General features: G+C 62.8%; 405 protein-coding genes, 1 tRNA gene and 10 pseudogenes (2 of these 416 cut by a window edge). 188 read left to right on the forward strand and 228 right to left on the reverse strand.

What is annotated here, in order from left to right; genetic code table 11:
- The 7 genes from V1290_RS08005 to V1290_RS08035 all read left to right on the forward strand — a co-directional run.
- Nucleotides 1-1,495, forward strand: the 3' portion of a protein-coding gene (locus tag V1290_RS08005; protein WP_334363898.1) for a xanthine dehydrogenase family protein molybdopterin-binding subunit. It extends 647 nt beyond the left edge of the window; the window shows 1,495 of its 2,142 coding nt (coding positions 648-2,142); its start codon lies off the left edge, out of view; its stop codon occupies nucleotides 1,493-1,495.
- On the forward strand, nucleotides 1,492-2,226 hold the full coding sequence (locus V1290_RS08010) for a molybdate ABC transporter substrate-binding protein (RefSeq protein WP_334363899.1): 735 nt from the start codon (nucleotides 1,492-1,494) through the stop codon (nucleotides 2,224-2,226). The genes V1290_RS08005 and V1290_RS08010 overlap by 4 nt, the downstream gene beginning before the upstream one ends.
- 102 nt (nucleotides 2,227-2,328) lie before the next feature.
- Nucleotides 2,329-3,072 carry a GntR family transcriptional regulator gene (locus V1290_RS08015; RefSeq protein ID WP_334363900.1) on the forward strand — a complete coding sequence of 248 codons (744 nt, stop codon included), beginning with the start codon at nucleotides 2,329-2,331 and terminating at the stop codon, nucleotides 3,070-3,072.
- A 47-nt stretch (nucleotides 3,073-3,119) separates the two neighbouring features.
- On the forward strand, nucleotides 3,120-4,121 hold the full coding sequence (gene dctP / locus V1290_RS08020) for a TRAP transporter substrate-binding protein DctP (RefSeq protein WP_334363901.1): 1,002 nt from the start codon (nucleotides 3,120-3,122) through the stop codon (nucleotides 4,119-4,121).
- Nucleotides 4,122-4,220: 99 nt separating this feature from the next.
- Nucleotides 4,221-4,742, forward strand: a complete 522-nt coding sequence (locus tag V1290_RS08025) for a TRAP transporter small permease (protein WP_334363902.1) — start codon at nucleotides 4,221-4,223, stop codon at nucleotides 4,740-4,742.
- A gap of 5 nt (nucleotides 4,743-4,747) precedes the next feature.
- Nucleotides 4,748-6,037, forward strand: a complete 1,290-nt coding sequence (locus V1290_RS08030; protein WP_334363903.1) for a TRAP transporter large permease — start codon at nucleotides 4,748-4,750, stop codon at nucleotides 6,035-6,037.
- A gap of 32 nt (nucleotides 6,038-6,069) precedes the next feature.
- Nucleotides 6,070-6,756 carry a cyclase family protein gene (locus tag V1290_RS08035; RefSeq protein WP_334363904.1) on the forward strand — a complete coding sequence of 229 codons (687 nt, stop codon included), beginning with the start codon at nucleotides 6,070-6,072 and terminating at the stop codon, nucleotides 6,754-6,756.
- A gap of 15 nt (nucleotides 6,757-6,771) precedes the next feature.
- Here V1290_RS08035 and V1290_RS08040 read toward each other — a convergent pair whose 3' ends face one another.
- From V1290_RS08040 to V1290_RS08095, 13 genes and pseudogenes are all read right to left on the reverse strand, one after another.
- Nucleotides 6,772-7,506: a Crp/Fnr family transcriptional regulator gene (locus V1290_RS08040; protein ID WP_334368964.1), complete on the reverse strand. Its 735-nt coding sequence runs from the start codon at nucleotides 7,504-7,506 to the stop codon at nucleotides 6,772-6,774.
- A 239-nt stretch (nucleotides 7,507-7,745) separates the two neighbouring features.
- Complete coding sequence (locus V1290_RS08045; protein WP_334363905.1) at nucleotides 7,746-8,165, reverse strand: hypothetical protein; 420 nt, start codon at nucleotides 8,163-8,165, stop codon at nucleotides 7,746-7,748.
- Nucleotides 8,166-8,223: 58 nt separating this feature from the next.
- A complete protein-coding gene (locus V1290_RS08050) occupies nucleotides 8,224-11,418 on the reverse strand; it encodes an ATP-binding protein (protein WP_334363906.1) in 3,195 nt (1,064 codons plus the stop codon).
- 664 nt (nucleotides 11,419-12,082) lie between these two features.
- A complete protein-coding gene (locus V1290_RS08055; protein WP_334363907.1) occupies nucleotides 12,083-13,051 on the reverse strand; it encodes a Bug family tripartite tricarboxylate transporter substrate binding protein in 969 nt (322 codons plus the stop codon).
- A 112-nt stretch (nucleotides 13,052-13,163) separates the two neighbouring features.
- Complete coding sequence (locus V1290_RS08060; protein WP_334363908.1) at nucleotides 13,164-14,003, reverse strand: phosphodiesterase; 840 nt, start codon at nucleotides 14,001-14,003, stop codon at nucleotides 13,164-13,166.
- Between the two features lie 8 nt (nucleotides 14,004-14,011).
- A complete protein-coding gene (locus V1290_RS36450) occupies nucleotides 14,012-14,455 on the reverse strand; it encodes a TOBE domain-containing protein (RefSeq protein ID WP_442895051.1) in 444 nt (147 codons plus the stop codon).
- Nucleotides 14,456-14,623: 168 nt separating this feature from the next.
- A pseudogene (locus tag V1290_RS36455) lies at nucleotides 14,624-15,074 on the reverse strand (ABC transporter ATP-binding protein); the annotation flags it as partial.
- Nucleotides 15,071-15,856, reverse strand: a complete 786-nt coding sequence (locus V1290_RS08070) for an ABC transporter permease (protein ID WP_334363909.1) — start codon at nucleotides 15,854-15,856, stop codon at nucleotides 15,071-15,073. The pseudogene V1290_RS36455 and the gene V1290_RS08070, both read right to left, overlap by 4 nt.
- Before the next feature lie 4 nt (nucleotides 15,857-15,860).
- Nucleotides 15,861-16,676: an ABC transporter permease gene (locus tag V1290_RS08075; RefSeq protein ID WP_334363910.1), complete on the reverse strand. Its 816-nt coding sequence runs from the start codon at nucleotides 16,674-16,676 to the stop codon at nucleotides 15,861-15,863.
- Between the two features lie 37 nt (nucleotides 16,677-16,713).
- Nucleotides 16,714-17,721, reverse strand: coding sequence for an ABC transporter substrate-binding protein (locus V1290_RS08080; RefSeq protein WP_334363911.1), 1,008 nt, complete (start codon nucleotides 17,719-17,721; stop codon nucleotides 16,714-16,716).
- A gap of 169 nt (nucleotides 17,722-17,890) precedes the next feature.
- Nucleotides 17,891-20,285, reverse strand: a pseudogene (locus V1290_RS08085) (xanthine dehydrogenase family protein molybdopterin-binding subunit).
- Nucleotides 20,282-20,767, reverse strand: a complete 486-nt coding sequence (locus tag V1290_RS08090; protein WP_334363912.1) for a (2Fe-2S)-binding protein — start codon at nucleotides 20,765-20,767, stop codon at nucleotides 20,282-20,284. The pseudogene V1290_RS08085 and the gene V1290_RS08090 overlap by 4 nt, the downstream one beginning before the upstream one ends.
- A complete protein-coding gene (locus V1290_RS08095; RefSeq protein WP_334363914.1) occupies nucleotides 20,764-21,645 on the reverse strand; it encodes an FAD binding domain-containing protein in 882 nt (293 codons plus the stop codon). Before V1290_RS08095 ends, V1290_RS08090 begins: the two co-directional genes overlap by 4 nt.
- Nucleotides 21,646-21,816: 171 nt before the next feature.
- Here V1290_RS08095 and V1290_RS08100 point away from each other — a divergent pair, with 171 nt between their 5' ends.
- Both V1290_RS08100 and V1290_RS08105 read left to right on the forward strand, forming a co-directional pair.
- Nucleotides 21,817-22,923 (forward strand): LLM class flavin-dependent oxidoreductase, encoded by a 1,107-nt coding sequence (locus V1290_RS08100; RefSeq protein ID WP_334363915.1) that lies wholly within the window; start codon nucleotides 21,817-21,819, stop codon nucleotides 22,921-22,923.
- A gap of 17 nt (nucleotides 22,924-22,940) precedes the next feature.
- Nucleotides 22,941-23,816 carry a polysaccharide deacetylase family protein gene (locus V1290_RS08105; RefSeq protein WP_334363916.1) on the forward strand — a complete coding sequence of 292 codons (876 nt, stop codon included), beginning with the start codon at nucleotides 22,941-22,943 and terminating at the stop codon, nucleotides 23,814-23,816.
- A 52-nt stretch (nucleotides 23,817-23,868) separates the two neighbouring features.
- Here V1290_RS08105 and V1290_RS08110 read toward each other — a convergent pair whose 3' ends face one another.
- The 6 genes from V1290_RS08110 to V1290_RS08135 form a co-directional block, all read right to left on the reverse strand.
- Nucleotides 23,869-24,423, reverse strand: coding sequence for a flavin reductase family protein (locus tag V1290_RS08110; RefSeq protein ID WP_334363917.1), 555 nt, complete (start codon nucleotides 24,421-24,423; stop codon nucleotides 23,869-23,871).
- Between the two features lie 10 nt (nucleotides 24,424-24,433).
- Nucleotides 24,434-25,660 (reverse strand): acyl-CoA dehydrogenase family protein, encoded by a 1,227-nt coding sequence (locus V1290_RS08115; RefSeq protein ID WP_334363918.1) that lies wholly within the window; start codon nucleotides 25,658-25,660, stop codon nucleotides 24,434-24,436.
- 190 nt (nucleotides 25,661-25,850) lie between these two features.
- A complete protein-coding gene (locus tag V1290_RS08120) occupies nucleotides 25,851-26,279 on the reverse strand; it encodes a GNAT family N-acetyltransferase (protein ID WP_334363919.1) in 429 nt (142 codons plus the stop codon).
- Nucleotides 26,280-26,326: 47 nt separating this feature from the next.
- Nucleotides 26,327-26,629 carry a hypothetical protein gene (locus V1290_RS08125; RefSeq protein ID WP_442894973.1) on the reverse strand — a complete coding sequence of 101 codons (303 nt, stop codon included), beginning with the start codon at nucleotides 26,627-26,629 and terminating at the stop codon, nucleotides 26,327-26,329.
- The gene (locus V1290_RS08130) at nucleotides 26,626-26,907 is read right to left on the reverse strand and encodes a hypothetical protein (RefSeq protein ID WP_334363920.1); all 282 of its coding nucleotides are present in this window, start codon (nucleotides 26,905-26,907) and stop codon (nucleotides 26,626-26,628) included. Before V1290_RS08130 ends, V1290_RS08125 begins: the two co-directional genes overlap by 4 nt.
- On the reverse strand, nucleotides 26,908-27,069 hold the full coding sequence (locus V1290_RS08135; RefSeq protein ID WP_334363921.1) for a hypothetical protein: 162 nt from the start codon (nucleotides 27,067-27,069) through the stop codon (nucleotides 26,908-26,910).
- 394 nt (nucleotides 27,070-27,463) lie between these two features.
- On the opposite strand from V1290_RS08135, the gene V1290_RS08140 reads away from it, so the two are divergent.
- On the forward strand, nucleotides 27,464-28,177 hold the full coding sequence (locus V1290_RS08140) for a hypothetical protein (RefSeq protein ID WP_334363922.1): 714 nt from the start codon (nucleotides 27,464-27,466) through the stop codon (nucleotides 28,175-28,177).
- 29 nt (nucleotides 28,178-28,206) lie between these two features.
- Complete coding sequence (locus V1290_RS08145) at nucleotides 28,207-28,428, forward strand: hypothetical protein (protein WP_334368965.1); 222 nt, start codon at nucleotides 28,207-28,209, stop codon at nucleotides 28,426-28,428.
- 8 nt (nucleotides 28,429-28,436) lie between these two features.
- Here the strand turns inward: V1290_RS08145 and V1290_RS08150 are convergent, their stop codons facing one another.
- The gene (locus tag V1290_RS08150) at nucleotides 28,437-28,790 is read right to left on the reverse strand and encodes a phasin (RefSeq protein WP_057844519.1); all 354 of its coding nucleotides are present in this window, start codon (nucleotides 28,788-28,790) and stop codon (nucleotides 28,437-28,439) included.
- Between the two features lie 285 nt (nucleotides 28,791-29,075).
- Here V1290_RS08150 and V1290_RS08155 point away from each other — a divergent pair, with 285 nt between their 5' ends.
- The gene (locus V1290_RS08155) at nucleotides 29,076-29,261 is read left to right on the forward strand and encodes a hypothetical protein (RefSeq protein ID WP_334363923.1); all 186 of its coding nucleotides are present in this window, start codon (nucleotides 29,076-29,078) and stop codon (nucleotides 29,259-29,261) included.
- Here the strand turns inward: V1290_RS08155 and V1290_RS08160 are convergent, their stop codons facing one another.
- The 5 genes from V1290_RS08160 to mddA form a co-directional block, all read right to left on the reverse strand.
- On the reverse strand, nucleotides 29,262-29,468 hold the full coding sequence (locus tag V1290_RS08160; protein ID WP_334363924.1) for a hypothetical protein: 207 nt from the start codon (nucleotides 29,466-29,468) through the stop codon (nucleotides 29,262-29,264).
- 164 nt (nucleotides 29,469-29,632) lie between these two features.
- Complete coding sequence (locus tag V1290_RS08165; RefSeq protein WP_334363925.1) at nucleotides 29,633-30,766, reverse strand: alpha-hydroxy acid oxidase; 1,134 nt, start codon at nucleotides 30,764-30,766, stop codon at nucleotides 29,633-29,635.
- Nucleotides 30,767-30,908: 142 nt separating this feature from the next.
- Nucleotides 30,909-32,171: a CaiB/BaiF CoA transferase family protein gene (locus V1290_RS08170; RefSeq protein WP_334363926.1), complete on the reverse strand. Its 1,263-nt coding sequence runs from the start codon at nucleotides 32,169-32,171 to the stop codon at nucleotides 30,909-30,911.
- Between the two features lie 293 nt (nucleotides 32,172-32,464).
- Nucleotides 32,465-32,887, reverse strand: coding sequence for a GFA family protein (locus tag V1290_RS08175; protein ID WP_334368966.1), 423 nt, complete (start codon nucleotides 32,885-32,887; stop codon nucleotides 32,465-32,467).
- A gap of 36 nt (nucleotides 32,888-32,923) precedes the next feature.
- The gene (gene mddA / locus V1290_RS08180; protein ID WP_334363927.1) at nucleotides 32,924-33,703 is read right to left on the reverse strand and encodes a methanethiol S-methyltransferase; all 780 of its coding nucleotides are present in this window, start codon (nucleotides 33,701-33,703) and stop codon (nucleotides 32,924-32,926) included.
- Between the two features lie 143 nt (nucleotides 33,704-33,846).
- Between mddA and V1290_RS08185 the strand changes: the two genes are divergently transcribed.
- Complete coding sequence (locus V1290_RS08185) at nucleotides 33,847-35,403, forward strand: winged helix-turn-helix domain-containing tetratricopeptide repeat protein (protein WP_334363928.1); 1,557 nt, start codon at nucleotides 33,847-33,849, stop codon at nucleotides 35,401-35,403.
- A gap of 20 nt (nucleotides 35,404-35,423) precedes the next feature.
- On the opposite strand, the gene V1290_RS08190 is transcribed toward V1290_RS08185, so the two are convergent.
- Entirely contained in the window at nucleotides 35,424-36,476 is a 1,053-nt protein-coding gene (locus V1290_RS08190; protein WP_442894974.1) for a hypothetical protein, read from the reverse strand.
- A gap of 237 nt (nucleotides 36,477-36,713) precedes the next feature.
- Here V1290_RS08190 and bamA point away from each other — a divergent pair, with 237 nt between their 5' ends.
- Nucleotides 36,714-39,059, forward strand: coding sequence for an outer membrane protein assembly factor BamA (gene bamA / locus V1290_RS08195; RefSeq protein ID WP_334363929.1), 2,346 nt, complete (start codon nucleotides 36,714-36,716; stop codon nucleotides 39,057-39,059).
- On the opposite strand, the pseudogene V1290_RS08200 reads toward bamA, so the two are convergent.
- The 3 genes and pseudogenes from V1290_RS08200 to V1290_RS08210 all read right to left on the reverse strand — a co-directional run bounded on the left by V1290_RS08200 (nucleotide 39,040) and on the right by V1290_RS08210 (nucleotide 40,352).
- Nucleotides 39,040-39,607, reverse strand: a pseudogene (locus V1290_RS08200) (hypothetical protein). The gene bamA and the pseudogene V1290_RS08200 sit on opposite strands and share 20 nt — an antisense overlap.
- A gap of 47 nt (nucleotides 39,608-39,654) precedes the next feature.
- Nucleotides 39,655-39,825, reverse strand: a complete 171-nt coding sequence (locus V1290_RS08205; protein ID WP_334363930.1) for a hypothetical protein — start codon at nucleotides 39,823-39,825, stop codon at nucleotides 39,655-39,657.
- Nucleotides 39,822-40,352: a GcrA family cell cycle regulator gene (locus V1290_RS08210; RefSeq protein WP_334363931.1), complete on the reverse strand. Its 531-nt coding sequence runs from the start codon at nucleotides 40,350-40,352 to the stop codon at nucleotides 39,822-39,824. Before V1290_RS08210 ends, V1290_RS08205 begins: the two co-directional genes overlap by 4 nt.
- A 131-nt stretch (nucleotides 40,353-40,483) precedes the next feature.
- Between V1290_RS08210 and V1290_RS08215 the strand changes: the two genes are divergently transcribed.
- The 3 genes from V1290_RS08215 to V1290_RS08225 all read left to right on the forward strand — a co-directional run bounded on the left by V1290_RS08215 (nucleotide 40,484) and on the right by V1290_RS08225 (nucleotide 42,917).
- Nucleotides 40,484-41,122 (forward strand): S24 family peptidase, encoded by a 639-nt coding sequence (locus V1290_RS08215; protein ID WP_334363932.1) that lies wholly within the window; start codon nucleotides 40,484-40,486, stop codon nucleotides 41,120-41,122.
- 166 nt (nucleotides 41,123-41,288) lie between these two features.
- Nucleotides 41,289-41,564: a hypothetical protein gene (locus V1290_RS08220; RefSeq protein ID WP_057844512.1), complete on the forward strand. Its 276-nt coding sequence runs from the start codon at nucleotides 41,289-41,291 to the stop codon at nucleotides 41,562-41,564.
- A gap of 177 nt (nucleotides 41,565-41,741) precedes the next feature.
- Entirely contained in the window at nucleotides 41,742-42,917 is a 1,176-nt protein-coding gene (locus tag V1290_RS08225) for an OpgC domain-containing protein (RefSeq protein WP_442894975.1), read from the forward strand.
- Nucleotides 42,918-42,959: 42 nt separating this feature from the next.
- Here the strand turns inward: V1290_RS08225 and V1290_RS08230 are convergent, their stop codons facing one another.
- Nucleotides 42,960-44,261, reverse strand: coding sequence for a glycoside hydrolase family 3 N-terminal domain-containing protein (locus tag V1290_RS08230; RefSeq protein WP_334363935.1), 1,302 nt, complete (start codon nucleotides 44,259-44,261; stop codon nucleotides 42,960-42,962).
- A gap of 373 nt (nucleotides 44,262-44,634) precedes the next feature.
- Here V1290_RS08230 and V1290_RS08235 point away from each other — a divergent pair, with 373 nt between their 5' ends.
- Genes V1290_RS08235 through V1290_RS08245 form a run of 3 tightly spaced genes read left to right on the forward strand, consistent with a single transcriptional unit; the run spans nucleotide 44,635 to nucleotide 48,375 of the window.
- Entirely contained in the window at nucleotides 44,635-46,047 is a 1,413-nt protein-coding gene (locus V1290_RS08235) for a DUF4153 domain-containing protein (protein WP_334363936.1), read from the forward strand.
- A 34-nt stretch (nucleotides 46,048-46,081) separates the two neighbouring features.
- Nucleotides 46,082-46,786 carry a response regulator transcription factor gene (locus V1290_RS08240; protein WP_334363937.1) on the forward strand — a complete coding sequence of 235 codons (705 nt, stop codon included), beginning with the start codon at nucleotides 46,082-46,084 and terminating at the stop codon, nucleotides 46,784-46,786.
- Nucleotides 46,786-48,375, forward strand: a complete 1,590-nt coding sequence (locus V1290_RS08245) for an ATP-binding protein (protein ID WP_334368968.1) — start codon at nucleotides 46,786-46,788, stop codon at nucleotides 48,373-48,375. The genes V1290_RS08240 and V1290_RS08245 overlap by 1 nt, the downstream gene beginning before the upstream one ends.
- 36 nt (nucleotides 48,376-48,411) lie before the next feature.
- On the opposite strand, the gene V1290_RS08250 is transcribed toward V1290_RS08245, so the two are convergent.
- The 9 genes from V1290_RS08250 to urtA form a co-directional block, all read right to left on the reverse strand.
- Nucleotides 48,412-49,254: an aldo/keto reductase gene (locus V1290_RS08250; RefSeq protein WP_334363938.1), complete on the reverse strand. Its 843-nt coding sequence runs from the start codon at nucleotides 49,252-49,254 to the stop codon at nucleotides 48,412-48,414.
- 236 nt (nucleotides 49,255-49,490) lie between these two features.
- Nucleotides 49,491-50,531 carry an aliphatic amidase gene (locus V1290_RS08255; protein WP_334363939.1) on the reverse strand — a complete coding sequence of 347 codons (1,041 nt, stop codon included), beginning with the start codon at nucleotides 50,529-50,531 and terminating at the stop codon, nucleotides 49,491-49,493.
- Between the two features lie 43 nt (nucleotides 50,532-50,574).
- Nucleotides 50,575-50,922 (reverse strand): FmdB family zinc ribbon protein, encoded by a 348-nt coding sequence (locus tag V1290_RS08260; protein ID WP_334363940.1) that lies wholly within the window; start codon nucleotides 50,920-50,922, stop codon nucleotides 50,575-50,577.
- Between the two features lie 91 nt (nucleotides 50,923-51,013).
- The gene (fmdA, locus tag V1290_RS08265) at nucleotides 51,014-52,243 is read right to left on the reverse strand and encodes a formamidase (RefSeq protein ID WP_028347324.1); all 1,230 of its coding nucleotides are present in this window, start codon (nucleotides 52,241-52,243) and stop codon (nucleotides 51,014-51,016) included.
- A gap of 38 nt (nucleotides 52,244-52,281) precedes the next feature.
- Nucleotides 52,282-52,971 (reverse strand): urea ABC transporter ATP-binding subunit UrtE, encoded by a 690-nt coding sequence (gene urtE, locus V1290_RS08270; protein WP_334363941.1) that lies wholly within the window; start codon nucleotides 52,969-52,971, stop codon nucleotides 52,282-52,284.
- A gap of 66 nt (nucleotides 52,972-53,037) precedes the next feature.
- Complete coding sequence (urtD, locus tag V1290_RS08275) at nucleotides 53,038-53,793, reverse strand: urea ABC transporter ATP-binding protein UrtD (RefSeq protein WP_334363942.1); 756 nt, start codon at nucleotides 53,791-53,793, stop codon at nucleotides 53,038-53,040.
- A gap of 68 nt (nucleotides 53,794-53,861) precedes the next feature.
- Entirely contained in the window at nucleotides 53,862-55,007 is a 1,146-nt protein-coding gene (gene urtC / locus V1290_RS08280; protein WP_334363943.1) for an urea ABC transporter permease subunit UrtC, read from the reverse strand.
- 18 nt (nucleotides 55,008-55,025) lie between these two features.
- Nucleotides 55,026-55,952: an urea ABC transporter permease subunit UrtB gene (urtB, locus tag V1290_RS08285; RefSeq protein ID WP_334363944.1), complete on the reverse strand. Its 927-nt coding sequence runs from the start codon at nucleotides 55,950-55,952 to the stop codon at nucleotides 55,026-55,028.
- Between the two features lie 120 nt (nucleotides 55,953-56,072).
- On the reverse strand, nucleotides 56,073-57,332 hold the full coding sequence (urtA, locus tag V1290_RS08290) for an urea ABC transporter substrate-binding protein (RefSeq protein WP_334363945.1): 1,260 nt from the start codon (nucleotides 57,330-57,332) through the stop codon (nucleotides 56,073-56,075).
- A gap of 171 nt (nucleotides 57,333-57,503) precedes the next feature.
- On the opposite strand from urtA, the gene V1290_RS08295 reads away from it, so the two are divergent.
- Complete coding sequence (locus V1290_RS08295) at nucleotides 57,504-60,875, forward strand: hybrid sensor histidine kinase/response regulator (RefSeq protein WP_334363946.1); 3,372 nt, start codon at nucleotides 57,504-57,506, stop codon at nucleotides 60,873-60,875.
- Nucleotides 60,865-61,794, forward strand: coding sequence for a response regulator transcription factor (locus V1290_RS08300; RefSeq protein WP_334363947.1), 930 nt, complete (start codon nucleotides 60,865-60,867; stop codon nucleotides 61,792-61,794). The genes V1290_RS08295 and V1290_RS08300 overlap by 11 nt, the downstream gene beginning before the upstream one ends.
- A gap of 161 nt (nucleotides 61,795-61,955) precedes the next feature.
- On the opposite strand, the gene V1290_RS08305 is transcribed toward V1290_RS08300, so the two are convergent.
- The 6 genes from V1290_RS08305 to V1290_RS08330 form a co-directional block, all read right to left on the reverse strand.
- Complete coding sequence (locus tag V1290_RS08305) at nucleotides 61,956-64,661, reverse strand: molybdopterin-dependent oxidoreductase (protein ID WP_334363948.1); 2,706 nt, start codon at nucleotides 64,659-64,661, stop codon at nucleotides 61,956-61,958.
- A 13-nt stretch (nucleotides 64,662-64,674) separates the two neighbouring features.
- Nucleotides 64,675-65,892, reverse strand: a complete 1,218-nt coding sequence (locus tag V1290_RS08310) for an NAD(P)/FAD-dependent oxidoreductase (RefSeq protein WP_334363949.1) — start codon at nucleotides 65,890-65,892, stop codon at nucleotides 64,675-64,677.
- Between the two features lie 33 nt (nucleotides 65,893-65,925).
- Nucleotides 65,926-66,720 (reverse strand): ABC transporter ATP-binding protein, encoded by a 795-nt coding sequence (locus tag V1290_RS08315; RefSeq protein WP_334363950.1) that lies wholly within the window; start codon nucleotides 66,718-66,720, stop codon nucleotides 65,926-65,928.
- A gap of 13 nt (nucleotides 66,721-66,733) precedes the next feature.
- The gene (gene ntrB, locus V1290_RS08320; RefSeq protein ID WP_334363951.1) at nucleotides 66,734-67,642 is read right to left on the reverse strand and encodes a nitrate ABC transporter permease; all 909 of its coding nucleotides are present in this window, start codon (nucleotides 67,640-67,642) and stop codon (nucleotides 66,734-66,736) included.
- 62 nt (nucleotides 67,643-67,704) lie between these two features.
- Nucleotides 67,705-69,024 (reverse strand): CmpA/NrtA family ABC transporter substrate-binding protein, encoded by a 1,320-nt coding sequence (locus tag V1290_RS08325; RefSeq protein ID WP_057843169.1) that lies wholly within the window; start codon nucleotides 69,022-69,024, stop codon nucleotides 67,705-67,707.
- 338 nt (nucleotides 69,025-69,362) lie between these two features.
- On the reverse strand, nucleotides 69,363-70,277 hold the full coding sequence (locus V1290_RS08330; protein ID WP_334363952.1) for an intradiol ring-cleavage dioxygenase: 915 nt from the start codon (nucleotides 70,275-70,277) through the stop codon (nucleotides 69,363-69,365).
- A 127-nt stretch (nucleotides 70,278-70,404) separates the two neighbouring features.
- Here V1290_RS08330 and V1290_RS08335 point away from each other — a divergent pair, with 127 nt between their 5' ends.
- Nucleotides 70,405-71,679 (forward strand): serine hydrolase domain-containing protein, encoded by a 1,275-nt coding sequence (locus tag V1290_RS08335; protein WP_442894976.1) that lies wholly within the window; start codon nucleotides 70,405-70,407, stop codon nucleotides 71,677-71,679.
- A 156-nt stretch (nucleotides 71,680-71,835) separates the two neighbouring features.
- Nucleotides 71,836-73,344, forward strand: a complete 1,509-nt coding sequence (locus tag V1290_RS08340) for a sensor histidine kinase (protein WP_334368969.1) — start codon at nucleotides 71,836-71,838, stop codon at nucleotides 73,342-73,344.
- Here the strand turns inward: V1290_RS08340 and V1290_RS08345 are convergent, their stop codons facing one another.
- From V1290_RS08345 to V1290_RS08355, 3 genes are all read right to left on the reverse strand, one after another.
- A complete protein-coding gene (locus V1290_RS08345; protein ID WP_334363954.1) occupies nucleotides 73,345-74,667 on the reverse strand; it encodes a TRAP transporter large permease in 1,323 nt (440 codons plus the stop codon).
- Nucleotides 74,664-75,179 carry a TRAP transporter small permease gene (locus V1290_RS08350; protein WP_334363955.1) on the reverse strand — a complete coding sequence of 172 codons (516 nt, stop codon included), beginning with the start codon at nucleotides 75,177-75,179 and terminating at the stop codon, nucleotides 74,664-74,666. Before V1290_RS08350 ends, V1290_RS08345 begins: the two co-directional genes overlap by 4 nt.
- Before the next feature lie 81 nt (nucleotides 75,180-75,260).
- Nucleotides 75,261-76,259, reverse strand: a complete 999-nt coding sequence (locus tag V1290_RS08355) for a TRAP transporter substrate-binding protein (protein WP_334363956.1) — start codon at nucleotides 76,257-76,259, stop codon at nucleotides 75,261-75,263.
- Nucleotides 76,260-77,161: 902 nt separating this feature from the next.
- On the opposite strand from V1290_RS08355, the gene V1290_RS08360 reads away from it, so the two are divergent.
- Entirely contained in the window at nucleotides 77,162-77,557 is a 396-nt protein-coding gene (locus tag V1290_RS08360) for a helix-turn-helix domain-containing protein (protein WP_028347342.1), read from the forward strand.
- 408 nt (nucleotides 77,558-77,965) lie between these two features.
- Nucleotides 77,966-78,787, forward strand: coding sequence for an enoyl-CoA hydratase (locus tag V1290_RS08365; RefSeq protein ID WP_334363957.1), 822 nt, complete (start codon nucleotides 77,966-77,968; stop codon nucleotides 78,785-78,787).
- Nucleotides 78,788-78,883: 96 nt separating this feature from the next.
- On the opposite strand, the gene V1290_RS08370 is transcribed toward V1290_RS08365, so the two are convergent.
- The 9 genes and pseudogenes from V1290_RS08370 to V1290_RS08410 form a co-directional block, all read right to left on the reverse strand.
- Nucleotides 78,884-79,966, reverse strand: a complete 1,083-nt coding sequence (locus V1290_RS08370) for an isocitrate/isopropylmalate dehydrogenase family protein (RefSeq protein WP_334363958.1) — start codon at nucleotides 79,964-79,966, stop codon at nucleotides 78,884-78,886.
- Between the two features lie 129 nt (nucleotides 79,967-80,095).
- On the reverse strand, nucleotides 80,096-81,166 hold the full coding sequence (locus V1290_RS08375; RefSeq protein ID WP_334363959.1) for an alcohol dehydrogenase: 1,071 nt from the start codon (nucleotides 81,164-81,166) through the stop codon (nucleotides 80,096-80,098).
- Nucleotides 81,167-81,284: 118 nt separating this feature from the next.
- A complete protein-coding gene (locus V1290_RS08380) occupies nucleotides 81,285-82,265 on the reverse strand; it encodes an ABC transporter ATP-binding protein (protein WP_334368970.1) in 981 nt (326 codons plus the stop codon).
- On the reverse strand, nucleotides 82,262-82,780 hold the full coding sequence (locus V1290_RS08385; RefSeq protein WP_334363960.1) for an oligopeptide/dipeptide ABC transporter ATP-binding protein: 519 nt from the start codon (nucleotides 82,778-82,780) through the stop codon (nucleotides 82,262-82,264). The genes V1290_RS08380 and V1290_RS08385 overlap by 4 nt, the downstream gene beginning before the upstream one ends.
- Before the next feature lie 106 nt (nucleotides 82,781-82,886).
- Nucleotides 82,887-83,258 (reverse strand): annotated as a pseudogene (locus V1290_RS08390) (ATP-binding cassette domain-containing protein); the annotation flags it as partial.
- Complete coding sequence (locus V1290_RS08395; protein ID WP_334363961.1) at nucleotides 83,255-84,127, reverse strand: ABC transporter permease; 873 nt, start codon at nucleotides 84,125-84,127, stop codon at nucleotides 83,255-83,257. The gene V1290_RS08395 and the pseudogene V1290_RS08390, both read right to left, overlap by 4 nt.
- Nucleotides 84,114-85,064 (reverse strand): ABC transporter permease, encoded by a 951-nt coding sequence (locus V1290_RS08400; protein WP_334363962.1) that lies wholly within the window; start codon nucleotides 85,062-85,064, stop codon nucleotides 84,114-84,116. Before V1290_RS08400 ends, V1290_RS08395 begins: the two co-directional genes overlap by 14 nt.
- A 7-nt stretch (nucleotides 85,065-85,071) precedes the next feature.
- Nucleotides 85,072-86,613: an ABC transporter substrate-binding protein gene (locus V1290_RS08405; RefSeq protein WP_334363963.1), complete on the reverse strand. Its 1,542-nt coding sequence runs from the start codon at nucleotides 86,611-86,613 to the stop codon at nucleotides 85,072-85,074.
- A 150-nt stretch (nucleotides 86,614-86,763) separates the two neighbouring features.
- On the reverse strand, nucleotides 86,764-87,969 hold the full coding sequence (locus V1290_RS08410) for a CaiB/BaiF CoA transferase family protein (RefSeq protein ID WP_334363964.1): 1,206 nt from the start codon (nucleotides 87,967-87,969) through the stop codon (nucleotides 86,764-86,766).
- A 199-nt stretch (nucleotides 87,970-88,168) separates the two neighbouring features.
- Between V1290_RS08410 and glgA the strand changes: the two genes are divergently transcribed.
- Complete coding sequence (gene glgA / locus V1290_RS08415; RefSeq protein ID WP_334363965.1) at nucleotides 88,169-89,596, forward strand: glycogen synthase GlgA; 1,428 nt, start codon at nucleotides 88,169-88,171, stop codon at nucleotides 89,594-89,596.
- Between the two features lie 6 nt (nucleotides 89,597-89,602).
- Here the strand turns inward: glgA and V1290_RS08420 are convergent, their stop codons facing one another.
- Complete coding sequence (locus V1290_RS08420; RefSeq protein WP_334363966.1) at nucleotides 89,603-90,766, reverse strand: patatin-like phospholipase family protein; 1,164 nt, start codon at nucleotides 90,764-90,766, stop codon at nucleotides 89,603-89,605.
- Nucleotides 90,767-90,794: 28 nt separating this feature from the next.
- The gene (locus V1290_RS08425; protein WP_334363967.1) at nucleotides 90,795-91,619 is read right to left on the reverse strand and encodes a 3-hydroxybutyrate dehydrogenase; all 825 of its coding nucleotides are present in this window, start codon (nucleotides 91,617-91,619) and stop codon (nucleotides 90,795-90,797) included.
- 188 nt (nucleotides 91,620-91,807) lie between these two features.
- On the opposite strand from V1290_RS08425, the gene V1290_RS08430 reads away from it, so the two are divergent.
- From V1290_RS08430 to V1290_RS08450, 5 genes are all read left to right on the forward strand, one after another.
- Nucleotides 91,808-92,710 carry a LysR family transcriptional regulator gene (locus V1290_RS08430; RefSeq protein WP_334363968.1) on the forward strand — a complete coding sequence of 301 codons (903 nt, stop codon included), beginning with the start codon at nucleotides 91,808-91,810 and terminating at the stop codon, nucleotides 92,708-92,710.
- Nucleotides 92,711-92,828: 118 nt separating this feature from the next.
- Complete coding sequence (locus V1290_RS08435; RefSeq protein ID WP_028347356.1) at nucleotides 92,829-93,014, forward strand: hypothetical protein; 186 nt, start codon at nucleotides 92,829-92,831, stop codon at nucleotides 93,012-93,014.
- Nucleotides 93,015-93,528: 514 nt separating this feature from the next.
- On the forward strand, nucleotides 93,529-93,855 hold the full coding sequence (locus tag V1290_RS08440; protein WP_334363969.1) for an antibiotic biosynthesis monooxygenase family protein: 327 nt from the start codon (nucleotides 93,529-93,531) through the stop codon (nucleotides 93,853-93,855).
- Nucleotides 93,856-93,885: 30 nt separating this feature from the next.
- A complete protein-coding gene (locus V1290_RS08445; protein WP_334363970.1) occupies nucleotides 93,886-94,455 on the forward strand; it encodes a NuoB/complex I 20 kDa subunit family protein in 570 nt (189 codons plus the stop codon).
- An 80-nt stretch (nucleotides 94,456-94,535) separates the two neighbouring features.
- On the forward strand, nucleotides 94,536-95,054 hold the full coding sequence (locus V1290_RS08450; RefSeq protein ID WP_334363971.1) for a hypothetical protein: 519 nt from the start codon (nucleotides 94,536-94,538) through the stop codon (nucleotides 95,052-95,054).
- A 33-nt stretch (nucleotides 95,055-95,087) separates the two neighbouring features.
- Here V1290_RS08450 and V1290_RS08455 read toward each other — a convergent pair whose 3' ends face one another.
- A complete protein-coding gene (locus V1290_RS08455; protein ID WP_334363972.1) occupies nucleotides 95,088-95,804 on the reverse strand; it encodes a peroxiredoxin-like family protein in 717 nt (238 codons plus the stop codon).
- An 80-nt stretch (nucleotides 95,805-95,884) separates the two neighbouring features.
- Nucleotides 95,885-96,169, reverse strand: coding sequence for a hypothetical protein (locus tag V1290_RS08460; protein WP_028347361.1), 285 nt, complete (start codon nucleotides 96,167-96,169; stop codon nucleotides 95,885-95,887).
- 241 nt (nucleotides 96,170-96,410) lie between these two features.
- Between V1290_RS08460 and V1290_RS08465 the strand changes: the two genes are divergently transcribed.
- From V1290_RS08465 to V1290_RS08480, 4 genes are all read left to right on the forward strand, one after another.
- Entirely contained in the window at nucleotides 96,411-96,902 is a 492-nt protein-coding gene (locus V1290_RS08465; protein ID WP_334363973.1) for a DUF302 domain-containing protein, read from the forward strand.
- Nucleotides 96,903-96,992: 90 nt separating this feature from the next.
- Complete coding sequence (locus V1290_RS08470; protein ID WP_334363974.1) at nucleotides 96,993-98,354, forward strand: dihydrolipoyl dehydrogenase family protein; 1,362 nt, start codon at nucleotides 96,993-96,995, stop codon at nucleotides 98,352-98,354.
- A gap of 242 nt (nucleotides 98,355-98,596) precedes the next feature.
- Nucleotides 98,597-99,088: a cupin domain-containing protein gene (locus V1290_RS08475; protein ID WP_334363975.1), complete on the forward strand. Its 492-nt coding sequence runs from the start codon at nucleotides 98,597-98,599 to the stop codon at nucleotides 99,086-99,088.
- A 120-nt stretch (nucleotides 99,089-99,208) separates the two neighbouring features.
- Nucleotides 99,209-100,438, forward strand: a complete 1,230-nt coding sequence (locus tag V1290_RS08480; protein ID WP_334363976.1) for an MFS transporter — start codon at nucleotides 99,209-99,211, stop codon at nucleotides 100,436-100,438.
- Here the strand turns inward: V1290_RS08480 and V1290_RS08485 are convergent.
- From V1290_RS08485 to V1290_RS08500, 4 genes are all read right to left on the reverse strand, one after another.
- Nucleotides 100,407-101,699: an MFS transporter gene (locus tag V1290_RS08485; RefSeq protein WP_334368971.1), complete on the reverse strand. Its 1,293-nt coding sequence runs from the start codon at nucleotides 101,697-101,699 to the stop codon at nucleotides 100,407-100,409. The genes V1290_RS08480 and V1290_RS08485 overlap by 32 nt on opposite strands.
- Before the next feature lie 45 nt (nucleotides 101,700-101,744).
- Nucleotides 101,745-102,242: a PRC-barrel domain-containing protein gene (locus V1290_RS08490; protein ID WP_334363977.1), complete on the reverse strand. Its 498-nt coding sequence runs from the start codon at nucleotides 102,240-102,242 to the stop codon at nucleotides 101,745-101,747.
- 47 nt (nucleotides 102,243-102,289) lie between these two features.
- Nucleotides 102,290-104,488: an amylo-alpha-1,6-glucosidase gene (locus tag V1290_RS08495; RefSeq protein WP_334363978.1), complete on the reverse strand. Its 2,199-nt coding sequence runs from the start codon at nucleotides 104,486-104,488 to the stop codon at nucleotides 102,290-102,292.
- Nucleotides 104,489-104,556: 68 nt separating this feature from the next.
- Nucleotides 104,557-106,320: an ABC transporter ATP-binding protein gene (locus V1290_RS08500; RefSeq protein ID WP_334363979.1), complete on the reverse strand. Its 1,764-nt coding sequence runs from the start codon at nucleotides 106,318-106,320 to the stop codon at nucleotides 104,557-104,559.
- Nucleotides 106,321-106,623: 303 nt separating this feature from the next.
- On the opposite strand from V1290_RS08500, the gene V1290_RS08505 reads away from it, so the two are divergent.
- Entirely contained in the window at nucleotides 106,624-107,691 is a 1,068-nt protein-coding gene (locus V1290_RS08505; RefSeq protein ID WP_334363980.1) for a glycosyltransferase family 4 protein, read from the forward strand.
- A gap of 101 nt (nucleotides 107,692-107,792) precedes the next feature.
- Here V1290_RS08505 and V1290_RS08510 read toward each other — a convergent pair whose 3' ends face one another.
- A complete protein-coding gene (locus V1290_RS08510; protein WP_334363981.1) occupies nucleotides 107,793-109,739 on the reverse strand; it encodes an alkyl/aryl-sulfatase in 1,947 nt (648 codons plus the stop codon).
- 51 nt (nucleotides 109,740-109,790) lie between these two features.
- Nucleotides 109,791-111,080 carry an acyl-CoA dehydrogenase family protein gene (locus V1290_RS08515; protein ID WP_334363982.1) on the reverse strand — a complete coding sequence of 430 codons (1,290 nt, stop codon included), beginning with the start codon at nucleotides 111,078-111,080 and terminating at the stop codon, nucleotides 109,791-109,793.
- A gap of 101 nt (nucleotides 111,081-111,181) precedes the next feature.
- Here V1290_RS08515 and V1290_RS08520 point away from each other — a divergent pair, with 101 nt between their 5' ends.
- Complete coding sequence (locus V1290_RS08520; protein ID WP_334363983.1) at nucleotides 111,182-111,994, forward strand: IclR family transcriptional regulator; 813 nt, start codon at nucleotides 111,182-111,184, stop codon at nucleotides 111,992-111,994.
- 63 nt (nucleotides 111,995-112,057) lie between these two features.
- A complete protein-coding gene (locus tag V1290_RS08525) occupies nucleotides 112,058-113,056 on the forward strand; it encodes a Bug family tripartite tricarboxylate transporter substrate binding protein (RefSeq protein ID WP_334363984.1) in 999 nt (332 codons plus the stop codon).
- 54 nt (nucleotides 113,057-113,110) lie between these two features.
- On the opposite strand, the gene V1290_RS08530 is transcribed toward V1290_RS08525, so the two are convergent.
- A complete protein-coding gene (locus V1290_RS08530) occupies nucleotides 113,111-114,115 on the reverse strand; it encodes an ABC transporter substrate-binding protein (RefSeq protein ID WP_334363985.1) in 1,005 nt (334 codons plus the stop codon).
- A 98-nt stretch (nucleotides 114,116-114,213) separates the two neighbouring features.
- Between V1290_RS08530 and V1290_RS08535 the strand changes: the two genes are divergently transcribed.
- From V1290_RS08535 to V1290_RS08565, 7 genes are all read left to right on the forward strand, one after another.
- On the forward strand, nucleotides 114,214-114,861 hold the full coding sequence (locus V1290_RS08535; protein WP_028347374.1) for a TetR/AcrR family transcriptional regulator: 648 nt from the start codon (nucleotides 114,214-114,216) through the stop codon (nucleotides 114,859-114,861).
- 89 nt (nucleotides 114,862-114,950) lie between these two features.
- The gene (locus V1290_RS08540; RefSeq protein ID WP_334363986.1) at nucleotides 114,951-115,721 is read left to right on the forward strand and encodes an ABC transporter permease; all 771 of its coding nucleotides are present in this window, start codon (nucleotides 114,951-114,953) and stop codon (nucleotides 115,719-115,721) included.
- 14 nt (nucleotides 115,722-115,735) lie between these two features.
- Nucleotides 115,736-116,773 carry an NAD-dependent epimerase/dehydratase family protein gene (locus V1290_RS08545; protein ID WP_334368972.1) on the forward strand — a complete coding sequence of 346 codons (1,038 nt, stop codon included), beginning with the start codon at nucleotides 115,736-115,738 and terminating at the stop codon, nucleotides 116,771-116,773.
- Between the two features lie 50 nt (nucleotides 116,774-116,823).
- The gene (locus V1290_RS08550; RefSeq protein WP_334363987.1) at nucleotides 116,824-117,585 is read left to right on the forward strand and encodes a GNAT family N-acetyltransferase; all 762 of its coding nucleotides are present in this window, start codon (nucleotides 116,824-116,826) and stop codon (nucleotides 117,583-117,585) included.
- A gap of 11 nt (nucleotides 117,586-117,596) precedes the next feature.
- Entirely contained in the window at nucleotides 117,597-118,652 is a 1,056-nt protein-coding gene (locus V1290_RS08555; RefSeq protein ID WP_334363988.1) for a dihydrodipicolinate synthase family protein, read from the forward strand.
- A complete protein-coding gene (locus tag V1290_RS08560; RefSeq protein ID WP_334363989.1) occupies nucleotides 118,640-119,428 on the forward strand; it encodes an ABC transporter ATP-binding protein in 789 nt (262 codons plus the stop codon). The genes V1290_RS08555 and V1290_RS08560 overlap by 13 nt, the downstream gene beginning before the upstream one ends.
- Nucleotides 119,429-119,560: 132 nt before the next feature.
- Nucleotides 119,561-120,952 (forward strand): MFS transporter, encoded by a 1,392-nt coding sequence (locus V1290_RS08565; protein WP_334363990.1) that lies wholly within the window; start codon nucleotides 119,561-119,563, stop codon nucleotides 120,950-120,952.
- A gap of 114 nt (nucleotides 120,953-121,066) precedes the next feature.
- Here V1290_RS08565 and V1290_RS08570 read toward each other — a convergent pair whose 3' ends face one another.
- Nucleotides 121,067-121,495, reverse strand: a complete 429-nt coding sequence (locus V1290_RS08570; RefSeq protein WP_057843208.1) for a DUF1772 domain-containing protein — start codon at nucleotides 121,493-121,495, stop codon at nucleotides 121,067-121,069.
- Between the two features lie 63 nt (nucleotides 121,496-121,558).
- On the opposite strand from V1290_RS08570, the gene V1290_RS08575 reads away from it, so the two are divergent.
- The 9 genes from V1290_RS08575 (at nucleotide 121,559) to soxA (ending at nucleotide 128,516) form a co-directional block, all read left to right on the forward strand.
- Nucleotides 121,559-122,017 carry a MarR family winged helix-turn-helix transcriptional regulator gene (locus tag V1290_RS08575; RefSeq protein WP_334363991.1) on the forward strand — a complete coding sequence of 153 codons (459 nt, stop codon included), beginning with the start codon at nucleotides 121,559-121,561 and terminating at the stop codon, nucleotides 122,015-122,017.
- 181 nt (nucleotides 122,018-122,198) lie between these two features.
- A complete protein-coding gene (locus V1290_RS08580; RefSeq protein WP_334363992.1) occupies nucleotides 122,199-122,648 on the forward strand; it encodes a (2Fe-2S)-binding protein in 450 nt (149 codons plus the stop codon).
- A gap of 9 nt (nucleotides 122,649-122,657) precedes the next feature.
- Complete coding sequence (locus V1290_RS08585) at nucleotides 122,658-124,844, forward strand: xanthine dehydrogenase family protein molybdopterin-binding subunit (RefSeq protein WP_334363993.1); 2,187 nt, start codon at nucleotides 122,658-122,660, stop codon at nucleotides 124,842-124,844.
- A 52-nt stretch (nucleotides 124,845-124,896) separates the two neighbouring features.
- Nucleotides 124,897-125,190, forward strand: a complete 294-nt coding sequence (locus tag V1290_RS08590; RefSeq protein ID WP_334363994.1) for a c-type cytochrome — start codon at nucleotides 124,897-124,899, stop codon at nucleotides 125,188-125,190.
- A 12-nt stretch (nucleotides 125,191-125,202) separates the two neighbouring features.
- Entirely contained in the window at nucleotides 125,203-126,486 is a 1,284-nt protein-coding gene (locus tag V1290_RS08595) for an FCSD flavin-binding domain-containing protein (RefSeq protein ID WP_334363995.1), read from the forward strand.
- A gap of 13 nt (nucleotides 126,487-126,499) precedes the next feature.
- Complete coding sequence (gene soxX / locus V1290_RS08600; RefSeq protein WP_334363996.1) at nucleotides 126,500-126,937, forward strand: sulfur oxidation c-type cytochrome SoxX; 438 nt, start codon at nucleotides 126,500-126,502, stop codon at nucleotides 126,935-126,937.
- 9 nt (nucleotides 126,938-126,946) lie between these two features.
- Entirely contained in the window at nucleotides 126,947-127,426 is a 480-nt protein-coding gene (locus V1290_RS08605) for a SoxY-related AACIE arm protein (RefSeq protein WP_334363997.1), read from the forward strand.
- Nucleotides 127,426-127,746 carry a thiosulfate oxidation carrier complex protein SoxZ gene (gene soxZ / locus V1290_RS08610; RefSeq protein WP_334363998.1) on the forward strand — a complete coding sequence of 107 codons (321 nt, stop codon included), beginning with the start codon at nucleotides 127,426-127,428 and terminating at the stop codon, nucleotides 127,744-127,746. Before V1290_RS08605 ends, soxZ begins: the two co-directional genes overlap by 1 nt.
- Nucleotides 127,743-128,516, forward strand: coding sequence for a sulfur oxidation c-type cytochrome SoxA (soxA, locus tag V1290_RS08615; RefSeq protein ID WP_334363999.1), 774 nt, complete (start codon nucleotides 127,743-127,745; stop codon nucleotides 128,514-128,516). The genes soxZ and soxA overlap by 4 nt, the downstream gene beginning before the upstream one ends.
- A 37-nt stretch (nucleotides 128,517-128,553) precedes the next feature.
- Here the strand turns inward: soxA and V1290_RS08620 are convergent, their stop codons facing one another.
- Nucleotides 128,554-129,327: a ferredoxin--NADP reductase gene (locus V1290_RS08620; RefSeq protein WP_334364000.1), complete on the reverse strand. Its 774-nt coding sequence runs from the start codon at nucleotides 129,325-129,327 to the stop codon at nucleotides 128,554-128,556.
- Between the two features lie 145 nt (nucleotides 129,328-129,472).
- On the opposite strand from V1290_RS08620, the gene V1290_RS08625 reads away from it, so the two are divergent.
- The 5 genes from V1290_RS08625 (at nucleotide 129,473) to V1290_RS08645 (ending at nucleotide 135,043) form a co-directional block, all read left to right on the forward strand.
- Complete coding sequence (locus V1290_RS08625) at nucleotides 129,473-130,672, forward strand: amidohydrolase family protein (protein WP_334364001.1); 1,200 nt, start codon at nucleotides 129,473-129,475, stop codon at nucleotides 130,670-130,672.
- Nucleotides 130,673-130,902: 230 nt separating this feature from the next.
- The gene (locus V1290_RS08630; protein ID WP_334364002.1) at nucleotides 130,903-132,465 is read left to right on the forward strand and encodes an SUMF1/EgtB/PvdO family nonheme iron enzyme; all 1,563 of its coding nucleotides are present in this window, start codon (nucleotides 130,903-130,905) and stop codon (nucleotides 132,463-132,465) included.
- Nucleotides 132,466-132,481: 16 nt separating this feature from the next.
- Nucleotides 132,482-132,907: a DUF4399 domain-containing protein gene (locus V1290_RS08635; protein WP_334364003.1), complete on the forward strand. Its 426-nt coding sequence runs from the start codon at nucleotides 132,482-132,484 to the stop codon at nucleotides 132,905-132,907.
- Nucleotides 132,908-132,973: 66 nt separating this feature from the next.
- Nucleotides 132,974-134,374 carry a selenium-binding protein SBP56-related protein gene (locus tag V1290_RS08640; protein ID WP_334364004.1) on the forward strand — a complete coding sequence of 467 codons (1,401 nt, stop codon included), beginning with the start codon at nucleotides 132,974-132,976 and terminating at the stop codon, nucleotides 134,372-134,374.
- A 3-nt stretch (nucleotides 134,375-134,377) separates the two neighbouring features.
- Nucleotides 134,378-135,043, forward strand: a complete 666-nt coding sequence (locus V1290_RS08645; RefSeq protein ID WP_334364005.1) for a hypothetical protein — start codon at nucleotides 134,378-134,380, stop codon at nucleotides 135,041-135,043.
- Nucleotides 135,044-135,056: 13 nt separating this feature from the next.
- On the opposite strand, the gene V1290_RS08650 is transcribed toward V1290_RS08645, so the two are convergent.
- From V1290_RS08650 to V1290_RS08685, 8 genes are all read right to left on the reverse strand, one after another.
- Nucleotides 135,057-135,512, reverse strand: coding sequence for a MarR family winged helix-turn-helix transcriptional regulator (locus V1290_RS08650; RefSeq protein WP_334364006.1), 456 nt, complete (start codon nucleotides 135,510-135,512; stop codon nucleotides 135,057-135,059).
- A 28-nt stretch (nucleotides 135,513-135,540) separates the two neighbouring features.
- Nucleotides 135,541-136,245 (reverse strand): ABC transporter ATP-binding protein, encoded by a 705-nt coding sequence (locus tag V1290_RS08655; RefSeq protein ID WP_334364007.1) that lies wholly within the window; start codon nucleotides 136,243-136,245, stop codon nucleotides 135,541-135,543.
- Nucleotides 136,242-137,033, reverse strand: a complete 792-nt coding sequence (locus V1290_RS08660; RefSeq protein ID WP_334364008.1) for an ABC transporter ATP-binding protein — start codon at nucleotides 137,031-137,033, stop codon at nucleotides 136,242-136,244. Before V1290_RS08660 ends, V1290_RS08655 begins: the two co-directional genes overlap by 4 nt.
- Nucleotides 137,030-138,919: an ABC transporter permease gene (locus V1290_RS08665; protein ID WP_334364009.1), complete on the reverse strand. Its 1,890-nt coding sequence runs from the start codon at nucleotides 138,917-138,919 to the stop codon at nucleotides 137,030-137,032. Before V1290_RS08665 ends, V1290_RS08660 begins: the two co-directional genes overlap by 4 nt.
- A gap of 205 nt (nucleotides 138,920-139,124) precedes the next feature.
- Entirely contained in the window at nucleotides 139,125-140,336 is a 1,212-nt protein-coding gene (locus V1290_RS08670) for an ABC transporter substrate-binding protein (protein ID WP_334364010.1), read from the reverse strand.
- A gap of 23 nt (nucleotides 140,337-140,359) precedes the next feature.
- A complete protein-coding gene (locus tag V1290_RS08675) occupies nucleotides 140,360-140,944 on the reverse strand; it encodes an amino acid synthesis family protein (protein WP_334364011.1) in 585 nt (194 codons plus the stop codon).
- Nucleotides 140,945-140,964: 20 nt separating this feature from the next.
- Nucleotides 140,965-141,873 (reverse strand): UPF0280 family protein, encoded by a 909-nt coding sequence (locus V1290_RS08680; protein WP_334364012.1) that lies wholly within the window; start codon nucleotides 141,871-141,873, stop codon nucleotides 140,965-140,967.
- Nucleotides 141,870-143,315, reverse strand: coding sequence for a 6-hydroxynicotinate reductase (locus tag V1290_RS08685; RefSeq protein WP_334364013.1), 1,446 nt, complete (start codon nucleotides 143,313-143,315; stop codon nucleotides 141,870-141,872). The genes V1290_RS08680 and V1290_RS08685 overlap by 4 nt, the downstream gene beginning before the upstream one ends.
- A gap of 291 nt (nucleotides 143,316-143,606) precedes the next feature.
- On the opposite strand from V1290_RS08685, the gene V1290_RS08690 reads away from it, so the two are divergent.
- From V1290_RS08690 to V1290_RS08710, 5 genes and pseudogenes are all read left to right on the forward strand, one after another.
- Nucleotides 143,607-144,077, forward strand: a complete 471-nt coding sequence (locus tag V1290_RS08690; protein WP_334364014.1) for a (2Fe-2S)-binding protein — start codon at nucleotides 143,607-143,609, stop codon at nucleotides 144,075-144,077.
- Nucleotides 144,074-147,628, forward strand: a complete 3,555-nt coding sequence (locus V1290_RS08695) for a molybdopterin cofactor-binding domain-containing protein (protein ID WP_334364015.1) — start codon at nucleotides 144,074-144,076, stop codon at nucleotides 147,626-147,628. The genes V1290_RS08690 and V1290_RS08695 overlap by 4 nt, the downstream gene beginning before the upstream one ends.
- Nucleotides 147,629-147,697: 69 nt before the next feature.
- Nucleotides 147,698-149,003 (forward strand): annotated as a pseudogene (gene pncB, locus V1290_RS08700) (nicotinate phosphoribosyltransferase).
- Nucleotides 149,004-149,048: 45 nt separating this feature from the next.
- On the forward strand, nucleotides 149,049-150,344 hold the full coding sequence (locus V1290_RS08705) for an O-acetylhomoserine aminocarboxypropyltransferase (protein WP_334364016.1): 1,296 nt from the start codon (nucleotides 149,049-149,051) through the stop codon (nucleotides 150,342-150,344).
- A 3-nt stretch (nucleotides 150,345-150,347) separates the two neighbouring features.
- A complete protein-coding gene (locus V1290_RS08710; protein WP_334364017.1) occupies nucleotides 150,348-151,130 on the forward strand; it encodes an alpha/beta fold hydrolase in 783 nt (260 codons plus the stop codon).
- Nucleotides 151,131-151,178: 48 nt separating this feature from the next.
- Here V1290_RS08710 and V1290_RS08715 read toward each other — a convergent pair whose 3' ends face one another.
- The 3 genes from V1290_RS08715 to V1290_RS08725 form a co-directional block, all read right to left on the reverse strand.
- Complete coding sequence (locus V1290_RS08715; protein WP_334364018.1) at nucleotides 151,179-152,204, reverse strand: S1C family serine protease; 1,026 nt, start codon at nucleotides 152,202-152,204, stop codon at nucleotides 151,179-151,181.
- An 83-nt stretch (nucleotides 152,205-152,287) separates the two neighbouring features.
- A complete protein-coding gene (locus V1290_RS08720) occupies nucleotides 152,288-152,737 on the reverse strand; it encodes a hypothetical protein (RefSeq protein WP_334364019.1) in 450 nt (149 codons plus the stop codon).
- Between the two features lie 7 nt (nucleotides 152,738-152,744).
- Nucleotides 152,745-154,343: a GMC family oxidoreductase gene (locus V1290_RS08725; protein WP_334364020.1), complete on the reverse strand. Its 1,599-nt coding sequence runs from the start codon at nucleotides 154,341-154,343 to the stop codon at nucleotides 152,745-152,747.
- 188 nt (nucleotides 154,344-154,531) lie between these two features.
- Between V1290_RS08725 and V1290_RS08730 the strand changes: the two genes are divergently transcribed.
- Nucleotides 154,532-156,142 (forward strand): flavin-containing monooxygenase, encoded by a 1,611-nt coding sequence (locus V1290_RS08730; RefSeq protein WP_334364021.1) that lies wholly within the window; start codon nucleotides 154,532-154,534, stop codon nucleotides 156,140-156,142.
- 777 nt (nucleotides 156,143-156,919) lie between these two features.
- Here V1290_RS08730 and V1290_RS08735 read toward each other — a convergent pair.
- The 6 genes from V1290_RS08735 to V1290_RS08760 form a co-directional block, all read right to left on the reverse strand.
- Entirely contained in the window at nucleotides 156,920-157,165 is a 246-nt protein-coding gene (locus tag V1290_RS08735) for a hypothetical protein (protein WP_334364022.1), read from the reverse strand.
- Nucleotides 157,166-157,170: 5 nt separating this feature from the next.
- The gene (locus V1290_RS08740) at nucleotides 157,171-160,491 is read right to left on the reverse strand and encodes a carboxyl transferase domain-containing protein (protein ID WP_334364023.1); all 3,321 of its coding nucleotides are present in this window, start codon (nucleotides 160,489-160,491) and stop codon (nucleotides 157,171-157,173) included.
- 204 nt (nucleotides 160,492-160,695) lie between these two features.
- Nucleotides 160,696-162,138: an amidohydrolase family protein gene (locus V1290_RS08745; RefSeq protein WP_334364024.1), complete on the reverse strand. Its 1,443-nt coding sequence runs from the start codon at nucleotides 162,136-162,138 to the stop codon at nucleotides 160,696-160,698.
- A 114-nt stretch (nucleotides 162,139-162,252) separates the two neighbouring features.
- Nucleotides 162,253-163,278 carry an ABC transporter substrate-binding protein gene (locus tag V1290_RS08750; protein ID WP_334364025.1) on the reverse strand — a complete coding sequence of 342 codons (1,026 nt, stop codon included), beginning with the start codon at nucleotides 163,276-163,278 and terminating at the stop codon, nucleotides 162,253-162,255.
- Nucleotides 163,279-163,322: 44 nt separating this feature from the next.
- Nucleotides 163,323-164,099, reverse strand: coding sequence for an ABC transporter permease (locus V1290_RS08755; RefSeq protein ID WP_334364026.1), 777 nt, complete (start codon nucleotides 164,097-164,099; stop codon nucleotides 163,323-163,325).
- Nucleotide 164,100: 1 nt separating this feature from the next.
- Nucleotides 164,101-164,964: an ABC transporter ATP-binding protein gene (locus tag V1290_RS08760; protein ID WP_442893765.1), complete on the reverse strand. Its 864-nt coding sequence runs from the start codon at nucleotides 164,962-164,964 to the stop codon at nucleotides 164,101-164,103.
- Between the two features lie 193 nt (nucleotides 164,965-165,157).
- Between V1290_RS08760 and V1290_RS08765 the strand changes: the two genes are divergently transcribed.
- Entirely contained in the window at nucleotides 165,158-165,916 is a 759-nt protein-coding gene (locus tag V1290_RS08765) for a GntR family transcriptional regulator (protein ID WP_334364028.1), read from the forward strand.
- A 137-nt stretch (nucleotides 165,917-166,053) separates the two neighbouring features.
- Here V1290_RS08765 and V1290_RS08770 read toward each other — a convergent pair whose 3' ends face one another.
- Nucleotides 166,054-166,473 (reverse strand): nuclear transport factor 2 family protein, encoded by a 420-nt coding sequence (locus tag V1290_RS08770; protein ID WP_334364029.1) that lies wholly within the window; start codon nucleotides 166,471-166,473, stop codon nucleotides 166,054-166,056.
- A gap of 152 nt (nucleotides 166,474-166,625) precedes the next feature.
- Between V1290_RS08770 and V1290_RS08775 the strand changes: the two genes are divergently transcribed.
- On the forward strand, nucleotides 166,626-167,861 hold the full coding sequence (locus V1290_RS08775; protein WP_334364030.1) for an amidohydrolase family protein: 1,236 nt from the start codon (nucleotides 166,626-166,628) through the stop codon (nucleotides 167,859-167,861).
- A 163-nt stretch (nucleotides 167,862-168,024) separates the two neighbouring features.
- Nucleotides 168,025-169,239, forward strand: coding sequence for a mandelate racemase/muconate lactonizing enzyme family protein (locus tag V1290_RS08780; RefSeq protein WP_334364031.1), 1,215 nt, complete (start codon nucleotides 168,025-168,027; stop codon nucleotides 169,237-169,239).
- Nucleotides 169,240-170,094: 855 nt separating this feature from the next.
- Here V1290_RS08780 and V1290_RS08785 read toward each other — a convergent pair.
- The 5 genes from V1290_RS08785 to V1290_RS08805 all read right to left on the reverse strand — a co-directional run bounded on the left by V1290_RS08785 (nucleotide 170,095) and on the right by V1290_RS08805 (nucleotide 177,472).
- Nucleotides 170,095-171,312: an ABC transporter substrate-binding protein gene (locus V1290_RS08785; RefSeq protein ID WP_334364032.1), complete on the reverse strand. Its 1,218-nt coding sequence runs from the start codon at nucleotides 171,310-171,312 to the stop codon at nucleotides 170,095-170,097.
- 239 nt (nucleotides 171,313-171,551) lie between these two features.
- Complete coding sequence (locus V1290_RS08790; RefSeq protein ID WP_334364033.1) at nucleotides 171,552-173,597, reverse strand: hydantoinase/oxoprolinase family protein; 2,046 nt, start codon at nucleotides 173,595-173,597, stop codon at nucleotides 171,552-171,554.
- On the reverse strand, nucleotides 173,594-175,261 hold the full coding sequence (locus tag V1290_RS08795; protein ID WP_334364034.1) for a hydantoinase B/oxoprolinase family protein: 1,668 nt from the start codon (nucleotides 175,259-175,261) through the stop codon (nucleotides 173,594-173,596). Before V1290_RS08795 ends, V1290_RS08790 begins: the two co-directional genes overlap by 4 nt.
- Before the next feature lie 51 nt (nucleotides 175,262-175,312).
- On the reverse strand, nucleotides 175,313-176,548 hold the full coding sequence (locus V1290_RS08800) for an MFS transporter (RefSeq protein ID WP_334364035.1): 1,236 nt from the start codon (nucleotides 176,546-176,548) through the stop codon (nucleotides 175,313-175,315).
- 78 nt (nucleotides 176,549-176,626) lie between these two features.
- Nucleotides 176,627-177,472, reverse strand: coding sequence for a CmcJ/NvfI family oxidoreductase (locus tag V1290_RS08805; protein ID WP_334364036.1), 846 nt, complete (start codon nucleotides 177,470-177,472; stop codon nucleotides 176,627-176,629).
- Between the two features lie 320 nt (nucleotides 177,473-177,792).
- Between V1290_RS08805 and V1290_RS08810 the strand changes: the two genes are divergently transcribed.
- On the forward strand, nucleotides 177,793-178,518 hold the full coding sequence (locus V1290_RS08810) for an SDR family oxidoreductase (RefSeq protein WP_334364037.1): 726 nt from the start codon (nucleotides 177,793-177,795) through the stop codon (nucleotides 178,516-178,518).
- Nucleotides 178,519-178,730: 212 nt separating this feature from the next.
- Here the strand turns inward: V1290_RS08810 and V1290_RS08815 are convergent, their stop codons facing one another.
- Nucleotides 178,731-179,030 (reverse strand): HU family DNA-binding protein, encoded by a 300-nt coding sequence (locus tag V1290_RS08815; RefSeq protein ID WP_057851696.1) that lies wholly within the window; start codon nucleotides 179,028-179,030, stop codon nucleotides 178,731-178,733.
- A gap of 300 nt (nucleotides 179,031-179,330) precedes the next feature.
- Here V1290_RS08815 and V1290_RS08820 point away from each other — a divergent pair.
- Nucleotides 179,331-179,732: pseudogene (locus tag V1290_RS08820) on the forward strand (ATP-binding cassette domain-containing protein); the annotation flags it as partial.
- Nucleotides 179,733-179,771: 39 nt separating this feature from the next.
- Here the strand turns inward: V1290_RS08820 and V1290_RS08825 are convergent.
- Complete coding sequence (locus V1290_RS08825; protein ID WP_334368973.1) at nucleotides 179,772-181,076, reverse strand: NAD(P)/FAD-dependent oxidoreductase; 1,305 nt, start codon at nucleotides 181,074-181,076, stop codon at nucleotides 179,772-179,774.
- Between the two features lie 73 nt (nucleotides 181,077-181,149).
- Between V1290_RS08825 and V1290_RS08830 the strand changes: the two genes are divergently transcribed.
- Nucleotides 181,150-182,004, forward strand: a complete 855-nt coding sequence (locus tag V1290_RS08830; RefSeq protein ID WP_334364038.1) for a VOC family protein — start codon at nucleotides 181,150-181,152, stop codon at nucleotides 182,002-182,004.
- 34 nt (nucleotides 182,005-182,038) lie between these two features.
- On the opposite strand, the gene V1290_RS08835 is transcribed toward V1290_RS08830, so the two are convergent.
- The 5 genes from V1290_RS08835 to pucL all read right to left on the reverse strand — a co-directional run bounded on the left by V1290_RS08835 (nucleotide 182,039) and on the right by pucL (nucleotide 188,399).
- The gene (locus V1290_RS08835; protein WP_334364039.1) at nucleotides 182,039-183,697 is read right to left on the reverse strand and encodes a regulator; all 1,659 of its coding nucleotides are present in this window, start codon (nucleotides 183,695-183,697) and stop codon (nucleotides 182,039-182,041) included.
- Entirely contained in the window at nucleotides 183,694-184,404 is a 711-nt protein-coding gene (locus V1290_RS08840; protein ID WP_334364040.1) for a cysteine hydrolase family protein, read from the reverse strand. The genes V1290_RS08835 and V1290_RS08840 overlap by 4 nt, the downstream gene beginning before the upstream one ends.
- Nucleotides 184,405-184,653: 249 nt before the next feature.
- Nucleotides 184,654-186,048, reverse strand: coding sequence for a hypothetical protein (locus tag V1290_RS08845; RefSeq protein ID WP_334364041.1), 1,395 nt, complete (start codon nucleotides 186,046-186,048; stop codon nucleotides 184,654-184,656).
- A gap of 172 nt (nucleotides 186,049-186,220) precedes the next feature.
- Entirely contained in the window at nucleotides 186,221-187,501 is a 1,281-nt protein-coding gene (locus V1290_RS08850; RefSeq protein ID WP_334364042.1) for an allantoate amidohydrolase, read from the reverse strand.
- 55 nt (nucleotides 187,502-187,556) lie between these two features.
- The gene (gene pucL / locus V1290_RS08855; RefSeq protein WP_334364043.1) at nucleotides 187,557-188,399 is read right to left on the reverse strand and encodes a factor-independent urate hydroxylase; all 843 of its coding nucleotides are present in this window, start codon (nucleotides 188,397-188,399) and stop codon (nucleotides 187,557-187,559) included.
- 185 nt (nucleotides 188,400-188,584) lie between these two features.
- On the opposite strand from pucL, the gene V1290_RS08860 reads away from it, so the two are divergent.
- A complete protein-coding gene (locus V1290_RS08860) occupies nucleotides 188,585-189,979 on the forward strand; it encodes a nucleobase:cation symporter-2 family protein (protein WP_334364044.1) in 1,395 nt (464 codons plus the stop codon).
- Nucleotides 189,980-190,002: 23 nt separating this feature from the next.
- On the opposite strand, the gene uraD is transcribed toward V1290_RS08860, so the two are convergent.
- The 7 genes from uraD to V1290_RS08895 all read right to left on the reverse strand — a co-directional run bounded on the left by uraD (nucleotide 190,003) and on the right by V1290_RS08895 (nucleotide 196,361).
- Complete coding sequence (uraD, locus tag V1290_RS08865) at nucleotides 190,003-190,887, reverse strand: 2-oxo-4-hydroxy-4-carboxy-5-ureidoimidazoline decarboxylase (RefSeq protein ID WP_334364045.1); 885 nt, start codon at nucleotides 190,885-190,887, stop codon at nucleotides 190,003-190,005.
- 10 nt (nucleotides 190,888-190,897) lie between these two features.
- Complete coding sequence (puuE, locus tag V1290_RS08870) at nucleotides 190,898-191,836, reverse strand: allantoinase PuuE (protein ID WP_334364046.1); 939 nt, start codon at nucleotides 191,834-191,836, stop codon at nucleotides 190,898-190,900.
- 2 nt (nucleotides 191,837-191,838) lie between these two features.
- Nucleotides 191,839-192,252 carry a DUF3830 family protein gene (locus V1290_RS08875; RefSeq protein WP_334364047.1) on the reverse strand — a complete coding sequence of 138 codons (414 nt, stop codon included), beginning with the start codon at nucleotides 192,250-192,252 and terminating at the stop codon, nucleotides 191,839-191,841.
- Nucleotides 192,253-192,467: 215 nt separating this feature from the next.
- Nucleotides 192,468-193,259, reverse strand: coding sequence for a shikimate dehydrogenase family protein (locus V1290_RS08880; protein ID WP_334364048.1), 792 nt, complete (start codon nucleotides 193,257-193,259; stop codon nucleotides 192,468-192,470).
- Nucleotides 193,260-193,264: 5 nt separating this feature from the next.
- On the reverse strand, nucleotides 193,265-194,104 hold the full coding sequence (locus V1290_RS08885) for a carbohydrate ABC transporter permease (RefSeq protein ID WP_334364049.1): 840 nt from the start codon (nucleotides 194,102-194,104) through the stop codon (nucleotides 193,265-193,267).
- On the reverse strand, nucleotides 194,101-195,000 hold the full coding sequence (locus V1290_RS08890; protein ID WP_334364050.1) for a carbohydrate ABC transporter permease: 900 nt from the start codon (nucleotides 194,998-195,000) through the stop codon (nucleotides 194,101-194,103). Before V1290_RS08890 ends, V1290_RS08885 begins: the two co-directional genes overlap by 4 nt.
- On the reverse strand, nucleotides 194,997-196,361 hold the full coding sequence (locus V1290_RS08895; RefSeq protein ID WP_334364051.1) for an ABC transporter substrate-binding protein: 1,365 nt from the start codon (nucleotides 196,359-196,361) through the stop codon (nucleotides 194,997-194,999). Before V1290_RS08895 ends, V1290_RS08890 begins: the two co-directional genes overlap by 4 nt.
- A 154-nt stretch (nucleotides 196,362-196,515) precedes the next feature.
- Here V1290_RS08895 and V1290_RS08900 point away from each other — a divergent pair, with 154 nt between their 5' ends.
- The 11 genes from V1290_RS08900 to V1290_RS08950 all read left to right on the forward strand — a co-directional run bounded on the left by V1290_RS08900 (nucleotide 196,516) and on the right by V1290_RS08950 (nucleotide 207,954).
- Nucleotides 196,516-197,274, forward strand: a complete 759-nt coding sequence (locus V1290_RS08900; RefSeq protein ID WP_334364052.1) for a FadR/GntR family transcriptional regulator — start codon at nucleotides 196,516-196,518, stop codon at nucleotides 197,272-197,274.
- Nucleotides 197,275-197,354: 80 nt separating this feature from the next.
- Nucleotides 197,355-198,428, forward strand: a complete 1,074-nt coding sequence (locus V1290_RS08905) for an LLM class flavin-dependent oxidoreductase (protein WP_334364053.1) — start codon at nucleotides 197,355-197,357, stop codon at nucleotides 198,426-198,428.
- Nucleotides 198,429-198,511: 83 nt separating this feature from the next.
- Nucleotides 198,512-199,489: an NADPH:quinone oxidoreductase family protein gene (locus V1290_RS08910; RefSeq protein WP_334364054.1), complete on the forward strand. Its 978-nt coding sequence runs from the start codon at nucleotides 198,512-198,514 to the stop codon at nucleotides 199,487-199,489.
- Nucleotides 199,490-199,515: 26 nt separating this feature from the next.
- The gene (locus V1290_RS08915) at nucleotides 199,516-200,100 is read left to right on the forward strand and encodes a DUF2889 domain-containing protein (protein WP_334364055.1); all 585 of its coding nucleotides are present in this window, start codon (nucleotides 199,516-199,518) and stop codon (nucleotides 200,098-200,100) included.
- A gap of 291 nt (nucleotides 200,101-200,391) precedes the next feature.
- Nucleotides 200,392-200,700 (forward strand): helix-turn-helix domain-containing protein, encoded by a 309-nt coding sequence (locus tag V1290_RS08920; RefSeq protein WP_334364056.1) that lies wholly within the window; start codon nucleotides 200,392-200,394, stop codon nucleotides 200,698-200,700.
- Entirely contained in the window at nucleotides 200,700-202,715 is a 2,016-nt protein-coding gene (gene hyfB / locus V1290_RS08925; RefSeq protein WP_334364057.1) for a hydrogenase 4 subunit B, read from the forward strand. Before V1290_RS08920 ends, hyfB begins: the two co-directional genes overlap by 1 nt.
- Nucleotides 202,706-203,662, forward strand: a complete 957-nt coding sequence (locus tag V1290_RS08930; protein WP_334364058.1) for a respiratory chain complex I subunit 1 family protein — start codon at nucleotides 202,706-202,708, stop codon at nucleotides 203,660-203,662. Before hyfB ends, V1290_RS08930 begins: the two co-directional genes overlap by 10 nt.
- A 5-nt stretch (nucleotides 203,663-203,667) precedes the next feature.
- Nucleotides 203,668-204,330 (forward strand): hydrogenase-4 component E, encoded by a 663-nt coding sequence (locus V1290_RS08935; RefSeq protein ID WP_334368975.1) that lies wholly within the window; start codon nucleotides 203,668-203,670, stop codon nucleotides 204,328-204,330.
- Complete coding sequence (locus V1290_RS08940; protein WP_334364059.1) at nucleotides 204,327-205,778, forward strand: hydrogenase 4 subunit F; 1,452 nt, start codon at nucleotides 204,327-204,329, stop codon at nucleotides 205,776-205,778. Before V1290_RS08935 ends, V1290_RS08940 begins: the two co-directional genes overlap by 4 nt.
- 14 nt (nucleotides 205,779-205,792) lie before the next feature.
- On the forward strand, nucleotides 205,793-207,304 hold the full coding sequence (locus V1290_RS08945; protein WP_334364060.1) for a hydrogenase large subunit: 1,512 nt from the start codon (nucleotides 205,793-205,795) through the stop codon (nucleotides 207,302-207,304).
- A 116-nt stretch (nucleotides 207,305-207,420) separates the two neighbouring features.
- A complete protein-coding gene (locus V1290_RS08950; RefSeq protein ID WP_334364061.1) occupies nucleotides 207,421-207,954 on the forward strand; it encodes an NADH-quinone oxidoreductase subunit B family protein in 534 nt (177 codons plus the stop codon).
- A gap of 6 nt (nucleotides 207,955-207,960) precedes the next feature.
- Here V1290_RS08950 and V1290_RS08955 read toward each other — a convergent pair whose 3' ends face one another.
- Nucleotides 207,961-208,275, reverse strand: a complete 315-nt coding sequence (locus V1290_RS08955; RefSeq protein ID WP_334364062.1) for a helix-turn-helix domain-containing protein — start codon at nucleotides 208,273-208,275, stop codon at nucleotides 207,961-207,963.
- 182 nt (nucleotides 208,276-208,457) lie between these two features.
- Here V1290_RS08955 and V1290_RS08960 point away from each other — a divergent pair, with 182 nt between their 5' ends.
- The 8 genes from V1290_RS08960 (at nucleotide 208,458) to V1290_RS08995 (ending at nucleotide 217,095) form a co-directional block, all read left to right on the forward strand.
- Complete coding sequence (locus V1290_RS08960) at nucleotides 208,458-209,204, forward strand: class I SAM-dependent methyltransferase (RefSeq protein WP_334364063.1); 747 nt, start codon at nucleotides 208,458-208,460, stop codon at nucleotides 209,202-209,204.
- A gap of 256 nt (nucleotides 209,205-209,460) precedes the next feature.
- The gene (locus tag V1290_RS08965) at nucleotides 209,461-209,715 is read left to right on the forward strand and encodes a hypothetical protein (RefSeq protein ID WP_334364064.1); all 255 of its coding nucleotides are present in this window, start codon (nucleotides 209,461-209,463) and stop codon (nucleotides 209,713-209,715) included.
- 349 nt (nucleotides 209,716-210,064) lie between these two features.
- The gene (locus V1290_RS08970; protein WP_334364065.1) at nucleotides 210,065-211,003 is read left to right on the forward strand and encodes an ABC transporter permease; all 939 of its coding nucleotides are present in this window, start codon (nucleotides 210,065-210,067) and stop codon (nucleotides 211,001-211,003) included.
- Nucleotides 211,000-211,887: an ABC transporter permease gene (locus tag V1290_RS08975; RefSeq protein WP_334364066.1), complete on the forward strand. Its 888-nt coding sequence runs from the start codon at nucleotides 211,000-211,002 to the stop codon at nucleotides 211,885-211,887. Before V1290_RS08970 ends, V1290_RS08975 begins: the two co-directional genes overlap by 4 nt.
- Nucleotides 211,884-213,452, forward strand: coding sequence for an ABC transporter substrate-binding protein (locus V1290_RS08980; RefSeq protein ID WP_334364067.1), 1,569 nt, complete (start codon nucleotides 211,884-211,886; stop codon nucleotides 213,450-213,452). Before V1290_RS08975 ends, V1290_RS08980 begins: the two co-directional genes overlap by 4 nt.
- Nucleotides 213,453-213,467: 15 nt before the next feature.
- Nucleotides 213,468-215,039, forward strand: a complete 1,572-nt coding sequence (locus V1290_RS08985; RefSeq protein WP_334364068.1) for an ABC transporter substrate-binding protein — start codon at nucleotides 213,468-213,470, stop codon at nucleotides 215,037-215,039.
- Entirely contained in the window at nucleotides 215,039-216,019 is a 981-nt protein-coding gene (locus tag V1290_RS08990) for an ABC transporter ATP-binding protein (RefSeq protein ID WP_334364069.1), read from the forward strand. The genes V1290_RS08985 and V1290_RS08990 overlap by 1 nt, the downstream gene beginning before the upstream one ends.
- The gene (locus V1290_RS08995) at nucleotides 216,013-217,095 is read left to right on the forward strand and encodes an ABC transporter ATP-binding protein (RefSeq protein WP_334368976.1); all 1,083 of its coding nucleotides are present in this window, start codon (nucleotides 216,013-216,015) and stop codon (nucleotides 217,093-217,095) included. The genes V1290_RS08990 and V1290_RS08995 overlap by 7 nt, the downstream gene beginning before the upstream one ends.
- 88 nt (nucleotides 217,096-217,183) lie before the next feature.
- On the opposite strand, the gene uxuA is transcribed toward V1290_RS08995, so the two are convergent.
- The 6 genes from uxuA to V1290_RS09025 all read right to left on the reverse strand — a co-directional run bounded on the left by uxuA (nucleotide 217,184) and on the right by V1290_RS09025 (nucleotide 223,322).
- Entirely contained in the window at nucleotides 217,184-218,374 is a 1,191-nt protein-coding gene (gene uxuA / locus V1290_RS09000; RefSeq protein WP_334368977.1) for a mannonate dehydratase, read from the reverse strand.
- A 31-nt stretch (nucleotides 218,375-218,405) separates the two neighbouring features.
- Nucleotides 218,406-219,452: an L-idonate 5-dehydrogenase gene (locus V1290_RS09005; RefSeq protein ID WP_334364070.1), complete on the reverse strand. Its 1,047-nt coding sequence runs from the start codon at nucleotides 219,450-219,452 to the stop codon at nucleotides 218,406-218,408.
- The gene (locus V1290_RS09010) at nucleotides 219,449-220,855 is read right to left on the reverse strand and encodes a TRAP transporter large permease (RefSeq protein ID WP_028347458.1); all 1,407 of its coding nucleotides are present in this window, start codon (nucleotides 220,853-220,855) and stop codon (nucleotides 219,449-219,451) included. The genes V1290_RS09005 and V1290_RS09010 overlap by 4 nt, the downstream gene beginning before the upstream one ends.
- A 4-nt stretch (nucleotides 220,856-220,859) precedes the next feature.
- Nucleotides 220,860-221,438, reverse strand: a complete 579-nt coding sequence (locus V1290_RS09015) for a TRAP transporter small permease (protein ID WP_334364071.1) — start codon at nucleotides 221,436-221,438, stop codon at nucleotides 220,860-220,862.
- An 84-nt stretch (nucleotides 221,439-221,522) separates the two neighbouring features.
- Nucleotides 221,523-222,500, reverse strand: coding sequence for a sialic acid TRAP transporter substrate-binding protein SiaP (locus V1290_RS09020; RefSeq protein WP_334364072.1), 978 nt, complete (start codon nucleotides 222,498-222,500; stop codon nucleotides 221,523-221,525).
- An 84-nt stretch (nucleotides 222,501-222,584) separates the two neighbouring features.
- Nucleotides 222,585-223,322 carry a FadR/GntR family transcriptional regulator gene (locus V1290_RS09025; protein WP_334364073.1) on the reverse strand — a complete coding sequence of 246 codons (738 nt, stop codon included), beginning with the start codon at nucleotides 223,320-223,322 and terminating at the stop codon, nucleotides 222,585-222,587.
- A gap of 122 nt (nucleotides 223,323-223,444) precedes the next feature.
- On the opposite strand from V1290_RS09025, the gene V1290_RS09030 reads away from it, so the two are divergent.
- A complete protein-coding gene (locus V1290_RS09030) occupies nucleotides 223,445-224,965 on the forward strand; it encodes a mannitol dehydrogenase family protein (RefSeq protein ID WP_334364074.1) in 1,521 nt (506 codons plus the stop codon).
- Between the two features lie 48 nt (nucleotides 224,966-225,013).
- On the opposite strand, the gene V1290_RS09035 is transcribed toward V1290_RS09030, so the two are convergent.
- Nucleotides 225,014-225,865: an alpha/beta hydrolase gene (locus tag V1290_RS09035; protein WP_334364075.1), complete on the reverse strand. Its 852-nt coding sequence runs from the start codon at nucleotides 225,863-225,865 to the stop codon at nucleotides 225,014-225,016.
- 163 nt (nucleotides 225,866-226,028) lie between these two features.
- Between V1290_RS09035 and kynU the strand changes: the two genes are divergently transcribed.
- Together kynU and kynA are read left to right on the forward strand one after the other, a co-directional pair.
- Nucleotides 226,029-227,222, forward strand: coding sequence for a kynureninase (kynU, locus tag V1290_RS09040; protein ID WP_334364076.1), 1,194 nt, complete (start codon nucleotides 226,029-226,031; stop codon nucleotides 227,220-227,222).
- Nucleotides 227,219-228,058 (forward strand): tryptophan 2,3-dioxygenase, encoded by an 840-nt coding sequence (gene kynA, locus V1290_RS09045; RefSeq protein ID WP_334364077.1) that lies wholly within the window; start codon nucleotides 227,219-227,221, stop codon nucleotides 228,056-228,058. Before kynU ends, kynA begins: the two co-directional genes overlap by 4 nt.
- 22 nt (nucleotides 228,059-228,080) lie before the next feature.
- On the opposite strand, the gene V1290_RS09050 is transcribed toward kynA, so the two are convergent.
- The 4 genes from V1290_RS09050 to V1290_RS09065 form a co-directional block, all read right to left on the reverse strand.
- Nucleotides 228,081-228,539 (reverse strand): RidA family protein, encoded by a 459-nt coding sequence (locus V1290_RS09050; RefSeq protein ID WP_442893659.1) that lies wholly within the window; start codon nucleotides 228,537-228,539, stop codon nucleotides 228,081-228,083.
- Between the two features lie 25 nt (nucleotides 228,540-228,564).
- Complete coding sequence (locus tag V1290_RS09055; RefSeq protein ID WP_334364078.1) at nucleotides 228,565-230,262, reverse strand: benzoate-CoA ligase family protein; 1,698 nt, start codon at nucleotides 230,260-230,262, stop codon at nucleotides 228,565-228,567.
- Between the two features lie 171 nt (nucleotides 230,263-230,433).
- The gene (locus V1290_RS09060) at nucleotides 230,434-231,924 is read right to left on the reverse strand and encodes a flavin-containing monooxygenase (protein WP_334364079.1); all 1,491 of its coding nucleotides are present in this window, start codon (nucleotides 231,922-231,924) and stop codon (nucleotides 230,434-230,436) included.
- 33 nt (nucleotides 231,925-231,957) lie between these two features.
- On the reverse strand, nucleotides 231,958-232,407 hold the full coding sequence (locus V1290_RS09065) for a cupin domain-containing protein (protein WP_334364080.1): 450 nt from the start codon (nucleotides 232,405-232,407) through the stop codon (nucleotides 231,958-231,960).
- A gap of 256 nt (nucleotides 232,408-232,663) precedes the next feature.
- Here V1290_RS09065 and V1290_RS09070 point away from each other — a divergent pair, with 256 nt between their 5' ends.
- Nucleotides 232,664-233,680: an AraC family transcriptional regulator gene (locus V1290_RS09070; protein WP_334364081.1), complete on the forward strand. Its 1,017-nt coding sequence runs from the start codon at nucleotides 232,664-232,666 to the stop codon at nucleotides 233,678-233,680.
- A gap of 42 nt (nucleotides 233,681-233,722) precedes the next feature.
- Here the strand turns inward: V1290_RS09070 and V1290_RS09075 are convergent, their stop codons facing one another.
- On the reverse strand, nucleotides 233,723-234,217 hold the full coding sequence (locus V1290_RS09075) for a MarR family winged helix-turn-helix transcriptional regulator (RefSeq protein ID WP_028347469.1): 495 nt from the start codon (nucleotides 234,215-234,217) through the stop codon (nucleotides 233,723-233,725).
- 216 nt (nucleotides 234,218-234,433) lie between these two features.
- On the opposite strand from V1290_RS09075, the gene V1290_RS09080 reads away from it, so the two are divergent.
- Nucleotides 234,434-235,609: an ABC transporter substrate-binding protein gene (locus tag V1290_RS09080; protein ID WP_334364082.1), complete on the forward strand. Its 1,176-nt coding sequence runs from the start codon at nucleotides 234,434-234,436 to the stop codon at nucleotides 235,607-235,609.
- Between the two features lie 21 nt (nucleotides 235,610-235,630).
- On the forward strand, nucleotides 235,631-236,086 hold the full coding sequence (locus tag V1290_RS09085; protein WP_334364083.1) for a cupin domain-containing protein: 456 nt from the start codon (nucleotides 235,631-235,633) through the stop codon (nucleotides 236,084-236,086).
- A gap of 1 nt (nucleotide 236,087) precedes the next feature.
- Here the strand turns inward: V1290_RS09085 and V1290_RS09090 are convergent, their stop codons facing one another.
- The 5 genes from V1290_RS09090 to V1290_RS09110 form a co-directional block, all read right to left on the reverse strand.
- Nucleotides 236,088-237,341 (reverse strand): flavin-dependent oxidoreductase, encoded by a 1,254-nt coding sequence (locus V1290_RS09090; protein ID WP_334364084.1) that lies wholly within the window; start codon nucleotides 237,339-237,341, stop codon nucleotides 236,088-236,090.
- 76 nt (nucleotides 237,342-237,417) lie between these two features.
- The gene (locus V1290_RS09095; RefSeq protein WP_334364085.1) at nucleotides 237,418-239,766 is read right to left on the reverse strand and encodes a bifunctional salicylyl-CoA 5-hydroxylase/oxidoreductase; all 2,349 of its coding nucleotides are present in this window, start codon (nucleotides 239,764-239,766) and stop codon (nucleotides 237,418-237,420) included.
- A gap of 201 nt (nucleotides 239,767-239,967) precedes the next feature.
- Complete coding sequence (locus V1290_RS09100) at nucleotides 239,968-240,804, reverse strand: enoyl-CoA hydratase family protein (RefSeq protein WP_334364086.1); 837 nt, start codon at nucleotides 240,802-240,804, stop codon at nucleotides 239,968-239,970.
- A gap of 33 nt (nucleotides 240,805-240,837) precedes the next feature.
- Entirely contained in the window at nucleotides 240,838-241,599 is a 762-nt protein-coding gene (locus V1290_RS09105) for an SDR family NAD(P)-dependent oxidoreductase (RefSeq protein WP_334364087.1), read from the reverse strand.
- Nucleotides 241,600-241,864: 265 nt separating this feature from the next.
- Nucleotides 241,865-243,049 carry a CaiB/BaiF CoA transferase family protein gene (locus tag V1290_RS09110; protein WP_334364088.1) on the reverse strand — a complete coding sequence of 395 codons (1,185 nt, stop codon included), beginning with the start codon at nucleotides 243,047-243,049 and terminating at the stop codon, nucleotides 241,865-241,867.
- 109 nt (nucleotides 243,050-243,158) lie between these two features.
- Between V1290_RS09110 and V1290_RS09115 the strand changes: the two genes are divergently transcribed.
- The 4 genes from V1290_RS09115 to V1290_RS09130 all read left to right on the forward strand — a co-directional run bounded on the left by V1290_RS09115 (nucleotide 243,159) and on the right by V1290_RS09130 (nucleotide 246,448).
- Nucleotides 243,159-244,088 (forward strand): dihydrodipicolinate synthase family protein, encoded by a 930-nt coding sequence (locus tag V1290_RS09115; RefSeq protein WP_334364089.1) that lies wholly within the window; start codon nucleotides 243,159-243,161, stop codon nucleotides 244,086-244,088.
- Between the two features lie 120 nt (nucleotides 244,089-244,208).
- Nucleotides 244,209-245,234, forward strand: a complete 1,026-nt coding sequence (locus V1290_RS09120) for a YihY/virulence factor BrkB family protein (protein ID WP_334364090.1) — start codon at nucleotides 244,209-244,211, stop codon at nucleotides 245,232-245,234.
- A 236-nt stretch (nucleotides 245,235-245,470) separates the two neighbouring features.
- Nucleotides 245,471-246,166, forward strand: a complete 696-nt coding sequence (locus V1290_RS09125; RefSeq protein ID WP_334364091.1) for a DUF3750 domain-containing protein — start codon at nucleotides 245,471-245,473, stop codon at nucleotides 246,164-246,166.
- Between the two features lie 90 nt (nucleotides 246,167-246,256).
- Nucleotides 246,257-246,448, forward strand: coding sequence for a hypothetical protein (locus V1290_RS09130; RefSeq protein WP_334364092.1), 192 nt, complete (start codon nucleotides 246,257-246,259; stop codon nucleotides 246,446-246,448).
- Nucleotides 246,449-246,472: 24 nt separating this feature from the next.
- Here the strand turns inward: V1290_RS09130 and V1290_RS09135 are convergent, their stop codons facing one another.
- The 3 genes from V1290_RS09135 to V1290_RS09145 are packed head-to-tail and all read right to left on the reverse strand — an operon-like array spanning nucleotide 246,473 to nucleotide 249,642.
- Nucleotides 246,473-247,153 (reverse strand): endonuclease/exonuclease/phosphatase family protein, encoded by a 681-nt coding sequence (locus V1290_RS09135; protein WP_334364093.1) that lies wholly within the window; start codon nucleotides 247,151-247,153, stop codon nucleotides 246,473-246,475.
- Entirely contained in the window at nucleotides 247,153-249,402 is a 2,250-nt protein-coding gene (locus V1290_RS09140) for a VTT domain-containing protein (protein WP_334364094.1), read from the reverse strand. The genes V1290_RS09135 and V1290_RS09140 overlap by 1 nt, the downstream gene beginning before the upstream one ends.
- Before the next feature lie 12 nt (nucleotides 249,403-249,414).
- Complete coding sequence (locus tag V1290_RS09145; RefSeq protein WP_334364095.1) at nucleotides 249,415-249,642, reverse strand: hypothetical protein; 228 nt, start codon at nucleotides 249,640-249,642, stop codon at nucleotides 249,415-249,417.
- A gap of 770 nt (nucleotides 249,643-250,412) precedes the next feature.
- Between V1290_RS09145 and V1290_RS09150 the strand changes: the two genes are divergently transcribed.
- Nucleotides 250,413-251,195, forward strand: coding sequence for a response regulator transcription factor (locus tag V1290_RS09150; RefSeq protein ID WP_334364096.1), 783 nt, complete (start codon nucleotides 250,413-250,415; stop codon nucleotides 251,193-251,195).
- Nucleotides 251,196-251,370: 175 nt separating this feature from the next.
- Nucleotides 251,371-252,567, forward strand: a complete 1,197-nt coding sequence (locus V1290_RS09155; protein WP_334364097.1) for an acetyl-CoA C-acyltransferase — start codon at nucleotides 251,371-251,373, stop codon at nucleotides 252,565-252,567.
- Between the two features lie 63 nt (nucleotides 252,568-252,630).
- On the opposite strand, the gene V1290_RS09160 is transcribed toward V1290_RS09155, so the two are convergent.
- On the reverse strand, nucleotides 252,631-253,536 hold the full coding sequence (locus V1290_RS09160; protein ID WP_334364098.1) for an RNA polymerase factor sigma-32: 906 nt from the start codon (nucleotides 253,534-253,536) through the stop codon (nucleotides 252,631-252,633).
- 430 nt (nucleotides 253,537-253,966) lie between these two features.
- Between V1290_RS09160 and V1290_RS09165 the strand changes: the two genes are divergently transcribed.
- Nucleotides 253,967-254,260 carry a hypothetical protein gene (locus V1290_RS09165; RefSeq protein ID WP_057843297.1) on the forward strand — a complete coding sequence of 98 codons (294 nt, stop codon included), beginning with the start codon at nucleotides 253,967-253,969 and terminating at the stop codon, nucleotides 254,258-254,260.
- An 11-nt stretch (nucleotides 254,261-254,271) separates the two neighbouring features.
- On the opposite strand, the gene V1290_RS09170 is transcribed toward V1290_RS09165, so the two are convergent.
- Together V1290_RS09170 and V1290_RS09175 are read right to left on the reverse strand one after the other, a co-directional pair.
- Complete coding sequence (locus V1290_RS09170) at nucleotides 254,272-255,636, reverse strand: sensor histidine kinase (protein WP_334364099.1); 1,365 nt, start codon at nucleotides 255,634-255,636, stop codon at nucleotides 254,272-254,274.
- A gap of 78 nt (nucleotides 255,637-255,714) precedes the next feature.
- Nucleotides 255,715-256,392, reverse strand: coding sequence for a response regulator transcription factor (locus tag V1290_RS09175; RefSeq protein ID WP_334364100.1), 678 nt, complete (start codon nucleotides 256,390-256,392; stop codon nucleotides 255,715-255,717).
- Between the two features lie 427 nt (nucleotides 256,393-256,819).
- Between V1290_RS09175 and V1290_RS09180 the strand changes: the two genes are divergently transcribed.
- Both V1290_RS09180 and V1290_RS09185 read left to right on the forward strand, forming a co-directional pair.
- Nucleotides 256,820-257,044 carry a hypothetical protein gene (locus tag V1290_RS09180; RefSeq protein ID WP_334364101.1) on the forward strand — a complete coding sequence of 75 codons (225 nt, stop codon included), beginning with the start codon at nucleotides 256,820-256,822 and terminating at the stop codon, nucleotides 257,042-257,044.
- Between the two features lie 269 nt (nucleotides 257,045-257,313).
- On the forward strand, nucleotides 257,314-257,748 hold the full coding sequence (locus V1290_RS09185; protein ID WP_334364102.1) for a hypothetical protein: 435 nt from the start codon (nucleotides 257,314-257,316) through the stop codon (nucleotides 257,746-257,748).
- 57 nt (nucleotides 257,749-257,805) lie between these two features.
- Here V1290_RS09185 and V1290_RS09190 read toward each other — a convergent pair whose 3' ends face one another.
- Entirely contained in the window at nucleotides 257,806-258,654 is an 849-nt protein-coding gene (locus V1290_RS09190) for a hypothetical protein (protein ID WP_334364103.1), read from the reverse strand.
- Nucleotides 258,655-258,694: 40 nt separating this feature from the next.
- On the opposite strand from V1290_RS09190, the gene V1290_RS09195 reads away from it, so the two are divergent.
- Both V1290_RS09195 and V1290_RS09200 read left to right on the forward strand, forming a co-directional pair.
- Entirely contained in the window at nucleotides 258,695-259,873 is a 1,179-nt protein-coding gene (locus tag V1290_RS09195) for an efflux RND transporter periplasmic adaptor subunit (RefSeq protein WP_334364104.1), read from the forward strand.
- On the forward strand, nucleotides 259,870-262,980 hold the full coding sequence (locus tag V1290_RS09200) for an efflux RND transporter permease subunit (RefSeq protein ID WP_334364105.1): 3,111 nt from the start codon (nucleotides 259,870-259,872) through the stop codon (nucleotides 262,978-262,980). Before V1290_RS09195 ends, V1290_RS09200 begins: the two co-directional genes overlap by 4 nt.
- 46 nt (nucleotides 262,981-263,026) lie before the next feature.
- On the opposite strand, the gene V1290_RS09205 is transcribed toward V1290_RS09200, so the two are convergent.
- Together V1290_RS09205 and V1290_RS09210 are read right to left on the reverse strand one after the other, a co-directional pair.
- Nucleotides 263,027-265,327, reverse strand: coding sequence for an MHYT domain-containing protein (locus V1290_RS09205; RefSeq protein WP_334364106.1), 2,301 nt, complete (start codon nucleotides 265,325-265,327; stop codon nucleotides 263,027-263,029).
- A gap of 427 nt (nucleotides 265,328-265,754) precedes the next feature.
- Nucleotides 265,755-266,954 carry an adenylate/guanylate cyclase domain-containing protein gene (locus tag V1290_RS09210; RefSeq protein ID WP_334364107.1) on the reverse strand — a complete coding sequence of 400 codons (1,200 nt, stop codon included), beginning with the start codon at nucleotides 266,952-266,954 and terminating at the stop codon, nucleotides 265,755-265,757.
- Between the two features lie 586 nt (nucleotides 266,955-267,540).
- On the opposite strand from V1290_RS09210, the gene V1290_RS09215 reads away from it, so the two are divergent.
- Complete coding sequence (locus V1290_RS09215; RefSeq protein ID WP_334364108.1) at nucleotides 267,541-269,001, forward strand: DUF294 nucleotidyltransferase-like domain-containing protein; 1,461 nt, start codon at nucleotides 267,541-267,543, stop codon at nucleotides 268,999-269,001.
- 26 nt (nucleotides 269,002-269,027) lie between these two features.
- On the opposite strand, the gene V1290_RS09220 is transcribed toward V1290_RS09215, so the two are convergent.
- The 5 genes from V1290_RS09220 to V1290_RS09240 form a co-directional block, all read right to left on the reverse strand.
- The gene (locus V1290_RS09220) at nucleotides 269,028-271,805 is read right to left on the reverse strand and encodes an ATP-binding protein (protein ID WP_334364109.1); all 2,778 of its coding nucleotides are present in this window, start codon (nucleotides 271,803-271,805) and stop codon (nucleotides 269,028-269,030) included.
- A gap of 3 nt (nucleotides 271,806-271,808) precedes the next feature.
- A complete protein-coding gene (locus tag V1290_RS09225; RefSeq protein WP_334364110.1) occupies nucleotides 271,809-272,063 on the reverse strand; it encodes a hypothetical protein in 255 nt (84 codons plus the stop codon).
- A gap of 66 nt (nucleotides 272,064-272,129) precedes the next feature.
- Nucleotides 272,130-274,196, reverse strand: a complete 2,067-nt coding sequence (locus V1290_RS09230; protein ID WP_334364111.1) for a 3'-5' exonuclease — start codon at nucleotides 274,194-274,196, stop codon at nucleotides 272,130-272,132.
- Between the two features lie 59 nt (nucleotides 274,197-274,255).
- Entirely contained in the window at nucleotides 274,256-274,630 is a 375-nt protein-coding gene (locus V1290_RS09235) for a response regulator transcription factor (protein WP_334364112.1), read from the reverse strand.
- A 209-nt stretch (nucleotides 274,631-274,839) separates the two neighbouring features.
- Nucleotides 274,840-274,974 carry a hypothetical protein gene (locus tag V1290_RS09240; protein ID WP_334364113.1) on the reverse strand — a complete coding sequence of 45 codons (135 nt, stop codon included), beginning with the start codon at nucleotides 274,972-274,974 and terminating at the stop codon, nucleotides 274,840-274,842.
- 509 nt (nucleotides 274,975-275,483) lie between these two features.
- On the opposite strand from V1290_RS09240, the gene V1290_RS09245 reads away from it, so the two are divergent.
- Entirely contained in the window at nucleotides 275,484-275,618 is a 135-nt protein-coding gene (locus V1290_RS09245) for a hypothetical protein (protein ID WP_334364114.1), read from the forward strand.
- A 31-nt stretch (nucleotides 275,619-275,649) separates the two neighbouring features.
- Here V1290_RS09245 and V1290_RS09250 read toward each other — a convergent pair whose 3' ends face one another.
- The 5 genes from V1290_RS09250 to V1290_RS09270 all read right to left on the reverse strand — a co-directional run bounded on the left by V1290_RS09250 (nucleotide 275,650) and on the right by V1290_RS09270 (nucleotide 280,128).
- Nucleotides 275,650-275,877 carry a hypothetical protein gene (locus tag V1290_RS09250; RefSeq protein ID WP_334364115.1) on the reverse strand — a complete coding sequence of 76 codons (228 nt, stop codon included), beginning with the start codon at nucleotides 275,875-275,877 and terminating at the stop codon, nucleotides 275,650-275,652.
- A gap of 11 nt (nucleotides 275,878-275,888) precedes the next feature.
- Entirely contained in the window at nucleotides 275,889-276,743 is an 855-nt protein-coding gene (locus V1290_RS09255; RefSeq protein ID WP_334364116.1) for a carbohydrate ABC transporter permease, read from the reverse strand.
- Nucleotides 276,743-277,459 (reverse strand): carbohydrate ABC transporter permease, encoded by a 717-nt coding sequence (locus tag V1290_RS09260; RefSeq protein ID WP_334364117.1) that lies wholly within the window; start codon nucleotides 277,457-277,459, stop codon nucleotides 276,743-276,745. The genes V1290_RS09255 and V1290_RS09260 overlap by 1 nt, the downstream gene beginning before the upstream one ends.
- 216 nt (nucleotides 277,460-277,675) lie before the next feature.
- Nucleotides 277,676-278,704: an ABC transporter ATP-binding protein gene (locus tag V1290_RS09265; protein ID WP_334364118.1), complete on the reverse strand. Its 1,029-nt coding sequence runs from the start codon at nucleotides 278,702-278,704 to the stop codon at nucleotides 277,676-277,678.
- A gap of 80 nt (nucleotides 278,705-278,784) precedes the next feature.
- Entirely contained in the window at nucleotides 278,785-280,128 is a 1,344-nt protein-coding gene (locus tag V1290_RS09270) for an ABC transporter substrate-binding protein (protein ID WP_334364119.1), read from the reverse strand.
- 849 nt (nucleotides 280,129-280,977) lie between these two features.
- On the opposite strand from V1290_RS09270, the gene V1290_RS09275 reads away from it, so the two are divergent.
- The 5 genes from V1290_RS09275 to V1290_RS09295 all read left to right on the forward strand — a co-directional run bounded on the left by V1290_RS09275 (nucleotide 280,978) and on the right by V1290_RS09295 (nucleotide 286,755).
- Nucleotides 280,978-281,979: an ABC transporter ATP-binding protein gene (locus V1290_RS09275; RefSeq protein WP_334364120.1), complete on the forward strand. Its 1,002-nt coding sequence runs from the start codon at nucleotides 280,978-280,980 to the stop codon at nucleotides 281,977-281,979.
- Between the two features lie 152 nt (nucleotides 281,980-282,131).
- A complete protein-coding gene (locus V1290_RS09280) occupies nucleotides 282,132-283,073 on the forward strand; it encodes an ABC transporter ATP-binding protein (RefSeq protein WP_442895052.1) in 942 nt (313 codons plus the stop codon).
- Nucleotides 283,074-283,161: 88 nt separating this feature from the next.
- Nucleotides 283,162-284,775 (forward strand): ABC transporter substrate-binding protein, encoded by a 1,614-nt coding sequence (locus V1290_RS09285; protein ID WP_334364121.1) that lies wholly within the window; start codon nucleotides 283,162-283,164, stop codon nucleotides 284,773-284,775.
- An 83-nt stretch (nucleotides 284,776-284,858) separates the two neighbouring features.
- Complete coding sequence (locus V1290_RS09290; RefSeq protein ID WP_334364122.1) at nucleotides 284,859-285,830, forward strand: ABC transporter permease; 972 nt, start codon at nucleotides 284,859-284,861, stop codon at nucleotides 285,828-285,830.
- Nucleotides 285,831-285,852: 22 nt separating this feature from the next.
- Nucleotides 285,853-286,755 carry an ABC transporter permease gene (locus tag V1290_RS09295; RefSeq protein WP_334364123.1) on the forward strand — a complete coding sequence of 301 codons (903 nt, stop codon included), beginning with the start codon at nucleotides 285,853-285,855 and terminating at the stop codon, nucleotides 286,753-286,755.
- 175 nt (nucleotides 286,756-286,930) lie between these two features.
- On the opposite strand, the gene V1290_RS09300 is transcribed toward V1290_RS09295, so the two are convergent.
- From V1290_RS09300 to V1290_RS09345, 10 genes are all read right to left on the reverse strand, one after another.
- Entirely contained in the window at nucleotides 286,931-287,356 is a 426-nt protein-coding gene (locus tag V1290_RS09300; RefSeq protein ID WP_334364124.1) for a FixH family protein, read from the reverse strand.
- Nucleotides 287,353-288,282, reverse strand: coding sequence for a branched-chain amino acid ABC transporter permease (locus tag V1290_RS09305; protein WP_334364125.1), 930 nt, complete (start codon nucleotides 288,280-288,282; stop codon nucleotides 287,353-287,355). Before V1290_RS09305 ends, V1290_RS09300 begins: the two co-directional genes overlap by 4 nt.
- Nucleotides 288,283-288,285: 3 nt before the next feature.
- Complete coding sequence (locus V1290_RS09310; protein WP_334364126.1) at nucleotides 288,286-289,176, reverse strand: branched-chain amino acid ABC transporter permease; 891 nt, start codon at nucleotides 289,174-289,176, stop codon at nucleotides 288,286-288,288.
- A gap of 19 nt (nucleotides 289,177-289,195) precedes the next feature.
- Nucleotides 289,196-289,915, reverse strand: a complete 720-nt coding sequence (locus tag V1290_RS09315; RefSeq protein WP_334364127.1) for an ABC transporter ATP-binding protein — start codon at nucleotides 289,913-289,915, stop codon at nucleotides 289,196-289,198.
- 9 nt (nucleotides 289,916-289,924) lie between these two features.
- Nucleotides 289,925-290,665 (reverse strand): ABC transporter ATP-binding protein, encoded by a 741-nt coding sequence (locus V1290_RS09320; protein ID WP_334364128.1) that lies wholly within the window; start codon nucleotides 290,663-290,665, stop codon nucleotides 289,925-289,927.
- Entirely contained in the window at nucleotides 290,658-291,569 is a 912-nt protein-coding gene (locus V1290_RS09325; protein ID WP_334364129.1) for a branched-chain amino acid ABC transporter permease, read from the reverse strand. The genes V1290_RS09320 and V1290_RS09325 overlap by 8 nt, the downstream gene beginning before the upstream one ends.
- 12 nt (nucleotides 291,570-291,581) lie before the next feature.
- Complete coding sequence (locus V1290_RS09330; protein WP_334364130.1) at nucleotides 291,582-292,475, reverse strand: branched-chain amino acid ABC transporter permease; 894 nt, start codon at nucleotides 292,473-292,475, stop codon at nucleotides 291,582-291,584.
- A 77-nt stretch (nucleotides 292,476-292,552) separates the two neighbouring features.
- Nucleotides 292,553-293,749, reverse strand: coding sequence for an ABC transporter substrate-binding protein (locus V1290_RS09335; protein ID WP_334364131.1), 1,197 nt, complete (start codon nucleotides 293,747-293,749; stop codon nucleotides 292,553-292,555).
- 264 nt (nucleotides 293,750-294,013) lie between these two features.
- Nucleotides 294,014-294,736, reverse strand: coding sequence for a nitroreductase (locus V1290_RS09340; RefSeq protein ID WP_334364132.1), 723 nt, complete (start codon nucleotides 294,734-294,736; stop codon nucleotides 294,014-294,016).
- Between the two features lie 21 nt (nucleotides 294,737-294,757).
- The gene (locus V1290_RS09345) at nucleotides 294,758-296,332 is read right to left on the reverse strand and encodes an AMP-binding protein (protein WP_334364133.1); all 1,575 of its coding nucleotides are present in this window, start codon (nucleotides 296,330-296,332) and stop codon (nucleotides 294,758-294,760) included.
- 283 nt (nucleotides 296,333-296,615) lie between these two features.
- Between V1290_RS09345 and V1290_RS09350 the strand changes: the two genes are divergently transcribed.
- The 7 genes from V1290_RS09350 (at nucleotide 296,616) to V1290_RS09380 (ending at nucleotide 304,008) form a co-directional block, all read left to right on the forward strand.
- Nucleotides 296,616-297,410, forward strand: coding sequence for a TetR/AcrR family transcriptional regulator (locus tag V1290_RS09350; RefSeq protein ID WP_334364134.1), 795 nt, complete (start codon nucleotides 296,616-296,618; stop codon nucleotides 297,408-297,410).
- A 211-nt stretch (nucleotides 297,411-297,621) separates the two neighbouring features.
- The gene (locus V1290_RS09355; RefSeq protein ID WP_334364135.1) at nucleotides 297,622-299,355 is read left to right on the forward strand and encodes an acyl-CoA synthetase; all 1,734 of its coding nucleotides are present in this window, start codon (nucleotides 297,622-297,624) and stop codon (nucleotides 299,353-299,355) included.
- A gap of 148 nt (nucleotides 299,356-299,503) precedes the next feature.
- Entirely contained in the window at nucleotides 299,504-300,778 is a 1,275-nt protein-coding gene (locus V1290_RS09360) for an ABC transporter substrate-binding protein (protein ID WP_334364136.1), read from the forward strand.
- Between the two features lie 45 nt (nucleotides 300,779-300,823).
- Nucleotides 300,824-301,720 carry a branched-chain amino acid ABC transporter permease gene (locus V1290_RS09365; protein ID WP_334364137.1) on the forward strand — a complete coding sequence of 299 codons (897 nt, stop codon included), beginning with the start codon at nucleotides 300,824-300,826 and terminating at the stop codon, nucleotides 301,718-301,720.
- Nucleotides 301,717-302,646 carry a branched-chain amino acid ABC transporter permease gene (locus tag V1290_RS09370; protein ID WP_334364138.1) on the forward strand — a complete coding sequence of 310 codons (930 nt, stop codon included), beginning with the start codon at nucleotides 301,717-301,719 and terminating at the stop codon, nucleotides 302,644-302,646. The genes V1290_RS09365 and V1290_RS09370 overlap by 4 nt, the downstream gene beginning before the upstream one ends.
- A complete protein-coding gene (locus V1290_RS09375) occupies nucleotides 302,643-303,374 on the forward strand; it encodes an ABC transporter ATP-binding protein (RefSeq protein ID WP_334364139.1) in 732 nt (243 codons plus the stop codon). The genes V1290_RS09370 and V1290_RS09375 overlap by 4 nt, the downstream gene beginning before the upstream one ends.
- Nucleotides 303,361-304,008, forward strand: coding sequence for an ABC transporter ATP-binding protein (locus tag V1290_RS09380; protein WP_334364140.1), 648 nt, complete (start codon nucleotides 303,361-303,363; stop codon nucleotides 304,006-304,008). The genes V1290_RS09375 and V1290_RS09380 overlap by 14 nt, the downstream gene beginning before the upstream one ends.
- Before the next feature lie 210 nt (nucleotides 304,009-304,218).
- On the opposite strand, the gene V1290_RS09385 is transcribed toward V1290_RS09380, so the two are convergent.
- Nucleotides 304,219-304,686 carry a metallophosphoesterase family protein gene (locus V1290_RS09385; RefSeq protein ID WP_334364141.1) on the reverse strand — a complete coding sequence of 156 codons (468 nt, stop codon included), beginning with the start codon at nucleotides 304,684-304,686 and terminating at the stop codon, nucleotides 304,219-304,221.
- Nucleotides 304,687-305,032: 346 nt separating this feature from the next.
- Between V1290_RS09385 and V1290_RS09390 the strand changes: the two genes are divergently transcribed.
- Entirely contained in the window at nucleotides 305,033-305,893 is an 861-nt protein-coding gene (locus V1290_RS09390) for an alpha/beta hydrolase (protein ID WP_334364142.1), read from the forward strand.
- A gap of 7 nt (nucleotides 305,894-305,900) precedes the next feature.
- On the opposite strand, the gene V1290_RS09395 is transcribed toward V1290_RS09390, so the two are convergent.
- From V1290_RS09395 to V1290_RS09415, 5 genes and pseudogenes are all read right to left on the reverse strand, one after another.
- Complete coding sequence (locus V1290_RS09395) at nucleotides 305,901-306,272, reverse strand: Rieske (2Fe-2S) protein (protein ID WP_334364143.1); 372 nt, start codon at nucleotides 306,270-306,272, stop codon at nucleotides 305,901-305,903.
- The gene (locus V1290_RS09400; protein ID WP_334364144.1) at nucleotides 306,262-306,966 is read right to left on the reverse strand and encodes an ABC transporter ATP-binding protein; all 705 of its coding nucleotides are present in this window, start codon (nucleotides 306,964-306,966) and stop codon (nucleotides 306,262-306,264) included. The genes V1290_RS09395 and V1290_RS09400 overlap by 11 nt, the downstream gene beginning before the upstream one ends.
- On the reverse strand, nucleotides 306,959-307,543 hold the full coding sequence (locus tag V1290_RS36460) for an ATP-binding cassette domain-containing protein (RefSeq protein ID WP_442895053.1): 585 nt from the start codon (nucleotides 307,541-307,543) through the stop codon (nucleotides 306,959-306,961). The genes V1290_RS09400 and V1290_RS36460 overlap by 8 nt, the downstream gene beginning before the upstream one ends.
- Before the next feature lie 34 nt (nucleotides 307,544-307,577).
- Nucleotides 307,578-307,952, reverse strand: a pseudogene (locus V1290_RS36465) (transporter substrate-binding domain-containing protein); the annotation flags it as partial.
- Nucleotides 307,949-308,932, reverse strand: coding sequence for an N-carbamoyl-D-amino-acid hydrolase (locus V1290_RS09415; RefSeq protein WP_334364146.1), 984 nt, complete (start codon nucleotides 308,930-308,932; stop codon nucleotides 307,949-307,951). The gene V1290_RS09415 and the pseudogene V1290_RS36465, both read right to left, overlap by 4 nt.
- 150 nt (nucleotides 308,933-309,082) lie before the next feature.
- Between V1290_RS09415 and V1290_RS09420 the strand changes: the two genes are divergently transcribed.
- The 6 genes from V1290_RS09420 (at nucleotide 309,083) to V1290_RS09445 (ending at nucleotide 315,478) form a co-directional block, all read left to right on the forward strand.
- Nucleotides 309,083-309,982: a LysR family transcriptional regulator gene (locus V1290_RS09420; RefSeq protein ID WP_334364147.1), complete on the forward strand. Its 900-nt coding sequence runs from the start codon at nucleotides 309,083-309,085 to the stop codon at nucleotides 309,980-309,982.
- A gap of 82 nt (nucleotides 309,983-310,064) precedes the next feature.
- Nucleotides 310,065-310,565 (forward strand): nucleoside deaminase, encoded by a 501-nt coding sequence (locus tag V1290_RS09425; protein ID WP_334364148.1) that lies wholly within the window; start codon nucleotides 310,065-310,067, stop codon nucleotides 310,563-310,565.
- Between the two features lie 206 nt (nucleotides 310,566-310,771).
- The gene (locus V1290_RS09430) at nucleotides 310,772-312,343 is read left to right on the forward strand and encodes an ABC transporter ATP-binding protein (protein ID WP_334364149.1); all 1,572 of its coding nucleotides are present in this window, start codon (nucleotides 310,772-310,774) and stop codon (nucleotides 312,341-312,343) included.
- Nucleotides 312,327-313,418 (forward strand): ABC transporter permease, encoded by a 1,092-nt coding sequence (locus V1290_RS09435; RefSeq protein ID WP_334364150.1) that lies wholly within the window; start codon nucleotides 312,327-312,329, stop codon nucleotides 313,416-313,418. Before V1290_RS09430 ends, V1290_RS09435 begins: the two co-directional genes overlap by 17 nt.
- Complete coding sequence (locus V1290_RS09440; RefSeq protein WP_334364151.1) at nucleotides 313,405-314,322, forward strand: ABC transporter permease; 918 nt, start codon at nucleotides 313,405-313,407, stop codon at nucleotides 314,320-314,322. The genes V1290_RS09435 and V1290_RS09440 overlap by 14 nt, the downstream gene beginning before the upstream one ends.
- A 76-nt stretch (nucleotides 314,323-314,398) precedes the next feature.
- On the forward strand, nucleotides 314,399-315,478 hold the full coding sequence (locus V1290_RS09445) for a BMP family ABC transporter substrate-binding protein (RefSeq protein ID WP_334364152.1): 1,080 nt from the start codon (nucleotides 314,399-314,401) through the stop codon (nucleotides 315,476-315,478).
- Between the two features lie 49 nt (nucleotides 315,479-315,527).
- On the opposite strand, the gene V1290_RS09450 is transcribed toward V1290_RS09445, so the two are convergent.
- The gene (locus V1290_RS09450; RefSeq protein ID WP_334364153.1) at nucleotides 315,528-316,877 is read right to left on the reverse strand and encodes an 8-oxoguanine deaminase; all 1,350 of its coding nucleotides are present in this window, start codon (nucleotides 316,875-316,877) and stop codon (nucleotides 315,528-315,530) included.
- A gap of 142 nt (nucleotides 316,878-317,019) precedes the next feature.
- Here V1290_RS09450 and V1290_RS09455 point away from each other — a divergent pair, with 142 nt between their 5' ends.
- Nucleotides 317,020-317,841, forward strand: coding sequence for an FAD binding domain-containing protein (locus V1290_RS09455; RefSeq protein ID WP_334364154.1), 822 nt, complete (start codon nucleotides 317,020-317,022; stop codon nucleotides 317,839-317,841).
- Nucleotides 317,838-320,561, forward strand: a complete 2,724-nt coding sequence (locus V1290_RS09460) for a molybdopterin-dependent oxidoreductase (protein WP_334364155.1) — start codon at nucleotides 317,838-317,840, stop codon at nucleotides 320,559-320,561. The genes V1290_RS09455 and V1290_RS09460 overlap by 4 nt, the downstream gene beginning before the upstream one ends.
- 143 nt (nucleotides 320,562-320,704) lie before the next feature.
- Here the strand turns inward: V1290_RS09460 and V1290_RS09465 are convergent, their stop codons facing one another.
- From V1290_RS09465 to V1290_RS09505, 9 genes are all read right to left on the reverse strand, one after another.
- Nucleotides 320,705-321,052 carry a RidA family protein gene (locus tag V1290_RS09465; RefSeq protein WP_334364156.1) on the reverse strand — a complete coding sequence of 116 codons (348 nt, stop codon included), beginning with the start codon at nucleotides 321,050-321,052 and terminating at the stop codon, nucleotides 320,705-320,707.
- Nucleotides 321,049-322,191, reverse strand: coding sequence for an NAD(P)/FAD-dependent oxidoreductase (locus V1290_RS09470; protein ID WP_334364157.1), 1,143 nt, complete (start codon nucleotides 322,189-322,191; stop codon nucleotides 321,049-321,051). The genes V1290_RS09465 and V1290_RS09470 overlap by 4 nt, the downstream gene beginning before the upstream one ends.
- The gene (locus V1290_RS09475; protein WP_334364158.1) at nucleotides 322,188-323,606 is read right to left on the reverse strand and encodes an FAD-dependent oxidoreductase; all 1,419 of its coding nucleotides are present in this window, start codon (nucleotides 323,604-323,606) and stop codon (nucleotides 322,188-322,190) included. The genes V1290_RS09470 and V1290_RS09475 overlap by 4 nt, the downstream gene beginning before the upstream one ends.
- Entirely contained in the window at nucleotides 323,603-323,899 is a 297-nt protein-coding gene (locus V1290_RS09480; protein WP_065749465.1) for a (2Fe-2S)-binding protein, read from the reverse strand. The genes V1290_RS09475 and V1290_RS09480 overlap by 4 nt, the downstream gene beginning before the upstream one ends.
- Nucleotides 323,900-323,933: 34 nt before the next feature.
- Nucleotides 323,934-325,073 (reverse strand): NAD(P)/FAD-dependent oxidoreductase, encoded by a 1,140-nt coding sequence (locus V1290_RS09485; RefSeq protein ID WP_334364159.1) that lies wholly within the window; start codon nucleotides 325,071-325,073, stop codon nucleotides 323,934-323,936.
- 8 nt (nucleotides 325,074-325,081) lie between these two features.
- A complete protein-coding gene (locus V1290_RS09490) occupies nucleotides 325,082-325,888 on the reverse strand; it encodes an ABC transporter permease (RefSeq protein ID WP_334364160.1) in 807 nt (268 codons plus the stop codon).
- Entirely contained in the window at nucleotides 325,885-326,793 is a 909-nt protein-coding gene (locus tag V1290_RS09495) for an ABC transporter permease (RefSeq protein ID WP_334364161.1), read from the reverse strand. Before V1290_RS09495 ends, V1290_RS09490 begins: the two co-directional genes overlap by 4 nt.
- Nucleotides 326,790-327,833 (reverse strand): ABC transporter ATP-binding protein, encoded by a 1,044-nt coding sequence (locus V1290_RS09500; protein WP_334364162.1) that lies wholly within the window; start codon nucleotides 327,831-327,833, stop codon nucleotides 326,790-326,792. The genes V1290_RS09495 and V1290_RS09500 overlap by 4 nt, the downstream gene beginning before the upstream one ends.
- Before the next feature lie 86 nt (nucleotides 327,834-327,919).
- On the reverse strand, nucleotides 327,920-328,954 hold the full coding sequence (locus tag V1290_RS09505) for an ABC transporter substrate-binding protein (protein WP_334364163.1): 1,035 nt from the start codon (nucleotides 328,952-328,954) through the stop codon (nucleotides 327,920-327,922).
- A gap of 258 nt (nucleotides 328,955-329,212) precedes the next feature.
- On the opposite strand from V1290_RS09505, the gene V1290_RS09510 reads away from it, so the two are divergent.
- Nucleotides 329,213-330,142 (forward strand): LysR substrate-binding domain-containing protein, encoded by a 930-nt coding sequence (locus tag V1290_RS09510; RefSeq protein WP_334364164.1) that lies wholly within the window; start codon nucleotides 329,213-329,215, stop codon nucleotides 330,140-330,142.
- On the opposite strand, the pseudogene V1290_RS09515 reads toward V1290_RS09510, so the two are convergent.
- The 13 genes and pseudogenes from V1290_RS09515 to V1290_RS09575 all read right to left on the reverse strand — a co-directional run.
- Nucleotides 330,123-330,209: pseudogene (locus V1290_RS09515) on the reverse strand (ribose-5-phosphate isomerase); the annotation flags it as partial. The gene V1290_RS09510 and the pseudogene V1290_RS09515 overlap by 20 nt on opposite strands.
- A 116-nt stretch (nucleotides 330,210-330,325) precedes the next feature.
- Nucleotides 330,326-331,501, reverse strand: a complete 1,176-nt coding sequence (locus tag V1290_RS09520; protein ID WP_334364165.1) for a Gfo/Idh/MocA family protein — start codon at nucleotides 331,499-331,501, stop codon at nucleotides 330,326-330,328.
- Between the two features lie 13 nt (nucleotides 331,502-331,514).
- Nucleotides 331,515-332,570 (reverse strand): sugar phosphate isomerase/epimerase family protein, encoded by a 1,056-nt coding sequence (locus V1290_RS09525; protein ID WP_334364166.1) that lies wholly within the window; start codon nucleotides 332,568-332,570, stop codon nucleotides 331,515-331,517.
- Nucleotides 332,571-332,654: 84 nt separating this feature from the next.
- Nucleotides 332,655-333,902 carry a DNA polymerase IV gene (gene dinB / locus V1290_RS09530; RefSeq protein ID WP_334364167.1) on the reverse strand — a complete coding sequence of 416 codons (1,248 nt, stop codon included), beginning with the start codon at nucleotides 333,900-333,902 and terminating at the stop codon, nucleotides 332,655-332,657.
- Between the two features lie 446 nt (nucleotides 333,903-334,348).
- Entirely contained in the window at nucleotides 334,349-335,218 is an 870-nt protein-coding gene (locus V1290_RS09535; RefSeq protein WP_334364168.1) for an amidohydrolase family protein, read from the reverse strand.
- A 3-nt stretch (nucleotides 335,219-335,221) separates the two neighbouring features.
- Nucleotides 335,222-336,199: an aldo/keto reductase gene (locus V1290_RS09540; RefSeq protein ID WP_334364169.1), complete on the reverse strand. Its 978-nt coding sequence runs from the start codon at nucleotides 336,197-336,199 to the stop codon at nucleotides 335,222-335,224.
- 87 nt (nucleotides 336,200-336,286) lie between these two features.
- Nucleotides 336,287-337,219: a sugar-binding protein gene (locus V1290_RS09545; protein ID WP_057843321.1), complete on the reverse strand. Its 933-nt coding sequence runs from the start codon at nucleotides 337,217-337,219 to the stop codon at nucleotides 336,287-336,289.
- Nucleotides 337,220-337,306: 87 nt separating this feature from the next.
- A complete protein-coding gene (locus tag V1290_RS09550) occupies nucleotides 337,307-338,389 on the reverse strand; it encodes an ABC transporter permease (protein WP_334364170.1) in 1,083 nt (360 codons plus the stop codon).
- Nucleotides 338,389-339,153 carry an ATP-binding cassette domain-containing protein gene (locus V1290_RS09555; RefSeq protein WP_334364171.1) on the reverse strand — a complete coding sequence of 255 codons (765 nt, stop codon included), beginning with the start codon at nucleotides 339,151-339,153 and terminating at the stop codon, nucleotides 338,389-338,391. Before V1290_RS09555 ends, V1290_RS09550 begins: the two co-directional genes overlap by 1 nt.
- 12 nt (nucleotides 339,154-339,165) lie before the next feature.
- Nucleotides 339,166-340,488 carry a xylose isomerase gene (gene xylA, locus V1290_RS09560; RefSeq protein WP_334364172.1) on the reverse strand — a complete coding sequence of 441 codons (1,323 nt, stop codon included), beginning with the start codon at nucleotides 340,486-340,488 and terminating at the stop codon, nucleotides 339,166-339,168.
- On the reverse strand, nucleotides 340,485-341,939 hold the full coding sequence (gene xylB, locus V1290_RS09565) for a xylulokinase (RefSeq protein WP_334364173.1): 1,455 nt from the start codon (nucleotides 341,937-341,939) through the stop codon (nucleotides 340,485-340,487). Before xylB ends, xylA begins: the two co-directional genes overlap by 4 nt.
- A gap of 82 nt (nucleotides 341,940-342,021) precedes the next feature.
- Nucleotides 342,022-343,065, reverse strand: a complete 1,044-nt coding sequence (locus V1290_RS09570) for a LacI family DNA-binding transcriptional regulator (RefSeq protein WP_334364174.1) — start codon at nucleotides 343,063-343,065, stop codon at nucleotides 342,022-342,024.
- A 379-nt stretch (nucleotides 343,066-343,444) separates the two neighbouring features.
- Nucleotides 343,445-344,047 carry a TetR/AcrR family transcriptional regulator gene (locus tag V1290_RS09575; RefSeq protein ID WP_334364175.1) on the reverse strand — a complete coding sequence of 201 codons (603 nt, stop codon included), beginning with the start codon at nucleotides 344,045-344,047 and terminating at the stop codon, nucleotides 343,445-343,447.
- A gap of 202 nt (nucleotides 344,048-344,249) precedes the next feature.
- Here V1290_RS09575 and V1290_RS09580 point away from each other — a divergent pair, with 202 nt between their 5' ends.
- The 10 genes from V1290_RS09580 to V1290_RS09625 all read left to right on the forward strand — a co-directional run bounded on the left by V1290_RS09580 (nucleotide 344,250) and on the right by V1290_RS09625 (nucleotide 362,080).
- Complete coding sequence (locus V1290_RS09580; RefSeq protein WP_334364176.1) at nucleotides 344,250-345,491, forward strand: efflux RND transporter periplasmic adaptor subunit; 1,242 nt, start codon at nucleotides 344,250-344,252, stop codon at nucleotides 345,489-345,491.
- A 26-nt stretch (nucleotides 345,492-345,517) separates the two neighbouring features.
- A complete protein-coding gene (locus V1290_RS09585; RefSeq protein WP_334364177.1) occupies nucleotides 345,518-348,706 on the forward strand; it encodes an efflux RND transporter permease subunit in 3,189 nt (1,062 codons plus the stop codon).
- A 627-nt stretch (nucleotides 348,707-349,333) separates the two neighbouring features.
- Entirely contained in the window at nucleotides 349,334-354,166 is a 4,833-nt protein-coding gene (locus V1290_RS09590) for an NAD-glutamate dehydrogenase (RefSeq protein ID WP_334364178.1), read from the forward strand.
- Nucleotides 354,167-354,536: 370 nt separating this feature from the next.
- Nucleotides 354,537-355,364 carry a sugar phosphate isomerase/epimerase family protein gene (locus tag V1290_RS09595; RefSeq protein WP_247830608.1) on the forward strand — a complete coding sequence of 276 codons (828 nt, stop codon included), beginning with the start codon at nucleotides 354,537-354,539 and terminating at the stop codon, nucleotides 355,362-355,364.
- Nucleotides 355,365-355,474: 110 nt separating this feature from the next.
- The gene (locus V1290_RS09600) at nucleotides 355,475-357,112 is read left to right on the forward strand and encodes an ABC transporter substrate-binding protein (protein ID WP_334364179.1); all 1,638 of its coding nucleotides are present in this window, start codon (nucleotides 355,475-355,477) and stop codon (nucleotides 357,110-357,112) included.
- A gap of 5 nt (nucleotides 357,113-357,117) precedes the next feature.
- Nucleotides 357,118-358,110 (forward strand): ABC transporter ATP-binding protein, encoded by a 993-nt coding sequence (locus V1290_RS09605; RefSeq protein ID WP_334364180.1) that lies wholly within the window; start codon nucleotides 357,118-357,120, stop codon nucleotides 358,108-358,110.
- Nucleotides 358,107-359,105, forward strand: a complete 999-nt coding sequence (locus V1290_RS09610; protein ID WP_334364181.1) for an ABC transporter ATP-binding protein — start codon at nucleotides 358,107-358,109, stop codon at nucleotides 359,103-359,105. Before V1290_RS09605 ends, V1290_RS09610 begins: the two co-directional genes overlap by 4 nt.
- Nucleotides 359,105-360,040 (forward strand): ABC transporter permease, encoded by a 936-nt coding sequence (locus V1290_RS09615; RefSeq protein WP_334364182.1) that lies wholly within the window; start codon nucleotides 359,105-359,107, stop codon nucleotides 360,038-360,040. Before V1290_RS09610 ends, V1290_RS09615 begins: the two co-directional genes overlap by 1 nt.
- A gap of 1 nt (nucleotide 360,041) precedes the next feature.
- Entirely contained in the window at nucleotides 360,042-360,905 is an 864-nt protein-coding gene (locus tag V1290_RS09620) for an ABC transporter permease (RefSeq protein WP_334364183.1), read from the forward strand.
- A 23-nt stretch (nucleotides 360,906-360,928) separates the two neighbouring features.
- Nucleotides 360,929-362,080, forward strand: coding sequence for an alkaline phosphatase family protein (locus V1290_RS09625; RefSeq protein WP_334364184.1), 1,152 nt, complete (start codon nucleotides 360,929-360,931; stop codon nucleotides 362,078-362,080).
- 322 nt (nucleotides 362,081-362,402) lie between these two features.
- Here the strand turns inward: V1290_RS09625 and V1290_RS09630 are convergent.
- Nucleotides 362,403-362,477, reverse strand: a tRNA-Gln gene (locus V1290_RS09630).
- A gap of 290 nt (nucleotides 362,478-362,767) precedes the next feature.
- On the opposite strand from V1290_RS09630, the gene V1290_RS09635 reads away from it, so the two are divergent.
- Nucleotides 362,768-364,549, forward strand: a complete 1,782-nt coding sequence (locus V1290_RS09635; RefSeq protein ID WP_334364185.1) for an acyl-CoA dehydrogenase — start codon at nucleotides 362,768-362,770, stop codon at nucleotides 364,547-364,549.
- Nucleotides 364,550-364,749: 200 nt separating this feature from the next.
- Nucleotides 364,750-366,012: a peptidase M15 gene (locus V1290_RS09640; RefSeq protein ID WP_334364186.1), complete on the forward strand. Its 1,263-nt coding sequence runs from the start codon at nucleotides 364,750-364,752 to the stop codon at nucleotides 366,010-366,012.
- A 96-nt stretch (nucleotides 366,013-366,108) separates the two neighbouring features.
- Here the strand turns inward: V1290_RS09640 and V1290_RS09645 are convergent, their stop codons facing one another.
- A complete protein-coding gene (locus V1290_RS09645) occupies nucleotides 366,109-367,230 on the reverse strand; it encodes a hypothetical protein (protein ID WP_334364187.1) in 1,122 nt (373 codons plus the stop codon).
- 622 nt (nucleotides 367,231-367,852) lie between these two features.
- Here V1290_RS09645 and V1290_RS09650 point away from each other — a divergent pair.
- Complete coding sequence (locus V1290_RS09650) at nucleotides 367,853-368,068, forward strand: hypothetical protein (RefSeq protein WP_057843360.1); 216 nt, start codon at nucleotides 367,853-367,855, stop codon at nucleotides 368,066-368,068.
- Between the two features lie 717 nt (nucleotides 368,069-368,785).
- On the opposite strand, the gene V1290_RS09655 is transcribed toward V1290_RS09650, so the two are convergent.
- From V1290_RS09655 to V1290_RS09675, 5 genes are all read right to left on the reverse strand, one after another.
- Nucleotides 368,786-369,043: a hypothetical protein gene (locus V1290_RS09655; protein WP_334364188.1), complete on the reverse strand. Its 258-nt coding sequence runs from the start codon at nucleotides 369,041-369,043 to the stop codon at nucleotides 368,786-368,788.
- Between the two features lie 22 nt (nucleotides 369,044-369,065).
- A complete protein-coding gene (locus V1290_RS09660) occupies nucleotides 369,066-370,055 on the reverse strand; it encodes an alpha/beta hydrolase family protein (protein ID WP_334364189.1) in 990 nt (329 codons plus the stop codon).
- A gap of 159 nt (nucleotides 370,056-370,214) precedes the next feature.
- Entirely contained in the window at nucleotides 370,215-370,454 is a 240-nt protein-coding gene (locus tag V1290_RS09665) for a hypothetical protein (RefSeq protein ID WP_334364190.1), read from the reverse strand.
- Complete coding sequence (locus V1290_RS09670; protein WP_334364191.1) at nucleotides 370,451-370,654, reverse strand: type II toxin-antitoxin system VapB family antitoxin; 204 nt, start codon at nucleotides 370,652-370,654, stop codon at nucleotides 370,451-370,453. Before V1290_RS09670 ends, V1290_RS09665 begins: the two co-directional genes overlap by 4 nt.
- A gap of 128 nt (nucleotides 370,655-370,782) precedes the next feature.
- Nucleotides 370,783-371,736 carry a ring-cleaving dioxygenase gene (locus V1290_RS09675; RefSeq protein ID WP_334364192.1) on the reverse strand — a complete coding sequence of 318 codons (954 nt, stop codon included), beginning with the start codon at nucleotides 371,734-371,736 and terminating at the stop codon, nucleotides 370,783-370,785.
- Nucleotides 371,737-371,855: 119 nt separating this feature from the next.
- Between V1290_RS09675 and V1290_RS09680 the strand changes: the two genes are divergently transcribed.
- The 8 genes from V1290_RS09680 to V1290_RS09715 all read left to right on the forward strand — a co-directional run bounded on the left by V1290_RS09680 (nucleotide 371,856) and on the right by V1290_RS09715 (nucleotide 381,270).
- Complete coding sequence (locus V1290_RS09680) at nucleotides 371,856-373,520, forward strand: bifunctional metallophosphatase/5'-nucleotidase (RefSeq protein WP_334364193.1); 1,665 nt, start codon at nucleotides 371,856-371,858, stop codon at nucleotides 373,518-373,520.
- A gap of 91 nt (nucleotides 373,521-373,611) precedes the next feature.
- A complete protein-coding gene (locus V1290_RS09685; protein WP_334364194.1) occupies nucleotides 373,612-374,538 on the forward strand; it encodes a histone deacetylase family protein in 927 nt (308 codons plus the stop codon).
- Nucleotides 374,539-374,670: 132 nt separating this feature from the next.
- A complete protein-coding gene (locus V1290_RS09690; RefSeq protein WP_028346794.1) occupies nucleotides 374,671-374,922 on the forward strand; it encodes an exodeoxyribonuclease VII small subunit in 252 nt (83 codons plus the stop codon).
- A 148-nt stretch (nucleotides 374,923-375,070) separates the two neighbouring features.
- The gene (locus tag V1290_RS09695; RefSeq protein WP_334364195.1) at nucleotides 375,071-376,369 is read left to right on the forward strand and encodes a hypothetical protein; all 1,299 of its coding nucleotides are present in this window, start codon (nucleotides 375,071-375,073) and stop codon (nucleotides 376,367-376,369) included.
- A 328-nt stretch (nucleotides 376,370-376,697) separates the two neighbouring features.
- Entirely contained in the window at nucleotides 376,698-378,644 is a 1,947-nt protein-coding gene (gene dxs, locus V1290_RS09700; protein ID WP_334364196.1) for a 1-deoxy-D-xylulose-5-phosphate synthase, read from the forward strand.
- Nucleotides 378,645-378,708: 64 nt separating this feature from the next.
- Nucleotides 378,709-379,272: a nucleoside 2-deoxyribosyltransferase gene (locus tag V1290_RS09705; protein WP_334364197.1), complete on the forward strand. Its 564-nt coding sequence runs from the start codon at nucleotides 378,709-378,711 to the stop codon at nucleotides 379,270-379,272.
- A 2-nt stretch (nucleotides 379,273-379,274) separates the two neighbouring features.
- Nucleotides 379,275-380,030 (forward strand): TlyA family RNA methyltransferase, encoded by a 756-nt coding sequence (locus V1290_RS09710; RefSeq protein WP_334364198.1) that lies wholly within the window; start codon nucleotides 379,275-379,277, stop codon nucleotides 380,028-380,030.
- Entirely contained in the window at nucleotides 380,023-381,270 is a 1,248-nt protein-coding gene (locus V1290_RS09715) for a class I SAM-dependent RNA methyltransferase (protein ID WP_334364199.1), read from the forward strand. Before V1290_RS09710 ends, V1290_RS09715 begins: the two co-directional genes overlap by 8 nt.
- A 42-nt stretch (nucleotides 381,271-381,312) precedes the next feature.
- On the opposite strand, the gene V1290_RS09720 is transcribed toward V1290_RS09715, so the two are convergent.
- The gene (locus tag V1290_RS09720) at nucleotides 381,313-382,173 is read right to left on the reverse strand and encodes a DUF1194 domain-containing protein (protein WP_334364200.1); all 861 of its coding nucleotides are present in this window, start codon (nucleotides 382,171-382,173) and stop codon (nucleotides 381,313-381,315) included.
- Nucleotides 382,174-382,514: 341 nt separating this feature from the next.
- Here V1290_RS09720 and clpS point away from each other — a divergent pair, with 341 nt between their 5' ends.
- Nucleotides 382,515-382,820 (forward strand): ATP-dependent Clp protease adapter ClpS, encoded by a 306-nt coding sequence (gene clpS / locus V1290_RS09725; protein ID WP_028346801.1) that lies wholly within the window; start codon nucleotides 382,515-382,517, stop codon nucleotides 382,818-382,820.
- Here the strand turns inward: clpS and V1290_RS09730 are convergent.
- On the reverse strand, nucleotides 382,798-383,772 hold the full coding sequence (locus V1290_RS09730; protein ID WP_334364201.1) for a LysR family transcriptional regulator: 975 nt from the start codon (nucleotides 383,770-383,772) through the stop codon (nucleotides 382,798-382,800). The genes clpS and V1290_RS09730 overlap by 23 nt on opposite strands.
- Nucleotides 383,773-383,898: 126 nt before the next feature.
- Between V1290_RS09730 and V1290_RS09735 the strand changes: the two genes are divergently transcribed.
- Nucleotides 383,899-384,663 (forward strand): glutathione S-transferase family protein, encoded by a 765-nt coding sequence (locus V1290_RS09735; protein ID WP_334364202.1) that lies wholly within the window; start codon nucleotides 383,899-383,901, stop codon nucleotides 384,661-384,663.
- An 11-nt stretch (nucleotides 384,664-384,674) separates the two neighbouring features.
- Here the strand turns inward: V1290_RS09735 and V1290_RS09740 are convergent, their stop codons facing one another.
- Nucleotides 384,675-385,859: an adenylate/guanylate cyclase domain-containing protein gene (locus V1290_RS09740; protein ID WP_334368980.1), complete on the reverse strand. Its 1,185-nt coding sequence runs from the start codon at nucleotides 385,857-385,859 to the stop codon at nucleotides 384,675-384,677.
- A 108-nt stretch (nucleotides 385,860-385,967) separates the two neighbouring features.
- On the opposite strand from V1290_RS09740, the pseudogene V1290_RS09745 reads away from it, so the two are divergent.
- A pseudogene (locus tag V1290_RS09745) lies at nucleotides 385,968-387,661 on the forward strand (GMC family oxidoreductase).
- A gap of 15 nt (nucleotides 387,662-387,676) precedes the next feature.
- Here V1290_RS09745 and aroC read toward each other — a convergent pair.
- The 3 genes from aroC to fabI form a co-directional block, all read right to left on the reverse strand.
- Nucleotides 387,677-388,765 carry a chorismate synthase gene (gene aroC / locus V1290_RS09750; RefSeq protein WP_334364203.1) on the reverse strand — a complete coding sequence of 363 codons (1,089 nt, stop codon included), beginning with the start codon at nucleotides 388,763-388,765 and terminating at the stop codon, nucleotides 387,677-387,679.
- Between the two features lie 104 nt (nucleotides 388,766-388,869).
- Entirely contained in the window at nucleotides 388,870-389,469 is a 600-nt protein-coding gene (locus V1290_RS09755; protein WP_334364204.1) for a histidine phosphatase family protein, read from the reverse strand.
- Between the two features lie 12 nt (nucleotides 389,470-389,481).
- Complete coding sequence (fabI, locus tag V1290_RS09760) at nucleotides 389,482-390,312, reverse strand: enoyl-ACP reductase FabI (RefSeq protein ID WP_334364205.1); 831 nt, start codon at nucleotides 390,310-390,312, stop codon at nucleotides 389,482-389,484.
- Nucleotides 390,313-390,496: 184 nt separating this feature from the next.
- On the opposite strand from fabI, the gene V1290_RS09765 reads away from it, so the two are divergent.
- The gene (locus V1290_RS09765; protein WP_027537716.1) at nucleotides 390,497-390,985 is read left to right on the forward strand and encodes an RNA polymerase sigma factor; all 489 of its coding nucleotides are present in this window, start codon (nucleotides 390,497-390,499) and stop codon (nucleotides 390,983-390,985) included.
- Between the two features lie 53 nt (nucleotides 390,986-391,038).
- Nucleotides 391,039-391,809 (forward strand): anti-sigma factor family protein, encoded by a 771-nt coding sequence (locus V1290_RS09770; protein ID WP_334364206.1) that lies wholly within the window; start codon nucleotides 391,039-391,041, stop codon nucleotides 391,807-391,809.
- A 406-nt stretch (nucleotides 391,810-392,215) separates the two neighbouring features.
- Here V1290_RS09770 and V1290_RS09775 read toward each other — a convergent pair whose 3' ends face one another.
- Both V1290_RS09775 and V1290_RS09780 read right to left on the reverse strand, forming a co-directional pair.
- Nucleotides 392,216-393,184: a J domain-containing protein gene (locus V1290_RS09775; protein ID WP_334364207.1), complete on the reverse strand. Its 969-nt coding sequence runs from the start codon at nucleotides 393,182-393,184 to the stop codon at nucleotides 392,216-392,218.
- A gap of 124 nt (nucleotides 393,185-393,308) precedes the next feature.
- Nucleotides 393,309-393,707 (reverse strand): RT0821/Lpp0805 family surface protein, encoded by a 399-nt coding sequence (locus V1290_RS09780; protein WP_334364208.1) that lies wholly within the window; start codon nucleotides 393,705-393,707, stop codon nucleotides 393,309-393,311.
- 122 nt (nucleotides 393,708-393,829) lie between these two features.
- Here V1290_RS09780 and pdxH point away from each other — a divergent pair, with 122 nt between their 5' ends.
- Complete coding sequence (pdxH, locus tag V1290_RS09785) at nucleotides 393,830-394,471, forward strand: pyridoxamine 5'-phosphate oxidase (RefSeq protein ID WP_334364209.1); 642 nt, start codon at nucleotides 393,830-393,832, stop codon at nucleotides 394,469-394,471.
- A gap of 41 nt (nucleotides 394,472-394,512) precedes the next feature.
- Entirely contained in the window at nucleotides 394,513-395,265 is a 753-nt protein-coding gene (locus V1290_RS09790; protein WP_065748956.1) for an SDR family NAD(P)-dependent oxidoreductase, read from the forward strand.
- A 116-nt stretch (nucleotides 395,266-395,381) separates the two neighbouring features.
- On the opposite strand, the gene V1290_RS09795 is transcribed toward V1290_RS09790, so the two are convergent.
- Together V1290_RS09795 and V1290_RS09800 are read right to left on the reverse strand one after the other, a co-directional pair.
- Nucleotides 395,382-395,603 carry a hypothetical protein gene (locus V1290_RS09795; protein WP_057843385.1) on the reverse strand — a complete coding sequence of 74 codons (222 nt, stop codon included), beginning with the start codon at nucleotides 395,601-395,603 and terminating at the stop codon, nucleotides 395,382-395,384.
- 129 nt (nucleotides 395,604-395,732) lie between these two features.
- Nucleotides 395,733-396,710, reverse strand: coding sequence for a magnesium transporter CorA family protein (locus V1290_RS09800; RefSeq protein ID WP_334364210.1), 978 nt, complete (start codon nucleotides 396,708-396,710; stop codon nucleotides 395,733-395,735).
- A gap of 339 nt (nucleotides 396,711-397,049) precedes the next feature.
- On the opposite strand from V1290_RS09800, the gene V1290_RS09805 reads away from it, so the two are divergent.
- A complete protein-coding gene (locus V1290_RS09805) occupies nucleotides 397,050-397,739 on the forward strand; it encodes a L,D-transpeptidase (protein WP_057843542.1) in 690 nt (229 codons plus the stop codon).
- Between the two features lie 28 nt (nucleotides 397,740-397,767).
- On the opposite strand, the gene V1290_RS09810 is transcribed toward V1290_RS09805, so the two are convergent.
- Nucleotides 397,768-398,916 carry an extensin family protein gene (locus V1290_RS09810; RefSeq protein ID WP_334364211.1) on the reverse strand — a complete coding sequence of 383 codons (1,149 nt, stop codon included), beginning with the start codon at nucleotides 398,914-398,916 and terminating at the stop codon, nucleotides 397,768-397,770.
- 84 nt (nucleotides 398,917-399,000) lie between these two features.
- On the opposite strand from V1290_RS09810, the gene V1290_RS09815 reads away from it, so the two are divergent.
- Nucleotides 399,001-400,629 carry a fatty-acid--CoA ligase gene (locus V1290_RS09815; protein WP_334364212.1) on the forward strand — a complete coding sequence of 543 codons (1,629 nt, stop codon included), beginning with the start codon at nucleotides 399,001-399,003 and terminating at the stop codon, nucleotides 400,627-400,629.
- A 105-nt stretch (nucleotides 400,630-400,734) separates the two neighbouring features.
- On the opposite strand, the gene V1290_RS09820 is transcribed toward V1290_RS09815, so the two are convergent.
- Nucleotides 400,735-401,970, reverse strand: coding sequence for a hypothetical protein (locus V1290_RS09820; protein ID WP_334364213.1), 1,236 nt, complete (start codon nucleotides 401,968-401,970; stop codon nucleotides 400,735-400,737).
- A gap of 456 nt (nucleotides 401,971-402,426) precedes the next feature.
- On the opposite strand from V1290_RS09820, the gene V1290_RS09825 reads away from it, so the two are divergent.
- The gene (locus V1290_RS09825) at nucleotides 402,427-403,278 is read left to right on the forward strand and encodes a DUF1499 domain-containing protein (protein WP_334364214.1); all 852 of its coding nucleotides are present in this window, start codon (nucleotides 402,427-402,429) and stop codon (nucleotides 403,276-403,278) included.
- Between the two features lie 139 nt (nucleotides 403,279-403,417).
- Here V1290_RS09825 and V1290_RS09830 read toward each other — a convergent pair whose 3' ends face one another.
- From V1290_RS09830 to V1290_RS09845, 4 genes are all read right to left on the reverse strand, one after another.
- Nucleotides 403,418-404,335, reverse strand: coding sequence for an MBL fold metallo-hydrolase (locus V1290_RS09830; protein WP_334364215.1), 918 nt, complete (start codon nucleotides 404,333-404,335; stop codon nucleotides 403,418-403,420).
- Nucleotides 404,336-404,514: 179 nt separating this feature from the next.
- Nucleotides 404,515-405,729 (reverse strand): acyl-CoA dehydrogenase, encoded by a 1,215-nt coding sequence (locus tag V1290_RS09835; RefSeq protein ID WP_334364216.1) that lies wholly within the window; start codon nucleotides 405,727-405,729, stop codon nucleotides 404,515-404,517.
- A 187-nt stretch (nucleotides 405,730-405,916) separates the two neighbouring features.
- Nucleotides 405,917-406,990 carry a 3,4-dihydroxy-2-butanone-4-phosphate synthase gene (ribB, locus tag V1290_RS09840; protein WP_213289328.1) on the reverse strand — a complete coding sequence of 358 codons (1,074 nt, stop codon included), beginning with the start codon at nucleotides 406,988-406,990 and terminating at the stop codon, nucleotides 405,917-405,919.
- 483 nt (nucleotides 406,991-407,473) lie between these two features.
- The gene (locus tag V1290_RS09845) at nucleotides 407,474-409,201 is read right to left on the reverse strand and encodes a cation:proton antiporter (RefSeq protein WP_334364217.1); all 1,728 of its coding nucleotides are present in this window, start codon (nucleotides 409,199-409,201) and stop codon (nucleotides 407,474-407,476) included.
- Between V1290_RS09845 and V1290_RS09850 the strand changes: the two genes are divergently transcribed.
- Together V1290_RS09850 and V1290_RS09855 are read left to right on the forward strand one after the other, a co-directional pair.
- On the forward strand, nucleotides 409,200-409,661 hold the full coding sequence (locus V1290_RS09850; protein WP_334364218.1) for a DUF3124 domain-containing protein: 462 nt from the start codon (nucleotides 409,200-409,202) through the stop codon (nucleotides 409,659-409,661). The two genes, V1290_RS09845 and V1290_RS09850, sit on opposite strands and share 2 nt — an antisense overlap.
- Nucleotides 409,662-409,729: 68 nt before the next feature.
- A complete protein-coding gene (locus V1290_RS09855; protein ID WP_334364219.1) occupies nucleotides 409,730-410,971 on the forward strand; it encodes an aminotransferase-like domain-containing protein in 1,242 nt (413 codons plus the stop codon).
- 23 nt (nucleotides 410,972-410,994) lie between these two features.
- Here V1290_RS09855 and V1290_RS09860 read toward each other — a convergent pair whose 3' ends face one another.
- Nucleotides 410,995-411,981: a Bug family tripartite tricarboxylate transporter substrate binding protein gene (locus tag V1290_RS09860; protein WP_334364220.1), complete on the reverse strand. Its 987-nt coding sequence runs from the start codon at nucleotides 411,979-411,981 to the stop codon at nucleotides 410,995-410,997.
- 35 nt (nucleotides 411,982-412,016) lie between these two features.
- Here V1290_RS09860 and V1290_RS09865 point away from each other — a divergent pair, with 35 nt between their 5' ends.
- Nucleotides 412,017-413,714 (forward strand): FAD-dependent oxidoreductase, encoded by a 1,698-nt coding sequence (locus tag V1290_RS09865; protein ID WP_334364221.1) that lies wholly within the window; start codon nucleotides 412,017-412,019, stop codon nucleotides 413,712-413,714.
- A 7-nt stretch (nucleotides 413,715-413,721) separates the two neighbouring features.
- Complete coding sequence (locus tag V1290_RS09870; RefSeq protein WP_334364222.1) at nucleotides 413,722-414,600, forward strand: DMT family transporter; 879 nt, start codon at nucleotides 413,722-413,724, stop codon at nucleotides 414,598-414,600.
- A 12-nt stretch (nucleotides 414,601-414,612) separates the two neighbouring features.
- Here V1290_RS09870 and V1290_RS09875 read toward each other — a convergent pair whose 3' ends face one another.
- The 8 genes from V1290_RS09875 to V1290_RS09910 form a co-directional block, all read right to left on the reverse strand.
- Nucleotides 414,613-415,893 carry an amidohydrolase/deacetylase family metallohydrolase gene (locus V1290_RS09875; protein ID WP_334364223.1) on the reverse strand — a complete coding sequence of 427 codons (1,281 nt, stop codon included), beginning with the start codon at nucleotides 415,891-415,893 and terminating at the stop codon, nucleotides 414,613-414,615.
- Nucleotides 415,894-416,239: 346 nt separating this feature from the next.
- Entirely contained in the window at nucleotides 416,240-417,412 is a 1,173-nt protein-coding gene (locus tag V1290_RS09880) for a thiolase family protein (RefSeq protein WP_334364224.1), read from the reverse strand.
- Between the two features lie 355 nt (nucleotides 417,413-417,767).
- Nucleotides 417,768-418,751, reverse strand: coding sequence for a tripartite tricarboxylate transporter substrate-binding protein (locus V1290_RS09885; protein ID WP_334364225.1), 984 nt, complete (start codon nucleotides 418,749-418,751; stop codon nucleotides 417,768-417,770).
- Nucleotides 418,752-418,781: 30 nt separating this feature from the next.
- Nucleotides 418,782-419,795 (reverse strand): Gfo/Idh/MocA family protein, encoded by a 1,014-nt coding sequence (locus tag V1290_RS09890; protein ID WP_334364226.1) that lies wholly within the window; start codon nucleotides 419,793-419,795, stop codon nucleotides 418,782-418,784.
- A gap of 87 nt (nucleotides 419,796-419,882) precedes the next feature.
- On the reverse strand, nucleotides 419,883-420,323 hold the full coding sequence (locus V1290_RS09895; RefSeq protein WP_334364227.1) for a GlcG/HbpS family heme-binding protein: 441 nt from the start codon (nucleotides 420,321-420,323) through the stop codon (nucleotides 419,883-419,885).
- Between the two features lie 177 nt (nucleotides 420,324-420,500).
- On the reverse strand, nucleotides 420,501-422,072 hold the full coding sequence (locus V1290_RS09900) for an alkaline phosphatase D family protein (protein WP_334364228.1): 1,572 nt from the start codon (nucleotides 422,070-422,072) through the stop codon (nucleotides 420,501-420,503).
- Between the two features lie 100 nt (nucleotides 422,073-422,172).
- Complete coding sequence (locus V1290_RS09905) at nucleotides 422,173-422,664, reverse strand: hypothetical protein (protein ID WP_334364229.1); 492 nt, start codon at nucleotides 422,662-422,664, stop codon at nucleotides 422,173-422,175.
- Between the two features lie 144 nt (nucleotides 422,665-422,808).
- Nucleotides 422,809-426,282 carry an indolepyruvate ferredoxin oxidoreductase family protein gene (locus V1290_RS09910; RefSeq protein WP_334364230.1) on the reverse strand — a complete coding sequence of 1,158 codons (3,474 nt, stop codon included), beginning with the start codon at nucleotides 426,280-426,282 and terminating at the stop codon, nucleotides 422,809-422,811.
- A gap of 196 nt (nucleotides 426,283-426,478) precedes the next feature.
- On the opposite strand from V1290_RS09910, the gene V1290_RS09915 reads away from it, so the two are divergent.
- The 3 genes from V1290_RS09915 to V1290_RS09925 all read left to right on the forward strand — a co-directional run bounded on the left by V1290_RS09915 (nucleotide 426,479) and on the right by V1290_RS09925 (nucleotide 428,812).
- Nucleotides 426,479-427,420 carry a hypothetical protein gene (locus tag V1290_RS09915; protein WP_334364231.1) on the forward strand — a complete coding sequence of 314 codons (942 nt, stop codon included), beginning with the start codon at nucleotides 426,479-426,481 and terminating at the stop codon, nucleotides 427,418-427,420.
- Between the two features lie 43 nt (nucleotides 427,421-427,463).
- The gene (locus tag V1290_RS09920; RefSeq protein WP_334364232.1) at nucleotides 427,464-428,264 is read left to right on the forward strand and encodes an SDR family NAD(P)-dependent oxidoreductase; all 801 of its coding nucleotides are present in this window, start codon (nucleotides 427,464-427,466) and stop codon (nucleotides 428,262-428,264) included.
- A 323-nt stretch (nucleotides 428,265-428,587) separates the two neighbouring features.
- Nucleotides 428,588-428,812 carry a hypothetical protein gene (locus V1290_RS09925; RefSeq protein WP_334364233.1) on the forward strand — a complete coding sequence of 75 codons (225 nt, stop codon included), beginning with the start codon at nucleotides 428,588-428,590 and terminating at the stop codon, nucleotides 428,810-428,812.
- A gap of 132 nt (nucleotides 428,813-428,944) precedes the next feature.
- On the opposite strand, the gene V1290_RS09930 is transcribed toward V1290_RS09925, so the two are convergent.
- The 3 genes from V1290_RS09930 to V1290_RS09940 are packed head-to-tail and all read right to left on the reverse strand — an operon-like array spanning nucleotide 428,945 to nucleotide 431,871.
- Entirely contained in the window at nucleotides 428,945-429,328 is a 384-nt protein-coding gene (locus V1290_RS09930) for a cupin domain-containing protein (RefSeq protein ID WP_334364234.1), read from the reverse strand.
- A gap of 18 nt (nucleotides 429,329-429,346) precedes the next feature.
- Complete coding sequence (locus tag V1290_RS09935) at nucleotides 429,347-430,051, reverse strand: SDR family oxidoreductase (RefSeq protein WP_334364235.1); 705 nt, start codon at nucleotides 430,049-430,051, stop codon at nucleotides 429,347-429,349.
- A 20-nt stretch (nucleotides 430,052-430,071) separates the two neighbouring features.
- Entirely contained in the window at nucleotides 430,072-431,871 is a 1,800-nt protein-coding gene (locus tag V1290_RS09940) for a thiamine pyrophosphate-binding protein (RefSeq protein ID WP_334364236.1), read from the reverse strand.
- Nucleotides 431,872-432,078: 207 nt separating this feature from the next.
- On the opposite strand from V1290_RS09940, the gene V1290_RS09945 reads away from it, so the two are divergent.
- The 4 genes from V1290_RS09945 (at nucleotide 432,079) to V1290_RS09960 (ending at nucleotide 437,913) form a co-directional block, all read left to right on the forward strand.
- Nucleotides 432,079-432,972 (forward strand): IclR family transcriptional regulator, encoded by an 894-nt coding sequence (locus tag V1290_RS09945; RefSeq protein WP_334364237.1) that lies wholly within the window; start codon nucleotides 432,079-432,081, stop codon nucleotides 432,970-432,972.
- Between the two features lie 187 nt (nucleotides 432,973-433,159).
- Nucleotides 433,160-434,404 (forward strand): ABC transporter substrate-binding protein, encoded by a 1,245-nt coding sequence (locus tag V1290_RS09950; RefSeq protein ID WP_334364238.1) that lies wholly within the window; start codon nucleotides 433,160-433,162, stop codon nucleotides 434,402-434,404.
- Nucleotides 434,405-434,506: 102 nt separating this feature from the next.
- A complete protein-coding gene (locus V1290_RS09955) occupies nucleotides 434,507-435,382 on the forward strand; it encodes a branched-chain amino acid ABC transporter permease (RefSeq protein ID WP_057843407.1) in 876 nt (291 codons plus the stop codon).
- Nucleotides 435,379-437,913, forward strand: coding sequence for a branched-chain amino acid ABC transporter ATP-binding protein/permease (locus V1290_RS09960; RefSeq protein ID WP_334364239.1), 2,535 nt, complete (start codon nucleotides 435,379-435,381; stop codon nucleotides 437,911-437,913). Before V1290_RS09955 ends, V1290_RS09960 begins: the two co-directional genes overlap by 4 nt.
- A 99-nt stretch (nucleotides 437,914-438,012) precedes the next feature.
- Here V1290_RS09960 and hemC read toward each other — a convergent pair whose 3' ends face one another.
- The 4 genes from hemC to V1290_RS09980 all read right to left on the reverse strand — a co-directional run bounded on the left by hemC (nucleotide 438,013) and on the right by V1290_RS09980 (nucleotide 443,149).
- Nucleotides 438,013-438,999, reverse strand: a complete 987-nt coding sequence (gene hemC / locus V1290_RS09965; RefSeq protein ID WP_334368981.1) for a hydroxymethylbilane synthase — start codon at nucleotides 438,997-438,999, stop codon at nucleotides 438,013-438,015.
- Between the two features lie 188 nt (nucleotides 439,000-439,187).
- On the reverse strand, nucleotides 439,188-441,293 hold the full coding sequence (locus V1290_RS09970) for an acetate--CoA ligase family protein (RefSeq protein WP_334364240.1): 2,106 nt from the start codon (nucleotides 441,291-441,293) through the stop codon (nucleotides 439,188-439,190).
- 9 nt (nucleotides 441,294-441,302) lie between these two features.
- Complete coding sequence (locus V1290_RS09975; RefSeq protein ID WP_334364241.1) at nucleotides 441,303-442,085, reverse strand: enoyl-CoA hydratase/isomerase family protein; 783 nt, start codon at nucleotides 442,083-442,085, stop codon at nucleotides 441,303-441,305.
- A gap of 53 nt (nucleotides 442,086-442,138) precedes the next feature.
- Nucleotides 442,139-443,149, reverse strand: coding sequence for a tripartite tricarboxylate transporter substrate binding protein (locus tag V1290_RS09980; RefSeq protein ID WP_334364242.1), 1,011 nt, complete (start codon nucleotides 443,147-443,149; stop codon nucleotides 442,139-442,141).
- Between the two features lie 238 nt (nucleotides 443,150-443,387).
- Between V1290_RS09980 and V1290_RS09985 the strand changes: the two genes are divergently transcribed.
- The 8 genes from V1290_RS09985 (at nucleotide 443,388) to V1290_RS10020 (ending at nucleotide 452,825) form a co-directional block, all read left to right on the forward strand.
- Nucleotides 443,388-444,143: an IclR family transcriptional regulator gene (locus V1290_RS09985; protein ID WP_334364243.1), complete on the forward strand. Its 756-nt coding sequence runs from the start codon at nucleotides 443,388-443,390 to the stop codon at nucleotides 444,141-444,143.
- A gap of 122 nt (nucleotides 444,144-444,265) precedes the next feature.
- The gene (locus V1290_RS09990) at nucleotides 444,266-445,513 is read left to right on the forward strand and encodes a multidrug effflux MFS transporter (RefSeq protein ID WP_334364244.1); all 1,248 of its coding nucleotides are present in this window, start codon (nucleotides 444,266-444,268) and stop codon (nucleotides 445,511-445,513) included.
- Between the two features lie 90 nt (nucleotides 445,514-445,603).
- On the forward strand, nucleotides 445,604-447,022 hold the full coding sequence (locus V1290_RS09995; protein ID WP_334364245.1) for a M20 family metallopeptidase: 1,419 nt from the start codon (nucleotides 445,604-445,606) through the stop codon (nucleotides 447,020-447,022).
- Nucleotides 447,023-447,204: 182 nt separating this feature from the next.
- Nucleotides 447,205-449,001, forward strand: a complete 1,797-nt coding sequence (locus V1290_RS10000; protein ID WP_334364246.1) for a peptide ABC transporter substrate-binding protein — start codon at nucleotides 447,205-447,207, stop codon at nucleotides 448,999-449,001.
- A 21-nt stretch (nucleotides 449,002-449,022) separates the two neighbouring features.
- Nucleotides 449,023-449,982 carry an ABC transporter permease gene (locus V1290_RS10005; protein WP_334364247.1) on the forward strand — a complete coding sequence of 320 codons (960 nt, stop codon included), beginning with the start codon at nucleotides 449,023-449,025 and terminating at the stop codon, nucleotides 449,980-449,982.
- Nucleotides 449,948-450,868, forward strand: coding sequence for an ABC transporter permease (locus V1290_RS10010; protein WP_334364248.1), 921 nt, complete (start codon nucleotides 449,948-449,950; stop codon nucleotides 450,866-450,868). Before V1290_RS10005 ends, V1290_RS10010 begins: the two co-directional genes overlap by 35 nt.
- Nucleotides 450,868-451,860, forward strand: a complete 993-nt coding sequence (locus tag V1290_RS10015; RefSeq protein ID WP_334364249.1) for an ABC transporter ATP-binding protein — start codon at nucleotides 450,868-450,870, stop codon at nucleotides 451,858-451,860. Before V1290_RS10010 ends, V1290_RS10015 begins: the two co-directional genes overlap by 1 nt.
- Nucleotides 451,857-452,825 carry an ABC transporter ATP-binding protein gene (locus V1290_RS10020; protein WP_334364250.1) on the forward strand — a complete coding sequence of 323 codons (969 nt, stop codon included), beginning with the start codon at nucleotides 451,857-451,859 and terminating at the stop codon, nucleotides 452,823-452,825. Before V1290_RS10015 ends, V1290_RS10020 begins: the two co-directional genes overlap by 4 nt.
- A gap of 148 nt (nucleotides 452,826-452,973) precedes the next feature.
- Here the strand turns inward: V1290_RS10020 and V1290_RS10025 are convergent, their stop codons facing one another.
- Both V1290_RS10025 and V1290_RS10030 read right to left on the reverse strand, forming a co-directional pair.
- Nucleotides 452,974-453,219, reverse strand: coding sequence for a hypothetical protein (locus V1290_RS10025; RefSeq protein WP_334364251.1), 246 nt, complete (start codon nucleotides 453,217-453,219; stop codon nucleotides 452,974-452,976).
- Between the two features lie 820 nt (nucleotides 453,220-454,039).
- Nucleotides 454,040-454,240 (reverse strand): hypothetical protein, encoded by a 201-nt coding sequence (locus V1290_RS10030; protein ID WP_334364252.1) that lies wholly within the window; start codon nucleotides 454,238-454,240, stop codon nucleotides 454,040-454,042.
- Between the two features lie 111 nt (nucleotides 454,241-454,351).
- On the opposite strand from V1290_RS10030, the gene V1290_RS10035 reads away from it, so the two are divergent.
- A complete protein-coding gene (locus V1290_RS10035) occupies nucleotides 454,352-454,783 on the forward strand; it encodes a hypothetical protein (RefSeq protein WP_334364253.1) in 432 nt (143 codons plus the stop codon).
- Between the two features lie 21 nt (nucleotides 454,784-454,804).
- On the opposite strand, the gene V1290_RS10040 is transcribed toward V1290_RS10035, so the two are convergent.
- Nucleotides 454,805-455,587 (reverse strand): 2-keto-4-pentenoate hydratase, encoded by a 783-nt coding sequence (locus V1290_RS10040; protein ID WP_334364254.1) that lies wholly within the window; start codon nucleotides 455,585-455,587, stop codon nucleotides 454,805-454,807.
- A gap of 3 nt (nucleotides 455,588-455,590) precedes the next feature.
- Nucleotides 455,591-457,342 carry an acyl-CoA dehydrogenase family protein gene (locus V1290_RS10045; protein WP_334364255.1) on the reverse strand — a complete coding sequence of 584 codons (1,752 nt, stop codon included), beginning with the start codon at nucleotides 457,340-457,342 and terminating at the stop codon, nucleotides 455,591-455,593.
- A 181-nt stretch (nucleotides 457,343-457,523) separates the two neighbouring features.
- Here V1290_RS10045 and V1290_RS10050 point away from each other — a divergent pair, with 181 nt between their 5' ends.
- From V1290_RS10050 to V1290_RS10065, 4 genes and pseudogenes are all read left to right on the forward strand, one after another.
- Nucleotides 457,524-458,462, forward strand: coding sequence for a LysR substrate-binding domain-containing protein (locus tag V1290_RS10050; protein ID WP_334364256.1), 939 nt, complete (start codon nucleotides 457,524-457,526; stop codon nucleotides 458,460-458,462).
- Between the two features lie 242 nt (nucleotides 458,463-458,704).
- On the forward strand, nucleotides 458,705-459,088 hold the full coding sequence (locus tag V1290_RS10055) for a hypothetical protein (protein WP_334364257.1): 384 nt from the start codon (nucleotides 458,705-458,707) through the stop codon (nucleotides 459,086-459,088).
- Between the two features lie 385 nt (nucleotides 459,089-459,473).
- Nucleotides 459,474-459,623 (forward strand): annotated as a pseudogene (locus V1290_RS36470) (hypothetical protein); the annotation flags it as partial.
- 63 nt (nucleotides 459,624-459,686) lie between these two features.
- On the forward strand, nucleotides 459,687-459,986 hold the full coding sequence (locus tag V1290_RS10065; RefSeq protein WP_334364259.1) for a 4'-phosphopantetheinyl transferase family protein: 300 nt from the start codon (nucleotides 459,687-459,689) through the stop codon (nucleotides 459,984-459,986).
- A 4-nt stretch (nucleotides 459,987-459,990) separates the two neighbouring features.
- Here V1290_RS10065 and V1290_RS10070 read toward each other — a convergent pair whose 3' ends face one another.
- Together V1290_RS10070 and V1290_RS10075 are read right to left on the reverse strand one after the other, a co-directional pair.
- The gene (locus V1290_RS10070) at nucleotides 459,991-461,289 is read right to left on the reverse strand and encodes a lysine N(6)-hydroxylase/L-ornithine N(5)-oxygenase family protein (protein WP_334364260.1); all 1,299 of its coding nucleotides are present in this window, start codon (nucleotides 461,287-461,289) and stop codon (nucleotides 459,991-459,993) included.
- Nucleotides 461,290-461,310: 21 nt separating this feature from the next.
- Nucleotides 461,311-461,373, reverse strand: the 3' portion of a protein-coding gene (locus V1290_RS10075) for a GNAT family N-acetyltransferase (protein ID WP_334364261.1). It continues 936 nt past the right edge of the window; only the last 63 of its 999 coding nucleotides appear in the window; its start codon lies beyond the right edge, outside the window — the gene reads right to left on this strand; the stop codon is at nucleotides 461,311-461,313.

A 461,373-nucleotide genomic window follows, 5' to 3' on the forward strand; every position in this document is an offset into this window, starting at 1 on the left:
TGGCGCCCGTGCGGTTGCCGGTCTCGTTGCCATCGTGCGCGACGGCAGTTTTGCAGGCGTCGTCAGCGAGACCGAGCATGATGCGGAGGCAGCCCTCAATGCGTTGCGCAAGGGCGCGACCTGGTCCGCCGGCGAGCCGCTGCCAGACGAAAACGACCTCGCAAGCTTTCTCAAAGTGCAACCGTCCGAATCCACTATTATCGGCAAGAAAACTGCCGCAGCACCCGGCACGGTGACGCGGACGATCAGGCGGCAATATACCCGCCCTTATATTGCTCACGCGTCGATCGCACCCTCCTGTGCCATGGCGCAGTGGGACGGCGATCGCGTTCATGTCTGGACGCACAGCCAGGGCGTCTATCTCCTGCGTGCCGATCTAGCGCTGGTTCTCAATCTCCCGGTCGAGAACATCACCGTTGAGCATCTGGAAGGCGCGGGCTGCTACGGCCACAACGCAGCCGACGACGTCGCGCTCGACGCAGTGCTGCTCGCCAAATCCGCCGGCGGCCGGCCGGTCCGGGCCCAATGGTCGCGCCAGGGCGAAATGTCGGATGCGCCGTTTGGCGCAGCGATGGCGATCGAGATCGAGGCCGATCTTGATGCGCAGGGTGAAATTATCGACTGGCGACATTCCATCTGGAGCAACGGCCATGCGGCGCGGCCGGGGCGCGCGGCTCAGCCCGCCTTGCTGGCAGCGTTCGAACTGGAGAACCCGTTTCCACGCATGGTCTCGACCAATCCGCCGCAGGCCAACGGCGGGGGTGGCGATCGCAACTCGGTCCCGCTCTATGATTTTCCATCCTGGCACATCGAAAGCCACCGCCTGACAACCATGCCGATACGCACCTCCGCGCTCCGGACGCTTGGTGGGCAGGGCAATGTGTTTGCGATTGAATCCATCCTCGATGAAATCGCAGCCGAGCGCGGCGAGGACCCGGTCACATTCCGGCTGCGCCACTTGCGGGATGGGCGGGCCAAGGACGTCATCCGCGCCGCGGCCGCGCGCGCCGGGTGGAAGCCCGAGAAGCAGCCCGGCATTGGGCACGGCATAGGCTTTGGCCGCTACAAGAACACCGGCGCCTATTGCGCTGCGATCGCCGAGATCGAGAGCGCCGAGGAGATCAATGTCAGGAAGCTGACGCTGGCGGTCGATGTCGGCGAAGCGATCAATCCGGATGGCGTCATCAACCAGATCGAAGGCGGCGCGATTCAAGCTACGAGCTGGGTGTTGAAAGAGCGCGTGCGCTTTGACCGAGAACGCATCACCAGCACGAGCTGGACGGAGTATCCGATCCTGCGCTTCAGCGAAGTGCCCGACGTCGAGGTGGAGGTCATCCAGCGGCCGGATATGGACCCGGTCGGTGCCGGCGAGGCCGCCCACGGCCCGGTTACAGCGGCCATTGCCAACGCCGTGTTCGACGCACTCGGCGTGCGGGTGCGCGATTTGCCCATCACGCGTGACAGGATCATCGCGGCGATGGAATTGAGCTTATGAGCAGCTTGAACCTCCTGAGCGGCGGCGCCGCACAGGGCCTGGTCGGAAGCCTGGCGCCAACCTTCAAGGCTAACACCGGATTCGATATCGCGGGCGAGTTCGGCGCGGTCGGCGTCATGGCCGACAAATTGCGCAAGGGCACACCGGCCGACATCGTCGTCCTGACCGCGGCACTCCTCGCCAAACTGGCGCAGGAGAAGCTGATTGTTGCCGCTTCGATAGCCGATATCGGCCTGGTCGAAACCGCCCTCGCCGTTCGCGCCGGCGATCCCCAGGCTGTCGCCAAGGACGCTACCAGCTTGCGCGAGGTTTTGCTCGCCTCCGATGCGATCTTCGTGCCGGACACCAAAGCTTCGACAGCCGGAATTCACGTTGCGAATGTTCTTCAGCAGCTCGGCATCGCCGATGAGCTCGCCGCCCGACTCAGGATTTTCCCGAATGGCGCGACGGCGATGCGCGAACTGGCGACGTCCAAGGCACGGCGCCCGATCGGGTGCACACAATCGACCGAGATCATCAGCACCAAAGGCGTAACCCTATCCGGTCCGCTGCCGGCGGGTTGCGAACTTGCAACGATGTACACAGCTGGCATCACGACAGCCGTCGCCCACCCGCAACAAGCCCAGCACCTGATCGACTTGTTGATTGGCGACGGACAATATGAACAGCGCAAACGTGCGGGCTTCATCAGCGGCCCCAATTGGGCCGCCACTGCTCTGACCTCCGGATGAGCCTCTGCGGATCACACCCAACACGAAGAAATAGGTGCGCAGCACGATTTTTGGTTTGTCAAAGCCAATTCATATACTAATATATCAATTGAGAAAGCCGCCATGCCCGCCCGCGTATCAAAAAAGACTGATCCAAAGGTTCGCCGAATTGCTGCCGGCACGCGCCGAAGCGGCAGACCGCGCGCGGCGACGGCAGCATCCAGGATCTATTCCGATCTTCGAGGCGAACTGGTGTCGCTGCAGCGCCGGCCCGGCGAAGCGGTCTCGGAGGCGCAGATCGCGCTCTCCTACGGGGTGAGCCGCACGCCCGTTCGCGAAGCGATCCTCAAATTATCGGATGAAGGGCTCCTGGAAATCTATCCCCAGTCCGGCATCTTCGTTTCGCGCATTCCGGTCGCAGCACTCCCCGAGGCCATCATCATCCGCAAGGCACTGGAGGAGACCACCGCCAGGCTCGCGGCGGAACGTGCGACGTCGAGCCAGAAACTGGCGCTACGGTCGATCCTGGAGCGACAGCGCGAGGCCAGCGCGGCCGGAGACAGCGAGACGTTTCATCAGGCCGATGAAACGTTTCATGCTACAATCGCCGATGTCGCCGGCTATCCCGGAATCTGGAAGTATATCCAGCAGGTGAAGGTTCACGTCGATCGCTATCGTCGGCTAACCCTGCCCCAGCGCGGGAGGATTGCAAAGGTCATCGTCGAACACGAGGCCATCCTGACTGCGATCGAGGCGCATGACGCGGAGGGCGCAAGGCGGGCAATGGAAATCCACCTCGAAAGCCTTCTCGAGAACATCTCGGCTACTCAACATATCAATCCGGAGTACTTCGACGAGCGACTGTAGAGTTCGAAAAGTCCATAAAACGATAAACAAACATCAGGAGGAACAACATGAAACGACGCGACTTCATCAAGTTGAGCGCAGGACTCGGGGCTACCATGGCGACCGCGATGCCGCTTTCATCGGCATTTGCGCAAACGAAAATGGTGCTGAAAGCATCGGACGTTCATCCGCTGGGCTATCCGACGGTCGAAGCCGTGGTCCGGATGGGCAAGAAGCTGGAAGCCGCTACCAATGGCCGGCTGACAATCCAGATGTTCCCATCGATGCAGCTCGGTGGCGAAAAGGAAATGATCGAGCAGGCCCAACTCGGCGCGCTGCAGTTCGCCCGTATTTCGGTCGGTGCCGTCGGCCCTGTCGTGGACGACGTCAACGTCTTCAACATGCCGTTCGTCTTCCGTAACTCCAAGCACATGGAGAAAGTGATCGACGGCGAGATCGGCGACGAATTGTTGGCGAAGATTTCCGCGAACGAAAAGACCGGCCTGATCGCGCTGTGCTGGATGAACGCCGGCTCGCGCAACGTCTATAACAACAAGCGGCCGATCCGGACCATGGCCGACCTCAAGGGCCTCAAGGTCCGCATGATGGGCAATCCGCTGTTTGTCGACACCATGAACGCGCTGGGCGGCAACGGCGTCGCGCTGGGCTTCGATCAGGTTTTCAGCTCGATGCAGACAGGCGTGGTAGACGGCGCGGAGAACAATCCGCCATCGTTCATAGCGCAGAACCATTATCAGGTGGCCAAGTATTTCACGATGACCGAGCACCTGATTATTCCGGAGCTTCTGGTGTTCTCGCGGATCTCCTGGCAGAAGCTTTCACCCGACGATCAGGCGCTGATCAAGAAATTTGCGAAGGAAGCGCAGCAAGAGCAGCGTGTGCTCTGGTATGAAGCGGAGAATGCTGCCATCGAAAAAATGAAAGCGGCGGGCACCGAGATCATCACCGATATCGACAAGAAACCGTTCCAGGATGCGGTCAAGCCGGTCTGGGACAAGTACGGCTCGAAGTACGCCGCGATGGTCAAGCGTATCGAAGCGGTGCAATAGGTACGGCTCGCGAGCGGCGGGTGGCCGGGCGACGTCCGTTCCGGCCACTCCTGCGAGTTACAGAGGTGATTTGAAGCGCCGCTATTCTCCGAGGTCAAAATGTCCAATTCTGCGGCCGGAATTTTCCGACGTGTGAACGATGCGGTTTACTGGACCGGCGCCGTGATCGCGTGCGTGGCGCTCGTGCTGGTCTCGGCTGTCATCCCATGGGCCGTCTATACCCGATATATCCTCAACAGCGCCTCGTCATGGCCCGAGCCGATGGCCGTGCTGCTCACCGTCGGCATCACCTTCATCGGCTCGGCGAACTGCTACCGCCAGCGCATTCACATGAACATGACTGTTGGCACCGACCTGCTGCCGCCACTGCTGCGGCGCGCCTCACTTTTCCTCAGCGAAATATTGATGGGCGTGATTGCAGTCTTCATGGTCATTTGGGGACTGCGGCTGGTCCGTACCACCTGGGACAATTCGGTGGATGAGTTTCCATGGCTCTCGGTCGGGATCACCTATCTTCCTATCGTGGTCAGCGGCGCCATGATGCTCCTGTTCGTCATCGAACGCCTGACAATTGGCCCGCCGCCGCGCGACGGCGCTGACGCCCACGTACCGGTCGAGTAATTGCCATGGATATCGCGGTTCTGCTTCTCAGCATGTGCTTGTTCTTCGCGATCGGCATGCCGATCGCCTACGCGCTGGCGCTGTCTTCGCTCGTCGGTGCGCTCTGGATCGATTTGCCGGTCGGCGCGGTCATGCAGCAATTTGCCAGCGGCGTCGGAAAGGTCTCGATGCTGACCATCCCCTTCTTCGTGCTGGCGGGCGCCATCATGGCCGAGGGCGGCATGGCCAAGCGGCTGGTCGACTTTGCAGCCGTGCTCGTCGGATTCACCCGAATCCGGGGCGGCCTCTCGCAGGTCAACATCCTTGCGACCACGATCATGAGCGGCATCTCCGGATCGTCGGTCGCCGACACCTCCGCGATCGGCTCTGTGATGATTCCCCAGATGGCCGACAAAGGCTATCCGCGGGTCTTCGCGACCAACGTGACCATCAGCGCCTCGCTGCAGGCGATCATCGTCCCGCCGAGCCACAATTCGGTGATTTATTCACTGGCGACCGGCGGCGTGGTGTCGATCACCAGCCTATTCCTGGCCGGCGTGCTCCCTGGCCTACTGCTCGGCTTCTCGCTGATGGTGCTCTGCCTGTTCTACGCTTATCGCGACAAACACCCGAAGGGGGAGCCCGTACCGATCCGCCAAGCCGCCAAGATGCTTGGCGACGCCATGTGGGGGATCGTAACGTTGGCCATCGTGCTCGGCGGCATCCTCACTGGCGTCTTCACACCGATCGAGGCAGGCGCGGTTGCCTGCGTCTGGGCGTTCTTCGTCACGATGTTCATCTATCGCGACTACAAATGGTCGGAGTTGCCGCTATTGGTCTACAAGACGCTGCAAACCGTGGCCATGGTGCTGACGCTGGTGGCAACAGCCTCATGCTTCGGCTATGTCGCCGCGCTGATGCAGATGCCGGCCAAGATGACCGAGTTCTTCGTCGCCATATCGAGCAACAAATACGTGCTGCTGATGTGGCTGAACATCATGCTGCTGGTTCTGGGGACGGCGCTCGATCTCGCGCCCTTGCTGTTGATCTGCACCCCGATTCTGCTGCCGGTCGTGAAAAGCTTCGGCATCGATCCCGTACATTTCGGAATCGTCATGCTGCTCAATCTCGGCATCGGCCTGCTGACGCCGCCGGTAGGGACAACGCTGTTCGTCGGGTGCGCCATCGGCAAGGTTTCGGTCGACGAGGTGATGCGCGGCATCTGGCCGTTCTACTACGTGATGTTTACGGTGCTGATGATCGTGACCTATGTGCCCTGGCTGTCGCTGGCGCTGCCGAGGGCGTTCGGGTTCTAGAACAGACGCAGTTCGCGTCACGGAGACTCCGCGTGAAGATCGTCGACCTCAGCCGAGAGCTCTATCACCGCACGCCGAGCTATCCCGGCCATCCTCCCGTCATGCATGGCGTCTGGAAAACCCACGAAGAATCCTTCGCCGAATCGGGCAATGTGCATGGGCTGGCGTCGATGTTCATTTCCATGGTGGACCACGCCGGCACCCACATCGACGCGCCCCGACATTTCGGCAAGAGCGGCGTATCAATCGATGAATATCCGCTGGAAAAGTGTATCGTGCCCGGCATCTGCGTCGACCTGCGCCACATTGCACCGCGCGCCGAAATTAGGCCTGCCGATCTCGAGGCGGCGGTGGCGAAGGCCGGCGTGCCGGTGCCGAAGGGTGGCACCGTCCTGCTCTGCACCGGTCACCACGAACGGACATTCCCCCGCAAGGAATATTCGACTGACAATTCCGGCGTGAACGTCGCCGCCACCGAATGGCTGGCGCAGCAGGGCGTCGTGCATTTCGGCATCGATTCGATGCGGCCGGGGCCGGAGGGCAAGGTTAATGCCCTCGTCCACAAGGCCTGCCTCGACCTCGACATCACTCACATCGAGAGCCTGTGCAATCTCGAAGCGCTGTTGGGACGCGGCCAGTTCACATTTATCGGCCTGCCGATGAAGTGGCGCGGCGGGACAGCGTCGCCGATCCGCGCGGTTGCGGTGTTCGACCTGTGAAGGAAAACGAGAGGCCTATTCGCCTTCGCTTCCGGATCCGGCATCGGCCAGATCACGAAGCATCTCGGCATTCAACACAACGATGGCGCCATGCTCGAGGCGTACCCAGTCGCGGGTCGCCCAGGCGCGCAACTGCTTGTTGATGCTCTCCCGGGTCATGCCAACCATCTCGCTGATCTCCTGCTGGGTGATCGCGATGGTTCGACCCTGCTGCGCAGGTTTGTGTTTTTCGGACAGGCGCAGCAACGCGCTCGCCAGTCGCGCGGGCAAATTCTGCAGGATAATCTGCTCGACCTGATCGCTGGTCCACCGCAACCGCCCGCAGAGCAATTCGATGAACTTCATCGCCAGCCCCGGCTGCTCCTTCACGAAGGGGATAAACTCCCGCCTATCGATGACGAATAGCTCGCAATTGGAGTTTGCGATCGCGTCGGCCGAGCGAACCCCGCCGTCGAGCAGTGCGATTTCGCCGAAGATTTCTCCAGGCTCGATGATGTTCAGGATCGCGCTGCGGCCATCGGGGGAGGAAATACTCATCTTCACCGTACCCGAAATCACCGCGTACAGGCTGTTGCCGGGGTCCCCCTTGGAGAACAGCGTGGCGCCCCGCTTCAACGTGGAATGTTTGGCATAGCGGCAGAGCTGCTCGAACGCCGCGGGCTCGAGGTCAGCAAAAAACGGGTGCTTGCGCAGCACCGACAGTTTGCCGTTCGAAAATCCGTGAGCTTCACCCGTCCTTTGTTGAGGCACGACAGTCAAACTCCAGGGAACACGGGATTGCCCCCTTCCGTAATCAACGCGGACCGGCTTTTCAACCGGAAAGCGCCTCCGGCCCGGCGATTTGGCGGCGGGAAACAAGACCAATGCCCCTATAAACGGCGGAACCAAGGCCGGATCGCACTGCCGTCGCAACCTAAGGCTGGCCTGCAGCAAAAAAGCCAGCAAGATCTGGCGATCTTGCTGGCTAACCTAGTCAAACCGCTGAAGGGTTATTTCAGCGAAGAATTCGGGCAAAGCATGTGAAGTCCAATATGCATGTGGCCATTGTGGGCAAAGACCCGAACCTTCAGGTCATGCGTGCCATCGACATTCTCGCCAACCTTCAGCACCAGCGGCAGCGGCTTGGGCGATCTCAGATTGGTCGCAATGATTTCAGTAATCTTGTCGCGGATCGCCTTGGGAATTGCGCCGGAATGCTTTTCCCACCTGTCGTGCCCTTCAGTTGATCCTGATTGGTCGGCCCAGTTTTCCTTCTTCGGCACCAGGAATTTGGTAAATTTCCCGAATGAATAGGGGCCGTTCTTCTTTTCGTACTCTTTGAATTTCTTCGCAGTTTTGCTGATATTCTTCGGGCTATACAATTCGTTGATGTGTTCTTCAAATTTTCCGCTGTAAACTAGTCCCGCCATTCCTGTGCTCCTTAAAGGTCGACGATAATCGCCGTGGCCGTAACGTGGCCACAATATGTCAAATATCCGAGAACTTGGAGAGCGCGGCCTTAGCACGTTGTAAATGTACAGTCATTCTTGATTGGTCGAAGAGGCTGATGGCCTGCGCAAGCTCCTCCCTTGCCTCGTCCGTACGGCCGGAGGCCGCCAGGAGCCGGGCGCGCACTCCCTTGGCTGCCCCCAGCAGGGGCAAGGCTTCGAGTTTGGCGGTGAATTCGATAGTGCGTTGCAGGCAGCCCATGGCCTCCTCAAGCATGTGCCCGCCCTGGGACGCGAGAATATTCGCCTCCGCGCTCGCCGCCAGCGCTTCGATACCCACATATCCCTTCTGTCTTGCGCTGGCCTGGCAGGCACGCAGGAGCGATAATCCATGCTGGGTATCGCCGAGCTGACCATAGGCAGCGCCGAGATACGCCGAGATGGCGACCTTGCTGGTTTCATGCCCAAGCTTGTCGGCTTCATCCTTGGCCTGCAAAAGGATCTCCGTCGCGCGCTCGGCAAATCCCTGCTGCGAGTAAAGACTTCCCAGCGCGCTCATGATGAGAGGCCGAAACAAGCGCGCCTCGCTTTCGCGCGAAACGCGCAAAGCTTGATCAAGGGCGCTCTCTGCCTCCTCAAGATCGCCGCGCATCATCTGCACGACGCCGCGACCATAGTCGGCCGCGATCATGTCATAAGGACGGTCGTTCGTTTCCGCCAGAATACCTGCCTCCTCGGAGCAATGCTCGGCCTCGTCAAATTCGCCCAACCATGCGTGAACGATGGCGCTCATCATTCGGCACAGCACCAGTAGGCTGGATCCCGTCGTTCCTGGCGGGACGTTCTCCGGTGCACTCGCAAGCAGTGCAGTTGCCTTTGCAAGATGCCGTCGTGCATCCCGAAATCGTCCGGCGAGAAAATACGATTGGCCAAGGCCGTATTCGACTAGGCAAAGCCAGGGCGTATCGTTCATCCGGTTGGCTAAGGCGACGGCTTCTTCGGCCACCACGATGGCTTCGTAGGGCGTTCCGTAGAAATTCAACGCTGCCGCCCTCATCGCTATCGATGCAAGCCGTCTTTCTTCATCTCGAATTTTTTCGGAGCGCGCTTCAGCATCGCGGCACAGCTCGAACCATCGCTCGATTTCTCCAAGCGCCGCAAACGCCAGCCGGGCTTCAATGCGGAGATCAATTGCTTGCTGTTCGCGCGGGATCGAGGCCGGCTGCTTGTCAATGGCGTCCATCGCAAACTGGAAATACCCGGCAGCGTCACGGAACGCTGATCTGGCAAATGCCTTCCTCGCGGCCAAATGGCCATATCGGTCAACCTTGCTCCAATCCTGGGCCTTGATCGCGTGATGGCAAAGCGCTTCCGCAACGTCTTCCTCGCGCCCAGCCGACGTTGTTTCCATAGCCGTTAGAATCCGGCGATGCAGCACCTCGCGCTGCGAGCGGAGGATCGATTCGTAAGCGACCTCGCGAATAAGATCGTGCGCGAACACATACTCAACCGATGAGGCAGATCGCACCTCCTCCAGGAAGTCCAGGACCTCCAGGGACCAGAGTTTGCTTTGTAATTGCGCCGCCGGCATCTCGGTCACGGCAGCGAGCAGGTTTGGCGATATGCGGGGTCCGAGGACGGAAGCAAGTTGCAGAAGCGCCTTGTCTTCTTTCGGCAGGCGATCAATGCGCGATGCGATCACTCCCTGGACGGTGGGAGGAATTTCGAGAGTGTCCCAGGATGCGCCGGCGCCATCAGCGGCACCGCGACTGGCGAGCTGCCGGGCGACTTCCTCGATGAAGAGCGGTATCTGCCCGGTGTGGCGGAGGATACGGGCCTTGATAGCATCGAGATCGGCAGCAGTGCCTAGCAAATTGTCGAGCAGTACGTTTGCCGAAGCCGCGTCGAGCGACCGAAGCCAGATCCGCAGTACGTCCAGGCCTTCAAGCCAGCTCGGCGCATATTCGGTCCGCCAAGTCAACAGCACCAGCAACGGCCGGGTGGCCGCAAGCGACACCAGAGCTTCAACGACGGCCTCGCTCTGGCCATCGATCCAATGCAAATCCTCCAGCAACAACACCGTCGGCTGGGACGAAACTACTCGCTCCAACGTGTTGCGAACTGCATCGACAATGACACGCCGCCGCAGCAAGGGTTCTAGATCGCGCCAGCGTGGATCCCCGACGGGCTGATCGAGTACAGAATCGAGTGCCGCTGGCCAAAGCTCAGCGTGAGCCGGCCGGAGGTCATCGCTTGAGCCGACTTGCCCCGCGAGGGCGAAATTCTCTCGCTGCAGCGCGCTCTGAACAAGCCTCTTCACCAAGGCGTAAGGAGCTGCTTGTTCGAGCGGATTACACTCGGCTTCGACAACCTGCCAATCAGGTTGCCGCAAGGTGTCCACGAATTCATGGACCACGCGGGACTTTCCTATTCCAGCCGTTCCCACCACGGCAGCGATCTTCCCCGAAGGGCCGACTGCCTGTGCCGCGCGCTCCAGTTGCGAAATCTGCTCGTTCCGGCCGACAAAGGACGAAAGACCGCTCGTCGAACGGGCCCGCCAGCGGCTGAGACCACTGACTTCGACGACCTCGTAACAGGGTACCAGTGCGGGAAATCCCTCCATCCGTTTCGGCGGCAGTGCGTTGAAGGTCACAATTCCGGTCGCCAGATTCTGGCAGGATTCTGAGGCCAGGATCTGTCCGGCGTTCGCCGCGCTTTCGAGCCGCTTGACCAGATGGACGGCGGGCCCGCCTGCTTCATAGATCGAAGAAAAGTCCGCTTCGATGACATGCGCAACGACATAGCCGGAATGAACGCCGACTCGGACGTGAAGCGCCGGATCGTTCAGCAGCTTGATACGCCTGACGAGTTCAATAGCTGCATGACAGGCCAAAACGGCGTGATTATCGTCCGCATGCGGTGCGCCAAACAACGCAATCAGCCCGTCACCACCTTCCTTGCTGACGATACCGCCGCTGCGACGAACTGCCGTGCGCATCGCGACCAAGGCAGGCTCGAGCCGGGAAATCGCTTCTTCAGGATCGAGCTCCGAAATCAGATCGGTCGAACGCTGCAGGTCGGAACAAAGCACGGTGAGGAATTTTCGCTCGCCAGCAATGCGGCCATGCGCTTCGGATACGAACGGGCTCACCGGATGGTTGGGCACCACCGCGCCGCATGCAGAGCAAAACAGATCGCCAGCTCTCAGCGTTGACGAACAGACCTGGCAAGACACCCTCAGCTTCCTCCATCCACCTGTGTCAGACTAGCGAAAGATCGTGGGCGAACAAGCCGTTACGTCGTCAATCCAGATCGGCGGCGTTCTGGCAGGCAAGCCACGATGCGTTGGATTTTCGGGCTGAGAACGATCAGAAGACACTTGAGTTAGCACAACGAGGACTTTCGTAGCAAACAGGCCATCACGCAACTAACAGGTGCAAGCCCGGTCGTGTGGCACAGAGCCTGTCCTCCGATAAACCTTTCCTCGCATGCACGAACTAGCTGTTTGGACGCCAAATCGCGCACAGGCCGCATAGGTTAGACCCGGCGCGCTTAGGCCAGCGCCCGAGGAGAATACCCAAGAAGAATTAGCGTTACTGGGCACGGCAGCTCTCCTTACCGCTGCGGTTGCAGCGCCGGCGGCCGCGCAGGAGGTGATCTACAATCCCGGCTACTGTGCACAATTCTATCCGAATGCAAATTGCCAGAACAAGGGACCTGACAGTCCCTACGCGGGCGACCACCAGCTACGCAGTCAGATTCGCGGAGCTTATGCGTGGGGAGCCGGTCCCTGTGCGATGGGCGCCGACTACTATGTCGGTCGCAACGGCCGCCGTTACGCCTGCTATTGATTACAAAATAGGTTGCCGACCCTGGCGCTGTGGCGCATTGGTCGGCAACTATTCCTTGGCGATTCCCGTTTCCCTGATCACGCGCTCATACTTCGCGAACTGATCGCGCGTCATGGCGCGCAGCTCTTCCGCTGAACTGCCGCGCACGGCGAAACCCAGCTCTTCAAGCCTGCGGCGCACGTCAGGATCGCCAACCGCCTTCAGCACCTCGGCGTTCAGGCGGGCAACAATATGCTTCGGGGTACGGGCGGGAGCAAGAATTGCGAACCATGAATTGAAGAAGAAGCCGGGCAGACCGGATTCCGAGACGGTCGGCACATCGGGAAATTGCGACAATCTCCTCTCGGTGGTTACCCCGATCAGCTTGAGTCGGCCGCCGCGCACGAGCGTTGCGACCGTGCCGAGGCCCTGGAAACCTACGGGAATCTGGCCAGCGGCGATGTCGGTTGCGGCCTGGGTGGCGCCCTTGTAAGGCACATGCGTGAGCGATATGCCGGCGGCCGACGCGAACATCGCCATCGCCAGATGCTGCGGACTGCCCGGCCCGCCCGAACCATAGTCGATCTTGCCGGGCGTCGCCTTCGCGGCCGCGATCAGATCTGCTGCGTTCTTGAAGCTGGCCTGATTGTTGGCCACCAGCCCCCACTCCACCGTCGCGACCAGCGACACCGGCTCGAAGTCCTTCAGGATATCCCAGCGCATCTTGGACTGCAGGTTCGGCACCATCGTCATGATGCTGTCGTTGAACCCGCCAATCGTGTAGCCGTCCGGTTCGGCGCGGGCGACGGCCTCCGCCCCGATCAGGCCTGAAGCGCCCGGCTGGTTCAGGATCACGATCTGCTGGCCCATATTGTCGGCCATCTTCTGGGTGACGATCCGCGCAGCGACGTCGACCGCACTTGCCGCGGCCAGCGGCACGATCATCTTGATGGGCCGGTCCGGATAGCTCCCCAGCGCCATCGCATGATGGCCTAGGAGCAAGGCAAGCGCTGGAATCACCAGATGAAGCGGCTGCATCATTCCCCCCAATATGAGCGGCACCAACCTTAGGAATGCGGCCGCCATTTTGGGAAAGATTGCGCCCGATGTTCGGCTTATGCAATCGGTCCGGCCGGGGAATGCCGCACGGCTACAGCAGCTTCCCATCTGGCCCAAAAAACGGATGTGGGCCGTCGAACGTGCCTATCGGCACTTGATGGGTAACGACCGTGCCGAACCCCTCACCCGGAAACCAGCTATGGAGATGAAAGGCCGGCGGCTCCACCTTGAAGGAAGGTTCGCGCAGTTCGGCCAGATCAAGATCGACGGCATGGTTGGGGGCGGGACAGATCGTGGTCGGTACGCCCGCAAACATGGTCAGTGCCGCGCGGTGCACATGTCCAGTTGCGATCAATTGCACGCGGGGATGACGACGCACGATCGGCGCGAGTTCGCTTGCATTGAGGAGATTCTGACGGTCCATGTGCCAAATTCCGGCCTTGAACGGCGGATGGTGCAGAAACAGCAGCGCCGGCCGGTCTGGCGACGAAGCCAGCATCGCGTCAAGCCATTGCAACGTGGGCCCATCGAGTTCGCCATGCGGCTTTCGGTGTACGCTTGAATCCAGCAACAGCAGATCGAGCCCCGCAACCTCGATCCTCTGATTGAGCGGCCCTGATACGAAGGCATAGGACGCGGAAGGAAACGCGGCACGCATCAATTCGCGCGAGTCGTGATTGCCGGGAATGCCGGCGTACGGAAGCTTGAGCGGCGCCAGCAGCCGATTGAGATATTGATACTCCTCGGCCGTCGGCGTGTCCGCCAGATCGCCGGAGACCACTACAAAATCGGGCGCAGGCCTGAATTCGTTCAGGGCGGCAACGCAACGTTCGAGCGCCTTTGCAGTATCCAGCTTGCCATAGGCAAGTGCTCCCGGCGGCTTGATGTGCAGATCAGAAATCTGGGCAATATGAACCGGCATTGGCGACATCGACTTTCTCAGCTTTCGGGCGGCAACAGACGGACGACGTCCGGCGAAATCGATAATCCGATCCGTTCGCCGGACTTGGCCCGGACCGTATTCGGCGCATCGACGGTGAACGACCTGTTAGACACGCCGCTGACCACCAGCCGTTGCCTGTCACCAATGAAGCTGACGCTGTCGATGATGCCTGAAAGCGGCGCGCTTTCGGCTGCCACCACGCGTATGGTCTCGGGGCGAATCATCGCCACTGCGGCCGGTAAATTCGCATCGCCGTCAATCGGCTGACGTCCGCCCGGCAATACCAAGTGACCATTCTCGACGGCCGCCTCGAGGATATTCGCCGCGCCGATGAATTCGGCGACAAAGCGACTGTTCGGCGTGAAGTAGATCTCGCGCGGCGTGCCGATCTGGGCAATCTTCCCCTTCTGCATGACCACGACACGGTCGCCGAGCTCCATGGCCTCGGACTGATCATGCGTCACGTAAATCGTGGTGATGCCGAGCGCGCGCAGCAGGCGGTTCAGCTCGCCGCGCAGCCGGTCACGCAGGGCGGCATCGAGCGCCGTCAGCGGTTCGTCGAGCAACAGGATGCCCGGCCGGATCGCTACCGCGCGCGCCAGCGCCACCCGCTGCCGCTGGCCGCCTGAAAGCTGGTCGATCCGGCGGTGCTCCAGCCCGGAGATATTGGTCAGCGCCACCAGTTCGGCAACGCGCGCCGCCCGCTCCTTCCTCGGTACGCCGCGGATATTCAATCCATAACCGATATTATCGGATACGGTCATATTGGGGAAAAGCGCATAGGACTGAAACACCATTGCCCACGTTACGCCGCTCTATCGGCACCGCCGTCATGTCTTTGCCGTCGAACAGTACCCTGCCGCCTGCATCGGGCAGTTCGAGGCCGGCGATAATGCGCAGCATGGTGGTCTTGCCGCAACCGGAGGGGCCGAGCAGCACCAGTGTTTCACCACGGGCGATCTCGAGCGTTGCAGGTTCAAGCGCGCGCGTTCCGTCGGCGAAGGTCTTGCCGCAGGCCTCGATACGCACCGAGGCGCCGTGTCCGGCCTGCGCACTCATCTCTTCTGTTCCTTCTCGGCAAACAATTGCATAGCGACCAGCAACGGAATGATCATCACGAAGAAGATCAGCGTATAGGCCGAGGCCACTTCCAGCCGCATCGAGGCATAGCTGTCGGCGAGCCCGATCGGCAATGTCTTGGTCAATGGCGTGTGCAGCATCCAGGTCAGGTTGAATTCACCGAGTGACAGCGTCACCACCATCAGGCTGCCCGCCAATATGCCGGGCAGAGCATTGGGGACGATCACGTCGCGGAAGCGCCGCCACGGCGATGCGCCGAGCGATGCCGCACCCTCGTCCAGCGTTTTGATGTCGACTGTCGCGAACACAGCCATCACGGATCGCACCATGAAGGGCATCGTGAAGATGACATGGCCCGCGAGAATGAACAGCCAGGAGCGGCGAAAGTCGCCGAAACCTCCATAGGTCAGGAGCAATGCCAGTGCGATGGCCAGGCCAGGGATCGCCAACGGCAGGGTGATGATCTCCTCGACGATCCGCGACAGGCGCCCTCCCCGCACATGCAAGGCATAGGCGGCTGGAACGCCTGCGACGAGCGCCACTGCAAGAGTTGCAAATGCAACCACGAATGAAAGCAGGATGGTGCCAGCATAAAGCTCCCATACCTGCACAACCCATTGCAAGGTCACGCCGGATTGGATGCCGCGGAAGTAGTTCACGGTGACGCCGGCGGAGATCGACAGAATCGCGGGCACCACCAGGAATCCGGCTACCAGCAGGGTGAAGATGAACTGGCCGATGAAGATCAGGCGATCACGCATGGTCTCATCCAGCCGCCGCAACGGCACTTCCGCTGAAGGAGCGGGCAAGCGCAAGAATAAGCCAGGTAATGACGCCAAGCCCGACCGACAGCGCGGCCGAGATCGAGAAATTCGCAGCCAGCGTGAATTCGGTATAGATCAGCATCGGCAGTACATCGATGTTCGTCGCCAGCGTAAATGCCGTTCCGAACGCCCCCATTGCGGTCGCAAACGCGATTGCGCCGGAGGCGACGAAGGCCGGCGCCAGGGCCGGCAGGACGACATCACGCTGCACGGCCCAAGGGCTCGCGCCGAGCGAGCGCGCGGCCTCTTCCAAGCCTGTATCAAGCTTCTGCACCGCGGCCATGATGGTGAGGATGACGCGCGGGATGGAGAAATACAGATATCCAAGAAACAATCCGTAGATCGAATAGGCAAAGACAAGCTTCTCGCCAAACACGCGGTTCGAGAAATCGCCGATCAGGCCCTGTCGACCGGCGAGAAGAATGATCATGAAGCCGACCACCACGCCAGGAAACGCCAGAGGAAAGGTCAGCATCGCAATCAGAATGGCGCGGCCGGGGAAACGATGCCGCTGCAGGAACATCCCGGCGACCGTCGCCACGATCAGGGTCACAATGGTGGTCGCGGTAGCTAGCAAGACCGTGTTGAGGAGGGTCGCCCGGTAACGCGGCTCGGTCAGGATCGCGAGATACCCCGCGAGCCCCTGCGGTCCTGCTGCTCCCATTACAACAAGCCGCGCCATCGGCAACAGGAAAAATGCCGCCGTCACTACCGCCAGCGGCAGCAGGCATAACCAGACAAAAGACCTATGCGACATCAGAAAATGGTGCCCCAGCGAGAGGCGCCATATTGCCTCAGCGAACCTCGGCGAGATAGCGATCGACAAAGCCTTTTTGCATGTTTTCCATCTGGCCCCAGTCGACGTTCTTCGCACGCGCATATTCGCTATCAGGCAGGAATTTCTTCTTCACCGCCTCGGGCAGATCGATCGGCCGCGCCGGCCGAAGGTAGGCGTTGGTCCAGATCGCCTGTCCCTTGTCCGACAAGAGATAGTCCAGCACCTTCTTGGCCTTGTCCTTATTGGGCGCGTTCTTGACGAGGCCGGCGACGTAAGGAAACACCACCGACCCCTCGCAGGGGATTACGAATTCAAAACTGCCCTTTTCTGAGTATTTCGCGCGATAGGCGTTGAAATCATAATCGAACAGGATCGGCATCTCTCCGGAGACGACGCGGGCGTAGGAAGTCTGCTTGGGGACAATCGGGTCGTTCTTCCGCAGGTCCTTGAAGAAGTTGATCGCAGGATCGAAGTTCGCTTCGGAACCACCGAGCGCCAGATTGATTGCGACCGCGCCGACATACCCGACGGCGGCCGACGACGGATCGAGATAACCGACCATCCCCTTATAGTCGGGCTTCAGGAGATCCTTCCAGCAGGCTGGCACCGGCTTGCCGCCAAGCGCGTCCTTGTTCACGAACAGGCCAAGCGCGCCTGAATGAATCGTGGTCCAGTAACCGTCGGCATCCTTCAGGCCGGCGGGGACCTGGTCCCATTTCGCCGGCTTGTAAGGCTCAAGCGCATCCTGCGCCTTGGCCTTCATACCAAAGGTAACACCGAAATAGCCGATATCACCCACCGGGTTATTCTTCTCGGCAAGTATCTGAGCAAGCGCTTGGCCGGAATTCTTGTTGTCGTGCGGGATATCGTAGTTGAGGTCGGCTTTGAGGGCCTTGAGCATGGAAGCCCAGTCCGCCCATTCCGGCGGGCAATTGTAGCAAATGACGTCGGCCGCTTTGGCGGATTGCCAGGGCGCGATTGGCAACAGCGCCAGCAAGGCAAGAACAAAACGGGCGGTCCTCATGGGAAACTCCGGGTTAGGGCGGCAATTGACGATCTCATCACCAATCGGTGTGACGTATAGGCCGCGTATGAAGGTTTTGCGACACAGCGTTTTGCGGAGAAGGCCGCAGCGCCGCCCGGCGCGCCATCAACGTCCGCCCTGCCCCCTGATCAAATTTATCGCGGTCGCATTAGATGCGTCCCAAGGCGCTCAGAATAACCTGAGGCGTCAGGGGGATTTCCGTGATGATTGTCCCAAACGGTCTGAGCGCGTCGTTGACCGCATTGGTCACGGCGGCCGCCGCACCTGCCGTGCCGGCTTCCCCTGCACCCTTCGCGCCCAGTTCCGATTCGAGGGTCGGTGAAACCACATGTCCGACGTCGATGTCCGGCATTTCACCGGACATCGGAACGAGATAGTCGGCCATATTTGCGTTGGTGAGTTGGCCACGTTCGTCATACACGCATTTCTCGAATAGCGCGGCGCCAAGCCCCTGCACCACGCCGCCTCTGATCTGCTCATCAACCAGTTGCGGGTTGATGATCGTGCCGCAATCCTCGACCACCCAGTGCTTCAGCAGCTTCACAAAACCCGTATCGGGATCAAGCTCCAGCCATGAGGCCTGAACGCCATTGGTGAAGGCGAAAGGATATTCGCGCGGGACAAAGTGCCTGGTCGCCATCAATTCGGGCTGAATACCCGGCGGCAGCGTGTCGGGGCGGAAATAGACAATTCGCGCGAGATCGCTCAGATCGATCCGCGGCGCGCCATCGACGACATTCACTACCGCGTTGTTGACAATATCGAGTTCGCTTGGCGTCGATTGCAGGACGGCAGCCGCTACGTCGAGGATGTTCTTGCGCAGTATCTTGGCGGCTTGAAGCGCGGCCTCTCCACCGATGCCAGCGCCGCGCGAAGCCCAGGTGCCCCCACCATACGGCGTATTGTCGGTGTCGCCCAGGATTACGCGGACGCGATCCATTGAGACGCCAAGCACGCTTCCGACGATCTGTGCGGTAAGCGATTCCGATCCCTGCCCCTGCTCGGTGATACTTGTTTGGCAGATCACTGACCCCTGCGCATCAAGCCGCACCGCGACACCGTCCTGCGAGGATATCTTCGCACCGCCTACGCCATAAAACGCCGCACTCGGATTGGTAACTTCGATGAAGCTCGCGATGCCGATGCCACGATGGATGTTCCTCACTCGCAGGGCGGCCTGCTCAGCGCGCAAGGCATCGTAGTCCATCATTTGGACGAGCTTGGCGAGCGCCGCATGGTGCGACAACTGCTCGAAGCGCAGACCTGATGGCGAGGCGCAGGGGTAGGCGTCGTCGGCAATCAGATTGCGGCGACGGATTTCAACCGGATCCATGGCAATCTTCATCGCCGCCAGATCGACCAGGCCCTCCGTCACCGAGCAGGCGATCGGATGGCCAACTGCACGGTACTGGCACATCACGTTCTTGTTCTGGAATACGACGCGGGCACGGGCCCGGTAATTTCCGGTCACATAGGGCCCGCCGACGAGATTTGACGACCTGATTGGCCTCGATCGCACTGGTGCGCGGGTACATGGAATAAGGCCCGATGCCCGTAAGATCGTCGATCTCAAATACCATGATGGTGCCATCGCGCTTGACGCCGATCTTTCCCCTGCAGCGATGGTCGCGGGCATGAATATCGGTGTTGAAGCTCTCGACCCGGTCGGCGACGAACTTGACCGGACGCCGCAGGAGTTTGGATAGTGCGTAGGTCGCCATCTCGTCGGCATAGATATGGACCTTGATACCGAAGGAGCCGCCGACGTCCTTGCAGACGACGCGGACCTGTGATTCCTTCAAGCCAAGATGGAGCGCCGCGATATTCTGCACCATATGCGGCGCCTGCGTGCCTTGATAGATGGTCAGCCTGGCTTCCGCGGCGTTCCAGTCTGCCACCACCGCTCGCGGCTCCAGCGTCACGCCGGTGTGCCGTCCGAAAACGAACTCTGCTTCGACCACCTCGTCGGACTCGGCAAAGGCCTGACCGACGGCGCCCGCGTCGTGAATGCGCTCGAACGCCAGATTGTCCCCAAGGGAGGCGTGGATCACAGGCGTTGCCGGATCGAGCGCGGCACGCATATCCGTTACGGCGTGCAGTTCTTCATATTCAACTAAGACATGCTCTGCGGCGTCCTCGGCCTGTGCGCGGCTGGCCGCCACCACGGCAGCGACCGCTTCACCCTGCCAGCACACTCGGTCGACAGCGATCGCACTTTGCGGGGCGGATTTGAGGCCCTTCAGATGCGAAAGCACGCCGACCCACGGCGTGACGACGGTCGATAGCTCCCTGCCTGAAACGACGGCGATGACTCCGGGCATCTGCTTGGCCGCGGTGGTCTCGATGCCAACGATCCTCGCGTGCGCGTGCGGCGACCGTAGGAACACGGCATGCGCCATGCGCGGCAGCTCGATGTCACTGACATAGAGCCCACGTCCCTGCATCAGCCGATCGAGGTTCGGCCGCGGCACTGCCTTCCCGATATACGAGTTCGGCCGATCCAGCACAGAAAGTGTTTGAGGATTTGCCCGCTCCGATGTCATGGCCGGCGTCCCGTGCGCGCCCACGCTGTGCTCTCGATGGCGTCAACGATTGCCTGGTAACCCGTACAGCGACAATAATTGCCGGAAAGATGTTCGCGTATCCGCTCTCGATCCGGACACGGCGATTGCTTCAGCAGATCCTGCGCCGCCATCAGCATTCCCGGCGTGCAGAAACCGCACTGCAGTGCGTTACGCTCCCGGAATGCTGACTGCAAATCGGCAATTTCGCCGCTGTCCGACAGTCCCTCGATCGTCTCGATCGCTGCATTGTGCGTCTGAACCGTGAGCATCAGGCAGGAGCGGACGATGTCGCCGTTGACGCGGACCGTGCATGCCCCACACACGCCATGTTCGCATCCGACATGCGTGCCGGTCAGCTTGAGATGCTCACGAAGAAAATCCGCCAAATTCAGGCGCGGCAGTACATTCGCTGCGACGAGCTCACCATTGACACTCAGCGCAATCGCAACCGCATCAGTCACGCTGATGCTCCCGCACGAAGATCAGGCCGGGCAAGCAGTAACGACACGCAGCGCGTCAACAGAACCTTCGCCAGATGCCGACGCATGGCGGGTGTCGCCTGTTGATCGTCCAGCGGATCGAGTTCATCGTCCAATGCAGAAGCTGCCGCAGACAACACCGCAGGTGTGATGGCGACATCGACCAGCCTGCTGGCAGACTTGGCCAGCAACGGGCGATCGCCGACGGCAAAGAAGCCAAGTCGAAGATCGGCGAAGCGCCTATCCTTGATGGAAGCCTGCGCTGCGAGGCCAACAATGGCGTAATCGCCATGCCGACGGGCGAACTCATGAAAGAAATGGGTCGCGTTCTTTGAAGTCACCGGCAGCTCGACGGCAACCAGCAGTTCCTGCGGAGTAAGCGCGGTTTCGTAGATCCCGATGAAGAACTCGTTTGCCGCAATCCGCCGCTCGCCGCCCGGTCCGCGGGCAATGATGGTAGCGCCAAGCGCAAGCATGCAGGCTGGCAGTTCTGAAGCCGGATCAGCGTGCGCAAGGCTTCCCCCGATCGTGCCGCGATTGCGGATCGCGGGATGGGCGACATGTGCGACCGCATCCTTCAGCAAGGGAGCATGGGCTGCTATTTCGGGGGATTTCAGGAGATCGGCGTGACGTGTCAGCGCACCTACGGTGAGGACGCCTCCCTTAACCGAGAACCCGCGCAACTCGGTCAGCTCGCCAATATCGACAATGAGCTCCGGTGCAACCAGGCGCAGATTCATCGCCGGCACCAGGCTCTGGCCGCCCGACAACACCTTGGCCCGTTCGCCATACGCGGTCAGCAATTCCAGCGCATTGGCGACGCTGGTTGCGCGGGCATAAGCGAAAGCCGAGGCTTTCATTTTTGGCGTGACCTCCCCGGTCAACTATCGGCATTTTCGCGGAATTAGACGGCTGTGATCGCCAAAGGTCAAGTTTGTTGGATGATTATTTCGACTTTGAGCTTGTTTTCGAGCGACGAACGACGCACGTTCTGTGCAAACAAAAAGCCTGCCTTTGGGGAAGAGCGGACCATGAAGCTTGGATTCTTTACGATGCCGATCCATCCTGTCGACAAGGATTGGCGGCTTTCGCTCAAGGAGGATCGAGAGGCTTTCCTGCTGGCCGATGAACTCGGTTTCACCGAAGGCTATGTCGGCGAGCACACTACCGACAGAGCCGAGAACATCACGTCCTGCATCGCATTCATTGCATGGCTCGCCGCGGCAACCAGCAAGATCAAACTTGGCACCGGCACCGTCAACATGCCGAACGCTCATCCGGCAGCGATTGCAGCCTCGATAGCGATGCTCGATCACATGCTCGACGGGCGACTGATCTTCGGCATCAGCCCGGGCGGTCTGCTGTCGGACGCGGAAGTGTTCGGCAATCTCGAGGCGGACAGGAATGCCATGTTCCTGGAGGCGATCAATCAGGTACTTCAGATCTGGGCCAGCGAGCCGCCCTACAATCTGCAAGGTCAATTCTGGAATATATCGGTGCAGAAGACTCTGATCGAAGACATCGGCCAGGGCTTCATTCCGCGCCCACTGCAGCGGCCGCACCCGCCGATCGTGGTCACTGCGGTGGCGCCGTTTTCAAAAGGCGTGACGGAAGCCGCCGCGCGCGGTTGGGAACCAATCTCGGCAAATTTCCTGATGCCGGCCTGGGTGAAGAGCCATTGGCCGAAATATGTGGAGGGATGCGAACGCGCCGGCCGTCCTGCGGATCCAGCGAACTGGCGCGTTGCCAAGAGCGTGTTCGTAGCCAAGGACGCAGCTACCGCAAAGGCTTATGCCACCGATCCAAACGGACCTTATGTCTACTATTATCGCTCGTTGCTTACCAAGCTGAAGCGGAGCGGTCGCATCGAACTGTTCAAGACCCGCCGCGATCAGCCGGACGACGAGGTGACGCTGGAGTCGATCTGCGACAAACTGATCATTCATGGCACGCCGGACAGCGTGACGGATCAACTGCTGGCTTTTCAGGAAGAGACCGGCCCCTTCGGAACGTTGCTGTATGCCGGCAAGGACTGGAGAGATCGCGAACTAGGTCGACAGTCGATGGTCCTGATGGCCGAACAGGTCATGCCGAGGATCAATGCCGGCGCGTCCGGCGATTCCAAAGCCGCCGAATAATCCGCGGGGAGCTTGTCGTGGCACTGAGCGATCGCATTCCCTATCAAGCACAAGTCGACAGGCCGAAGCTCACGCTTCCCGGCGGCAAGAAACTCGCGGTGTGGGTCATCCTCAATGTCGAGGAGTGGCGGATCGAGAACGCGATGCCTCGCACCGTGCTGAGCCCGCCGATGGGCCAGCCGCTATTGCCCGACGTGCCGAACTGGTCCTGGCATGAATACGGGATGCGCGCCGGCTTCTGGCGACAGCTCAAGGCACTGACGGATCGCAAAATACCGGTGACGTTGGCGCTCAATGCCAATGTCTGCAACGCCTACCCACGGGTCGCCTCCGCTGCGCTCGACGCCGGCTTTGAATTCATGGGCCACGGTTTCGTGCAGGGGGCGATGCACAAGGTCGAGAATCAGGCGGATGCCATCAAACGATCGGTCGAGACAATTTCGAAATTTGCAGGCAAGCCGCCGCGATCATGGGAAAGCCCCGGCCTCACCGAGACCGAGGAAACCCTCGATCTGCTGCGCCTCAACGGCATCGAATACGTCGCGGATTGGGTGATCGACGATCTGCCGCAGGACATCGCCACACCCCACGGCACCATCACGACGATCCCCTATTCGGTCGAAACCAACGACATCGTCATCCACGCACTACAGCATCTTTCTTCCGAGCAATTCCTGAAACGCTGCACCGACCAGTTCGATCGGCTGTATCTAGAAGGCGCATCGAACGCGCGGATCATGGCGATCTCAGTTCACCCGTACATCACGGGCGTGCCGCATCGCATCAAGTATCTGGAGGCGTTGCTCGACTATGTTCTGGGTCACGATGGCGTGGCCCTGATGACAGCCAGCGAGATTGGCGACTGGTATCGCGCAGAGATGGCAAAGATCTAGATTTGATGTCTGCCGCAGGATCGTCGAAGGTCCAACGAGCTTCGGCCGTTGCTCATGAGGCCTTACTGTCATCTCCAGCAATGAACCGTCCGAAACTACCGCGCGCAAACAACAAGGGTTCCTGCCGATTATAGGCATAGGCCTCGACGGCGCCGAGGAAGATGATGTGGTCGCCGCCGTAATACCGATTGGCCGCGCGGCATTGGAAATTGGCGACGCAATCGGTCAACACCGGCGCGTTGCCAAGCCCCGGCGTCCAGTTCACGCCGGCGAACTTGTCATCCGACGACTTTGCGAACTGCGACGCCAGCGCCTGCTGGGAAGCTCCGAGAACGTTGACCGCAAAATGGCTGGCGTTCTGGAAGATCGTAAGCCCCTGCGAAAACATCCCGAGACTCCACAACACCAGCGGCGGATTGAGCGATACCGATGCAAAGGAGTTGCAGGTAACGCCATACGGCTTCCCGTCCACGGTCATTGCCGTGACAATGGTGACGCCAGTGGCGAATGTGCCGAGCGCATTGCGAAAATCCCGCGGGTCAATCGCCGAGTTGCCGCTGGCAAGTTCATTGGCCGGATCGGCCGGATGTTTGGGTGCATCAGACATCCGCCGGGCCTCAGAGCGTCAGATTTTCGGACGGCAGGCCAAGCGCCACGCGTCCATAGTTGGTTCCTGCCGCATCAAAATTGAATGCGAGGTGCGAATTCACGGCGTGAGCGTCGCGGAACTGCCGCTGCAACGCGCCTGACGTGAACAGGCTGCGCGCGCCACTTGCAGCGAACAAAAGCGAGACCGCTTCGGTGCAGAGGTTCACTGCGAAGGCGCCATCCCGCCGCAACCTCGTCTTGACCGCAAGACCTGGAATATGGCCGCGCCTCGCGTCGGCCATCGCATCGATGCAGTTCGTACGCATCACGAGGCGAGCCGCATCGATCTTGGCGGACGCCTCCGCGATCTTGATTTGGGTAGTCTGCAGATCGCTGAGTTTGGCCCGATTGTAGGTCGAGGCCCGATGGCGCGCGAATTCGACGTAATCATCGAGACAGGCTTGCGCATTGCCCAAACCCACGCCCGACAATACGTAAGGAAACAGCGAGAATACCGGTAGCGCATAGAGCGCGTTTGGATTGACGGCGCTTCCGGGCGTCGGTCCGCCGGTCAGATCGCTGACTGCGATGGTCATGTTCTCCGCAACGAAGCAATCCTCGACCCATACATCGTTCGACCCGGTACCGCACAGGCCCGTCGCATTCCAGGTGTCGTTGATCCTGTATTCGCTCCGGTTGAGCAGGAATATCCGGTATTCGATACCCTCGGCCTCATCGTCAGAGGACACCACGCCTGCAAGCATGTTCCAGTCGCAGGATTCCACACCCGAGGAGAACGGCCAATGACCGCGCAAGACGTATCCCCCCTCTGCCTTTCTCGCGCGCCCGGCTGGAAAGATGAAGGACGAGGCAATCAACGCATCGGCATTCCTGCTCCAAACCGCGTCCTGCGCATGCTTGTCGAACATGCCCAGCATCCAGTGGTGGCTGGCAAGGTTGGCGAAGTTCCATGCTACTGAAGCATCCGCCTGCGCCAATGCGTCGGAGCAATCGACCAGAGCCACATAGTCAAGCTCGGCACCTCCGACGCGCCTGGGCTGCACGACCCGGAACAAGCCGGCGTCATGCAAATCACGTTCGGTCTCGGGCGGCAGGCGGCGGAGCTCCTCCGTCTTTGAAGCGCGACCGCGCAATTCCGGAATCAAGGCCTTGGCACGTGCAACCATGGCGGCATAGCTGTCCGAGCCCGGCCCCGCGGGTGAACCTGCATCCGGCTTGCGGCCGTGCTCCGCCATGTGTTTCCTCGCCTGCTCCGTTGCGATACGCCGCCCGCGCTTTGCCAGTCTACCGGCTGATGGCCAATGATCAAGGCGGGCGGAGCATGGCTACTCCGCCGCAAGAGGCTGCTCAAAAACGCAAAAAAGCCCGGCGGCCGATGGCCACCGGGCGAGTAGAGGCATTTTGAGGCATGAAAGTGCCAAGCAGCTATTTCATGTCCTTGCGCCAATAAAGCGTGTTCGGCCAGGCCCAGGGATGCGTTGGGCTGAACAGGCGGTAACCCGCGCGGATGAAGTTGTTGGCTGACGAAATGTTATCCGTAGTGTCAGATACGATCGAACACCACCCATTCAGACGTGCACGCGCCTCCATGGCTCGCATCAGGCGCAACTGAAGCCGACGTCCGCAATGCTTGCCCAGCACGCCAACGCGGCAAAAATAGCCCGCTTTGAAAACGTGCGTCGACGGAATGACACCGGCGAAAGCGACAGGCCTGGTTCCGCTAAGCGCAAGCCACCAGTGCCCCTGATCGAATTGCGGAACGGGTGCGGTCTCAAGAAACGTCAACTGATGAAGTTCTGCAAGTGTGTCCGCAATATCGTCCTCGCTCGCGTCAACCTCGCGAATTCGATACATGTCGCACCTGCATCTGAGTTCGTTTATGTGTGCGGCAAGTCAACCGATCATTTTCCGAGCGTCGCCTTGATGCCGAGCCACACGGCACCGACGAATCCCGTTACGATCATCGTGACGACTGCCTTGAAGGTATAGCTCTGCGCCTGCTCGACGCTTCTGCGCCAGCGCCGCAGGTGCTGAAAATCAGCGCGAAGCTCTCTTCGATCGTCCTCGTCGATCCCAAACGAAGTCAGTGTCGTTGCGACGGCTTTGAGAACCACTGCGTCGATATCGTCGTGACGAATCCTTTGCTGTTCGGCCAGCGTCTCGATGACGATGGCCCTGACATCCGCCGCCTGCATCCCGGTCATCGCTTGATAATCCGCGCCACGTTCTCGAAACCTCGCTTGGCGAAATAGACAATGACACGCTCGATCCGGTGGATCAGCTCGAGCGCACCGTCGCCGCTGTTTTCCAGCGGTTGCGTGGCCTTGCCCCAGCCGCGATCGAGGATGGCATTCGCAGCCGAGACACGGGCGGCGGGGGTGGCATCCTTGCTTCGCATGATGCCGACGAGAACGCGGATCGCGGTTCGGGTATGGCTGCGCGCTAAGGATCGGATCTCAAGGAGGGCCCTTGCTTTGCCCATTTAGGCTTCTCGGCTGGCTGGTCCGCCATGCTTGTCTGGAGTTGCATCACAACGGCCGATGGAGGACTCGCGAAGCGCGGTGCGAAAAGCAATCGTCGGAAAATCCGTCTGTACGTCGTCGCGTCGGGGACGCGCGATGAACTGGATGATGTCGGTACTCATGAGAGCTCGTCCGATATTGCGATGACAACGAGACCGACAAGCGCGAGCGATATCAGGCAGGCAGTCATCGGCTTCTCTCCAAAAAGAAATGTGCGGCATGATCGCGGTGTGCAGGCGCAGATCATTTGGGGCGCGAACCTTATCCCGTCGGGGCCGCGTGCGGCGCGCGACGATCCGCGCCGCCGGCCGGCATGTTCGCGCATGCCGGCCAATTGTGATGGAAGGTTCGGACGGCGGCCGCGCTCGTGACGCCCGGGCGGGGCGTTGGGAGTTGCGGGTCGATGTGCGGCCGCCGTCCGATTCGAGAATCCCAAACAAAAAGCCCGCGACGGATTTCTCCGTGCGGGCTTTGCGATTTTCGCGATGATGGCGTTATGCCGGTGATTTGCCCGACATGTCAAATCGATTTCGGCCGGTCAACGAATTGCAGAAAATTCGACAACACGGCCTCGATAGTTTGAAACCGCCCTGGCGGAAACTCGATGAAGCGAAAAGCCCGCCACCGTTTCCGGCGCGGGGGCTCTACGATATTGGCGATGATGTCATCGTGCACCTGATTTGCCCGACACGTCAAGTACCGGAGCCGCGTCAAATCGAACGCAGCAATATCGAAACGAAATCGTTGGCCGTGAATGGTGCAGCCGCGACTCACGCTTTATTGCGGCGCCCGATTAGCCGGGTGAACCGGCTTTGGTACGGGCGGTTCAGGCTCCACCTCAAGCTTCGGTTCGGTTGGCATGACCTGCGCACCGGCCGCCCGTGCAGCTTCGCCGGTCGTGCTGTAATTGGCGATCGTTGGGTGCTGTACTTTCGGCTTGTTCCACGGCCCATGGTCAACGATCAGCATGCCGAGCACGCCGAGAATGGCGACCCCAATCGCAACCTTCAATGGCGCGCCACCGCTTCTGATCAATTGATCTTCAGTCAATTCTTTCGCCATCGGAAAATCCGCGTTGCTTCCCTCTTGCCAAATCAAATCCGGACGATGCCGAAAGTTCCCATCGATCTGCCAGAGGTGATTGGAACAAATGTATTGGCCCCGCATTGTCGGAAACGTCAGCCGTCGGTCGGCGAACGCCAAAGCGATCGAGTGAGTTGCAAATTGTGAATGAAATCTCAGGACCATCCCAGCCCGGCATGGCGGAACGCGCCGTTGATACCGCGACCGATGTGTCACGCACTCTGACAGAAGTGTCCGCCGCGCTGCAGGCCGCGGTCGGCCGGCTAAGCGATGCCGTAACGGCGGCACGGAAGCCGGGAATGCCGCTCTCGACCATCAGCGCGATCACTCGCGAAGCGCCGCTGGCCAGTCTGTTCGTCGCCTTTTTGTTCGGTGTCGCGATCGGACGTCGCCGCTAGCAGGCGCCTCAGAACTTGCCCTTCGTCGAATCCTTTGCGGCGGACATGACGCCGCCGGTTATCTGTCGCATATGTTCGCCGGCGTTGGTGAACTGGCTGCGCAGGAATTCAGACTGGATCTGCATCGCTTCCTGGAGATCGGTCGCATGGACCAGTTTGCGGGCATGCTCGAACGCAGCCTTCATATTCTGTTCGGTAAACGACAGCGCCTGCTTGGAAATTTCCGTACCCGCCCCCGGCATCGACGTCATGGACTTTCCGGCGGCATCGAAGAACATGCCGAACGCCTTTTCTGCCTGATCGATGGTTCTCTCGGCCAGCTCGCGCAGCTCGGCCGGGACTTCGAGTTTCGGTTCGGTCATGGTCGCTTCTCCAATGTCGACATTGGCAGGTTAGCATAATTCCCGGCTGCGTCTGCGCCGTATTAGATCGAGCTCCGATATATGCCAGGGCGGCCGGTGTGGGGCCGGCCCAATTTCAGAGAGACCCCAAGGAATGATTTCCTTCCCTCGCGGCCCGTAGCCGTACGGGTGCGGTGCCCGATTCCAATGGTGGCAACAGTGTGGCATAGTGATTCGGGCTTAGGGATCGGCTGTCGGTGGCGTTGCGTCTCTGGTTTTAAGTCTCTCTTGGGACATGGAGATAAGATGCTGCAAACATTTCGACCGACGCCGACCTGCACGCGCTTTCAAACCAGCATAGAAATGCCGTGCATGAAATGCGGGGCACAGATGCGGCTCGCCGCGATCGAGCCACGCGACCAGAATTACGACGTGCTGACCTACCGCTGCACACCTTGCGATTCCGGCGAGAGCTTCCTGAAGGCGCGCTGATTACGACCTGTTCAGCGCGGCGATTCCCGCCTGCGTTAGCACGATCCCCTCGTCGCGCACTTCGACCAGGCCGAGACCCGTCAATGTTCGCAAGTCTTCGTCGCTGACCGGCGACAGTTTCAGTCGGCGAGCCTGAATGTCCCGCAACGTCCAGCGGAGATCGATAGCCTTCTCGAGGCTAAACTCAGCGAAAGGATCTTCTGCCATTCGCTTCGCTTCCAACTATTGGACCATTGAATCAGATCTGTCGTGGCTGCGGCGCCCCCTGGACGCGCCTGATAATGCGGCAATCGACGTCAGGTTCCCGACGATGCGAAGACAGCATCGACCAAAGGTATTCGCGCTCCGGACCGGCCGCAGCTTTCGGCTCCTCAATAGCGGTAGGGCTCGATGTCCAGCAACGGAAAAGCGCTGAACACGCTGGGTGGATTGGTCGCCGTGGCTGCATGCAGATAGGACTTGTCGAGCTCGCCCAAGCGGGTGACGCCGAGCAGCCCGAGGCAGCGGATCACTTCGTCTTCCAGCAATTCAAGCATCCGCACGATGCCGACCTCGCCTGCGGCCGCGAGTGCCCAGCATTGCAGACGGCCGATGCCGACCAGATCGGCGCCGGAGGCAATCGCCTTTACGATGTCGGTACCGCGGCAGAACGACCCGTCAACCATGATCCTGGCGCGACCGGCAACCGCGTTGACGATTTCCGGCAAGACGTGCATCGCGCCGCGTCCGTGGTCGAGCTGGCGGCCGCCATGGTTCGACACATAGATCCAGTCCACGCCATGATCGAGCGCGATGGCTGCGTCTTCCGCGGTGGCGATGCCCTTGATCACCAGCGGAATTTTATACTTGTCCTTGATCAGCTTCACCGTGCGCCATTCCAGCCCTTTCTGGAAGTCGCCGCCGGTGGCCCGGATACGGCTTTCGCGAACATACCGTTTGGCGATATCGCGCTCGCGCCGGCTGTAATGGGCGGTGTCAACCGTCAGGCAAAAGGCGGCATAACCATTCTCGATAGAACGGCTGACAACGTCTTCGACAAAGGCGTCGTCGCCGCGGACATAGAGCTGATAGATACGCAATGCGCCGGGTGCGGCTTTGGCCGTCGCTTCCAGCCCCGGCTCGGACACCGAGCTCAACATGTGAGCGGCGCCGAACTGCCCTGCTCCGCGCGCGACCGCGGCGCCTGAATCGGGATCGAAAATCTCCAGCGCGCCGACCGGCGCAATCATGACAGGCAAACGCAGACGGCGGCCGAAAACCTCGGTCGAGGGGTCGACTTCCACGACATTGCGCAATACCCGAGGCCGGAACGCAATCTCGTCGAGCGCCATGCGGTTGCGACGCATGGTGGTCTCCGTTTCGGAGGCCCCGACGATATAGTCCCATGCGTTCTGGTTGAGGCGAGCGCGCGCTTTCCGGACGAATTCGTGGAGATTCTGGAATTCTTCGCCGCTGGCGCCGAGCTCGACATTTCTCGCCGACCGTATGGGGGTCCCGTCGTTCATGATGTTTCTCTCCCGCTTTGGCAGCACATTAGCCGCAGAAGAACGGAAAAAGCTACCGCTTTGAATGGGTTAGGCGTGGTGCAAACGCAGAGATGTCATTCGTTTGCGAGATACGTCGGCATAGAACGAGGATCAGCGCCGCTCAAGCCGCGTTACCCGTTTTCCCGAAAGCCCCCGCCTCGGCCAGAGCCGCAATACGTCGCTCATCGTATCCGAGCGTCTTTTGGAGCACCTCTTTGGTATGCTCACCCAGCAGCGGCGCCGCCACGGGATCGACGGTTGGCGTCAAGCTCATCTGCAACGGCGTTTCAATATTGGGGACGACGCCCGCGGTCGGATGCGGGATCCGGCTGAGGCGATGACGGTCGCGCACTTCCGGCGCGTTGAATCCTTCCTCTACAGTGCGCAGATAGCCAACCGGTATGTTGGCCTTCTTCATCTTCGCCATCCAGTTCTCAAGACTGTCTGTCGCAAAGACACCGGCGATGATGGCACGCAACTTTTCTCTGTTGGCAGTTCGGTTTTTCCTGTGCGCGAACTCGGGATCCGTGACGAGATCCGGCCGTTCAAGCACGTCCACTACAAGCCGGCGGTAGAGCCGATCATTGGCGCAGGCCATGTAAAGCGGTCCATCGGATGCCTGATAGACGCCGACGGTGGGCGAGCCGTTCGGCGAATTTCCGAAGCGGCCCGGGTTCGCGCCACTGATGAGATAGGCCATGCCATAGAAACCGGTCATCGACACGGCGGTATCGATCAGCGCGATCTCGACCTGCTGGCCGCGGCCGAGCCGGTCGCGGGCGATCAGCGCCAGCAGGATTGCGTTGCATGCCGACATGCCCGTCGCCATGTCGACGATCGGCGGACCGGTCCGCACCGGTTCCCCATCCGGAAAGCCGTTCAGCGACATGAAGCCGCTTTCGGCCTGCGTGATCGGATCGAAGCCCGGACGCAACGCGAACTCACCCTTGCGGCCATAGGCCGAGATCGAGCAATAGATCAACCGCGGGTTGGTCGGCGCGACGGAGGCATAGTCGAGGCCGAACTTCTTCATCACGCCGCCGGAGAAATTCTCCACCACGACATCCGCTTTCGCGATCAGTTCGCGAGCGACCTCGAGCGCCGCAGGATTGTTGAAATCGAGCGTGATGCCGCGCTTGTTGCGATTGAGGCTGAGGAAGGCCGCGCTCTCGCCGCCGATTTCCGCATGTTCATAGTGGCGGGTATCGTCGCCGCCATCGGGGTTTTCGATCTTGATCACCTCGGCACCGAAATCGGCCAACGTTTGCGTACAGGCCGGACCGGCAACGACCCTGGTGAAGTCGACGACCAGTAGACCGTCCAGTGCGGTCGGTACGCCCTTTGCGCGCGGCGTTCGCTCCGGCAATTGCGGTCTGGCAGTCATTTCCGGCATTTCCTCTTGTTTATTTTGCCTGGCGAAATGAAGGTTTTCGCCTCGACTTCAAGGCTTTCTTACCGGAACCGGATGGGCAACGCCAAACCCCGATTTTGCAGGGCGGGACCTGCCGCTGACATAGCTCTCAGGGCGAAAGACAGACGTGCAGCGTTGCCCGACCGTGACGGGCACCCAAAGGCCGCCGCCCGCCCCCGGATCGGGTCCGGGAGACGGGCGGCGTCTTATCGATGAGAGGCGCAGCGAACAGCGTCCGCGGAGTCGTTACGAAAACGCCGCTTCGCCTACTCGGCAATCATTTCACCAGAGCCGCCAAACTCAGCCGGGAAATCTTTCAGTTTTGGCAACCCATCCCGCATTGGCAGCACCGTCTCGGCGTAGTTGATGTGCACGCCGGGCGTGAAAGGTAGCGTCGGAAGGGTTGCGGCAAAGACATCGACCAGCCCGAGCGTCGGGTGGTTTGTCATCAGATGACCGCCGCATTCCGCACAGTACTTGCGCTGGCTCATCGGCGTCTTCTCGAACGTCGAAACATGTTGCGCACCTGCCGTGATCCGTACTGCATCCGGCTTCCACAGCGTGAACGCATTCACGGGTCCTCCGGACCACGAACGACAGGAACGGCAATGACAATAGCCCATTCCTTCCGGCGCCCCCGTGACCTGGACTTCAACCACACCGCAAAAACAGCTTCCAGTATGCTTCATCATTCTCCGTCTCCTATCCAGCCACTTGAAAAGTGGTTAGGTTGGTTTGTGCCATGGAAACAGCATAGAAACGCGCTCTCGATAACGGCGATATTCGTCGCCGAACATGCCGACGAGGTCGCGTTCCTCAAGCATTATACCAATAAAGATGTAGGCTGTGGTCACCGCTGCGAACAGCAGATGCCCGGCGCTCATCGTCGGGGCCGCCCAGAACGCGATGATGAAGCCGAGATAGATCGGGTGCCGGACAAACCGGTAGAAGAACGGCGTCCGGAAGACTGGTGCCGGCATCTCGCGGCCGACGAGATTGTTGGCGACCTGATGCAATCCGAACAGTTCGAAATGATTGATCAGGAAGGTGCTCGTGAACACGATGATCCAACCCACGAATGACAGCGTCGCGATCACCATGGCCATTTCAGGCTCTTGGACATTCCAGATGACGGCCGGTATCGGACGCCATTGCCAGAACAGCAACAGAAGCGTCAGGCTTGCACACAGCACATAAGTGCTGCGCTCGACAGATCTCGGAATAAACCGCGTCCACCAGTGTTTGAACGATTGACGTGCCATGACGCTATGTTGAATGGCAAATAGCGACATCAGCCCGAGATTGACGACAATTGCCTCGAGTATCCCCGATTTCGCGCCGGTATCGATCGTCTTCGGCACCGCGAGGCCCGACACGAACCCGATGGCGTAGAGAATCGTGAACAGAAATGTGAGATAGGCCACACATCCGTATAGAAATGCAGTGAATCTTAGCACTCGAATACCCGGCATCGCCGGGCCGAGGGTGGTTTGAGTTTCCGTCATGAAATTGGCTCCGCTCCGGGCAATGGGATTGGAACTCCCGATTTTGGCAGGATGCGCGTAGAACGGCGACAGGTCTTTGCCTGACGCTTGATCTCTTCATGAGACGGACTTGATTGTTTCTTGAGAACAGATGCGACGGGCAAGTGAGATTCAACTTCGATAATCACATCCTGGACACTGATCGTCGCGAGCTGCACCGTGGCGGCGATCTGGTTGCGATGCAGCCGCAAGTATTCGACTTGCTGGTTCACCTGCTGAAGCACCGCGATCGCGTGGTCAGCCGGGATGATCTCATTGCACTGGTGTGGGGTGGGCGGATCGTCTCGGACTCCACGCTGGACAGCCGGATCAACGCTGCCCGCAATGCGATCGGCGACAACGGAAAGGAACAGAGACTCATCCGCACCATTCCCCGCAAAGGGGTTCGCTTCGTCGGCGACGTGAATGGGCCGTACAATGCACAGGTCACACTGCCAATAGAGGCAGAACAGCCACCTGCGGGACTCGCGCTGCCCGACCGGCCGGCGATAGCTGTGCTGCCGTTCGATAATATGAGCGGCGACCAGGAGCAGGAGTATTTCTCCGACGGAATTAGCGAGGACATCATCACTGCGTTGTCGAAATTGCGCTGGTTCTTCGTGATCGCGCGCAACTCGTCATTCACCTACAAAGGCAAGCCGGTGCATATGAGGCAGGTCGCTGCCGAGCTTGGCGTGCGCTACGTAGTCGAAGGCAGTGTGCGAAGAAGCGGCGACCGCGTACGCATCACCGCGCAGCTCAACGACACGGCAACCGGCAGCCACATCTGGGCGGAGCATTACGATCGGGACCTGACCGACGTATTCGCGGTACAGGACGAGATCACGGACGCCATTGTCACCGCGATCGAGCCGCAGATTTACGCCGCGGAGAATTTTCGCAGCCGGCGCAAGCCGCCCAACAGCATCGATGCATGGGACCTGGTGATGCGGGCGCTGTCGCATCACTGGCGTGTAACGCAACCCGACAGCCTCGCCGCGCGAGCGCTGCTGGAACGCGCCATTGCGCTCGATCCGGACTATGGCCAGGCGCTGGCGCTGTTCGCGACCAACCATATGTTCGGCGTGCATCTGGGCTGGACGGATCTTGCAACCGCAGCACCCGTCGCCGAGCAGGCAGCATTGGCGGCGATTGCCGCCGACAGCGAGGATGCCTGGGCCCATACGGCCCTCGGCAGCGTGTATTTCTCCACGCGCCGGCTCGACCATTCGCTGGCCGAATTCGAACTGGCGCTCCAGCTCAACCCGAACTTCTCCCTCGCGCAGGGATATTATGCGCTGGGGCTATCCTATACCGGGCGATGGATGGACGCTTATGCGGCGACACAACGCGCCATCCGCCAGAGTCCCCGCGATCCTTCTTCCGCGATTTATTACGGCGTTGCCGCCTACGCCCAGTTCGTGGGACGGAACTATCAGGAAGCCATTGCACTGGCGCGCGAGGCGACGCGTCAGCGTGGCGACCTCACCGGCGCCTATCGGGTGCTGACGGTCGCCGCCGGCATGACCGGCCAGATCGAACTCGCGCGCGCTGCGCTGCAGGAATTGCGCCGGACCCAGCCGAATATCTCGCTCGCCTGGATCGCAACGCAGTTACCCTGGAAGCTCGATGCCGATCGCGAGCACTATCTCGAAGGCTTTCGCCGCGCCGGCTTGGAATGAGCTTCCGCGACCGGCCTCGATTACTGCTGCTTTTCCCAGAACGACAGCAATCCCTGCGAGGCCGAGCCTCCGATCACGCAGGGAATGCCGACTGCGACTTGCCCTAACGCAGCCGCAGAGACGCAACCGAGCGCAACCGCGCCGACGCCGACCTGACCCCAGAAGCTGAGATCGCGGCGGGTATCGGAGCCCTTGGTCTTGAGTTCATCCACGGCGGCCAGGGCATCCTTGCGGAGAGCAGCGATCTGCACTGTGTCCGCCGCCTCAACCACTTCGGTAAGCGGTGCCTTGACTGCCGCCGGTTGCCTTGCAAGTTCACTACGGAGATATTCGCGCAAACTTGCATCACGAATCGCGTAGCTTGCCAGCGTATAGCGCGCCATGCTTCCGACCGTCAGCTTGTCGATCGTGTCGCGGCTTTTGCTCCATGGCAGCATCTGGATAATGCGCTGGATCGGGGCATGCGAGCCGGTTGCAAAATAGTAGCCCCACAGCGTGTCCAGCAAATCCTGGTTGCTTGCCAACGTGAGCGTCGTGTTCAGCTTGCGCTCTTCCTTGGCAAACGGATTCTTGGTGAAGGCGCCGCGCAACTTGTCCATCATGCCGGGCTTTACTTCTTCCAGCGGGATGTCGGTCAAGGTCGGCAGCTTGCCCGCCAGATAGCTGTCGATCATGACCCGCCTGCCCGGCATTCGTGGCGCGACCCGGCGCAAAACGTTTCTCCAGTCGGGCAGCCCCGAATAGGCGATGGCGCGGACGATCACCCATTCGTCTTCCGGCCGAACGGGGAAGAAACTGGCAATGAGTTGCTCGGCCTTGGCGGGGTTGGAGCCAATCGCACCGGCGATAAAGCCCAGGTAAATGCCGGCGTTCTCCGGCTCCTTGAATGTTTGCGAGTGAAACAGCACCCGCACGGCTGCGGGGACATGTGCATAGTCTGGCTTGGCGCGGTAGTTATAGATCCACTGCTGGACTACCCCAAGCGAGGCGCGCGGATCGACCTCCGGCGCCTTCTCTGCGAGCGCGGGCTGAATCAGCATGAGCGCAGCGGCAATGAAGGCGACATATCGCATGTGATGCTCCTGCGAGCGTCGATGCCTGCGCGGTTCCTGCGCGAGCGTCCGAGGCTCTCTCGATGGCGAAGCATGAAGCGTGCATTGCGACAATTCTGAGAAAATCGGCATTAACAGAAGGCGTCTAAATTGTGGCGCATCGCGAAAAACTCGCCCGCAACTCACCTTATCCCAGACATTTTTTCGCCCCGCGCCGGCAATTCGATCTCAGCCGATTAACTGGGAGTCCGGCGGGACGTGGAGATCAGACGCATCACGCAGCGCAACCGACCGCTCCGATCGGGGGTGGCCGTTTGCCGGCTTGCCGGCGCCCTCGGCTTGATTTTCGTGACGCCGGTCGTCACCGAAGCCGCGCCGCCATCGCAAGATACGATAATCGTCGAAGGCACCCGCCGCGTCGACGCCGAGACCGTGCGCTCACACTTTCACGCAAGCCCTGATGGGCATTTCGATGACGCTGCGCGTGATGCGGCGCTGAAAGCACTGATCGCAACCGGCCTGTTCGAGAAAGTTTCCATCGAACGCGCCGGTGATCGGCTTGTCGTGCATGTGTCCGAAGCGCCTGTACTCGACCGCGTCGCATTCGAAGGCAACAGGAAAGTCAAGGACACCGACCTCGCCGCCGCCATCGAATCCAAGCCGCGCGGCTCGCTGCAACGCGCCACGGTGCAGTCGGACGTCGGCCGCATCATCGAGGCCTACCGGCGTGTCGGTCGCGCCGAGGTCAGCGTCGATCCGCAAATCATCGACCGCGGCAACGGCCGGGTCGACCTCATCTATGCCGTAACGGAGGGCGCAAAGACTCCGGTACGGCGGATCGATTTCACGGGCAACAAGGCCTTCGGCAAGCGACAGCTCAGCGCCGTAATCAAGACCTCCGCCACCCATATGCTGAGTTTTCTGACCGGCGGTAACGTCTACGATCCCGACCGAGTCGCGCAAGATCAGGAACAGCTACGGCTTTACTACCGCAGCAAAGGTTACGCCGATGTCAGCGTCTCATCGGCAAAGGCGGAGTATGATCCGGCGGCGAAGGGGTTCACGCTGAACTTCGCAATCGACGAAGGCCCGCTTTATCACTTCCGGGAAGTCAGCGTCGCCTGCAACGTTCCGGGAATGGACTGCGACAAGCTTCGTGGCCTTCCCACCGCCCATCCAGGCGCGGTGTTCGACGGCAACGCCCTGGACAAGACCACGGAGCTGCTGGCGATCGAAATGGCAAAGCTCGGCTATCCCTTTGCCCAGGCGACGCCGCAACTCACCCGTGATTCCGCAGCGCAACGCATCGACGTTACCTTCGTGATCGAACAGGGGCCTCGAGCCTATGTCGAGCGGATCGAAATTCACGGCAACACGCGGACCCGCGACTACGTGATCCGACGCGAATTCGATATCGCCGAAGGCGATCCATACAACAAGACATTGATAGATCGGGCCGAACGGCGCCTGAAAAACTTGAACTACTTCAAGACGGTGAAAATATCGAACCGGCCGGGCTCGGCGCCGGATCATGTCATCCTCGATGTCGAGGCGGTTGACCAGGCAACCGGTGATTTCAACATCGCTGGCGGCTACTCGACTGTCGATGGTGCGCTCGTCGAGGTCAAAGTGGGCGAGCGAAATTTCTACGGCACGGGCAAGAATGTGCAGGCCACCTTCACGTACGGCCAATATGCGCGCGGCATCAACCTGGCCGCGTCCGAACCGTATTTTCTCGGCACCAAGGTCGCCGCGGGAATCGAACTTTTCGGTCGCCAGAACGACGCCAATAGCTACCAATCCTACGGCAGCAACACCTACGGCGCGAGGCTGCAACTGGGCACGCCGATCAACGAGGAGCTCGGCGTACAGTGGCGCTACTCGATCTACAATCAGAACATCACGCTATCGCCGAACAGCTCCGGCCTGACGCCCTCGTTGGCCGTCCGGCAGGCGGCCGCCGCCGGCCCGACCTGGGTCTCCGCCCCCGGCAGTACGACGACCTACAGTACGCTCGACAACACAAAGAGCCCGACCAGCGGAATCAGATCGCAGCTCAGCCAGGATCTGGCCGGACTGGGTGGAGACGTAAAATTCCTGAAGACCACGGAAGACGTGCGCTATTACAAATCGCTCAGTAGCGACCTGGTCGGCATGGTGCGCGCCCAGGGCGGCTACGTTACAGGTTGGGGCGGCCAGCAGGTGCCGCTGATGAACAATTTCTTCGGCGGCCCGACCATGGTGCGAGGCTTTGCCCCGAACGGATTCGGCCCACGCGATCTCACGCCCGGCACCACGATGGATAATGTCGGCGGCAGCGCCTATTGGGCAACGACCGCCGAACTGCAGAGCGCGATTCCCGGCGTACCCAACGAATACGGCCTCCGGGCCACGGCCTTCGTCGACGCCGGCAGCGTATTCCGCTACAGCGGGTCGACGGCATCGCTTCAGGTCGCCAACAAGAATGTCGTACGCTCGTCAGTCGGTGCCGGCCTGACCTGGGCCTCGCCATTCGGCGCCTTGACCGTCGACTATGCCGTACCGTTGACGAAGGCAGCTTATGACGTGGTGCAGCCTCTGCGCTTCAGCGCGGGAGGGTTTTGACCGGAACGGGATGCTCCGTCGCGAACCCGTACAACAGCGCCAACCGGTCGAGGCATTCGCGCAATCGCCTTGAAAAATAGTCATGCCATCGCTTGGTGCGCAGTCCCCTCCGCTCGCCGACCTGTTCCATGGTCATTCCCTGGACCAGGACGTCATGCACCAGCGCCGAGCCGTCCGCCCCAAGTTCGCGCTCGGCACGGTTCAACCGCAGCACGGCCTTGCGTTGACCCTCGGTGATCGGCTCGCGTCGCTGCCCGCCATCGACATGTTCCCGGCTCGGATCGACCGCGCGTGGGCCGCGCTCCGCCTTCTCCCTGGAACGCCCTCCCCGCCTGATACTGCGCCTCGTCGATCTGCCGGTGGGAATGTAACCGAGCGAGAGGGTCGTTGCGAATCGAACGCAAGGCAACGATCTTCTCGCCCGGCTCCAACGCCAGCGGGTTGTCGACCGCGACGGTTGCGACTTCGGCATTGCGCAACAAATCGCGCGACCTTCGGTCATGCGCCTTGGCGGGATTGTACGGCTTTCGGCGTTTAGCTCTCGGCATCTGATATGCTCCTTGAAAACAGTGAATTTCGGTATCGACCCGGAGTTCTATTCGGTTGATGCGCTTGATATCTCGTCGCACAGCAGTTCGGACAATGCATCCCGCCGGCCGCAGCCCTCCGGCTGAAGTCCGATCAGCGCACGCTGGTGAGCGATCCGGTGGCGACGCGGCAGCCGTTTCAACCTGTCGGCCACGCATGTGACTGCAGCGTTCGTCATGCTGTCTCCAACATCCGCAGCAAAGCGCTCACCGCGTGTTCGGACGGCACGACCGGGTTGCGACTCAGATGAAAATGCGGCGTGCAGTAGGCCGAACCCGGGCGGCGCGGATGACCGCAGAAAGTAATGACATCACTCTCCTCATCGTCGCCATAGGGATAACGGCAGTCACCACTCTCCAGCTCGGTCAGGGAGACATGCCGTGGCTCGATCGCCGCGCAACGCAGCTTGAGCGGCTTGATCTCCTTAAACAACGGTACCGGCCAGACAAGGGCAGACACCCTGGACGCGCTGGCACGAGGTTCTCCAATGTCGTGCAGGTCCGCCGGCTTGGTGGGCATAGACGGTTGCAGGCGATCGTCAGCGCCTAGTCCTAGGCGCCGTGCGCGCCCGAGCGCTGCACTGCGAGTGTAGAAGGTACTGAATCGTGAATTGATCGCTCGCGCGGCCTCCGAATAGCTCATGCCTTTGGCAAGAAATTCCCGCAGCGCGTCCGAGTGCTCGGGCGCCCAGTTCGACAGTTCCATCTTGTTGTCCTTGCTCTTGTCAACGCCGCCCGACGCCGGCAATTAATTTCTGATATTCCGAAATGAAAGTCAAGGCTTGATTTCTGATAATCGGAATTGCTATTGTTTCTGAAATTCGGAAAGGTGTGATCATGCTGGACATCAGGTTGATCGAGCGAGGCCTGGAGAAGCCGGGCAAGACCAAGGGCGGATTGGCCGCCGCGATGGGCGTTCGTCCCGGCGCGGTTTCCGAAATCCTGTCCGGGATTCGGCTGATCAAGGCGTCTGAAATCGCGCCGATCATCGAATACCTCGAACTGAATTCGGTGCCGATCATGGGTCGGGTGGGCGCCGGCGCTTCGATCGAGCCGGAACATGAGCAGGTGCCGCCGGAGGGCCTCGGTGAAGTCGAACTGCCCTTTCCGATCGCGGAAGAAACCATTGCCTTCGAGGTGGCCGGCGATTCCATGCTGCCAAAGTACGAAAATGGCGACGTTATCGTCGTCTATCGCCAGCAGCGCCATCCGCTGTCGAGCTTCTACGGCGAGGAAGCCGCGGTCCGCCTGAAGACCGGCGAGCGATATCTGAAGACGATCGAGCGCGGAAAATCCCCAGCGTCGGTCAACCTGACGAGCTTCAATGCCAAGCCGATCACCGGCGTAAAGCTGGAATGGATCGGCGAGATCTGCGTCACCCTGCCGAGGGGCCAGATCGAACGATTGCGCAACAAGGCGGCGGCCCGCTCGCGCAAGGCAGCAAGGGCGACCGGCGGACGCGCGCTGGAAAAGTAATCAAGGCAGCTTGCGACTTCCGAATCAACAAATCCTGCTAAGGTGTGACCGCCTCGCGACCTCGCCCAATTTCTGTTTTTCGGAATTTTTGCTTGACTTATTTCCGATTTTCAGAAATACTCTTTCTCGTAGATTCCGGCGCGCGGGATAAGGTCAGATCGCCAACATGCAATATTTCGTCGTGATGATCGACTACGGCCGCCGCGGTCGCGAGGCCATCGTCGATCCGGAAATCACAAGGCGCGAGGTCATCTCCCGGGTGGCGTCGGGCGAGTATAAGAATATCAGCTTCATCCACGAAATCGCAGATTGCTCGGTCGAGGACATCACGGCCGATATTCTGAGCGAGGCGGCCCTTCCCGACATCGGCGCGACGGGCGCCGATCTGCAGGCCAGCCATTTCGATCACATCCGCGATCTGCGCAAGCACGAGAGAGCGTGATCACGTTCGGTCACGCTATTCCCTCAAAACATTGTGATTACCGGGCGGGCTTTAATCGCCGACAACTTGCTTAATTATTCTTCACGCAAAGTCTATTCCGACGGCGCGGACGATCGCACTAGATTCGCGATTCGATTCCTCCGACATGTAAAGTCTTAGCCAAAAATGCATCCGTCAATGAAGGCCGAGCTCGCCGCGCGCGACCGCGATTTCCGACTCTGTCTCCTGCTTGGTATTGCGGCCTGGTTTCTCTTTCTGGATCATGTCCCGCACAATGCGGTGAGCCTGCTGACCATGCGCAATTTCGGCTTCAGCGGCGCCACCGATCTGTTTGTATTCATCGGCGGCTACACGGCCGCGATCCTCTATGGAAAGATGATGCTGGAGCGCGGTTTCGTGGTGTCGGCGACCCGCATTTTCAAGCGCCTGTGGCAGCTTTACGCCGCTTACGTCGTTTTGTTCGTGATCTATATCGAACTGATCGGATATGTCGCGCGCAGATCCCGCGCCCCCGAACTCATCGGCGAGTTCAATGTTACGGGGATCGTCGACCACGCGATCCGGACGCTGATTCACGGCCTGCTGCTTCAGGCCAAGCCGCTCAATCTCGACGTGCTGCAACTGTTCATCGTGCTGATGGCGTTCTTTCCGATCGTGCTGTTCGGCGTGATGCGGCGACCGAACCTTACGCTCGCCGGATCGATTGGTCTCTACTTCGCATCCCGCCTGCTCGACTGGAATCTGTCTTCGTTTCCGGACGGACGCTGGCATCTCAACCCGTTCTCCTGGCAGCTCCTGTTCGTGCTCGGCGCCTGGTTTGCGCTAGGCGGTGCCAGACAGGTGCACGCCATACGCACCCTTCAGGGCCTCGCAATCCTGCGCACCGCGGCATGGCTGTACCTGCTCTTTGCGCTGGTCGTCACCGTTGCAGGGAAGTTTCCGCAAGCTGGAATTGTGCCGGATTTCCTGCGCGACGCCTTTCCTTCCAACGATGAGGAGAACCTTGCCCCCTATAGGGTGCTTCATTTCCTGGCGCTGGCCTTTCTCTTTACCTACATGGTGCCGCGGAGCTGGCGCGGATTCCGATGGCAGGCGCTACAGCCGATCATGAAGTGCGGCCAGGAATGGCTGGCCGTGTTCTGCGCCGGGGTATTTCTCTCGTTTGCCGCGCATCTCGTCCTGATCACGGGCCCGAATTCGCTTGCCCTGCATGTCCTGGTCAGCTTCGCCGGGATTTCGATCATGACAGCCGTCGCCTACTATGTGTCGTGGTCCAAACAGCAGGATCACAAGCCCGCATTCCGGACCCGGGCAATGACGGAGCTGCCGAAGGAAGGCCGGTTCGCGAAGTAGTTCGCGCCGGCATCTTGCCTTCCGACCCCGCACCGCGGTCCCTCAATCCACAGGGAACGCCCCTTTCAGCCGCGTCTCACTATCGCCCAACATGGCGGCGTCGAGCCTGCCTTCGGCCGACGCCGCCATGGCGCAGGTGAAGATGCGATAGAACTGCGCCCGGTCGAAGGCGACCAGCAGCAGATCGACGCCGGCATTGAGCGCCTCGACCACTGCAGTGCAGACATTGCGTTGATAGATTGCTCCCATCACGAGGTCGTCAGTCATGATGACGCCCTGATAGCTCCATTTTTTGCGAATGATGCCGTCGACGACGCGTTTGGAATGTGACGCGGCGCGGTCCGGGTCGACCGACGTCAGCGTCACATGCCCGATCATCAGTTGCGCTTTCGTGCCGGCCAGCACCTTTCTGAACGGAATCCAGTCCGACGCTTCGAGTTCATCGAGCGGCGTATCCAAGTCGGCGCTGAAATGATGAGTATCGGATCGCACGCGGCCGAGCCCGGGAAAATGCTTGACAGCCGCTCCAACGCCGGACGCTTCGAGGCCGTTCACATAAGCTCGCGCGATCTCGGCGACGACCGCCGGATCATCGGAAATCGCGCGGCGGCCGATCAGCGTGTTGAAGTCGAACCGGCTACGCTTCACTTCAGGTCGCAAATCCAGCACCGGCGCAAGATTCAGGGTGACGCCGAGCGCCGCCAGCTCCTGCCCATGAGTGCGCCCGAACGCCTCTGCTTTCTCGGCGCGCACGTCCGGCGCCAGGCTCGCAAGCGTCGATAGCGCCGGCAGCTTGGTCAAAGGCGGCGCCAGATGCGATACGATGCCGCCTTCCTGGTCGGCCGCCACGATCAAGGGCGGCAGGCCGGCAGCGCGCCGCTTTGCCTGCAGCGCCGAAATCTCCTCTTTCAGATGCGTCGCCGACGATCCCGCGACATTGTGCTTGGTGATGTAGACGCCGGAGATCAGGCCCTTCTCGGCGAGAACTGAAACCTCCGGGAATGACGAATACCCAACGATAAAATGTTTTCCAAGGCTGCGCACCTGTGCAGCATCGGTCCGCAGAACCCGTTGCTTGCGCCATTCAAATGCAGCATGCGCACCAAGCATCGACAGCGATGGCAGGCACCACAGCAGTATGAGCGCCCTTCCCGCGATGCCTCTTCTCCAATAGCCGCGGCGGATGAGCAATACGGCGACAACCACGCTCGCGGTAGCCAGAGCGATGTTTCCCCTTCCCCGCAGCGAAATCAGATAGGGATCGTTTTTGTTCGCAGCAGCGAAAACGAAGGCTATTCCAGCGAGCCAGACCAGGATCAGGCCGATACGTTTGAGACTTTGCATGAGAATGATGGGAGTTTGGACAAGGGGGATCAGACGAGACCATTGCCCGTATCAAACTTGTCTCGCCGGCGCGAGCGCATAACCGCACCTGCACGGAAACTGCAGAAAAATCCTGAACTCTTGCAGACGGCGGTCCAACCAATTGCACAACCACGCCAGATAGTCCGTCTTGCAACTCAGCGGCGGTCTTCGAATGCCTGTTCCCACAAGATTAGCTAGCGACGGGTGGTGGCTATGCGAGCGACCCGCGACGGTGCTGATTTGCAATTCTCCCCTCCAGACAGGTAGCGGACCAATGACCGACCTCTCCACGCCGGCATCCGATGCAGGCTCCGCTCAGGCGAGCCCGATCCCGGTCAAACCCGCGATTGCCGTGGCGCTGGCGGCTCTGGCCGACTGGTTGTTCTACGGCCAACAAATCGGGATTTCTACGATCGTCTTTGCGCTCGCGCTGGCTCTGGGGTCACTCACCGCCAATTTCGCAACGTTGAACAGAAGTCGGATGCTGCTGGCCGGCGTGCTCGTGTTGGCCGGACTTGTACCGGCTGTCGAGGAATTCAACGCGGCTTCTCTGGCCTTCATGATTCTGGCGCTCGGCGTTGGTCTGTTGCTGACCACCAATCTGCAAAGCTACAAGCTCGGTGAACAGGCGGCGGCGCTATGCGATCTATTTCTGGTCGGCCCCTTCAGGTTTTTTCGGGACGCCATCGGCTTGTTCAATCTGCCGACACTGAAGACCGGTCTTACGATTTGGTTCATTCCCGTCGCCTTCGGCGGCATCTTCGTTATTCTGCTCGTCTCGGCAAATCCATTGTTGGAGAAGTGGATCCGGCTGATGAGCCCGGGCGACGCCGCCTCTTATCTGAGCCTGAGTCGGATATTGTTCTGGGCTACGGCTCTGTCGATCATATGGCCCTTCATCCATGTCTGGTGGCGTAGCAAGATGGCGGTTTCGTCCGCCTTGGTCGAACCGGCGGTTCTGGACCAGACGCCACGATCGGACCGAATGGAGCTTTTCGGCGTCGCGACGATCCTGCGTTCGCTGGTCCTGTTCAACGTGTTGTTCGCCGTTCAAACCATCCTCGATGCGATCTATCTCTGGGGCAACGTCGCCTTGCCCGCCGATATCAGCTACGCCACCTACGCCCATCGAGGCGCCTATCCTCTCATTGTCACGGCGCTTCTGGCGGCAGGCTTCGTTCTGGCCGCGATGAGACCAGGTGGGCCGGCCGGGCAGTCGAAAGTGATTCGGCCGCTGGTCTATCTATGGGTGGCGCAGAATGTTCTGCTGGTGATGTCGTCGATCCTGCGCCTCGATCTTTATGTCCAAATCTATCTGCTGACCTGGTGGCGCGTCGCGGCCTTCATCTGGATGGTACTGGTCGCGTTGGGCCTCGTGCTCATCGTCGCCCGCATCGTGCTGAACCGCTCGAATGATTGGCTGATCCGCGCCAACCTCATCACCCTGACGGCGACCCTCTACATCTGTTCACTGGTGAATTTCGCCGCCATCATCGCTGACTATAATGTCAGCCATAGCCGCGAAGCAGGCGGCAAAGGAGTGTGGATCGATATGAACTATCTGCTATCCCTCGGGCCGCAGGCATTGCCTGCCATCGACCGGGCCATCGCCCTTCGCGGGTTCGAACCGGCCCTTGTTTCCCGCCGTAGTTGCCTTGTAGAACAGCAAGCGAAAGAGACCGCTTCCTGGCGCTCCTGGGGTTTTCGGAGTTGGCGCCTCCAGCGTGCCCTGGAAGCCCAACCGAAGAGTTCGACCACAGGTTAGTTCGACTGCAAGCCGATTGCGCCGGGAGAGACGTTTGACGCACCGCATTCTCATCGTTGACGATGACCTTCATATACGCGAGGTCATCCGTGTTGCACTAAAGAAAGCCGGAATGACCGTCTTTGAAGCGCGCGACGGCAAGGAGGCTTTGACCCGCTTTGCTGCCGACAAGCCGGATCTGATCATTCTGGATATCGGCATGCCGGAATTCGACGGCCTGGACGTCTGCCGCGAAATAAGAAAAACCTCAGACGTTCCGATCCTGTTTCTCTCCGCGCGCGACGACGAGATCGATCGCGTACTGGGCCTGGAGATCGGCGGTGACGACTATGTCACCAAGCCCTTCAGCCCGCGCGAACTCGTAGCGAGGGTAAACGTCATCCTGCGCCGCATCACCTCGCGCGGGCAGGACGCAAAGGCGTCCTCGGCCACGCTGTCGCAGGGCAAGTTGCTCGTCGATCCCGGCCAGCACATTGCCGAGTTTGCGGGCAAGCCGCTGCGCCTGACGGCCATCGAGTTTGGAATCCTCAGGGCATTCCTGACACGGCCTACGCTCGTTTTCAGCCGCGAGCAGATCATGAGCGCCGCCTATCAGCTCAACATCCAGGTGTCGGACCGCACCATCGACAGCCATATCCGCAATATCCGCGCCAAGCTGTCCGCCGTGAACTGCGACAACGTCATCGAAACCATTCACGGTGTCGGCTTCAAGCTCGGGCGATGCGAGCTCCAGGCATGATGCCTCACAAGGCTCAAAAATGGCGGCCGTCGGTGGGACAGGTCATTTTTGCCGCGCTCGCCGCTGCGGCGACACTGCCGCTGGTCGGGCTATTCTTCTTCCGCCTCTATGACAATCAGCTCATTCACCAAACCCAGGCCGAACTGATCGCGCAAAGCCGGGTGCTTGCCGCGGTCTATGCCCGGGAAGTGGAAACCCGCCTTAACGCCGGCATTGCGCTCGGCGCCGAAATTCCGCCCGAGGCGCGCCTGGCCCGGGAAGACCAGCTTACGCCGATCCGACCCGCGCTCGATCTCGCTGCCGGCGCAGACCTGCTTCGGCGGCGGCCTGACGCACTTCCAGCAAGCGCGCCCGCATCGCAACCCTATGTCGAGATCGGCTCGCGGCTGACGCCGATTATCCGGGAAACCCAGAAAGTCACGCTGGCCGGCTTCCGCATCCTCGATCCCCAGGGTGTCGTGATTGCCGGCCGCGACGAGGTCGGCCAATCGCTCGCCCATATCGAGGAGATAGCCACAGCGCTCAAGGGACAATACCGGGCAGCCCTGCGGATTCGCAAACCCGACAAGCCTCCTCCTCCGATCTACTCGATCAGCCGCGGCGTCGGCGTCCACGTGTTCTCGGCAATGCCTGTTGTCGTCAATAATCGTGTCGCAGGGGTGATCTATACGTCGAGGACCCCGAGCAACATCTTCGACCACCTCTATCAGGAACGCGGCAAGTTCATTCTGGCGGCGCTTGCGGTTGTTTTCGCGACCATCGTTATCGGCCTGGTATTCTCCCGAACCATCACCCGCCCGATGCGCGAGCTGGTCGATCGTGCCGCGCGCATCAGCCGGGGCGATCGCGATGCATTTCGGCCCCTCGCGCATTACGGCACGCGCGAGTTTGCCCAGTTGTCGCACAGTTTTCTCGACATGGCCGAACAATTGTCGCGGCGGTCGGATTACATCGCGACCTTCTCAGCGCACCTTACCCACGAATTGAAGTCGCCGCTGACATCGATCAAGGGTGCCGCCGAACTACTGCTGGATTCCCTGCAGAGCAAGACAGACACCCTCACCCGGATGGAGCAGAAGAATTTCATATCGAACATTCTGGGGGACACCGGGCGCCTGGAAGCCATGACCCAGCGCTTACGCGAGCTGGCGCGCGCCGAGGCCGCGCCGCAGAATGAGCAGACCGGGCTTTCGCAGGTGATTGGCGGGTTGAAGAGCCGGTTTCCGACACGCGCGATCGACGCAACGGGGTGCCTGGACCGCTCGATCGGCATGTCCAGCGAAAAGGCGCTGATCGTGTTGTCGCATCTGACCGACAACGCCATCCGTCATAACGCCAAGGCCGTGCGGCTCGAAGCGGCCGAGGAAAACGGATCCGTCAGGATGATAGTCAGCAATGATGGCGATCCGATATCCGAAGCGAACCGGGAGAAGATCTTCGACGCTTTCTTCACCACGCGCCGCGACACCGGCGGCACAGGAATGGGACTCTCGATCGTCCAGGCTATCATGACCAGCCACGGCGGATCGATCCTGCTCCTGCCGTCCGACAACGGCGTCGCGTTCGAACTGCAGTTTCCGGCCGCCTGAAGTCCGTCAGACGCGCGAAGCGCGGGGAGAGAGAGGCTACAGCATCGGCAAATCCCGCCGCTTGGGGCCGCGCGGAAAAGCCTTGTCGAGCGCGGCAATATCGGCCTCGCTCAACTTCAAATCCCCCGCCCGCGCATTCTCGGCCGCATGTTCCGCGCTGGAGGCTTTCGGAATCGCGAGCACCGATGCCGTGCGCGTGAGAAACGCCAGCGCGATCTGGCGTGGGGTTGCCTTGTGTGCATCGGCAATCGCCTGCAGCACCTCGCCGCCCTTGCTGCGCGGCGATGGAAAGTCATTGTGGCCGAACGGCGAATAGGCGACGACGGCGACGCCATGCCTCTCGCACCACGGGATCACGGCGTGCTCGATCGCGCGCTGCTGCAGATGATAGAGCACCTGGTTGCAGGCGATCTTGCCCTCGCCTGCGATATCGACGAGTTCATCGAGATCATCTGAATCAAAATTGCTGACGCCCCAAGAACGGATCTTTCCACTCGCCACCAGTTCCTCGAACGCCGCCACCGTCTCCTCGAACGGATAGGAACCGCGCCAGTGCAGCAGGTAGCAGTCGAGATAATCGACCTTCAGCCGCTTCAGCGAGCGCTCGCAGGCGGTGATGGTGCCGCGGCGCGAGGCGTTGCTCGGCAACACCTTTGAGACCAGGAAGATCATTTCCCTCGGCAGCTCCGCGATCGCGTCGGCAATCACCGGCTCAGCATCGCCATACATCTCGGCGGTGTCGATATGGGTCATGCCGGTTGCGATGCCACGGCGCAGGGCGGCAATCGCGGCCTTGCGGTCGCCGTGGTCGAGATACCAGGTGCCCTGCCCGATCACGGAGACGTCGGGGCCGTTGGTGCCGAATTTTCTTGTTTGCAAGGTCGCCTCGCTCGTCAAAAGTCGCAGGCGCGGATCTTAGACGAAACGGGCTATGATGTCTCCACAACGTCGTCCCTGCGAAAGCAGGGATCCATAACCACGAAGGTCAGATATGAAGGAAACTGCGGCCGCAGCGCCGCGCCACAACCCACATTTGTGATTATGGGTCCCGGCTCCTGATGCGCAATTGCGCATGAGGGCCGGGACGACATTCGAATGTGTGGCACGCTGACCGGCTAGTAATTGCTCGCCGTCGCCTCGTTCGGAATCCCCTCGATCGGACATTCGTCGGTGCCGACCGTCGAACGCGTCATCGCCTCGACCATCTCACGCGTCCCTTCGGGGTCGGCGATCCATTTCGCATAGAAATCGTAGGGACAGGCCGCGACGCCGCGCGCGCCTTCGCCGGAATTGATCATGCCGGTATAGCCGCGGTGCAGCAGCTTGAAGAGATGGTTCTGCGACTGGCCGTTGCGGCGCGCGTCGCGGATCAGACTCTTCGACAATCCCGCGTACTGGATGCCGTATTCCTCCTCGCCGGTCTCGCCGAGCGTGCGGCCGTCGAAGCCGATGATCGCGGAGTGGCCGAAATAGGAGTAGACGCCGTCAAAGCCTGCAGCGTTGGCGACCGCCACATAGACATTGTTGGCCCAGGCCATCGCCTTGGAAATCAGGATCTGCTGTTCCTTGGCGGGATACATGTAGCCCTGGCAGCGCACGATCAGTTCGGCGCCCTTCATGGCGCAGTCGCGCCAGATCTCCGGAAAGTTGCCGTCGTCGCAGATGATCAGGCTGACCTTCAGGCCCTTGGGGCCTTCGGAAACATAGGTGCAATTGCCTGGGTACCAGCCTTCGATCGGCACCCACGGCATGATCTTGCGGTATTTCTGGACGATCTCGCCTTTGTCGTTCATCAGGATCAAGGTGTTGTACGGTGCCTTGTGCGGATGCTCCTCGTGGCGCTCGCCGGTCAGCGAGAACACGCCCCAGACTTTTGCCTTGCGGCACGCTTCGGCGAAGATCTCCGTCTCATCACCCGGGACCTGCGAGGCGGTCTCGTACATCTCCTTGGAGTCGTACATGATGCCGTGGGTGGAATATTCCGGGAAGATCACGAGATCCATGCCCGGCAAACCGAGCTTCATGCCGACGATCATGTCGGCGATCTTACGTGCGTTGTCGAGCACCTCGGCCTTGGTGTGCAGACGCGGCATTTTGTAATTGACGACGGCGACGCCGACGGTGTCGTTGCTGGAAGATATGTCACCATGAAGCATTGGGATCGCCTCTTGTTCTGGTTTGAGTTGGAAGGATCGAGCCTCAGTGGCTGATCATCCAGGGGCGCGCGGTTGGAAAGCCCTTGGCGCCGCCTCTGGTCTTGGTCATGAGCCGAGCCGACTTCTTCTTGCCGCTTGAACAGCACCCACAGCCGGGGCCGTGCGAAGCCTTGTATTCCGCCACCGTCTTCGGCGCATGGGCGCTGCGCTCGTTAGTGGCGATCGCCTTGCGCTTTTCTGACGGCATGCAGAAGAACGCCGGTGCGGTCAGGATCACGCGCGGTGATTCATTTTCGCAATTCGGACAGTCCTGCGGGTCGTCGCATTCGGCCATCGGCCGCATGTCCGTGAACGGGCCGCAGTCGTTACAGAGATATTCGTAGACAGGCATCTGGTTTCCTCGCGATGTCTCCTTGCAGCTCCGCGACGGATGCGGGGCGACGTGATACCCGGCGCCGTCCCGCACCCTTCTCGCGCGGGAATCACTTGTCCGGCGAGATCGGCATCTGGATGTCGCCCTTGATGTGTTTGATCGGTCCGGCCGACGACGGCATGATGTCGAAGTCGAATATCTCGGTCGGCAGCCACAGCGTGGCGCAGGCGTTGGGAACGTCGACGACGCCTGAGATGTGGCCCTGGCACGGCGCGGTGCCGAGGATCGAATAGGCCTGCGCGCCGGAATAGCCGAACTTCTTAAGATACTCGATCGCGTTCAAACACGCCTGGCGATAGGCGATGTGGACGTCGAGGTAATGCTGCTTGCCGGCCTCGTCGACCGAGATGCCCTCGAAGATCAGATAATCCTTGTAGTTCGGCGTGATCGGCGATGGCTTGAACACGGGATTCTTGATGCCGTATTTGGCAACGCCATCCTTGATGACATCGACCTTCAGATGCAGCCAGCCGGCCATTTCGATTGCGCCGCAGAAAGTGATCTCACCGTCGCCCTGGCTGAAGTGCAAATCGCCCATCGAGAGTCCACCACCCGGCACATAGACCGGGAAGAAGATCTTCGAGCCGCGCGACAGATCCTTGATGTCGCAATTGCCGCCATGCTCGCGCGGCGGCACGGTGCGGGCGCCTTCGGCGCCGACCTTGGCCTTGGCATCGCCTTTGGCGCGGCCGGCATGCGCGGTCGCGGCGAACGGCGGATTGGCAAGGCCCGGCACGCGCGTCGGATTGGTCGCGATCAGCGCGGTCTCGCGCTCGTTCCAGGTCGCCAGCAATTTCGGATCGGGCAGGCAGCCGATCAGGCCGGGATGGATTAAGCCAGCAAAATTCACGCCGGGCACGTGGCGCGACGAGGTGTAGAGACCCTTGATGTCCCAAATCGATTTCTGCGCCAGCGGGAAATGGTCGGTCAGGAAGCCGCCGCCGTTCTGCTTGGAGAAGAAGCCGTTAAAGCCCCACAGGCTTTCCTTCAACGGACCGACATCGAGCAGGTCGACCACAAGGAGATCGCCAGGCTCGGCGCCCTTGACGCCGATCGGGCCGGACAGGAAGTGCACGATCGAAAGATCGATGTCGCGCACGTCATCGGCGGAATCGTTGTTCTTGATGAAACCGCCGGTCCAGTCATAGGTCTCGATGATGAAATCGTCGCCCGGATTGACCCATGCCACAATCGGAATATCGGGATGCCAGCGGTTGTGGATCATGTCGTTGTCGTAGGCCGATTTCGAAAGATCGACCTTGATCAGTGTCTCTGGCATCGATAGCTCCCCTTTTTTTGACAGCACGGTTTGCGGGTTTACACGGACAGGAATTTCGAGACTTGCGCGGCATCGATGCTGTCGCGCGGCTCGTCGCGGACGATCTCGCCGTTCTCGATGACCAGCACGCGGTCGGCGATGTCGAGCGCAAAGCTCAACACCTGTTCGGAGACGACGATCGACAGGCCGCGCTCGTCGCGAATTCGCTTCAGGGTGCGCGCCATGTCCTTGATGATCGACGGCTGGATACCCTCGGTCGGCTCGTCCAGCAGCAGCACTTTTGGCTTGGTGGCGAGCGCGCGGGCGATCGCGAGCTGCTGCTGCTGTCCGCCGGAAAGATTGCCGCCGCGCCGGCCTTTCATCTCCAGCAGCACGGGGAATAATTCGTAGATGTCCTCGGACACCTCCGCGCCGCCCGATACCACGAGGCCGGTCTCGATGTTCTCCTTCACCGTCATGGTGGAAAAGATCATGCGGCCCTGTGGCACGTAGGCGAGGCCCCTGGCGACGCGCTCGTAGCTCGGCAGCGCGCTGAGCTCGGCGCCATCCATGCTCACCGAACCGCTCTTGGTCGGCACGATGCCCATCAGCGACTTCATCAGCGTGGTCTTTCCCATGCCGTTGCGGCCCATGATCGCGACGATCTCGTTGGGCGCGACCGAGACATTGAGGCCGTGCAGAACTTCGCTCTGGCCGTAGGCGACGTGAAGATCCGAAATAGCCAGCATGAGCGCTCCTTATTTGTTGCGCATGATCTTGTCCGGAAACCGGACGCCACTTTCCGGGATCATGCGCTAGTGCCCGAGATAAACTTCGATCACTTTCGGATCGTTCTTGACCTTCTCCATCGTTCCCTCCGACAGGATCTGGCCCTGGTGCAGCACCGTGACCTTGTGAGCGATGTCCTCGACGAATTTCATGTCGTGCTCGATGACGAGCACTGAGCGGTCCTTGATGATGCGGTTCAACAGTTCGGCGGTCTTCGCGCGCTCGCTGACGCTCATGCCGGCGACGGGCTCGTCGAGCATCAGGAGTTCCGGATCCTGGATCAGCAGCATGCCGATCTCGAGCCATTGCTTCTGGCCATGGCTGAGCTGATCGGCATAAATGTCGAGACGATCCTTCAGGAAGATCATCTCGGCGACTTCCTCGATGCGCTGCTTGACAGCATCATCGCGCTGGAAGACGAGCGAGCCGAACACAGTGCGGCCGCGCGGATAGGAAATCTCCAGATTCTCGAACACGGTCAGATCCTCGAACACCGACGGGGTCTGGAACTTGCGCCCGACGCCGGTCTGTACGATCTGGTTCTCCTTCAGCTTTGTCAGTTCCTTGCCGCGAAACTGGATCGAGCCTGAGGTCGCCTTGGTCTTTCCGCAGATCAGGTCGAGCACGGTGGTCTTGCCGGCGCCGTTGGGGCCGATGATGACGCGGATCTCGTTCTCCTCGACATAAAAGGAAAGATTGTTCACCGCCTTGAAGCCGTCGAACGACACCGTGAGCGCTTCGACCGCGAGCAGGAAGGGTTTAGGCTGGTGACCGATGAGCATGATCTATCTCCTCATTTCGCCCACTGTGGCATCGGCAACCGATATGACCGACGAGCATGATGTCCTCCTCACTCTGCCGGCGCGCCGTCGGCGACCGAATTACTGGTCCAGTCGCCGGACTTCTTCTTGATCGAGCTGATAAGGCGATCGATGCGCGACTGGACGTGATCCGCCCAGATGCCCGACAAGCCGTTCGGGAAGGCCAGCACGACCGCGATGAACAGCGCGCCGAGGCCGAACAACCAGAGCTGCGGGAAGGATTCCGAAAGGCCGGTCTTGGCAAAATTGACCAGCAGCGCCCCCCACACCGCGCCGAAGATCGACGTCCGTCCGCCGACGGCAGTGTAGATCACCATTTCGATCGACGGCACGATGCCTACAAAGGACGGCGACATGAAACCGACATTGAGTGCGAACATGGCGCCCCCTATCGCTGCGAAGATCGCAGCCATGCAGAAGGCGAAGATCTTGAAATTGGCGACGCTGTAGCCGGAGAAGCGGACACGATCTTCCTGCTCGCGCATCGCCACCAGGATGCGGCCAAGCTTTGTCAGCCGGATGAACTGCGCGATGAGGATGCAGCCGAACAGCAGGAACACTTCAAAGAAGTATAAAACGACCTTGGCGTGGTCGGGCCTGATGTCCCATCCCTTCAGTGTACGCAGGTCGGTCATGCCGTTGATGCCGCCGGTATAACCCTGCTGCCCGACGATCAGAATGGTGAGGATGGCGGCGACGGCCTGGGTGATGATCGCGAAATAGGTGCCGCCGACGCGGCGCTTGAACATTGCCGTGCCGATGATCAGGGCGAAGAGGCCTGGGACCAGGATGATGGCGAGAACGGTGAAGGTGAGACTGTGGAACGGCTGCCAGAACAGCGGCAGCGCGGTGATCTGATTCCAATCCATGAAATCCGGAATGCCGGGCGTGGACTGGATCTTGGTGTTCTCGACGCTGGATGCCTCCAGCTTGAGGAACATCGCCATGCAGTAGCCGCCGAGGCCGAAGAACACGCCCTGCCCCAAGCTCAGGATGCCGCCATATCCCCAGCACAGCACGAGGCCGATCGCGACAAAGGCGTAAGTCAAATATTTCGCGACCAGATTGAGACGGAACACATCCAGCGACAGCGGCAGGATCACGAGCAGGACCAGGCCCAGTGCAACGAAGCCAATGAGCTCGGATCGATTGAAGAAGCGCGAGTTGATGATCATGATCGTGCTTTCTTGTTCTTACTTGCGAACTTTGAGGCTGAAGAGACCCTGCGGCCGCAACATCAGGATTCCGACGACGGCGAGCAACGTGAGAACCTTGGCCATCGAGCCCGACATGAAGAATTCGAGCGTCGATTGTGTTTGCGAAATCGAGAAGGCCGACGCGATGGTGCCGAGCAGGCTCGCGGCGCCGCCAAACACGACAACCAGGAACGTGTCGACAATGTAGAGTTGCCCCGAGGTCGGACCGGTCGAGCCGATCATGGTAAAAGCGCTTCCCGCTATCCCGGCGATCCCGCAACCGAGGCCGTAGGTGTAGCGATCGACTCTTTCGGTATTGATGCCGACGGCGCCGGCCATGATCCGGTTCTGCACGACAGCGCGGACCTGCCGGCCCCAGCGCGACTTGTAAATGACGTAGGCAACCGCGCACGTGATCGAAACGGTGAGACCCATCACGAAGATGCCGTTGATCGGCACCTCGATGCTGTCGGTCACCTTGAGCGATCCCAGCATCCACTGCGGCAGGTCGACGCCGACCTCGCGCGCGCCGAAGACGGAGCGATAGGCCTGCTGCAGTATGAGGCTGAGGCCCCATGTGGCGAGTAGCGTGTCGAGCGGGCGCTTGTAGAGGTGCCGAATCAGCCCCCACTCCACCAGCATTCCGAGCGCGCCGGAGGCGAGGAAAGCCAGCATCATCGCGAGAAAGAAATAGCCGCTGAAAAGACCTGGCAGATAGCTCTGGAACAGATTCGACGTCATCCAGGTGACGTAGGCCCCCAAGATCATGAACTCGCCATGCGCCATGTTGATGACGCCCATCTGGCCGAAGATGATGGCAAGGCCGAGCGCCATCAGCACGTAGACGGAGAACAGGATCAGGCCCGCAAAACCCTGCATGACGAAGATGGAGCCCAGATCGCCAATCGAATAGTCGCCGAACATCTGACTTCTCCGCCGGAGGAAGGTCCCGCGTCGCGAGCGAATTCGCGACGCGGGGTCGTGAAGCGCGGATTGACGGTCCACGCCAGGGAGCGGTTGGAACGTTGCGGGAAGGCTCCGGGCTTATTGGTAGCCCTTCGGGAACGGATCGGGCTCGATCAGATCCGCGGTCTCGAAGATCAGCTCGAACTGACCATCGAGCTTGGCGCGCCCGACGCGGGTCTTCGACCAGAGGTGATGGTTTTCGTGGATGCGCACGTAGCCTTCGGGCGCCTCCTTGAATTCCACGCCGGGCGAAGCGGCTGCGATCTTGTCGACGTCGAAGCTACCGGCCTTCTCGCAGGTCAGCTTCCACAGCCACGGGCCGAGATAGCCGGCCTGCGTCACGTCGCCGATCACGGTCTTCTCGCCCCACATCTTCTTGAAGGCGGGAACGAACGTCTTGTTGTTGGCATTGTCGAGCGACTGGAAGTACTTCATGCAGGCATACGCGCCCGCGATGTTCTCGCCGCCGATGCCGTCGATTTCATCTTCGGTCACCGAAATCGTCAGCAGCGCCTGCTTCGACAGGTCGACGCCGGCCGCCTTGAGCTGCTTGTAGAAGGCGACGTTCGAGCCGCCGACCACGTCGGTGAAGATGACGTCGGGCTTGGTCAGCTTGATCTTGTTGATCACCGAATTGAACTGAGTGCTGCCGAGCGCGTAATATTCCTCGCCGACGACCTTGCCCTTCAGTACGTTCTCGACGTGCTTGCGCGCGATCTTGTTCGAGGTGCGCGGCCAGATGTAGTCCGAGCCGATGAAGAAGAACGATTTGGCGCCCTTCTCCTTGGCGATCCAGTTCAGGCCGGCGAGGATCTGCTGGGTCGCTTCCTGACCAGTATAGATGACGTTCTTGGACTGCTCGAGACCTTCATAGAAGGTCGGATAGTACAGCATGCCGTTGTACTGCTCGACGACCGGCAGCACCGCCTTGCGCGATGCCGAGGTCCAGCAACCCATGATCGCTGCGACCTTGTCGTTGACGAGAAGCTTCTTGGCCTTTTCCGCAAAGGTCGGCCAGTCGCTGGCGCCGTCTTCCTGGATGAACCTGATCTTGCGCCCGAGCACGCCGCCGGCGGCGTTGATCTGTTCGATCGCGAGCTTTTCGGCTTGGATTGAGCCCGTCTCCGAGATCGCCATCGTGCCGGTGGCCGAGTGCAGGATGCCGACGGTGACCTCCGTATCGGTGACCGCGAGCCCCGTGGTGTTGACGGTGGCGGTTGCGGGACCTGCCCCGAATGAGGGCCGAGGAAGAATCGAGACGAGCGGCAGTGCCGCCGCGCCCATCAGCAGTTTGCGGCGAAGCGGAGACTGCAAGCCCTTGTTTGGTTCGTCTGACATGAGCACCCCATTTTTGTTCGAAAACGCTTATCGGTCAGGCGAGGATTGCCCAGAATTGTGCACTGCACAGATACGTGGGATTGCGTATATTGCACCGCAAAATAGCGACGTAGTTTTTGGTACGGAGTTTGCTGGGCCAAGCGGGTCGGTCGAACTGGGCAGGAGCAGCAAGTGGCAGGGCGGCAGCGGATAGACCGCGTCAGGCGCCAATATAACCAATGGGTCGCCAACCAAACGCTGGAAGACTACGCGCTGCGCTTCACCGCCAAGAGCGCGCGGCGGTGGTCTGCCGCACGCGTCGCCAATACCGCGCTTGGCGCGATCTCCTTTCTGGCGCTGGAGGCGATCGGCGGCACCATTACGCTTAATTACGGCGCGGCCAACGCCACATCAGCCATTCTTGTCGTCAGCGTCATCATCTTCCTCTGCGGCCTGCCGATCGCCTATCATGCCGCAAAATGCGGCATCGATATCGATCTGCTGACCCGCGGCGCCGGCTTCGGCTATATCGGCTCCACCATCACCTCGCTGATCTACGCCTCCTTCACCTTCATCTTCTTCGCGATCGAGGCTGTTATCATGGCCGCGGCGCTCGAGATGTGCTTCGGCATCCCGCGCCCGATCGGCTATCTCATCAGCGCCGTCGTCATCATTCCCTTGGTGACCTACGGCATCACCCTGATCAGTCGCTTTCAATTGTGGACGCAGCCGCTCTGGATCGTGCTTCACATCCTGCCCTTCGTGGCGATCGCCTACGCCAACCCGCAGTCGTTCACGGAGTGGCGCAAATTCGCGGGCGAACATGGCGACGCCGGCGGCCATCTCGATCTGCTGCTGTTCGGCACCGCCGCGTCGGTGGTGTTTTCGCTGGTTGCGCAGATCGGCGAGCAGGTCGACTTCCTGCGGTTTCTGCCCCGCGATCGTCGCACCTCGCGAACGTCGTGGTGGATCGCGCTGCTCAGCGCCGGCCCCGGCTGGATCATTTTCGGCGCGCTTAAGTTGCTCCTGGGCTCGTTTCTCGCCTACTTCGCGGTGAGCCATGGCGTCTCCAGCGAGCAGGCCGCCGAGCCGGCGCACATGTATCTCGAGGCCTTCCGCTACGTGCTGTCGCAGCCGGACATGGCGCTGGCGCTGACCGGCACCTTCGTCATTCTCTCGCAGATCAAGATCAACGTGACCAACGCCTATGCCGGCTCGATCGCCTGGTCGAACTTCTTCTCGCGGCTTACCCACAGCCATCCCGGCCGTGTGGTGTGGCTCGTCTTCAACGTTCTGGTGGCGCTGCTGTTGATGGAAATCGGCGTCTACAAGGCGCTCGAGCAGACATTGGCGCTTTATTCCAACGTGGCGATTGCCTGGGTCGGCGCGCTGGTTGCCGATCTCATCGTCAACAAGCCGCTCGGCTTGCGCCCGCAGCACATCGAGTTCAAGCGCGCGCATCTCTGCGATATCAACCCGGTCGGCGTCGGCGCGATGACGATCGCGACCATCGTGTCGATCTCTGCCTTTTACGGCCTGTTCGGCCCGACGGCGAAGGCGCTCTCCGCCTTCGTGGCGCTCGCGGTTGCCTTCGTCACCGCGCCCCTGATCGCCTGGGCGACCGACGGCAAATATTACATCGCGCGCAAGCCGAAGCGGAGCTGGCAGAACCTCGAATCGATCCAGTGCTGCATCTGCGAGCACTCGTTCGAGCCGGAGGACATGGCCTCCTGCCCGGCCTATGCCGGCCCGATCTGCTCGCTGTGCTGCTCGCTCGATGCGCGCTGCCATGATCTCTGCAAGCCGCACGCGCGCGCCGGCGCTCAGGTCTCGGACATGCTCGGGAAATTGTTGCCGGAGGCGATCTACGCGCGGATCAATTCGCAGTTCGGGCACTATCTAGGCGTGTTCGCGGTCTCCGCGGGTCTGGTCGGGCTGACGCTGGGGCTGATCTATCTGCAGACCTCGGCGGCAATGCCCGTCGAAAATTTTGCGCTGTCGGACGTGCTGTGGAAGGTGTTCTTCGCGCTTACCATCATCATCGGCGTGGTGGCATGGCTGTTCGTGCTGGCGCAACAGAGCCGCCGCGCGGCGGAAGCGGAGACGCGGCGGCAGACTGCGCTCCTGATCCAGGAAATCGACGCGCATAAGCGCACCGACGCCGAACTGCAGCGCGCCAAGGAAGTCGCGGAATCGGCAAACCTTGCCAAGAGCCGTTACGTGGTGGGATTGAGCCATGAACTGCGCTCGCCGCTGAACGCCATCAGCGGCTATGCGCAATTGCTGGAGCAGGATTTCAACCTCCCCGCAAAGCCTCGCGACCAAGTGCGCGTGGTCCGGCGCAGCGCCGACCATTTGTCGGGACTGATCGACGGCATCCTCGATATCTCCAAAATCGAAGCGGGCCGGCTTTATCTGTCGCGCGACGAGGTCCGCCTGAGCGAGTTTCTCGATCAGCTCGTCGGCATGTTTCGCGTTCAGGCCGCCGCCAAGGGTATCGACTTCATCTTCAAGCGGCCTTCGGTGCTGCCGCTCGTCGTCTATGCCGATGAGAAGCGGCTGCGGCAGGTTCTGATCAACCTGCTGTCGAATGCACTGAAGTTCACGCAGACCGGGAACGTGCAGTTCGTCGTGCACTACCGCAGCCCCGTTGCGGAGTTCGAGGTGATCGATACTGGGCCCGGCATCCAGCCCGACGACCTCGAACGTATCTTCGCACCCTTTGAACGCGGCGCGCTCGGCGTCTCGCAGCCGCAGACCGGCACCGGGCTTGGGCTGACCATCAGCCGCCTCCTGGCGGGCGTCATGGGCGGCGACATCAAGGTGACCAGCCAAGTCGGCAATGGCAGCACGTTTCGAGTAAAAATCCTGCTGTCGGAAGTCACGAATCCGACGCGCATCGCGCCGGTGGAGGCGCCGATCTTCGGCTATCACGGCCCCCGCAAGACGATCCTGATCACCGACGACGACCCGACCCACCGCGATCTTCTGCGCGAGGTGCTGGCGCCGCTTGGCTTCATTCTGCTCAGCGCGCCCGATGGACCCGGCTGCCTCGCGCTGGCGCAGCATTGCCGGCCGGATTTGTTCCTGCTCGACATCTCGATGGCCGGGATGGACGGCTGGACGGTGGCGGAAACGCTGCGCGCAAGCGGCCATCACCAGGCGCGTATCCTGATGGTGTCGGCGAGCGCGCTTGAAGCGCATGGCGCGCCGCTGGCGCAGCCGTTCCACGACGGCTACCTGATGAAGCCGATCGATATTCCCAAGCTGCTCGAAACCATCCGGCAATTGCTGAAGATCGAATGGCAGTATGAGGCAGGCGATGTCCCTGCTCCGCATTGGAGACCGGAGACCGGCTCGCGGCCGCCAGTGAAACATGTCGAGGAACTGATCGGGCTCGGGCAACTGGGCTACATCCGCGCGATCCAGGTCAAGCTCGACGAGATCGGAAATGACTACCCCGAACATGCCGACTTCGTGTCGCAAATGCGCGCCTTGATCGACCGCTTCGATCTCGATCAGTACATGGCGACCCTGAAAGCCCTGCACAGCTATGATCATTGAACCCAAAAAGCGCGACGTCGCCCTCGTCGTCGACGACTCGCCCGAGACGCTGCGGCTACTGACCGATGCGCTCGACGGTGCGGGCATGACCGTCATGGTCGCGCTCGATGGTGCTTCCGCCATGCGGATCGTCGACCAGATCACGCCCGACATCGTGCTGCTCGACGCTGTGATGCCGGGGATGGATGGGTTCGAGACCTGCCGGCGGCTGAAGCGCGATGCCGGGCTCGACCATGTTCCGATCATCTTCATGACGGGGCTGGCCGAAACCGAACACATCGTGCGCGGGCTCGAGGCCGGCGGCGTCGACTATGTGACAAAACCAATCGCGGTCGAGGAGATGCTGGCGCGCATCCGCGTCCATCTCGCCAATGCCCGCTTGACCCAGAGCGCGCGCGCCGCGCTCGATGTCTCCGGCCGCTATCTGCTCGCCGTGAATGCCGCGGGCAAGATCATGTGGGCAACACCGCAGGCGCAGAAGCTGCTCTCCGACTCGCTCGCCGCCGACGGTGACGATGACGTCGTGCTGCCCGAGCCGATTCCGCGATGGCTCGATGAGGCGCGCAAGGGTAAAGCCGCGGCAAAGGCCGCGGCCATGCCGACGCGTCACGGCACCGAGCAGCTTCGCCTGCAATATATGGGGAAGCTCGGCACTAACGAATTCCTGCTGCGGCTGGCGAAAGATTCCGGCACGGAGGCGCCAGTGGAATTCTCCAGCGAGTTGGGGCTGACGACGCGCGAGGGCGAAGTGCTGTCATGGCTGTCCAAGGGCAAGACCAACCGCGACATCGCGCAGATCCTGGGACTCTCCCCGCGCACCGTCGACAAGCACCTCGAGCAGATCTACTCCAAGCTCGGCGTCGAGAACCGCACCGCCGCGGCGGCGATCGCGGTGAATGCGAAGAATAGGAGGGGGTGAAGGGCTGGCTGCCGCTCCCTCTCCCCGCAAGAGCAGGGCGAAGGAGAAGAGCCGGCGCGTCCAATGTCCGTCATTGCGAGCGCAGCGAAGCAATCCATCGCTCCACAAGCGGAGGCATGGATTGCTTCGTCGCTTCCCTCCTCGCAAATGACGCGGAGAAGTCAATGCGTCGCCGCTAGCTTCCGCCGTTCGGCATCGCTCGGCGCCATCTGCGTAATCAACCGCTTCAACTCCGGAATGCAGGAGCCGCAATTGGTGCCGGCTTTCAGCTTCGTCCCGATATCGGCCGCCGAACGCGCACCCGCTGCGATAGTGTCGCAAATTGTGTTGCGGCCGACGCCGAAGCAGGCGCAGACGATCGGGCCGGCGTTGGCGAGGCCGTCGATCGATTTGCCCGACAGCAGCATGCGGCGCTCGTCGTGGTTCAGCGTATCCGCGGCAAACAGGTCCTTGACCACGTTCCAGTCGCCGGCGTCGCGCGCCGGGCCGATGAACAGGCTGGTGTCGATACGGTCGCCGTCAAAGGATGCGGCGCGATAGACGCCGCCGCCAAAGTCCTTGTATTCCGCGAGGTCATCGTGCGCGATGGATTTCAGCCAGGATTGCCAGCCTGCGACATCGGCATTGTCGGCGAACAGGTAGCCATGGCCGCCTTTGACGGCAACGCGCGCCACCCAAGCATGCGCGGGCAGTTCGAGTGGCTTGCGCGACAACGCAAAGCCGCGGAAGACATATTCGTAGGGCACGATCGAGGCCGGCGTCGCCTTGTTCTCGGGCTGGCCCGAGAACGGATCGGTGACGGGCGCCACCAGCGAGCCGACGCGTGCGCCGGTCGCATTGGCCTCGCTCCAGTGGATCGGCGCGAACAGCATGCCGCGCTGCTGGCGTTCGCTGACGATGACGCGGAGCGTGCATTGCCCATAGTCGGTGGTGACGCGTGCGAAGTCGCCGTCGGCGACGCCGTATTTTGCGGCATCGTCAGGATGCACTTCGACGAACGGCTCGGGCAGATGCTGGCCGAGCCGCGGGCTTTCCCCCGTGCGGGTCATGGTGTGCCACTGGTCGCGGATGCGCCCGGTGTTGAGCCGCAACGGCCGCGCCGCGCTGGTCTCGGTCCGCAGCGCCGGAATCTCCGGCGCGATGAAACGGGCTCTGAAATCGTTGGCGAAGAAACCGCCTTCGGCGAAGAAGCGCGCTTGCGGCTCGGTCCCCTGCCGGACCGGCCATTGCACCGGCGCCATTGCGTCGAAATCGCTGTCCGACAGCGACTGCAGCGCGCCGATATCGAAGTCGCGCGCGCCCGCGTTCTCGAAGGCCGAGAGCGCGGCGTGCTCGCGAAAAATATCCGCCGCCGAGGTGAAGCTGAAGGCCGCGCCGAAGCCGAGGCGCCTGGCGACTTCGCCCATGATCCACCAATCGGGCTTGGCCTCTCCTGGCGAGGGAAGAAACGCGCGCTGCCGCGAGATGCGCCGTTCCGAGTTGGTCACCGTGCCGGATTTCTCGCCCCAGGCCTGCGCCGGCAGCAGCACATGCGCGCCCGCGTCCACCGTGTCGTTCGAGATCACGTTCTCGGAAATCACGAACAGCTCGAGCTTCTTGAGGGCTTCGCGAACACCGTCCGCGTTCGGCAGCGACACCGCCGGATTGGTGCCCATCACCCACAACGCCTTGATCTCGCCGCGCGCAATCGCCTCGAACATCTGCACCGCCTTCAGGCCCTCATGGGTGGCGATGCGCGGCGCCTTCCAGAACCGCCGCACGCGATCGATATCCGGCGGCGTGAATCCCATATGGGCGGCGAGCTGGTTGGCGAGCCCGCCGACCTCGCGGCCGCCCATCGCGTTGGGCTGCCCGGTCAGCGAGAACGGCGACGCGCCCGGCAGGCCGATCCGCCCGGTCGCGAGGTGGCAATTGAGGATGGCGTTGACCTTGTCGGTACCCTGCGCCGACTGGTTGACGCCCTGCGAATAGAGGGTGACGACGCGCGGCGTATTGGCAAACATCTGGAAGAATGTTGCGACGTCCTGCTCGGACAGGCCTGTCGCCAGCGCCGTCGCGCCGACGCTGCCGGTGATGCTGCGTGCGCGGGCGATGGCATCGTCGAAACCGGTGGTGTGGAGTTCGATGTAGTCGCGGTCGAGTACGCCGTTGTCCGCGAGGTAAACCAGCAACCCGCTGAACAGCGCCGTATCCGTGCCCGGCCTCAATCCCAGGAACAGATCGTCGTCGCCGACGGTGTCGGTCCGGCGCGGGTCGATCACGACGATGCGCGCGCCGCGCTTCTGCTTGTTGGCGATCATGCGCTGGTACAGCACCGGATGGCACCAGGCCGCGTTGGAGCCGACTAACACCAAGAGGTCGGCCTCGTCGAGGTCCTCGTAACACCCCGGCACGGTGTCGGCGCCAAAAGCGCGGCGGTGGCCGGCGACGGAAGAGGCCATGCACAGCCGCGAATTGGTGTCGACATTGGCGCTGCCGACAAAGCCCTTCATCAGCTTGTTGGCGACGTAGTAGTCCTCCGTCAGCAACTGGCCGGAAAGATAGAACGCGACCGCGCCCGGACCGTCGCGCGCGATGATGTGCTGAAACCTATGCGCGACATGGTCGAGCGCGTCGCTCCAGGCGACCCGCTCCATGGTTCCTTTGCCGCAGCGGATCATCGGATAGAGCAGCCGGTTCGTCAGCCCGAGCGTCTCGCCAAGCGCCGAGCCCTTCGAGCACAGCCGGCCGAAATTGGCGGGATGATCGGGGTCGCCCGAGATCGCGGCCCCGCCCCGCCCGTCCGGCGTCGCCAATATGCCGCAGCCGACGCCGCAATAGGCGCAGGTGGTTTTGACAGCGCGGAGATCGGGATCGACAACCGTCATGCCAGCAATCCAATCATGCCGCCTCGGAACGGATCGCGAGCGAGCGGCCGAACATCATATCGGCGCGAATTCGGGCCGTCGGCTGACGCGTGCGGATCAATTCGAGATACCAGAGCGCGTCGGCGACATCGCCGATCAGCACCGCGCCGGTCAATCGCCCATCCGCGATCACGAGCTTCTTGTAAGTGCCGTGGTTGATGTCGGAGAGCACGATGGCCTCGCTGCCGTCGCCGCCCATAAAATCGCCGGCGGAGAACACGCTGACGCCGGAAACTTTCAGATTGGTTGCAACGATGCTTCCGCTGTACGACGCTACACGCCCGGCGAGATGCCGCGCCAGCACCCGCGCCTGTTCATAGGCCGGCTCAACCAGGCCGTAGCAGACGCCGCGATGCTCGGCGCACTCGCCGATGGCGAATATACCGGAGGCGCCGGTCTGCAGATGATCGTCGACCACGATGCCGCGGTTGACAGGGATACCGGCTTCCCTGGCGAGCGCGATGTTCGGACGAATGCCTGCAGCAAAGATCACGGCGTCGGCCTCAAGCAGGCGTCCGTCCGCCAGTTCGACGCCTTCAACCTGCGTCTCGCCATGAATTCTCGCCGTGTTGGCGTTGAGAAGAATTTCGATGCCCTTGCTCTCGACGAGGGACTTCAATAGCGCCGCCGCAGGCGCGTCGAGCTGTCGCTCCATCAGGCGGTCCATGAGATGCACCAGCGTCACCGGCGCGCCGGCCTTGGCGAGGCCATAGGCCGCCTCAAGGCCCAATAGTCCCCCGCCAACCACCACCACGCGCTTTTTCTGCGCGGCCAGCGTCAGCAGCAAGTCAACGTCGCGGCTGTCGCGGAACGTATGCACGCCGGCGAGATCGGCGCCGGGTACATTCAACCGCAGCGGCGACGAGCCTGTGGTCAGCACCAGTTTCGAGAACGGAATGCTCTCGTCGTTCTCGATCTTGAGCTCGCGGCGACCGACATCAATCTCGGTCGCCACGCAGCCATACTTCAGGGTGACGCCGCGGTCGCGCCACCAGGAGGCCGGCCGCAGCTCGATGTCCTGCGAGGTGGTCTCGCCGGCCAGCACTGACGACAGCAGCACGCGATTGTACGCAAGCCGTGGTTCGTCGCCGATCACGGCGACGGCGTAGCGGCCCAAGGCCACCTTGGCGAGTTCATCGACCAGACGGGCAGCGGCCATGCCGTTGCCGACGATGACAAGCGGTTCGCTCATGGCACGTCCTCACCTAGCCGCTTTCGTACGGACCTACGCCGCCTCGACGAAGCGATGCCGCTCGTAGAGGAATTCGAGCACGCGTTGCCGGCACTTGAGGTAGCCGGGGTTGGTCGCGAGCTCGAGTCGCTTGCGCGGACGAGCCAAAGGCACTTCCAGCACCTCGCCGATCCGCGCGCTCGGGCCGTTGGTCATCATCACGATGCGGTCCGACAGCAGCACGGCCTCGTCGACGTCGTGCGTGATCATCACGATGGTGTTGCCAAGCTTCTGGTGCAGCGCCATCACCGAGTCCTGCAGGTGCGCACGTGTCAACGCGTCAAGCGCGCCGAACGGCTCGTCGAGCAAAAGCACCTTCGGCTCCATCGCCAGCGCACGGGCAATGCCGACGCGCTGCTTCATGCCACCTGAAATTTCCGACGGGCGCTTGTCCTTGGCATGCGCCATCTGCACCAGATTGAGATTGTGCATCACCCAGGCGTCGCGCTCCGTGCGGCTCTTGGTCGACGAAAACACCTTGTCGACGCCGAGCTTGACGTTTTCGTACACCGTCAGCCACGGCAGCAGGCTGTGGTTCTGGAACACCACCGCGCGATCCGGTCCCGGCGAATTGACCTCGCGGTTCTCCAGCAGTACGCCGCCATTAGTGGCGCCGGTGAGGCCGGCGACGATGTTGAGCAGCGTGGACTTGCCGCAGCCGGAATGGCCGATGATCGAAACGTACTCGCCCTTCTCGATCGTCAGGCTGATGTCCTTCAGCACCTCGGTCGTGGCATTACCGCGAGTGAAGGTCTTGTCGATGTGGTCGAGCTTCAAATAGGCCTGCATGACATGTTTTCCTTCAATTCGCCGCGGTACCGTGGGTCACGAACTTGGCTAGTCCCGCGATCATGCGGTCGAGCACGAAGCCGATGATGCCGACATAGAACAGCGCCAGGATGATTTCGCTGATGTGCGAGGAATTCCAGGCGTCCCAGATGAAGAAGCCGATGCCGACGCCGCCGATCAGCATTTCCGCCGCGACGATCGCAAGCCACGACAGGCCGATGCCGATGCGCAGGCCGGTGAAGATGTAAGGCGCCGCCGCCGGGATCATGATCTTCCAGAAAAATTCCAGCGGATTGAGCTGCACCACCGCCGCGACGTTGCGGTAGTCCTGCGGGATGTTGCGGATGCCGACCGCGGTGTTGATGATGATCGGCCAGACCGAGGTGATAAAGATGACGAAGATCGCCGACGGCTGTCCATCACGGAACGCGGCCAGCGACAGCGGCAGCCAGGCCAGTGGCGGAATGGTGCGCAGCACCTGGAACAGCGGATCGAGTCCGCGCATCGCCCACACCGATTGTCCAACCAGCGTACCCAGCGCGATGCCGACGATGGCGGCGATCGAATAGCCATACGCGACGCGCTGCAGCGAGGCGGACAGATGCCAGAACAGGCCCTTGTCGATACCGCCATTATCGAAGAACGGATCGAAGATCAGCTCCTTGGTATCCTTGAAGACGCGCGACGGCGGCGGCAGGGTCGAGCCGGTGCGACGGCAGACCAGCTCCCAGAACAACATCAGGAGCGCTAGCACGATCAGCGGCGGCACGACGCGTACCGCGATCTCCTTGCCCACCTTGACGTATTTTTCGGCACGCGGCGCCGACTTCGGCGTCATCGTCACCACCGGCGCCGCAGAGATCGGCGAAGCGGTCGGAATGGCCACGGCAGTGGCTTCAGCTTTGATCGCAGGCATCGTCATTGAAAATGCATCTCCGTGTTCAATGAGCAGGCCGCCCGCAACCGCGCGCGGCCCAGGCTTGATCAGACTTCAACGCGCTTAATCGAAAGGGACTTCAGGTACGCAGCCGGGTTTTCCGGATCGAACACCTTGCCGTCGAAGAAGGTCTCCTTGCCGCGCGAGGTCGAAGTCGGAATCTCCGCAGCGGGGACGCCCAGCGTCTTGGCAGCTTCTTTCCAGAGATCCTCACGGTTGACCTTGGCCACCAGCGCCTTGCTGTCGAAGCCCGCTTCGTATTTGCCCCAACGGATATCTTCCGTCATGAACCAGAGATCGTGGCTCTGGAACGGATAGGAAGCGAAGTCGCGCCAGTACTTCATGATGTGCGGCGAATTCTCGACGACCTTGCCGGGGATGCCGTAGTCGAACTTGCCCGCCGAACGGTCATAAACGTCGTCGACAGGACAATTCATCCACTGCCGCTTGCCCATGATGGTGGCGAGCTCTTTCTTGTTCTCAGCCTTGTCGGCCCATTGCTGCGCCTCCATCACAGCCATCAGGATCGCCTTGGCGGCCTTTGGATACTTGTCGACCCAGGCTGCGCGCATGCCGAGCGACTTCTCCGGATGCTTGTTCCAGAGCTCGCCGGTGTTGACCGCGGTGTAGCCGATGCCCTGGTTGATGAGCTGCAGATTCCAGGGTTCGCCAACGCAGAAGGCATCCATCGTGCCCACTTTCATGTTGGCAACCATCTGCGGCGGCGGCACCACGATGGTCTCGACGTCCTTGTCGGGATCGATGCCGCCGGCGGCGAGCCAGTAACGGATCCACAGATCGTGCGTGCCGCCCGGGAAGGTCATCGCAATCTTGGCCGACTTGCCGGCGGCCTTCTTCTGCTCGAACACGGCTTTGAGCGGTGAAGAGTCAGTCCCGATCTTGAGGTTGGCATACTCCTTGGCAATCGAGATGCACTGCGCATCGAGATTGAGCCGAGCCAGAATGTACATCGGCGTCGGCACGTTGTTTTGCGTCACCTTGCCGGCCGAAATCAGATAGGGCATCGGCGTCAGGATGTGCGCGCCATCGATGCCGTTGCCTTCCGAGCCGAGCACGAGGTTGTCGCGGGTGGTGCCCCACGATGCCTGCTTGGCGACCTCGACGTCGGGCATGCCGTGCTTGGCGAAGAATCCCTTGTCCTTGGCGACGAACAGCGGCCCGGCGTCGCTGAGCGCAATGAACCCGAGCGTCGCCTTGGTCACTTCCGGACCCGCGCCTTGCGCAAACGCGCCGGCCGGGAAATTCAGCTTCGCCGCGGCGAGTAACGCCGCCGTGCCGCCGGTGGCCTTGAGGAGCTGGCGGCGGCTGAAACCGCGGCGTGAGGTCGGATGGGTAGGCTTCGTCATGGGCGTCGTTGTCCTTTGCGTCGGTGCGTTGAACGGGGCCGTCCGATTGGTGTCACCGCGCCAGGCGCAGAAGGGCGCGTTCCAGGGAGGCCCCGGAATGGCGGCGTCACAATTCGGATGAGTGGTCTCGAGGGACGGCTTCAATGGCGTCGACACAAGCTATTCAAGCTTCGTGCCAAGCCTCCCGCAGCGCAAAAATTATAATTATATCAATGTATTATTCACTTACCGCCGCTAAATCCGGCAACTAAAGAGAAACCGGTTCCGCATCCAAAATTTGCGATTCGCCCAATTCTTGTGCGGCGCACAAGAATTGGGCAGGCACAGAAACAGACAGCTTACGCGTCCTCTGAGGTCTTCGCCATCATCGGTTTCGGCGCGCTTCCCTCGCCTGGCTTCATGCGGAATTCGTAGCTCATCAGGTGCCACGGCTGGCCCGCGGGCTTGCCGTCCGGCATCGTCGGATCGGTACGCTTTTCGATTCTGGCGACCAGTTCGTCCTTGACCCCGAACACCACGTCGGAATCGAGATATTTGTCGCCGTCGATGAAGACGTGGGTGATCAGCGGCTGATAGCCGGGCGCATCGACCAGGAAATGCACGTGCGCCGGCCGCATCGGGTGACGGCCGGTCTGCACGATCATCTCGCCTACCGGACCGTCGGTCGGAATCGGGTAGCTGCACGGCAGGATGGTGCGGAAGAAGAACCTTCCATCGGCATCGGTAATGAAACGCGCCCGCGACGACGGCCCTTCAGTCGCATAGGCCGGCTTCTGGGAATCATAGAAGCCGTCATCGTCGGCATGCCAGATGTCCACCGGCACGCCGGCCACCGGCTTGCCCTCGAGGTCGGTGACGCGGCTCTGCACGAACATCCGTTCGCCGGGTAGCGTCGCCGAGATATCGGTGCCGTGCGGCATCACCTTGTGCTCCCCGACATAGAACGGGCCGAGCACCGTGGTCTCGGTGGCGCCCTCGCGCTCCCGGTGGTTGACGGCATCGACCAGCATCGACACGCCGAGCACGTCGGACAGCAGAATGAACTCCTGCCGGATCGGGGTGCACTTCTGGCCGGTCCGCGTTAGAAAATCGATCGCATATTCCCATTCCTCGAAGGTGAGGTCGGTCTTGCGGACATAGTCGTGGAGTGATTTCACCAGTTCCTGAAGCAGGAATTTGGCGCGCGTATCCGGCGTATTGTCGAAGCTGCGGATGACGGCGGCGGTCAGTTCGGTCTCGCTGAATTGGCGCATTTTTGCTGTCCTGCGGAGATATGCGATGGCTGGAGTCAGCCTATATCACCCTTCCAGCCCACAGAAGCACGGGCCGTTGGAACACGGGACACTTTTCGGCTATCAAGGCCGCAGTCGCCAGCCGGAGATGCCGATGTTAGCCCCCGCCTCGCCCGAATCCGCCGGAATGTCCAAGGCGGCCCTCGATCGCCTCGAAAATCATCTGAAGCAGCGTTACATCGATGCCGGCCGCTTCCCGGGGACTCAGCTCCTGATCTATCGCCGCGGCAAGGTCGTCCATTCGTCCGCGCAGGGCTTTGCCGATCTCGAGCGCAAGGTGCCGGTCAAGGACGACACGATCTTCCGCATCTATTCGATGACCAAGCCGCTCACCTCCGTCGCCTTCATGATGCTGGTCGAGGAAGGCCACGTCGCGCTCGATGAGCCCGTGCACAAATACATTCCGGCATGGAAGAACCTCGGCGTGTTCGTGGCCGGTACGCACCCGGCCTTCCTGACCCGACCGCCGTCACGGCCGATGCTGATCGTGGATCTGTTGCGGCACACCTCCGGCCTGACATACGGCTTCCAACAACGCAGCAACGTCGATGCGGCCTATCGCGAGAACAAGATCGGCGAAGTCATCAAGGCCGGCACGCTGCAAGGCATGATCGACGACCTTGCAAAGATTCCGCTGGAGTTTTCGCCGGGCGAGGCCTGGAATTACTCCGTCGCCACGGACGTGATCGGCTACCTCATTGGTTTGATCAGCGGCAAGCCGTTCGAGCAGTTTCTGAAGGAGCGCATCCTCGATCCGCTCGGGATGAACGATACCGACTTCTTCGTGCCCAAGGACAAGGCGCATCGGTTCGCGGCGTGCTATTCGGCCGACCCGCAGGGCGGCATGACGTTCCACGCCACCGAGCGCAAGGGCACGCTGACGCTGCAGGACGACCCGGCGACGAGTTCATTCCTGTCGCCGCCCTCTTTCATCTCCGGCGGCGGCGGACTGTGCTCGACCACGGCCGATTATCTCACCTTCTGCCGGGCGCTGCTCAATGGCGGCGAGCTCGGCGGTATCAGATTGTTAGGTCCGAAGACGCTGAAGCTGATGACGTCGAACCATCTGCCCGGCGGGGTCGACCTACCTGCGATGTCGCGCTCGCTGTTCTCGGAAGCGGCCTATAACGGCATCGGCTTCGGGCTCGGCTTCGCCGTCACCATGAACCCGGCGCAGACCTTGATTGCCGGCAGTCCCGGCGAGTTCAACTGGGGCGGTGCGGCGACGACGTCGTTCTTCATCGACCCGGTGGAAGAACTGATCACGATCTTCATGACTCAGGTGCTGCCGTCGAGCGCCTATCCCTTGCGGCGCGAGCTGCGCACCATGGTGTATGCCGCGATCACCGACAGTAACCTCTGAGGTCGGCAATCTCTGAGGTCGGCGGCCGAGCCACACGGCGGAACCCGGCCGCTTCTCCAGTCGGCTGAATATCTTACCTTATCCTCTTATTATTCTTGGCGAAGTTCGGCGGCTTCTCCTATGCTTGCCCCGATTGGCGCCGATCCGGGGCTTGCGTTGTCGAAACTCTCACTGCCAGTGCGTCTTGTTCTTCTGGTCGCGGGAACAACGCTGCCGTTGATTATTTTCGCCGCCGGCATCGTCTTCAACCATTACAAGCAGGACCGCCAGAACGCGACGCAACGGGTCCTTGAAACGGTTCGCAGCATTCGCCTCGTGCTCGACTCGGAGATGCAGCGGATCACCGGCGCACTCCAGGTGCTATCGCTGACAAACGCACTGCGCGACGGGGATTTCGAGGCATTCCGCCGCATCTGCCAAGGCTTCCTCGACCAGTATGGCGAAGGCGGCGTCGTGCTGGTGGCGAACCGCGAAGGCCGTCAGGTGTTCTCTTCGCTGACGACTGATACGGCAAACCTGCCGTTGCGCAACAACCTCGCCCTGGTCGGGAGGGTCTTTGCGGAGAAGAAGCCGGTCTATTCCAACCTGTTCTTTGGGTCGGTGAAGAAGCGGCTGATCGTAACGGTCGAAGTGCCCGTCATCGTCGATGGCGAAGTACTCTACGACATTTCCTTCAGTCCACCGATCGAGATTTTCCAGGCGATGGTCGAGCAGCAGCGGCCGAGCAAGGACTGGACGATCTCGATCTTCGACGGCGAAGGCACCAATTTCGCGCGCGTGCCTAACCCACAGGATACTGTCGGCAAGCGTGCATCGCCCTCGCTCTATACGGAGATGTTCAACAATCCGGAAACCACCCTGCCGACGGTATCGCTCGAGGGCGTGCGGCTGATTACGAGCTTTACCCGCTCCTCGCTCACCGGCTGGACCGTTGCCGCCGGCGTGGCCGAAAGCTCGCTGGTCGCGCCGCTCTGGCGCAACCTCGCGATCACGAGCGTAATGGGTGCCATACTGCTGATGGTTGGGCTCGCGTTCGCGGTGCGGATGGCAACCCAGATTGCCCGCGGCGAGATGCTCCACAATCTCCTGATCGAGGAACTCAACCATCGCGTCAAGAATACGCTCGCGGTCCTGCAGTCGATCGCCACCCAGACCTTCCGCAGCGCCAGCCGGGCGGAGCGCGAGAAATTCGAGGGAAGGCTCGGCGCGCTGGCGGAGGCGCACAACTTGCTCAGCCAGGAGAAGTGGCAAGGCGCGGAGCTGCGGGAAGTGATTGCGCGGGTGCTGCAGCCCTACCTGCTCAACAATCCGGAGCGGGTGCGGATGTTCGGACCGCGGGTCCCGCTGTCGCCGCGGCTCGCCGTCGTGCTGTCGATGATCGTGCACGAGATCGCAACCAATGCCGCTAAATACGGCGCGCTATCGAACGACACCGGGACCCTCGCGGTGGACTGGGAAATCCTCGAAGAAAGCGACGGGCGCAAGTTGCGGTTGATCTGGACCGAGGCAGGCGGCCCGCCCGTCACGGCACCGGTGCAGCGTGGCTTCGGCTCGCGGCTGATCGAGCGCAGCGCGCGCGACCAGCTCGGCGGCGAAGCAACCGTCGACTTCCTGCCGCGCGGCGTCGTCTACACCGTAAGCTGCGCGCTCGACAGAGAAGAATAGCTACTTAAGCATCTCCGGCACGATCAGGCGCGGCAGGAACAGCGATACGCTGGGCCAGATAATGACGGCGGCCAATACCAGCAGCATCGGTATCAGCATGATCACCGTGTCTTTCAGCGCGTAGCGCAGCCGCACGCCGGCGATCGAGCACGCGATCATTAAGCACAGGCCATAGGGTGGCGTCACCAGTCCGAACGCCAGCGACACGATCGAGATGATCGCAAACTGAACGGGGTGCAGGTCGACCGACTTCGCCAAGGGTTCCAGCACGGTGCCGACGATCACGATCGCCGGAATGGCGTCGAGGAAACAGCCTACGACCAGGAAGCAGAACGCGATGAAGAAGCCGGCCGCGACCGCGCCCATGCCCCAGGTCGAAACGTTGGCCAAGAGCTCCTGCGGTATCTTGTAATAGGCCAATAGCCAGCCGAACGCGCTCGCGGTGCCGACGCAGAACAGCGCAACGCCTGCCAGGCGCCCGGTGTCGAGTAGCGCCTTGTAGAGTTCGCGCGGTCCGGTTTCGCGGTAAAAGAACGCCGACAGCACCACGGAATAGAGCACGGCGACGCAGGCGGATTCGGTGGCGGTAAACCACCCGAGCAGGATGCCGCCGACGATGATGAACGGCGTCATCAGCGCCGGTATCGATCGCCAGATGGCGTAGCCGATGTCGGCCCAGCTCGATTTCGGGTAGGTCGGATAGCCCCGGCGCACCGCGTAGACATGGACGGTGGCCATCTGCGCGCCCGCGATCAACAGGCCAGGGACGATGCCGGCCAGATACATCGCTGCGATCGAGGTCGAGATCAATCCGCCCCAGACGATCATCAGGATCGAGGGTGGGATGATGACGGCGAGCACCGCCGATACCGCCGTGATGGCGATCGAAAACGAGAGGTCGTAACCTTCCTTGGTCTGGGCATCGATGAATATCTTGGACTGGCTCGCGGCGTCCGCAGTGGAAGAGCCGGAAATGCCGGCAAAGAACACCGACAGCACGACGTTGATCTGCGCCAGCGAGCCCGGCCAATGCCCGACCATCGAGCGCGACAACGCCACCAGGCGGTCGGTGATGCCGCCGATGCCCATCAGGTTGGCGGTCAAGAGGAAGAAGGGCACGGCGAGCAGGATGAACGAGTTGTAGGCGTTGAAGGTCTCCTGCGCGAGCGACATCATCGACAGGCGGGGCTCGATCAGCAGGATCGGTACGCAGGCAAGACCGAGCGCAAACGCCACCGGCACGCGCACGATGAGCAGGCCAACGAAAACGCCAAACAGCACCAGTGCGGCCTCTCCGGCGGAAAGTACATTACCACCGTTCATCGGCTCGCCCCGACCAGAATTTTCAATTCGTCGACGATCTGTTCGCCTGCAAAGACGATCCACGTCACACCCGCGACAGGCCATGCGACATGAATCATCCAGAGCGGTAGATCGGCCAGTTCCGACGTTCGGTTCCAGGCGAAGCGCGTGAATTCGAGGCCAGCCCACACGAATACCAGCGCCATCGCCAACACGCCGAGACGCGCGACGATCCGCACCGCGGCTTCCGCCCGCCGCGACAGGGTGGGCCAGACGTCGACCTCGAAATGCTGCGCCTCCCTGATCCCGACCATGGCGCCGATCATAATGGTCCAGATGAACAGGAAGCGCGCCATCTCCTCGGTCCAGATGTAGGACGGAATGAACGGCGTGTAGCGCGAGATGACCTGCAGGGTGACCGGAACGACCAGAATGCCGACACATGCCGCGAGCAGGATTTCGAGTAATTTCGCATAGACCGCCGTCGCTCGTCGCCATAGCGACGGGTTCGGCGGCATCGACATTTCAGTCATCATGGCTCCGGAAGGTAACGATCACGGAATGGAGCAAGCCGCATGGCTTGCCCCACTTCCTGTCGCTTGGCGCGACAATTATCAGGCGACGTTGATCTTCTCGAAGATGGCTTCGGCGCCGATTTCCTTGGCATAGGTGGCCATCACGGGATCGGCGAGCTTCTTCATGGCATCGCGCTCTTCGAACGGAACGCGCTTGAGCTTGCCGGCCTTTTCCAGCGTATCGAGCTTGACGACCTCCTCGCTCGACTCGAGCTGACGGCCATAATCGCCGGCTTCCTTGCCGGCCTTCATGATCGCGTCCTGCAAGTCCTTCGGCAGGGTCTTCAACGTCTTCACCGAGAAGCAGATCGGCCGGATCGATACTGCGTGCTGTGTCAGATTGAGGTGCGGGGCGACTTCGTAGAACTTCATCGCCTCGACGCCGGCGGCCTCGTTTTCGCCCGCCGAGATCACGCCGTTCTGGATGGCGTTGTAGACCTCGTTGTAGGCGATCACCGTCGGGCTCATGCCGACGGCTGCAAACGTCTTCGACCAGATCGGAGCGCCCTGCACGCGCACCTTGAGGCCTTTGAGATCGGCGAGGTTCTTGAGCGGCTTGTTGGCGAAGATGTTGCGAATGCCGCCGCCCGCATAGCCGATCAGGACGACCTCCGCCTTGGTCGCGATTTCGTCGGCCACAGGTGCCAGAATATTCTTTTCGACTACCTTATTCATGTGCTCGATGCCCTTGAACACAAAGGGTGCATCGATGAAGGGAGCCGCCTTGGCGAAGGTCGACATGTGGGCCGGCGAGACGATGCCGTAATCGACCGCCTTGCCCTGCGACATGTACTCGAAATACTGCTTCTCGAGACCGAGCGACGAATTCTTGTGCAGCGTGAAGTTGACCGGCTTGCCGTAGTACTTCTTTACCAGCTCTTCGAACCTGGTCAGCGCCTTGGTGAAGGCGTGATCGTCGTTGAACTGCACCGCCCCGTTGAGGGTAACGGGCGCCTGTGCCCTGACGATCGATGGCACGCCCAGGACGCCGGCCGCAGCCGTCGCACCAAGGCCCGCAAGTAGGGTTCTTCGTTTCATAGCTTCCTCCCCAGTAACGCCTGTCCCTTGTAAGCGGGACTTTGGCCTGGCCGACGACGCGGCCACTACCGCAAAGCGTATGCAAAACGGTGCGATGGTGGAAGCCAATTTAAGTAGTACCCCAGGCCAATAAGCCGCAGACGGCCCGGCCGGTGATTGCGACCAATTTGGGCAAATCCCGGCTCGAGCCGAACCTTGGGTCCCCCGGCCAGTAGCCGTAAGCGCCCCGACACAGCTTCGCGGGATGCGCGTCGCTGCGCGACATCGGTCTATCCGTGGATGCCGCCGGCACGGTGCAACCGACACGCCGCAAATATTGCGCGATGTCGGATCCGGCCCGTCCCGCGTGCAAGGCGTTCCCGTTCGAATGAGGCTGCGCCATATCGATTTGCAGAATTCCGATAGCGTGGCGAGCGCGCGGCTTGCTGCTATTTCCCAGCACGCCAGATCCGAAAGCGGAGCTGAACTCTGCTGCATTTTATCAGGCATCAGTGTCCGCGGAAACTTTTAGCAACAACCGCCGATGCGCTGCGAACGACTGCACGATCAGCCCGCGCTCCCCGTAGAAATCCGGTACTTGATCCCGACACAGTAAGCATGCCGGCCAAAATCTGTGGCCTTTGAACTCGCGGTGGTTGTGGTTTGTCGAATATTTTGCCAAATGTAATGGGCGGGGTTTTGCCAACACGCCCCGGGCGCCGACAGCTTTAGGTAGTTGGCGGCGCCGGTATCAGGATGCTTCCCATGCGCAAAAGCGTTTGGCTACCATCCCGCAATCTCTCAGGAATTCCGTGGTTCCCTATACCAACTCACGGACCGGACTGACTTTAACGCGGTACATATGGATGAACCCCTGACCTACTTTTGCCAGGGTTTCCCGATCGAAGGACGGTAAAACCAGAATGAACAGATCAGCAGCGAAAAAGATGAAACAGCGCAGCGCCGGCAAACCCGATATCGAATTGGGCAAGCGGATTCGCCTGCGGCGTGTGGAACAGAAAATCTCGCAAGCGGAGCTTGGCGACAAGCTCGGCGTCAGCTTCCAGCAGGTTCAGAAGTACGAGAAGGGCGTCAATCGTGTCGGCGCTGCTCGTCTTCAGCAAATCGCTACCGCGCTCGACGTGCCGGTGACGTTCTTCTACGACGGCGACGGCAAGGCGCGGGAAGTCGAGAGCCTGCTCTTCCTGGACAGCGCGTTCAGCCTGAGGCTGCTTCGTGCCTACAGCAAGATCAAGGACCAGACTGTACAGCGTCAGTTGGTGTCGTTGATGGAATCGATCGCCGCCAACGAGGGCTAGGCATAATCTCGCCTGGATCGCAGCACCGCGGACCCGATCATTCGCGCGAGAAATCGCCGGGTAGCCTGTTGCTGCGCTGGGCCAAATCTTGAGCTGGCCGGGACCATACCCGTGCGACGCCATCAGGATGGGGATGGCGGAGTCCGGACGCACCGCAGCGAAAAGCCGACGCGGCAGGTCTCTGACGACTACCGCCGGTTCGACCATCAACAACGACTGCATCACCGTCACGCCGATATTCCCTCACACGCAATGCGCGTGAGCCCGCTCCTGCCCTCACGACCGCGCCTGACGACCTCCCCCATTGCCCCGCGGCCTCTGCTGGTCGCACGTGCAAAGGCGGCAATTGACCTCGGCGCGACGCTTGTCCGACAATGGACGAAGCCTCACGCGTGAAAGCCGCAACCGATGCTCGACATCGCCAAAACTGCCGAAATGTCCTATGCCGACGGCAAGATCCTGCAAAGCGTCAGCGATGGCGTCGGCGTCATCACCTTCAACAATCCCGACAAGCGCAATGCGATGTCGCTCGAAATGTGGGAAGGCCTGGGCCACGCGCTGACCGAACTGCGCGACGACGCCGACGTGCGCGTCGTGATCCTGGTCGGCGCCGGCGACAAGGCCTTCGTCTCGGGCGCCGACATCAGCCAGTTCGAAAAGACTCGCCATAATGCGGCGGCGTCGGAAGAATATTCCAAGCGGAGCGAGGCGCAACGCGCGCTGCTCGCAAGTTACCCCAAGCCGACGATTGCCTGCATTCGGGGATTTTGCCTCGGCGGCGGCATGCAGGTCGCGATGCTCACGGACATCCGGATCGCCTCCGACAACAGCCAGTTCGGCATTCCAGCCGCCAAGCTCGGCATCGCCTATGGCTATGACGGCCTCAAACATTTGGTCTCGCTGGTCGGGCCGTCCTGGGCGCGGCTCATCATGTACACGGGCATGCGGATCGAGGCCGCCGAAGCCCTGCGGATCGGGCTGGTCGACCGCGTGCTGCCGGACGGCGAATTATGGGACGCCACCATGGAGATCGCGCGCACCATCTCCGGCAATGCGCCGCTGGCGATCAAGGCCGCCAAGATCACCATCGCCGAGGTGCTGAAGGACGAAAGCAAGCGCGATATGGATGCGATCAAAGAGATCGGCCGCGCTTGTATGGATAGCGAAGATTTTCGCGAGGGCCGAACGGCTTTCATGGAAAAGCGCAAGCCGCAGTTCAAGGGGAAGTAACGCTCGCAAAGGGCGAATGAGCGAAATCCTATCCGCGTCATTGCGAGCGAAGCGAAGCAATCTACTTCTCCGCTCCAACGACGGTGGGGCCGCCTTTTACAACGCAGCCAGCACCGCCTTCGTGATATCCGCCGTGCCGTTGTTGCCGCCGAACTCCATCGGCCTGATTCCTCCCGCATAGGCCTTGTCGACCGCGCGTTCGATGCGTTCACCGGCCTCAGTGGCGCTTTCCAGCCCGTGCTTGTCGGCGAGCCAGTCCAGCATCATCGCGGCCGACAAGATCATCGCGGTAGGATTGGCCTTGCCCTGCCCCATGATGTCGGGCGCGGTGCCGTGGCACGGCTGGAACACGGCGTAGCGGTCGCCGATATCGGCCGAGGGCGCCATGCCTAGCCCACCGATCAGGCCGGCGGCGAGGTCGGAGAGAATGTCGCCGAACATGTTCTCGGTCACCATCACGTCGAAATCCCAGGGCCGCTTCACCATCATCAGCGAGCAGGCATCGACATAGAGCCGGTCGGCCTTGACGTCCGGATGGCGCTTGGCGGCTTCATCGAACATCTCGCGAAAGAACGCGAACGCCCTGAACACGTTGGCCTTGTCGACGCAGGTCAGGCCGCCATTTGCCTTCCCGCGCGCCTTGCGGCGTTCGGCGAGGCGGAACGAGAATTCGAACAGCCGCTCCGAGGTCTTGCGGGTGATGACGAGCGTCTCGCGCGCCTCCGCGTCCGTGACGACGCCCTTGCCCATCGAGGCGAACAGGCCTTCGGTCGATTCCCGGATCAGCACGAGGTCGATGCCGCGCTGATCGGCGCCGACGATCGGGCTCGGCACGCCCGGGATCAGCCGCGCCGGGCGCACGCCGGCATAGAGATCGAAATGGAAGCGCAGTTCGATCTGCGGGGCGATCTCGGTGTTGTCAGGGTAGCGTACCGACGGCAGGCCGCAGGCGCCGAGCAGGATGGCGTCCGCCTCTTCGCACAGCCGCACGGTGCTGTCGGGCATGGATTTTCCGGTCGCGAGATAATTGTTGGCGCCGGCCGGTGCCTCGGTGAAGCGAAACTTCAGCTCGCTCGTCGCCTCGATCTTGCGCAGGACTTCCAGCGCCGGCGCCATCACTTCAGGGCCGATGCCATCGCCGCCGAGCACGGCGATGTGGAGTGCGTTATTCGCGGACATGGGGGTTCCTTAGAGTGTTCGGACAGAGGTATTCCCGTCATTGCGAGCGAAGCGAAGCAATCCATCTCGCGGTATCACGGATCGATGGATTGCTTCGTCGCTTCACTCCTCGCAATGGCGGCGGGGCTTCTACGGCGTCAGCACCGCGCGGCCGACCAGCTTGCCCTTCTGCAAATCGGCGAGCGCTTCGTTGGCTTTCGCGAGCGGCATCGTCGTCACTGGAATCGGCGCGATCATCTTGTTTCGAACGAGCTCGAGCAATTCCTTGGTCTCGCGCAGATTGCCGACATAGCTTCCCTGGATCGTGATCGCCTTGATCGGGATCAGCGGCAACGCAAAGGTCGCGCCGCCGCCGAACAGGCCGACGATGACGAGCTTGCCGCCCTTGGTGAGGCAATCGAATCCAAGCTGCGTGGTCTGCGCGTTGCCGACGAGATCGATCACGGCGCGAATGGGTTCGCCGGCCTTTTTCGCGAGCTGCTCCAGCGCGTCCGGCGCCTTGCCGTCGACGGTTGCAAGCGCACCGGCAGCCTCGGCCGCTTCGCGCTTGCGCGCATCGATGTCGACAACGATGGCGCCCTTGCCGCCCATCGCCTTTAGCAGCGACAGCGCCATCAGGCCGAGGCCGCCGGCGCCAAAGATGACGATCGGCGAGTTGAAAGCGAATTCGACCTTCTTCAGCGCGCTATAGGTGGTGACGCCGGAACAGGCATAGGGCGCGGCGGTAACGGGGTCGAGCCCTTTCAAGTTCAGAAGGTATTTCGGGTTCGGAACCGTCATGTGGTCAGCATAGCCGCCGTCGCAATATACGCCGAGCGAGTTTGGCTTGACGATGCACATGTTCTCGTCGCCGCCGACGCAGGTAGGGCATTTGCCGCAGCCGAGCCAGGGATAGACCAGCGCGACGTCGCCGACCTTGAGATCGCCTTTGTCGGCAGCGGTAACGTCGGGCCCGAACGCCACGACCTCGCCGACCGTCTCGTGGCCCATCGTGCGCGGCAGCGACACGCCGCGGTCCTTCAGCGACAGCGGCTTGCGGCCATGGCCGAGATCGTAACCGCCTTCCCAGATGTGGAGATCGCTATGGCAGACGCCGGCGGCCTTCACCTTGATCAGCACCTGCGTACCCGTGGGCTGCGGCGTCTCCTGATCCACCTCTTTCAGCGGTGCGTTGAACTCAGCGACCTGAAAACTCTTCATCGCTTCTCTCCCGTCATTCTTGTTCTTGAGCCATTTCTTGGGCGCTAGATACTTCCTGAGAACGGACATTGCCACGTCTGTCCCATCGAGACAAACGCGCGCGGCGCTCCCCGAGTATTCAGATCAGCGGGTGATGGCAGGCCACGAACTGGCCCGGCGCCACAGCGCGCAGTTCCGGCATCTCGTCGCTGCATCGTTGATCCGCGCGGGGACAGCGGGTACGAAACCGGCAGCCGGACGGCGGCGCGATCGGCGACGGCGGCTCCCCCACGGGCACGGTCTCGGCGGGGCGCACATCCGGGTCCGGCATCGGGATGGCCTCGATCAGGAGCGCGGTATAGGGATGCGCCGGCCTGGCGAAGAGCTGCTCGGAGGGACCAACCTCGCCGAGACGCCCCAGATACATCACCGCGACGCGGTCGCTCACGGCTTTCACCACCGCGAGATCGTGCGCAATGAACAGCAACGTCAGCCCGAACCGGACCTTCATCTCCTCGAGCAGATTGAGGATCTGGGCGCGTATCGATACATCGAGCGCCGAGACCGGCTCGTCGCAGACGATGAACTCGGGATTGAGAATGAGCGCGCGAGCGATGCAGATGCGCTGGCACTGGCCGCCGGAAAATTCATGCGGCAGCCGCCCGACGACGAGCGTCGGGTCAAGCCCGACCGCGCTCAGCACCTCGTAGACAAGCCGCTTGCGCTTCTCCGGATCCTTGACGCCCGCGATCACCAGCGGCTCGGCGACGATATCGCCGATCTTGCGGCGCGGATTGAGCGAGGCGATCGGATCCTGGAAAATCAACTGCACGCGCCGGCGCATCAGCCGCAAGGCATCGCCTTGCATCGTCGTGAGATCGTGGCCATCGAACAGCACACGCCCGGCGGTTGGGCGGCGCAGTTGCAGGACGGCGCGGCCGAGCGTCGATTTCCCGCAACCGGATTCGCCGACCAGACCCAGCGTTTCGCCGCGGGCGATCTGCAAGGAGACGCCGGACACGGCATGAACGATCCTGGAACCGACAGGATATTCGACGACGAGATTGTCGACTTCGAGCAACGCGTCAGACGAAATCGATGGAGCGGATTGCGGCATCATGCGTTGGCATCCGCGTGGGCTTCTATCGGGTGGAAACAGGCGAACTGATGGACCTTCGTCTCTGCCGCCTCGAGCTCTGGTTTCTCGTTCTGGCAGCGGGCCACCGCATAGCGACAGCGCGGCGAGAACGAGCAGCCCTTCAGCGGTCGCGTCGGATCTGGCGGACGTCCCGATATCGCCGGCAACGGTGTGTGAGGCGCGGCATCGAGTTTGGGGAGCGCCGCCAGAAGCGCCTCGGTATAGGGCATCCGCATCTTCTTGAACAAGGCAGGCGTCGGCGCGCGCTCGACCACGCGGCCGGCATACATCACCGCGACCTCGTCGGTACGGCCGGCGACGACGCCGAGATCGTGGGTGATGATGATCATCGCCATGTGCCGGCGGCGCTGCTCCCGCGCCAAGAGATCGAGGATCTGCGCCTGGATCGTGACGTCGAGCGCGGTGGTCGGCTCGTCGGCGATCAGGAGTTTTGGTTCGCACGACAGCGCGATCGCTATCGCAACGCGCTGCCGCATCCCGCCGGAGAGCTGATGCGGATACTGCGCCAGCCCGCTGCTCCGGCGCCGGGATGCCGACCGCCGCGAGTAGTTCGACGCTGCGTCTGGTGGCGGCGGCGTCGTCCAGTTCGAGGTGCTCCTGCAATGTCTCGATCAACTGCGTCCCGATCGTGAGCACCGGGTTGAGCGAGGTCATCGGATCCTGAAATACCACCGCCAGCGACCGGCCGCGCAGCTTGCGCAGTTTCTCCGGCGGAAGCTGCAGCAGGTCCTGCCCGTCGAACATCACGCGGCCGGAGAGCTTTGCCTTCTTCGGCAACAATTGCAGGACCGCCCGCGACAGCATGGTTTTGCCGCAGCCGGATTCGCCGACGATACCGAGGGTGCGCCCGGCGCCGACGGTGAGGTCGACATGATCCACCGCGCGCAGATTGCCGCGCGGGGTCGGAAGGTCGACCACGACATCTTCGACAGAAAGCAAAACGTTGCCCGTCACAGCGCACCCTGCCGTGGATCGGTAAGCGCACGCAGCGCGTCGCCGATGAGATTGAATGACAATACGGTCAGGAACATCGCAATCGCCGGAAAGAAGGCGAGCCGTGGCGCGACTTCGAGGCTCTCGCGCCCCTCCCCGATCATACTGCCCCAGCTCGAGATCGGAGGTGGCACGCCCAGCCCGAGGAAAGACAAGGCGCCTTCGACCACGATGAGGACTGCAACGCCGAGCAGGAAGAAAGCCAACAGCGGCAACATGACATTGGGCAAGAGTTCGCGCAGCAGGATGCGCGCATGTGTTGCCCCCAACGCCTGGGCCGCGATCACGAATTCGCGCCGCGCCAGCGTGAGAGTCGCCGCCCGCGCCACGCGCATAAAGGCGGGAACGCTGAGCACACCGAGAATGCAGGTCAGATAGAAGATCGATTGCCCGAGAAAGGCGGTCACGGCCAGCGCCAGGATCAAAGGCGGAAACGCCAGCAGCACATCCATGCTGCCGACCACCATCGTTTCGAACCGTCCACGGAAGTAGCCTGCGAGCATGCCAAGTGCGCCGCCGATGATGAGCCCAATCACCGACGCGCATATCCCGACCACCAGCGAAATCCGCGCCCCGTAAATCAATCTTGATAGCTCGTCGCGGCCAAGGCCGTCGGTCCCCAACCAATGCTCAGCAGAGATTGGCGCACGCCGCTCCAGCATGTCCATGTCGGTTGGGCTCGGCAGCGGCAGCACGGGCGCAAGGATCGCGACCGCGAACATAAAGACCACCCAGCCGATTGCGATCCAGAACAGCGCTCCCAACCGGCGTCCCCGCTTTGCCGGTTGCGCAGCCACGCCTTCGTCGATCGTGAGTTCAAGCGTGGCCATGGCGAATCCTGGGATCGAGAACGGCGTAGAGCAGATCGACGATGAAGTTCACGATGACGAAGCCGGCAGCGACCATCAGCACCACGCCCTGCAGGATGATGAGGTCGCGGGTATAGATGGCGCCGACCAGCAGCCGGCCAATTCCCGGAAGCGCGAAGATCGTCTCGACGATGACGGCGCCGCCGATCAGCCGCCCGATATTGATGCCGGTGATCGTAACCAGCGTAAGCGACGAAGGTTTCAACGCATGCACAAACAGGATGCGCGAGGCCTTCAATCCCTTGGCCTTCGCCAGCGCGATATAGTCTTCCTGCAGGGTTGCGATCATGTCGGACCGCAGCACGCGCATGATGCCGGGCCATTCGGCGAGCGCCAGCGTCAGCGCGGGCAGCACCATGAAGCGTAGGTTTGCGGCCGGGTCTTCGGCAAACGGCACGTAGCCCGTCGCAGGCAGCCAACGCAGCTCCACCGCAAACAGATAGATCAGCAGGATCGCAGAGAGGAAAGCCGGCACCGAAAGCATGGCAAAGGCGCTGCCGGTCATGAAGCGGTCGAACGCGCTGCCGCTGCGGGCGGCGCACACGATCGCCAGGGGAACGCCGATGACGAGGCCCATGATCTCGGCCAGGATCATCAGTTCGAGCGACACAGGCAATCGTTCGGCGACGGCCTGCAACACGGTTTGCCCGGTGCGGAACGACCGCCCGAAATCGCCCTGCAGGATGTTACCGAGCCAGCCGAAGTAACGTATCCAGATCGGCTGATCGAGTCCCATGTCCTTGCGAAGCGCCGCAACGTTCTCCGGCGTCGCCTGATCGCCGAGGATCGTATAGGCGAGATCCCCCGGCAGCAACGAGGCAATGAAGAACGTCAACAGCGATACAGCGATCAGGACCGGTATTAGGTACAGAAGCCTGCGCGCCACAAAGAGCAGCATGGAAAGATTATTCCAGCCAGGTGTTAGATACGTCGATCACTCCGCTGTACATTTTTGGCAAGCCCTTAAGCTTGGCGCTCGACAGCGCGTAATAGGTGTTCTGGAAGGTCCAGAACCAGATCGCTTCTTTGTTGATGACACGGCTGATAGCGCAATAGTCCTCGATGCGCTTGTTCGTATCGGCCGTGGTGCGCGCGCGCTCGAGCAGTTTGTCGAGTTCTGGATTCGAATAGTTGGCAAGCGCAACCGGGCTGCCGGTGCGGAAATTGGCATACATCTGGATGTCAGGATCGGCGAGATCGATGATTCGCCAAGGAGTCAGTTGAAACTGGCGCATGAACGCACGCGGCGGGATGGTGGCCTGATCGACCTGTTCTATCTCCATGTTCGCGCCAGCCCGCTTCCAGAACTGTTGCAACACCTGGCCAACGGTTCGCCCCCGTGGCGTCGCCGTAACGAGCATCTTGAAATCGACGGGCTTGCCATAGTCCTTGATCAGCGCCTTGGCCTTCTCAAGGTCTTCGGGAAGTGCACCATCCTCTTTGCATTTCACCCAGGAGCCGTCGCCGTAGGGGTTGCTGGCCGGTTTTGCGAGGCCATTGGTGATCGCCTGCGACATCTTCTTGCGGTCGAGCGCCATCACCAGCGCCTGGCGCACGCGCACGTCGTCGAACGGTGCGACCTTGGTGTTGAAGGCGTAGACCTGCGCGCCGGAGCCGACATAGGTGTGCACGGTAAGCTTCGGATCCTTCTGCGCCTTCATGATGTTGTCGGCATCGTATTCGTCGTCCCAGATGATATCAGCTTCGCCGGATTGCAGGCTGGCAAAGCGTGACTGCGCGTCCGGCAGCGGCTTGAGGACGATGCGGTCGAGATAGGGGCGGCCCTTGTTCCAGTAGTCCGGATTTTTCTCAAGCACCATGCGGTCGCCCGCGCTCCATGACTTCAGGATATAAGGACCGGTGCCGACGGGATTGCGGTTGTAGTCATCGCCCTTGGTCTTCCACGCGGTTGGCGATTGCACCGAATTGTTGACGCTGGCAAAGCTCACAAGTGCCGGCATGTTCACCTGTGGGTCGTTCAGATTATAGACCAGCGTCAGCTCATCGGGCGCCTGCACGTTGTTGACGTAGGCGATGTAAAAGGCACAGCGGCACTTGTTGGCAGGGTCTTTCTGCCGATCGAAATTTTCCTTAACCGCTTGGGCGTTGAAGGGTGTGCCGTCGTGGAATTTAACGCCAGGTCGCAGCTTGAAGGTCCAGGTCTTGAAGTCCTCGGAAGGAATCCAGGACAGCGCGAGTTTCGGTTGCACAGCGCCCTTATCGTCCAGAGTCGTTAGCGTGTCGAAAATCGCCGCTGCTGCAGCTCCGGCCGAGGTATCGAATACGCCGACTTTCAGGGGATCGAAACCGGGGATATCAAGCTCGAGGCCGAAGGTAATGCTTCCGCCCTTTTTCTGCGCGCTGGCAGGCATTGCTGACAACGCCACAGCAAATCCCGCCACAAGAAATATTCGCGCGAGCGCGCTCGAACGGATCGCCGCTTTCATGGATGTTCCCTCCGATATGTCGTTCGTCCGGTATTCCGGATCGTCGATGTCTATCGGAGATTGTCCGGAAACGCCGTCGCGGGCAAGGGCGTTTGCAAGCCGCGGATGAAAAGCCGCAGCATCGACACCCTTGCGTCGCGACGCGCGCCGTCAGACGTTCGCAGACACCTGCGCCTTTCCGGCGAAGGATGCGATTTCATCCTCCGACAGACCGGTCTCTTTCAAGTAGGCACGCGTGTGCTCGCCGAGCGTCGACATGCGCTTCGCCGCCGACACGTTGGCGCCCGACATGCGGAACGGCAGATTGAGGACCTTGAAGGTGCCGCCACCGTCCTCGACCTCGGCCAACGCACCGCGATGGGAGATCTGCGGATCGCGCAGCGCCTCGGCGACCGTGCGATAGGCCGACGAAGGCACGCCGTACTCATTGAGCGCAGCAAGGCACTGGTCGGTCGTCACCGTGCGCGACCATGCCTCCACGCCTTCTATCAGGCTCGTCCAGTTTTCCCGGCGGTCGGAATATTTCGCAAAGCGCGGATCGCTCACCCACTCCGGATGACCGATCACCTGCATCAGGCTCTGGAAGGTTTTCTCGCTGGCGATCGCCATCATCACATAGCCGTCGGTCGTCTCGATCGGGCCGAACATCGGCCGTTGCGTCGGCTTCACCTCGAATTGCGACCATTGCAGTTCGTTCAACGTCAGGCTCAGCATGGATTCCAGCATCGAGACGTCGATATGCTGGCCCTGCCCGGTTGCCGTGCGCTGATACAGCGCCGCCGAGACCGCGCCGAATGCGTAGACTCCGGTGAGCACGTCGGCGTGATAGATGCCGCAATAGTCCGGCCGGCTTCGTCCCGGCTGGTAGGCCAGATGCGCCATCTCATAACCTGATGCCGCGTGAATCACCGGCGCATAGGCCGGCAGCTCCGCCGACGGCCCGGTCTGGCCGTATCCGGAGATCGAGCAATAGACCAGTTTCGGGTTGAGGCCGTGCAGCGAGGCATAATCGAGCTTCAATCGCCGCATCACGCCGGGGCGAAAATTCTCCACCAGCACGTCAGCGGTCGCGACCAATCGGCGAACGGCCTCGACGCCCCTGGGCGATTTCAGATCGAGCACCAGGCTGTTCTTTCCGACGTTGAGTTGGCCGAAGGCGGTCGAACAATTATTCCGCACCGGCGGACGAGTCCGCATCGTCTCGCCCTCCTCGGTTTCAATCTTGATGACCTCGGCGCCCATATCGGCTAGCATGCGCGTGCAGTGAGGCCCGGCAATCGTGGTTGAGAAATCGAGGACGCGTAGGCCTGCGAAGCTGCCTGTCATATTCCTCTGCTCGTTACCGGCTATCGTCATTCTCGTGTAGCTCCTTGGGCCTAACGGCACTTGTTGTTGGCGCGGCGTGACCCTAATGGGCGCCGCCGCGGCAGGAAAGCTTTTCGCATCAGGAACCGATAGCGAGGGCCCGGCATTATCTCCAGTAGACTGGACCCTTAGAGTAAACTGGACCCTTTCTTGCATTTCCTCTCATCAGAGGCTGGTAGAGGGCATTCCTTTGAGAGTCTTATTCATCACTACGGAAATGGATGATTTCGTCCGGGTGGGCGGGCTCGCCGCCGTGTCCGCCGCCCTGCCCCGGGCGCTTCGTCGACGAAGCGACGTCCGGGTCATGCTGCCCGGCTATCGGGACGTCGTCGAGCAACTCACCCACATTGATATTGTTGGACAATGTGACGTGCTGGCGGAGATGCCGGCCTGCTCGGTCGGGCGGGCTGCGACCAAGGACGGCTTGCCGGTGTACGTCCTGCTCTGCCCGCAATTATATGACCGGCCCGGCAACCCCTACGGCGATGAAAACGGCCAAGACTGGCCCGACAACGACATCCGCTTCGGGCGTCTTGCATCTGCTGCCGCCGAACTTGCCTTGGGCAAGGTGGACAAGAATTGGGCAGCGGACCTGGTTCACGCCAATGACTGGCAGGCTGCATTGACGCCGGCCTACCTGGCCTGGAAGAACGCAAAAGTTCCTTCGATCCTGACCATCCACAACCTCGCCTATCAGGGACTGTTTCCAGCGGACTCGCTGCGTCGCATCGGGGCGCCCGAAAGCTCCTTCCACATCGACGGACTCGAATTCTACGACCACGTGTCGTTCCTCAAAGGCGGCCTCGTCTATGCCTCGCATCTGACCACCGTCAGCGCGACCTACGCAAAGGAGATCACGACGCGCGAGCTCGGCTGCGGGCTCGAAGGCCTGCTGAAGCGCCGCTCGGACGCCGACCAACTGACCGGCATCCTGAACGGCATCGACGAAAGCTGGGATCCGCGCGCCTGCGCACAATTGGCGCAGACCTTTGGCGCCGGCGATTGGGAGGGCAAGCAGGCGAACGCGAACTATGTCCGCAAGCAGTTTGGCCTGGCGGTGTCACGCGGGCCGATTTTTGCGCTTGTCGCCCGCCTCGTCCACCAGAAGGGCGTCGACCTCGTATTGTCAGCCGCCGACAAAATCATCGATGCCGGCGGCCAGATCGTCGTGACCGGCAGCGGCGAACCCCAGATCGAGAAGGCGCTGGTCGAGGCACATCTGCGCCGGCCGGACGCGATCGGTGTCGTCATCGGCTTCAACGATGGACAGGCGCGGCGGATGTTTGCCGGCAGCGATTTCACGCTGATGCCGTCACGGTTCGAGCCGTGCGGGCTGAGCCAGATGTATGCGCAGCGGTTCGGATCGCTGCCGATCGGTCACCAGACCGGCGGGCTGGCCGAGACCATCAAGGACGGCGAAACCGGATTCCTGTTTGCGAAGCCGTCGCCGGAGTCGTTCCTCGGCGGCGTGCGGCGGGCGTTCGAAGCCTTCCGCGCCAAGGACCGCCTCGACACGATGCGACGCAACGCAATGGCACGATCGTTTAGCTGGGATCTTTCGGCCGCCTGCTACAACGCGCTCTACCACAAGACGGTCGCGCCTTCGATCGCCGCGTAATCCGATCTACTCCGCCGCTTCCGGCATCGCCTCAGTCTGCTCGTGGAGGACGACGCCGGAGAGCGGATCGAACTCGCCGACCCAGGGCTTCTTCTCGAGCACTGCTTTGGTATGGCGGTAACCGGCGTCCCAGCGCTGCATGATGCCGGATGGGCTGAAATCGATGTCCTTGGTGTGGTCCTCCCGGCTGAGCTGCGGCGCAAGCAGCCGCACCACATGCATCCGGGTCGGGCAGCCATAGCCCGTCAGTTCCCTCACCGCCTCGCTGTTGCGCTCGGCCTCCGGCAGGCGCGCGGCGAGCTGGTTGATGACGTGGCGCAGGCGATGGGCCTGCTGCTGTCGCGCGATGTGACTGGCGATCCGGCTTGAATACTGCACGTCCTTGTGCCGGTTCAGCACCTCCGCCATCGTGGTCGGCTCGGCGCCGGACGGATTCCAAAGATGCACGGCGAAGATCAGCGAGTTCTTGCGCGGATTATCGTCGAAGACAGCCTCCGTCGGCGTATTCGATAAGATGCCACCATCCCAGTAAAGCTCGCCGTCGATGCGGATCGCCGGGAATGCCGGCGGCAGCGCGCCCGACGCCATGATGTGCCTGATGCCAAGCTCGCAGTCCCGGCTGTCGAAATAGCGCATCTGGCTGGTGCGGACATGGGCCGCGCCGACCGTCAGGCGTGGCGAGCATTGATTGACCAGCTTGAAATCGACCAGCTCGCTCAAGGTTCGTTCCAGCGGCGCGGTCGAGTAGTAGCCGGCATTGTCGGCGCCGAGCGGATAGGAATCGCCGGCATGGGCCAACGGGTTGGGCCGAAAGAAGCCGGGAATGCCGTTGGTCACGGTCGACCAGTAGGAGAGCTTTTCGTTGAAACCTGGAAAGATGTCGCGAAAGGTCCAGACCGGACTCTGTTCCATCTTCTTCCAGAACTCGCGAAGGCGCGACAATCGGTTCTGCGGCGCGTTGCCGGCGATCAGGCCGGCATTGATCGCGCCGATCGAGGTGCCGATGATCCAGTCCGGTTCGATTCCGGCCTCATGCAGCGCTTGATAGACACCGGCCTGATAAGAGCCAAGTGCGCCGCCGCCCTGCAGCACCAGGACGATCTGACCCGACTCGGACCTGGCCAGCGATCGCAAGTTCGGCGAAGAACCGAAATCCTGAACGTCCTTCATGTCACGCTCCCTCGGATTGTTTGTCGCGCTAGTGCGCGGTCCAGCCGCCGTCGACCGGCAGCGCGATGCCGGTGATCGACGCCGCCGCGTCGCTGGCAAGAAACACCGTCAGCGCGCCGAGCTCTTCGACAGTGGCAAAACGCTTGTTCGGTTGCTGCGCCAGCAACACGTCGTGGATGACCTGCTCGCGAGAAATACCGTGCGCCCTGGCCTGGCCGTCGATCTGCGCCTCGACCAGCGGCGTGTAGACGTAACCCGGGCAGATCGCGTTGCAGGTGATGCCCTCTTCCGCGGTCTCCAGCGCCGCCACCTTGGTCAGGCCGACGATGCCGTGCTTGGCGGCAACATAGGCCGCCTTGAAAGGCGAAGCGACCAGGCCGTGCGCCGAGGCGATGTTGATGATGCGGCCGAACCTGTTCTGGCGCATCGCGGGCAATGCGAGCCGCATGGTGTGAAATGCCGATGACAGATTGATAGACAGGATCGCATCCCACTTCTCAACCGGAAACTGATCGAGCGGCGCGACGTGTTGAATGCCGGCATTGTTGACCAGAATATCGAGCCGGCCGTGACTGGCGATCGTGCCCGCGATCATCTCGGCGATTGCTTCCCGGCTCGTCATATCGGCCGCGGAATAGCTGACTTCGACGCCAAAATCGGCGGTAAGCTGATCGCGGGTCTTGGCGATCTCAGCCGCGGGGCCGAAACCGTTCAGCACCACGTCCGAGCCGGCTTCCGCCAACGCCCGGGCGATCCCGAGCCCGATACCGCTGGTCGAGCCCGTGACCAGCGAGACCTTGCCTGTCAGTGGCCGCAAGGCCGAAGCACCCTGTGTCTTGAGCTGAATATTCATGGGCCGCCCTTTCGTGTGGCTGGTCAACGTCGTAACGAAGCCATTTCCGCCGCAGTCTGCACGCTTGGCACGGCTTCAAGGAAATGCCCTTTGGCTTCCAAAACCATACGCCCGCGCTATGGCGGTTTGGGTAGTCATCGGGGGGCGCCATCGGGTAGCTTTCCTGCACGACAGACCGAGGCACGACCATGGAGATGCATCAGGTTCGCTACTTCCTTGCGGTCGCGCGCGTGCTCAACTTCACGCGCGCCGCCGACGAGTGCAACGTCACGCAGCCGTCGCTGACGCGGGCGATCAAGCAACTCGAAGCCGAACTCGGCGGCGATCTGTTTCGCCGCGAGCGTCCGGCCGCGCAATTGACCGAGCTCGGCCAGCGCATGCATCCGCTGCTCAAGCAATGCTATGAGGCGGCGACCGGTGCGCGCGAACTTGCCTCATCCTTCAAGAGCGGCGAAGTCGGCGCGCTCCGGATCGCGCTGACCCATTCGGTCGATCTGTCGCTGTTGATTCCGCATCTCGACCAGATCAAGCGGATGTTCAACCGTCTGGAGTTTCGTTTCTTGCGTGGCAACGCCCGCGAAGTCGCGGAATATCTCAAGAAGGGCGAAGCCGAACTCGGCATTGCCGCCGAAATCAGCGAAGAGTGGGACCGGCTCGATACCTGGCCGCTGTTTACCGAAAACTTTCAGCTCGTCATCAATCGGAAGCATCCGCTGGCAGACCGCGACAAACTCGACTTCGGCGATCTTCGCGCCGAACAATTGCTATCGCGGAACTACTGCGAGCATGTGGCGCGGGTGAACTCATCGCTTCGCGAACACGGCCTCGACGTCGATCGCAGCCACGAGATCGCATCCGAGCGCGATCTGATCGAGCTGTTGGAGGCCGATATCGGCGTCGCCGTGGTGCCCGATACAGCGTCGATCCCGCCGACGCTGAAGCGCGCCAGCATCGAAGGGCTGGATGCGCGGCGAACGGTAAATCTTTACGGCGTGGCCGGACGTGAACGGACTGCGGTGGCATCCGCCGTGATGCGGATGCTGCGCAGCACCAACTGGCAGCAGCTCATCGACAGGAATGGAACTCCCTGAGAGGCTCCGGCTGGATCGGTTCCCTCGCTTTCCGCCGCATTTGCGCTGAGCACGGATCCCCTTAAAATCCAGGACGGCCGCCCCATATTAAGGATCTGGCTGGGAGTTGGAGGGACCGATGAAATCTCATCCGCGCCCGAACCGCAAAGATTGGGAGCAGATCGCCGAGGATTTACAGGAGACAGCGGATAAGCTGCCGCCCGGCGATGACAAGGAAGCCGCCAAACGCAAGGCGTTGCAAATGAGGAAGGCAGTCGAAATCAGAAATTGGCTGACTTCCCCAGGCATGCAACCACCCCGCTGATGCGGTGCTCCGCCCGGCGGAACCGCGGCGCATGCCTGCTCGGTAGGGGTGAATGTCTGCTCGATAAAGAGCGACCCCGCCATTTGAAATCGCAAAATGACGGGGCCGTCGGAGCATTTCATCTTCCATGAAGAAGATTACTTGCTCCTTGCGCATATAACCTTCGACGCGCGATCACGTTCCGGGTTTCTTCGAGATTTTTCTTTCCCGGAGATTTCTCTTCCCCGAAGTTTCTCCACCGGTTCCACTACCAACGCTTTGCATCCGGTCGGCCGGCCACCGGCCTCGTGCGGCAGCGATCCTGTTCGCGCGAGCTGCACGCCCTCAGGCAACTCTCGGAACCGCTTCCCCTTCCCGGAATTTCTGTAGCTGAGGCGAGGTCGCCATGACTGGACTGCTCGCCGGCGTCGTCGAGCTCGCGGATACCGGCCTGGGCCAGCCACGCTGGGGACCTGCGCCAGGCGCGGCACCACGAAGCTGCGCTGAATTCGGTCTCGATCAAGGGAGATCAGCCATGCCGCAGATCCACGCCGATAAACAACCCGTTACCCAGATCACGATCGTCGAGTCGGAGCCCGAGAAGCAGGCGGAGGCGTTGTCGGTCATGACCGAGCGCGCCCGCTTCATGGCGCGTCAGCCGGGCTTCATATCGATCAGCCTGCATCGCAGTCTGGATGGGCGCCGCATCGTCAACTACGTGCAATGGCAGAACAGCGATCTGCTGCGATCGGCCCATCAATCGCCGGAGTTTCGCAGGCAGTGGGGCCACCTCGACGAAATCACGAGCGAGATCGATCCACATCTGTATGAAGTTTCTGTAGTCATGGACGGAAAAGCGTAAGCCTCGCAAACAACCCGTGGGAGCAGCCCGATGTCGGACTCCCGACCATTGATCACGCCCTCCGGAACGGGAATCTTGGACCCGGGGACCGGCGCTCCCATGCGTGACGAGTACTTTTTTGCTGGATTGAACAATGAACTCAGCGACAAGGGCTTCTTCGTTACCGCGGCCGATGACTTGATCACGTGGGCCCGCGGCGGTTCGTTGATGTGGATGACATTCGGCCTCGCTTGCTGCGCAATCGAAATGATGCAGATGGCGATGCCCCGCTACGACGCCGAACGGTTCGGATTTGCACCGCGTGCCAGTCCACGGCAGGCCGATGTAATGATCGTCTCCGGTACAGTGTGCAACAAGATGGCCCCCGCGCTGCGCAAGGTCTACGATCAGATGCCGGAGCCGCGATATGTGATTTCGATGGGTTCGTGCGCCAACGGCGGCGGCTATTATCACTATTCGTACTCGGTCGTGCGCGGCTGCGACCGCATCATTCCTGTCGACATCTATGTTCCGGGCTGCCCGCCGACCGCCGAAGCGCTGCTGTACGGCGTGATGCTATTGCAGAAGAAGATCCGGCGTTCGGGCACCATTGAACGTTGACGTCGATCGCCCGGAAAACGGGAACCTTGCCAGAATCCTCGTGTTGACAATATGTCGGAACCAACAGTGAGGAGTTCACGATGGCAACGGCAAAGCAAAAGGCCGCAGCGAAGAAGAACATTCGCAAGGCGCGCACAGCATGGCGCGGCATGTCGGCGCAAGCCCATGCGAGGGCTCAGCCCGAGGGGCGCCGCCGCGCCAAGCCCGGAGCCCGCAACAGCGGTGGTTTCTTCCATATCGAAGTGCGGCCGCGGCGCGAATTCAAGACGTTCCGGACCCAGGATATCGGAAAGAAAGGCGGGATCGAACGAGTCGCCGGTAAGCGCGTCAGCGGTTCCTGGGATACTCAGAAATGGCTGATCAGCAAGGAGCATGCCCATCGCGTCGGCGCCCGTCTGGTGCCGGATACCGCGGATGCGCGAAAGATTCTGAAAACGCTCGGCGCACCGCCGCGCCATCTTTCCGGCGACCGCTTCAAGGCGACGGATCGGCCCAACGTACCCGAACGCTCCAAGCCGACGCCGGCCATGCGGCGCGCGCGGACCCGCAATATACGCAAGGCTCAGGCGACGAAGCGCAAAAAAAGCTCCTCCCGCTAGGCGCAATGCGAAGACGGCCAGGATGGGCTCGGGCTATCGCTCCTCGCCTGCACTCCTCAACGCGGCGATCAGGTCGTCGATCTCCATGCGCTTGCGGAAATCGGGATCGACGAAGCGGGCTTTTACCAATCCATCGCGGCCAACCACGAAGGTAGCCGGGATCGGCAGCACCCAGCCGTCATTGCCCTGAAAACTCGCCATATCCTGATACGAAAGCAGCCGCTGGATTTCGGTGCCGAGCCAGATCGCGAGGTTGAGCGACAGCGCGTAGCCGTTGTCGAGATCGGTCAGCACCGGGAACGGCGCTGCGGCTTCGGATTTGAATTTCTCGGCATAGGTCTGCGTCTCCGGCATGATCGCAACTGTCTGCGCGCCCAATGCCCTGATCCGGTCCTGGGCCTGGATCACCGCCCTCACGTTCAGCCGGCAGTAAGGGCACCAATGGCCGCGGTAGAACATCACGGCGACGGGCCCCTGATCGAGGAGCGATTTCAGGCTGACCAGCCGGCCGGTCTCGTCCGGCAACAGGAACGGCGGCATCACCTCGCCCGGCCTCGGTGCGTTTTCGCCGCCGCCGTTCTCATTGAGCCGCGCCACCAGCCGGTCGACCGCTTCGCCATAGGCCGGAAAGAACTCCCGCCCAGCCGCGGCGTAGGCCTCGAGCTGCTCGCGCAAGGTACCCTCCATGTCGCGGCATTGCTGGAACGCCTCCTTGAGGCGTTCGGCGTTCGCTGGCGATAGCGTCGTCATGGCTTGCTCCGGCATATCCGTATTATTTTCCGACTCGGGCCGCCCCGCAAGGGCGGCCCGAACGCTGCAGCGCTCCCGCTTCAGGGCAAGTAGAAATTTCCGGTCGGGTCCAGCATGCCCGAGGTCGAATAGAGCTGGCCCTTGTCCATGAAGAACACGGTGTTAGCAGGCACCTTCTTGGCGTTCTTCATCATCGCGTCGTGATTCTTGGGCGTCGCCGCCATGGCCATCGCCGACATCTTCCCCGGACCGGCATACATGTAGGCCATGCCCGGATTGAATTCCCAGGGAACCTGCGAGAAGGCGGTCGTTGCGACGGCAGCAAAGGCCGCGGCAGCAATCAGGGTCTTGGAAAGGGTGGTCATGGGAAATTCCTCAAGATTGACATCGCGCCCGCCAATCGGACGCTGGCCCATCAGAGGATGGACTTCCCTTGATTTGAAATGCCGTTGCACAATCGGTTCGATAGCCATGGCGTATTGAGGGGCACCGATAGTCCGCCGCTATCGACTTGAGAGCGGATGCGCATTTCATATCGGCCCGCCGAACGTTCATCCTGTCCTCGAAGGCATGCGGAGGGCATGCGCCACCGACAGGAGGTTTTCCATGATACGCCATCTGACGAACCGCTTTGCAAATTTCCTTGCCACACTGCTGCTGGCGGTGCTCGTGCTTTCCGTCGTCTCGGCAGCACGCGCGGACAGCGACGATGGTATCGTTCGCGTCAAGAGCACGGTGCCGATGCCGGAGGCGATCAGCCGCATCAAGGCGGATATCGCAGCCAAGGGCATCCAATTCTTCAGCGAGATCGACCAGTCGAAACTCGCGGCCGACGCCGGCATCAAGCTGCGTCCCTCGACGCTATTGGTGTTCGGTAATCCGCCGCTCGGGACGCAGTTCATCACCTCGAATCCGAACGCCGGGCTTGACTGGCCGGTCCGGCTATTGCTGACGCAGGACGACAATGGCGACGTCTGGGCAGTCTGGACCGATTTCGGATGGATCGCCAGGCGTCACAATATCAGGGACCGTGTAGCGCAGTTCGATATGGCAACCAAGGTGGTGGGCTCGATCGCCTCGACCATCACAACCAAGTAACCGTGTCGCCCCACTTGCCGTAAGCTCATCAGGCTGCGCCGCCGGCGCGGCCTCATCGCATCCGGCGTTGCCAACAGAGGAGTTCATCCGATGACACCGGAGAAATTTGACGTTGTCATTCTCGGCGGCGGCAATGCCGGCATCGGTGTCACCGGACCGGTCCGGCGCGCGGGAATGTCGGTCGCGATGATCGAGGCCGATCTTCTCGGCGGCACCTGCCCGAACCGCGGCTGCACGCCGAAGAAGGTGCTGGTCGCCGCCGGTCACGCGCTGCACGAAATCGAACGCGCACCCATCCATCACATAGCTGTCGGCAAGCCGAAACTCGACTGGGCCGCGCTGATCGACCGCGAGAAGGACATGATCAAGGACATCCCTGCCAATCTCGCCCGCGCGATGGCCAAGCGCAATGTCGAGGTCATCAAGGGCCACGGCGCGTTCACAGGCTCCAATACAATCCGCGTCGGAAGCCGGACACTCGAGGCCAGGCATATCGTGATTGCGGCGGGATCGAAGCCGCGGCCGCTGCCTATTCCGGGAGCCGAACTCATGATCACCTCGGACGAAATGCTGAGCGAGCGCGAACTGCCGGTTTCCGTGATCTTCATCGGTGGCGGCGTCATCTCGCTCGAGTTTGGCCACATCTATGCGCGCGCCGGTGCTGCGGTCACTATTCTCGAAGCGCTGCCGCAGCTATTGCCTGCCATGGACGCCGACGCCGTCGCGCGCTTGCAGGCCGAGAGCGAGCGCATCGGCATTCGCATCAGAACTGCAGTGAGCGTCAAGCAAATTGAAAAGGCGAAGGACCGCCTGCGCGTCGCCTTCAGCCATAACGGCGCCGAGCACGCAGCCGAGGCCGACCGTGTCGTCAACGGCGCCGGACGCGTCGCCAATGTCGATACGCTGGATCTTGCCGCGGGCCAGGTCGAGCAAGCCAATGGCCGCGTCGCGATCGACCGCCATTTGCGATCGACCTCCAATCCCAACGTATTTGTCTGCGGTGACGCGGTTCCGACCTCGCCGCAACTGTCGCCGATCGCGACCTATGAGGGCGACATCGTCGGCCGAAACATCGTCGAAGGCGCCAAATACAGCCCGGACTACGCGAGCATGGCGACATCGGTCTACACGGTGCCGCCACTCGCCTCGGTTGGCCTGACGGAAGCCGCCGCCAGGCAGAACGGTCTTGCGATCGACGTCCACGTCAACGACATGCTCTACTGGTTCTCCGCGAAAACCTATGCCGAAACGGTGGCGTGGTCGAAAGTAATCGTCGATCAGGCCACGGACCGCATCCTTGGTGCTCATTTCGTCGGGCACTCGGGGCAGGAACTGGTGAACATCTTCGGATTGGCAATGCGGTTCGGCATTACCGCGAGCCAGATCCGGGAAAACGTCTACGCCTATCCGACCTTCTCCTCCGACATCAGACACATGCTCGGCCACGGCTAGAGCCCTTTTCGTTTGAGTCAGAACCAGGCTCTTGCTTTGACGCATCTTCGTGACGCGAACCGGTGTCCACCCCGGATCAAGTCCGGGGCAGGCTTTCGCTTGAAAAGGCTCCAGCCGCATAGCAGGGAGCTATCGAGTCAAAAGCCAACCGGCATTTCCTCTCGTGCGCCATTTCCACGATGGTGGTGACGTAGCCGGCCGGACCATCCGGGGCCAAGGCAAAAACCAGAGGAGACCACGACATGTCCAAGTCCAACGTCACGTCGCGCATAGTCTGGCAGAGTCTCGCGCTCGCCGGAATGATCGCAGGTTCGGTTGCGACCGCCTCGAGCGCCGTGGCCGGCGAATGCCCGGCCGGGAAGATGCAGGCAAATGTCCGCCCGATGGTCGACCACAAGCCGGTCGGCGTCACCGACGTCACGCTCGGCTCGATCAACCTCGAAAAGCAGCCGGCCAACATCAGGGATCGCGAGCTGCGCTTCCGCAAGCTGACCATCGAGCCCGGCGGTATCGTGCCCTGGCACAGCCATGACGACCGGCCTGCGCTGATCTACATCCAGCAGGGCGAGATCGTCGAATACGCCAGCAACTGCTCGGAGCCGATCGTGCACAAGGCCGGCGAGATCAGGCCGGAAGTCGCCGGCACCTCGCACTGGTGGAAGAATCTCGGCAAGGAGACCGTCATTCTCTATGTCGGCGACGTCCGCAAGGATCCGCACGACCACAATATGTAAGGAGCTGTAACGAGCGCTACCCGACGTCTCGTTGCCGGATGTGACGGCCTGGGGTCCCCGTGTCGCCCCACACGCCCAGGCGTCACATCCTTCTTTCTCGATAAGACATTGAGAAGCGCCATGACCGGCATGTCCGCGCCGATGAAATCCCAAGCGATGGAAATGCATGGTCACTCACCGGGCGTAGCCCTGCGATCCCTGATCATTGGCCTCACGGCGTTTCTGACCGTGGTGGATCTGTTCGCGACGCAGGCGATCCTTCCCTCGCTGACTCGGCACTACAATGTAACACCGGCCGCCATGGGTATTGCAGTCAATGCCAGCACCATCGGCATGGCCGTTGCCGGCCTCGTTGTCGGCTTCCTGAGCCCGCATATCGATCGCCGGCTCGGCATTCTCGTCAGCCTGGTCGTGCTCGCAGTCCCCACCACGTTGCTGGCGATCGCGCCTGATCTCACGACGTTTACGGCGCTTCGCATCGCCCAGGGCCTTTGCATGGCCTCGGCATTCGCGTTGACGTTGGCCCATCTCGGCGAGCAATGCAGTTCGATGGATGCGGGCGGCGCGTTCGCGGCCTATATCACCGGCAACGTCGCAAGCAATCTGATCGGCCGGCTGGTGTCGGCAGCGGTGGTCGACACGCTCGGGCTGGCCTCGAATTTCTATTTCTTCGCGCTGCTCAATCTCGCCGGTGCGGTGCTGGTTTATTTCACCATCCATCGGGTCAAGCCGATGCACGCGGTGCACGCAGCACGATCGCCGCTCGCGGCAACAATCGAGCATTGGTGTAACCCGGCGCTGCGTTCGGCTTTCGCTATCGGCTTCTGCATCCTGTTTGCCTTTATCGGCACCTTCACCTTTGTCAATTTTGTGCTGGTCCGTGCGCCGCTCTCGCTCGGACGGATGGACCTCGGCCTTGTGTATTTCGTCTTCGCGCCTTCCGTGGTCACGACGCTGTTTGCCGGCAGGGCTGTCGCCCGGTTTGGTACGCGGCAAGCGATCTGGGGAGCGCTGGCGGTGGCAGCCAGTGGATTGCCTTTGATGCTGTCTTCCCACCTGCCGCAAGTATTGGCCGGCATGGTACTGGTCGGCGTCGGCACGTTCTTTGCGCAGGCCTGCGCCACCGGCTTCGTCGGCCAGGCCGCCAGCGACCACCGCGGCATTGCCAGCGGAACCTATCTTGCCTGCTATTTCCTCGGTGGTCTCGTCGGCAGCGCCGTGCTGGGCCAGTTGTTCGACCGCTTCGGATGGAGTGCCTGCATCGCCGGCGTCGGCGCGTCGCTGGCCATCGCGGCGCTATTGACCGTGGGCCTCACGCTTAAACCTCGGTCCGCCGGGTCTCCGGCATGAACGCCCAGATCACCGTCAAGCCAAGGGCTGCGATCCCTGCCAGCCCGATGAACGCGACGCTGCTGCCGAAGATATCGCTGATATAGCCCGCCAATACCGTGCTCAGCGAAGCACCAATGCCGGTCGCGGTTCCGACGATCCCCTGCGCCAGGTTGAAGTGGCCGCTGCCGTAGGCGACATCGGCCACGATCAGCGGCACCATCACGCTGAGCACGGCCGCGGTAATGCCGTCGAACACTTGCACCAGGACCAGAACATAGGGATCGCGAACCACCGCAAACAGCAAACCACGGATCGCCAGCGCAGCGAACGCCAAGAGCAGCAGCGGTCGCCTCCCCCACGCTTGAGCCTTGCGCCCGACCGAGGGTGAGGTCAACGCGACGATCGCTTGAGGCACGATGATGCAGGCCGCAATCAGCACCGGCGCCCATTGAGCCGATCGCGTCGTGACCACGCCGGCCATCAGCGGCAGCATGGCGGCATTGGCGAGTTGAAACAGCAACACTCCGCCGGCGAAGATCAGCAGCGGGCGCTGCCGAAGGAGATGAAGCACACTGGTCGCCTCCTTGTCGGCGGCCTTGGCATCATCGCCGTCCTCGCTCAAGGCACCGTGCGCCTGCGCCACGTTGATTTCCTGGCCACGAATCCGGGCAAGCGCCAACAGGGTCGGGATTGTAAGAAAGAAGGTGACGAAGAAGACCGACTGGCTTGACAACAGATAGCCGGATGCGCCCATCAGTGCCGCCGCTGAACCATTACCCAGGGACGCGAAACGGGCATTGCGCCCGAGCCGCTCCCCGATCGCAAACGGCCCGACCAGGCCGAGGCTGATCGCGGCGATTGCCGGACCCAGCACGCAGCTCGCAAGCGCATGCAAGATGGCGGCCGCAGTCACGACCGGGAAGATCGGCCATAAGGCGTAGGCCAGCGCGGCGCAGCCGATGGTGGCGACAGCGAGCCCCGCCACCAGCCGCTCGGAACGGGCGGCATCGACAACGGCTCCGCCCGGCATCTGCCCGAGCAGGCCGATGATCCCGCCGATCGACAGCACGAAGCCAATCTCAACCTGCGTCCATTTCTGCGTGGTGAGGTAAACCGCGATAAACGGACCGAATCCGGTCTGCACGTCGGCGAGAAAGAAGATGAACCAGTCGAGGCCGCGCTGGCTCTCGCGCGACGGTTTGGGCCGCTTGGTGGGCGCGGGCGGCGCCGGCACAACATTACCCTCGCCGGCGGATCGCCGATGGCGATCGTCGTTCATCGGATCGAGCGACTGGGACGGACGCACGATCAGACCGTTTCTCCTTTATTTGTCGAAATCCCACGGCTGTAAGCGGCCGGCCGCACCGAGCACGATGACCGGCGCGTCCTGCTTGTATTCCGGCGCCGCCGTCACCTGTTCCTTGGTCAGCTCGAGCGTGATGCTGTCACTCTTGTTGGCAACACGGCCAAAATGCAGCGCGCTCCAGTCGACGACGATCTTTCGACTGCCGACACCGAGAAAGCCGCCGAAATCGATAACAGCGGCGCGTACAGCGCCTTCACGGTCTACGATCACGTCGACGATGCGTCCCATATTTTCGTTGGCCGCACTGCGGACCTCTCGGCCCAGAATGCCGAGCGCGTCGCGGGCGCCGATCACAGTGACCGACGGCGGAGGCGCCGGTTCCTTTTTCTGGGCATCTTTCGCGGTATCAGCCGGAGCGGCACGGCCTCCCGGCGGTCCATTATCTTCCGCTGCCGAAACCGGGAGGCTCATCGCTAGCCCGCCGATCAGCGATATGATGACAATACCGGCGCGCATATGGCCTCCTGAGCTCCGAAGACGCATGGATAGGGAATGCACGACCGCTAGTGCGTCAACACGATCGACACCTGAATCTGTCCGCGCGTGCGCAATACTTCGAGCGACACAACCTCGCCGTGGCGGCGGACCCTCAAGTCGACGCTGGAGGGCCCGATCCGCAGATCGCGCAATACCACCTCGTTGAGGAATTCCGGCAGGCGCGGATCACGAAGACGGATCTCGCCGCCCGCTGCATCGAATTCGAGACCGAGCGTCGCCTCCAGCAGGGTAAAGGGCGTCGCGCTGGCCCAGGCCTGCGGCGCACAGGCGACCGGATAAAGCACCGGTCCGCGCCGCTTCTCCCGCCGGAATCCGCAGAACAATTCCGGCAGCCGCCGCAAGTCCATGTAGCTCGCAGCGTCGAACAGGCCCTTGAACAGATGCGCCGCCGAATGCTTCAGGCCGTAGCGCGCAAAACCGAGCGCGATCAGCGCGTTGTCGTGCGGCCAGATCGACCCGTCGTGATAGGACATCGGGTTGTAGCGAACCTCGCCATAGGCAACGGTGCGGATGCCCCATCCCGAAAAGAATTTCTGGCTCATCAGATCGGCCGCGACAAGGCGGGCACGATCGGTCCGAACGATGCCGGTGAAGAGAAGCTGGCCGGCATTGGAAGTTCGGACCTTGCACGGCCGCTTGGCGCCATCAAGCGCCAGCGCATAGGTGCCGAGCTCCTCGCACCAGAACGCCTCCTCGAAGCGCTCGGCCAGCAGCAGGGCGGCGGATTCGAGTTCTGCCGCCTGGTCGATCAATCCCAACCGCCGGGCGCAGCGCGCCGCCAGCCGCTTGGCGGCAAATACATATCCCTGAACTTCCGCCAGCGCGATGTAGCCCTCGGCGAGCTGTCCATCGGCGTGGAAGATCGCGTCGAAGGAATCCTTCCAGCCCTGGTTGGCAAGCCCCTGCTCGGTGGCGCGCTGGTACTCGACGAAGCCGTCGCGATCAGGGTCGCCGGGGCCATCGATCCATTGCAACGCCGCCTCGATCGCGGGCCACAGTTCGGCCAGCGTTTCCTCGTCGCCGGTGCGCTCGACATAGAGGCCGGCCAGCAGCACGAACAACGACGTCGAGTCGACGCTGCCGTAATATTGCGCGAACGGCACTTCGCGCAGCGCCGCCATCTCGCCGCCGCGCATTTCGTGCAGGATCTTGCCAGGTTCCGCATCGGCAAGCGGATCGACCTCCTTGGCCTGAAAATGAGCCAGCCGCCGCAGCACGCCCCTGGCAATGCGCGGATCGACCCACAACATCTGCAGCGCGGTTATCAGCCCGTCACGGCCGAACGTCGTTGAGTACCAGGGGATGCCGGCATAGGGATATCTGCCCTGCGGCGTATCCGTCATCAGCATGTTGAGATCGGCCATCGCCTGGCACAGCACCTCGTTGAAGATATTGTTCGACGTCTCGATGCTGGCTGCGCCGGCCGTCGACCGCCGCATCTCGCGGCGATGCGCCAGCAGGCCGCGATAGAACGGTACCGGCTTCTGCATGGCCGGCTTGTTGCAGGATACCGCGACGAACAATGCGATCACTTGCCTGGGTGCCAGCTCGAAATGATAGGTTGCACAATTGACCGCGAGCCGCGTCGGCCGCGGCTCGAAATGCAACGCTGTAATGCGGGTCTTGCCGTCGAGCCCGCTGTATTCCAGCATGACATCGGCGGGACCGAGCAACCGGCTGGAGCCTATGCCCCTGCGCGACCGGCGCTCGCCACGCACCTCGAACAAATCGGCGAAATCATTGTCGAACAGCAGCGTCAGGTCGAAGCTCGCCGGCCGATCGCCGTGATTTTGCAGCGCGATGCGCTGGTAGGCGGTGCCGCGCCACAGGAAAATCGAGCGAACGATGTGCAGCGTGTCCTTCTGTAACGCCAGCCTGCCGTTGCGGTACACGTCGGAATTGGTGAGATCGACGGTCAGCGCCGAATTATCGTCGCGCAGATTGGAGCCGAGCAACAGCGGCTGGACTTCGTCGAGCACCATCTCCAGCCGGGCGAGGTAACGCGTGTCGGCGTTGAACAGACCGTCGGGCCCGCCGGCGGAGGCGCCGATATCGCCATGGCTGTCCAGCACGATAAAGGTATCATCATGCTTGAGCGAGCAGCGCGGCCGCGTCGCCGGGCCCGTCATCGGAATGTAGAATGGCGATTCCGCTACGTGCTCGGCAGCCTGAACGGTGATCAGTTGGCTGACTTCGGCTGTCATTTTGACCCCTCAAGCGATTTCCTTGCGTTGTGATGGACGCATCGGGACGCAAACGCTACTGCCGCAGATCAGGCCGCGTGGGTCGCGAGACGGCCCATTTCGCGCGCGACCAAGTCGCGGTAAGGGCCCCTTCCCTGCAGAAGAATATCCGGCGGCCCGTCTTCGATGATCCGCCCGCCCTGTAATACCACCACACGATCAAAATTGCGCAAGGTGGCGAGACGGTGGGCGATGGCAATCACGGTGCGCCCTCGCATCAACCGCGACAACGCCTCGCGGATCGCCTCTTCGGATTCGCTGTCGAGCGCAGCGGTTGCCTCGTCCAGCAACAGGATCGGCGCGTCTTTCAGGAAGGCGCGCGCGATAGCGATCCGCTGCCGCTGCCCGCCGGAAACCTTGATGCCGCGATCGCCAACCATCGTCGCCATGCCTTCGGGGAGATTCTCGATGAAATCGCAGCGCGCCGCGATCGCCGCGCGCAGCACCTCGTCGTCGGTCGCGTTCGGACGTCCGTAGCGGATATTTTCCATGATCGAGCGGTGGAACAGCGAGATGTCCTGCGGCACGACCGAGATCGCCTCGCGCAGGCTCTGCTGCGTCACCCGCGAGATGTCCTGGCCGTCGATCATGATGCTGCCGTGCTGGACGTCGTAGAACCGCTGCAACAGCACAAACAGACTGGATTTCCCGCCGCCGGAATGGCCGACCAGCCCGACCCGTTGTCCCGGCTGAATGCGCAAGGAGAACTTCTCGAACACCTGAACGCCGCCGGGATAGTGGAACGAGACGTTGTTGAAGGCGACGGCGGCGCCGCTGCGGATCAACGGCTCGGCCTCGGGATGATCCTTCAATTCGTGCGGCAGCAGCAAGGTGGCGATCGCCTCCGTCAGGCGGGCGACGTGCTGGGTCACGTCGACCAGTGCCACCGCAAGGTCGCGCGTCGCGCTCAGGATCGAGAGCCCGAGCGTACATACCAGAACGACATCGCCGGTGGTCGCCGCGCCCCGCTGCCAGAGCGTGATGACCCACGCCAGCAGCGCGATCGTCAGCAGAATGGTCACAACGGCGTGAAGCAGCCGCAGCTTCTCGAGATAACGGAGGCTGCGCCCACGGGCATCGAGTTCCCGTTCGACAGTGGCGTCGAAGCGGTCGTGTTCGTAGCTGAGGCCACAGAACGCACGGACCAGCGGCAGATTGCTGATGACGTCGACCATCTCGCCGTCCACTGCAGCCGCCTTGTCGGCAAAATCATCATGCAGCGGCTTGCCCGCCGCGGCGAGGTGAAACATCGCCATCAGCATGATACCCGCGATGATGATCAAGCCCGCAGACATCGCAAGACTGACGGTTCCTATGAGGAGTATCGCCGAAACGGTCGCGATGCACGGCGGTAACACGTTCCAGACGAACATGTTTTCGACGGTGAAGACGGCATTGGATGTCGCGGTGATACGACTGGTCAGCATGCCTGGCAATCGGTCAGAGAAATAGCTGGGGGCGTGACCGGTCAGGTGGCGGAACATGTCGCGGCGGAGATCGCCGGTGACGCCGACGAAAGTGAAGCTCGCCGTCCAGCTCGCGACCCGCCATAGCAGATTATCCGCCGCGATCAGCGACATGAGAAAAGCGAATGCCAGCCATACGCTGCTCGCGTGCGACGAACCGGCCGTCAGGCTGTCGACCAGACTCTTCACGCCATATTGCGTGCCCACCGAGCAGGCAACCGCTGCAACGACGGCAGATACGATGACCACATGGGCTCCGCGGCGCCGGCGCAGATAGCGCAAGACAAATGGAAGCGGCCGCCGCACATACCCTGAAAGATTGTCCATGTCGTCTGCAAACCTGTTGAGAGTGAAAGGGAATCCCTAACGCACATCGCGCACGAGGTCGTGAACGGTGCCGCTTCGGATTTGCTGGCGCGCAGCCATCACCACGCAACAATTCTGCAGCATCGAAGTCGCCTTAAATCTGTTGGTGTCAGATGGCATCAGCAAGACAGTCGTGTGGAAGAACCAAGATGCGCCGATGATTGGAACTTCGCAGATGCAAGAACGTTCCAGCTTCCGGCACGCCGGTGCCGATCTGCGGGCTGAGGGATTTATCCAACCAACATTCGAAACAGGAGACGAAAGATGCGCATCGCGCAGGTCGCCCCGCTGACGGAGGCTGTTCCCCCCAAACTGTACGGCGGCACCGAGCGGGTGGTGCACTGGCTGACTGAAGAACTGGTAACGTTAGGGCACGAAGTCACTTTGTTCGCCAGCGGGGATTCCCGCACCTCGGCGAAACTCGATGCGACATGGCCGAAGGCGTTGCGCCTCGACGGCTCCGTCCGCGACCCCAACGCGCTGCACATGGTGATGCTGGAACGCGTTCGGCAGAAATGCGACGATGAGGAGTTCGATTTTCTGCACTTTCATCTCGACTACTATCCGTTCTCGCTGTTCTACCGACAGCCGACGCCGTTCGTGACCACCCTGCACGGCAGGCTCGACCTGCCGGAGCATCAGCCGGTATTCAATACCTTCTCCAAGGTCCCGGTGATCTCGATTTCCAACGCGCAGCGTCGGCCGGTGCCGCAGGCCAATTGGGTGCGCACCATTCACCACGGACTACCGCAGAATCTGCTGACGCCGCAGCCGGTGCAGCCGTCCTATTTGGCGGTGCTCGGGCGGATCGCGCCGGAAAAGGGCGTCGATCGCGCCATCAGCATCGCCACCCGATGCGGCATCCCGCTGAAAATCGCGGCCAAGGTCGATCGCGCCGACCAGGACTACTACGACGAACTGATTTCCCCACTGATCAAGGCCAATCCGCTGGTCGAATACATCGGTGAGATCACCGACCGCGAAAAGCCCGACTTCCTCAGCGGCGCCATCGGGCTGCTGGTGCCGATCGACTGGCCGGAGCCCTTCGGCCTCGTCATGATCGAGGCCATGGCCTGCGGCACACCGGTGGTCGCCTACAACCGTGGCTCGGTGCCGGAGATCATCGACCCTGGTCTCACAGGTTTCGTGGTGGAAGATGAAACCAGCGCAGTGGCCGTGGTCGATCGACTATCCATGCTGGATCGTGGCGCCATCCGCCGGCAGTTCGAAGCCCGATTCACGGCGCGCCGCATGGCGCTCGACTATCTTGCTGCGTATCGCGGCCTGATGGAGGAAGAGCCACGCATCAAGCTCGTGAGCAGCGCAGAATAACGGCATCCACGCGTCATCGTCATTGCGAGGAGCGAAGCGACGAAGCAATCCATGTCACCGCGAGTGGAGAGATGGATTGCTTCGCTTTGCTCGCAATGACGCTAAGAGACCATCGTCCGTTTCGGTTCGACGATCTCGAACATCCGCGGGAATTCGTCCATCAGCATCATCAACTCGACGAGCCGCACCGGATTACCGCTGACCTGGATCTTGCCGGAGCCGACTGCTTCCGGAATTGTCGTCAGCTTTGCGATCACTTCGTCGAGCACGCTGCGCGGCAACGTGAAGCTGGCGTCGGCATCGGCGGCTCGTGCGCCGGCGACATAGGTCAACGCGCAATTCTCCAGATTGAGGATGAAGGTCTCGCCGGTATCGGTGAAATTCCAGTTCAGGACGATGTGCTTGCCTTCGGCCTTGGGACCGTTGAGGCGCACGCCGAGCACGTCCCAGAGCTGTTCGGTGCGGAGCGCAGCCAGCGTTTCACGCGGCATCGCGGCGCGTGGCGGCGTCTTGGGCATGCCCTGCCGCAGTTCCTGCGCGCCGAACAGATAGGCATTGCGCCAGGTCGAACTTTCGGAGGCATAGCCGAGCTGTTCGAACGTATCGGCGAGCAACGCGCGCGCCGCCTGGTTGTCGGGATTGGCGAACACCAGATGGCTCACGGCCTGCGCGACGAAGCGGAATTCGCCCTTGGCGAAATCCTCGCGCGCGCGCGTCAGGACGGCGTCCGCGCCGCCCATATACTCGACATATTTTTTGCCCGATTCGACCGGCGGCAGCGGATCGAGGTTGACGGGATTGGCGTCGTACCAGCCGAGATATTTTTGGTAGATCGCTTTCACGTTATGCCTGATGTGACCGTAATAGCCACGGCCATGCCAGGCGCCCTCAAGGCTCGCCGGCAGACGGATGGTTTCAGCGATTTCCGCCGCGGTTAGCCCATGGTTCATCAGGCGGATGGTCTGGTCATGCGCAAATTTATAGAGATCGCGCTGCTGGCGGATCATGGCGTCGATCCGCTCCTGCCCCCACACCGGCCAATGGTGCTGGCAGCACATCGCATCCGCCTTGCCGGCCCACATCTGCAGGGCCTCGCCGAGATATTTCGACCAGGCCAGTGCGTCGCGTACGTCGGCGCCGCGGAACGGCAGCAGGTTATGAAAATTATGCGTGCAGTTTTCTGCAAGGTTGAGAAGCTTGTAGCGCGGGATGAAGAAGTGCATCTCTGCCGGCGCTTCGCTGTTCGGCGCCATCTGGAATTCGAATTCTACCCCGTCGATGGTGCGCCGGTCGCCGGTCGCCATGATCAGATCGGTCGGACGGACAAGTGCAACCGCCCCGGCCGCCATGGTCTTCCCCAGCCCGCAATCGACCTGCCCGCGCACACCTTTCGCAAGAAACGGCCCGAACTGATATTGCGCGCGCCGCAACATGGCTGGTCCGGCAATGATGTTTTCCGAAACCGCATGCTCCATGAACAGATTGGGCGCAATGATCGGCACGCTGCCGCCGGTAGGTGTTGCGTCATCGAGTACGCCGCGCGCGCCGCCCCAATGGTCGGTGTGGGTATGGGTGAAGATCACGGCCGCAACGGGCCGCTTGCCGCGGTGCTGGAAGTAGAGCTCCATCGCTGCCCGCGCGCCCTCGATCGAGGTCAGCGTATCCACCACGATCACGCCGCTATCGCTCTCGATCAGCGTCATATTGGCGATGTCGAGCCCGCGCACCTGATAGACGCCGGGCACGACCTCGAACAGGCCGTGATGCATGTTGAGGCGCGACTGCCGCCACAGGCTGGGATCGACCGTCGGCGGCGCTTCTTCCGTGGACAGGAAACCGTAAGGCTCCAGGCTCCAGACCACCCTGCCCTGAGGCGAGGTAATCCTCGCATTCTCGATCGTGCCGAGGAAGCCGCGCGCGGCGTCATCGAAATCACGCCTGTCGGAGAAGGGCAGCGCCTTCAGCGTCGCCGCATGCTGCGCGATGACGGAGGCGGACGCTTCCTTTGGAGACTCCTTGCGCGCTTCGATCGTGGCTGGTTGGCTCATTGTTGTGTGCTCCCTTACGCAGAAGAAACAGAGGTCGAAATTCGAACGGCGTCAGCGCGAGACCCTCGAACCGGCCGCCGTTACGTTATATTGCCGCCACTCAGGACGGATGTGCGGACAGATATGGCGAGTTGGCAATCGACCAGGGCGCCATCGGCTCCATGCGAAATATCTGCCGCAGATGGACTTCATCGGGCCCGTCACCGATCCGCAGCAGGCGCCCCAGGCCAGCGCCTGATGGATCGGCGTATCGTCGGAGCCGCCCATGGCGCCGAACACCTGCATGGCGCGGTCGGCGATCTTCTGCAGCATCGCGGGCACCGCAACCTTGATCAAGGACACATCGCGCCAGGCGCCGTGATGGCCGGCCTGATCGAGGCGCCATGCGCAACGATAGGTCAACAGGCGCGCCTGCTCGAGCTCGACGCGGGATTCGGCGATCCAGCGCTGCACGGTGTCGTATTGCATTACGGTACGTCCGAACGCGGACCGCTCGGATGATCGCACCATCATCAATTCGATCAGCAGTTCGCACAGCCCGATCGAGCGCATACAATGATGGATGCGTGCCGGCCCCAAACGAATCTGCGCGACCTTGAAGCCCTCGCCTTCCGCGGCGAGCAGGTTCGCGCGGGGCACGCGCACGTTTTCGAACGAAAGCTCACCGATCGGCGCGACGTGATCTTCGCATCCCATCCAGCGCAGCCGGCGCACCAGCCGAAGGCCTGGCGTATCCATCGGCACAATGATGCAGGAATGGCGCCCCGTCCGGTCGGCGTCGGAATCGGTCACGCCCATCACGATCAGGAAGCTGCATTTCGGATGCGCCGCGCCGGTGATGAACCATTTTCGCCCGTTGATGACGTAGTCATCGCCATCCCTGACCATGCGGGTGGCGATGTTGGTCGCATCGGATGAAGCCACGTCGGGCTCGGTCATGCCGAACGCCGAGCGAGTCCTGGCTTCCAGCAGCGGCCGCAGCCAGCGCGCCTTCTGCTCGGGCGTCGCGCAATTCTGCAACGCGATCATGTTGGGCACGTCGGGCGCCTGGCAATTGAAGACTTCAGGCGCCCAGAACAGCCGGCCCATGATCTCAGCCAATGGCGCATATTCGAGGTTGGAAAGACGCGTGCCGGGCTCCTCTTCCCCGAGTTCAGGAAGCCCGAGATTCCATAGCCCCGCCGCACGCGCCTTGCGCTGCAGGTCCTCCATGAAGGGCGCGGGCTCGCCTTTGGCCGTGTGATCGAGCCAGCCGCGATGGCGCGGCAGTACTTCGCCGTCGAAAAACGCCTGAAGTTTCTCCCGCCACTCTTCCGATCGCCCGGAAAGGTCGAAATCCATGCCGCCTCCCGATTTTTCGGAACCTAAGCGTATATCGACACAATATGCAAATTGATTTCGGTATATTGACAAATTTGGGGAACCATGGCCAATTTTCGACTATGACAGCGATTTCCAATACCGATCGATCGGTACCCCAGGCTGCGGAGGATCAGGCCGATCCCTCCTTCGCGACCACGCTGGCGCATGGGCTCGACATACTGGCGGCATTCCGCAACCGCGCGGGCTCGCTGTCGAACGCGGAGCTTGCGCTCCATACCGGCCTGTCGCGGCCGACGGTGTCGCGGTTGACCTACACGCTGGCGCAACTCGGCTATCTCAAGCGCAACGCGAAGGGACGCTTCCAGCTCGGGCTCGGCATTCTGGCCGCGGCCTACCCGGTGCTGTCGGCGCTAAAGGTGCGGCAGTTGGCACGCCCGCTGATGCGCGATTTCGCGGCCTACACCGGCGGCACGGTCTCGATCGCGATGCCGTTCGGGCTCGACTTCATCTATGTCGAAACGCTGCGCACCACCGACGCCGTGGCGCATCTGCCCGATGTCGGCTTTGCCAGTTCGCTGGCGCCCACCGCCGTCGGCCGCGCGCTGCTCTCGCTCTTCACCGGGGAAGAGCTCGACACATACGTGGCGAAGGTGAAGGCCGAGCGCCCGGAAGAGGCCGATTATGTCGAGAGGCGGACGCTGCCGGACGTCGAGCTCTGCAAGGAGCGCGGCTTTGCGATTTCGCTCGGCGAATGGCGGCGCGAGATTTTTGGCGTCGCCGCGCCGCTGTACCGCACGCCGTCGGGCGATTGCCTGTCGGTCAATTGCGGCATTCCCTCGTTTCGCTTCAACGCCGAACAGATCGAGCGTGAATGCGGGCCGCGCATGCTGGGCTTGGCGCGCAGCATTCGCTCGCTGGTGGCCAACGACTGAATACCCCCGTCAGAGGGGTACGGCGCATCGCGGGAACGATGCGGCAAACATGGGGAGGGAAGAATGAGCCGGATCAAAACCGTGCTGGGCTTTGCCATGAATCCTGCCTTGGGTTTTGCTTTGGGCGCAATCATGCTGCCCGGTAACGCGGCGCACGCGCAGAGCAATTATCCGAACCGTCCGATCCGCGTCATCGTGCCCTACCCCGCCAGCGGCATCGTCGACATCGTCGCGCGCGCGGTGACCGAGCAAGTCGGCCGCGACTGGAAACAGACGGTGGTCATCGAAGCAAGGCCGGGCGGCAACAGCAACATCGGCACCGCGTCAGTGGCGCGCAGCGAACCCGACGGCTACACTTGGCTGGTTACCGGCCCCGCGGCTTTGGTCAATCCGACCCTTTACAAGGACGCCGGCTGGGACGCGCTGAAGGATCTCAAATGCGTCGGTCTTGCGGTCTGGAATCAGAGCGTGGCGCTGGTCCACCCGTCGATGCCGGCCAGCACCATCAAGGAATTCGTCGAGATCGCGCGCAAGAAGCCGGGCGAACTCAATTTCGGCAATCCCGGCACCGGCTCCTCCATCGATCTGAGCGCACAAAAGCTGTTTCAGGTCGCTGATATCAAGCTGACCAATGTCGGCTACAAGGGCCAGCCGCAGGCCTTGATCGACCTGATGACCAATCTGATGCATTTCGAGATCGTCTCGCTCGAGCTGGCGCTGCCGCACATCAGGGCCGGCAGCGTAAAGCCGCTTGCTGTCATGACCGACAAACGTGTCGCCGATCTTCCCGATGTGCCGACGATTGCGGAAGCCGGATTTCCGGAAGCCGCCTACCTGCCCTGGTATGGCATCTACGTCCAGGCGGGAACGCCCGATGCCATCGTCGCGAAAATCAACGAGGCCATCAACAAGGCACTGCAGAACCCGGAAGTGCAGCGCCAGCTCGCGATTGCCAACATCCCAGGCAAGCCGATGCCGCTCGCCGACCTCGCCGCACTGATGAAGGCCGATTACGAGAAGCTGACGAAGGTGATCGCGACGTCAGGCATGGCGCTGCAGTGAGAGACGACGCCTGAACAGCTCCACCGTCATTGCGACGGGGCGAGGGTTGAAGCCCTACTTCTTCACCTTGCTGGCATCCATCTTGATGCCGGTATCCAGCATCTTGACCGAAAACGCAGTATTCACGTCGAACGGCTTTTCCATGCCGAGATAAGTCTGCACCAACTCGTAGTCCTTCTTCATCCGCTCTGGATCGATCCAGCCGAGTGCCTTGGTCGTCGTGAATTCGTCTGTCATCAGGAACTTGATGCGCTCCCACTGCCGCTGCTGGTTTTCCTTGTCGAGACCTGAGGCCTGGTCGAGCAGCGCCTTGAGGCAGGGCGCGACGTCGGCGACGCAGGCGGCGTAGGCCTTCTGGCTGATCTTGACGAACTCCTCGACCAGTTTCGGGTTCTTTTGCAGATAGGCGCCGTTGACGATCAGCGAATTGCCGTAAGGGTTCAGCCCGATATCCTTCCAGTTGACGTAGCCGAGATCGGCGCCGAACTCGATCACCTTCAAATCGTGCTCATTGTAGAAGTCGCTGATGATATCGACGGTATGGCTCTTCAGCGCCGCGATCTTGGCGGTCGGCCCGACATTGACGAAGCTCACTGAATCTGGCGCGATGCCCGCGGCCTTGGCAAAGGCCGGCCACATCACTCGTGACGCGTCGCCCGGCGGATTGCCTATCTTGTGGTTCGGAAAGTCCTTCGGCCCATTCACGCCATAGCTCTTCAGCCAATAGAAGGTCTGTCCGGTGTTGGCGTAGATGCTCATCAGCGCCACCACGTCGGCACCCTTGCTCTTGGCCACCAGCGCGGTTGCGAGATCCGCGATGCCGAACGGCGAGCCGCCGGAGCCGACCTTCAGCGAGGAGACGCCGGAGCCTTTGCCGACCTCGATCGTGAGATCGATGCCGGCCTTCTCGTACCAGCCTTGGGACTTGGCGTAATAGAACGGCGAATGATCGGCCGTCGGCGTCCAGTTCAGGATCAGGTTAACGGACTCGGCGGCCACACAGGGCGAAGCCGGCACGGCAAGCGCAAGCGCCAATCCTGCAATTCGCAAAGCCTTCATTGCACCCTCCTCGTTCTACAACCGATCTTGTCGCCGCGCATCTGTGACGCTACCAATGCAACAAGGGACCGGACGACTTGTCAACTATTTGGTTGGAAATGCCGAAAAAACGTTCTGACGACACCAGGCCGCAGCGGCGCGATCCGGCCGCGACCCGCAAAAAACTGCTGACGGCGGCGCGGCGCGAATTCGCCAGCAGTGGCCTCGCCGGTGCCCGGGTCGACGAGATCGCCGCGCGGGCCGGCGTCAACAAGCAGCTCGTCTATCACTATTTCGGCGACAAGGACGCGCTGTATCTGGCGGTGCTGGAATGGGTCTATGAGGAAATCCGCGCCCAGGAGCGCAAGCTCAATCTTGAGGGACTGCCGCCTGAACAAGCGATCAAGAAGCTGATCGAAAGTTCCTTCGATCACCTTGCCGCGCATCCGGACTTCATCGTGCTGCTGAACGACGAAAACCGCGGCGGCGCCCGGCATGTGCGCGGATCGCGAAAACTGGAAGCGATGCATTCGCCGCTGGTCAGCCTGGTTTCGACCATTCTCGGCGAAGGCGTGAAGGCCGGCATATTCCGTAAAGGTATCAACCCCGTGCACCTCTATATCTCGATCGCCGGGCTCAGCTATTTTTACTTTTCGAACACGCCGACCCTGTCGGCGATCTTCGGCAAGGATCTGTCGAGCCGGGCCGCGCGGCAGGCGCGCCGCAGGCACGTGGTCGACCTTGTGATGCATTCGCTGCGGCCATAATCAACCGGATGGTTGATTAGTGGCAGAGGCCGCGGTAGATTGCCGCCGCGCGGCGTGGAACCGGCCGCGCATCCAAAGGGAGCGCACGGGTGTTCAGCGGTGACGGCGGATCGGCACGGTCTTTAGCGATCATCCTGATTGTGCATCTGGCTGTGATCGTGCTCTGGCAGGTTCTGGTCGACGCCTTCCAGGTGCCGAAATTCATTCTGCCCTCGCCACTCGCGACCGTCGCAACGCTGGGTTCTCCCAGCTATGCTTGGCCCTCCAATCTGGCGGTGACGGCCATCGAAATTCTCGGCGGGTTCTGCCTGGGCGCGCTGGTCGGCATCATGCTGGCCGTGCTGTTCACCTGGTCGCCGCTGGTCAGCCTTCTGCTGCTGCCGCTGTTCGTGACGCTGAACATGATCCCGAAAGTGGCGCTGGGACCGCTGTTCATCGTCTGGTTTTCCTACGGCATCTTTCCGAACATCCTGATCGCGTTTTCCATTTGCTTCTTTCCGATCCTGCTCACCACCGCGCGTGGATTGAGTGAGGTCGAGCCTGATCTCTTGGATCTCGTGAAGTCGCTGCGCGGTTCGCGGTGGACGCTGTTTCGAAAGATCCAGTTGCCGGGTGCGTTGCCTTACGTGTTTTCCGGAATGAAAGTCGGCGCCATCCTGGCGGTTGCCGGCGCGATTGTCGGTGAGTTCATCGCCTCCGAGCGGGGGCTCGGCTACCTCATGATCCAGGTGCAGTCTTCACTCGATACGCCGGCGATGGTGATGGCGGTGGTGCTCCTGACATTGCTCGGTGTGGCGCTGTATGGGCTCGTGCTCGGCTTAGAGCGGATGTTCGTCGTCCGTGACATCCGGCTGCAATAAGACGGGGAATGAAGATGCTGCTGACGCGCGAAAATCTGCCGCAGACGATCGCCGATATCACCGCACTCGATGAGCTGCTGTGCCGCCCGAGTCAGGCATTGATCGACGAACTGCGCAAGGTCGACGGCGACATCATGATCCTGGGTGTTGCCGGCAAGATGGGGCCGACGCTGGCCGGCCTTGCCAAGGCGGCCGCGCCGGAGCGCCGCGTGATCGGCGTGGCCCGGTTCAGCGATCCCGCCGTCAAGGACTGGCTGCAGGCGCGCGGCGTCGAGACCATCAATTGCGACCTGCTCGACGAGACCGCCATCAAGGCGCTCCCGAAGATTCCGAATATCATCTTCATGGCCGGACGCAAGTTCGGCGCCGAGGGCGACCTCTCGCTGACCTGGGCGATGAATTCGCACGTCCCAGCCCTGGTCGCGCAGGCCTTTGCGACGTCGCGTATCGTCGCGTTCTCGACTGGCTGTGTTTATCCGTTCGTGCCGGTCAACGGCAAGGGTTCGGCCGAGGATATGGCACCCGATCCGCCGGGCGAATATGCGCAATCCTGCGTCGGGCGCGAGCGCATGTTCGAGTATTTCTCACGCAAGCATGGAACGCCTGGACGTCTGTTCCGGCTGAACTACGCGATCGACATGCGTTACGGCGTGCTGCACGATATCGCGAGCAAGGTGCTGCAGGGCCAGCCGATCGACGTCAGCCTCGGCCATGTCAATTTCATCTGGCAAGGCGACGCTTCCTCGCAGGCGCTGCGCTGTCTGGCGCATTGCGATACGCCGACCTCGCCGATCAATGTCGGTGGCCACGAGATCCTGGCGGTGCGCGATCTCGCCGCGAAATTCGGCCAGCGCTTCGGCCGCGCGCCCGTGATTGTCGGCAAAGAGGAGCCGACGGCGTGGCTCACCGACACGTCGCAGGCGGTGAAACTATTCGGCTTGCCGATCGTCGATACCGAGCAGCTCATCGGTTGGACCGCCGATTGGGTGTCGCGCTCGATGCCGAGCCTCGGCAAGCCCACCAAATACGAGGTGCGCGATGGCCGCTATTGAGCCCATCGACATCGTCGAACTCGATGTCAGCGATGCGGAGGCCCGGGCTCGTGCTGTCGACCGAAGCCGGCTGGAACCAGAACGAAGCCGACTGGCGCTTCTTCTTGAGCCAAGGGGTCGTATTCGGCGCGCGCGACGGCAACCAGTTGGTGGCGACGGCGGCGCTGCTGCCCTACTCGGCCGGCAATGCCTGGATCAGCATGGTGCTGGTGACCGCCAACTTTCGCCGCCGCGGCCTCGCGACCAGGCTCGTCGATACCTGCCTGGAAGCGGCCGCGCGGCGCCGGCTCACAACCTGGCTTGATGCCACGCCGGCTGGCGCGACCGTCTATGGTCCGCTCGGTTTTGCGCCGACGCTGCAACTGCGGCGGTTGCGGTTGGAAAAGCCGCAAGGCACCACAGCGACAAGGCCGCTCGCGGCCGGCAACCTCGAAGCCCTGGCCGCGCGCGATGCCGGCGCCATGGGATTCGACCGCAGCACATTGCTGTCGGAATTTGCTGCGCGCCCGCGTTCTCGCATCGTGTCGGATGCTCGAGCCATGGCCCTGATCCGCGATGGACGCACCGCACGGCACATCGGTCCAGTCCTGGCCGACCACGCCGATCAGGCGTTGGCATTGGTCGACGCCATCACTAGCTCTGAGACCGGCTCCTGGCTGATCGACGCCGTTCATTCTCAGGACGCGTTTCTGAACGGTCTCGTTCGCTCGGGCTGGAATGTCGAGCGACCATTTCAGCGCATGCGCTTTGGTTCCGCGACTGCCTCACCGGCGCAACCGCCGCTTGCCGTCGCCGGCCCGGAATTCGGATAGGAACAGCCGCCATGCATCATAGCGAAATCAAGGCCGAGGTTCGAAAGCTGATCGCCGACGGCACCGTGCTTCCGGCGCATCCGCTCGCGCTCGACGCCAATCGCGCAGTCGATGTACGGCATCAGCGGGCGCTGACGCGCTATTACCTCGATGCTGGCGCCGGAGGATTGGCCGTGGGCGTGCACACCACGCAATTCGCGATCCGCGACGTCGGAATGTACCGTCCGGTGCTGGAGCTGGCGGCCGAGACCGCCGCTTCATGGACCAAACGGCCGGTCGCGATGGTCGCAGGCCTGGCCGGTCCAACGCAGCAAGCCATCGCAGAAGCGCAGACCGCGCGTAGCATCGGCTATCACGCCGGCCTGCTCAGCCTGGCTGCGATGAAATCGGCATCCGAGGAGGAGATCATCGCGCATTGCGAAGCAGTGGCACGCGAGATCCCGCTGGTCGGCTTCTATTTGCAGCCGGCCGTCGGCGGCGTGATCCTCAGCGCCGATTTCTGGAAGCGCTTTGCGGCCATCGATAACGTCATCGCGATCAAGATCGCTCCGTTCAATCGCTATCGGACGCTGGACGTTCTGCGCGGTGTCGCGGCAGCGAACGCACTTGACCGCGTCGCGCTCTACACCGGCAACGACGATCACATCCTGCTTGACCTCACTTTGCCGTTCGACCTGCGCGACAAGGGCGTCACCACGCGAGCGTACTTCAAGGGCGGCCTGCTCGGGCACTGGTCGGTATGGACCGCGAGCGCGATCAAGCAGTTCGAGATGTGCAAGGCGGCACGCGGCAAGGATACCGTGCCGGCCGACCTGCTGGCGCTCGACGCGCGTGTCACCGACTGCAACAGCGCGTTCTTCGATGTTGCCAACAATTTTCACGGCTGCATCGCAGGTTGCCACGAAATCCTGCGGCGGCAAGGATTGATGCAAGGTCTCTGGTGTCTCGACCCCGCAGAAGGGCTGAGCCTGGGCCAGATGCAGGAGATCGACCGCGTCTGCCGCGAGCATGCCGATCTCTCCGACGACGGCTTCGTGAAGGCGAACCTGCAGAAATGGCTGGCATGACGGCGGACGAGCCCTTCATCAGCCTGCGCAACGTCCGCAAGGTCTACCGGTCGAGGGCTACGGAATTCCTCGCCGTCTCCGACGTCACCATGGACGTGAAGGAGGGAGAACTGGTGTCGCTGGTCGGCCCGTCCGGCTGCGGCAAGACAACCGTGCTCAAGATCCTGGCCGGATTGCATGACGCCGACGGCGGCACGATCAAGATCGGTAACGCGAAGACGCCGTTTGATCCGGCGCGCGACATCGGCATGGTGTTCCAGCAGGCCCTGCTGCTGAAATGGCGAACCATTTTGGACAACGTGCTGCTGCCGGCTGAAATCGTCGGCCTGCCGATGAAGGCTGCGCGAAGCCGCGCCCGCGATCTGCTCAACCTGGTCGGCCTCGCCGGTTACGAAGACAAGTATCCGCAGCAATTGTCCGGCGGCATGCAGCAGCGCACGGCGATTGCGCGCGCCTTCATCCACGATCCCAAGCTGATCCTGATGGACGAGCCGTTCGGCGCGCTAGACGCGCTGACCCGCGAGCAGATGAACCTCGAAATGCTGCGGATCTGGCGCGAAAGCGGCAAGACCATCCTGTTCGTGACGCACTCGATCCAGGAAGCGGTGTTCCTCGCATCGCATTGCGCCGTGCTCACCGCTGGTCCGGCGCGAATGGCGGAATATTTCCCGATCGAGCTGCCGTTTCCCCGCGCATTGCCGATCAAGACCACGGATGAGTTCGGTGCCTATGCGCGGCGAATCTACGCGAGTCTGGGATTGAGCCCGAGCGCATAGCCCTGCAGGCGCCAGGACTTCGGCGGCTCGCCTCGCATACGCATCATGCAACTGAGAGCCTGTGGCCGGCGCCGCGTCCGTAGTACACGCCACCCCAGGGCACGTCCGCCCCGGCGTGGAGAGCCCGACAGAATGTCCGCAGACTTAGCCCCCAAACCATCCCTCACGCCCATCGACGGCTTGCCGCCGGAACTCAGGCGCTGGGCGGTGGCGGCGATCTTCACCGCGCTGGCGCTGGCCTCGCTGGATACCGCGATCGCCAATATCGCACTGCCCGCCATCGCGGCCGACCTCCACGTCAGCCCGGCCGACGTGGTCTGGGTCGTCAATATCTACCAGATCGCCTTGGTCGCGACGCTGCTGCCGCTCGGCGCACTCGGCGAAATCGTCGGTCATCAGCGAATCTATATCGGCGGCCTCGTGCTGTTCACGCTGGCCTCGCTTGGCTGCGCCTTGGCATGGTCGCTGCCGAGCCTGACGGCGGCGCGGGCGCTGCAGGGGCTGGGCGCCAGCGGCATCATGAGCGTGAACGCGGCGCTGGTCCGTTTCGTCTATCCGACCCACATGCTGGGGCGCGGCTTCGGCCATAACGCGCTCGTGGTTGGAACGGCATTCACTTTCGGTCCGACGATTGCGTCCGCGATCCTTGCGATCGGAACGTGGCCGTGGCTGTTCGCGATCAACCTTCCCTTCGGCCTGATCGCAATCTGGATCGGCCTGAAGACGTTGCCCAGAACGCCGCGCGCGAAACACGCGTTCGATTTTGCGAGCGCAGCGCTGACCGCAAGCTGTCTCGGGCTATTCATCATCGGCATCGGAAGCGCGGCACATCAGGCGCCGCCCTTCCTTGTCGGAGTGGCGCTTGGCGCAGCATTGCTGCTCGGCTGGATCATGACCCGACGGGATGCGGATCATCCGGCGCCGATGTTGCCGATCGACCTGTTCCGGAGGCCGATGTTCGCGTTGTCGGCCGCCACGTCGGTCTGCACATTCGCGGTGCAGGGACTGGCCTTCGTTTCGCTGCCCTTCTACTTCGAGGACGTGCTGCACCGGTCCCAGGTCGAAACCGGCTTCTTCATGACGCCCTGGCCATTGGTGGTGGCGATCATGGCGCCGATCGGGGGCCGGCTCTCCGATCGCTATCCCGTCGGCATTCTCGGCGGCCTCGGGCTGGTATTGCTCGGCATCGGCATGGCCCTGCTCGCAACGCTGCCTTCGGACCCTAGCGTTGCCAACATCGTCTGGCGCACGGTGATTTGCGGAATCGGATTCGGCTTCTTTCAAACGCCGAATTTGCGGGCGCTGATGTCGAGCGCGCCGCCGCACCGCAGCGGCAGCGCGAGCGGCATCGTCGCAACCGCTCGTCTGACCGGGCAGACACTCGGCGCCGCGCTCGCGGCCCTTTGCTTTGCGCTGGCCGGTCACGAGGGTGCGACGGTTGCGTTGATGCTCGGGGCCGGATTCGCCACGCTCGGAAGCCTGATGAGTTTCCTGCGTCTGACGGTGGGCACCGAAAAGACATGATGCAACGCAGGGACACGCCCCGTTCGCTGCGCCTCGAACCCGGTTCTGATTGAATCAGAACCGGGCTCTTTTGACGCGTTTTCTTGATGCGAACCGGTGTCGCTTGAAAACGCTCTAGTTGAGCGCCCAAAGATAAGCCAGGGTTGCCGCGATCCCAAGACCCGTTCTGACCGCGTGCAACCCTCCCCACTTCACGATCAGCGCACGTGACTGCGGGCCGGCGTCCTTCTCGTCGATGGCGTTCAGCAGGCGGTTGGTCGGCATGATGCCGATCAGCGTATAGGGCCAGTTGGCGAGAATGAGCACCGCGCCGACGATCCAGCGCCAATCCCGCGTCAGCCAGGCAGCGGTCAGGCCGAGCACGCCGGAAATGACTGCGCAGCTCGCCTGCATCGCAAAGCCGCGCGCGTAGCTTGGTTTCCACTGCCTTAAGAGGCCCCGGTCATCGAGGCCGAGACGCGCCGGCTGTTCGGCGAAATTGATGAAGAAGGCGGCACCGGCGAACGCCGCCGCGACGACCATTGCAAGCTGTCCTGCAAACATTATTCACTCCACACTCGTTTTGCTTATTGACAATATATTGTCATTTTGGATACTATTTGTCAAATGACAACGAAACGACATACGCCCGGCGGTCAGGCCCTGACCGAGCTGGTTCTCGCCGTGTTCCGCCTCAATGGACGCCTGCTCGCGGCCGGTGACCGGCTTGTTTCGGACCTCGGCCTCACCAGCGCGCGCTGGCAGGTGCTGGGCGCAATCGCGCTTGCGCCAAGTCCGCAACCGGTGGCCTGGCTTGCGCGCAGCATGGGACTCAATCGACAGGGAGTTCAGCGCATTGTGAACGAGATGGCAGAGGATGGCCTCGTGGAGCTGCGGCCCAATCCAAATCACCGCCGGGCGCACCTCGTCGCGCTAACCAGGCGTGGGCAGGATGCCTTCGAAACCGCCAGCGCGCTCCAGGTTCCGTGGGCAAATGCCCTTGCGAAGGGGTTTAGTCCCGAAGAGCTCGCCGCGATGACCCGTATCGCGAAGCTGCTGAGCGAGCGCCTTGATAAGTCCGCCTAGCCTCTATCCCCCGAACGAAGGACACCCGATCGGCCAGGTTGCGGAAACCTGGCGTAACACCGGCGAATCGACTTTCTTCCCGTTCGTCAAGTGCGCGTTTTCTTGATTTGAACTGTTCTATTTTCTCGGATCACATCGCGCCCGGTTCAATTGGCGAATTGGACTCAAAAAGGGACATGCGATGGCAAACCTCACAATCAACGGCAAAACAATCAATGTGGACGTCGAAGACGACACGCCACTGCTCTGGGCTATCAGGGAGAATGTCGGGCTGACCGGCACCAAATATGGGTGCGGTATTGCACTGTGCGGCGCCTGCACAGTTCACGTCGACGGGGTCGCGATGCGCTCCTGCGGCATGACGGTCAGCGAGGCCGTCGGCAAGCAGATCACCACGATCGAAGGTCTCGCCTCAGAAGGCGCGTTGCACAAGGTGCAGCAGGCATGGGTAGCTAACGACGTTCCGCAATGCGGCTTTTGCCAGAGCGGCATGATCATGGCGGTCGCGGCCCTTCTCAAGGAAAAACCGAAGCCGACCGACCAGGATATCAACGAGGCCATCACCAATATCTGCCGATGCGGGACCTTCCAGCAGGTCCGCGAGGCGATCCACGCTGCCGCGAACGCTTGAGGGGACGCCATGAACAAGCACGTCATGCCCAAACTCAATCGCCGCAGCTTTGTGATCGGCACGGCTGCCGCCGGCGCCGGCCTCGCACTCGGTCTTGATATTCCCTTTGGCGGACCGAACGTGGTTCGCGCCGCCGACGGCTCGCCCGAGATCAATGCCTGGGTGGTGATCCGTCCCGATGACACCGTCGTGATCCGCATCGCCCGCTCGGAGATGGGACAGGGCTCGCTCACCGGCCTCGCGCAACTCGTCGCGGAAGAGCTTGAATGCGACTGGTCGAAGGTCACCACCGAATATCCCACGCCGGGTCAAAGTGTCGCACGCAAGCGCACCTGGGGCGACTTCTCGACCGGCGGCAGCCGCGGCATCCGCGCCAGTCATGAATATGTCCGCAAGGGCGGCGCCACCGCGCGCATGATGCTGGTGCAGGCCGCCGCGAACGAATGGAAGGTGCCGGCCTCGGAATGCACTGCCGCCAACAGCGTGATCACCCACACGCGGTCAGGCAGAACCACGACCTATGGCAAGGTGGTGGAAGCGGCAGCCAAGCTCGAGCCGCCGGCGGACGTGAAGTTGAAAGATCCCAAGGACTGGAAGCTCGCCGGCAAGTCCCTGAAGCGGCTTGATACGGTGGAGAAGACCACCGGCGCGATGATCTACAGCATCGATGTCAAGCTGCCGGGCATGCTCAACGCCGCGATCAAGGATTGTCCCGTCTTCGGCGGCAAGCTGAAGAGCTACGACGAAGCCAAGGTCGCGGGCATGAAGGGCGTCAAAAAGGTCGTCCGTGTCGGCGACACCGCCGTCGCCGTCATTGCCGATACCTGGTGGCACGCCAAGACCGCGCTGGATGCGTTGCCGGTCGTCTGGGACGAAGGCGAGAACGCCAAAGTCTCCAGTGACTCGATCGCCAAATGGCTGGCCGAAGGCCTCGACAACGCCCAGCCGGCTTACATCGGCAACCAGAACGGCGACGCCAAGGCCACGATTGCCTCGGCCGCCAAGAAGGTCGAGGCGGTCTACAACTATCCCTACCAGAACCACGCCACGATGGAGCCGCTCAATGCCACGGCGATCTATACGCCTGACAAATGCGAGGTCTGGTGCGGTACGCAGAACGGCGAAGCGGCATTAGCCGCTGTGCTGGAAGCATCGGGATTGCCGGCCGAAAAATGCGATGTGCACAAGCATATGGTCGGCGGCGGCTTCGGCCGCCGCGGCATGACCGATTATGTCCGGCAGGCGGTTCTGATCGCCAAGCAGATGCCGGGCACACCGGTCAAGCTGTTGTGGTCGCGCGAAGAGGACATGCTGCACGGGAAATATCATCCGGTCACGCAATGCAAACTCACCGGCGCCTTCGACGCCAATAACAATCTGACGGCGCTGCATGTCAGAATATCAGGACAGTCGATCCTGTCCTCGGCGCGTCCGGCAGCATTGGAAAACGGCAAGGACCCGGTGGTGTTCCAAGGACTCAATGCCACGGGCGAGGCAGCGATCGGCTACAGCGTACCGAATTTGCTGATCGAGCACGCGATGCGCAATCCGCACGTCCCGCCCGGCTTCTGGCGCGGCGTCAACCTCAATCACAACGCGATCTACCTGGAATGCTTCATGGATGAGCTCGCCAATGCAGTGGGCCAGGATCCCCTGGAATTCCGCCGCAAGCTGATGAGCAAGCATCCGAAGCACCTCGCCGTGCTCAATGCGGTGGCCGAGAAGATCGGCTGGGGCAAACCTGCGCCGCAAGGCGTCCATCGCGGCATCGCGCAGGTGATGGGCTTCGGCAGCTATGTCGCAGGTGCCGCGGAAATCTCAGTCACCGACGACGGCAAGATCAAGGTGCATCGCATCGTCGCCTCGACCGATCCGGGCTATATCGTCAACCCGGCGCAGGTCGAGCGGCAGATTGCCGGCTCCTTCGTCTATGGCCTGTCCGCCCTGTTCTATGGCGGCTGCACGGTGAAGGACGGCAAGATCGAGCAGACCAACTTCGACACCTACGATTCAATGCGCATTGCCGCGATGCCGAAGGTGGAAAGCGTCATGCTGCCGAGCGGCGGCTTCTGGGGCGGCGTCGGCGAGCCGACCATCGGCGTCGCCGCACCCGCGGTGCTCAACGCCTACTTCGCCGCAACCGGCAAGCGGATCCGTTCGGTCCCGCTGAAGGACCAGAACATCACGTTTGCCTGACAATAACAGCGGCGGCCTCTCCGGCCGCCGCTCGCTCATCGAGAGATTTCTGATGAATGCCTTGCGTGTCGTCATCGGGCTGGCAACGGTCATGGCGTCGAGCCTGCCGGTGCTTGCGGCTTCCGACCCCCCGCCCGGTGCGGCGTCCTGCTCCGGCTGCCACTCCGGTGGGGTGACCGGTTCGTCCGTTTCGCGGCTGAACGGCCGCGACGCCGGCGAGATCGCGACCGCGATGGCTGGATTTCGCGACGGCTCGCTTCCCGCTACGGTAATGAACCGCATCGCCAAGGGCTTTTCCGACGATGAGTTGCGCGCGATGGCGGCGTGGCTCGCTGCACAAAAGTAAGGGGCCGCCAGCATGGGCGTTAGCCGTCGCATCAGCCGCCGGAAGTTCTGTAGCGCCAGCGCGGCCGCCGCAGTGACGGCCTTGGCGTCTCCACTGCCCGCATTGGCGCAATCCGCGGCGCGCATCATCGTGATCGGTGGCGGTTTCGGCGGTGCGAGTTGTGCGCGCGCGCTGAAACAGATCGATCCGAAATTGCAGGTCACACTGGTCGAGCCGAACCGGACCTTCACCGCCTGCCCGTTCAGCAACAATGTCATCGCCGGACTGCGTTCGATCGAGGAACAAAAATTCGGTTACGACAAGATCGCCGCCAGCGGCATCACCGTGGTGGCGCTGGAAGCAACGACCATCAATGCAGCCGCGCGGACCGTGGGGCTCGCCGACGGCACCTCGCTCGCCTACGACCGGCTGGTGCTGTCTCCCGGAATCGAACTGCGTTTCGACGCCCTGCCGGGCTACGACGAAGCCGCCGCGGCGAAGATGCCGCATGCCTGGAAAGCAGGCGAGCAAACGCTGTTGCTGCGCAAGCAACTCGAGGCCATGGAGGATGGCGGCCTGGTGGTGATCGCAGCTCCCGCCAACCCTTTCCGTTGCCCGCCGGGACCTTACGAACGGGCCTGCCTGATTGCGCACTATCTGAAGACCAAGAAGCCGCGTTCGAAGCTGATCATCCTTGACGCAAAGGACGCGTTCTCCAAGCAGCGCCTGTTTCAGAACGCCTGGAAGGAGCTTTACCCGGGGATGGTCGAATGGATATCGCTATCGCAGGGCGGCAAGGTGAATGCCGTCGATCCGGCGACCAATACTCTGATCACCGATTTCGGCAATCACACCGCCCAGGTGGCCAACGTTATTCCGCCGCAACGGGCCGGCCGCATCGCCGCTATTGCGGGCGCGACCGATAACACTGGTTGGTGCGCGATCGATCCTGTCACTTTCGAATCCAGATCGGCACCGAACATCCATGTCATCGGCGATGCCTGTCTCGCCGGCGCGATGCCAAAATCCGCATTCTCGGCGAATGCGCAGGCCAAGACTTGCGCAAACGCGATTGCCACACTGGTCGCCGGCGGATCGCCAGCCGCGCCGAAGCTGATCAATACGTGCTACAGTCTGGCAGCCCCGGACTATGGCATCTCGATTGCCGGCGTATACCATCCGAAGAATGGATCGCTTGCCGACGTTGAAGGCGCCGGTGGCGTTAGTCCGCTGGAGGCGTCACGTGATTTCCGCGCCCGCGAGGCCGACTATGCGCAATCCTGGTTCGCGACCATTACGGCGGAAGTCTTTGGCTAGACGCACCTATCGCATGTTGGATCCGATTCTTGCTGGAGTTCTCCTCGTGCTGCCCGGCTGCGCCGCCGCAACGGAACTTCGCAGCTATGCCGTCATTGGCGATGCCATTCCGCAGTCACTGACGGGCACGGCCGGCGATGCGACGCGCGGCCGCGCCCTCGTCGTCGAACGTTCCAGCACTTGCATCCTGTGCCACAACGGCCCATTTCCCGAACAGAAATTCCAGGGCGACCTGGCGCCCGATCTTTCCGGTTCCGGCAGCCGCTGGTCCGAAGGTCAGCTTCGGCTTCGGCTGGTGGATGCTTCTCGTCTCAATGCTGAGACGATCATGCCGTCCTATTACCGCGTTGACGGCCTCACTCGCGTCGGGACGCTGTGGCGCGGCAAGCCGATCCTGTCGGCCGAACAGATCGAGGATATCGTGGCGTATCTCGCAAGCTTACGCGAATAGGAAGGTCCGATGCATCCACCACCGAATTCGACACGCCGCCAGTTTCTCGGCCTCGCCGGAGCGGCAGCCGTGCTTGGCACGGCCCCCGTCGTCACGCTTCGGCCTGCCGAGGCGACGCCCGAGATGCTCGCTTCCGCCATCCGCAATGTCACCGGCGGCGCTGCGGTGAAAACCGGCAAGGTCAAGCTCGACGTGCCGCCCTTGGTCGAGAACGGCAACACCGTGCCGCTGACTGTGAGTGTCGCCCACCCTATGGCGCCGGAGGACCACGTCAGCAGCATCCACGTTTTCAACGAGAAGAACCCGCAGCCGAACGTCGCCAACTTCCACCTCGGCCCTCATGCCGGCCGCGCGCAGGTTTCGACCCGCATTCGCCTCACCGACAGCCAGAAGGTCGTCGCGATCGCCAAGCTCTCGGACGGGTCGTTCTGGTCGGCCAGCGTCGACGTCGTGGTGACACTGGCGGCCTGCACCGAGGAGGTGATCTGATGGCTTCCGCGCTAATCAACGTTCCGGCCAAAGCCAAACGCGGCGACATTATCGAGATCAAGACGCTGATGTCGCACATCATGGAGTCAGGCTATCGCCATAAGGCGTCAGGTGAATCTGTGCCGCGCGACATCATCACGAGCTTTACCTGCCGCTTCAACGGCGCTGAAATCTTCCGCGCCGATTTGTTCCCGGCGATTGCTGCCAACCCGTTCTTCTCCTTCTTCACGACCGTGACCGAAAGCGGCAAGTTCGAGTTCGAATGGATCGGCGACAAGGGTTTTTCCGAGACCGCTTCCGCCTCGATCTCGGTCGAATGAGATTTTTGGGCGCCATAGCCGCCGCACTGCTGGTGGTGGGCGCCGTCGGAGCTGCCGAGATCCCGCAAGCCGACCGCCGTTCCGGCTACAGCTTCATGAAGCCGGACACAAAAACGATGCAGGACGACGACACCGCCAATCCCGGCATGCTCTGGGTGCTCAATGGCGAGACATTGTGGAACCGCAAGACAGGCGCCGCCGACAAAGCGTGCGCCGATTGCCATGGCAATGCACGCGCAAGCATGAAGGGCGTGGCCGCCCGCTACCCCGCGTTCGACAAGGCAACCGGCCGCCCGATCGATCTGGAACAGCGCATCAATTCGTGCCGCACCAACCACCAACAGGCGACGCCGCTGCCGTTCGAGAGCCGCGAGTTGCTGGCGCTGACAGCCTTTGTCGCAAGGCAATCACAGGGCGCTCCGATCGAAACCGGAGCCGACCCGCAGCTCGCGCCGTTCGTCGCCAAAGGACGCGAGCTCTACATGCAACGGCAGGGCCAGCTCAATCTCGGCTGTACCCATTGCCATGACGACAATTGGGACAAGCGACTCGCCGGCGCCGCGATCACACAAGGACACCCGACCGGTTACCCGCTCTACCGGCTGGAATGGCAATCGCTGGGCTCGCTGCAGCGACGCCTGCGCGCCTGCATCACCGGCATCCGCGCGCAGGCCTATGATTACGGCGCGCCGGAACTGGTTGAACTGGAATTATACCTGATGTCGCGGGCGCGCGGGATGGCGATGGAAGCGCCGGCGGTGCGGCCTTAGGGAGGTGCGGCGCGGCACCATATGTCCCTCATTCTCGTTACCGCTCCGCGAACGCCTTCTCGACCACGAACTGTGCCGGCTCGCCGTGATTGCCCTCGGCAAAACCCTTGCCGATGAGCAGCGCGCGCGTGTCCGTCACCAGCGCCGGGCTGCCGCAGATCATGACGCGGTCATGCGCTGGATCGAGCGTGGCCAGCCCGATGTCGGCGAACAGTTTTCCTGAAGTGATCAAATCGGTGATGCGGCCGCGGTTGCGGAAGGGATCGCGGGTCACGGTCGGATAATAGATCAGCTGGTTGCGAACATATTCGCCGATCAGCTCGTCGTTCGGCAGCTTTTCGGTGATCATCTCGCCATAGGCGAGTTCGGCGACGCGGCGGCAGCCGTGCAGCAGCACCACCTTCTCGAACCGCTCATAGGTCTCGGGGTCCTTGATCACGGAAAGGAACGGCGCCAGCCCGGTGCCGGTCCCGATCAGATAGAGGTTGCGGCCGTCCTCGAGGTTATCGATGACCAGCGTACCGGTCGCCTTGCGGCTGACGATGATTTCGTCGCCCTGCTTCAGGTGTTGGAGGCGCGAGGTGAGCGGGCCATCCGGCACCTTGATCGAGAAGAATTCGAGCCGGTCCTCGTAATTGGCGCTGGCGACCGAGTAGGCGCGGAGCAGCGGCTTCTCGCCGACCTTCAGGCCGATCATCGTGAACTCGCCATTGCGGAAACGGAACGAGGGATCGCGTGTGGTGGTGAAGCTGAACAGCGTATCGGTCCAGTGATGAACGCTCAGCACGCTTTCCTGGTTGAAATTGCTCATCGCACCGTTCCCTGACTTGCAAGCCGGATTGACCGGTTAAATCATTCGTATACGATCATTCGTATACAAACGAATAATCCAGCTTGATCCGATCGTCAAGCCGGGCAGAATGTCCGGCGAAGGCATTGAAGCAAAAGGAAAAACCATGGCCCACGACGCACCCCAGGCGACCGGTCCGAACAAGCTGGTGATCCGCAATATCGGGCTCGTGCTGTCGGGGGCTTTGGAAAAGCCGATCCTGGATGCCGACACGATCGTGGCCGAGAGCGGCAAGATCACAGCCGTCGGCCGCTTCAAGGACTGCAATACCGAGGGCGCCACCACGACAGTCGACGCCAACGGCACCACCGTCGCGCCCGGATTGATCGACAGCCACGTCCATCCCGTCGCCGGCGACTGGACGCCGCGGCAGAACCAGGTCAACTGGATCGACAGCTATCTCCATGGCGGCGTGACCACCATGATCTCGGCCGGCGAGGTCCACATGCCCGGCCGCCCGCGCGACGTCGTAGGCCTGAAGGCGATGGCGATCTTTGCGCAGCGCGCGTTTTGGACGCTGCGGCCAGGCGGGGTGAAGGTGCATGCCGGCGCGCCGGTGATCGAATGCGAAATGGTGGAGGACGATTTCAAGGAGATGGCCGCGGCCGGCGTCAAGCTGCTCGGCGAGGTCGGCCTCGGCGGCGTCAAGGACGGCCCGACCGCGCGCAAAATGGTCGGCTGGGCGCGCAAATACGGCATCCAAAGCACGATCCATACCGGCGGACCTTCAATTCCCGGCTCCGGCCTGATCGACAAGGATGTGGTGCTGGAAGCCGACACCGACGTGGTCGGGCATATCAATGGCGGCCATACCGCGCTGCCCGACGACCAGATCCGCTGCATCTGCGAGGGCTGCAAACGCGGGTTGGAGCTGGTTCACAACGGCAACGAGCGCTCGGCGCTGTTCACGTTGCGCACCGCGCGCGAGATGGGTGACCTCCATCGCGTCATCCTCGGCACCGACGCGCCGGCCGGCTCCGGCGTGCAGCCGCTCGGCATTTTGCGAATGGTCTCGATGCTGTCGTCACTCGGCGAACTGCCGGCCGAACTCGCCTTCTGCCTTGCGACCGGCAATACCGCGCGCATGCGCGAACTCGACTGCGGAATCATCGAAATCGGCCGCTCCGCGGACTTCGTCCTGATGGACAAGGCCCAGCATTCCCCTGGCAAGAACATTCTGGAGAGCGTGCAGCTCGGCGACCTCCCCGGCATCGGCATGACCATCATCGATGGCATCGTCCGCACCCAGCGCAGCCGCAACACGCCGCCCGCCGGCAAGGTGCCGGAGATCGTAAGCGGACATTGATGCCGCTCGCCCTGCGAGTGCGCCGGGCGACTATACCCTCGGACGTGATGAGCGAACTGCCGGTCAGGCCTCATTTTTTGTGAGATCACTCACACTTAGCCCCTACGAACCGCGTGGAACCCGCGCACGGCTGCTTGCGGCGAACAGCCACCATGGTACGCTGTAGGTGCTGGAAAGATTGCTTGCCTCATACTGTATTTGTATTTGACAGTTGGGAGCCAATCCAAGCCATGGCCCAAATTCGTGACATCAAGTCAGGCCGACCGGGTGAGCGATCGCCCGAGCCAATGCCACGCCGCCTTGCGGCCATCGTGGCAGGCGACATCTCCGGTTACAGCCGCCTGATGCAGATCGACGAGGAAGGGACGCACAATCGCGTCAAGAGGATCGAGCGCGACCTCATCGAACCCAGCATCAGGGAACATCACGGCAGGCTGGTCAAAACCACGGGCGACGGCTTCATCGCCATTTTCGACAGCCCGGTCGAAGCCGTCCGATCGAGCATCGTGATCCAGCAAAATCTGGTTGGCCGCAATGCATCACTGCCCAAGCATCATTGGATCGAATATCGGATTGGCGTCAATCTTGGCGACGTGATTATAGAAACCGACGACGTCTATGGCGACGGCGTCAATATTGCCACGCGGCTTGAGGGCATAGCCCATCCCGGCGAAGTCTATATCTCCGGCGGCATTTATGAGCAGATAAAGCATAAGCTGGTTTGCGGATACGAGTCGCTCGGTGATCGAAAGGTCAAGAACATCACCGATCCCGTTCGGGTCTACCGCGTGCTTCCCGACCCCTCCGCCCTTAACGCATATCGGAACCGGCGCGAACGCGTTCTGATCCTCTTGCTCTGCATTGCGATGCTGACCATTGCGATCGGCACTCTCTGGTACATGTTCGCACCGCCCCGCAAGGCTATAAATCAGGCGTCGGCTCCCGTTTCATCTCCGGCGGAAGCGCCGAAGGCGCCTGCGCCTGCCGCGAAACAACCAGCGCCGGCGCCCCAACCTTCTCCTTCGCCACCTCAACAACAGGCAGCGCCGCTACCGCCGCCGGCGCCTCCCGCCGCACCCGAGACTCCGCCGACGACGCAAGCGGCCGCGCCGGTTCGAGAACCCGAGATGATTTCGCTTCGGGGCGGCAGCTTCGCGATGGGCAGCAACGAAGACGTTTCGGAAAGGCCGGTCCGTCAGGTAACGGTCAAGCCGTTTGCGATGGGGAAATTTCCCGTCACCGTGCAGGAATGGAACGCATGCGCCGCCGCAAAGGCATGCGGATTCACGGCAGCCGGAAAGGACGATGCGCCTGTTACAAACGTGAGTTGGAGCGATGCCAAGCAATATGTCGCATGGCTTGCGGAAACCACCGGAAAACCATATCGACTGCCGAGCGAAGCCGAATGGGAATATGCGGCGCGCGGCGGCACGCAGACCCGCTACTGGTGGGGCGATCAGTTTCAGCCCGGTATGGTCAATTGCAAGAACTGCAGCGACATTCCAGCGACCGACCAGCCGGTGAAGGTCGGCAGCCTCAAGCAAAATCCTTTTGGGCTGTTTGATATGGGCGGCGGCGTCGATCAATGGGTCGAAGATTGCTGGCACAGAAATTATCAGGGCGCGCCAGGAGACGGGTCAGCATGGGTCGAGAATGCATGTTCCTCGCATGTCATCCGCTCCGGCTCCTGGAGGAAGGACTCAGACTATGCCCGCGTATCAAACCGCGGCAGCTATGACACCAACGTGCGATATCCCACCCACGGGTTCCGCATCGCGCTGTCTCCCAAGTAGCCTTAAGAGGGCGGTCATGAAGTTCACGCAGTGGATCGCTCTCTCAGCAGCGCTCACCTGTCTGCCGTTCGCCGCGTATGCTCAAGGGAAGCCCTCACACAAGGATGCCCTTCTCTATTTCGTGTGGCCGCAGGACGGCGCCGTCATCAAGGGCGGATTTTGGTGCCGCTTTGGTCTGCGCAACATGGGCGTAACCCACGCGGGCGACAACTACCCAAACAGCGGCCACCATCACCTTCTGATCAATGTGAACGAGCCGCTCAATCCCAATGAAGAGATTCCGCAGGACAAATCGCACCTTCATTTTGGCGCGGGCCAGACGGAAGCCCGGATCGAGCTTCCGCCCGGCAAGCACACGCTTCAGCTCGTACTGGGCGACGCTGGCCACTATCCGCACAATCCTCCGGTAGTCTCGAAGAAAATTACCATCACGGTCAAATAGAGCGGAGCTCTCTCCGCCGACTTTAATCATTCTTGGAATCCGTCCAGACAAACAGGGAGGAGTACGATGAACATTCGGCCCGATCCCACGTTTCACGCTTCGCCAAAGCTTGCCATGGAAGCTCCGCCGGAGAGCTTCGCCTACACCGTGCTGCTCAGCCCGGATGCTTCAAAGCCGGACGCACTGGCGGTGATCGACGTCAAGCCGGGCTCCTCGAGCTACAGCCAGGTCGTTCACACCGTGACGATGCCCAACAAGGGCGACGAGTTTCACCATTTCGGCTGGAACGCCTGCTCGTCGGCGCTGTCGCCGATGACCGGACATGCCTTCCTCGAGCGCCGCTATCTCATCATCCCCGGCATGCGATCGTCCCGCATCTATATTGTCGACACCAAACCCGACCCCACCAAGGCGGCCATACACAAGATCATCGAGCCTGAAGAGATCTTCAGGAAGACCGGATATTCGCGGCCCCACACCGTTCATTGCGGGCCTGAAGGCATTTACGTCTCTACGCTCGGCGGCAGCGGCAAGGACGGCACCGATGGACCGCCCGGCGTCTTTATCATGGACTGCGAGACCTTCGAGGTGCTCGGACGGTGGGAGATCGATCGTGGCCCCCAGACAATGCACTATGATTTCTGGTGGAATCTGCCACGCGACTACATGGTGACGAGCGAGTGGGGGTTGCCGCCGCAGTTCGAGAACGGAATCGTGCCGGAGGATCTGCTCTCGAACAAGTACGGTCACCATATTCACTTCTGGGATCTGCGGGCCCGGCGAAATGTGCAGACGATCGATCTCGGGGCCAATCACCAGATGGGGCTGGAAGTGCGTCCCGCGCATGATCCAGTTCGCGAATACGGCTTTCTGGGCACCGTGGTCGACACCACTAACCTCGAAGGCTCGATCTGGACCTGGTGGCGCGAGGGCGGCAAGTTTCACGTCGAGAAGACGGCGACGATTCCACCCGAGCCGGCGGCGAAGGAACAATTGCCGCCGCTGCTGCAGGGCTTTGGCGCCGTGCCGCCGCTGGTGACTGACATCGACCTGTCGATGGATGACAAGTTTCTGTACGTCGCCTGCTGGGGCACCGGCGAGATGCGTCAATACGATGTCAGGGAGCCGCGAAAGCCGAAGCTTGCCGGCTCGGTTCACATCGGCGGCATCGCGCGCCGCACGCCGCACCCGAACGGCAAGGCGTTTGCAGGCGGCCCGCAGATGGTCGAGATCAGCCGCGATGGCAAGCGGGTCTACTGGACCAACTCGCTGTACTCGACATGGGACGACCAGTTTTATCCCGATGGCGTCCCGGGAGCCATGGTGATGGCCAACGCGAATCCGGACGGTGGTCTCGAACTGGCGAACAATTACTGGGGCAACTTCCCCGACGGCTACCGCGCGCACCAGATCCGGCTCGACGGCGGCGACTGTTCGACGGATTCGTTCTGCTATCCGTCGGCTTGAGATTTGAGCGCAGCCGACTGGACACCGGCCTGGCTCTGGCTGGCTGTCATCGCGAGCGGCCTTTACCACGGCGTCAACCCGGGCATGGGCTGGCCGCTCGCTGTTTCAGTTGGACTGATGGAGCGGAGCCCGCGTGCCCTGGTGGCCGCGCTTGGGCCGCTCACGGCCGGCCATCTGCTCGCGATGCTGCTCGTACTCCTTCCCTTCGCGCTGCTCGTTGCCATCGTCGAGTGGCAGCGCACGATACAGATCGGCGCCAGCGTCCTCGTTATCGCCTTCGGCCTTTTCAGGCTTGCCAACCGCCGCCATCCAAGAGTTTTGGCACGGATATCACCGGCGCAACTGGGGCTTTGGTCGTTTGCCGTGGCGCTGGCGCATGGCGCCGCGCTGATGCTGGTGCCGATCTACCTCGGGCTCTGCCGGCAAGCCGAGCTCGACGGCAGCCACGCGGCCGCCGGTACTCTCATCAACGCCAATCTCGGAATGGCCGTGCTGGTTGCGGCCGTCCACGCCATCGCGATGGTCGCCGCCGGCGGAGTTTGCGCGTGGCTCGCCTACCGCTATCTCGGCCTCCAGTTCATATCGCAGAGCTGGTTCAACCTGGATACGACCTGGGCGTTCAGCCTCATTCTCGTGGGCGCGATCGCGCTGGTGCTGAACCTGAGCTGACGCCAACTACGCCCTAACGCAGCTTGTCGAGCAGCGCGATCAGCGTCTCGCGCTCTCTTGCGTCGAGCGGCGCCAGCGTCTCGCGGCTGATCGCCAGCGCATTCGGCGCGGCCTTCTCGGCCAGTTGCTGGCCGGCGCGCGTCAGACTCACGAGCAGGCGGCGGCCATCCTCGGGATCCGGGCTGGTCTCGGTCAGGCCACGCGCGGTGAGACGGTCGATCACACCCTTGATGGTGGCGACATCCATCGCCGTCAGCCGCCCGAGCAGGTTCTGCGAGCACGGTCCGGTCTCAGTCAGCTTGGCGAGCGCCGCCCATTGTGTCGGCGTCAGGTTGATGCCGATCTCGCGGGCGAAGATGGTGGCATGGCGCTGCCAGACCTGACGCAGGATGAAGCCGATCTGTTCGTCGAGAATGTAGGACGGGCGCGGCGGCTTGACGCTCCGTTTCGGCGAAACACTCCTTCCCATCTGCGTTACCCGCCCTTCCCCTCGCCGATCACAGCGACAAATGCGCGTCCCGGATATCCGGCCGCGAGTCGAGCTCGACCATCGTGCCGCCGAAACAAATCTTGCCACGCTCGATGATGTAGGCGCGGTCCGAAATCAGCCGCGCGAAATGCAGGTTCTGCTCCGAGACCACGATGCTGACGCCTTCCTTCTTCATCGCCAGGATGGCGTCGACCATCTGTTCGACGATTTTTGGCGATAGCCCTTCCGATGGCTCGTCGAGCAGCACCAGCGAGGGATTTCCCATCAGGGTTCGCGCGATCGTCAGCATCTGCTGCTCGCCGCCGCTCATCCGTCCGCCGGGACGGTTGCGCATCTCGCCGAGATTGGGAAACAGCGTGAACAGTTTTTCGCGCGTCCAGTGCGGCGCGTTCGGCCGTTTTGGCTGGCGGCCGACTTCGAGATTTTCCTCCACCGTCAGGTCGGTGAAGATACGCCGCTCTTCGGGCACGTAGCCGAGCCCGCCGCGCACGATCGCATGCGTCGGCTCGCGGGAGACATCCTTGCCCTCGAAGACGATCCGTCCCGAACGGTTCTCGACCAGACCAACGATGGAGCGGAAGGTAGTCGACTTGCCGGCCCCGTTGCGGCCGAGCAGAGCCACCACTTCGCCCTCGCCGACTTCCAGCGCGATATCGAACAGGATATGCGCGGGGCCGTAGAAGCTGTTGAGATCGGCGACTTGCAGCTTCATGCGCCGGCTCCCTCGCGATGACGCGCATCGTAGACCAGTCCTTCGCCGAGGTAGATCGCGCGCACCTGCGGATTGCCACGGACTTCCTCGGGCGAGCCTTCGGCGATCAGGCTACCGCGATTCAAGACGAGGATGCGGTCGGCATGCTCGAACACCACATCCATGTCGTGCTCGGTGAAGAGCACGCCGATTGCCTGTTCGCGGGCGATGCTTGCGGTCAGCCGCATCAGCTCGATCCGCTCGCGCGGTGCCATGCCTGCGGTGGGCTCATCCATCAGCAACAGCCTGGGCTGGTTGGCGAGCGCGATCGCAAGCTCCAGTCGCTTGAGGTCGCCATAGGCAAGCTCACCGCACGGACGCTCGGCATAGGCGCCCATGCCGACGAGGTCGAGCAGCCGGCCCGTCTCGTCGCGGGCGTAAGCCGCGGTCGAGCCCCAGAGATTGAACAATTGCCTGCCATACGACACCAGTGCGACCTGCACGTTCTCGCGCACGGTCATGGTCGGAAATGTCGCCGTGATCTGGAACGTGCGCCCGACGCCGAGCCGCCAGATCGCGCGCGGCTTTCGGCCGACCGTATCCTCGCCGAGCAGATGGATCCGTCCGCTGTCCGGCATGTTCTGGCCATTGAGCATGTCGAAGCAGGTGCTTTTTCCCGCGCCGTTGGGTCCGATCAGCGCCAGGATTTCGCCCGCACGCAGTTCGAACGACACGCTGCGCACCGCGTGCACGCCGCCATAGGATTTGCTTAAGCCTTCGACCTTCAGCAATGTCGGAACCATGCTCATTCAGCGGCCTCGATCCGGGAGGTGACGAGCGCAGATTTTTTGGCTTCGGCGGAGCGCCGGCGATTCCGGATCGTCTCCAGCGTGCCGACGATGCCCTTGGGGAACGCCACCACCATCAGCACAATGAAGCCGCCCAGCACCAGCTTGGAAAGATCGGTCTGGCTGACCAGCCAGATGTTTGCCGCCTTGAACACGATGGCGCCGATCACCGCGCCGGAAACCGTCTCGACGCCGCCAAGCAGAACCATGACCAGCGCATCCACAGAGAGCGAGATGCCGACGCTGTCCGGGAACACGCTTCCCTTCAGATAGGCGAACAACGCGCCGCCGATGCCCGCCACCGTTCCTGATATGACGAAAGCCGTCCACTGCACGCGCTTGCCATTGATGCCGATCGCCTCGCTACGCAGCGGCGAATCCCGCGTTGCGCGCAGCGCAAAGCCGAACGGCGAGAACACCATCACCCGGAGCACAGTGACCACGAGCGCCGTGATGCCGAGCGACAACCAATAGAAATTAGCGGGGCTCGCCGCCCATCTCTCCGGCCACACACCCAAGATGCCGTTGTCGCCGCCGGTTACCTCGACCCACTGGAACGCGATCGACCAGACGATCTGCGCAAAGGCCAGCGTCAGCATCGCGAAATAGACTCCGGAGAGTTGCACGGCGAAGAAGCCGAACACCGCCGCACCCAAGAGGCCTAGTACCGGGCCGAGCAGCAACGAAACGATCATCGGCAATCCCACCGCCTTGGCGAGGAATGCGACGCCATAGGCGCCAAGCCCGAAATAGGCGGCATGGCCGAACGAGGCGAGCCCGCCGACCGACATCAGGAAGTGCAGGCTGGCGGCGAAGATGACGAAGATCGCGATTTCCGATCCGACGGTGAGCGCGTAGTTGCCGGCAAACAACGGCATCATGGCCGCAAGGACCAGCGCACCCAGTGACATCAACAGTTCACCCGAGGTGAGCGGCCGCCACGGCGTGACGGTCAGGCCCGGCGTGCGGCGTGCGGCAGCTTCCGGCTTGCCGAACAGGCCCCATGGTCGCACGATCAGCACCACTGCCATCACCAGGAACACCAGGATGATGGATATCTTCGGGAAGATGAGAATACCGAAGGCGTTGAGTTCGGACACCAGCACGGCAGCCACAAAGGCACCGATGATGCTGCCGAGCCCGCCGATCACCACGACCACGAACACTTCGACGATGATTCGCAGGTCCAGCGCGTGATGCACCGCATCGCGCGGAATCTGCAGCGCGCCGCCGAGGGCGGCCAAAAAGACGCCGAGCGCGAACACGCTGGTGAACAGCCATTTCTGATTGACGCCCAGCGCCGCCACCATGTCGCGGTCCTGCGTCGCCGCGCGCACCAAGACGCCCCAGCGCGTGCGCTGGAACAGAAGCCAGAGTACGCCGAGCACGATCGGGCTGAGCGCGATCAGGAACAGGTCGTAGCTCGGAATGTTCTGGCCGAAAAAATCGACCGCGCCCTTGAAGCCGGGTGCGCGACGGCCGAGCAGATCGTCCGGGCCCCAGATCATCACGACGATGTCCTGAACCATCAAGGTGAGGCCGAATGTCGCCAGCAACTGGAATAGCTCCGGCGCATGATAGATCCGCCGCAGCAGCACCATCTCGACCAGCACGCCGATGATGGCAACGATCAGCGCTGCAACGACGATGCCGCCCCAGAAGCCGAGCACGCCGGAGAACCGCTCGGTCAGCGTGAACGCGACATAGGCGCCGAGCATATAGAACGCGCCATGGGCAAAGTTCACGATCCGCGTCACGCCGAAGATGATCGACAGCCCCGATGCGACCAGAAACAGCGACGCCGCGCTGGCGAGACCGGTCAGGAACTGAACGAAGTAGAAGGCCATTGGCGGTCCGGGTTGGTGGTCTATTGCGTCGAGGTAGATCGGCGTCGGAGGCTATGGTCACCCCTCCCCGCCTGCGGGGAGAGGTCGGATCGCCCTTGCGATCCGGGTGAGAGGGTACAGGTCCATCGGCTGTCACAACTCGTGGAGAGAGCCCCTCACCCCGACCCTCTCCCCGTAAGAACGGAGAGAGGGAGAGGAGAGAGAATCAATCCTTCGGACGCAGCTTTTCCACTTCCGCGTCGCTCGGCAGATAGTCCGCGCCCTTGCGATAGACCGAGTTCACCATCACGCCCTTGCCGTCCTTCAGCGCGGTCTTGCCGACATAGGCCCCTAACGTCGACTGGTGATCGATCTTGCGGAAGGTGATCTCGCCGAACGGCGACGGCATCGACAGGCCTTCGGTCGCCGCGATCAGCTTCTCCGGATCGGTCGAGTTGGCTTTCGCAAGGATCGCGGCGGCAGCCTTGATGGTCTGGTAGCCGACGATCGAGCCGAGCCGCGGATAGTCCTTGTACTTGGCCTGATAGGCCTTCAGGAACTTGTCATGGTCCGGCGTCTTGATGTCGTACCAGGGATAGCCGGTGACGATCCAGCCCTCCGGCGTTTCATCCTTCAGCGGATCGAGATATTCCGGCTCGCCGGTGAGGAACGAGACCACCGAACGTCCCTTGAACAGGCCGCGGGTATTGCCCTCACGCACCAGCTTCACCAGATCGGCGCCGAAGGTGACGTTGAGGATCGCCTCCGGATTGGCCGCAGCCACTGCCTGCACCACCGGACCTGCATCGATCTTGCCTTGCGGCGGCCACTGCTCGTCGACCCACTGAATGTCCGGACGCTTCTCCGACATCAGCTTCTTGAACACCGCGACCGCCGACTGACCGTATTCATAGTTCGGCGCAATCGTCGCCCAGCGCTTGGCCGGCAGCTTGGCGGCTTCTTCCACCAGCATCGCGGCCTGCATGTAGTTGGAGGGACGCAGGCGGAACGTGTAGCGGTTGCCCTTCGACCAGGTGATGGCGTCGGTCAAGGGTTCTGCCGCGAGGAAGAACACCTTCTTCTGGTTGGCGAAGTCGGAGACGGCGAGACCGATATTGGACAAGAACGTGCCGGCCAGCATCGCGACGTTCTCGCTCGAGACCAGCTCGTTGGCTGCGGTCTGCGCATCCGCCGGCTTGCCGCCGTCGTCCTTGGAAATGACGACCAGCTTCTTGCCATTAATGCCGCCCGCGGCATTGATCTCTTCGACCGCGAGCTGCCAGCCCTTGCGGTAGGGCTCGGTGAAGGCCGGCAACAACGAATAGCTGTTGATCTCGCCGATCTTGATTTCCTTGATTTCGCTCTGCGCCATGGCGCTGCCAGTCATGCCGGCGACCGCGATCGCCAATACCGCTCCCAGCAAATGTCTCCGTCGCATCCCTACCTCCAATGTTGATGTCATTATCTCAAGCCGTCTTCGCCTTTGATTTCCGCAATCGTCAGCCCGCCGACGCGCGGCAACGGCCTGCCGCTATCGGTGACGGCGACCGCCACCATGATCTCGTTGGCGCGGGGTGCATCATTGATCTGCACTTCCATGCCGTCGAAATGGCTGCGCACGAAAGCCGCGTCCTTGTGACCGAGCGGAATGTCCAGCGTTGTGCCCGGGCCGCTGCGCTTTTTCGACGACGGAATCAGTGCTGCGCCCTTGCCCAATACTTTCCGCACCGGTGCGCCCATCTTGGGATGCAAGATCGCCGCCGCATGCTCGAGCTCGCCGTTTTCGCCCACGGCGGCCGCCTTGCCATAGCTGTGGGCCTTGGCGCCCTCGATGCCGAGCGCGGCGACCGCTCTCTTCGAGAGCAATTCGCCAAGCTCCTCGCCGATTTCGATCAAGGGCGAAAGGTCTTCGACATACCGGCCTGCAAACGGATTCTCGATCACAGCGATCGCCGCGGCCCGCCGCGTCGGCGGTGCAATCTTCTGTCCCATCTCAAGATGGGTTTCCTCGACCACCGTGACGATCTTGCGAATGATCGCGCTCATCTTACTCGCCTCGCTCCCGATCAAACATACGCTGTTCTTTCTAGCGCGTTTCCATGCAACGTTGGCAAGGCACCCGCCCTGATCCCTGTTGCACCCACCACGGCCGTCTCGCCTAGTAGACGCAAGGCCGCACCTTCGATCAATCCCGCCGCAAGCAATTGTTGTGCCCGGCTTACCCCTGCCCTTAGCGCATCGTCGATCTCGCTTTCTCGGAGCACGCCGACGTCGCGGGTGACGAGGCGCGTGCCAAGGTCGCTGTCGGGCTGCAATTCATTGGCCGGACAGCGGATGATGGCGGGATGACCGGGCAGGTCGACGGCATTGGCAATGATGGTCGCCGCCGCATCGGCTTGCGATGCCGTTCGAGCCAGCACAGTAACGGCATCGGCAATCCCGAGCGAGAAACTGCGGCCACGCCGTCCACTGGTCGCGATGCCGCGTGCCGGATCATCGACTTCGATATTGATGGTTTGCATCACGCCGTGATGGTCCGGTCGGTCCATCAGCCCGACGGTGAACTGCTCGCCATAGGTCAAATGCAATGCGATGTCGCCGCCATTGTTGACGTAGGCACGATCGAGCCGCGCCGTGCCCAGCATCGCACCAAGAATCTCTTCCGCGACGCTGCCCGCCACCGCCGCCATCGGCGTGATGAAGTGCTCGCCCGCAAACGGCGCGACCGCCGCATGCATGCGACGCGCAACGACACCGTTCAGCGCGCTTCGCGCCGGATCGGCGGCTTTTCGAAGTTCGATCAACTCCTCGCAGAGTTCATCGAGCAGGCCGGTGAAGCGCTGCGCGGCGGCCTCATAAGCGGCGCGCATGTTGCCCTCGCTTCCCTTCGCCTCGATGATCAGGTCGATCGGACCGTCCTGCAAATGCAGCCGCTTGCCATCAGGAAGGAGCGCGATTTGCGGGAGCCGTTTCATGCGCGCCGTCCCGGCATATTGGGCATCGGGCGGAAGCCGCTGTTCTCCCGCAGCGACGCCAGCGGGCGCACATGATCCATGTGACCGCCCAGCGCCGCGTAATCGGACAGTTTCAGCGTGAACTCGATCGGCGCCACCAGCGCCGGCGTCGGCACATAGCCGAACGCGCCGGCCGGCATTTGCGTGACGTCGACCATGAAGGTGATGCCGCCGCCGGGCCAGACATAGACCGGCGCGCCGCCGCTGGTGACCCGCGTCAGCGCGTCCTTGACCGACCGCGTCAACCGCACCGGATTGTCGGTGACGCCGGCGCGCAACGAACCGCCGGCACCGCCCATGAACAGCACCGTGCACAGCGCCGGTTCGCAATTTTCCTGGATGCGCTCGACCGAGAACTGGAGGTCGGCCGGCATCTGCTTTTCGATCGGTCGCAACGCCTCGTCGAGTTGATAATAGGCTGCGTGCTCGCCGGTGGTCGAGACCATCAGCATCGTGAGCCCGGGCCGCGCCTCCTTCGGATTGAACGGTCCCAGCACCGACAGCGGATCGGAAATATTGGTGCCGCCCCAACCGGTGCCGGGATCGGCGACCTGGAAGTAACGGCCGGGCGTCGAGCGCCGGCCCTTCATCTTGATCCCGGTATCGGGAATATCCAGTAGCTTGCCGGCCTGGTGCTCACTGAGGACGCCGGTGATGTGGTCGTCCACGACCACGACTTCATCGACCTTGCCGTGCCATTGCTTGGCGAACATACCGATGGTCGCCGAGCCGCAGCCTACGCGCATGCGCTCTTCGGCAACACCATTGACGATCGGCGGATGGCCGGCCTGCACCACCACCGTGGCGCCACCGTCGATCGTCAGTTCCACCGGCTTGCAATTGGAAAGGTCCATCAGCGCGTCGCAGGTGACGCGGCCCTCCTTCTTGGAACCGCCGGTCAGATGATGCACGCCGCCGAGCGAAAGCATCTGCGAGCCGTATTCGCTGGTCGTCACATGGCCGATCGCCTCGCCTTCCGCGCGGACGGTCGCCGTCTCGGGACCGAGATATCGGTCGGTGTCGATCTTCACCTTGACGCCGCAGTAGCTGAAAATGCCTTCGGTCACGACCGTGACCATGTCGACGCCGTCGATTTCCGATGACACGATGAAGGGCGCCGGCTTGTAATCGGGATAAGTTGTTCCGGCGCCGATCGCGGTGACGAACACGTTGGGCTCGTGGACGAGTTTGCCGTCCCAGTCGCCACCGGCCTGAAACGGCACCAGCCGTCCACCGTGCGACACCGTTCGTTCCAGCACGATATGCGGATCGACGCGCACCAACTCGCCGTTATTGTTGGCATAGCGATCGCACGCGCCCGCCGCGCCCGGCTTGATGTAGCACATCACCGGACAGGCATCGCAGCGGATCTTGTCGCCAGTGGCAACGACGTCGTCAGTCATGAACAAGCCTGCAGTCCGGAAGGCGCCGATCATAGCCGCTTATTCGCGGTTCCGACCATTTGTTCGTATACGAACGATGTTGCGCGCGGACTGGAACACTGTCAAGCCGCTCCCGCTGCGAAACGCGCCGCTTGCCGCATAATACCTCATTTGCCTCGCCGCCCTGTTCATAAAGCGAGCAGCGCGCTGCAGCGCGGGATCGCGCGGCTTGCACGTTTGTACACAAACGGTATCTTTCGAGAAGTATCCAGTGCGGGTTTTGCAGCGCAACGAGGACTTCGGGAGAGCATGATGCGCCTGACCGTCAACGGCAAGGTTCACGACGTTGACGCCGCGCTCGACACTGCATTGCTTTACGTGCTCCGCAACGACCTCGAACTGAACGGACCGAAATACGGCTGCGGGCTCGGCGAATGCGGCGCCTGCGCCGTACTGATCGACGGCGTCGCCGCGCGTTCCTGCGTGATCCCGATCGAGGGCTGCGCCGGGCGCGACATCGTGACGCTCGAAGGCCTCGGCACGCGCGAGCATCCCGATCCCGTGCAGCAAGCGTTTATCAGCGAACAGGCGGCGCAGTGCGGCTATTGCCTCAACGGCATGATCATCACCACCAAGGCGCTGTTGCTGCGCTCCCCTCACCCATCGGAAGACGACGTACTGGAAGCACTGCGCCATCATCTGTGCCGCTGCGGCGCACATGTCGAAATCATGCGCGCGGCGATGCGCGCCGCAGGCCGTCTCGTTGAGGCGCAGACGCGATGACCGTCCCTGACACGGCCGAGAATCGCGAGCGGTTGCAAGGCACGCTGTCCGTCGTGCGTCCGGCATCGCCGGTCGAGGCCGTCAAGTTCGAGACGTTCATCAAGATCACGGCAGATGGATCGGTCACCGCCTATAATGGCCACGTCGATCTCGGCACCGGCATCCGCACCGCGCTCGGGCAGATCGTTGCCGAAGAGCTCGACGTATCGTTTGCCCGCGTTGTGGTCGTGCTCGGCGACACAGCCCTCGTTCCCAATCAAGGTGCGACGATTGCGAGCGAAACAATTCAGATTACGGCCGTACCGCTGCGCAAGGCCGCCGCGCAGGCGCGGCAGTTTCTGGTCGCGCGCGCCGCCGAGCGGCTTGAGCTTTCGGCCGAGGATATCCTCGTTGAAGACGGCCTCGTCCGCGGCAAGGACAATCGCAGCGTCAGCTATGGCGAATTGATTGCGGGCGAGACCATTCGCCTTGAACTCGCCGACGACGTTCCAGTTAAGTCCGTCGACGCCTACAACATCATTGGCCAATCGGTGCCGCGCGTCGATCTTCCGGCGAAAGCGACCGGTGAATTGGCCTATGTGCACGACATGCGAGTATCAGGCATGCTGCATGGCCGTGTCGTTCGCCCGCCCTATGCCGGCGTCGATGTCGGCGATTTCATCGGCAACAGCCTGATCGCGGTCGACGAGGATTCCGTGCGCGACGTCCCTGGACTTGTCGCGGTCGTTCGCATCGGCGACTTCGTCGGCGTCGTCGCAGAGCGCGAGGAGAATGCGATCAAGGCGGCGGCGCAGCTCAAGGTGAGCTGGAAGCCGGTGCCGACGTTGCCCGACCTCAAGGACATTGAAGCGGCGTTGCGAGCCAATCCATCGACGCCACGAACGCTGATCGACAAGGGTGATGTCGATGCGGCGATTGCCGGCGCCGCCAAGCCGATGCCGCGAACCTACATCTGGCCCTATCAGATGCACGCCTCGATCGGCCCGTCCTGCGCGGTTGCGGATTATCAGGAGGATGTGACGCGGGTTTGGTCGGGCACGCAGAACCCGCACCATCTGCGCACCGATCTGGCGCGGCTGATCCACCGGCGCGAAGCCGAGATCGAGGTGATCCGGCTGGAGGCTGCCGGCTGCTATGGCCGCAACTGTGCCGATGATGTTTCCGCCGACGCGGTGCTGCTGTCGCGCGCCGTCGGCCGGCCCGTCCGCGTGCAATTGACGCGCGAGCAGGAGCACGCCTGGGAGCCGAAGGGCACCGCGCAATTGATGGATGTCAACGGCGGATTGAACGCCGATGGCAGCATTGCCGGCTATGATTTTGCGACGCGCTATCCATCGAACGGCGCACCGACGCTAGCCCTGCTGCTGACCGGCGCCGTCCCACATACGCCGGTGGTACTCGAGATGGGTGATCGCACCGCGATCCCGCCCTACGATTACGAAAATCTGCGCGTGGTGGCGAATGACATGCCGCCGATCGTGCGCGCCTCGTGGCTGCGCGGAGTCTCGGCGCTGCCGAACACCTTTGCGCATGAATCCTGGATCGACGAATGCGCCAGCGAGGCCGGTGTCGATCCGATCGAATACCGTCTGCGTTATTTGAAGGATCCACGCGCGATCGATCTCGTCAATGCGGTGGCCGAACGCGCCGGCTGGAAACCGCGGCCGGTACGCGAGGAGAAGCAGGCCGAGGACGATATCGTGCGTGGGCGAGGCTTTGCCTATGCGCTCTATGTGCACAGCAAGTTTCCCGGCTATGGTGCAGCGTGGTCGGCGTGGATCGCCGACGTCGCGGTGAACAAGGCGACCGGCGATGTCAGCGTGACGCGGGTGGTGGCAGGCCAGGACTCCGGCCTGATGATCAATCCGGACGGCGTGCGCCACCAGATCCACGGCAACGTCATCCAGTCGACCAGCCGGGCGCTGATGGAGGAAGTGTCGTTCGATCGTAGCTCCGTGACGGCGCGCGAATGGGGCGCCTACCCTATCATCAAGTTTCCCGAGGTGCCTGAGATCGACGTGCTGATGCTGCCGCGGCAGGATCAGCCGCCGCTCGGTGTCGGCGAGTCCGCCTCCGTCCCCAGCGCAGCCGCCATCGCCAATGCGATCTATGATGCGACCGGCGTGCGCTTTCGCGAGTTGCCATTCACGCCGGAACGCATCTTGCGGGGGCTGCGCGGCGAGGAGCCGGCGGCACCAGGGGCGTTGCCTGCGCCTGCATCCGCACCACAGCCTGATCTCAACCGATGGCCCAGTCCGTTCGCCGGACGACGCGGCGTGCTTGCGACTGCCGCAGCGCTGTGCGCGGCTGCAGTCGGCATCGGCGCCGCAGTGTTGCCGTGGCGAGCGATCGCGCCAATCGCGCGGCCCGATGCCTCGGTCTATTCGGCCGCGACCATCGCCCGCGGCGAGCAACTTGCCGCGCTCGGCGATTGTGCGGTGTGCCACACCGCTGCGAACGGCGTGCTCAACGCCGGCGGCCGGCCGCTGCCGACGCCGTTCGGCACGATCTATTCGACCAACATCACACCCGATGTCGGAACCGGCATCGGCGCCTGGTCCTATCCCGCCTTCGAGCGCGCAATGCGCGAGGGCATCCATCGAGATGGACGGCATCTCTATCCCGCGTTTCCCTATCCGCATTTCGCCAGGACCACTGACGCCGACATGCAGGCGCTCTACGCCTATCTGATGGCGCAGTCGCCGGTGCGAGCGGAGACGCCGGCCAACGCGCTGGCATTCCCGTTCAACCTGCGCCCGCTGATGGCCGGATGGAATGCGCTGTTCCACACACCCGCCGTGTTCCAGCCCGATCCCGCAAAATCAGAGATCTGGAATCGCGGCGCTTATCTCGTCGAAGGTCTCGGCCATTGCGGCGCCTGCCATTCGCCGCGCAATGCGCTCGGCGCGGAGAAGGCGAATGCCTATCTCGCCGGCGGATTTGCGGAAGGTTGGGAAGCACCGGCGCTGACCTCGCAGTCGCAAGCGCCGATACCGTGGAACGAGGGCGAGCTGTACGCCTACTTGCGAACCGGCGAATCGCGCTTTCACGGCGTCGCCGCCGGGCCCATGGCGCCGGTGGTGAAGGAGCTCGCCGCATTGCCGGATTCCGACATCCGCGCCATGGCGGTCTATCTCGCCTCGTTCAACGAGACCGCGATCGATCGCCCGGCGCAGCGAGCGCTTGCCGCCAGGCTCGAAGCCTCGACCGGCACGCGAACGCTTGCGGCCGCTAGCGTCGGCGCGCGGCTCTATCAGGGCGCCTGCGCCGTCTGCCATGAGGTCGGCGGCGCACCGCTGTTCGGCAGTCGGCCATCGCTGGCGCTCAACAGCAATCTGCACAGCACCGTGCCCGACAATCTGATCCAGGTCATCCTGCACGGCATCGCAAAGCCGGCCGTGACCGACCTCGGCTACATGCCGGCGTTCAAGGACAGCCTGAGCGACGGCCAAATCGCCGAACTGGTCGCTTATCTGAGGCAACAATTTGCCCCCGATAAGCCGGTCTGGAAGGATATTCCTGCTGCGATCGGCCGTATCCGGCAGGAATAGCGCGCTGAGCTGCCATGCCGCCGGCAAAACCCACTGGTTGGGCAGCCCGCGGCACGGTAAAGTTCCGCCATGGCAGTTACCGATATTGCATCCCGGACCTATAACCACGGCTGGCGGCTCGACCCGATCGTGCGCAGCCTGCTCGATACCGATTTTTACAAGCTTTTGATGCTGCAGATGATCCGGGGAATTTTACCCGGAGCAGCGCGTAACCTTTTCGGTCATCAACCGCACCCGGCAGGTTCGCCTCGCCGAGATCGTCGATGAGGGCGAACTGCGCGCACAGCTCGACCACGCGCGCACCATCCGCTTCACCAAGAAGGAGCTGATCTGGCTCTCCGGTAACACGTTCTACGGCAAGACCCAGATGTTCTCGCCGGACTTCATCCACTGGCTCGCCAACTTCCGCCTGCCCGAATACGAGCTCAACAAGGTCGACGGCCAGTACGAGCTGCACTTCCACGGGCCGTGGACCCACACCACGATGTGGGAAATCCCGGCGCTCGCGATCATGAATGAGCTGCGCTCACGGCAGGCGACCAAGGGTCAGGGACGCTTCGTGCTCGACGTGCTCTATGCCCGCGCCAAGGCCAAGCTGTGGTCCAAGGTGGAGCGGCTGCGCAAGCTTGAGGGCCTGCGGCTGTCGGACTTCGGCACACGCCGGCGTCACGGCCATCTGTGGCAGCGCTGGTGCGTCGAGGCCGTCAAGGAGGGGCTCGGCCCCTCTTTCACCGGCACCTCCAACGTGCTGCTGGCGATGGATAACGATCTCGAAGCGATCGGCACCAATGCGCATGAATTGCCGATGGTCGCGGCCGCGCTCGCCAATTCCGACGAGGAGCTGCGCTGGGCGCCCTATCGCATCCTCGACCAGTGGCGACACACCTACGGCGGCAATCTCTTGATCGCCCTGCCCGATGCATTCGGCACCAAGACATTCCTGCGCGATGCACCGGACTGGGTCGCCGACTGGACCGGCTTCCGCCCCGACAGCGCGCCGCCGATCACGGCCGGCGAAGACATCATCAAGTGGTGGAAGCAGAAGGGCCGCGAGCCCAAGGAGAAGCTGCTGGTGTTCTCCGACGGCATGGATGTCGATTCGATCGAGGAGACCTATCGTCACTTCGCCGGACGCGTCCGCATCTCGTTCGGCTGGGGCACCAACCTCACCAATGATTTCGTCGGCTGCGCGCCGGACGGATCGGCCGACCTCGATCCGATCTCGCTGGTCTGCAAGGTAACGTCGGTCGATGGGCGGCCGGCGGTCAAGCTGTCGGATAATCCCGAGAAGGCCACCGGCACGCCGTCCGAGATCGAACGTTATTTGCGCGTGTTCGGCAATGCCGGACGCGTCCGCACCGCCGTGCACGTCTGAGCCATCACATACTTTCCCGCCACCACTTGATCTGACGAGCCCCGCATGCCCGCACCCAAGCCGCCTGCTTTCGAAACCCTGACCCTGCATGCCGGCCAGCGCCCGGATCCCGCGACCGGCGCCCGCGCCGTTCCGATTTACCAGACCACCTCCTACGTATTCCAGGACTCCGACCACGCCGCGGCGCTGTTCAACCTGGAGCGCGCCGGACACATCTACACCCGGATTTCCAATCCCACGACCGCCGTGCTCGAGGAGCGGCTGGCGGCGCTGGAAGCCGGCGTCGGCGCGATCTGCACGGCAAGCGGCATGGCCGCGATGCATCTGGCGATCGCGACGATCCTCAACGCCGGCGACCACATCGTCGCCTCCGCCTCGCTCTATGGCGGCACCATCAATTTGCTGGCGCACACGCTGCCGCGCTTCGGCATCACGACGACGTTCGTCAAACCGCGCGCGCTCGATGAATTCCGCGCCGCGATCAAGCCGAATACGCGGCTGGTGATCGGCGAGACCATCGGCAATCCCGGAATGGAAGTGCTGGATATCCCGGCGGTCGCCCAGATCGCGCATGACGCCAAGATTCCGCTGCTGATCGACAACACCTTTGCGACGCCGTTCCTCAGCCGCCCGATCGAGCTCGGCGCCGACATCGTGATGAACTCCGCGACCAAATGGATCGGCGGCCACGGCATCGCCATTGGCGGCGTCATCGTCGATGGCGGCCGGTTCGACTGGCACGCGTCGGGCAAATTCCCGCAGCTCACCGAGCCCTATGCCGGCTATCACGGCATCGTTTTCGACGAACAGTTCGGCCAGGCTGCCTTCATCATGCGCGCCCGCACCGAGGGCCTGCGCGACTTCGGCGCCTGCCTGTCACCGACCAACGCGTTTCAACTGCTGCAGGGCGTCGAGACGCTCGGCGTGCGGATGGAGCGCCACATGAGCAACACGCTTGCGGTGCTCGAAGCGCTGAGCGCCAACAAGGCGGTCGAGTGGGTGCTGCATCCGGCGCTGGAAAATCATCCCGACCATCAGCTCGCGAAGCGGCTGTTGCCGCGCGGCGCCGGATCGATCGTCTCTTTCGGCATCAAGGGTGGCCGCGCGGCGGGCAAAAAATTCATCGAGTCGCTCAGGATGATCAGCCATCTCGCCAATGTCGGCGACGCCAAGACGCTGGTCATTCACCCCGCCAGCACCACGCATCAGCAGATGGATGCAGCGCAGTTGAAGGCCGCCGGGGTCGGCGAGGAGCTGGTGCGGCTGTCGATCGGAATTGAGGCCGTTTCCGACATCATCGATGATCTCGGCCAGGCGCTTCGCGCATCGCAGAAGGTTTGACCCATGCAGCTTTCCGTCAACGGTGCTGATGTCTTCGTCGCGACCGGCGGCCGTCCGTTCGATCCGTCGCTGCCCGCGGTGGTGATGCTACACGGCGCGGGGTTCGATCATTCGACCTGGGCGCTGCACAGCCGCTGGTTCGCCCATCACGGCTACGCCGTGCTGGCGCCCGATTTGCCCGGCCATGGCCGTTCGGGAGGCAGCCCGCTGCCGACTATCGCCGATATGGCCGACTGGACTGCCGCGCTGCTCGACGCTGCGGGTGCGCCGAAGGCGAAGCTCATCGGCCATTCGATGGGCTCGCTGATCGCACTGGAGACGTCCGCGCGTCATCCCGACAAGGTGTCCGGCCTCAGCCTGATCGGCACCGCTGCTGCGATGACGGTAGGCCCCGATCTGCTCAAGGCCGCCGAGGTCAACAACCCTGATGCCATCGACATGGTCTCGATCTGGGGCCTCGGCTTCAAGGCCGAGCTCGGCGGCAGTCTTGCGCCGGGACTGTGGATGCATCAGGGCGCGCAGCGCGTGCTGCAGCAGACGCGGCCGGGCGTGCTCTACAGCGATCTCAATGCCTGCAACTCCTATCAGAACGCACTCGCAGCAGCCGCGCAGGTGAAGGTGCCCGTCACCTTCATTCTCGGCGAGCGCGACATGATGACGCCAGCCAAGGGCGGCAAGGCGCTGGCGGCGGCGACGCCGAATGCGCGGATCGTCATCGTTCCCGGCGCCGGCCACATGATCATGGCCGAAGCGCCCGACGAGTTGCTGGCGGCGTTGCGGCAGTAGCAGCGAACTCCGTTTCTTCCCTCCCCTTGTGGGAGAGGGTGAGCAGCATCACTGCCGCGCCACCTGTTTGCGCTCCACCGGGTGGATGTCGATCGCCCGCAATCTTCCCATGCGCAATACATCCATCGCGAGCGTCCGCCCGATACGGTCGCGATCGAGGGCGCGGATCAGATCGTCGACGCCGTTGATCTCGACGCCGTCGAGCTTGATCACGACATCGCCCGGCAACAGTCCCGCCTTCGCGGCCGGGCTGTCCGGCTCGATCTGCGCCAGCAGCGCCCCCATCTTGTTGTCGACGCCGGCGACCACGGCATGCCGCCGCGGGATCGGCGCGGTCTGGCCCGCAACGCCGATATAGGCGCGGCGGACATAGCCGTGGCGGATGATCTCGGACAGCACGAACTGCGCCGTGTTGCTGGCGACCGCAAAGCAGATGCCCTGCGCGCCGTTGATGATCGCGGTGTTGATGCCGATCACCTCCGATGCCGACGACACCAGCGGCCCGCCGGAATTGCCGGGATTCAGCGCAGCATCGGTCTGGATCACGTCCTCGATGGTCCGGCCGCTCACCGAACGGATCGAGCGGCCGAGCGCCGACACCACGCCGGCGGTCACCGTCGATTCGAAGCCGAGCGGATTGCCGATCGCGACCACGAGTTGGCCGCGACGCAGGCTCTTGGAATTGCCGAGCGAGGCATAACGCAGATCGCGCGCGCCGTCGGCCCGCAACAAGGCAAGGTCAGTATCTGGATCGACGCCGAGCACGTGAGCGTCGGTGACGAATCCTTCGGTGTCGCGCAGCCTGATCTCCTTCGATGATCCGACCACATGGCTGTTGGTCAGCACGAGACCGTCGGGCGAGATGACGATACCGGACCCAAGTCCGCCGCGCTCACGCACGCTGCGCACCTTCGGCCCGGTTTCGACGCGCACGACTGCGGGACCGACCCGCTCGGTCACATCGATCACGGCATTGGAATAGGCATCGAGCAAAACCCGGTCATTGTCCCGGGCAGGCTCAGCCGTTCGCGGCGACAGTCCGTCGTCGGCGATATCTGAGGTATAATCCAACATGGCGAGATTCCTTCGGCCTCATCAGATGGTGGTCGGGAACCGCCTGCGCAAGGTGCCCGCGCATGCAGCGCTGGGCAGGCCTGCTAGGGCGCCCTTCTGAGCTTCGCCGGCCGCGCCTTGACGGGGTCTAGCAGCGACCAGTCCCCCTCTTCCAGCACGTGGCCCTTCGGGAATGGCGCGCGAAGCTCCAGCCCGAGCGAGCGCAGCACGCGATCGTCGCGGTAGTAGCATTGCAGGACGACGCGGACGAGCGTAGCCGCCGCAACGCCGCCGGTGGCGCGGAACTCCGTCGCGATCGCATCGCGCCGCGCCGCTTCAAGCTCAGCCAGCGGCTTGCCGGCCAGACGCGCCAGATGGTCGAGCGCGGCACGCACCATCGCAGTATCGCGGCCGAGCGTCGCCAGCATGTCGACCTGGATTGCGGGATCGTCGGCGCCGGGCACCTTGTACTCGTCGCTGGCGGGAATGATCATCGCAGCAATAGTGCGGAGATCGTCGCGTTGGGCTTTGGTCAGTTCATTGGCTGCGGACATCGCGGTCTCAATCGAAGAGGTTGGCAAGGCGTTGCTTCATCTGATCGGCAACGTAGAGCGCGATCGCCTGGATGGTCGAGGTCGGGTTCACGCCGCCTGACGTGACGAACACGCTGCCGTCGACGATGAAGAGGTTTTTCACGTCGTGCGACCGCCCCCATTCGTTGACCACCGAGCGCGCAGGATCGGTGCCCATCCGCGCGGTACCGAGCAGATGCCAGCCGCCCCAGGGAATCGGGTTGTTGATGCAGATGTCGGTGGCGCCGGCGGTTTCGAGAATTTCACGGCCGCGCGCCAATCCATGCTCCATCATCTTCCGGCTGTTTTCGCTGATCGTGTAGTCGATCTTCGGCGCGGGAATCCCATGGCTGTCCTTCAGCACGGGATCGAGCGTGACGCGGTTGTGCTCCTCGGGCAGATCCTCGCAGATCGCAGATACCGCGAGCCGATGGCCGTTGAGCTTGCGGAACACGCGGTGATGGTCCGCGCCCCATGGCAAAATGCCCTTCTGTTCGCTCGCGACGGCTTCGAACACCGGCCCCGCGCCGCGGCCGAACTGGATGCCGTAGCCGCGCACGAAGCCGCGCGAGAGATCGGTGTCGTAAAACTCCTTGCTCCAGAGGCAAGTCGGCGGCGCGCGGTTGGAATCGGTCGGCTCCTTCACAAAACCGTAGATTTGCGCATAGGGATGGAACATCAGGTTTTTGCCGACCAGGCCGGATGAATTGGCCAGGCCATTCGGGAAGCGGCCGGAGACCGAATTCAAGAGCAGCCGCGGCGTGCCAACGCCGTTGCAGGCGATGATGACGACTTCGGCCGGCTGGAATTGCTCGACGTCATCCCTGTCGTAATAGACGACGCCCGAGGCCATGCCATGCTCGTTGGTCAGAATCTCGCGCACGCGGCAATGGGTCTTGAGCTCGACGCCGGCGCGGATCGCCTGCGGCCAATAGGTGATGTCGGTCGAGGCCTTGGCGCCTTGCGCGCAGGCCGGCGTGCAATGGCCGAGATTGATACAGCGCGCCCGGCCCTCGTAATCCGTCGTCGCGACCGTGGTGTCCGACGGCCACCAATGCCACCCGAGCTTGTTCATGGCCTTGCCGATCAGCGGGCCGGAAAGTCCGAGCGGCTGCGGCGGCATAGGCGGATGCGTGAGCGGCGACAACGGATCGCCCGACAAACCCGAGACCCCCATCATGCGGTCGTTCTCTTCGAAGAACGGTACCAGCGTGTCGTAGTCGATCGGCCAGTCGTCGGCGACGCCGTCGAGCGTTTTCGCCTTGAAATCGGACGGATGCAGCCGCGGCCAATGCGCGGTGTACATCACCGTCGAGCCGCCGACACCGCTGAAGTTCACGACCTTGATCGGCGAGTTGTCGTCGTTGATTGGATAGTCCTCGGGCCGGCCGCGGACGTTCGGGCTGGTCGACCAGTCGCCATAAAATTTCGCCTCCCAGTCGCGCCCCGTGCTCGGATATTCCGAGGGCTTCATCCAGCCGCCCTGGTCGAGGCAGAGGATATGCATTTTGGTTTCAGCCAGGCTCCACGCCACCGCCGCGCCGGACGCGCCGGCGCCGATGATGAGGACGTCAACGGGGTCGTTCATTGCGGTCGCTTCGCTCCCTGAACTAGCGTCGCCTTGAAGGCGATCTGGGCTCCACGATAGGGGCAGATGCTGCCGGCAGTAAAGCCGAGCGAGGCCGACTTGGCGGGACAAACGCGCAACCCAGCCACGCCATGATACAGGTTTGTTTGCGGACGCGAGACGGGGTAGCTTTTGAGCAAACCATACGCATGGAGGCGACGCCGATTCCGGACTACGACGCCATCATCATCGGCGCGGGCATGTCGGGGCTGTACCAGCTCTACCGGCTGCGCGAGCATGGATTTCGCGTGCGCGTGTTCGAAGCCGGTACCGATGTCGGCGGCACGTGGTACTGGAACCGCTATCCCGGCGCGCGCTTCGATTCCGAGAGCTATTCCTATGGCTACTCGTTCTCGAAGGAGTTGCTGGAGGAATGGGAGTGGTCGGAGCATTTTGCGGGCCAGCCGGAGACGTTGCGCTATCTCAATTATGTCGCCGACAAGTTCGACCTGCGCCGGGATATCCAGTTCAGGAGCCGGGTGACGGCGGCTACTTACGGGGAAGATACGCGGAGCTGGACCATTACGCTGGAGGACGGCAGCCGGTTCGACGCGCGCTTCCTGATCACCGCGATCGGGCCGTTGTCGACGCCTACCCTGCCGCGGATCGAGGGCCGCGAGGATTTCAAGGGCGCCTCCTTTCATACCGCGCGATGGCCGAAGGAGCCGGTGAACTTTGCCGGCAAGCGCGTCGCCGTGATCGGCACCGGCGCGACCGGCGTGCAGACCATCCAGACCATTGCGGGACAGGTCGGCCACCTCACCGTATTCCAGCGCACGCCGAACTGGTGCGCGCCGCTGCACAACGGCAAGATCGACGCCGAAACCCAGAAGAAGATCAAGGCCGACTATCCCGAGATCTTCGCCCGTTGCCAGGAAACCTTCGCCTGCTTCCTGCACACGCCGGACCCGCGCGGCGCGTTCGAGGTGTCGGACGAGGAGCGCGAGGCGTTTTATGAGAAGCTCTATGGCGAGCGCGGCTTCGGCATCTGGCAGGGCAATTTTCGCGATATACTGATCGACCGCAAGGCGAACGCCACGATCTCCGATTTCGTCGCGCGCAAGATCCGGCAGCGCGTGAAGAATTCGGCGGTCGCGGAAAAGCTGATTCCGAAAAATCACGGCTTCGGTACGCGACGCCTGCCACTCGAGACCTTCTATTACGAGGTCTACAATCAGGACAATGTCGAGTTGGTCGACATCAACGAGACGCCGATCGAGCGGATCACGCCTGAGGGCATCAGGACAAGCGAACGGGATTACGAGTTCGACATCATCATCTATGCGACCGGTTTCGATGCCATCACCGGCAGTTTCGACAAGATCGATTTTCGCGCGGTTGGCGGCGCGCGGTTGAAAGACAAGTGGCGACAAGGCCCGGAGACCTATCTCGGCATCATGGTGCATCAATTTCCGAACATGCTGATGCTGATGGGACCGCACACCGCGCTCGGCAACATCCCGCGCAGCATCGAGTACAGCGTCGACTGGGTCAGCAGGCTGCTCCTGTTCGCGATGAAAGGGGGGTTGACGCGGCTGGAAGCGACGCCGGAGGGCGTGAAATCCTGGACCGATCACGTCAAGGCGCTCGGCGAGGGATTGCTGTCCAACGAGGTCAACTCCTGGATGACCGGCATCAATTCCAACGTCGAAGGCAAACAGAGGCGCATCGTCGCCCGCTACAGCGGCAGCGCGCCGGCTTATCGCGCGAGGTGCGACGAGGTAGCGGCCAAGGGGTATGACGAGTTGAGGCTGGGGTAGCGTCATCGTCATGCCGGCAATGCCTCCTCCCGTCATTGCGAGCGAAGCGAAGCAATCCACGTCTCGGCTCGGGGATAGATGGATTGCTTCGCTGCGCTCGCAATGACGGGGAAGTAGCGACACAGCATGCCATCGTCATCCCCGCGCCAGGCGGGGATCCAGTACGCCGCGGCCTATCGGTTCAATCACTGCTGTCTCTGGAATACTGGATCCCCGCCTTCGCGGGGATGACGACTGAATATGAGGCGGCCTTCGACGCATTGCGTCCGAGCTTTGCTCTCAACTTCCCGCCCTCTCATTCAGAGGGCGCAGGGAAGACCGGGTGCTTGCCGCACCCGCGGTCTCGTGTGCAAGTGCGCAAAAGGAAACGCACACGAGCATACAGGTACAGCGGGAGCATCCCGGCCTTCCCTGCGCAATGGCTTTACGGCTTACTTCGTGCTCTCCGGCGAACGGCCTTTTTGCCACCGTCGCCCCGGAGAAGCTTTCGCTTCTAAAGGACTTAATGCCAGCACCGCGACATCAGAACCACACGACTTCGCCGTACGCCTCAGCCACACTCGTCAGTCATGGCATCAGCGTCCATCGCATCTCACCGCGCGTCAGGTGACGATGGCCGACGCCCCTCATCTCGCCGTGAGACGGAGCGAGTTATGCCGCTGATTTGGGGAAGAACGGAAGCGGAATATTTTTGATTTGGCGGATTGACATTATTTCTGAAAATCAGAAGTGATTTGCCCCGCACATCACAGGCGCCGTAGGACCTCCTACGCCTTCTCAGACGATCAACTTCAGCAGATAGCTCCTCGTTTCACGAAGGCGAGTATCGACGGCGTTAGCATCGAAGAGATATTCGCCGCCCTCGGGACGATACATCGTCAGTATCTCAACGGTTTGCTGGAGATAGTCGTCGTCGGGAAACGCATCATCCAGGGCGGCTTCGATTTCATTCGCGCTTGCGATACTCGTGTCAGCCCCCGACACAAAACGATCGATCAGCGAGATTATTCGGAGCGCAGTCAAGTGTTTCACCACGCATCGATACACGGCCGCTTGCGACCGCTGCGTAATTCCGGCTTTGGCACCGAACGCAGGCCGGACATGATCCAGTGCCGCGTGTCGGCGGGGTCGATCACTTCGTCGATCTCGAGCACCGAGGCGATCGAGACCGCCTTGCCGTTGGCGTAGAGTTCGGCGACCTTGGCCTTGTAATAGTCCTCGCGCTCGACCGGGTCTTCGATTGCTTCCATCTCCTTGCGGAAACCGAGCCGGACATAGCCTTCCAGCCCCATGCCACCGAACTCGCCGGTCGGCCAGGCCACGGTGAAGAAAGAGGCATGGAAGCCACCGCCGATCATGGACTGCGCGCCCAGCCCATAGCCCTTGCGCAGGACGATGCCGAACAGCGGCACGGAGAGGCTGGCGCCGGTCACGAACATGCGCGCGACATGGCGCACGATCGCGGTTTTCTCCGCTTCGGGTCCGACCATGAAGCCCGGCGTATCGCAGAGCGATATAATCGGAATGTCGAAGGCGTCGCAGAGCTGCATGAAGCGCGCGGCCTTGTCGCCGGCCGGCGCGTCGATCGCGCCGCCGAGATGCTTTGGATTGTTGGCGATCAGGCCGAACGGTTTTCCCTCGATACGGATAAAGGCGGTGATCATGCCGACGCCGAAATCCCGGCGGATCTCCAGCACCGAGCCTTCGTCGGCCAAGAGGTCGATGATGCTGCGGATGTCGTAGACCCGCAGCCGGTTCTCCGGAATGGACCGCCGCAGCAGGCGCTGGTCCGGCGCTTTCCAGTCGGCGACCGCGCCCTGGAAGTAGGACAGATATTTCTGCGCCGCGGATGTCGCCTCCGCTTCATCCTCGACCAGAATGTCGATGACGCCGTTCGGCGACTGGAAGGACACCGGACCTACTTCAGCAGGGTGATAGACGCCGAGCCCGCCGCCCTCGATCATCGCCGGTCCGCCCATGCCGATCGAGGCATTCTCCGTCGCGATGATGACGTCGCAACAGCCGAGCATCGCGGCGTTGCCGGCAAAGCAATAGCCGGAGACGACGCCGATCACCGGCACCAGCCCCGAGAGCTTTGCGAACTGCACGAAGGACGGCCCGTCGAGGCCAGTCATGCCGAGCCTGTCCGCATCGCCGGGGCGGCCGCCGCCGCCTTCGGCATAGAACACCAGCGGCAGCCGCCATTGCTCGGCCAAGCCGAGCATGCGGTCGATCTTCTTGTGATTCATGTGACCTTGCGTGCCGGCGAGCACGGTGTAATCGTAAGCGATCACCATGCAGCGGGCGGCGTCCGCGCCGAATTTTTCTGCGTTCACGGTGGCGACGCCGGAGATCAGGCCGTCGGCCGGCGTGTTGCGGATCAGGTCGTCGACCGTGCGGCGGCGGCGCTGCGCGGCAATGGCGAGCGAGCCATATTCGACGAAGGAGCCTTCATCGACGAGGTGCGCGATGTTCTCGCGCGCCGTGCGCTGGTTGGTTTTCCGCCGTCGTTCGACCGAGGCCGGCCGGTTTTCATCCAGCGTGATGGCATGGCGTTCGATCAACTCGGCGAGGTCGGGGCGGATGTGGTCGAGATCGATATCGTCCTCCTCGGTGACATCATGGGCGTCGATCTCGGCAGGCTCCAGATAGAGGATCGGCTCGTCCTGCATCAGCGTCACGCCGGAGCCGGCAGCGATCTGCGTCACCCGGCCGCCCTGCGGCGCCGTGACCAGATGCTCCATCTTCATGGATTCGAGCACGGCGATCTGCTGGCCGGGGCGAACGAGGTCTCCCTCCTCGACGTCTATCGCGACGATCGTGCCTTGCAGCGGCGCTGGCACCGCGACCGAACCTGCCTGGCCGGTTGCCGATGCCGCGACCGCGATCGCGAGCGTCTCGTCATCGGAAGCGCTGCCGGATTCGACCAGTTCCGTCTCCGCCGTCGTGTTGGTTTCGCCAACCGGATCGGCGACATGCTTGTCGATAAAACCGGTGCTGAGACGGTTCTCGACGAAATCCGGATGCGCCAAAATCGCCGCGAGGAAGGGAACGTTGGTGGCGACACCGCCGATGCGAAATTCACGCAGCGTCCGCGAGGCCTTATGCACCACGTCGGTCCAGTTGCCGCCTGGCGAATGCACGATGACCTTTGCGAGCAGCGAGTCGAAGGCGGCGCTGGTCCGGTAACCCGAATAACCGAACGTATCGACGCGCACGCCGGGGCCGGACGGCAGGTCGAACACGGCCAGCGTCCCGCCGGTCGGCCTGGTGGCGCCGGTCTCGTCCATCACCTCCATGTTGACGCGGAGCTGGATCGCAAAGCCGCGCGGCCTCGGGATATAGCCCTGCGCAAGCCCGAGCGAGCCCAGCGTCGCACCGGCCGCGACCGCAAGCTGCGACTGCACGAGATCGAGGCCGAGCACCTCCTCGGTAACGGTATGCTCCACCTGCAGCCGCGGATTGGCCTCGATAAAGGCAAACGCCTTGTCGCTGGTCCTGGCGTCGTTATCGACGAGGAATTCGAAAGTGCCGAGATTGTCGTAGTTCGCGGCGGCGGCAAGTTCCTTGGCGGCGTCGATGATGCGCGTACGCAAGGCGTCGTTCAGCGACGGGCTTGGCGCGACCTCGATGAGCTTCTGGTTGCGGCGCTGGATCGTGCATTCGCGCTCCCACAAATGGCTGATCGCGCCGTGGTGGTCGCAGATGACCTGCACCTCGATGTGGCGGGCATTGCGAATCAGGCGCTCGACATAGACGCCATCGCTGCCGAAGGCCGCCATCGCCTCGGATTGGCAGCGCGCATAGGCCTCCTCCAGCCTGCCCGCGTCGTCGACGATGCGCATGCCGCGGCCACCGCCGCCGGCGATGGCCTTGATCATGATGGCGCCGCCTGCGCCGAGCGATTCCAGGAAGGCCTTGGCCTCATCGAGGCTGGTCGGCCCGCTGGTGCCCTCGATAACAGGCACGCCGCATTTTTTTGCCAGCACCTTGGCCTGCGCCTTGTCGCCGAACAGATCGAGCGCTTCCGGCGACGGGCCGACGAAGACGATACTTTCCTCGATGCAGCGGCGGGCCAACCCGGCATTCTCGCTGAGGAAGCCATAGCCGGGATGCACGGCGTCGCATTCGGTCGCCTTGGCGGCTGCGATCACCGCCTCGATATCGAGATAGGCCCGCGCGCCGCGCCCGGGGATTTCAAGGGCGGCGTCGGCGGCGCGGACATGCAGCGATTGCGCGTCGTCGGCGGAGTAGATTGCGACCGTCGCAAGGCCAGCGTCGCCCGCGGCGCGCGCGATGCGGATGGCAATCTCGCCGCGGTTGGCAATCAGCAGCTTGTGGAAAGACATGAACGGTTCCGTCTGGACAGCAGAGCGAAATGATGCGGCGATCGGCTCACCTCGCCCCGCTTGCTTCCCATACCCCAATCAGCAGCGCGAGGCGGCTACCGGCAGTTTCTTGTTTACTCGACATGAACCGTTGCCGAGATTCTGCGCAAGTGGAATTTCGTTCCACATGACGGAATTCACACAGCTACTGAGGCGCTTAGCGCTCTACCGGCAATCGAGCTGGGCTTCGAACCAGCCCTGCAGCGACGCTGCGAGCAGCGGCCAGGCGCGTTGAAATGGCGAGAGTTGCCTTGCGTTGGCCCGGTAGATTCCGCGCAACTCCCGTTCGATTGCGGGGAGATCGACACCGGTGCAACGGCCTTCGCTAACGATCAGCCGTCCGTCCACCACGACGTCGCGCAAGAGAGACGCGTTGCCGCGGGCGAACAGGAGATCGATGGGATCGACCGGCATGATCCGGTCGCGGTCAAGCCGATCGAGATCGATGGTGACGAAATCGGCTGGCGCGCCTGATATGAGGGCGCCCGTTCCGGGCGCGCCGGTCGCCTTGCGGCCATTGGCGATCGCGAGCGCGAGGAATCCGGCAGCTGTCCAGGTTCGCTCAAAGCCACGGCCGCCGTGCATCATCTGCACCAGCCGCATTTCGCGCAGCACGTCGTCGTCTTCGTCGAGCGCGAGACCATCGACGCCGACCGCGATGGCGCAGCCACACCGGTGCGCCGCGGCGATCGGCGCGAGACCCGAGCGCAGGTGCAAATTGGAGGAGAAGTTGGTGACGATACGCGCGCCGGAGGCTGCGATCATCTCGATCTCGTCGGGGCGGGCGTGGATGCAATGCGCCAGCGTCAGCCGCTCCGACAGGAAGCCGATGTCGCGGAGATAACGGACGACGCCATCCGGAAAATGCTGGTCAGCCCAGGCGCGCTGATAGATTGTCTCCAGGAGATGCATGTGGATGCGTCGCCCGGTGTGCGCCGAATTCTCGGCTACCGCCTCGAGCAGCGGTTTTGAGCACCATTGCACGCCCGCGGGGCCAAGCTGCACATCGACTTTTGGACCTGCGATGGCCGAGGCGATGGCATCCGTGAGTTCGATATAGGCCTTTGGCGACATCGGCACGCGGACGAACAATTCCTCAATGGCCTTGCGATCGTCGCTTGAGAGCTGCGACAGCACCGGTTCGCTGTCGCCATAGACCACCGGGTTCTGGTCGCGTACCGCGAGCGCAAACGGCATGCGGATGCCGACGTCGGACGCTGCCCGCGCAATCGCCTTTGCCTCTTCGACCAGGGGCATCGTGCCGCTTGGCCGGGTGTAGTGCAACATCATCGCCGCGCAACCCGCCCGCGCCGATCGCGCCAGCGCAGACGCCGCGGTCAGATAGGGATCGACCGGCGTGCCGAGCGCAGAGCGCAGGATCCAGCTTTCCAGCGGCATGCCGAGCGCGCCGAACGAGGACGCGGTCGGCCGCACGTGATCATGGGCGTTGACGAAGGCGGGAAGAATGAGGGAGCGCGGGCCGGTTGTGGACGGCGTCGCTGGCGAGATGGACGTGACGAGGCCGTTGTCGTGTTGAAGCACGACGTTGTCGAGCAGGCCGGAGCCGGGGCCGGAGAATAGGCTGTGCGCCGGAACATCAGTAGCCATGGCGTGCCCTCTCCGTCATTGCGAGGAGCGAAGCGACGAAGCAATCCATCCATCCCCGTGCGGCGACATGGATTGCTTCGCTTCGCTCGCAATGACGAACGGATATACCAGTTGTTAATTCGCCGTATACACCAACTCCCGCTCGGCGCGCGGCGGCAGGAATTCGCGGGAGAAAATCTCCGCAGGCGCCGGCGCGCGGGCGAGCTGGTAGCCTTCGACGATGATACCGATGGCGCGGGCCATGCGGTCGTCCTTGACATCGCCGACGCCGATCTCCTTCATCTCGGGCGACACGATCAGCTTGTCGAAGGAAAACTGCAGGCGACGCTTCTCGACCTCGGCATTGATCAGATTGTCGTAGTTCAACGCGGCCTTCATCCCGGCATTCTGGTCCTTGGCGATCGCGATAACGGCTTTGTTGACGGCGCGGACGAGGCCGGCGACGGCCTTCGGGTTGGACGCCAGCAGCTTGCGCGACACCATCATTCCGTTGGAATAGAGATCGAGGCCGTAATCGCCGAACGAAAACCACCTGTAGTCCTTGTCGGGATCCTGGCGGTTCAGCACCAGGTTGAAGTAGCTCGTGATGTTGAACACGAGCGCCGCGTCGATATCGCCCTTGATCAGCATCGGCTCCTGCAGGTTCGGCGCCATGTTGGAGATCTTGATCTTCTCGCCCTCGAGCTTGTTCTTGTTGGCAAACACCGGCAACAACCGCGTCGTCGGCGTGCCCTGCGCGCCGCCGAGCGTGCGGCCCTCAAAGTCCTTGATGGTGTTGATGCCGCTGGTCTTCTTGGTGACGATGGCGAACGGCGGCTGGTTCCAGATCATGTAGACCATCACAGGCGCGTCCTGCGGCTTGGTCGAGGCGTTCTGGATGATGGCGTTGACGTCGCCGAAGCCGGCGTCGTAGGCGCCCGACATGATGCGCGTCACCGTCGCGCCGGAGCCCTCGCCCTGATCGATCACGACATTGAGGCCCTCTTCCTTGAAGAAGCCGTTGTCCTTGGCGTAGAAGAACGCGGCATCCGAGCCTTGCGTTTTCCAACCCAGCGTGAACTTGATCGTCGTCTCCTGGGCATTGGCGGCGCCGGCAAACAAGACGGCTCCCAACAGCACGGCGCTTACTCTGGCTAACATCGTATTCTCCTCGACGGGGGTTGGATGGCGGTTGGCGAAAACCTTCATGTCGCGATCATGTCGTTCTTGCGGGTGGCCCAGCCGGTGACGCGCCCCTCGATTACCGAGAAGATCACGTAGAGCGCGACGCCGAGGCCGGCGAGCACGAACAGGCCGGCGAATACCAGCGGCACATTGAAATTCGAGGACGCGGTCATCATCACGTTGCCGATGCCGCGGTTCGAGGCGACGGTCTCCGACAATACCGCGCCGACGAAGGCGTAGGAGATCGCGACCTTCAGCGAGGCAAAGAAGAACGGCATGGTGCGGGGCAAGCCGACGTTCCAGAGGATGTCGAACTTGCTGGCGCCGAGTGCTTTCAGCACGTCTTCGAGTTCGGGTTCGGTCGTCGCCAGTCCCGTCGCGATGTTGACCACGATCGGGAAGAAGCAGATCGAGAGCGCGGTCAGCACCGCCGGCACCGAACCGGAGCCGAACCACAGCACGAAGATCGGCACCACGGCGACCTTCGGAATCGAGGAAAATCCAACCAGCAGGGGATAGGCCGTATCATACGCGGTTTTCGAGACGCCGATCACCGCGCCCAATACGACGCCGAGGCCGACGCCAAGAACAAACCCGACCATCGTCGTCGCCAGCGTCTGCAGGATATGCGGCCACAGGATGGGGAATTTCTCGACCAGCGTGACGAATACCTGCGAGGGACGCGGCAGCACCAGGTCGGACATGCCTGATATCAGGCAGAACAATTCCCAGGCGACGAAGAACAGCACGATCAGTGCCGCCGACCAGGCTTTCTGGCGATAATCGAGATCGGGCATGTCAGGCTGCTCCCTGCGCTGACGCGGTACGGGCATCCTCGATGAACGCGCGCAGTTTCTGATTCAGCGCGACGAAATCCGGCTCGAAGGTCATGGCCACGGTGCGTGGCCGGGCGAAGTCGACGCGGCTGTCATCGAGGATGCGGCCCGGACGCGCGCTCATCACGCAGATGCGGCCGCCGAGAAAGGCAGCCTCGCGCAGATCATGCGTCACCAAGAGCACGGTCGGCTTGTGCGCGATCCAGAGGTCCTGCAGGATCGACCACAGCTCTTCCCGCGTGAACTGGTCGAGCGCGCCGAAGGGCTCGTCTAGCAGCAGCATGCGCGGCTCGTGGATCAGCGCGCGGCACAGATTGGCGCGCTGAAGCATGCCCCCGGAGAGTTGCCAGGGGTAGCGGTTGCCGAACCCCTTGAGGCCGACCTGCTCGAGCAGCGCATTGGCCTTGTCGCGGAATTCGGTCTTGCGCAGCTTGCGGAATTGCGAGCGGAACGGCTCGACGATCTTGAGCGGCAGCATGATGTTCCGCTCGATCGTCATCCAGGGCAGCATGGTCGGATTCTGGAACGCCATGCCGACGCGCAAAGCGCGCGCCGCCACCTCGCGGCCGCCGACGATGACCACGCCCGATGTCGGCTGCACCAGGCCGCTCACCAGCCGCAGGATGGTCGACTTGCCGCAGCCGGACGGCCCGACCAGCGCGACGAACTCGCCATCGGCGATCCGCAAGCTTGTCGTGGACAGGGCCGGCACCGCCCGGGCGCCGCGGCCGAAGGTGACGGAAGCCTCCGACAGTTCGATCGCTATCGGAGCTGCGGAGCCCGGAACCGGCGTGCCCTGAAATTCGGAATGTGGTTGCATGCGCATCATGGCTGGAAGTGCATGCAAACCGGATGCCAGCAAAACTTGCCTTTGAAATCAAGGGGGCTGCGATTTGCCGCCCGATCCGGCGGATTCCTTTTGTGCAATTCCGCCCTCAAAGTGCATGCAATTGAGGCGCACAATCAGTCGGCGATTGTGATAAGAGGACCCATTCGAAGCACCCGTCCAGGATTCGCCGATGGCGCCCCGCCCCGCCAGCAAGACTGCTATCCCATCCGACAAGGTCGGCGTGATCTGCCGCGCGCTGCGCCGCGCCATCATCGAGCAGGCGCTGGCGCCCGGCGCGAAATTGCCGGAAGATTCGCTCGGCGAGCGGTTCGGCGTCAGCCGCACCATTGCGCGGCATGCGCTGGGCCAATTGGCAGCGGAAGGTCTCGTCGAACTGCGCCGCAACCGGATCGCCGTGGTGGCGACGCCGAGCTGGCAGGAAGCGCGCGATGCCTTTGATATCCGGATCGAACTCGAGCGTCTGGTGGTGCGGCAACTCGCCGGCAAGCTGACCAAGAGCCAGATTGCCGAACTCAACGCCCATGTCGATGCCGAGGATCGCGCGCGCGACGGCTCGGATGCGGTGTCGATCCGCCTCGCGACGGAATTCCACATCCTGCTCGCCAACATGACGAACAGTCCGATCCTGGTGCGTTACGTCAGCGAGGTCGCCTATCGCTGCTGCCTGACGCTATCGCTCTACAGCCGCCCGCATTCGTCGGAATGCGCGATCAACGAGCACCGCGCAATCATCGCCGCGCTAGTCAAGGGCGACGAGGCCAAGGTGATGAGCCTGATGCACAGCCACCTGGATTCGGTGGCCAGCCGCGCGCTGGTAGCCCCCGCCCCGCCGCGCGGCCGCGATTTGCTGGATATTCTGGCGCCCTATGCCGAGGAAGGCGGAAGCGAGCGGGTGGTGAAGCTGCCGAAGGTGGTAAGGGGGAGGTAGGGCGACGTGTCCCGGACGCGGTGCAGCGAGAAACGCTGCTCCGCAGAGCCGGGACCCACGGCAGCAGCGGGTGGGCCCCGGATCAGCAGCGCACCACGCCGCAAGTGCGGCGCGCTGGCAGCATCCGGGGAACGACCTCACGCCTCAATCCCCATCTGCACCAAAATCCGCTCGGCGCTGTCGTTCCAGACGTCCATCTTCACGATCAGCCCAGCCCTGACCACAAAGCGATCGACATAGCGGTTGCCTTCGAACGGCGTGCCGTCGAGCCATTCGCCGTAGAGCGTGCCGATGCTGTAGACGACGGTCTCTTCGGCGCCCGGGCAGACGTCGAAGCGGTCCATCCTCTTCTTGACCCAGCGATAGCGCCGCGCGTTGAAGCCGGTCGGGCCGCGGGGATGGTCGAACTCACGTCCACCGGTGAAGGTGATGATCGTGCCCGGCTTCATGTAGGCCACGGCCGCATCGGGATCCGGGATCATCGATGCCGTGAGGTAGGCTTTGACCACCTCGGCGTCGGACATTCCCTTCACTTCGGTTTTAGCGGCGACAGACATGGCGGCTTCTCCTGATGCCAGGGATACTACAGTTCAGCCCACGAACTGCATGCACATATTTTGAACAGTTCAGCCTTCCAATTGCACACAATCTGGAGCTGCCCGGCGCCCCCGCTTCCGATAGGTTGAGACCTTCTCCAGCCCGACGCCTGATGAACACCAAAACCGCCTTTGACCTGATCTTCCGCAACGCCAGGACGCGAACCTCGGCGACGCCTGTCGATATCGGCATCGCCGGCGGGCGTATCGTGGCCATCGAACCCCGGCTTGCCTGCGAAGCAGCCGAGATCGAGGTCGGCGGCAAGCTTGCCCTACCCGGCTTCGTCGACGCCCACATCCATCTCGACAAGGCCTGCCTGCTCGGCCGCTGCGCGTACAATCATGGCAGCGTCAGCGAAGCCATCGCCGCGGTCGCCGCGATGAAGCGCGATTTCACGGTGGAAGACGTCTATGCCCGCGGCGCGCGCGTGATCGAGCGCGCCATCGTGCATGGCACCACGCGGATGCGTACCCATGTCGAAATCGATCCGCGGATCGGCTTGCGCGGTTTTGAGGCGGTGAAAGCGCTCAAGCGCGATTATGCCTGGGCGCTCGATCTTTCGATCTGCGTGTTTCCGCAGGAGGGCCTGACCAACGATCCCGGCGCCGAGGAACTGCTCATTGCGGCCCTGCGCGACGGCGGCGAGGTGATCGGCGGCTGCCCCTATATGGACACCGATCCGAACACGCATCTCGAAAAGATCTTCGACCTCGCGCAGCAATTCGATGTCGATATCGACCTGCACCTCGACTTCGATCTCGATCCGTCCTGGTGGCATCTCGACGAGGTCTGCAGGCAGACCGAGCGGCGCAATTACCATGGCCGCGTCGCGATCGGTCACGCCACCAAATTATCGGCGCTGCCGCCGGACCGGCTGAAGGCGGCAACGGCGCGGCTGGCGAAATCCGGCGTCGCCGTCACCGTGCTGCCCGCGACCGATCTCTATCTGATGGGCCGCGACGCCACGCATAACGCGCCGCGCGGGCTGACGGTGGCGCACAAGTTGGTTGAAGATGGCGTTCTCTGTTCGGTGGCGACCAACAATGTGCTCAATCCCTTCACGCCGTTCGGCGACGCCTCGCTGCTACGGATGGCGAATTTCTACGCCAATGTCGCACATGCCGGGATCAGCGATTTCGACGCCTGCCTCGATCTCGTGACCGAGCTGCCGGCACGGCTGATGAACCTGCGCGACTACGGCGTCGCGGTGGGCAATCCGGCGGACCTGATCATTCTCGATACCGACAGCGGGACAAACGCGATTGCGGAATTGCCTGATGTGCTGATGGGCTTCAAGAACGGACGGCAGGTGTTCGAGCGGCGAAAGCCGACGCTATTTGCTCCGTAGGTTGCTGAGCCGGACCTTCGGGCGCGTCTCCGGACGATGCTTCGTATCGCCGGGCGAACCATGCAGGCCATGCCGTGCCTTATGCGCTGCCCTGCAATTGACGATCCCGCCGATCCATTGTTGTTATCAGCCAACCACAACAACAAGCCCGGGGCAGGAAATCATGAAAAAAGCCACCACCGTTAGAAGCGTCGAAACGCTCGCCTGCGACGCCGGATGGCGGAACTACCACTTCGTCAAGATCATGACCGAGGACGGCATCGTCGGCTGGAGCGAGTACGACGAGGGTTTTGGCGCGCCCGGCGTGACGGCGGCGATCGAGCGGCTCGGCGCGCGCGTCGTCGGCAAGAACGCGTTCCAGCACGAGCGGATTTACGCCGAACTGTTCGCCGCGACGCGGCCGGCCGCGGGCGGCGTGGTGGCGCTGGCGCTTGGGGCTCTCGAGAATGCGCTGCTCGACGTCAAGGCCAAGGCGCTCGGCGTGCCCTGCTACGAACTGCTCGGCGGCAAGATCCGCGACCGCATCCGCCTCTACTGGTCGCACTGCGCGACCTGGCGCATCAACCATCCCGACTGGTTCAAGCCGGCCATCACCAGCCTCGATGGCGTCAAATCGATCGGCAACGAGGTGCGCGAAAAAGGCTTTACGGCGATGAAGACCAACATCTTCGTCTACACCGACGGCAAGCCGCAAGGCTGGCGGCCGGGCTTTGGTTCGCCGTTCGAACCCGAGATCAACGTCGATCGCAAAGTGCTGCGCAATCTTTGCATGCATCTGGAGGCAATCCGCGACGGCGCCGGCCCCGATGTCGATCTGCTGCTCGACCTCAACTTCAATGCCAAGACCGAGGGCTACCTCAAGATACTGCGCGCCATCAAGGACATGGACCTGTTCTGGGTGGAGATCGACACCTTCAACCCGCAGGCGCTGGGCTACATCCGCCGCCAGAGCCCGCATCCAGTGTCATCCTGCGAGACGCTCTTGGGCCTGCGCGAGTTCCTGCCCTATTTCAATGAACAGGCGATGGACGTCGCCATTATCGACACGCCGTGGAACGGAGTGTGGCAATCGATGAAGATCGCAGCAGCCGCCGAGCATTTCGAGGTCAACGTCGCCCCGCATAATTTCTACGGCCACCTCTGCACCATGCAGAACGCGCATTTTTCCGCCGCGGTGCCGAACTTGCGCATCATGGAAACCGACATCGATCGCCTGGCGTGGGACCATGAATTGTTCACGCATGTGCCTGAGATCGTCGATGGCCATCTCATCATGCCGGACCGCCCGGGCTGGGGCACCGAGCCCAACGAGGAGGGCCTGCGCGCCCATCCGCCGAAGAGCAAGGGCGGGCTGTTGAATTACGGGCAGAAGAAATAGGCGACGCGATTCTGCAGTAGCGCACACCAGGACGTGTACTCAATCGCGGCGCGCAGACCAGGCGCGTTCGATGTCCGCCATAGTGCTGACAACGACGCAAAAACGGACAGTGCTTATGGGCCGCGTTGGGCCGCGGCAAGGCGCCCAAGGCCGCGCGGCGCGGCTTAGCGAAGCCAAATGGGCCGCCGGTCTACATAAATAAAATCGAACGTTGCGGTTCAGGTGTCTTTGATGTCCCATATACCCCAACAGCGGCGCGAACTCGTCCGAGTTGCGTTAAGGCTGTATGGCGAGGAGGTCGAGGCATGAGGATAACGATCGTAGCTTTGGGAACGGCCCTGGTCCTGTATAACCTGGGCACGTTTGGTACCGCAGCGCATGCGCAGACGGCCCAAGTCGTTCGTGAACCACGGGAAAGGCCCATCATCAGGGTGCCCGTCGTAAGGCCAACTCCCTACTGGGATTACAATATCGTTCCACGATATCGTTATCGCCCTGAGGACGACCGGGTCGATCCTTGCGGCGGGCCCGTAGTGCCGGTGATACGCGAGGGGCCTCAAGAGGCAACGGTTCCGTTGTGGCTGGCGAACGAATTGGGTCTTGGCCGTGTGCATGGTCGAGATTGGCCGTGTAGGGGCCGAAGGCGGTAATGCACCACGCGAGCAGAAAATTTCTGCTTAGCTCCCAACGGCCGACTTCTTCGCCTTCATAGGTACATGCTCTAGCAGACTCGTCATCTAGAGGAGCGCGGAATGCGTGTCTCGAACGATGCACGGCCACCGGCCGAGCCATCGCACCTGGAGACGGCCGCTGCGCGGCCCCCTCAGGGTGGGGACAGAGTGAAATTTCCTACATTCACTTGTCGCCCAGAAACGCGCTCTCGATGACGTCGCCGATCGGCTGCCAGGAATTGCCGTCGAACTGCACCAGCCGCATCTGTTCGATCGGATGGAAGTCCGACGGCCCGGTGTTGATCGCTATTCCCGGAAATGCGACCGTGCTCTGGTAGTTCCGCAAGGATGCGGCTTGCCGCATGATGTTCTCGCGCGACAGGTCGTCGCCACATTGGATCAGTACGCGCGCTAGCGTCTCGGCCGCCGCGTAACCGAAGATGGCATTGCCATCCTCCTTGTCGCCATCAGGATAATACTTATCCATGAACGCCAGCCATTCCTTGATGGCGGGGTCATCTTTCCAGGTGGCGTCGCTGGCGTCCTTCAGGAACGAGGTGGAGATCACGCCGACGGAATTCTGCAGCCCCGCCGGCCGCAGCGCGTTCGCGATCGACGCCGCCGCATTGACCAGCACTAGCACCGGATGCCAACCCAATTCAGCCGCTCTACGGATGGCACGCGCCGAGATCGGCGGTGCGCAGTTGAGCACGAGGACGTCAGCGCCCGAGTTCTTGAGGATGTCGACCTGGGTATCGATCGACATATCAGCCTCGATGGCGATGTCAGCAACGATCATGTTGGCGGTGATGCCGAGCCCCTCCTGCAATCCCCGGAACAGATCGCGACCGAACTGATCGTTCTGCCAGAGCACGGCGATCTTCCGGCTCGGATAGGCGGCCTGGATGTAATTGGCGTAGATGCGGCCTTCGGCCCGGAACGTCGGCTGCCAGCCCATCGTCCACGGAAAGCGCTTGGGATGCGCCCACTCCTCGTCGCCGGAGGCGACGAAGAGCTGTGGGATATTTCTCTCGTTGAGATAGGTTCGCGTCGCCAGGTTGGTCGGTGTGCCAAACGATCCGAACATCAGGTGCACTCGCTCCTGCTCGACCAGCTCACGGGTATGCTCGACCGCCGTTCTCGGATTTGAGCTGTCGTCGCGGGAGATGAACCTGATCTTACGCCCGTTGATGCCGCCGCGCTCGTTGATCATGTCGAAATAGGCGGCCTCCGCCCTGCCGATCGAAGCGAACGCGGCAAGCGGGCCGGTATAGGGCATGATGTTGCCGATGCGGATTTCGGTGTCGGTCACGCCGGCAGCCCGGGCCGGCTGCAGGGCGGCGACTGCCAACATTGCGACGACGGAATACAGCGCCAGTCTGGCTTTTGTTATTATTTGCATCAACATGGCCTCCAAACTACAGGGAGTTTGTGACGCCTAACCCAGCGGCCGCAATGATAGCGCGCATGACGAGATTGTCGAAATCAAATGTTGGCCGCGTGGCCGCGTAGGGTGGGCAAAGCCACCGGGTCGCGCGAAATGCGCGCCCGATGACAGGCTCAGCGTGCCCACCCTTCATCCTCGCGGATCGATGGTGGGCACGGCGCTTGCGCGCCTTTGCCCACCCTACGCTCTCCGCTTCACCGGAGCGTAATATCCAGCCATCCCAGCGTATTCACCGCGACGCGGTCGCCGATATCGACCACAACGGTCGTGGTCTCGGCCTCGATGATGGCGGGTCCGGCCAAAGTGTGGCCGGGCTGCAGGTCATCGAGCGCGTAGACCGGGACTTCGCGCCAGCCGCCGAAGAAGGCCTGCCGCCGGCTGCGTGGCGAACAGGTGCTGGATGCTGCGCTCTCCCGCGCGCCCTCGTCCTGCCGCTGGACTTCACCGACCGCTGCCACGCGCGCGTTGACGAACACGACTTCCTGGCCGCGCGAGGCGTAGGTGTACAATTCCTCGTGCCTGACGTGAAAGCGGTCCTCGATCTGCTCGACGAGATCGGCGGCATTCCAGTCAAGACCGTCGAGCGAGACGTCGATCTCAAAGATCTGCTCGCCGTAGCGCATTTCGGCGGAGCGCTCGATTGCGATCGGCCCATCGAACCATGAGCGCAGCCGGCCGGCGGCCTGCTGTTCCAGTCCGGCAAACAGCCCGCGCACTTCGTCGGCCGAGATGCGCGCGCCGGCGCCATAATGCGTGCGGCTAACTTCATAGCGGAGATCGCTGGTCAGCATGCCCCAGGCCGACAGCACGGACGCCACCGTCGGCACGATGATGCGCTTGATCTCGAGCTCGCGCGCGACCTCCGCCGCGTGCAGGCCCGCCGCGCCGCCGAAGCTCAACAGCGCAAATTTTCGCGGATCGACGCCGCGGCGCAGCGTCATCAGGCGGATGCCGTCGGCCATGTTCAAATTGATCATGCGGTAGATGCCGGCGGCGGCCTCGATGCGCGACAGCTCCATCGCTGCCGCGATGCGGTCGACGGCCGCCTCCGACGCTGCGCGGTCGAGCGGGCGCTTGCCGCCCATGAAGGCTGCGGCGTCGAGATAGCCGAGCACGACATTGGCGTCGGTGACGGTGGCAGCCTCGCCGCCATTGCCGTAACAGGCCGGGCCAGGTACCGAGCCCGCGCTTTCGGGCCCGACCCGCAGGGTTCGGCTGGCATCGACGCTCGCGATCGAGCCGCCGCCCGCGGCGATGCTGGCGATATCGAGGCTGCGCAGCGCGATGCGCTGGCCGGCCAGCATGCCGTCGGCTGAGAGCGAGACCTGTCCCCCAGAAACCAGCGAGATATCGGTGGAGGTGCCGCCCATGTCGAACGGCACCAGATCGGGAATGCCGACCAGATCAGAACAGCGCCGTCCGCCGGACATGCCGCCCGCGGGGCCTGACAGCACCGTGCCCGCGGCAAGGCGCGAAGCTTCCTCGACCGGCGCCATGCCGCCATGCGACAGCACCACGAAGAGACTGCCCTTGAAGCCGGCCTCGCCGAGCCGTGCTTCGAGATTGGTCAGATAGCGCCGCACGATCGGCTCGACGTAGGCGTTCACGATCGTGGTCGAGACGCGTTCATATTCCTTGATCTGCGGCAGCACGTCGCTGGAGCGCGAGATGCTGATATCTGGCAGCGCCTGCTTCAGCCGCTCGACGGCAGCGAGTTCGTGAACCGGGTTGAGATAGGAATGCAGAAAGCACACCGCGACCGAGCTCGCGCGCGATTGCCTGATGCCGGCAATGGCGTCATCGAGCGATTTCGCATCGAGCGGAATCAAAACCTCGCCGTTGGCCCGAAGCCGCTCCCGAACGCCGAACCGCAAGTCGCGCGGCACCAGCGGCGCCGGCGGCGGCGAGCGCAGATCGTAGCGGTCGGGCTTGAGTCCCTCGCGCATCTCGATGACGTCGCGATGACCTTCGGTGGTGATCAGCGCGACTTTGGCGCCTTTGCGCTCCAGCAGCGCATTGGTCGCGACCGTCGTGCCGTGCACGAGGCGATCGGTCGCCGCGAGCATGTCCGCGCGCGTGACGTTGAGCCGTCGCGCCAATTCTTCCAGCCCTGCCATCACGCCGATCGACTGATCCGCCGGAGTAGATGGCGATTTTGCAAATACGGTTCGTCCGGTCTCGTCCGTGGCCACTAGATCGGTGTAGGTCCCGCCGACGTCAACGCCTATCCTGAACATCATGAGGACGCCCGCTCCGTCGGGACTTCGGTGAAGCCCTGCTCGCGGTCGCGCCGCCGCGCATCCGCCGATCGTTTCGCGGGCGGCCCCCAGCCTCCGCCGCCGGAGGAACGGATTTCGAGGCAATCGCCGGGGCGCAGCTCGATACCGACTTCCTTGGTGCGCAGCACGCGCGGCTCGCGCCCCTCGGAGAGTAGACGATAATGGTGCGGCTTGCCGTCCTCACCGCCGAGCATGCCGCACGGACCGTGTCGCGCGCCGTCGCCGGCGGTATTGCCCTTCGCTGGCTTTTCCGTCTCCAGCACCAGATCGAGCGACACGCCGAGGCCGCCACGATGCTGTCCGTCGCCGCCGGAGCCGGGGCGGAATTCATGGTTACGGAAATGCAGCGGAAAGCGCACTTCGGCCACCTCCAGGCTGCCGAACTTCAGCCCGCCGACCGAGTGCCATTCGCCGATCGACGACCAACCGTCGCCGCCCGACGACGCGCCGCCGCCGGGCCGCGCCTGGAACAGGTGCCAGATGAAATTCTTGCCTGTGCGCGGGTCCTCACCCTGGATCGCGATGCGAAAGCGCCGGCTCCAGCCCGCCATTGCGCGCTCCGGGCAGGACGCCGACAGGGCTTTCACGATGGCCTCGACGATTTCATTGGACGGATGACTGGTGCACAGCGTCACCGGCCGGCCCGGATCGGCCCACACCACCGTGCCCTGTTTCGCAATTACCTTCAGCGGCCGCAGCGCGCCGGTGTTCTTGGGGATTTCCGCATCGATCAGATAGGCAAACGCCATCGCCACCGCGGCCTGCATGTTGGCGTGCGAGGAGTTCACAAAGCTGGTCGATTGCGGATCGGAGTCGGTGAGATCGACTTCGACGTCGCTGCCGTTCTTGGTGACCTTGGCGGCTATGCGGATATCGGTACGGCCATGGCCGTCGTCGTCGAGAAACGCCTCGCCGTAAAACACGCCGTCCTTCCAGGTCGAGACCACCGCGCGGGTCTGCTGCTCGGTCGCGTCGAGGATGGCTTCCACCGCGGCTTCGACCACCGGCGCGCCGAACTCGGCGAACAGTCGCGACAACCGCCGCTCGCCGAGATGCGCCGCGCCGAGCATCGCCGCGAGGTCGCCGCGGAACTCTCTGGGGTTGCGAATGTTCAGCGCCAGCAGGTCAAGCAGATCGTCGCGGAGCTTGCCCGCTTCATAGAGCTTGATTGGCGGAACGCGCAGCCCTTCCTGATAGATCTCAGTCGCGGCGGGGTTATAAGCGCCGTGGGTGGCGCCGCCGATGTCGCTCTGGTGTGCGCGCACGATGGTCCAGAGCAGCCGCCGCTCGCCGTCGAACACCGGCACGAAGGCGGTCAAATCAGGCAGATGGCTGCCGCCATAATAGGGATCGTTGAGCAGGATGACATCGCCCCACTTCACATCCTTGAACCGCTCTTCGACCGCGAGCGTCGCCCAGGGCAGCGCGCCGACATGCACAGGTAAGTGATCAGCCTGCGCGATCAGTCGTGCGCTGGTGTCGCAGATCGCCAGCGAGAAATCGCGGCTGGAATTGAGGATCTGCGAATAGGAGGTGCGAAGCATCGCCTCGCCCATCTCCTTCACGATCGAACTGAGGCGATGCTGGACGACGGAACGCGTGATGGGATCGATCTTGGCGGACATTCGGTGCCGTTATTACTTGCCGTTCGATGGGTTTCCCTTCGCTCTACCATCCTACGTGTACATCAAAAACACAATCACCCCGACTATCAAGGCCGCGGCCATGAATAGCAGCACTGCGGGAAGGCCGAAGATCGTTGCCACTACGCCGGTTGTCGATTGCATCAGTGCGGCGCCGAGGAAGAATGCGAGGTTGATCGCAGAGAGCGCCTTGCCGGCGTTCTGCGCGCCCGCCATTTGCCGCGTCATGCCGAAGAGCAGCGGCTGCGTCGATATCGCGATGCCCATCATGACAAATAGCGCGCCATCGATCTGCGCCGGCACGGCCTTTACGCCGAGCAACTCGGACAGTGGATAGTTGGGCGCGCCGGCCGCTGCCAGGGCTAGCAGCAACGCCGCAAGGGAATGCGTCGCGGCCAGCACTTCGCGGCGATGGCCGATGGTGCGATCGAGAATGCCCATCAACAAGGGGCCTACGATCAGCGCCAGCGTGAACAGGCCAAGCACGTTGCCGGCCTCGATGCGGCCGAGCGCCTTGACTTCCATCAACCACGGGCCGCCCCACAAGCCCCGCATCACCAGCGAGGCCGCGAGCGAAACCAGCGCCAGCGCGATCAGGCCGCGCAGTGGTCGCGACAGGCCGATGCGCAGGACATCGGCCATCTGCGACAGCGGCGAGGACGGATCGGCATGCGCGGCCGGCTGTTTCGGAACCAGCAGAAATACAGCCAGCGCAACGGCAGCGCCGAAACCGGCAGAGATCCAAAACCCCGCGCGCCAGCCAAAATGTTCGACGACGAAGGCCAGCGGGCTCGACGACAGCAGCATGCCGATATTGCCGATCGAGAGAATGATGCCGGACCAAAGGCCGAAGCGTGCCGCCGACATCTGCTTCGCCGCCAGCGTCATCGGGCACATCAGCATGCCCGAGGTGGCGACCCCGAGCAGAAATTGGCCGAACAGAAAGCCCTCCGGCCCGGTGGCCAGACCCGACGCCAGCGCGCCGACGATGGTTCCCGCCAGCAGACCGAGCGACACCGGCCGCACGCCAAACCGATCCATCGCTGCGCCGACCGGAATCTGCGAAGCGGCAAAGGCAAAATGATAGATCGAGGTCAGGCTGGCCAGCGTCTGCGAGGGCGTTTTGAAATCGGCCGCCATCACGTCGAGGCTGACGGCCGGAATGGTTCGCAGCAGCGTCGACAACATGTGACCGCAGGCCAGCGCCAGCAGCGCAAAAATCAGGGCGCGGAAATTGACATCCGCACCGTCGGCCTTGCCGTCGTCCATGAGCCGTCTCGCCCCAAAACCGGTTCGGGGCGAGGTAGCACCAATATGTTGAGAACGCGAATCCGCTGCTCGCAGCGATCAGGTCCTGTGGAACACCAGCGTTCGCAGTTCGATGCTCTCGCGTGGCGGCGCATCGGCCGGCGTGGTCGGATCGATGAAGGCGGTATGCGGCCCGAACCGCGTGCGGCCATCGGTTGCGGAATCGTAGCACTTCAACAGCAACGCCTCGTCGGTCCGCATTTCCGGAATGTAGTACCAGCGATGATTCGGATTGTATTTGACCGAATAGGTTTCGCCGCTGCGGTTCGGATAGATCAGGTCGGAAGCGACAAGATCGCCCGGCTCCACCGACTGGCCGTCGCACATCGCAAGCGGCGTATCGCGCAACGGACCCCGGATCGGCCGCCAGACGTTGATGACCTGCACCCGTCCCCTCAGAAGCTCGTCGGCCTCATCCGGCAGATGTTCGCGCACGCGGTTGGCGCCTGATTTGTCGGTCTGGTCGACATGGACGCGTGTGGCCGGCTGGCGTGGGCCAGCCCCCCTGATATCGGCGGCGCCCTCCACGCGCTTGCGTACGGTGTGGTCGAAGATGAAGACGCGGTCGGCCTTGAGCGTCGCCTTCAGGAAGGCTTCCACGGCGGGATAGTAGACGTCCCTCACTTCCTTATCGTCGTAGAAATTCCTGACGATGGTGGGATGGCGGACCAGCGCAAAACCTTCGCGGTCGAGCGAAAGGGTTGCCGCGATCAGGCGCGCGTCGAAGATCGGAACGTTGTGCGGTTCGGGCAGCGCGGTGGATTTGGCTTCGCCCGGCGGCGGATCGAAGGCGTAGGTGCGGGGCTTTCCCGGCGTCGGCGCGAGATAGTTCAGCTCGGCGGTGACGAAGGGAAGCGATTCGAGTTTTGCTTGCTGCAGGCCCATGGTGGTCTCCTGGACTCCATTGTTGTTCTGCTTGATCTTGGCGCGGCCGCCGAACCCCACAAGGCGCGCTCGAAAATAGCAACATTGCCGTTCCCGGTGGCGGCAAACGGGGAAAATCCTTTTCGAAAGTGCCGGCCAACCCGCATGGTATTTCCGCCCCTCACGCGTTCGTCATCGCGCAAGAGCGCGCGTTGACGCTGCGATGAGGCACGGCAACAATGTGGTTCACTCGACCCGTTCCAGCTCAACGCACAGGCAGAACCACATGCAAGTCACGATGAAGGACAGAGTCGCCGTCGTCACCGGCGGCAGCAAGGGCATTGGCCTCGCCGTCGCGCGGCGATTTTGCCGCCTCCGGCGCCAAAGTGGCGATCCTCGCGCGCGGCGCAGCCGACCTGACGGCGGCGCGAAAGCTGCTTGCGAAGGACGGACTGGAGGTCCGCGATTACGTCTGCGACGTCTCGAAGGCGGAAGACATCGGCAATGCGCATGAAAGGATTGTCGCCGACCTCGGCCCGGTCGACATCCTCATCAACAATGCAGGCACCGCGCGGACAATGGCGTTCGAGAACATCTCCGACGAGGCCTGGCAGGAAGACCTCGATCTCAAACTATTCGCTGCGATCCGCTTCAGCCGGCTGGTCTGGCCGGGCATGAAGGCGCGCAAATGGGGCCGCATCATCAACGTGCTCAACACCTACGCCAAGGCGCCGGCGGCCTCCTCGGCGCCGACCTCGGTCTCACGGGCGGCCGGCATGGCGCTGACCAAGGTGATGGCGAGCGAAGGCGGCGAGCACAACATCCTGGTGAACGCCATGCTGGTCGGCCTGATCATGAGCGATCAATGGGTCAAGCGCCACGCCGCGCAGGCACCCGAAATGGATTTCGAGGTGTTTGCCAAGAATCTCGCCAAGGGCACGCCTTTGGGGCGCATCGGCACAGCGGAGGAATTCGCCAATTTGGCCTGTTTCCTCGCTTCCGATCAGGGCTCGTTCATCACCGGCACCGCCATCAATGTCGATGGCGGGCGGTCGCCGGTGGTGTAAGAGCGAGCTGCGCTGCTGCATCTTCTCCCTCGCCCCGCTCTTGCGGGGAGAGGGTTGGGGTGAGGGGCTGTTTCGGCAAATTCGAAAGATCGGAGTACGCGGAGAGCGCGCCCCTCACCCGCCGCGTAAGCGCGGCGACCTCTCCCCGCAAGAGCGGGGCGAGGTAAACAAAACAAAAAGGCCCCCGTCGCCAGGGGCCTTTTCGCTTTTTCTTAAACCGCGTCCTTGGCGGCCTTGACCGGGCGGGCCCGGACGATCTTGCGAGCCGGCTTGGCCTTGAACATCATTTCCTCGCCCGTGAAGGGGTTGGTGCCCTTCCGAGCCTTGGTCGCCGGCTTCTTCACCACGACGAATTTCGCGAAGCCGGGAACGAGGAACACTCCGTTCTTCTTCAGCTCCTTGTGGCCGACGTCAACGAGCGTGTCCATCACGTTCTTGACCTCTTTCTTCGAAACTTCGGTGGTGGTCGCGATCTTCTCGATGAGCTGCGACTTAGACATTTGGGTGGCCATGGTTGCTCCATTGATTCTGGCACAGGCGACGATATGTCGGAAACCGCCTAAAAAACAGGGTTTCCGACATTCTGCACAACTATCTCGCTAGTCGAGTTGCAGTGATTCGTCCAATTTTTCCGGGGTTTTTGGCATCGGAAACCGTCCGGAGCCCTATTTTTATGGGGAATCAGCGCACCCCGGGCCCCCCTTCCGGACAATCTGACCCTGCCCTCGGGTCTTTGCCCCTACCGGGGCGAGCCCTGATTTGCTTTCTGACAGGACAAAATGCGCAGATTGATCGGCCAGTAAGCACGTTGTTTGGTCGGGCTGGATCCTTCCGCCGGCGACCGCTACCCGCACGAATTCTCCGGCGGCCAGCGCCAGCGTATTGGACTTGCGCGGGCGCTGGCGCTGAAGCCGGACGTGCTGGTGGCGGACGAGCCGGTGTCGGCGCTAGACGTTTCCGTGCAGGCGCAGGTGTTAACGCTGCTCGCCGAATTGCGGGCGCGGCTCGGGCTTTCGATCGTCTTCATTACGCATGATTTGCGCGTGGCGGCGCAAATCTGCGACCTCGTCGCGGTGATGAAGGATGGTGAGGTGGTGGAGCACGGACACGCGGCGGAGGTGTTCGGAAATCCGCAGCATCCGTATGCGCGCGCGCTGCTCGACTCGATCCCCGGCGGGGAGTTTGCGCGGGAGCACGCGACGGCGGCGGTGTAGTTGCTCCCTCCCGCCCTTTCGCGGGGGAGAGGGAGAAGATCACGCCATCTCCCTGGCATCTCGCCGGCGGTAGACCAGCAGCATCAGCGGCGCCAGTTTTCGCAAAATGCCGTGGGCGACGATCGGCACTGGCTCGGTGAACGGAAGTGCCAGTTCGTTCTCCGGCACGCCGCGGACGGCCTTTGCGAGCTCGTTGCCAAGCGGAATCGTCAGCGCCACGGCGCGGCCGTTGCAACCGGTCCAGCCGAACGCATTGGGCCCGAGCTTGTGAATGCGCGGCAGGAAATCCGTGGTCATGCCGACATAACCGTTCCAGACATAATCGAACGAGACCTCGGCGATCTGCGGCCACAGCCGCTGCAGGCGTTCGGTGACGCGCGCCTTGATCCGCTCCACCTTGTTGCCGGGGCCAATCACCGCGCCGCCGGTGACCAGGCGGTTTCGCGCGTCGTAGCGCGCGAAATAGAGTTCGCCATGGGTATCCGACATCGCCTGCCGGCCGGGAATGATGATCTTTCGGACGTTGTCCGACAACGGCTGCGTCGCCATCTGCCACGACAGCACCGGCATCACCTCGCGCGTAATCTCAGGCACCAGCGATCTGGAGAACTCGCCGCTATAGGCATTGCTCGCCACGACTAGCGCGCGGCCGGAAATCTCGCCCTTCTCGGTTTTGACGACCCAGCGGCCGCCCCGGCGTTCAAAACTTTCCGCCGGCGAGCGCGCGTAAATGTGCGCGCCGAGGCCGAGCACGGTGCGCGCGAGGCCACGGGCCAGCGCCAGCGGATTGATGTGGCCGCCGGTTTTGTTCCAGAAGCCACCGAACCATGCATCGGAGCCGAGCATTTCGCGTGTCTGCTCGCGCGACAGCAACTCAACGGGCGCGCCGAACTTCAACCACTGCCGCACCCGCCGTTCCGCGATCTTGATGCGGCCGGGCGAATGCACGGGCTGAACCCAGCCGGCCTGTTCCCCCTCGGCGTCGATCCTGTAGCGCCTTGTCACGTCGAAGAGATGAGAAGCGCTGTCGCGCAACATGCCGACGAAACGTTCGCCGGCCGCACCGTGCCTGGCGATGATATCTTCCGGATCGGGCCGCGACAGCGTCGGGATCACCTGGCCATTGTTGCGGCCCGATGCACCCCAGCCCGGCTCCGCGGCTTCGACAATCGCGACATCGACGCCCGCTTCGCGCAGATGCAGCGCGGTGGAAAGTCCGGTGAAGCCTCCGCCGATCACGATCACATCGGCCTGCTGCGAGCCGATCAGTTCCGGCAAATCAGGCCCCGATGGCGTCACGGCCGCCCACAATGAATCGGGCCAGCGGACGTTGCTCGTGTTCATCATGATCCTTTCTTGCAGGCTACTGATCGTTCTGATTAGCTTAGACCGCTAACGAGCCTCAGGGAACAAAAGAGTGGCACTCAAAAACATCATCGGAATCGATCACGCCGTGGTCATGGTGAAAGATCTCGACAAAGCCGCCGAAAACTACAAGCGGCTCGGCTTCACCGTGTCGCCGCGCGGCACCCACAGCGCACATATGGGATCGGGCAACTACACCATCATGTTCGACCCCGACTATATGGAATTGCTCGGCGTGCTGACGCCGACAGAACATAATGCTCCGGCGCGGACATATCTGGAAAAGAACGGCGAAGGCATCGAGCGCATCGCGTTCACGGCGGTGGATTCCGCCGAAGGCGCGGAAGAAATTCGCGCGCGCGGCTATCCGCCGATTGGACCGACCGATTTCGAACGTCCCGTGACGATGCCGGATGGCACGGTATCCGCGGCCAAGTTTCGCATCTTCCAATGGCCGACGGCGGAAGCGCCGGGCGGCGTGCGCATGTTTGCCTGCCAGCACAAGACGCGCGAGACGGTTTGGATTCCCGAATTGATGAAGCACGCCAATGGCGCCAAGCGCCTGAAGCAGGTGCTGATCGTCACGCCGGAGCCGGCGGATGACGCCGCGCAACTTGCGAGCATGATCGATCGTGAGGCACTGGTCGAACCAGACGGCGTCATTGCGGTCCCCTCAGGCGGCGACCGCGCCGACTTCATATTCCTGACAAAGACCCAGCTCGGCACACGCTACCCTGGCGTTCCGCTGACGGGGCTGCCCGAGCGCGGCGGCGCGGGGCTGGTGATCGCGGCCGATCTCGCGGCGGCGGAACAGGCGCTCGGCGCTGTCGGCGTGAAGAGTGCTGATGGCGTTGTGGTGCCGCCGGCAGAGGGCAACGGCACGATGCTGGTGTTCGTTAAGGGGTAAGTCGGAGTGCTCGCGTCCCGGACGCGACGGCCGATTACTCCGCGGGCGCTGCCGCAGGTAGCTCCGGATGTGCGCTGTAATCCACGCTCGGACTCGTCTTCGCCAGCGCAAACAGTCCCGCCGCCATCACGGCATAGGCCAGCGCCACGCCCGGCGTGACACCGAGACCGCCGCCGATGCCGACGGCTTCGCCGTGCATGAAGCCGAAATAGGTCATGATCGCGCCAGCCAGCGCAAAGGCTGACGCTTTCATGAAGTCGCGTTCGATCACGAACACGCCAATTGCGCCCAGCACGAGGCCGGTGAGGATCGAGCCGCCGCCCATCACTTCCAGCCCACGATAGAGCACGCCCTGTTGGGGCAGCGCGCCGATGGCGGCCGTCTTAACCGCATCGACCTTGTCGGCCGCGAGACCGCCGACGGTTTGCGCGGCAGCGATCGTCGAGCCCAGCATGGTGTCGATCTGCAGTTTTGCCCAGGCGGCGAGATGAGGTGTGAAGGCGAGCACGATCGCGGGAGCGTGCTTGAGCGGCGTGGTCTGGAACGCCTGCGCGCCGATCAGCATACCGATATAGAGCAGGATCGGCGAGATCGCGACCACGGGCACCAGCGCCAGCAATACCGAGATGATGCCGAACCACGACAGCAGCACCACCATGACGCCGGTCGCGGCCGAATAGCCGATCCGCCCGCCCATCGCTTTCCAGCCGGGATGGCCGATATAAACAGCGTTGATGAAGGGATTACCCATCAGGCAACCGATCAGGCTGACGGCGCCGTCGGCAGTCAGCACCCGCGTGGTCGGATATTCGTCGCCGGCGGCTTCCGCGCTTTCGACATTGTCCATGGCTTCGACGAGGTCGTAGATGCCGAACGGGATCGCGGTCACCAGGATGATGCCGAGGAATTCGAAGCCGGAGAAGACGTGGCCGAAGGCCGGCAGCGGTACCGAGAAGCCGAAATTGGCAAAGGCATCACTGAGGCCCTTCAGGCTCAACCCGCCGAGCCCGAGGCCGAACAGGTTCGAGCCCCACGCGATCAGCATGCCGGCGGCAATGGCGACAAGGCCTGCCGGAATCCCCTTCGGATATTTCACGCCACCGAACCAGCTCACCAGGATGATGGCGAAGCAGATCAGGCCGATCTGCGGCGTCATGTACATTTCCAGCGCCGGGCGCATCGAGATGAAGGTGACCGAGACGCCGGCGAGCGTGCCGAGCAGCGCCGCGCGCGGGGTGATTTTCCGGATGTAGGGCGCGATGAAACCGCCGATCATCAGGATAAAACTCTGGAAGAACACCCAGACCAGGCCGGCCGACCAGCCCTTCACGGGGTCGCCGGTCTTGAGCGTGATCGGCAGCATGATTACGAAGGTGACGATGAACATGTGCGGTACGCTGACGCCGGAGGGCAGCGCGCAGACGTCGTTGCGGCCGGTCTTCTGCGCCAGTTTGTAGGCGAGATATGCGTAATAGAACGTCGAGAGGCACATCATGAGGCCGAGCGCCGGCAGGATGCGGCCGAACACGATATTGTCCGGCATCTTCAGCACGAAGCGCAGCAAGCCGGTCAGCACCAGCATGTTGACGAGGATGTTGGTGCCGAAGCCGAACAGCGCGTTCCAGTCGCCCGGCGTCCACAGCGCCGGCTTGAAAGTGGATGTACCTGATGTCCCCGTTGCGCTCGTGCTCATCGCAATCCCCCTGCTGCTGCCGTTGTTGGAATCTCCGGTGAAAGTGCGTCCAGCACCGCAGCTGAATCCGAGACCCAGCCGAAGATGCCGCCCTGCGCCTTGATCATCTTCAGGCCCATCTCGTGGAATTCGGGAAAATAGGAGGCGCAGCCATCTGCCAGCACCACGCAGCGATAGCCACGGTCGTTGGCTTCGCGCACCGTGGTGTTGACGCAGACCTCAGTGGTGACGCCGCATACCAAAAGGTTCTCGATGCCGTAGCGCTGCAAGACGTCACCGAGCTCGGTGGCGTAGAAGGCGCCCTTGCCCGGCTTGTCGATCACGATTTCGCTGTCGAGCGGATAGAGTTCGGGAATGATGTCGTGGCCGGGTTCGCCGCGAATGAGAATGCGTCCCATCGGGCCGGGATCGCCGATGCGCAAGGACGGCGCGCCGCGCTCGACCTTGGCCAGCGGCGCGTCGGAAAGGTCGGGCAGATGGCCCTCGCGGGTGTGAATGACCAGCATGCCGGCCGCGCGCGCCGCTTCCAGCACGGCGGCGATCGGCTTCACCGCGCGCGCGAGCTGGCTGACGTCGTTGCCGAGCGTTTCGCCGAAGCCGCCGGGCTCGAGAAAATCGCGCTGCATGTCGATGATGAGAAGCGCGGTCGCTGCCCAGTCGAGCTCGATCGGCTCCGGATCCGCTGCGAGCTTACTTGAGTTCGCCATGACGTACGCGCCCCGAACGAGAGAACCCCTCGGGAGAAATCAAGCAAGGCGCGTGCCATTGTGTACAATGGCGACCGGTGGCCGACAGCGACAAAATTGATCGTTGTTTCAATTCGTTGATTGTCGATGCTGAGGCGGTGCGCTTTCCGTCCAACGCATTCTGGACGGGCATCTGCTCACTATCTAAGCAAACCGCAATTGCGCGTGCTGAACGACAACTTGTCTGTCCTGGCGCCGGGCATCGCCTCGCTATGCAGAGGCCACCTCAAGAGATTGCGAATTCCAGCTCAGCAGCGGCGTCCCGAATGCTCTGCTCCAGACCGTCAGAAAACGCGGAAACCAGGAGTGAGCGACTGCGCTCTGATAGGCCCATGTGCGATATTTCTGACCTTCTTCGGATAGAAGCTCCTGATAGCCGCCGTGCGTTTCGGTCGCGCGACGGATGTCCCTCAATATATCGCGGGCGCAGGACCGGTACTTGTCGGTGCCGGAAAATTCATCGTACTCCAGCATGCGATCGGCGAATTCGACGTTAAACGTCGGCCAGCAGGAACGCCCCTGGTAGGCCGGAGCCGCAATCTTGTGGATCACCTTGTTCTGCGGGTTATCCGTGGACACCAGGAAGTGTGATGTATCCGGGATTCGAAACCGCGGTTCGCCAAGGATCAGATCCGTCGTGGCTGCGAATAGCGCGCGTTCGCTTACCTCGCTCAGATCCCAAAATCCCTGGTGCACATTGACGAAGTCCAGGGCAACGGAAGACGCCCCCGGTTCGCTCGGGGAATCCAGGGAATGCGTGATATAGCCATGCTTGCCGAACAGCCCGAGCAACTGCTTTTTATATTGTGAAAGCGTGCGTCCGAGCAGCCCTTCCAGCTCGATCTGGTCGATCACCCCCAACCGTATTCCGCGCACAAAGGTCGCGTAGACGCATGCATTGGTGACGAACCGCCGGCGCTCGGCCCGGGTATCCGTCGCCGCGGAACGGGGTGCCGTTACGTCGCACAGCAAAGCTGTGAGGCCGTTGTCGTCGAACGGCTGCAACGAGCCGGCAAGTTGAAATATCGCTTTCTCCAGGTCCTTCCGATACTCGCCAAGCAACAAGCGGCCGGCATGCGCGCCTTGCGCCATCGCCAAATACGAAGATGTCCTTTGGTCCGCGCGCATAATCTGCTCCAGACCCGCGAGAATGCCCAGCAGCGTATCCGACGGCAGCGAGAAGTAATTGACGCCGATGTAACGATCGTTGCCTGCGGGAACGATGGTCGTCGTGACGACATCGGAGCGAACGGCCTCCAACATCAGCCGGACGCTTTTGTCCAGCAAGCGAACCCTGCGGACGGCATCCTCGGAATCCAGGATGGTCTCGGGATCGAGTACGTCTGGATAAAACCAGGCAAAGTCCCGGGGATAATAGGCGGATGCGTGCGGCGCCCCCGTGACCAGAAAGTCCTCCGTCGGAGAAAAGGCACTGTTGACCGAGTGCGCGTACAGCTCCTCGATCCCGGCCGATGGGCGATACCTTCTCAGGAAGCGATCACCGAGAAAATTGACGGCCTGAATACCGTTGGCGACACAGGAGGCAAACGGACCCTGATAAAACCGGTATTCGCGATGTGATGAAAATGAAATATGACGATGCATAGGCTTGGATCAACGAGGTCTCGTGGTTTCGACTATCACGTGTTGCTACTCATGACATCGTCGATTCGTCTTTCTGTCAGATGAATTATGATGTCACCTGCTTGTCACAAATGGACGTGGCAGCGGTGCTCAGAACGTAAGGCGACTTAGGCGAGCGGCGGATTACGCTGCGTTAATCCGTCCTAGGTTCGCTCGGCTGGAAATTCTCGATCAGCCGCAGCAATACGCGCGCCCCCGCATCTGCGTCGGCAAGTTCGACATGCTCGGCCGGGTTATGGCTGATGCCACCGCGGCAGCGCACGAACAGCATGGCGACATCTGATATATCGATCATTGCCATGCCGTCATGCCCTGCCCCGCTCGGCAGTTCGAACACGCCATAGCCTTCGGCAGCAACTGCTTCCGCGACCTGCGCTTTCAGCCAGGGCGCGCAGGGCACGGTGCCGTTCTCATGGGTGACGTCGATCTGCAGCGACAGTTCACGGCGCTTTGCGATTGCCTCGATCTGCTGCACGATCTCGGCGACGGCGTGCTTGCGGTGCGGATCGGCCGGCGCGCGGATGTCGAGCGTGAAGGAGACCTGCCCCGGAATGACGTTGGTGGCGCCTGGCAGCGCGGTGATGACGCCGACGGTGCCGACCAGACCGGCGCCATCGGCCTTGCAGAATTGCTCGACCGCGACGATGCATTCGGCAGCGCCCGCCAGCGCGTCGCGCCGCAGCGCCATCGGCACCGTCCCGGCATGGCCGGCCATGCCGGAGAGATTTGCGGCGAGCCGCGTGGCGCCCGCGATCGCCGTCACCACGCCGACAGGAATGTTTTGCTGTTCCAGCACCGGCCCCTGCTCGATGTGCAGCTCGACATAGGCATGCAGCTCGCGGCGGGTGCGCGCCGCCGCACCGATCTGGCCGGGGTCGAGGCCGAATTGCACCATGGCCCCGCGCATCGAGACGCCGTCACGGTCGCGCGCGTCGAGCACGCTTGCGTCGAAGGTTCCCGCGACGGCCCGGCTGCCGAGCAGCGTCGAGGCAAACCGCACGCCCTCCTCGTCGGCGAAACCGACGATCTCGACCGCGAACGGCAGCCGCACGCCGCGCCGGTTCAGATCGGCGACGCAGGCGATCGCGGTGATGACCCCGAGCGGCCCATCCCATTTGCCGGCATCGCGCACGGTATCGTAGTGCGAGCCCAGCATCAGGCAGGGCAGTCCCGGGCGGTCGCCCTCGTAACGGCCGCAGACATTGCCGATGGCGTCGAGATGCGCTTCCATGCCGGCATCCCGCATCCAAGACAGAATGAGATCGGCTGCCGTGCGATGCTCAGGCGAGAGGAAGATCCTCGCCAGATGCTGCGGCGTCTCGGAAATCATTCCGAGCTGATTGATACGGCTTACGATTTCATCGCCGAGCCGGGATCCTGCCGTCCCGCCACTGGCCGTCTGTGTCTCGTTCATGCTGTTCCAGTGAAGCGCGCCGCGAGCGGAGCCTTCCGACATTGTGGGGTGCCTTTTACCCCCTTCCCACTGTGCACTCAATCTGGCCATGGGGCTCGTCGGTCGGCAGGAAAACGTCGTTATTGTTATCCAACCCGAAAGCCGACAGGTTCATCGGGATGAAGTGCATGTTGGGGCAGGCCATGCTGATTTCCGAGATCTCGGGCACCGCCGCCAGCGCCGCCTCGCCCATCCGGTACAGGCTGTCCTGAACGCTCATGCTGTAGGTCGTGCTGAACACTTCGAGCACGGTATCCGTAATCTTCGCATTCGCCGCCGGATAGTTCGACGGCTTGCCCGACCATTTCCAGGACGCGACCATGCTGGTCGCGCACATCCGGTCGGCGGTCTCCGGCAACGTGGTGTAGCGATCCCGCGGATAGTTCTCCCAGCCGGACTGCGTCGACTTCATGAAGGAGAACCCGTCGATGCCGGATTCCAGTGTCGACGGCCCGCCCCGCGCGGCCGCGACCTCGACAAACGGCCTGCCGTTATTGTCGAGCACAAAGCTGTGGGGATGCGGCTTGCCGCCAAAACTCAGGCGGCGCCATTTGGTCTCATGCGCGGTGATGGCAACCGAGGCAATCTGCGGATAGGTGTCGAGATATCGCTTCGCCAGCACCTGGCAGAATTCCTCGGTGCAAAGGCCAGCATTCTCGCGTGCAACGACATTGACGATGTTCTTGATGGTGTCGGTCGCCACCGATGTGGAATTGTCGGCATGGGTATAGGCACGGGCAAAGTCGCCTTCCATCATTGCCTTGATGCTGAGCTGGCTGACCTCATGGCGATCACCGTCCCGATGAATACGCATGACCCGGACGCGGCCCTTTCCGTATCGGTTCTTGATCAACGGCATGCAAAGGGCCTCCCGTTCAGGTGGAGAATTTGCGGCGATTTCGATCGCCCGGTAAGCTCGGATATTGAGCAACCTTCGTGCCACAGAGCAAGGCTTTAGGGACAAGGCTTTAGGGGACAGCTTCTGGCACGAGCCTTGTATCGGTTAAGACGGGCCGAGCGGCCCGCATCAGGGGGAGTCCGAACATGAGCAGCGAAGTCCATCCAGTCGACCAAGTTCTGCCGACGCCGCGCCTGCTGGCGCTCGGCCTGCAGCACGTGCTGGTGATGTATGCCGGCGCGGTTGCCGTGCCGCTGATCATCGGCCGAGCACTGAAGCTGCCGCCGGAAGACGTTGCCTTCCTGATCAGCGCGGATCTGTTCGCCTGCGGGATCGCCACCCTGGTGCAATGCATCGGCTTTCCCGGCGTCGGTATCCGACTGCCGGTCATGATGGGCGTCACCTTTGCTTCCGTCAGCCCGATGCTGGCGATGGCCGCCGCGCCCGACATCGGGTTGCTCGGCATTTATGGCTCGGTGATCGCAGCCGGAATTTTCGCCACACTTGCTGCGCCGTTCATCAGCCGGCTGTTGCCGCTGTTTCCCCCCGTCGTCACCGGGACCATCATCCTGGTGATCGGCATTTCGCTGATGCGGGTCGGCATCAACTGGGCCGGCGGCGGCCTGCCGACCTTGACCAAGATCGTCGATGGCGTGCCGGGCGCGTTCCCCAATCCCGGCTACGGCCAGTTACAAGGCCTCGGCATTGCATTGTTCGTGCTGCTCGTCATCCTCGGCCTGATCAAATGGGGCTCCGGTTTCGTCGCCAATGTCGCAGTGCTGCTCGGCATCGTCGCTGGCGCGATCCTCGCCGCCCTGCTCGGCGTCATGCATTTCGAAAAAGTTGCCGCGGCGCCATGGGCTGCGATCGTGCTGCCGCTGCATTTCGGGCTGCCGAAATTTCAGCTCGTCCCAATCATCACCATGTGCATCGTGATGATTGTGGTGATGATCGAATCGCTCGGCATGTTCCTGGCACTTGCCGAAATCACCGGCAAGACCGTCGACCGCGACGCGCTGACCCGCGGGCTACGTGCCGATGGCGTCGGCACGTTCCTGGGTGGACTGTTCAACACCTTTCCCTACACGTCGTTCTCGCAGAACGTCGGGCTGGTCGGCGTCACCGGGGTGCGCTCGCGCTGGGTGACCATCGCCGGCGGCGGCATTCTGCTGCTGCTGGGGCTGGTGCCAAAGATGGCGGCGCTGGTCGAGGCGGTGCCGCTGGTGGTGCTCGGCGGCGCCGGGCTCGTGATGTTCGGCATGGTGGCGGCCACCGGCGCGCGCATCCTTACCGCGGTCGATTTCAAGAACAACCGCCATAATCTGTTCGTGGTGGCTATCTCGGTCGGGTTCGGCATGATCCCGCTGGTCTCGCCGAATTTCTTCAAGAACCTGCCGCACGACCTGCACCCGCTGCTGGAGTCCGGCATCCTGCTCAGCGCGCTGGTCGCGGTGACGCTGAATGCATTCTTCAACGGCGTCGGCGGCAAGTCTGCAGCGGAAGCGGATGCCGCAGCGGCGGCGGCAACGGCGACGCATTAGTGAGGTAAACTGTAGGGTGGGCACTAGCTCCCGCGGTAGGTCGCATAGCTCCACGGCGTCACGAGCAGCGGCACATGGAGATGGCCTTCGGGATCGCTCACCGAGAAGTGCAAGGGAATTCGATCGAGAAACGGCGGATCGGAGGTCGGCACATTGCGGCCGGCAAAATAGTCACCGACGCGGAACATGAGTTCATAGCGGCCGAGCGGCACTGGCCGGCCGCCGATCAATGGCTGATCGGTGCGGCCGTCGCTGTTGGTCACGGCGCGCGTCACGACGCGACTCTGCCCTAAATCGGACAGTTCGGTGAGCTCGATCGATATCCCCGCCGCGGGCCTGCCGCAGTGCGTATCCAGCACATGGGTCGACAGGCGGCCATGCACCGGCAGCCGATCCCCGGAAGCCACAAGCTGGTCGAGGCGCAGCGCCGCAATCCGGCAAATTTCAGCAATCGACGTCCGCATCTCGGCTTTCGCGTCGTTCGGCAGACGGCGCTTGAAATCGCGAAGAATGGAATCGCGGGTATGGCGGCGGACGCAAACGATATAGGGAAAGCCGAACTTGGCGCGATAGGCGCTGTTGGCGCGCTGGAAGGCTTCATATTCGGCATCCGACAGCCGATCGAGGCCGACGCTGTCCTGCTCAGCGGAGGATTCCGCGGTGAGGCCCGTGGCGCGCTGGGTCTTGTTGGCGAGGTCGGGATGCGCCCGGATCAGCGTCATCAGCGCTTCGTCCGCCGCGCGGTCGACCGCAGCCGTCATTGCCGCAAACAGCGCGCCGATGCCTGCAAACGGCCGCAGCACGGCTGCCGCTTCGGCCACCCACGGCGAATGCTCGAAAATATTGGCGAGCGCCGCGACGAAATCATCCTTGCTGCAATGGTTTAGATCGGAAAGCTTCTTCAACATCGGTGCCGGCCTATCCGATATCGAAAGCGCTATCGGCAAGATGCGACAGATTGGCGTGCCAGTGCTGCGCGATCTGCAGCCGCGTCGGCACCCAGACGCGCTCGTGGCTTCCGATGTAGTCGAGAAACCGCATCAGCGCCGCCGCGCGGCCGGGGCGGCCGACGACCCGGCAATGCAGGCCGACCGACATCATCTTCGGCGCGCGCTCACCTTCCGCATAAAGAACGTCAAAACTGTCCTTGAGGTAGGTGAAGAATTCATCGCCGCCGCCAAAGCCCTGCGCGTTGACAAAGCGCATGTCGTTGGCGTCGAGCGTATAGGGGATGACCAGATGGGGCTTTGAGCCGCGCGACTTGATCCAGTACGGCAGGTCGTCGGCATAGGAGTCGCTGAGATAAACCAGGCCGCCGGCCTCCATCAGCAGCCTTAAGGTGTTGATCGAGGAGCGCCCGGTGTACCAGCCGAGCGGGCGGGCGCCGGTCGCCTCGGTGTGGACGCGGATTGCGGCTGCGATCTCGGTGCGCTCCTCGTTCTCCGACATGTCCTTGTGCTCGATCCATCGCAGGCTGTGGCTGGCGATGTCCCAGCCGGCCTGCTTCATGGCAGCAACCACGTCGGGATTTCGCTGCAACGCCTTCGCAACGCCGAACACGGTGACCGGCAAATTGCGCTCGGTGAAAGCCCGCCACAGCCGCCAGAAGCCGGCGCGCGAGCCATATTCGAACATCGATTCGATGTTGGCATGGCGCTGTCCGGGCCAGGGCTGCGCACCCAGCACGTCGGACAAAAAAGCCTCGGAAGCGCGATCGCCGTCGAGAACATTGTTCTCGCCGCCTTCCTCGAAATTGACCACGAACTGCACCGCAACCCGCGCATTGCCCGGCCACTTCGGATCGGGCGGATTGCGCCCGTAGCCGTGAAAGTCGCGCGGATAAGCCGGCGCCGCCATGATCAGACTTCCTCGAAGCGGATCTTCTGCGCGCCCTTCCACAGCACGGACTTGCCGAACGCGGTCAGGTTCTCGAGCCCCGAAGTCAGGGTGATGAAGTGGTTGCCGGCGAGCTGGCCCATCTTGCTCGCAAAGTGCACGCCGCCATAGGCCAGCAGGATTTCGGTCTCGCTGATGCCGCCGGGATAAAGGATGATCTGGCCGGGCGCGGGATAGCTGGTGTGGTTCTCGTAGGAGACGCCGAAATCGAGATCGCCAAGCGGCATCCAGACACCCTCGCCGCTCCAGCGGACGTGGATCGCCTGGCTCTCGAACGGCATCGCCTTGCGAAAGGCGGCGACCGTCTTCGGCGCCAGTTGCTCCTCGAAGCGGGCCTGGAAAGTAAATTCGCCGGCACGGACAATCAGTTGGCTCATCGATCTCTTCTTCTGGATATAGGTGAGGACATGGTTCAGCCGTATCCATTACAGCCCGAACAAGCGGACGCAAGGCCGATTCCGCCTTGCGGGAGGTTTCAGCGAGCGCCTTGGGTCCACCCTGCGCCTACCTTTGCGCCTACCTTAATTGTGAGCGCAGCAATTCACTGAATGCTCCCGGATTGATTGGGAACTCGGTTTCCGCTCGGCCTTATTCACGCTTCGCCGCGCCAGAATGCAGTCTGCAAGGGAAGCTGGTGTTTGATCATCGCGACGCCATCGACCACCTTCAGGCCGCGCGCGGCGCAGGCTTGCATGAACTCGGTCCGGCGGGCGGCAATGATATCGAATACGGCGCAATCATCCGGCAGCCTCGCGGGATTCATCGGCAGGGCGTCCGTCTCGCGAAGCCCAAGCGAGGTGGCGTTGACCAAGAGGCCAGCGTCATCGAATCTTTCGTCTAGGCGGATCTCAAGATCGGCGAAGCGGCTGCGGAGTTTTTGGGCGAGGATTTCGACCGGGCCTGGCGTTTCGTTCAGGATTTGCAGCCGCCTCACGCCTGCGGCAGCCAGCGCGTGACAGATCGCGCGGCCGGCTCCCCCCGCCCCGATCACGACGCAGCGGCGGTCGGGATCGAATATCCCCTCCTCGCGCGCCGCATTCAGGAAACCGCCGCCATCGAAGGATTCGCCGACCAGCCGTCCACCGGCCTCGATCCGGATCGTGTTGACGACGCCTTCGAACTCTGCGGCCGGCCCGACCGCATCGCACAGCTCGAACGCAGCCGGCTTGTGCGGCATCGTGAGATTGAAGCCGGCGACGCTCGGCGATTTGACGAGCGTGCGGATCGTCTCAGAAAGATGTTCCGGCGCGATGTCGAGCGGCACCATGTGCCAGTCCAGCCCATTGCCCTGGAAGTAAGGCGTGTAGTGGCGGGGCGCGCCGACATGGCCGGCCGGATGGGCAAAGATGAATACAAATCGTGAAGCACCGGTCGGAAGCCGCATCGCTCTCACCCTTTCACGGCGCCCGCCGTCAGCCCGCTCACCAGATAGCGGCGCACGGCGAGCGAGAAAATCAGGACCGGCGCCATCACCAGCGAGCCGCCCGCGGCGATCTTGCCCCACTCCCATCCCTCGTAGTTCATGAAATTGACCACGGCGACCGGCGCGGTGCGCGCGTTGGTCCGCGTCAGGATCAGCGCAAAGAAGAAGTCGTTCCAGGCGTAGAGGAAGCACAGGATCGCGGTGGCGGCGATGCCGGGCGCGACCATCGGCAGCACGATCTGGAGGAAGACGACCCGGGTCGACGCGCCGTCGACCAGCGCCGCCTCTTCCAGCGACGACGGTACGGTTTCAAAAAACGGCTGCATCATCCAGATCACCAGCGGCAGGTTGAAACTGGTGTAGACCAGCACCAGACCGGTGACGGTGTCGAGCAGCCCGATCCAGCGATAGAACAGAAAGAACGGAATCGTGAATGCGATCGGCGGCGCCATCCGCGTTACCAGGATGGCGAAGCTCAGCGCGTGCTTTCCCCGCCCCGCCCATCGCGACAACGCGTAGGCCGCGGGCACCCCGAGAACGAGCGCCAGCGCCGTGGAGAATGACGCGCTCATCAGGCTGTTGACAAAGGAGGCCGCGAACGCGCCTTGCCAGAGCGACGCATAATTTTGCAGCGTCGGCGTGAAGATCAAGGGCGGCGGAAACTGCAGGATCAGGTCGTTGGACTTGAAGCTCATCTGCAAGAGCCAGAGGAACGGCGACAGCAGCATGATGAGCGTCACGCCGATCGCAACGAGCCGGCGCGGGCTGGCCGAACGGCGGACCGGGCCACTCTTGCCTCCACTCATGCCATGGCCTCGCGGCGGCGGCCCATCCACACCACACCGAGGCTGACCGCGACGACGAGCAGCAGCATTACGATCGTGACCGAACTGGAATAGCCGATTTCGTTGAAGTCGAATGCGAGCAGATAGGCATAATAGTTGGTCACCTCGGTGACGCTGCCCGGCCCGCCGCCGGTCAGGAGGAACACCAGCGGAAATGCCTTGACGCTGTCGATCAGGCGAAACATGCCCGATATGACCAGGATCGGCGTGATGAAGGGCAGCGTGATGTAGAAGAAGATCTGCAGCCGGTTGGCGCCATCGACCAGGGCGGCTTCGGAAAATTCCTCCGGAATGGTCTGCAGCGCGGCCAATACCATCAGGAAGGTGAAGGGCATCCATTCCCATGTGTCGGCGATGATGATCGCGGTCAGCGCGAAATCGACGCTCGAAGTCAGCGACGGCATGGTCACGTTAAGCAGGCCTGCAGCGTAATAAAGCGGGCTGATGTCGGGCGTGTAAATCAGCTTCCAGATGATCGCCACGACGATCGGCGGCAGCACCATCGGAATCAGGAACAGGGTGCGGGCGAATTCCACGACGCGCGACTGCGTGTGCAGCAATAGTGCCAACAGCATGCCGAGCAGGACCTGCAACAGCACGCCCCAGAACGACAGCTTGGCCTGCACCCATAGCGAATTGACGAAGCGCGGATCGCCGGGGAGCAGGAGATAGTTCCGCAAGGGCGAAGAGAAATCGGTCGACGATCCCGGATTGACCAGTTGGAACGGCGTCAGGCTGGTCACGACAAGATAGATCGCAGGCAAGCCTGCGATCACGAACAACACGATCAGGCTCGGCGCCAGCGCGATGCGATTGAAGCGGCGGCGCTCGGCGTCGACCAGTCCTTCTCCGCTCAAAGCGCGGTCCCGGCGCGGCGGAGATTGGCGACCGCCTGCTCCTGCGCTGCGTTCATCGCAGCCTGGGCTGCGAGCTGCCCGGTAGCCACCTGTTCGAACGCCTTGTTGAGGACATCGCCAACGATCGGGAACTCCTTCACCGTGCGATAGGCCATGTAGTTCTCGCCCTTGGCCGGCAGCCCCAGCACTTCGAGATAGAGCGCGCCGAGGTCCTGGCCGTTGACCGTGTTCAGCTTGCGGTATTCCTCGCTCTCGATCACGGATCTGCGGCAGACCGAGGAATGGCCGTGCTCCTTGACCAGCCGCATCGAGATTTCGGGGCTGAGCGCCCATTTGATGAATTCCCACGCCGCTTTCTTGTTCTTGGCGTTCTTGGGAATGCCGAGACCCTGGCTGTTGGCGGCCGGGTAGTCGTGCACAGGCCCGGCGGGCATCCTGACGACGCGGGAGGTGTCTTTCACCTTGCTGTCGTTCGAGAGCAGGATCGGCGTAATCCAGGCGCTGGAATGAATGAAGATGTTGGAGCGGCCGGTCATGTGGGATTGCCGCGCCTGATCCTCGGTATAGGTGAGTACGCCCTTCGGCGCGTAGTTCTTCAGAAGGTTCGCGTAATATTCAATGGCCTTGATCGCCTCCGGCGAGTTCAGCGTCGGCATGATGTCGGCAGGCGGCTTGCGGAAGATGTTGCCGCCAAAACCCTGGATATAGGGCGGCAGGCACCAGTGATGGAGCTGGAAGCTGACGATGCCGTTGACGTTCTCGGTGCCGTTGATCTCGGCGCAGACCTGCTGCAATTCGGCAAAGGTCTTCGGAACCTTGAGGCCCTTTTTCTCCATCAGGTCCATGCGCGACAGGCCCATCACCATAGCCCCGCCTTCCCAGGAATAGCCGTAGGTGGCGCCCTTGGCGTCGCGGTACGGCACCTGCGCGCCCTCGACGAAATCCTTCGGATTCCATTCCGCCGGCGTCAGATTTGGATCAGTGGTGAATTCGTCGAGATTGGCGAGCAAGCCGGCCGCCACCCAGCGCGCGGCCAGGATGAAGGTGACGTTGACGAAATCGAACGCCGAGCCGCCCGATGACAATTCGAGATTGGCCTGCTGGTTGTAGACTGGAAACGCCGAGAGTTGCAGATCAACCTTCATGCCGGTCTGCGCCTCGAACTCCGGGATGTAGTTCTGCAGCAGCGTGAAAAAGCGGTGCTGAAAGGACGCGCCGCGCAGCGTGACGCCGGCAAACGGTTTTGTTTGTGCAATGGCCGGCAGCGGAAATGCGGCCGCGCCGAGGGTGGCGGCGCCGGCCTGAATCAGCGCTCGGCGGTTGAAGCCCGCGGATTTATGGCTCGAATTCTTCTTGGTCATGGTACCCTCCCTGACGGTCTTTTTGGACAATATGACCGACATAAAATGTACTGTCAAAAGGAGGCTTCTCTCGCGTACACTATTTTTACGGTATGAATTGACATCGCATCGCAATAAAGCAGACAATATTGTTTCAAAGCTTGAGGGTCCACGATTGCCCAGGGACGTCGAACTCCGTCAGTCCAACACCCACGTCGCGCGGGAAATCGCCAAGCTCATCGTCTCCGGCACGTGGCAGGAGGGAAGCACGCTGCCGCGCGAGATCGAGCTCGCGTCGCAATTCAGCGTCAGCCGCACCTCGATCCGGGAATCGCTGTCCATCCTCAAGGCAAAGGGCTTGATTGCGGCGCGGCAGAAGGCCGGCACCCATGTCCGCGAGCGGATCAATTGGAACATGCTGGATGCAGAGCTTCTGGAATGGACATGGGCGCTGCGTCCGACGGAAGAGTTCGCCCGCCAACTCACTCAGGTGCGCCGGATCGTCGAACCTGAGGCTTGCGCGATCTGCGCCGAGCGCGGCTCGGACGCCGACCTCGCCCGGATCGAACGGGCTTACCGGGAGATGGATGCCGCTGGAATGGACAGCCGCGCCTATTCCGAACCTGATCTACGCTTCCATCGCGGCATCCTGACGGCGACCGGCAACGACTTTCTGGTCGCCTTCGGCGCCACCGTCGAGGCGGCGCTGCGGATGTCGTTCGATCTCTCGACGCTGAACCCGGGCGCGCCGCGCAAGAGCCTGCCCTATCACCGCGTCATCCTCGACGAGATCTGGGCGCGCAATCCCGACGGCGCGCGGCGTGCGATGCATCGCCTGATGGACCTGACCGAGCGCAACATTACCTCGGCGCTGTCACGCCGGCATGGTGAAGCGATGGCGGCAGCGGATGCCAGCCGTGAACACGACGCGTAACGGAACGGTCCTAAACGCTTGCTTTCCCTTGGCCTTGCGCGTTTCATTCCGGTCAAACATCAGCGACCGGGGAAACGTCCATGCCCGCAAGAATCATCGGAATGATCGGCACCCAGCAGGAGGGCGTCGCGATTCACCTGATCAAGGGACAGATTTCCCGCCAATGGGTGATCGACTTCACCCGGCTGCATGAGCAGTGGAACTATGATTCCGTTCTTGTCGGCTATTACGCCTCCGCCGCCGAAGGCTTTGCGATTGCGCTCTATGCAGCCGACCACACCGAGCGGATTAAGTTCCTGATCGCACACCGGCCGGGCTCGGTGGCCCCCGCGCTGGCCGCGCGGCAGGTCGCAACCTTCGACCAGCTCACGCAGGGCCGGATGGCGCTGCATATCATCGCCGGCACCAGCGATGCGGATCAGGCGAGCGAAGGCGATTTCCTGCCCAAGAATGACCGCTATCGCCGCGCCGGCGAATATCTGGAGGTGATGCAAAAACTCTGGACCAGCGACAGCCCGATCGATCACAGGGGCGAGTTCTACCGCGTCGAGGGCGGTTTCTCCGATATCAAGCCCTACCAGCAGCCCTTCCCTCCGCTGTTTTTCGGCGGCTCGTCGGAGGGCGCGCTGGAGATGGGCGCCAAACATTGCGACGTGTTCGCGATTTTCGGCGAGCCGCTGAAAGAAACGCGGGAACGGCTGCAGGATTTCCGCCGCCGAGCAGCCGCCTTTGGGCGCAGCGTCGGCTTCAACATGTCGCTGCGGCCGATCATGGCGGACAGCGAAGGCGCGGCGTGGGACAAGGCGAACGCGCTGCTGGAGGATGTCGAGCGCAAGACCGGTGCCGCGCCGCAGCCGACCAATCATTCCGCCGAACGCCTGCTCGGCTACGCCGCGCGTGGCGACGTCCATGACGAGCGGCTATGGATGGGGATTGCGCGTGCCACCGGCGCGCCCGGCAATACGTCATGCCTGGTTGGAACACCCGAGCAGATCGCGGCAGCAGTGCTGGAATATTACCGGCTCGGCATTCATTCCTTCCTGCTGCGCGGTTTCGAGAATCCGCACGACACGATAGCGATCGGCCGCGACTTGATTCCACTCATCAAGCAAGGCGCGCTGGCGATCGACCGGCAGGCCGAAGCAGCCGAATAGAGTTCACCTCAAGTATCCGCATCACCTCAAGACACCGGCGCAAGGTCTTGGGACATGAAGAGAAAATGCATGAAAGAATTTGCATGAAGGCAGTCGTTGTCGAGAACTACAATTCGATCGACGGTATCTCGATCAAGGAGATCGATACGCCCGGCCTCGCCGCGGGCGAAGTCCGCGTCAGGATCGGCGCCGCGGCAGTCGGCTTCGTCGATGGCTTGAAGGTGCAGGGCCTTTATCAGACGAAGGACCCGCTGCCGTTCGTGCCGGGAATGGAGTTTGCCGGAACGGTTGATGCCGTCGCCGACAATATCGGCGCGTTCAAGCCGGGCATGCCGGTGATCGGCATGGCCCGTTCCGGCGCGCTCGCCGAATATATCTCGGTGCCGTCTGCGGCGCTCCAGCACCTGCCGCCGCAAGTTCCGTTCGAGGCTGGCGCGTCGTTTCAAGCCAACTATCTAACCGGGCTCTACGCGCTGGATGCCCGTGCGTCGCTGCGCGAAGGCGAGATATTACTGGTGCTGGGCGCGGCCGGCGGCGTCGGCATCGCCGCCGTCCAGATCGGCAGACTGATGGGCGCGCGGGTGATTGCCGCGGCCTCAACGCCGGAAAAGCGCGACTTCGCGGTTCGTCACGGCGCCGATCAGACCATCGACTACACCCAGGCGGATTGGCGGGAGACGCTGAAGGGACTGACCGGCGGGCATGGCCCGGATGTCATTTTCGATCCCGTCGGCGGCGAAGTATCGCTGCAGGCGTTCCGCTCGATCGCCTGGCGCGGGCGGCACCTCGTCGTCGGATTCGCCTCCGGCACCATTCCAGCGCTGGCGTTCAACCTGCCGCTGCTCAAGGGCGGCGCGCTGCTCGGCGTCGACCTCGCCCAGATCCAGAAGCGCGAGCCGGAGACGCACACCCGCCTGATAGCGCAATTGTTCGACTGGCTGGCGTCGGGAAAATTGCAGCCCGTGGTCGGCAAGATCGTGCCGTTCGAGAATTTCCGCGAGGCGTTCAAGACCATGCAGTCGCGATCGGCGCTCGGCAAGATGATCGTGAAATTCGACTGAAGCGACGCGTCGAAGCGGGATACGGAATGATGTCTCTGGAGAACGGCAAGCCATCGCGTCGCCTGATGCACACGCGATCGGTCGAATGCGAAGGCTTTCTGCGGAACGACGGGCTCTGGGAAGTCGAGGCCTGGCTGCGCGACACAAAACCCTTCGTCCAGCGCGCCGATCGTTTCCGCGGCGAACTGAAGCCGGGTGATCCCGTGCACGATATTGGCCTGCGGCTGGCGATCGACGAGGACATGACCATCCGCGAGGCAGAAGCGATGATGCGCGCCACGCCCTATCCGACCTGTCTCGAGGTCGAGCCGATCTTGCAGCGCCTGATCGGCGAGCGCATCGGCCCCGGCTGGCGCGAAACGGTGCGGCGCAAGATCAGCCGGCTGGAAACCTGCACGCATCTGGCGGAACTGCTGGGCCCCGCCGTGACCACGCTGTATCAGACCATGTCCTACGGCAAGAATCCGGAAGGCCGCGACACGCTGGAGAACCAGCAGAACTCCGGCAAGCGCCCATTCTTCATCGGCGGCTGCCACTCCTGGCGCACCGACGGCCCCGTCGTCGCGGCGATGTTTCCGCAGTTCGCGACCAAGCCGGCGGCGCAGGATTGAGCGCCTGACGGTTCTCCCTTGAATCAGCCTCCGTGTCCCGGACGCGGTACAGCCCAGGCGATGCGAAGCATCGTCCGGTAGCGCTGCTCCGAAGACGCGGGACCTAACGGGCCGAGCATGGACCCCGGATCAGCCCCACGCCGCCAAGAAGCGGCGCGCTGCGGCTTCGTCCTCGAACACACCCCTCAGAATAGATATCTGAGATATCACTTATTGACATCTGAACATCAATAATTAGGATGCAGGAATGACGTCCATAATTGGCTCGAGCCTTGCCGGCGAGGCAGACTGATGATCACTGCGGCTCAATTGCGGGCTGCCAGGGTGCTTCTCGGCATCGATCAGCGTCGGCTCGCGGCACTATCGGGGCTTTCGGTGCCGACCATCCAGCGCATGGAAGCAAGTGAGACCATGGTTCGGGGCAATGTCGATTCGCTGGTGAAGCTGATCACCGCGCTCGAGGGCGCCGGCATAGAATTGATCGATGCCGGGGCGAGCAGCGCCGACGGCGGGCGCGGCGTGCGGCTGAAGGCCGATTACGGATATTCCAACGCGCGACCGGAAAACAAGGCATCGAGCGGAGCGAGGTCGCGCAAATAATGTCGGCCGTCGCTCTGCAAATGGTCTGTGTCGCCGGGTTGCTTGGGCTGGCCATGCTGGCGATCGCGCTGAGCCGCTCGAAGACCGCCACGGCCGTCATCTACGGCGCGACACTGGCGGTATCCGCGATTGCACTGACCGGCGCGTTACGCAGCCTGCTCGGCGGCGCCACGGACGCCACCACCCTCACTTTGCCGGTCGGATTGCCATGGCTTGGCGCGCATTTTCGTCTCGACGCATTGGCGTCGTTCTTCCTCATCGTCGTCAATCTGGGCGGGGCATCGGCAAGTCTCTATGGCCTCGGTTACGGCCATCATGACCCCGCGCCGCATCGCGTACTGCCGTTCTTTCCCGCCTTTCTGGCCGGCATGAATCTCGTGGTGCTGGCCGACGACGCATTTTCCTATTTGCTGTGCTGGGAATTCATGTCGCTGGCGTCCTGGGCGCTGGTGATGGCGCATCATCGCGAACCGGGCAACGCGAAAGCCGGCTACGTCTATCTCGTGATGGCGAGTTTCGGCACGCTCGCCTTGCTGCTGGCGTTCGGCCTGCTGGCAGGGCCTGCCGGAGACTATGGATTCGCGGCCATTCGCGCCGCGCAGCACACGCCCTATGCGGCGACCCTGGTGCTGATCCTGATGCTGCTCGGCGCCGGTTCGAAGGCCGGCCTGGTGCCGCTGCATGTCTGGCTGCCGCTCGCCCATCCCGCGGCCCCGAGCCATGTTTCGGCGCTGATGAGCGGCGTCATGACCAAGGTCGCGATCTACGGCTTCATTCGCGTCATGTTCGATCTGCAGGGACAGCCGACATGGCCGGCCAGCGCGGTCGTGCTGTTCCTCGGCAGCATCACCGCCGTCATGGGCATTCTTTACGCCATGATGGAAAAGGATCTGAAGCGCCTCCTGGCCTACAGCACCATCGAAAATGTCGGCATCGTCTTCGTCAGCCTCGGCCTGGCGATGGCGTTCGAGGCCAATGGCATGAAGCTCGCCGCCGCGCTCGCCTTCACGGCTGCCCTGTTTCACGTGCTCAACCACTCCTTCTTCAAGAGCCTGCTGTTCTTCGGCGCCGGCGCCGTTCTGACTGCGACGGGCGAGCGCGACATGGACAAACTGGGCGGCCTCATTCACCGCATGCCGTTCACGAGCTTCGTCGTTCTCGTCGGCTGCGTTGCGATCTCGGCGCTTCCGCCGTTCAACGGCTTCGTGTCCGAATGGCTGATCTTCCAGGCGGTGCTGCAAAGCCCGGAGTTGGCGCAATGGGCGCTGAAGATCATGGTGCCCGCGGTCGGCGCGATGCTCGCGCTGGCGGCGGCGCTGGCGGCGGCCTGTTTCGTCAAGGCTTATGGCGTGACCTTTCTCGGTCGCCCCCGCGGCCCGGCGGCAAAGACCGCTGGTGAGGTCGATCGGTTCTCGCTCGCGGCCATGTTCATCCTCGCCGCGCTTTGTCTATTGGCCGGAATCCTGCCGGGACTGGCAATCGACGCCCTTGCACCCGTCGCCACCCAAATTGTCGGCAGCCGCATGCCGGCGCAGGCCAGTCAACCCTGGCTTTCAATCGTGCCGATCGCGGAGGGCCGCAGCTCGTACAATGGATTGCTGGTGATGGTGTTCATCACGGCAACCGCCTCGTTGGCGGTCTATTTCATTCACCGCTTCGCCTCGCGCGCGCTGCGACGGGGGCCGGCCTGGGGATGCGGTTTCTCCGACGCGACACCCGCCGCGCAATATTCAGGCGTCAGCTTTGCGCAACCGATCCGCCGGGTGTTCGGCACGCTGGTCTTCCACGCCCGCGATCACGTCACAATGCCGCCGCCGGGAGATATCGGGCCGGCGCGGCTCAGGATCGAATTGCATGACTTGGTCTGGAGCGGAATGTATGCGCCGATTGCGGATGCCGTCGGCTTCTTGTCCACGCGGCTCAACCGCCTGCAGTTCCTGACCATCCGGCGATATCTCAGCCTAGTCTTTGCCACCCTCGTCACATTGCTGCTGGTGCTCGCGATATGGTCGTGATCTCCGACATCATCGTGCAAGGTGTGCAGATGCTGCTCGTGCTGCTGCTCGCCCCGCTCTTGACCGGCTATGTGCGCAAGATCAAGGCCCGGCTGGTACGCCGCCAGGGCCCTTCCGTCTTTCAGCCATACCGCGACCTGCTGCGGCTGATGCGCAAGGAGGTGGTGCTCGCTGACAACGCGTCGTGGCTGTTCCGCGTCACGCCCTACATCACCTTCGCCGCGATCTGGGTGGCCGCTGCGCTGGTCCCGACCTTCGCGACCGGACTGCTGTTCAACTGGACCGCCGATCTGATCGCCATTGTCGCGCTATTGGGGAGCGCGCGCTTCTTCCTGGCACTCGCCGGAATGGACGTCGGCACCAGTTTTGGCGGCATCGGCTCGAGCCGCGAAGTCATGATCGCCGCGCTTGCCGAGCCCGCGATGCTGCTGATCGTGTTTTGCCTCGCGCTCGTCGCCGGCTCGACCCAGCTTTCGACGGTCGCGCATTTCCTGGCGTCGACCTACGTGGGCTTGCGGGTGTCGCTCGGCATGGCGCTGGTCGCACTGTTCATGGTGGCGATCGCGGAGAACGCGCGCATTCCAGTCGACAATCCGGCGACGCACCTCGAACTCACCATGGTGCACGAGGCGATGATCCTGGAATATTCAGGGCGCCATCTGGCGATGATCGAGCTCGGCGCGTTCCTCAAACTGCTGCTCTATGTCTCGCTGATCGCCTGCGTATTCTTCCCCTGGCAGATCGCGCTGTACGGCAGCGGAGCGCTGTCCTACACGATCGGCACCGGCGCCTACATCGTCAAGCTCGCGCTGGCCGGCTTCCTGCTCGCGCTGTTCGAGACCGCGACCGCAAAGATGCGGGTGTTTCGTGTTCCGCAGTTCCTCGGCGCGGCGCTCATGCTGGGCTTGCTCGGCACCCTGCTCCTGTTCGTCTCGAGGAGTTTCTGATGCAGATGCACAGCCTCGCCTTCGACGTTTCGCACACGCTGGCCGGCGGACTGGTGCTGATCAGCCTGATGATGCTGTATCAGGACCGTCTCTATTCGCTGCTCAACGTTTTCGCGCTCCACGCTTTGGTGCTGTCGCTCTCGGTCGCCTGGCAGGCCTTCATTCAGGATGCGCCCCATCTCTACGTCACCGCGTTCATCGCCTTGGTGTTCAAGGCGATCATCATTCCGGTGGCGCTGCACCGCATCGTCAAGCAGCTCGGAATTCACCGCGACATCGAGTCCGCCGTCGGAATCGGCCCGACCATGCTGGCCGGGATGGGCCTGGTCGCGCTCTCGCTGGTTCTGATGCTGCGGGTGACGAGCGACGCCGACCCGCTGGCGCGCGAGGATCTCGCCTTTGCCTTGTCGGTGGTGCTGCTTGGGCTGCTGGTCATGGTGACGCGCCGCAACGCGGTCAGCCAGGTTGTCGGCTTCATGTCGCTCGAGAACGGACTGGTGCTGGCGGCGACCGGGGCCAAGGGAATGCCGCTGGTGGTCGAGATCAGCGTCGCCTTCTCGATCCTGATCGCGTTCATCGTGGTCGGCATCTTCCTGTTCCGAATCCGCGAGCGCTTCGATTCGGTCGATGTCTCCGCGCTCGACGACTTCCGGGGCGAACGCCGATGACCTTGCCTTTCTTCGACCCGGTCACAGCGGTTCTGCTGATACCGATCTCTTCGGCGGCGCTGCTGGCTGCGCTGCCCGGCTACCGGCTGACGGCGCGGCTGAACGTGCTGGCCAGCCTCGCGACTTTCCTGTCTGCGCTCTGCCTGTTCGTGATGGAACGTTCTTCCCCCGGACCGTACGTGCTGATCGACGATCTGAACATCGTCTTCATCGTGCTCAACACCTTCGTCGGATTCACCACCAGCATCTTCAGCGCGAGCTATATCGCGCATGAACTCGAAACCGGACGGCTGACGCCGGCCTACCTGCGCTTCTACCACGCCATGTATCAGATCATGATGTTCGGCATGAATCTCGCGTTCGTGTCGAACAATATCGGCCTGATGTGGGTGGCGGTCGAACTCGCGACGCTGACGACGGTGCTGATGGTCGGCATCTACCGTACCCATGCGGCGCTCGAAGCCGCCTGGAAGTATTTCATCCTCGGCAGCGTCGGAATTGCGCTCGCTTTGTTCGGCACCATCCTGGTCTACATGGCGGCGCGCCCGGTCATGGGCGAAGGCCAGGACGGCATGGTCTGGACGCTGCTGGTCGAGCGCGCCGCGAACTTCGACGCGGCCCTGCTCAACGTCGCGTTCGTGTTCCTGTTTCTCGGCTACGGCACCAAGGTCGGCCTCGCGCCGCTGCATGCCTGGCTGCCCGATGCGCATGCCGAGGGGCCGACGCCGATATCGGCGGTGTTGTCGGGCCTGCTCCTGAACGTCGCGCTCTACGCGCTGCTGCGCTTCAAGATACTGCTCGCCGCCAACCCGGCGTCGATCGCGCCCGGTCCGCTGATGGTGACGATGGGCCTGGTCTCGCTGATCTTCGCGGCGTTCATGCTGTACCGGCGGCGCGATATCAAACGCCTGTTCGCCTACTCCTCGATCGAACACATGGGCATCATCGTGTTTGCGTTCGGCATGGGCGGCCCGCTCGCCAATTTCGCCGGGCTTCTGCACATGGTGATGCATAGCCTGACCAAGTCGGCGATCTTCTATGCCGTCGGACACATATCGCAAATCAAGGGCACGCAGCGGATATCGCGGATCCGCGGCTTGACCGTGACCCATCCGGCGCTCGGCTGGGGACTGGTGGTAGGCGTCGTCGCAATCGCGGGACTACCGCCGCTCGGCATCTTCATGAGTGAATTCCTGGTCGTGAGCTCGACCTTTGCAAGGCAGCCATTGCTTGCGATCTTGCTGGTGTTCGGGTTGCTATTGGCCTTCGGCGCCTTGACGCTGCGCTTGACCAGCGTCGCCTTCGGCGAACCGCGCGGCAGCACGGCGCCTGCCGACGCATCCTACATTCCGATGTTCGCGCATCTCGCACTGGTATTAGGCGCAGGGATTTATCTTCCCGCCCCGCTGGTGGTCTGGTTCCAGCACGTGGCCCAACTCCTTGGATAGAGGACAGGACTGACATGCCATCGCTGATCGATCTGACGCTGGAAGGCCGCAAGGTCGGGCAACACGGCCCGTGGCCGCGCGTCGTGGTCGATGCTTCGGTCTGGACGTTTGCGGCGAGCGAACTGGCGCATGGACGCTGGAGCCTGCTCGGCCTGTGGGGCGATCCCGCAACGGTTCACATGGCGATCATGGATGGTCAAACCGCTGGTATCGCGGTCATCAGCCTGGATTGCCCCAATCGTCGCTTTCCTTCCGTGGGCCGGCATCACCCGCCGGCCCGGCGGCTGGAGCGCACCATCCACGATCTGTTCGGATTGTCCGCCGAGGACTCATCAGATGCACGGCCCTGGCTCGATCACAATCGCTGGGGCGTGCGCTTCCCGTTGGGCGATCGCATCGACGCGCTGCCGAAGGCGACGCCCTATCGCTTTCTCGCCGCGGAAGGCGACGGCCTGCACCAGATTCCGGTCGGCCCGGTGCATGCCGGGATCATCGAGCCCGGACATTTCCGCTTTACCGCCAGCGGCGAGACCGTGGTCCGGCTGGAGCAGCGGCTGGGATATGTCCACAAGGGCATCGACGGCCTGATGACCGGCGCGAGCCTCGAACGCGGCGTTCGGCTCGCCGGCCGCGCCTCGGGCGACAGCACCGTCGCCTATGCCTACGCTTTTTCGCGCGCCGCCGAAGCCGCACTTGATCTCGGGGTGCCGGAGCGCGCCGTGTTGCTGCGGGCGCTGCTCGCAGAACTCGAGCGGCTCGCCAACCATCTCGGTGACATCGGCGCGATCTGCAACGACGCTTCCTTTGCGCTGATGCATGCACATTGCGGCGTGTTGCGCGAGAGCGTACTGCGCGCAGCCGGCGCGGCCTTCGGCCATCGCCTGATGCGCGACGTCATCGTGCCCGGCGGCGTGGTCCGTGATATCGGCAGTGACGGCGTGGAAGCCATCCAGGCCGCGCTGGACAATATCCGCCTGCGCTTTCCGGCGCTGGTCGAACTCTACGACAACACCGCTTCGCTGCAGGATCGCACCGTCGATACCGGCACGCTGAAAGCTTCACTGGCGAGCCAATATGCCGCCGGCGGCTATGTCGGCCGCGCCTCGGGCCGGTCGTTCGATGCGCGCCGCGCGCTAGCCTATCCGCCGTATGACAGTCTGCGCTTCGACGTTCCCGTCCTGAACGAAGGCGACGTCAACGCCCGTGTCTGGATCAGGATCCGCGAAGTCGAGCAAAGCCTGTCGCTGATCGACCAGATACTGAGCCGGCTTTCTCAGGGGGCGATACGCAAGGAAGTCCCGCTTGGAGGAGAGGTGCGCGAGGGCATGGCGATCGTGGAGGGATTCCGCGGCGACATCCTGGTCTGGCTGCGCTTGCGCAACGGCCTGATCGAGCGATGCCACATGCGCGACCCCTCATGGTTTCAATGGCCGCTGCTGGAAGCCGTGATCGAGAACAACATCGTCGCGGACTTTCCGCTCTGCAACAAGTCGTTCAACTGCTCCTATTCGGGCCACGATCTCTAAAGCATGATCCCGGAAAAGTGGGTACCGGTTTTCCGAGAGGATCATGCTCAAACAAAAAAGGATGGAGCGAGATGACTATTCGAGAAAAAGGCATCTCGCTCTAAGGACACGATGCGATGCGCAAGCTGCTTTTCGAAAGCGTGTTCCGTCAACCGCTCACCGAACCGGCACCATCGGCGGCCGATGCCGCGGTGGCGGAACTTGCGACCGCAGTTGGCCAGACCGCGCGGCGCCGGCTCGGCCGGAGCCTTTCGATACGCGAGGTCGATGCCGGATCCTGCAACGGATGCGAGTTGGAGATTCACGCGCTCAACAATGCCTATTACGACGTGGAGCGGTTCGGCCTGCGGTTCGTCGCCTCGCCGCGCCATGCCGACGTCCTGATGGTGACGGGGCCCGTGACGAAGAACATGCGCGAGGCGCTGGAGCGCACCTATCACGCGACGCCGAACCCGAAATGGGTCGTCGCGGTCGGAGATTGCGCGCGGGACGGCGGATGTTTTGCCGGCAGCTATGCGGTCATCGGCGGCGTCTCCGAAGTCGTCCCGGTCGACCTGCACATTCCGGGCTGCCCGCCTACCCCCGTAGCCATGCTGCGAGGACTGCTGGCGCTGGTCGAACAGGCGGACACGCGCACCATTACGTCATGAGGAACGCTATCGAGCCCGCTCCAGTACTTTCTTGGGTTGGCGCACGGTCTTGACCTTCATCTTCGGATTTGTGACATGTTCGCGAAGGCGCACGCCCCGCCCCCCGGTCGCGCTCGCGGCGCCCGGATTGATCAAGTCGATCCCGGCGCTCTCGAGCGCGGAAACCAGTTTCATGAGGGAATCGACATTGGCGCGGATGACGCCATCGCTGGCTTCCATGCGTTGGATGGTCGGCACGGAAAGATCCGCGAGATCGGCCATCTGCCGCTGATCTATGTTCAGGAGTGCGCGCGCGGCCCTGAGTTGATTGGCGGTAATCATGGGACGGGTTCTCCGATTCCGGATGATTACGGATATACCGTCTAAATTACGGGCTCAAGCATCAATTCAGAGGTGCAGCACATCATCTGTGCCGAGGAACATTCACCCCGCCCGATTGGCATCGGGCATCTTACATGATAAGCGATGTTTCATACATCCTATTTGATGCATGGTGATGTCAGGTGCGGTTGCTGGGGCGTTATCGGGGCAGGAACGGCGCGATCGAGATCGTCGAATGCACCGCGGATGGAACACTGATCTATTTCGAGGAAGACATCAGGCAGAGTCAGGCCACGCCCGACGGCGAGAGCGTTTTCAGCTATGTCAGGCTCATGGACGAGCTCTTGCATCGCGCGACGAACATCCGCGTCCTGGGATGCGGCGGCGGGAATCTCGCGACCAGACTGGCGCGTCTCGGAAAAGAGCTGACGATCGTCGACAACAATCCGATCAGCTTCGTGATCGCCCAGCGCTATTTTGGGCTGCCGGACGGATTGCCGCTGATCGCATCCGATTTCCGGAAGTTCATTCTCGACGACGATCTGCTTTACGACGGGATCGCCATCGATGTCGGAGGTCCGGATTTTCGCTTTGACGATGAATTCGACGTCGAGACCTGCGATGCCATCCGCGCGCGGTTGACGCCCGGCGGCCGCATCGTGATGAACGTGTTGGTCGCGAACGACATCGACCCGGTACCCGATCGCATCGCCGCGCGGCTTGCCGGCGACCGGCTGGCAGCGTGGATCATCGACGAACAGGGCGTCCAGGATCGAAATGCGATCATCGCGTGCGTGCCGGAAAAGCGATTAAGCGCGCATCCGGCGCTTGCCGAGGCGATGCAAAACAGCCTCGAGCGGTGGTCGATCCGGCGAGGCAGATTGCGGGCTCGCGACCTCGGCGCGATGTATTCCGCCGCTGACAGGTAGCGCGCCGCGGCAAATCGTTGCGCGCCGGCGGGGCCGGCCGTGGGATAGGAGTCAACCGGCACTCGGTTCAAGCGCCGTCGCCGCCTCGATCCTTCCGGTAGCTTTTGACTAGATGGACAGCTACAGGGTGCATGGCCAGCATCTCGAACAGCGCGTTAGATTAAATCGACTTCGCGGGCTGGCAAGCGGCTGGCCGACGTCCGCGGCTGAGAGTATAAGCTAGCGCCTAGATGCCGGAACGACAGGAGGTGCCAAGATGAGCAATTACCGCGTCTCCTTCTACAAGGACCTGTTGAATTCCGACGGTCACAGCTTCAAGTGCCTCCAGCGCTGGGTCGATGTACAGTCCGACGATCCCTCTCAGGCGAAGGTGCTTGCGGGGCGGCTGGTCGACAACGACCGCCTGAACGCCGATTGCATCGAGGTAATGCACCTGATGGACGGCTCTCATGAGTTCGAACGTTCATCTGGCCGTGCGTCCAGCAAGCACATCGGAAACGTCGTGCAGTAGATCGCGTTGTGAATCCCAGCGCGTGTGACCGCCGTTTATTCACCACTGGACGCATTCACACTGATTTCGCTCATCGTCGAGATGGGCGCGGTGCCAAGCACGGCCGGCGCGTCAGCGAAAATCCCGTGACACGGATTTTTCGCATCGCAAGAAGTCGTCGCGCCGACGCAAAAGGACGCAGCCCGAAACGAATTGTCAGATTGAGCGTGACGCTGCGTCGGACGCATGTCACTATTCTCCGATAATCAAATGCCGCGCACGTCGGACGAAGTGCGGCTGCCAAGGGAGAGACAATAGCGTCGGCGTGGGCGCGTGAGTTCCTTTTGGCCCAACCGTCCGTTGGCGTCGCATGGGACAACAGATTGTCCATCGCCTGCTGATTTCGTTCCCCGCTCTGCTCGGGGTTCTCTTCCTCTGCTTTTGCCTGTTGCAGGTCGTTCCGGCAGATCCCGCGATGATCATTGCGGGGCCCGATGCCAAGGCTGAGACCATCGCCGCGATCCGACAGGAACTCGGTCTCGACAGATCGATCCCCGTTCAATTCTTCGAATACATCCTGCGTGTGCTGCGCGGCGATCTCGGCCGCTCCATCATTTCCAACCGAATGGTGAGCGAAGAACTGGCGATGACGATCGGACCAACGATCGAGCTGATGCTCGGTGCGATGCTGATCGCCGTGCCGGCCGGGCTCGCGCTCGGGACGCTGGCGGCAGTCCATCGCGGCCGCCTCACCGATCGCATCATCATGGCCTGCTCGGTCGCCGGCGTGTCGATGCCGGTGTTCTTTATCGGCCTGATCCTGATCCAGTTCGTTGGGTTCAAATGGGCGCTGTTGCCCTTCACCGGTCGTGCCGGCCCGGTATGGGACGGCGGATTGCCGAGCCTGATCCTGCCCGCTCTGACGCTCGGCGCGGTGCTGATCGGCCCGATCGCGCGGCTGACGCGCACCGCCGTGCTCGAAGTGCTCGGCGCCGATTTCGTCCGCACGGCCCGCGCCAAGGGATTGCGTGAGCGGGTGGTGATCATTCATCACGCGCTGCGCAACGCCATGATCCCCGTCGTCACCCTGATCGGGCTGCAAGCGGCGTTCCTGCTCGGCGGCGCCGTGGTCACGGAAACCATGTTCTCATGGCCCGGCGTCGGCCGGCTTGCCGTCGGCGCCATCGTCTCCAGCGATTTTCCGACGGCGCAGGGCGCGATCATGATCCTCGCCATCGCGTTTCTCACGATCAACCTCTTGGTCGACGTGCTTTACGTCTATCTCGATCCGAGGGTGCAACGAAGATGAGCGTCGAGGCTCTCGAACAAGGCTTTGCACAGGAGCGCGCAACCGCCGCGTTCGCCCGCGCCGGGGTGCTGCGCCGTCTCGCGAGCGACCGGGCGGCTGCCATGGCCGGGCTGGTGCTGGCGGTAGTCGTGTTCGCAGCGTTGTTCGCGCCCTGGATCGCGCCCTACGATCCCTACTTCACCGACCTGACCAAGGTGATGCGGCCGCCGGACGCCGAGCATTGGTTCGGCACCGACAACACCGGACGCGACGTCCTAAGCCGCGTGATCTTCGGAACCCGCAACACGTTGATACTCGGGCTGGTCGGAGTGATCGTCGGCGGCCTGATCGGCGGCATCATGGGTATCCTCGCCACCTATTATCGCCGGCTGGACGGCTGGATCATGCGGCTGGTCGACATTATGCTGGCCTTCCCGGCAATCCTGATCGGGCTTGCAGTGGCCGCTATCTTCGGCGCCGGGCTCTCGGCTGTTGCTATTGCGCTCGTCGTTGCAACCGTACCCGCTGTCGCGCGGGAGGCGCGAGGCGCGGCGATGGGCGTGATGGGTCAGGATTTCATGGAAGCTGGCCGCGCCGTGGGCGTGTCCGACGGCGCACTGATCTGGCGCTACCTGACGCTCAATTGCATTTCGACGATCTTCGTGTTCCTGACGTTGCGCTTCGGCCAGATCATCCTGACCGGCTCGGCGCTGGGCTTCCTCGGCATGGGCGCGCAGCCGCCGATCGCCGAGCTCGGCATGATGGCAGCGCAGGGCCGCGACTTCCTGTTCATGGCGCCGCATATCGCGACGATCCCGAGCTGTGCCATCTTCGTGATCGTGCTGGCCGCCAACCTTCTGGGCGACGCATTCCGCGACGTCCTCGACCCGAGGCTGCAGACATGATCAGGTTCGCACTGGGAATGTCCTTGGCACTATGCGTCACCGGCCCGGCGACGGCCCAGACGCTCCACCTGATGAAAGGGATCGACGCGCCGCATTACGATGCGCAACGCACCACCTGGACCCCGACCTCCGACATCGTCAACATGTTCCAGGACACGCTGGTCGCGCTCGACTGGGACGGCCGCACGCCGATCCCCTATCTCGCCAAATCATGGACGATCAGCGAGGACGGCCGGACCTATACGTTCAAGCTGCGCGACGACGTGTCGTTCTGCAGCGGCAAGAAGTTTACCGCCGAGGATGTCGTCTACAGCTTCAAGCGCTTGAAGGATCCCGCGATCAAGGCCCCTTACGCGTGGCGGGCCGGCGACATCAAGGAATTGCGCGCGACCGATCCCTGCACCGTCGAGTACGATCTCAAAGAGCCCTTTTCCGAGCTGCTGCTGCAGCTCACCATGTTCACCAACGTCATCCACAACAAGGAGAGCGTGGAAGCACTCGGCAAGGATTACGGCATCAAGGGCGCCGACGGCACCGGCCCCTGGTGTTTTGAGAGCTGGCAGCCGCGCACCGAAATTGTGCTCAAGCGCCATGACGTCTATCGATGGGGCCCCTCGATGTACAAGAACAAGGGGCCGGTGAAGTTCGAGAAGCTCAGCGTCAAGATCATGCCCGAGGAGTCCAGCCGCGTGGCGGCAATGATGGCCGGGCAGTTCGACATCACCAATCAATTCCCGCCGCAGTTCATCGCCCAAGCCAAGTCTGCACCGATGCTGAACGTGACGGAAGCGAAGCCGAATTTCCAATTGCTCTATTTCGGCTTCAAGACGACGCGGCCCATGGTGGAAGACCGACGGGTGCGCGAAGCGATGAGCATCGCCATCAACCGCGTCGAGATCGCCAAGGGCGTGCTGCTCGGCAACGCCGAACCGGCCTTCACCATTGTCGATCCGGACGCGCTCGATCACGACCCCACCACCAAGGGCATCGTGAAAGAGGATATCGAGCGCGCCAAGGCGCTGCTCGATGAGGCCGGCTGGAAAAGCGGCAGCGATGGCGTCCGCGAGAAGGACGGCGTCAAGCTGCAACCGAAGGTCTACTACACCCAGGCCGGCAACACGCCGCGCATTGCCGAGGCGATCCAGGGCTACCTGCGCCGCATCGGCATACAGTGGCAGCTGCAGCCCTGGGATTCGACCATTGCATCCGCGAAGATGGCGGAGCAGGACTACGAAATCTGGTCGGTGACGGTGCCTTATCTGTCGGCCGGCGATCTAATGAACATCTACTTCGATTCCAGGAACATCCCGACGCCCAACCGGATGAACTGGAAAGACGCCGAGACCGATGAATGGCTGAAGCATGGCCGCTCGGCGCTGACGGACACCGACCGGGCCAAATACTACGCGCTGGTGCAGCAGAAGGTGATGCGCGAGCACCTCTGGATGCCGGTGCTCAATATCAACATGTATCAGGTGGCCAACAAGAAGATCACCGATGCCAGGCCGCACATGCTCTACCAGAACACTTTCTATAAGGGCTTGGACGTGTCGCGGCAGAAATAACAGGGAGGGAACACGATGCGCAGCATTTTGACAGGCGCTGTGGCGCTGCTGGGCGTGGCCGGAATGTGCTCGACGGCCGAGGCGCAGACCTTGCGGGTGATGAAGTCACTGGATGCGCCGCACTACGACGGCCAGCGCACCACCTGGTCGCCGACGTCGGATATCGTCAACATGTTCCAGGATACGCTGGTGGCGCTCGACTGGGACGGCAAGACGACGATCCCCTACCTCGCGAAATCGTGGACGATCAGCGAGGACGGCAAGACCTACGTCTTCAAGCTGCGCGATGACGTGACGTTCTGCAGCGGCAAGAAGTTCACCGCCGCCGATGTCGTCTACACGTTCAAGCGATTGAAGGATCCGGAAACCAAAGCGCCCTATGCCTGGCGCGCCGGCGACATCAAGGAAGTGCGCGCGCCCGATCCCTATACTGTCGAATATGAGCTCAACGAGCCCTACTCCGAACTGCTGCTGCAGCTCACCATGTACACCAATGCGATCCACAATCAGGAGAGCGTGGAGACGCTCGGCAAGGATTACGGCATCAAGGGAATCGACGGCACCGGTCCCTGGTGTTTCGAGAGCTGGCAGCCGCGCACGGAAATCGTGCTGAAGCGCCACGACGCCTACAAATGGGGCCCCTCAATGTACCAAAACAAGGGCCCGGTGAAGTTCGAGAAACTCAGCATCAAGATCGTGCCGGAGGACGCCAGCCGCGTCGCCGCCATCATGGGCGGACAGTTCGACCTCACCCATCAGGTCCCGCTGCAATTCATCGAGCAGGTCAAGGCCGCGCCTAATCTGACCGTTCAGGAAGCCAAGCCCAACTTCCAGCTCATGTATTACGGTTACAAGATCACCCGCCCTATGGTCGCCGACAAGCGCGTGCGCGAGGCCATGAACATTGCGATCAACCGCGCCGAGATCGTCAAGGGCATCATGCTGGGCAATGCCGAGCCGGCATTCACCTACGTCGATCCGAAGGCGCTCGATTTCGCCGAGAAGACCAAAAACGTCATCAAGGAAGACGTCGAACGCGCCAAGAAGCTTCTGGACGAGGCCGGCTGGAAAGTCGCCGCCGACGGCATCCGCGAGAAGGACGGCATGAAGCTCTCACCCCGTGTGCTGTTCCCGCAGGTCACCTACTTCCCGCGCGTTTCTGAGGCGATTCAAGGCTACATGCGCAAGATCGGCATCGACTGGAAGATCGTCGGTTTCGACTCCACGATCGCGCCTGCCGAGATGGGCAAGCAGGACTTCGAGCTGTGGACCGTCACCGTGCCCTATCTGTCTGCAGGCGAGTTGATGAACATCTATTTCAACTCCAAGAACATCCCGACGCCCAACCGCATGAACTGGAAAGACGACGAGACCGACGAGTGGCTGCGCGCCGGCCGCGCCGCGCTCACCGACGCAGAGCGTGCGCTCAACTACGCGCGCGTGCAGGAGAAGGTAACGAACGAGCATCTGCTGATGCCCGTGATGAACGTCGCCATGTATACGACCAGTTCGAAGAAGCTGAAGGACGTGCGGCCGCACATGCTCTATCAAAACACCTTCTACAAGGGTCTGGATTACTCGTTCTGATGGATAATCTTCTCGAGGTTCGCGGCCTGAAAACCCACTTCGCGACGGACCGCGGGCTGTTCCGCGCCGTCGACGGCATCAGCTTCAGCGTTCCGCGCGGACGCACCATCGGCCTTGTCGGCGAATCCGGCTGCGGCAAGAGCGTGACCTCGCTTTCGGTGATGGGCCTGGTGCCGAGCCCGCCGGGCAAGGTCGAGGCCGAGGCGGTGCTGTTCGGCAATCGCGACGTGCTGAAGCTCACAGCCGACGAGCGGCGCAGGCTGCGCGGCGGCAAGATGTCGATGATTTTTCAGGAACCGATGACCTCGCTCAATCCGGTCCACACCGTGGGACAGCAAATTGTCGAGGCAATCCTTGCCCATACCGCGATGTCGCCGCGCGCGGCGCGGGCGCGCGCGATCGAGATGCTCGAATTGGTGCGGATTCCGTCAGCGGCGCAGCGCATCGACGACTTTCCGCACAACATGTCGGGCGGCATGCGGCAGCGCGTCATGATCGCGATGGCGCTCTCCTGCGAGCCGGCGCTGCTGATCGCCGACGAGCCGACCACGGCGCTCGACGTCACCATCCAGGCGCAAATTCTTGACCTGTTGAGCGACCTGCAGCGGCGGCTCGGCATGGCGATCCTGATCATCACCCACGATCTCGGCGTCATCGCCGAGGTCGCCGACCAGGTGCTGGTGATGTATGCGGGACGAATCGTCGAGAGCGCCGACGTGAACGACCTGTTCGCCGACCCGCAGCATCCTTACACCATTGGCCTGCTCGGTTCGATTCCGCGCATCGATATCGACCGCAAGCGGCTCGCCACCATCGAGGGCACGGTGCCCAGCCCCAACAACCAGCCGGCGGGCTGCCGCTTTGCGCCGCGCTGCCCGTTTGCGGACCAGCGCTGCCGGCTTGATCCGCCGCCGCTGCGCGACATCGCGCCCGGTCACCAGGTCGCTTGCTGGAAAGCCCCGGTCGAGGTGACATCGTGAGCGACGCCCCCGTTTTGCAGGTCGACGGCCTGGTCAAGCATTTTGCGGTCACCCGCGGGCTGATCCGCCGCAAGACCATTGGGCTCGTGCGCGCCGTCGAAGATGTCAGCTTCGAGATCGCCCGCGGCGAGACGCTGGCGCTGGTCGGCGAGTCCGGCTGCGGCAAGTCGACCACCGGACGGCTGGTCCTGCGTTTGATGGACCCGACCGCCGGCTCGGTACGCTTCAAGGGCAAGGAAATCGCCGATCTCGACAAGAATGCGCTGCGCCGGATGCGGCGGCATATGCAGATCATTTTCCAGGATCCCTACGCCTCGCTCAATCCGCGCATGACGGTCGGCGAAATCCTGGCCGAGCCGCTGCGCGTTCACGAAATCGGCGATGACGCATCGCGCGAGGCACGCGGCCGTGAGCTGCTGGACATCGTCGGCCTGCTGCCCGAACATGCCAGGCGCTATCCGCACCAGTTCTCGGGCGGGCAACGCCAGCGCATCGGTATCGCCCGCGCACTCGCCGCCAATCCCGACTTGATCGTCTGCGACGAGCCGGTATCGGCGTTGGACGTCTCGATCCAGGCGCAGATCGTCAACCTCCTGCAGAATCTGCAGCAGCGTTTTGGCCTCTCCTATCTGTTCATCGCCCATGATCTTGCCGTGGTGAAGCACATCAGCGACCGCGTCGCCGTGATGTATTTGGGCAAGCTGGTCGAGATATCAGACAAGAAGTCGCTCTACGATCGGCCGTTGCACCCGTATACCCAGGCGCTGCTCGCGGCGATCCCGAAGCCCGATCCCGCGCTCCGCACCAAGCGCGTGATGCTGCAGGGCGACGTGCCGAGCCCGTTCAAGCCGCCGAGCGGCTGCCGCTTCCATACCCGCTGCCCGCATGCGCAGGCGCGCTGTTCGGCCGAGGAGCCGGAGCTGCGCGAGGCGGCACCCGGCCATCGCGTGGCCTGTCATTTTTTCGAGACGCTGCCCGCCCCGACCAACCTGGCGCGCGCCGGCCTTGCCAATGGAAAGTTCGCCGCACGGCTGGCGGCCTTCGAGGCGGCGAAGACGGCACGGACATCGGCCTGAGCCAGAGTGGTGTAAGGGCCCAGACACAAAATTGCGAAAACAACCCCATGCAAAGTAGAATGGGGCCCCTCTCGGGGCACTTCCCGCCCTAGCCGGCGTGTTCAATGGCGCGGATAGCACCGCGCAACTCGGCTAGGCCGCGCAGCCGGCCGATCGCGGTGTAGCCGGGATTGGTGCGCTTGGTCGCGGCGAGATCGTCGAGCATGCGGTGGCCGTGATCGGGCCGGAACACGATCTGATTTTCCGGCGAGCGCGTTCGGTTCTCCGCCAGCAAAGCCTTCAACACCGCGATCATGTCGACGTCGCCATCGAGATGATCGGACTCGCAGAACGACAGGCCGTCGGCTTCCCGCTTGGTCGCCCGCAGATGGGCAAAGCCGATCCGCGGCGCGAAGCGTTTGGCCATCGCGGGCAGATCGTTCTCCGGGCGCACGCCGAGCGAGCCGGTGCAGAAGCAGATACCGTTGGCCTTGGATGGCACCGCGTCGAACAGCGCCTGATAATCCTCCGCCGATGAGGCGATGCGCGGCAGGCCAAACAGCGGACGCGGCGGATCGTCCGGATGCAGCGTCAGCGTTACCCCGAGCTGCTCCGCCACCGGCGCGACGCGCGCGAGAAATTCGCTTAAGTGCTGACGCAGCACTTTGGAATCGATGCCGCGGTACTGCTGCAGGCGATCGCGGAATTGCGGAATGGTCAGGGGATCGGTGGTGGATCCCGGCAGCGCGCTGGCAATGTTGGTGATGAGGACGTCGATATCGGCCTGCGTCATCGCTTCATGGACCTGCCTGGCGCGGCGCTGCGCAGCCTCGGAATATTCCGCAGGCGCTTCGGGGCGCTGCAGGATGTGCAGGTCGAACGCCGCGAAACGGTCCTGGTCGAAGCGCATCGCCTTGGCGCCGTTCGGCAGTTCCCATTCGAGATCGGTGCGGCACCAGTCCACGACGGGCATGAAATTGTAGCAGATGATCTTGATACCGGCGGCAGCGACCGCCTCCATGCTCGCGATCCACGCCTCGATCGAGCGCGTCGCCTTGCCCCCCAACCGCTTCACGTCATCAGGAATCGGGATCGATTCCACCACCGACCAGGTCAGCGGCGAGCGGCCCGGTTGCGAGTTCTCGATCAGGCTCCTCCGCTCCTCGACGGCTGAGCGCGTCCAGGCCTCGCCGATCGGAACCTGATGCAGCGCCGTTACCACGTCGGTCGCACCGGCCTGACGGATATCGTCGAGCGATACGGGATCGTTGGGTCCGTACCACCGCCATCCCTGCAGCATCATGCGGAAGCTCCTGAAATGAGAACGGCCATCAAGCGGTCAGCACGACCTTGACGCTTTGCGAACGATCGAGCGCGAGTCGCACCGCATCAGGCGCGACCGCGAGCGGGCGTTGCGCCGTCACCAGCGAAAGCACGTCCACGCTGCCGTCGGCGATCAGTTCGACCGCCGTGAAGAATTCCGTCCCGAAGCGGAACGAGCCGCGAAGGTCGATCTCCTTGGCCATCACCGCGTTCGCCGGCACCGGAATCTGTCCGCCCGGCAGGTTGCCGACCTGAACCACGACGCCGCCGCGCCTGACCGCACTGATCGCGCTGGCCAAGCCCGCCGCGGTGCCCGAGACTTCGAACGCGACATCGAACGGCTGCGCGGCAGCCTGCGCTTTCAGGGCCTCTTCGCCGCCGGAGATATCGACGACATGATTGGCCCCCAATCTCGTGGCGAACGCCAACGGCGCCGCCGCGATATCGACGACGGTTGTCTCTGCGATCCCGGCGCGCTGCGCCGCCAGCATGGTCAACAGACCGATCGGGCCGGCGCCGAACAGCACCGCGCGCTTGGCGGTCACGTCCCCGGCGCGGGCGACGGCATGCAGGCAGACTGCGAGCGGCTCGGCGAGCGCCGCCGCCTGATAGGTCACGTGGTCCGGAATCTTCACGCATTGCGCCGGGATGGCGTCGAAGTAAGAGGCAAAGCCGCCCTGCATATGCGGGGTCTTCGAGGCCGATCCCATGAAGAAGATGTTTTCGCAGAGATTGGGCCGATTCTCGCGGCACGGCTTGCAATGGCCGCACCAGCGCGACGGGTTGACGGCGACGCGATCGCCGACCTTCACGTCGGGCGCCGAGCCTGCGATCTCGACCACCTCACCCGCAATCTCATGGCCGAGCACCAGCGGCGAGGTCACGACAAAATCGCCGGTGCGGGCATGGCGATAGTAATGCATGTCCGAGCCACAGATGCCGCCGGCGCCGAAACGAATGCGCACCATGCCGGAGGGAAGCGGATCGAGCGGCCGCTCGATCATACGCAGATCTTCCGGGCCGAACAGCGTTGCAGCCAAAGCCATCGATGTCATTTTGAGAGTCCCATGTATTTAGGCAGCCAGAGCGTCAGCTCCGGGATGTAGGTGATGGCGACGAGCGCCAACAGGAGCGGCACCAGCCACGGCAGGATCGCCATGGTGGTGCGCTCGACGGACAATTTCGCCACGCGGGCCAGCACGAACAGCACCATGCCGAGCGGCGGGTGCAACAGACCGATCATCAGGTTCAGCGTCATGATCAGGCCGAAATGAATGGGGTCGATGCCAAGCTTGAGCACGATCGGCAAAAGGATCGGCACCAGAATGGTGATGGCGGCGATGGTGTCGATGAAGCAGCCGACGAACAGGATCAGGATGTTCGCCAGCAGCAGGAACACCCACTTGTTCTGGGTGATGCCGAGCATCGCATCCGTCAGCGTCTGCGCCGCCTGCGACACCGTCAAGAGCCAGGCAAAGATCGACGCCGCGGTCACGATGAACAGCACGGATGCCGTGGTCTCGATGGTGTCGAACGTCGCCTTGGCGACGGTCTGCAGCGTCATCGAGCGGTAACGCACGAGCCCGAGGAACAGCGACCAGATCACGGCGGCGACTGCGGCTTCGGTTGGCGTAAACCAGCCGAGCGTCATGCCGCCGATCAGGATCACCGGCGCCATCAGCGCCATCACAGCGGAGAAATCGAAATACCAGTCGAGCGCCAGCAGCGCCACGAGACCGATTCCGACTGCCATGTTCACCGAGAGCCCGGCGACGACCAGCAGCCAAACGACCACCGGGAACGCCAGCACGATGAGGATTTCGATCGCGGCCGAGCCGAGTTGCGGCCAGGAGAACGGCGTATCGCTGCCCCAGCCGTTCTTGTGGGCGAAATAAGCCACGGTCGCCATCATGGCCAACGTCATGAACACGCCCGGAATCACGCCCCCCAGAAACAGCGCGCCGATCGAGACGTTCGCCATCATGCCGTAGATCACGAATGGCAGCGACGGCGGGATGATCGGGCCGAGCGTGGCGGACGCCGCGGTCACGCCGACCGCGAACTCGGTCGAGTAGCCGTGATCCTTCATCGCCTTGATCTCGATGGTGCCGAGCCCCGCGGCGTCCGCAATCGCGGTGCCGGACATGCCGGAAAAGATCACGGAGCCAACGATGTTGACGTGGCCGAGGCCGCCGCGCATCCAGCCCACCAGCGCGACCGCGAATTTGTAGATGCGGCCGGTCACGCCCGCGATGTTCATGAGATTGCCGGCCAGGATGAAGAACGGCACCGCGAGCAGCGGAAAGCTTTCGACACCGGCAATCATGCGCTGCGCCAGCGTGACATCCGGCGTGATGCCTGTGACGAGAATGTAGACCAGCGACGACACCGCCATCGAAAGCGCGACCGGCAGGCCGACCAGCATCAGCAGCAGAAATCCCCCAAGCAGCAGCAGCATGGCGTCAGCCTTCCGTTCCGTCGAATGCGCCGGGTCGCTCCAGGATGGAGTAACCACGCCGCCAGTTCTCGACCGCGATCTGGATCGAGCGCGCGAACATCAGCACGAAGCCGAGCAGCACGGCGTAATACACAAATCCCTTTTGAAACTTGATCGTGGTCATCCGCTCGTCGCCGATGATCTGGATGAACTGCCAGACCAACTTGATCGCATAGCCGAAGAACGCGATCCGGATCAGGTCGATGACCGTCGAGAGCGCGCGCGCCGGCAGATGCGGCAGATAACGAAACAGCAGATCGACCTGGATGTGCCGCGACAGTCGCACGCACATCGCCGAGCCGATAAAGACCACGCCGATCAGGCAATAGGTCGCGATCTCCTCGGTCCAGGCGTAACTGTCGTTGAGCACGTAGCGGGTGAAGAATTGCAGAAACACGGACAGCGCCATGATCCAGAAGATCGCGAGCGCCAGCCAGTCCTCGGCGGCGTATTGGCCGAGATCGGCGCCCTTGGGGACCTCGTCCTCGAAGGTATGGGCGATCTCGTCCGCCGTGATCTGCTTGTGCACTTCAACCATCGACAAGCGCCCTCCCCGAGCTGGCGTATTCGAGGCTTCCGCCGTGCCTGCCGCCGAAATCGCGGCAAGCACGGACGAAGGCCTAGGCGTTTACTTCACCGCTTGGATGCGATCCCAGTCGGACTTGCGGTAGTCGAAGGTCTCGAACTTCGTGGTCTTGATCACGGTGTCGCGGAACTCGTCCTTGTTGACCTCGGTGACCGTCAGCCCCTTCTGCTTGAAGAAGTCGACCAACTTGGCCTCGTTGGCCTTGATCTCCGCCGTAGCCTTTGCCGCCGCTTCCTGGGCGACGTCGGTGAAGATTTTGCGGTCTTCTTCCGAGAGCTTCTTCCAGAGCGCGCCGGCAACAACCGTATTGAGGTGATCGACAATGTGACCAGTCAGCACGATGTGCTTCTGCACCTCGTAGAACTTCTTGGCCTCGATCGTGGTGAGCGGATTTTCCTGGGCTTCCACGGTGCCGTTCTGCAGGGCGAGATAGACCTCGGCAAAGGCGATCGGCGCGGTGTTGGCGCCGCAGGCGCGCGGCATTGCGAGATAGGCCGGCACGTCAGGCACACGCATCTTGAGGCCCTTCATGTCGGCGCAGGCCTTGATCGGCTTGTTCGAAGAGGTGTGACGCACGCCGTAATAGGTCACCGCCACGATGTGATGGCCGCTCTTGTCCTCGTAGCCCTTGGCGAGTTCCTTGAAGACGTCGCTCTTGGTGTAGGCCAGGAGATGATCGGCATCGCGGAAGGTGTAGGGATAATAAGTCACGCCGATCGGGGGAAAGCTCTTGGCCGCAAAGCTCGAGCCGGAAATGATGATGTCGACGGAGCCAAGCGCAAGCCCCTGGTTGATGTCGGTTTCCTTGCCGAGCTGCGAAGCCGGATAGACATCGATCTGGTAGCGCCCGTTGGTCCGCTTGTTGATCTCGCCCGCGGCCCAGACCGACGCGGTGTGGAACGGCTCCGAGGTTTCGTAAACATGGGCCCACTTCAGCTTGGTCTGTGCCAGGCCTGATGTGGTCGCGGCCAGCAGCGCCGCAGCAGACGCCGCGAATGCAATCGTCAATTTTTTCAACACGTGAATTTCCTCCGTCGTTACAATTTGCTTTTGTTACCCAACCGGACCGACATTCTCTCGCCGAACCGTTCGAATTCTCGTTGTTCAGGCGCTGCTTGAGCGGATGCGCGAGGCGGACGAAGCTTCCGCTCCGAAATTTTGCGCAAAGCGGGCCTGCGAACGCGCCAAGTGCTCGCGCATCGCCACGCGGGCAGCATCGGAATCGTGCGCGGCGATGGCATCGCGGATCGCGCGGTGCTCGGCCAGCGCCGCATTCCAGGATTCCGGATTTTCGAAATAATGCGCGAGCTTGGCGAAGTAGGGATTGAGCCGCTGGTCGAACAGCTCGCCTACCACGCGGACCAGCACAGCGTTGTCGAGACAGCCGGCGACCGCGACATGAAACGCGCGGTCATGGATCATCGAGGCTTCGCCGGGATGCTGCACGGTGGCCATCGCCTCCAGCGAAGCGTCGATGCGCGCGATATCTTCGGCTGTCGCCACCCGCGCCGCCTGTTCGGCGATCGCGCCTTCGAGGAATTCGCGAGCGCGCAAGAGTTCGAATGGACCTTCGATCTCGGCCGCCAAGGGCAAAGGCGGTGCGAGCGCCGCCGGCTCACTGACATATATTCCGGAGCCCACGCGAATCCGAACCCTGCCCTCGACTTCCAGAGCAATCAGGGCTTCGCGCACCGTCGGCCGCGACACTTTCAACTGTTCGGCAAGATCGCGTTCGGTCGGAAGCCGGCTGCCCACGCGGTATTCGCCGCTGTCGATCAAGGCGCGAAGCTGATCGGCAACCTGGCGATAAAGGCGTCGTGCTTCCACGGCTTCGAGCGGCACGCTCGGCTCTCCCTGACGATCCCCCGAAGTGAATCGAATTTTTCTTGCTTGGTCGGGATAAGGCCAATAAATCGGGACATTGGCCTTACCAATTGACCAAAGATTGATAGATCGAGCCTTCCATGTCAAGCGACACGGCGAAAATCCCGGTTTTCAGCCCGACAGACGGCAATTTCCGTCTTTCGAACGCCAGCCTTCCTCGGCTTCCCGGCCAGATCCGGCAACCGGCATATGACCGCTCGCTGATCTCACCAGGCATCGTTCACCTCGGAATTGGTGCGTTCCACCGGGCCCACCAGGCGGTGGTGATCGACGACCTCCTGGCAGGCGGCGCTATGGATTGGGGAATCATCGGAGCCAGCTTGCGCAGCCCGGCGACACGCGATGCCCTCGCCCCGCAGGACGGTCTTTACACGCTGGCTGTTCGCTCCGGCGCGGGCACCGATCACCGCATCATCGGCTCGGTGCTCGCTGTCGACGTCGCTGCCGAGAAACCCGGCCAGTTGATTGCGCGCCTGGCCAACCCGGCCACGCGTATCGTCTCGCTGACGGTTACCGAGAAGGGCTATTGCCATACGCCGCAGACCGGCGATCTGGACGAGCGTCATCCCGACATCGTTCATGACCTGCAGAATCCCGGCACGCCGCGTTCGGCCATCGGATACCTGGTGGCCGCGCTCGCGCGCAGGCGGATCGCGGGCGAAGCCCCCTTCACTGTTCTTTCCTGTGACAATCTCTCCGCCAATGGCCAAACAGTTGAACGGATCGTGACGCAGTTCGCCGCCTTGCGATCGCGCAATCTCGCGAAATGGATTGAAGCCGAGGTGGCCTTCCCTTCGACCATGGTGGACCGGATCGTGCCGGAGACCACGGAGCTTGACCGGGCGGAGATTTCTTCAGCGCTCGGCATGATCGACGCATGGCCCATTATCACCGAACCGTTCACGCAATGGATCGTTGAAGACCGCTTTCCGGCCGGACGGCCGGACTTTGCGGCTGCGGGCGTGCAACTGGTCCCGGATGTAACGCCGTTCGAACATATGAAGCTGCAGCTGCTCAACGCCAGCCACTCGGCGCTCGCCTATCTCGGATATCTCGCAGGCTTTGAGACCATCGCCGCAACCATGGCCGACCATCGCTTTGTGGCGTTTGCCCGACAGGTGATGCAAGACGCCGCGCCGACGCTGGCGATGCCTGCAGGAACTGATCTGGCAGCCTATAGCGCATCGCTGCTGCAGCGCTTCTCCAATTCGGCCCTGCATCACCGCACCTGGCAGATTGCGATGGACGGATCGCAGAAGCTGCCGCAACGGCTGCTCGCGACCATGCAGGACCGGCTGCGGCTGGGGCTGCCGATCGATACCCACGCGCTCGCGGTGGCCGGCTGGATGCGTTACGTCACCGGCACCGACGAGCGAGGCCGCGCCATCGACGTGCGCGATCCCCTCGCGCGAGAGTTGGCTGATATCGCCGAGCGTGCCGGTCCGGTCGCAGAGCGGCTTGCTCCCGCGCTGTTGGAGGTAAGCTCCATCTTCGGCACGCTCGGGAACGATCCCCGCATGCGCAGCGCCGTCACCGGGGCGCTCGCAAAACTTTACGCACTCGGTGCACGTCAGGCCGTACAGACGTTTCAAGCAGCATGATTGGCAGGTCAGAGCCACCGGATGGCAAGGCCACACCGCGACCGCCGTTCATTTCACAAATTCAGCAGGCTGCGGCGACAACAAGGCCCTGGTGAGTTGGTGACAGGGATCGGCGAGCCCATCGATGACATCGAAATGATGCCGGCCGGGTTCTTCGATCACGCAGGTTTTCGCGCCGAGCCCGGTCCAGATGTTGGCGAGGAGCGCGTTCTGGCGGACGAATTCCGGGCGCTCGGCGCTGCCTACCCAGCATGTTAGGCCCGCATTCGGCATCGGCTCCAGCAATGCGGGGCTTTCCACGAGCGCCTCGGCCTCGTCGATCCGAAGGTCCGTGTTCATGGCGGCCTTCATCAGCGGACGAAGGTCATGAACGCCGGAAATGGAGACGGTGTGGCTGATGCGCGCCCTGACATCGTCCGGGAGCGGCGACGTCGCCGAGATCATGCGTGTCACCAGATGCCCGCCGGCGGAATGGCCCGTCAGAAAAAGCGGACCTTCGACCATCGCGGCGGCGCGCTCGACGGCCGCAGCAATTTCGCGCGTGATCTCGGAGATGCGCACGGCCGGGCACAACGTGTAGGAGGGCATCGCCACCGCATAGCCGCTTTCAACCGATCCACGCGCGAGATGCGACCAAAAGCTCTTGTCGAGCGCCTTCCAGAACCCGCCATGGACGAAGACGACCAGGCCCTTTGGCCGGCCCTCCGGTTTAAAGAGATCGAAGCGGTTTCGTGCGCGCTCGCCATAGCCGATGTCGAGCGTCGCGCGGCCGCTGCCTTGAAGTGCGTCGCGATAGGCCTGCGCGGGCTGCACCCATGCCGCAGGCCAGCGTTCGCCGCCTGGAATGTTCGGAGCATTCGCATAGGCGTCGTTCCAGTCGGAAATCTGATGAAAAATCACGCGGTTCGGCCTCCATTCGATCTTGTGGGCCGGGCCGATGTCCGATCGATGCCCGCAGGCAACCAGTCTATACCGGGAAGCGCACCTTCCGCCCATAAATTTCAAGCTTGAAATAATTGATATCAGCGCGAATAATTCCAGGGGGCGCGGACCAGGGAATGACATGACCGATTTCACGCGAACAAAATCCCTGTTCGCCATCCCGGATGGCGTGATCTATCTGGACGGCAATTCGCTCGGTCCCCTGCCCGTTGCAGCCGCCGATCGCGTCGGCCGCATGATGTCGGAGGAATGGGGCAAGCACCTTATCAAGGGCTGGAACGTCGCCGGGTGGATGACGCAGCCGCGGCGTGTCGGCGACCGCATCGGCCGGTTGATCGGCGCTGCCGACGGAACGGTGGTGGTGGGCGATACGCTGTCCATCAAAGTCTACCAGGCGCTGGCCTCGGCGCTCGAACTCAATCCGTCGCGGCGCGTGATCTTGTCGGACACCGGCAACTTTCCTTCCGATCTCTACATTGCCAGCGGTCTGCTTGAAACGCTCGGCCGTGGCTACGAGTTGAAAGTCGTGGCCCCCGAAGACGTCGAAGGCGCCATCGACGAGACGGTCGCGGTGCTGATGCTGACCGAGGTCGACTATCGCACCGGCCGGCTGCACGACATGAGCGCGCTGACGCGCAGGGCGCATGCCGCCGGCGCCTTGACGGTCTGGGATCTGGCGCATTCCGCGGGCGCGATTCCGGTCGACTTGGAAGGAACCGAAGCCGATTTCGCCGTCGGCTGCACCTACAAATATCTCAATGCCGGTCCTGGCGCGCCAGCCTTCATCTATGTTGCGCCGAAGCACGCCGATACGGCGCGGCCAGCGCTTTCCGGTTGGATGGGTCATCATGCGCCCTTTGCCTTTGACCTCGACTATCGGGCCGGGCCGGGCATTGAGCGAATGCGAGTGGGTACGCCTCCGATCATTGCGATGGCCGCGCTCGACGCCGCCCTCGACGTCTGGGACGGCGTCAGCATGACCGACGTGCGCGATGCATCGATCGCGCTCGCCGACCTGTTCATCCGCGAAGTCGAACGACGTTGTCCCGAGCTGACGCTGGCTTCGCCGCGGAACGGAAAGCGGCGCGGCAGCCAGGTTTCATTTCGTCACCCGGATGGCTACGCGATCATGCAGGCGCTGATCGCGCGCGACGTGATAGGCGACTTCCGCGCGCCGGACATGATGCGCTTCGGCTTTACGCCGCTCTACATCGGAGAAGCCGAGGTTCGCGCGGCAGTCGACGTCCTCGCCGACGTCTTGACCAATCGCCGCTGGGATACCGCGGACTATCGCAAAAAGGCGCTCGTTACATGACTGGCAAGCCCGACGACTCCTCGCATGAGGCAGCCCAGATGTCGTTCGACGGGCGCATGTCCTACAGCGATTATCTGCATCTGGAACGCGTTCTGGACGCGCAAGAGCCGCTCTCGGACGCGCATGACGAACTGCTGTTCATCATCCAGCACCAGACTTCCGAACTCTGGATGAAGCTGGCCATCCACGAAATCCGTTCCGCCATCAAGGCGATCCGCCACGACCAGTTGCATCCTGCCTTCAAGATGCTGTCGCGCGTCGCCCGGATCTTCGAGCAGCTCAATACCGCCTGGGACGTGTTGCGGACGATGACACCCAGCGAATACACCGAGTTTCGCGATCAGCTCGGGCAGTCCTCGGGTTTTCAGTCGTACCAGTACCGCGCGATCGAGTTTCTCGCCGGCAATCGCAATTTGGCGCTGCTTGGCCCGCATGCCCACCGCGCCGACATCATGGCCAAGCTCGAGGAAATTCTCGCTGAGCCGGGCCTCTATGACGAGGCGTTGCTGCTGCTGGCGCGCAATGGTTTCGACATCGGCGAAGACGCGCGCCGAACCGACTGGCGCGTCACGCGCACGCCAAACGACGAGGTTTTGAAGGCCTGGAAGACTATCTATGCGTCGCCAGCGAAACACTGGATGCTCTACGAGCTTGCGGAAAAGCTGGTCGATTTCGAAGACTATTTCCGCCGCTGGCGCTTCAACCACGTCACGACCGTCGAACGCATCATCGGCCTGAAGCGCGGGACCGGCGGCACGTCGGGCGTCTTCTACTTGCGCAAGATGCTCGAAGTCGAACTTTTTCCGGAACTCTGGAGGCTGAGAACAGAGCTTTAAGACGACACCCGATAAGAAGGTTTCAGCGCGGCACCACCGCCGTCGCTTCGATCTCGACGCGGGCTTCCTTCTCGACCAGGCGCACTACCTGCACCAGCGCCATCGCCGGATAGTGCGCGCCGAAAATCTCGCGGTAGACGCGGCCGAGTTCTTTCAGGCTCGCGAGATACTCCTCGATGTCGACGACATACCAGGTCAGGCGCACCAGATGCTCAGGTCCGGCGCCGCCCTCGGCTAGAATCTCGGCGATGTTGGATAGCGTCTGGCGCACCTGCGCGACGAAATCGGGCTCCAGGCGGCCCTGCGTATCCCAGCCGATCACGCCGCCGGTCACCACGAGCCGGCCGTCGGCCGCTATGCCGTTGGCGTAGCCTTTCGGCATCGGCCAGCCGCTCGGCTGCAGCACTTGCGGGCCCGGCGGCGAGGTGTCGGTCGTGGGATGAGGCACCACGCTCAGTGTGGGGCCTTTGGGGGCGGTCACCGGCTTTTCTCCATCAGGTTAGAAATTATTCCGCGGCAACGCTTGGCGACGCCGGGCCGGCCGCAGCCATCTGCCTCAGCGCAAAGCGCCTCAGCTTGCCGGTCTCGGTCTTCGGCAGTTGCGCGACATATTCGATCGCACGCGGATATTTATAGGGTGCAATCGTCTGCTTGACGTGATCCTGCAAGGCCTGCGTCAGCGCAGCGTCGGCAGCAGCGCCGCCGGCCAGAACCACGTAAGCCTTGACGATCATGCCCCGCGCCTCGTCCGGCGCGCCGACCACGCCGCATTCGGCGACGGCGGGATGCGACAGCAGCGCCGCTTCGACCTCGGGGCCTGCGATGTTGTAGCCGGAGGAGACGATCATGTCGTCCGAGCGGGCGACAAAGGACAATCGGCCATTCGCGTCGCGGACAAAGGTATCGCCCGTCAGATTCCAGCCGTCGCGCACATAGTTCGACTGCCTTGCGTCGGCGAGATAGCGGCAGCCGGTCGGCCCGCGCACCGCGAGCTTGCCGATGGTGCCGGGCGGCAATTCGTTCATGTCGTCGTCGACGATTTTTGCCTCGTAGCCCGTCACGGGATGTCCAGTCGTCCCTGCCACCGCATCGCCGATCCGGTTAGTAATGAAAATGTGCAGCAATTCCGTGGAGCCGATGCCGTCAAGGATGGTCTTGCCGGTCTTGCGGGTCCAGCCTTCGAACACCGGCGCCGGCAATGTCTCGCCGGCGGAAACCGCCAGCCGCAGCGACGACAGGTCGGCGCCATTATCCATCGCCGCCATCATCGCGCGATACGCGGTCGGCGAGGTGAAGCAGATCGTCGCCTTGTAGGTCTCGATGATCTTGACCATCTCGGGCGGCGACGCGTTTTCCAATAGCGTCGCCGTTGCGCCGAAGCGCAGGGGGAAGATTGCCAGCCCTCCGAGCCCGAAGGTAAAGGCCAGCGGCGGCGAGCCGACGAAAACGTCGTCCTCTGTAACGTTGAGCACTTCCCTGGCATAGCCGTCCGCAATGATCATGAGGTCGCGATGGAAATGCATCGTCGCCTTCGGCTCGCCCGTCGTGCCCGAGGTAAATCCCAGCAGGGCGACGTCGTCGCGCCCTGTCTTCACCGCGTTGAACCGGACCGGCTTGTTCAGCGCAACCCTGTCGAGCTCGGCATCGTGGTTCGACGTCCCGTCGAAATTCACCACCTGCTTCAGGAAGCGGCTGGTCTTCGCGCACGCGACCAGTTCATCGGCGATGCGGCTGTCGGTCAGCGCCAGCGCAATCTCCGCCTTGTCGACGATCTTGCTCAATTCACCGGCGCGCAGCATCGGCATGGTGTTGACGACGACGGCGCCTGCTTTTGTGGCCGCGAGCCACGCCGCGACCAACGCCGGGTTGTTGCCGGAGCGGATCAGGACGCGGTTGCCGGGCTTGACGCCGTAGTTCTCCACCAGCGCATGCGCGAGGCGGTTGGACCAGTCAGCCAGTTCCTTGTAGGTGCGCTGGCGGCCGTTGCCGATCAGTGCGATCCGATCGCCCCAGCCCTCTTCGACGATCCGATCGGTCAGTTCGACTGCGGCGTTGAGATATTCGGGATACTGAAATTCCGGCCGATCGAGCAGCAGATCCGGCCATTGCTCTGATGGCGGCAGATTTCGCCGCGTAAAATCGTCGACGTGCCCCGACGGGCCGAGAGACCCGCCAAGGGATCGGATGGGAGTGCTACCTGACATTTTTAATCTCCCCTCGCTTCCATCCATGAAAGGCTCGAGATCAATATCGAGGACGCCCGGCAACGCCGTCTCACAAATCATTTTAGGCTTAAAACAATTTTTCGCAAGGGTGGAATCAAGGGTGGAATCGTGTATTCCCACCTTCAGGGATCAGCGGCGCCGGGAACCCCCTCAGGCGGCCCGGTAGTCCGGCGCCAAGGCGAGGAAGCGGCCGTAGGCGGCGGCATCGGGCGGGGTAAACTTCTCCACCAGCGGATTGCGCCTTCGTCCGGATACGCCGATGTCGGCGAGCAATTCGTCAAAATGCTTGAAGTGATAGGGCGCGACGCACAGCCCGCCATAGACGCCGGCGGCCGGCCGCTCGACGCGCTTGAAACGCAGCATCATCTCGATGTTGTCGCGCATTTCCTTGGGCGTCGGCTGACGGACGAGCTGGCCGTCGGCATAGCGCACGAGCCAGTTCGCGGCGAGGTCTGCGCACAGCACTGTGCAGAAGCTGGAGTTGAAGCCGACGAATCCCATTTCGGGCAGGTCCGGGTTGGCAATCAGCCGATAGAGCCGATACTGCCCGTCGGGATCGACCAGTCTGTCCCGGTAAGCCTGCGGCAGGAACGGCACACCCAGTTTGTAGCCGATCGCGAGCACGGCCACGTCGGCCTGGACGCGCTGCCCGCCGGTCATCACGATCGTATTGCCATCATAGCGCTCAAAACTGCCTCTGATAGCCTTGATGCGCTTGTCCGCGACCATCGCAAAGAATCCCGGCGTCGCGATCGGCACCGAGCAGTTGACGCCGTCTTCGATCCGCTCTTTCGGCACCATGTCGCATTTGCCGAGCTTGAGTTGAATTTTCAGAAGGCTCTCCAGCCCGCGCCAGTTGGCCCAGACGAGCGGCTTTGCCACCGCATGCGCGAACTGTGACATCGCGCCGATGCCCCAGCTCCGGAACATCTCCTCCTGCGCGCGGATGTAGAGAATGCGTTTGAAATTGACCAAGCCGCCGATGAAATAGGGAATCCGCCACACCGGCTCGCGGTACACCAGCGTCACTTCGGCCGCCCCGGAATTGACCGCGTTGACGGCGATATCGGTCGCCGACTTCGAGCCGCCGAGCACGACGATCCTGCGGCCTTTGGCAATCGCCGGGTCGTTGTATTGCGAGGAGTGCAGAATGCGCCCGCCCTGCGCCTTGAAGGCGTCTTCGCCCGGCAGGCTGAGCGTCTGCGGCTCATTGAACTGCCCGGTGCATACCGCGACGAAATCGAAGTCTTCATGACTGACGCCGCCGTCCGGCCCACGCAGATCGAGCCGCCAGCCCGGCGCTGAGTCGGGCCGACGATCCATTTGCACCACGGTCGTGTTGAAGCGGATCGCGCCGAGGAGATCGTTGTCCTTTGCGTATTCGGTCAGGTAGGCGTGGACCTGCGGACCTTTCGGCCATTCCGGATAAGAATCCGGCATCGCCTTGTCGGTGTAGCGGTATAAATCCTTCGGGCTCTGTGTTTGCACCTCGGGATAGGACCGCGCCGGTTCCCAGACGCCGCCAAGATCGCCGCTGCGCTCGACGAGCGTGATCTGATGTCCGCGCGCGGCGAAGGCTTTTGCGGCCGCAAGTCCGGATACGCCGGCGCCAATGACGCAGACTTTCTTTCGGCTGACCATGACGACGTCTCCAACAGGGATGAGTTCAGGGAGCTATTCGTTGGCCTCGGGCGGCAAGAAGTTCACTTCATGCTGCGCCGAGATCCGGACCACCTCTTCGGGGTCGGTCAGATTGTGAAGCTGGTTGAACAGCGCTTCGAGCTTCTGCATCGGCGACACCCAGAACAGCGCGCGGGCCGGCTTGTCTGATTTGTTGAAGTAGCCATGCGGGATGCCGCGTGGCATCCGAACCAGGTCGCCGGCCTTGGCCTGCACCCAGACGCCGTCGAGCTTGAGATCGAGAACGCCCTCCTGCACCAGGATGAATTCATCCTGAGTCGGGTGAACGTGCACCGGCACGAATTGTCCGGGCTCGCTATTGGTCTCGAAGGCAAAGGTTGAATCGGTCACGGCCTTGGGGAAGTAGACCTGACCGAGAATATTCCAGGTCTTGCCGCCGTAGCCGGTGCCGTTCTTGGTGATGCCTTTTTCGAGCGCTGCCATGTCGCCCTCCTCTGTCGCGGTTGGTGTGGTTGCGATGTCCGAAAAATAGTTCGTGCAGGCTGGATCGAGCCGAAGCAGCCGTCTAGCCGGAAAACGAATCCGGCCGGCTTCGCGCGAGATTTTTCAGATTGCTGCGGCGCAGAATGACGAGCAGACCGCGTTGCCTTCCGACGAGGCACCCACGACTACCAAATCGCCTTTCCAACCACGGCTCCGAGAGATATTATAGGCTTCAAATAATGCGGAGGGCCGGGCCGTGGAGACGGGCACGAGCATTGTCAGGCATGACCCGACTGTCCGGCTGGCGGCGTTCAACCGCGTTTCGACCGGCAGCGTCGATGCTGCCGCCGACGCGATTGGACGCATATTCTGCCCGCATGAGCTAAAGCCCGCCCGCGCCTCATCCAAATTTTTCGCGCTGCATAACTGTGCGATCTTTGGCGGATTTTCCATCAACTACGTCGCCTATGGCGGGTCGGTGTTGATCGACCCCGGCTGCCTCGAGCGCTTCTTTCTGTTGCAAATCCCCGTGCACGGTTCAGCGCGGATCCGAACCGCCTCGCGCGACATCGCAACCGCTCCCGGCGCCAGCGCCTCGCTGTTGTCGCCGACGATCCCGACGCGAATGACTTGGCAGAGCAATTGCGCCCAGATCATTCTGCTGGTCGACCGCCGCCTGATAGAGCAACGGGCCGCGGCATTATCGGGGCGGCCGGCAGGCGCGGTCGAGTTTGAGCCCGTGGTCGACCTCTCCTCCGCAGCCGGCTGCGCGCTTCAGTCGCAGGTTTTGGAATTCGTCGATCTTGCCGAATGCCTCGGACCGCAGCAGCAGCCGTCGCCGATAACAGCAGCCAATATACGCGAGACGTTGTTGGGTGCTTTGCTCCACGACCAGCATCACAGCGCCAGCGATGCCATCGAGCGATTTGGCGGCCGGGCCGAAACGCTGCCGCAATCGTTGCGACGGGCGCGCGAGTTCTTATACGCGCACGCGGACGAGCCGCTCGATCTCGTGCGCCTTGCTGCAGCCGCAGGCACGGGCATCCGTGCGCTACAGCTCGGCTTCCGGCGGCATTTCGGCACATCGATTTCCGAGATGCTGCGCGACATCCGCCTCGCGCACCTCAACGTCAGACTGGCCGTCGCCTCCCCTAACGACAGCGTCACCGATATCGCATTCGAGCTGGGATTTACCCATCTGAGCCGTATGGCGAGCGCCTATCGGATCAAGTTCGGTGAAACGCCCTCCGCGACCCTGCGCGGAATGAACTAGCGTCCAGCGAGTTGCTCAACGGATCCTCCGCGGCGTCGGATATCAGTCGCCCCGCGCTCTCGCGGATTTCTGCGCCGAAGTTTTGGTCTTGGCCAACAGGCGCATCAGCTCGCGAACGTCCTTCGGCGTCAGGTCTCCGAAAATGTCGGCGATCCATAATTCGTGCTCTGCCGCCATTTTGCGGAATTCGGCACGACCGGCCTTGGTCAGGCGGATCACCTGCACGCGGCGATCGACCTCCGAGGTGCGGCGGTCGAGATGCCCGGATTCGACCAGGCGCTCGACGAGGCCGGTGACGTTGCCATTCGAAACCATCATCCGCTTGGAGACATCGGACAGCGTCATGCCCTCCGGCACCTTGTCGAGCTGGGCCATCAGGTCGAACCGCGGCAGCGTGACGTCGAAGCGCTCGCGCAAGCGGCTGCGTACCTCGCCCTCGATCAAGGTCGTGCAGGTCAGGAGGCGAAGCCACAGCCTGAGTTCGTCGCCATGATGCTCCGGGAGCTCGACGGCCTTGGTCTCTGAATCGAGAGTCATGATCCTAATCTTGTCTGCGTTTTAACTTTCGGCGAGCTCGAACAGAGCTCAGCTTGGGATCATTGCCCAGATTTCTTTAAGTTTCAAGCAATTGGCGCATGGGCTTGCATGGAGGCGTTGCGCTTGCGGGTGCCGTCGCCGTCAGAATAAGCTGCACCCCGAGCATTTGATGTAGCGCAGGTTTTGGCTGCAGGGCCGCCGAACGGAGGAATAATCATGAAGCAGTCGTTGAAACTGACAGGGCTTGCCGTTTTGCTGGGGTTTGCCGCCGCTCCGGCCGCAGCGCAGGAGAAGATCAAGATCGGCGTGATTACGACCTTGTCCGGCCCGGCGGCCGTACTCGGCCAGCAATCCCGCGACGGCTTCCAGCTCGCAGTCAAGGATCTCGGCGGCAAGATGGCCGGCAAGGACGTCGAGGTGATCGTCGTCGACGACGAACTCAAGCCCGATGGCGCCGTGACCAAGGCCAAGGGCCTGCTCGAGCGCGAGACGGTGGATTTCGTCGTCGGGCCGATCTTCTCCAACATCCTGCAGGCCATTCACCGGCCAGTGACGGGGAACAAGACGTTCCTGATCAGCCCGAACGCGGGGCCGTCGAGCTATGCCGGCAAGGAGTGCAACCCGTTCTTCTACGTGACATCGTACCAGAACGACCAGGTTCACGAGATCCTCGGCAAGGTCGCCCAGGACCGCGGCTACAAGCGCATGTACGTGCTGGTGCCGAACTATCAGGCCGGCAAGGATTCGGCGGCCGGATTCAAGCTCGACTACAAGGGCGAGATCGTCGAGGAGAGCTATACACCGCTCGGCACGCTGGATTTCCAGGTCGAGCTGACCAAGATCGCCTCCTCCAAGGTCGATGCGCTGTTCACCTTCATGCCGGGCGGCATGGGTGTCGGCCTCGTCAAGCAGTACCGGCAGGCCGGCCTCGCCGACAAGATCCCGGTGCTGTCGGCGTTCACGGTCGACGAATCGACCCTGCCCGCGCAGCAGGATGCCGCCGTCGGCATGTTCGGCGGCGCCAACTGGGCGCCGAACATGGACAATCCCCACAGCAAAAAATTCGTCGCTGCTTACGAGGCTGCCTATAACAGCGTGCCCGGCACCTACGCGATGCAGGGCTATGATACGGCCATGCTGATCGACAGCGCGGTGAAGGCGGTGAAGGGCGATCTGAAGAACAAGGACGCGGTCTCGGCCGCGCTGAAGAAGGCCGAGTTCACTTCGCTGCGCGGCGACTTCAAGTTCAACGTGAATGGCTATCCGATCCAGAATTTCTATCTGACCAAGGTCGCCAAGCGTCCGGACGGCAAATTCCAGACCGAGATCGTCGAGAAGGTGTTTTCCAACTACGGCGATCGCTATGCCAAGGATTGCACGGCCGCGAAATAACAATCGAGAGGGAGCGACACTATGAAGACTGAAATCGCCGGCATTACCCGCGCCAACGAGGGAATCCAGGGAATTTCCTGGAGCATTCTCGGTCAGACCTATGTGCCGAAGAGCGTCACCGAGCATTCCTTCTCCTGGCATGCGACGTTGCCGCCCGAGACTTTTGTGCCGCCGCACATCCATCCCGATCAGGACGAGTATCTCTATATCCTGGAAGGGCAGCTCGACTTCTTCCTCGACGGCGCCGAAACGCAGGCGACACCCGGCGATCTGGTTCGCCTGCCGATGGGCAAGCCGCACGGCATCTTCAACAAGTCGGGACGAACCGCGAAGACGCTGTTCTGGGTCTCGCCGACACGGCGGCTCTACGACCTGTTCTGGGCGATCCACAACATGAAGGAGCAGAAGCCGGACGCGGTGGTGGCGCTGGCGGCCGAGCACAACATCCACTTCCTGCCGCCGCCTCCGGGGGCGTGAGTTACGCCCGCACCGCCGCGAGCCCGACCTGCGGCGCGGCGAAGCCGGCCTTCGACGCATAGCCGCGCACGATCGCCTCGCGCTGGGCGTGGCTCAGCACCTTCTCGATGTCGGTAAAGCCGTCCGGCGCCAGTTGCTCGACAGCGTCGATCACGCCTTCGGGACCACCGCGGCGGTTTGCGCGCACGATCTCCGCCGTCATCGGCAGGCGCTTCTTCTCATAGGCGACCAGCGCCTGGCGCGGATGTTCGGCGCGCGCCAATTCATCGGCCAGTGCCCGCGCGTCGAGGATCGCTTGCGAGGCGCCATTCGATCCGACTGGATACATCGGATGCGCGGCGTCGCCGAGCAGCGTCACCCGGCCCCAGGTCCAGTACGGCAAGGGATCGCGGTCGCAGCACGGATATTCGTAAAATTCCGGCGTCGCCGAGATCAGGCTGCGCACGTCGACATATGGCACCTTGAAGCGCTCGACATGCGGCATCAGCTCCTCGCGCTTGCCGGGCCGCGACCAATCCTCGCGGCGCGGCGGCGGCGAATTGCCGTCACCGATCTTCACCAGCACCGCCCAGTTGGTCAGCCGGCTCGATGGACTTGAGCCTTCCGCAATCGGATAGACCACGACCTTGGCATTCAAGCCGCCGGCCACGATCATCGAGCGGCCGGTCAGGAACGCCGGCCAGTCGCGCGCGCCACGCCACAGCATCAAGCCGTTCCAGCACGGCGGTCCCTCGTCCGGAAACAGCATCTCGCGCACGCGCGAATGAATGCCGTCGGCGCCGACCAAAATATCGCCGCGCGCGGTTTTGACGTGGGAGCCGGTGCGGTCGAAGAAGTGCGCGACCACGCCGCCTTCATGCTGGGCAAACGCGCCGAGACGGCAACCGGTGTGGATCGCCTCGTTGCCGAGCCGTTCCTCGACGGCGCGATGAATCACGCTTTGCAGGCGGCCGCGGTGGACCGAGAATTGGGGCACGTCGTGCCCGGCATCGAGGCCGCGCGGCTCGCGCCAGACTTCCTGGCCGTGGCGGCTGAGATAATACAGTTGATCGGTACGAACAGCGGCGGCATCGAGCCGGTCCAACAGGCCGAGGGCGGTTAGTTCTCTGATCGCATGCGGCAGTGTGTTGATGCCGACGCCGAGTTCGCGGATGGTGTCGGACTGCTCGAACACTTCGCAATCGATGCCGCGGGCGCGCAGCATCAGCGCGGTGGTAAGGCCTCCGATGCCGCCTCCGACGATGATCGCCTTCATGCGCGTAACTCCACTCTATTCTTCGACCTCTCCCCGCTGGCGCCGGGCGAGAGAGCGATAGAGCCTGCCATTCGGCCTATTCGGCCGCAAGCGGCTTTGTCGCCTCGGCCTTCAGCTCGGCGCGGGTTTTCGGTTTAGCCTTAACCTTGAGGTCCTCGAAATCCTGCCGGTCGCGTACGCTGTTGCGGAAAATCTGTTCCTTGCCGGGCAGATATTGCGGCGGACAGGCAATGTCGGCGCCATACCAGGCCGCAGCCCGCATCGTGAAGAACGGATCGACCAGATGCGGCCGGGCGAGCGCGACGAGATCGGCGCGACCGGCGGCCAGAATCGTGTTCACCTGGTCTGCGGTGGTGATGTTCCCGACGCACATGGTCGCGACGCGGGCCTCGTTCCGGACCTGATCGGAGAACGGCGTCTGGAACATCCGGCCATAGATCGGCTGCGCGTCGCGCACGGTCTGGCCCGTCGAGACATCGACGAGATCGACGCCGGCTTCGGCGAACGCGCGCGCGATCGCGACCGCGTCATCGCCGGTGATGCCGCCCGCCGCCCAGTCGGTGGCGGAGATGCGAACCGACATCGGCTTGTGCGCCGGCCACGCCGCCCGCATCGCCTCGAACACTTCGAGCGGATAGCGCAGCCGGTTGGCGAGCGGGCCGCCATATTCGTCGGTGCGTTGGTTGGTCAGCGGCGAGATGAAGCTCGCCAGCAGATAGCCATGGGCGCAGTGCAGTTCCAGCATGTCGAAGCCGCAAGCCACCCCGCGCAACGTGGCCGCCACGAACTCTTCCTTGACCCGGCCCATCGCGGCGCGATCCATTTCGCGCGGCACCTGGCTGTCGGGGAAGTAAGGCAATGGTGACGCCGAGATCGTATCCCAGCCGCCCTCTTCCAGCGGCCGGTCCATCCCCTCCCACATCAATTTGGTTGCGCCCTTGCGGCCGGCATGACCGAGCTGCAGGCAGATCTTGGCGGCCGAATTGGCGTGGACGAAATCGACGATGCGCGTCCAGGCGGTCTGCTGCTCGTCGTTCCATAGACCGGTGCAGCCGGGCGTGATGCGCGCGTCGCGGCCGACGCAAGTCATCTCGGTGAAGATCAGTCCCGCGCCGCCGATGGCGCGCGAGCCGTAATGCACCAGGTGGAAATCGCCGGGCACGCCGTCTTTCGCCGAATACATGCACATAGGCGACACCACCGCGCGGTTCCTCACTTCCATCTCCCGCAGCCTGAGCGGCTGGAACATCGGCGCCGTCGGCTTGTCGAGGTCGACATCGAATCCTTTGGCGCGAACCTGCTTCGCAAACGCCTTGTCGACTTCGCGGACGAACTCCGGCGCGCGCAGCGTGAGGTTGTCGTAGGTGATCGCCTTGGCGCGGGTCATGACGCCGAACGCGAACTGCACGGGATCGAAATCCCAGAAGCGGTCGACGTGCTCGAACCAGACCAGCGACACGTCGGCGGCGTGCTGGATCTTCTCGACCTCCTCGCGCCGCCCCTGCTCGTAGGTCTGCAACGCGGCGTCGACGGTCGGCGCCTGCGCCATGGCGTCGGCGAGTGCAATCGCGTCTTCCATCGCGAGCTTGGTGCCCGAACCGATCGAGAAATGCGCGGTCGCCTTGGCGTCGCCGAGCAGCACCATGTTGTCCTTGATCCAGCGCTGGCTGCGGATCATCGGAAAATTGCGCCACATCGAGCGGTTGATCAGCAGCGGATGGCCGTCGAGGAACCAGCCGAAGATTTCGGCCATGCGATCGGCGGACTCACGTTCGCTGAGGCCTTCGAGGCCGGCGCGGTGGAAGGTTTCGGCGTCGGTCTCGAAGATCCACGTCGAGCGGCCGGCTTCATACTGATAGGCGTGCGCGATGAACGGGCCCCACTCTGTCTCCTGGAAGATGAAGGTGAAGGCGTCGAGCGGCCGGGTCGAGCCCATCCATGCGAATTTGTTGGAGCGCAGGTCGGTCTGCGGCTGAAAATGCTCGATGTGCTTGTCGCGGAAGCGGCTGTTGATGCCGTCGGCGAGCACGATGAGATCGGTGTCGGCGAAACGGGCTTCGTCGTCGATATCGGTTTCGAACAGCAATGTGACCCCGAGTTCGCGGGCACGCTCCTGCAGGATCAACAGCAGCGTGCGACGCGAGCAGCCGCAAAAGCCGTTGCCGCCGACGCGGTGGACGGTGCCGCGGAAATGCACGGCGATGTCGTCCCAATAGGCGAATTCCTGAGTGATGCGGCGGTAGCTCGGCGGATCGTATTTTTCGAAATTGTCCAGCGTGGCGTCGGAGAACACGACGCCGAAGCCGAAGGTATCGTCGGCGCGGTTGCGCTCATAGACGGTGATCTCGGCCTGCGGCCGCTGTTTCTTCAAGAGGATCGCGGCATAGAGACCGGCCGGTCCGCCGCCGATTATCGCGATCTTCATCTACCGCCTCCGAAACAGGCTGTCGGGCTAGTTCCAAATTACTTTAAGCCTAAAGTAATTTCGGAGCAAGCCCCTGTTACCACCTCTCCGCCCTCATCCTGAGGAGCGGCCTTTAGGCCGCGTCTCGAAGGATGGGCCACGGGGCTGCATGGTTCGAGACGGCGCTAACGCGCCTCCTCACCATGAGGGGATGAATGGGCCTCAATTCCCCTGAAACACCGGGGTTCGCTTGTTCGAGAACGCCTCGAACGCCCTCGCGAAATCTTCCGTGGTCATGCAGAGCGCTTGCGCCACCGCCTCGGCCTCGATCGCTTCCTCCACCGACATTGCCCATTCCATCGCCAGCATACGCTTGGTCATGGTGTTGGCGAAGGTGGGTCCTTCCGAAATCTGCTTGGCCAGAAGCTGCGCCTGCGGCAGCACCGCGTCCGGCGTAACGATGCGGCTGAAGAAGCCCCAGCGCTCGCCCTCCTCCGCGGTCATGAAGCGGCCGGTGTAGAGCAGTTCCGACGCCCGTGATTGCCCGATGATGCGCGGCAGGATCGCGCAGGCGCCCATGTCGCAACCGGCGAGCCCGACCTTGTTGAACAGGAAGGCGACCTTGGCGCCGGTGGCGGCCAGGCGCAGATCCGAGGCCATGGCCATGATCGCGCCCGCGCCGGCGCAGATGCCCTCGACGGCGGCAACGATCGGCTGCGGGCAGGCCCGCATCGCTTTCACCAGGTCGCCGGTCATGCGGGTAAAGGCGGTCAGTCCCTTGGTGTCCATCTGGATCAAGGGGCCGATGATCTCGAACACGTCGCCGCCGGACGAGAAGTTGCCGCCCGCGCCTGTGACGACGATGGTTTTGACTTCGTCATCCATCGCGCAGGCGCGGAAGAAATCGGTGAGCTCGCGGTAGCTTTCGAAGGTCAGCGGATTCTTTCGCTCAGGACGATTGAGCGTCACCGTGGCGACGCGATCCACGACCGCCAGCACAAAATGTTTCGGCGAATAGTCGGCCAGCGGCAGCGTGACGGGGTTGGCAGGCTTGCTCATGGGATCTCCCTGAATTGCATTGTCGTTGACCGCTTAGACCTCGCCACCGGCAACCGCGATGGCCTGTCCAGTGATGGCGCCTGCGCCCTCGCCACAGAGCCAGAGCACGGTATCAGCCACTTCCGACGGCGCGACGAGACGTCCCTGCGGATTGTGCTTTGACAACTCCGCGATCGCCTGCTCGCGGCTGCGGCCGGTCTTCTTGATGATGTTGTCGATCGAGCCTTCCAGCAGATCGGTCTCGGTGAAGCCGGGACACACGGCATTCACGGTAACGCCGCTCTTGGCCGTCTCCAGCGCCAGCGAACGGACAAGGCCGATCACCGCGTGTTTCGCCGCGCTGTAGGCGCTGACATAAGCGTAGCCCTTGAGGCCCGCGGTGGAAGCCACCGCAACGATCCGGCCGCGGCGGCGCTCGATCATTCCCGGCAATACGGCTTGCGTGGCGTGGACCACGCCCATGAAATTGACGTCAATCATCCGCTGGAACAGCGTCGCGTCGGAGCGGCCGAACGGCGCGGACTCCGCCGCGCCGGCATTGGCAATGAGGATATCGATCGGCTGCCGCGCGGCGGCTTCCGCAACGGCCGACTTGACGGAAGCCTGGTCGGCGACATCAGCGACGGCTGCAAACCGCGCTGCGCCGGACGCAACCGCTTCATCCAATGTCGCGCGGTTGCGCCCGAGCACCGTTACCGTTGCACCAGCTTTCGACAGCGCCGCCGATATCGCAAGGCCGATGCCCCGCCCGCCGCCGGTGACGAGCGCATGGGAGGAACGCGACAATTGGGACATCGGTCAAGCCTCCAGGATCAGGGTTCAGCATATATTTTAAACTTCAAGCTTTTGCAAGGAAGGGGCGCGCATTCGTTGCGGCGGTCCGGTTGTCCCTGCGAACGCAGGGACCCATACTCCGCGGCGGAAATTATTTGGGTGCGCTGGTCGACGGCTTTCTTCAACAACGCAAGCCGGTGGTTATGGGTCCCTGCGTTCGCTGGGACGACGATGGATGATGGGCACGTCGTTGACGCTCCTTTGCCAACCCTACGGCAGCTAAGCGCTATATAATCCCGTCTCTTCGCAGCGTTGCAATCGCGTCCGCGTCGTAGCCGATGTCGGCCAGCACGCTATCGGTGTGCTCGCCGAGCGTCGGCGGGCGCGTGACGATTTCGCCTGGGGTCTCCGAAAGCCGCACCGCGGCGCGCGCCACTGGCGCGGGGTTCGGCAAGCCGGGATAATCGACATCCTGCATGAAACCAGTGGCGCGGATGTGCGGATGCTCCAGCGCCTGTTGCGGGCTCAGCACGGGACCTGCCGGAATCATCGCCTGGCCGAGCGTATCGATGGCTTGCTGCGTGGTGCGCTCGGCGCACCAGCGCGCCATTCGCTCACTGATAATGGGACCGTGATCGCCTCGCTTGATGTCGTCGGCGAAGCGGGGATCGCTGAGCCAATGATCCTCGCCCATCAATCTGGCCCAGCGGATGAACAGCGGATGGCCGGTGACCTGGCACAGCACCCAGCCGTCTTTGGTGCGGTAGATATCGGCGGGCGCCGCGGTCTGGCCGAGATTGCCCGTGGGCACGCGGTTGGCTGATATCACCGCCTGCTCGATCAGCATTGCGTTGGTGAAAGACAGCGCGGTCGCGAGCAGCGCGCCCTCGACGATCTGCCCGCGCCCGGACTTAGCCCGCTCGATCAGCGCGGCGAGCGTGCCGAAGGCGCAATGCAGCGCGGTGCCGAAGTCGACCCAGTTCACCGCGGCCCGGTACGGCGGATCGCCCTTGCCCGTCATGAAGACCGCGCCCGACATCACCTGGCCAACGCCGTCAAAGCCGACGCGATCCGACCATGGTCCCGGCCCGCCGAAAGCGGTCGCGGTCGTCAGGATGATGTCCGGCTTGATCGCCTTCAGCGAGTCATAGTCGAGCTTCATCGCGCGCAGCGTCTGCGGCGGCAGGTTGGCGACGACGACGTCTGATGTCGCAACCAGTCGGCGCATCACCTCCTGGCCTTGCGGCTTCATCGGATCGAGCGTGATGCATTTCTTGTTGCGGTTGACCTGCAGGAACAACGCGCCCTCGCCGCCTTCGCCGACCGGCGCCACGAAACGGTCCTCGCTGCCGTCGCGCTTTTCCACCCGGATGACTTCCGCACCGAACTCCGCCAGCAATGTCGCGCAATACGGCCCCGCGATATAGCGCCCGAAATCGAGGACACGAATGCCCTCCAGAACTCCCCCCATCGGTCTTTTCCTTGTCTGACTGCTCGATTGTCACGAGCCTTCTATCATGTTGATGAATGAATGGGACGGCCATACAATCACTGATCCCTTTCGAACGGAACATCCCTAAATGACCCCGACTGCACAACGGCCCTATCGCGGTGTTTTCCCCGTCGCTCCGACCATCTTCGACGATCAGGGGGAGCTCGATCTCGAAGGCCAGCGGCGCTGCATCGATTTCATGATCGACGCCGGCTCGAACGGCCTGTGCATTCTGGCCAATTTCTCCGAGCAGTTCGTCCTCACCGATGCCGAGCGCGAAAAGGTGATGGTCGCGGTGCTGGAGCACGTCGCCGGCCGCGTGCCGGTGATCGTGACGACGACGCATTTCGGTTCGCGCATCTGCGCCGAGCGCAGCCGCCAGGCCCAGGACGCGGGCGCGGCGATGGTAATGATCATGCCGCCGTACCACGGCGCCACTTTCCGCGTGCCGGAAAAGGCTATTTTCGAGTTCTATCGCACCGTCTCCGACGCCATCGACATTCCCATCATGATCCAGGATGCGCCCGTTGCCGGGACGCCGCTTTCGGTCGACCTGCTGGCGCGCATGGCGCGGGAAATTCCGAATATCCGCTATTTCAAGATCGAGGTGCCGATGGCGGCGGCGAAGCTTCGCGATCTGATCGCGGCCGGCGGCGACCACATCGAAGGTCCCTGGGACGGCGAGGAAGCGATCACGCTGATGGCCGATCTCGATGCCGGGGCGACCGGCGCCATGACGGGGGGCGGCTACCCTGATGGCATCCGGCAGGTCATCGATCCCTATCTCGCAGGCCGACGCGAGGAAGCGATGGCAGCCTATGCGCGCTGGCTGCCGCTGATCAATTACGAGAACCGCCAGTGCGGCTTGCAGGCCGCCAAGATCCTGATGAAGGAAGGCGGCGTGATCGGTTCGGACGCGGTTCGTCATCCCCTGCAAAGGGTTCACCCGGCGGCGCGCGCCGGTCTCATCGAAATCGCCCGCCAGCTCGATCCCGTGGTGTTGCGCTGGGGGCGGTAGATCGCCACCGTCAGCCGGCACCGCTCTTCGGCACTGTATAGCCGCCTGCTCATCACGACTTGATCTAGGAACGTCGCCGCTTCCTGCGCATTGAGGCGTAGAGACGCGGGACGGTTCGTCATGAGCCATGTGAGTAACAGGCACGACACGAAGCCTGAGCCAGCCAACGGACAGCCGGATGCTTCGGGAGCTCCAGGCGATCGGGGCCGCGGCCGCCGTGCGGTGTCTCCGTGGCAGATTCCCTGGAGAGGGTGGAAGGATATCCTGATCAGGACCTATCAGCAGGTCGGCGAAGACCGGCTGCTCGCCGTTGCCGCAGGCGTCGTCTTCTATGGCCTGCTTGCCCTTTTCCCGGCGATCACCGCCCTCGTCTCGTCCTACGCGCTGTTCGCCAAGGCAAGCACGATCAACGATCACATGACGATGCTTGCGGGCATCCTGCCAGAGGGCGCGCTCGGCATCGTCAGAGATCAGGTCAATCGCGTACTGGCCAAGGGCGAGGTCACGCTGGGGCTGGCGTTTCTGTTCTCTTTCCTGCTTGCCGTATGGAGCGCCAATGGCGGCATCAAGGCTATCATCGATGCGCTCAATGTGGTCTATGACGAGGACGAGAAGCGCGGCTTCTTCAAGCTCAATGCGGTTTCCCTCGCACTCACCTTTGGCGGACTGGTGGCGGTGCTTCTCACCATCGGTTCCGTGGTCGCGCTTCCGATCGTTCTGTCCACGATCGGGCTCGGAGCCGTCACCGATGCGCTGTTTCGATTCGGACGCTGGCCTGTCCTGGTCCTGATGATGCTGTTTGGCCTCGCGGTGCTCTACCGGTTCGGACCAAGCCGCCGCTCGCCGCAATGGCGCTGGCTGAGCGTCGGCAGCGTGGTTGCAACGCTGGCATGGCTTGCGGGATCGGCCTTGCTGTCGTTCTACCTTTCCAATTATGCAAACTACGACGCGACGTACGGCTCGCTCGGGGCCGCGATCGGCTTGATGATGTGGATGTGGATGTCCACGATCGTCGTGTTGCTCGGTGCCGAACTCAATGCGGAGATCGAGCATCAGACCGCAGCCGACAGCACGGAGGGCGGAAACAAGCCGTTGGGCCAGCGTGGGGCGAAGATGGCCGACACGGTCGGAGAAGCGAAATCATAAGCGCAGAAGCGCAATGTTCCCGTTTTTCTCGAACAGGCTGGGATGTCTTGGCTCGCTGTTATTTTCGGCTGCAGTGACCGTCGGCCTGCTTTTTGCGTTCTGCGTTTTTGATCGCTAAAATTGCGCAGCGCTGAACTGGAAATCAGAGTTGAAGCCATTACATCAAGTGCCCGCTCACATTGATTCCCGCCGTGAAGAAATACCTCGTCATTTTCCTTCTGCTCATGCTCGTTCCCATGGCTGTTTCCGCCGTGAAATACCTGCTCGGCGACAGGCGCGCGAACTGGCAAACGGCGGACCGTTCAAGCGCCGGGCTTCTTGCCAAAGCTTCCGAACACACCGATGCCGTGATCAGGGTGTTCGCGGCACGAACCGTACGCTGGCGCGGGATATTCGCGGTTCACACCTGGATCGTCGTGAAGGAGCGCGGGGCCAGCCGTTACAGCCGCTACGATTACACGGCCTGGGGTGAACCGATCCGGATCGACGGATTCCAGGCCGACGGGCGCTGGTTTGGCGAGATTCCCGAAACGGTCGTCAGCCTCGATGGTCCGAAAGCGGAAGCGCTGATTCCCAAAATCCGCTCGGTCATCGAGACTTACAAGTTTCGGGCCAATGGAGATTACAGCGCCTGGCCGGGTCCGAACTCCAACACGTTCATCCAGGCGATACTGGATGCCGTTCCGGAGCTTGAAGCGGTGTTGCCGCCGACGGCGATCGGCAAGGATTATCCTTACCATGGCAATTGGGCCGGCTTCACGCCGTCGCGGACCGGCGTGTTTGCTTCGCTCGGAGGTTATCTTGGGCTGACGATCGGATGGATCGAAGGCATCGAACTCAATTTTTTCGGAGGCGTTCTCGGCTTCGACATCCGCCGCCCCGCATTGAAACTGCCGGGTGTCGGCCGGCTCGGGCTGCCGCTTGGCCCGTGACTCAATATTTGTCACTGGACGAGATGGGATTGATTTCAGTCGATAGGGAACCTTCGTTTCGGTCAAACGTCGAAAATCGGGAGGACCGACATGACCGACGAACAGACCTTTGCATCATTGCTCGGCGAGGCCGCGATGGCGGTTTGGGGCGACATGCCCCGGGACATTCAGGAGGCGCTGTTCGAAACCGCGATGCGCAACCGCTCCGAGTTGCGTCACGATCTGGCCGTGCTGCTGCATGAGCGCCACCCCAGAACGCAGCACCCGGCCAAACCCGACTGAGCAAACCCACCTGACGTCACACCTCTATTCCGGAAACGCAACATCCGCGATGACGGGAAGATGGTCCGAATAGGAGCGCGCCTTGCGATCGGTCCAGGCCGAACGGATCACGAGATCGGGCGAGGCGTAGATTCGGTCGAGCCGCATCATCGGCAGGCGCGCTGGAAATGTCCGTAACCGCGTTCGGACCGGGCAAATCCGCGCCAGCACGCCCCGCACCGATTTCACCCAGAACCAGTCATTGAAATCGCCGAGCACGAGCGTCCGCGTCGGCTGCACCAGCTCGGCCAGGGCATGCGCCTGGGCGTGCCTTTCATGGATGCTGAGGCCGAGATGTGTGGCGATGACCCTCACCTCGCCATGATCAGACAAAATGCGTGCGGCAATGGCCCTGCGGGGCTCCCGCTCCTGATACGAGACGTCGGAAATTTTCGGGGGCTCGGCGAACGGCCAGCGACTCAACAGCACCTGTCCGTAGTCGCCGTCCTCGGTGACGATCGATCGCGCATCGACGCTGTGGTCGCCGACGGCTTTCGCCAGAAGGGCAAAGGGATCGTCGGTTCTCCCACGCGAATCGACCTCCTGCAGGGCCACGATATCAGGCGACCAGCGGCGAATGACGGAACAGACGCCATCCAAATCAAACCCGGGATTGAGGTGGAAGATGCCGTGAACGTTCCACGTCATGATGCGAACCGTAGCCATCACGTTCTTCGCCCCGCCAGCCAGGTCACCAGGAACTGCACGCCAAGGCACAGTGCGATCCAGGCGAGGATCGCCAGCGCCAGCAGCAGCACATTGATCCAGGAGGCGTTTCGCGCCAGATCCGCGATCTGCGCGCCGAGCGCGGCCATGACTGCGATTCCCGGCGCCATGCCGAGCACCGTGCCAAGCATAAAATCGCGCAGGCTCAATTTGCTGGCGCCCGCCACCACGTTTACGATCGAGAACGGAGCGATCGGCACCATCCGGATCATGGCGACTGCCACAATCCCCCTGCCGATGATGCGGCTCTGAACCCGGGCGGCCCGTCGCCCGAGCAGCCGCTGCAAGCGCGCCTGGCCCAGCACGCGGCCGATCGAGAACAGCGTGAGCGCGCTGAGCAGCACGCCGGCGCTCGCGCTCAAGAAACCCATCCACGGCCCGAGAGCAGCCGATGTTGCGGCGATCAGTACCAGCACCGGAAAAACCACCAGCCCGCCGACGACGAAGGCGGCAATCGCAAACAGCGGCGCGAATTGCGACCGTGCGGGGTGCGAGATGATCGAGGAGACGAAGCCGACATCGGCGAAATCGCGCAGCGATGTGTACTGCCAGGCCAGCGCCAGGCCGGCGAGCGCCGCAGCGAGGCCGGATACGGCCAAAATGGTTCTTGCCGTCCACATGCGATTGGCGGCGCGGTCGAGGTGAAGCGGTTCCCTGGGATCGGCTACGGGCTGCACCATCACCGCCACGCCGCCGACCGACGCGGCCGGATCGATCGGCTGCAACGATTTCGGGACGTCGTCGTCCGCCAGGCGGTCGAGAAATCCGAACAGGTCGGCTTCGTGGCGTTCGATTTCGCGTTCATCGACGCCGCAGAAATGCCCGATCAGACTACGGCGAAGCCAGGCGAGATATTCACAATGCGCGTCGGAAGTGGCCTCGAAGGCCAGGTCGCATTCGGTGTCCGCCCCCATCGAACGATTGTTGAGGTTGGCCGATCCCACGCGCAGGACGCGATCGTCGACGATCATCACCTTGCTGTGCACCATGACCGCAGCCGCCTGCTCGGCATCGCGCGTCGATGGATAGACAAAGCGGACCCGGTCCATGACGCCTGCCGACACGAACCGGGCGATAAATCCGCCGCGCCCGCTCTGCATGGCCTGCGATTCGAACCAGGACGAATGCATCTTCGGCATGACGATCAGGACGCGAAGCTGCGGCACGTCCAGCAACCGCTGCGCCAGGAGGCGCGCGATGTCGGTGGCGCTGGTGAACTGGTTTTCGATATAGATGAAGCGGTCGGCCGCATTGATGGACGCTTCGAACAGCCGCGCGACTTCGTTCACGCCGCCACTGCGTGCGGTGGCTATCTCGGTCCGGGCGATGCCCACCGTCATTCCCCGGCACTGCACCGGGACCGAGGCCGGCCAGCGCTCGCCCTTGGTCGCTGCGGGTCTTTCGACCGTGCAGCCGGCGGCGTGCCACCTGTTCTCCGCCACTTCCGTCAGACTGGCCGCAGCTTCGCCATCCACCATGCACTGCACGTCGTGAAACGGCGGATAGGGTTTGCCGTCGGGATCGGTACGAAGCGGATGATGCGCCTCATGCGCACTGGTGTCCCAGCGCCGGATCGTCAGGTCGAGACCGCCGACGAAGCCAAGCGCACCGTCAATGACGGCGATCTTCTGATGCTGCGCTGAGCCTAAGGGGAGACTGGAGTCGAAACAAAAGCGCAGCCGGTCCGACGCGTGCGCAGTGAACTTGGCGGCCGAATTCCACTCCCGCTCCGCGGCATAGAGGGCCGGGAAATTCCAGATAAGAATGTTGATCCGCAGATCGGGCTTCGCCTTTAGCAGCGCTTTCAGAAACGCACCGAGCTCTTGCGGATAGCCGTCGTCGGCGTACCCGGAGGGCCCGACAAACCGGGTCTGGCTGTGGATGTCCCAGCCGATGATGTACACCTGCCGGGTTGCGAGCAGCAGCGCTTCCCGCAAAGCGGCGAAATATGCGGCCGCATCATTGAGGATTGTCAGCCGCCCTGCCTTGCACCTTCTCCAGACGGTTTCGCCAGGAATGAGGATGGATGAGCTTTGCAGCAGACGGCACCTCGGCAACAGGATGAGAAAACCGTTCGGGATCACGAACGAATGTTCGCCCGACGCCAATCCAACGATCTGCAGCCGCGGCAGTTCCAGCCAGGCGGAACTTGCCTCCGTCCCGCCGTCTTCGGCGCGCCGTTGAATCACCAGACACGCGCGTTAGCGACGATTTCTCTTATCGGAGATATCCGGGGTCGTAGTGTTCCGGCCCGTGTTGGAGACGCTTTCTTCCTCAACCACCGGTTCGATGTAGGTGCTGTGCAGCGAGATCGGCGACTTGAAGCCGTCGAACATGATGCGGACAGTGCTGCGATAGCGGCCGGAGCCGATGGTCACCCCTTCCCGGCCGGCGAACTTTGGGCATCGCGCCGCCCCGAGTGCGCTCATCCTGACGCGTGTCCGTTCAGGCAACGGAGTCCGGTGATCGGGTGGCTGTTTGGGCAATCGCATCCTTGGGCCAAGCGCCTTCGCCGGTTCATCTATCCGCCGGAGAGGAAATACGTTCGGTCTCGAATGCATGGCGAGAAATCCACCGGCGCACCATGCGCCGGCAGTCGATGATTGCCGGCCGCAAGCCGAGCAATACCCCGGCTGGGCCGGCATCTCGCGCTATTGCGGAGGCCGGCTTGGTCAGAATGACGCCACACGTTCGCCAACAACATGCACGCATGCGATCAGTCGCGGCATCTTGCGATATTCAACCATCGACACAGGCTGTGCTTTGGAGATTTGAAAATGCAGATGAGGCCGGGACGACGGCCCGACGTCGCCGGGTCGAGCCTAGGCGACTTTGGTAGGAAGGCCTTGCGGCTGCGCACCGCCGCAGACATGCGCGAGGCCGACAACGATACCATCGTACCTGCTTCGTCAGGGCAGGCGTACGTATCGAAAGATATATCAGCCAGGTTGCGAGGTACGGCTTTTTGCAGTCGAGGAATGAGAAAACACGCTTTAATGACCAGTTCTTGACGACATTCGGTCACATTCGGGCCGCTTGGCATCCCCCGTTAACGAGGGTAAAGTTTCTTTCGAACAATTAAGATACAGAGTGAACTAATTCACAGTAACTATGAGCGGTTCTGAAGGAATCTAGTATTAAAATCCGGGGGCGCGTTATGTCAGTCCCACGCAAGAAGACTGTATTTATTGTAGACGCAATGGCCTTTCGACGAGCTCGAGCAGAGAGCTTCTTAAGTTCCTGGGCCAGCAACGAACAGGTCGAACTGATTTCGCTCGATCCCGATGAGGCGCACAGAAGGCTTATCGAGCGGAGCGAATGCGAGATGCTGATTTACAGCGTCGGCACCTCCTCTCCCCACGAGGTCTTCACCGAGATACAGGTGTTGCATACCCTTCGCCGGGAAGCGGCACTCGCCATCATCTCCGACGATGAACATCCCGCCACCGTTGTCGCGGCGATCCGTTGCGGAGCCCGGGGCTACTTCAGCAATTCCATGGCACCCGAGCTTGCGTTGCACGCCCTTTCATTCGTCCTCCATGGCGGCACCTACTTTCCGGCGACCGCCATACTGGCCAGCCAGACCTTCAGCCCGCCGGAGCCTGAACAACAGACGCAGGCGCCCCCTCTCGGGCCAGAGGACGGTCCTTACGACCAGCAAGGGCCCCTCTTCGACGGTAAGGCGGTAAGCGTGCAGCGCGACCATGGCCTAAACGGCGCGCGGAACGCGCCCGAGTTTACCGAGCGGCAGTGCGCGGTGCTCGCTTGCCTCTGCCAAGGCGATCCCAACAAGGTGATCGGTCGCAAGCTCGGCATGACCGAAACGACGGTGAAAGTCCATGTCCGCGAAATCATGCGCAAGCTGGGCGTGAGCAACCGGACCCAAGTCGCGATCGCCGGGGCGCGCGTCTCCTTCGACAGTCCCGTCGCACTGATTACTCCGGATTCAGCCATGACGGTCAGGTCATCCATATCTCACTAGCGATTGATTTTCGGCATTGCGCCGGTTGCCATTTCATCGCTCCTGCCGGAACTCGCGGCAATTTCTCGATCTGTCGGCCAGCGCATCCTCGCTACGGGAAGCGGCGGCATCCTATTGCAATGCCACAATATATGATTATCGTCATATAACAGCGATCGAACAGGAGGACCCCGCAATGGCCGCAAGCCCCGATCCCGTCGTCATCCTTTCCGCCGCCCGCACGCCGCTTGGCCGGTTCATGGGCGAATTGTCCCCCTTCAGCGCGCACAGGCTCGGCGCTCACGTGATCGGCGCGGCGCTGGAACGGGCGAAACTCGCGCCGGAGCGGATTGAGGAGGTGTTCATGGGCAACGTGCTGCCGGCCGGACAGGGCCAGGCGCCGGCACGCCAAGCTGCGCGCGGCGCCGGACTGCCTGACGCCACCGGCGCCACCACGGTCAACAAGGTGTGCGGCTCCGGCATGAAGGCGACGATGCTGGCGCACGATATCATCAATGCCGGTTCGGCCTCGATCGTGCTATCCGGCGGCATGGAGAGCATGTCGAACGCGCCCTATCTGCTGGCCAAGGCGCGCGGCGGCTATCGCGCCGGGCATGACCGGATCATCGATCACATGATGATGGACGGGCTGGAAGACGCCTACGAGACCGGCCGCTCGATGGGCGACTTCGGCGAGGCTACCGCGGAGGCCTATCAGTTCACCCGCAAGGACCAGGACGCCTACGCGATGGAGACCTTGACCCGCGCCCGCAAGGCGGTCGAGGGCGGCGCGTTCAGGGCCGAGATCGCGCCGATCACATTGTCCGAGAAGGCGGGTCCGCGCGTCATCGCCAATGACGAGCATCCGCTCAAGGTGGATCCGGCCAAGATTCCCGGATTGAAGCCCGCGTTCCGCAGTAACGGCACCATCACGCCGGCCGCCTCTTCCGCGAATGCCGACGGCGCCGCCGCGCTGGTTCTGGCCAAGCGCTCGCTCGCCGATCGCGACGGGCTACCAGTGCTCGCCGAAATCAAGGGTCACGCGACCCACAGCCAGGAGCCGCAATGGTTCACCACCGCGCCGATCCCGGCGATCCGCAAGCTGCTCGACAAGGTCGGCTGGACCGTCTCCGACGTCGACCTGTTCGAGATCAACGAAGCGTTCGCGGTGGTGGCGATGGCGGCGCAGAAGGATCTCGGCATCGCGAGAGAAAAACTCAACGTCAATGGAGGCGCCTGCGCGCTAGGCCACCCGATCGGCGCCACCGGCGCGCGTCTGATCGTGACGCTGCTGCATGCGCTGGAAGCGCGGAACTTAAAGCGCGGTGTCGCTGCGCTCTGCATCGGCGGCGGAGAAGCGACCGCGATCGCCGTCGAGCGCGCCGCGCGCTGATCGGGCCGTCGGAAGGACTGCGAGCGGCGCGAAGGGTGTCGCTCGCCGTTTTCGGGGCCACCTTCAAGCTGCCAGGGCGGCATGTCTCAAGCGCCTTGTCGCCGCACGCCTGACCTTTTCGAAGGCCAAAGCTTCGATCTGCCGCACGCGCTCGCCGGAAATCGACAGTTCACGCCCGAGCTCTTCCAGGCTCGGCGGATCCTCGCGAAGCCGCCGGGCCTCGAACACGCGGCGCTCCCGCACCGTCAGCACATCAAGGGCCGAATGGAGCGCCCTCGCCCGTTGCCCGCCCTCATCCTGTTCGGCGATCATCGCCTCCGCGTTCGGCGAAGGGTCGACCAGCCTCGCTTCCCATTCGGTAGGCCCGTCTTCATCGACGGATGCATTCAGGGAAAGGTCGCCCGTCAGACGGCTGCTTATCTCGATCACATCGCGAACGGGGACCGCGAGCTCCCGCGCGACGGCCTCGGCCACCTCCGGCGTAAGGCCCGTCCTGTCGCCTCCGAACTTGCGCATGGCGCGCCTGAGGCCAAAGAACAGCTTCCGTTGAGCTGCCGTCGTCCCGATCTTGACCAGCGAGCGCGACCGCAGAATGTAATCGTGGATCGCGGCCTTGATCCACCACAAGGCGTAGGTGGAGAACCTGGCACCACGGCCCGGCTCGAAATGCGAGGCCGCGATGACAAGGCCGAGATTGGCTTCCCCGATCAGATCGGCAAGCGGAAGGTCGTATCGCTGGTAGCGGCGCGCGACCTTGGCCGCGAGCCGGAGATGGCTGGTGACGAGCGCATCGGTAGCGCTTCGGTCTCGGTGCTGCTGCCAGCGCCGGGCAAGCTGCTGCTCGTGCGTCGGTTCAAGCAGAGCGTATCGCTTGATGAGTGCGGCATATTCATCCACGATATCTCGCGATCTGTCTCCAGTCAGCGGCTCGCGCCTGTCTGACAGTATCGTCGTGCTGTGGGCGTTCATGGGTGGCTCCAATCCATCGGGTCCGGCAGAGAGACCCTAGGGGACGGCACCGCGATGCCGCCATTAAATTGGAATTGAGGAATCTAAATTCGCCGTTAGCGTCCGTGCCGCTCTGGTCTCGATTTCAAAATCGCACGATTTCGCTCGAGGCTCGCGAAACCTCGATCGGTGAGCATTCGCGCGCTCGTGCGAATTTCAAACGACCGCTTCCCTGCAAGCGCTTTGCACGACAGCTCAAGACCAGTTGAGCTTTGTAAAAGGCAATTTAGTGGGACGCGGTCGCGCCCGCCCTACATCTCCGTCATGCATCCGCTGCCTGGATGCAGCCTCAAGCGAGCAGTTCGCATCGAAAAGAACACGCGCCCGTTGCGGCATGTGACCGCGCATGCGCGTCCAGCGAACTGCCGCGTAGATGATACGGAGAAAGACAATGACCTCGATCAAGACCATCGCTGTCGCAGGATTGCTGTCCATGATGGCGGCAGCGCCTGCCTTCGCGCAAGAAGCCATCCAGGAGCCGGGCAGTTTTGCATTTTTCTATCCCAATCTGGACGTGCTGAATGGCGGTGCACCCACGCCGGCCTACCGGATGGAAGGGCTGCCGCCCTCGGTGATGCAAGCCTATAACGAAAGGGAAAGCGGCATGGCCGGCCCCAGCGTCTGGCAGCATCGGCGTGTACACCACGCATCCCGCGCCGAGCATGATGACCGCCGGCATGGGTGACGTTGGCGGACCTATGTCCGGCCACCTTGCTCATCGGGGCAAACGATCTCCACCCGGCCTCCCGGGCCGGCGTGGATGATCAGGCGAAAGCCGTGCAGCTTCACGATTGCCGAGACCAGGTTGAGTCCAAGGCCGATGCCCGGCGTGTTACGAATCTTGTCCGAGCGATAGAACCGGCGCAACACGGCTTCGTGCTCCAGCGCGCTGATCCCCGGACCCGTATCTGTCACACGCAAGATGGTTTCGCCCTCACCGCGCAGCAGCGCAAGCTCGACCCTGCCGCTCCGGGGCGTGAACTTGATGGCATTGTCGACGAGATTGGCCACCGCCTCCAGCAGCAGGTCGCGATCGCCGCGTACGGAGAATTTGTCGGCTATGTTCACGCTCAGCGCGATCTGCTTGTCTTCGGCGATCGGCTCGTACATGTCGCAGACCTCGCGCAGCATGTCGCCGAGCGCAACGTCGCCGAAGGCGGACGAGCGGCGGCTGTTCTCGATCTCGGCGAGCCGCAACAGCGCCGTGACGATCGACAGCGACTGGTCGATGCCGGCGATGGCCTTGTCGACAACTTCCTGGAGTTGCTCCAGGGTCGTCGCGTTGGTACGGCCGCGCTCGAGCGTCAGACGAGCGCGCGTCAGCGGCGTTCGCAAATCGTGGGCGATGTCGTTGCCGACGCCGGCCAGCGCGTTGATCGTGGTCTCCAGCTCATCGAGCATGCCGTTGACGATGGCGGCGAGCCGCGAGAACGGTTCATCGACGTTCTTGTGCGGCAGCCGCTCGCGTAGATCTCCGGCGATGATGCGCTGGACCCGGAAGTTGACCTCCTCGACCCGCCTGCGGGCACGCGCGCTCAGCCAGGCGCCGGCCAACAACCAGAGACAGAACGCAGGCAACAGGCCAAGCGCCAGCGCCGCTCCGACGACCCTGAAGACTTCCGCCGTTTCGTCGACGTTTCGCCCGACCACCAATATGTCGCCGTTCTCGAGGCGCCGCGCGACGGTTCTGACGGATGTCGCACCGGCTTCCTTGTCATCAAGGCGCACCAGCGGCATGCTCCGCGCCGGTGCCCCGATGTCGAGCCCGTCCGGCAGGGATGCGACGTTGCCGGCCAGCCGATCCCCGTTCGCGTCGAACACGCCGGAGAACTGAACGCCGCGGGAATCCTGCCCGAGATGATCATTGAGCGCACCGATCAGACGCTCGCGCGGCAATCCGGCAAAGAAGCCGATCTGCGTCGTGATCATGCGATCGGATCGCGCGATCAAATAATCGTCGATCCTGAAGTAGATGAAACCGAACAAAACCGTGACGAAGATCGCGAACAGGCCCGCCAGGATCGTGGTCCAGTGAAACGTCTTCGAGCGAATGAACTGCAACTGAAGCTTCCCGGCCTGCCGTTCGATCACCTTGCCGGCCCAACGGCGCGGGCGCCCGGCAAGGCCGCCAAAAGTCAGTCAAGGCACGGCACGAAGAATGAATCCTGCGCCGCGGACATTTTGAATCATCGGGGCGTCGTCCGGACCGTCGACCTTGTGCCGCACGCGGCCCATATGAACGTCGACCAGGTTGGTGGCGGGGACGAACTTGTAATTCCAGACCTCTTCGAGCAGCATCGCGCGCGTCAAGAGTTGGTCGCTCCGCCGCATCATGTATTCGAGCAGGCGAAACTCGCGCGGCAAGAGATCAATCCTGCGCTCGCCGCGTTTTGCCGTCCGCTCGATCAGGTCGAGCTCGAGTTGCCCCACCCGCAAGTTGGTTTCCCGCGTTTCCGGCGGGCGGCGCAGCAACGCCTCTATGCGCGCGACGAGTTCGACGATCGCAAACGGCTTGGTGAGATAGTCGTCACCCCCCATCCGCAATCCGCGCACGCGGTCATCGACCGCGCCAAGTGCGCTCAGCACCAGCACCGGCGTGCGCACCTGATCTTTCCGCAAGGACTCGATGACGGTGAGGCCATCCATTCCCGGCAGCAGGCGGTCGACGATCATGGCGTCCGGACGCAGGTCGCGCGCCTTGGCAAGGCCATCGAGCCCGTCGGGCGACCATTCCACCTCGAAGCCACGATCGGCCAGTTCGGCCGTGATTTCCCCCGCCGTCTCGCCGTCGTCTTCTATGAGGAGAACCTTCGTCATCTGATCGATCCGATTGCTATCAAGATACCCTCTCGACGCCAGGTGGCAATGATACGCCGGGCAGCCAATAATGCCATGGCGACGCGCACAAGTCTCACGGTTCAGGGGAGCCAGACAGCGCCGCGATCCCTACAATATCCTGCAGGCGCCATCCGCCAGGCGGCCATTCCGCCGCCTCGGTACAAGCACGGCGGGCCCGCCCGAAACAGTTAGCCGCCGGCGGCCCGTTGCGCCAATAAATAGCAATTTAATGAATCGGCGGGCCTGCATTGCCCGATCAGCCGGCACGATGTCGGACAGGTGAGCCCCACGTCACCTTCACGTCGAGTTGAGAGCGCGTGAAGCGATATTCGCTTTGGACGACGGCAGGCCAGCCGCACGTCACAGGAAGAAGCCGGCCTGGCTTCCCCACCTATGGAGAACACCCATGCGCAACCTGAAACTTCTGTCGGCTGTGTTACTCACCACAGCCACCTTCGCCACTCCGGTACTGGCCGCCAACACGCGGCATGTCGTAACCGATGCCAATGGCCGCGTGATGTCGACGATGCATCGCGACGCAGGCGATAGCTGCGTCCGCGCTCCGCGCGTCGGCGCCTATGCCACGGCACCGTGGACCAACCCGCCTTGCGAACCCAACACCGGTTACTGATCCGCTCGCGTTACGACCCAACAACATGCCGGGCTGGCGGAATATCCCGCCGGCCCGTCTTCTTTTGCCCGCACGCCAACGTGTTCTCCTTTGACGCATAGCTGCGGCTGCTCCAGTTCGTGAATGCCAAGGCGGCGAAGACTAACGCCGAATTTAATGGATGCCCTGTGCATCGCACCTACCTGTCACTCATCCGACGTTTCGCTCGCGCGGTCCGTTGAAGTTCGCGCGTCACGGCGCCGAGCATCTGACTGAAAAGGAGTCTCACGATGAAACGAATGCTCACGATACTGGCAACGGCTCTTCTCGCTTCGAGTCTGGTGGTGGGCGCGGCCGAGGCCCGCGGTGGCGGTGGCGGCCACGGCGGAGGTTTTGGTGGCGGCTTCGGTGGCGGCGGCCATATGGGCGGTGGCTTCGGTGGCGGTGGCCACATGGGCGGCTTTGGCGGCGGAGGCCACATCGGAGGCTTTGGCGGTGGGGCCCATATCGGCGGCGTAGGCGTCGGCGAACATGTGGGAGGCATCGGCGGTGACCACATCGGCGGCGACCACATCGGTGCGCACGGTTTCGGACTCCACCAGCACGTCGTGCATCGCTTCGACAGGTACGGGCCGGGATACGGCTACGGGTACTACGGTTATCCCGATTGCTACGACTGGTACTACCGGCACCCCTACAGCCCCTTGCCGCTGAGCTGTAGCTGAACCCGCAGCGCAAGCTGCGCGCAGGCTGTCGGTTCGGAGGACGTTTTCCTGGTTTCTTCAAACGTCCTCCGGACCGATCCCCCAATAGCCCAAAGATATCGCGTGGACTTCGCGCCACGCGTTGTCGTGTCGGTTGAACGGTACTGGAGACCACATGAAACGCTTCCTGATGATCACGGCAGCCTCTGCCTTGCTGTGCGGCCCGGCCTTTGCGCAGCAGGCCGCGGTGATGCCGATACCTTCGCTCTCGGCCACGTCGCCGCTCGGCATGGTGCCAAGCGCGCCAGTCGGCGGCACCGGCATCCCCTTGGGCGCAACGGAAATCGCCTCACCCGGCGTGAGTCCCGCGCCGGCCGACCAGACCGGCACAATCGGCAGCACCGTGTGCTCGACGATCGGCACGGCACCGTCGACGATGTTCGGATCGGCTGCGACCTTCGACGGCGGCGGCGTGGCGGTCGGGACGGTCACACCGCAGAGCACGATGTCCGCGATGCCGATGGCGGGAGCGCCAAATTCGTCAGGAATGTCGTCATCGGGTATTCCGCCGACATCGGCCCTGATCGACACCTCGGGTACATCGAGCATGTGCGGCGCAGGCTCGGGCAATCTTGCAGCGTCATCGACGCCGATGTCTCCGGTGGCGCCGGGCGGCGTGGCGCGCACTGGCATTCCGATGGGCTCGACCGAGCTCGGCAATCTTGGGATTAGCTCCGCCGCGATGGTGCCAACCATCACCGTCGGACCCACCATCAGCACCATCGCGCCGACGGTCCCGACGGTGCCCGCCGTCACGCTGCCGACACCGAACACGACGGCCGTCGCCGCGTCCACCGACGCCATCACAGGGATACCGAACATCACAGGGGCGCCGAACACGATACCAGGCCTATCAACCGCCGCCACGATGTTCCGTTGAGCGGAAACCCACGCGCGAGAAGCAGCCATGAAAATGAAATTTGCAATACCTGCAGTCCTTTTCGGTGCCGTCGCCGCCGGCGGCCTGCTCTATTTCACGCACGCCGACGTGTTCAAAGCCGCTGTCGCGGCCGCGCCGCCACCTCCGGTTCCGGTCGTGGCCGGCGTGGTCGCGCAGCATGACGTACCGATCTACCAGAACGGCGTCGGCACAGTGATCGCGTACAACACCGATGTCGTGCGTGCGCAGATCCAGGGCCAGCTCATCAGCATCAACTTCACCGAAGGGCAGACCGTCCATGCCGGCGACCTGCTCGCGCAAATCGATCCGCGTCCCTATCAGGCCCAGATCGACCAGTTTGAGGGCAATCTGGAGCGCGATCAGGCCCAGCTCACCAATGCCCGCGCCAATCTCGCGCGTTACAACCAACTCGGCGACAAGGGCTGGGCCACGCCGCAACTGATCGAAACCCAGAAGGCGCAGGTCGGCCAGCTCGAGGCCGCGATCAAGACCGACCAGGCGCTGATCGAGGCGGCCAAGGTGCAACTTAGCTACACGCGGCTGACTTCGCCGATCGACGGCGTGGTCGGCATTCGCCAGATCGACGTCGGCAACATCATCAGCCCGACGACGGCCAACGGCCTCGTCGTCGTGACCCAGCTCGATCCCATCTCGCTGATCTTCACGCTGCCGGAAGGCGTGCTGCCGCAGATCCTCAAACAGCAGCAAGCGACCAAGACGCCGCTTCCGGTCCTCGCCTATAATCAGGATGACACCCTGCAGCTAGGCCGGGGCGAGCTCGCGCTGGTCAACAACGAGATCCTGCAGACGACCGGCTCTATCCAGCTCAAGGCAACCTTTCCCAACAAATCTCGTGAGCTGTGGCCGGGTGAGTTGGTGAATGCGCGGCTGCTGATCACGACCCGGCACAACGGGCTGACCGTCCCCGCTTCGGTCGTGCAGCAGGGTCCGAACGGCGCCTATGCCTATGTCATCAAGCCCGACAGCACGGTAGCGATGCGCCCCGTCAAGGTCGCACAGATCACCGACGGCGAGGCGCTGATCGATTCCGGCCTGAAGGCCGGCGAGCAGGTCGTCGTTGACGGACAATACCGGCTGCAGCCGGGCACACATGTCACGCTGCTACACGGCGAAGCAGCCGAGGAAGCAGCGGCACAGCAAGCGCAACAGGCGACGATCCCATGAACATATCCGCGCCCTTCATCCACCGGCCGATCGCAACGGCGCTCCTGATGGTCGGCCTTCTGGTCGGCGGCCTCATCGCCTACCCGCTGCTGCCGGTCGCGGCGTTGCCGAACGTCAATTATCCGACGCTGCAGGTGACGGCGCAGTTGCCGGGCGCGGACCCGCAGACCATGGCGGCGTCGGTAGCGACGCCGCTCGAACTCCAGTTCGGACAGATTCCGGGTCTCCTCCAGATGACGTCGGCGAGCGCCCTCGGCTTCACCCAGATCACGCTACAGTTCGATCTGAACCGCCAGATCGACGGAACGGTCAGCGACACGCTGTCGGCGATCAACGCCGCGAGTCCGTTTCTACCGCCGGGCATCCCCTACCCGCCCACCATCCGCAAGGTCAATCCGGCGGACACGCCAATCCTGGTGCTCGGTCTCACATCGGACAGCCTGCCGCTGACCACAGTGGATGCGTACGCAGAAAACATTCTGCTGCAGAAGATATCGCAGATTCCGGGCGTCGGCCTCGTCGGCATCGGCGGCCAGCAGAAGCCCGCCGTGCGCGTGCAGCTCGATCCGCAGGCGCTTGCCGCGCGCGGCATCAATCTCGAGGACGTCCGCACGGCGCTCGGCCAGGCCAATGTCGATTTGCCGAAAGGCACGCTCAACAGCCCACGCCAGACCTATACGCTGAACACCAACGATCAGCTCTTGAAGGCGGAGGACTACGCCAATCTCGTGATCGCCTACCGGAACGGCTCGCCGGTCCGAATCCGCGACGTCGGTCGCGCCGTCAGCGCGCCGGAAAACGACCTGATCGCCGGCTGGTACAACAACCGGCGCGCGGTCATCCTGGCGATCCAGCGCCAGCCCGGTGCCAACGTCATCGACACCGTCGAGCGGATCAAGGCAGAGATGCCGGTGCTGCAGGCCTCTATCCCGCCCGCGATCAAGATCAACGTCATCTCCGACCGCACCGATACGGTCCGCGCATCCATCCACGACGTTCAGTTCACGCTGATGCTGACGGTTGCGCTGGTGGTGATGGTGATATTCATCTTCCTGAGAAACTTCTGGGCGACGGTCATCCCGGCGGTCACCGTTCCATTGTCGCTGATCGGCACGCTCGCTGTCCTCTACGAGCTCGGCTACAGCCTCGACAACCTGTCGCTGATGGCGCTGTCGATCGCCGTCGGCTTCGTGGTCGACGACGCCGTGGTCGTGATCGAGAACATCGTGCGGCACATGGAAGGTGGCGCCACGCCATTCGAGGCGGCGCTGAAGGGCGCCGGCGAGATCGGATTCACCATCATGTCGATCACGCTGTCACTGATCGCGGTCTTCATTCCGCTGTTCCTGATGGGCGGATATGTCGGGCTGCTGTTCCGCGAATTTGCCGTCACCGTCAGCGTCGCCCTGGTGCTGTCGCTCCTGATCTCGCTGACCTTGACGCCGATGATGTGCGCGCGGCTGCTCAAGCCGGAAAACAGGACGCACGGACGGTTGTTCCGCATCCTCGAAAGTGGCTTCAGTTCACTACTCGGAGCCTACGAGGCCGGTCTCAAGATCGTGCTTCGTCACCGCTTCATCACCCTGTTGACGATGTTTGCGACCATCGGGCTGACCGGCTATCTCTACGTCGTCATTCCCAAAGGCTTCTTTCCGCAGCAGGACACCGGGCTGATCATCGGTCTATCCGAAGCCGCGCAGGATATTTCCTATTCTGCGATGACCGAGCGCCAGCAGGCGCTGCTCAATGCCATCACGCGAGATCCGGCCGTCGCATCCGTCGGCTCGGCGATCGGCGCCGGCGGCGGCAACACCACGGTCAACAATGGCCGCATCTATATTGCGCTCAAGCCCTACAAGCAGCGCGATAGCATGGAAACGGTGCTCGCCCGCCTGCGTACCAACCTGGCCAAGATTCAGGGCATCACGCTCTATATGCAGGCCGCGCAGGACATCACCATCGGCGGACGCGTCTCGAAAACCCAGTATCAGTACACGCTGGGCGATGCCGATCCCGGTGAGCTGAATCACTGGGCTGCGCTGTTCCTCGACAGGATCAAGAAGGTCCCCGGCATCACCGACGTCGCGACCGACCAGCTCAATTCCGGCCCCCTGCTCGACATCTCCATCAAGCGCGAGGTGGCTTCGAGCTACGGCATCCTGCCCTTCACCATCGACAACACGCTCGATGACGCCTTTGGCCAGCGCATCGTATCGACGATGTACACGACCCTGAACCAGTACCACGTCATCATGGAGGTCAATCCGAAATTCCAGTACTCGCCCGAGGCGTTGACTGGAATCTATGTCAAATCCTCAGCCGGCCAAGAGGTGCCGCTATCGACGCTGGTCGACAGTGTGGTCAAGGTCGCCCCGCTCGTGGTCAATCACCAGGGACAGTTTCCGTCGGTGACGATCTCCTTCAACCTGCTCCCCGGCACGGCGATCGGCCAGGCGACAAGCGCCATCCAGAATATCGAGAAGCAGCTCGGCAAACCGCTTTCGCTGCAGACCAGCTTCCAGGGCAACGCACAGGCGTTCGGCGATTCCCTGTCGACAACGCCGATCCTGATCGTGGCGGCGCTGTTCGTGATCTATCTTATCCTCGGCATCTTGTATGAGAGCCTGATCCATCCCATTACCATCATCTCGACGCTGCCGTCGGCGGGGCTCGGAGCACTATTGTTGTTGATGGCGGTTCACCTCGATCTCAGCGTGATCGCGATCGTCGGCATCATCCTGCTGATCGGCATCGTCAAGAAGAACGGCATCATGCTGGTCGATTTCGCCCTGCATGTCGGCCAACAGGAGCGATTGTCGGCGGAAGACGCCATCTATCGCGCCTGCGTCATGCGTTTCCGGCCGATCCTCATGACCACGATGGCAGCCATGCTTGCTGGCGTTCCCATGATGCTCGGCACCGGCGCGGGCTCCGAGATACGTCAGCCGCTTGGCTACGCCATCGTCGGAGGACTGGCCGTGTCGCAACTTCTCACGCTGTATACGACGCCGGTGGTCTACATCTACCTCGACAAGCTGCAGGGCTGGCTGTTCGGCAAGAAGAAGCCGGCGATCGAGGACGGCGCCAAGCCGATGCCGGCCGAGTGACGGGAGTTCCGGCCGTTCACTGAGACGCGATGAGAACGATCAACTGTCAGGCCCTCTTCGGGTGTAAGGTCACAACCGAGCGCGAAGCTGCCTGCGCGCTCATCACCTCCTCGATGGCGGCCAGCAGCGCCGCCTGGTCGAACGGCTTGGAGATGCGAGGCAAGTGAGGCTGCGTCGAGCCGAGCAGTTCGGCATATCCTGTGCAGAGCACCACGGGCGTGCCGGGACGCTCGGCGGCTACTGCCTCGGCAAGCAGCAACCCGTTCATCCCCGGCATGGCGTAGTCGGTCACCACGATGTCAATCTTCGGCATTCGGCGCAGAAGCTGGACTGCCTCCTCGCCGGAGCGTGCCTCGATCACGGCGTGGCCGAGATCGTCGAGCATCGCAGCGACACTGTCGAGGACGAGAAGGTCATCGTCGACGACCAGCACGGAAAGGGGGCGGCTGCCGCGGGACGCGGAACGCGACGGCTCCGCCGCATGGGGCGCCGGCAGCTTTTCGTCCTGAGAGGCGGGCAGCCAGATCTCGGCCGTGGTCCCTTCGCCGATGCGGCTCTTCAGCCGCAACACGCCTCCGGACTGTTCGGCCAACCCTTTCACCATCGAGAGGCCGAGGCCGGTTCCCTTACCGACGCCCTTGGTCGTAAAGAACGGCTCCTGCGCATGCTTGAGCGTCTCCTCGTCCATGCCGCATCCGGTGTCGCTCACCGAGAGCGCGACGTATCGTCCCTCGGCAAGGCCATCGATGGCATGCTCTTCGCGGGCAGCGATGCTGATGACCCCGCCACTGGCCGCGATCGCATCGCGCGCATTGACGGCGAGGTTGAGGATCGCGAGCTCGAGCTGGTTGGCATCGACCTTCACCTTCGAAAGCTCGATCGGAAAACGGGTCTCGACCCGGATGGCTGGATCAAACTTCAGGAGAGCCGCCATTCCGCGCACCAGCTCCGGGACATCCACGACGACGGGCTTGAGGTCCTGCTTGCGTGCGAACGCCAGCATGCGCTGGGTCAGCGAGGCGCCGCGCAGCGCACCTTGAATCGCGTTATCGAGCAGCCGGTGAATCCGGGGATCTTCCGGCTGGAGGCGCTTCTTCGCCAGTTCGAGGCTGCCCAGGATCACGGCGAGTATGTTGTTGAAGTCGTGGGCGACGCCGCCGGTAAGCTGTCCGACAGTCTCCATCTTCTGCGATATCACGAGCGCATCGCGCGTGCGCTCCAGCGCTTCCTGGGCTCGGCGCCGTTCCGTCACGTCGCGCACGATCTTGGCGAAACCGATTGCCTCGCCACGCTCGTTTTGCACCACGCGTATCGTCTCCTCAGCCCAGAAGCGGCTGCCGTCCTTGCGGACGCGCCAGCCCTCGCCTTCTGACTTGCCTTCCCGCTTTGCGTCGTGAAGCTCGGCATCAGGGACTCCGGACGCGCGGTCTTCCTCGGTGTGAAGGATGGCGTAGTGGGTACCTATGATCTCGTCGCCGTAGCCGATCAGCCGGCGCGCGCCGAGATTCCAGTTCGCCACCCGCCCTTCGGGGTCGAGCATGAAAATGGCGTGGTCGGCCACCCCCTCCACCAGCAGGCGAAATTTCTCCTCGCTCCGCCTGAGTGCCTCGGCTTCGCGATCGGCACGTTCTGCCGAGGCGCGGTCGTACACGGCCGCGGCGAGCCCGATGACGAGGACGATGATCGTGGTGCCGGCGACCAGGAACGCGAGCGGCGCTTGCCCAACCGCGCCGTGGACTGCGCGGCCAAGAATGGCATCCGTGGCAACGAAGGAGGAGCCCCGCATGGCCGCGTAGTGCATCCCGGAGATCGCCAGGCCCATGACGGCGCCCGCCGATATGCGCTCGAGCACGCTCGTCGTGCGAAAGGCGAGCCACAGCGCAATGATGGACGCGCCGATCGCAATGGCGATGGAAAGCACAACCCAGAGGGGATCGTAGTGGATCGAAGCCGCCATCCGCATGGCGCCCATGCCGGTGTAATGCATGCCGGAGATCGCGAGCCCCATTCCGATGCCGGAAATGATGAGCGCGTTCGACCGCTGACTAACGACGACGAACGCGGCTGCAGCGACCAAAATGGGAAGGGCAAGCGAGAGGAGCGTGAGGAGCGGATCGTAGGAAATTTCGACGCCGGGCAGGCTGAACGCCAGCATGGCCACGAAATGCATGGACCAGATGCCGCCACCCATGGCGACGGCTGCAGCCCCAAGCCAGCCCAGGCTGGCGGAACCGGAGGCAGCTCGCATGCGAGTCGCGAGATCCAGTGCCGTGTAGGAGGAAAGCGCGGCGATCAGGACTGACAGCGCGACAAGAACGGGGTCATGGGTGCCTGGATGGTGATGCATTCCGTTGATGTCGCAAGGAAAGCATCTCAATAGCACCGTTCTTGCGGCCGTGCATTGTTCCCGCGCCGAATGGCGATTGAGGGTGCCGAACTCGGCGGAGCGCCTGTCCGGGGCGGGAGGGATCGAACTTCCGAACGGCGGAATCGAAATCAGCCAAATTATCCAATGATTTCAAGGCGTTTTGAAAAAAGCTCAAGACGGCCGTAGACTTTCAATAGCGTGGCAGCCGTTTCCAAATAGAAGCAGTCTCCACAGAGGATCGGTCCCGGCAACATCAGGGAGCGACTGCGCTGAATGGCCTGCGCGCGAATCAATGACTCTCGACCTATGGCTCTAGCAACCGCCGAGGCCGACATTCGCTGACAATGGCCGTTTGACGAGTTGGTGCCCCGTGGGGGCGGCCTGGCACCTGGCGATGGATCGTCGTTCAGCCGTGATACGCAAACAGCTCGATTGGGTCGTTGAAGCCGCGCACCGGATATTCCCCGACGCGTTCGAGATCGAAATCGTTTTCGACGAAATCAGCGAACGCGCGGGACAGCAGCACGGTTTTTCCCAACTGTTTGGTGAGGGCTTCGAGACGCGAAGCCATGTTGACCGCAGGACCGATGACCGTGAAGTCGAGCCGGCTGCGCGACCCGATATTGCCGTACATGACATCACCGACGTGGACGCCGATGCCGTAATTCAGCGGCTCACGACCGGTTTCGCCGTTTTTTTCGTTGAGGGCAAGCATGGCCTGACGGGCTTCCGCCACGGCATGCAGCAGATTTGCACAGGCCGATGGCTGGCTCAGCGGAAAAATGGCAAGCAGGCCGTCGCCGATGAATTTCAGTATTTCCCCGCCGTGTCTGGCAATCGGCTCCGACATCGCATCGAAATAGCCGTTCAGGAGATCAATAACGTCATCGCGCGGCCAGTTGTCGGAGATCCTGGTGAAATCACGCAGATCGCAGATCATGATGGCAGCGCGTACCGTCGTCCCGCTGCCCCGCCTGGTGGCGCCGGCTAGAATGAGCTCGCTGGCATGCGACCCGACATAGGTTTCGAGCAGCGTTCGCGCCAACCGGTTCTTGACACGGATTTCGCTGACCAGCGCCAGAACCGGCAACAGTTCTAACAGGCTGGCGATATGCGCATCGTCGAAACCTCCTGGCCGGTCGGTTGCAAAGGTCACGATATGCCGCTTACCGAGCGTATGATACAGCGGCCACGCCACATAATCAGTCAGGCCTTTCGCCCGCATCTCGTCAAAGACGGCATGCTTGCGGCCCAGTGACGGGTCCCGTTCGAGATTTTCGCGCACCTCGGAGGCACCGTCATGGACTTCGTTGGCGGGACTGCCGATGTATTCGGATCGCTCCCTGACGTCGTAGTCGACCCTCGCAATCTCCGCCTCGTGCATCCCGTCGGCCCACATGATCCGTGCGCCAAGCCATTGCGGATGGTGGATCAGGATATGAAGCGACGCCCGCTTGACCGGTATGCCTGCTCGCTGGAGCCGGATACACAGCTCAGCGAAAATATTGTCAATGAAGCGCTCATCACGCGTGCCGTTTGTCAGCCAGTGCAAGACGTCCCGGTCAGAACAGGCGGTAACGGGATCGATTTTTGGCGGCGCGTTCATATCTTGCTCCTGAGCAGTGACCTGGATCGACGGTACAGGATATGTCGTGTCCCCGCGCGACCTCGTCAACGGAGCCCGCCGCAATCTGCTTGTGCGCATCGGGTTGCCGGCGAGTTGTCGCGTATCCGGCGCGAGAGGGCGCCGCGGTCGTGCCGGGCTTGCGCTTTGAGCCCTAACTGGAGCCGGAGGGATCGAACCTCCGAATGGCGGAATCAAAATCCGCTTGATTATTCAACGATCTCAAAGCGCATTTGGAAGAAATTCAAAAAATGCGCCCTAGCAATTTCAATAGCTTGGCACTCGTTTCCAAATGGGAGAAGCAGTCCTTCGTTGGGCAACTCAGCTCCAAGAATGATCATCAAGATCTCTGGTCGCTCAGGCCAAGCTCCTTTCCGGGCACGCGTCCAGACATCAAGACGCGGGTCCCTAATGCTTCCTGCGGAACACGCTGCTTCGAAGTAAACAAGGTATTGCAATATAATCTAGACTGCAGCCGGAGGCCATAAGCGCGTACCGCGTAGCGGTAGGTGCAAATCGTGGCCTGCTGATCGTGCAGGGGCATGTGGGTCCGCGGAGCAAACCACCATTGAGTACGCAAACCGAGATTTTCCGGCGCCTCGTACGCGACCATATGCGACCGCCGCCTGTTCGTGTTGCACCGAGCACGACGGTGGGCGAGGTCGTAAGCCTGATGACGGCGACGCCCGCGTCCTGTGCTGTCGTCATCGATGCTGCGGGCCGCCCCAGGGGCATCGTGACGGAACAGGACGTCGTGCGCCGGATCGCGTGGCGTACGGAGCCCGATCAAGGCGTCGAGTCGGTGATGACGGCGCCGGTCGTCGTGACGGGGGCCGACGACTACCTTTTCCAGGCCGTCGCCTTGATGCGCCGTAGCAAGCTTCGGCATGTCCCCGTCGTGGACTGGAGCGGAGCGATGGTCGGCATGCTCGCCTTGGACGAAGCGCTCGCCTCTTTGTCGAGCGAGAGTATGTCGCTCATCGAGCAGCTCACGCACGAGGAGAGCGTCGAGGGCCTGCACCTCATAAGGAAGGCACAGGCCCAGCTTGCCAGCGCACTGTTGGACAACAACGTTTCGGCGCCGGAGGTGCAGTCGCTGCTCACGGAAATCAACAACGATATCCACCGGCGTGTCTTGAGGCTGGTCGAAGCGGCGATGCGCGACGACGGCTGGGGGGAGCCTCCTGCGCGGTTCGCTCTCATTATCATGGGGTCGGGCGGGCGCGGCGAAAACTTTCTGGCGCCCGACCAGGACAACGGCTTCATCCTCGCTGACGACGTCGTCGGCCAGGGCAAACGTGCGGACGCATATTTTCTGGAGCTTGCCGAGCGCATGACGCGGATGCTTGACGCGGTCGGTTTTCGCCTCTGCGTCGGCGATGTCATGGCCACCAATCCCGTCTGGCGCAGGCGCCTGTCGGATTGGCGCCGGCAGATCGACAACTGGATCAGGCGGCGCGAGTCCGAGATGCTGTTGAACTGCGATATCTTCTTCGATTTCCGTCATGCGTTCGGCGATCCCGCACTCTCAAGCGAGCTCCGCGCCCACGTCACCGCAGTAACGTCGGAGTCCCCTCAGTTCCTCCGACACCTGTTCGCCATCGAAGCCGAGCACAAGGTGGCACTCGGCTGGTTCGGACGCTTGCGCAAGGAGTACCATGGGGAGTATCGGCAGGGTGTGGTGAACCTGAAGCTTCGTGGAACGCTTCCGCTCGTGGAAGGTACGCGGCTGCTTGCGCTTAAAGCCGGCATTCCGGCCACGTCGACTCTCACCCGGCTTGACTGCCTCAAGGAGAAGGGAGCCATCAGCGCTGGAGACCATGAGGATCTTGCCGACGCCTTCAGGCATATGACCCGTCTCTTGCTGCGCCAGCAGCTGAAGGACTTCAAGGCCGGGCGCAAGATCACCAACTATGTCCCTGTGGCTGATCTCTCACAACGCGAAAACAAACATCTCGTGGCGTCTTTCCGCGCCATCGAAAACCTGCGTGCAACACTGAATATGGAATTCGCGGAACGCTCGCTCTAGCTGGCGAGCAACTCGCCACGTTGCGGTCAAGTGACTTCGCGAGCGGCCGTGGCCGGGTGGGAGAGCTCGGCCGAAGAGGCGGCCGAAGGGATGCGGACGAAAAAAGTCGCACCCTTGCCGAGTTCGCTCTCGACCCAGATGGTGCCCCCGAAGCGCTCAAGGATATGCAAACTGATCGGCAGCCCCAGACCGGTGCCCTGCGGCTTGCCGATCAATGTGTCGCCCGCCTGGCGGAACCGCTCGAAAATCTTCTTGTGATCCTCCCTGGCGATGCCGACACCATTGTCATGCACGCTGATCAGGACGGACCCCGCTTCTTCTGCTCGCCCCACAATGGTTATCAAACCATTGTCCTTGTCGCAGAACTTGACCGCATTCGAAATCAGATTGACGAGCACTTGCGTGATCCGATCGGCGTCAACGAGAATCCTCGGCAGATCCTCGGCCACGCGGCACTCAAGCTTGATGCGGGGGTTCTTGGCGAACAGGCCGGCCGTTGCGGCGAGCGCGTTGTCGATCACCTTCCTTGGCTCGATCCTAGCCAGTTGCCAGTCCGTCTGGCCCGCCTGCATCTTGGCGAGATCGAGGATGTCGTTGACAAGTCTGGTCAGCCGCTCGGTTTCCTGAACGATAGTACCGAGAAACATCTTGCGCTGCTCGACGGGAATGTCCGGATTGTCGTGCACGATCTCACTGAAGGAGCGGATCGAGGTGAGCGGTGTCCTGAACTCATGGCTGATCGTCGAGACGAAGTCGTCTTTCATCTTGTCGAGCTCCTTGAGCCGCTCGTTAGCGGCCCTGAGCTCGGCCGTCGCAGCCTCGAGCTGCTGCGACTTCTCCTCCAGTTGACGGCTGTAGACAACGAGTTGAGAAGCCTCATCGAGGATCTGCATGACCTCATCGATGTCGTGCATCTCCTCCCTCAACACTGAGGCGATCATAATCCGCGCGGAGGCCGCGCCAATGGCGCCGGCGAGTTGCCGCTCCGCGTAATGCACGATGTCCGCGTCCGCCGCATGCGCATCGTCGAGCCGGCGCTCTCGGTCGCGCTCGAAGCGCTGGAAGGCTTGATCCGTCAAGGTCTCACCGATGAAGCGATTCGAGAGGCGACGGAGGTCGCCAATAGTGGCCCTGCCGCGCCAAATGCGCGCGCCCTCGGACGGCTGCTTGAAGATGTCCACGAACTGTACGGCCTGGCTGCGCTCGATCATGGTCTGCGTCGTCATAAGCGATACAGCGGCATAAAGTCCGATATTGATCACCATGGTCCAGAACAGGGCGTGCGCGATGGGATCGAGGCCGGAAAGCCCGAGCAACGCATAGGGGCTGAACAGCGCAAGCCCCCATGGGCCGTCCTGCACGAAGCTCTCCGAGATCCACCCCGATCGTGCGAACGAAGGCAGCAGCAGGGTGTAGATCCACACCAGGAACCCGGCGCTCATTCCAGCCATAGCGCCGAGGCGGGTCGCTCCCTTCCACAGGATGCCGCCGAGGATAGCGGGCGCGAACTGTGCGGCAGCGACGAATGACATCAGCCCGATGGAGACGAGCGCGTAGGATTCGCCGATCAACCGGACATACGCATAGCCGAGCAGGATCACGAAGATGATGGCGCTGCGGCGGATGGCGAGCATGAGGCCAGACAGATCCTTGCGCTCCGAGAGATGCAGTCGGCCGAAGTGCAACAGCAGGGGCATGACGAGATCGTTCGACACCATGGTGGCCAGGGCAATGGTTTCGACAATGATCATGCCCGTTGCCGCGGAGAGGCCGCCGATGAATGCGAACAACGCGATGGTCCAAAAATGCTCGGCCATCGGCACGGTCAACACGAAGGTGTCGGTATCGACCGTATTTCCGGGAAAGTGGAGGAGCCCGCCAAAAGCGATCGGCAAGACGAAAATGTTGATGAGCAACATGTAGACCGGGAACAGCCAGATGGCCTTCTTGATGTGGCGCTCATCCACATTCTCGACCACCAGCACCTGAAACTGGCGCGGCAGCAAGACAATGGCTGCCATCGAGACCAGCGTCAGCGAAATCCAGCTCGTGTACCCGCCGGCTGCCTCGAGCGTAAAGAGACGCGCGAGGGCTGGGTCGGTGGCCGCGCGCGAGAACACTTCGCCGAAGCCGCCATAGATGCCGAAGGTGACGAATAGCCCAACCGCCAGGAAAGCGAACAGCTTGACCACCGACTCGAAGGCAATCGCCGCCACCATGCCTTCATGACGCTCGCTGGCGTCAATGTGCCGCGTGCCAAACAGGATGGCAAACGCGGCCATGATCACCGCGACGTAGAGCGCTGTGTCCTGCAGGACCGGAGTCGAGCCAAGCTTGGCCGGCATCACGATGTCCGGGTAGTGCTGGAGCACGGCGAAGCTCGTCGAGATCGCCTTCAGCTGCAGCGAGATGTACGGCATGATGCCGACGACCGCGATGATGGTCACCAGTCCGCCCAGAAAGGAACTCTTGCCATAGCGCGAGGCAACGAAGTCGGCGATCGAGGTAATGCGATTGACCTTGCTGATGCGTATGATCTTGCGGATCAGAAACCAGCCAAGGATGAAGGTCAGCGTCGGGCCAAGATAGATGGGCAGGAAACTGACGCCGGAGGACGCGGCCCGTCCGACGCTGCCGTAGAAGGTCCAGGCTGTGGCGTACACGGCAATGGACAGCGCAAAGATGTAGGGGCTCGCGATAATGCTCCGACCCTGGTCCGCGCGGCGGTCGCCATAGTAGGCGATGGCGAACAGGATCGAGAGATAGAGGAAGGAGACCGTGACTATGACGTACCCGCCCAGCATGGCTCAGGCTCGCGGTCTGCGGTTGGGACCCTGGTCGGAATTCGGGCCAGGCTCGCTTTCGGCAATCTCCTCGTCGGGGTCCGGCCGCTCGACGATCAAGCCCGTGAGGGCGATCAGCGACGCCCATGATAAAAATAAATAGAGGTAAAGCGACGGTATCCCGCCCACTAAGGTGGCCTTGTCGAAGGCGCCGATCAGCGGCGGTGTGAGCAGAAGCAAACCGAACAGGAACAAGCCGATCAAGCGCTCGCCGGTCAATCCTCGCCTTGGCATGGTATCACCTCGATGTGCGCTTCGCTGCGTCCTTGCCGCGACAGCGCGGAATCATATGAGTTGCGCCTGCTGACGGCGATGCTCCATCATCCGGCTGGAAATCCTGGCAGCCTGACCGAGCGTCTCGATCCCGCGGGCTCTCAACAAATCCAGGAGCTTTACGAAGATCGCGGCCGTGGTCATGGCGTCGCCGATTGCGGTGTGCCTGCGAATGACCTCGACACCCAGTCGTTCAGCGGTGGCAGTCAGCGAAAAATCGGACACATCCGGCTGCAGATACACGGACAGAAGCAGAGCATCGAGCACCGGGTTGTCAAATTTGACGCCCGCCTGCTCGGCCCCGTTCTCGAGGAATTTCATGTCGAAGGCGGCGTTGTAAGCGACGAGCACGGATTCACCGATGAAGGACTTGAATTGCGGCAAGACGACTTGTGCTGGGGGCTTGTCGCGTACCATGTCGGTGGTGATGCCGTGAATTCGCGTCGTGCTGGCGGGGATATCGCGACTCGGATTGACCAGTCGCTCGAACGTCTCGCCCGTCAGAATGCGGCCATTAACCACACGAACTGCTCCGATCGAGATCAGCTCATCACCCTCGTCGGGCCTTACGCCGGTGGTCTCGGTGTCGAATACGACCAGGTCGAGCTTGCGCAACGGCGTGTCCCTGATTGCCTCAGTCGGAAGAGCAAACAGGTCGAAGTCGTATAGCTCCGGCATCGGCACAACGCGGTCCCGGCGTTCCCGGGCGGGCGGCTCTACGGTCTTCCTCAGCGGCAATCTGAGGCACGTGCGCCCCTCCGGCAGCACCTGGCTCCACAGCTCGCTGCCATGCTGCTCCACGATCTCGCGGACTGTGCGGTTGCCGATCGTACCCTTCAGCGGCTCGGCCAGCCAGGCTTCGATGATCGCCGAGGCGAGCGGCGCGCCGTCCCAAACCACCTCGACGTAGACGTATATGTCTTGCACCACGGCACCGATATCGAAGGCGGCTTTCGCCGTGTGCCTGGCAACGGCGCGGATCAGATGCTCGAGCGCCAGCACCAGCGAGTGACTGTCGGCATGAATCCAGACCGGCACGCCCACGGGCGTGACCTGGATGCCGTCGGCGTCTGCCAAATGCCTGCGGACGGCGCGGAACAGATCCAGCGAGTAAATGTCGGCCAACTGCCACTGACCCGTCGCAAAGCGTTCGTAACGCTGCGCAACGTCGGTAAAGCTCCGATTGAGCGCTTCGACCTCCTTGCCAACGACGTCTTGAAAGACGCGGCGCTCGCTCGCTTCGAGCTCCCCCGCCAGCATCTCGGTCGCGGCGCGCAAGCTTGCAAGCGGCCGTCGCCATTCCATGGCGACCTCACGCAAAAGCGCATCGCGCTGGGCCACGTTTTCGAGTTCGGCGCCGACATCGGCAAAGGTCAACACGTAGCCTGAGGCACGGCCCGAAGGTTCGCGCACCAGGCTGAGCCTCGCCTGCAGCAAAGTCGCAAGGTCGACCGACGCACAGACGAAGCGGCGCGTCGTGGAATCGAGCGTCGATTCTCCGGTGGACCGGGCTTCATCGCCGGCTGCGTCCTCTGACCGTTGCAGGAGCAGCTCAAGCGTCAATAGCACGGGCTCTCGCGTCAGCACGCCAAACAATGAGCGGGCAAGTCCAAGCGTATCGCGCGCGTTGAGTATCCGGGCGGCGGCTTGGTTGTAGAGGAGTATGCGGTGCTCGAGATTGCAGACGATCACACCTTCGGAGAGATCGAGCAGGATGGCCTCGAGCCGGCTCTTCTGTTCCTCCGCACGCCGCGTGGCAGCATCCACGGCCTCCTGTGTCTCGCCACGCGCGGCTCGGAGCGCGCCGAGTATTTTTTCGACCGCCGTTGCGAGCCCATCGAGCAAGTGGCCGCGATCAACCGCGAGCGGTCGATCGACGCGTATCTGCGACTGCATCAGCAGTTCCCGCTTCAGAGCGGCCAGAGGCTTGAGGAGCTTGACATGCAGCAGCGCCCAAGCCAGTCCAACCAAAGCGGCGACGACGGCAAATGCGATGGACATGTATGCGCCGACCGCTCCGCCACCTTGCACCGCCTGCCACAGCGCAACGCCGGACACAGCGAAGGCGGCAAGCGCCAATGCTGCGAGGAGGATTGGTATCACAACGGCAGCCTGCATCGCACGCCCTTGTTGCCCGGTTACTTGGCCGGCCCGATCCAAGCGGTGACCCGTTCAACGACCTCGCGCGTCGAGAACGGTTTGGTGATGTAGTCGTCGGCGCCCAGCGCCAAGCCCTTTTCGCGTTCGATGTCGCGGCCCTTGGCTGTCAGCAGGATGACACGCACCGCCCGCCACTCTGGATTGGCCCGGATGGCCTCGCACACGTCGAAACCGTTGCGCTTCGGCATCATGACGTCGAGGAGCACGAGATCCGGCCGCGCCTTGGCTATCTCCGCGAGCGCCTCCTCGCCATCGCGGGCGAGGCGAACTTCGTAGCCGGCCTTCTTCATCAGGAACTCGAGGGACAGCAGGATGTTGGCCTCGTCGTCGACCACGAGCACGCTTTGCGGCATTGCATCCTCCAGAGGTCGCCTTGCTCGACCGCGCGAGAGCGCGGCAAGCGAAAAGTGCGCTCTGCCCAATTCCGCGCCACCTACCTAGAGCATGATCCCGAAGAGCTTCCCCTCGACGTGGTCGGGGGGTGGGTACCGGTTTGCCGAAAGGATCATGCTCAATCAAAAACCTGGGGGTGCGATCGCGAGTCCATCTATTCCCGTCCGCTCTAGCGCAGCAGGTACATGGCGACGACAGCCACAGCTGCTCCGATCGCAGCCCATGTGAACTTGGCACCGAGGCCTTCGATGGGATTCCACTCGAAGTAGCGCTCTTTGTTTTCTTGCCAGATATCCCTTTTCATCGGTTCCTCCGTTTTGCTCTCGCCCTCCCAAAACCTCAGCCGAGCCCGCCCGATGACACAGCGACCCGCCGATCGTGCAGCAAGTCAAACTGCTGGCCACCAAGGTCGCGCGAACTGACTTTACATCCTCCGCCCCTTCTTGTCCTTGCCCACTCTTTTTCGAATCCTGGACATCCGGCAGGAATGCTGCGGTGCCGTGCGTGCGAGGCGGCCGCATGGCTTTGACCTTCGTTGGACCGGGCAAGTCGCACCTGCAGGAAGGCTTATTTCCACCGGTTGCTGCACCGCGAGAACGCCTGCGCCTTCGAAACGCGGGCCAGCTGTGCTTCATCTTTGGCAGAGAGCGGCTTCGACAGCCCGATCGTGTCAGGGCCGGCGCCTATGAACACCGTCATGGAGCGAGAAGAAAAATTGGCGCCCCCTAGAGAGCCGCGATAACACAATGAATTCAATGCCTTACGGGATTGTTTGGCTAAGAAATGCCTCATTGCGTTTCAAGGCGTTTTGGAATGGCCGCCCAAACTGAAACGAGGGGAAACTTCGACTCATCTTCGATGGTTAAACATTTGAATGATCAGGTGGCGTCTTTGCTGTCCTTCTCGCGCGGCCATCAAGCCATGCTGCCGATCGTGTTTTCAGATTGAGGACGGCGGTTCGCGCTCGCGGGTCGGCGCGCTAGGGTCTCGTAGCCTGACGCTCCCGCAGTTCGTCCCGACGCGTGCGGTACTCCCGTTCCAGCGCCTCGATATGACCCAGGACATTCTCCAACGCCTCGCGCGCGGAGCCGTCCCGCACCTCGCCCAGCCATTGCGCGAATTCCGAGCGCAAGGTGAAAAGAAGTTCAAGGCAGCCATTCACTTCATGCAGTTCGCGTTCCTGATCCGACACACTCGCGCCTGACATGTGCCACCACCCTATTTCACCGCCCCCACCGTAAAGCCGGCCACGAAGCGGTCGACGAAGAGATTGTAGATGATCGCGATGGGAACGCTTGCGATCAGGCAGGCGCCCATCATCGAGCCCCAGAAATAGACGTCGCCGCGCACCAGGAAGGTCGGCACGCCGACGCTGACGGTGTAGCTCGATGCGGAGGTGATGAAGGTGACGCCGTAGACGAATTCCTGTGTCACCAGCGTGAACGCGAAGATAACCGCGGTCAGCACGCCAGCAAGCGAGATCGGCATCACCACCTTGACGAACGCGCCGAGCCGCGAAAGCCCGTCGATCATCGCCGCATCCTCAAGATCGCGCGGGATCGCCTTGAAGAATCCCATAAGCAGCCAGGTGCAGAACGGCACCGTGAAGCTCGGATAGACGAGTACCAAGGACCAAAGCGAATCCTGCAGGCCAAGCGTCGCGATGATGCGCGCGAACGGGATGAACAAGATGGTCGGCGGCACGAGATAAGTGAGAAAGATAGCGATGCCGAGCGTCTGCGCCCAGGGGCCGGTCATGCGCGCCAGCGCGTAGCCCGCCGGCACCGCCAGTACAAGCGTAATAAGAACGACCGCGATCCCCACCACGCCGGTATTGATCAGCCATTGCAGATACTGGGTGTCCTGAAACAGCACGGCGAGATGCTCGAGCGTCGGCGGCTCGTTGAACAGGAACGGGTTCTTGCTGACGTCGTGCAGATCGATCGTGGTCTTGAACGTCGTCATCAGCATCCAATAGAACGGAAATGCGAGGAACGTGATGAAGAAGACCAGGATGCTGGCATGGCCGCCGGCCCTGGCGATGCGCACCAGCTTGAAAGGGCGGCGCGTCATCACGTCACCTCCGAACGCCGCGCAAGCAACAGGAACACGATCGCCACCGCCATCAATACCGGGAACAGGAACAGCGACACCGCCGCACCTCCCGCAAGATCGCCGCCCTGGATGCCTGTGAAGAAGGCCCAGGTTGCGAGCACTTGGGTCTGGTCGTAGGGGCCGCCGCGGGTGAGCAAGAACACCACGATCATGTCGGTGAAGGTGAAGATGATCCCGAACAGCACGGCGACGAGCGTGATCGGCAGCAGCAGCGGGAATGTGATCTGCAAGGTGCGGCGCCAGAAACCGGCGCCGTCGACAGCGGCGGCGTCATGAATGTCCTGGGGAATCGAGGTGAGCCCTGCAAGCAGGATCACGGTGGCGAGCGGCACGATGCGCCAGATCTGCACAACGATGATCGAGGCCATGGCGAGATTGGGCTGGCCAAGCCAGATCGGCCAATCGTTCGGTCCGAGAATGCGCAAGGCCTGCCCGGTCCAGTTGATCACCGAATAGATCGAATCGTAGATCCATAACCAGCCGATTGCACCAAGCGAAATCGGAGCGACCCAAGGCAACAGGATAAGCAGGCGCCACCAGCCACTTGCCGCGGAAATCGGCACACAGCGCCATCGCAAGGATATTGGCGAAAACAAGCACGAAGAATTGCGAGACGATCGTGAAGATGAGGGTGTTCTTGAGCGCAGTCCAGAACGTGTTGGATACCACCACACGGTGGAAATTCTCGAGGCCCACGAAGTTCATGCTGCGGCTGCCGACGGTGACATCGGAGACGCTGTAGAACAGCGAGAGAAAAAACGGAAAGCCGACCAGCAATACGATGTAGAGGATCGCTGGCGCGAGCATCAGCGGCCACAACAGGCGCTCGTTGTCGGCAAGCCGCGTGCGCCAGCCCGCTTTCGCAGTGAAGGCGTTAGCGGTTGCCGTCGTCATCGCCCGATCCCGTCGATGTGCCGGCCGCTGTTCCGGTCGAAGCGATGGATCTCGCGCCTGCGCACCACGAAATCGTACCACTCGCCTGCGACGACCTCGGCGCGGATGTTGTTCGGCATCTTCGAGATCACATGCGCCGCGGCCGTCCTGCCTTCGAGCACGCCGTAGACCAGCCGATCGGCGCCCAGATATTCGACGCGGGTGACGCGGAAGGGAAAGCCGATGCTGTCGTCCGAATTGCCTACCTCGCGCGGCAGAAACGCCTCCGGCCGAAAGCCGACATAGGAGGCGCCCTCCTCCACCAGATTCATCGGCGGCGAGCCGATGAAGGTGGCGACGAAGGTGTCCATCGGCTTGCCGTAAATCTCCTGCGGCGTGCCGATCTGGATCACCTTGCCCTGGTTCAGCACTGCAATGCGATCGCCGAGCCCCATCGCTTCGGCCTGATCATGGGTGACGTAAATGGTGGTGGTGGCGAGGTCGCGCTGGAACTGCTTGAGCTCGTCGCGGGCGGAATTCCGCAACTTGGCGTCGAGATTGGACAGAGGCTCGTCGAGCAGGAACACCACCGGTTCACGCACCACCGCGCGTGCGAGCGCCACGCGCTGACGTTCGCCGCCGGAGAGCTGGCGTGGCTTGCGATCGAGGAAGCGCTCGATTCCGAACATGCGCGCGGCCCATTCCACCTTCTTGCGGATCGCGTCCCTTTGCATGCCGATCGCACGCAGCGGAAACGAGATGTTCTTCGCGACTGTGAGATGCGGATACAGCGCGTAGCTCTGGAACACCATCGCGACATTGCGCGCGCGCGGCGGCAAGTCAGTGACGACGCGGCCGTCGATGACGATGTCGCCCGCAGTCGGCTGTTCGAGTCCGGCGATGAGCCGCATCAACGTGGTCTTGCCGCAGCCGGAGGGGCCGAGCAGGACGAGGAATTCGCCTTCGCGCGCGAGGAGGTCGATGCCGTCGACCGCGCGCACCTCGTCGAAATGCTTCGATATGTGCCGTGCTTCGACCGTCGCCATGAATGCCTCTCGGCTCTCTCGCGTCGGCGTCAAACGGGGCCGGGCCGCCGCCGGGCCCACCGATCACAATACGCGCGCGATCAGATCATCCCGCGCTCTTTCCACTTTGCCCAGATCGCTTTCATCTTGGTATCGAGCTTCTTCAAGGCGTCTTCGGGCGTCTCCGCGCCAGTCGCCGCCTCGGCGAAGGCGGTGTTGAGCAGCCAGGTCTGGTACGTGTCGGAAATGGGCGCAGTGGAGTAGCCGGGATAGCCAATGTTGGTCGCCCAATCGAGCACGTCCTCGAGCACCGCGTACTTGTCCGGCGGCACCGCCTTCTTATCGTTGGAGATGAGCTGCTTGAGATCTGGCACGGTCTGAGGGAAGCACGGGAAGTTGTAGAACTCGCTAGCCAGGAAGGCTTCCTTGAAGTTGGCAATGTAGTCGACCAGGAATTTCTGCGCGCCTGGGATATTCTCCGCGAACTTCCAGATCACGTAGCAGTCCATCACATGCTCGAGGCCCATGCGGCGCACAGGACCCTTGGCGGCCTTGGCAACGGCGATCTTCTCGTGAATCGCCATCTTCTGATTCTCTCCGGTGCGCGTCACCGAGATGGCGTTGAGCACCAGCGAGGAGCGTCCGGCGAGCATCTGCCGGTTGTTGGAGGAGGCATCCCAAGCCAGAACTTCTGGCGTCATGCAGTCCTCAAAGAGTCCCTTAACGAAGCGCAGGGCCTCCAGCGTGTTCTTGGAATTGATGGTGAGGTTGCCGGCCTCGTCCTGCTCATGCGCGCCGAACGAATACATGATCGCGCGCATGGCCACGCCGGTGTCGATCTCGGCGGAGAGACCGATGCCGACCGGAATACGGGTCTTCTCCTTGATCTTCTTGCCGCCGACACGAATGTCGTCCCAGGTGTCCGGCTTCATGCCAATGTCACCCCAGAGATCGGTGCGGTAGTTCACCGGGTCCGGCACGTAGCTGTCGGAGAAGGCGAAGTATCTCTTGGTCTTTGGGTTGTATGTGCTCTTGATGCCGAGTTCGATCGCCTTGCCATTCGCCTTTTCGCATTCAGCATAGACGTCGTTCATGGGTACAACCTGATCCTCGAACACCGAAGGCGGCATGAGGAGCATGAAGAGGTCGTGGCCCTTCTGGGCGGATACCTCTGCTGCGGCGCGCGATTCGAGAAGAGCAAGATTAATGTTGTCGACGATCACCTCGGTGTCGTTCTTCTTACCCCATTCCTTGGTGTAGGTGTTGTTGAACCACCGGTCGTAACCGGGGACGAAGTGGCTCCATTGCAGGATTTTCAGTGTCTTGGCGGCCCGTGCAGGCGTGACATGGAAGAACGGGCCGATAGTTGCGGCGACGCCCGCGGCAGTCGCCGTCTTGATCGCATCGCGGCGCGATAGCCCACGATGAGGCTTCTGGCGTTCCATGGATGTCCTCCCTATCGGTACGTGAGCGGACTGCCGCTCGAGACCCCTTGGCTTGGGTCATTTTCATTCCGGCGCGTCCCTCGAACGGGACGCGCCTTCAGGCAGTGCCAACCGATAATTCCGGACTTGCTCAAATTAATTACGTGTTGAGGATGCTCCTTTCGCCGGTTGCTGACAAGCAACAGCCGACCGCAGACGCACCTGCTGCGGCGCCGCGAGACACGTCTCAAGACACGTCTATTGTCTCTGATGTGGGCCGCGCCAGGCTGCCCTCCACCGTGTCACGCGCCCCGCCTCGACGATCACTGTCGATCCAGATGGCGTTGCCGGTTTTGGCCGGGCCATTCGGGAATTCATTACCCGCTGGGAGATCCCGTTTTGGAAATCCTAAATTGGGCCGCATCGAGATCGACGTCCACACCGTCCGCGTTATCGGCGACAGATCGGAGCAGCATCGCTGGACCTGGACCAGCCAAGGCAACTACATCGATTCCTCGCGACTCCCTGATGTCGTCCAGGTAAGGGAGCCTGACCTAACGCTGACTGATGCCGTGAAAGGGGCTGGGTAGCTCTCTGTCCGGCGGGATGCCTGCGCCGTACCGTCGCGAACGTGCTCCCGATTGGGCCTATCGTTCGCAAGGCAAACAGTGCCCGGTCGCGAACTCGCGGCACCAGTGCTCCACCAGCCGCGCTAATGCAGCCAAGACCTTAGTCTAAATTGTCGTGGGACCATACGATTAGATTTGACTTGCGGCCGAGAGATTCGAAGAATCAAGCCGCAAATTCAAAGCGGTCAGGTCAAACGGCCGAAAGGCCATCTGTGCATCGACGGATGACGAGAGGAGCGAGGTGTCCAGGCTTCTCGAGATAGACAATTTGCAAACCTACTTCTTCTCGGCGGCAGGTGTGGTCAAGGCCGTCGACGGTATCAGCGTCCACGTCGATCAGGGCGAGACGATCGCCGTCGTGGGCGAATCCGGATGCGGCAAGTCCGTCAGCGCGCTCTCGATCCTGCGGCTTGTCGCCGATCCTCCCGGCAGAATCATCGGTGGCAGTATTCGCTTCCAGAACAGGGACCTTCTCAAGCTGAGCGACGAGGAAATCCGCGAGGTCCGAGGCAAGGAAATTGCCATGGTGTTTCAGGAGCCGATGACCTCACTCAATCCGGTCCTGACGATCGGCCGGCAGCTCACCGAGACCATGGAGCAGCACCTCAACATGACCCACGATCAGGCGATCACGCGCGCGATCGAGTTGTTGGGCATGGTGGGGATATCGGATCCGGAGCGTCGCCTGAGGCAGTACCCGCACCACTTCAGCGGCGGTATGCGCCAACGCGTGATGATCGCCATGGCGTTGTGCTGCGAGCCCAAGCTCATCATCGCCGACGAACCGACAACTGCGCTCGACGTGACGGTTCAGGCACAGATTCTCGAGCTGATGAAGGATCTGACCCAGCGTCTGGGCGTGGCGCTGATCATCATCACCCATAATCTCGGTATCGTCGCGCGCTACGCTGACAGGGTCAATGTCATGTACGCGGGCAGGATCATCGAGAGCGGGACTGCACACGACATCTTTCATCATCCCCATCATCCCTACACGCTGGCGCTGCTGCGTTCGGTGCCGCGCATGGATCGGCCGCGCCAGGCCCGGCTTGATCCGGTGGAAGGACAGCCGCCCGACCTTTCGCGCCTCGGCGCCGGCTGCTCGTTCCACCCGCGCTGCAGCTTTGCCGTGGCGCGCTGCCCAAGCGAGTCGCCTCCGTTCGAGCGGATCGACGGCGGCGATCATCTCGCAGCATGTTGGGAGGCAGCCAAAGTAGCCGGATCGCTGACGAGGCCGTCATGACCCCCATGGAGTCAACCGGCGCGGTATGGCAGAGCGTCCAGGCGGCGGTACAGGTATCGACCGTCGTGGAAGACGTTGCGCTCGAGCATGGGCGGCAATCCAAATGGCGCATCGACCTGGCGCCGGAACTGGTCACGATCCGCAACCTGAAGATGCACTTTTCGGTGACCGAGGGCGCTCTCTTCTCCAGAGAGATCGCGCACGTGAAGGCTGTCGATGGCATCAGCTTCACCATCCGCAAAGGTGAGACGCTCGGATTGGTCGGCGAGTCGGGTTGCGGCAAGACCACCACGGGCCGGTGCATCCTGCGGCTCGAGCATCCGACCGGAGGCGAGATCCTGTTCGACGGCAAGAATCTAGTCGACCTCGATCAGAGATCGATGCGGGCCTTGCGGCAGAAGATCCAGGTCATCTTTCAGGATCCTTACAGCTCCCTCAATCCGCGCATGAAGATCGGGGAGATCATTTCCGAGCCGATGAAGGTGCACCGGACCGAACCGACCAAGGCAGCGCGTGATGCGCGCGTCACGGAATTGCTCCGCCTGTGCGGCCTGGATCCCAGGTTTGCCGACCGCTACCCCCACGAGATGAGCGGCGGCCAGCGCCAGCGCGTCGGCATCGCACGCGCCCTTTCGGTTCGCCCGGAATTCATCGTCTGCGACGAGGCGATCTCGGCTTTGGACGTGTCGATTCAGGCGCAGATCGTCAATCTGCTGGAGGATCTGCGGGACCAGTTCGGACTGACCTATCTGTTCATCGCGCACGATCTCAGCATCGTTCGCCACCTCTGTCATCGCATCGCCGTCATGTATCTCGGCAAGATCGTCGAACTGGCGGATTGCGACGAGTTGTACGGCAATCCTCTGCATCCCTATACTCAGGCGCTTCTCGCGGCCGTGCCGGTGCCGGATCCTGACCTGGAGCGGATGCGCGCCCGCCGAATCGTAAAGGGCGAAGTGCCGAGCTCGATGAATCCGCCGAAGGGATGCGTGTTTCATCCGCGCTGCCCGCTTGCTATCGATAGCTGTGCGAAGAACGTCCCGGAGTTCAGAGAACTGCGGCCCGGCCACTGGGTAGCTTGTTCCGTGATCTGAAAGCCCTCGCAAGAAGGGGCGATCGGCCTGGGCAGAAGACCCGGCCCTTGAAGAACAGGAGGAATGTGTTCCAGAGGGAGGAAAGACTATGAACCCTTTAAAATATCTCAAAGCCGTGTCAATCGTGGGTGTCGGCGCGGCAGTTGCCCTCGGCTTCTCCGGGGTTCCAGCCCAGGCTGCACCGAAGCAGGGCGGGATTCTGAACTTTGTCGTGCCGGACGAGCCGCCGAGCTGGGACGGCCACCGCGAGACGACGTTCGCGCTGATCCATCCCTTTGCGCCGTTCTACAGTCTGCTCATCAAGGTCAACCCGGATAATCCGTCCTCATCGACGGACTTCGTCTGCGACCTATGCACGGAAATGCCGACCCCGACCGACGAGGGCAAGACCTACACGTTCAAGATCAAGCAGGGCGTGAAATTCCACGATGGAACGCTATTGACGGCGCACGACATCGTCGCGTCGTTCAGAAAGATCATCTTCCCGCCGGAGGGCACGACCAGCGCGCGCGTCGCCTATTTCGTCATGGTCGAGAGCGTCAGCGCGGCGGACGACCACACCGTCGTGTTCAAGCTCAAGTATCCATCGGGCGCCTTCATCCCGGCGCTCGCAACGCCGTATAACTTCATCTACTCGAAGGCAAAGCTCGAAAAGGACCTTCGCTGGTACGAGACCAACGTCATGGGATCGGGGCCATTCAAGTTCGTGGCAAGAGAGGCAGGCGCCTACGTGCGCGGCGAGCGCAACAAGGGCTACCACGTTCCCGGGCAGCCTTATCTCGACGGCTTCGAGGCGATCTTCTCCAACAAGCAGGCGGTGCAGGTGCAAGCGGTCCGCGGCGACCGGGCCGCAATCCAGTTCCGCGGCTTCCCGCCGAAAAGCCGTGACGACCTCGTCGCGGCGCTCGGCAACGAGATCACGGTGCAGGAGAGTGACTGGAACTGCGTGCTCCTGTTCACCCCCAATCACAAGAAAAAGCCATTCGATGATGCCCGCGTTCGCCGCGCGCTGACGCTGGCGGTCGACCGCTGGGGCGGATCCCAGAGCCTTTCACGCATCGCGATCGTCAAGGCTGTCGGTGGTGTCGTGTTCCCCGGTCACCCGCTGGCGGCAACGAAGGCGGAGCTCGAACAGATCCCGGGCTTTTGGCGGGACATCAACAAGTCGCGTGCCGAGGCCAAGCGGCTGCTGCAGGAGGCCGGTGTCCCGGACCTGAAGTTCGTGCTGTGGAATCGCGCCGTCGATCAGCCCTACACGATCGTGGGCACCTGGCTCATCGACCAGTGGCGGCAGATCGGCGTGACGGTCGAGCAGAAGATGGAGCCGACGGGCCCATTCTACGCGCGCCTCAGGTCGGCTGAGTTCGACGTGACGGTCGACTTCAACTGCCAGTCGGTCATCAATCCGCTGCTCGACGTCGGCAAGTTCCTGTCGGAGGACATCGGCAACGAAAGCTACGGCGCATACATCGATCGCGACCTCGACAAGATCTTCGAGGCGATGAACCGCACCTCCGACGAGACCGAGCAGCGCAAGCTGATGCGGCAGTTCGAGAAGCGTGTGCTCGATGAGCAGGCACACTCGTTCGTCACGCTCTGGTGGAACCGGATCATCCCTCACCGGTCCTATGTGAAGGGCTGGAAGGTCAGTCCGAGCCACTACCTCAATCAGGATCTCGCGAACGTATGGCTCGACAAGTAGCCGTCCGGTAGGCGGCGGTTTCCCAGTCTTCTGCCTTGCCCAGGCAGTGATCGAGAAGTCCGCAAACGAGTGCAACAGGGATCATGTACCAGTACATCCTGAAGCGGCTCCTGTTGATGATTCCGACGCTGCTCGGCGCGGCGCTGCTCGTGTTCATCCTGCTACGGCTGGTACCGGGCGACGTCTGTATGCTGCGCATGACAGGTGGGGCCGGGTACGTCGATCCCAAGGCGATCGATCTCTGCCGCAGCGAGCTCGGCCTTGATCGCTCCTATGCCGTGCAGTTCCTGACCTTCATCTGGGACTTCGTCCGGTTCGACTTCGGCAAGTCGATGTGGACCGGACGCCCGATTGTGGAGGAGGTCCGACTCCGCTTCGAGCTCTCGCTGCAGATCGCGATCATGGCCACGCTCACCGCCATCCTGCTCGCGATCCCGCTCGGCACGATCTCCGCGGTCAAGCAGAACACCTGGATCGACTACGTGGTTCGGGCCTTCAGTATCGCCGGGATCGCGATGCCTTCCTTCTGGCTTGGCGTCCTGATCATCCTCGGCTTGCTGATCACCACAAAGTCGGTGTTCGGAGCTCCCTGGATGCCACCGATCAAATATGTGCCGATCTGGGTCGACCCCTTGTACAACCTGAGCATGACCATCTTCCCGGCGCTCGCCACCGGCTACCGCTACTCCGCCGTTGCGACACGCATGACGCGCTCGGCGCTGCTCGAAGTGCTGCGCGAGGACTACGTCCGCACGGCCCGCGCCAAGGGACTCGTGCATCAGCTCATCATCCGCCGGCATGCGCTTGGAAACGCGCTTTTGCCGGTGGTCACGATCATCGGCATTGAATTCGCGTTCCTGATGGGCGGACTGGTGGTCACCGAGCAGGTGTTCAACCTCAACGGTCTCGGCAAGCTATTCGTCGCTTCCGTGACCAATCAAGATTACGCCATGACCCAGGCGCTGGTCATGCTGGTGGCGACGATCTTCGTCGTCACCAACTTCGTGGTGGATATCATCTACGCGTGGCTCGACCCGCGGATCCGGTACAAATGATGGCAGGAACCAGAGATCTTGCATGACTGTCGCGACCGACCTCGGAACAAGAATCGAGCTGACGGAAGAGCTCAAGCCACAGAGCAGGCTTGCGGCCATTGCCCGGTTCGCACGCCGCAATCCGCTCGGTGCCGCCGGCGCCGCAGTGATCGTCGTCATGGTGGTAGTTGCGGCGCTTGCCGACTTGATCGCCCCTTACAACCCGGTCGCCAACGCTTTCGACCGCATGCATGAGCCGCCGAGTCTCGAGAACTGGCTCGGCACGGACCAGTTCGGACGCGACGTGTTCTCGCGCATCGTCTACGGCGCGCGCACGGCCCTGCTGGTCGGATTTGCGTCGTCGTTCGTCGGCGCCACCTTCGGCCTGGTGCTCGGCGTCGCGAGCGCCTATTTCGGCGGCAAGATCGATCTGATCTTGCAGCGCATCATCGACATCTTCATGGCGTTCCCGCTGATCATCATGGCGCTCGCCGTGATCGCAATCTTCGGGACGGGTGCACAGAACGTGATCATCGCGATCACCATACCGTTCATTCCGCGCTGCGCCCGCGTCGTGCGTTCGAGTGCGCTGGCGATCCGCGAGCTCCCGTACATCGACGCTGCTCGCGCCAACGGATTTAGCCACAGCCGCATCATTCTGCGGCACATGGTTCCGAATGTCATGGCGCCGTTTCTTATCATGATCACCGCCTTCGTGGGGCAGGCAATCCTGCTTGAAGCATCGCTTTCCTATCTCGGTCTCGGCGTGCAGGAGCCGACGCCGGCCTGGGGCCTGATGCTTCAGGGCGGCGCCGAGGAATACGCTGAGAGCGCCCCCTGGATAGCCATCTTCCCGGGCATCGCCATCAGTCTTGCGGTGTTCGGCTTCAGCCTCTTCGGTGATGCGCTGCGCGACGAGCTCGATCCCAGGCTGCGATCGCAGTAAAATAGGGGTTACGTCTCTGAGCCGCGCAGTGCGCGGCGACGCGCCCAACCCACTACCGGGGAGCGCTGTTTTGCTTTCGCCATGCAGCTTAATCATCGGCGGGCCAGACTGTCGATCCTAACTTGCTAGTCTAGTGGACTGAAATCAGCTCAAAAGCCGTCAGCCGAGAGCGCCCTCAATGCCTGTGGCGGCCCGGGGACGGTTTGACGTCAGTGACTTCTGCCTCTTCGAAGCGCAACATCGCGATCACGCGGTCGCGCACGGCGCCGCGCAGATCGATCTGCACTGCCCAGTCGCCGTGCATCTCGAGCTTGAGGCGGGCCTGATAAGCGCCCTTCTCCGCCTGCTCGGTCGCTTTCACGGGGCGCACGTTGTGCATGCCGGGCATCGAGGGCATGTCCGCTCCAACGGATACGGTCAGCCCCGAGAGCGGTTCGCCGGAGCGCGCGTTCGCAAGCTTGATGGTGCAGTCGTACTCCAGCACCTGCCCGGCCGAGACGCAGGTCACGACGGCCTTGGCGCGCACCTGGCCGTGCGCGGCTTGCGGATAACCGGCCATCAGGGCCGCCACGGCAGCAAGCATGCAAACGATCGTTCTCATCGCGGTCCTCGTCTGGTTCGGGTCGATCCGGATAACGTGTTCCGGAACAATCGGCCAACTCCGTGCACCAGTCGCTCATCAAGCAGGCCGCGTGGACGAACGATCAGCAGCAACGCAACCAGACCGCCGAAAATGATCATGCGGTATCCCGCAAACAGTCGCACCGATTCGAGGAGACCGACGTCGATGAAGACCCCGAGCAACGGCCCGAGCGCAGTGCCGAGCCCGCCGATCAGACCATAGGCAAGGGAATGCACCCCGAGCATGACATCGAAGGTTCGCGGCTCCACATAGGTGGTCAGATGGGCATAGAGGCCGCCGCCGATCGCGGCGAGCGCGCCGGCCATGCCAGCTGCGAGTACCTTGTAGCGGGCGACCGCAATCCCCTGCAGCGAGGCAAGCGTCGCATCCTCACCGATCATGCGGAAGATGACACCAAGCCGCGAGCGTTCGAGCAGCATGAAGCCTCCGAGCGTGATCGCCAGCACCGCATAGATCAGCATCATGAAATCGAAGGGTTCGATGTTGTGATCGAAGATATAGCGGATATTGCGAAAGCCCTCGGTGCCATTGGGCCCGACCGGTTCGCCGTCGATCTCAATCTGATAACGCACCAGCTCGAACAGGATTCGCACCATCTCGGCGAACGCAAGCGTCGCGATCGAGAACTGAAGTCCACGAAGCCGCAACGTCGGGACCCCGAGCGACACGGCGCAAGCTGCGCCCGCCGCTGCGCCCCAGGCAATGCCCAGCGGAAGCGGCCATCCCCACATCGCGGTAGCCACGCCGGCCGAATACGCGCCGATCGCAAAGAACGCCTGCTGGCCGAAGGAGATTTCGCCGGTGAGCAGCAGCAGATAGGCCGACAGCGCGACGAACGAGATGACGCCGATGTTGGACAATACGCTGACCAGATAATCGTCCATCGGTCACACCCTGTGCGACAACTCGACGTCGGCCGTGCGGCCGAGCAGGCCGCCCGGACGCGCCACAAGGAAAGCGAACAGCACGAAATAGGCAAACAAATCGCGCACCTGCGGCCCGAACAGCCAGTGGCTGTGCACCTCGACGACGCCGAGCAGCAGTCCGCCGAGCAGCGCGCCGGGTATCGATCCGAGGCCGCCGATCATCATCGCGATCAGGCCCTTGAGAGTTGCCCACATGCCGAACATCGGCGTCACCTGCTGATCCACCGCCAGCACCAGAAAGCCGGCCACGCCGCCGATGGCTGATGCCGCGGCGAACGCCAGCATGACCGAGCGCTTGACGTCGACGCCGACAAGGTTCGCCGCAATCGGGTTGGCGATCACCGCGCGCAGGCCAAGGCCGAAGCGCGTGCGATAGAGCGCGAGCTGCACGACAGCGGCGAGCAGAAGCGCGCCCGCCAGCATGATCAGGTGGTCGGGGCGAACGAGCAATGGACCGATCTCGAGCGCGAGACCGGTCGCAAGCGGCGGAAACGGGTAGGTGTGACGCGGCAGGACCAGAACCGCCGCCTGCTCCAGTTGCATCCAGATCGCAAAACTCGACACCATCGAGGCGATCCCGGCACCGGCCTTCATCGGTGCGAAGCAGAGCCGCTCCACGTAGATGCCGGAGATCACCGCTCCGGCGACAACGCCGGCGGCGACCACGAGCAGCCCGGCGCCAAAGTCCAGATAGAGCACGGTGCCGAAATAGGCGCCGATCATGACGGTGGGCCCGTAGGACAGGTTGAGACGCCGCATGACGCCGAAGATAACGGTGAAGCCGAGCGCGAGCAGCCCGTATGACGAGCCGATCATCACGCCGTCGATCGTATTCTGGATGAAATCGATCATCGGCTCCTGACCTGCCGGCTCATCCGGCGGCGCGGCGGGTACCGAGATAAGCCCGCTGGATCACCTCGTCCTCCGCCAGCTGACCGGGCGTGCCCCGGAAGGTGACTCGGCCCTGCTCCATCAGGAAAAACTGGTGCGCCACCTTCAGGGCCATGTGCGCATTCTGCTCCACCAGAAGAATGGTGGTGCCATCGCGATTGAGCGAGGCGACAATGTCGAAGATCTCCGCCACGATAAGGGGCGCGAGGCCGAGCGACGGCTCGTCCATCAACAGCACACGCGGGCGCGACATCAATGCGCGAGCAACCGCCAGCATCTGCTGTTCGCCGCCGGACAGCGTGCCAGCTGCCTGTTCCCTCCGCTCCTCCAGTCTCGGAAAGCGTACGTACATGCGTTCGATATCGGCGGCGATCTCGCTCTTGTCCCTGCGCTGGTATGCCCCCGCCAGCAGGTTCTCGCGCACCGACATCTCCGGGAAGACCAGCCGGTTCTCCGGCACCAGCGCGACACCGCGCGAGACAATTTTCGCGGGCGACAGACCGACCAGTTCGGTGCCTTCGAGCTTGATCGAGCCGCGGCGGGGCCTGAGAATTCCGGCGATGGTCATCATCAAGGTCGTCTTGCCGGCGCCGTTCGGTCCGAGCAGGCAGGTGATCTTCCCGCCCTCGGCCTGCAGCGACACGCCCCTGAGCGCTTCGATCTTACCGTAAGTCGTGACCAGGTCCGACACGTTCAGCATGATTTCACCTCACCGCGTGCCGAGATAGGCTTCGCGCACGGCCGCATCGTCTTGCACGGCAGCCGGCGTCCCCTCGGCGATCTTGCGGCCGAAGTTCAGAACGGCGATCCGGTCGGCGACCGACATGACCAGCTCGACGTGATGCTCGATCAACAGGACCGTGAACCCGTCATCGCGCATCTTGCGGATGCGAGCATCGAGCTGATCCACCTCCTCGGCATTCATGCCCGCCGCCGGCTCGTCGAGCAGCAGCAGGCTGGGCCTGGCGGAAATGGCGCGGGCAAATTCCAGCCGCCGCTGCTCGCCAAAGGAAAGATTGGCGGCGAGTTCGTGGCGCTTGTGCGCAAGGTCGAAGAATTCGAGCGTTCGCTCGATTTCCGCCTGCACGCCTGCGGAGCCGCCGAACCAGCGCTTGAAGAACATTTCCTGGCGCTGCAGGCGGGAATTCTGCGCGACCCAGAGGTTCTGCCAGACCGACAGTTGCCCGAATAGCCGGATATTCTGAAAGGTTCGTGCAATGCCAAGGCTCACCCGCGCATGGGACGGCAGGTCCGAGATATCGTCGCCGTTGAAGAGAATCCGGCCCGAGGTCAATGGAAGCAGGCCGGAGACCAGGTTGACGATCGTGCTCTTGCCGGAGCCGTTCGGTCCGATCAGGCCCAGGATCTCACCGCGCTTCACGGTCAGATCGATTCCGTCCACCGCGTGGACGCCGCCGAAGTATTTGGCGATGCCCTGAAGGTCAAGCACCGGAGCCCTCCTTCCCTGCGAACAGCATCCGTTTCAGGGAGGCGACGCCGCCTGCGTCGAGAAAGCCGCGCGGCCGCAGGTTCATTGCCAGCACGATCAGCGCGCCGAACAGCAGATTGCGCCAATCGCCGAGAAAGCGCAGGCCCTCGATCAGGAAGCCCTGGATGAAGATGACGGCAAGCAGCGTGCCGAACACGTTCGAAAGCCCGCCGAGGATCGGATAGGCGATGGCGAATGTCGCGAGAATAACGCCGAACTGCACATGCTCGATATGCGTCGTATAGTGCGCGAAGATGCCGCCGCCGATTCCGGCGATGACGCCGCCGATGGTCATGGCTAATACCTTCACCGCCGTGACGTTGATGCCGGAGCTGTGCGCCGCTACCTCGTCTTCGCCGACCGCGCGCATCACGGCGCCGGCGCGCGATTGATCGAGCCACCATAGGCATGCCATCAAGATCGCTACCATCAGCCAGATAAACATGAGGACGTCGAAGGTGGACCAGCCATGCTCCGGGAAGTAGCGGATCTGGCGAAAACCTTCGGCGCCGTGCGGACCGATCTTCAGCTCGCCCGCCTGGATCTGGTAGGTGAAATTAAAGAAGAACAGACGCACGGCCTCGCCGAAGGCGAGCGTGGCGACCACCAGCATCAATCCTTTCACGCGCAGCGCCGGGAAGCCGACGGCGCAGGCGGTCAGGCCGGAGACAACGGCGGAAACGCCGAGCGCGGCAAACAGATGCCACTTGAAGATGACGGTGAGGATCGCCGCGACATAGGCGCCGACGGCGAAGAAGGCCGCCTGTGCCAGGCTCACCTGGCCGGTGAGCAGGACGCAATAGGCCGAGAGCCCCAGCAGCGTATGGACGCCGATGACCTGCGCAAGACCGAGATAGAAATCCATGCCCGCCCCCTCTCAGTCGCGCCCGGGCGCCCTGGCGAAAATGCCTCCCGGCCGGAACACGAGGAAGGCGAACAGGAGCATCATAATGTAGAGGTCCCGTTCGGTCACACCGCGCAGGAACTGGAACAGGCTCTCCAGCCCGCCCACGATCAGACCGGCGATGATCGCCCCAGATATGCTGCCGAGGCCGCCGATCACGGTGACAATCAGGCCCTTGACCGTGAGCGGCTGAGCCAACAGCGGCGACAGCATGCCGATCGCCGCGCCGCTCATGGCGCCGGCAATGCCGCCCAGCATGCCGGTGACCACGAAGGTCAGGACGTTCACCTGCAGGATGCTGATGCCGCAGAGTTGCGAGGCGATCGGCTGCTGCGAGACGGCGCGCGTGGCGATGCCCAGCCTGGTCCGATAGAGCAGCAGCAGGAACAGCACCATGCAGGCGCAACCAAGCACGAAGACGAACATCAGGTCGCCGCGCAGCATGAACGGGCCGAGCCGCACGACCACGTCCGAGTACAGCGCCGGATAGGCCAGCGGCACGCCTTGGGTCGTGTGCACGATAATCTCGTCAATCAGCAACAACAGGCCGACAGTCGACATCAAGGTGGCCAGCGGATTGGCGACGGGGATGAACTTGAAGCCGATGAAATAGACGAGCGCGCCGATCACCCCGCCGCACAGCGCCGCGGCCATGAAGACGATGATGGCCGGCGCGGCGGTGAAGCCGCCGAGAAGCAACAGGCTTCCGTAGGCAGCGCCGATCGACGCTGCGGCATAGGAAAGGTTGATCTTGTGCATCACACCGAAGATGAGCGTGAAACCAATTCCAAGCAGCGCGTAGGTGGAGCCGAACAGCAACCCGTCGGCGACGGACTGCACGGCATCGATCAGATCAAGCAGGTCCACTGAGGCGCCCCCACACTACAGGGTCAAGGTTGACAGGAGGCGGCGGGCCGGTCGGCCCGCCGCCTCATTGACAGCGATCACGACGAAGGCTTGTGGAGGACTTGCCAGCTCCCGTCCTTCGCATGCACGTAGAGATATGGCTTGATCGCTTCGCGGTCGTTGGTGCGTCCGACGCTGCCGAGCAACCCTTTTGTTTCCTTCAACGCGGCCAGCCCCTGACGCATCTTGGTACGGTCGGCCTGCACGGTATCGGGCTTCGCCATGATCTTCTGGCTTTCGATCACGTCCTTTAGGATGAACATGATCTCGTAGGCCGCCGCGCTGTGCAGATCCATGCTGCCGCCCTGCTTGGAGACGTTCTCGGCCGCGGCTTTCGCCTCCGCGGTGACGGGCGCAAAACTGGTCGGAATGATGATGCCCTCCGCCTGCTTGGCGCAACCCTGCAGCGTCTCGATACTGGAGGAACTGGTCAGGCCGATCAGGAGTTTCGGCTTCACGCCCTGGCGGTCCATCTCGCGCAGCACCCCGCAGGTCGTGAACGGGTGGGCGGAAATAGCGACGATCTCCGGATTGGTACGGCGCATTTCGCGTACCTGCGTCGAGAAGTTCGTGTCATTCAGCAGCCATTCGCCGGTCCCGAGCAGCTGGAAGCCGTTCTCCTCGGCCTGCTTCTTCATGACGCCGTAGGTGGCATTCGAATGCGCAAAGTCCTTTTCGACGCCGCCATAGATCGTCTTCAGATTGGGGTGCTCCCGCTTCAGCCATGCGAACAGCGATTTGTACATTTCGAGCTCGCTCGGGACGTTGCGAAACGCCCACTCGGAAATCGCAGCGAGGCCGCCCTTGGCAGCGACGTCGGCGAACACGGGAAATTGCAGCCCGCTGTCGGAGGTATCGCCCACCTTCTTCTGCAGAATGCCGAAAAGCGACTCGGCAACGTTCGAGCAGGTCGGTCCGACTGCCACAAAGGCATCCGACGAAGCGATGCGGCGGATGACGGAGATCCCCTCTTCGGCATTGCAGCGATCATCGAGGAATTCGACCGAAAGCTTCGCTTTCGCGCCGTCGCCCAGGGTGACGCCGCCCGCCTTGTTGATCTCCTCGGCGGCCGCCTTCATGGCCGCCTCGCTGTTGACGCCGAACACGCGGACGACGCCGGATTTGGCGCCGAAGCCGGTGATCTTGACTGTACGCTCCTGCGCTAAAGCGCCGCCCGAAACACTGGTCATCAGGCCGGCAAGCAGCGCGGCCGCCGCAACATTGACAATTCTCATGGTGCCTCCTCCTGCTGAAAAGCGGGCGGTTTTCCGCCTCGTTGTGGTTGAGAAATTGCAAAGTCGGTCCCGCGCCGCACCCCCTGTGCTTGACCGTCCGCGGACACTGGTGAGCCTGAGGAATGTCACGCCCGTTTGCAAGTCCCTTGTCTTCCAGCCCAGGCTTATGTCGTGCCGCAGCAATCGAATGGCAGGCGAGCCGGCGGCCATCCAACACGACGGGCCGGCCTGTTCGGTGTCGCGAGATTACAGATTGCTGTCGCATCATCTGAAATGGAATGTGGCGAACTCGTCCGGTGCCGCACGTTCGCTTACAAGCGAATTTTCCGGAGCTTGCGGATCGGCAAATCCAAGCGCCATGCCCGAGAGAATGACCTGATCGCCCGGAATCGAAAGTTCGTCATGCACGATCGAACCGTATTCGCACCACGACTGCTGCGGACAGGTTTCGAGGCCGTGCGCCCTCGCGAGGATCATGACGTTCTGCATGAACATTCCACAATCGAGCCAGGAGCCGAGGAGAAGAAAGCGGTCCATGGCAAAGAACAATCCGACGGGGGCGCCGAAGAATTCGAAGTTCCTCAGCATCACCCGTTTGCGGCCCTCCCGGTCATCCCGCGTCAAGCCATGCAGCCTGTAGAGATCAAACCCGATGCGCCGCCGGCGGGATAGATAGGGCTCCTTTAGCGGCGACGGCAGATAGGCATATTCGTCGGAACGAGCACCAACATTTGCTGCTGCGAGAACGGCCCGAGAAAGCCGATCGCGAGCGGCCCCCATAACAACGTAGACTTTCCAGGGCTGGATGTTGGTACCGGACGGTGAGCGCGCCGCATCAGCCAGGATCGTTCGTACAGTCTCCAAGGGCACTGGCGTCGGGAGAAAGCTGCGCACAGACCGACGTCCGGCGACAGCTTCTCTCACCGTCAACTGTCGACGTTGACCCGCATCCCGCATCGCACTGATACTCTCGGTGTTCAGGTGCATGGCGTTCTTCATTACTTCGGATCAGCGCCGCTTCATTGCCGCAAGCTCGTCACGCCGCTTCTGCCTCAACACGAAGCGCTGCACCTTGCCGCTCGGCGTCTTTGGCAGCAACTCGACGAAGTGGATGTTTCGCGGATAGGCATGCGCCGCGTAGCCGACCTTCACCCACTGCTGAAGATCTTGAACGATGTCCGTCGAGGGCTTCACGTCCGAGCGAAGAACCACGAATGCTTCGAGAACCTCGCCGCGAATATCGTCCGGCACCGCAATCACGGCGCACTCGCGTACCACAGGGTGAGTGGCCAACACGGATTCGACCTCAAAGGGGCCAATCCGATACCCGGCCATGATGATCACGTCATCGTCCCGCGACGAGAAGTGAAAATAGCCGCCCTCATCCTTCCAGCCGACGTCGCCGGTCAAATACCAGCGCCCTGCCCCGGCAAACTTTTCGGCGCTTTTTTCCGGATCGTTCAGATATCCCGTGAACCAGGCCAGAGGGCTTCGCGGCACTTCAACGGCAACCCTGCCAAGCTCTCCATCCGGAGCGGGAGCATCCTCATGCTGCTGCAAAACGAGAACTGCCCAACCCGGCATGGGCATTCCCATTGACCCGTCCTTGAGCGGTCTCTTCAAAGCGGGATGGTGGTGGTTGTTGATGAGCATGCCAGCCTCGGTCTGTCCGTAATGGTCATGAACGGGCACACCCAACGCACCGACAGCCCACTCGTTGACCTCTGGCGTAAGCGGTTCTCCCGCGCTCGAAGCACAGCGGAGTTGCAGGGTGCGTGGCGCGGCGACTGGGGTGGCGCGCAACGATCGATAGACGGTCGGAGCTGCAGCAAAGTTCGTTACTTTGTAGCGAGACAGAACTTCGTATGTAGCTTCAGCGTCGAATCCGCCTTGCAGAAGGAGGCTCGGGATGCCCGTCGTGAACGAGGCAAGCACGCCGAAGTACAAGCCGTAGGCCCAGCCTGGATCGGCGGCGCACCAGAAAAAGTCGTCGGAGCGCAGGCCGAGCCCTAACTCGGCGTAAGCCTGAAAGCCGGCGAGCGCCTTGATCGGCACCACCACGCCCTTAGGACGACCGGTCGTACCCGACGTATAGATGTGGATGAGCGGCGCATCGCCGCCGAGAGAGGCGGCTGGCCATCCGGGGGGCTTGGCGGCAAGGAGTTCTGCGAAACGGAGCGCAGCGGGCGGAACGAGGTGCTCTGGAGCCGTGGTAATGATCTGCCATGATGCATCAGCGGGAATTTCGGCGCTGGGCGCCAGTTTGGCCTGTTGGTTCTCATCGCACACGACGACTTTCGCGGCACTCCCCGCCAATCGCAGCGCAATGGCAGAAGGCGCAAAAGCCGTAAACAACGGCACGTGAACAGCTCCGAGGCGCCAGATCGCCATAAGCGTTACGAGATACTCGATGCTCTTCCCCATCAACGTGGCCACCCGATCGCCGGGAGATACACCGAGATCTGCCAATCCTGAGGCCAGACGCTCAGAAGCGGTGCGCAGGTCGCCGTAGGTGAGGTCCGCAGCGTCCAAGTCGGCGCCCACCACGCGATAGGCGAGAGCGCTCGGGGTGGTGGCGATCACAAAGAAGGTAGGCTGCGCTCGCGCGCTCGTCGCTGTAGCGCGAAACGAGCTCGCGAACGCGGTCGAATAGATCCTGGCTTTGCGTTGTCGTTGGCAACGATGCCTCTCCTGAGCGCGCCCTTACACACAATCTCGATGGCGACTGCCGCGGCTTAGGGTCGGGTAACGGACGGTGAGAATTTGCATTCTACCAGTATTATCGTTTCCTTCACCTAATGTTCTAGTTACACGGCGACCATTATTGATTTCATATTTTCATCAAAACTAGAATTGCAATTCTACCATGTCAAGTGGCAAGATGCGTCACTTGCTGCGGATTGCCAAATTCGGTCTTCGAAATGGGAAATTGCGACTCGGGCTCGAACAAGCCAATGATTCTGCGCGTAATCATCGTGTGCCTGATGGAGAAGTGATGGCTCGCACTCGCCCAATCAAGCAGGCCGACAGCGCTCGTTTGCGTGCGCCGTCGCCCGAAAGGCGCGCTGCCATCCTTCGGGCTGCCCGCAACCTAGTGGCCGACGTTGGCTTCCGCGACGCGCAAATGGCTGCGGTGGCCGAAGCAGCCGGTATCGCGCTTGGAACGCTGTACCGTTACTTCTCCTCGAAAGCAGAGCTGATGATCGAGGTGGTGGGCTATGTTTCCCAGCGCGAGGTTGACGCGGCGGCGGGCGTGGCCATGGGCGATGGAAGCGCTGCCGAGCGGCTCGCCTTGTCTGCCTGGACGTTTGCAAGTCGTGCCTTGCGGGGTCGCAAACTTGCCCATGCCCTGGTGGCTGAGCCGGTGGAGCCCGAGATCGAAGCGGCGCGTCTCAAGTATCGAAAGAAGCTCGCGAGAGTCTTCGAAACGGTTATCGAGCAGGGCATCCGGGACAAGGATTTTCCCTTGCAGGACGTTCATGCCGCAGCATCGTGCATCGTCGGTTCCTTGTTTGAAGGATTGGTCGGTCCACTTGCCTCAGACAACCTCACAACCGATCGCGAGCGGCACGACCACGCTGTCGCCATAGTGGGCTTCTGCTTGAGGGGCGTGGCAGGACGAAACGAGACCTTCACGCCACCTCTGCGTGAGGTAGTGTAGCCAGGGCGATGCCGGCAGCATCTGGATCGGCATCATCAACGGCTTGCTCAAGCTGGTCCGCCTTGCCAAGACGCCGCCAGCGATCAACAATGACGCCTTGCCGGCAATGGGGACGCGGTTTGGTATATGCTCGGCGCCCTCGTCTAAGAACCGGATCGGACGGCGCGCGCCGACGCTTCGCCACAGCTCGGGCGCCGCGGGAGGAGCAGCGATGGTACGATCACCGCAAGGCGAGCGTGCGGCACGGCCGAAGCGAACGATCCTCAGGCCCACACGCAGGACGCGTGCGGCGAAATCCAATCGGCGGTCGCACGACGGGGCCGGCAACGGCGTGTTTTCTGGTCTCGGCCGCAGCGAAGCAAACTTCGCCCCGCTCACACCCGTTTCGTTCCTGCCGCGCTCGGCCGAGATCTATCCGGATCGGGTCGCGGTAATCCACGGCGAGCGGCGGTACAGCTATCGCCAGTTCTATGAGCGCGCCCGTCGCCTCGCATCGGCGCTTGCGGGCGCCGGTGTCAAGCGCGGCGATACCGTCTCGGTCATGCTGCCGAACGTACCGGCGATGCTCGAGGCGCATTATGGCGTGCCGATGCTCGGCGCGGTGCTGAACGCCATCAACACCCGTCTCGAGGCCGCAACGATCGCCTATATTCTCCAGCATGCCGAGGCGAAGGTATTGATCACCGACCGCGAGTTCGCGGCGCAGGTTGGTCCTGCGCTTGCGACGCTGAAAAAGCGACCGCTGGTGATCGACGTTGACGACGAGCTCTATACCGGGCCCGGCGAGCGGCTCGGCAAGGTCGAATACGAGGCGTTCATCGCCACGGGCGATCCGAACTTCGCCTGGAGTGCGCCGGCCGACGAGAGCAGTGCGATCGCGCTCAATTACACGTCCGGCACCACCGGCAACCCGAAGGGCGTCGTCTATCATCACCGCGGCACTTTCCTCGAGTCTGTCGGCAACATCATGGCTTGGCCGATGCCTCCGAAGCCGGTCTATCTCTGGACGCTGCCGATGTTCCACTGCAACGGCTGGTGTTTTCCTTGGTCGGTGGTGGCGATGAGCGGCACGCATGTGTGCCTGCGCAAGGTCGATCCGGCGCTGATCTTCCCGATGATCGTCGAGAACGGCGTAACGCACATGTGTGGCGCGCCGACGGTGCTGACGATGCTGACGTCGGCGCCGGCCGAGCAACTTCGCCGATTCAACCATGTGGTGGAAATCCAGACCGGCGGTTCGCCGCCGCCGGCCAAGGTGATCGAAGCGATGGAGCAACTCGGCTTCCGCGTCACGCACATCTACGGCATGACGGAGCTGCAGGGTCCTTCGACCTATTGCGCGCCGCAGGATGACTGGTCGGTGCTGCCGCTCGCAGAACGCGCCGGCTTCGTCGCGCGCCAGGGCGTCCGCTATCCCGTGGTCGAGGGGCAGATGGTGGCCGATACCAGGACGATGAAGCCGGTGCCCCGCGACGGCCGGTCGATCGGCGAGATCATGGTTCGCGGCAACACGGTGATGCTCGGCTACCTGAAGGAGCCGAAGGCGACGTTCGACGCCTTCCGCGGCGGCTGGATGCACACCGGCGACCTCGCGGTCGAGCATCCGAACGGCTACGTGGAGATCAAGGATCGCGCGAAGGACATCATCATCTCGGGCGGCGAGAACATCTCCAGCGTCGAAGTCGAGATCGCACTCTACAAGCACCCGGCGGTGCAGCTCGCCGCCGTCGTCGCGCGGCCGGATTCGAAATGGGGCGAGACGCCCTGCGCCTTCGTGCAGCTCAAGCCCGGCACTCAGGCGACCGAGGACGAGATCATCGCCTTCTGCCGCGACAGGCTCGCGCACTTCAAGGCGCCGAAGTCGGTGGTGTTCGGGCCGCTGCCGACGACTGCAACCGGCAAGGTGCAGAAATTCACGCTGCGGGAGCGCGTGCGAAGCCTATAAGAAGCAGTGGAGGACATGGTCTTTCCACTCGCCAAGGTCTTCTGGCCCCGGATCGGGGTAGCAACTCAGATGAGATACCGCAGCCTTACAAGGGACCGTCAGGTCCATGGGTCCAATCAGACCGACAACGAGGAGGAGGAGGAAACAAATGCGACCATTATCGAGCTTCGGGTTGCGCGCGGCCTTGGCCGCGTTCGTCTTTCTGCTGGCGGCGCCGGCTTCGCTGGCGCAACAGCCCATCAAGGTCGGCATCGTGACATTCCTGTCCGGTCCGGCCGCTGGTCCGTTCGGGATTCCCGCCCGCAACGCGGCCGAGCTGACGGCCGAGTTGCTCAACGCAGGCACCGTACCCGCACCCTATACCCAAAAGGGCTTCGGCGGAACGCCGATCGAGCTCGTCATCATCGACGAGGCGGGTGGCCCGCAGAAGCAGGTGGCCGAGTATCGCAATCTCGTGCCAAGAGTCGACATCGTGATCGGCTATATCTCGAGCGGCGATTGCCTTGCGATTGCGCCCGTTGCCGAGGAGCAGAAGAAGCTCACCGTCCTATTCGACTGCGGCACGCCGCGCATCTTCGAGGACGCAAGCTACAAACATGTATTCCGCACCGGTCCGACCGGCACGATGGATAACGTGTCCGTCGCGCTTTATCTGGTGGAGCGCACCCCCAACGTAAAGTCGATTGCAGGCCTCAATCAGAACTATGCCTGGGGTCAGGACTCCTGGGCGGACTTCGAGAACGCCATGAAGACCCTCAAGCCTGGCATCGAGGTGAAGACCTCGCAGATGCCGAAGCTTTTTGCGGGTCAGTTCGGCGCCGAAATCACCACGCTTCTCGGTAGTGGGGCGGAGGTGATCCATTCCAGCATGTGGGGCGGTGATCTTGAGGGCCTCGTGCTGCAGGGCGCACCGCGTGGCCTGTTCGAGAAGCACAAGGTGGTCCTGTCAGCCGGCGAACCGGCCATCAACAGGCTGGGCACGCGGATTCCGGACGGAACCATTCTGGGGGCGCGTGGTCCGTTCGGGCCGTTCGCACCGGACACTGATCTCGCGCGCTGGCTGAAGACCACCTACCAGGACCGCTACCACGTTCCGCCGAACTATGCGTCCTTCAAGATGACGCAGGCTATCCTCGGCGTGAAGGCGGCCTACGAGAAGGCCAAGGGCAGCGGCAATGGGGCACCCGACCAGGACAAGATCATCGCTGCGCTCGAGAACCTGGCCTTCGAAGGCCCCGGTGGGCCGGTGAAGATGGCGCTCGGCAAGGGCCACCAGGCGATCATGGATGCCGCTGTCGGCACGACCAAGGTCGAGGGCGGTGAGCTCAAGATCGTGGATGTCGCACGCTATTCCGCGGACAAGGTGAATCCACCCGACGGCGTGAAAAGCGAAGCCTGGATCAAGTCTGGCCTCAAGAAATAGCAATCAGGGACGGCAGCTCTGCAGGCTGCCGCCGCTTCGCTTCCAATGAGCACCATCCTGCCTGTTGCCTTCGACGGCATCGCCTACGCATCCTGGCTGTTCCTGATCTCAGCCGGGCTGACACTGATCTATGGCGTCATGCGCATCCTCAACGTGGCCCACGGCAGCCTCTACGCCCTGGGCGCCTATGCGGCCTGCTCGCTTGCCGGCGCATGGCTCGGTGGCGGACTGCCGGCGGCCGGCAGCTTCGCCATGCTGCTGCTCGCGGCCGTCCTCGTCGGCTCCCTCGTCGGTCCGCTGATCGAGCGTGGCCTGCTGCAGTGGATGTACGGAAAGGACGAGGTGGTGCTGGTCCTGATCACCTATGCTGTCTTCCTGATCATGGAGGACGTGATCAAGCTGGTGTGGGGCGTGGACTCGCTGCTGCTGCCCGAGCCCTACGCGTTGCCCGGAAATTTTCAGCTCGGCGGCCTGCCTTACCCCGTCTACAACGTACTGCTGATCGCATTGGCGCTGGCGACCGGGCTCGCCGTTGCCTGGGCGCTCTATCGCACACGCCAGGGCAAGGTGCTGCTCGCCGTCATCCACGACCGTGAGATGAGCATGGCCATGGGCATCAACGTGAGCCGGGTCTATCTCGCCACCTTCGCCATCGGTGCGACGCTGGCGGCGCTCGGCGGAGCATTCACAGCGCCGACGATAGCCGTGACGCCCGGCATCGGCGTGGAGGTGATCGTGCTCGCCTTCGCGGTGGTGGTGATCGGCGGTCTCGGCAGTCTCGGCGGAGCGGCGCTCGGCGCGCTTCTGGTCGGCCTCGTCCGCTCGGCCGCGGTGCACTACTGGCCGGAGGCCGAGCTGTTCTCGATCTACGCGGTGATGGCCATGGTGCTCATTGCGCGCCCGAAGGGACTGTTCGCGGCGCAGGAGGCGCGCAAGATATGAAGGCTGCAATCGTCGCAATCGCTTCTCTCGTCGCGCTGACAGCGTTGGCTCTGCTCTCGCCGCAATGGCTGGTGTTCATGGCCATGCTGGCGCTCGCCAAAGGCGTGGTGGTGCTTGGGCTTCTTGTGCTGATGCGCACCGGGCTCGTGTCGTTTGGGCAGGGGCTGTACTTCGGTATCGGCGCCTATGCGGCTGCGCTGCTCTCGCATCATCTGCATGTTGCCGATGCGGCCGTGATGCTGCTCGCTGGCGCCGCTACCGCTGGGTTGGTAGCCGCTCTGCTGGGACTGCTGCTCGCTGGGTATCGCGACATCTTCTTTGCCATGCTGTCGCTGGCATTTTCGATGATCCTGTACGGCGTGCTGGTGAAGAGCGCCGCGCTCGGCAGCACGGACGGGTTCAACCTGCATGCGCGCACATTCTTCGGAGCTGCCTTGGCGCCCGGCGTGGAGCGGCGGGTGTTTCTCATTGCCGGCGCGGTCTGTGCAGTGGTTGTGGCGCTATTGGTGCACAGGCTGCTGGGCGGACACTGGGGACGGTTGGCCACCGGCGTGCGCGACAACGAGCTGCGGGTGGCCTATCTCGGCGCCTCGCCCTACCGCGTGGTGTACGTCAACTACCTGATCGCGGGTGCCATGGCGGGCCTGGGCGGCGCCCTCGCGGCACTCGCGGTCGGCCATGTCGATCCCGAGATGACGTATTGGACGACCTCAGGCGAGTTCGTGTTCATCGCCATCCTGGGCGGCATCCAGAGCATTCTGGCACCGTTCATGGCGGCCACCATGTTCGAGGCTCTGCGCACGATCGCCAGCCAGTACGCGCCCAACGTGTGGCAGATGTCGCTCGGCCTTGCCATGCTGGCCATCATCATGTTCCTGCCGGCCGGCCTATGGACACTCGCCGAGCGACGGCGGAGGTCCGCATGAGTGCGGTGCTGACTGCAGGAGGGTTGCAGAAGAGCTTCGGCGCCGTGCGGGCGGCAGCCGATATCAGCCTGACGTTCGATCCCGACACCGTCGTCAGCCTGATCGGTGCCAACGGCGCCGGCAAGACGACCTTTCTCAATATGGTGACTGGCTACCTCAGGCCCGACAGCGGGCAAATCCTGTTCGGCGAACGCGACATCGTGGGCCTCAGCCCGCGCCAGATCACCAAGCTCGGCATCTCACGCTCGTTCCAGATACCGCAGCTCTTCAACTCGCTGAGCGTTCGCGAGAATCTGCTGGTCGCCGAGAGTATCGCCGCGACTGACAATCCGCAGGCTGCGACCGATGAGGCGCTGGCGCGGTTCGAGCTGGCTCCCTATGCTGCGCAGAAGGCCGGCCTGTTGCCCGAAGGAATCCGCAAGCTACTCGACGTTTCCATGGCGCTGTCCAGCCGCTCCAAGCTGCTCCTGCTTGACGAGCCGACGAGCGGCGTCTCCGCCGACGAGAAATTCGCCATCATGGACGTCGTGATGAGCGCGGCGCATGTCGCCGGGGTGACGGTGATCTTCGTCGAACACGATATGGACATCGTGGCGCGATTTGCGGGGCGCGTGGTGGCGTTCTACGACGGCAGCATCATCGCGGACGGATCGCCCGACACCGTGCTGCGCGCAGAGAACGTGCGCCGCTACGTGATCGGCGAGGAGATACCCCATGCTGCGGCTTGAGGGTGTCTCCGTGTCAATCGGGGCGGTGGCGATTCTGCGCGACGTCGATCTCGAGGTCAGCGCAGGGGAATTCGCCGGCCTGATCGGGCGCAATGGCGCAGGAAAGACCACCCTGTTGCGCACCATCATGGGGCTGCAGGCGCCAGCGTCCGGACGGCTCGACTTCGAGAGCCGGGAGCTGGCGGACTTGCCAACCTACCGTCGCGCAGGGCTCGGCATCGGCTACATGCCGGAGGACCGGCGGCTTGTGCCGGACCTGTCGGCGGAGGAGAATATCCTGCTGCCTGCCTGGGCCGCGGACGCGGACGACGCAAAGGTGCAACTCGCGCAAATCTACAACACCATCCCGGAGCTGACGACCTTGCGCGCGCGCAAGGCCTTGCAGCTCTCGGGCGGCCAGCAGAAGCTGGTGGCCTTGGGGCGGGCGATGATGGCGGGGCGCAAGCTTCTCTTGCTCGATGAGCCGTTCGAGGGCGTGGCGCCGGTGCTGGCCCGGCGTCTGGCCGAGGTGATCGCGGGGCTGCGCAAATCCGGATTGTCGGTGATTCTCGCCGAATCCAGCATGACGCACGCGCATGGCCTGCTCGATCGCGTGTTCACCATTGACCGCGGATCGGTAGGCGTGAGGAGTTGAAGAGGAACGCGCATGCCGGCAATGCGAGCGGCGCCACAGCCATCGAGCGCCGCCGCACGCGACGGCGCATGGGGAGATCAACTCCCCGGCAGTCGACTCGTGCGGGCGCGGTCGAAAAACTCCAGCGAAATCAACTGGGTCTAGCCGATCTGGTCCAGTCCGGTCTGGAATATCCTAGAGAGGACACTGCTCCGTCGAGCCTCGTCCACATCACTCGGCGCGGCCAAGGTCGTGAATGACCGGTCGAAGGTCGCTTGCGGTTAGCTCCAAAGTAGCCAGTGTGATAGGCAGCTTGAAACGCCGTGGCCCGGCGCTTCCAGGATTCAGATAAAGCACACCGTCAATCGTTTGGACCCGCGGTCGGTGCGAGTGGCCGGAAACGACCACGTCAACTCCGCAAACTGCTGGATCGATCTGCAGTTGCTGAAGGTCGTGCACAATATAGAAGGACCGCTCCCCGAGCCGTACCACCTGAGTGTCGGGATAAAGTTTCGCCCAGTCGCTGGTATCGATGTTTCCTCTAATCGCAGTGACAGGCGCAATCCGACGGAGTTTGACGAGAACGTCCACGCGACCAATATCGCCAGCGTGGATGATATGCGCCACCCCGGCAAGCTCTTGCTCCGCCTCGGGCCGCAGGAGCCCGTGGGTGTCCGAGATGATTCCAATTCTCAGCACTGCGCAGTATCCCTCGATGCGCGCCCGAACGGCGTGCATTGGCCGTCGCAAGATTTTTCTTGATCTCCCGGTGCACACGTCGTGCACACGCTACCTTCTAACCAATTGAAAAACCTAAACTCTCCCTCCAATCCATCATGGGCACGACGGAGAATTTCCAGTCTAAATCATTCATCTCATGAAGCAATATCCGGGCCCTCTGCCAGCACCCAAGATGTAGTCAGCGTGCAATCGCGCTTCTTCGGGTCCTTGTCTTCATCTTGCCGAACCGGCGCTATTTTTCTCGCGTTCATCGGCTGCTGATCTAAAGTGGTTACGAAGTCGTTTTCCAGAGGAGCAACTCGCTGTGACTAACATCTTGGCAACGAAAGATTGGCCTATCGATCCCCGGTCGAACTGGGCTGCGCTTTCCCAAGCCGAACGCGACGCTGCCTATGACAACAATGCCGCGGTGAAGGACAGCGCTGCCCTGATCGCGGAGCGAAACGAGGCCTCCAAAGCGCTGCGGGCCAGCCGCAAATCCTTCCTTGATGTCGCCTATGGCGACCGCGAGAGGACGAAGATCGACCTCTATCCGGCCGCCGACAGCGCGGCCCCCTGCCTGGTTTTCTTGCATGGCGGTTACTGGCAGCGCAATTCGCGCGAAGTCTTTGCCATGCTGGTCGAAGGCGTCGCAGCCCATGGCTGGTCGGTTGCCATTCCCGGATATTCGCTGGCGCCCGACGTTTCGTTGACGGACATCGTAGCGGAGATATCCCAGTCGCTCGATTGGCTGGCCAAAAACGGAGAGGCGCACGACATCTCCGGGCCCGTCGTGCTTTCGGGCTGGTCGGCTGGCGCCCATCTCGTCGCAATGGCACTTGATCACCCGCGCGTCGCCGCAGGACTGGCGATTTCCGGCGTGTACGATCTTGGGCCCATCCGCGATACTGGCCTTAACAATGCGCTGAAGCTAACCAGCGCGGAAGTCGCGGCATTATCGCCGCTTCGCCTGCCCGCCGTCCACAAGCGCCTCGACATCGCCTATGGCACGGCCGAACTACCGGCGCTGGTTTTCGATTCAATCAAGCTTCATGAAATGCGCATCGCCGCTGGCGGGCCCGGCAAGCTCTTCCCGATCGAAGGCGCGGACCATTTCAGCATCCTCGCAGAACTGCGACGCCCCGACGGCGCGCTTGTCGATATCGCCCGCAAGCTCGTCCTATAGCCCTTGCCTAGATTATTGGCGTCTTGATCGCGCCTGCGTCCATCCAGACCTGGTCGTCCCTGATCTGGACCGGGTATAGCCGCAACGGCCGGCTCGGCCAGCCGTAGGAAATCCGGCCATTGCGGAGATCGAACGAAGCCGCGTGACGGGGACAGAACAAGCGCCCTCCCGACAAGTGTCCGAGACTGAGGTCGGCCTGTTCGTGCGGACACATCCGTTCGCAGACGACCGCGCGTCCTTCGCTCCAGACCAGGATCAAATCGACGCCGGTCACGCGGACACAGACGATCGTTTCCGAAATCAGCCGGCCGAACCCGCAGACTGGCATCCATTGCCCGTCGCCTGACAATGCCGCCGTTTCGGGCCGCTCATCCGCCAAGATAGGCCTTTCGCACGTGCTCGTTCTCGATCATCTCCGCACCAGCCCCGGAAAGAACAATACGGCCGCCTTCCAGCAGGTAGGCGTGGTCGCACATCTCGAGCGCCGCAAACGCGTTCTGCTCCACCAGCAGGAGCGTCGTTCCGGCATCGCGGATGCCGCGGATGATCGCAAAAGTCCGCTCGACGATGTTGGGCGCGAGCCCAAGGGAAGGCTCGTCGAACATGATCAGGCGTGGACGTGACATCAGCGCCCGGCCGATCGCCAGCATCTGCTGCTCCCCGCCTGACAAGGTGCCGGCGGCTTGTCGCTTGCGGTCGGCCAGGCGCGGAAATTCGGCATAGATCCGATCGCGGTCCGCCGCGATTTCGGCAGCACTGCTGCGCAGATAGGCCCCCATGTCGAGATTTTCCTCGACCGTCATGTGCGGAAATACCCGCCGTCCTTCCGGACAATGCGCGATCCCGCTCGCCACCACGCGCGGCGGCTTGGCGCCCGCGATGTCCTTGCCCTCGAACAGAATCGAACCCGAGCGCGGCGCAACGAGCCCGGAGATCGCACGCAGCGTGGTGCTCTTGCCGGCGCCGTTGGCGCCGATCAGGGCGACGAGTTGACCGGCCTTGACCTCCAGCGAAATGCCTCGCAGCGCGGTGACCCCGCCATAGCCGCACACCATGTCGAGAATCTCAAGCACGTGTCGCTCCCTGCCCGAGATAGGCCTCGATGACGGCCGGATCGTTCCGGATCACGTCCGGCGGACCTTCGGCGATGATACGGCCGTAGTTCAGCACCACGATTCTATCAGAGACGCTCATCACCATCGGCATATCGTGCTCGACCAGCAGGATGGTGACGCCGTGATCCCTGATACTGCGGACCAACTGCACGAATGTATCGGTTTCCGAGGCATTCATGCCGGAGACCGGCTCATCGAGCAGCAGCATCGAGGGCTCGGCGGCCAGCGCCAACGCCACGCCGACAAGCCGCTGCTCGCCATAAGACAGCGACCCTGCCCTGATAGCCGATAGCGAACGGTTCTCCGACGACGCGGTATTTTCCCGGTTCCTGTTGCTGGGCGTAGGGCAGCGTCTCGCTGCCCTGCACGGCGGCATCGATGCGACCTTGCTTGAGCTGGTTGCGGACATCGATGCTGTTTTCGCCCGGAACATATTGCACGGCGGGGTTTCCGCTGGCTTCGCAGTTCTGCTTGCTCCACTTCTCGATCTCGATCGGGAAACTGGTGCTTCGAGTCGTTCCGACCTTCTTGCCACAGAGATCGATGGCTGACCTCGCCGCGCTGTCAGCCAGAACGAAGAACTGCGGGCCTGTGGTCAGGTAGTCGACGAAATCAGCCGTCTCGCGGCGTGAACTCCGATCCGAAATGCCGCTGATGATGAAATCGGCGCGCTTGGTCTGTAACGAGGGGATCAGTTCGGCGAACGGCGTTTCGCTCCATATGATCTTCACATTCAGCCGTTTCGGGAGCTCGTTGGCGAGATCGATGTCGAGCCCAACGAGCTGGTTGGTCGAGGGATCGCGATACTCCATCGGCGCGTAGGTCGAATTGACCGTGAGCCGCAATGCGCCCGCCTGCTTGATCGCATCAGGCAGTTCGACGGCGTTCGCCGTCGCAACAGCAGTCAGGGCAGCAAGACCGGCGGAGCTCGAGATGCGTTTCATATCAGCTCCCCCGTTGGCGCCGCGACCGGCTGCCTGACGTCCGGCTCGACGACACAGGCGCGCTCCGTGATGACAGCATATTGCTCCGGCCGCCGATGGGCGGCGAAATTGAACATCTTGTCCTTGCCTTGGCGGCAGAGATCGAGATCGAGGTCGGCGACAAGAACTTCATCCGCGAGCGTCTGCGCTTCGGCGACTATTCGGCCATCAGGGTCCACGATGCAGGAGCCGCCGATCAGTCCGGAGCCGTCCTCGTCGCCCGCCTTGGCGACCGCGATTGCCCAGGTCGCGTTCATGTAGGCATTGGCTTGAGTTACGAGCGTCGAATGAAAGGTGCGAAGCACAGCGTCTTCCGTAACCCCGCCGTTTGGATCGTAAGCCGCAGAATTGTAGCCGACGCAGACCAGTTCGACGCCCTGCAGGCCCAGAACCCGCCATGCTTCCGGCCAGCGGCGATCGTTACAGATCATCATGCCCACGATGGCGTGGCACCAGCCGGGTCCCGCCCGAAAAGCGGGAAATCCCAAATTGCCATATTCAAAATATCGCTTTTCAAGCTGCTGGTAGCGCGCGCCGGCACGCACCTCGACCGAGCCGGGCAAGTGCACCTTGCGATAGCGACCGAGAACTTCGCCGTCGCTGTCGACGAGGATCGAACAGTTGTACCGCCGCCCTTCCGAAGTCAGTTCGGCGTAACCGACATAGAAGCCGACACCAAGCGTCCGCGCGCGATCGAACAACGGCTGCACCGCCGGATTCGGCATGCCGTGCTCGTAATATTGATCGAGCGCCCCGCCCTCGATTAGCCATCGCGGGAAGAAAGTCGTGAATGCCAACTCGGGAAACACCACCAGCTTCGCGCCAAGCGCGGCAGCCTGATCGAGGAGCTTTAACATCCGATCGAGCGTGCGCTCTCGCGTATCAGCCTTTTGCGTCGGCCCCATCTGAGCGGCGGCGGCGCGAAGAACACGGACCAACATTGCCTCCAATCTATGCGGATTGCTGCCTCATTAGGCGGATGATCTCAACCGAACTGCGCGCAACAACGCACGCTATTACGCAAACACACGACGCCAATGGCAATCACTCGTGCTATGATATTTTCGCCCAGACTATAATCGGCAGTTATTATGAACTTGCGCCAACTCGAGATCCTGCGTGCAGTCATTCGCCACCGGACGACAGTCGCGGCAGCGGATGATCTGGCATTGTCGCAGCCGGCGATCAGCAACGCGCTGAAAGCCATGGAAGCGCAAGCGGGGTTCGCGTTGTTCGAGCGTGTCAACAACCGCCTGTTCCCAACCACCGAGGCGATGGCGCTGTACAAGGAAAGCGAGGCGATCTTCGCGCTGCATGCAAAACTCGAGAACCGCGTGCGTGACTTAAGGGAGTCTCGCTCGGGGCATCTCTCGATCGTGGCGACGCCGCCCGTCGCCTACAGCATCATTCCACCCGCTATGTCAGGATTCCTGCACCGTCGCCCGCAGACGCGGATGTTCTTCGATGTCCGGCGCTACGAAGGAATCATCGAGGGCGTGCTGAGCAGGGTTGCGGAACTGGGCTTCGCCCTCGGTCTGTCGCCCCACCCGGGCATTGCGCACGAGGTGGTTCACTCGGGCGAAATGGTCTGCGTCTTGCCACCGAAACATCCGCTTGCCGAACGGCCGGTCATTTCCGCCGCCGACCTCGTCGGCTTACCCTTCATCGGGCTGGAGCGCGGCACGCGTTTGGGCGAAGCCGTGCGCGAGAGTTTCGCGCAAGCCGGCGCACCGTTTCAGCCGACCGTCGAGGTGCGATACTGCAACACGGCCTGCGTGCTCGCGGTCGCCGGGGTGGGCGCTGCGGTCGTCGACCCGTTTTCGCCGAGCCAAGGCGGCAGCCACGATCTCATCGTCCGGCCTTTTGCGCCCAAAACACACGCGGTGGCCTACATGCTATGGTCGGAAGCAGAACCGCTATCACGTCTGGCCAAGGCATTTCTGGACGAAGTCCGGCAGGCGAGCCTGCTTTTGGGCCGGGAAGGTTCCTGACTGTGTCCACGAGGTCCGCGCCAGCGAAGCCGACCTCACTGAAATCGGGCGGCATATGGCCGGACATTGATGGTGAGGCCCCATGGTCGATGTTTCAACGCTGAGTCCCCCGGAACTCGATGAGCATTTCCTGCGGCTGTCATTCGCGGTTGCCCGCCGCGCCATCAGCCACGGCAACCACCCCTTCGGGGCGGTTCTGGTCGATCAGGGCCGTAACGTCCTGATCGAGACCGAGAATGGTTACATGCCGTCGCATGACGGCACCGCGCATGCCGAACGGCTACTGGCAACGCAGGCCTGTACCACGGTCGCGCCTGATATCCTGGGCAACGCCACGCTCTACTCGTCGGCCGAACCCTGCGCGATGTGCGCTGGCGCGATCTACTGGGCAGGCATCGGCCGCGTCGTCTACGGCTTGAGCGAACTTCGGCTGCGCCGTCTGACAGGCAACCACCCGGAAAACCCGACCCTCGATCTTCCCTGCCGTGAAGTATTCGGCAGCGGCCAGCGCGCGACGGAGGTGGTTGGGCCGTTGCTGGAAGACGAGGCCGCCGCGGTGCATGACGGCGTCTGGGACAAGTAGCCGCGCTCGGACAGTAATTCTGCAACATGTGGATCGGCGCTATCGCTGGGAGCGCGAGGGGGCGTCTGCTCCCGCGAAGCAGTCCGGAATCGCGCGTCGCCCGTTTGCCGAAGAGTTATGCCGGGGCTGACGCGTTTTCCCCACTTACGCGCGGGTCCAAACTAGCCCAATATCGAGGCATCCTTTCCTCTTATGCGTGACGACGAATGCAGGACTCTACGACTGACTCGCAGCACACCGACGCTAAACCTCTGCTTCAGGCAGTTGGTTTGACCAAGCGCTACGGTGACTTCCTGGCGAACGACCGAATCGACATCGATATCTGGCCGCAACAGATCCACGCCCTGCTCGGCGAGAACGGCGCGGGAAAATCCACCCTGGTGAAGATCATCTACGGATTGATCCGGCCGACCGGTGGCGAAATGCGCTGGCAAGGCGAGGCTATGGTTCTCTCCGGACCATCGGAAGCGCGCGTGCGCGGCATCGGCATGGTGTTCCAGCATTTCTCGCTGTTCGACAATCTCACCGTCGCCGAAAATGTTGCGTTGGGTCTCGACGGCAGAGAATCCTTCAAGGACATGTCGGCGCGCCTTGAGGAAGTATCCCGTGTTTACGGGCTCCCGCTCGATCCCAAGCGCGAGGTCTGGCAATTGTCGGTTGGCGAGCGTCAGCGCATCGAAATCGTTCGAGCACTGATGCAGTATCCGAAATTCCTGATCCTCGATGAGCCGACCGCGGTACTGACTCCGCAGGAGGCCGACCAGCTCTTCACTGTGCTCGAGCGCCTCAAAGCCGAGGGCCGCGCCATCCTCTACATCAGCCACAAGCTCGAAGAGGTGAAGCGGCTATGCGACACCGCCACGATCCTGCGCGGCGGCAAGAAGATCTCGACCTGCAATCCCAGGATGGAAACCGCGGCTTCGCTCGCCCGCATGATGGTTGGCGGCGAGATCAAGGAAGTGAAGCCGGCTGCCAACCGCAAGATCACGGTGCCGCGCCTCGTGGTCAACGACCTCAGCCTCGAGCCCGACGATCCGCACGGCATCCAGCTCCAGCACATCTCCTTCGAACTCAAAGGTGGTGAAATCCTGGGCATTGCCGGCGTCGCCGGCAATGGTCAGGACGAGCTTTTCGCCGCCCTGTCAGGGGAACGGCTGGCGCAGGACCCCGGCACAGTTGTGATCGACGGAACTGCCGCCGGTCACCTTTCGATCACGCGGCGGCGCCGGCTCGGCGCGGCGTTCGTGCCCGAAGAGCGGCTCGGTCACGGCACAGCGCCACGCATGAAATTGTCCGAGAATGCATTGCTGACCGGGCATGCCGCGAGCAACATGGTTCAGCATGGTTTTGTGAAAACCGCCGCAATGCTCCGAACCGTTGATCGCACCACTGAGGCCTTCGACGTGCGCAAGGCCAAGCGCGATCCGGAAGCTGCCACTCTCTCGGGCGGCAATTTGCAAAAATTCATCGTCGGCCGGGAAATCCTGCGTAATCCTGCCGTGCTCGTCGTGAATCAACCGACCTGGGGCGTCGACGCGGGCGCCACCGCCGTAATTCGGCAGGCGCTGCTCGACCTCGCCGCCGGCGGCGCCGCCGTTCTGGTCACGAGCCAGGACCTCGACGAACTCGCCGAAATCACCGACCGCATCGCCGTGATGTTCCATGGCCGTTTGTCGGAGCCGGTGGCCACTCACGATGCCAGCCGCGAGGAACTCGGCTTGTTGATGGGCGGAAGCAGTATCGAGCAAAAGGACGCGGCGCATGCAACTGGTGCTTGAAAGGCGCGCCGAACGATCAAACACGATCGCGCTGGTTTCGCCGTTGATCGCCATTGGCCTCACGCTCGCGACCATGAGCATCCTCTTTGCGATCCTTGGAAAGAATCCGATCTCCGCGCTCGGCGTTTACTTCATCGATCCGCTCACGGACGGATATTCGCTGCAGGAGATCGCGGTGAAGGCTACTCCGCTGGTGATGATCGCGATCGGCCTCTCACTCTGCTATCTCGCCAATGCCTGGAACATCGGCGCCGAAGGCCAATTCCTGATCGGCGCCGTCGCCGGAAGCTGGCTTGCGGTGAAGACGCACGGCACCGACGCCGGCCATTGGGTGCTGCCGGCGATGCTCCTGCTCGGCGCAGCAGGCGGCGCGCTTTATGCGCTGATCCCGGCGATCTGCAAGGTCAGGTTCGGCGCCAGCGAGATCCTGACCAGCCTGATGCTGGTTTATGTCGCCGACCTCCTTCTCGATTATCTCGTGCGCGGTCCGTGGCGGGATCCCGCTGGCTTCAACTTTCCAACCACCGCCGAATTCGATCCGGTCGCGACGGTGCCGGTCCTGATTGAGGGCGGCCGCCTGCACCTCGGCGCGGTCATCGCGCTCATTGTCGTGGCGGCCGGCGTGGTGCTGCTCGGGAAAACCATCAAGGGCTTCGAAATCCGCGTCATCGGCGCCGCCCCGCGCGCCGCGCGTTTCGGCGGTTTCAAGTCCAACCAGTTGGTCCTTCTGACCTTCGCGATGTCAGGCGCGCTGGCAGGTTTGGCCGGAATTATCGAGGTGGCCGGTCCAGTCGGAAATCTCCGGCCCGGCATCTCGCCCGGCTACGGCTTCACCGCGATCATCGTCGCGTTTCTGGGGCGACTGAACCCAGTTGGAATACTAATTGCAGGCCTTTTCCTCGCACTCACCTTCATTGGCGGCGAGCAGGCCCAGATCGCAATGAAAATCCCGCTTGACGTAACCAAGGTATTTCAGGGGATTCTGCTGTTCTACGTGCTCGCCTGCGACTCCCTCATTCTGTATCGGTTCCGATTGATTTTGCCTACGCCAAAGGTGTCCCGTGGGGCTGCTTGAAGCAATCATCCTTGCCGTGCTCGCGGCATCGACGCCGCTGCTGATCGCCGCCACCGGCGAACTGGTGACGGAGCGGGCCGGCGTCCTCAATCTCGGCGTTGAGGGCATGATGATCGTGGGAGCGGCTTGCGGGTTCGGCGGCGCCTGGCTCACCGGCTCAACCATGATTGGCGCCCTTTGCGGGATCGCCGCCGGCACGTTGCTCTCGCTGATCTTCGCGATGATGGCGTTGGGCCTGGCGGTCAACCAGGTGGCGACGGGTCTCGCGCTGACGATCCTTGGCGTCGGGCTGTCCGGCCTGATTGGCGCCCGTTTCGTCGGCGAACGGATAACGACGGCTCCGCATCTTCACATCCCGGGCTTCACCGACATTCCACTGGTCGGGCGGATTCTGTTCGGCGAGGACGCATTCGTCTATTTCTCACTGGCGCTGGTTGTCGGCGTCTGGCTGTTCCTGTACCGGACGCGGGCCGGATTGGTACTGCGGGCCGTCGGCGACAATCATGTTTCGGCGCATGCGCTGGGATATCCGGTGCTTCGGATACGGATGCTGGCCGTTATGTTCGGCGGCGCATGCGCGGGGCTGGCTGGCGCGTATCTTCCCCTCGCCTACACGCCGTTCTTCATCCCGGGCATGACGGCCGGCCGCGGCTGGATAGCGCTCGCGTTGGTCGTGTTTTCGTCATGGCGACCGGCCCGTCTCGTGATCGGCGCGTACCTGTTCGGCGCCGTCACCATCCTGCAGCTTCACGCGCAGGGCTGGGGTGTCGGCATTCCATCGCAATTCATGTCGGCATTGCCGTATCTCGCGACGATCATCGTCCTGGTTCTGATTTCGCGGGCGCGAACCGGGGGCTCGACTGCACCCGCCTCCCTGGGCACGATTTTCGTGCCCGACCGATAGACATATCCGAAGCGCGCGCGACGGGGCGTGCGCGCTTCGGGAGTAACTGGCCACCCCTTACTAACCGGAGAAACCCATGAGAAAAATTCTCATCGCGACCACGGCGGTAATGCTCGCCGCCAGCGCAAGCATGGTCGGTGCTTCCGCCGCCGAGAAGCTCAAAGTCGGCTTCATCTATCTCGGTCCGGTCGGCGATCTAGGCTGGACCTACCAGCACGATTTGGGCCGCCTGGCCATGGTCAAGGAATTCGGCGACAAGGTCGAAACGACCTATCTGGAAAATGTCAGCGAGGGCCCGGACTCGGAACGCTCGATCGAGCAGCTGGCGCGCGCCGGCAACAAGCTGATCTTCACCACGTCATTCGGTTACATGGACCCGACGCTGAAGGTCGCCAGGAAATATCCCAACGTGCATTTTGAGCACGCGACCGGCTACAAGCGCGACAAGAACGTGTCGACCTATTCCGGCCGGTTCTATGAGGGCCGCTATATCCAGGGCATCATCGCCGCCAAGATGTCGAAGGCCGGCGTGCTCGGCTACATCGCTTCGTTCCCGATCCCGGAGGTCATCTCGGGCATCAACGCCACGATGCTGGGCGCGCAAACGATCAACCCCAACATCAAGGTCAAGATCATCTGGGCGAACACCTGGTTCGATCCCGGCAAGGAAGCCGACGCGGCCAAGGCGCTGCTGGATCAGGGCGCCGACATCGTCATGCAGCACACCGACAGCCCGGCACCGATGCAGATCGCGTCGGAACGCGGCAAGCTGGCGTTCGGCCAGGATTCCGAGATGATCAAGTTCGGACCGAAGTCGCAGCTCACCTCGATCATGAACAATTGGGGACCCTATTATATCGCGCGGGTCAGGGCCGAACTCGACGGCACCTGGAAGTCGGAAGACTACTGGGGCGGCCTGAAGACGAAAATGGTCGTTATGGCGCCCTACACCAACATGCCTGACGACGTGAAGAAGCTCGCGATGGAAACCGAAGCCGCTATCACGGAAGGCAAGCTGCACGCTTTCAAGTGTCCGGTGATCGCACAGGACGGCAAGGAGGTGGAGTGCAAAGGCGGCACTCACCTCGATGACGGCCAGATCCTGGGCATGAACTTCTACGTGAAGGGCATCGACGACAAGATTCCCGGCAAGTAAGGCAGGAAAGCCGGCAAACAGAGGGGCCCGGCGGCGCAACGCCGGTCCCTCATCCCGCGTGCATCGCGCGCGCCGCGGCGCTGTGGCGACGGATCAGATCGGGCACATCAAGTCCCGGGACGGTGCCGTCGACCACCACCCAGTTTCCGCCGACCATGACCCGATCGGCGCGATGCGCGCCGCAGAGAACCAGCGCGGCCAAGGGATCGCCATGGCCGGAGAAGCGCAATTCATCGAGCTTGAACAGCGCGAGATCGGCGGCTTTCCCAACTGCGATCTCGCCGAGCTCGGGACGGCCGACGCAGGCCGCCGATCCCTTGGTGGCCCAGCGCAACGCGTCCTTGTGGCTGACGCGCTCGACGCCATAGCGCGCCCGCTGCAACAGGAACGCGGCGCGGACTTCCTGCATCAGGTTGGACTCGTCATTCGATGCCGAACCGTCGACGCCGAGGCCAATCGAAACCCCCGCCTCCTCCATCTCGCAGACCGGACAACAGCCGGATGCCAGGATCTGATTGCTGCAGGCGCAATGGCTGATGGCCGCCTTAGCCAGACCCAGCCGTTTCATCTCGTCCGGATTGAAGAAGATGCCGTGCGCCAGCCAGGTCCGCGCACTGAGCCAGCCACATTGCTCGAGATAGTCCAGCGGACGGCAGCCATGCATCTGCTCGCAGAATCTGTTCTCGTCCTCGGTTTCGGCGAGATGCGTATGCAGGCGAACGTCGAACCTGTCCGCCAGTGCCGCGGTTGCACGCATCAATGAGGTCGTTACCGAGAACGGCGAGCATGGCGCCAGCGCGATCTGCACCATCGCATCCTCGCCGCGCTGGTGATGCTTTGTCACCACGCGTTCACTGTCGGCCAAAATTGTATCTTCGTCCTGCACTACGCTGTCCGGCGGCAGGCCGCCGTTCCGCTGCGACCGGTTCATCGAGCCGCGCGTCAGCAGCACGCGGATGCCCAGCCGCCGGGCGGCGGCGACTTCGATATCGATGGCGTCCTCGAGCCCGGCCGGAAAGACGTAATGATGATCGGTGGTGGTGGTGCATCCCGACAGCAGCAATTCGGACATCGCCACGGTGGCGCCGAGGTGAAGGAATTCCGGTGTCAGCCGCGCCCAGACCGGATATAGCGCCTGCAACCAGGGGAACAGTTCGCGATTGAGCGCCGCCGGCAGCGCCCGGGTCAACGTCTGGTAAAAATGATGATGGGTATTGATCAGGCCCGGCAGCACGACGTGCGCGCCCGCGTCAAACGCGGAAGTATTGGTCGTTGCCGGTTCCCGGCCGCGCGGCACCAACTCGACGATCCTGCCGCCGCGAACCACAATGCCGCGTTCGGCGCCCTCGGCCAGAATGGCGAGAGGGTCCCTGATCCAGCTCGCCTGCGCTTGGTCCATGATCCCACCCTCTTCCAACGAGCGCCTCAGCAAACGCCCGCTTCTACACTGCAAAGTCCGTCCCAATGGCATTGGCAATTGGCGCTGGTCTTGCAAGACTTCATAATCGGAGATGCATCCTCTTGAAAGCGTTAGCGTATCCATGGACCTGAACACCATTACCGCGGTTGCGCATCCTAAGAGGCGGGATCAATTGCCCGTTTGGACGGCAGGCGACGCTTGGCTTGCGGGCGGAACCTGGCTGTTCTCCGAACCGCAGGCCCATCTGCGCCGGCTGATCGATCTCACCGACCTAAAATGGCCGGCGCTGACCGTCAGCGCGGCCGGGCTGTCGATCTCGGCGACCTGCACGGTCGCACAGCTCGATGCGTTGGCCTGCCCACCGGAGTGGGTCGCCTCACCCCTCGTCAGCCAATGCTGCCGGGCGTTTGTCGCCTCCTTCAAGATATGGAAGACTGCGACTGTCGGCGGCAATATCTGCATGTCGCTGCCGGCGGGGCCCATGATCTCGCTGACATCGGCGCTCGACGGCGTCTGCACGATCTGGCTGGCTGACGGTGGCGAACGCAGGATTGCGGTGGCCGATTTCGTCACCGGCGACGGGCGCAATTTGCTCGGGCCCGGCGATCTGCTGCGACAGATCGATATCCCGCTCGCGGCGTTGAGGCGGCGTTCGGCACTTCGCCAGATATCGCTGACGCCGGTTGGCCGGTCAGCGGCGTTGCTGATCGGCAGTGTCAGCAACGAGGGCGCGTTGGCGCTGACGGTCACGGCGTCCACCGCCAGACCCGTCCCGCTTTCCTTTGACCGGATTCCGACAGCGGAAGAGCTGCGCAACAAGATCCTGCAACGCATCCCCGACGACCTCTACCATGCCGACGTTCACGGCAAGCCCGAGTGGCGCAAGCACATGACCCTGCGGCTAGCCGAAGAGATCCGTCGCGAATTGCAGGCATTGCCATGAGTTTCGAGATCAATGGCAAGTCGTTCTCGCAATCCCCGCGGCTCGGACAGTGTCTGCGGACGTTCTTGCGCGAGCTCGGTCATTTCGGCGTCAAGAAGGGCTGCGATGCCGGCGACTGCGGCGCCTGCACCGTGCTGCTCGACGGCGAGCCCGTGCATAGCTGCCTGATCCCAGCCTTCCGTGCCGATGGCCATGCAATCACGACCATCGAGGGCCTTGCGCCGGAAGGTCACGTTCATCCCATGCAGCAAGCATTTCTCGACGCGCAGGGCTTTCAGTGCGGGTTCTGCACCGCGGGCATGATCCTGACCTGCGCATCGCTAAACCAGGCGCAGCGTCAGGATCTCGGTGCTTCGCTGAAAGGAAACATCTGCCGCTGCACCGGCTATCGGCCGATCGAGGATGCGCTCAACGGTAAGATCAATATCGAAGACGCCGCCGCAGGTCACGCATTTGGCCGCAGCCTTCCCGCGCCCGCCGGCCCGCAGATCGTACGCGGCGCGGCGCGCTATACCTTCGACACGCAGATTGAAGGCCTGCTGCACATCAAGATGCTCCGCTCGCCACATCCGCACGCGAAAATCATCTCGATCGACGCGAGCGCGGCGCTCTCCATCCCCGGCGTCCATACGGTGCTGACCTTCGAGGACGCTCCGGATCGCCTGTTCTCTACCGCGCGGCACGAGTGGGACTGGATGGACCCGGACGATACCCGCGTGCTCGACAATGTCGTCCGCTTCATCGGCCAGAAGGTCGCGGCTGTCATCGCCGACACCGAGACCGCCGCCGAGGAAGGATGTCGGCGCTTGAGGGTCGCCTATGAGATCCTGCCCGCGGTAGTCGATCCCGTTGCGGCGATTGCGCCGGGTGCGCCGGTGCTCCATGGCGACAAGACAGCAGAGCATCGCGTCACCAACGCCCAACGCAATATCGTTGCGGAAACCCAAGGAGAATTCGGCGATGTCGCCAAAGCGCTGGCAGAGGCGGCGGTAACTTACGAAGGCACGTTTACCACCCAGCGGGTCCAGCACGCCGCGCTCGAGACCCACGGCGGCCTTGCCTGGATCGATGCCGATGGTGTCCTCACCGTTCGCTCGAGCACGCAGGTGCCGTTCCTGACGCGGCGCACGCTGGCGGACCTCTTCAATCTGCCGTCCGACAAGGTCCGGGTGTTTTGCGAACGCGTCGGCGGAGGCTTTGGCGGCAAGCAGGAAATGTTCGTCGAGGACATTCTGGCGCTGGCGGCGCTCAAGACCGGACGGCCGGTCAAGTTCGAACTCACCCGCGAGGAACAGTTCACCTCGACTTCGACGCGCCATCCGATGCGCGTCACCGTCAAAGCGGGCGCCGACAAGGACGGCAAGCTGACGGCGCTGCAGCTCGACGTGCTTTCCAACACCGGGGCCTATGGCAATCATGCCGGCCCGGTGCTGTTTCATTCCGTCGCTGAGTCGCTGGGCGTCTATAACTGCCCGAACAAGAAGGTCGACGCCGTCGCCGCCTATACCAATACGGTTCCCTCTGGCGCTTTCCGTGGTTACGGCTTGCCGCAGGCTTTGATTGCGGTGGAAGCCGCGATCGACGAACTGGCAAAACAGCTCGGCATCAGTCCTTTCGACATGCGCCGTCGCAATGTGGTCAAACCCGGAGATCCCATGCTGTCGCCGCCGGGCTCGAAATATCACGATGTGATGTATGGCTCTTACGGCCTTGACCAATGCCTTGACCTGGTCGAGCGCGCGATGGCCGCGGAAACGCCGAAACCTGTGCTTCCCGCCGAATGGCTGACCGGTGATGGCATTGCGCTGACCATGATCGATACCGTGCCACCAGCCGGCCATTTCGCCGACTCGACAATGTCGCTGCGCGCAGACGGCGGCTTTGACCTCACGGTCGGAACAGCGGAATTCGGCAACGGCACCTCAACCGTGCATTTGCAGATCGCGGCCACTGCGTTGGCGACGACGCTCGAGCGTATTCACCTCCGACAATCCGACACCGCCCATGGCGGCCACGACACCGGCGCATACGGCAGCGCCGGTACCTTCGTCGCTGGGCGCGCCACGCAGGCGGCGGCCGAGGCGCTGGCCGACCAGCTGAAGAACTTCACAGCATCCCTGATCGGCGAAAAGGCGGATGCGTGTTCGCTCGACGGTGACGCGACAGTCTGCGCTGGCCGCCGCACGTCCTACGCCGAGATAGCCGCTTCAGCCCAGGCGCTCGGCAAGACCTTCACAGCAGTCGGCAGCTCGGCGGGCACACCGCGGTCGGTCACCTTCAATGTCCAAGGCTTCCGTGTCGCAGTAAATAAAGCCACCGGAGAGATCAAAATTCTGAAAAGCGTGCATGCCGCCGATGCCGGCAACGTCGCCAACCCGATGCAGTGCCGCGGACAGATCGAAGGCGGCGTCGCGCAATCGCTTGGGGCGACGCTTTATGAGGAAATGGTAATCGACGAAGGCGGCCGCGTCGTTAATCCCAGGTTCCGCGATTACCACTTGCCGTCCTTTGCCGACATTCCCCGCACCGAAGTGGTGTTTGCGGACACGTCGGACGCGCTGGGACCAATGGGCGCGAAATCGATGAGCGAAAGCCCCTACAATCCGGTGGCAGCCGCACTCGGTAACGCCATTGCCAACGCCACCGGCATTCGCTTTGTCGACGTTCCGTTAAAGCCCGACCGGCTGCATCCGCTCCTGTACGAGAAGTATGGAAGCTAGCCCTCTATCCCGGTCCTACCGTGCATTCGACGATCGGCCACGATCAGTACCGGGAAGTTTGAGCTAGCTACGGCAAGCCACGTCTAACGTGTGAGATACCTTGCCGATGGGAATGAACTCCTCCTAATACACGCGCGCTGGTCTTAACTCTTTAGGGCGGTGACCACCACTTCAATCAAGGCACCGCCGCCGAGATCGGCCACACCTACTGTTGCTCGCGCCGGCAGGTTGTCGGCGAAGAACTCGGTCCAGGCCGCGTCCATTTCCTTTTTCTTCGACAGATCCGTCACGAAGATCGAGGCACTTACAATGCGGGACGAGTCCGTTCCTGCTTCCTTCAAGTAGCCAGCAATCTTGCCAAGGATGTTGCGGGTCTGCTCGCCCATTGAGGCGCTGGTGTCGTCGGCGATTGTCCCGCCGACGAACACAAAACCGTTGGCCTCGATGGCGCGATGCATGATTGGCGTGCGGATGTTGCGGATGATGCTCATAATGTCTCATCTTCGTTTGCGGGATTGAAGGAAAAGAAACGGTCGATGCCCAGTTCGCTGATCCGGGTCTGGGTGCCGCCGTTGACAATCAGCTCGGCCATGACAGCGCCGGCGCCGGGGCCGAGTTGGAAGCCATGCAGCGAGAAACCGAACTGGTGGTAGAGCCCCGTGTGGCGCACGCTCGGACCCAGAACAGGCAGATCGTCGCGCGTCCTTGCCTCGATGCCGGCCCAGGCGCGAACGATCGATGCGCTCCGCATGGCTGGAAAGAGATCGAAGACGGTGCCGGCACTGACCGCAAGACTGCGCCAGTCCAGTACGGTCTCGTTTCGATCCTGGTCCGCCGCTGCCAAATGGCCGCCGCCGATCAGGACTGTGCCGTTGGCAAACTGCTTGAAGGAGAGTTTGCGTCCGCGCAGGATCACCACCGGATCGATGAAATGCGGCACGCGCGAGGTGATCATCAGCATCGGCGCCACGGTCTCCACCGGCACCGGCTCGCCAAGTGCCGCGGCAATACGGCCGGCCCACGCCCCGGCGGCGTTGACGAGCACCGGCGCCGCATAGGTGTCGGTGCCGACATCAACCCGCCACAGGCCGTCCTGCTTTCGGATATTGGTCGCCGCTACGCCTTCGCGGACGGTTGCGCCCTGAGCTGCCGCCTTGCGGCGGAAGACAGTGGTGGTGCGCGCGGGTTCGGCTGCGCCGTCGCGCCGGGACACGACGCCGCCAGGGCAGGTTTCGGCAACGGCCGGCACCAGCCGTCGCAGCTCCGGCCGATCGATAAGTTCCTCGTGGGTGAAGCCGAGCGCGTTCAGCTCGGCGACGCGCGCGCGGCAAGCATCGAATTCGGCGTCGTTCTCGGCGACCAACACCTGGCCGTGGCTTTCGAATCCGCAGCTATCATCAACCAGCTCGCCGATCCCCTCCCATATGCCCATGGAACGGATCGAGAGCGGAATTTCGGCGACATGCCTTGCGAGCTGACGGACGCCGCCGGCATTCACCCCCGACGCGTGGCGGCCAGCATAGTCCTTCTCGATCAGCACCGGCTTCATCCCGGCGAGACTCAGGTGAAGTGCAGTCGAACATCCGTGGATGCCGCCGCCGACGACGATAGCATCCACAAGCCTGGTCATCCCCGCACCACGGCGTTCACGTCGGCCTCTGTCTTCGCCACGGCCGCCAATTCCGACAGCGTGATCGGCTTTACGGGTGCACGCAGCCGATAGTAGCCGATCTCCTGCGGACTCTTGCCGCGGGCCTCGGCCATGAGTTCGGTGACCGTGAGCCCGCAGAGCCGCCCCTGACACGGGCCCATGCCGGTGCGGCGATAGGCCTTGAGCTGATTTGGACCCGTCGCGCCGATTGCGACGGCGTCGAGAATGTCGTTGGCAGTGACTTCCTCGCAGCGGCAGACGATCGTGTCGCCCGAAGGAATACGGAACTGCCGCGCGGGCCTGAACAACGTGTCGAGAAAGACGCGCCCGCGCTCGGCGCGAGCCAGATTGGTCCTGAGCGTAGCCATGGGTGCGAGCTTTGCCGCCTCCTCGGGCGCCAGAGTTTGAACTGCGGCTCTTGCTGCGATACGGCCCCGGAAGACGGCAGCTTCCATGCCAGCGATCCCGGCGCCGTCACCGGCGATGGCGATGCCCTCGACCGACGTGTTACCTTTGTCGTCGAGCACCGGCGACCAGCAGAGCTGCCCGTCATCCCAGCGATGCTCGATTCCGGCTGCCATGGCGAGATTGACGTTGGGTACCACGCCTTGATGCAGCAAAAGCAACCCGGCGGGAATCGTTTCACGTCGGTCGCCTGCCGCATAGGTGACGGTTGCAAGCTGGCCATCCCCCTCAGCAGAAAGTTCGTTGACGCCGGTCACGACGCGCACTTTCGCCCGCACTTCCCTCATCATCGCTAGTCCCTTCGCGAAATAGGGTGAGGTCATGAAGGCGAAGGCATGGGGCAGCGCGGCGAGATAGTTCCGGCGCTCGGTTGTATCGAGGATGCGGTCGATGCGGCCGCCAAGGCGCAGGATCTGCGCCGCGAGCAGCCAAAGCAATGGTCCCTGCCCGGCAATAACCGTGCGCCCGTCAGGCACGAGACCTGAAGACTTCAGCATCGTCTGCGCGGCGCCGGCAGTCATCACCCCCGGGAGCGTCCAGCCCGGAATGGGATACGGCCGCTCCAGCGCGCCCGTCGCCAGGATCACGCGACCCGCCTTTATGAAGGCCGACGCGCCGCCCACGGAGACACCGACTTCGAGGTTGCGGTCAAGGCTCCAGACGGTCGCGCGATGGATGATTTCGGCACCGCTCGACTGCACCGCCTGGACGAGGTCCGCGCCCGCCCAATAGTCTGCGCCCAGTTGCTCGCGCTCCACTACTGGAGTTGATGAGATAGCGCGCCAGACCTGGCCGCCGGGACCGGGGTTCTCATCAAGCAGCAGGGTCGACAGGCCGGCCTCTGCTGCGAACACGGTGGCGGCGAGACCAGCAGGCCCGGCCCCGATCACCACGATGTCGTAGCTATCGCGCTTGGGGGTCGCTCTCATCGCCCGATCTCCCGCTTGCCTTTCTGGATTTCAATCTGCATCCCCTCGGCGACCGGCACTAGGCAGCCTTGGCGGTTGCCGACGCCATCGATCGTGACGAGGCAGTCGAAGCACACGCCCATCATGCAATAGGGTAGCCGCGGCGCGCCGCTGACCGCGGTAGCGCGGCGGGCGTCGCGGCCGGAGGCAAGCAGCGCTGCGGACACCGTGTCGCCCTCTCGCGCCTCGACTGCGGTCCCGTCGACGAAGATCTGCAGGGGTCTTCTGGTGTCCTGATCGGATCGCTTGAACATTGATGTCTCCTGGCCCCTTCGAGCCATGTCGATTTCAGTAATAGCCACTGCCGGTCGCAGCGCGGTCTTCGACGAAGCGCCGGGCCGAGAAGGCGCCGACGAGTTCCGCGTCGAGCGCATCCTCGGCGACCATCCGGGCAATCTCGAACGCGTGATTGGACGCGAGCGTTACGCCGGAATGGCAACAGGCGACGAAAGCGCCCGGCTGGCTCTCCGACTGGTCGTAGATCGGGAAACCGTCCTGCGGCATCACGCGGATACCGGACCAACTCCGCACCACGTTGAGGCGGGCAAGGTGAGGAAACATGCGCTGCGCGCGATCCGCCATGACAGCACTGACGGAATGGTTCAGCACGCGGTCGTCGAGTTGCTCTTCCTTGCTGTCCCCGATCATCACCGTCCCCTCGTCGGTCTGGCGGATCGTAGTCAGCGGATGCGGGAGGAACGGCACTGTGCGCTCGGTGACCACGATCTGACCACGGGTCGGGCCCATCGGCGCTGACAGCCCGACCATCGGCGCCAGTGTCTGGTTGGCGTTGCCGGCGGCGAGCACGACTTTCGCTGCACGGATATCGCCCTGCGGCGTCGACAGGTGGAATTCGCCGCCGGCGCGGGTTATCGCTGCAACCGGTCGCTCGGGAAGATAATCGACACCAAACAGTCTTAGGCCGGTATGGAAAGCGCGGAAGGTGCGCAGCGAATTCACGTGCCCGTCAAGCGGACAGAAACTGCCGCCGGAGACTTCGGGGCCGACGAGAGGCAGCATCTTTTTCACTTCGGACGCCGACAGCATCTCCATCCGGTAATCGGCCGCCCCCACCTGGTTATGCATGCGCGTGACGAGTTGAGCGCGCTGCTCGAATTCGTGCTCACCGAGTGTTAGGTGAAAGCCACCATTCTGCTGCAGGGCAACGTCGAGACCAGTCTGCTCCTTCAATTCAGCGGCAAGCGCTGGCCATGTCTCGGAGGCGCGGACGGTCCAGCCGGTGTAGGCCGGCATGCCGAGGCCTTTGCTCTGCACCCAGATGAGCGCGAAATTGGCCCGCGAGGCACGCTTGGCGATATCGTCCTCGTCGAGGACGGCGACCTTCTTGCCGAGCCGGCCAAGACCCCAAGAGATGGCGGAACCGAGCAGACCGCCGCCGACGACAGCGACGTCGTAATCCTTTGACATGGCTTCTCCTATCGCCCTGCGTCGCTCTTGCCGGCGAGCACACGATCGAGTCCGTAGAAGCGGTCGAGCAGCACCAGAGCTGTCATGGTGATTGCGATGACGCTGGCGGAGACGGAGGTTACCAGCGGATCGATGTTGTCCTGGATGTAAAGGAACATGCGGACCGGCAGCGTCTCGGTGCCGGGCGTGGCAAGGAAGACGGTCATGGTCAGATCATCGAAGGACTGGATGAAGGCGAGCGCCCAGCCGCTGACGACGCCAGGGAGGATCAAGGGCAGAGTCACGCGGCGGAACAGTGTCCAATCGTTCGCGCCGAGCGAGAGCGCCGCCATCTCGACCGAGCGGTCCATGCCGGTCGCCGCAGCCAGCGTCAGCCGGAGCGCGAACGGAAACACCACCAAGACATGGGCAATGATGAGCGCCGCGAAACTGCCGCCGATGCCGATCGACGTGAAGAAGCGGAGGAAGGCGATGCCGAGCACGACATGGGGAATCATCAGCGGTGAAAGGAATAGCGCCGCGAGCGCATCGCGGCCGAGGAAGCGGTAGCGGGCGATGGCGAGCGCCGCCGGCACCGCGAAGAGGAGCGCCACGAACGACGACAGCGCGCCGAGTCCGAGGCTCACCCAGAAGGCGTGAACAAATTCGGGATAGCTGGCGATCGCCCTGAACCAGCGCAGCGAGAAGCCGTTGGTTGGCAGCGACAGGAAGCCATCGGGCGTAAAGGCAACGAGGCAGACCACCACGATCGGCGCCAGCATGAAGACGACGAATACCGTGTGGAACACAAGAGAGATCGGGCCATTTGTCCTCATCGGAATACCTCGGCGTAGCGCCGCTCGATCAGCGCGTTGCTACCGACGACGATCAGCACGAGCGCCATGAGGAGCAGCACGGCGACTGCCGCCCCGAGCGGCCAGTTCAGCGTATTGAGAAACTCGTCATACGCCAGCGTCGCCGCGACCTTGAGCCGACGTCCGCCGATGATCGCCGGCGTGGCAAAGGCACTGGCCGACAGCGAGAACACGATAATCGCCCCCGACAGCACGCCGGGCATGATCTGCGGCAGGACGATGCGGCGGATGATGGTGAGCGGGCTGGCGCCAAGCGACAACGCGGCGTTTTCGATTTGCGGATCGAGGCGCTGCAATGCGGCCCAGACCGACAACACCATGAATGGCATCATCACATGGGCAAGCGCTACGACCATGCCGGTCTCGGTGAACATGAAGGGCAGTGGCGAGCCGATCAGCCCGAGCGACATCAAGAACTTGTTGACGAGGCCGTTGTTGCCGCCGAACAGAAGCGCCCACCCGAGCGTGCGTGCGACCACGGAGATCAATAGCGGGCCGAGGATGACGAGCAGAAAGAAGCTCTTCCAACGTCCGCTCATGCGGTTGAGGATATAGGCTTCCGGCGCGCCGAACACGGCGGTGATCAGCGTCGCGAGCAGCGCGACGCGGAAGGTGCGCCAGAACATTTCCGCATAGTAGGGATCGGTTGCGATCTCGTGCCAGTTTTTCAAGATGAGAACCGGCTCAATGCCCTTGTATTGGCCCCAATCATGGAACGAGAGCATCACGGTCATCGCGAGCGGGATCACAAGGATGCCGATGAACAGCATCAGCGCGGGCGCGGTCAGCGCCCAAGGGGCGCGCGCGGCGCGTTCATCGGTCGATGGTCCTGTGGTCAAGACAGACGTGTCGGGAGCCGTGCTCATTTGGCGCCTCCGGCGGTGCGCAGGCTCATGTCTTCCGGCCGCCAGGCAAGCCGGACGGCCTCGCCCTCGGCGGGTTGCGGTTGACCGTCATTCTGGCGGATCACAATCGCAGGACCAGATTCGGTCTCGCACTGGAACAGCCAGTGATTGCCCTGGAAGATGCGGGTGATGATCTTCGCTGCGAGCCCCGTGTCGCCGAAGCCAATTCGCTCGGGGCGAATGCTGACCGTCACCGAGCCGGCGACACCAGCGGGCGCGGGCGCGCTCCAGGAGCCGGCAACCAGCCGCGCCGGAGCGGCGGTCCGGTCGATCGTCGCGGCGAAATCGTTGGTCTTGCCAAGGAACTGAGACACGAAGGCCGACACGGGCCGCTCATAAGTCTCCTGCGGCGTGCCGATCTGCTCGATGCGGCCCTGGCTCATCACCACAATACGATCGGAGAGCGACATCGCCTCGATCTGGTCGTGGGTGACGAGGATCGTGGTGGTGCCCAGGTTGCGCTGGATCTGGCGCAATTCGATCTGCATCTCCTCGCGCAGCTTGGCGTCGAGATTCGACAGCGGCTCGTCGAGGAGCAACACGCTCGGCCGGATCACCAGCGCGCGGGCGAGCGCCACGCGCTGCTGCTGGCCACCCGACATGCGTCGCGGATAACGATCCTCGAAGCCGGCGAGCCCGACCATCGCGAGGGCGGTGCGGACTCGCTCGCTGCGATCAGCCTTCGGCACGCGTCGCATCTCGAGTCCAAAAGATACGTTCTCTGCCGCGGTCATGTGCGGAAACAGCGCGTAGCTCTGAAATACGATGCCGAGGCCACGCTTGGCCGGATGGACTGCGGTGAGGTCGCGGCCCTCGAGCCGGATCGCGCCGCGCGAGGGATCCAGGAAGCCTGCGATCATCTGCAGCGTGGTGGTCTTTCCGCAACCCGAGGGACCGAGTAGGGAGATGAACTCGCCCTTGCCCACGGCAAGACTGAAGTCGTCCACGACGGTCTGCGGGCCGAACTGCTTCGCGACACGGTCGAGCTCGAGAAAGTACATGGATTCGGATCCTGGTGTGGCCGACGCCGATACGCGGTCAGTGGCGTTCTCGGCTGCTGAAGCGAAATCCCGTCGGCCCGCCTGGTTCAGCGCTCAACCTCGCGATTCCACCGCTTGGTCCATTCCTCGCGTTTCTCGTTGATAATGGTCCAGTCGGGCGTATAGAGCTTCGCCGCGCGCTCGCCGATCGGCGCCATTTTGCCGAGCTCCGGCGGAACGACCAGAGACTTCAGCACCGGGCCGTAGCCGTAGTCCTTCAACAGGACGAGCTGCAGTTTCGGGTCGAGAAGTGTCTTGACGAATGTCGCGGCGAGCGGTGAAGCGTTGGGCTTGGCGACCGGACACGCGCTCGCGAGGAGCGTGGCGGCGCCTTCCTTGGGATACACGAAGTCGACAGGAAAGCCGGTGTTCGCGAAACTTTGGACCCGGCCTGTGCCCCACACGGCCAACACGGCTTGGCCTGACTGGAACAGCTCGGTCATCTTGCCTGGCGAGGGCTCGTAGGCCAGCACATTCGGATTGATGTCATTCTTGAAGATCTTGAACCCATCGTCGACGTTGGCTTCGCTGCCGCCGTTCATCCTGGCGAGCATCAGGAGAGCTTCCAGACCATAGGTGTTGTTGATCGGCGGAATGACCAGTTGCTTCTGGTATTTCGGATCTTTGAGATCGTTCCAGGAGGTAGGCGGCGCCCAGCCCTTCTCGGCGAAGATCTTGGTGTTGTACATCAAACCGGTCGCGACCAGCCCAATGGCAACCGCCTGGTCATCCTTGAAGCGGGCGGCATCATAGAGATCGGCGGGTAGGCCTTCGATCTTGCTGCAGAAGCCAAGCTGAATCGCCTGATACATCGGACCGTCATCGACGATGGCCACGTCGATCTGTTGGTTGCCCTTCTGGGCCTGCAATTTGGCAAGCGTATCCGTCGAGTTGCCGGCAACGTATTCGACCTTCACGCCGTGGGCCTGCTCAAAGGCAGGGACCACGGCGTCCCGGATCGTTTTTTCGAAGGAGCCGCCGTATCCGGCGACATACAGCGTCTTCTGCTGCGCCGAAACCGGCGACGGGACCGAGGCCAGGGCCGCGATGCTGACCGCTGTCAAAAGGCCGAGATGCTTCATGTGGACGAGCTCCGAATTGCGTGGTTGCGACGTGACGTACCGACGACCTGACATCTGGCGCGCATTCTGACTGGCATCCTCCCCGAGACGGATGTGCCCGTTCGTCGGGATCGACGGACCGCCTCGCCTCGGATTGCCCGACCCTGCTCAAAAAATGAGCCGCCTCGAGTCTTGCTGAAAAAGATCGCAATCCCCGCTTTCGCCGTCCAATTAATAATGGCACCATCTTCATACTGGAATGTTATGAATGGAGCGGGGATGGCGCGCATCAACTCGCGGCAGGTCGAGGCCTTCCGAGCGACAATGCTGACGGGCAGCGTCACGGACGCGGCGGCGCTCATGGCTGTGACGCAGCCGGCGGTGAGCCGCCTCTTGCGCGACTTCCAGGCGCTACTCAAAATGAAGCTGTTCGAAAAGCGTGGCACCGGACTTGTGCCGACGGCAGCCGCCACGGCACTCTACATGGAAGTCGAGCGTTCCTTCGTCGGTCTCGAACGGATCACTGCAGCAGCCGAAGAAATCCGCAGCCGCCGAACCGGCACGCTTCGGATCGCCGCCTTGCCGGCGTTGTCCAACGGCTACCTGCCAAGACTCGCCGGGCGGTTTCTGAGGGAGCGGCCGAACCTCAACTTGGCGTTCTTTGGCGTGATCTCACCGATTGTGGTCGACTGGGTATTGAACAACCAATGCGACATCGGCTTCGCAGAGGTACCTATCGCCCATGTGGGCCTGTCGATCGTGCGGTTGCCAGCGCCCCCTCGCGTTGCAGTTCTGCCCGAAGGACACCGACTCGCGGCCAAGGCGATGCTGGAGCCGCGCGATTTCGAGGGCGAGACCTTCGTGTCGCTGACGACCGGGTCGACAGGCCGGCATCTGATCGACCAAGCCTTCAATCGCGACGATGTCCGCCGTGTCCTTCGGGTCGAAACCAGCCTGTCTGAGATCATGTGCGGGTTGGTGTCATCCGGAGTTGGCGTGGCGATCTGCGATCCATTCACGGCGCGAGAATTCGAAAGCCGCGGCGTCATCGCGCGCCGCTTCACGCCGCGGATCGATTTCGAGTTCGCTGCTGTTTTTCCGCCGCAGCGCAGCCCCTCGCCAGTCGCGTTGGATCTGGTGGAGGCCATGCGGCAGGCGCTCGACGATATTGACGGGCCCATGTCCGGCCTCAGCCCTGTTCATCCATGACGCGAAGCTTTTCGACCCGCCGGCGGAAATCCTCGTCCGTTGAGAATTCGGCCGACAGGTACGACGCCTTCGTTCAACCACGCATGTCGGCCGGCAGCTCGATCCCGTGGAATTTCTTGTAGATACGTCGAGTTTACCGTTCTTGACGTTCAGCCAAAATCAGCATGGCAGCCACGTCGGCATTTACGTGATCCGAACCCAGGCGCCATTGCTTGCGGATGAGTTCACCGCAGCTTCGATGAACTTCACGCCGGCGAGGCCATCCGCGACAGTCGGGAAAATCACCGCCGGATCGGGCGGTTTGCCGGCCTGTGCTGCGCGGATAGCGCGCGCTGCCTCAGTATAGATTGTTGCGAACCCCTCAAGGTAACCCTCGGGATGCCCCGATGGCACGCGGGTGAGACGGCCCGCCTCGACCAAGGCGCCGGCACCGCCGCGGGTCAGGAGTTGCTTGGGCTGCCCATAGCGGGTGAACCAGAGATGGTTCGGATTTTCCTGTACCCATTCGAGTCCGCCCTTGGTCCCATAGACGCGCAGCGTCAGGCCGTTCTCATTGCCGACCGCGACCTGGCTTGCCCAAAGCATACCTCTGGCACCTCCCTTCCACTTGAGGAGGATCTGGACGTCGTCATCGAGACGCCGGCCGCCGACGAAGGTCGAGAGCTGAGCGAGCAGTTCGTCGAGCTCAAGTCCAGTGACGAAGCAGGCGAGATTGTAGGCGTGGGTGCCGATGTCGCCGATGCACCCGCCAGCCCCGGATCGGGTCGGGTCCGTGCGCCACGCGGCCTGCTTGTGGCCGCTTGCCTCTAATCGCTCCGTCAGCCAATCCTGCAGATATTCTGCCTGGACGAGCCGGATCTTGCCGAGATCGCCGTTCGCAACCATGGCGCGGGCCTGTCGTACCATTGGATAGCCCGTGTAGTTGTGAGTCACGACGAAGACCTTGCCCGTCTTCCTGACCAGCGCCACCAGTTCCTCGGCCTCGGCGACGGTCGTCGTCAGCGGTTTGTCGCAGATGACGTGGATGCCGGCTTCAAGGAAGGCCCTGGCAACCGGGCTGTGCATGTGGTTGGGGGTTACGATCGAGACCACCTCGATGCCGTCCGGGCGCGCGGCTTCCGCCCTCGCCATCTCTTCGAAAGAGCCATAGGCGCGGTCGTTGGCGATACCGAGCTCCTTCGCCGAGGCCTTGGCTCGGACCGGATCCGACGCCAACGCGCCGGCTGTCAACTCGAACTGGTCGTCGATACGCGCGGCAATGCGGTGGACGGCGCCAATGAAAGATGCCTGGCCGCCGCCAACCATGCCTAGCCGAATACGACCATGGCCGCCAGTTTCGCTGTTTGCCTCAATCGTCATTCTTCTTCCTCGCTCAGGAGATGCCGAGCATCTTGCGGTTCATCTGGTCGTCGGTGCCGGAGCCTGCGAAATCGTCGAAGGCCTTCTCCGTGACCCGAATGATATGTCTTTTGATAAATTCGGCGCCCTCGCGCGCGCCTTGCTCAGGATGCTTCAGCGCGCATTCCCATTCCATCACCGCCCAGCCGCCGTAATCGTACTGCGTGAGCTTCGAGAAGATCGCGCCGAAATCTACTTGGCCATCGCCCAGTGAGCGGAAGCGGCCAGCTCGATCGACCCAGCTCTGGAACCCGCCATAGACACCCTGGCGGCCCGTCGGGTTGAACTCCGCGTCCTTGACGTGGAAGGCCTTGATGCGTTGGTGATAGATATCGATGAAGTCGAGATAGTTGAGCTGCTGTAGCAGGAAGTGCGACGGGTCGTAGAGCAGGTTCGCGTGCGTGTGGCCATTCACCCGCTCGAGAAACATCTCATAGGAGACGCCGTCGTGCAGGTCCTCGCCTGGATGGATCTCATAAGCGACATCAATGCCGTGCTCCTCCGCATAATCAAGGATCGGCCGCCAGCGCCTGGCGAGCTCGTCAAAGGCGGCCTCGACGAGGCCGGCCGGACGCTGCGGCCAGGGATAGACATAGGGCCAGGCCAATGCGCCGGAGAAGGTCGCGTGCGCCGTGAGCCCGAGGCGCCCTGAGGCGCGGATTGCGCGCTTGACCTGGGCAACGGCCCACTCGGTGCGCGCCTTGGGATTGCCGCGCACCTCCGGCACGGCGAAGCCGTCGAATGCTGCGTCATAGGCCGGATGAACGGCGACGAGCTGGCCCTGGAGATGCGTCGAGAGTTCGGTGATGGAAAGGCCGTGACCGGCTGCGATCCCCTTCACCTCATCGGCATAGTCCTGGGACTCTGAGGCCTTGTTGAGGTCGAAGAGTCGTCCATCCCAGCTCGGGATCTGAATTCCCTCGTAGCCGAGCGAGGCGGCCCATCCGCAGATAGATTCGAAGGAGTTGAACGGCGCCGCGTCGGCAGTGAACTGAGCGAGGAATATCGCCGGTCCCTTGATCATCTTCATCAAGCGCTTCCTTCTCCTCTGGACGCCGCAGCAGCGCGTGCCCGCTGAGCCCGATATCCCACCGTAGCTCGTGATCGGCGATGGTTACAGGTCCTTCTCGGCGAGCTTGCGAAACTCGTCGGGCACGGAACGAGAAATACCCAGCGCCGCCGAACCGTACCCGATAGCATCCCGTCCGAAGCGATCGCGGATCTTGTCAACGGCGCAGTCAGCCGCCCAACGTGCCATGCCCATTTTGGTGCCGGGGCGGCGCGCTTCATTTCGAAGTCCAAACGGGAGTTCCAGCTCCAGATCCCAGTGCGCCTCAAGATGCGAAACGGAGATCGCCACCAGAGAGATGGTCTTCTCGTCCGGATGATCTGCAAGGATTGCGCGCACCAGTTCCTCTGCAAGCTCCGCGAGGATCATGGTCGCGGAAATTGGTGCATCGAGCGTTACCGAGCGCGTGACCGAGCTCAGGTCGGCGAAGCGAACGCGGACCGTCACAGTTCGACCAGGCAGGGACTTCGCCCGGAGCCGCGTTGCAATGCAGTCCGCGAGGTGAAGCAGGGTAGATCGAATAATTCGCATTTCGGCCGGCCTCCTGCCAATAGCCGATTGCGCTCCTGCCGATCGGGCCCGGCGGTGAGGCTTGAGTTGCCGCGGATCGCGATTCCACGCCAGCGCTGCGAGTTTCTGCCCTGCCGCGGGACCGAGCAGGTGCTCGAGCGACAATCCCGGCGTGTTTGCCAGCTGCCCGATCGTCAGCACGCCGATCTTGGCAAGCCGCGCCTTCGTGACCGGACCCACGCCCCACATCAGGTCGACGGTCAGTTCGTGAAGGAATTCCAGTTCAGCGTCGGGATCGACAACCACGAGCCCGTCGGGCTTGGCTACTTGCGAGGCAATTTTCGCCAGATGCTTGGTCCGCGCGACGCCCACTGAGATCGGAAGCCCCAGCTCGGCGCGCACGCGCCGACGGATTGCCGTAGCTATGTCGGCAGGCGTACCAAAGAGATGGGTGCAGCCTGCGACGTCGGCAAAGGCCTCGTCGATGGAAATCCGCTCAACGAGGGGTGTGAAATCGCCGATCACCTTGATGGCGGCATCACCCAGCCGTTGGTAGTCCTTGAAATGCCCGCCGACAAAAATGAGTTGCGGACACAGCTCGCGCGCCTGCCGTCCTGGCATGCCGCCGCGGATCCCGAACGCCTTGGCTTCGTAAGAAGCGGCAAGCACAACCCCGCCACCGACGGCTATCGGTTTACCGCGTAACGAAGGGTCGAGGAGCTGCTCAACCGAGGCATAAAAAGCATCCAGGTCTGCATGAAGGATGGTGGATGTAGTTGCCACCCGGCCGTTCACCTGTGACACTTGACCGAAATTTGGTGCCGTCTTTTGTATGGCACATTTGACGTAAGAACAAAATAGGAACATTCTTTTGGTTGGTCAACGGAAGATAAGCAACGTCCGTCCATGAAAGTGGTGATCCGCTGGATGCAGCACCTTGATGGCCAGACTTTCTCCATTGCGCGAGCAGATGGAGGGCCATCATGCCTAGCGGGGATGAAGAAGAGATCGCAGTCCGCGGTGAAGAATTTTTTGGCTTGGTTGATCCTGCTGCTGAGACACCCGGAGTTCGCGTGGCTTCTTTGGCAACATAACGGACCTCCGTATAGATAAGATGCCAGGTCCGATTGAAAAACTTGAACTCTCGCTCCAGTCCATCAGCACCAATGTCCCCTGCGAACCCAAGACGTCAATCAGCGGTATGGTTCGTTTGGGCCCCTCATCCGGCGCTACGCGCCACCTTCTCCCACAAGGGCAGAAGGAATAAGATATGCCCGCTGAGCGTTCGCCCCAAACGCCTTGTCGCGCACGTGCGGACCAAGCTTCATCAGGCACTCCTCGAGCGCGCCCTTGGTCGCGCCATAGCTTCCCGCGAGCAAACACACCGGCCAGTCGGAGCCGAAGATCAGGCGATCCTCGCCAAAGCATTTGGCGGCGTGCGCGACAAACGGAAGCAGACGGTCCGCATCCCAGTCGTCCCACCTTGCCTCGGTGGCGAGACCCGAGATCTTGCACCAGACATTGCCGCAAGCGGCGAGTGCGACGAGAAGATCGGCCCATTCACGGCTGAATCCCTCCGCGATCGGCGGCTTGGCGGCGTGATCGAGGACAAAGCGCCCTTGCGGAAACGCCTGCGCAGTTGCGATCGCGGCCGGCATTTCACGCGTGCGCACCAGGAGATCATAGGCGAGATCGCGCGCGAACACGGCGGTCAGACCGCGCTGCACGTCCTCGCGCAGCAGCCAATCGGGATCGGACTCGTCGTGCACCTGGTGACGAATGCCGACCAGCCTGTCGCCTCCGAGCGAACCACGGAGCCGCTCGAGCGTCTCGTCGACCGCCCCGTCCGTCAGGTCGGCCCAGCCGACCACACCGACGACGAAGGGCGTCGCAGCGGCGACGCGCAAGAATTCCTCGGTCTCCTCGATCGAGGAGCGGCATTGCACCAAAATGCTTACATCGACCCCGTTGGCGAGAAGCAGCGGCGCGAGATCGCTCGGGCCGAAGGCGCGGTGGATCCGCGCGAGTTCGGGCGCCTCCATCCAGGGATAATCGGCGCGCGCGGGATCCCAGAAATGCTGATGACCGTCGATCACCATGGGTCAAGCTCCACCCGGCAGCGGTGCGGACGCATCGACTAACTTGCGCTCGCGCAGCTCCTGCCAGAAGGAGGACGGCACCAGCCGCTCGGACATCGCGATGTTGTCCGAAACCTCCGCAGCGCTACGCGCACCTTGTAGCGCGACCGTTACCGCCGGATGGGCCATACAGAACTGCACTGCGGCGGCCTTGAGCTCTGTGCCATGCTTGCGGCACAGCGCCTCCAGCGCCAGCGCGCGGGCGACGAGCGCCGCATCGGCGTCTTCGTAATTGAACTTCGCGCCGGCGCGCGGGTTGGCGAGGATGCCGCTGTTGTAGATGCCCCCGAGAATGACGCCGATGCTCTTCGCACGGCAGATCGGAAACAACGTCGTCAGCGCGCCCTGGTCGAGCAGCGTGTAGCGGCCCGCCAGCAGGAAGCAATCGACCGGCGCCGCTTCGGCAAAGCGGGCGAGCATCTCGGATTGATTCATACCGGCGCCGATCGCCTTGACCGTACCATCGTCGCGCAAGCGCCGGAGCGCGCGGAAGGCACCGGCAACTGCATCCTCATAGTGGTCATCTGGATCATGGACGAGCAGTAGATCGACGCGGTCGAGCCCGAGACGGGCGAGGCTTTCCTCAACCGATCGCATCACGCCGTCGTAGCTGAAGTCGAATTGCGGCCGCTCGGCGGACGTGCCCTTGTAGTGATCGTCTTCCGCAGCAGCACTGGCTGGGCGCAACAAGCGGCCTACCTTGGTGGAGATTGCAAAGGAGTCCCGCTCCTGCCGGCGCAGAAAACCACCCAAGCGACGTTCGGCCAATCCAAAGCCGTAAAGCGGCGCGGTATCGAAGAAGCGGACGCCGAGCGACCAGGCGCGTTCGATCGTCGCCTCTGCATCCGCATCGCTAACCGGCGCAAACAATCCACCGAGAGGAGCGGTTCCGAGACCAATCGCCGTGACGTCGATCCTATCCGCAAGCCGTGTACGCTTCATTCCAAGCTCCAGGGTCGAACCAGCACTCCCTCTCCCGCAACCGGGAGAGGGAGTGTAGCGCAGGAACGTTGGGGCTGAGAACGTTTCCTACTTCAACAGTTGAGCGACATTGTCCTTGGTCACGAGGTCGAGGCCGGTATAAATGACCTCGGGAACCTTCTGGCCCTTCTTGATTGCCAGCAGAGTGTCCATCGCCTTCTCGCCCATCTCGAACGGGCGCTGTCCCGTAAGCGCGTTGGAGTAGCCGTCACGCAAGAGTTCAAGCTGCATCTTGAGCGTATCGGCGACGACGAGCGTCAGCTTGCCGGCATCGATGTCCTTCTTGTTCTTGTTGACGAAGGCCTTGTAGCCTTCCGGCGCAAACATCGGCCAGCCGCCAACCGGCACGATCGCGCCGAGATCCGGCGTGGCGGTGCGCAGATCCGCCATCTGCTGGACCGCGAGCGCAGGATCGTCATTGCAGAAGGTCGGCGAGCCCGCGACCTCGACCCACTTCGAGCCCTTGAGCGCCTCGCGCACGCCATCGACGCGCTCGGCGAGGTTCTTGGCGCCCGGACCACCGGAGACGACGGCATACTTGCCGCCCTCGGGCTTGAGCTGCAGCAATTGCTTGCCGAGCGCGAGGCCGAAGTCCTTGTTGTTGGTGCCGATATAGGCAATGCGCTTGGAGCCTGGCGCATCCGCATCGAAGGTGATGACAGGAATACCGGCCGCGGTCGCAGCCTCGATCGACTTGGTCATCGCTGCGACATCCGCGACCGAGATCGCAAGACCATCCACCTTTTGCGTAATGAAATCCTGGATGATCTGCGCCTGCGTCGCCGGCTCATGCTCGACCGGCCCCTTGTAAATGCATTCGACGTTACCGAGCTCTTTGGCGCGCTTCAGGCAACCGTCGCGCGCGACGTCGAAGAACGGATTGTTCATCGCCTTGGGCACGATCACGAACTTGTAGGTCTGGGCGAATGCCGGGGTCGCCATCATCGCGATGGCCATTCCGGCGAGAAGTATTTTCCTCATTGGTCCCTCCACATTTGTGTCTATCCTTTTGAATTGAATCTCCAGAAGGCGGATAGACGAAGTGTTCGTTGCTCCCCCGGAGTAACCTCAAGTGATGCGTGAGCGGATGCGGTCGACCAGCACGGCCAGAATGATGATCACGCCCACGAGCGTCTGCTGCCAGTAGGAGCTGACCTGCGCGAGCACGAGGCCATTGCGGATCACCTCAAGCAGCACGCAGCCGACGATGGCCCCGAGCGGGCCGCCGACGCCACCTGCGAGATTGGCACCGCCGATAACCGCCGCTGCGATCACGTTGAGTTCGTAGGATGTCGCCATGTTCGCGGGCGCAGACCCCAGCCAGCCCGAGACGATGATGCCCTGCAGCCCTGCGGCCAGCGCACAAATCACGTAGACTTCGATCTTGACCCGTACGACCGGGATGCCAGTCAATTCCGCCGCCTTCTCGTTGCCGCCGAGCGCGAAGACATGACGGCCGAAGCTCGTGTGGTGCAGCACGATCGCCATTACCGCCGCGAGGATCACGAGATAGATGAATGGCGCCGGTACGCCGAACAGATCGCCCGATGTCAGCGCGTAGAAATAGTCGGCATCCGGTCCGCCCGGAAAGCTGCCGCGCCCGTTGGAGACGACATAGCCGAGACCGCGGACGATGGAGAGCATGCCGAGCGTAGTGACAAAGGGCGACAGCCCGAGCACGGCTATGCAGAAGCCGTTGACGAGGCCGACGATCAGCGCGGTGACAAGTCCCGCCAGGATCGAGACAAGCAGGATCAGCCCCGGTACATTGGCGACCACGGTCTTGCCGTCCGCAGCCAGATGCACGAACAGGGACGCGCCGGGCATGCCCGGCGTCGACAGGCCCGACATCACCATGGACGTGATCATGGCGGAGAAGCACATCATCGATCCCACCGAGAGATCGATGCCGCCGGTGATGATCACGAAGGTGATGCCGAGGGTGGCAATGGCGATGAAGGAAAAGTTCTTCGCCACGTTCTGCATGTTGCCCTGCGTGAAGAAGTAGGGGCTGGCAAAATGCATCGCGATCAGCAACCCCAGCAGCGCCAGCAGAACGTAGCCGGTTTGGGATGCAAAGATGCCGCGCTGCCACCACCTGATACGGCCTACATTGGTGAAGGAGATCGGAGATTCCAGCGGCATGGCCATCACGCAGCCTCCTTCGCACCGGTGATCAGGGCAGTGACTTCCTCGGGACTGGTATCGCGGATCGACTTGTCCGCCCGCTTCTCGCCGCGGCGCATGACGACGACGCGGTCGCAGACCGCGAAGACATCGGGCATGCGGTGGGAAATCAGCATGACGGCGACGCCCTGCTCTTTCAGCCGATGGATCAGGCCCAGGACCTGCTCGACTTGGCGGACCGAGATCGCCGCGGTCGGCTCGTCCATCATCACGAGCCTGGCGTTCGACAGGCGGGTTCGTGCGATCGCAACTGCCTGGCGCTGGCCGCCCGACATCTGCTTGACGAGATCATGCGGTCTTGTCTCGGAGCGCAGCTCGCCGAACAGCTCCAGCGCGCGCGCCGCCATCGCATTGTGATCGAGGAAAGCGAACGGGCCGAATTTGCGCTTGAGCTCGCGGCCGAGGAAGACGTTGGCCGCCGCCGTGAGATTGTCGGCAAGCGCCAGGTCCTGATAGACGACCTCGATCCCGACCGCGCGGGCATCGATGGGACGGTAGAAATGCACCGCGTTGCCGCCGAAGCGGACCTCGCCATGGGTGGGGCGGAAGTTTCCGGCGATGATTTTGACGAGCGTCGACTTGCCCGCGCCGTTGTCGCCCATCAGGCCGACCACCTCGCCGGGGAAGACCTGCATGTCGACGTCGTGCAGCGCGCGGATCGCGCCGAACTCCTTGCCGATCCCTGTCAATTCCAGAACCGGTTGCCCGGCTGCACCTGCGGTTTCCATGCTCGGCCTCGCTCAGACGTACCGGTTGACCAGTGATTCCAGATATTCCTGACGACCCGAGCGCGGCTGCGGATCGAAACCGGGTGCCAGCGCGCGATCAGCAAGATCGGCAAGCGAACGCTGGCCAGCGAGGATCGCGCGTCCCTCGGCATCAGCCCATCCGGCGTAACGTTCCGCAATCGGCATCGTCAGCGCCTCGGCATCGAGCATGTCGGCGGCGGCAACGAACGCCCGCGCGCAGGCGTCCATCGAGCCGACATGGGCGTGGATCAGATCGTCCGGATCGATCGATTGCCGCCTGATCTTGGCGTCGAAATTGAGACCGCCCGTCGTGAAGCCACCGGCCTTCAGGATGTCGTGGAACGCCAGCGCCAGCTCTGGCACGTTCATCGCGAACTGGTCGGTATCCCAGCCGAGCAGATCGTCGCCGCGGTTGATGTCGAGCGAGCCGAACACGCCGAGCGCCTGGGCCAGCGCGATCTCGTGCTGGAACGAATGGCCGGCAAGGATGGCGTGGTTCTGTTCGATGTTGAGCTTGACGTCGTTCAGAAGGTCATAGCGCTGGAGGAACCCGTAGCAGGTGGCGACGTCGAAATCATACTGATGCTTGGTCGGCTCCTTCGGCTTCGGCTCGATCAGGATCGGTCCCTTGAAACCGATCTTGTGCTTGTGCTCGACGACGAGCGAGACGAAGCGGCCGAGCTGGTCGAGCTCGCGCTTGATGTCGGTGTTGAGCAGCGTCTCGTAGCCTTCCCGTCCACCCCAGAGCACATAGTTCTGACCGCCGAGCCGATGCGTTACCTCAAGCGCGGCGCGGACCTGGCCGGCGGCATAGGTGAAAATGTCCGGATCCGGATTGGTCGCGGCGCCGGCCATGTAGCGGCGATGCGTGAACAGATTGGCCGTACCCCAGAGTAGACGCACCTTGGAAGACGCCATCTTCTGTTCGAAGAGATCGGCGATGGCGTTGAGGTTGGCAACGGACTCTGCCAGCGAGGCGCCTTCCGGCGCGGCGTCGACATCGTGGAAGGTGAAGAAGGGCACATCGAGCAGGCGGAACAGCTCGAACGCGACGTCGGCCTTGGCGCGCGCCATTGCCATCGCATCCGCGCCATGATGCCAGGGCCTCATGAACGTCTCGCCCCCGAAGGGATCGCCGCCGGGCCAACAGAACGAGTGCCAGTAGCAGACCGCGAAACGCAGGTGATCCTCGAGCCGCCGTCCGCGCACGACGCGATCCTTGTCGTACCAGCGGAACGCGAGTGGGCTTTTGGCGTCCTTGCCGCCGTAGGCGACCGGCGCACTCGCCCCGAAGAATTCGGGTGACACGTTCACAGGGAGAACTCCTTCAACGCAGGATATAGTTTTCGCCACTGGTGATAGGCTTCACCGTAAGCGGCTTCGGCAGACGCACGCGGCGTGAAGCTCGCAAGCCGCCGCGGACGCGTGCAGACTTGTGCAGGGGTTTCGTTGGTTGCGGCAAGCCGGCCGAGCCGTGCCGCGCCAAGCGCTGCACCGACCTCGCCCTCCTCGACGCGGTGGACGGGAATGCCGAGCACATCAGCGCAGATCTGAGCCCACAGCGCCGAGCGCGAGCCGCCGCCCACAAGGTCGACCTCCGTGATCCCGCTGGCGTTGCCGAGCGCCGCGAGGTTGTCGCGCGCGGCGAAGGCCACGCCTTCGAGCACAGCCTGGACGATCTGATCGCGTCCCGTCGCGCCGCGAAGACCCACGAACGCGCCGCTGGCGGCAGCGTCGTTGTGTGGCGTGCGCTCGCCATCGAGATAGGGAAGGAACTTGACCGGGCTCGGTCCGCGGACGGTCTCGCCAAGCGGCGCCAGCAGCGCGGCGGCAGGCGTCGCCATGACGCCCGAAAGCCAGGCGAGCGAGGCGGCCGCCGCTAGCATCACGCCCATCTGGTGCCAGAGACCCGGAAGCGCATGACAGAAGGCGTGCACAGCCGACGCGGGCGCCGGCGCAAAACTGTCGGTGACGCGAAACACCACGCCCGAAGTTCCCAGCGACAGGAACGCATCGCCGGGCGTGATGGCGCCGAGCCCGATCGCGCTCGCGGCACAGTCTCCCGCACCGCCGGCAACCACGACATCTTTCGCCATGCCCCAGCGCTTCGAAAATTCGGGAGCGAGTGCCGCGCCGATCTCGCTGCCTTCGACCAGGCGCGGCATGTGGTGAAGATCGAGCCCGGTGGCATGCAGCAGCAACGAGGACCAACGGCGCTGACCGACATCGAGCCAGAGCGTGCCGGCGGCGTCCGACATGTCCTCGACCATCTCGCCGGTCAGGCGGTAGCGCACATAGGCTTTTGGCAGCAGCACTCTTGCCACGCGCTCGAAAATCTCGGGCTCATGGCGCGCTACCCAGAGCAGCTTTGGCGCGGTGAAGCCTGGCATCGCGAGATTGCCGGCGATAGCGTGGAGCGAGGGACAGCGCGCCTCCAGCTCCTTGCACTCGGCATAGGAGCGGCCATCATTCCACAAGATGGCCGGACGCAGCGGACGGCCGTCCTCGCCGAGCAGGGTAGCGCCGTGCATCTGGCCGGAGAGACCGATGCCACGCACCTGCGCGACGTCGCTCGGATGAACGGACGCGAGATCGTCGATGGCGCCGATCGCTGCATCAACCCAGGCGTCCGGATCCTGCTCGGACCACAACGGTGCGGGATGCGAGAGCGCAAGCTCGCGCGCGGCTGTCGCGACGATTGCGCCAGTCTCGTTCACGAGCACCGCCTTCACACCGGACGTGCCGATGTCCATCCCGAGATACACGTCGTCATCCTCCCTTCCGGCCCGGTTCGCGATCTCTGTCGCCTTCCCCACATCGGGCCGTCTTGCAAATCAGTTCTGCAGGCTATGGCAGATTGTCCCGCATCACGATGTCGATCCGGATCTTCTCCTGTTCACTCAGGATCGGCTCGCCGCGGGCGAGCGCGAGCAGCACGCGCACGGCGGCGCGGGCCTCATGTCCCGGGTTTTGCGAGATCGCCGCATCCATCACGCCTTGCAACAAGAGCTTGCGCGTGAGCACGGTGACGTCGTGTCCGACGAACACCACCTGCTTCTCGCGATCGGAATCGATCAGGGCCTTGGCAACGCCTTGCGTGCCGGCGCCGACATTGTAGAGGCCGACGATGTCAGGATGTTTGCCGAGCAGCCGCGACATGAGCTGTTCCGAGCGCTCGTCCTCGTCGCGCCCTTCGAGCACGGGCAGCACGTTAAGCCCAGCAAACTCCGACGCCATCACCTGATTGAAGCCGAAGATGCGCTCGGCATGGTCGCGCAGGCCTTGCGAGCCGGCGACGATCGCGACTTTGCCGGATCGCGGCCCAACGAGGCGGCCGACCAGCGCGCCGGCGGTGCGCCCGGCGGCGATATTATCGATGCCAACATAATAATGACGGCGCGACGACGGCACGTCAGAAACCAGCGTCACCACCTTGGCGCCACCATCGACGAGATCATTGATGGCGGCCCGCACGCTCGGATGATCGAGCGCGACAACCGCGACGCCGTCATACTCGCCGACAAGAGCCTCCAGCGAGTTCGCGAGAACGGAGGCATCGAACACGTCGGTCGCGACCATCTCGACCGCGAGCCGGCGGGCCGACAGCCAGCCCGACATCTCGCCGAGATAGGACTGGATCTGCTGCATGAACAGGTTCGGCCCCGACGGCATCACGAAGGCGAAGCGCCGGGCACGGCCACGGGCGAGCTCGGCGCCGGCCACATGCGGCTGGAAGGAGTTGCGCGCGATCGTCTCCTTGACACGGCGGATCGTATCCGGCCGCACGCCGGGGCGGTTGTGCAGGACGCGATCGACCGTCGCGAGGCTGACGCCAGCCTGGCGGGCGATGTCCCTGAGCGTGAGAGGGTTGTCGGCGTCCGGCTCCTTCATGGGCTGAAGGCTAGCAGAGGTTATTTGAGGTACGCAACTCATTTTGAGGAATACGGCCCAGCAGCGGGAAGCTGCTAGAACTCCCGAGGCAAAGCCGATGGTGAATTGCAGCACGGCGCCAATTGCGCACAAGTGGCCCAGCTCACTGAGCAGTACGAGCTCAGAGTTGTCGGATTCTCAGCTCACGAAGCCTTGCTATGTCCCATCGTGCGGACCGTCGGGAGGTTCGAGTCGGGGGAGCGCTACCGTTTTTGCCGACACCAACCGAACCTGCGATATCTCATCGCATGAGGCAGTTCATGCGCGAAGGGCACGAACTGCCGTGGAGCATGTTCGGAGCCACCGCCGTGCAGCGGGGCTGCAGCTGAACTGCGGATCATCAACGTTTCGTCGACTGTTCCTCGAAAACTTTGACGGATACGTTCGCCACCTGTCGCAGTGCTTCCCGATCGGCGCCTGATGACGCCATCACGCCCATGCCGGCGGACACCGCCGAGAGATAGCGCGCCAGCGCGCCAGCGTCGGCGGTCTGCTTCAGATCGCCCTCCTTCTTCGCCCTGACGAAGCGTTCGCGGAGCTGATCCTCGGTCAGCGCACGGCGCGCTGCCAGCTCAAAGGGAACGTTCTCCGAACCGGTACCGCAGGCAAGGCCGCCCTGCACGAGCAGGCAACCGGGCGGATTGTCGGGATCGGTTTGGCTGTCTGCGGTACCCAAGAGCATCCGCTCCGCGACGTCGCGGGCGGTCGGCGCGCTCAAAACCCCCTCCATCCAGGCCGCACGTTTGGCCGTGTACCGGTCGAGCGCAGCCTTCAGGAGACCTTCCTTGTTTCCAAATGCCGCATAAAGGCTCGGCGGGTTAATGCCCATCGCCTCGGTAAGCTGGGCAATGGTCGCGCCCTCATAGCCATGTCGCCAGAAGACTTCCATCGCCTGATCCAGTGCGGCATCGGCGTCGAATTCCCTCGGGCGTCCCATGGCCATTCGCGTTACTCCCTTGAAGCCGACGCCGTTTTCCGCTCGGCGTTCAATCCTCTAACATTCTGATTTGTTGTGGTTCTTTTATTTGATTTCCAGTCTTGCGGCTTCCGACATAAGATTTTCGTAGTGTACAGTACATAAGTATCTTGCGGACCGTCGTCCAGCTCCATATCTGTAGCGATCACTACATTTATGGAGCGCGCAAATGCCCCCATCCGCCAATACCCCCCGTTCCGGCCGATTCCGACACGTTGTCGGCGGCGTTGCCATCATCGGCGTCCTCGCGGCGGCCGGTTCGATCGCGAGCGGCCGCTATTTTCATGCAGCCCAGGCGACCACAGGGACCGCACCCGAGCAGGCCGTCTCCGTCACGATCGCGGTGGTCGAGCCGCGCCGGACCGCGCTGTGGGATGACTTCTCTGGACGTCTCGAAGCCGTCAACCGCGTCGAGCTCCGCCCACGCGTCGCTGGCGCGATCCTGTCGGCCAACTTTGCCGAGGGCGCGTTGGTGAAAGCCGGCGATGTCCTGTTCAAGATCGATCCCGCGCCCTACGCCGCCGAAGTGGATAAGGCGAGCGCGCAGCTCGAGGCAGCAAAAGCGCGTGCGATCTTCACCGCGAGCGAAGTCGAGCGCGGCGCGCAACTCGTCGGCAACGCCGTCGTCACGCGTCGCGATTTCGATCAGCGCGACAACGCCAATCGCGAAGCGATCGCCAATGTGAAGGCGGCCGAGGCGACGCTGCAGACTGCAAAGCTCAACCTAAACTACACCGAGGTCCGCGCACCCGTCGATGGCCGCGTCGGCAAGATCGAGGTGACCGTCGGAAATCTCGTGGCCGCAGGGACTGCTTCCCCGGTCCTAACCTCTCTGGTCGCTGTCAACCCGATCTATGCGAGTTTCGATGCGGACGAAGAGATCGTGCTGCGGGCGCTGAATTCCATTGCAGATAGCTCCGGCAAGCGCGGCAATCTTGATCAAATACCCGTCGAGATGAACACCTCCGGTGGCACATCGGCCAAAGGCCATATCCAGTTGATCGACAACCAGGTCAATGGCCAGAGCGGCACGATACGCGTCCGCGCGGTATTCCAGAACGAGGATGGCCGCCTCATCCCCGGCCAGTTCGCGCGGGTGCGGATGGGCCAGCCGCAGCAACAGACGCTGGTGATGATCGACGAGCGAGCCATCGGCACCGACCAAGATAAGAAGTTCGTCATGGTGGTCAGCGACGACAACCGCGCGGTCTATCGCGGAATAACGCTCGGCGGCGCCGTCGACGGGCTCCGCATCGTGACGGGTGGCCTAAAATCCGGTGACCGCATCGTCGTGAATGGCCTACAGCGGGTACGCCCGGGCGCACTCCTGAAGACCGAAATTGCCCAGATGGGCTCGCGCGGCCCACAGCAAGCATCGAACGACAGCAACCAGCAAATCGTGCAGCGCTAACTACCCGCAGCGCTTGGGGCATAGCAATGAAACTCTCAAAGTTCTTCATCGATCGGCCGATCTTTGCCGGCGTGCTTTCGATCGTGATCTTCCTGGCCGGCCTAATCTCGCTCTTTGCCATGCCGATCTCGGAGTATCCGGACGTCGTGCCGCCCTCCGTGGTGGTGCGCGCGACCTACCCCGGCGCCAATCCGAAGGTGATCGCGGAGACAGTGGCAACGCCGATCGAGGAGCAGATCAACGGCGTCGAGAACATGCTCTACATGAGCAGCCAGGCAACCACCGACGGGGCGATGACACTGACCGTGACGTTCCGCCTCGGCACCGATCCTGACAAGGCGACACAGCTTGTACAGAACCGCGTGCAGCAGGCCGAGCCGCGCCTGCCGGCGGTAGTTCGCCAGCTCGGCATTATCACCAAGAAGAGCTCGCCCGACCTCACCATGGTCGTGCACCTGCTGTCGCCAAACAACCGCTACGACATGACGTATCTTCGCAACTACGCGGTGCTGAACGTCAAGGACCGCCTTGCGCGGATCGACGGCGTCGGTGATGTCCAGCTCTACGGTGCCGGCGACTACTCGATGCGCGTCTGGGCCGACCCGCAGAAGGCCGCCGAGCACGGCCTGACCGCAAGCGATATCGTAAGGGCGATCCAGGCGCAGAACGTCGAGGCCGCCGCCGGCGTGGTCGGCTCCTCGCCGAGCGTCAAGGGCATCGACCTTCAGATGTCGGTCAACGCCGAAGGTCGGCTCGCGAGTGAAGAACAGTTCGGCGACATCGTGGTCAAGACCGGTTCGCGTGGCGAGGTGGTGCGGCTGCGCGATGTCGCGCGCATCGAATTAGGTGCGTCCCAATACGGCCTGCGCTCGCTGCTCGACAACAAACAGGCGGTGGCGATCCCGATCTTCCAGGCGCCGGGCTCCAACGCGCTCCAGATCTCCGACCACGTCCGCGCCACCATGGCCGAGATCAAGAAGAACATGCCCGAGGGCGTATCCTACCAGATCGTCTACGACCCCACACAGTTCGTGCGCTCGTCGATCGAGGCGGTGATCCACACGCTGCTGGAAGCGATCGCGCTGGTGGTACTGGTGGTCATCCTGTTCCTCCAAACCTGGCGGGCTTCCATCATTCCGCTCCTGGCCGTCCCGGTGTCGATCGTCGGCACATTCGCCGTGATGCACGTGTTCGGCTTCTCCATTAATGCGCTCAGCCTGTTCGGCCTGGTGCTCGCGATCGGCATCGTCGTCGACGACGCTATCGTCGTGGTCGAGAACGTCGAGCGCAACATCGAGGCCGGGCTGTCGCCGCGAGACGCCACCTACCAGGCAATGCGGGAGGTCTCCGGCCCCATCATCGCGATCGCACTGGTCTTGATTGCCGTATTCGTTCCCCTCGCCTTCATTTCCGGTCTCACCGGGCAATTCTACAAGCAGTTCGCGCTGACGATCGCAATCTCGACCGTGATCTCCGCGATCAACTCACTGACGCTATCGCCGGCATTGTCGGCGTTGCTGCTCAAGGGCCACAATGAGCCCAAGGACAGGCTGACTCTCATTCTAGAAAAAGGGCTCGGCTGGTTCTTCCGCGGCTTCAACCGCGCCTTCGCGCGCGCCTCGGAGAATTATAGCGGCAGCGTGTCCAAAGTGATCTCCGGCAAGGCCGCGGTGATGGGCGTCTATGTGCTCCTGATTGGCCTGACCGCCCTGCTCTTCCAGCAGGTGCCGAGCGGCTTCGTCCCGGGTCAGGACAAGCAGTACCTCGTCGGCTTCGCACGCCTGCCCGACGGCGCCACGCTCGACCGCACCGAAGAGGTCATCCGCAAGATGAGCGACATTGCGCTGACCCAGCCCGGCGTCGAGAGCTCGGTGGCGTTTCCCGGCCTGTCGATCTCCGGTTTCACCAACTCCTCCAACGCCGGAATCGTGTTCTCTACCTTGAAGCCGTTCGACGAGCGCAAGGATCCCGCGTTGAGTGGCGCCGCGATCGCGGCCGAGCTGAACAAGAAATATGCCGGGATTCAAGAAGCCTTCATCGCCATGTTCCCGCCGCCGCCGGTAAACGGGCTCGGCACCATCGGCGGCTTCAAGCTCCAGATCGAGGACCGCGCCGGCCTCGGCTATGACGCGTTGAACGAGGCGACCAAGGCGTTCATGGCCGCGATGCAGAAGGCACCGGAAATCGCCGGCGTCTTCTCGAGCTTCCAGGTCAACGTGCCACAGTTGTTCGCCGACATTGACCGCACCAAGGCCTTGCAGCTCGGCGTGCCCGTGACAGAGGTCTTCAACACACTGCAGATCTATCTGGGCTCGTACTACGTCAACGACTTCAACAAGTTCGGGCGCACCTATTCGGTCTATGTCCAAGCTGACGCGCCGTTCCGTGCGCGGGCCGACGACATCAGGCAGTTGAAGGTGCGCTCTGCGTCCGGCGACATGATCCCGCTCTCGGCGCTCTTGAGGATTCGCCAGAGCGCCGGGCCTGAACGCGCGATCCGTTACAACGGTTTCCTGTCCTCCGACATCAACGCCGCGGCAGCGCCCGGCTATTCCTCCGGCCAGGCCCAGGAAGCGGCCACCCGCATCGCCGCCGAGGTGCTACCGCCTGGCTTCGCCTTTGAATGGACCGACCTGACGTATCAGGAGTTCATCGCCGGCAACTCCGGCATCTGGGTTTTTCCACTCGCGATCCTCCTGGTGTTCCTGGTGCTGGCTGCGCTCTATGAGAGCCTGACCCTGCCCCTGTCGATCATCATGATTGTGCCAATGGGGTTGCTTGCCGCGATGTTCGGCGTCTGGATGTCGAAGGGCGACAATAACGTCTTCACCCAGATCGGGTTGATCGTGCTGGTGGGATTGTCTGCCAAGAACGCGATCCTTATCGTCGAATTCGCCCGCGAACTGGAATTCGCAGGTCGTTCGCCGATCCAGGCAGCGATCGAGGCAAGCCGCCTGCGGCTGCGTCCGATCCTGATGACCTCGATGGCATTCATCATGGGCGTCTTGCCCCTGGTGCTCTCGACCGGTGCCGGTTCGGAAATGCGCCGAGCTATGGGCGTCGCCGTCTTCTCCGGCATGATCGGCGTCACGGTGTTTGGCCTGTTCCTGACACCCGTATTCTACGTTCTATTGCGCACCGTCACGGGACTGAAGCCACTGACAAACCATTCCGCCAGTGTAGCGACCGGTCATGCGCCGGAGCCCGGTCGCTGATGCGGGGCACTCTGATCGAACGACGGACAGTGGTTGGCCGCGGCCAAACGACGAGCGCCCATAGGCCGCGAAACGCCCGCGAGCCGCGGCCTATGGCGCGGGGCAGAACGAGCCGCGCACGATCGACGAATAGATCAATCTCGACGAGTACGACCGGCGTGTGTGCTTGCAGTACGGCTTGCGACCATGCGGCGAGCTGCCTGCATTGACATTTCGGGGCCGCCAGCGGGCTCCAACCGCTACCGTCAGGAGTACGAAATCGCAGAAGATCGTAGCTTGGCGTAGAAAATCGCGGCCCGTGGTAGCGGGGGGCCGTTACCGCCTTTCCCCACACCAACCGAACCTGCGATATCTTCTTCAATCTTCCGACTCATGGAAGCGACCGAGCAGATCGGGACGTGGAACGCACCGCACACGGCGAGCTTCTCCACGGGCATTGTAGAACTGGGATGGCACCGCTATAGCTGGCGGGGGCCGCTCTAGGATGGTATTGTCTTCAGGAGCTATTGAAGCTCCGAGACCGAGGATTTCCCTTACGCGATCAATCGCGGTCGGGACAATGGCCCTCGAAGAGATGCACTCCAAGGTCAAGCGGACGATCGCGCCTGCGGTCGGATGGCGCGGAAAATGGAGGACGTTATGACGTCCTGGCGTGACGACAGGGTCAGGGCAACCCTGATCCGCGATGCAGCGGGAAGCGTCCAGCCGGGCAAGACCCCCCGGACTTTTGCCGAGCTTCTGTTCGGCCACACCAATAGCGAGGATCTCACCAGCTACGATGCCGCGTCCCTCGCCTTCCTGGCGGAACAGGCTTGGGAGCATGTGCAGCAACGCGCGGCAGGCCGTGCCGATATCCGCGTCATCAATCCAATGATGCCGGACGGGCGCGAGATTTCAGTGCTCGAAGTTCTCAACGACAACATGCCCTTCCTCTTCGATTCGACCATGGCGGAACTCGCCGAGCAGGGCATCGAAGTCACGCTGGTCGCCCATCCGATCATAGCCGTCGAGCGCGACGCGTACGGCAAGCTGCTGCGCTTCTATGGCGAAACACTGCCCGAAGGGTCAGAGGGCGAGCGCGAAAGCCTGATCCATCTGCATATCGCCCGTCTCGACGCCGCTGACGACCGGCAGAAACTGATCGACGGCCTCACCAAGACGCTGAACGACGTGCGCGCTTGCGTGACCGACTGGCGAGCCATGCGCGCCCGCGTCGAAGGGGCGATCAAGACCTTGAGCTCCAATCCGCCGCCGCTGCCGATCGACGAGGTCGCCGAAGCCAACCAGTTCCTGCAATGGCTGTGCGCCGACAATTTCACCTTCCTGGGCCTGCGCGAATATCGCTTCTCGCCCGACAGCGCTGCGTCGGACGAGATCAGCAGCGGCGAAGGTCTCGGCATCCTGCGTGATCCTGATGTGAGGGTGCTGCGCCGCGGCACCGAAATGGTGGTGATGACACAGGAAATCCGCGAGTTTATGCGCGAGCCGACACTCCTCATCGTTGTCAAGGCCAATGTCAGCAGCCGCGTCCATCGCCGCGTCCGGATGGACTACGTAGGCATCAAACTGTACACACCGGACGGCCGGCTCGACGGCGAACTGCGCCTCGTCGGTCTGTTCACCTCGGGCGCCTATACTCGTTCGGTGCGACAAATCCCCTACGTCCGCCACAAGGTGGCGCAGGTGCTCGAGCGCGCCGGCTTCGACCCCAACAGCCATTCCGGCAAGGCGCTGCTGCATATCCTCGAAGAATATCCGCGCGACGAGATCGTCCAGGTCGATATCGAGACGCTCTATAATTTCGTCATGGAAGTCCTGATGCTTTATGAGCGCCCTCGCTTGCGGGCGTTGGCACGAGCTGACAAGTTTGACCGCTTCGTCTCCATTCTCGTGTTCATTCCGCGCGAGAAGTATGACACCGACGTACGGACGCGTGTCGCCGCCTTCCTGGCCCAGGAATACAAGGGGACCTTGGCAGCCTCCTACGTGTCCTTCCCCGAAGGTCCGCTTGCGCGCGTCCATTACATCATCGGGCGCTATGAAGGCAAAACGCCCGTCGTCGAGCGCGCCACGCTTGAAGGCGGGATCAGCGCAATCATCGCAACATGGGGCGACAAGCTGAAAGCTGCGCTTGCGACCACCACTGACGGCATGCGGGCTCGCCTGCTCGCGAACCGTTACGCCCGGGCCTTTACCGGCGGCTATACGGAGATCTTCGACGCCTCACAGGCCATCACTGACATCGCCACCATCGAAAAGCTCAGCGCTGCTCGTCCCGTGGCGCTTTCGGTCTACCGCATCGACGGCGATGATCCGACGCGTTTCGGCCTTAAGGTCTTTTCGCGCGGCACGCCGCTATCACTGTCCTATCGCGTCCCGGTAATCGAAAATCACGGCCTGCGCGTCGTCAACGAGCGCACCTACCAGATTACGCCCAGCGCCACGCCTGCACCCGCACCGGTTTGGCTACACGACATGACGATCGAGGCCAATGACGGCAAGCCGATCATTATTACCGCGGAATTCGGCCGTCGCCTGGAAGCCTCGATCATGGCGGTGGTGGGCGATCGCGCCGAATCCGACGGATACAACGCCCTTATCCTGCGCACGCACTTGAGCTGGCGCGAAGTTTCGGCCATCCGCGCCCTCTCCCGCTACCTGCACCAGATCCGCGCTCCGTTCAGCCAGGACTATATGTGGGGGACGTTGCGCAAGAACAGCGCAATCACCACCAGCATCGTCGCGCTGTTCCAGGCTCGCTTCGACCCGCGGCTCGCCGCCACCAATGCCGAGCGCTCGGCGCGGGAGACGGCGCTCCTCGCCGAGATTGAGGGGCAGCTCAAATCCGTCGCCTTGTTAGACGAAGACCGCATTCTGCGCCGCTTCACCAATCTGGTGCAGGCCATCGTCCGCACCAACCTGTGGCAAATTGGCCCGGACGGACATCCGCGTCCGGTGATTTCCTTCAAGTTCGACGCCCGCAAAATCGATGACCTGCCGGCTCCGCGACCGCTCTACGAGATCTTTGTCTATTCGCCGCGTCTCGAAGGTATCCATCTACGTTTCGGCAAGGTCGCGCGCGGCGGCCTGCGCTGGTCCGACCGGCCGCAGGATTTCCGCACCGAGATCCTCGGCCTTGTCAAGGCACAGCAGGTCAAGAACGCCGTCATCGTACCGGTCGGCGCTAAGGGCGGCTTCGTGCCCAAGCGCCTGCCGCCGCCCTCCAATCGTGAGGCCTGGATGGCGGAAGGCACCGAAGCCTATCGCATCTTCGTTCGCTCGCTGCTCGAACTTACCGACAATCTCAATGGCGATGCGATCGTGCCGCCCGACGACACCGTGCGGCACGACGAGGATGATCCCTATCTCGTCGTCGCGGCCGACAAGGGCACGGCGACTTTCTCCGACACCGCCAACGCGATCTCAGTCGAGAAGGACCATTGGCTCGGTGACGCTTTCGCCTCCGGCGGCAGCCAAGGTTATGACCATAAGAAGATGGGCATCACCGCGCGCGGTGCGTGGGAAGCAGTCAAGCGCCATTTCCGCGAGCTCGGCACCGATATCCAGACCATGCCCTTCACCGTTGCAGGTGTCGGCGATATGTCCGGCGACGTCTTCGGCAATGGCATGCTGCTTTCGCCGGCGACAAGGCTGGTGGCGGCCTTCGACCACCGGGACATCTTCATCGATCCCTCGCCCGACCCTGCCATCAGCCACGCCGAGCGCCTGCGCTTGTTCAACATGCCGCGGTCGAGCTGGCAGGACTACAACAAATCGCTGATCTCGCAGGGCGGCGGCGTGTTCTCGCGTTCGCTCAAAGCGATTCCGCTCGCGCCGGAAGTGCGCACCCTGCTGGATCTCGACAAGCCGCAGGCCACGCCTTTCGAGGTGATGACGGCGATTCTGAAGGCACGCGTCGACCTGCTCTGGTTTGGCGGCATCGGCACCTATGTCCGCGCGTCTACGGAAAGCGACGATCAGGCGGGCGATCGGGCCAATGATCCGATCCGTGTTACCGGTTCTGACATCCGCGCCCGGGTGATCGGCGAAGGTGCCAATCTCGGCGCGACCCAGCGCGGCCGCATCGAAATGGCGCAGAGAGGCGTCAAGCTCAACACCGATGCCATCGACAATTCGGCGGGAGTGAACACTTCCGACGTCGAGGTCAATATCAAGATTGCGCTGGCGCGTCCCGAACGCGAGGGACGCCTCAGTCCGAGTGACCGCAACAGCCTGCTTGCCGCGATGACCGACGAGGTCGGCACGCTGGTGCTTCGCAACAACTACCTTCAGTCGCTGGCGTTGTCGCTGGCCGAACGCAAGGGCGTGGCCGACAATGGCTTCCTTGCCCGCCTGATGCAAGCGCTCGAGCGGAGGGGCCTCCTCGACCGCGCCGTTGAGTTCCTGCCGGACGACGTCGCGATCGCCGCGCGCACCCAGCGCGGCCAGCCCTTTACGCGGCCAGAACTCGCCGTCCTGCTCGCCTATGCCAAGCTTACCCTTTACGATGATCTGCTCGTCACAAGCGTGCCGGACGACCCTTATCTCATCGGCGAATTGTCAAAATATTTCCCGCACGAGATTCGAGACAAGTTCCCCGATTCCATGAAACACCATCGTCTGCGCCGGGAGGTTATCTCCACCAATCTTGCCAATGCCGTAATCAATCGCGGCGGCCCGACCTGCATCGGCCGCCTGATCGATGAGACGGACGCCGACGTATCCACCATCGCCATGGCCTTCGTGGCGGTGGAGGAATCTTATGGTCTCGAGCGGCTGAACAACGCGATTGATGCGCTTGACACGGAGATCAACGGTCAAGTCCAACTCGGCCTCTACGCGGCGATTCAGGATCTCCTGCTCTCCCGCATGATCTGGTATGTGCGCAACGTTGATTTCAAAGCCGGCCTGGATGCGGTCATCTCGCGCTTCGGCCCGAGTATCCGAGAGATCGCCGCCGGGCTCGACAACGCCCTGCCGCAGGACCTGCAGTCTGGCCGCAGCAAGCGGCGACGGGACCTGGTCGATGCCGGCGTCCCCACCGACCTCGCAAACGAACTCGCCGATCTCGACGCCTTGGTCTCCGCACCGGATATCGTGACTGTCGCCGAGCGCACCAGCCGCGCCATCGGCGACGCCGCCACGACCTTCTTCGCTGCCGAGGCCAATTTCCACCTTCATCCCATCATCGTCGCCGCGCGCAGCGTGCCGGCAAACGATCACTTCGAACGTCTCGCCATCGACCGCGCGATTGACCAGATCGCAGCAGCCGAAAGAAGATTGGCCGCGGATATGCTGACAACCGGCCAATGCGGCCAGCAGGCTACCGAGACCTGGCTCGCGGCTCATCCTGAGGCGACGCGCATCCGCCGCTCCGTCGAGGAGATCGCTGTCAGCGGACTGACGCTCGCCAAGCTGACTGTGACGGCGAACCTGCTGGGGGATTTGGTCAAGAGTTGATGGGCGCGCCGCGGCGAGACGAGAGCTGCGATGTCCAGACCATCAACCTGCCGGACCGGATTGCAACAAGTCGCCGGCTTGCGTGCAAAATCGCACGCAATTTCAATAGCTTGACAATCGTTTCCAAATGAAGAGGTAGCCTCTCGCAGGCAGGATCAGTCTTGCAAAATTTGAGGCAACGTGCCGCGCACGTGTCGACCGCGAAGAGCCGGAAACTCGACGCCGATGCGAAAGAACGACAGCGCCGTTGTTGAAAACGAGTTCATATGCGCTGCCGAAAACCCAGGCGCTCCATCCAGTCATGCGCACGTCATGCTTTGCTTATAGCCGGTCATGTTGACAGCAGATTACGCCGCTTGTGGAGTTTACGATGCCCGCCTCGTCCGATCTTCCGGTAGTTGGCGCCGCGTTGACCAGCACGACCCTCGCGTTGCATCGGAACTGGATTCTCGAACGACAACGCGACCTCGAGATCCAGGACTTCTTCGAGGCGGAGACGCTTGACGGCGATTGGCGCGCACAGGTTGAGTCGATCCGCAAGCTTCTCGACGGCTATAAAGGCCGGCTTGGCATTCACGGGCCTTTCTGGGGCTTCAAGATCGACAGCCAGGATCCGCTGATCCGCGCGGTCGTCACCAAGCGTTTGCTTCAGGGGCTCGAGGTTTGCGAAGCCCTTGGCGCAACACAGATGGTCATCCATTCGCCCTACTCGACCTGGGATTACAACAATCTCGATATCAATCCCGGTGCCCGCGCGCGCGTCATCGAGCGCGTCCACGCGACGCTCGGGAATGTCGTGAAGCGCGCCGAAGGCATCGGCTGCGAACTCGTCATTGAAAACATCGAGGACAAGGATCCAATGGACCGTGTGGAACTTGCGAATAGTTTCGCAAGTCCTGCCGTGCGCGTCTCGCTGGATACCGGCCATGCAAACTACGCCCACGGCTCCACCGGCGCTCCGCCCGCCGATTTCTACGTCGATGCCGCTGGCGACGCGCTTGCCCATGTCCACATCCAGGACACCGATGGCTATGCGGACCGGCACTGGCTTCCCGGCGAAGGCAACGTCGGTTGGCCGGCGGTCTTTCGCGCGCTGGGCCGTCTTTCATCCCGTCCGCGCCTGATCATTGAGGTGAAGGACCAGACCAACATCCGCGCAGGCGCGGCGCATCTCGAAGCGCTGGGATTGGTGGTCTGACACGACGGCCGCGCGGCCTGGGCGTGTTGCATCCGGTTCACCTTCGCCGCGATCAGGCAAGGGTCTCGTGCGCGAAATATCGGCTTGCTTTGTCTGAGAAGGAGAAGTCCATGATACGCCCCTCCCGCCGTTCGGTCGTCGGCCTCGGCGCCGCCGCAGCCGGCACGCTGCTGCTGCCACGCTTCGCGATTGGGCAGACTGACAACCGGCCGACGATCACGATCGCGGTGCAGAAGGTCACCAATTCGAACACGCTGGATGTGCTGCGCGAGCAGTCCAACGTCGGAGAGCGCGTGTTCTTCTCCTCGCTGTGGGAGGCGCTGATCGGCAAGAACTGGCGCGGCAGCCTGGAAACAGTCCCCGGTCTCGCCACGGAATGGCGCCGCATCGACGAGCAGACCGTCGAGTTGAAACTGCGTCCGGGCGTGAAGTTTCACAATGGCGACGAGATGACCGCAGAGGACGTCGTGTTCAGCTTCGGCCGTGAGCGCATGTTCGGCAGCACCGAGGCCAAGAACCGCACGACCATCAAGGCGTTCGAACAGATCCCAACGCCCCGCCCCGGCAAGGAACTGCCGCCTGAAGTCTCTGCCACGGCCCGCCGCATCTGGCCGGATCTCCTGCGCGTCGACGCCGTGGACAAATACACGGTGCGCTTCGTCAATGCGACGCCGGACGTAACGCTGGAAGGCCGCCTGTCCCGTTACGGCTCCAACATCTTGAGCCGCCGCGGTTGGGAAGAGGCTGCGAGCTACCTCGACTGGGCGCGCAAGCCGGTCACGACTGGTCCTTACAAGGTCGTCGAGTTCAAACCTGACGTGTCGCTGACGCTGGAGGCCCATGACGAATACTGGGGTGGTCGGCCGCCCCTGAAGCGCATCCGGTTCGTCGAAGTTCCAGAAGTTTCGAGCCGCGTCAACGGACTCATTTCCGGCGACTATCAGTTCGCCTGCGACATTCCGCCGGACCAGATAGCCGGCATCGAGAAGAATGCCGCCTTCGAAGTTCAGGGCGGCACGATCCTCAACCACCGCCTGACCGTGTTCGACAAAAATCATGCGCAGCTCGCCAATCCGCTGGTGCGCCGCGCCTTCACCCATGCGATCGACCGGCAGGCGATCGTCGACAGCCTCTGGTCTGGACGCACGCGCGTACCGCGTGGCCTGCAGTGGGAATATTACGCCGACATGTTCCAGGCCGACTGGACGGTTCCGGAATACAATCCAGCTTTGGCGCAGGATCTCCTCAAGCAGGCGAACTACAAGGGCGATGCAATTCCATACCGGCTGCTCAACAACTACTATACCAACCAGGTGGCGACCGCGCAGATCCTCGTTGAGATGTGGAAGGCCGTCGGCCTCAACGTCCAGATCGAGACCAAGGAAAACTGGACCCAGATCATGGAGCGCTCCAACACCCGCGCGGTGCGTGACTGGTCCAACTCCGCACCGTTCAACGATCCGGTTTCTTCCATCGTCGCGCAGCACGGGCCGAACGGCCAGCAGCAGCAGATCGGCGAATACGCAAATGCCGAAGTCAATACGCTCTCGGAATTTCTGGAAACCTCGACCGACCGCCCCGCGCGCAGGAAGGCCTTTCGCCGCATGCTGGAAATCTGCGAGCGCGAAGACCCCGCCTACACGGTGCTGCACCAGAACGCGGTCTTCACCGCCAAGCCGAAGTCAATCAAATGGAAGGCTGCGCCGGCCTTCGCGATGGATTTCCGCGCCGGCAATTTCGAGGTCTGAAGCCGATGGCGCCGCTGGTCTCGATCGAAAGCCTCACGGTCGCCTTTGATGGGGCAGCGGTGCTGCACGGGATCGATCTGCAGGTCGAGCGCGGCGAAGCGCTCGGCCTAGTCGGCGAGTCCGGATCAGGCAAGTCCGTCACCTGGCTCGCTGCCCTCGGTCTGCTGCCGCCGAAGGCCGCCTCGATTGGCGGCCGCGTCAGGCTGGAAGGAGCCGACATCCTCGGCGCCGCGCCGGTCGAACTCGACCGGGTTCGCGGCGGGCGGATCGCCATGATCTTTCAGGATCCGGCAAGCGCACTCAATCCGGTGTTGTCCATCGGCAAGCAGATCGGTGAAAGCCTCGCACTGCATCGGGGCATCTCCGGCGCGTCGATCCGCTCTGAAGCCCGGCGTCTGCTCGATCTTGTCGGCATTCCCGATCCGGAGCGACGCCTCTCCGCCTATCCGCACGAATTCTCGGGCGGCCAGAACCAGCGCATCATGATTGCCATGGCGCTTGCGGGAGACCCGGACCTGCTGGTCGCCGACGAACCGACGACGGCGCTCGACGCGACAATTCAGTCTCAGATTCTCGAACTGATCGGCAGTGTCCGGCGCGAGATGGGAATGGCGCTAGTGCTCATCAGTCACGACCTCGGCGTCGTTGCGGAAAATTGCGACCGGGTCGCCGTGATGTATGCGGGCCGCATCGTCGAGGAAGCCGCGGCGGACGAGCTATTCGCCGATCCGCGTCATCCTTATACGCGGGGCCTGACGGGCGCGCTGCCGCCGATCGACGGTCCGCGTCGCCGATTGACCGCCATACCCGGCATGGTGCCGAATCCGAAGGCGATGCCGCCAGGCTGCGCGTTCGCGCCGCGCTGCGCTTCGTCCGACCGGCTCTGCGAAAACAAGCCGCCGCTTCTGCGCGCAATCGGCGAACGGCGACGGCTCGCCTGCATGCTGGAGGGCGGTGCTCCGCTGCATTCGCCTGTGCTGGAGGCAGCGGCAGAATGACGGCGCCTGTCGTCAAGGTCGAAGCCGTCGTCCGCAGCTATCGCATGCGAACCGGCATGTTCGGGCGTGTCACAGATGTGCGCGCGGTCGACGGCGTCTCGTTCGACATCCAACGCGGCGAAACACTCGGTCTCGTCGGCGAGTCCGGTTCCGGCAAGTCGACCACTGGGCGGATGGTTCTCGGGCTCGAAGCGCCTGACAGCGGCTCGGTCGCCTTCGAACGGGCGGCAATGACGACGATCGGATCTCCGGCATGGCGCTCTCAACGTGCCCGCATGCAAATGATATTTCAGGACCCCCTCGGAGCACTCGATCGCCGCTGGACGATCGCGAGACAAGTTCGCGAACCGTTCGACATCCACGCTATCGGTGACGATGCCTCCCGCGCAGCGCGCACCGACGAACTGCTCCGTTCGGTCGGCCTCTCGCACGATCAAGGGCTGCGATATCCGCACGAGCTCTCCGGCGGTCAGCGGCAACGGGCGGTAATTGCGCGAGCGCTGGCAACGCGGCCGGACTTCCTGGTCTGCGACGAACCGGTCAGCGCGCTCGATGTATCGATCCAGGCCCAGGTCATCAACCTGCTGATCGACCTGCAGGCGGAACTAGGCCTCACCATGCTGTTCATCAGCCACGACTTGCGCGTCGTGCGACAGATCAGCAAGCGGGTCGCGGTGATGTATCTTGGCCGTATCGTTGAGCTCGGCGACGCGGACCACCTCTTCGCCACCCCGCAGCACCCCTATACACGCGCGCTGGTCTCCGCATCGCCGGCACCAGGGCGACGCAGTAACAAGCGGATCGTTCTGACCGGCGATCCGCCAAATCCCGCCGCCCGTCCGCGCGGCTGCGCCTTTCACCCGCGCTGTTCTCACGCCTTCGCACGCTGCCGCGTGGAATCGCCGACACTCGTTGAGATCTCACCCGACCGCAGCGTTGCCTGCCATTTGATCGATACCGGGACCGTCCCGGCCGCCTCGGAGGCCGCCGCCTGATGCTGCGATTTTTCGCCGTCCGCATTGCCCGCGCAATGCTCACCATCACGCTGGTCGTCACCTTCGCCTTCGTCGTGCTGCGCCTTTCCGGTGATCCGGCGCTGATCATCATGGGACCGGAAGCGCCGCCGGAGGTGATCGCCGCCTTCCGCAAGGCCTGGGGACTCGATGACCCGATCTGGATGCAGTATCTCGACTATTTCGGGGCGATCGCTCGTGGCGAACTCGGCCGCTCGATGCGGGACGGGCGACCGGCGATCGAACTGGTCGCGGAGCGGATTCCGGCGACGCTGGTTCTCACAATTCCGGCGCTGCTCCTCAAGCTTGGCATCGGCATTCCTGCCGGCATCCTTGCCGCGCTCTACCGCGGCCGCATCATCGACCGCGTGGTGATGGCCGCGGCCGTGGCCGGCTTCACCGTCCCGAGCTTCGTTCTCGGCCTCGTGCTCGTCCTCATCTTCGCGGTACAGCTCGGCTGGTTACCCTCTGGTGGTCAGGATAGCTGGCGGCATGCCATCCTGCCCATCATCACGCTCGGTATCGGCGGCGCTGCGGTGCTGGCGCGCTTCACCCGCAGCGCGATGCTGGAGGTGCTTGGTCAACCCTATGTGCGGACGGCATCGGCCAAGGGTCTCGCATGGCGCGCGGTCGTCGCCCGGCATGCGCTGCCAAATGCGGCGATCCCCACCGTGACGATCGTCGGTTTTATGGTGGGGACGCTGATCGCCGGTGCCGTCGTCGTCGAAAGCGTATTTTCCTGGCCGGGCGTTGGCAGGCTGCTGGTGGTCGCGGTAGCCAACCGCGATCTCGCGGTGGTCCAATGTGTCCTGCTGCTGGTAGCTGCGACGATGGTCGCCTCAAATCTGGCCGTCGATTTCCTCTACGGATTCCTCGACCCGCGGCTGCGGACCGGAACACAGGCGGGAGCGCATTGAGATGGTCGACCTGTCGCTTCCGCAGCAGCGCGCCGCCCGTCGACGTCTCTCGCTGCCGAAAATTCCGACTGCGGTGGTGATGGCGATTGTCTGGATTCTAGCAATCCTTGTCGTCGCACTGCTTGCAGACACCATCGCGCCCTACAGCCTGACCCGAATGGACCTGAAGAACCGGCTGTCGATGCCCGGCAATGCGGCGCATTGGCTTGGGACCGACGAACTCGGCCGCGATGTGCTCTCGCGCCTACTATTCTCGATCCGGATTTCGTTGTTGATCGCCTTTGGCGCGACGGCGATCTCCGCCGTGCTTGGCACCTTGCTCGGCTTCCTGGCAGCGCATTTCCGCGGCCTGATCGAACAGATTGTGCTCATGCTGGCTGATTTTCAGGCCAGCATGCCGTTCCTGATCCTGGCGCTCGCCGTGCTGGCCTTCTTTGGCAGTTCGTTGCCGCTCCTCGTATGTCTCATGGGGCTCCATGGCTGGGAGCGCTACGCGCGGATTGCGCGCGGCCTTGCTATCTCGGCCGCGGCACAGGGCTATGCGGGAGCTATCAGGCAACTCGGCGCGACGCCGTCCCGGATCTATGTCCGGCACATTCTTCCCAACATCGCATCTACCCTGATCGTCTCGATGACGCTGGTATTCCCGGAAGTGATCCTGCTCGAATCCGGGCTGTCGTTTCTGGGCCTCGGCGTGCAGCCGCCAATGACCAGCCTCGGCAACATGGTCGGCTATGCCCGCGAATATCTTGGCCGCGCACCGTGGATCATGCTTGCCCCGGCCACGACCATCGTCCTGACGACCCTTGCCGTCTCGATCATCGGCGACTGGCTGCGCGACAAGCTTGATCCAACCCTGAAATAGCCCCTCTGCTTCCGGATATCGTCATGCCCCACCCCATCGTCGTCACCGTCATTTGCGACGGCCACAGGCCGGATTTTGTCTCTGACGAGACGACCCCGCACATGGCTCGCCTAAGGCGTGCAGGAACGTGGTTCGCAAATCACCGGGGAATTTTTCCATCGGCCACTCGCGCCTCCTCTGCCTCGATCGCCACCGGCTCATGGCCACGATCGCATGGCCTGCGCGGCAATACCGTCGCGCTGCCTGTGGTCGACGGGCATGAAGTCCATGACGCCGGCAAACCGGCGTTCTACGATACCTATCGCGATCACTTCGGCCGCCTGTTGGCGCGCCGATCATTGGCCGAACGCGTGGCACCTCTCAACGGCGCCGTCCTGTGCTCCAACGTCTCGCCCGGAGCGGCTTTCTTCCATGATTCGTACGGTCACGGAACCTTGCTGCATCGCGAGCTGTCTTACGCTCCGGGGCGACAGCCTCTCAAGGAGACGATCGATGCGCCGCCTGGAAGCATCGGTGATGCCTTGCTGACAGATCGCTTTCTTGCCGAGCTCGCCTCGAATCCGCCTTCGATCGCCACCTTGTGGTTATCCGAACCGGACAAGACGATGCACGCATTTCCACTTGGCTCGCCGGAGCATCTCCTCGCGCTGCGTGCGGTCGATGATCATGTCGGCGCGGTTGGTGAGGCAGTCGAACGGCTGCGGGATAACGGCCACGATGTTCTCCTTTTGATAGGCTCCGATCACGGACATGAATCCGTGACGGAAACAGTTCCGGTCGAGCGCCGACTGTTCGAGGCTGGATTCAAGAGTTCGCTCGAAAGCTCCGAAATTGCCGTCGCGCCGCAGGGCTCATCTGCTTTCATTCACTTTGGTGGCAGCGCATTGTCGCGCCGCGGCGAGGTCGCCTCCTGGCTCGGCGAACAGCCCTGGGCTGGCCGCATCATATCCGGCGAGGACCTTGCCGAACTGGGCCAGATCCCCGGCGACGATCTGCTGGCCGTCGATATGGCGAAGAGCTCGGGCTCAAACAGCAACGGCGTTCCCGGCCTGACCGCCATGGCAGTGCGGTTTTCCGAACAGGAGGACGCGACCCGTCGAGACCGCGGTATGCATGGCGGTCTGGGCGCTTACGAAACGCAGCCAACGCTGATCGCGGTAGGGCGTGGCTTTTAGGCAGGCGCGTCGTACACGAGAACGAGCCGCATCATCGACATCGCGCCGACGGCACTGGCGCATCTCGAACTTCCTTTGGACGAGTTCGACGGAACTGCGCTGCAGAAGTGGCCGTAGCCCCGTGCACACGCTCCGCCGCCGTCAAGCACGCGCCCCCCAAATTGCGCCAACGCCATGGAGATAAGACGATATGGTCAGCATGACGCGCGACGCCGTTTAGTTCGATTCTCGACCGAGCTTCAGAAGCTCCATTTCCAAACGCGGCCAGAAATTCGGCTGAGAACAGAGCTGTTTATCTAACGAACTCAGGACCTTGAGCCGCTGGCTGGGGCGGGAGGGATCGAACCTCCGAATGGCGGAATCAAAATCCGCTGCCTTACCGCTTGGCTACGCCCCAAAAGGCCTGGCCGGGACACGGGACCGATCGATGCAATCCGTGTCCGGCACCGCCGGTCTATAGAGGGAGCCCCGCCATTTCAACAGGCAGCGGGGGCGAATTTCACCCAAAATCAGCTCCCTCGACGTGACCCTCCATAAAGGGTCACTATAAAGGGTCACTGCTTCGGGTCTCTCGAGCCGGTTTCTCACGCCCGGGCGGGAGCGATACCGCCCACCGGAGAGTTGAGAGAACCCCGGTTTCGTGGGAAGACGGCGGCAGCTCACTACCCAAAAAGCGAGATTTTCGTCATGACTTACCGCGCGCCGATCTCCGACATCCTGCTCGCGCTCAACCACGGCGCCGGCCTCCAGGCGGCCGTGAAGGCCGGCCATTACGGCGATTTCGACGCCGAGATCGCCGCCGCCGTGCTGGAGGAAGCCGGCAAATTCGCCGGCGACGTGCTGGCGCCGCTGAACCGGGTGGGCGACGAACACGGCATCAAGCTTGCCGACAACAAGGTGACGACCGCGCCGGGCTGGCCCGATGCCTACCAGCGCTGGGCCGCCGCCGGGTGGAACGCGGTATCGGGCCCCGAAGCGTTTGGCGGCCAGGGCTTGCCGCTCGCCATCAACGCCGCCTGCACCGAAATCTGGAGCGCGTCGAACATCGCCTTCGGCCTCTGCCCGCTGCTCACGCTCTCGGCGATCGAGGCGCTCGACGCCCATGGCAGCGAGGAACTGAAAAAGATCTATCTGCAAAAACTCGTGTCCGGCGAATGGACCGGCACCATGCAGCTCACCGAGCCGCAGGCCGGCTCCGACGTCGGCGCGCTGCGCACCCGTGCCGAACGCGCCGGCGACGGCACCTACCGCATCAAGGGCAGCAAAATCTTCATCACCTATGGCGACCACGACATGACCGACAACATCGTTCATTTCGTGCTGGCGCGCCTGCCCGATGCGCCCGCGGGTACCAAGGGGATTTCGCTATTCCTGATTCCAAAATTTCTCGTCAATGCCGACGGTTCGCTCGGTGAGCGCAACGACATCTATCCGTCCGGCGTCGAGCACAAGCTCGGCATGCACGCCTCCCCCACCTGCACCATGACGATGGGCGATCGTGGCGGCGCCATAGGCTACCTGATCGGCGAGGAAAACAAGGGCATGCAATGCATGTTCACGATGATGAACCAGGCCCGCCTCGGCGTCGGCCTCGAAGGCGTCGGCATTGCCGACCGCGCCTATCAGCAGGCGCTGGCCTTTGCGCAAGAACGTAAACAGGGCCGCGCGATCGGCAAGAAGGGCGACGGGCTCGATCCGATCATCGTGCATCCCGACGTCAAGCGCATGCTGTTGCAGATGCGCAGCATGACGGCCGCGGCGCGCTCGATCTGTTACGCGACGGCAGTAGCGCTCGATATCTCCGCCCGCGCCAAGGACCCGAAGGTACGCGCCGATGCGGCCGCGCGCGGCGCGCTGCTGACGCCGATCGCAAAGGCATTCTCCACCGATATCGGCAACGAGGTGACGTATCTCGGCGTGCAGATTCATGGCGGCATGGGCTTCATCGAGGAGACCGGCGCCGCGCAGCATTACCGCGACGCGCGCATCACCTCGATCTACGAGGGCACCAACGGCATCCAGTCGATCGACCTCGTCACGCGCAAACTCGCGGCGAATGGCGGCGCATCGGTGTGGGCGCTGCTCGACGAACTCGGCGGCATCGTCAAGCAGGTCGAAACCTCGAACGATCCCGCCTTCGGCACGACCGGCGCGAAGCTGCGCGAGGCGCTCGGCTCGCTCGAGCGCGCCAGCAAGTGGCTCCTGGAGCGCGTGGCGTCTGCGCCGAACGACGCGCTCGCCGGCGCCACGCCTTATCTGCGCCTGTTCGGCTCGACGCTCGGCGGCTGCATGCTGGCCGGCGAAGCGCTGGCCGCGAAGAGCCATGGCGATGCCGGCGATCCGCAGCGCTACGTGACGGTTGCGCGGTTCTTTGCGGAAAATATTACCGTGCAGGCGGGATCGCTGGAGAAGACGGTGACCGACAGTGCCGATGCGGTGAACGGCGCGGACGCGGCATTGCTGGGGTAAGTCCTTGTCGGTACCGCACACAAGTCCCAAAAATACACAATAAGTTCCATTGTGCCGCTCGTGGTTTTGAAGCAACACCCTTAAAAAAACAGATAATCCCGTAGTCTCCGGCCGTTGCGCATTGATTTCGCAATCCGAAGAATGAACCCTGTCGCGTGCTTGTGTAATCAGGCTCATGCGGAGCCTTGGGAGGCCGGATCATGGACCCCTGGCAATTGGCGACGACGGCGCAGCGCCGCATCAACGTTCTCGCGGCCCTGGCTCTCGTGAGCTGGATTCTCGTTTGTCTCGCTGGCTTCGATTCGGCTTCCACCGAACGCGTCAGCGTTTCTGTCGTCCGCGCTTCCACCAAGGATGCTGCTGCTTCCATCGAGAAGGCCGAGGCGCCTTCAGTCGTGGAACGTCAAGAGCCATCTCTCACCGCAACCGCCGCGCCTACGCACACGCCGCCTGTGATCGCCCTGGCAAGCGCCGCCATCGATGCCATCGATGTGCCGATCCCTATCGCATCCGTGATCGAGAAAGCGCCTGACACGACGAAAGCTCCTGATACGTCGAAAGCTCCTGACACGACCGCGAGCTCGGATGAGCCGAAACCTGTTGTCGTGGCCGCGCTGACCGATCCGGCGGAGATACTGCCGCCGGAAGTTTCTTCCGCCGAGGTTGCGACGACGATCACGCCCGATTCCGCACCCGACAATGCCGTGCAGGCTGTGCGCGCCATCGAAATCAACGAGGAATGTCTGGTCGTGGAGCCCTGCATCGATCGCTATTTGTGGGCCCTCTACGAACGCGCGCCCAAGATCGACGCCATCAAGGTGCATGAGCGGAGGAAAGTGACGGTCAAGAGGAAGGGCAAGACGGTGACTGTCACCAAAACCTTTACCAGGCGTGTCGACGAGGATTTTACGTGGAAGGACCCGAAGGCCGCGGAAAGAGCCGGCATGACCATGATGGACTACGTGATCGGCGGCATGGACAAGAGCTTCAAGCTAAAGCTCTTTCATATGCTCCACGCGGCCGAGCAGGCCGGGCTCTCGCCCGGCATCACCAGCGCATTTCGCGATGACTACCGTCAAGCAATCGCCAGCGGCCTGAAGGCGGCAAGCGATCGGTCTTACCATGGCGGGAGTTTGCGTGGCGGCTACGGCCGCGGACTCGCGGCTGACCTGGTGAGCGTCAAGGGCGCAAGCCGGGCGCAGCGATGGGTCTCCACGGAAAAGTTCTGGAAATGGATCGACGAGCACGGCAAGGAATTTGGAATCGGACGTCCCTACCTCGACCGGGATCCGCCGCACGTCGGTCCGATCGACGGCAAGGAGTACGCCTCTCGCCGCGGCGGAACGAAGACGCAAGACGCGCAAGCGAGTGCAAAGAAGCGCGTCCGTGTGACCGCACGGCACGATCACAAGGCAGCAAAACCGGCGAAGACCGCGAAATTGTCGAAAGGCAGGACCATGTAACCGGTCCAAGGGACGCGCTTACCGCCATTGGCACGAAGCGCGTAGCCCGCATGACCTCAGCGACATGCGGGACCGAATGAAGTTGACGTGTACTCCTTAGCGTCGCGAACTGGCCGCAGCGACCGTCAAGGCGATCGCTGCGGGATCGCAGCAGAGCACCATCAACAATATCAGCCAGCGAACCGCGGCTTCGGGTGCGGCACCGACCATCATCGCGAGATACTGGATCGGTCCTGCGGATGCCTCGATGCGCGAACGTTCGCCGGCCAGCGCCGCGCGTTGCGCCTGCAGTCCAACCAGCGTTGCGGTGGCCGTCTGGCGCTGCGTATCCAGCCCGTCCCGCGTCGCGCGCTCCTGTGTTGCGATGTTGATAGCCCGCGTCACCCGGCCGCGCCGTGTCGATTCATCCACGGCACGGTCGATTTGCGCGATGCGGTTGGCCAAATCGGCCACGACAGCCGATTGCGCCGAGACGCGGGCGTCGAGCGATTCGATGCGCTCGGTGACGCCGGAGCGCGCCGTGGCCGCGACGCTGACATGCGCCTCGACCAGCTTGCCGAACACGCCGGCGGCGTTGATCAGCGCAAGCCCGGCAACGAGCGCGACCATGACGAAACGCATTTTCCAGTTGGTCCGGCGCCAATGCGCCGCCAGCCATCCGGCGATCACCAGCTTGCCGGCCTCCATCGTGGCGGCAAGCACCATCACGGCAACCGGATCACCGGGAAATATTTCGGCCATGCCAGCGACTGAAAAATAGGCCGCAACCGTTGCCAGCGCGAGGGCCGCGGCAATGGCAAAGGTCCGGCTGGTGCGCTCGCTCCTTGGTGGGGCGGGAACGGGAGAAACGATCTCAGGCACAGCAGGCGCGGCGGAAACCGGCGGTGGCTCAAGCGGTGCGTTGGGCACCTCCGGCTCGCTACTGATCTCAGTAGCCTTGTCTTCCGTTGCCTGGTCTTCCGTTGCCTTGGCCTTAGTCGCCCTGCCGGTCTTGGCACGCCCTGCCGCTGAAGCGGCGCGGCCACGTTTCTTTGCTGCTGGGGGCGTCTTGCCGGACGGTTCAGTGCTGAACTCTTCCGCCGGTGTCGCCACCAATCTGGGGGCGCGAGGTGAGGCGTTGGCCCAGGCATCAAGCTGATGCCTGATGCGCGCAGCATCATTGTCGCCGTCCGTCAGTTCGGTCGCGGAGATCGCTCGCGTGGTTGCACGGCCTGTCATGGAGCCCCCGGAACCACGGCGACAACTGTCCCTGACTCGTGATCATTGGCAACGTTTTCGACTTGCTCGCCAATCGCAAACTTCGACATCGAAAACTCCTTCTGGATTCGTCGATGCGATTATATCTCCATGAGCGGGCCGTAGCTGCTCAACGATTCGCCCTCCGGAATTTAGGACGCCGGTTGTTGCACGAATGTCTCATCCTGCTCGTCGTGCGAAACCGCTTCACACATTGCGCGCGAGGCGAACATGGCGCGATGTCAGGATTGAGTCCGAAATGTTGTCGAGAAGAAAATCAGTCGGACAATCCAAATCTTCCATGCGGCTGAGCGTCATTACGTTACGAACGACGCCATGCATAACTGTTGCTGCATAATGACAGTCGGGCTAGTCCGCCGCCGAGACCGTAGTTCTACGCTTTGCGAATCGCCCACGCCCGGATTCTACTTTCACCGCAATTGTTTCCCTTGAGCGTTCGACTAGATCGTCCCGCGCCGAAAACGGCGCGGCTTTGCAGTGCGTAGTTTTACGGGCCGATTTCCTTAAAGGCCGGGCGCGCACCCTGCTGGCACGAACCCTGCATGGCGTGAGCGAACCGGGTATTCAGCAACGAAGGTCACCCATGCTCGTTACTCTCGTCGCCGTTCTCTGCAACAGCCAGCTCTGTCTCGAAAAAATCGTCACCACCAGTGACCAGTCCGGCATCACCATGAGCGCCTGCGCGGTCAACGCGCAGATTGGAATCGCCGACTGGCTCGCCAAGGGGCCGTATCGCGAATGGCGATTGCAACGATACAAGTGCGTGCTCGGAAAGTACGTTCCGAAGAACGAAGCCTGAGGCGCCGCAGGCTGCCTCACGCTGGCGCGGCTCTTTGCCTGATAACGAACTTGTTTGCGTCAACGTTCGTAAGCATGATCTCGCCTTCTCGCGGCGCGGCTAGCGCCCGAGGTTTGCATGGACCTTTTCCCTCAGAACAGAGGGAGCAGGGAATGCCGGGTGCTTGCTGCACCCGCGGTCTCGTGTGCAAGAGATGGAGTGAGATGCGCACACGAGCATACAGGTACAGCCGGAGCACTCCGGCATTCCCTGCGCAATGGTTTGACGGCTTATGCCGCGCTCTCCCTGGAGACGAATTCCTCTTGCCTCCATCACTGCCGGCTTGATGGCCAAATCGATCCGGTTGGATCAAATTCGCCACCGGCAGCTTGGCACCAGCCACGGGTGTCAGGACCACACGGTTTTGCCGTACGCTTCAGCGCCGTACGTCTTGCGCGCCGTGTCCGCTCACGGATAACCGCCCTGCGAACAACTTCTCGCGCCTGACGCTGTTGCGTCCACCGCATCCCACCCCGCGTCCGTGACGATCGCGATCCGCCCCTCGTGAGGGATGAGACGGCGAGATTTTTAGTGCTGATTTGGGGTGATCGAAAAGGAAATTGTTTTTTCGGAAGGGACTGGACGGGGCAAATCACGTTGATTTAGCTGGGGAAATTAGTTTTTGCGAGCAACGGCCGGGATAGACTGAAACCGTTGGGTCGAAAGGCAGTGCACGTCCTAGTTTTTCGCCGCCGTGCCGAGCGAACTCAAATAGCTGTCGAGCGGGGCTGACCAAAGGTTCGGACGTCCAACCACGAAGTGGCCCTGGCCGACCGGCATGTCAAACTCCAGGAATTTGCCCTGGCCGCCAGCTTTTTCAAAAGCTGCAAAATTTTCTCGACTGTGAGCAAGGGAATAATTCGAGTCGTGTTGACCGTAGAGCCAGATCGTTGGTCGTCGGTAAGACGCACCTCGCTCGAAAAGCAGGCGGTTCACGATGCTTCCGGTCGAACAACTCTCACTGAGCCAGCCGCCGACAAAATTGATGACGCCGACGACTTGCTCTGGATGTAGCCCGGCATAGGCCACCGACAACACGCCTCCGCGCGAATTTCCACCGACGAGCACCGGTGTCGGGGCAACGTCTTGCCGTCGGCGAAGCCGCGGTAATCGCAGCATCGATGTCGCTCAATGCACGATCCGCGCCACGAAATGTTGTGTAGATGTCGCCGGTGTATCCGCGCATACGGTTCTCGGCCAAGCCTTCGTCGTAGAGCCCGTCGGATTGGCCACGGCCTCGACGCTGCGGAAATGCGACGATCCATCCGCGGTCATTCAGAAAATCAGCAAGGTCGGTGACGAGCCAGGTTTCAGCGAACAGGGCTGGGTTGGTACCCCTCCCGGTCGAGCCGTGATTTATCACGGCAAGTGGAAAGGGTCCCACACCGGAGGGACGAAAAACCACCACCTCAAGACGCACGGGTTTACCGTCTTCGACCAGATCGATTTGCAAGAATTCGGATTTGCCACGCGTCCACGCGATGATGGCATCCGGCCGGATCAGAGAGGCAAAATCGGCCCTGGCCATCGTCGCACCGATGACGCTGTCGCCGCCTTCGAAGCGGGCCTTGAGACCGCCGTCCTCGGTCATCTCGTAAGTTGCGGAAAACCCCTTACCCGTCACCTTGAGCGTGCGCCCTGATGCAACCCCCTCAAGGCGTAACCACCTCCGCTGGCGTCCGGCGCGGAGATTATCGCCAATCGCATACACAACGCGCGCGGCGCCGTCCTCGCCGATGGATTCAACGAGCAGGATATGTTTGGGGCTTCCGAGCCACACGCCAACCCAAACACCGCTCCATTGCTGGAATGCACTCCCTGTCGTCGTCGTCGCAACAGTTGCGCCAGACGGAAGCGGGACGCCGTCGACGACGAGATCGCCGGCGCAGGCGGCCTGTGACAGCGTCAAAAACGCCAGAAGTACGAAGGGCTGAAGCTTACGAAACAAGGCGGCTTTCCTGCAACTACACGGTGAACACCCGCAACAATGGACGCCTGACGCGATCGTGGCAAGCCTTCGAATCAACTGGCTCGTAGACGGGTGGAGCGAAGCGATACACTTAACTGACCGCTGGGTTGTGATGGGTTTCGCTGCGCTCTACGTATCCTACGCACTGCTGCCTTCCATCGTGCCCGTTCGCTGGCGGCGTTCACGCATGGAGCGGCGCAGCAGAGTCTCGACCTCCCGGGCCGCGCGCTCGCTGTCGAGACCCTGCAGCACTTCGCAAAGCATCAAGTCGCCGACAACGATCTCTTCCATGCCGAGCAGCGCGCGCAATCGCCGGACATGCGGCGCATCGCGACCGTTGAGGAAGACGATCCAGACGCTGCCGTCGGCAGCGTTCACCCGGCCGCTCGTCCCTTGCGACTACGGGCGAGGTTGCCGCGCCAGCAATACTTGCCAAAAGCCGTATCGACGTCCTGCTGCCCGCGCAGCTTGATCATCAGGCGCAGCGCATGTTCTACCGTCTGCTTCTTGGTTTGGTGTCCGGAAGCCTTCTGCGCTTCCGCCATCAGCGCGTCGTCGATTTCGATATTGGTGCGCATGACCAGTCTCGATGTGATGTGTATGGATCGAGGATATACACATATAGGCGGACACGGGTTGATGGGTCTCGCTTCCGCCTTCGCTCGTTGAGCTACAGCGGACAAGTCGCTCTACCCATCCCACGAAACTACGAAATCGGCTTCAGCCCCGCCTCGATCGCGGCTCTTCGCGGCTCGAGAAACGGCGGCAGTGCCAGCCTTTCGCCGAGCGTTTCCATCGGCTCGTCGGTCGCAAAACCGGGGCCATCCGTCGCGATCTCGAACAGGATGCCGTTGGGCTCGCGGAAATAGAGGCTGCGGAAATAGAAGCGGTCGATCTCGCCGCTGTTGGGGATGCGAAACTGGTTCAGGCGCTGGGTCCAGGCGTGGTACTGCGCCTCGTCCGGCGTGCGGAATGCGACATGGTGCACGCCGCCGGCGCCCTGCTGCGCGACGGCTAAACCCTTGGCTTCGATCACGTGCAATTCGGCGGCGGGGCTACTCTGTCCCTTTGCCTCGCCCATTTCGAACACATGAATCTCCGCGCCGTGGGCGGCATACTCGCGCACGCGGCGCATGTTCATGACCTCGGTCAGTACGAAGGCGATGCGCGACAGCTCGTGCACGGTCAGCACGATCGGACCGAGCCCGCGGATCTGGTGCTCGACGGGCACTGGGCTGCGCTCCCATGGCGAGGCCGGCCCCACACCGCCATCGTCGACCAGCACCAGCCGCTGCCCCTCGCCGTCCTCGAACGGCAGCGTCAGGCGGCCGTCGACTTCGATGATATCGCGGGCCGCTGCGCCCGCCTTCTTGAGGCGATCCCGCCAGTAACCGAGGGTCTTCTCGCCGGCGACGCGCAGGCCGGTGCGCGAGATCGAATTGGTTCCGCGACGTTCGGGCGCCGCGGGAAAATCGAAGAAGGTGAGATCAGTGCCGGGATTGGCTTTGCCGTCGGCATAGAACAGGTGATAGGCGCTGACGTCGTCCTGGTTGACGGTCTTCTTCACCAGCCGCATGCCGAGCAGGCCGCTGTAAAACGCCAAATTCTCCCGCGGCTTCGCCGAGATCGCGGTCAGGTGATGAATTCCGCCTAGCTGCATTGCGTTGTCCTCGTAGTCACTTCGGTGGGCGGGACAGTTTGGCCTCTTGCTGGATCATGTAGGATGTGGCCACCGTCATTGCGAGCCAAAAAGTCAAGCTACCCACTAATGTCAGTGCCATGAGAAATCTCCTCCGTCCCATCCTTGCATTGTTGATCTTGCTTGCGCCTGCGACGCTATCAGGCGCCCAAACCACCGCGCCGGTGGACCTGCGCATCCTCGCGATCAACGATTTTCACGGCCACCTTCGTCCGTCGCCGGGCGGAATCACGATCGCCGATCCCGAAGACAGGACGAAGAAGATCACCGTCGCCGCCGGCGGCGCAGAGCATATGGCGACGCTGGTGAGTCAGCTTCGCGACGGGCGCAAGAACTCGATCTTCGTTGCGGCCGGCGACCTGATCGGCGCCAGCCCATTCCTGTCGGCGATGTTCCATGACGAGCCGACGATCGAAGCGCTGTCGATGATGGGGCTGGCGCTTTCCTCCGTCGGCAATCACGAGTTCGACGAGGGCAAGGACGAACTCTTGCGCATGCAGAATGGCGGCTGCCATCCGGTCGACAAATGCCAGGGGCCGCATCCGTTTACGGGCGCGAAATTTCGCTATCTCGCCGCCAGCACGATCGAGAAGAGCAGCGGCAAGACGGTGTTTCCTTCTTACGAAATCCGCGCGTTCGACGGCATCCCGGTCGCCTTCATCGGCCTGACCTTGAAGGGCACCCCTGGCCTCGTTGCACCTGTTGGCGTTGCCGACCTGGAATTCCGCGACGAGGCTGATACGGTGAATGCGCTGATCCCGGAACTGAAGGCGCGCGGCGCCGAGGCGATCGTCGTCCTGATCCACGAAGGCGGATTGCCGACCGGCGATTACAACGACTGCCCCGGCGTTTCGGGGCCGATCGTCGATATCGTGAAAAAATTCGACAAGGCGGTGGATGTCGTGGTCTCCGGCCATACTCATCGCGCCTATGTCTGCGAGATCGACGGCCGGCTCGTTACCTCCGGCGACAAATACGGCACGCTCGTCACTGCGATCGATCTCAAGCTCGATCCCGTGACGCGCGACGTCATCAGCGCCAAGGCCGACAACACCATCGTCCGCACCGCAACGCTGGCGAAGGACGCGCAACAGACCGCGCTGATCGAATCCTACGACAGGCTGGCCGCGCCGATCGCCAACCGTCCGGCGGGCTCGGTGACGGCAACGCTGTCGCGCGTGCCCAATGCCGCCGGCGAGAGCCCGCTCGGCGACATCGTCGCCGATGCGCAACTCGCCGCGACCAGCAGCGAGACGAAAGGCGGCGCGGTCATCGCGTTCACCAATCCCGGCGGCGTGCGCGCCGACGTAACACGCAAGGAAGATGGCGCGGTGACCTATGGCGACGTGTTCGCTAGCCAGCCGTTCCGCAATCAACTGGTGACGCTGACGCTGACGGGCAAGCAGATCAAGGACATGCTGGAGCAGCAATGGCTCGATCCGAAGCGCCCGCGGATCCTGCAGGTGTCGAAGGGATTTGCCTATGCGTGGGACGCGACCAAGCCTGACGGTGAACGCGTGCTGCCCGAGCGGATGTTGCTGAACGGGCAGCCGGTCGATCCGGCCGCGAGCTATCGCGTCACCGTCAACAATTTCCTTTTCGTCGGCGGCGACGGTTTCACCGTGCTCACGCAAGGAACCGCGCCGCAGGTCGGCATCTACGACGTCGACGCGCTATACGCCTATTTCAAGGCCAGCAGCCCGGTCAGCCCGACCGCTGCCGATCGCATCACCAGGATCAACTGAGCCGAAAGGCCGGAGGCCTTTCCGAGCGGCTCTTAAGAGCCTAGATTAGCCGCTCCTTACCGGCGCGTTCCTTATACGCCAGGATTTTTGCATGACGCTGCTTCTGACCCATACCGCCTGTCTCGACCATGTTACGCCTCCGGGGCATCCCGAGCGCCCCGACCGGCTGCGCGCGGTCGCCGAGGTGCTGGGGGAAGAGCGTTTCAAGCCGCTCTCGCGCGGCGATGCGCCGGAGGGCGATCTTGATTCCGTCACGCTTTGCCATGGCGAACATTATATCGGCGAACTCCGCCACATCGCCCCTCAAAGCGGGATGATCTATATCGACGGCGATACCTCGATGTCGCCGGGCACCTGGGAAGCGGTGATGCGCGGCGTCGGCGGTGCGGTGGCTGCGACGGATGCAGTGATGTCCGGAACCCACCAGAACGCCTTCGTCGCGGTGCGCCCGCCCGGCCATCATGCCGAGGTCTCGAAGCCGATGGGCTTCTGCTTCTTCGACAATGTCGCCATCGCCGCACGTCACGCCCAGCGCAAATACGGCATCGGCCGCGCCGCGATCGTCGATTTCGACGTCCATCACGGCAACGGCACGCAGGACATCTTCTGGCACGATCCGACCGTGATGTATTGCTCGACGCACCAGATGCCGCTGTTTCCCGGCACCGGCGCCAGCGGCGAGCGCGGCGAGCATGACACCATCGTAAATGCGCCGCTGGCTTCCGAAGACGGCAGCGCAAAATTCCGCGCCGCGTTCGAAAACCTGATCCTGCCGCAATTGCAGAAGTTCTCGCCGGAACTGATCATCATCTCCGCCGGCTTCGACGCGCACTACCGCGATCCGCTGGCCTCGCTCAACCTGAAGGCGGACGATTTCGGCTGGGTCACCCGCAAGCTGATGGATGTGGCGGACCATAGCGCCGGCGGGCGGGTTGTCTCGGTGCTGGAGGGCGGCTACGACCTGCAGGGGCTGAAAGAGTCGGTGGCGGCGCATGTCACGGCGCTGATGGGCGCGTAAATCTCCGCCACAATAGGCCCTCAAAAGCCCTTGTTTCGACGCGTTTTCTTCACGCGAAGCTGGTGCCCACGTGGCTCGAAAAACGCTACACTTTGATTCCGCGCCTCAATGGTGCGCATTCGGGAACTAGGTATGGCCGAAAATAACCAGATGGACGTCAAAAAACTCTCCTTCGAGCGGGCGATCGAGGAGCTTGAATCGATCGTGAAACGGCTCGAGGACGGCAAGGTGCCGCTGGAGGAATCGGTCGCGATCTACGAACGTGGCGAGGCGCTCAAGCGCCGCTGCGAAGAATTGCTGCGGCAGGCAGAGGCCCGCGTCGACAAGATCACGACCGATGCGAACGGCCAGGTCACGGGGACCGAGCCGCTCGACGTGCAGTAAACCTGCCGTCCGGTCTTTCGGGGTTCGCGCAACAATCGGGAATATTGGGCAAATTCCGCCCTCCCGGGCCGTGGGAGGCGGACCAGCCGAATTAGTTCCTTGCCTCCCGCACAGCCTGATATAGTCCGCCGACATTTGGGGACAGTACGTGCGCGTCGAGCACCGCCATATCATCTATATTCAGGGCTACGATCCGCGCGGGCTGGCGCAATATTACCGCATGTTCCGGACCGAGCTGCGCAAGTTCGGCCGGCTTTATCAGCTCCAGGCCACCATCGGCCGGCCAAAGGTGGCGTCCGACGACGAGATCGCGTCCTGGACCATCGATACCACAGCCTCCGACTGGCAGACACGCACGTCCTACGACTTCCTCCGGTTCGAGGATTTCATCCAGCAAGACCTGGCGTCGCCGATCTGGCGCACGGTGTTCAGCGCGGTCTGGATCTACTGGCGTCTCCTCTTCGCCGGCACCATCGCCCGCTTCGGCAAGGCAAACTGGCGTTTTGCAACTTTCATCACCTATCCGCACCTGATGCTGTTGCTGGAAGCCGCGTGTGCTGCGGCGATCGCCTTCGTGTTCGAGAAAGGCCTGAACGCCATCGGCATTCCCGACGCATTCAGTATCGCCATCGCGGCCGCCCTCTTCGTTGCCCTGCTCGGCACGGTGCTGAAATACACCGAGAATGCCACCTACGTGCTTTATCTCCTGTGCGACACGATCTGGACTTGGGAGTTCTCGCACCGCGAGCGCCCGGAATGGGACCAGCGCATCGACCGTTTTGCGCAGCATCTGGTCAATGTCGCCAAGAGCACCGACGCCGACGAGATCGTCATCGTCGGCCATAGTTCCGGGTCGTTCCTGTCGACGGAAATGCTGGCGCGTGCGCTCAAGCTCGATCCCGCGCTCGGCCGTCACGGGCCGCGGATCGTGCTGCTGACGATCGGCGGCAATTTCCCGATCGTCGGCTATCACGCCGTATCGAAAGAATTTCGCGAGCATCTGCGGATGCTGGCGGTCGAGCCGTCGGTCGACTGGATCGACTGCCAGGCCCGCAAGGACGTGATGAACTTCTACCAGTTCGACCCGATCACGAGCCACGGCATCGACGCAGGCGCCGCGCGGCGCAACCCCAAGATCGTGCCGGTCCGCTTCCGTGACATCATCCGGCCCGAGCACTACGAGAAATTCCGCTGGCAGTTCTTCCGCGTGCATTTCCAGTTCGTAATGGCCAACGAACGGCCCAACGCCTACGACTTTTTCATGATCGTCTGCGGGCCGGTCCCGCTCAGCGCGCGCATGGCCGTCCCCGACGCTGCGCTTGATGTCGCCACCGGCGATTCCGGAGCGCGCGATCGGGCCTGGAAGAGGATCGAAGCGGTCACCGCCGCGGCCACAAGTGCCGCCGATTTGAGCAAATTGGAACCAACCGCCCGCCGCAGCGGTTGAAAAATCGAAATTTTTCGGTCCTGCGCCCCGGAACCGAATCGACCCTCCGGGTTGGCTTTGGCGGCGGCTTTGGTGTAAAGCTTGCGGTTCTATGCGCCGGGGAAGGCAGCCTGCTGGGTAACTTTCCACGGCTGCAAGCACCTCAAATAGCTAAAGAAACTGAACCGGGAAGGGTTAGAAGCGACTAAGTGATGCATATCACATGGTTTAAACCGGAGTGCATCTAGGCTTTCAAATCAGGTACCGGCCTGCCGGACTGGCAGGCGGGCCCGGATTTTCGCGGCGCGGTTAACGCGCTTCCCGTCTCGCGTCGGGCCTTTATCCCGACATGCAAAATTGGAATATCGCAGTGACCACATATAGTAAAACGCCGCTTCTCGATACCATCCGAACGCCCGACGATCTTCGCAAGCTCAAGATCGAGCAGGTGCGGCAGGTCGCGGACGAACTCCGCCAGGAAACCATCGACGCCGTCTCGGTGACCGGCGGCCACTTCGGCGCCGGCCTCGGCGTCGTCGAACTGACCACCGCGATCCACTACATCTTCGACACGCCGCGCGACCGCCTGATCTGGGACGTCGGCCACCAGGCCTACCCGCACAAGATCCTGACCGGCCGCCGCGACCGCATCCGCACGCTGCGCACCGGCGGCGGCCTTTCCGGCTTCACCAAGCGCAGCGAGAGCGACTACGACCCGTTCGGCGCGGCGCATTCCTCGACCTCGATCTCGGCCGGCCTCGGCATGGCCGTGGCGCGCGACCTCGCCGGTGGCAAGAACAACGTCATTGCCGTGATCGGCGATGGCGCGATGTCGGCCGGCATGGCCTATGAGGCTATGAACAATGCGGGCGCAATGAATTCGCGCCTGATCGTCATTCTCAACGACAACGACATGTCGATTGCGCCGCCGGTCGGCGCGATGAGCGCGTACCTGTCGCGGCTCTATTCCGGCAAGACCTACCGCTCGCTGCGCGAGGCGGCCAAGCAGATCAACAAGCGTCTGCCCAAGATCCTGGCCAACCGCGCCAACCGCGTCGAGGAATATTCCCGCGGCTTCATGATGGACGGCGGCACGCTGTTCGAGGAGCTCGGCTTCTATTACGTCGGCCCGATCGACGGCCATAACCTCGACCATCTGCTGCCCGTTTTGAAGAACGTCCGCGACATGGAAACCGGCCCGATCCTGGTTCACGTCGTGACCCAAAAGGGCAAGGGCTACGCCCCCGCGGAAGCCTCCGCCGACAAGTATCACGCCGTGGTCAAGTTCGACGTCGCCACCGGCGCGCAGGCCAAGGCCAAGCCGAATGCGCCGGCCTACCAGAACGTGTTCGGCCAGAGCCTGGTCAAGGAAGCCGAGAAGGACGACAAGATCGTCGCCATCACCGCCGCGATGCCGTCGGGTACCGGCGTCGACATCTTCAACAAGTCATTTCCGGAGCGCACCTTCGACGTCGGCATTGCCGAGCAGCATGCGGTGACGTTTGCGGCGGGGCTTGCCACCGAAGGCTACAAGCCGTTCTGCGCGATCTACTCGACCTTCCTGCAGCGCGGCTATGACCAGGTGGTCCATGACGTTGCGATCCAGAGCCTGCCGGTCCGCTTCGCGATCGACCGCGCCGGCCTGGTCGGCGCCGACGGCGCCACCCATGCCGGTTCGTTCGACAACGCCTATCTCGGCTGCCTGCCGAACTTCGTCATCATGGCGGCGTCCGACGAAGCCGAACTGGTGCACATGGTCGCCACGCAAGTCGCGATCAACGACCGCCCGAGCGCGGTGCGTTATCCGCGCGGCGAAGGCCGCGGCGTCGAGATGCCCGAGGTCGGCATCCCCCTCGAGATCGGCAAGGGCCGCATCGTCCGCCAGGGTAGCAAGGTCGCCCTGCTCTCGTTCGGCACGCGAATGGCCGAGTGCGAAAAGGCTGCCGACGAACTCGCCGCCCACGGCCTGTCCACCACCATCGCCGACGCCCGCTTCATGAAGCCGCTCGACGTCGATCTGGTGCTGAAACTGGCGCGCGACCACGAGGTGCTGCTCACCATCGAGGAAGGCGCGATCGGCGGCTTCGGCTCGCATGTCATGCAGACGCTGTCCGACCACGGCATGCTCGACGGCGGCCTAAGGATGCGTGCGATGATCCTGCCCGACGAGTTCATCGACCACGACTCGCCGAACGCGATGTATGCCCACGCCGGCCTCGACGCCAAGGGCATCGTCGCCAAGGTGTTCGACGCGCTCGGCAAGGACTACAAGACCGAGACGGTCAAGCTCGCCTGAGGCACAGCCCCTTCGGTTCTGCCCTGATCAGAACTGAAGGTCTGGCTCTTTCGCAGGTAAACCCATGAAGATCTATCTGGCAGGTCCCGATGTGTTCCTGCCGGACGCCATCGAGATCGGGCGCCGCAAGGTCGCGATCTGCGACCGCCATGGCGTGAGCGGCCTCTACCCCCTCGACAATACGGTCGATCTTGCAGCAGCTGACGCCTCGCTCGCCATTTTCAAGGGCAACGAAGCAATGATGGATGCGGCGGACGCGATCATTGCCAATCTTACGCCGTTTCGCGGCCCCAGTGCCGACGCCGGCACCGTCTATGAACTCGGCTACATGGCCGGTCGCGGTAAGCTGTGCCTGGCCTATAGCAACGACCCCGCGGTTTATGTCGAGCGGGTAAAGCGGAACTACGATGTGACCAAATCCGCCACCGGCCACCTGATCGACGGCGACGGGCTGGCGGTGGAAGATTTCGGCCTGCCCGACAATCTCATGATGATCCACACGCTCGATCTGCATGGTGCTAGACTGGTGACGCCGCGGCAGCGGCCGCAAGATATCTGGCACGATCTCACCTCGTTCGAGGCCTGCGTCGCTGTGGCGGCGGATCGCGCTACCGGCAAATCGGACTGAACTTGGCTGACAAGAGCGACAGCAAAACCTCTCCCCGCACGCGCGTGGACGTGCTGCTGGTCGAGCGCGGCCTGTTCGAAAGCCGCGCCCGCGCACGCGCTGCGATCGACGCCGGTGGCGTGACGGCCGACGGCAGGCCCGTGTTGAAGGCGTCGGAGATGATCGCCGCCAATGCCGAATTGTCCGCCCAGCCCGCGCATCCTTACGTCTCGCGCGGCGGCGTCAAGCTCGCCGGCGCGCTGGAGCAGTACCCGATCGAGATCGAGGACCATGTCTGCCTCGACGTCGGCGCCTCCACCGGCGGCTTTACCGAAGTGCTGCTGCAAAACGGCGCCAGCCTCGTCTTCGCGATAGATGTCGGGCGCGGCCAGTTGCATCCCTCGCTGCAGAGCCATCCCAAAGTCGTGTCGATGGAAGAAACCGACATTCGCCAGTTCGAGGGCAAGCGCCTGCCCGCCCGGCCGGATGTCGTCGTGATCGACGTCAGCTTCATTTCCTTGAAGGCGGTGCTGCCGGTGGCGCTGGAGCTTGCGGCAGCGCCAACGCAGCTCCTGGCGTTGATCAAGCCGCAGTTCGAGGCGGAACGAAAGCACTCCAAGCACGGCATCATCCGCAACGCGATGGTGCATCAGGCGATCTGCGACGACATCTCGGCGTTCGCCGCCTCGCTCGGCTGCACCGATATCCAGGTGTTTCCGTCGTCGATCAAAGGCGGCGACGGCAATATCGAGTTCTTCATGGGCGCGCGCCGTGGCTGAGAGCGAACGCCTCGTCATCGACCATGTCGGCCATCAGGGCGACGGCGTCGCCATATCAGGCGGCGGCAACATCTATGTGCCGTACGCGCTCGGCGGCGAAACAATAGAGGCCGGTCCGGTTCCCGGCCACCATCCCGACCGCCGGCAATTGCTCAAGGTCGAGACAGCGAGCGTCGAGCGCGTCGCACCGTTCTGTCCGCATTTCGGCGTCTGCGGCGGCTGTGCGATCCAGCACTGGGACGCCGAACCCTATCGCGCCTGGAAGCGCGAGTTCGTGGTGACGACGCTTTCGCAGGCAGGAATCGATTGCGACGTCGCAGCCTTAGTCGATGCCCATGGCGCGGGCCGACGGCGCATCACCCTGCACGGCCGAATCGGAACGCATGGCGTGCTCAAGGTCGGCTATGCAGCGGCCGGTTCGCACGACATCATTCCGATCGACCGCTGCCCGATCCTCGATCCCCAATTGAGTGGCGCAATCGAGGCCGCCTGGGCCATCGCCGAGCTGTTGATCGCGATAGGCAAGCCACTCGACATCCAGATCACCGCGACCAATAGCGGCCTCGACGTCGATGTGCGCGGCTCCGGGCCGGTATCTTCAGCCATGATCGCGCGGCTGTCGCGCATCGCCGAACAACACCGGCTGGCGCGGCTGACGCGCCATGGCGAACTGGTGCTGATGCGAACGCCGCCCGTAATCTCTATTGGCGCGGCGCAGGTCACGCTGCCGCCCGGCTCGTTCCTGCAGGCCACGGTGGCGGGCGAGGAGGCGCTGGCTGCGCTCGTCTTCGAGCATTGCAAGCGCGCCAAACATGTCGCCGACCTGTTCTGCGGCGTCGGCCCCTTCGCGCTGCGGCTTGCGGCGAAGTCGCGTGTAACCGCTTTCGACAGCGACACCGGCGCGGTAGCAGCCTTGCAGAAAGCCGCGACGTCCACCTCAGGGCTGAAGCCGGTCAAGGCCGAGCCGCGCGACCTGTTCCGACGCCCGCTGATGCCGCAGGAACTGCGCGACTACGACACCGTCGTGTTCGATCCTCCGCGGCAGGGCGCGCAAGCGCAGGTGACCCAGATTGCAGCAAGCAAGGTGCCGACGGCGGTTGCGGTATCGTGCAACGTCACGACGTTCGCGCGCGATGCGAAGATCTTGATCGACGGCGGCTTTAAGATCGAGGGCGTCACACCCGTCGACCAGTTCCGCCATACGCCGCATGTGGAATTGGTGGCGCGGTTCAAGAGGTAAGCACCCCTTTCTTCACCCTCCTCTGGAGGGGAGCGTGAACAGCTACCTCCCCCACCTGTCCTGCCAGATCTTCTCGCCTATCATGCAATTGACGCGCGGCTCCCTGCCCGCTGCAGGCACTACCGGGCGTTCGGGCGTGCGGCCGGCGATCTCGAGCAGCAGCTTGGTGCGGATGGCTTCCTTGAACTTGTCGCGGTCCTTGATGGTCACCACGAACGAGCCGGGGCCGCCGATGACGCAGTCCTCGTAATACAAATCGAGATTGTCGATATCCATGGTGGAGTAAGACGGCTCCTTCACCATGATTGGCAGGCCATTGATGACGATGCCCTTTTCCAACGCGGCATCGCGCGCGATGAGGACCGGCGCGCCGTTGTTGTTCGGGCCATCGCCCGAGATATCGATCACCCGCCGCAAACCGCGGTGCGGGCTCTCGTCGAACAGCGGCATGGCGAAGTTGATCGCACCCGAAATCGAAGTGCGCGATGCCCGGCGGATCGGGGTCTTGACGATCTCGTTGGCGACGGCATCGGCCGTCTCGGGTCCATCGATCACGCGCCAGGGGATGATGATCTTCTGGTCGGTTGATGCCGCCCACTCGAAATAGGTGATCGCGATCCTGCCGTTCGGCCCGCTCTTGAGCGCCTGCAAAAACTCCTTGGAGACGATCGCCTGCGCGTAGCCCTCCCGCTGCAGCGCCAGTTCATCCATGTCCATCGAATAGGAGACGTCGACGGCGAGGACGAGTTCGAGGTCGACGGTGGGATTGGCGTCCTTGTCGGCCAGTTGGCGGGCAGCGGCGCCCGCCCGGTTCGTTGGGTTCGGCGCGGCAACACCTGCCACGTCGCCGCCAGCGAGCATGCCGGCTACAAGCACGACCCCGATCGAGACATACCAGCGCATTGCGGCCCTCCCGTCGAACGTCAGTGATGGTGACATGCAAAATGGCCGACGCAAAGCGCTGAAATCATTTGTCCTTCACATTCGGGTTAGGATCAGGCTTCGTCCACAGCAGCCTGCTCGGCCGGTTCCGCGCAGCGATTGGCCTGTCCGAGCCGGCGCGATGGCCGCCCTGATCGAGCTGAAACACTCGGCCCCCCCGGTTTCAGGACCGGCCTGGAGCCTGTAAACTGATCGAGACGGCCGTCAGCCGCGGCGATCAGACCTTGGCGCAGCGCCTGGCGGACTGCCGCGCCAACTGAACGCGGCGGGCTCGTCGGATTTCCTTCGCTTCGGGACTACAAATGGCAGATACCGTCGTCACGCCAAAAACCAAGGTCAAAACCAAGGTCGAACGGCCGCGCCTGCACAAGGTCATCCTGATCAATGACGACTACACGCCGCGTGAATTCGTCGTCACGGTGCTGAAGGCCGAATTCCGCATGACCGAGGACCAGGCCCACAAGGTGATGATAACCGCGCACCGCCGCGGCGTCTGCGTGGTCGCCGTGTTCACCAAGGACGTTGCCGAGACCAAGGCGACGCGCGCCACCGACGCCGGCCGCGCCAAGGGCTATCCGCTCTTGTTCACCACCGAGCCGGAGGAATAGCCAGCCCGGTCTGCGCAAGCTGTTTTCTGCCAGTGTTGCGCCGGGCGGCACGCAGCCATCGGCGAACCACCGCCAGAAATTCCGCTGCAGGCGGCGACAGCTCCCGCTCCTGCAAGCGCATGATGCCGATCGGACAAGCGAGCCGCCGGCCGATCAAGGGCCGCGAGATCAAGTTCGGGTCATCCAAGGGCGGACGTTCGCTGGCGGGGACGACGGCGAGGCCCACGCCATTGCGAACCAGGCCGTGAAGCGTCGGCAGCCTGTTCGTCGTCATCAGATACCGGAGGGACAGCCCGGCAGCCGCCGCCGCGTCGTCCAGGATGCGGCGGGTTCGCGACTCCGCCGGGAACGAAACCAGGGGAGCGTCCGCCAACGCCTGCAACTCGATCTTCCGGCGCCGCGCCAGCCCGCTGTTCCTCGGCAGAACGAGATGAAAGGTCTCAATGCCGAGTTCTTCGGCGATGAACGATTTCGGGGCATCGTCGACATAGCCGATCCCGAAATCGGCCAGGCCGCTGCGCACTTCGTCCCTCACCACGCTGTGCAGCCCTTCGCGCAGGTGAATCTCGATCCGTGGAAATCGCCGGCTGTAATCCGCAATCAGCGTCGGAAGAACCGCGTTCGCCAGCGAGACAACACTCGCGACGACAATCTGTCCGCGCGGCTGCCCGGTCAGCTCCCGCATGTTCTCGACGCTGATCTTTAGATCGTTGAGCCAGCGCTCGGCGAACGAGACGAACTCCTGCCCGGCATCGGTGACCGTCACCTGGCGGGTGCTGCGGGAGAACAATGGGACATCCAGCTCAAGTTCGATCTGCTGGATCGCTCGCGTCAGCGCCGGCTGTGAAGTCTTCAGCGCGTTCGCCGCAGCGACAAAGCTCCGATACTCCGCCACCGCCAGAACCGCGCGAAGCTGCCGCGAGTTCAGGTTGGGGAAATTGTCGCGTCTCATGCCGTCCTCTCTCCGACTGCCGGCGATGGCGTTTCTCGATTAATGCAAATATTGGAATTATTCTGCGTATCAGAAAGAAATTGCAACAACTGGTTCGCCGCTGCAGGGTTCGGCCGGGAGAACATCATGACGATTTGTCTATATGGCAGCCCGATCAGCACCTTTGCCCGCAAGGTGGCGATCGGCCTCGAGCTGAAGAAGCTGGACTACGACCTGATCGACGCGCTGACGGCCGATCGCCGCGAGCAATTGCGACAACTGAATCCGAGGCTGGAAGTCCCGGTTCTGACCGACGGCGATCTCGTCATCGTCAATTCCGGCGACATCCTGCAGTATCTGGATTGGCGCTACCCTCAGTATCCGCTTTATCCGACCGCGATCGAGGAGCGCGTCGTCGCCCGGGCATTCGAACGGCTGGCCGACCAGCGTTTCGATCCAATCGTGGTGGATTGCTCGTATTGGCACTGGGCCGAACGGGAAGACGAGCCGCCGCCGGGCCTTCTGAACGCAGCCAGGAAAGATATCGACGTGCTGTTCGAGCGCCTCGAAACCATGCTGCTCTCCCGGCCCAAACCGTGGCCCTTCCAAACTCCCGGCGTTGTCGAGTGCGCCTGGTTTGCCAACCTCGCTGCACTACGGACGTTCGGCCTGGCGATCGATTCCGAACGCTTTCCGGCAGTGAAGAACTGGTTTGGCGCAATGCGCACGCACCCGATCTTTGTCGCCGATGCACAGCGCACCGGCACCTTTCTAAGGGACCTCAAGCACCTGACCCATGAGCGCAAGCGGCTGTTCTGGAGCGGCGATCGGCTGGAATGGCTGATCTCCCGCGGGTTCCATCAATGGCTTGTCGGCGAAATCGATGCCGGACGTGCCGTGTTTCCGGGATAAATCCGCGGCGACTAGGCTGCCGAAGTCTCGTCGGCCAGCCCGTAAACGCGTGCGGCCTTGGAGAAGCCGGCGACAGGAAACTCGCCAAGCTCGCTCCAGCCGCCGCGGCAAATTCCGGCAAAGCCTTCGGAGGCGACGACGGTGCGGCCGAGCTGGCTGGCGATCTTTTCGAGCCGCGCCGCGAGATTGACCGCAGGCCCGATGCAGGTGAAGTCGAGCCGGTTGCCGCCGCCGATATTGCCATAGAGAATGCGTCCGACATGCAGGGCGAGGCCGAAACGAAAACGTTCGACCGCGTCGCCAATCGGGTAATTCAGCTCGGCCACGCTGGCGCGGGATTCGTGGGCGGCCTCCAGCACATGCGAGCAGACCTGTTTCTCGTCGCCGACGTATTCGTCGATCGGGAACACCGCGAGCAGCCCGTCACCCATGTATTTCAACACGTCGCCGCCATGCTTCTTTATCGCGGCGACCTGGCAATCGAAATACTGGTTCAGAATGTCGACGACGGTCTCGGCCGGCAGCCGGTCCGACAGCGCCGTGAAGCCGCGCAAATCGGACAGCCAGATCGCTGCATTCATCGTCTCGGTATGACCACGGCGGATCTGTCCACCCATGATCCGCTCGCCGGCGCTGTTGCCGACATAGGTGTCCAGAAGACTCGCGGCCATGCGGTTCAAACTAAGGATCTCGACCACCCGCGCCAGTGGCTTTGCAAGGCTCCGCAGCGCCGCCAACTGTTCCTCCGTGAAGCCGCCCGGCTGTTTGGTGGTCCAGCTCGATGCGTTCACCGTGCCGCCGATGAAGGGCAGCGGCAGCGCGACATAATCGGTAACGCCTTCGGCGCGAAGGTCGTCGATGATTGGAAAACGCCTGCTCTGGGGATCATCGGGCCGGGCTCGAACTTCCAGCCCCTGTTGGAACACGATGATCAGCGGGCTGGTGTGAAAATCCGGTGACTGCAGGATATTGTAATCGACCGAACCGATCTCGACCTCGGCGCCTGGCTTCCAGATAAAGCTGCGCCCATAGATTTCGGGATGCAGGGTACGAACGAAGACGCCGACGCGCCACAGCGGCAAGCCGGCCGCGACCATTCGCTCGCAGCACTCGGCCATGAACCGGCTCGGGCTGGTCGCGGTTCGCCCGCCGTCGATCAGCCAGTCAGTCAGCTTCTGCACTTCTGCGATATTCATCACGCCGGTATTTGCCGCGCAACTCCGTGAAAGGTCAAGCGCGCTCCCGGCGTGACCCGACGACGGAGCTGCGCTAGCTTTACGATGCAAAAACAAGAGGAAACGTCAGTGCACGACATCATCATCGTCGGCGGCGGATCGGCGGGCTCGGTCTTGGCCCACCGGCTCTCCGCCAGGAGCGCCAACAAGGTCCTGCTCTGCGAAGCAGGCCAGGACACGCCGCCCGGCAACGAGCCGCCCGAGATCCGCGACAGCTATTCGGGGCTGGCATATTTCGATCCGCGCTTCCACTGGACCGAACTCAAGGTCACGACCCAAATCGTCAGCCACAACAACCCCGATGAAAGCCGCCCGCCGCTCCGCAAGTATGAGCAGGCGCGCGTACTGGGCGGCGGGTCCTCCATCAACGGCCAGATGGCCAACCGCGGCGCGCCGACCGACTACGCGGAGTGGGAGGCCCGCGGCGCCACGGGCTGGAACTGGAAGGACGTGCTGCCCTACTTCAAGAAGGTCGAGCGCGATCTCGATTTCGACGGGCCGTTGCACGGCAAAGACGGCCGTATCCCCGTCCGCCGCATTCCGCACCAGCATTGGACAGGGCATTCGCAGGCGATGGGCGAGGCCTGCAAGCTCGCCGGCTATGCGTTCCTGCCCGACCAGAACGGCGAGTTCGTCGACGGCTACTTTCCGGTGACGCACTCCAATCAAGACGAGCAGCGTGTCTCGGCTGCGATGGGCTATCTTGATCGCGAAACACGCAAGCGCGCAACCTGACGATAGCGACCAACACGCAAGTCAAGGAGCTGCTGTTCGAGGGCACGCAATGCGTCGGCGTGAAGGCGCTGGTCGATGGCCGCGAACAGGAGTTTCGCGGTCGCGAGGTCATCCTTTCATGTGGCGCGATCCATTCGCCGGCGCATCTGTTGCGCGCTGGTATCGGACCGGTCGGGCACCTGAAGGAAATTGGCATTCCGGTCCTGATGGGCCTTGCGGGCGTCGGCCAGGGTCTGATGGATCATCCCTCGATCGCGCTGTCGTCTTTTGTCCGCCGTGCTGCGCGCATGAACGCGCACACCAGACGCCACATCCAGATGGGACTGCGCTACTCCTCGGGCCTTCCGGGAACGCCGGCCGGCGACATGTTCGTCGCCGTCCTCACCAAGTCGGCGTGGCATTCGGTCGGCGAGCAGATCGCCTCGCTGCTCACCTTCGTCAACAAGACCTATTCGGAAACCGGGCAGGTGAACCTCGCCTCAACCGACCCGCGCGCAGAACCAATTGTCCAGTTCAACCTGCTGTCCGACAGGCGCGATCTAGATCGCCTGATGAGCGGCTTTCGCAAGATGGCGGCGCTGCAGATGAGCGCGCCGCTCAAGGCCGTCACCGACAAGCCATTCCCGGCCTCGTATTCCGACCGCGTGCGCAAGATCGGTGTGGTCAACACCAAGAACAAGATCCTCACCGCCATTGCCGCAACGCTGATGGACGGGCCGGCCGCGTTGCGTCACGCCATGATCGATAACTTCATCGTCGAAGGTTTTACGTTCGAGCAGGTCATGCGCGACGACGAGGCGCTCGAAGCCTTCGTGCGCAAGGCGGCGATCGGCGTGTGGCACGCCTCCTGCTCATGCCGGATGGGCCGGGCGGACGATCCGATGGCGGTCGTCGACACGCAAGGCCGCGTTAAGGGCGTGCAGGGATTGCGCGTGGTCGACGCCTCGATCTTCCCGGTGGTGCCATGCGCCAACACCAATTTCCCGGTCCTGATGGCGGCGGAAAAGATCGCAGACGCCATGCAGTGAGAGAAAGCCTGGTCCTTACCCGCCGACCTGCCCGCGATGGCGCAGGAAATGATCGGCCAGCACGCAAGCCATCATCGCCTCGCCGACCGGCACGGCGCGGATACCGACGCAGGGGTCGTGGCGGCCCTTGGTCATGATGTCGGTGTCGGCGCCGGCGCGGTCGACCGTCTTGCGCGGCGAGAGGATCGACGAGGTCGGCTTCACCGCAAAACGCACCACAACCGGCTGGCCGGTCGAAATGCCGCCGAGCACGCCGCCGGCATTGTTCGAGAGGAAGCGCGTGCCGTTATTGCCGGTGCGCATCTCGTCGGCGTTTTCCTCGCCCGACAATTCGGCAGCAGCAAAGCCCGCGCCGATCTCGACACCTTTCACCGCATTGATGCTCATCATGGCCGCCGCCAGGTCGGCGTCCAGCTTGGCGTAGATCGGCGCGCCCCATCCTGCTGGCACGCCTTCGGCGATCACTTCGATGACCGCGCCAATCGAGGAACCGCTCTTGCGGATGCCGTCCAGATACTGCTCGAAGAAGGCGGACTTGTCCTTGTCGGGACAAAAGAATGGATTGCGCGCGATCTCGTCCCAGTCCCACTTGTCGCGATCGATCTTGTGCGGGCCCATCTGCACCAGCGCGCCGCGCACTTTTACCTCGGGCAGGATCTTTCGGGCGATGGCGCCGGCCGCGACGCGGGTTGCGGTCTCGCGCGCCGACGAGCGTCCGCCGCCGCGATAGTCGCGCAGGCCGTATTTGGCCTCATAGGTGAAGTCGGCGTGGCCGGGGCGAAACTTGTCCTTGATCTCGGAATAGTCCTTGGAGCGCTGGTCGGTGTTCTCGATCAACAGCGCGATCGGCGTTCCCGTCGTCACCTGCGCGCCGGACTCGGGATCGGGCATCACGCCGGAGAGGATTTTTACCGCGTCCGGCTCCTGGCGCTGGGTGGTGAAGCGCGATTGTCCCGGACGGCGGCGGTCGAGATCGTGCTGGATGTCCTCTGATGTCAGCGGGATCAGCGGCGGACAGCCGTCGACCACACAGCCGATCGCGACCCCATGGCTTTCGCCGAAGGTCGTGACCCGGAACAGATGGCCGAAGGTGTTGAAGGACATGGTGTGTCGTAACGCGGTGCCGCGCGGCGGTCAAACCCGTAGACCGTCATTCCGGGATGGTCCGAAGGACCAGACCCGGAATGACGGCGTTCATAGGTCCGCCCCTAACTATACTTCTTAAGCCCCCCGTCGCGGAACACGTAGACCGCGCCCTGCTCGATCACGAGGTCGGCGGCGCTGGCCGGCGTCTCGATACCGAGCGCCACCATCAACGCCCGCGCGGTGCCGCCATGGGCCACGGCGACGGTATCCGCGCGCACGGAATCGTACCAGTCGCGCATCCGGTGCTGCACCTCGGCATAGGTCTCGCCGCCTTCCGGCGCCATCGTCCACTTCGCTGTCAGCCGCTTGGCATAGAGCACGGGGTCGGCGGCCTGCATCTCGGCCAGCGTCGAGCCCTCCCAGACGCCGTAGCGGATCTCACGCAGGCGGTCGTCGAGCGCGTAGTCTTCCGGCGGAAGTTCTAGGGCGCCACGCACCAATTCCATCGTCGCCCGTGCGCGGCCGAGCGGGCTGGCGACGAACGGTAGCGCGAACTTGTCGCGGCCGTCCCGCTTCAGGAGATCGGCGAGGACATTGCCGGCGTGGGCCGCTTGCTTGCGGCCGAGATCGTTCAGTTGAATGTCCTGCGCGCCCTGCAGCCTGCCTTCCGCGTTCCACGACGTCTCGCCATGGCGGATGTAGTAGATCACGGGCGCAGGCATCGGACTTTACGGCTATTCCTTGGCTACCGAATTGGAGAGCGAGATGTCGGGCGCGTCGGGGCGCTTCATGCCGACGACGTGATAGCCGGAATCGACGTGATGAACCTCGCCGGTGACGCCGCGCGACAGGTCCGACAACAGATACAGCGCGCTGCCGCCGACTTCCTCGATGCTCACGGTGCGGCGCAGCGGCGCGTTGTATTCATTCCACTTCAGAATGTAGCGGAAATCGCCGATGCCGGACGCCGCCAGCGTCTTGATCGGCCCCGCCGAGATCGCGTTGACGCGGATGTTTTTTTCACCAAGGTCAGCGGCTAGATAGCGCACGCTGGCTTCCAGGGCTGCCTTCGCAACCCCCATGACGTTGTAATGCGGCATCCATTTCTCGGCGCCGTAATAGGTCAGCGTCAGGATCGAGCCGCCGTCGGTCATCAGCTTCTCGGCGCGCTGCGTGATCGCAGTTAGCGAATAGCAGGAGATCAGCATGCTCCTGGTGAAATTGTCCTGCGTCGTCTCGAGGTAACGGCCGTCGAGTTGGTCCTTGTCGGCGAAGGCGATGGCGTGGACCACGAAATCGATCTTGCCCCACTTTTCGCGGAGCACATCGAACACCGCATCGATCGTCGCGGCATCGGTGACGTCGCAATGACCCAGCAGGATACCGCCCAGCTCCTTGGCCAGCGGCTCGACCCGCTTCTTCAGCGCATCGCCCTGCCAGGTGAGCGCGATTTCCGCACCCGCGTCGTGGCATGCCTTGGCGATGCCCCAGGCAATCGAGCGGTTGTTGGCGACGCCGAGGATCACCCCGCGCTTGCCCTGCATCAGACCTGATTTTTGCGACATCCGGTTTCCAATCGAGCTTCCCTGTGGGGCTTGGAGGTACACCAGCAGTCCAGCGCGGTCGAGCCTAAATCGGCTCTCGGATTAACGCTGTTCCGGATCGGCCTCAATGGCTGGAATAGACGCGGCGATTGGGTGTTATGCTAGGTAAGGCGTTCGCGCCCGCAACTCTTGCAATCTGGTCCCGATGAGCGCGTTTCGTCAAAGTGTCGAAGCCATGATTCCGGCGCTCCGCCGCTATGCACGCGCACTCGCGCGCGATGCCGACATCGCCGACGACCTGGTGCAAGATACGCTGGTGCGTGCGTTGCGTTCCGAGCGGCTGTTTCTCGGCGGCGACGTCAGGAGCTGGCTCTATACGATCCTGACCAATTTGAACAAGAACCGGCGACGCTCGCTGGCGCGGCGGCCGCAATTCATGCCGCTGCTCGACAACAACCCGGACGCCAGCGGCACCGAGGCGGAGGGCCGCGACATTGCGCGGGCGCTCGCAACGTTGGTGGAAGAACAGCGCTCGGTGCTGCTCCTGGTGATGCTTGAAGGGCTGAGCTACCGCGAGGTCGCCGACATCCAGGGCGTGCCGATCGGTACCGTAATGTCCCGGCTTGCCCGCGCACGCGCGCATGTCAAAGCTTCGCTCGAGGGCGAACGCGCGGCGCTCAGGCGGGTGAAATGACGAAGGTGCACGAAACGCGTTACGCAGCAGATCAGGAATAGACAGAGACGACAATGACCGATCGCAACATTCCCGTCACCGAAGACGAGCTGCATGCTTACGTCGACGACGAGCTGCCGGCAGAACGCCGCGGCGACGTCGAAGCGTGGCTCGCCTCGCATCCCGACGATGCCGCGCGGGTGCGGTCGTGGCGCGCGATGGCGGAAGCGCTGCATACCAGGTACGATTCGGTTGTCGACGAGGCGGTGCCGAGACGGCTCGAGATCGAGCGGCTGGTGCGACAGCCGCGCAGATGGGTGTACGGCGCGGTGGCGGCGACGCTGGCGGCGTTCATCGCCGGCGGCGGCATCGGCTGGTTCGCACGCGGCGCGGCGACTGCACCTTCGGCTTTCCAAAATTTGACGGTGCATGCGATCGAAGCGCACCGGCTTTACGTGGTGGAAGTGCGGCATCCCGTCGAGGTGCCGGGCAGTGAACGCCATCATCTGCAGCAATGGCTGACCAAGCGCTGCGGCTGGGTCGTCCGCGCGCCGGAACTGGCGGGGGCCGGATTGAAACTCGTCGGCGGACGGCTGTTGCCGGGTTCCGGGGGCCCAGCGTCCTTCATGATGTATGAGAGCGCCTCAGGCGAACGCTTCACGATCTACACCGCGAAATCGGACGCCGAGGCGACCCAAATGCGGTACGCGGCGGAAGGCAAGGAGAGCACCCTGTTCTGGGCCGACGACGGCGTCGTCTATGCGGTGGTGTCTACCGGCGCCGACAGGGGACGGCTGACCCAGATCGCCCAGGCCGTCTACGATCAGATGGAAAAGAAGGGCTGACCAGAAGCCCCCCGGGGGAGCTCAGCGGAACCCGGGGATCGTTGCGATCGGATCACGTGTTCCCGGATTGCGCTCCGCTTCGTCCGGGGTGCGGGCGGCGAAAAGCGACGAATTGGCAACACCCGCGCCGCTTGTCCAAATTCTGACATCGAAAATCTGGAATCAAAACACCGGTGCGTCTCATTAATGCACCGGGTGATCACGCGAAAATGAGCAGCGTTCGATCCGCCGATCGGCGCAAGCGGCCTCGATCGGGGTTTGGTACCGCGCTGGTCCCCCTTTCGAGGCCGCCCCTTTTCCGGGAAACCCTTTGTTTCCAGGAAAGAAATGCACTTTTTTGGGAAACTCCCGCTCGGAACCCCGCTATTCAATTCCACGCAAAATTTGCGCCGCGAACCCGGCCGAATCAGCCGAAATCGCTGCGCGGATTGTACGGGTGGCCATCGCGCCACTTCTGCATCAATGCCTCGAGCTCGCTATCGTTCCCGTCGGGCAAAATAATCCGGGTGGTGACGAGCAAGTCCCCGGTTTCCCCGGGCTTGGGCAGGCCCTTGCCCTTGAGGCGGAAGGTGCGGCCGCTCGAGGTATTTTTCGGGATCGAGAGCTCTACCGCGCCACCCAGGGTGGGCACGCGGACCTTGCCGCCCAACACCGCCTCATAAAGCGTGATGGGCAGATCCAGGCGCAAATCGCTGCCGTCGACCTTGAAGAAGGGATGCGGGGCGATGCTGACCGTAATCAGGAGATCGCCCGGCGGGTGGCCCGGCGCGGTTTCGCCCTGCCCCTTTAGCCGGATCTGCTGACCGGCGGTGACGCCTGCGGGGATCTTGACGTTGAGCTCCTTGCCGGTCGGCAAACGGACGCGCTTTTCCCCGCCCTTGACCGACTCTTCGAGCGACACCGTCATAGTGACGTTCAGATCGAGATCGAGGCCGACTCCACCGGTGTCGAATTCAAAGGTTCGGCCGCCGCCGGCACGTCCGCTCCTGGCTGCGCCGCCGAACATGCTGTTGAGGATGTCCTCGAAGCCCGCGCCGCCCATGCCGCCGGGGCCGCCCCCGCTGCGGAAAGTGTAGGATTCGAAACCGCCTCCACCGGCTCGGCCACGCGGGTCGCCGGAAAAGCCGCCACCAGGAAAACCTTGGAAGCGCGGCTTGCCCTCGGCATCGATCTCGCCGCGATCGAACTGCTTGCGCTTGTCCTCGTCGCCGATGATCTCGTTGGCGGCGTTGATCTCGGAAAATCGCGCCGCAGCCTTCGGATCGTTCTTGTTGTTGTCGGGGTGATGCTTCTTGGCGAGCTTGCGGTAGGCACTCTTGATCGCCGTAGCGCTGGCGCCTCGCGGCACCCCCAAGACCTCATAGGGGTCGCGCATCCGTCACGTCTCCTTCACGGAAATTCGGTTCTTGAAGCTTAGGGCAATTCGCCCGCTTTGGCTTCATCTGGGGAGCCAGTTGCATTTTTGCAACTACCATGTCGCTTGAAGTCGATTTGAGGCGTTATCCCCTCGTCCACGGCTTAATTGTATGGATTTCCCATCTACCGTGGCCTGCCTTGCAGGCGGCGCCCTGCAGCCAGCTTTCCGAGCGGCCGTTGACGTAGCTCGCCAGGAAATCCCGGCAGGTGCGCCCATCTTCCGCAGAATAGGCCTGCGACAGCGGCGTCACCGAGCCGCGCGCGCCGGTCTCCGGATTTTCCCAGGGTTGGCTGGAATCCTTGTCGCCCTTGGTCAGCACGTCGGAGGCGGCGGTGCGGGCAAAGGCGAGATCGCTCTCGGTCGGCACCGGCGATTGCTTGCCCAGTGCACCCGTGACGTCGGCACCGTTCATCTTGGCGTAGGCATCCGGGCGCGAGAGGCTGCAGCCGCCTGAGCCGAGACCGATCAAAATCAACGTCATCACAGCGCCCCTCGGCCCGATCGCCGATAGGCCAACGCGTCCCCATGCCCTATATAGGGCGTGCCCGTATCGGGGCTGCAACGCGTTCTGGGACGCGAGGGTACGCAACTGGGACTCCTGACATGACGGACACGACCTCCATCAAACACCCGACACCGTTAACATCGGGTGATTTTACCGCGGCCGAGGAACCATTTGCGCTGTTTGCCGAGTGGTTTGCGGAAGCCGTGAAGTCCGAGCCGAACGATCCCAACGCGATGGCGCTGGCGACCGTCGATGCCGACGGGCTACCCGACGTCCGGATGGTGCTGATGAAGGGCTATGATGCGGATGGTTTCGTGTTCTACAGCCACATCGCCAGCCAGAAGGGCCGCGAACTCGCCGCAAATCCTAAGGCCGCTTTACTATTTCACTGGAAGTCGCTGCGCCGTCAGGTGCGCGTCCGCGGCAGCGTGACGCCGGTGACGGACGAGGAAGCCGATGCGTATTTCGCGACGCGTCCGAAGCAGGCGCAGATCGGCGCCTGGGCCAGCAAGCAGTCGCAGCCGCTGGAGAGCCGCTTCGCCTTCGAGCAGGCAATCGCCAGGGTCGCGGCCAAATACGTCATCGGCGAAGTGCCGCGCCCGCCCGGCTGGAGCGGTTGGCGCATTACGCCCCAGCGTTTCGAATTCTGGCACGACCGACCATACCGCCTGCACGACCGCATCGAATTCCGCCGCGATGCGCCGTCACAGGCCTGGAGCAAGGTGCGGCTCTATCCCTGACGCTAAACGCACGCGACGACGTTCAAAGTTGAAAGACCTGCATGCCCGCTCCATCCAATGCGCCACGGCGCACGCTGCTTCTGACCGGTGCCAGCCGCGGCATCGGCCATGCCACCGCGATCCGGTTCTCCTCGGCCGGCTGGCGCGTCATCACCTGTTCGCGGCACGCCTTCCCGGAAGTCTGCCCGTGGGGCGCCGGCCCGGAGGATCACATCGAGGTCGACCTCGGCAGCCATGACGACACCGTGCGCGCGATTTCCGAGATTCGCAGGCGGCTGGAGAACGACGAGTTGCACGCGCTGGTCAACAACGCGGCGATCTCGCCGAAGGCGCCGGGCGGCGGGCGGCTCGGCACCATGGACACCGATGTCGAAACCTGGAACCACGTCTTTCACGTCAACTTCTTCGCGCCGATCATGATCGCGCGCGGACTGCTCGAGGAGTTGAAACACGCCAGGGGCGCGGTGGTGAACGTCACCTCGATCGCGGGCTCGCGCGTGCACCCGTTCGCGGGCGCGGCCTATGCGACGTCGAAGGCGGCGCTTGCCGCGCTGACGCGCGAGATGGCGTTCGATTTCGGCCGCGTCGGCGTCCGCGTCAACGCGATCGCGCCCGGCGAGATCGACACCTCGATCCTGTCGCCGGGCACCGAGAAGATCGTCGAGCAGCAGATTCCGATGCACCGCCTCGGCACGCCGGACGAGGTGGCGAAGATCATTTACGTGTTGTGCACGGAAACCAGCTCTTACGTGAACGGCGCCGAGATTCACATCAACGGCGGCCAGCACGTTTAGGCTATTCAATCGTCATTCCGGCGTCTACGCGTGGACCCGGAATCTCGAGATTCCTCCGATGCGCAATCGCGCATCGTAGTTCGCGCTTCGCGCGCCCCGGAATGACAGCACGTTACCTACTCCGCGCAAAACTTCCGCTGCGCAGTGCGCAGAGCAGTCGTCGCAGCGACGTTGAACGTGCTCGAACACTCGTCCTCGTTCTCGCCGTCCGCCAGCACAGCACCGCAGTGCCGGCAAAGCCGCGTCGAGAACGCCTGCGCCTTGCCAACGCTGCGGCTCTGCTGATAGCGGGCCAGGTCGATGACGTTGCGTGGCGACATTATAAGTTTCTCAACCATGGGATCCTCGCGGCCTGAGAGACGCGTTATCGCAGACAAGTTTCGACCATTCGTTCAGTCCACTGCTCAAATTTTAGCGGTGGGATTGAGTCGATCTTTCGCACATCGGGAACCGCACGGAACTGTGATCTACAGCCACTTCCTCCATCTGAAGAACAAGTACGGCAGCACTGCTGCCATGAGCATCATGAGCAGCGCCATCGGATAGCCGTGCGCCCATTCGAGTTCCGGCATCACCTTGAAGTTCATGCCGTAGACCGACGCGATCAGGGTCGGCGGCATCAGCACCACCGCCATTACGGAGAACAGCTTGATGATGTTGTTCTGTTCGAGATTGACGACGCCGAGCATGGCATCGAGCGTGAAGGTGATCTTGTTGGAGAGGTAGGAGGCGTGGTCGGTCAGGGAACCGACGTCGCGCTGCATGGTCTTGAGCTGTTCGCGCATATCCTTGGACCATTTGACACCCTCCACCACCGCCGACAGGAAGGTGACGACGCGGCCGATCGAGACCAGGCTCTCGCGGATCTTGGAGACCAGATCCCCCTTGCGCCCGATCGCGATCAGGATCTGCGAGTATCGCTTGGCCTGACCATGGCGTGCGCTTTCGGGCTCGAAGATGTCGTGCGAGACCTGGTCGACCTCGGCGCCAGCGCGCTCCAGAATGTCGGCGCAGCGGTCGATCACCGCGTCGAGCAGTTCCATCAGCACCATCTCGCCCGATATCCCGGGCAGGCAGGAGCGCGCCAGCTTGTGCTCAACGAGCGCAAACGGCTTCGGCTCGTCGTAGCGCACCGTCACCAGACGGTGACCGGCGAGAATGAAGGTGACGGCCGTGGTCCGCGGCATATCGGTGTCGGATTGGCACATCAGCGTAGCGGTCATGTAGCGGGCGGCGTTCTCGATATAGAGCCGGCTGGAAATCTCGATTTCCTGCATGTCCTCCCGGGTCGGTACTGCAATCCCGGTCAGCCGCTCGACCGCGCGGTCCTCCTGCCCCGTCGGGTTCAACAGGTCGATCCAGACCGCATTGTCCGGCAATGCTGCCGGGTCCACATCCGGGAGCTTCTTCAGGGTAGATTCGAAGGGAACAAACACCGAAAACATAGGCAACTCCGGAACCGGTAGACATCCCACCCAGCGGCACTAGACCCGATTCTGGCAAGTGCTTCATGACCCTCGCATTAACCGGCGTCGATATTTATGGCAGCGGGGTGGCGGCGGCGCGGCCGCGATTTGGCCCCTGCGCCATCCCTGCCCAGAAATCAACCGGAAGCCGCAAAACTTGCGGCATAAAAGCCACAGCCAGCCTTCCGCAGCGCAGAATGGACGTGCAAATGCTGGCATGTCAGCCGGCTTTTGCAGATAATGAGATTAATGGAATCGTCGCGTTTGAGGCGCAAGATTGTGGCTTGCGAACGCCTGACTTTCGATTGGAAGTGTACCATGTCGTCGCTGAAAGTAATTTTGGGGCTGCTCGCCGCCGGCCTTGCGTTGTCCGGCTGCATGCCGGCAACCACCTATCAAGCTGCCCCTGAAGCCACCCTCAAGCCGAACGACAAGGCCCAGCTTGCCAAGGCGCGCTATGCCGCGGTCAAGCCCCCGGAACCGTTCCGCCGCGCCATCGTCGACTATCACCGCAAGGAACTGCCCGGTACCATCGTTGTCGATTCCGACAACCATTACCTCTATCTGGTCCAGGACGGCGGCAAGGCGATCCGCTATGGCGTCACCGTCGGCGAGGAAGCCCTCGCATTCTCCGGCATCGCGCGCGTCGGCAACATGGCGGAATGGCCGAAATGGACGCCGACCGCCGACATTCACAAGCGTATCGAAGGCCTGCCGGCTTCAGTGCCCGGCGGCGTCGACAATCCGCTCGGCGCCCGCGCGCTCTACCTGTATCAGGGCAATCGCGACACGCTGTTCCGCATCCACGGCACCAACCAGCCGGAATATATCGGCGCCTCGATCTCGTCGGGCTGCATCCGCATGACCAACGAGGACGTCATCGACCTCTACAGCCGGGTGAAGACGGGCACCGTGGTCGTCGTGCTCGAACCCAAGCAGGGTGACTCGCCATTCAATTCCAAGATGGCGCTGCAGGGCGGCGGCAACAGCAGCTCAATGGCGCAGTAGCTGACGCCGGTTACACTGCAGTGGAAGATCAAGAGCGCCGGTTTTTCCGGCGCTTTTTCGTTGCGGGCTTGTCCTCGCGCGCCGGCTCGGCCTTTTCCGACTTCTCGCCATTCGATTGAGCGTCCGGCTTGGCCGCATCGGGCTTCGCACCAGACTTGTTTGCATCAGGCTTGTCAGACCTGTTCGCGTCGGATTTGGCGTCGTCGGGTTTGGCGGCGACCTCGCGCGGCGGCGCTTCCTCGGGCCGTTCGGCCGGCAATAGCGGCGCTCTCTGCGGCAGCGGGTCCCAGACGTCCCATTGGCAGATCCGGTAATTGCCGCGCCGCTCCATCAGATCGAGATGGATGTGGTCCTCGTGGTACCAGTCCGAACCCGGGCCGAGCACGGTCGAGAACCGCGTGCAGGCGGAGTGCAGCACGGTCTCGCGCAATTTCCGCGGCACGGTCCGGTCGGTTAGCGAGATCGAGGTGCCATCGGTGAGCTTGAAGGCGCGCACGTCGAGCGCGTTGGCGCGGCCGTGCTCGGAGAGTTTGGCGCCGACGATGCGGTTACGGCCACGGCACTCGAACGAATCGAAATTGTCGAGATCGGAGACGGTGCTGCCGAGGCGCTCAGCGAGCGGTACGATATCCTTGCGGATCCACTCTGCCAGCGCAGACGCCATGGGACAACGCAGGATCGCCGCCGGCTTCACCGACACCCGCCGCTTGTCCGGCAGCACGATCGCCTCGAGCCGCACCAAGTCCTCGCCGCCGCAGCCGTTGGCGCCGCGGATATCCGGGATGCTGGGCGCAATGGCGACTTCGTCCGTCAGCGCCAGGCGGCACGCGGAGGGTTGTGGCGTGGGCTGCGGTGCAGGCGCCGCCTGCTCCTTGGCCTTGTCTTTCTCAGGCGACGCCTTCTCGGCCGGCTTCTCTGGCTCGGCAGACGGCGCCTCAGCGGGACGCGGCTTCGGCAGCGGCACAGCCACACGGCGCGCCTTTGCTCGCGGACGTGGTTGTAAATGCCTGAACAGGTTGTCCCACGGCGCGGCGTGCGAAGCCTTTGCCGCCCAGGCCGGCTCGACTGGCATGCCAATCAACAGCGCGGCCGCAGCAGCGGTAACCATTGCCGCTGCAATGCGGCCAAAGGTGCCATTAGCCCATTTTCGGCTTGCTTTCTGCGCGGTAAAGTTCATTTCAATTCCATGAACTTAACCCCGATCCGCCAGCAATGTTCGCGGACCGTGCGGCAATAAAACAACCATCGGAGGAAAGTGCGTATGCTCGGATTGATGCAAGATTGGCCTTTGCTTTGCCATCGGATTATCGAACACGCGGCGAAGTATCACGGCACGCAAGAGGTGGTCACGCGGTCGGTCGAAGGCCCCATTCATCGCACCAATTACGCCGAAATTCATGCACGCGCGCTGAAAGTATCGCAACGGCTCGACCGCGACGGCATCAAGCTCGGTGACCGTGTCGCCACCATCGCCTGGAACACCTGGCGCCATCTCGAATGCTGGTACGGCATCATGGGAATCGGCGCGATTTGCCACACTGTCAATCCGCGGCTGTTCCCCGACCAGATTGCCTGGATCATCAACCACGCGCAGGACCGCGTGGTGATCACCGATACCACCTTCGTGCCGATCCTGGAAAAGATCGCGGCCAACCTGCCGAGCGTCGAGCGCTACATCGTGCTGACCGACAAGGCGCATATGCCGCAGACCACGCTGAAGAACGCGGTCGCCTATGAGGATTGGGTCGCGGAAGCGGACGGCAAGTTCACGTGGAAGGACTTTGACGAGAATACCGCGGCCGCGATGTGCTACACCTCGGGAACCACGGGCGACCCCAAAGGCGTGTTGTATTCGCATCGCTCCAACGTGCTGCACGGGCTGATGGCCAACAACGTCGACGCGCTCGGCACCAGCGCCGCCGAGACCATGCTGCCGGTGGTGCCGTTGTTCCATGCCAATAGCTGGGGCATCGCATTCTCCGCGCCTTCGATGGGCACCAAGCTCGTGATGCCCGGCGCCAAGCTCGACGGTGCTTCGGTCTATGAACTGCTCGACACCGAGAAAGTCACCCATACCGCCGGCGTGCCGACGGTGTGGCTGATGCTGCTGAACCACATGTCGGCCAACAATCTGAAGCTGCCCCACCTGAAGAGCGTGGTATGCGGCGGCTCGGCGATGCCGCGCTCAATGATCAAATCGTTCGTCGACATGGGCGTGCGCGTACGCCACGCCTGGGGCATGACCGAGATGAGCCCGATCGGAACCGTGGCCGCGCTGAAGCCACCGTTTGCCGAACTCACCGGCGAGGAGCGGCTCGACATCCTGCAGACCCAGGGCTACCCGCCGTTCGGCGTCGAGATAAAGATCACCGACGATGCCGGCAAGGAACTGCCGTGGGACGGCAAGACCTTCGGCCGCCTCAAGGTGAGTGGGCCCGCGGTCGCCAAGGGCTATTTCAAGGTCGATACCGACATCCTCGACGAGGAAGGCTATTTCGACACCGGCGACGTCGCCACCATCGACCAGCACGGTTACATGCGGATCACCGACCGCTCCAAGGACGTCATCAAGTCCGGCGGCGAATGGATCTCATCGATCGATCTCGAAAACCTCGCGGTCGGCCACCCGGCGGTCGCGGAAGCCGCTGTCATCGGCGTCTACCATCCCAAATGGGACGAACGTCCGCTGCTGATCGTGCAACTCAAGGCCGGCCAGCAGGCAAGCCGCGAGGACATCCTGAAATTCATGGATGGCAAGATCGCGAAATGGTGGATGCCCGATGACGTCGTCTTTGTCGACGGCATCCCGCACACCGCAACCGGCAAGATCCTGAAGACCGCGCTGCGCGAGCAGTTCAAGAGCTACAGCTTCCCGAACGCGGCGGCGTGACGCGAAGCCTGGGGTCGATTCAAAGAGGCCGCCTTCCGGCAAAGCGGGAGGCGGCCTCTTCCTAAAAAATCTTACTCAAGCGGGGTGCAACACGCCCGCCCAGGATCAGCGCGAGAGCGCCAGCGCGTCGAGCCGTCGCTGCGCGTCGGGTTCGCCCCATTCCTTTGCCCGCTGATACCAGATGCGGGCCTGCGCGACGTCCGCCAGCGGGCCATCGGCACCCATCTGCCTGAGCCGCGCCGGATCGTAGGTCGAGCCGACGAGCAGCGCCGCGCGCGCATCCTGCGCTTCCGCCCCACGCATCAGCACCAGCCGCGCCGACTGCACATCGCCGGCGGCGAGCAGGTCCTGCCCGCGTTTGATCAGGGCAGCGATCTCCTTCGGATCGAGGCTTCGCACGACTTCCGCCTGCTGCCGCACGGCTGGCATCGGCGGCGCGGCCGCGGCCATGGCGACCGGCGGCGGCGGTACAGCGACTGGCGCTACAGCAACCGGCGCGGCAACGACCGGGGCTGGCGCGGCAACCGGCGGCGCAGCGACAGGGGCCTTTGGCACAGGCGCCCAGGTCAGGCGCGTGGAGGTGCCGGTGAGCGCCACGCCATTGCCGTCACGCAGCTCCGCCGTCACCAGCATCTGGCCGGTGAAGCCATCCGGCGGAATGACCGAAACGCCGGAAATCTCCGTCGCCGACACGCGCCACTCGCTCGGACCGACACGCTTGCCGGATGTGAGCCGTGCGCCGGCAGTAAGTCCATTGATGGATACGTAGGCGTCGGGCGGCGGAGAGCCGACGTGGATCCCGAGCGGCACGGGATCGTTGGTGAACCCACTGCCGTCCTGTACGGCCAAGGTCGCCGTACGCCTCGCTGGCTGCGGCTGCGGCGCCGGAAGCACCGACGATTTCACCGACTGCCAGGCGGCCGAGAGCGACGCATTATCCTGGTTGGCCGGGCGCTGCGACGACGGAATGGCCATGACCAGAAGCATCGCGATGCTCGCTGCGATCGCCACGGCGATCGAGAAACGGATGACCTGCTGGAACAGCGCGCGGCGTCCCGACAGGTCGCGGAGCACGGATGGCGCTTCGACCGGCGCGGTCTCCCTCGCCTCCTGCATGGCCTGGGCCACGGCTTTGGTGAACATTTCGGAATCCTGGCGGCGCGCGGGCTTGCTGAAGGGCTGCAAGGGCGGTCCTTCCGTTGGCATTCGCGGACGCCAGCCATCGTCGTTCTGCATCAGCATCGTGCCCGGTTGATCGCTGCTCGTCCGTTCCCTCTGCTCACGCGGCGCATATGCCGGATCGTTCGGGCCGACATATCGTTCGTGCTTTGCATCACTCATACTGAACACTCGCCCTCATGGGGCCTTCCGCCAGCCCCGCGGACGTATGCCGATTGCGCCCTCTGCGATCCTAGAACTCCGGGGGCGCAACCGCAATTTTTTTGCGACTCCGCCCGCAACAAGGACCAAGAGTTGAGATCATCCTGCAGCGCTTCCGGCTGACGCCCACCGTTTCCCCTTGGCTGGCGTTCGCCGGTGTCCCGTGCAGGACAGTCCCGTGTTGCGGCAAATACGACAACCAGGCGGCGAGAGGTAGACGAAAATTGGACCAACTTCAATGTACAACTAATAATCAATTTACAGGGATGGTTACCCATGAGGTTGCTGCACGCAGCGCATTTGCCCGATTAGTATCGCCTGCAAACTTGAAATTCGCGCCACGCCGTGGTCTCAAGCTTGCGAGTTTGCAGCCGGCCCGCCGGCCACACAGATTTCAGAAACCCGGCAGATTCACCGATGGCCCGAAGGTTTTCCTCTCCTTACCAGTCGGAGCCCGTGTCCAGCCTCGCCACCTGGTCGCGCAACCTCGCCATCTTCGCCGTGGTCGCGGTGGTGGTGTCGATCATCATCGTCCGCTTCGGCTTCCTGGAGGTAAAACCCGCGCTGGCGACGTTCTTCGGCGCGCTCGGTTTGGCCGTGCTTTCGATCCTGGTCGGCCTCGCCGCCTTTGCCGCAATCTGGCAGAACGGATCGCGCGGCATGGGCCGGATCGTGCTGGCGTTCCTGATCAGCGCCCTTCTGCTCGCCTACCCGGCCTACCTCGCCCTGCAATATCGCAAGCTGCCGCCGATCCACGACATCACCACCGATCCGATCGATCCGCCGCGCTTCGAGGCGCTGGCGCGGCTGCGCAGCGGCGAAGGCGCCAACTCCGCGGTCTATGCCGGACTCTATTCGGCCGAGCAGCAGCGGATCGCCTATCCCGACATCGAGACCGTGGAACTCGAAGTACCGCCGCAGCGGGCCTATGAGGTGACGCTGGCGCTGGTCAACAAGCGCAAATGGCTCGTGATCGACGAACGGCCGCCGCAGCCGCCACGCCGCATCGGCCGCATCGAGGCGGTGGCGCGAACGCCGATCATGGGATTCCGCGAGGACATCTCGATCCGCATTACCCCCGACGGCGACGATTCACGCGTCGATATCCGCTCCTCCTCGCGCTATTTCGAAAGCGACCTCGGCAGCAACGCCGCCCGCGTCTCAAAGCTGATCGAGGACATCAACGCCGCCGTCGACAACGCCAAGCCGGCGGCGCCGAAGAAGCCGCAGACACCGGCCAAGGCCCAGGCAAAGAATGTAAAAAAATGACGCGTCAGCATCATCCCGGGGCGCGCGAAGCGCGAACCTCAGGTGCGCAATTGCGCACCGGGGGATCTCGAGATTCTCGGGTATGCAATTGCATACCCTAGTTCGACACTTCGTGTCGCCCCGGAATGACGGTGAGAGCTCAAGCCAGCCGATACGTCCCGCCGATCACCGGATCGCCATCGGTCGCCACGATCCCGCGGGCGACCAGATCTTCCAGATGCGCCAGCACGGAATAGCCGGCGGCATTCGTCAGCCGCGGGTCGATACCGATATAGATCGCGCGCACCATGGTCGGGATGTCGGCCTCGCCCTTGGCAAGCCGATGCAGGATCGAGGCCTCGCGGGCCTGGCGGTGCCGGGTCAGGAAACGGACGTAACGCGGCCCTTCCGGAACTTCCGGCCCGTGGCCTGAAAAATACAGATCCTCCTCGCGCGCTTCCAGCCGCGCCAGCGAGGCCATGTAGTCGCTCATCGACCCGTCCGGCGGTGCGACGATCGAGGTCGACCAGCCCATCACGTGGTCGCCGACGAAATTGATCTTTCGCTCGGGCCAGGCGAACGCCAGGTGATTGGCGGTGTGGCCGGGGGTGGCGACCGCCTCCAGCGCCCAGCCCCGCCCTTCGATGACGTCGCCGTTCTTGACCTCGATGTCGGGCCTGAAATCGCGGTCGGCGCCGGATTCCGGATTGTGCTTTTCGCTCTCGAAGCGTGGCCGCGAGGCGCGGTGCGGCCCCTCAGCATAAACGGGCGCGCCGGTGGCTGCCTTGATCCGCGCGGTGTTCGGCGAATGGTCGCGGTGGGTGTGGGTGACGAGAATATGCGTCACCGTCTCGCCGCGCACGGCGTCGAGCAACGCCTTGGCATGCGCATCATCATCGGGACCGGGATCGATGATCGCGACATTGCCCTTGCCCACGATGTAGCTGACCGTGCCGGTGAAGGTGAACGGGCTCGGATTGTTGCAGAGGACACGCCGCACGCCGGGACGCGGCTCATCGACGACGCCGGCTCGAAGCGGAAAGTCGCGGTTGAACGGGATGTCGTCGTTGTCGGCCATGCGGAGTTCCTACCATCACTCCCGTCATACCCCGCGAAGGCGGGGTATCCGGTAATCACTGACGTTCGAGAAGAAACGAACCGCCGCGGCGTACTGGATCGCCCGCCCCAGTGCGCAATTGCGCACAAGGCGGGCGATGGCGGCATAATGTGGGGCTACTTCTGCGCGCCCCTCACACTTTACGAAAACGCCTGTATCCCCGTGATGGCCCGGCCCAGGATCAGGGCGTGGACGTCGTGGGTGCCTTCATAGGTGTTCACGGTTTCCAGGTTCGCGGTATGGCGCATCACGTGGTACTCGATCTGGATGCCGTTGCCGCCGTGCATGTCGCGCGAGACCCGGGCGATGTCGAGCGCCTTGCCGCAATTGTTGCGCTTGACGATCGAGATCATTTCCGGCGCCATCTTGCCCTCGTCCATCAGGCGGCCGACCCGCAATGAGGCCTGAAGGCCGAGCGCAATCTCGGTTTCCATGTCGGCGAGCTTCTTCTGCACGAGCTGCGTTGCCGCTAGCGGCCGGTTGAACTGCTTGCGGTCGAGCGTGTATTGCCGCGCGCGGTGCATGCAGTCTTCCGCCGCACCCATTGCACCCCAGGAGATGCCGTAGCGGGCGCGGTTGAGGCAGCCGAACGGTCCCTTCAGGCCCGATACGTTGGGCAGCAGCGCATTCTCCGGCACCACCACGCCGTCCATCACGATCTCGCCGGTGATCGAGGCGCGCAAGGACAGCTTGCCGCCGACCTTCGGCGCCGACAGGCCCTTCATGCCCTTCTCGAGAATGAAGCCGCGGATCTGGTTGTCATGCGCGGCCGACTTGGCCCAGACGACGAAGACGTCGGCGATCGGGGCATTGGAAATCCACATCTTGCTGCCGCTGATGCGATAGCCATCCGACACCTTCTCGGCACGGGTCTTCATGCCGCCGGGATCGGAGCCGGCATCCGGCTCGGTCAGGCCGAAGCAGCCGACCCACTCGCCGGTGGCAAGCTTCGGCAGGTATTTCTTGCGCTGGTTCTCGTCGCCATAGGCGTAGATCGGGTACATCACCAGCGACGACTGCACCGAGTTCATCGAGCGATAGCCGGAATCGACCCGCTCGATCTCGCGCGCCACCAGGCCATAGGCGACGTAGCTCGCGTTCGCGCAGCCATATTCTTCCGGCAGCGTGACACCGATCAGGCCGAGCTCGCCCATCTCGTTGAAGATCTCGCGGTCGGTCTTCTCTTCCAGATACGCGTTGATGATGCGCGGCAACAGCTTGTCCTGCGCATAGGCACGCGCGGTGTCGCGGATCATGCGCTCGTCTTCGGTGAGTTGGTCGTCGAGCAGGAACGGATCGTCCCACTGGAAGGAGGCCGCCGCCGGCTTGTCCTTGGCTTGAGGGCGCACGCTCATGAAAATCCCTTTCGCATCATTGTCCTCATGTAAATTGTCGACAAATTAATGCGCTATCGGCAGAAGCGCAAATGTTTCACCACGTCATTCCGGGGCATGCGAAGCATGAACTGTGGGGCGCCCCTTGCACCCCTGGGAATCTCGAGATTCCGGATATGGTGCTAGCGCACCATTCCCGAAATGATGACTACTCCAACTTCTCGTTGGAAACGATCTCGATGCCGAAACCGGATAGCCCCTTATAGTCGTGCACCGACGAAGTGAGATTGACGATCGAGGTGATGCCGAGATCGCGCAGGATCTGGGCACCAACGCCGACTTCACGCCATTGCCGGTGCCTGTCCGCCTCTGCTGTTTTCTGTTCACCGACCGGCTCGACGGGAACTCCGGCCGCGCCGTCGCGCAAGTAAACTAGCACGCCGCGGCCGGCCTTCTTGAAATGGTCCAGCACGATTTGCATCCGCGCCTGGCCGGTGAAGAGATCCTTGACGATATTGGGCTTGTGCAAGCGCGTCAGCACGTTCTTGCCGTCGCCGATGCCGTTGTAGACGAAGGCAGCATGCGCGATCTCGTCGAAGGGCGAGCGATAGGCATAGCCCTGCAGCGGACCGATAGGGCTGTCGGTGGTAAACGTTGCGACCCGCTCGATCAACTTTTCGCGCGCCTGACGGTAGGCGATCATGTCAGCGATTGTGACGTGCTTGAGCTTGTGGGCGGCGGCAAATTTCGTCACCTGCTCGCCCTTCATCACGGTGCCGTCGTCGTTCATCAATTCAGAGATGACGCCGACCGGCGGCAGGCCGGAAAGCTTGCAGAGATCGACCGCCGCTTCGGTATGGCCGGAGCGCAGCAGCACGCCACCGTCGCGGGCGATCAGCGGAAAGATATGACCGGGCCGGGCAAAATCATTGGCGCCGGCGTTGGGATTGGCGAGCGCGCGGCAGCAGGAGGCGCGCTCCTCCGCCGAAATGCCGGTGCCGCCATCGGGTTTGTAGTCGATCGAGACGGTAAAGGCGGTGGTGTGATTGGACTCGTTATGCGCCACCATCGGATCGAGCCGCAGCCGCCTGGCGTCGTCTGTGGTGATCGGCGCGCAGACGATACCGGAGGTGTGGCGGATAATGAATGCCATCTTCTCCGCGGTGCAGAGCGAAGCCGCAACGATCAGATCGCCCTCGCCCTCGCGATCGTCATCGTCGGTGACGACGACAAGTTCGCCTTTGGCAAAGGCTTGCAGAACTTCCTGGATGCTATCGGCCATTTCTCAAAATCTCGCCAAATCTAGCTAGCTTCAGCCAGTGCATTAGCCGGACTCCATGGCCGGCGCCAGCGTCAATACGCAGGGCAGAACCTCAGCCGGCGGGCGCGAAGCGGCCATGCTGCGGCGGTGCTGAAGCGGGATAAACTGTCGACGATTTCCGCCCGGTGGCATCGGCCGGTTTCGTCCCGATCAGGCGTAGATATGCCGTCTTGCCGGAGAAGTCAGCCCGCGGCGCCCGTCTTTTGCCGCTAGCATGCTGATTTTTGTTTAGATCGATTTGGCCGCAGACGCGCTTCACCTCTCCCGCTTGCGGGGTCGAGACGAGCGAAGCTCGCTCTTAGGTCGGCGCGAAGCGCCGGGTGGGGGGTCTTTCCACTCAGGCAGTGTCGCCCGCGGAGACACCCCCACCCCAACCCTCCCCCGCAAGCGGGAGAGGGAGCGCACCTTATTCGTGGTCGCAGTCAAACCTATTTTCGTCAGGCTCTACGGCAGCACCTCGCGGCGCTCGCTGAGCAGCGCGTCGGTCTCGGCGCGCTTGTCCTCCAGGAGCCCGGCCTGGGCGGCTTCGATCACCTTGTAGAGTTCGTGGGCGTCGCTGAGCCGCGTCACCGTCACGTAATCTGCGCCGGCCTCGTAGAGGTCGTTGACGTTGGCCAGGATCTCCGCGGTGGCGACGATCTTGGCGGTCGGGTTGAGCGAGCGGACGTGCCGGACCAGCTTTTCGTTGTCGGCGCCCTTCAACAGCGAATCCGGGATGCTGAGGATGATCAGCTCGGCCTTGCCGACGCCGGCATGCACCAGCGTATCGACGTTGCTGATGTCACCATAGACCACGTGCATGCCGCGGTCCGTCAAGGTCCTGAATACCAGCGGATTGAAGTCGATCACGGTGATCTGCTCCAGCACCGCCGGAGTGAGGCGCTCGATCTCGGCAACCAGCGCGCTGGCGGCGCGGAAGAACCCGAGAATGACGATCCGGCGCGCCTCCCCATGCCCGCCCTCGTGCGCTGCGTCGGCCTCATGCTTGTGATCGAGGTCGCGGAGCCCGATCCGCTTCAGCGGACCGATCAGGCCGCGCGTGACCTGGTCGCTGCGGCCCATGACGAAGGTGCTCAGGACCGCCAGCACCACGAAGGCGAACGACGCCGCGCTCGACGTTTCCGGGCTGATATGGTGTGCCAGCACGCCGGTCTGGATCACGACCAGCGAAAATTCCGAAATCTGCGCCAGGTTGATCGCCGGCAGGAGGCTCGCGCGCAGTCCCTGCTTCATCAGATAAAGCGGCGTGAACGTCGTCACCATGCGGCTGACGACGGTGAAGGCCGCGATCGCGAGCGCCAGCCCGATCACCGACGCACCGGGGATCGGGATGGTCATGCCGAGCGAGACGAAAAACAGCGTGATGAAGAAATCGCGCAGCGTCGTCACCTTGGCGGTGACGTCGAGCGCATAGGGGAACGTCGACAGCGATACGCCAGCCACCAGCGAGCCCATCTCGCGCGACAGGTGCAGCCTCTCCGCGATCTCGCCGATCAGGAAGCACCAGGCCAGTGCCCCGAGCAGGATCAGCTCGGGCCGGCGCGCGATCTGGTGGAACAGCCACGGCAGCACATAGCGGCTGAGCACCAGCGCGGTCGCCACCAGCGCGCCGACCCGGGCGATCGACAAGAGGATCACGCTCACTTGCAGATTGTCGAGGCTCGGCTGCACCGCCAGGAACAGGATCGCGAAGATGTCCTGCAGCACCAGCACACCGAGCGTAATCCGCCCAGGCAGCGTGTCGAGCTCGCGCTTCTCGTACAGCACCTTGACGATGATGACCGTGCTCGACAGCGCGCAGGCAATGCAGAGATAGAGCGCGTCGAAATGCCCGCTCCCCATCGACAGGCCGATCCCGATAAAGAACAATATTCCGAGCAGGACGCCGCCGACCAATTGCCCGCCCGCGGCAAACAGAATCACCTTGCCGGCGCGCACGATCTTCTTCAGGTCGATTTCCAGCCCGATCATGAACAGCATGAAGATCAGGCCGAGCTCTGAGATGACGGTGATCGAATCCTGGGATTCGACCCACTTCATGCCGAATGGACCAATGAAGAACCCGGCGATAAGGTAGGCCAAAATCAACGGCTGCCGGGAAAAATGCGCCAACAGGCCGAGCACCCAGGCGAACAGGATGCATAAGGTGATATCGCGAATAAGCTCGTGCATGGTTCCGGACTTCCCCCTTTTGCAACCTAGAGGTCCCGGCGCAAGGGTCAAACAAGCAATGTGTCACAGCCATAGAATGGGGGCTTTTCTCGCGATTCTGGCCGTGTTGTCGATCCCGTACGCCTCCACCGCCAGCGCCCGGACCACAGGCGGAATCGAACAGAATTTCGCAAACTCCCGCCCCCTGATCCCCCAGCGGATCGCCTATTTCGACACATCAGGCAAGATGGCGGGGAGCTACCTCAAGTCCCCGATTGCGTTAAAACCGTTCGCGACCGTCGAGGTCTTCATCGCTGCAGACGACGTTCGCGGCGAAGCGGGAGCCAATTTCGTGGTCGACTGGGCGGCCACGGGCGAGATCACCGAGCCCACGGTCGAGGCGCTGATGGTCGGCGTCGGCACCGGACATCATGCCTTCGTCAGCCAGGCCGATCAGGATCGTCGGCAAGAACCAGGCTGAAACGACGACGAGACGAGAGAGCCGCCCGGTCGGGCCTCTCAACAAGAAACAAGATGGAGTGAACATTCATGTCTACCGCTTCCTTCGATTTTGCGCCCTTGCTGCCCACCGGATTGCCGGCGCCGGCAGCGCGGTGGACCGGCCTTGCCAGATACAGCTTTGTCGGCGGCAACAATGATCCCGAGCAGGTTCCGGTCGATGGGCTGATCGATGCCGTCAATACCGTTCTCCGGCGCGAGGGCAAGACGCTCGCGACCTACGGCCTAGCCAGCGGTCCGCAGGGCTATCGCCCCTTGCGCGAATTCCTCAGCGCGAAACTCAAGCGCGACGCCGGCATCGCCTGCATTGCCGACGATATCATGATCGTCTCCGGTTCGCTGCAGGCGCTCGACCTCGTCAACCAAACCTTGCTGGCGCGCGGCGACACCGTGCTGGTCGAGCAGGAAACCTATCAGGGCGCGCTGACCCGGCTGACGCGGCTTGGTGTCAAGGCGATCGGCATCCCTCTCGACGAGCAGGGCATGCGGATGGATGCGCTGGCGGCAGCCCTTGCCGACCATAAAAGCCGCGGCATCACGCCGAAATACATCTACACTATCCCAACCGTGCAGAACCCGACCGGGAGCATCCTGCCGGAGATGCGGCGCGCCGAGATGCTGAAGCTGTCGCAGCAATATGGCGTGCCGATTTTCGAGGACGATTGCTACGCCGACCTGGTTTGGGCCGGCAAACGTCCGCCCGCGATCTATGCCATGAGCAAGCATGGCGGCGTCATCCACATCGGCTCGTTCTCGAAGTCGATCGCGCCGGCGCTGCGGGTCGGCTTCATCGTGGCACCCTGGGAGATGATGTCGCGGATGCTGGCGCTGAAGACCGACGCTGGAAGCGGCGCGCTGGAGCAGATGGTGCTGGCCGAGTATTGCGCGCCGCATTTTTCGACCCACGTGCCGAAGCTGACACGCGGCCTGCGCGGCAAGCTCGACACGCTGATGGAAGCGCTCAGCGAGCAGTTCGGCACCTCGGCCGAATTCGAGGAGCCCGAGGGCGGCATCTTCCTGTGGGTGAAGCTGCCCGACAATGTCGACACGCTAAAACTCTATCAGGCCGCGCTTGTTGCCGGCGTCGCCATCAATCCGGGGCCTGAATGGTCGACCGACAAGACCTATGCCGGCAGCCGGCTGCGGCTGTGCTTCGCAAGTCCCTCGCATGAACAGATCCGCGAAGGCGTCGCCGTGCTCGCCGAAGTCTGCCGCAAGGAGTTCGGCGTGCCGGCACGGATCGCGAATGTGGAGAAGCGGGCGCGGAGCTGAGCCTGCAAGCCTTGGTCGGTGTCCTATTCAGCCTTGATCCCGGCCTCGGTAATCAGCTTGCCCCATTTCACGCTTTCGCTCTGGATGAATTTTGCAAAAGCCTCGGGCGAGGTGGGCGCGGGTTCGGCGCCGAGAACGCGGATTTTCTCGATCGCCGCGGGATCGCTCAACGCCTTCACGAAGGCGGTATTCAGCGTTTTGACGATGTCGGGCGGCGTGCCGGCGGGCGCGACGATGCCGAACCAGCCGACGGATTCGAATCCGGAGAGGCCCTGCTCCGCCAGCGTCGGAACATCGGGCAGGAAGGCCACGCGTTTCGCGGCGGAGACTCCGAGCGCCTTCAACTTGCCGTCGCCGATCAACTGCTTGGATGCGGGGATATCCAGCACGGCCAGTGGGACGTGGCCGGCAAGAACGTCTGTCGTCGCCGGCGCGGTGCCGCGATAGGCGATCAACTGAATTCCGACACCGGCCTTCTGGTTGAACAAGGCCGAGGTCAGGTGCATCGCCGTGCCGTTGCCGCCATGGCCGATCGACAGCCCCGCCGTTTGAGCCTTGGCCTTGGCAATGAGATCGGCGACAGAGGCAATGGCCGATTGTTGCGAAGACACCAGCACGAACGGGATTTCCGCCAGCAAGGTGACCGGCGCCAGGTCCTTGATCGGATCGAACGCCATCGCCGCGCGGCTGAGATGGGGATTGACGGTCAGCACGCCGGCTGCGGCCACGCCGAGCGTGTAGCCATCAGGCGCTGCCTGCGCCACCGCGCCGATCCCGATATTGCCGCCCGCGCCCGCCCTGTTCTCGATGACAACGGGCTGACGCAGCGTTTCCGATAATAACGGCTGCAGGGCGCGGATGACGATATCGGCACTGCCGCCGGGCGGAAATGTCACGATGATCTTGATGGGTTGATCGGGATATGCGTTTGCTGCTTCAATCGCCGACAACGACAGCGACAAAACAACAACAAGGGCGCGGATCATGCCTTGCCGGATCGACGGAAACATTGATGGTCCCCCGATGATCTCTGTGGCGCTCAGTAATGCATGATCGTCCCAGCGCAGCAAGCGACAAGGCGGCAAGTGACATGGTGAAGACCAGCGTTCTCGTGGTCGGTGGCGGTCCGGTTGGTCTCACCTTGGCAATGGACCTCGCATCGCGGGGAATATCCGTCACTGTCGTGGAAACACGCGCCGCCGGCGAGCCGCCGAGCGTGAAATGCAACCACGTCTCGTCGCGCTCGATGGAGATTTTTCGCAGGTTAGGACTGGCGCAGAAGCTGCGCGACGCCGGATTGCCGGCCGACTATCCGAACGATTGCTCTTACCGCACCACGGCAACGGGGATCGAGCTATCGCGTATCCTCATTCCCTGCCGGCGCGATCGCTATACCGCCACCGGCGGGCCAGACACCGGTTGGCCGACAGCCGAGCCTCCGCACCGCATCAACCAGATCTATATGGAACCCGTGCTGTTCGCCCACGCCGCCGCCATCAACGGGCTGCAGATTCTGAACCGCAGCGCATTCGAGGATTTCAGCGAAGTCGATGAGGGCATCGTTGCAACCGTCCGCAACCTCGATACCGGAGCCGCCTTTCAGATTCACGCCGATTTCATCGTTGGCTGCGACGGGGCGCGGTCGCTGGTTCGCAAGGCGATCGACGCCAATCTGCAGGGAACGCCGATCATCCAGCGCGTGCAATCGACCTACATCCGCGCGCCCGCCCTGCTCGGCCTGATGGACCGGCCCGCCTGGATGACGCTGTCGCTCAATCCGCGGCGCTGTGGCACGGTTGTCGCGATCGACGGCCGCGAGAAGTGGCTGATCCACAATCACCTCAATCGCGAGGATGAGACCTTCGAATCCGTCGATCGCGATGCCTCGATCCGCGCCATCCTCGGCGTCGGCCCCGACTTCGAATACGAGATTCTGAGCAAAGAGGACTGGGTCGGCCGCCGCCTTGTCGCCGACCGGTTTCGCAAGGGACGCGCCTTCATCTGCGGCGATGCCGCGCATCTGTGGATGCCCTATGCCGGCTACGGCATGAACGCCGGGATCGCGGACGCAACGAACCTCGCATGGCTGCTCGCCGCCTATCTGCAGGGTTGGGCCGACATCGCCATCCTCGACGCCTATGAGGCCGAGCGTCTGCCGATCACCGAACAAGTGTCGCGCTTTGCGATGGAGATGGCGGGCAAGGTCTTGAGCCAGCGCCGCACCGTTCCTGATGCAATCGAGCAGCCGGGGCCGGGAGGCGATGCCGTCCGCAAGCAGGTGGGGCAAGCGGCCTATGACCTGAACGTGCAGCAATATTGCTGTGCCGGCCTCAACTTCGGGTATTTCTACGATCGCTCTCCGATCATCGCCTATGATGGCGCCGAGCATCCGGGTTTTACGATGGCGGACTTCACGCCGTCCTCGACGCCGGGCTGCCGGCTTCCGTTCGCGAAATTGCCGGACGGACGGCCGGTCTACGATGCGTTGGGTCCGGGCTACACGCTTTTGCGCTACGATCCGGGTGTTGTGGTTGCGCCCTTGACCGATGCGATGCGCGCCAATGGCGTCCCGTTTGAGATCGTCGATGTACCCGGCGACCAAGCGCCGCCGCCCGGCGGCCACAAACTCATCCTTGCGCGCACCGACCAGCATGTCGCCTGGCGGGGTAACGCGATCCCTGACGATCCCGCGCCGCTCGTCAGCAAGCTGATCGGCCGAAGCCTCACCCCCAGCCCGGATTGATCCCCTGATGACGGAGGCGCGCTCCCAGCATCGCCTAGGCATTGCCCTGGTCGTCGCCGCCGCCATTGCCTGGAGCACGGCGCCGTTCTTTACAAGGCTCCTTCCCTACGACTCCTGGACCATCCTGTTTTGGCGCGGATTGTTCGGCGGCGGCCTGATCGTGGCGATCATGCTGGTGCTGCAAGGCCGCGCCGGACTGCGGGACCTGACAAGGATAGGAAAAAGCGGCTGGCTGGTCGCATCATTATCGACATCCGCCATGATCGCCTTCATCCCATCGCTACAACTGACCAGCGTGTCCAATGTGGCCATCATCATCGCGACAGGCCCCTTCGTCACGGCCGCGCTTGCCTGGGTGTGGTTGCAAGAAGTCCCGCATGCGCGAACTATGGTCGCGAGTGTCGTGGCGCTCTGCGGCGTTGCGGTCATCGTCGGCAACGCGCGCATCGGGTCCGATATCCTGGGAATAGCGCTCGCTTGCTTCACGACGCTGGCGATCGCCGCGATGACCGTCATGGTCCGGCGGCACAAGGATACGTCCATGGTGGCCGCCGCCGCGCTATCCAATTTTCTGGGCAGCATCGTCAGCATTCCCTTTGCCGGCAGCATCGCCGGCATCCCCGGGGCCGATATCCTGATCCTCGCGATGTTCGGATTTTTCCAGGTTGCGCTGGGGTTGACGCTGTTTTTCCTCGGTTCGCGGCTGCTGCCTTCCGGGCAGGCCGCCCTGATCTCCACGCTGGAGACGCCGCTGATGCCGTTCTGGATATGGGTGGGATTTGGCGAGGTGCCCACACTACGGGTCCTCGCCGGCGGCGCTCTGGTGATGGGCGCCGTCATTGCCGACATCGCCGGCGATATCCGCGCGCAGCGGCCATCAAAGTGAATGGGCGGCGGCTCACCGCACCGCGAACGGCGCCTGATAGGGCCGACCGAACGGCACGCCGTTGATCACGGTCTGCACGGGCTTGAGCAACAGCTTGCCCTCGCGCTTGTTGTTGCGGGTGTCGACGAACGAGGTCTGCGCCTCCACCAGATCCATGATCGCGACGTCGCCGGGTGCGCCGATCTGCAGCGTGCCGATCTTGGGCGCGCGGTTGATGATCTTCGCCGGCGTCGAAGTCGCCGCCGCCACCACCTGCTCCAATGTAAGGCCGAGCGTAATGAACTTGCTCATGACGTTCGGCAGATATGGTATGCCCGGCGAGTTGCCGGAGAAGACATGGATGTCGGAGGAAATCGTATCCGGCATGCAGCCACCGGGAAGCGCGACCTCCGCCACCGTGAAATCGAAGCTGCCGCCGCCATGGCCGACGTCGAACATCACCCCGCGCTGCTTGGCTGATAGCGCTGCCGGCAGCAGCTTGCCGTCCTGCACGATGTTGGTGAAGACGCCGCCGATGTTCGGAGCGCCGGAATAGGCGTGCGTCAGCACGTCGCCCGGCCGCATCAGATCGAGAATCTCTGACATCAGCTCCCTGGTCTCGACGCCGCCGATATGCACCATCATCTTGGCCGGCCAGCCGCACATCTCGCAGGCTTTGATGCCGCGCTTCAGCGGCTCCAGCCCGTGCCTGGCGATCACGTTCTCCGACATCCTGACCTTCACGCCGAGCAGGAATTCCGGATTTTCCGCCAGCGCCATCGCGCAGGCATCGACTTGCGCGTAATCGATGTTGTAGAGCTCGGCCACCGGGAAGCCGGACAATCCGTTGTTGGCGATATGGACGAAGGCGTAAATTCGCGCCCGCGATTGCGCCACGATGTAACGCCGCAGCGCCGCGAGATTGTTGACGCCGGCATCGCCCGCCGACACCACCGTGGTGGTGGCCTGGGCCTGCACCAGCTCGTCGGCGGGAATGCCGATCGCCGAACCATAGGGGTAGACGTGCGAATGCAGATCGATCAGGCCGGGCGTCACCAGCTTGCCTGAGGCATCGATGGTCTTGGCGGCGCGCGCGGCCGGAATCTCGTTCTCGACGGCCTCGATCACACCCCAGCGGATACCGATATCGCGCTTGCCCTTGAGCGACTGGCTCGGATCGAGCACGTCGCCGCCCTTGATCACGAGGTCGAATTTGTCATTCGGTCCCATCGTGGCATGGGCGCTTCCGGACATCGCGACGACCGCGGCCGATCCGGTCAGGCTCAGGAAATGACGGCGTGAAACCCCGCTCATGGCAGCCTCCCCAATTTGATTGTTATGGCGCGATGATGCGCCCGCTCCCAGCCTTCCGCAAGCAAGAGTAAAACCTGCCCATCCTCGTCCCACGCTGGATTGAAGCGCGACGTTGCCGGTTTCCAGTGGGCGCTTGCTGTATCGACGTTCGCAGCTTTGCCTCTCGCGGCGCACGCAAGCGCGACGCGGCCACAGAGCAAGAGAAGCGATCGGACGAGTGGTCATCAAGAAGAATGACGCCTCGAATCGCAGCGCGTCGCGCGTTCGGTCCGGATGACCCCAAACGAAAAATGGCCCCTCGCGGGGCCATTCTCTTTGTTTTGCGTGTCGCTGCGTTCGAAAAATATCAGCTATAGATCTCGAACAGGCCGGCGCCGCCCTGACCGCCGCCGATGCACATCGTGACGACGCCCCACTTGGCCTTGCGCCGGCGGCCTTCCTGCAGGATGTGGCCGGTGAGACGCGCACCGGTCATGCCGAAGGGATGGCCGATCGCGATCGAGCCGCCGTTGACGTTGTACTTCTCCGGATCGATGCCGAGCTTGTCGCGGGAATAGAGACACTGGCTGGCGAAGGCTTCGTTGAGCTCCCAGAGATCGATGTCGTCGATCTTCAGGCCATGGCGCTTCAGAAGTTTTGGCACGGCGTAGATCGGACCGATGCCCATCTCGTCCGGCTCGCAACCCGCCGCCGCCCAGGCGACGAAGCGGCCCATCGGGTTGAGACCGCGCTTCTCGGCATCCTTGGCTTCCATCAGAACGACCGCCGCCGCGCCATCCGAGAGCTGGCTGGCGTTGCCGGCGGTGACGTATTTGCCCGGGCCCTTGACCGGCTCGAGCTTGCCAAGGCCTTCCATCGTCGTGTCGGGACGATTGCACTCGTCGCGGTCGACGGTGTAGTCGACGATGCTCTCCGCCTTGGTCTGCTTGTCGACCACCTTCATCTTGGTCTTCATCGGGACGATTTCGTCCTTGAACTTGTTGGCCTGCTGGGCGGCGGCCATGCGGCGCTGCGATTCCAGCGAGTACTCGTCCTGATATTCACGGCTGAGCTTGTAGCGCTCGGCAACGATATCGGCGGTATCGATCATCGCCATGAAGATATCGGGCGCGACCTTGAGCAGGTCCGGATCGATCGATTCCTTGGGCGAGCCGCCGCCGGGGATCGAGATGCTCTCGACGCCGCCGGCCACGATGCAGTCAGCCCCGTCAGAGCGGATCGAGTTGGCGGCCATCGCGATGGTCTGCAGGCCGGAGGAACAGAAGCGGTTCACCGAGACGCCGGCCGTCGATTTCGGCAATCCCGCGAGCAGCGCGGCCTGGCGGCCGATGTTCGGCGCGCCATGCGCGCAATTGCCGAGATAGCAGTCTTCGACATAATCCTTGTCGACGCCGGCGCGTTCGACCGCGTGCTTGATGGCGTGAGCCGCCATCGACATCGGCGGGGTGATGTTGAACCCGCCGCGGCCGGACTTCGCCAGCCCCGTACGTGCATAGGAAACGATGACAGCTTCACGCATTTGAAAGACCTCCCTTTGATGCGATCCAGTATGGACTGGAGCCGCGGCGGTGTGTAGCGAAAACCCGAATTCCGGCGGACGGAACAGAATGAACCGCAGGCCGGCTCAAGGCCGGGATTTGCACAATGCCCGTTCTTGGGCAAGGCCACGTCTTCTGCGGCCGATGCGCGACGAAGGCCGCATGCGCCGGCTGTTTCACTCAGCGAAATTGGCCGCTATTGAGATCGCCCGCAAACAGCGATCCAAGACAGGTCAGGGGTGCGATAGTAAGGACATTGCGCTTTCCGTACCGCTGGCCGTAGCGGCCATCTCACGGTGACGCTCTAAGCCCATTTCATGTGACACACGAGACGCCTCACTTCCCTGTTCCGGCCACGGCGAGAATGGGTGCCCAGCGTGCGATCTCGGATCGAACGAAACGGTCGAATGCCGCCGGATTGCGCTCGTCCTTTGCCGGGATCGAGCCGCCGAGCTGGGCGATCCGCTCGCGCACGACGGGCTCATCGAGCGCCCGGTCGAGCGCATCGGAAAGCCTCGCGATGATTTCGGGCAAAACGCCCTTCGGCGCAAACAGTCCCGCCCAGACGCTCATCTCGTAGTTGATGCCAGCCTCCCCCGCGGTCGGAACATTCGGCAGCGTTTCGAGGCGTTTCGCAGCCGAGACCGCGAAAGCCTTGACCGAACCGGCCAAAACCGACTCCGCCACGCTGACCGATTGCTCGCACATGAAGTCGACGTGACCGCCGACCAGGTCATTCAAGGCCGGGCCTGATCCGCGATAGGCAACGAGCGCCGGCTTCGCGCCGAGCTCCGCGGTGAACAGCAGGCACGCCATATGCGAGGAGGCACCGACGCCGCCATGGGCCTGCTTCACCGCGTCGCCCCGTTGCCGCAGCGCTGCGACGAACTCCTTCAGGTCGTTTGCCGGGAAATCCTTCCGCGCGATCACGACTGCCGGGGAATGCGCGGTGATGCCGATCGGCACGAAGTCGGCAACGGGATCGTATTTGAGGTTCGGCGTCAGCACTGGCGCTGCAACATGCGAGCCCATGGCAGCGGCAAGCAGGGTATAGCCGTCGGGTGCGGCAGCCGCGACGCGGCCGCTACCGACCGTGCCGCCGGCGCCGCTGACATTCTCGATGACGATGGATTGCCCGAGCATCTTCGACATCTGGTTGGTGACGATCCGCGCCACCACGTCGCTGGCGCCTCCGGGAGGGAACGGCACGATCACCGTAATCGCCCTGGAGGGGTAATCCTGCGCACGCACCGATCCTGCGATGCCAGCGAACAGCATCGCAACCAGGCAGGCCTTCCAGAGACACGTGCAAGGTTTCATAACGCGCTCCTGTCCCTTGCTGCTGCGCGGTCACACGTTTCCGTCGTTCAATATTTCCGCGACCTCGACCGAACGCCCCTCACGCGCCGAAAGAATGCCGGCGCGCACCACCGCGAGCGATCGCGTCGCCTCCTCGCCGCCGACTTCGTGCTGGCGCTGCCCGCGCGCCGCCGCGGCAAATTCCTCGAGCTCTTCGACCAGGGTATCGTTGTTGGTGCATGGTACCGCGATCGGCTGGCTTTCACCGCGCTTGAGCAACCGGAGCCCGTTGTGCAAGTCGTAGAACGCCGTCATCTCCTTGCCGTAGACGTTCATCAGGTAGTACTCGGACGCCGAGGCGTAGCTTGCATTCAGCGTCGAGAGCGCGCCGTTCTCATGCTGCAGGATCAGGCTCGCGACATCCGGATTGTCACCGGGCAGCACCAGTTGCGCCGACTGTGCGCGTACCGCCTGGATCGGCCCGATCAGGTGAGTGAGCACGTCGACATAGTGGATGCCGATCTGCAGCATCACGCCGCCCGGCATGCCTGCAGCCTGGTAGCGCCAGGAGGTGAGATCGATCTTGCCAAGGCGGTCGCGGCTGATATTCGCCTCGGCATTGACGAGCCTGCCGAACCGGCCGGCGTCGATCTCTCGCCTGATGTAGCGGAAATGGCTCTCGCGCCGCCGCTGATAGCCGAGCGCCAGCACCACCCCGGCCTTGCGGCAGGCCTCGGTGATGGCGCGGCCGTCCGCGATGGTGTTGGCGATCGGCTTGTCCAGAAAGACGTGCTTGCCGGCGGCCGCGGCAGCGCAGGTCGTCGCGAGATGCACATCGTTCGGCGTCGTATTGATGATCGCCTCGATCTCGGCATCGGCCAGCAGCGCCTCGTAGCTCGCGGCCGGCCGGCAGCGGTATTTTGCCGCGAAATTTTTGCGTTTCTCATCCGACCTTGTGTAGCAGCCGCGGATCTCGAGCTTGCCCGAGCGCTGGATGGCATCCGCCAGCACGTCGGACCACCATCCCATCCCGATACAGGCCACGCGGAGCGGATCGGCACTCATCACTTCGCCCTCCCAAGGACCTTGCTCTCAAAGACCGTGCCCTTCCCAAAGGCCGCCTTGGTCCGGCCGGCTTCGGTCCTTGCTACTTCATTCCCACTTCGCACCGATCGACTCGACGGCCGACCTGGCGATCCGCAAATCGGTCTCCCAATCGCCGCCGCTGACGCCGACACCGCCGATGCATTCGCGGTCGACCAGCACCGGCACGCCCCCTTCCATCGCCGTCCACCGCTCCGGTCCGGCGGCGAGCGCGAGCCCGATCGCATGGCTGACGTCGAGGTCCTGGCCGGCCGCGCCTTTCGCCGTTGTCGGACGCCGGTTCGACGCGGCGCAGACCGCCTTGGTGGTGCAGGAGTGCACGGTATGGAAGCGGCCGCCGTCCATTCGTTCGATCAGGATCACATGGCCACCGGCATCCACGACGGCACAGGAGATCGCGATATTGGCCTGGCCGGCCAATTCCAGCGCCGTCGCCATGATCCTTTTCGCGCCCTGATGCGTCAGGCGTTTGCTCTCGGCAACAAACATGGCAGCACTCCGGTCGGGAGGGACAGGCGAATTGTGCCCCATCGAGAAACGACGTGCAACCTCCGGCTGCCGTTCCGGCAGTACACGCCCCCGAGCGATGAAGCCTAGCCAGACTATGAGGCGCGAACATGGAAGGTCGTCAGGAATTCCGTGCCGACGGCCTGGCGGCCGAACGCCTCAGATATGCTGCGCCATGATCCGGCCGGGCCGCGCATCCGGGCGGGGCTCGATATCGACCGACCACAGGTCGTGGTTGTCGACGTCCTTCAATGTCACGGTCATGACTCCGGTCTTGCCGTCGATGTCGACGCGACCGAAAAACTGTAGGCCGAAACAGGGAGCGAGATTCTCGCCGCTGCACCCCTTCTGGAACATCGCTTTCGGGCCGAACGTATTGTCGAGCGGGGCCGGCGCCCAAGTGCCCGCATGCAGCGGGCCGGAAACGAATTCCCAGAACGGCTCGAAGTCCTGATAGATCGCGCGGTTCGGATCGTAGTGATGCGCGGCCGTGTAGTGCATGTCGGCGGTCAGCCACACAATGTTGCGGATGCCGGCGCGCTTCATGAACGACAGCAAATCGGCGATCTCATGCTCGCGCCGCTCCGGCGGACCGTCGCCGAGCGCAATCGCGTCCTCGCTGAACAGGCCGATCGGCATGTCGGCCGCGATCACCTTCCACGTGGCGTCGGAGGCCACCAGCTCGCGCTTCAGCCAGGCCAGTTGCGCCGCGCCGAGGATGCAGGTGTCGCTGTGGTCGTCGCGCTGGTTCAACGTGGAATCGCGGTAGCTGCGCATGTCGATCATGAAGACATCGAGCAGCGGGCCGTAGGCGATCTTGCGATAGATGCGGCCGTCCTGCGCGGGCGTCGCGCGCATCGGCATGAATTCATGGAACGCGCGGCGCGCCCGCGCCACCAGATGCGAGGTGCCGTCCTCGGCATAGCCACTCGCGTCGGCCGTGCCGACCGGCGCCCAGTCGTTCGTGACCTCGTGATCGTCCCATTGCGCGAACAAGGGCACGGCCGCATGGAAGGCGCGAAAATTTGGATCCAGCCAGTTGTATTTATAGTTGCCGCGGAACTGCGCGAGGGTTTGGGCAACGACAGACTTTTCGTCGGTAACGAGGTTTCGCCAGACCCCGCCGTCGGGCAGCGTCAGTTCCCGCTCCACCGGGCAGTCCGCATAGATGTGGTCGCCGCAATGGATGAAGAAGTCCGGACGGTTGTCGAGCATGGTCCGGTAAGTCCGCATGCCGCCGCGGCTTTCGTCGATGCCCCAGCCCTGCCCCGTCGTATCGCCCGACCAGGCAAATGATACGCTGCTCCGTGTGGTGGGTGCGGTACGAAAATGCCCGACCTGCGCCTCGCCGGCGATCCCCGGCTCGCTTTCAAACCGCACGCGATAGAAAATATCCTGCCCCGGCGGCAGTCCGTCGAGCAGAACTTTCGAAGTGAAGTCGGCATCCGGCAACGCATCGGCGGAAGCCATGCCAATGATGGTCTTGAAATCTTCGCTGGCCGAACACTCGACTTGCATCCGCGCCGCCCGGTCGGCGCGCGCCCAGACCACCGCGGAATTGGCCGAGACGTCGCCCGATTGAATGCCGCTGGTGACGAGCGGCCGAGCCGCGGCGCGGCTGAGGTAGGGTCTGGCGAGGCCGCCGAAACCAGCGACGGCGAATGTCGCGGCAGAGCGGACCAGCCATTGACGCCGCGTCAGAGCGGGCTTGGCCCGAATCGCAATCGGCATCGAACACCCCTCGTCGAATCACGACGAAGGTGTGCCCGAGCAATTTGAATGCTGGCCGAAGGTTTTGCGACAAGTGGATGAAGGTGAAGAGTTGTAGCAACTACCGCTGCCAGTCGCAGATGCCGCCGGACTTGCACGGCCAGGTCTGGATCCGCGTGTCGCGGGCCTGCGCGTCGAGCGGGTTGCTGTGGGGTCGCGCCAATTTGGTGCGGGCAGAGCCGCGCGGTTTCTGCACACGCTCATGCGCCACGTGAGTCTTGGGCGCGACAGTCGTGGGCGCGACAGTCTTGGCGGCAGCAGTTTTGGGCGCAGCAGTCCTAGGCGCAGCAGTCTTGAGCGCAGCCGTTTTGGACGCGGCGGCGGGCTTTGGCACGACCACGCGCTCCGTCTTCACCTGCTTGCGATCGGTTCTGGCCTCGATCCGGACCGGGGCGAATCGCGTCTCCGGGCCGAGTCGCTTCGGTGAGAGCATGGCTTGGGAAGGATCGAGCTCGAGGAGTTCGCCCGCGCGATATTCGTCTGCCAGCGCGGCGCTGCCCGACATCAGGAGCACCGTGCAAAGTGCCGCGGCAATAGCGTTTTTCAGGACCATCGCGGGCCTCCTGAAATCAACCCAAAGAATTAAGAACAGCCGATATGTAGGGCGCCGGCCGGACAATTCCAGCAGTTCCCGCCCTCAGGGCTACCGGTGACTGAGCCAGCCCGTGAAAAACTTCACGTGCCGGATGAACAGCCCCTACTCGGCGGCCTGCGCCACCGGCTGGCCGATCGCCGCTTCCAGCCGCGTGCACTCCGCACGGTATTTCGCGACATTGGCTTCCTTGACATGGCCATAGCCGCGAACGAGTTCCGCTGATTTCGCCAGCGCCACCAGACGCGGCCAGTCATGCGGCTTGGCCATGTCGAGATGGCGGAAGATCATCGCGGAATATTCGCCCGGCAGGGCCCGCTCCATCCGCCGCTCGGCTGAATAGCCGAACGGATCGAACGCGGTGCCGCGGAGGAACTTGAAGCGGGACAGGATGTCGAAGGCGCGGAATATCCAGGAGCCGAATTCGCGCTTGCGCAAATGCCCGGTCAGTCTATGGCGGGATGCCAGCAGCGGCGGCGCGAGGCTGACCTTGACCCCCGGCTCGCCGTCGAACTGCTCTTTCAGCGCTTTTGCAAACTCGCCGTCGGAATAAAGCCGAGCGACCTCGTATTCGTCCTTGTAGGCCATCAGCTTGAACAGGCCCTTGGCAAAAGCCTCGGTCAGTTCATGCGAGCCCGGCGCGGCCTTGGCTTCCGCGGCGCGGACGCGCTCGACCTCGGCGAGGTATCGCTTCGAGTAGGCCTCATTCTGATAGTCCGTCAGGAACTTGGCGCGGAACGCGATGCTTTCGTCGAGCGTGCGGCGGACCGGCGCCGCGCCCGAACTCTTGAAGCGTGCGGCGCTGACGACGCGCGGCAGATCGTGCGCCGCGAGCCGGCCCCAGGAGAACGCGAGCTTGTTCATCTCGATCGCCGCGCCATTGAGGTCGATCGCCTTCATGATCGCTTCCAGCGACAGCGGGATTGCGCCGCGCTGGAACGCAAAGCCGAGCATGAAGGCGTTGGTGGCGATGCTGTCGCCCATCAGCGCGGTGGCAAGCCCGGTGGCATCGAGAATGTCGAGGTCGGATGCGCTGACCGCCTCGTTGAGCGAATCCCGCATCGTTCCCGCCTCGAAATCGAGGTCGGGATTGATGACGAAGCTCGCGGTCGGCAAGAGGTCGGCATTGACGATCGCCCGCGTCACGCCGCGCTCGGCCCGGCTCAGCGCGGGGATGCTGGTGGCGACCACGATGTCGCAGCCGAGGATGAGATTGGCGCCGCCAGGGGCGATGCGGACGGTCGAGAGATCGTCGGCCTGCGGCGCGATGCGGACGTGGCTCATCACAGCGCCGTTCTTCTGCGATAACCCTGTGAAGTCGAGCGTCGAGCACGCCCTGCCCTCGACATGCGCGGCCATGCCGAGCAGCGCGCCGATGGTGATGACGCCGGTGCCGCCGATGCCGGTGACGAGGATGTTGTAGGCGCCATCGAGCGCGGGGCCCGCCGGCGTCGGCAGATCGGCAAACAGCGCCGAGGGATCAGCCGCCGCCCGATCGGCCCTCCGCAAGCGTCCGCCATGCACCGTGACAAAGCTCGGGCAAAAGCCCTCGATGCAGGAAAAGTCCTTGTTGCAGTTCGACTGGTCGATCCGCCGCTTGCGGCCGAATTCGGTTTCCAGCGGCTGCACCGAGACGCAGTTCGAAACGGAAGAGCAGTCGCCGCAGCCTTCGCAGACGCGTTCGTTGATGAAGACGCGCTTCGGCGGATCCGGATAGAGTCCGCGCTTGCGGCGCCGGCGCTTTTCCGCCGCGCAGGTCTGGTCATAGATCAGGACCGTGAGGCCCTTGACCTCGCGCAGCTCTTTCTGCACGGAGTCGAGCTCGCGGCGGTGGTGAACGGTCGCGCCAGAAGGGAAATAACTCGTCGGATATTTCTCGGGATCGTCGGAGACGATGGCAAGCCGCTTGGCGCCCTCCGCCGAAACCTGGTGCGCGATCTGCGATACGGAAAGCCCGCCTTCGGCCGGCTGGCCGCCGGTCATCGCGACCGCATCATTATAGAGGATCTTGTAGGTGATGTTGACGCCGGCAGCCGCCGCCGCGCGGATCGCGAGCAGGCCGGAATGGGTGTAGGTGCCGTCACCGAGATTCTGGAACACATGTGGCTCGCTGGTGAACGGCGCCTGCCCGATCCAGGTGACACCCTCCGCGCCCATATGCGAGATCGTTTGCGTCCGGCGGTTCGGCACCGACAGCGCCATGCCGTGACAGCCGATGCCGGCCATCGCGCGGCTGCCCTCGGGGATCTTGGTCGAGGTGTTGTGCGGACAGCCCGAGCAGAAATACGGTGTCCGCTGCAGCTTTGCGGTCCCGACGCCGTCCACGGGACGGTCGAACGCCTCGAGTTTTGCGAGACGCTGCTCCAGTGCCGGGCTGCGATGACCGAGTTTTCGCAACCGCGCCACGACGGCCGCCGCCACCATGGTCGGCGTCAATTCGCCTTCGCTCGGCAACAGCATGGCGCCGCCCTCGTCAAGCTTGCCGACCACCGAAGGGCGCTTCGCGGCATCCATGTTGTAGAGAATGCGGACAAGCTGGTCCTCGATAAAGCCGCGCTTCTCCTCGACCACGAGCACGTCCTGCAGGCCTTCGGCAAAGGCCCGCGCGCCGGATTGCTCCAGCGGCCAGGTCAGCGCCACCTTGTAGATACGCAATCCCAGTGCCCGCGCTTCCACATCGGTAATGCCGAGATCGGCCAGCGCCTGCCGCAGATCCAGATAGGCCTTGCCGGTCGCCATAATGCCGAGCCGCGCCGGCTTTGAATCCAGCACGATACGGTCGAAGCGATTGACGCGCGCGAATGCGGCGACCGCCTGCATCTTCGGACCGTGCAGCCGCCGCTCCTGCTCCATCGGCGCATCGGGCCAGCGGATCGAAAGCCCGCCCGGCGGCATCTCGAAATCGTCGGGCGTGATGATCTTGATGCGGTCGGAATCACTGACGATCGAGGCCGAGCTTTCGACCGTCTCGGAAATCGCCTTGAACCCGACCCAGCAGCCGGAATAGCGCGATAGCGCAAAGCCCAAAATGCCGAGATCGAGATAATCCTGCAGCGTGGCCGGGTTGACCACCGGCATCAAGGCTGCCGCGAACACCTGCTCGCTCTGGTGGGCGAGCGTCGAGGACTGGCAGCCATGGTCGTCGCCGGCCAGCGCAATCACGCCGCCATTCGGCGAGGTGCCGGCGGAGTTGGCATGCTTCAGCGCATCGACGGAACGGTCGACGCCGGGGCCCTTGCCATACCAGATGCCGAATACGCCATCGACCTTGGCGCCCGGGAACATGCCGACCTGCTGGCTCCCCCATACAGCGGTAGCCGCCAGGTCCTCGTTGAGACCCGGTGAGAACTCGATGTCATGCTGCTTGAGGAAAGTTTTGGCGCGCCACAGCGCGTGATCGTACATGCCGAGCGGCGAGCCGCGGTAGCCGGAGATGAAGCCTGCGGTATTGAGCCCCTGTGCGCGATCGCGTTCGCGCTGCAACATCGGCAACCGGACCAGCGCCTGCGTACCGGACAGAAAAATCCGTTTCGCATCCAGACGGTACTTGTCGTCCAGTCCCACTTCCATCAACGCCATTCGTCCGCTCCCCGTCGCACGTTCCGCCGGTTATTTGAACCGGTCTAATTGCGAACAGCATGCACCGATTTTGCTATGCGTGCCCAGCGTGAATTCATGGCCGCAGGGCATATCTCGCCCGTGTTGTGGATCGGCCGGGCCTCTTGCGGAAGCCTTCCTTCTTTGAAACGCTTAGGAATAAAGGGAGACGCCAGCGATGACAGAACCGGCCTTCAGAACCGAGATATTGGAGAGCGGTAATCTGCTCGTCGGGCCGTGGCGGAGCCCGAGGCAAATGCTCCACGCGCAGGTCTACGATTCGCACGCCTCGATCCACGACGATGCGACCGCGCAGAAGCTCGGCTTTCAGGGCGGCACCATCGAGGGCCCGACCCATTTCAGCCAGTTCGCGCCGCTGTGCGAACGCATCTGGGGCCAGGCCTGGTTCGAAACCGGCTGCCTGTCCGCGCACTACCGCAATCCCGCCTTCGAAGGCGAAGAAGTGCAGGCGAACATCGAGAAACCGAAGCCGGGGCAAACGACTTGTGCGATCGGGATGACCAAGCACGACGGCACCGAGATTTTGCGCGGCACCGCTTCCGTCGGCGACGTAATGGAAACAGCACTTTCCCGGCGACTCGGCGAATTGAAGCCGCTCGCCGATCCCGTCATCCTCGCCGACGTCAAGGTTGGCATGAAGACGCCGCGTCAGGCCGTGAAAATGGATTTCGACCAGCATATGGGCGATCTCTATCCGTTTTCGCTTGAGCAGAAGCTGAAGCTCATCACCGAACCATCCGCGTATTATTCCCAGGAGCTCAATCCCTGGGGCCGCGCGATCATCCCGTTCGAAATGCTGAGCGTGCTGTTTCAGTACCGCGCCCGCGAAGACCGGCTGCCGGTCCGCGGCCCCGCGGTCGGGCTGTTCGCGGATCAGGAGATTCGCCTGCTGCGCGGGCCGCTATTCGTCGGCGAGACCTATGCAACCGAACGCGAGGTCGTCGCGCTCAGCGGCAGCCGCCGCACCGAAAGCGTCTGGGTCCGCACCACCGTGTTCGCAGCCGACGACACACCGGTCGCCACCATGCTGTTGAACATGGCGAGCATCAAGGATTCCTACGCTAACTACGAGCAGGAGCACCAAGCGCTCTACGGCTAGAGCATGATCCGGAAACAGTACCCGATGCGGGGAGTGGAATGAGATGCGCCTAAAAGATCGTGTCGCCATCGTCGTCGGCGCCGGCCAGAGCCCCGGCGAAGGCATCGGCAACGGCCGCGCCACCGCGCTGACCTTTGCGCGCGAGGGCGCCAAAGTGCTGTGCGTCGATCATAATCCAGCCTCGGCGCAGGAGACCGTCGACATGATCGCCGCAAGCGGCGGCACCGCGGCAGCCTTCAGGGCCGATGTCACAAAAAGCGCCGAGTTGAAGGCGATGGTGGCGGATGCGCAAGCACGCTGGGACCGCATAGACGTGCTGCACAACAATGTCGGCGTCAGCCTGGCCGGCGGCGACGCCGAACTGCTCGATATCAGCGAGGAAGCGTTCGACCGCTGCGTCGCGATCAACCTTAAGAGCTGCGTGTGGGCGGCCAGGCACGTCATCCCGATCATGCGGGCGCAACGAAGTGGCGCGATCATCAACATCTCCTCGATGGCCGCGATCACGACTTATCCGTACGTCGCCTACAAGGCGACCAAGTCGGCGATGATCGCCTTCACCGAACAGCTCGCCTACCAGAACGCGCAATACGGCATCCGCGCCAACGTCATCCTGCCCGGACTGATGAACACGCCGATGGCGGTCGACACCCGCGCCCGCGAATTCAAAAAGAGCCGCGCCGAGGTCGAGGCCGAACGCGACAGCAAGGTGCCGCTGCGCCAGAAGATGGGCACCGGCTGGGACGTCGCCAACGCCGCGCTGTTCCTCGCCTCGGACGAAGCGAGTTTTATCACCGGCGTGACACTGCCGGTCGATGGCGGCGCGAGCGTGCGGCGGGGATAGTCGTGATGTGTCCGCGAGAATTGTAGATACAGTGGCGGAACCGTATTACTCCCGCCCCGTGTGTTTACCTTTAATTAGTAACCTTCTCTTAAGGATTGCGGCCGTTGGGCGGTCTTTTTGACGCGCCCCTGCTCACGCGATCTGCGCCGGCGTTGTTTGTTTTTGGTCGCCCCGCGTGATTCGAAAAAAATCGATCGATTCCAATGACACGATGATGTGACAGCAACGTCGTCGCTTGTCGAAATCCCGTCTCGTTGCGGTCGTACGAATTTCATGTGCGCTCGCTATGAGGCGCCACAAGAATTGTGGGAAGCCGAGGCACCATGAACGAAGAATTCGACTACGAGCTGACACCGGCGCAGTGGGAAACGCTGAAGGCATTGCGGACGCCGGAGTCGCGGCTGCCGCGCATGAGCCGCACCACGATCGACGGCCTGATCGCGCTCGAACTCGCCGTGATGCACGGCGATGTGCCGGTTATCACCGCGAAGGGACGCAAGGTGCTGATTCGCGGCTCGTCACTGCTGCTGCAGGATCTTGCGGCGTGATTCTTGGTTCCGTGTCCCGGACGCGGTGCAGCGTGCAACGCTGCGCCGCAGAGCCGGGACCCACCAACAGCGTATGGACCCCGGTTCTGCAGCGCACCGCTAACGCGCTGCGCTGCGCCCGGGAAACGCAGCTCACACCGGTTTCTCCTCATCCGTTACCGGCGAGGTGATCACCAGGAACACCAGATCGACCAACCCCGAATTCGAAATGGCGTGTTCGACGCCGGGCGGCAGGAAGATGACGTCGTGCTTGCGCACCACGTGATTTTTTCCCGCGATCTCCATCAGCCCCTCGCCTTCGAGCACGTGATAGATCTGCTCCTGCACGAGGTGCTTGTGGCGCGCGACATGGGCCATCGGCTGGTACATCGAGATGCGATAGTCGATGTGGCGGGAGCCCGCGGTCTCCGGCATCGCCAGCGGCTTTGATAGGGCGCCGCCAAAGTGATTGGGGAATTCGCGCCACGGCACTTCGGCGATATTGCGGATAAAGGCGCCGTTGTTTTCTGGAGCCATGATTGCCTCCTTTGCCGGTCAGATCACTAGCGCCCCGCCATCGACATAGACGATCGATCCGGTCGCAAAACCGTTCGCCATGAAGCTCAGGATTTGCCGCGCGATGTCCTCAGCCGCACCGACGCGCCCGGCCGGCAGCGCCGCCGCCGTCTTCGCCAGCATGTCGCGCCGCGCCTCTTCCGGCATCGCAGCACGGATCGGGGTGTCGATCACGCCCGGCGAGACCGCATTGACACGCACCGGCGCCAATTCCAGCGCGAGCGCCCTCGCCAGCGACTCCAGCGCGCCGTTGGCGGCGCTGACGATTGCCGAGTTCGGCCGCGGACGGACACTGAGAAAACCCGAGACCAGGGTCAGCGAGCCGCCGGCGCGGATTTCGGCCTCGCGCGCGACCCGCCACGCGCCCCAGAACTTGCCTTCCATGGTGACGCGCACATCTTCCATCGCCACCGTCTTGAACGCCCCGGTGCGAAGCTGCGCCGCCGTGACCACGACATGATCGACCGGACCGCAACGGCGGAACAGCTTTGCCACGCTATCATCGCTGGTGACGTCGGCGGGGATCGCGATGGCGTTCAGCTTCTCCGCCACCTGGTCGAGTTTTTCGACATTGCGGGACGCAATGATGACGTCTGCACCCTCGCGCTTCGCCATCTCCGCGGTCGACATGCCGATGCCGGAGGAACCACCGACGACGACGACTTTCCTGCCTGCTAGCAGCATGTGATTTCCTCGAAGTGAGATCAGGCGGGCTGGTAGCGCGTGCCGATACCGGCCTTGCTCTGCCCGAGCCCGGGCAATTCCCAGACGCCCGCACCGACCGGATTGATGTCGGCGGCGATATCGACGTCGATCAGATAGGGTTTGTTCGCCGCGATGGCTTTGCGGATGGCCTCGCCGAGATCGCCGGCGCGATCGACGCGCACGCCCTCGACGCCGCAGGAACGGGCCATCGCCGCGAAATCCGGATTGTAGCGCTCGCCGGTGTTGGGATCGTGGAAATCGGTCGCGAGCTCGCGGCCACTGAGATAGCCGCGCTGTAGCCCGCGGATCGAGGCGTAGGCGTAGTTGTTCCAGACCACCCAGACCACGGGCAGATTGTATTCGACAGCCGTCCCCAGCACATTGGCGTGCATGAAGAACGCGCCGTCGCCGCACACCGACACGCAGGGACGATCGGGCGCCGCGAACTTCGCGCCCATCACGCCGGCAACGCCAAAGCCCATCGGACCGAACCCCATCGAGCCGATCAGCGAATCCGGCCGCTTCGGCTTGCAGAAGCCGAGCAGCCAGTTGTGATGCACCCCGATGTCGCTGACGAGGATGGCATCTTCCGGCAGCGCCTTGTCGATTTCGAGCGCGGCGCGCTGCGGATTGATCGGCGTGGTGTCGTCGGAAAATCCGGGGGCGACGAACTTGTCCCACTCTCTCCGATAGCCATCGATCTGCGAGAGCCACTTCTTGCGCGCGTCCAGCTTCTTCGCGAGATCGCCGCGGCGATCGAGTTCGGCGTGAACCTGCCGCAGGAAGGTACGGACGTCGGCCATCAGGCCGAGCGCGACCGGATAGTTGCGGCCGATCTCCTCCGGATCGATATCGACATGGATCAGACGCGTCGGCGGAATGGTGAAGGAATAGCCGGGAATCCACGAGCTCGAGGTACGATCGTCGAACCGCATCCCCATTGCCAGCAGCACGTCGGCCTGACGCGTCGCGTGATTGGCTTGGTAGTGGCCGGCCCGCGCGACGAGGCCCAGCGCCAACGGATGGTTGCAGTCGATCGCGCCGAGGCCGCTGGCGGAAGCCGCGACCGGAATCTGCAGCCGCTCGGCGAGCCGCAGCAGTTCCTCCGCTGCGCCGCCGTAGCGCACGCCTTGGCCGACGATGATCGCCGGCCGCTCGGCACCGAGCAGCATGTCGACGGCTTTCACCACGCCCTCCGGATCGGCGCCGCAGCGGCTCGATATGTTGGCGTTCCACTCGATCGCGTTCGGCGCCTCCTCGGCCGCCGATTCCATGAACACGTCGAAGGGCACGTCGAGCACGACAGGCCCGGGGCGGCCCGTTGTCATGGTCTTCCAGGCCTGCCGGACCGCCAGCGGCACCATTTCGCCGCGCGTCGGCTGGAACACCTTCTTGCAGATCGTGCGCACGGTGGAAGGAAAATCGGCCTGGTGATGCCGGTACATCTCCTGGAAGGCGCCCCGGTTGAACTGGCTGGTCGGCACGTTGCCGGTCACCGCCAGGAACGGCACGGAATCGAGAAAGGCATTCGCAAGCGAGATCGGCAGGTTGGCCGAGCCGGGCCCGCAGGAGGTAAACGTCGCCGTCGGCCGGCCCGAGACGCGGTAGTAAACGTCGGCCATGAAGCCGGCGACGCTCTCGTGATGCACCGAGATCGTCTTGATATCGTGGGAACGTTCATACAGCGCGTCGATGAATTGGATGTTGCCGTGGCCACACAGGCCGAACACCTGCGGCACCTTTTCCTGGATCAGATAGTCGACGATGACCTGGGCGCCGTTGAGCATGTTACGCGACATCGATTCACTCTCTCTCCCTAAGCCCAACGAATTCGCCTCCGCGTCTTTACCTCGCGCGGTCGGCTGCCTCGCGAACCTATTTCTCATAATACTGTACGTCAATTGCTATTGTGGTATGCTGAATCGCACCTCCGACCGGAGGTGATGCCGTTGAAGGGCAAGGGCGACCTGCTAGACTTCGCCTCGCCCACCTGGAGAACTGATTCCGTGAAGCCGCGCACCAAGCCGAGGACGAGCGACAAGCCTGCAGGCCCACGCAAGGTTTCGATCGCAAGGCTGATGCCGTCGAGCGAGCCCAACATCGACGACGAAGCCGAGGAGCGCGCACGCGGCGGCGTGCAGTCGCTCGGGCGCGCGTTCTCGATCCTGGAAGAAGTCGCGCGCCACCGCGAAGGCATTGGATTGGCTGATCTCAGCAAGCTGGTCGGCCTGCACAATTCCACCACCTTTCATCTCGCCAAGACGCTGGTGTCGCTCGGCTATCTCAGGCAGGAGCGCGATTCCAAACGTTACCGCGTCGGCCGGCCGCTGTTTGCGCTGGCGGCCAGCGCGCTCGACGAAATCGAGATGGTCAATCTGGCCACGCCAATCCTGGAAGAGCTGTCGCGAGAGACCGGCGAGAGCGGTCATTTTGCCGTGCGCATGGGCGACGCGGTGGTCGTGATCGCCCGCACCAGCGGGGCTGGCGCGTTCCAACTGGCCGACCGCGTCGGCGTGGTGCGGCCGGCGCACTGCACCGCGCTCGGCAAGATCATGCTGGCCTCGCTCCGCCCCGATCAGTTGAAGCGCTTTCTCGAACGCGTCGAGCTGAAGCCCTCGACGAAAAAATCGATCACCGATCCCGCCGTGCTGATGCGCGAGATCGCCGAAATCCGCCGCAACGCGATCGCATTCGACGACGGCGAATACAACGCAGAAGTCCGCTGCGTTGCGGTGCCGGTGTATCATTTCACCGGCGAAGTGATCGGCGCGCTCGGCATCTCCGGCCCGATCTGGCGCATGACCGATCAGGTGGTGCAGAGCCGCGCCAAGCTGGTGCAATCGGCCGCCAGCCGGCTGTCGATCGAATTCGGCGCACGGGGTCTGGCGAAATCCTCCTGATTTCCTGACCTCACTCTTTCTGAATTGCCTCAGTGCGCGGTGCTGCGCGGCCACGACGCATTTGGCGTTGACAGCCGACGCCGCGTCCGGAAATATCCTACAATAATAAAAGAACGTCTCTCACATTGTCGCATAAGCGGGAATCGGAGGGAGAACGTCAAGGCGAACTCTCGGGAGGAGATCAGTCATGACCCGCTTTAGCCGACGCACTCTGTTGAAGGCCGGCGCCGCTTTTGCCGGCGTATCCGCTATCGGATCTCCCGCCATCGTCCGCGCACAGGCCGCGCGGATCAAAATCGGCCATCTGGTGCCGCTGACCGGTTTCCTCGGCGCGATCGGCAGCTACGCCCAGCTAGGGGTGAAGATGGCGGCGGAGGAGATCAACGCGTCCGGCGGCATCATGGGCAAGCCAATCGACCTGATGTCGGAAGACTCCGTCAACCCCGCCACCGCCTCGACCAAGGCGCAGCGCATGATCGAACAGGACGGCGCCGTGCTCTTGTTCGGCGAAATCTCATCCGCCTCGTCGCTGACCATCATGCAAGTCGCCGAACGCAACAAGAAGGTGTTCTTCTCGACCGGCGCGCGCTCGGACGCGCTGCGCGGCAAGGACTGCAACCGCTACTCCTTCCATTGCGACATTCCCAACACGGTGATGGTCAACGCCGTCGGCACCGCGCTCAAGCAGAAGAGCATGGTGAAGGGCAAGAAGTTCGTCACGCTGACGGCGGACTATATTTTCGGCCACGACCTCTTGAAGGCGGCAAAGGCCTTCTTCAGCGCCAACGACGCTACCCTGATCGGCGACGAGCTGATCGCGACCGACGTTACCGACTTCAGCCCGTATCTCCTGAAGGTGCGGCAGGCCAAGCCCGATGTCGTCTGCTGTAACCTCGCCGGCAACCAGGTCACCAATCTCGTCAAGCAATATGCCGAGTTCGGCTTCCCCTACCCGCTCGTCGGCTTCAACCTCAATACCGGCGACGCCTGGGCGATGGGCGAAGGCAATCTTTCCGGCACCTGGCCGACGGTCTGGTACCACACGCTCGACAATCCGGCGTCCAAGGCCTTCGTCGAGGCCTTCAGCAAGAAATACGGCAAGCCGCCGGAGAACCATGCCTGGATCGAATACATCACGCTGAAAATGATCGCGCAGGCGATCACCGAGACCAAGTCGACCGAGAGCGACGCGCTGATCGGCTATTTCGAGAAGCAGACGCAGTTCGACATCATGAAGTCGCGCAAGGCGTATTTCCGATCCTGGGACCATCAGCTCGTTCAGGAGGCCTATCCCTTCACGGTGAAGGCGAAGAACGAGATGAAGGACAAGTGGGACATGCTGGTGCTCGGCGAGGCCGTTCCGGCCGCGGGCGCCGACCTTGAAACGATCTACCCGACGAAGACGCAAAATCCCTGCAACATGAAGGCATAGAAGCCCGAATCCGGGCGTCGGGCACACTGGCGTTAACGGCGCCGGCACAGATCGGCCGGCGCCGTCTCTTTTTCAAGGTGCGGTTAGAGTCGCGGATCGCAGATGCAGTTTGGATTCCTGCTTGAACAGGTGGTGAATGGCCTGGTGCTCGGAGGCTATTACCTCCTGATTGCGCTTGGGCTGTCGCTGATCTTCAGCGTCGGCGGCATCGTCAACCTCGCGCATGGCGCGTTCTATGCGCTCGGCGCCTACATTTCCGTCGAGATCACGAAGTATCTCGGCTTCGGCTCGGCGGTGGTGCTGTCGCCGGTTGCGGTCGCGCTGCTCGGCATTCTCTTCGAGCGCTTCATCCTGCGAAGGTTCTACGACGCCGACCCGATCCTGAGCTTGCTCGTGACGTTCGCCCTCGCCATGGTGACTGAACAGGCGATCCGCATCATCTGGGGCGCGCCGCCGATCTCGGCCGCGATCCCGCAGGCGCTTCGCGGCTCGGTGTTCCTCGGCGATTTCCTGTTCTCGCGCTATCGCTTGCTCATCCTCGCCGTCGTCGCTGCAGTCCTGCTCGGTGTCTGGCTCTTGCTGCACAAGACGTCGTTCGGCCGCGTGGTGCGCGCCGGCATCCAGCGGCCGGACATGGTCGCCGCACTCGGCATTCGCTTGCAGCCCTACATGACCGCGATCGTCATGCTGGGCGTCGGCATGGCCGCGCTCGGCGGCGCCTTCTTTGCACCGATCACGATCGTGCATCCGGCGATGGGCGCCGAGATCATCACGGTTGCCTTTGTCGTCGTCGTGATCGGCGGCCTCGGCAGCTTTTGGGGCGTGGTGATATCAGCCCTTCTGGTCGGTGTCGTCAGGGGCATCACCATCCACTTCGCGCCGGCTGCCGGTGAAGCCTCGATCTATGTGCTGATGTTCCTGGTGCTCATGGTGCGGCCGCGCGGGCTGCTCGGCGAACGTATCGAGAAGTTCGAATGATGACGCCTGCCGCCAAATTTCGTCCGCTGCTGCTGGCCGCGCTTGCCGTCATCGTGCTGCCGTTCGGCCTCTATCTGCTCGGCCTGTCACTCAACACCGGCACGATGGTGGTGGCGCTCGCCATTGCCGCGATGGGGCTCAACCTCTGCATCGGCTATACCGGGCTCGTCTCGTTCGGCCACGGCGCCTGGTTCGGCATCGGCGCCTATGCGGCGGGACTGATCCAGCGCAACTGGTTCGGTGGCGACATCTTCCTGCCGCTGCTACTTGCGGCGATCGTCGTCGCCGTCATCGCGACCTTCGTCGGCTTCGTCATTTTGCGCCGGCGCGGCGTCTATTTCTCGCTGCTGACGCTGGCGCTGTCGGCGCTGACCTATACCATCGCTTTTCGCTGGACCGCGGTAACCGGCGGCGAGGACGGTCTCGGCGGCCTGAAGCGGGGCAGCATTGGCCCGTTCAGCCTCGATAACGCACTCAACTATTACCTCGTCGTCTCCGCACTCTGCCTCGGCGTGCTTTATCTCCTGCTGCGGCTGGTGCGCTCGCCGTTCGGCCATGTGCTGATGGCGATCCGCGAGAACCAGTTGCGCGCCACGTTCCAGGGCTATCCGGTCGAGCGCTACAAGCTCGGGGTCTTCGTGATCTCGGCGGTCGTGACCGGCTTTGCCGGCGGGCTGATCGGCTTCCAGAACTATCTGGTCTCTGCCGAGGCCGTTTCCGTCCCGTTCTCCGGCGAACTGCTCGCCATCGTCGTGATCGGCGGCATGCGCAGCATGCTCGGACCGGCGATCGGCGCGCTGTTCTTCATCCTGTTCCGCGAGTTGTTTTCAATCTGGACGCCGAACTGGCTGCTCTGGTTCGGTCTCGTCTTCGTCGCCTTCGTGCTGTATTCGCCAGGCGGCCTCGTCGGCATCTGGGCGACACTCGCAAAGCGCTGGTGGCCGCCGCCGGAAGAAACCGCCGCGATGAGCAGGCGCAAAATCTACCAAGACCTGCCTTTGCCGGCCTTCCTGCGGCCGAAAGCGCTCGAGGGTATTGTGCTCAACGTGCAAGGCGTCTCGAAGAGCTTTGGCGGCATTCGCGCGGTGACCGATGCGAGCCTCACCGTCGGCGCGGGCGAAATTCACGCCTTGATCGGGCCGAATGGCGCGGGAAAAACCACGCTGTTCAATCTGGTCTCCGGCCTCTATCCGACCGACAGCGGCACCATCAGGCTGAACGGCCGCGAGATCCAGGGCGTGCCGTCGGAGGCGATCTGCCATCAGGGGCTGGCGCGCTCGTTCCAGATCACCAACCTGTTCAAGGGGCTGTCGATCTACGAAAACCTTCGCCTGTCGCTACAGGCGCAAAGCCCGGGGCGTTTCGACCTGTGGCGCGACATCGACCATTACAGGGATATCCACGCCGAGACCGCGGAACTGATCAAGTTTCTCGGCCTCGAAGGCATCGAGACAATCGAAGGCGGCGAACTGTCCTATGGCGGGCAGCGGCTGGTCGATCTCGGCATCGCCCTCGGCTCCAAGCCGCAGGTGCTGCTGCTGGATGAACCACTCGCCGGGCTTGCCGCCGCCGAGCGCGAGCGCGTCTCGAACCTGGTCAAGAACATCGCCGCCAACATTCCGGTCCTGATCGTCGAGCACGACATCGATCGCGTGCTCGGCTTCTCCCGCACCGTCACCGTGATGAACCAGGGTGAAGTGCTCATGACCGGCACGCCCGAGGCCGTGCGCGCCGACCGCAAGGTGCAGGAGATCTATACCGGCACCGGCGTTCCCGAGGTCGAGCATGTCACGAGCGAGCAGGCCCGCGACAGCACAGCCCCCATTCTGCGCTTCGAACGCGTCAACACGTTCTACGGCAAGAGCCATATCCTGCACGACGCCACCCTCGACGTGCGCGAAGGGGAAATCGTTGCGCTGCTCGGCCGCAACGGCGCCGGCAAGTCGACGCTCCTGAAGACGCTCGCAGGCCTCGTGCCGTTGTCGTCAGGCGCGATCGAATATTCCGGCATGGACATCTCCCGCCTGCCTGCGCCCGAGATAGCGCGCGCCGGCATCGGCTATGTGCCGCAGGGCCGCGGCCTGTTCGCCGGGATGACGGTACGGGAAAATCTCTCGCTCGGGCGTCTCGCGCGCAAGACCGACGGCAGCAACGGCGTGGTGTGGGACGAAGCGCAGATCCTCAACTATTTCCCGCGCCTGCGCGAGCGCATGGACGTCGCGGCGGATTATCTTTCCGGCGGCGAGCAGCAGATGGTGGCGGTGGCGCGCGCGATGTCGGGCAACGTCAAACTCCTGCTGCTCGATGAGCCCTTCGAGGGGCTGGCACCGGCCGTGATCCTCGAACTGTTCAAGGTGTTCGACCGGCTGCGACAACACATCTCCATCGTGATCGTCGAGCACAATCTCGATCTGGTGCTCGCGCTCGCCGACCGCGTCTTCGCGCTGGAACGCGGCGCGGTGTTCCATCAGGGTCCGGCGCAACCGCTGCTGACGGATCTCGAGTATCGCAAGAAGATTTTGTGGCTGTAATACTAACCCGTCATTGCGAGCGCAGCGAAGCAATCCATTTCTACGCTTGCGGCTCTATGGATTGCTTCGTCGCGTCGCTCCATCCGGGGAACGCGTCCCTCACGAAAGCAGGGAATCCTCCTGCGGCCGCGTGCGCGCGATAATCTCTGCCGCGCCCTTGTCGAGCAGATCGAGCCCAACGGCGCGACCGAGTTCGCGGGGGCGATCTGCCGGGCCACTCCGCGACACCTCGATAAAGCAGTCGCCGGCTTCATCCAGCACGGCGGCCGTCAGCGTCATCTCACGATCCGCCAACGTCGCATGGCCGGCGATCGGCGAGTTGCAGTGGCCGTTTAAAACCCACAGCACTTCGCGCTCGGCCTCGGCGCAGAGGCGCGACGAGGCGTCCTCGATCTTGGCGAGCCGGCCGCGCGTGACCCAGTCCTTCTCGACGCATTCCACCGCGACGATGCCCTGCCCTACCGCGGGCAGCATTTCGCGAACCAAAAAGTCATGGACGATGCGCGATGCCATTCCGATGCGTTCGAGCCCTGACCTTGCCATCACCAGCGCATCCGCCGGTCCCACCTCGCCGCCATCGGGAAGCCGCTGCTTGTCGCCGCGATCGAGCTTTGCGACACGGGTATCGGCGGCGCCGCGGAAATGGATTACGGTGGCCTCGGGGAACAGCCGGCGCAGATAGGCGGCGCGTCGCACCGCATTGGTGCCGATCTTGAAGCCTTTACCTTTCGATGCGCGAAACGCATCCAGCGAAAGGCCCGGACGCAACACCAGCGCGTCGTTGGCCGGATCGCGCGGCAGGGTCGCCGCGATGATCAGGCCCGGCGTCTCCTCGTTGCCCGGAACGTCCTTGAGCGAATGCATCGCCGCCTGCAATTCTCCGCCGCGCATGGCCTCGCGAATTTCGGCGACGAAGGCACCGCCCTTGCCGCCGTGGCGCAGCAGCTTGCTGGTCTGGTCCTGGTCGCCGCGGGTTTCGAACTTGACGATCTCGACATCGAGCGCGGGATCGGCCGCGCGCAGCAGCCGTGCGATCGCTTCGGTCTGCGCCAGCGCCATCGCGCTCTTGCGCGTGCCAATCTTCAAGGTCTGTCCGGACACAAGGTCTCCGTTCGATCACAACGATTGTCTCGAGCGTAGGGGATAGAGCAAGCGGTCCTCCAGAACAACGTCTTTGGCGGCGGGAAAACCGGCCGCTTGATAGCCGGCCCCTTCGGCCGCTCATCTCGAAGCAACCCATTGTGCAACAAAGCAATTTACCTGCCAGGAGGGCTTCAGCCTCTGCCATCCCCATCTGCCGCGACAACGACGACACCGTCTCCCGCCTTAACTCCGTTCCCTCTCGGCAAGACAAACAAAGGATTGATCTCCGCCTCCAGTAGGTTCTTTCCGATCGACGTCGCCATGCTGGAGAAAGCGAGCATGGCGTCGACGAGAGCATCGACATCCGCAACGGGACGGCCGCGAAAGCCGCGCAGCAGCGGGGCTGACTTCAGCTCGTCGATCATTTCCTCCGCATCCCGCCGCGAAAGCGGCGCCAGTCTCACGGCGGTGTCCTTGTAAAGTTCGGCGGCGATGCCGCCCATGCCGAGCAGGATCGAGGGGCCAAGCTGCTTGTCGTACTTGAAACCGAGGATCATTTCGATGCCACCGGTCACCAGTTCCTGAACCAGAAATCCCTCGGGCTTTCGGCCTGTCGCCGACAAAAAGCCTTCTGCCATACGCATGCAGATGGCTCCGGCCTCACCGGGCGCGATATTAACCGCCACTCCCCCGACATCGGACTTGTGAAGCACCTCGCGCGAGAGAATCTTGATCGCGACGTTGCCGCCGAAATTCAGCGCAGCGGGCGCAGCTTTCTCTGATGTAGCGACACAGACCTCGCGGGTGATCGGAACGCCGAACTTCGCAAACAGCGCCTTGCTCTCATACTCGTTGAGAGGACCTGGCCGCAGCATGCTCTGGACATCGGCTCCAAACGCCGCGGGGACAGTCGGCGCGCTGACTTGCGGAGAACTCTTGTCGCGCATGCGCCACATGGCGGAAAACGCGGTGGCGCAGGCCTCTGGGGTGGCGAAAGTCGGTATGCCCGAGAGATTGAGATGCCTGATCGCCTGCGGCGCGTGGGGACTGGCAAATGTCACAATCGGCTTGTCGGTCCGGGCGAAGCAATCGCGCAAGGGCGCGCCGACAATCTCTGGCTCGGTGATCGAGGACGATCCCAGGATGACGGCAACCGCATCGTAGGAAGGACTTTCGAGCACGCTGTCGAGCACACCTCGAAAGTATTCGGATTTCACGCCCGCCAAGGTAACGTCGATCGGGTTTCGATCCAGCACGGCATCCGGGATGTTCAGCGCCTTCAAGCGCTCGGCCGTCATCTGGTCCGGCGCCAGGGTCTCAAACCCCGCCAGGCCGGCCGCGTCGGCGACCAGGCTCGCCGCGCCGCCGGTTGATGTCACCACGGCGATACGGCGACCTTTCAGTCGCCGCCCGGAGCTTAATGCCTGCGGAATATCGAGCAGATCGGAGAATTGCAGCGCCCTGATGATACCGAGTTGCCTGAACAACGCATCGTAGACGGCATCCGATCCCGCGAGCGCTCCGGTATGCGAGCTTGCGGCATGGGCGCCGGACTCGGATCGCCCGACCTTGAAGGCGACGATCGGCTTGCCGGCTTGCGCCGCCCGCTGCGCCGCCTGGCGAAACTGCATCGGCTTGCGCAGGCCTTCCAGATAGAGCGCAATCACCTGCGTGGCGGGATCGTCGATCAGGTAGTCGACGAGATCGGATACATCGATATCGGCTTCATTGCCCGTCGCGATCAGTTTGGAAAACCCGATCCCCTGGGCCTCGGCTCTCGACAGCAGCGATCCGAGAATGCCCCCGCTCTGCGATACCAGCGCGATCGAGCCGGGCACAGCCTGGCTGTTCTGAAGCGCCGCACTCGCCGACAATGCGATCCCATCGGTGAGATTGACGAGGCCGATCGTATTCGGCCCGAGCAGCCGCATGCCGCCCGCGGCGCTTTTCAACGCCTGCTGTCGCGCCATTCCGTCCGCGCCGCTTTCGCCAAATCCGCCGGCGAGCACGATGGCCGCCCCGGTGCCGATGGCGCCGAGGTCCCTCACCGCTTCCGGAACGCGCGCAGAGCCGACCAGAACGATGGCAACATCGGGCGCATGCGGCAACGACCGGATGTCCGGAAAGCAGGGATGGCCGGAAATCGACGGATAGCGTGGGTTCACGGGAAAGATTTCGTGCCCGTAGCCATGCTTTTGCAGAAAGGCGAGCGGACGGCTGGTCAACTTGCCGGCATCGGCCGACGCGCCGATGATCGCCACGCTCTTCGGTCGGATCAAACGTTCCAGAGCGTCCATATCGGCCTCCTAGCGCCCGGATTTGTCGAGGAATACCGCCACCGATTCCCGGTGCTCGGCAGTCGTGTAGCAGATCGCCTGGGCCTCGCGTCCCAATGCAAAGACCTGCTCTTCCGCCGTTTCAAACGTGCGGTCCATGATCCCCTTGGTCAGAGCGATGGCTGCAAGAGAACCCTTGCTGAGATCGCGCGCCCATGCGGCCGCATCATGCACGAGCGTCCCGGCCGAACGCACGCGATCTGCGAGGCCAATCGCGATGGCTTCGGCCGAACCCACGGGACGGCCGGTGAAGATCATCTCCTTGGCGCGGGACAGCCCGATCCGGCGCGGCAGGAAGTACATGCCTCCGCCATCGGAGACCAGTCCGCGACGAACGAAGCTCATGCTGAACGCCGCATCTTCCGAAGCCACGATGAAATCGCAGGCGAGCGCGAGATCGCATCCGAGACCCGCGGCGGCGCCGTTCACCGCCGCAACCGTCACCTTCCCCATGCCGTGGAGTGCCGCGACACTGCGGTGAGTCTGCTGCTGTCTGCGCCAGCCGTTGAACGCCACCTTTCCGGCCGGCGCCTGCAGCCGATCGCGCATGCCGGAAATATCGCCGCCCGAACAGAACGATTTTCCATTGCCGGTGAGGACCACTGCCCGCACCGCCTCGTCGTTACCGGCGCGGTCGAACACGGCGATGAACTGGGCACGCATCTCATCGTTGATGGCGTTGCGCACATCCGGCCTGTTCAATCGCACGATGGCGACGGAATCCTCAACTGAATACTCGACCAGGCTAGTCATCGTTACCTCTCACCGGATGATGGATCTCATGGATGTCCTGGCGACGTTGCGGACTACTCCACCTTGATGTTCGCGTCCTTGATCAGCTTGCCCCATCGCGCTTCCTCGTCCCGCACATAGCGGTCGAGCTCTTCGGGGGCGCCGCCGACCATGATCAGGCCCTCATTGGTTTCGAGGCGCTTGAAAGCCGAGGATTGAACCGCCTTTGCGACGGCCTTGTTCAGACGCTCGATGATTGGCGCAGGCGTCTTCGCCGGCGCGTACAATCCGTACCAGCTCTCCGCGGCGTAGCCTGGCACCCCGGCCTCGGCGACCGTCGGCAAATCGGGAAATGCAGACGAACGTTCCGCGGTAGTGACGGCCAATGCTCGCAATTGCCCGCCTCCGATGAGCGAGGCGGCGCTTGCCACCGTGGTGAAGATGACATCGATCTGGCCGCCCAAAAGATCGGTGATCGCCGGCGCGGCGCCCCGGTAAGACACCGTGGTCAGGTTCACATTGGCCATCGATTTGAACAGTTCGCCCGCCAGATGGGCCGAAGTCCCCGTGCCGAACGTACCGTAGTTGAGTTTTGCAGGGTTGGCCCTGGCTTCCGCGATCAAGTCGGCGACCGATTTGATCTTCGATGCTGGATTGACGACGACGATATTGAGCGATCGCGCGATCAGCGAGACCGCCGCGAAATCCTTGTGCGGATCAAACGGAAGCTTGTTGTTCAGACTCGGATTGACCGCATGGGCGAAGCTTGCCAGTAGCAGCGTGTAGCCATCGGGCTCGCTGGTCGCGACAAGCTGGGTCCCGATGACGGTGCCGGCGCCCGGCTTGTTCTCGATGATGACCGGCTTACCCAAATCCGTCGAGATCTCCTGTGCCAGCGTTCGCGCGATGATGTCGGTGCCGCCGCCGGAGGAGAAGGGAACGACGATCTTGATGACCTTGGCCGGGTATTCGGCCCGGACCGGGGTGCCGGCCAGCGCCGCCATCAACGACAGAGCGGCAACAATGATCGGCAGGCGCCGGCGCGCCGCGGTTCTTGAAGGACAGATGGCCTTGCTCTTTGGCATGCGTGCCTCCCTTGGGCTGTTTTCGGGCATTTGGAAAATGCGTCTGTCACGGCGGCTTCTTTCCGGGCCGCGCTCCTGCAGCTAGCACGGGCAATTCTGCAGCGCCCGAGGCCATTTCCATCTAGTGGAATTGGCAGAACAGGTGCCGACGCTGCCAAGGTGACGGCATGGGCCGGCCGCTTGCTTCCCGCCGGCGATCTCGCCTATCCCTTGGACAAGCCGAGGGAGGCGGCGCGCCATGAGAGCTGCGGGCGGCAATCGTTCGTTGCAAAGGGGCATCGAGATCCTGCGCGCATTCCGCCAGGGCATCGATGTTCTCGGAAATGGAGAGATCGCGGAACGAACCGGAATTCCCCGCGCAACGGTCAGCCGGCTCACGCGCACGCTTGTGCAATCGGGCATGCTGGACGACGTTCGCAGCGAACGCGCCTACCGGCTCGCCGCAGCGGTGATCAGCTTCGGGCATGCGATGCGCGTGAGCTCGCCGGTGCTCAACGCCTTGGGCCGGATGATGCGTGCCGAATCCATGCGGCGAAGGATAAATGTAGGACTGGCCACCGCGGACCGCTCGATGATGGTCTATCTGGAATCAGTGCGCTTCGACCCGCGCGTGGCGCTACGCAACGTCGTTGCGGGACAGCAGGTGCCGATGGAGTTGACCTCGCTCGGGCGCGCCTATCTGGCGGGCATCACTGAACAGGAAAGAGCCCGCCTGTTCGCAACATTCAAGCGGCGCAGCGCCGGGGCAACGCAAAGCTTGCTCGCCGAGGTGCAACGATCGATCCGGTCGGTCAAGCGCGATGGGTATTGCGCCGTGTCGTGGCAGCGCGGCGTTCTCGCGGTTGCGACACCGATCGTCGTCAAAGGTCTGCCGGTCTATGCGCTGAACATGAGCACACAGAATGTGCAACCAACCGCGCGGCTTTCCGCCGAGATGGGTGCCTATCTCATGGCGTTTGCCAAGCGGTGCAATGAGGCACTCGCCGGCGAATAGGCCAGCCTGGCAGCACTGATCTGCCCGATCGATGTGCGTTCGGCCGATGGTCTGCCATTCGAAAACGCCGATTGTGCATCGCACTAGAATCCATAAGGTGCCGCGCTCAAGAGGGTTTTTCGTTGTCCGATACCAGTGCCGATGCCTTGGCCGCTTCAGGCCACCGCCCGATGGGCTTCCCCGAATTTGTGATCGTGATCGCGTCGATCATGGCGCTGAATCCGCTTGCGATGGACATGATGCTGCCGGCGCTGCCGGACATCGCGTCCGCCTTCCACATCACCTCGGCCAACCGGCCGCAGATGGTGCTGTCGATCTTCCTGGTCGGCTTCGGCGTCGGGCAGTTCGTGATGGGCCCCTTATCCGACCGGTTCGGCCGGCGGCCGGTCCTGCTCGGGGGCATGGCCGTCTATTGCATCGCCAGCCTGCTCGCGATTGCCGCCCCCTCTTTCGAAACGCTGCTGCTGGCTCGCGCACTGCAAGGCCTCTGCACCTCGGCAACCCGCGTGATCGCGACATCGATCGTGCGCGACTGCTATGCCGGCCGGCGCATGGCCAGCGTGATGTCGCTGGCGATGATGATGTTCATCGCGGTGCCCGTGGTCGCCCCGGCCTTCGGCCAGGCCGTGCTGCTGCTGACGCAATGGCGCGGCATCTTCATCGTGCTGATGCTGTATGGCGTGGTGGCGCTGATCTGGAGCGCGCTGCGCATGCCCGAGACGCTGCCGGTCGAAAAGCGCAGGTCGCTCGCCGTCGGCGAGGTGCTTGACGCGTTCCGCCAGACGCTGACCAATCGCCAGACGCTGGGTTATGCGCTGGTCGCCGGCGGCATATTGGGTTCGCTGTTCGCGTTCGTGTTTACGTCGCAGCAGGTGTTCACCGAGATCTACAAGCTCGGATATTATTTTCCGCTTGCGTTTGCCGGCGTCGCGGTCGGAACCGCCATCGCCGGCTTCGTTAATTCCCGCCTCGTCGGCCGCCTCGGCATGCGTGTGATCTCCCACGCTGCTCTGCTAGGCTTCGTGGTCATCGCCGCAACCATGCTGGTCGCGGCGAAAATGCAGATGCTGCCGTTGCCGCTGTTCATGGTGCTCTCGGTATCCATGATGTTTGCGTTCGGGTTGATGATCGCCAATTTCACCGCGCTCGCCATGGAGCCGCAGGGCCATATCGCCGGTACCGCCGCGTCGCTGTACGGCTCGATCACCACCCTGCTCGGCATCGGCATCGGCGCCACCATCGGCCAGGATTACGACGGGACGCTGGTGCCGTTCGCGACCGGCTTCCTGCTCTGCACGCTGGCCGCGCTCGCGGTGGTGCTGGTGGTGGAGAAGGGCCGGCTGTTCAGGCCGCACGTCTTTAAGGTGTGACGAGCATGGCGGATACCTGCCCTGCGCTGGGCGTTATCTCGCGAAGCTGGTAACAATTGCTCACATCGCCTCTAAGTCAGGAATTGGAAGATGGATAACCGCAGTAGCATCTGGCGTGGCGTCGACACCATCAAGCCGCGCTTCATAGACTTGAGCAACCGGGTCTGGGCGATGCCCGAGATCTGCTACACCGAGGCGCGTTCTTGCGCCGAACATCTCGCCGAGCTGCGTCATCAGGGTTTCCGCATCACGGAGCAGGTCGCAGGCATTCCTACCGCCCTGATGGGCGAATGGGGCAAAGGCGGACCCGTGATCGCCTTCCTTGGCGAATATGACGCCCTGCCCGGTCTCAGCCAGGAGGCTGGAGTGGCGGAACCGCGGCCGCTGCAGGCCGGCGGCCATGGCCATGGTTGCGGCCACAATCTGCTCGGCTCCGCCGCCCTGCTCGCGGCCACGGCCGTGAAGGATTGGCTCGCCGAGCACAAGGTGCCGGGGCGCGTGCGCTATTACGGCTGCCCCGCAGAGGAAGGCGGAGCGGCGAAAACCTTCATGGTGCGATCGGGCGCCTTCGACGACGCCGATATCGCGATCACCTGGCATCCCCACAGTTTCTGGGAAGTCGTGGTGACGCCCTCGCTCGCCAACACCCGCGCCGATTTCATTTTCACCGGGCGCACCTCGCATGCCGCGGCCTCGCCGCATCTCGGCCGCAGCGCGCTCGATGCAGTTGAATTGATGAATGTCGGCGTCAACTATATGCGCGAGCACATGCCGAGCGACGCCCGCGTGCATTACGCCCTGCTCGACACCGGCGGCATCGCCCCCAACGTGGTGCAGGCCCATGCCCGCGTGCGCTATTCGATCCGCGCCCGCGATCTGCCCGGCATGAACGAACTGGTGGAGCGCGTCCACAAGATCGCGCAAGGCGCGGCGCTGATGACCGAAACGAGTGTGGAGATGCGGATCATTTCCGCCGTCTCCAATTTGCTGCCCAACACTCCGCTCGAACAGGCCCTTCACGGCATCATGGAGGAACTCGGCCCGCCGCATTTCGACGAAGCCGATAAGGATTTCGCGCAAAAGATCCGCTCAACGCTGACCGAGAAGGATATCGCCACCGTCTATCATGCGATCGGCATGGAGCCGACCGAGCGGCCGCTGGCCGATTTCATCGTGCCGCTGGACGCCAAGCGCAACCCGCTGATCGGATCCACCGATGTAGGCGACGTGAGCTGGGTCGTGCCAACCGTCCAGGTTCATGCCCCGACCATTGCCATCGGCACCCCCTTGCACACCTGGCAGGTGGTGGCGCAGGGCAAGAGCCCGCACGCCCACAAGGCCATGGTGCAGGCCGCCAAGGCCATGGCGGGGCTGGGCGTCAGGGCTCTGACGGAACCGGACCTGATCGCCGCCGCCAAGGCCGACCTGAGCAAGCGCACCGCCCGCACCCCCTATGTCAGCCCGCTGCCGGACAGCGTGGCCCCGCCGCTGGACATGTCGCTGGTCTGACCAAGCGAACAAATTTGGCGCACAGAAACGGCCGGATTGCCGAAGCCGTGTGCGGTGCAAGGACTTTTTGCCCAAACGACGACCATTGAACCGTTTGCGTTCAAACGATGCGCAATCTACCTTCCGTCGGCCGCGGCCCGCGGGCCCGGCCACAACCAAACGAAAACCAGACGGGGACAACGATGCTGGACACTGAACTCAAAGCCATGATCGACGAAGTGAAGGACGGGCGCATGGATCGCCGCGGCTTCGTTCGGCGTATGCTTGCTTTCGGTCTCACCGCACCCATGGCGACGCAGATTCTGGCCATTGGCGGCGTGGCCATGGCCGAAGGCCCCTCCGTCTACAAGCCGACCAAGCGCGGCGGCGGCGGCGCGCTGAAACTGCTCTGGTGGCAAGGACCGACCCTGCTCAATCCGCATTTTGCCACCGGCACCAAGGACCAGGACGGCTCGCGCCTGTTCTATGAGCCGCTCGCCTGCTGGGACCCGGACGGCAACATGAAGCTGGTTCTGGCCGCCGAAATTCCCTCGCTGCAGAACGGTGGCCTCGCCGCCGACGGCAAATCGGTGATCTGGAAACTCAAGCCCGGCGTCAAATGGCACGACGGCAAACCCTTCACCGCCGATGACGTGGTGTTCAACTGGGAATACGCCCGCGATCCCGCCACCGCCACCGTGACCATCGGCTTTCATCGCGACATCACTGTGGAGAAGGTCGACGACCTCACCGTCCGCATCCTCTTCAAGAAGCCGACGCCATTCTGGGCCGATGCCTTTGTCGGCGCCCCCAACTGCATCATCCCAAAACACCTGTTCGCGGACTACAAGGGAGCCAAGTCGCGCGAAGCGCCGAACAACCTCGCCCCCGTCGGCACCGGTCCCTACAAATTCGTCGAGTTCAAGCCGGGCGATGTGATCCGCGGCGTGTTCAATCCAGACTACCATATGCCGAACCGCCCACACTTCGACACCGTCGAGATGAAGGGCGGCGGCGACGCGGTCTCGGCTGCGCGCGCCGTCATCCAGACCGGCGAGTATGATTTCGGCTGGAACATCCAGGTGGAAGACGACGTCCTGCTGCGCCTGGAAAAGGGCGGCAAGGGCAAGACCGTCTATGCGGTCGGTGGCGACACCGAATTTATCGCCCTCAACTTCACCGACCCCAATACCGAGGTCGACGGCGAGCGTTCCTCGATCAAGACCAAGCACCCGCTGCTCTCCGATCCCGCGGTGCGCAAGGCACTCTCGATGCTGGTCGACCGCGAGGCCGTTAAGAAAGTGATCTATGGCCGCGCCGGACGCGTCACTCCCAATTTCCTCAACGGCCCCGAGAAGTTTGTTTCCAAAAACACTAGCTGGGAATTCAGCATCGAGAAGGCGTCCAAGCTGCTGGAGGACGCGGGCTGGAAAGTCGGCGCGGACGGCATTCGCGAGAAGGACGGCAAGAAGCTGAAGCTTCTTTACCAGACCGCGATCAACGGCCCGCGCCAGAAGACCCAGGCGATCGTCAAGCAGGCCTGTCAGAAGTCCGGCATCGACGTCGAGCTGAAATCGGTGGTCGCCTCGGTGTTCTTCTCCTCCGACGTCGCCAACCCCGACACCTACGCCAAGTTCTATGCTGACCTCGAGATGTTCCAGATCCCGATGAGCCAGCCGGATCCGGCCCAGCACATGCGCCGCTATCATTCGCGCAATGTCGCCACCAAGGAGAACAAGTGGCAGGGCGTGAACTTCCCGCGCTGGGTCAACAAGGAATATGACGCGACGATCGACGCCGCCGAGGCCGAGACCGACATGGTGAAGCGCGCCGCTCTCTACATCAAGGCCAACGACATCATGATGCAGGACATCGTGTTCATCCCGGTGATGCACCGCCTGAAAGTGGAAGCTGCCGCCAACACGCTCCGCCCGGTGATCAGCGGCTGGGCCAACGAGACCGACAATCTGTTCGACTGGTATCGGGAGGCGACGGGCTGATCGCGAAGGGATTTTTCCCTCATGAGCCAGTATGTGCTGCGTCGCCTCATGATCGCCGTGCCGAGCCTGCTCGGCATTTCCCTCGTTCTGTTCATCGTGCTGGCGCTCGCGCCCGGCGATCCCTTCAGTGAACTGGCGACCAACCCGAACGTGCCGCCCGAAGTCGGGGCGGCGCTTCGGGCCAAGTTCGGCCTCGACGATCCGATCTACGTCCGCTACCTACGCTGGCTCGCGGCGATGGCGCAAGGCGACTGGGGCTTTTCCTTTGTCAGCCGGATGAATGTCGACACGCTGATCCTGCAGCGCCTGCCGACCACGCTTTACGTGATTGGCTCGGCGCAAATACTGGCGCTCCTGATCGCGATTCCCGTGGGCGTGTTCGCCGCGACCAGGCCCTATTCGATCTTCGATCAGATTGCCAACACATTTGCCTTCATCGGCTTCTCGCTGCCGACTTTCTTCACGGGGCTGCTATTCATCCTGGTCTTCTCGATCACGCTGGACTGGCTACCCTTTGTCTATTCCAGCGACATCAAGGCGACCGGGATACGCTGGCTTTTCGAGCATATCCGCCAGGCCATCATGCCGGTGATGGTGCTCGGCCTGTTCCAGGCAGCTTCGATGACGCGCTTCGTGCGTTCGGCCATGCTGGACGTGATCCGCCTTGACTACGTCACCACCGCCCGCGCCAAGGGCCTCGGGCAATCGAGAGTGATCGTCAAGCACGCGATGCGCAACGCGATGATTCCGGTCGTCACCCTGGTCGCGCTGCAGATGCCCGCCGTGTTCGGCGGCGCCATTGTCACCGAGCAGATATTCCGGATTCCGGGGATCGGCTCACTGCTGATTTCCTCCATCCTCTCCAACGACACGCCGGTTGTGATGGCCGTGACCTTCGTCTTCGCCTGTCTTGTGGTGCTCTTCAACTTGATCGCGGATGTCCTCTATGGCTGGCTTGACCCTCGCATCTCCTTCCGCTGAGCGGCGGCCGGCCTGGTCGCCCTGGCGCGAGACTTGGCGGCGCTATCGCCGCCACAAGCTCGCCGTGGTCAGCGCGTTCCTGCTGCTTGTCCTGATCGCAGCGGTGGTATTCGGTCCCTTCGTCTGGCGCGTCAGCATCAACGACATCGATTTCAATGCGCGCCTTGAGGGCCCCTCGCTCGCCCATCCCTTCGGCACCGATGATCTCGGACAGGATATCCTCGCCCGCATGATCTATGGTGGACGTATCTCGCTCGCGGTTGGGCTTGCCGCCATGGCGGTCGCCGTCCTCGTCGGTACGCTGATCGGTGCGCTCGCCGGCATGTCGCGCGGGGCGCTCGGGCACGCGCTGATGTGGCTGACCGACCTGTTCCTCTCGCTACCGCAACTGCCGCTGCTGCTGCTTCTGATCTATCTGTTTCGCGACGGGCTCAAATCCGTGTTCGGGCCCGAGGGCGGCATCTTCATCCTGATCGTGCTCGTCATCGGCGGCCTGCGCTGGATGCCGGTCGCGCGGCTGGTGCGCGCTCAGTTCCTCTCCTTGCGCGAGAAGGAATTCGTCGAAGCCGCGCGCGCGCTCGGCGCCAGCCCGTTACGGCAGGTGGTGCGGCACATCCTGCCTAACGCAGTCGGCCCCGTGATCATCGCCGGCACCATCGACGTCGCCGCCGCGATCATCGCCGAATCGACGCTGTCGTTTCTCGGCCTCGGCTTTCCGCCGGATACCCCGACCTGGGGGCGGCTATTGTTCGACGCCAAGGATTATCTCGACATCGGTCCGCATTGGGCGTTGTTTCCGGGCGGCGCCATCTTCATCGCGGTCGTGGCCATCAATTTCATCGGCGACGGCATGCGCGATGCGCTCGATGCGAGGCGGGTGATCTGATGGCCCCATTGCTCGAAATCAAGGGCCTGAAAACCCACTTCGCCACCGACGACGGCATGCTGAGGGCGGTCGACGGCGTCGACATCACGCTCAACAAGGGCGAGACGCTCTGCGTGGTCGGCGAGTCCGGCTGCGGCAAGACCGTCACCGCGATGTCGGTCCTGAAACTGATCGCAATGCCGCCCGGCCGCATCGTCCAGGGCCAGATCCTGTTCGAGGGCCGCGACCTCGTGCCGCTCACCAGCAGCGAACTGGATAACATCCGCGCCAAGGATATCGGCTTCATCTTCCAGGAGCCGATGACCTCGCTCAACCCGGTGCTGACTGTCGGCGAACAGGTTGCCGAGAGCCTGCGCCGCCACGAGGCGCTCTCTAACAAGGACGCACTCGCCCGCACGGTCGAGATGTTCAAGCTGGTACAGATCCCCAACGCGGAAGCCCGTGTCCATGATTACCCGCATCAGTTCTCGGGCGGCATGCGCCAGCGCGTCATGATCGCGATGGCGCTGGCCTGCAAGCCCAAGCTTGTCATCGCCGACGAGCCGACCACCGCGCTCGACGTGACCATCCAGGCGCAAATTCTCGACTTGTTGCAGGACATGAAGGAACGCTTCGGCATGGCGGTGATGCTGATCACCCACGCCATGGGCGTGGTGGCCGAAACCGCGCAGCGGGTCGTCGTCATGTATGCCGGCAAGGTGGTCGAAGAAGCCGATGTCGACAGCCTGTTCGAAAGCCCGCGCCATCCCTACACGCAAGGCCTGATCCGCTCGATCCCGCGCATCGACCTTGCTGCCGCGCGCAAGACCCGGCTGGAAGCGATCGGCGGCACGGTGCCGAACCTGATCAATCCCGCACCCGGCTGCCGCTTCGCGCCGCGCTGCCGCTACGCCTTTGGTCGTTGCGCCGAACAGGAACCGGTGCTGCGCGAGGTCGCACCGGGCCATCGCATGGCGTGTCACCTCGAAGACGTGCGCGGAGAGACGGCATGAGCGAACCCCTGCTGCGCGTCACCGATCTGAAAAAGCACTTTCCCGTCAAGGGCGGATTCCTTTCGCGCGAGGTCGGGCGCGTGCATGCGGTGGACGGCGTGTCGTTTGCAGTCAATCGCGGCGAAACGCTCGGGTTGGTCGGCGAGTCCGGCTGCGGCAAGTCCACCACCGCGCGCTGCGTGCTGCGCCTGGTCGAACCCAGCGAAGGCGAGATCGTCTTCGATGGGCGCGACGTGCGAGGCCTTTCCGGCGGCGACCTGCGCGCCATGCGGCGCAACATGCAGATCGTCTTCCAGGACCCCTTTGCCTCGCTCAATCCGCGCATGACGGTCGGCGCGATTCTCGGCGAAGCCTTCACCATCCACGCGCTCGCTTCCTCGGCAAGCGAGCGGGATGACCGCGTGGCGAGCCTGCTCGTCAAGGTCGGGCTGAAGGCCGAGCACATGCGCCGCTACCCGCACGAATTTTCCGGCGGCCAGCGCCAGCGCATCGTGATTGCGCGCGCACTTGCGGTGGAACCCAAGTTCATCGTCTGCGACGAGCCGGTTTCCGCGCTCGACGTCTCCATTCAGGCGCAGGTGATCAATCTGTTGGAAGACCTGCAGGCCGAGCTCAAGCTCACCTATCTGTTCGTCGCCCACGATCTCTCCGTGGTCGAGCACATTTCCGACCGCGTCGCGGTGATGTACCTCGGCCGTATCGTCGAGCTGGCTGACGCGAGCGACCTCTACCGCAATCCCCGGCATCCCTACACGCAGGCGCTGCTTTCCGCCGTGCCGGTGCCGGACCCGAAGGTGAAGCGCAAGCGGATCCGACTGCAGGGCGACGTACCCAGCCCGATGAACCCGCCGCGCGGCTGCCACTTCCACACCCGCTGCCCGATCGCCGAGCCGCGCTGTCGGGAAAGCGCGCCCGAACTGAAGCAAGGCAGCGACGGGCATTTCGTCGCGTGTCATCTGGCCTGACAGCGGCGGCTTATTCCGCCTGGCTATCCGCCGCGTCTCATGGGGCGGCGGCACAGAATTCAATCCTTGAAAACAATACGGCCCCGCCCCGGCAGCGGTCGAACCACTCGTGCCGGGGCGGGGCCGAAATCAGATCGTGGGCGCTAGTCTAGCGCGTGTGGACGCCGTTTTTGCGGATCAGGTCCGAAAGCTGGGACAAAAGCTCCCGAAGCCTGGCATTCTCCTCGATCAGCGCATGGGCTTCGTCGGCCTGTTCGTTTCGACGAAGGGCGGGCTCGTCCCCGCGCAGGGCATTCTCAAGCAGTGAAAGAGCGTCGTCGGTCGGTTCCTCAACCCAAAATGAAGGTTCAGCGCGGCGGTCTCGCTTATTAAGCTGCGGATGGTCTACTCGCATGATTGATACTCCAATTTTAAAAAGCGGAACGTGCCCCCAGTCACCCTGTCTCGCGCGCGGAGAATGAGGTGAGTCGGCAGGCAAATTTGCGACTAAAATTGGAATCGTGCGGAGACGACCCCGGCGCTAAAGCGGCGTGATTGCGGCAAACCGTAAGGCCCGCGCGGGGCAAAGCTGCAGCCTGCGCGTGCGATTTAGAGAAACGTCGACAATTGATAGAGCGCGTAAAGAACCTCAAGCCCCATGAGAACGAGGGCTGCGATCATCAGATAATAGCCAAAATGCATGCGGAATTTGAAACCAATGCCTCTCGCGGCCCGTGCGGAATCGCGCCAGGCCGTAAATCAAACTCGATACGCGTCGGAAGGGACAAGCCTCCGGCGAACCATGCGTCGGGCAACCAGGGACAAAAAGGCCTCCGCCGCCGCGGAAGTGACGCCTTTGCCTCTGCCTTTGTCGCGAGCCTCTTCTTGACCGGAGGTCTCTAGTTCGACGCCAGCTCGCCTGTTCACACACCGTGGAAAATCTTGATTCCCCACAGCACGATGACGATGGCCAATACCAGCGTAGCCGCCGTCAGTACACTTTCTAAGGAAGCGACTCTCATACTAACTCTCCGCTTCCCAGCCCCGCTAACGGTCTAGGTGATTCGTTGATTCGACCGCAATCGCGCGATCACAATGGCTTGAACGTTGCTCGGCGGTTGTGTTTTAGAGGTCACACATCTGGGTATGGCGGCGCATTTCGCCGCGATGACGCAGCCACGCGCCTGCGGAAGCGGAAATGCCCGCCTCTTACGACGGTTTCTCGATTGAAGGGTTTATTCGGGCCGGCTTGCCGGAACGTAGGAACCGGCCGGAACCGGCGCGCTTCGCCGCTGTTCGGCGAGCGCCGCCAAGCGATCGTATTCTTCCGCTACCTTGAGCAGGCGCCCCTGATCCTTGACGGCAACCGCAGCTAGCTCCCTCGTCCGTTCCGCGCGCTTGCGCCAGTGCTCCGCATTGGTCAGGAAATCCGTCATCGGTACGCCCCTAAGGTGGTTTGCTCCCCAGCCCACCCCGAGACGCCAGAAAGGCCGGCGGTACGTCAAAAATTGGGCCTAATCCGATCTGCCGTGTGACTCGAACGACGCATGAACTATCTGGCGAGCCTTTTCGCCGTTGCCTTTCCGACGCAAATTTGCCCCGGACTCAATGGAAAGTTGGTCGCTGAAAAGGCGACTGTGCCACCTTGTGATCAGGAAATTGTCATGAGTACCGAACATTCACCGCGTGCCAGACAGGCCGGCGTCGATGCATTTCGGGACGCCGGACATCGCGACAACGTCGTGCCGCTGCGTCAGGGCAAGTACGAGCTTCAAGCGCGCGACACGCCGCTTCGAGGCGACGCCCTGCTTGCCGCGCTATCGCCCCTGCTCGACGAAGCCGACGGACTTCGCAGAGATGGCGCGCGGCAGCAGGAAAACGGCGATCTCGGGCTGCTGCTCGAGGAGAATGTCCGGCTGCGAAAGCTTGCGGTCAGGCTGTCGAATCTCCTTGGCGACCTTCCCGAACAAGGCAAGTGAGATCGGCATTGCCGCCGCTCGTCACGCATACGTCGCCGTAACGCTCCCGAACGGGCCGAAATCCGCGACATAGGTCTCACCGGGCTTCGGCCGCAACATGCCGGTCAGCGTTCCCGTGCTGACGGTCTGTCCCGCCTTCATTCCGATGCCGGTGCGCGAGAGCTCGTTGGCGAGCCAGGTGAGCGGCACCATGGGATGGTCGAGCGCCTCCCCCGCCGTGCCCTTTCGGCGCAGCATGCCGTTGCAAGTCAACGACACTTCCTGCCCGGCGATGTCGCGCGTCTTCCAATCGGGGATCGCGGCGCCGCAGACGATGATGCCGCTTCCCGCGCCATCGGCGAGGATCGCGGGCAGCGGCGGAAACGCGGCGTCGTGGACGAAGCGGCATTCGGCGAGTTCGATTCCCGTATGCAGCGACACGACCGCCTCGGTGACCTCAGCCAGCGTGTAGGACTTTTCGCGCGGCGGCAGATCGACGCCCAAGCGCGCCTGATACTCGACTTCGGGAATCGGGCTGCAGAGTTTGGCGTGCTCGACACTGGCCGGCGATTCCATGATCGGTGCGAACACGCGGCCATAGATCGGCGAGTCCGTGCGAAGCTGACGCTGCAGCCCCTCCTTCATGCCGGCGATCTTCCAGCCGACGACCTCCCAGCCCAGTTCTTCCGCGACCATGCCGGCGACGCGATAGGCTGTCGCCTTGTCGGGCGGCACCAGCCGTTGATCGAGGCCGCTCTGCGGTCGTCGTTCACGGCGCAGCGTCGCGAGCAGGCGGGCGAGTTCACGTTGGTGAGCGATGTCCATGACCTATCCCTGCACCAGCGCGGCAGCCTCGCGCAGCGAGACCGGCGCATCGCCGAGCAGCAAATCGATCGCTGCGTTCTCCCAATGCTGCGCCTGCAGATTGGTCGACGAATGTTCGGCCAAGCGATGCTCGAGCACAAAACGCGAAAGCAGCAGGCGGCGTGCGTCGCCGCCGTCGTTGCCGAGGCGCGTACCTTGGGACGCCAATAGCGCGGCCGTCGTGGCGTGGTAGAGCTTTCCGGCGGCGATCCTGCAAAAACGCTCGTTCTCGGGATCCGCCCCAACCTCTTCCGCAAACCGCATCGCATCCGTCAGCGCGCCGGAAAGGCGCGTCCGAAACTGACCCGGCATCCCGGCCGTGTCGTCCAACCGGCGGCCGAGATCGTCGCGCAACGCTTCGTGGCCCCGCGCCTTTCCGACCGCGCGCTGGACCGCATCGAGCGCGTTGATGTTGCTGGTGCCCTCCCACAACAGGCCGAGGTGGGCATCGCGAACCAGCCGCGCGTTCGGCCAGTCCTCGATGTAGCCATTGCCGCCACGGGCCTCCATCGCACCCGTGGCGACCGTGACGTTGTCCCGGCACGCCCGGTATTTTGCGATCGGCGTCAGCAGCCGCAGCACCCTGTCGGGCGCGGTTGCCGCGTACAGTAGCGCCGACAGCGCCTGCTCGGTCGGGACCATCAGCTTGAGCAACTGCCGGCGCATCAGCGGATGGTCGATCACCGCGCGCCCGAACGCGCTGCGATGCCGGGCAGCGATCATCGCCTCATTGAGGCATCGCCGCATCATGCCGGCCGCGCGCGCAAGGTGCGACACCCGGCTCGAATTCACCATCACAAGCATGTGCTTGAGGCCCTGATCGAGCTCGCCGAGCTGGTACGCTGTGGCGCCCTCGAACACGATCTCGCCGCTTGCCATGGTGCGGCTGCCGAGCTTGTCCTTCAACCGCAGGATCCGGTACGAATTCCGCCGTCCATCGGGAAGCACTTTTGGCATCAGGAACAGGCCGAGCCCGCGGCCGCCGGCCACCGCGCCCTCGGGCCTGGCCAGCAACACGGCCAATTCAGCGTCGACGTTCGAGCAGAACCACTTTTCGCCCCACAGCTTCCAATCCTGGCCATCGCTGACAGCAGCGAGTTCGCCGGCGCCCACATCGGAGCCGCCGGTTTTCTCGGTCATGAACTGCGCGCACTTGAGCAGCGCGGCAGGATCCTGACTCCACATCCGTTCGAGATATCGCTGGCGCAGCTCATCCGTGCCGAAACGGCGCACCAGCTCCGAAGAGCTGTCGGTGAGGTTGACCGGGCAAAGCAGGCCGAACTCGGCTTGCGCAAACAAATAATGGAATACGTATTTTGCGATCGGCGGCATCGGCGACGGCCAGCCCAAGACGCCACCGCGATTGCACATCGCGTGCATGCCGAATTTTTCGAACGCGATGCTTTCCATCTCGCGATACGCCGGGTGATACTCGACCCACTCCTCGTCGCGGCCATAGCCGTCGCGCGGGTGCAGCACCGGCTGATGGCGCTCGGCCTTATCAGACAGGTCATGCAGCCGGCCTCCGGCGAGTTCGCCGAGTTCCGAAAGGTGCGGCGCGAGATGCGCCAGCAGTGATGCCTCCATGTAATGGGGCAAGAGGTCGCGCAGGCTTTGGTCGAGCGAATAATAGTTCAGCCCGCGACAGGTCGGCGCCAGTGCTCTGGAGCGCCGGGCTGCCGCCTCGCGGCCGGTCAGATCGACATGAATGGTCATGGGCATCTCCCTCGGCTCCGCCCGCCCGGGCCGCACCGGCCTGGACGAAACTTGCGGAAAATATAGGCGTATGAGCCGGGGAGCGTCCGTGCAAACGACTTCTTGGGTCGGGGGCTTGAGCCAGACTCAACGCTGCGGTTCCCCCGTTTGCCGGCCGTTCCTTTTGAACTAAGCTCCCGCGATGGCATCACGACGACTTCCTCCCTTGCATGCGGTGCGGGCGTTCGAGGCCGCTGCACGGCATTTGTCGATCACCCGGGCGGCCGACGAACTGAACGTGACCGTCGGCGCCGTGAGCCGGCACGTGCGCGCCCTGGAAGCGCGAATGGGGACCGCGCTCTTTCTGCGCGGCTCGCGCGGTCTGGTTCTCACCTCCGCAGGCAAGACCTTCGCCGATTCCGCCCGCGAAGCATTGGACCGGATCGCAGATGCCGCCGACGGGCTGCGGTTGCGGCGTTTCAGGCGGCTTTCGGTCGGGGTCTACGGCTTCTTCGTCTCGCGCTTCCTGCTGCCGATCTGGCCCACGCTCAATGCGGCCTATCCCGATCTGGAGGTCGACCTGCACACGAGCTCCAATCCGCTCGACCTTCTCGCCAGCCGTTACGATGCGGTGATCGCCGTCTCGGACGGACAGCCTCGCGCCGGGCTCGTCACCCATCCATTGATGCCGATTGCGACCGTGCCGGTCTGCGCGCCGCAATTCATGACGAGCGGCGCCGTGGATTTCGCAACCGTTCCTCTCCTGCATGCGCGGCCGCGCCCGGACGATTGGCGGCGGTGGCTCGATCACGCGCAATTCGCCGACGTGCCCGTGCAGGGCGGCAGCAGCTTCGAAAGCCTCGGCCTGACCATTGAAGCCGCCGCCGCCGGCATGGGCGTCGCCATCGCCATCGACGGCCTTCTCGCGCCCGACCTCGCACGCGGCAATCTCGTCAAGGCCCATCCAACCGTTCGCCCGACGCGCCGGCAGTTCGTGCTCGAATACGAGCAGCGTATGGCTGACGATCCCGCCCTGACCGCCTTCGTCACCTGGCTGAACAATGCGCGTGGCCAGCAAGCGCCGAAGAAGCCCGCCGCGAAGAAGATTGCGATGAAGGCAGGTTCAGAATACGCGCGTTGAGTTTCACTCAAGGCGCGTTCAAAACGGCTCGAATATTTCGGCTTTGCGGATGAGACGTAGACGGGTAGCGAACGCGCGGCACCCTTGCATCAAGTATCATGGCTCACTGCGATCCGCCGTTCCGGCCGCCGGATATCTTCACACTCGCTGTATGAACCGAACTCGCGCAAGATCTTGTCTCTGTCCTCGGACGAGATGACCGATCTGGGCGCGAACCGGCTGGCCTTTTTCTCGAGCAAAGCGTGCCGAAAGCCAAATCGGCAGATCACGCTATCCAGACTCTCATCGTTACGCCGAAGGCGGCGGCCATGAAAATCCATCCACTTCTCGATCCGCTGCAAGCTCAGGCGCCCAAGGCCAGGCTGCCCAAGGAGTTCGCCCCTGGTATGGAGCGACGCAATCTCGAGAAGGTAGTTGATGCGCGTGGATGGTTCCTTGCTGACGAGCCCCGCGTGGTGACTGCGAACCAGTATGGTTGCAATTCGCTCCGGCAGATAGCCATCGATATGCTGCTCGAGAGGGACGGATTTTATCATGACCGGTTCCACGTTGAATATCTGCCGATGCGATTGAGAATGAATCTATCAGCACCGCAAGCGCACGCGATCTCGGCTTGTCTCAGTTAGATGGATTCTAAGTCAGATCACCTCGACACAGGCCTGTATACACCCGGGGGTTGCGGACGGTTGCACATTGGTCGATAAGCCCGTGGACATGGCCAACTCCCTGAAGGCTCGACAAGGACCATTTGCCGCATCGCTTTCAATGGCGCATGCAAGCGTCTCACTCGCGTGGTCGATCGCCGTGAAATGCGCGACTCCGCAGGATCAATTGCGGGTGCGATGCTTGGGCGATGCGGATATCACGAGGCCGGTCGGGCCGTTGGAACCGGAAGAAATTCTTTTCTGGCTGGCAGCGATACCTCCATCGCAGAAGATCGCTGCCGGCGAACCCGGCATGCTCAGCGTCGAGCGAGCTGCGAAGGTGCTCGATGCCGATGAGACCGATCGCATGGGGCGATTTCTGCACATCGAAGATCGAATGAGCTATCTGGCTGCGCATGCGGGCGTTCGCCTCATGCTTGGAAGGCTTGTCGGTCAACCGGCCGAAGCGCTGCGGTTTCAGCCATCGGAGCATGGCAAGCCCATGCTCGTTGCTGGTCCAGTGGAGATCGACTTCAGCCTGAGCCACGCGAGGGGCTCTGTCGCCGTTGCAGCGGCCCGCATGCCGATCGGCGTCGATATCGAACCGCTGCGGGAAATCGCCGATATGGATTCGGTCGCCGAAATCGTCCTGGCGGCCGAAGAGCGGGAGGTTCTTCGGAACGCTCTCGCGGCGCTTCGGTCCCGGCTCTTTCTTCGCTACTGGACCCTCAAGGAAGCCTTGCTGAAGGCGGCCGCCCTCGGATTCACGATAGCTCCGAACACCGTGATCGTCGACGCGGGCCCGTCACCTGCCGTGCTGTCGGTGCCGGCCGCGCTTGGATCAGCCGCGCAGTGGCGGCTCATCGCGCCCGCCATCTGACGCCCTACGCGATGAGCTCGCGGCGTGAAATCGTCGAAAGCAGCGATTCTGCGATTTCCTGCGAGCGCGTGGCAAGAACGGAGAGCAGCGTGTCGCTCAGGCCGTGAGAGGCCTCCGAATATCCCTGGAGATGGATTTGCGGCCGAAACGCCGGGGTGGTGCCGAGCTTGTAGTTGCGGTCCAAGACGGTGTCGCGAATGTAGCGCTGGATCGGCTCCAGAAACGCGTGCGGCGTCTCCCGGTCATAGCCCGTCGCCAGGATGACGGCATCGTAGGTGGATCGGCGCTTTGCACCGCCGAACTTGTCAACTGTGCCGATCTCGATGCCTTCAGGTGCGGCATCGATACTCACTATTTCGCTACGCGGATGCAACGCGATCCCTGCCGTGCCGCTGACGCGCTGCTGGTAGAGCAATCGATACAACTGGTCCAGGAGGTCGGCATCGACCACCGCATAGTTCGTGTTCCGGAAGTTGCGAACGATCGCGTCCCGCCGCTCGGCGGGCTGCGCATAGATGAAATCGGTGTAATCAGGATTGAAAATCTCGTTGACGAACGGGCTGCTGTCGGACGGCTTCAAGGCATGGCCGCGAAAGATCAGATCAATGCTCGCGTCCGGAAATCGTCCGCGAAGGTCGACCGTCACCTCGGTCGCGCTCTGCCCTCCCCCGACCACGGCCACGCGCGCGGCCTTTCCACTGAGGCCGATGTCATCGACCGTGTCGAGATAGCGGCTGGAATGCAATAATCTCGGATCATCGGCGATCTCTGCAAACACTTGTGGGATATACGGTCGCCCTCCCACTGCGACTACCAGGTTCCTTGCAAGCCGCACCGTTTCCCCGCCGGCGAGTGTCCGTGAATGAACGCGCAAGGACGTCACCGACTGCCCGACCGTCACCGGCTCGATGGCGACGATGGTCTCGCCGTAGGCCGCCTGAGACTTGAACTGCGCTGCTACCCACCGCAGATAGTCGTTGAATTCAATCCGGCTCGGATAGAACGTTCGGCAGTTGATGAAATCCTGCAAACGGCCGCGCTTGTGCAGATAGTTCACGAAGGTGAACGAACTGGTCGGATCACGCAACGAAACGAGGTCCTTGAGAAACGAGATCTGCATGTCGCTGCCTGGAAGCAGCATGCCGCCGTGCCAGGTGAATTGCGGCTGCTTCTCCACGAACAGAGCGGCGCATTTCAGACGTGATCTTCTGGCCGATTCATCCAATGCGATCGCGAGCGCAAGATTGGACGGCCCGAATCCGACGCCGATAACGTCGTGCTCGATCGCAAACTGGTGAGACATGAGCTGCGCTCCGTTCGGGCGTTAGGACGTGGTCGCCGGGCTGGTAGCTGCCGGCAGCCACAGCCGGTCACCAAAGAAGCGTTC

The sequence above is a fragment of the Bradyrhizobium sp. AZCC 1578 genome (assembly GCF_036924675.1).
In the GTDB taxonomy this organism is placed as follows: Bacteria; Pseudomonadota; Alphaproteobacteria; order Rhizobiales; family Xanthobacteraceae; genus Bradyrhizobium.

Bases quoted from the DNA above. Each gene is read 5' to 3' on its own strand.
- V1290_RS08690 (WP_334364014.1), top strand. From the start codon at position 143,607: ATGCGCCTGACCGTCAACGGCAAGGTTCACGACGTTGACGCCGCGCTC.
- V1290_RS08145 (WP_334368965.1), top strand. From the start codon at position 28,207: ATGGCGGAACGCGCCGTTGATACCGCGACCGATGTGTCACGCACTCTG.
- V1290_RS08705 (WP_334364016.1), top strand. From the start codon at position 149,049: ATGCCCGCACCCAAGCCGCCTGCTTTCGAAACCCTGACCCTGCATGCC.
- V1290_RS08910 (WP_334364054.1), top strand. From the start codon at position 198,512: ATGAAGGCAGTCGTTGTCGAGAACTACAATTCGATCGACGGTATCTCG.
- V1290_RS08775 (WP_334364030.1), top strand. From the start codon at position 166,626: ATGAACACCAAAACCGCCTTTGACCTGATCTTCCGCAACGCCAGGACG.
- V1290_RS08670 (WP_334364010.1), bottom strand. From the start codon at position 140,336: ATGCGACGGAGACATTTGCTGGGAGCGGTATTGGCGATCGCGGTCGCC.
- V1290_RS08860 (WP_334364044.1), top strand. From the start codon at position 188,585: ATGAGCAGCGAAGTCCATCCAGTCGACCAAGTTCTGCCGACGCCGCGC.
- V1290_RS08315 (WP_334363950.1), bottom strand. From the start codon at position 66,720: ATGCAGGCCTATTTGAAGCTCGACCACATCGACAAGACCTTCACTCGC.
- V1290_RS08495 (WP_334363978.1), bottom strand. From the start codon at position 104,488: ATGACAGCCGAAGTCAGCCAACTGATCACCGTTCAGGCTGCCGAGCAC.
- V1290_RS09540 (WP_334364169.1), bottom strand. From the start codon at position 336,199: ATGAAGCGTACACGGCTTGCGGATAGGATCGACGTCACGGCGATTGGT.
- V1290_RS09980 (WP_334364242.1), bottom strand. From the start codon at position 443,149: ATGCCAAAGAGCAAGGCCATCTGTCCTTCAAGAACCGCGGCGCGCCGG.
- V1290_RS09890 (WP_334364226.1), bottom strand. From the start codon at position 419,795: ATGAGTGCCGATCCGCTCCGCGTGGCCTGTATCGGGATGGGATGGTGG.
- V1290_RS09375 (WP_334364139.1), top strand. From the start codon at position 302,643: ATGAGTGCGGTGCTGACTGCAGGAGGGTTGCAGAAGAGCTTCGGCGCC.
- V1290_RS09185 (WP_334364102.1), top strand. From the start codon at position 257,314: ATGAAACGAATGCTCACGATACTGGCAACGGCTCTTCTCGCTTCGAGT.
- V1290_RS09350 (WP_334364134.1), top strand. From the start codon at position 296,616: ATGTCAAGTGGCAAGATGCGTCACTTGCTGCGGATTGCCAAATTCGGT.
- V1290_RS09555 (WP_334364171.1), bottom strand. From the start codon at position 339,153: ATGGAAACCGCAGGTGCAGCCGGGCAACCGGTTCTGGAATTGACAGGG.
- V1290_RS10010 (WP_334364248.1), top strand. From the start codon at position 449,948: ATGGCTGGCTTGACCCTCGCATCTCCTTCCGCTGAGCGGCGGCCGGCC.
- V1290_RS09605 (WP_334364180.1), top strand. From the start codon at position 357,118: ATGGCGCCGCTGGTCTCGATCGAAAGCCTCACGGTCGCCTTTGATGGG.
- V1290_RS09975 (WP_334364241.1), bottom strand. From the start codon at position 442,085: ATGACTAGCCTGGTCGAGTATTCAGTTGAGGATTCCGTCGCCATCGTG.
- V1290_RS09160 (WP_334364098.1), bottom strand. From the start codon at position 253,536: ATGAACGCCCACAGCACGACGATACTGTCAGACAGGCGCGAGCCGCTG.
- V1290_RS09235 (WP_334364112.1), bottom strand. From the start codon at position 274,630: ATGCCGCAAAGCGTGCTCGTGGTCGACGACGAGGCCAACATCCTGCTG.
- V1290_RS10025 (WP_334364251.1), bottom strand. From the start codon at position 453,219: ATGCGAGTAGACCATCCGCAGCTTAATAAGCGAGACCGCCGCGCTGAA.
- V1290_RS09250 (WP_334364115.1), bottom strand. From the start codon at position 275,877: ATGTCAGGCGCGAGTGTGTCGGATCAGGAACGCGAACTGCATGAAGTG.
- V1290_RS08500 (WP_334363979.1), bottom strand. From the start codon at position 106,320: ATGGACAATCTTTCAGGGTATGTGCGGCGGCCGCTTCCATTTGTCTTG.
- V1290_RS08475 (WP_334363975.1), top strand. From the start codon at position 98,597: ATGTCCAAGTCCAACGTCACGTCGCGCATAGTCTGGCAGAGTCTCGCG.
- V1290_RS08165 (WP_334363925.1), bottom strand. From the start codon at position 30,766: ATGAACGACGGGACCCCCATACGGTCGGCGAGAAATGTCGAGCTCGGC.
- V1290_RS09780 (WP_334364208.1), bottom strand. From the start codon at position 393,707: ATGACGTTGATTTTGATCGGTCTCGGCTCAGGCGGCTGCAGCCTCTCG.
- V1290_RS08970 (WP_334364065.1), top strand. From the start codon at position 210,065: ATGGGACAACAGATTGTCCATCGCCTGCTGATTTCGTTCCCCGCTCTG.
- V1290_RS08620 (WP_334364000.1), bottom strand. From the start codon at position 129,327: ATGAGCAATTTCAACCAGGAAAGCGTGCTGAGCGTTCATCACTGGACC.
- V1290_RS09155 (WP_334364097.1), top strand. From the start codon at position 251,371: ATGGCCGCAAGCCCCGATCCCGTCGTCATCCTTTCCGCCGCCCGCACG.
- V1290_RS08595 (WP_334363995.1), top strand. From the start codon at position 125,203: ATGGGCGTTAGCCGTCGCATCAGCCGCCGGAAGTTCTGTAGCGCCAGC.
- V1290_RS09935 (WP_334364235.1), bottom strand. From the start codon at position 430,051: ATGCTGCTAGCAGGCAGGAAAGTCGTCGTCGTCGGTGGTTCCTCCGGC.
- V1290_RS08110 (WP_334363917.1), bottom strand. From the start codon at position 24,423: ATGTCTGATGCACCCAAACATCCGGCCGATCCGGCCAATGAACTTGCC.
- V1290_RS09535 (WP_334364168.1), bottom strand. From the start codon at position 335,218: ATGGTGATCGACGGTCATCAGCATTTCTGGGATCCCGCGCGCGCCGAT.
- V1290_RS09575 (WP_334364175.1), bottom strand. From the start codon at position 344,047: ATGGCCATGGGACGCCCGAGGGAATTCGACGCCGATGCCGCACTGGAT.
- V1290_RS09115 (WP_334364089.1), top strand. From the start codon at position 243,159: ATGACCCCGACTGCACAACGGCCCTATCGCGGTGTTTTCCCCGTCGCT.
- V1290_RS09960 (WP_334364239.1), top strand. From the start codon at position 435,379: ATGATGACGCCTGCCGCCAAATTTCGTCCGCTGCTGCTGGCCGCGCTT.
- V1290_RS09165 (WP_057843297.1), top strand. From the start codon at position 253,967: ATGACCTCGATCAAGACCATCGCTGTCGCAGGATTGCTGTCCATGATG.
- V1290_RS09365 (WP_334364137.1), top strand. From the start codon at position 300,824: ATGAGCACCATCCTGCCTGTTGCCTTCGACGGCATCGCCTACGCATCC.
- V1290_RS08680 (WP_334364012.1), bottom strand. From the start codon at position 141,873: ATGAAACGGCTCCCGCAAATCGCGCTCCTTCCTGATGGCAAGCGGCTG.
- V1290_RS08080 (WP_334363911.1), bottom strand. From the start codon at position 17,721: ATGAGGACCGCCCGTTTTGTTCTTGCCTTGCTGGCGCTGTTGCCAATC.
- V1290_RS08655 (WP_334364007.1), bottom strand. From the start codon at position 136,245: ATGAAGCTGCAAGTCGCCGATCTCAACAGCTTCTACGGCCCCGCGCAT.
- V1290_RS08640 (WP_334364004.1), top strand. From the start codon at position 132,974: ATGAACATTCGGCCCGATCCCACGTTTCACGCTTCGCCAAAGCTTGCC.
- V1290_RS08120 (WP_334363919.1), bottom strand. From the start codon at position 26,279: ATGTATCGAATTCGCGAGGTTGACGCGAGCGAGGACGATATTGCGGAC.
- V1290_RS08885 (WP_334364049.1), bottom strand. From the start codon at position 194,104: ATGAGTGGAGGCAAGAGTGGCCCGGTCCGCCGTTCGGCCAGCCCGCGC.
- V1290_RS08825 (WP_334368973.1), bottom strand. From the start codon at position 181,076: ATGAACACGAGCAACGTCCGCTGGCCCGATTCATTGTGGGCGGCCGTG.
- V1290_RS08125 (WP_442894973.1), bottom strand. From the start codon at position 26,629: ATGACCGGGATGCAGGCGGCGGATGTCAGGGCCATCGTCATCGAGACG.
- V1290_RS09860 (WP_334364220.1), bottom strand. From the start codon at position 411,981: ATGTTTCCGTCGATCCGGCAAGGCATGATCCGCGCCCTTGTTGTTGTT.
- uraD (WP_334364045.1), bottom strand. From the start codon at position 190,887: ATGTTGAAGAAGCTTTCCGATCTAAACCATTGCAGCAAGGATGATTTC.
- V1290_RS09380 (WP_334364140.1), top strand. From the start codon at position 303,361: ATGCTGCGGCTTGAGGGTGTCTCCGTGTCAATCGGGGCGGTGGCGATT.
- V1290_RS09110 (WP_334364088.1), bottom strand. From the start codon at position 243,049: ATGGGGGGAGTTCTGGAGGGCATTCGTGTCCTCGATTTCGGGCGCTAT.
- V1290_RS08515 (WP_334363982.1), bottom strand. From the start codon at position 111,080: ATGGATTTCGACCTTTCCGGGCGATCGGAAGAGTGGCGGGAGAAACTT.
- V1290_RS08945 (WP_334364060.1), top strand. From the start codon at position 205,793: ATGCCATCGCTGATCGATCTGACGCTGGAAGGCCGCAAGGTCGGGCAA.
- V1290_RS09205 (WP_334364106.1), bottom strand. From the start codon at position 265,327: ATGCATCACCATCCAGGCACCCATGACCCCGTTCTTGTCGCGCTGTCA.
- V1290_RS09240 (WP_334364113.1), bottom strand. From the start codon at position 274,974: ATGAAAAGGGATATCTGGCAAGAAAACAAAGAGCGCTACTTCGAGTGG.
- V1290_RS08585 (WP_334363993.1), top strand. From the start codon at position 122,658: ATGAACAAGCACGTCATGCCCAAACTCAATCGCCGCAGCTTTGTGATC.
- urtA (WP_334363945.1), bottom strand. From the start codon at position 57,332: ATGTCAGACGAACCAAACAAGGGCTTGCAGTCTCCGCTTCGCCGCAAA.
- V1290_RS09580 (WP_334364176.1), top strand. From the start codon at position 344,250: ATGCCCCCATCCGCCAATACCCCCCGTTCCGGCCGATTCCGACACGTT.
- V1290_RS08365 (WP_334363957.1), top strand. From the start codon at position 77,966: ATGCTCGACATCGCCAAAACTGCCGAAATGTCCTATGCCGACGGCAAG.
- V1290_RS09875 (WP_334364223.1), bottom strand. From the start codon at position 415,893: ATGAGCGGGGTTTCACGCCGTCATTTCCTGAGCCTGACCGGATCGGCC.
- V1290_RS08985 (WP_334364068.1), top strand. From the start codon at position 213,468: ATGCGCAGCATTTTGACAGGCGCTGTGGCGCTGCTGGGCGTGGCCGGA.
- V1290_RS10065 (WP_334364259.1), top strand. From the start codon at position 459,687: ATGCCGATCGGCGTCGATATCGAACCGCTGCGGGAAATCGCCGATATG.
- V1290_RS08045 (WP_334363905.1), bottom strand. From the start codon at position 8,165: ATGGCGGGACTAGTTTACAGCGGAAAATTTGAAGAACACATCAACGAA.
- V1290_RS09470 (WP_334364157.1), bottom strand. From the start codon at position 322,191: ATGACCAGGCTTGTGGATGCTATCGTCGTCGGCGGCGGCATCCACGGA.
- V1290_RS09590 (WP_334364178.1), top strand. From the start codon at position 349,334: ATGGAGGACGTTATGACGTCCTGGCGTGACGACAGGGTCAGGGCAACC.
- V1290_RS09340 (WP_334364132.1), bottom strand. From the start codon at position 294,736: ATGCACCTGAACACCGAGAGTATCAGTGCGATGCGGGATGCGGGTCAA.
- V1290_RS08215 (WP_334363932.1), top strand. From the start codon at position 40,484: ATGCTGGACATCAGGTTGATCGAGCGAGGCCTGGAGAAGCCGGGCAAG.
- V1290_RS09460 (WP_334364155.1), top strand. From the start codon at position 317,838: ATGAGTTTCGAGATCAATGGCAAGTCGTTCTCGCAATCCCCGCGGCTC.
- V1290_RS09105 (WP_334364087.1), bottom strand. From the start codon at position 241,599: ATGTCCCAATTGTCGCGTTCCTCCCATGCGCTCGTCACCGGCGGCGGG.
- V1290_RS09920 (WP_334364232.1), top strand. From the start codon at position 427,464: ATGCGCCTAAAAGATCGTGTCGCCATCGTCGTCGGCGCCGGCCAGAGC.
- V1290_RS09685 (WP_334364194.1), top strand. From the start codon at position 373,612: ATGACGCTGCTTCTGACCCATACCGCCTGTCTCGACCATGTTACGCCT.
- V1290_RS09805 (WP_057843542.1), top strand. From the start codon at position 397,050: ATGTCGTCGCTGAAAGTAATTTTGGGGCTGCTCGCCGCCGGCCTTGCG.
- V1290_RS09100 (WP_334364086.1), bottom strand. From the start codon at position 240,804: ATGAGCAAGCCTGCCAACCCCGTCACGCTGCCGCTGGCCGACTATTCG.
- V1290_RS08100 (WP_334363915.1), top strand. From the start codon at position 21,817: ATGAAGCTTGGATTCTTTACGATGCCGATCCATCCTGTCGACAAGGAT.
- V1290_RS08335 (WP_442894976.1), top strand. From the start codon at position 70,405: ATGCCGATGTTAGCCCCCGCCTCGCCCGAATCCGCCGGAATGTCCAAG.
- fmdA (WP_028347324.1), bottom strand. From the start codon at position 52,243: ATGCCAGAGACACTGATCAAGGTCGATCTTTCGAAATCGGCCTACGAC.
- V1290_RS08360 (WP_028347342.1), top strand. From the start codon at position 77,162: ATGAACAGATCAGCAGCGAAAAAGATGAAACAGCGCAGCGCCGGCAAA.
- V1290_RS08210 (WP_334363931.1), bottom strand. From the start codon at position 40,352: ATGGAACTGTCGAACTGGGCGCCCGAGCACTCGGACGCGCTGCGGGAA.
- V1290_RS09585 (WP_334364177.1), top strand. From the start codon at position 345,518: ATGAAACTCTCAAAGTTCTTCATCGATCGGCCGATCTTTGCCGGCGTG.
- V1290_RS09670 (WP_334364191.1), bottom strand. From the start codon at position 370,654: ATGCGCACCAATATCGAAATCGACGACGCGCTGATGGCGGAAGCGCAG.
- V1290_RS08060 (WP_334363908.1), bottom strand. From the start codon at position 14,003: ATGTCGCCAATGCCGGTTCATATTGCCCAGATTTCTGATCTGCACATC.
- V1290_RS08030 (WP_334363903.1), top strand. From the start codon at position 4,748: ATGGATATCGCGGTTCTGCTTCTCAGCATGTGCTTGTTCTTCGCGATC.
- V1290_RS09795 (WP_057843385.1), bottom strand. From the start codon at position 395,603: ATGGTTGAGAAACTTATAATGTCGCCACGCAACGTCATCGACCTGGCC.
- puuE (WP_334364046.1), bottom strand. From the start codon at position 191,836: ATGGCGGCGCCGGCTTATCCGCGCGACTTTCACGGCTACGGGCGCAAT.
- V1290_RS09335 (WP_334364131.1), bottom strand. From the start codon at position 293,749: ATGAGAATTGTCAATGTTGCGGCGGCCGCGCTGCTTGCCGGCCTGATG.
- V1290_RS08470 (WP_334363974.1), top strand. From the start codon at position 96,993: ATGACACCGGAGAAATTTGACGTTGTCATTCTCGGCGGCGGCAATGCC.
- V1290_RS09880 (WP_334364224.1), bottom strand. From the start codon at position 417,412: ATGCGTGAAGCTGTCATCGTTTCCTATGCACGTACGGGGCTGGCGAAG.
- V1290_RS08785 (WP_334364032.1), bottom strand. From the start codon at position 171,312: ATGCAAATAATAACAAAAGCCAGACTGGCGCTGTATTCCGTCGTCGCA.
- V1290_RS09510 (WP_334364164.1), top strand. From the start codon at position 329,213: ATGGCGCGCATCAACTCGCGGCAGGTCGAGGCCTTCCGAGCGACAATG.
- V1290_RS08780 (WP_334364031.1), top strand. From the start codon at position 168,025: ATGAAAAAAGCCACCACCGTTAGAAGCGTCGAAACGCTCGCCTGCGAC.
- V1290_RS09315 (WP_334364127.1), bottom strand. From the start codon at position 289,915: ATGCTGAACGTGTCGGACCTGGTCACGACTTACGGTAAGATCGAAGCG.
- V1290_RS09305 (WP_334364125.1), bottom strand. From the start codon at position 288,282: ATGGACGATTATCTGGTCAGCGTATTGTCCAACATCGGCGTCATCTCG.
- V1290_RS09825 (WP_334364214.1), top strand. From the start codon at position 402,427: ATGGCCCGAAGGTTTTCCTCTCCTTACCAGTCGGAGCCCGTGTCCAGC.
- V1290_RS08545 (WP_334368972.1), top strand. From the start codon at position 115,736: ATGCTGCTGACGCGCGAAAATCTGCCGCAGACGATCGCCGATATCACC.
- V1290_RS08805 (WP_334364036.1), bottom strand. From the start codon at position 177,472: ATGGGCCTGCAGCAAGCAAAACTCGAATCGCTTCCCTTCGTCACCGCC.
- V1290_RS08130 (WP_334363920.1), bottom strand. From the start codon at position 26,907: ATGGGCAAAGCAAGGGCCCTCCTTGAGATCCGATCCTTAGCGCGCAGC.
- V1290_RS09480 (WP_065749465.1), bottom strand. From the start codon at position 323,899: ATGTTCAAGCGATCCGATCAGGACACCAGAAGACCCCTGCAGATCTTC.
- V1290_RS08465 (WP_334363973.1), top strand. From the start codon at position 96,411: ATGATACGCCATCTGACGAACCGCTTTGCAAATTTCCTTGCCACACTG.
- V1290_RS09030 (WP_334364074.1), top strand. From the start codon at position 223,445: ATGTCAAGCGACACGGCGAAAATCCCGGTTTTCAGCCCGACAGACGGC.
- V1290_RS08505 (WP_334363980.1), top strand. From the start codon at position 106,624: ATGCGCATCGCGCAGGTCGCCCCGCTGACGGAGGCTGTTCCCCCCAAA.
- V1290_RS08565 (WP_334363990.1), top strand. From the start codon at position 119,561: ATGTCCGCAGACTTAGCCCCCAAACCATCCCTCACGCCCATCGACGGC.
- V1290_RS09485 (WP_334364159.1), bottom strand. From the start codon at position 325,073: ATGTCAAAGGATTACGACGTCGCTGTCGTCGGCGGCGGTCTGCTCGGT.
- V1290_RS09925 (WP_334364233.1), top strand. From the start codon at position 428,588: ATGAACGAAGAATTCGACTACGAGCTGACACCGGCGCAGTGGGAAACG.
- V1290_RS10020 (WP_334364250.1), top strand. From the start codon at position 451,857: ATGAGCGAACCCCTGCTGCGCGTCACCGATCTGAAAAAGCACTTTCCC.
- V1290_RS09635 (WP_334364185.1), top strand. From the start codon at position 362,768: ATGACTTACCGCGCGCCGATCTCCGACATCCTGCTCGCGCTCAACCAC.
- V1290_RS09270 (WP_334364119.1), bottom strand. From the start codon at position 280,128: ATGGAACGCCAGAAGCCTCATCGTGGGCTATCGCGCCGCGATGCGATC.
- V1290_RS09865 (WP_334364221.1), top strand. From the start codon at position 412,017: ATGCATGATCGTCCCAGCGCAGCAAGCGACAAGGCGGCAAGTGACATG.
- V1290_RS08990 (WP_334364069.1), top strand. From the start codon at position 215,039: ATGGATAATCTTCTCGAGGTTCGCGGCCTGAAAACCCACTTCGCGACG.
- V1290_RS09180 (WP_334364101.1), top strand. From the start codon at position 256,820: ATGCGCAACCTGAAACTTCTGTCGGCTGTGTTACTCACCACAGCCACC.
- V1290_RS08555 (WP_334363988.1), top strand. From the start codon at position 117,597: ATGCATCATAGCGAAATCAAGGCCGAGGTTCGAAAGCTGATCGCCGAC.
- V1290_RS08845 (WP_334364041.1), bottom strand. From the start codon at position 186,048: ATGCATCGTCATATTTCATTTTCATCACATCGCGAATACCGGTTTTAT.
- V1290_RS10050 (WP_334364256.1), top strand. From the start codon at position 457,524: ATGGCATCACGACGACTTCCTCCCTTGCATGCGGTGCGGGCGTTCGAG.
- V1290_RS08525 (WP_334363984.1), top strand. From the start codon at position 112,058: ATGAGCCGGATCAAAACCGTGCTGGGCTTTGCCATGAATCCTGCCTTG.
- V1290_RS08635 (WP_334364003.1), top strand. From the start codon at position 132,482: ATGAAGTTCACGCAGTGGATCGCTCTCTCAGCAGCGCTCACCTGTCTG.
- V1290_RS08350 (WP_334363955.1), bottom strand. From the start codon at position 75,179: ATGACTGAAATGTCGATGCCGCCGAACCCGTCGCTATGGCGACGAGCG.
- V1290_RS09445 (WP_334364152.1), top strand. From the start codon at position 314,399: ATGAGAAAAATTCTCATCGCGACCACGGCGGTAATGCTCGCCGCCAGC.
- V1290_RS08430 (WP_334363968.1), top strand. From the start codon at position 91,808: ATGGAGATGCATCAGGTTCGCTACTTCCTTGCGGTCGCGCGCGTGCTC.
- V1290_RS09420 (WP_334364147.1), top strand. From the start codon at position 309,083: ATGAACTTGCGCCAACTCGAGATCCTGCGTGCAGTCATTCGCCACCGG.
- V1290_RS09490 (WP_334364160.1), bottom strand. From the start codon at position 325,888: ATGAGGACAAATGGCCCGATCTCTCTTGTGTTCCACACGGTATTCGTC.
- V1290_RS08025 (WP_334363902.1), top strand. From the start codon at position 4,221: ATGTCCAATTCTGCGGCCGGAATTTTCCGACGTGTGAACGATGCGGTT.
- V1290_RS09705 (WP_334364197.1), top strand. From the start codon at position 378,709: ATGAAGATCTATCTGGCAGGTCCCGATGTGTTCCTGCCGGACGCCATC.
- V1290_RS08935 (WP_334368975.1), top strand. From the start codon at position 203,668: ATGCACAGCCTCGCCTTCGACGTTTCGCACACGCTGGCCGGCGGACTG.
- V1290_RS08685 (WP_334364013.1), bottom strand. From the start codon at position 143,315: ATGACTGACGACGTCGTTGCCACTGGCGACAAGATCCGCTGCGATGCC.
- V1290_RS08560 (WP_334363989.1), top strand. From the start codon at position 118,640: ATGGCTGGCATGACGGCGGACGAGCCCTTCATCAGCCTGCGCAACGTC.
- V1290_RS09200 (WP_334364105.1), top strand. From the start codon at position 259,870: ATGAACATATCCGCGCCCTTCATCCACCGGCCGATCGCAACGGCGCTC.
- V1290_RS09430 (WP_334364149.1), top strand. From the start codon at position 310,772: ATGCAGGACTCTACGACTGACTCGCAGCACACCGACGCTAAACCTCTG.
- V1290_RS09220 (WP_334364109.1), bottom strand. From the start codon at position 271,805: ATGCTGGGCGGGTACGTCATAGTCACGGTCTCCTTCCTCTATCTCTCG.
- V1290_RS09245 (WP_334364114.1), top strand. From the start codon at position 275,484: ATGGCCGCCCAAACTGAAACGAGGGGAAACTTCGACTCATCTTCGATG.
- V1290_RS08510 (WP_334363981.1), bottom strand. From the start codon at position 109,739: ATGAGCCAACCAGCCACGATCGAAGCGCGCAAGGAGTCTCCAAAGGAA.
- V1290_RS08205 (WP_334363930.1), bottom strand. From the start codon at position 39,825: ATGACGAACGCTGCAGTCACATGCGTGGCCGACAGGTTGAAACGGCTG.
- V1290_RS08325 (WP_057843169.1), bottom strand. From the start codon at position 69,024: ATGACGAAGCCTACCCATCCGACCTCACGCCGCGGTTTCAGCCGCCGC.
- V1290_RS08905 (WP_334364053.1), top strand. From the start codon at position 197,355: ATGCCCGCAAGAATCATCGGAATGATCGGCACCCAGCAGGAGGGCGTC.
- V1290_RS08875 (WP_334364047.1), bottom strand. From the start codon at position 192,252: ATGAGCCAACTGATTGTCCGTGCCGGCGAATTTACTTTCCAGGCCCGC.
- V1290_RS09845 (WP_334364217.1), bottom strand. From the start codon at position 409,201: ATGCACGAGCTTATTCGCGATATCACCTTATGCATCCTGTTCGCCTGG.
- V1290_RS09005 (WP_334364070.1), bottom strand. From the start codon at position 219,452: ATGACATCGATGGCTTTGGCTGCAACGCTGTTCGGCCCGGAAGATCTG.
- V1290_RS08440 (WP_334363969.1), top strand. From the start codon at position 93,529: ATGCCGCAGATCCACGCCGATAAACAACCCGTTACCCAGATCACGATC.
- V1290_RS08160 (WP_334363924.1), bottom strand. From the start codon at position 29,468: ATGGCAGAAGATCCTTTCGCTGAGTTTAGCCTCGAGAAGGCTATCGAT.
- V1290_RS09895 (WP_334364227.1), bottom strand. From the start codon at position 420,323: ATGTTTGTTGCCGAGAGCAAACGCCTGACGCATCAGGGCGCGAAAAGG.
- V1290_RS09645 (WP_334364187.1), bottom strand. From the start codon at position 367,230: ATGACAGGCCGTGCAACCACGCGAGCGATCTCCGCGACCGAACTGACG.
- V1290_RS08370 (WP_334363958.1), bottom strand. From the start codon at position 79,966: ATGTCCGCGAATAACGCACTCCACATCGCCGTGCTCGGCGGCGATGGC.
- V1290_RS08675 (WP_334364011.1), bottom strand. From the start codon at position 140,944: ATGAGCGCGATCATTCGCAAGATCGTCACGGTGGTCGAGGAAACCCAT.
- V1290_RS08660 (WP_334364008.1), bottom strand. From the start codon at position 137,033: ATGAGCATGGTTCCGACATTGCTGAAGGTCGAAGGCTTAAGCAAATCC.
- V1290_RS08300 (WP_334363947.1), top strand. From the start codon at position 60,865: ATGATCATTGAACCCAAAAAGCGCGACGTCGCCCTCGTCGTCGACGAC.
- V1290_RS08225 (WP_442894975.1), top strand. From the start codon at position 41,742: ATGAAGGCCGAGCTCGCCGCGCGCGACCGCGATTTCCGACTCTGTCTC.
- V1290_RS09620 (WP_334364183.1), top strand. From the start codon at position 360,042: ATGGTCGACCTGTCGCTTCCGCAGCAGCGCGCCGCCCGTCGACGTCTC.
- V1290_RS09930 (WP_334364234.1), bottom strand. From the start codon at position 429,328: ATGGCTCCAGAAAACAACGGCGCCTTTATCCGCAATATCGCCGAAGTG.
- V1290_RS08570 (WP_057843208.1), bottom strand. From the start codon at position 121,495: ATGTTTGCAGGACAGCTTGCAATGGTCGTCGCGGCGGCGTTCGCCGGT.
- V1290_RS10070 (WP_334364260.1), bottom strand. From the start codon at position 461,289: ATGTCTCACCAGTTTGCGATCGAGCACGACGTTATCGGCGTCGGATTC.
- V1290_RS09080 (WP_334364082.1), top strand. From the start codon at position 234,434: ATGAAGCAGTCGTTGAAACTGACAGGGCTTGCCGTTTTGCTGGGGTTT.
- V1290_RS09310 (WP_334364126.1), bottom strand. From the start codon at position 289,176: ATGATCGATTTCATCCAGAATACGATCGACGGCGTGATGATCGGCTCG.
- V1290_RS09740 (WP_334368980.1), bottom strand. From the start codon at position 385,859: ATGAATATCGCAGAAGTGCAGAAGCTGACTGACTGGCTGATCGACGGC.
- V1290_RS09600 (WP_334364179.1), top strand. From the start codon at position 355,475: ATGATACGCCCCTCCCGCCGTTCGGTCGTCGGCCTCGGCGCCGCCGCA.
- V1290_RS09285 (WP_334364121.1), top strand. From the start codon at position 283,162: ATGAACCCTTTAAAATATCTCAAAGCCGTGTCAATCGTGGGTGTCGGC.
- V1290_RS09775 (WP_334364207.1), bottom strand. From the start codon at position 393,184: ATGCGCGACCCCTATGAGGTCTTGGGGGTGCCGCGAGGCGCCAGCGCT.
- V1290_RS09210 (WP_334364107.1), bottom strand. From the start codon at position 266,954: ATGAACGCGCCGCCAAAAATCGATCCCGTTACCGCCTGTTCTGACCGG.
- V1290_RS09265 (WP_334364118.1), bottom strand. From the start codon at position 278,704: ATGGCGACGGTCGAAGCACGGCACATATCGAAGCATTTCGACGAGGTG.
- V1290_RS09680 (WP_334364193.1), top strand. From the start codon at position 371,856: ATGAGAAATCTCCTCCGTCCCATCCTTGCATTGTTGATCTTGCTTGCG.
- V1290_RS08750 (WP_334364025.1), bottom strand. From the start codon at position 163,278: ATGTTAGCCAGAGTAAGCGCCGTGCTGTTGGGAGCCGTCTTGTTTGCC.
- V1290_RS08800 (WP_334364035.1), bottom strand. From the start codon at position 176,548: ATGGACGACGGCAAGGCCGACGGTGCGGATGTCAATTTCCGCGCCCTG.
- V1290_RS08730 (WP_334364021.1), top strand. From the start codon at position 154,532: ATGGAGGCGACGCCGATTCCGGACTACGACGCCATCATCATCGGCGCG.
- soxX (WP_334363996.1), top strand. From the start codon at position 126,500: ATGTTGGATCCGATTCTTGCTGGAGTTCTCCTCGTGCTGCCCGGCTGC.
- V1290_RS09675 (WP_334364192.1), bottom strand. From the start codon at position 371,736: ATGCAGCTAGGCGGAATTCATCACCTGACCGCGATCTCGGCGAAGCCG.
- fabI (WP_334364205.1), bottom strand. From the start codon at position 390,312: ATGTCGCAAAAATCAGGTCTGATGCAGGGCAAGCGCGGGGTGATCCTC.
- V1290_RS08940 (WP_334364059.1), top strand. From the start codon at position 204,327: ATGACCTTGCCTTTCTTCGACCCGGTCACAGCGGTTCTGCTGATACCG.
- V1290_RS08450 (WP_334363971.1), top strand. From the start codon at position 94,536: ATGGCAACGGCAAAGCAAAAGGCCGCAGCGAAGAAGAACATTCGCAAG.
- V1290_RS09325 (WP_334364129.1), bottom strand. From the start codon at position 291,569: ATGGATTTCTATCTCGGTCTTGCGCAGGTCATCGGCGTCCATACGCTG.
- V1290_RS09065 (WP_334364080.1), bottom strand. From the start codon at position 232,407: ATGGCAGCGCTCGAAAAAGGCATCACCAAGAACGGCACCGGCTACGGC.
- V1290_RS09810 (WP_334364211.1), bottom strand. From the start codon at position 398,916: ATGAACTTTACCGCGCAGAAAGCAAGCCGAAAATGGGCTAATGGCACC.
- V1290_RS09550 (WP_334364170.1), bottom strand. From the start codon at position 338,389: ATGGCCATGCCGCTGGAATCTCCGATCTCCTTCACCAATGTAGGCCGT.
- V1290_RS09940 (WP_334364236.1), bottom strand. From the start codon at position 431,871: ATGTCGCGTAACATGCTCAACGGCGCCCAGGTCATCGTCGACTATCTG.
- V1290_RS08835 (WP_334364039.1), bottom strand. From the start codon at position 183,697: ATGAGCACGAGCGCAACGGGGACATCAGGTACATCCACTTTCAAGCCG.
- V1290_RS09525 (WP_334364166.1), bottom strand. From the start codon at position 332,570: ATGAAGATGATCAAGGGACCGGCGATATTCCTCGCTCAGTTCACTGCC.
- V1290_RS09120 (WP_334364090.1), top strand. From the start codon at position 244,209: ATGAGCCATGTGAGTAACAGGCACGACACGAAGCCTGAGCCAGCCAAC.
- V1290_RS08725 (WP_334364020.1), bottom strand. From the start codon at position 154,343: ATGAACGACCCCGTTGACGTCCTCATCATCGGCGCCGGCGCGTCCGGC.
- V1290_RS09145 (WP_334364095.1), bottom strand. From the start codon at position 249,642: ATGAGCGCACTCGGGGCGGCGCGATGCCCAAAGTTCGCCGGCCGGGAA.
- V1290_RS08850 (WP_334364042.1), bottom strand. From the start codon at position 187,501: ATGAACGAGACACAGACGGCCAGTGGCGGGACGGCAGGATCCCGGCTC.
- V1290_RS08715 (WP_334364018.1), bottom strand. From the start codon at position 152,204: ATGTTGGATTATACCTCAGATATCGCCGACGACGGACTGTCGCCGCGA.
- V1290_RS10045 (WP_334364255.1), bottom strand. From the start codon at position 457,342: ATGACCATTCATGTCGATCTGACCGGCCGCGAGGCGGCAGCCCGGCGC.
- V1290_RS09855 (WP_334364219.1), top strand. From the start codon at position 409,730: ATGTCTACCGCTTCCTTCGATTTTGCGCCCTTGCTGCCCACCGGATTG.
- V1290_RS08650 (WP_334364006.1), bottom strand. From the start codon at position 135,512: ATGGGAAGGAGTGTTTCGCCGAAACGGAGCGTCAAGCCGCCGCGCCCG.
- V1290_RS08975 (WP_334364066.1), top strand. From the start codon at position 211,000: ATGAGCGTCGAGGCTCTCGAACAAGGCTTTGCACAGGAGCGCGCAACC.
- V1290_RS08920 (WP_334364056.1), top strand. From the start codon at position 200,392: ATGATCACTGCGGCTCAATTGCGGGCTGCCAGGGTGCTTCTCGGCATC.
- V1290_RS08155 (WP_334363923.1), top strand. From the start codon at position 29,076: ATGCTGCAAACATTTCGACCGACGCCGACCTGCACGCGCTTTCAAACC.
- V1290_RS08330 (WP_334363952.1), bottom strand. From the start codon at position 70,277: ATGCGCCAATTCAGCGAGACCGAACTGACCGCCGCCGTCATCCGCAGC.
- V1290_RS08385 (WP_334363960.1), bottom strand. From the start codon at position 82,780: ATGCGGCAGCGCGTTGCGATAGCGATCGCGCTGTCGTGCGAACCAAAA.
- V1290_RS08760 (WP_442893765.1), bottom strand. From the start codon at position 164,964: ATGCGCATGCAACCACATTCCGAATTTCAGGGCACGCCGGTTCCGGGC.
- V1290_RS08605 (WP_334363997.1), top strand. From the start codon at position 126,947: ATGCATCCACCACCGAATTCGACACGCCGCCAGTTTCTCGGCCTCGCC.
- V1290_RS08520 (WP_334363983.1), top strand. From the start codon at position 111,182: ATGACAGCGATTTCCAATACCGATCGATCGGTACCCCAGGCTGCGGAG.
- V1290_RS09870 (WP_334364222.1), top strand. From the start codon at position 413,722: ATGACGGAGGCGCGCTCCCAGCATCGCCTAGGCATTGCCCTGGTCGTC.
- V1290_RS10030 (WP_334364252.1), bottom strand. From the start codon at position 454,240: ATGACGGATTTCCTGACCAATGCGGAGCACTGGCGCAAGCGCGCGGAA.
- V1290_RS08580 (WP_334363992.1), top strand. From the start codon at position 122,199: ATGGCAAACCTCACAATCAACGGCAAAACAATCAATGTGGACGTCGAA.
- V1290_RS09625 (WP_334364184.1), top strand. From the start codon at position 360,929: ATGCCCCACCCCATCGTCGTCACCGTCATTTGCGACGGCCACAGGCCG.
- ribB (WP_213289328.1), bottom strand. From the start codon at position 406,990: ATGGCCGATAGCATCCAGGAAGTTCTGCAAGCCTTTGCCAAAGGCGAA.
- mddA (WP_334363927.1), bottom strand. From the start codon at position 33,703: ATGACGGAAACTCAAACCACCCTCGGCCCGGCGATGCCGGGTATTCGA.
- V1290_RS09905 (WP_334364229.1), bottom strand. From the start codon at position 422,664: ATGGTCCTGAAAAACGCTATTGCCGCGGCACTTTGCACGGTGCTCCTG.
- V1290_RS09640 (WP_334364186.1), top strand. From the start codon at position 364,750: ATGGACCCCTGGCAATTGGCGACGACGGCGCAGCGCCGCATCAACGTT.
- V1290_RS08260 (WP_334363940.1), bottom strand. From the start codon at position 50,922: ATGCCTGTCTACGAATATCTCTGTAACGACTGCGGCCCGTTCACGGAC.
- V1290_RS09300 (WP_334364124.1), bottom strand. From the start codon at position 287,356: ATGAGAACGATCGTTTGCATGCTTGCTGCCGTGGCGGCCCTGATGGCC.
- V1290_RS09765 (WP_027537716.1), top strand. From the start codon at position 390,497: ATGAGCGCGTTTCGTCAAAGTGTCGAAGCCATGATTCCGGCGCTCCGC.
- V1290_RS09520 (WP_334364165.1), bottom strand. From the start codon at position 331,501: ATGACGATTGAGGCAAACAGCGAAACTGGCGGCCATGGTCGTATTCGG.
- V1290_RS09130 (WP_334364092.1), top strand. From the start codon at position 246,257: ATGACCGACGAACAGACCTTTGCATCATTGCTCGGCGAGGCCGCGATG.
- V1290_RS08095 (WP_334363914.1), bottom strand. From the start codon at position 21,645: ATGAAAGCCTCGGCTTTCGCTTATGCCCGCGCAACCAGCGTCGCCAAT.
- V1290_RS09755 (WP_334364204.1), bottom strand. From the start codon at position 389,469: ATGCCTGCGCCCGTGATCTACTACATCCGCCATGGCGAGACGTCGTGG.
- V1290_RS08140 (WP_334363922.1), top strand. From the start codon at position 27,464: ATGTCAAATCGATTTCGGCCGGTCAACGAATTGCAGAAAATTCGACAA.
- V1290_RS08345 (WP_334363954.1), bottom strand. From the start codon at position 74,667: ATGAACGGTGGTAATGTACTTTCCGCCGGAGAGGCCGCACTGGTGCTG.
- V1290_RS09370 (WP_334364138.1), top strand. From the start codon at position 301,717: ATGAAGGCTGCAATCGTCGCAATCGCTTCTCTCGTCGCGCTGACAGCG.
- V1290_RS09010 (WP_028347458.1), bottom strand. From the start codon at position 220,855: ATGCTGCTGCTGCTTGGGGGATTTCTGCTGCTGATGCTGGTCGGCCTG.
- V1290_RS08740 (WP_334364023.1), bottom strand. From the start codon at position 160,491: ATGTCTTTCCACAAGCTGCTGATTGCCAACCGCGGCGAGATTGCCATC.
- dctP (WP_334363901.1), top strand. From the start codon at position 3,120: ATGAAACGACGCGACTTCATCAAGTTGAGCGCAGGACTCGGGGCTACC.
- V1290_RS08965 (WP_334364064.1), top strand. From the start codon at position 209,461: ATGAGCAATTACCGCGTCTCCTTCTACAAGGACCTGTTGAATTCCGAC.
- V1290_RS08175 (WP_334368966.1), bottom strand. From the start codon at position 32,887: ATGAAGCATACTGGAAGCTGTTTTTGCGGTGTGGTTGAAGTCCAGGTC.
- V1290_RS09500 (WP_334364162.1), bottom strand. From the start codon at position 327,833: ATGTACTTTCTCGAGCTCGACCGTGTCGCGAAGCAGTTCGGCCCGCAG.
- V1290_RS08490 (WP_334363977.1), bottom strand. From the start codon at position 102,242: ATGCGCGCCGGTATTGTCATCATATCGCTGATCGGCGGGCTAGCGATG.
- V1290_RS08790 (WP_334364033.1), bottom strand. From the start codon at position 173,597: ATGATGTTCAGGATAGGCGTTGACGTCGGCGGGACCTACACCGATCTA.
- V1290_RS08420 (WP_334363966.1), bottom strand. From the start codon at position 90,766: ATGAAGGACGTTCAGGATTTCGGTTCTTCGCCGAACTTGCGATCGCTG.
- V1290_RS08190 (WP_442894974.1), bottom strand. From the start codon at position 36,476: ATGCGATATGTCGCCTTCATTGCCGCTGCGCTCATGCTGATTCAGCCC.
- V1290_RS08950 (WP_334364061.1), top strand. From the start codon at position 207,421: ATGCGCAAGCTGCTTTTCGAAAGCGTGTTCCGTCAACCGCTCACCGAA.
- dxs (WP_334364196.1), top strand. From the start codon at position 376,698: ATGCAAAATTGGAATATCGCAGTGACCACATATAGTAAAACGCCGCTT.
- V1290_RS09455 (WP_334364154.1), top strand. From the start codon at position 317,020: ATGGACCTGAACACCATTACCGCGGTTGCGCATCCTAAGAGGCGGGAT.
- uxuA (WP_334368977.1), bottom strand. From the start codon at position 218,374: ATGCTGCAGGGATGGCGGTGGTACGGACCCAACGATCCCGTATCGCTC.
- V1290_RS09570 (WP_334364174.1), bottom strand. From the start codon at position 343,065: ATGAAGGAGCCGGACGCCGACAACCCTCTCACGCTCAGGGACATCGCC.
- ntrB (WP_334363951.1), bottom strand. From the start codon at position 67,642: ATGACGATGCCTGCGATCAAAGCTGAAGCCACTGCCGTGGCCATTCCG.
- V1290_RS09175 (WP_334364100.1), bottom strand. From the start codon at position 256,392: ATGACGAAGGTTCTCCTCATAGAAGACGACGGCGAGACGGCGGGGGAA.
- V1290_RS08840 (WP_334364040.1), bottom strand. From the start codon at position 184,404: ATGGCGAACTCAAGTAAGCTCGCAGCGGATCCGGAGCCGATCGAGCTC.
- V1290_RS09985 (WP_334364243.1), top strand. From the start codon at position 443,388: ATGAGAGCTGCGGGCGGCAATCGTTCGTTGCAAAGGGGCATCGAGATC.
- soxZ (WP_334363998.1), top strand. From the start codon at position 127,426: ATGGCTTCCGCGCTAATCAACGTTCCGGCCAAAGCCAAACGCGGCGAC.
- V1290_RS08380 (WP_334368970.1), bottom strand. From the start codon at position 82,265: ATGATGCCGCAATCCGCTCCATCGATTTCGTCTGACGCGTTGCTCGAA.
- V1290_RS09055 (WP_334364078.1), bottom strand. From the start codon at position 230,262: ATGTCAGGTAGCACTCCCATCCGATCCCTTGGCGGGTCTCTCGGCCCG.
- V1290_RS08980 (WP_334364067.1), top strand. From the start codon at position 211,884: ATGATCAGGTTCGCACTGGGAATGTCCTTGGCACTATGCGTCACCGGC.
- V1290_RS08135 (WP_334363921.1), bottom strand. From the start codon at position 27,069: ATGAGTACCGACATCATCCAGTTCATCGCGCGTCCCCGACGCGACGAC.
- hyfB (WP_334364057.1), top strand. From the start codon at position 200,700: ATGTCGGCCGTCGCTCTGCAAATGGTCTGTGTCGCCGGGTTGCTTGGG.
- V1290_RS08355 (WP_334363956.1), bottom strand. From the start codon at position 76,259: ATGAAACGAAGAACCCTACTTGCGGGCCTTGGTGCGACGGCTGCGGCC.
- V1290_RS09415 (WP_334364146.1), bottom strand. From the start codon at position 308,932: ATGTTGGTCCGTGTTCTTCGCGCCGCCGCCGCTCAGATGGGGCCGACG.
- V1290_RS10005 (WP_334364247.1), top strand. From the start codon at position 449,023: ATGAGCCAGTATGTGCTGCGTCGCCTCATGATCGCCGTGCCGAGCCTG.
- V1290_RS09255 (WP_334364116.1), bottom strand. From the start codon at position 276,743: ATGACGCGCCGCCCTTTCAAGCTGGTGCGCATCGCCAGGGCCGGCGGC.
- V1290_RS08055 (WP_334363907.1), bottom strand. From the start codon at position 13,051: ATGCAGCCGCTTCATCTGGTGATTCCAGCGCTTGCCTTGCTCCTAGGC.
- pucL (WP_334364043.1), bottom strand. From the start codon at position 188,399: ATGCCGTTGATCAAGAACCGATACGGAAAGGGCCGCGTCCGGGTCATG.
- V1290_RS08770 (WP_334364029.1), bottom strand. From the start codon at position 166,473: ATGTCTGTCGCCGCTAAAACCGAAGTGAAGGGAATGTCCGACGCCGAG.
- V1290_RS08755 (WP_334364026.1), bottom strand. From the start codon at position 164,099: ATGCCCGATCTCGATTATCGCCAGAAAGCCTGGTCGGCGGCACTGATC.
- V1290_RS08015 (WP_334363900.1), top strand. From the start codon at position 2,329: ATGCCCGCCCGCGTATCAAAAAAGACTGATCCAAAGGTTCGCCGAATT.
- V1290_RS09085 (WP_334364083.1), top strand. From the start codon at position 235,631: ATGAAGACTGAAATCGCCGGCATTACCCGCGCCAACGAGGGAATCCAG.
- V1290_RS09615 (WP_334364182.1), top strand. From the start codon at position 359,105: ATGCTGCGATTTTTCGCCGTCCGCATTGCCCGCGCAATGCTCACCATC.
- V1290_RS09885 (WP_334364225.1), bottom strand. From the start codon at position 418,751: ATGAAACCTTGCACGTGTCTCTGGAAGGCCTGCCTGGTTGCGATGCTG.
- V1290_RS09135 (WP_334364093.1), bottom strand. From the start codon at position 247,153: ATGGCTACGGTTCGCATCATGACGTGGAACGTTCACGGCATCTTCCAC.
- V1290_RS08395 (WP_334363961.1), bottom strand. From the start codon at position 84,127: ATGGCCACGCTTGAACTCACGATCGACGAAGGCGTGGCTGCGCAACCG.
- V1290_RS10015 (WP_334364249.1), top strand. From the start codon at position 450,868: ATGGCCCCATTGCTCGAAATCAAGGGCCTGAAAACCCACTTCGCCACC.
- V1290_RS09425 (WP_334364148.1), top strand. From the start codon at position 310,065: ATGGTCGATGTTTCAACGCTGAGTCCCCCGGAACTCGATGAGCATTTC.
- V1290_RS08535 (WP_028347374.1), top strand. From the start codon at position 114,214: ATGCCGAAAAAACGTTCTGACGACACCAGGCCGCAGCGGCGCGATCCG.
- V1290_RS08220 (WP_057844512.1), top strand. From the start codon at position 41,289: ATGCAATATTTCGTCGTGATGATCGACTACGGCCGCCGCGGTCGCGAG.
- V1290_RS09355 (WP_334364135.1), top strand. From the start codon at position 297,622: ATGGTACGATCACCGCAAGGCGAGCGTGCGGCACGGCCGAAGCGAACG.
- V1290_RS08410 (WP_334363964.1), bottom strand. From the start codon at position 87,969: ATGACGATAGCCGGTAACGAGCAGAGGAATATGACAGGCAGCTTCGCA.
- V1290_RS08575 (WP_334363991.1), top strand. From the start codon at position 121,559: ATGACAACGAAACGACATACGCCCGGCGGTCAGGCCCTGACCGAGCTG.
- V1290_RS10035 (WP_334364253.1), top strand. From the start codon at position 454,352: ATGAACTATCTGGCGAGCCTTTTCGCCGTTGCCTTTCCGACGCAAATT.
- V1290_RS08765 (WP_334364028.1), top strand. From the start codon at position 165,158: ATGGCGCCCCGCCCCGCCAGCAAGACTGCTATCCCATCCGACAAGGTC.
- V1290_RS09800 (WP_334364210.1), bottom strand. From the start codon at position 396,710: ATGTTTTCGGTGTTTGTTCCCTTCGAATCTACCCTGAAGAAGCTCCCG.
- V1290_RS09595 (WP_247830608.1), top strand. From the start codon at position 354,537: ATGCCCGCCTCGTCCGATCTTCCGGTAGTTGGCGCCGCGTTGACCAGC.
- V1290_RS08070 (WP_334363909.1), bottom strand. From the start codon at position 15,856: ATGCGTGATCGCCTGATCTTCATCGGCCAGTTCATCTTCACCCTGCTG.
- V1290_RS09475 (WP_334364158.1), bottom strand. From the start codon at position 323,606: ATGAGAGCGACCCCCAAGCGCGATAGCTACGACATCGTGGTGATCGGG.
- V1290_RS08075 (WP_334363910.1), bottom strand. From the start codon at position 16,676: ATGTCGCATAGGTCTTTTGTCTGGTTATGCCTGCTGCCGCTGGCGGTA.
- V1290_RS09915 (WP_334364231.1), top strand. From the start codon at position 426,479: ATGACAGAACCGGCCTTCAGAACCGAGATATTGGAGAGCGGTAATCTG.
- V1290_RS09505 (WP_334364163.1), bottom strand. From the start codon at position 328,954: ATGAAGCATCTCGGCCTTTTGACAGCGGTCAGCATCGCGGCCCTGGCC.
- urtC (WP_334363943.1), bottom strand. From the start codon at position 55,007: ATGATCATCAACTCGCGCTTCTTCAATCGATCCGAGCTCATTGGCTTC.
- V1290_RS08930 (WP_334364058.1), top strand. From the start codon at position 202,706: ATGGTCGTGATCTCCGACATCATCGTGCAAGGTGTGCAGATGCTGCTC.
- V1290_RS08880 (WP_334364048.1), bottom strand. From the start codon at position 193,259: ATGCGGCTTCCGACCGGTGCTTCACGATTTGTATTCATCTTTGCCCAT.
- V1290_RS09075 (WP_028347469.1), bottom strand. From the start codon at position 234,217: ATGACTCTCGATTCAGAGACCAAGGCCGTCGAGCTCCCGGAGCATCAT.
- V1290_RS08405 (WP_334363963.1), bottom strand. From the start codon at position 86,613: ATGAAAGCGGCGATCCGTTCGAGCGCGCTCGCGCGAATATTTCTTGTG.
- V1290_RS08400 (WP_334363962.1), bottom strand. From the start codon at position 85,064: ATGCTGCTCTTTGTGGCGCGCAGGCTTCTGTACCTAATACCGGTCCTG.
- V1290_RS09950 (WP_334364238.1), top strand. From the start codon at position 433,160: ATGACCCGCTTTAGCCGACGCACTCTGTTGAAGGCCGGCGCCGCTTTT.
- V1290_RS09495 (WP_334364161.1), bottom strand. From the start codon at position 326,793: ATGAGCACGGCTCCCGACACGTCTGTCTTGACCACAGGACCATCGACC.
- V1290_RS09955 (WP_057843407.1), top strand. From the start codon at position 434,507: ATGCAGTTTGGATTCCTGCTTGAACAGGTGGTGAATGGCCTGGTGCTC.
- V1290_RS08665 (WP_334364009.1), bottom strand. From the start codon at position 138,919: ATGGCCTTCTACTTCGTTCAGTTCCTGACCGGTCTCGCCAGCGCGGCG.
- V1290_RS09450 (WP_334364153.1), bottom strand. From the start codon at position 316,877: ATGGACCAAGCGCAGGCGAGCTGGATCAGGGACCCTCTCGCCATTCTG.
- V1290_RS36450 (WP_442895051.1), bottom strand. From the start codon at position 14,455: ATGGAGCTCGGCGACCGTGTCGTGGTCATGCAGAAGGGGAAGATTGCC.
- urtB (WP_334363944.1), bottom strand. From the start codon at position 55,952: ATGTTCGGCGACTATTCGATTGGCGATCTGGGCTCCATCTTCGTCATG.
- V1290_RS08010 (WP_334363899.1), top strand. From the start codon at position 1,492: ATGAGCAGCTTGAACCTCCTGAGCGGCGGCGCCGCACAGGGCCTGGTC.
- V1290_RS09735 (WP_334364202.1), top strand. From the start codon at position 383,899: ATGACGATTTGTCTATATGGCAGCCCGATCAGCACCTTTGCCCGCAAG.
- V1290_RS08485 (WP_334368971.1), bottom strand. From the start codon at position 101,699: ATGAACGACGATCGCCATCGGCGATCCGCCGGCGAGGGTAATGTTGTG.
- V1290_RS08115 (WP_334363918.1), bottom strand. From the start codon at position 25,660: ATGGCGGAGCACGGCCGCAAGCCGGATGCAGGTTCACCCGCGGGGCCG.
- V1290_RS08745 (WP_334364024.1), bottom strand. From the start codon at position 162,138: ATGGCTACTGATGTTCCGGCGCACAGCCTATTCTCCGGCCCCGGCTCC.
- V1290_RS08625 (WP_334364001.1), top strand. From the start codon at position 129,473: ATGGCCCACGACGCACCCCAGGCGACCGGTCCGAACAAGCTGGTGATC.
- V1290_RS08720 (WP_334364019.1), bottom strand. From the start codon at position 152,737: ATGTCCGCAGCCAATGAACTGACCAAAGCCCAACGCGACGATCTCCGC.
- V1290_RS08445 (WP_334363970.1), top strand. From the start codon at position 93,886: ATGTCGGACTCCCGACCATTGATCACGCCCTCCGGAACGGGAATCTTG.
- V1290_RS08915 (WP_334364055.1), top strand. From the start codon at position 199,516: ATGATGTCTCTGGAGAACGGCAAGCCATCGCGTCGCCTGATGCACACG.
- clpS (WP_028346801.1), top strand. From the start codon at position 382,515: ATGGCAGATACCGTCGTCACGCCAAAAACCAAGGTCAAAACCAAGGTC.
- V1290_RS09435 (WP_334364150.1), top strand. From the start codon at position 312,327: ATGCAACTGGTGCTTGAAAGGCGCGCCGAACGATCAAACACGATCGCG.
- V1290_RS09790 (WP_065748956.1), top strand. From the start codon at position 394,513: ATGCCCGCTCCATCCAATGCGCCACGGCGCACGCTGCTTCTGACCGGT.
- V1290_RS08245 (WP_334368968.1), top strand. From the start codon at position 46,786: ATGCCTCACAAGGCTCAAAAATGGCGGCCGTCGGTGGGACAGGTCATT.
- V1290_RS09650 (WP_057843360.1), top strand. From the start codon at position 367,853: ATGCTCGTTACTCTCGTCGCCGTTCTCTGCAACAGCCAGCTCTGTCTC.
- V1290_RS08630 (WP_334364002.1), top strand. From the start codon at position 130,903: ATGGCCCAAATTCGTGACATCAAGTCAGGCCGACCGGGTGAGCGATCG.
- V1290_RS08695 (WP_334364015.1), top strand. From the start codon at position 144,074: ATGACCGTCCCTGACACGGCCGAGAATCGCGAGCGGTTGCAAGGCACG.
- V1290_RS09830 (WP_334364215.1), bottom strand. From the start codon at position 404,335: ATGGCCGACAACGACGACATCCCGTTCAACCGCGACTTTCCGCTTCGA.
- V1290_RS09995 (WP_334364245.1), top strand. From the start codon at position 445,604: ATGGATAACCGCAGTAGCATCTGGCGTGGCGTCGACACCATCAAGCCG.
- V1290_RS08305 (WP_334363948.1), bottom strand. From the start codon at position 64,661: ATGACGGTTGTCGATCCCGATCTCCGCGCTGTCAAAACCACCTGCGCC.
- V1290_RS09280 (WP_442895052.1), top strand. From the start codon at position 282,132: ATGCACTTTTCGGTGACCGAGGGCGCTCTCTTCTCCAGAGAGATCGCG.
- V1290_RS09095 (WP_334364085.1), bottom strand. From the start codon at position 239,766: ATGAAGATCGCGATAATCGGCGGCGGACCGGCCGGTCTCTATGCCGCG.
- V1290_RS08955 (WP_334364062.1), bottom strand. From the start codon at position 208,275: ATGATTACCGCCAATCAACTCAGGGCCGCGCGCGCACTCCTGAACATA.
- V1290_RS08895 (WP_334364051.1), bottom strand. From the start codon at position 196,361: ATGACCAAGAAGAATTCGAGCCATAAATCCGCGGGCTTCAACCGCCGA.
- V1290_RS08435 (WP_028347356.1), top strand. From the start codon at position 92,829: ATGAAATCTCATCCGCGCCCGAACCGCAAAGATTGGGAGCAGATCGCC.
- V1290_RS09910 (WP_334364230.1), bottom strand. From the start codon at position 426,282: ATGGCGTTGATGGAAGTGGGACTGGACGACAAGTACCGTCTGGATGCG.
- kynU (WP_334364076.1), top strand. From the start codon at position 226,029: ATGACCGATTTCACGCGAACAAAATCCCTGTTCGCCATCCCGGATGGC.
- V1290_RS09060 (WP_334364079.1), bottom strand. From the start codon at position 231,924: ATGGTCAGCCGAAAGAAAGTCTGCGTCATTGGCGCCGGCGTATCCGGA.
- V1290_RS09360 (WP_334364136.1), top strand. From the start codon at position 299,504: ATGCGACCATTATCGAGCTTCGGGTTGCGCGCGGCCTTGGCCGCGTTC.
- V1290_RS09465 (WP_334364156.1), bottom strand. From the start codon at position 321,052: ATGAGCATCATCCGCAACATCCGCACGCCAATCATGCATCGCGCCATC.
- V1290_RS09610 (WP_334364181.1), top strand. From the start codon at position 358,107: ATGACGGCGCCTGTCGTCAAGGTCGAAGCCGTCGTCCGCAGCTATCGC.
- V1290_RS08255 (WP_334363939.1), bottom strand. From the start codon at position 50,531: ATGCTTCATGGTGACATATCTTCCAGCAACGACACCGTCGGCGTCGCC.
- V1290_RS09125 (WP_334364091.1), top strand. From the start codon at position 245,471: ATGGCTGTTTCCGCCGTGAAATACCTGCTCGGCGACAGGCGCGCGAAC.
- V1290_RS09770 (WP_334364206.1), top strand. From the start codon at position 391,039: ATGACCGATCGCAACATTCCCGTCACCGAAGACGAGCTGCATGCTTAC.
- V1290_RS10040 (WP_334364254.1), bottom strand. From the start codon at position 455,587: ATGGACATCGCTCACCAACGTGAACTCGCCCGCCTGCTCGCGACGCTG.
- V1290_RS08150 (WP_057844519.1), bottom strand. From the start codon at position 28,790: ATGACCGAACCGAAACTCGAAGTCCCGGCCGAGCTGCGCGAGCTGGCC.
- V1290_RS09295 (WP_334364123.1), top strand. From the start codon at position 285,853: ATGACTGTCGCGACCGACCTCGGAACAAGAATCGAGCTGACGGAAGAG.
- V1290_RS08310 (WP_334363949.1), bottom strand. From the start codon at position 65,892: ATGAGCGAACCGCTTGTCATCGTCGGCAACGGCATGGCCGCTGCCCGT.
- V1290_RS08795 (WP_334364034.1), bottom strand. From the start codon at position 175,261: ATGTCCGCCAAGATCGATCCCATCACGCGTTCCGTCGTCCAGCATCGC.
- V1290_RS08230 (WP_334363935.1), bottom strand. From the start codon at position 44,261: ATGCAAAGTCTCAAACGTATCGGCCTGATCCTGGTCTGGCTCGCTGGA.
- V1290_RS09970 (WP_334364240.1), bottom strand. From the start codon at position 441,293: ATGGACGCTCTGGAACGTTTGATCCGACCGAAGAGCGTGGCGATCATC.
- V1290_RS09820 (WP_334364213.1), bottom strand. From the start codon at position 401,970: ATGAGTGATGCAAAGCACGAACGATATGTCGGCCCGAACGATCCGGCA.
- aroC (WP_334364203.1), bottom strand. From the start codon at position 388,765: ATGTCCTTCAACACCTTCGGCCATCTGTTCCGGGTCACGACCTTCGGC.
- V1290_RS08590 (WP_334363994.1), top strand. From the start codon at position 124,897: ATGAATGCCTTGCGTGTCGTCATCGGGCTGGCAACGGTCATGGCGTCG.
- urtE (WP_334363941.1), bottom strand. From the start codon at position 52,971: ATGCTGGCTATTTCGGATCTTCACGTCGCCTACGGCCAGAGCGAAGTT.
- soxA (WP_334363999.1), top strand. From the start codon at position 127,743: ATGAGATTTTTGGGCGCCATAGCCGCCGCACTGCTGGTGGTGGGCGCC.
- V1290_RS09720 (WP_334364200.1), bottom strand. From the start codon at position 382,173: ATGCGCTGGTATGTCTCGATCGGGGTCGTGCTTGTAGCCGGCATGCTC.
- V1290_RS08480 (WP_334363976.1), top strand. From the start codon at position 99,209: ATGACCGGCATGTCCGCGCCGATGAAATCCCAAGCGATGGAAATGCAT.
- V1290_RS09545 (WP_057843321.1), bottom strand. From the start codon at position 337,219: ATGAGGAAAATACTTCTCGCCGGAATGGCCATCGCGATGATGGCGACC.
- V1290_RS09850 (WP_334364218.1), top strand. From the start codon at position 409,200: ATGGTTCCGGACTTCCCCCTTTTGCAACCTAGAGGTCCCGGCGCAAGG.
- V1290_RS09835 (WP_334364216.1), bottom strand. From the start codon at position 405,729: ATGAGCGTGCGCCCTCAAGCCAAGGACAAGCCGGCGGCGGCCTCCTTC.
- V1290_RS08375 (WP_334363959.1), bottom strand. From the start codon at position 81,166: ATGAAGAGTTTTCAGGTCGCTGAGTTCAACGCACCGCTGAAAGAGGTG.
- V1290_RS09690 (WP_028346794.1), top strand. From the start codon at position 374,671: ATGGCCGAAAATAACCAGATGGACGTCAAAAAACTCTCCTTCGAGCGG.
- pdxH (WP_334364209.1), top strand. From the start codon at position 393,830: ATGACGGACACGACCTCCATCAAACACCCGACACCGTTAACATCGGGT.
- V1290_RS08425 (WP_334363967.1), bottom strand. From the start codon at position 91,619: ATGAATATTCAGCTCAAGACACAGGGTGCTTCGGCCTTGCGGCCACTG.
- V1290_RS09290 (WP_334364122.1), top strand. From the start codon at position 284,859: ATGTACCAGTACATCCTGAAGCGGCTCCTGTTGATGATTCCGACGCTG.
- V1290_RS10000 (WP_334364246.1), top strand. From the start codon at position 447,205: ATGCTGGACACTGAACTCAAAGCCATGATCGACGAAGTGAAGGACGGG.
- V1290_RS09815 (WP_334364212.1), top strand. From the start codon at position 399,001: ATGCTCGGATTGATGCAAGATTGGCCTTTGCTTTGCCATCGGATTATC.
- V1290_RS08460 (WP_028347361.1), bottom strand. From the start codon at position 96,169: ATGACCACCCTTTCCAAGACCCTGATTGCTGCCGCGGCCTTTGCTGCC.
- kynA (WP_334364077.1), top strand. From the start codon at position 227,219: ATGACTGGCAAGCCCGACGACTCCTCGCATGAGGCAGCCCAGATGTCG.
- V1290_RS09730 (WP_334364201.1), bottom strand. From the start codon at position 383,772: ATGAGACGCGACAATTTCCCCAACCTGAACTCGCGGCAGCTTCGCGCG.
- V1290_RS09900 (WP_334364228.1), bottom strand. From the start codon at position 422,072: ATGCCGATTGCGATTCGGGCCAAGCCCGCTCTGACGCGGCGTCAATGG.
- V1290_RS08530 (WP_334363985.1), bottom strand. From the start codon at position 114,115: ATGAAGGCTTTGCGAATTGCAGGATTGGCGCTTGCGCTTGCCGTGCCG.
- V1290_RS09090 (WP_334364084.1), bottom strand. From the start codon at position 237,341: ATGAAGGCGATCATCGTCGGAGGCGGCATCGGAGGCCTTACCACCGCG.
- V1290_RS09150 (WP_334364096.1), top strand. From the start codon at position 250,413: ATGGCCTTTCGACGAGCTCGAGCAGAGAGCTTCTTAAGTTCCTGGGCC.
- V1290_RS08455 (WP_334363972.1), bottom strand. From the start codon at position 95,804: ATGACGACGCTATCGCCAGCGAACGCCGAACGCCTCAAGGAGGCGTTC.
- V1290_RS08710 (WP_334364017.1), top strand. From the start codon at position 150,348: ATGCAGCTTTCCGTCAACGGTGCTGATGTCTTCGTCGCGACCGGCGGC.
- V1290_RS08170 (WP_334363926.1), bottom strand. From the start codon at position 32,171: ATGACTGCCAGACCGCAATTGCCGGAGCGAACGCCGCGCGCAAAGGGC.
- urtD (WP_334363942.1), bottom strand. From the start codon at position 53,793: ATGCTCATCGGTCACCAGCCTAAACCCTTCCTGCTCGCGGTCGAAGCG.
- V1290_RS09195 (WP_334364104.1), top strand. From the start codon at position 258,695: ATGAAAATGAAATTTGCAATACCTGCAGTCCTTTTCGGTGCCGTCGCC.
- V1290_RS08815 (WP_057851696.1), bottom strand. From the start codon at position 179,030: ATGGCCACCCAAATGTCTAAGTCGCAGCTCATCGAGAAGATCGCGACC.